Here is a 461373-nt window from a genome sequence, read left to right as displayed (position 1 = left end):
ATTACTCTTATATTTAGAGTCATGGGGAAAAGAGAAATTGGAGAGCTAAGTGTACTCGATCTTGTGGTCAACATCATGATCGCTGAACTTGCTGTGCTGGCAATCGAGGAGCCGAGAGATGCTATTTTTCATACTTTAATACCAATGCTTATTCTCTTGTCAGTACAAATTACAACCGCCTTTCTTTCATTGAAATCTAAGCCATTTAGAGAATTAGTGGATGGTAAACCGACGGTCATTATTCATAACGGTCAAATTGATGAAAAAGCAATGAAGCAGCAAAGATATAATTTTGATGACTTATTATTACAATTACGTGAAAAAGATGTGATGGATATAAGTGAAGTTTCATATGCCATTCTAGAGCCTTCTGGCAGTTTGTCGATTATAAAGAAAGACGATACAAGCAAAAGCCAATTTCAAGAGCCACTTTCACTCCCTCTCATATTAGATGGAAAGATTCAAGTAGACCACTTAGAAGGGATCAATCAAACTGACTTTTGGTTAAGAAAAGAATTAAGAAAAAGGGGATTTACGAATCTTAAAGAAATTTCGTTTTGCAGCTACCAAAATGGAGAATTTTTCATTGATCAGATAGATAAATAAAAATAGGAAAAAGGCGATCCAAAAGGAGATAATTCCTTCATGAATCGTCTTTTATTTTTATGAACTCAAAAATAAACTTACATATTCCTTCACCAGTGATTTTTAAAACCTTGAACGAAAACGAATCGTTTTTCAAGTATTCAAGGCCAATAGTGCCACTTATTAAAGCCACTTATTAATAACAGGAATTCTTTTGAGATCATCTCTTGTCACTAGTCGCAATGCAATGGATAAAACTAGATAACTAACTGTAGTAATGCTTACCCCAGTTAATAGCCGTATAATTAGAGTTTCATCCAAAAGAAAATGATGATAGAGATAATGTCCGCAGAAACCGGTTAAAATTAGTACTACAATAAACTTAAGATAATCACTTATAAAAATCGTCATTGGAATTTTCTTGAGTATAGTCGCAAAGTGTAAGAGCGTTACGAGCATTATTCCAGTAACGATTGCTAATGCTGCGCCGTATATTCCGAGTTTCGGTTGGGAAGCGAGAACAAAGATAAGACCCGTTTTTACTATCGCCCCAATAAGACTGTTAATCATGGCGGCTCTTGCAAGATCTAATGCTTGTAAGACAGCCTGCAATGGTCCTTGGTAATAATAGAAGAGAAAGAACGGAGCCATAAGTGTGATAAAGGGAGCACCACTTGTACTACCGTACATAAGGGTCATTAATGGTTCAGCATATATAAATAGGAGAATAACGGCAACTCCTCCTGTTATCAAGCAAAAGCGAAGTGCTTGTTGTAATCTGTGCTCGATAAGTTTGTAGTTCTTGTGTGAATTGGCTTCACTAATCGCAGGAACAAGGGAAGTCGATAGCGAAACGGTAACAAATGAAGGTAGAAATAGTAGCGGGAGTGCAAATCCGGTCAACATTCCGTACTGTTTTGTGGCAAGAGACCCAGCAACACCTGCTATCAATAAGCTTTGAGAAACGACGATCGGCTCTAGAAACCATGCAACAGAGCCGATCATACGACTACCAGTAGTAGGCAGGGCAACGGTCATTAATTCCTTAAGAGTTGATTTTCCTTTTGAAATAGATTTAAAAAAGTTATGTCGAATTTTAAATTTCTTTTTAAGTTTAAAAGTTGTAAACATATAAAGTAGTGAAGCTAATTCACCTATTACTGAAGCAACCATTGCTCCTGCGGCGGCATATTCAATACCGTATGGAAGAAAGGTTTTTGTCATTACGGCAATAAGGGTTATTCTGACGATTTGTTCAATTACTTGAGAATACGCAGCTGGTTTCATATTCTGTCTTCCTTGAAAATACCCTCTTATTACAGATGAAATGGCTACAATCGGAATGATTGGGGCAATGGCCACTAATGGATAATAGATTCTATGATCTGTGAATAATGTTTCTGAGAGGATAGGGGCAAGTAAGATCAGTGCAGGTGTAAAGATAATGGATAATGATCCCGTAATTGCTAAACTAACAGCGAGAATCTTTTTTATTTTACGAGTATCTCCTTGTGCCTCAGCTTCTGCAACACATTTTGAGATGGCGACAGGTAGTCCAATTTGTGTAATGGTAATGACAAGGATAAGTGTAGGGAAAGCCATCATGTATAGCCCTACTCCTTCTTCTCCGATAAACCTGGCAATGATAATTCGGTTAACAAACCCTAATACTCTTGTAATTAGGGCAGCTGCCATTAGTATCATTGTGCCTTTCAAAAATTTTGACATAAAATTCCCTGCCTTCTCAAAAATGGTATTATCATATACAATAATGTATATGCAACAAGATGGACAAAGCATGACAAGTTGTTACCATTTTGATATGAAGCGGGGGAAAGGGAATGAATGGGAATGAGCATCCATACCTTCACTATTACGATGAGTTATACCCGGCATTAAAGAGTAAAGTTGAGGAGTTTGAAATATTAGGTTACAAGGATGCAACGATAAGTAGCCTATGGACTTACTTATTAAAAAAGAAATGGAAAAAAACAAGCGAACATCCTCGGTTGTTTCAACTTGTAAGTGATATCATAAGCGTAAAACCTGGTGAGTATATGAATTTTGAAACAGTTGAAGCATTCCGTACTCCCAACTGGTTTACTGATTTAGATGAAGAGGAATTAAATGATTTATTTCGCCCTAATAAAGACAGGAAGTAAAAGGAAAACAAATTGACACTGTTTTTTTTCTCATACATAATAAAAATATTGAAATAATTCTATATATATCGAGCTTATTGAATGGTAGGGGGGTACCCCCACATTACGGCAAGGAGGAATATATACATAATGGTAAAACGCGGTAGGATCATTGCTTTCTTTCTAATTGTACTTTTACTAGGAAGTGCAATAGGGGCAACGAGCCAGAATATTTTAGGGAATATTAAATTAGGGCTGGATCTACAAGGAGGCTTTGAGGTCCTTTATGAAGTGAATCCGGCGAAGGAAGGGCAAAAGATTGATCGAGAAGTTGTAGCAAATACAGCCGATGCTCTTGAGGAACGGATAAATGTCCTAGGAGTAAGTGAACCAAATATTCAAATCGAAGATGGAAACCGAATTCGTGTTCAGCTTGCAGGTGTAGAAAATCAAAACCAAGCAAGGAAGATTCTTTCTACCCAAGCAAATTTATCCTTTAGAGACATTAACGACAAAGTTAGGCTAGATGGAACTGATCTAGTTTCTGGAGGAGCAAAGCAAGCTTTTGATCAAAATAATAATCCAATTGTTTCCCTAAAATTAAAGGATCATTCCAAATTTTATGAGCTGACGAAAGAGCTTTCACAGAAACCTTTCCCAAGCAATAAACTTGTCATTTGGCTTGATTTTGAAAAGGGGAAAGATTCGTACGAGAAGGCTTCAAAATCAGAGGATCCTAAATATTTATCTGACCCAATGGTGGATGAACCTATTAATTCGAGTGAAGTTCAAATTACGGGTCAATTTACGGTGAGCGAAGCAAAAGACTTAGCAGCACTATTAAATGCGGGTGCGTTGCCAGTTAAGTTGAAAGAAATCTATTCAACCTCTGTCGGAGCTCAATTTGGCCAACAGGCTTTAGATAAAACAGCGCTTGCTGGAATCGTTGGAATCGCATTAGTTTATTTATTCATGCTGTTCTACTATCGTTTCCCAGGGTTTATTGCAACGGTTACGATTTCAGTTTATATTTACTTAGTATTATTACTATTTAATTTAATGAATGGGGTTCTGACCCTGCCAGGTATTGCTGCGATCGTCTTGGGAGTAGGGATGGCGGTTGATGCGAATATCATAACCTATGAACGAATTAAAGAAGAAATCCGTGTTGGGAAATCGATAAGATCAGCCTTTGCAGCTGGAAATAAATCATCATTTTTAACTATTTTAGATGCCAATTTGACTACATTGCTGGCAGCAGCTGTACTGTTTGCGTTTGGTACAAGCTCTGTAAAAGGGTTTGCAACAATGCTAATCATTAGTATTCTAACAAGTTTCATTACCTCTGTATGGGCTTCACGCTTATTACTTGGCCTTTGGGTGAATAGTCGCTTCTTTAACAAAAAGCCAGGTTGGTTTGGGGTGAAGAAGAAGGATATTAAAGATTTATCCGAAAACTATGACACGCTAGACTTACCGACACGTTTCGATTCTTTTAATTTCGCAAAGCATAGAAAGAAATTTTTCTCGCTTTCTGCAATCCTCATCATTGCTGGAATCATTGTATTATCTATTCTGAGACTGAACCTAGGAATTGACTTTACAAGTGGATCTAGAATGCAGATTATGGCAGAAGAAAGCCTTACAAAAGAGGAAGTTCAAACGGAATTAGGAAATGTGAATCTTTCCACAGACCAAATTGTCATCTCTGGTGATAACCAAAACGTTGCGGTTGTCAGGTACACAGAGGATTTGAGTAAAGAAGAGATTGCTGATTTAAAAACTCATTTTAAAGAGCTATACGGAGCAGAGCCTAGTATATCCACTGTTTCACCAGTAGTTGGAAAAGAGCTTGCTAAAAACGCAATGATGGCAGTTGCGATTGCGGCTGTAGGTATTGTTATCTATGTTACGGTCCGATTTGAATGGAGAATGGCGGTTGCGTCTATTGCTGCCTTATTACATGATGCATTTTTTATCATTGCCTTCTTTAGTTTGACAAGGTTAGAAGTGGATATTACTTTTATTGCAGCCGTATTGACCATTGTTGGTTACTCTATAAATGATACGATTGTAACCTTCGACCGTTTAAGAGAAAATCTTCATAAGAAACGTCGATTAAAAACGGTTGAAGACATAGAGTTGGCAGTAAACCAGAGTTTACGTCAAACAATGGGAAGATCGGTGAATACAGTGTTAACAGTTGTACTAACGGTTATTGGATTGCTGGTTTTTGGAAGTGATTCAATTCGAAACTTCTCGATCGCCTTATTAGTTGGTCTTGTTTCAGGGACGTATTCGTCTGTATTTATTGCCGCACAGCTTTGGTTGGTGATGAAGAAACGGGAGCTTAAGAAGAAAGGCACCATTAAAACCTATAAAGAGAAAAAAGTTACATCAGATGAACCACAAGTATAAATAAGAGGAAGGACTAATATTGGAACATAAAGTTCTAGAGTTAGTCCTTCTTTTCGTGTTGCTGATTTATGCCAAGCATTGACGTTTTTTTCTGAATGCTTCGGATAGAATAAGAAAAAGTGAAAGGAGGAGAATGGATGAGTCATGAGGATCGTTTTAAGAAGGCGGAGTTTGCCGCATTAGTCGGAGTGATCGGTAATATTATTTTAGCTCTAATCAAATGGTGGGCAGGTGTCGTAGGGAATAGTAGGGCACTTATTGCTGATGCTGTTCATTCAGCTTCAGATGTAGTAGGATCATTGGCTGTTTACATTGGATTAAAGGCAGCCAAGCAGCCTCCCGATGAAGATCACCCCTATGGACATGGGAAGGCAGAGTCTATTGCTGCGATTATTGTTGCGGTCTTATTATTTTTAGTCGGGATTGAAATTGGGAAATCTGCCATTGAATCATTCTTTAAACCTATATCTCCTCCATCATCGATTGCCATTTATGCTGTTACGTTCTCCATCATTGTGAAGGAAGCAATGTTTCAATATAAGTATCGTTTGGGTAAGAAGTTAAATAGTGATGCTCTCATTGTGAATGCCCACGAGCATCGTTCAGATGTATTTTCTTCGCTTGCTGCCTTATTTGGTATTGGTTCATCTATGCTTGGAGGTTACTTTGATATTGATTGGCTGGTATATGGGGATCCAGCTGCAGGATTAATTGTAGCGTTGTTTATATTGAAAATCGCTTGGACATTGGGAAAGGAATCCATTCACAATACATTAGACCATGTGCTTCATGATGAAGATACAATAGAGCTTAAAGAAATAATCAAAGCAGTTCCGGGTGTATTAGAGCTAGATGAATTGCATGCAAGAGAACATGGTCATTATGTCATCATTGATTTGAAAATTAGTGTAGATCCTCATATTACTGTAGAAGAAGGGCATAGAGTAGGGAAAAGAGTAAAAGAGAAACTATTAGAAGAAGACAATGTTCAGGATGTTTTTGTTCATATTAACCCTTATAATCGAGATGAAAAAGAATCGGATGTTGATTTGAACGAATAAGGTGTTGTTGAGGAGGAAGAGAATTGAAATTTCAATGGACGTTTTTATTAGGACTTATTTTTGCTTTAATTGTAGCGATTTTTGCCGTCATAAATGTTGATCCCGTTACAGTCAATTATCTATTTGGTACATCTCAGTGGCCGCTTATTCTTGTCATAATCGGGTCTGTCTTAATGGGAGGTACTATTATTGGATCCGTAGGACTTATGCGTCTCTACGTCATTCAAAGAAAAGTGAAAGCTTTAGAAAAAGAGAATGCATTGCTCCGGAGTGAAATGAACCAATTACAAGTGAAGGATAAAACACCTGAGAACAAGGAACCTCTTAAAAAAACTGCTCCAGATGGAATGGGAGAATAAATGAATTAAATAATAGGGTGACTTATATAGGGATTCGATGCCAACGATCATTCTAATAGGTCACCCATTTTTTGTGCTTCCTTTCTAAACGATTCCTAGTGGTGAATATGCTCATTCTTTTGTATAATAGGGGTGGCTAGGAGTGAAGCGTTATGTTAAAGTCAAGAACACGTTGGATTATTCCAACCTATGATGAAGAATTGATAGAACGATATGTAAGAGAATTAAATATTCCCTCGCTTGTTGCAAAGTTATTAATGAATCGAGAGTTGAATGATGTCGAACAAGCCCGGGATTTTTTATTTGACAAAAGCGACCCATTTCATGATCCCTTTTTATTAAAGGATATGAAAATAGCGATTAATCGAATACGGCAAGCAATAGAAAACAAAGAATCTATCCTTGTATTTGGGGATTATGATGCCGATGGTGTGAGCTCGACAACCGTTATGCTACAGGTATTAAAGGATTTAGGGGCAGATGCCCATTTTTATATTCCTAATCGGTTTACAGAAGGATATGGACCAAATGAAGAATCTTTTCGGTTAGCCAAGGATCAAGGTTTTTCTCTTATTATCACAGTGGATACGGGAATTGCCGCTTTAAGTGAAGCTAGACTTGCAAAAACACTTGGGATCGATTTGATCATTACAGACCATCACGAACCCGGACCAGAACTGCCTGAGGCTCTTGCTATCATCCACCCGAAAATGGAAGGAACTACATACCCCTTTCCACACTTAGCAGGTGTTGGAGTAGCGTTTAAAGTGGCTCATGCACTATACGGACATGTACCAGAACATTTATTGGATGTTGTAGCAATTGGTACGATTGCAGATCTTGTCCCACTTATTGGAGAAAATCGTGCAATTGCCAAAAGAGGGTTACGTAAGCTTCGAACCACTAAAAGACTAGGAATTATTGCCCTCTGTAAAATAGCTGGAAGTGCTTTAAAGGACATCACAGAAGAAACGGTAGGGTTTGCTATTGCGCCTAGAATTAATGCAATCGGAAGACTAGGGGACGCAGATCCAGCAGTGGATTTACTTATGACAGAAGACAAGGAAGAAGCAAATGCTCTTGCAGTAGAAATTGATTCAATAAATAAAGAAAGACAATCAATCGTTAGCAAAATGACAGAGGAAGCGGTAGAAATGGTGGAGCGATATTACCCTCCCTCAGATCACTCTGTTTTGATTATTGGAAAAGAAGGTTGGAACTCGGGTGTTGTCGGAATTGTAGCATCAAGATTAGTAGAGAAATTTTATCGGCCGACAATAGTATTAAGCTATGATTCTGAAAAAGGAATCGCTAAAGGCTCAGCTCGTAGCATTTTAGGGTTTGATCTTTTTAAAAATCTTTCTACTTGCAGGGAAATCCTCCCCCACTTTGGTGGACACCCGATGGCCGCGGGAATGACTCTTGGACTGGAAGATGTAGATGAATTAAGAAATAGGTTAAATCAATTGGCCCAAGATCAATTGACAGCAGAAGATTTTATTCCCGTTACGCTTTTAGATGCTAAAGTAGAGCTAAACGAAGTTGATGTTACCTCGATTGAGCAGTTACAATTATTAGCTCCGTTTGGAATGAATAACCCAAAACCGAAACTTACTATTGAAAATGTTACACTTTCTAATTTGAGGAAAATTGGTAGTAATCAAAACCATCTTAAAATTACACTCGATGATGAAGGGAATCAGCTGGATGGTGTAGGCTTTGGAATGGGGGAGATTGCTCATCATATCTCACCACATGCAAATGTGTCCGTTATTGGAGAATTGGCTATAAATGAATGGAATAATATCCGAAAGCCACAGATTTTTCTTCAGGATGTAGAAGTTAATCACTGGCAGCTGTTTGATGTTAGAGGATTAAAAAGTAGAAGCAAATGGCTTGAACAGGTACCTGCTGTGAACAGGAAATTTGTTGTATTTCAGCCAAACACTCTTGCTGTCCTTGGCTTACAGCCTCCAGAAGAAGAAGTTTTGTTGATTCAAAGTATAGATGATTCCAAACAAGCAGACATTAAGGGCTGTCATTTAATCCTTATTGACTTACCAAGTAATAGTGAATATTTGCATGCATTATTAGATCAATCTCAGCCAGATAGAATCTATGCCCATTTTTATCAACAGAATGATCACTTCTTTAGTACGTTTCCTACGAGGGATCATTTTAAGTGGTATTATGGATTTTTAGCAAAACGTGAAACTTTTAACTTAAATAAGTATGGAAACGACTTGGCAAAACATCGAGGCTGGACTAGAGAAACAATTGATTTTATGTCACAGGTGTTTTTTGAATTAGATTTTGTTACAATAAACAATGGACTTATTTCCTTAAATCCAGTTAAGGTAAAGCGAGACTTTGAAGAGTCTTCAACTTATTGTCAAAAGCAAAGGCAATTTACGTTAGAAAATGAATTATTGTATTCTTCTTATCAGGAGTTAAAAGCCTGGTTCGAAAAAAGAACGAATGTTGTCTGCAAAGTATGAGGAGGAAGCAGAATAATGGACTTAAAACAATATATCACTATTGTTGAAAATTGGCCTAAAGAAGGAATTAAATTTAAAGATATCACCACTCTAATGGATAATGGTGATGCTTATAGATATGCAACCGATCAGATTGTTGAATATGCAAAAGAAAAAGAGATAGATCTTATCGTTGGTCCGGAAGCACGTGGGTTTATTATCGGATGTCCTGTCGCATATGCTCTTGGGGTAGGATTTGCACCCGTACGTAAGCCAGGGAAACTTCCTCGTGAAACAGTAAAAGTTGAATATGGATTAGAGTACGGAAAAGATGCTCTTACTATCCATAAAGATGCGATTAAACCTGGTCAACGAGTTCTGATCACAGATGATCTCCTTGCTACCGGCGGTACGATTGAAGCGACCATTAAGCTGGTGGAAGAGCTTGGTGGAGTTGTGGCAGGAATAGCTTTCCTTATTGAACTCACTTATCTAGATGGCCGTGATAAATTAGATGGCTACGATATCCTTACATTAATGCAATACTAATGACAGCATAGACGAGCGCTCAAGTATGAGTGCTCTTTTGTTAATTTTGAAGAAAAGTTCATGTTGGATATTATTGGATTTAAAGGGAGTTGGAGGATGGGGAATACTTCTGCAGCCTATATAAAGCTGGATCAAACGTAATTAAAATTCGACAAAATTCATCATATTTTGTATGAATTCTATTCTAATGCTTTACATATTCACTTTTTTTTTTGATAATAGTAACAATCGTAAAAAATTTTATTGTAAAGATAATTTATTCTATTTTCTTTCGTAAAGGCTATTTTCTAAAAGTTTGTTGTTTTTTTAAGAACAATAAATTTTTTTAAAAAGGTTGGTCTTCGCTGCAGGTGCGAGACTCCTGCGGGGGCAGCGGGACAGGTGAGACTTAGGCAGAAGCCATGCGACGAGGCGGCTCACCGCCCGCCCTGCGGAAAGTGAGCATCCTTTCGCTGCAACCAACTAACTCTTTTTCAAATAACATCAATTTTTACGAAAGCAGTCTTCGTAAAAATAGTATAAGATCAGATAAAGGTAGTTAAATAATATAAAAACATAATTATAGAGTAAAGGTGATTCTGCTTATGGCGAAGGATCAAGTGTTGACTCCTGAACAAGTTGTAAATAGAACAAAAGAATATTTAAATGTTGAACATGTCCTTCTTGTTCAAAAAGCCTATGAGTTTGCAAAAGAAGCTCATAAAGAACAATATAGGAAGTCAGGGGAACCTTACATCATTCATCCTATACAAGTAGCGGGAATCTTAGCCGATTTGGAAATGGATCCTTCTACAGTAGCAGCAGGTTTTTTACATGATGTAGTAGAAGATACAAATTGTACCCTTGAAGATATTAAGGAAGCATTCAATGATGAAGTCGCGATGCTTGTTGATGGGGTGACAAAGCTCGGAAAGATTAAATATAAATCCCAAGAAGAACAACAAGCTGAAAATCATAGAAAAATGTTTGTAGCAATGGCACAGGATATCCGCGTGATCCTAATTAAATTGGCGGACCGCCTTCATAATATGAGAACATTAAAACATTTACCGAATGAAAAGCAAAGGCGGATTTCTAATGAAACACTAGAAATATTTGCTCCATTAGCTCATAGATTAGGGATCTCTAAAATTAAGTGGGAGCTTGAGGATACTTCATTACGCTATTTAAACCCACAGCAGTATTACCGAATTGTAAATTTAATGAAAAAGAAACGGGCTGAGCGTGAGCAATATCTTGAGGAAGTCGTGCAAGAGGTAAATGATCGTTTAGAAGATGTAAAGATTACTGCTGAATTATCAGGTCGTCCAAAACATATTTATAGTATTTATCGAAAAATGGCTCTCCAAAACAAACAATTTAATGAAATCTATGATCTCCTTGCTGTAAGGGTTTTAGTAGATAGTATTAAAGATTGTTATGCTGTATTAGGGATTATTCATACATGTTGGAAACCAATGCCTGGTCGTTTTAAAGATTATATTGCCATGCCTAAACCAAATATGTATCAATCCCTTCATACCACGGTAATAGGTCCTAAGGGTGATCCTTTAGAGGTTCAAATCAGAACAAATGAAATGCATGAAATCGCCGAATATGGTGTTGCCGCCCATTGGGCTTATAAAGAAGGAATTCCAGTAAATGAAAAAGCAACATTCGAAAAGAAACTTTCATGGTTCCGTGAAATACTAGAGTACCAAAATGATTCTGCGAATGCAGAAGAATTCATGGAATCGTTAAAAATTGATTTGTTTTCTGATATGGTTTTTGTATTTACACCTAAGGGTGATGTCATCGAGCTACCATCAGGCTCGGTTCCGATAGATTTCTCGTATCGAATTCACTCTGAGATTGGAAACAAAACGATCGGTGCCAAAGTGAATGGAAAAATGGTCACGCTAGATTATCGTTTAAAAACCGGTGACATTGTTGAAATTATGACATCAAAGCATTCATATGGTCCAAGTAAAGATTGGCTTAAGCTTGCTCAGACCTCTCAAGCAAAGAACAAAATTAAACAATTCTTTAAGAAACAGCAAAAAGAAGAAAATATTGAAAAAGGTCGAGAACAGGTTGAAAAAGAAATTAAAAACCTTGAGTTTGAGCTTAAAGAAGTTTTAACAAACGAAAATGTGAAAAGAGTCGCAGAAAAGTTTAATTTTTCAAATGAAGAGGATATGTATGCTGCAGTAGGATATAACGGGATTACCGCTGCCCAAATTGCTACTCGTCTAACTGAAAAATTAAGAAAGCTGCGAAATCAAGAAGTATCTCTTGAAGAAACTATGTCAGACTTAAAGGCTCAACCACCTAAACGGAAAAGAGATGCAGGAGTACAGGTTAAAGGAATAGATAATTTACTCATTCGTTTATCCCGCTGTTGCAATCCTGTTCCGGGGGATAATATTGTTGGTTTTATCACAAAAGGTAGAGGTGTCTCTGTTCATCGTTCGGATTGTACAAATGTCACATCAGAAGCTGTCGAACAACGATTAATCCCCGTAGAGTGGGAAAGTGATGTAAATGATCGAAAAGAATACAATGTTGACATTGAAATATCTGGTTATGATCGTAGAGGATTATTGAATGAGGTATTACAAGCCGTCAACGAGACAAAAACGAATATTTCGGCTGTTAGTGGAAAATCCGACCGGAATAAAATGGCAACGATTAATATGTCGATTTCGATTCAAAATATTTCTCATCTTCATAGGGTTGTGGAGAGGATTAAACAAATATCAGATATTTATGCCGTTAGAAGGATAATGAACTAAGGAGATTGTTTTCATGAAAGTCGTGCTACAAAGAAGTAAAAAAGCATCAGTTACGATTGAAGGTAGAGTTACAGGAGAAATTGACTTCGGCTTTGTTCTTCTTGTGGGAATTACCCATGAAGATTGTGAAAAAGATGCAGCATATCTAGCTGACAAAATTGTTAATTTAAGAGTGTTTGAAGACGAAGAAGGTAAAATGAACCACTCATTAGTAGATGTTAAAGGCTCGGTATTATCGGTCTCTCAATTTACTCTCTATGGAGATTGTAGAAAAGGAAGAAGACCAAACTTTATGAATGCTGCAAAGCCTTCCCATGCGGAAGTCATTTATAATCATTTTAATAACTTACTTAAAGAAAAAGGTGTTAAAGTCGAAACGGGTGTTTTTGGAAGCATGATGGATGTACAGCTCATTAATGATGGTCCAGTTACATTAATTGTCGAAAGTAAATAAACAAGACTGTTTTCGTAAACATTGTTGTTACTTGAACAGGAGTTAGTTGGTTGCAGCGATAGGATGCTCGCTTTCTGCGGGGCTGGCGGTGAGCCTCCTCGTCGCCTTGTTCCTGCTTTAGTCTTACCTGTGCCGCTTCTCCCGCAGGAGTCTCGCACCTTCCGCTCCAAAAAACCTTTTCACAAAAATTTATGTTCTTATAAAACAACAATCTTATAGAAAGCAGCGATAAATAAAGAAAGGCTGATCTAAATGGTCAGCCTTTCTTGTTATTTATTCTTCAAAATACGAAGTAATGCCATTATACAAACTAATGGCGGCCATATCTTGATATTGGGAGGATGTAACGGTTCTTTCTTCGTTAGGATTGCTAAGATAACCTAATTCAATTAATACGGAGGGTTGTGAGTTTTCCCTAATCACAAAGAAGTCTCCCTTTTTTATTCCGCGATTTCTTAGAGTTAAAGTATCCCCAAGTTTTTGATCCATGGCCACTGCTAGTTCTTTCTGATAGTCATGGTAGTAATAAGTGGTAAACCCGTTGATGGATGAATCATTAATACTATCATAATGTAAACTTATAAAAGCATCTGCACTGTTAGAATGGGAAATTTCCACCCTTGAATTTAGATGTAAATACCGATCGTCATTCCGTGTTAAAATCACATTGGCGCCAGCATGTTTAAGCTTATAATAAAGGTTCTCGGCAGTTTTCAATGTTAACTGTTTCTCCAACGTTCCCCTAAAACCGGTTGTCCCACTGTCAATCCCTCCGTGTCCTGGATCTAATACAATGGTTTTTCCCTCTATTGTTCCGTCTCGATTTGTTGGGGAAGGTGAATCTGATGAAGATTGATTATTATTAAGCGATACGACCCATCCAGCAATGAACCCAGTTTGACCATTTCCTAAATCAATTTCATACCAATCAGATATACTTGAGACAATGGAGAACACATCACCTGAGTTTGCTCGTTTTACAATAGATGCATTCACATTTGCATCGCTTCTAATATTTGTCCCATTATAAAGGATCTTAATGGTGGATTCTTTTGACTGACCATCCTCTTTAACGGTAGAATCTACATTCTTTTCAATCAACCATCCGGCTATCCATCCCATTTGTCCATCTGCTAATTCCACTTGGTACCAATTGTTTTCTTTTTTTAAAAGTTGGAAACGATCCCCTTTGGAAGCTTTTGCAATAACTTTGCCGTTTAAGGATCCTTGAGAACGTATATTGACTGATTCTACGGTTACTTTACCTGTCAACGAAGAGCTCGAGTCAACGTTCTCACCTGTCTCTCCATTTTGATTGATTTGGATATATTGATTATTAATCCATGCTTCGTTATTTCCAAACTGGATTTGATACCAACCAGGTACACTGGCTGACACTGTTACAGTATCTCCCTTTTGTAAAGTACCGATAACGGAACTGTTAAGGCTGGGTTCAGATCTTACATTTAGCGCAGATGTACTGATGGTTCCTACTTTTTCGATAGGAGTTGAATCAACCTTTTTCATTTGCTTTTTCCTTGTTTGGATATAGTCTTTATGAACCCAGCCACTCCCCTTATCGGAAGAAATCTCTAACCATTCACCTTTTCGATCTAGAATGCTTACATGATCTCCTTTTCCAAGGACTGCGATGATGCTATTGGCTGTACCGGGACCACTTCTAATTCTTAAAGAAGAGACTGTAGTCTGACCCTCTTTGTTTTTAGATGAATCCTCTGTTTCAATAGTGGGTTCATCACTTGTAACGAGCCATTCTGCTACCCATCCTTTTGTAAATACGTCCAGTTCAATCTGTATCCAATCATTTTCTACTGCTGTTACCTTAAAGTTCTCGTTTCGGTTGACTTGAGAAATAATGGAATAGCTTAAGCCAGGTCCACTTCTGACATTTAAGGCATCCGTTTTAATCGTAACCGACTGTGCTTCGGCATTTACTTTAGTGACATCACTAATTGGAGTAATGATTGATAAGATCAGAACAATGCTGAAGAAAATCGGCATAAACTTGTCTTTCATATTTCACCACCTAAAATGATTTATGGAAAAATAATAATAAAATTCCATCCTTCTTAATATAACATTCTTGCTTGAACGAAAAATTCCTTTAAAACGAAATAAATTTATTGAATTGGAAATGATAAGTAAGAAAGCTTGAAAGGAATGATGATATGAGAGCAAGTGAAAAAGGAATACAAGCAAACAATGGTGAAAATCAAGTGTTCGGTGTAAACTTTCATCAATTTTTAGAAAAAGAAAAAGATGCGACGACAATTGAGCTAGCGTCTGAATTCGGGCTTACGTTTAAAGATGTTCGTTTACTAAAAAAGAAAATGGAAAGATGTTAAGCAGAAATTTATTAGGAGCTCTTGACATCATCGTAGTCCATCCGTATTATTATAGAGATAAAATATCTTTCATGAATAAGAACCATTGATGGAGCACAGTAACTAAATCTCACATGAAAAGAGAAGAAATGTCCTAGGCTGAAAGCATTTCTACATCGTGACTTAGTGAAGGAACACTCTGGAGGTTTCCCTCTGAAATTTTTCACAAAGAGTAGGTGTGGGACGTACTAGGCGTTAACAGGTAAAGAGGAGACTAACTAAAATAATAGGTTAGCCTCAATTAGGGTGGCACCACGGGAATCTAAGCTCTCGTCCCTTGTTTCGTACAAGGGATTGAGGGCTTTTTTTATTTACATAAAAAATATGACAAGGGAGGAACATAACATGTCTATACAAATTCCACGCGGAACACAAGACATTTTACCAGGAGATTCTGAGAAGTGGCAGTATGTAGAGCGGGTCGCATCAGAAATTTGTAGGAACTTTCAATACAAGGAAATTAGGACACCTATATTTGAATCCAGTGAATTATTCATGCGCGGTGTAGGAGATACAACCGACATCGTCCAGAAGGAAATGTATTTGTTTGAGGATCGTGGTGGAAGAAATCTAGCCTTAAGACCAGAAGGAACGGCTTCTATTGTCCGTTCATACGTCGAAAATAAAATGCACGGTCTAGCGAATCAGCCTGTGAAACTTTACTACACAGGTCCAATGTTTCGATATGAGCGACCACAGGCAGGACGTTATCGTCAGTTTGTACAATTTGGAGCGGAGGCTCTAGGGAGTGAAGATCCAAGCATTGATGCTGAGGTACTTTCATTGGCTATGAGTATTTATCAGAAGCTTGGACTGAAAAAATTGAAGCTCGTGATTAACAGTTTAGGTGATTTAGAAAGTCGTGCGGCACACAGAGAAGCTTTAGTCAATCACTTTAAAACAAGAATTGGAGAATTTTGTTCCGATTGTCAAAATCGTTTAGAAAAAAACCCACTTAGAATTCTTGACTGTAAAAAAGATCGCGACCATGAATTAATGAGCACTGCTCCTTCAATCATTGACTTTTTAAATGAAGAGTCAAAAAACTATTTTGAAAAAGTTCAACAATATCTAACTTCAATGGGAGTAGATTTTATAGTTGATCCTACCCTTGTTAGAGGTCTGGATTATTATAATCATACTGCATTTGAGATTATGAGTAATGCTGAAGGATTTGGTGCCATTACTACATTATGCGGTGGGGGACGTTATAACGGACTAGTCAAAATGATGGGGGGACCTGAGACCCCTGGAATCGGTTTTGCCTTTTCTGTTGAAAGGCTATTAGCAGCACTTGATGCTGAAGGTGTTGAATTACCCATTGATCAGTCAATTGATTGCTACCTAGCCTCACTTGGAGATGAAGCAAAAGACTTTACAGTAAAACTGCTCAATGATCTACGTATAGAAGGAATTTCAGCAGAAATGGACTATTTAGATCGTAAAATAAAGGCACAGTTTAAATCAGCTGACCGCTTAAAAGCAAAGTATGTAGCTGTCCTGGGAGAAGATGAATTAGCTCAAAATGTTATTAACTTAAAGGATATGAGTAGTGGAGAACAGCAGAAAATTTCTCTTGAAAGCTTTGTAGAACATCTAAAACAGAAATGCCAATAAGGAGGAGAGAAAGTTGAAGCACAAGCATTATTGTGGTGAAGTGACAGAAAAGTTAATTGGTGAAGAGCTAACATTAAAAGGATGGGTACAAAAACGAAGAGATCTTGGAGGCTTAATTTTTATTGATCTTCGTGACAAAACAGGTATCGTTCAGATTGTCTTTAATCCTGATGTTTCAAATGAAGCATTAGAACTTGCAGAAAAAGTGAGAAGTGAGTATGTGCTAACTATAAAAGGAAAGGTTGTTGAAAGGTCTCAAGGTACGATTAATGAGAACTTGAAAACAGGACGTATTGAAATCCATGCGGAAGAACTCAAGATTATAAATGAGGCTAAAACGCCACCGTTTATGATAGAAGATTCTACTGAAGTGGCTGAAGATCTCAGATTAAAATATCGATACCTTGATTTACGTAGACCAGTGATGTTTGAAACGTTTAAAATGAGACATGAAGTAACAAGAACGATTCGTCGATTTTTAGATGAGCATAGCTTCCTTGATGTTGAGACGCCTATGTTAACCAAAAGTACTCCAGAAGGTGCAAGAGATTACCTAGTGCCGAGTCGGGTACATGAAGGGGAATTTTATGCATTACCACAGTCCCCACAGATTTTTAAACAGCTGCTAATGGTATCAGGATTTGATCGCTATTATCAAATAGCTCGCTGCTTTAGAGATGAAGATCTTCGTGCCGACAGACAGCCAGAATTCACGCAAATAGATATCGAAATGAGCTTTATGGAACAAGAAGAAATTATCACCTTAATGGAAAGCATGATGCAGACACTCATGAAAGAAGTGAAAGGAATTGATGTAGAATCATCGTTCCCTCGAATGTCTTACGATGAAGCGATTGACCGTTTCGGATCCGATAAGCCTGACACTCGTTTTGGAATGGAGTTAGTTGATGCCTCTGAAATTGTAAAGGATTCTGATTTTAAAGTGTTTGCAAGCACGGTTGCGAATGGAGGACAAGTGAAATGTATCAATGTGAAAGGTGGAGGAAAGCAATATTCCCGAAAAGACATTGATAGCTTAACCGAATTCGTGGCAAGATATGGAGCGAAAGGACTCGCATGGATGAAGGTTGAGGCAGATGGATTAAAGGGACCGATTTCAAAGTTCTTTAACGAGGAAGTAGCTAGTCAATTAAGAAATACTGCAATAGCTGAAGAAGGGGATTTATTACTCTTCGTAGCTGACAAAAAATCAGTTGTAGCGGATGCCCTTGGAGCTCTTAGATTAAAATTAGGAAAAGAATTAGGATTAATTGATGATTCAAAATTCAATTTCCTTTGGGTAACAGACTGGCCACTTCTTGAGTATGATGATGAAGATGAAAGATACTATGCAGCACATCATCCATTCACAATGCCAGTAAGAGAGGATCTTTCCTTACTTGAATCCAACCCAGAGAAGGTTCGAGCGGAAGCATATGATCTTGTGTTAAATGGATATGAATTAGGCGGAGGTTCACTTCGTATCTATGAGCGTGACATTCAAGAGAAAATGTTTAAAGTATTAGGTTTTACAGTAGAAGAAGCGAGGGAACAATTTGGTTTCCTACTAGAAGCATTTGAATACGGCACACCTCCACATGGTGGAATCGCTCTTGGATTAGACCGCCTTGTCATGCTATTGGCAGGACGTACGAACCTTAGAGATACCATTGCATTCCCTAAAACAGCAAGTGCCAGCTGCTTATTAACAAATGCACCTGGGGATGTTTCTATTGCACAATTAGATGAACTTCACTTATCTTTGAAGTCTCAAAAAAGTGAGTAATTACCTATTAGTCTCAATTGAAAAATGAATTCTGCTGTGATATGATATTTAACAATATAAAAAGTCCTGATGTGTACGTTGTTTATACCTATCAGTTTTGACCGAACACTTTTAAAAACGGGAGTCTAAGTTTCTAAAGCGGCGTTCATGCCTCTGGTCCTGAGGACTAACAAAACTTTGAATAAGACACCCACCTGCCTTGAGCGGGTTCAAAACGAAGGAAACACAGCAACGGCACAATTGGGACTTGTTACGTTGATCGACCTTATATGAGTATAGATAATTCCTCTTCTGTGAGTATCACAGAAGGGGTTTTTTAGTATTAAGAAGTCGATTATTTGGCAAATAATAAGTTGAATGGTTAAATAATATTTTTAACAAAAGGAAAAAGAAGACAAAATCGATCGGAATATTGCGTTTAAAGCTTATTTATACTATTCTTATTCAGGGAACATTAACGAATTAAGATAACGGAGTTGATCGTATTGCTTCACCAGTTTTCAAGAAATGAACTAGCTATAGGAAAAGAAGGCCTAAACCTATTAAAGAATAGTACTGTCGCCGTCCTTGGAATTGGGGGCGTTGGCTCATTTGCTGCCGAAGCTTTAGCTCGTTCTGGAGTGGGACGCTTGATCTTAGTTGATAAAGATGATGTTGATATTACGAATGTTAACAGACAGATCATTGCTTTATTATCAACTGTCGGACAACCAAAAGCAGACTTAATGAAAGATAGGATAAAAGACATTAACCCAGAATGTGAAGTAATCTCACTTAAGATGTTTTATACGGAAGAAACGTATGAACAGTTTTTTAGCTATGGGTTAGATTTTGTCGTCGATGCTTCTGATACCATTTCATATAAAATCCATTTAATGAAAGAATGTATAAAGCGTAATATCCCTTTGATTTCTAGTATGGGAGCGGCCAATAAAACGGATCCAACGCGCTTTAAAATTGAAGATATTTCAAAAACTCATACCGATCCTATTGCAAAGGTCATTCGTACTCGTTTGAAAAAAGAAGGGATTAGAAAAGGAGTTAACGTTATTTTTTCAGATGAAAGTCCAATTGTTATTCGTGAAGACATTCGAAAACAGGTTGGAAATGATAAGGCTGAAATTAGAAAAGCGAAAATGCCTCCTTCTTCAAATGCATTTGTTCCCTCTGTCGCAGGTTTGATTGCGGCAAGTCACGTAGTGAATAACTTATTAGCGGATATTGAAATTAAAAGAGTCAAGGATGAAAAATAAATCAGACTTTGTTTGACCAGTGTCAGAAATCAAAAATAGGGCTGTTCCAAGTGTCAGGTTTCACCACTTTAATTGTATTTAGATGAACATGGTGATTTCGGACTTCTTTTGGAAACAGTCTCGTTGATTTCTGGCCTTTTTATTTTGTCATTAATAGCTAAAATTAAAGGATTTCCCTTCCCTTTTAGGTTGTCATTTGGTTCTTATGCTAAGTAAAATAGATGGAAGTTTTTAGTGGAAATTATTCGTAATTTGTTGACAGTATTATTTGTTCTAGTGTACTATCTAACTAGAACACTCATGCTCTTAATTAAAGGAGGGTTATATGAAAACATTTAAGGGTTTGTTATGGAAAGATTATTATATTTCGAGAATGTGGTTTATCGGATGGATTGGAATCATAACCTTTCTTTATGCTGTTGGAGTAGGTGTTGGTAAGTACTTTGAAGAATCAGGGTTTATTTTCCTCTTTGTTGTCATGTTAGGTTTTATGCAACTAGCTTTTTTACCTATTATACTAATTGCAATGCTAAGGCTTGAAGGACGTACACAGCTATGGCTACATACTCCATTAAATTGTTGGAAGCTTTTATTGTCTAAATTCTTCATTGCCTTCATATATAGCTTGGTGTCTTTTTTATGTGTAGATTTACTTGGCGTTTTAAGCCTTTCTTTGAAATGGATCACCCTTCCTTACATACCGTGGAAAGAATCCATTTGGTTTAACCTCTTCATTATCTCTATGGCCGTACATTTGGGGAGCTGGATTCTTTTTTATTGGACTTTCTATCATTCTCTAAGTAAATATCCAAGACTAAAGAATGTTAGGTGGGTTTTAATTGTCATTATTTATATAGTGTATCAATTTGGTACTGCCATTTTGATGAAATACAAGTGGGTTAATGACATATTAAATGTGTGGACGATAAAAATTCCATCTGGAATGTTCTTTGAAATAGGACCAGAGGGAAACCAGTTTAGAGTTAATGAAGAATATTTACATTTCCCACTTTTAACTCTTATCATATATATCGTTCTTACGATATTTCTATTTGCCTTATCGAGTTGGCTGTTGGAACGAAAGGTAGAGGTGTAATTCATGGCTGAAGAATACAAAGCCTCAAAAGCCATCTATATGCAAATTGCTGATACCATCATCCATAGAATTGTAAGAGGAGAATTAACACCAGGAGCTAGGCTTCCTTCTGTAAGGGAGATGGCCATACAATCAAATGTAAATCCCAATACAATTCAACGAACTTACAGTGAGCTGGAAAGGATGGAAGTCGTGGAGTCTAGAAGAGGACAGGGTACTTTTGTAATAGAAGATGAAACACTTGTATCATCCTTAAAAAGGAAAGTCCATAGAGAAATCACAGGTACGTATGTAGATAGTATGAAGGAGCTAGGAATTTCAGCTGAAGATATTGTAGAGGAATTACAAAACTACCTTAAAGAAAGGAGAGAGAAGTAAAATGGTGGCAGAAATGAAAAATGTCTCAAAAAGGTATGGAAGAGACTATGCCCTAAAAAGTGTCTCTCTTCAACTTCATAAAGGAAAAATTTATGGTTTACTGGGTCCAAATGGGAGCGGAAAGTCAACGACCTTGAAGCTGTTGGCTGGTTTGGTTGAACCTCAGGCTGGATCCGTAATTTATAAAGATAAAAAAGTAAACAAGAGAATAGCTCCAAAAGTAGCTTATTTGTCAGAGTTAGATATTTTCTATAATGCTTTTAATGTTGAGAAAATGATTAGCTTTTACGCAACTCAATTCCCGGATTTTTCATTAGAGAGAGCTGATGAATTATTAACATTTATGGGACTTGAAAAACAAAAAAAATTAAAGCATCTTTCAAAAGGGAGTAGGGGAAGGCTGAAACTTGTTCTTGCCCTATCGAGGGAACCGGAATTGATTCTTCTTGATGAACCTTTTTCAGGCCTTGATCCAATGGTTAGAGAGTCCATCGTAAAGGGATTACTTTCCTATTTGGATTTTGAGAATCAAACCGTTTTAATTGCAACACATGAAGTCGATGAAATTGAATCAATACTGGATGAAGCATATGTACTAGCTGACGGTAAAATAATCGGTCATTGTGAAGTGGAAATCCTTCGTGAGGAACAAGGTTTATCCGTTTTAGAATGGTTAAAGAAAACCACTCAATCATAGAGGAGGAAAAAAGATGAGCTCAGTTTTACAACTGAAAAATGTTTCGAAAATAATCAAAGGAAAGAAGATTATTGATTCACTTTCCTTTGACGTTCATAATGGCGAAGTGTTTGGTTTCCTAGGCCCAAATGGTGCAGGGAAAACAACGACCATTCGAATGATTGTCGGCTTAATGGGTATTTCAGAAGGTGATGTCGTTGTAAATGGTACAAGTGTTAAGAAAAACTTTGCAGGAGCAGTAGAAAATATTGGTGCGATTGTTGAGAATCCAGAGCTTTATAAATTTCTATCTGGTTATAAAAACTTAAAGCATTTTGCTCGTATGCATAAAGGGGTTACAGAGGAAAGAATTAAGGAAGTAGTTGAATTGGTAGGACTGACAGATCGAATTCATGACAAAGTAAAAACCTATTCACTTGGGATGAGACAACGATTAGGAATTGCACAATGTCTCCTTCATAATCCCAAAATCCTGATTTTGGATGAACCAACTAATGGTCTTGATCCTGCAGGTATTCGAGAAATTCGTGATTATATCCGAAAATTAGCCAGAGAAACAGGCATGGCCGTTATTGTATCAAGTCATTTACTTTCTGAGATGGAAATGATGTGTGACCGTATTGCTATTATTCAAAAAGGAAAGCTGATTAATATTCAAAATGTGAAAGAGTTCGTTCAAGGGAATGAACAAATCTATCATTTTGAAGTAAGTGATTCACAAAAGTTTGCTGCCATCATTTCTCAAATGTATCCAAATGTAAAACATGAGTCTGACAATGGAAAAGTTCAGGCTGCACTTGCTAAAGAACAGGTACCATTATTAGTGAAATCCTTGGTTGAGCAAGGAATAGATTTATTCTCTGTTATGCCAGTATCGAAAACACTAGAAGACCGATTCTTAGAAATAACGAATGATAAGGGGGTAGAGATGAATGTTTAATCTGATCAAAAATGAATGGATGAAAATTTTCAAACGAGTTGGAACGTATGTTATGATAGGACTCATCCTTATTATTGTCGCAGGGTCAGGTGCTTTTACAAAATACGCTGAGAGTGTTTCGGATAATGAACCTGCAGGGCAGCAAGATTGGAAAAAAGAGCTGCAAACACAAATAGAAATGGATAAACAAACTTTAAAAGAAGTTCCAGAAATAAATAAATCAATGTATGAGCGGAGTATTGCTGTTAATGAATATCGTATAGAGAATAATCTCCCGCCAAATGCAGAAGGAGAAAATGTATGGTCATTTGTAGAGTTTAATTCTAATTTTGTTACTTTTGCTGGTTTGTTCACCATTATAGTCGCTGCGAGTATTGTCGCTAGTGAATTTACTTGGGGGACAATAAAGCTTCTATTAATTAGACCAATATCTAGAACGAAAATTCTACTATCAAAATACTTAACAGTCCTCCTGTTTGGAATTACGTTACTAGTTATTTTATTTGGATTCTCTACGCTTTTAGGTTTCATCCTTTTCGGTGGAGGAGAAAATGTCCCACATTTAGTATATGTTGATGGGCAAGTAGAAGAAAAAAATTTAGTCACCTATCTCATTAATACGTATCTATTAAAATCGATTGATATTATTATGATGGCTACGATGGCGTTTATGATTTCAGCAGTATTTAGAAGCAGTTCACTTGCGATAGGAATCTCACTCTTCCTGCTATTCATGGGTGGAACAGCGACTGGATTTATTGCCATGAAATATGATTGGGCAAAATATAGCCTATTTGCCAATACAGATCTTACACAGTATACAGGTAGTATGGATCCGTTGATAGATGGGATGACAATGGGCTTTTCGATAACCATGCTACTAATCTATTTTATTATCTTTATCCTGCTTGCATTTGTTATTTTCAACAAGAGAGATGTAGCAGCATAATATAAAAGATAAGCTGGACGATGGTATTACCATTTAGTCCAGCTTTTTTATGAAATAATGTTGTTTTTATTTGTGTTAAAAACAACCATTTTTCCAGTTTTCTATCCCACTTATGACTTCATGCCTACAAAGTGTTACAGGAAATCTAGCTCTGTACTAATTGGACAGCTTAAATCCTTAGCTTGTAAGTGGTAATGCACAACTTTTTGATTTTATGCATGAGAACGGTTTGGAAAAGCACGAAAATCAAAGTTTATGCTCAAAAATAACTATGAAATGCACGAGATTACAAATGTATGCACATGTTAATTTTCGGGGATATATTCAAAAAGGGGACTTAAACTTATCATCTGATAATACTCATAAAACAAAGGGCTGTCCTAAAATCAAGGATTAGGACCATAACTGCAATAGATGGATAGCATCTTCTTTACATTGATGAGTGGTTCCTGACCCTAATTGAACAGCCTTTCTATTGTTTATCTATCTTTTCCCTTTATTAATTTTTTCATAAACTCCTGCTAGAGCTTGTTCAAATTTCCCTGTTGATTTAGGGTCATAATATTGAGCGTTTTTAATCGTATTTGGTAAATATTGCTGTGGTACCCACCCTGAATCATAATCATGAGGATATTTGTACTCAATTCCTCTGCCTAATGCTTTAGCTCCTTGGTAATGAGCATCCTTTAAATGCTTGGGAACCTCACCGCTTTTACCAGCTCGGATATCTTCTAATGCAGAATCGATGGCTTTAATGGCTGAATTTGATTTCGGTGACAAACAAAGTTCGATCACAACCGATGCTAGAGGAATTCTCGCTTCAGGAAATCCAATTTTCTCTGCTGTTTCCACTGCTGCTAATGTTCTTGGTCCTGCCTGTGGGCTTGCCAAGCCGATATCCTCGTAAGCGATGACAAGTAATCGCCGTGAAATGCTTGGTAAATCTCCTGCTTCCACCAGTCTTCCTAAATAATGAAGAGCGGCATTAACATCACTTCCACGAATGGATTTTTGAAATGCACTAAGGACATCATAGTGGCCATCCCCATCTTTATCGTGAGTAAAGCTCTTTTTCTGAAGGCATTCCTCTGCGATGGTAACGTCGATATAGATCTTTCCATTTTCATTTTTTTCGGTTGAAAGTACCGCAAGTTCCAATGCGTTTAATGAGCTTCTAACATCCCCATTTGATGATTGAGCAAAATGGTGAAGAGCCTCTTCGCTCACTTCTATTGTTTCGCTCCCAAGCCCACGATCTTCATTTTCTAATGCCCGTTTTAAGGCTATTTTCATTTCTTCTATTGAAAGTGGCTGTAATTCAAAAATTTGACATCTACTTCTGATCGCAGGATTGATAGCGTGGTAAGGGTTACTTGTTGTTGCCCCGATTAACACAATCATTCCATTTTCCAAGTATGGAAGAAGGAAATCTTGTTTTGCCTTATCTAAGCGGTGGACTTCATCTAATAGTAAGATGACTTTTCCAGACATTTTCGCCTCTTCTGCAACAATTTGCATGTCTTTCTTATTATTTGTAACAGCATTTAATGTTCTGAAAGCAAATTTTGTACTACCGGCAATAGCACTTGCAATACTCGTTTTTCCGATCCCTGGTGATCCATATAGAATCATGGAGGAAAGCTGTTTTGCTTGTACCATTCGATTAATTATTTTTCCTTCTCCAACAAGGTGTGATTGTCCGATAATCTCATCAATTGTCCTCGGTCTCATTCGGAAGGCTAACGGTTTATTTGTCATTAACATCTCTCCAAACTGATGTTCTCGTATCTCTCTTAAATCTATCATATTTCTATGAAGATGGAAACGAAGGTGTTTATTAGAGGGGTATTCCTTTTTAATAGAGGAAAGGATTATGCTATAATAGCAAAAGTCAATAATACAAATAGGATTTATGTGAGATATAGTAATCGAGGTGCAAAAAGGATGAAGATTTCAACAAAAGGCCGTTATGGCTTGACGATTATGATTGAATTAGCGAAAAGGCATGGGGAAGGGCCAACGTCATTAAAATCAATTGCTCAAACCCATTCCTTATCAGAACATTACTTAGAACAATTAATTGCTCCTCTTCGAAATGCTGGTTTAGTAAAAAGCATTAGAGGAGCATATGGTGGTTATGTCCTAGGAAATGAACCAACAGAAATTTCAGCAGGGGATATTATCAGGGTATTGGAAGGACCGATTAGTCCTGTTGAAGGGATCGAAAATGAAGAACCTGCTAAGCGGGAATTATGGATTCGGATTCGTGATGCCGTTAAGGATGTATTGGATAATACGACGATTGAAGATCTGGCCGGCTACACGGATGAAGGCGAATCAGACGCATATATGTTTTATATTTAAGATACAGGAAGTGTAAAGAAAGGAGGGACGCAAAATGGAACGAATATATTTGGATCATGCCGCTACTTCTCCGATTCACCCTCGTGTAGTCGACGAAATAGTTACTGTTATGAATGGCCCATTTGGGAATCCATCAAGCATTCATTCTTTTGGAAGAGAGGCAAGACAGCTTCTCGATCAGGCACGGACAGGAATTGCAAAGAGCATTGGCTCCAAATTTAATGAAATTATTTTTACAAGTGGAGGAACAGAAGCAGATAATCTAGCCATTACGGGCGTAGCTAAAGCTATGAAGTCCAAAGGAAAACATATCATTACGAGCATGATTGAGCATCATGCTGTCCTTCATATTTGTGAACAGCTTGAAAAAGAAGGTTATGAGGTGACTTATTTACCCGTTAATGAAGATGGAATCATTTCTGTTGCAGATGTAAAAAAAGCTTTAAGAGAAGATACAATCCTTGTAACGATTATGTATGGCAACAATGAAGTCGGAACCATTCAGCCTATCAAAGAAATAGGAGAGGTATTGAAGGGGCACCAAGCTTATTTTCATACAGATGCTGTCCAAGCATATGGCTTATTAGAAATTGACGTAAGCGAGGAAAATATTGATCTTTTATCGGTTTCAGCACACAAAATAAATGGACCAAAAGGAATTGGGTTTTTATATGCCAGTGATGATGTCAAGTTAGAAGCGACGATATTTGGTGGGGAACAAGAGCGTAAACGTCGGGCTGGAACAGAAAATATCCCTAATATTATCGGATTCCTTGAAGCTGTGAAAATTTCTCAGCAAAGTATGGAAGAGAAGAGAAAGCAATATTTTCTTTTTAAAGAGAAGCTTAAAGACGTTTTAGAAGAAAATGAAGTGACATTTTATCAAAACGGATCTCTTGAACAATCTTTGCCCCACGTGCTAAACTTAAGTTTTCCTGGTACAGATGTTGAATCCATGTTAGTGAATTTAGATCTGTCTGGGATTGCAGTTTCAAGTGGATCTGCCTGTACAGCAGGTTCTATTGAGCCTTCACATGTTCTTGTTGCCATGTTCGGTAAAGATTCAGAACGACTTCGAAATTCGATTCGTTTTAGTTTTGGACTTCATAATACATTGGAACAAATTGAATATACAGGTAAAGAAGTCGCGAAAGTAGTGAACCGTTTACGTTCATAGACTAAATGAACCAAACTTGAGGAGGTGGAGAGTTATGAACAAAGCACCAAAGGATACACGTGTCGTTGTAGGAATGTCAGGTGGGGTAGATTCTTCTGTTGCCGCACTGCTTTTAAAAGAACAGGGGTACGATGTTATTGGGATCTTTATGAAAAACTGGGATGATACCGATGAAAATGGCGTTTGTACCGCGACAGAGGATTATAATGATGTCATTCGTGTTTGTAATCAAATTGGTATTCCTTACTACGCAGTAAATTTTGAAAAACAATATTGGGACAAAGTCTTTACTTATTTCTTAAATGAATATAAAGAAGGTAGAACCCCAAATCCAGATGTGATGTGTAACAAGGAAATTAAATTTAAAGCATTTCTTGATCATGCGATGAAGCTTGGTGCAGACTATCTTGCTACCGGTCACTATGCTCAAGTTGAATATAGAGATGGCGAATACAAAATGCTTCGTGGCTTAGATGATAACAAAGATCAGACGTATTTCCTTAATCAGTTAACCCAAGAACAGCTGGAAAAAGTCATGTTTCCTATTGGATCAATCGATAAGAAAAAAGTACGGGAGATCGCCAAAGAAGCTGGACTGGCTACAGCTACGAAAAAGGATAGTACAGGAATTTGTTTTATTGGTGAACGCAATTTTAAGGAATTCCTAAGTAACTATCTCCCTGCTCAACCTGGAAAAATGGTGACGTTGGATGGGGAAGAAAAAGGCAATCATGATGGCCTAATGTATTACACCATTGGTCAAAGACAAGGCTTGGGAATTGGTGGGGCTGGAGAACCATGGTTTGTTATTGGAAAAGACCTTGAACGAAATCTTTTATATGTAGGGCAAGGGTTTGATCATTCAGCACTCTACTCTGACTCTTTACTTGCTACGGATATAAGCTGGACTACCCCATCAGTGAAAGCAAAAGAGTTTACATGTACAGCTAAATTTAGATACCGTCAGCCCGATCGCAGTGTAACGGTGAAAATAGCAGAAGACGGAAAAGTAGAAGTCGTTTTTGATCAACCGATTCGTGCCATTACTCCTGGGCAAGCAGTTGTTTTCTATAACGGAGAAGAATGTCTTGGCGGAGGAACGATTGATGAGATTTTTAAAAATGGTAAAAAACTCACATACGTAGGATAAAGAAGAGACTGATATAGTAGAGAATCATTCCTACTTGTCAGTCTTTCTTTATGTGAATAAGGTCAGTATCCGTAAAGACGCTTTTGAACAAGAACCTATGATATACTACAAATAACAAAACATAGAGGTGTTACATATGGACAAAAACCAACAAGGTATTCAAGCCTTACAAGAAGGAAAAATGGAGGAAGCGGTAAAGTATTTTTCAGAAGCAATTGAAGAAAATCCTACCGATCCTGTTGCATACATAAATTTTGGTAACGTTCTTACCACAGTCGGTGAATTAGAAAAAGCACAAAAGTTTTTTGAAAGAGCGATATCTTTAGATAGTCAAGCAGGTGCAGCTTATTACTCCCTAGGAAACTTGCTTTATAATCAGGAGGACTTTAATGGAGCTAAAAACCATTATGAACAAGCCATCCAAAAAGGTGTTGAAAATGAAGATGTCTACTTTATGTTAGGCATGTCATTAATTAATTTAGAACAACCGAAATTTGCCCTTCCCTATTTACAAAGAAGTATTGAATTAAACCCTGAAGACAATGAAGCCAGGTTCCAGTTCGGACTATGCCTTGCAAAAGTCGAATCATATGAAGAAGCGATTAAGGAATTAACAACGGTTGTTGAAAAAGACCCTAAACACGCAGATGCTTATTATAATTTAGGGGTAGCCTATGCAGGATATAAAGAAGATGTTAAAAAGGCGAATGAATGCTTTGATCGGGCATTAGCCATACAACCAGACCATATGCTTGCAGGATATGGCAAAAAAATGATGGAAAAGCTAAATAATCCTGAAGAGTCGTAAGTAAGGGGGGACTCTAAATGAGCCAGCAGGACTCATTGGAGCTGTTTGATGATAATGAAATATACATTAAAGGAAGACATATCATCACGATTTTCCATAATGAATCGAATATGTATTCAGTCATTCGCATTCGCGTGGATGAAACGAATGATGAATATGACGACAAGGAAGCTGTGATTACAGGTCATTTCCCTAAAATTCATGAACAGGAAACCTATACTTTTTACGGGGGATTTCAAGATCACCCTAAATTTGGTATGCAATTCCAAGCTAAGCATTTTAAGAAAGAAATTCCACAAACAAAGCAAGGGGTTATCCAATATCTATCGAGCGAGATGTTTAAAGGTATCGGGAAAAAAACAGCTGAAAAAATTGTTAAACAGCTCGGAGAAAATGCGATTAGTAAGATCCTAGCGAATCCATCACTCTTAGATGACATTCCAAAGCTTCCACCTGATAAAGCAAAGGACTTGTATGACTCTCTCATGGAGCACCAAGGGTTAGAAAGAGTCATGATCAGTTTAAATCAGTATGGATTTGGTCCACAATTATCGATGAAAATTTATCAGGAATATAAAGAGCAAACACTTGAAATCATTAATAAAAATCCTTATCGTCTTGTTGAGGATATTGAAGGAATCGGATTTGGACGAGCGGATGAACTTGGGGCAAAGCTCGGCATTACAGGAAGTCACCCTGACAGGATTAAAGCGGCCTGTTTATATACTCTCGAACAAACCTCCCTTCAAGAAGGCCATGTTTATTCGGAAACAGAACAATTATTATTGAAAGTAAAAGCATTATTAGAAAACAGCCAAAAAGAGACCATCGCATTTACGGAGATTTCAAACGAGATCATCAAGCTTGAAGAAGAAGGAAAGATTATTGGAGAAGAAACCAATGTATACCTTCCATCTTTGTTCTTTTCGGAAAAAGGAATCGTCAGTAATATTGAAACGATTCTTAAGCAAGAACAATACGAAGACCAATTTCCTCAATCCGAATTCCTATTAGCATTAGGAAAGCTTGAAGATAGACTTGGAGTACAATATGCTCCATCGCAACGAGAAGCCATTGAGACAGCGCTAATGTCTCCAATGATGATCCTTACAGGAGGACCAGGTACTGGAAAGACAACCGTTATTAATGGAATTGTCGAGCTATACGCAGAATTACACGGATGTTCCCTTGAACCAAAGGAATATAAGGACGAACCATTTCCAGTTCTTTTAACAGCTCCAACTGGTAGGGCAGCAAAAAGGATGACAGAATCGACTGGCTTGCCAGCAATGACTATTCATCGGCTCCTTGGATGGAACGGACAAGAAGGTTTTGACCATGATGAAGATCGTTCAATTGAAGGGAAGCTTCTTATTGTGGATGAAATGTCAATGGTAGATACATGGCTCGCCCATCAATTATTCAAGTCCTTACCAGACGATATACAGGTAATCCTGGTTGGGGATGAGGACCAGCTTCCATCCGTTGGTCCTGGACAGGTGTTGAAAGATTTAATCAGCTCAGGCGTCATTCCAACCGTTCATTTAACAGATATATATCGTCAAGGTGAAGGGTCTTCAATCATAGAAATGGCACATGAAATGAAGGATGGAAAACTCCCAGCTAATATAGTTCAACAACAAAAAGATCGATCCTTTATTCAATGTTCTACTTCTCAAGTCCTTGAGGTTATTAAAAAGGTTGTCGAAAATGCGAAGAAAAAAGGGTACAGTGCAAAGGATATCCAAGTACTAGCCCCAATGTATCGAGGACCTGCAGGGATAGATAAATTAAACGAAATGCTCCAGGAGATTTTTAATAGTAATTCTGAAGGAAAACGGAAAGAGTTATCCTTTGGGGACGTGAAGTATCGAATTGGAGATAAAGTACTCCAATTAGTCAATCAGCCGGAAAGCAATGTCTTTAATGGAGATATGGGTGAGGTCGTTTCTGTATTCTATGCAAAAGAAAATACAGAAAAACAAGACATGCTTATTGTTTCCTATGAAGGTAATGAGGTTACCTACACTAGACAAGACTTGAATCAAATCACCTTAGCCTACTGCTGTTCCATTCACAAATCACAAGGCAGTGAATTTCCTATCGTGATCCTTCCTGTAGTCAAAAGCTATTTTCGAATGCTTAGAAGAAATTTACTTTATACCGCCATTACAAGGAGTAAAAACTTTTTAATCCTATGTGGTGAAGAACAAGCATTAAGGATTGGGGTGGAACGACAAGAAGATACCCAGCGGAAAACAGGATTACTTCAAAAGCTTCAAATATTAAAGAGTGTAACGGAACAATTACAAAACAATTCAGATGATCAAGATACATCAGAAGGTTTTCAAAATAAATTAATGGACACAGACCCAATGATTGGTATGGAAAACGTTACTCCTTATGATTTCATGTAAACAAAGAAAAACTAAGGATGTTCCTAAAATGCGAATCAGCATTTATGGACACTACTAATGGTTAACATGTTCTTCCTCAAAATGAGTATAACCAGCAGTAATTTAGGAAAGAATGGTACAGGAAAAGAATGCTATGAAGAAGGAATCCTTTCCTGACTCTGGCTAAAGTGTGAGGTGTCCTGTACGATGATGCAATGTCCGAATTGCCGATGTAAAGATATAGGCAAGATTGGAATCAACCAATATTACTGTTGGGGTTGTTTTATTGAACTTTCGATAACCAAAGGGATCATTCATACCCATCAAGTTGAGGAAGATGGGTCATTAAGTTCATTAGACGATTTATTTGATGAGGAAGAACGCCACTTGAGCTAAAAGAGGGGTGCTTTTCTTGAATAAAACGTTCGCTTCCATACTCGGATTTGGAGCAGGTATTGCAACAAGTGTATATTCAAATCGTTCGAATATGTTCAGCAAGAGAAACTGGAAGAAACTTAGAAAGCAAATGAGAAAAGCCTTTTAGTCTTTGAATTAAACCATGTCCCATTAAGGAAACGGGGCTATATTATGCACATGAGATTGTCACAAAATCTCATGTGCATTTTTTTGTTATTAAAGGCTGTTTTCGTAAACATTGTTGTTATTTGAAAAAGAGTTAGTTGGTTGAGCGAAAGGATAAGAATAAAATCCACTACTCTTCTAAAACTAAAGAGAAGAAGGGAGGGATAATATTGAGTGATCGACCAACGCATATTAAATGGTTATACAGACTTGCTATTGCACTTTTCGTCTTTATTTTATTATATTTTTTATACTTATTAACGCCTGTATGGAAACCAATTTTGAAAGTGTTAGCTATTGCCTTATTTCCTTTTTTACTTGGAGGATTTATTACATATCTCCTTCATCCCATCGTCGAAAACTTGCATAAAGCAGGAATTCATAGAGCCATTGCAACCTTGCTTATCTATATATTGTTTTTTGGAGGAACGGGGTATGCTATTTATAAAGGCATTCCAATCATTATCCATCAGTTAAGGGATTTATCAGAAAATGCTTCTCTTTTTACAGATCAATATCAAAAGTGGCTTACATTTATTCAGAAACAAACATCTACATGGCCAGATGGTATTCAGCATGAATTGGATGCAAGAATAGAGTCCTTTGAGAAGTGGCTTAACGGATTATTAAAACTTGTACTTTCAGGTGTTATGAAATTTTTAAATAGTTTATTTCTAATCATTATCGTTCCTTTTATTTCTTTTTATTTGTTAAAAGATTTTTATCATGTGAAAAAAGCAGCTTGGTATTTAACTCCGATTAAATGGAGGGAAAGTGGGAAAAAATTTATACATGATTTAGATGAATCATTAGGAGGATATATAAGAGGTCAATTACTTGTGTGTCTTATTATTGGTTCTTTAGCAGCTCTTTCCCTTTGGCTGATGGGAATGAAATATCCATTATTGCTAGGCATTATTATTGGTATAACAAATGTAATCCCTTACTTTGGACCGATTATTGGAGCCATTCCTGCAGCGGTGATTGCTAGTACAGTATCTGGTCATATGGTGATATATGTTGTCATCGTTGTTCTCGGCCTTCAGTTTCTTGAGGGGAATATCCTTTCTCCACTTATAGTCGGGAAAAGTCTTCATATGCATCCGTTGTTTATAATGGGAGCATTAGTGCTTGGAGGGGAAATAGGTGGAGTAATAGGGCTGATTGTTGCGGTTCCATTATTAGCAATGCTGAAAGTAGTCTGTATTCATGCAAGGACACATTTTGTTGCATCAAAATCGTAAACGACATTGACAAATGCAAATGAAATTTCTATAATTCGAGTTATACAATAAATATAAATGAAAACATTGACGGATCGAGTATGTTATAGTCCATCTACGTATTTAACGATACAGAAGAGAGGAATTTCCTTGGCTGAAAGAAATTCTAGATGAAGGATAACAGAACGCTAATCCTGAGTGCAGATAATACCTGCCGTATGCCGCGTTAAGGTTTCCAAGTGATGAGAAAGACTGAATTATACAGTGGAGACTGACACAAAAGTCAGCAATTTTCTCATAACCAGGGTGGTACCGCGAGTAAAGCTCTCGTCCCTGACCAGGGATGGGGGCTTTTTTTGTTCTAGCCCAGTACCTAGCCCCTGGAAACATAAGCTAAACCATGAATGAAGGAAAAATCACTCTTCCTTCATGACTCGTTTGCTTGTTGGTGGCCTCAGTACGTAGGTTAGAAAGGCGTTGCCACAGGACGTGGTGTACTTAGCCTTTCACCCCTTATCAGAGGCGCTTCCGCATTTCTTGTTTTCATTAGATAAAAGGAGGAAAAATAATGAATCATTTAACGGGTGCTGAAATTCGTCAAAGGTTTCTTGATTTTTTTAAAGAAAAAGGACATAGAGTCGAGCCAAGTGCATCATTAGTACCTCATGAAGATCCTTCCCTACTATGGATTAATAGTGGTGTTGCAACACTAAAGAAATATTTTGATGGCCGGGTCATTCCTGAAAATCCTCGTATTGTAAATGCTCAAAAATCGATTAGAACGAATGATATTGAAAATGTTGGAAAGACAGCTCGGCATCATACTTTCTTTGAAATGTTAGGAAACTTCTCTATTGGTGAATATTTTAAAAAGGAAGCGATAATCTGGGCTTGGGAGTTTTTAACAGATAAAAAATGGATTGGTTTTGACCCTGAAAAACTATCAGTTACAATCCATCCAGAAGACAATGAAGCTTATACAATCTGGAGTGATACAGTTGGTATTCCAGCAGAAAGAATTATTCGTATCGAAGGGAATTTCTGGGATATCGGTGAAGGACCAAGTGGACCAAACACAGAAATTTTCTATGATCGTGGATCAGAATATGGGGAGGATCCGAATGATCCAGAGTTATATCCAGGTGGTGAAAATGATCGTTATTTAGAGGTGTGGAATTTAGTTTTCTCCCAGTTTAATCATAATCCTGATCATACATATACTCCTCTTCCTAAGAAAAACATTGATACTGGAATGGGATTAGAGCGTATGGCTTGCGTGGTGCAAGAAGTACCAACTAATTTTGATACTGACCTGTTTATGCCAATCATTCGTGCTACTGAAAAATTATCAGGTGAAAAGTACGGATTAACAACTGAAAAAGACATTGCATTTAAAATCATTGCCGACCATATTAGAACTGTCACCTTTGCCATTAGTGATGGTGCCTTGCCTTCCAACGAAGGTCGTGGGTATGTCCTAAGAAGACTGCTTCGTCGTGCAGTACGCTATGCAAAACAAATTGGAATCAATCAACCATTTATGTATGATTTGGTCCCAATTGTTTCTGAAATCATGGTTGATTTCTACCCAGAAGTTAAAGAGAAAGCGGATTTTATCCAAAAAGTTGTCAAGAATGAAGAAGACCGCTTCCATGAAACCTTAAATGAAGGGCTTTCCATTCTATCTTCTGTTATTAAAAAGGAAAAAGAAAAGGGCAGCTCGATGATTCCGGGTGAAGAAGTATTCAGATTATATGACACTTACGGATTCCCAGTGGAGTTAACGGAAGAATTTGCAGAAGAAGAAGGTATGTCTGTTGATCAAGCTGGTTTTGAAGAACAAATGAAATTACAGCGTCAGCGTGCTCGTGCAGCAAGACAGGATGTCGGTAGTATGCAGATTCAAGGTGGAGTACTTGGTGACGAGAAAGTTTCAAGTCAATTTGTAGGCTATGACCAATTGAAAACAGAATCAAAAGTTGTCACATTGCTTATAAATAAAATGCATGCGGAAGAGGCTCATGAAGGACAAGAAATTCAATTCATACTGGATAAAACACCGTTTTACGCAGAAAGTGGCGGGCAGATTGGTGATAAAGGGATTGTGGAAAATGATTTAGTACGTATAGCTGTTAAAGATGTTAGAAAAGCACCAAATGGACAAAATCTTCATACTGCTACTGTTGAAAGTGGAACCATAAAATTGAATGATGACGTTCTTGCTTCGGTAAATGTGAGCTCACGTGGTAAAATTATCAAAAATCATACAGCTACACATCTTTTACATCAAGCCTTAAAAGATACGCTTGGAAACCACGTTAATCAGGCTGGTTCTCTAGTAGAAACAGACCGCTTACGATTTGACTTCTCTCATTTTGGAAGTGTGACAAAAGAAGAAATTGAAAAAATTGAAAAGATTGTAAATGATAAAGTGTGGAACAGCCTTTCTGTTCAAACTGAGTATAAATCGCTAGCAGAAGCGAAAGAAATGGGAGCAATGGCACTTTTTGGTGAAAAGTATGGAGACGAAGTCAGAGTGGTTTCTGTAGGAGACTATAGTCTTGAGCTTTGTGGAGGCTGTCATGTCGATAATACAGCTGCTATCGGCCTTTTCAAAATTGTAACCGAAACTGGAATCGGAGCAGGGACTAGAAGAATTGAAGCGGTAACAGGAGAAGCGGCTTATAAACTTCTGACTGATCAAGTTTCTCTATTAAATCAGGCTGCTGAAAAGATCAAAGCTAAACCAAATGAAATTTTGACAAGAATAGATGGACTGCTTTCTGAAATGAAAGATCTTCAACGGGAAAATGAATCATTATCAACAAAGTTGTCCAACATTGAAGCAGGTAGTTTAACTGATCAAGTGAAAGATGTAGCAGGTGTAAAAGTATTGTCAGCAAAGGTAGCCGCTACTGATATGAATAATTTAAGAAATATGGTGGATGATTTAAAAAGTAAATTAGGGTCCTCCATCGTCGTTTTAGGTAGTGTGCAAGGTGAGAAAGTGAATATTACAGCAGGTGTCACGAAGGATCTTGTAGAAAATGGATACCATGCTGGGAAACTTGTAAAAGAAGTTGCTACTCGCTGTGGCGGAGGCGGCGGAGGTCGACCTGATATGGCACAAGCAGGAGGAAAAAACCCAGAAAAACTCGATTCAGCTCTACAATTTGTAGAAGAATGGGTTAAATCCGTTTAATTACCACTCAATCTGGTGTACAATGAATGTATCAATTGACAATTGGGCTTTGATAAGAAGAAGCCTGAAGAGAGGTGCGAATATGAGCTCTTTTGATAAAACGATGCGTTTTGATTTTCCTGAAGAACCTTTTGAGCATGATGTGAAAGAAGTTTTACTTCAAGTTCATGATGCACTACAAGAAAAAGGTTACAATCCCATTAATCAAATTGTAGGCTATTTATTGTCAGGAGACCCAGCCTACATTCCTAGACACAAAGACGCAAGGAACATCATTCGTCGATTGGAACGCGATGAAATCATCGAAGAATTGGTGAAATCGTATTTAGTACACCATAGAGAGGGATAAGCATGAGAATAATGGGGTTAGACGTAGGCTCAAAAACAGTCGGCGTCGCCGTAAGTGATGCCCTTGGCTGGACAGCTCAAGGAGTCGAAACAATCTCTATCAGTGAACAAGAAGGAAAGTTTCGACTAGATCGAATTGAAGAGCTTGCCAAGGAACATGAAGTCGATAAAGTAATTGTCGGCTTTCCGAAAAATATGAATAATACCGTTGGCCCCCGTGGAGAAGCCTCGCAAAAATATGCCAAACTTATAGAAGATAAGTTAGGGATTAAAACTATTTTATGGGATGAACGTTTAAGTACGATGGCTGCGGAGAGAATATTGTTAGAAGCGGATGTAAGTAGAAAGAAACGTAAAAAAGTCATCGATAAAATGGCTGCTGTCATGATTCTACAAGGATATCTTGATAGTCAAAAATAATGAGGTGAATAATATGGAACACGGAGAAAAACAAATTACAGTTATTGACGAAGAAGGAAATGAACAATTATGTGAAGTCTTGTTCACTTTCGAATCAGACAAATTCGGAAAGTCTTATGTCCTTTATTATCCATTAGGAGCAGATGAAACAGATGAAGAAGAGATTGAAATTCATGCATCTGCGTTTGCACCAGGAGATGAAGGGGAAGAAGGCGAATTAAAACCGATTGAAACAGAAGAAGAGTGGGACATGATTGAAGAAATGTTAAACACTTTCTTAGATGAGGAAGAAGAATAAAGTAAGGCATTTTTTTGAAATAGGGGTCGGCCTTTACGGCTACCCCTATTTTTATTTGTTGAAAATATGTATAATAGTGTCGATATAGTACAAATTTTGTAGGATACCCCGAATTGCTCGAAGGGGGGAAGAGATATGAACAAGAATCAACAACCTAAAAAAGAGGCTCTTTATCATAAGCTCCTAGAAAGACAAGAGGAGGCCAAGGTTATTCGTAAAATTGTCGGTATTGTTGCTTTAGTACTAGTTTTGTTAATCGGCGGAACAGCGTTAGGAGGGTATTTTTATGTGAAATCCGCCCTGAAACCAGTGGATCCAAAAGATAACAAGCCTGTAAAAGTAGAAATCCCAATTGGCTCAGGTGTTACATCAATAGGGAACATCCTGGAAGAAAGTGGTATAATTAAAAATTCTTTAGTATTTAAATACTTTGTGAAATTTAATAATGAATCAGGCTTTCAAGCTGGAGCATATGATTTAACTCCTTCTATGACATTAAATGAAATAGTCACAAGTCTAAAATCGGGAAAAGTCATGAAAGATGCTGAGTTTACGATTACCGTTCCAGAAGGATATCAATTAAATCAAATAGCTGATGAAATTGCCAAAGAAACTCCATTTAAAAGCAAAGATATCATGGAAAAGTTAAATAATAAAGAATATCTCGAGCAGTTAAGTAAAAAGTATCCTAAACTTATCACGAAAGACTTAATTAATAACAAAAAAATCAAATATCCGTTAGAGGGATATCTTTATCCTGCAACATACCCATTCTACGAAAAAGAACCATCCCTAGAGGAAATTTTAGATGGTATGATTTCACAAACTAATGATGTCCTAGCACAATTTAATGCATCCATGATGGAAAAAGAGATGGATTCACATAAACTGCTAACCTTTGCATCATTAGTTGAAGAAGAAGCGACTAAAAAAGCAGACAGGGGAAGAATTGCTAGCGTCTTCTATAATCGCTTGGAGAAGGAAATGCCGCTTCAAACAGACCCGACTGTATTATATGCATTGGGCAAACATAAAAGCAGAACCGTGTATGATGACCTAGATGTAGAATCCCCTTATAATACGTATAAGGTTAAAGGGCTACCACCAGGTCCAATAGCGAACGCAGGAATTACGTCTATAAAGGCTGTTCTTGAACCTGATCATTCCGAATATCTATATTTCTTAGCCTCTAAAGATGGAACCGTACATTATTCAGAAACGCTTGAAGAACACAATAAAAAGAAGGCCAAATACATTACAAACGAAAAAGAATAAACTAAATAACAAGGAGAGATTCACTCGCAAACCTCTTCTTGTTATGCTAAAATAGTAAAAGTATTTTTTGCGGAAAAGCGTTTTACAATGTCATTGGTTATGGAAAAGATTAAAAGGATGTTAATTTTTCTTTAATGAAAAGAAAGTAAAATGGAGTGTATACAGATAGAAAGGTTTATCAGTGGAAAGCATAAACGCCTAGGCCTTCAAGACATAAGCCAAGCCACATAGAAAGGGAAAAGGCACCCTTTCTATGTGGCTCGTCTTATGCTTGTCAGGCCTGTTCAAGGCACTTCCGCTTTTCTTAAATACCAATGTATCTTTTAAACGCTCTTTTTCATGTTGGATCATGAAATTGAAAGTGAGGTTTTTTCTTGAATCAGAATGTCCAAGATTATATAGAATCATTAATACTAACTCGTTCAGAGCTTGTTACTGAAATGGAGAAATACGCAGCTAATCATAATATCCCAATTATGGAGCTGGCAGGAATTGAAACAATGCTTCAAATGTTAAGAATACAACAACCAAAGCGTATTCTTGAAATAGGTACAGCCATTGGTTATTCTGCCATTCGAATGGTAGAAGCTGTTCCTCAATTAGAAGTCATTACAATTGAAAGAGACTTTGAAAGGCTTGAAAAAGCTAAAAAGAATCTAAGTCGTTTTCACAATAGCTCACGTATAAAAGTTATACATGGTGATGCTCTAGAAGTCGTTGAAAAAATTGAAGCTTACGGTCCATATGATGCATTATTTATTGATGCAGCAAAAGGACAATATCAAAAGTTCTTTGAATTATATACTCCTTTCCTTTCAAAAAAGGGAGTTGTCTATTCTGACAATGTTCTTTTTAAAGGAATGGTTGCTGAAGAAGAGATAGATAATAAGCGAATAAGCAAAATGGTTAATAAACTAAAAGATTATAATCAATGGTTAATGAACCATAAAGATTTTCAAACGGCCATCCTTCCTGTAGGGGATGGTTTAGCTGTGAGTAAAAAAAGAGGTGTTTCCTTTGAATAAGCCTGAATTATTAGTAACCCCAACATCAATAGATGACATTTTACCCTTATCAGATGCAGGGGCAGATGCATTTATCATTGGAGAACAACAATACGGTCTTCGGCTTGCAGGTGAATTTTCACAAGATGATGTACGAAAAGCAATTGAATTAGCTCATTCTAAAGGAAAAAAAGTGTATGTAGCAATGAATGCAATTTTTCATAATGATAAAATCGGAAAGCTTTCAGGCTATATAAAATTTTTACATGATGTAAAGGCAGATGCAATCGTTTTCGGCGATCCTGCCGTTCTCATGATAGCAAAAGAAGTAGCACCAAGCATGAAGCTTCACTGGAATACTGAAACAACGGCAACAAATTGGTATACATGTAACTACTGGGGACGAAAAGGTGCGGGTCGTGCCGTAGTGGCCCGTGAATTAAGCATGGATGCAATTGTTGAAATAAAAGAAAATACAGAGGTTGAGATAGAAGTACAAGTTCATGGTATGACCTGCATGTTCCAATCGAAACGAACTCTTCTTGGGAACTATTTTGAGTATCAAGGTAAAGCGATGGAAATCGAAAATAGACAGAACCAAAGGAATATGTTTCTTCATGACGAAGAACGCCAAAATAAATACCCTATATTTGAGGATGAAAATGGGACTCACATTATGAGTCCGAATGATATTTGCATTATAGATGAGCTTCAGGAAATGGTCGAGGCCGGAATTGATTCATTTAAAATAGATGGTGTACTCAAATCATCACAGTATCTTTTCGAAGTGACCAAACTTTATAGAAAAGCTATTGACCTATGTGTTGAAGATGAGGAGAAGTATGAACAGGTAAAAGACGATCTCCTTGAACAAGCTGAGAATTTACAACCCCATAACCGTTCATTAGATACTGGTTTTTTCTTTAAAGAGACAGTCTACTAACCAATCTTGTTGAAAAGGAGGGATACACTTGACTGAAGTGGTGGAAAAGCAGATTTCAGAGTTGATTGATGGTAAACGAACCAATTTGAAGAAACCAGAGCTTTTAGCTCCTGCAGGTAATTTAGAAAAGCTCAAAATTGCGGTTCATTATGGTGCTGACGCCGTTTATATTGGTGGACAAGAATATGGTCTACGTTCCAATGCAGGTAATTTTACATTTGAGGAAATGAGGGAAGGCGTAGAATTCGCAAAAGAATATGGTGCTAAAATTTACGTAACTACAAATATTTATGCTCATAATGAAAATATCGATGGACTTGAAGATTATTTAAAAGGCATACAAGAGGCTGGAGTTGCTGGAATTATTGTTGCCGACCCCCTTATTATTGAAACCTGCCGCCGTGTGGCTCCAAAAGTAGAGGTCCACTTAAGCACCCAACAGTCCCTTTCAAACTGGAAGGCGGTGGAGTTTTGGAAGAAAGAAGGCTTAGACCGTGTTGTTCTTGCTCGCGAAACCAGTGGGGAAGAAATTCGCGAAATGAAAGAAAAAGTGAATATAGAAATCGAAACATTTATTCATGGTGCAATGTGTATTGCTTACTCAGGCCGTTGTACGTTAAGTAATCACATGACCGCTCGCGATAGTAACCGTGGTGGTTGTTGTCAGTCTTGCCGCTGGGATTATGGGCTATATGAACTGAATGATACACGAGAAAATGCATTATTTTCAACGAATGATGCACCATTTGCGATGAGTCCAAAGGATTTAAAATTAGTGGAATCAATCCCTGAAATGATAGAATTAGGGATTGACAGCTTGAAAATAGAAGGGCGAATGAAATCTATTCATTATATAGCTACTGTTGTAAGTGTCTATCGAAAAGTAATTGATGCTTACTGCGAGAATCCAGACACCTTTAAGATCAAGAAGGAGTGGCTGAAAGAGCTAGACAAATGTGCTAATCGTGAGACAGCTTCTGCTTTCTTCGAGGGGGTGCCTGGGTATGAAGAGCAAATGTTTGGGGAACATTCGAAAAAAAATTCAGACTATGATTTTGTTGGGTTAGTTTTGGATTACGACCAAGAAACTGGTTTTGTGACACTACAGCAACGTAATTATTTCAAATCTGGTGACGAAGTTGAATTTTTCGGACCAGACATAGAAAATTTTACACAAACGATTGATACGATTTGGGATCAAAAAGGAAATGAATTGGACGTAGCACGCCATCCAATGCAAATCGTACGGTTTAAAGTAGACCAGCCGGTATACCCACATAACATGATGCGAAAGGAGAACAGATAACGACCATGGCACAAAAACCTGTTGTGATTGGTGTAGCCGGCGGATCTGGTTCCGGCAAAACAAGTGTAACAAAAGCAATTTATGAGCATTTCAAAGGCCACTCAATCCTAATGCTTGAACAAGATTACTATTACAAGGACCAAAGCCATCTTCCTTTTGAAGAAAGGCTTAAAACGAATTATGATCATCCTCTTGCTTTCGATAATGATTTACTGTTGAAGCACATACAAAAATTATTAAAGCATGAATCCATTGATAAACCTATATATGATTATACGATGCACACACGCTCTAATGAAATAATAGTGGTAGAACCTAAGGAAGTGATTATTCTCGAAGGAATTCTAATCCTAGAGGATGAAAGACTACGTAACATGATGGATATTAAACTATATGTGGATACAGATGCCGATTTGAGAATTATTAGACGTTTATTACGTGATATAAAAGAAAGAGGTCGCTCGATTGATTCTGTCATAGAGCAATACGTTAACGTGGTTAGACCAATGCATAATCAATTCATTGAACCAACGAAGAGATATGCAGATGTCATCATCCCAGAAGGTGGGCATAACCATGTGGCCATCGATTTAATGGTCACAAAAATTCAAACAATTCTTGAACAAAAATCGTTTTTGTAATACGATAGCATAGAATAGTTATGAATATAGAGAAATTTCCCAAATGGATTTGTTACTCACGACGTCGATTAATACTTTGTATAAGTTAGACGAATTGAACATAAGTTAAGAAAATAAATTAACCATTTATGGAAGGGAATGGCGGATGATCTAAAAGATTCTGGAACCACATTATTTTTCAAATATAGAAAAAATCTTGTGATTGGATTCTATATTTCGGTTTGTGGTTCCTGAAATCTTGTAATTAGGTCATCCTCTGTTCCCTAGCTTGCCATTCAAAGGAATGTAACGTTCATATATCGTGATGAATAAAGATTAATCGATACATAGTGAGCTATTGGGAGCTCATAACATTTAAAAGGAGTGAAGGGTTTTGGCTACAGAAAAAGTTTATCCAATGACATTAGAAGGTAAAGAAAAATTAGAGAAGGAACTGGAGAATTTAAAATCCGTTAAACGTAAAGAAGTCGTAGAAAGAATCAAAATCGCTCGTAGTTTCGGTGATCTATCTGAGAACTCCGAATACGATGCTGCTAAAGATGAGCAGGCATTTGTTGAAGGGCGAATTTCTACACTTGAAAATATGATTCGAAATGCAAAAATCATTGAAGAAGATGAAATGAATTCTGATACAGTTACACTAGGTAAATCTGTCACGTTCATTGAGCTTCCTGATGGGGAAGAAGAAACATACACAATTGTTGGAAGTGCAGAAGCGGATCCGTTTGAAGGGAAAATCTCGAATGATTCTCCTATTGCCAAAAGTCTTATTGGTCATAAAGTAGGCGAAAAAGTTATCGTTCAAACTCCAGGTGGAGAAATGAACGTAAAAATCGTTACAGTTAAATAAATCATCTAAAAAGAGCTGACTTTCGAGTTAGCTCTTTTTTTGTTTTGACTAATTTTTAATAATTTCGTCAACAATGATTGACGAGGTGTTGATTATGAGGAGAAAGCGAATTATTTTTTTGTTGGGCTCCATTCTCGTGTTGTTTTTCCTATTAACTGGACGACTGATGCAAATTCAGCTTTTCCAAACGGAATCTTTTTCATCACATAATATTAATTTAATTGAAAATAGTGTAGAGCAACGGACACAACAGCTTGTGATCGATGAAGGTAGAGGGGTAATAGTAGATCGGAATGGGGAAGAATTAACACATTATACAAAAAATGTCCTCATATTATTTCCTTTTTTGAAAAATGTAGAGTGGGATATTGAAAAGGTTGCCGATATTATTGGCGTTCCAACCTACACTCTAGCATCAACATTAGAGAATGCTAAAAAGCCGATTGTATTTGGTGAGAAGAAACCAGTTGAATTAACTGAAGATCAAATGAACAGAATTAATGACCTGAAAATACAGGGAGTTTTTGCTTTATCAAGGAAATATCCCCTTAAAGAAAAGTTAGCACAGCAGTTTATCGGTCTTATCGGCGAAAATGAGAAAGTATTCCAAAAACGATATCCTGATAAAGTGAAAGGGACAAAACAAAAAATTGGCATAACCGGGATTCAAAAAACCTTTGATGAATGGCTAATCGCAGAACAACCATCAAAGTTAATTTATCATGTTGACGCCATCGGGGGGCCGCTTTTTGGTGTTGATGTAAAGTATTTAGCACCTGCTAATCCCTTTTATCCACTGAATGTGAAAACAACGATTGATGGAAAAATTCAAGGGAAAATGGAAGAAATATTAGAAAAGCGGGAAGTCAATAAAGGTGGTGCACTTCTCTTAGATATTAACTCGGGAGAAATAGTGGCTAGTGTGTCTAAGCCTGATGTCAACGTAAGATCACCTTTTTCTGATAATGGTTCCACTAACTATATGTATACTGAATTAATCCCTGGTTCGGTTTTTAAGACAGTAATAACGGCTGCAGCGATTGAAAAAGAATTCGTCAATGAAGAAAGGAAATTCCAATGTGATCAAGATATTTATGGAAACCCATCAGATCGACCGCTAGGGAATATAAATATTAAGGACAGCTTTGCTGCTAGCTGTAACCGAACATTTGCAGATTTAGCGAAGGAAATGGTAGAAAAGGATAAAGACATCATCGAACAATATGCTGCAAAGCTCGGCTTAACAGGGGATTTGAGCTGGTCTGGTGACCTATTCCATTATAGCGATTTTAAACATTTTCAAGCAGATACTGGTCGTATTTTTAAAAATGAAGAAGAAAAAGACGACCAAAATTATGTCTCACAAACAGCCATCGGTCAAAGAGAAGTGAGGGTGACTCCTCTAGCGGTCGCAAATATGATGGCCACAATTGCAAGAGGGGGAGAAAAGCTAAGTATAAAAGCAGTAGACTCTGTGGAATATGCAAATGGTACAGAGATGTTCACTTTTGATAAGCAAACATTAGAAGGTGAAAAAATCTCACCTTATACAGCAATGAAACTGCAACAATATTTGCATGAAGTGGTTCATGGAAAAGTTGGGACAGCTAAAGCCTTACATTCTGCTGCTTTAGAAGTAGCAGGTAAAACGGGGACAGCCGAAACGGGGAAATTCAAAGATGATAACCAAGAAAAACAGTTATTGAACAAGTGGTTTGCCGGCTATTTCCCATTCGACAATCCTAAGTATGCACTTGTAGTGGTAAATATGGATGTACAAGAATATGAGGGTGGTGTTTACCCTATGTTTCTAGACATTGTTAATGCTATAGCCTCACTTGAAGATTAAACAATAGGTGAAGAGACTCTGTTAGAAAATGAAAATCTATGATAAATTTCTTCATGTCATCCTTAATCCATGATAAAATATTGAGCATGACAGGGAGGGGACTTTATGTCTTACAAAAAATCACGCTTAGAAAGAAGATCAAAGAAAAAATCAAACATGATCCTAAATCTTCTAATAGGTGTCGTTATTTTATTAATCGTTGTCGTAGGCGCTTCTATTTTCTTAACAGATGATTCTACAGAAAAAGCTTCAGCTGACAAACCTAAACAAGAAGATAAGAAAGAAAATAATTCTAATAAAGACAAAGATAAAGAAGAGGTTAGTGACCTAGAGACAGAGGAAATAGAGAACCAGGATGAAGACAAATCTTCTGACTCTGACGAAGATGAAAAGAATAATGACGAAAAAGAGAATGGAGAAATTAATACGACTCCAGAAGATGAATCTGGCATTAAAGAACAGGATTCAACAGAACCTAATGTCGAGAAATCAATTATAAATTCAAATTGGAAACCGATTGGGACGAAACAAAGTGGAGAACATACGTCAGTATATGAAGAAGGAACACCGGATTGGAATGAAAAAGTAAAGGCATTATCCTATGCAACTGGAATTCCAGTAGATAATATGACGGTTTGGTACATTGCTGGGAACGGCAGTCCGGATAAATCAATTGGAACAGTCACCGCTAAGGGAGGCTCACAAGCATACCGAGTCTATTTACAGTGGATTGATGGTCAAGGCTGGAAACCGACAAAATTACAAGAACTAAAAGAAAATGATAAAGACTAATAAAAATGGGGATGGCAAAGACCATCCCTATTTTTTTTGTTTAAAATGCACAACCGCACTGAAGAATCGTTGTCCATTTTCTTCTATATGCATTTGATGTGTTACGGAATGGACAGATAATAGAATCGCTTTATTATGCTCAATTTGCTCGTTTATTTTTTTCTCGAGCGTTTTTAAATCTTGAGCCTCAAAAAATTCAACTTTATCTTCAATCAGGTCAAATTGAAAATTCATAATGTATGACTCCCTATCAAATTGATTTCTGTTCTGTTCATATTGTACGAGCTCTTGAGTCTAACTTCAAGATGTATCCATTGATAAACTAAAATGCTTATGTTAAATTAATAACAGTTTTAAAATTAATTCATAGTATACTCATAGGAATTATAATGATTAAAAATTCAGGGGTGCGTGAAATGGGTAGAGAGTTTTTAGATCTTTTTCAAGATTGGGCAGATAGTTATGATGACACTGTAACCGGAAAAGATATTGAATATAAAGAAGTGTTTGCTAAGTATGAGGAGATTTTGGATACAGTAGTGAAAAAATCTGAAGGAACAGTATTAGAATTTGGTCCTGGCACAGGTAATTTAACGAAGAAGCTATTAGAAGCTAATCATAAAGTCATAGCAGTAGAACCATCTAAAGAAATGATGGCAATTGCAAAACAAAAGCTAACAGGAAATGTAGAACTATTGGATGGTGATTTTCTAGAATACTCCATCAATGATACAGAAATAGATACAATTGTTAGCACATATGCATTCCATCATTTAACCGACGATGAAAAAGCGATTGCCTTTCTGCGGTATGGAAACCTCTTGTCTAATGGTGGTAAAATAGTGTTTGCTGATACCATCTTTGAAACTCAAGAAGCCCATGAAAAAAGTATTCAAGAAGCAGTCGCAAAAGGGTATCATAATCTAGCAGAAGATTTACAAAGAGAATATTATACAACCATACCCGTTTTAGATGAACTTTTGCAAAAAAACGGATTTACAGTGTCATTTAAGCGATTAAATGAGTTTGTATGGTTATTGGTAGCCACTAAACAATAATAAAGAGAGGTATTTGAAATGAAAGTAGCCATCATCGGAGCAATGGAAGAAGAAGTCACTTTATTAAGAAATAATATCACCAATCCAAAGGTAGAAACAATTGCGGGTTGTGAATATACAACTGGACAAATGAAGGGTACTGAAGTGATCTTATTGCGATCAGGAATCGGAAAAGTAAATGCAGCCATGTCAACTGCTGTTCTCTTAGAAGTATTCAAACCGGATTATGTCATTAACACAGGCTCTGCAGGTGGTCTAGATCCTAAATTAAATGTAGGTGATGTAGTGATCTCAACAGAGGTTCGTCATCATGATGTTGATGTAACGGCATTTGGATATGAATACGGTCAAGTCCCAGACCTTCCTGCAGCTTTTATTGCGGATAAAACATTGCAAAAAATTGCCGTTGATAGTGTAAAAGAAACAGCAGATGTCCAGGTTGTATCAGGATTGATTGCAACGGGTGATTCCTTTATGAATGATCCGAAAAGGGTAGAATCCATCAGAGGTAAATTTGTAGATTTACAGGCGGTTGAAATGGAAGCGGCAGCAATTGCACAGGTGTCACATCAATTCCAGGTTCCATTTGTTGTGATTCGTTCGTTATCAGATATTGCGGGAAAAGAATCCGATCTATCTTTTGAGCAATATTTGGAAAAAGCAGCATTACACTCAGCTAATTTGGTCATGGAAATGGTGTCTGCAATCAGCCGTAAATAGAAAGGATAGGTTTACAGCATGAGGGAGATGAGTTAGTTGACGATTTATAAAAATATCCATGACTTAATAGGGAACACTCCTATGATGGAACTTCAAAATTTCCCATTACCTAAAGGAGTAAGAGTGTTTGCGAAGCTTGAATTTTATAATCCTGGAGGAAGCATAAAAGACCGCCTGGGCAAGGAGCTTCTTCATGATGCCATCCAAAATGGAAATTTATCACCTGGCGGGACGATTATTGAACCAACAGCCGGCAATACAGGCATTGGTCTTGCCCTTGCAGCAGTGAACAGCGGCTACAAAGTCGTTTTCTGTGTCCCTGAGAAGTTTAGTGAGGAGAAACAGGAGTTAATGAAAGCTTTAGGTGCTGATATTGTACATACACCTACAAGCGAAGGAATGAAAGGGGCCATTAAAAAAGCTCAGGAGCTTGTGGAGACAACTTCAAACTCCTACTCACCACAGCAATTTGCTAATGAAGCAAACCCTATGACGTATTATAAATCTCTTGGTCCTGAAATCTGGAATCAGATGGAAGGAAATATTGATATGTTTGTGGCAGGTGCAGGTACAGGTGGAACCTTTATGGGAACGGCACAATTTTTAAAAGAGCAAAAGGCTAACATCAAAACAGTCATTGTTGAACCGGAGGGATCCATTCTGAATGGTGGAGAATCAGGCCCGCACAAAACGGAAGGCATTGGAATGGAATTTTTACCTGCATATATGGAACCTTCCTACTTTGACAGTATTCATACTATTTCAGATATCAAAGCATTTGAAATGGTAAAGGAACTTGCACGATTAGAAGGGCTATTGGTAGGGAGCTCGTCTGGTGCAGCCATGTGTGCCGTTTTACAAGAAGCTGAAAAAGCTAAACCAGGGACAAAAATTGTCACAATCTTCCCTGATTCTAGTGAGCGTTATCTTAGTAAAAAAATTTATCAAGGAGGAATCTAAATGAGAAAGAAAACACAACTGATTCATGGTGGAATTCCAACTGACCCCCAAACAGGAGCGGTATCGGTACCTATTTATCAAGTAAGCACCTACAAGCAAGAAGGAGTAGGAGGACATAAAGGCTTTGAATACTCCCGAACTGGAAATCCAACAAGGCACGCACTTGAAGAGCTAATCAAGGACCTTGAGGGAGGAAAAGCGGGATTCGCCTTTGGATCAGGGATGGCAGCTGTGACAGCTGTTATGATGATGTTTAATAGTGGAGATCACGTGATCTTAACCGATGATGTATATGGCGGAACGTACCGTGTAATGAACAAAGTGCTTAATCGCATTGGAATTGAATCAACCTTTGTTGACACAAGCAATTTAGCTTCAATTGAAAAAGAAATTAAAGAAAATACAAAAGCAATCTATATAGAAACACCAACCAATCCTTTATTGAAAATTACGGACATTGAAGGGGCTTCAAAAATTGCAAAAGAGCATGGTCTGTTAACAATAGTTGATAATACGTTTAGTACTCCTTATTGGCAAAACCCAATTGAGCTTGGAGCGGATATTGTGCTTCATAGTGCTACAAAATATCTAGGTGGCCACAGTGATGTTGTTGCTGGCTTAGTGGTGGTGAATAGTGATGAATTAGCTGAAGAGCTTCACTTTGTCCAAAATTCAACTGGTGGAGTGTTAGGCCCACAGGATTCTTGGCTGCTGATAAGAGGAATCAAGACACTAGGTATTCGTATGGAAGAACACGAGAAGAACACAAAGAAAATCGTAGAGTTTTTATTGGAACATCCAAAAGTTCAAAAGGTGTATTATCCTGGGCTAGAGGAACATCCAAATTATGAAATTGGTAAAAAGCAAGTAAGAGGTTTTGGTGGAATGGTTTCCTTCGATGTAGGGAGTGAAGAGAACGCAGATCGTCTTCTAAATTCGACAAAATACTTCACACTAGCAGAAAGCCTGGGTGCTGTGGAAAGTCTTATTTCTGTTCCTGCGAGAATGACACACGCGTCTATTCCAGCAGATCGTCGAAAGGAATTAGGTATTACAGACGGTCTCGTCAGAATATCTGTGGGACTAGAAGATGCAGAAGATTTAATTGAGGATATAGATTGTGCATTAAAAGCTTAATCATTGATTAAAGGGTTGTCCCATAAGGGGCTGGTACCACTATGGTTGTTCATATATAGAAGATAGCTTGAGGGTTTCTATATATTGAAGTTGTGGTTTCCTGACCCTTAGTTTGGGGACCCTTTTTTCTTTTGTTCAAGACTCCTTGAACTTTTCTTATATTAATTTGGAGAGATTTAACACCTCAACTACTAACGGATCTATGTTACAGTTATAATAGTTCAATAGTTTCATAGGGAGTGGGGATACTAGTGAAAAAGTCTCTGCAAGAAAAAATCATTGATTACAAGCGCTTCGCTTTTACATTATTAGCACTAAGCGTTTTCTTATATTTAGGTGTTGTGATACCAGCAGAATCAAAAACCATATTTAAAACGTATATCCTGATGGGTGGAACCGCAGTCCTATTAGGTTTTTCAACTCTATTTTTCTATAAAGCTATTAAATATAAAAAACAGTTAAGTGAATCGGACGAGGATTCATTATCATAAAGAACCATTAGGGCTTGATCATTAGGATCAGCCCTATTTTTGTGCTTTATGATATAGTCGGTTTTTGTCGAAAAGAAAATGAAAATTAGTGGTTTACATTTCCACTGATTTTGGATATACTTACCACTGTAGTATAATAAACGAAAGGGAGGTCGAATGACATGATGGCGATTAATGATAATGCAATTTTTTCAATTTCATATGTTTTAATACATTCGACCGCATTAGCTACCGATTTTCGTTAATGATTATTTAATGTTAATCCATGCCGCAGGAGAATGTTTCTTCTTGCGGCTTTTTTATGCCATTCGCAGGAAGGTTCTTTCTGCGTTTTTTTGTGGGGAAAAACGGATGGTTAAAACCACTGCCGTTTGAATCAAGAAAATCGAGCAATCGAAAATTTTATTAAAGGAGGTGATAGTATGACACTTAATATTCTGTTCATGACTATTACAATTAACAAGCGTCAACGCAGTCCAGAAGAAATAAACCATGATGTTCAAGTATCTAAGCATTTTGAAGAAACAAAGATAAAGAATGAATCAATGGTATCAAAAATGTTCTAATATCGTTTGTGAAAAATAAATAAAGAGAGAGGAGTTAATAAGATGATCTATTGTCAGGAGAAACGACTAAATGCGCTGTGGGTGGAGAAAGATTCTGCCTAACGAACCTATTGGCAGGTGAATTGATGTGTTTTTACATGTGATTTATTGGACCGCATTCATAAAAAAAAAGAAAAAAAGCTGCTGAAATTCAGTAGCTTTTTTTTGATACCTAATATTCGAATATAAAATATAGTAAGCTTGATTACATGAAAGCTCTTATTCCGGCTAACCGTTATTTCCCCCATAATTAGGATTGATTGCGTTTTTCTTTTTCTTCCCGATAAAATTCATGAAACATTTTCATTAAAGCTCTTTTTTCTATTCGAGAGACATAACTTCTTGATATTCCAAGTTCTTTTGCTATTTCCCTTTGTGTTTTTTCTTCTTTAAGATCAAGTCCAAAACGACCGATCACTACTTCTTTTTCTCGATCGTCTAGTACGCAAATATATTTTTTCACCTTTTCTAATTCCATATTAAGCTGAATGGTATCAATGACGTCATCTGCGTCCGACTTTAATATATCAATAAGACTTATTTCGTTCCCTTCTTTATCTTGACCGATTGGGTCATGGAGGGAGACGTCTTTCTTCGTTTTCTTTAACGCCCGTAGATGCATGAGGATTTCATTTTCAATACATCGTGCAGCATAGGTTGCAAGTTTTGTCCCTTTCCCTTCTGAATAACTTTCAATCGCTTTTATCAGGCCAATGGTGCCGATGGATATTAAATCTTCCGGGTCCTCTCCGGTATTCTCAAATTTCTTGACGATGTGGGCAACTAATCGTAAATTGTGTTCAATTAATGTGTTCCGAGCGTGTTCATCACCTTCTACCATTTTTCTTAGGTATTTCTTTTCTTCGCTTGAAGATAATGGCTGTGGAAAAGCGTTATTTTTTACATAAGAAACTAAGAAGACCAATTCTTTTAAGAAATATCCAATGGCTGTGACAATACTTGACATATGTTCACCCCCATAAAGGACTTTTGCCTATTATTATCCTATGTTAGAATCTGTCTGTCCTTGCCAGTCCACAAAAAGTAATATCCATCAATGTTTATTATTTGTTTCATCATAATGTAACCCCTCAAACCTATTACATGGGAAATAGTTTATTATAGTTTGGAGATGCTTGGTTATCTATAGTTATTAAACACGCTTTTGCCTAGAAGAACTTGAATTCTGTAGGTTTTATGACAAAATAGCCTATACAAATCAAGACAAACACACATATATTAGAATAACTAAAGCTATAGGGGGGACATGTATGCCGCCGTATGGATATTCTTATTATCCAGTACGTGGATATTATGGAGGTTTTTATTTAGCGCTAGCTGTAGTACTTCTCATACTTCTTTTCCTATTTGGGTGTTGGTGGTACTATAATAATTGTTAGGTTAAAAGAGGTTGGCCCTGTATCAGGTTTGAATCCTGTGGATACAAACCCACAATTAGGGTCAACCTCTTCATTTCCATAACTTTTGGAGCTACAATTTTCGTAAACGAAAATTGCTAATCATTAAAACGGATAGGATAATGATGATAAATAAAAATAATGGCATAGAAATAATGGATACAGCCAGATAGCTAACCGTTAATAAACAGCCTGCAGCAGTGATGGGCAATCCTGTGAAATAACCATTTGTCTCAGAGATATTAAAGCGCGCTAAACGAAACGCTCCACATGCGATATAAAAAACAGTAAAAAACATGCCAGGAAATCCAAATTCATAAAGGACTCCTTGGTAGAGAAGGAGTGCTGGAGCTACTCCAAAAGAAATAACATCACTCATGGAATCAAGCTGTTTTCCTAAATCTGAGTCTATATTCAGTTTACGTGCTACCATCCCATCAAATCGATCGGCAAGAGCAGCAATAAAAATTAATAATAAGCTAAGGTTTAGCTGCCCCTGCAATCCCATTAGGATAGCGAAACCACCTAATGAAATATTTGCTAATGTTATTACATTCGCGGTCTGTGCTTTTAACTTCTTGACGGTTTGGTCGAGTATGTCGGAAAGAAACATCCTCTCACTCCTTAAAAATACCTTAAAATAAGATAAAATATAGTTAATTATATACTTATGAAATAGATGTTGCTAATAGTATTTATTACTTAGTTGGAGGTTAAAAATTGAAAAAAGCCTTGTATCAGTTCCTTATTGAACTAACGAATAAAAGATGGTCTTCAATATTATTAAAAAAATTCGTCCAGTCCCGTTTAAGTCAAAAGTGTATTCCTTCTTATATGAAAGTCTATGAAATTGATTCAAATGAAATCGAACATGAAATCAGTTATTATCCATCATTACATGAATTTTTTACTCGAAGGCTAAGAGAAGGTGTACGGGAGATACAAGGTGGTGAAAAACAATTTGTAAGCCCGGTAGATGGCACCCTGGCAGAAGCAGGTACAGTCACACCGAACTTGATGATGCAAGTGAAGGGAAAGGATTATTCTATCCAAGAAATGCTCGGAAATGAAGAAATAGCAAAAAAATATGTAGGTGGATCATTTTTAGTGTTATACTTAAGCCCTGCTAATTACCATCGTATACATAGTCCGATAAAAGCTGCTGTTGAAAAAAGATGGGAGCTTGGTTTACATTCCTATCCAGTGAATGAATACGGATTAAAATATGGACGTGAAACCTTATCTAAAAATTATCGATCGATTACAGAATTAAAACATAAAGGTGGAGACATGCTTCTAGTAAAAGTAGGAGCCATGTTTGTTAATTCCATTCATTATACAAATGATCATCACCATTGGAATAAAGGGGATGAAATTGGCTACTTTACATTTGGTTCTACCGTCATTCTTTTCTTTGAAAAGGGGACATTTCACTTTAATGATGATTTGTCGGTCCCAACCCCTATTAAAATGGGGAAAATAATTGGTCAGATGAAAAGAGGATGACCCAAACAAGCGTTAGGAACCACAATTTCAACAGATCGAGTAATGTTGAATCAATGGGGTCCGAACTCTATTGGGTCATCCTCTTGCCCTTTTTATCACTATGATGATACTTTTATATTGGTATTTAATGATCTCCGATGAATTTCGTTCTCGATAAGGCGGATAAAGTCTGGGCTTAAATTTAAATGAATGGCTTTATAATAAGATTCAATCAACAATTCATCTGTAAGCTTACGCATGAGACTTTCACCTCCAAAAAAAATAGTCATATCCTTTCAATATCGTAAATAAAATAGTAAGTTTAAGTTGTATTTTTACTCTACCAAATATAAACATTTAGAACAAGCGTTCCGTTATCCACAGATGATAGTGGATAAACTGTGACTAACTTGTTTACAATTAATAGGAATTCTGATTTTAAAACGGGTATAATGTGCATAAGTTTATCCACAAATACTTTGATGATAATTTTGTCGAAAAATATTTGTGTTTTTTTAAAAGATGGTAGATGAAAGTGGATCTTTTTAGGATAGGAGGTTGACAATATTCAACTACAGTGCCCAACCTCTCCAGGGTCCAGCAAAGTCTTAGAGAGGGATATTTCCTTTCCTTAAAACTCTCGTACTAGGTGAAACATAAAGCTGAATGTGGCACTGCTCCTTTTCTTTTTGAAACAGCATAAAAAATTAAGTATAATAAACCGGATACAATGAAACCTTCCATCATTGGATATTATCTCCATTGATAGGAGACTGAATTGATTTGTGATGTTGAAATAATGAGGTGTATTTAATTGTTGAAAATGTTTTTACCAAATGAACATGTACAAAATGTATTTCAGATAAGACCAGCAGATTTGAAAGAGAGAGGAATTAAGGCCATTATTACTGACCTTGACAATACCTTGGTTGAATGGGACCGTCCAAATGCTACTCCTAAGCTCATTGAATGGTTTAAATCCATGCAGGATGAAGGAATTCTTGTAACGATTGTTTCTAATAATAACGAGAAAAGAGTAAAAGCATTCGCTGATCCACTTGAGATTCCCTTCATATTTCAGGCAAGAAAGCCAATGGGAAGAGCATTTCGTAAAGCGATCAAAAATATGAATGTCAAAAAAGAAGAAGCCGTAGTGATTGGTGACCAGTTATTAACGGATGTATTGGGTGGGAATAGGAATCAATTCTATACTATTTTAGTGGTTCCCGTTGCCCAAACAGATGGTTTTATAACAAAGTTTAATCGTAGAGTTGAACGAAGAATTATGAACTTCTTTAAAAGGAAAGGTCTCATCCAGTGGGAGGAAGAAAATTGAGTCAAATTGTATGTGTAGGCTGTGGTGTATCGATTCAGACGGAAAATCGGGATGAGCTTGGGTATGCTCCTTCATCAGCATTAGAAAAGGAGGAAGTCATCTGTCAAAGATGCTTCAAGTTAAAGCACTATAATGAAGTCCAGGATGTAAATTTAACAGATGATGACTTCCTTAAGATTTTAAATGAAATCGGTAGTTCGGATAGTCTAATTGTAAAAGTTGTCGATATCTTCGATTTTAATGGGAGTTGGCTTCCTGGCCTGCATCGTTTTGCGGGAAATAACCCCGTTTTACTGATAGGAAATAAGGTAGATTTATTACCTAAGTCTGTGAAACGTTCGAAATTGATTCATTGGATGAAACATGAAGCAAAGCAATTAGGTCTGAAACCTGTGGATGTTCTCCTTATGAGTGCATCTAAAGGGCAATATATAAAAGAAGCTGTCAATGCGATTGAAGAATACAGAAAAGGGAAAGATGTCTACGTTGTTGGATGTACAAATGTTGGGAAATCCACCTTTATAAATAGTATTATTAAAGAGTTTACGGGAGAAAAGGAGGTTATAACAACTTCGCATTTTCCGGGAACCACTCTTGATATGATCGAGATTCCATTAGATGATGGACAAGCTATTGTTGACACACCAGGTATCATCAATCACCATCAAATGGCTCATTATGTAGATAAAAAAGATTTGAAGGTCATTACTCCTAAAAAAGAAATAAAGCCGATGGTGTTTCAACTAAATGAAGAGCAGACACTATTCTTTGGAGGACTTGCTCGTTTTGACTTCGTGAAAGGAAGCAGAAGAGCTTTTGTTTGTTACCTTTCAAATGAGCTTAAGATTCATCGTACAAAGTTAGAAAAAGCCGATGAACTTTATAAAAATCATGCTGGTGAAATGCTGCAACCGCCAAGAAGAAACCAGATGGATGAATTTCCGGAACTTATTCGACATGAGTTTAAGATTAAAGATGAAAAAACAGATATTGTATTCTCTGGCCTAGGCTGGGTAACCGTTAATGAACCAGGGGTCCATATTGCTGCACATGTTCCAAAAGGGGTATCTGTATTTTTACGAAAATCATTGATTTAATGGGGAATCTGATATGAAGAAACTATACGGGGTAATCGGAGATCCAATTGAACATTCAATGTCTCCTATCATGCACAATGATGCATTTAAACAACTAAATCTTGATGCTTATTATCATCCTTTTCATGTTAATAGAGAAGATATAGGTTCTGCTGTAAAAGGGATGAAAGCTCTTGGAATCAGAGGCTTCAATGTAACCATTCCACATAAATCTTCGATAATACCGTTTTTGGATGGTATAGATCCTTTAGCTCAAGCGATTGGTGCTGTAAATACAGTAGTGCTAGAGGAAGGAGAATACATTGGATATAACACAGATGGACTGGGATTCCTGAAAGGTCTAGAAGAGGAGTGCCCTTTTTCGATTGAAAAGAAGAAGGTTATGATGATTGGTGCTGGAGGGGCGGCCCGTGCCATCTTCTATACGCTTGCTTCAAGCGGGATAGAAAAGATTGATATTGTAAATCGGACCGTTCAAAAGGGAGAACAAATTATTAATGAATGCCCATATCCTACGAACTCTAAGGTGTTGAATCTATCAGAAGGTTCTTTAAAAATGAATGATTATGATATCATCATTCAAACGACTTCTATAGGGATGTATCCATATATAAATGAATCTCCAATCTCGTTAGAGTTCTTATCAAAGCAAGTATTTATTTCTGATATTATTTATAATCCGTTTAACACAAGATTGTTAATAGAAGCATCATCTAAATCATGTTCAGGTCAGAATGGTTTAGCAATGTTCGTAAATCAGGGAGCGTTAGCTTTTAAAAAATGGACAGGTGTATTACCTGATACGGATAGAATGAAAAATATTGTTAAAAGTCAACTAGGAGGATAACATGCTTAAAGGAAAACAAAAACGATTTTTACGTTCAAAAGCCCACCATTTAAATCCAATTTTTCAGGTTGGAAAAGGTGGAGTAAATGAAAATATGATTAAGCAAATTGGAGAGGCACTAGAAGCAAGAGAGTTATTGAAAATAAGTGTACTGCAAAATTGCGAAATGGATAGAGATACTGTTGCAGAACAATTGGTTCAAGGTACAAAAGCAGAATTAGTTCAAGTTATTGGAAATACCATCGTGCTTTACAAAGAGTCTCGAGAAAATAAGCAGATTGACTTACCTTAGCTGTAAAGGAGTATTTTAAATTGAGACGAGTTGGACTATTAGGAGGCACATTTAACCCACCACATTTAGGGCATTTAATCATGGCAGAAGAAGTTCGAACCTTTTTAAATCTCGATGAAGTTCGGTTTATGCCAAACAAAATTCCACCTCATAAGAATATCTCAGTAAATATATCTGCCGATCATCGAATGAGAATGGTATCTTTAGCGATAAAAGAAAATCCATATTTTCAATTGGAAGCCATTGAATTGGATCGAAGTGGCACTTCCTATTCTATCGACACGATCCGAATATTGAAGAATAGAGATCCGGATTCACAGTTTTTCTTTATCATAGGCGGCGATATGGTGGAATATTTACCTAAATGGCATAAGATTGAAGAATTAGTGAAGCTTGTTCAATTTGTCGGTGTAAATCGTTCCAATTATGATCTAAAAACTCCCTATAATGTTCAGATGGTGACGATACCAAATATTGATATATCTTCAACATTAATTAGAGAACGCTTGAATAAACACCAAAATGTTCGATATTTAATTCCACAAAAGGTTGAAGAGTATATTAGGGAGGAAGGGTTATATGGAAAAGCATAAAGCATTGGAAATTGTCAAAAAACAGATTACCGAACATCGATATCAACATACATTAGGTGTTGTTGAAACAGCAATTGATTTAGCAGAACGATATCATGCAAATCGAGAAAAGGCTGAGCTTGCAGCGATTTTTCATGACTATGCCAAATTTCATCCAAAAGAAGAAATGAAACAGATTATTCTTTCAGAAAATATGGATCGAATTTTATTAGAGCACCACTCTGAATTATGGCATGCACCAGTGGGGGCTTATTTAGTTCAAAAGAATGGTTATGTAAGCGATGAAGAGGTTTTAGGGGCGATAAAGTATCATACGTCAGGGAGAGTCAATATGACAACTCTCGAGAAAGTTGTATACCTTGCTGATTATATTGAGCCAGGTAGGCATTTTCCAGGGGTTGATGAAGTAAGATTAATAGCAAAGAGTAGCCTTAATCAAGCTGTTATTCAAGCGATGAAAAATACAATCTTATTTCTATTGAAAAAAAATCAGGCTGTTTTTCCTGAAACATTCCATGCTTACAATGATTTAGTGATGAAAAAAGGAGATGAAGATCATTATGAATGAAAAAAATTTAGTCCAACTCGCTTATAAAGCAGCAGATGATAAACGGGCAGAAGATATCGTGGTTTTAGATATGAAAGGGATCTCTTTAATTGCTGATTATTTTCTTATTTGTCACGGGAACTCTGATAAACAAGTACAGGCCATTGCGAGAGAAATTAAGGAAAAAGCAGATGAGTATGGATTAACAGTTAAAAGAATGGAAGGCTTTGATGAAGCTCGTTGGGTATTAGTGGATCTTGGAGATGTAGTGGCTCATATCTTCCATAAAGAAGAAAGAAGTTACTATAATTTAGAAAGACTCTGGGGAGATGCTTCTTTTGTTGATATGAAAAGTGAGCATAAGGCATGAGCTATGAAAAGTTTGCGTACATCTATGATTATTTAATGAAAGATGTACCTTATGATTCTTGGGTTGATTTTGTAATCCATCAAGCAAGCGAAAATGATGTAAAGGGAAAGCAGCTTCTTGATATTGCATGTGGTACTGGAGAATTGTCTTTAAAGCTTGTTGAGCAAGGATTTCATGTTACAGGTGTCGATCTCTCAGAAGACATGCTGCATATTGCCAACGATAAATCAATTGAAAAAGGTGTAGAGCTCTCGCTATTTCAGCAGGATATGTCAGAGCTTAATGGACTTGGAGAATATGACATTATTACCATTTTTTGTGATTCTTTAAATTATCTTGAAACAGAAGATGATGTAAAGCGAACGTTTGAGTGCGTTCGTCAACATCTGAAAAAAGGCGGACTTTTTATGTTTGATATTCATTCCATCTATAAGATGTCTCAAATTTTTATGAATCAAACATTTACTTATAATGATACTCAAGTTTCTTATATTTGGGATTGTTTCCCTGGAAATGGAGCTAATAGTGTTGAGCATGAATTAACCTTTTTTGTAAGACAATCCTCCGGCAGATTGTATGAAAGAGTAGAAGAACTTCACAAACAACGGACATACCCAATTAATACTGTTCGTCAATGGCTAGAAGATGCGGGATATTCTATTATGTCGATCACTTCTGATTTTGATCTTCTTCCGCCGTCTGACCGAAGTGAAAGAATCTTTTTTACCTTAAAAAGAAACTAGGGCTCTCCCGTCAAATTTGGAGAGACCGTTTCATCCCTAGTAGTAACAAGATTTGCGAACACAACCGAAATAAAAAGGCAGCCCCAAGGGAATTTTTCCATAGGACTGCCTTTAAAAAAATATTATTTTTTTTTAGCAGGATTATTTAAATAAATGTCGAAACTTTTTCTTATCACCCGAACTGTTTTCTGGTGCCCTCTAAATCCTCTTCAAATTTTTCATGTGTCGCTCTAAATAATTTCTGGAAAACATCCCCTAAGTTTTCTTCTAAAGCTGAAATGCCTTCGCCTGTAATTCCTCCCTTTACACATACCTTTTCCTGTAGAGTGGGTAATGTATAAATCTCCTTTTTCAAAAGCTCGCCTAGACCAATAAGCATTTCTGATGCCAAGATTGTCGCTGTTTCTTGGTCAATCTCCGTCTCCTCTACCGCTCCATTAATAAACCTTTGAGTTAAGAAACTAAAAAATGCTGGCCCGCAGCTTACAATATCTGATGATACCCTTGTAATGTTCTCATCAATCATTACAGGTGTTGATATTGAACTGATTTTTTCATAAATCAGTCTTTGCCATCCTTCATCACAGTTCTTACCAAATGAAAGAAGGGACACTCCACTTAAAGCTCGGTTTGTAATACTTGGAATGACCCTCGCGCACGAGCAGTCTAGAACAGATTCTAGCTGGTCAACACTTATAGGACTTGTTATAGAAACAGCACATTTTCCTCTAGTAAAATAAGGTTTATATTGAGATAAGACACTATAAATGTCCAATGGCTTTACACAAATGAATATGAGTGATGACTCCCTAATTAGCTGTGATGTTTGTGTATATACATTTACCTCAGGATATTGATCTTTTAAGCAATAGGCTTTTTCAATTGTGCGATTGGTGATTATGAGGTTTGAAGGAGAAATTGCACTTGATTCCATTAAAGCTTCAATTAGAATTCTCCCCATATTACCAGTCCCAATGATTCCTACCTTCATAATACCCCTCCTTCTTTCACACGCTTTCTCCTAAACTTTATGTATTGACTTTCTTTTTTATGACTCGACGAAAGGAAGATGATGTTAAAATGAAAATTCTGATAGAAAAATACAAACCTATATTGATCGTATCAATTCTAACTCTATTGGCTGGCTTTGCTTATTTTATTAATCGTAGTTCAGAGGATACAAGTGCCAAAGTAGATGCTCCGCCTATTATTGAAGAAGAAGTAAAAAAGGAGATAAATACTGAAAAAGAGGTAAATGAGAATACAGAAATCTATGTTGATGTAAAAGGGGAGGTGAAAAACCCAGGGATATATAAAGCTAGAGCAGGAGAGCGAGTTAATGACATAATTATAAGAGCGGGGGATTTTACGGAAAACGCTCAGCCTCTTCAGGTGAATCTAGCACAAACGATTACAGACGAAATGGTTATTTATGTCCCAAAGATAGGTGAGTCTGATTCAACTGCACCCATTTTCGAGACACAAGGTAATGGTCAATCTACGCAGAAAATTGACATCAATTCTGCTGAAGAAGCGGAACTTGATGCATTACCAGGAATAGGACCTTCAAAAGCAGCAGCCATTATAGAGTATCGTGAAACGAATGGACCATTTAAGTCCGTTGAAGATTTGAAAGAAGTTTCAGGTATTGGTGAGCAAACATTGTTAAAGTTAAAGGAAGAAATTATTGCAAATTAAAAAAGTTTGACGTTTGTCCATTTTAATAATTAAACTTATAAAAAAGAATGAAAAAGGAGTAGGGTTATGGAGCGCATTTCATGGAATCATTATTTTATGGCACAAAGCCATCTATTAGCAATGAGAAGTACATGTACAAGGCTTGCTGTAGGGGCAACGATTGTCAGGGATAAACGAATTATTGCCGGAGGATATAATGGTTCAATTGCAGGTGGAGAGCATTGCATAGACAAAGGTTGTTATGTTATTGATAATCATTGTGTCAGGACAATACATGCTGAAATGAACGCGATTTTACAATGTGCAAAATTTGGGGTAGGTACTGATTCAGCAGAAATTTATGTAACACATTTTCCATGTTTACAGTGCTGTAAAGCCGTTATTCAAGCAGGCATTAGAAAAGTATATTATGCGATAGATTATAAAAATCATCCATATGCTTTAGAGTTATTTGAAAAAGCAGATGTCCATGTAGAGCATGTCCCATTTACCGAAAGTGAAAATCAATTAAATAAACTATATTCATTTACAAATGAATTATTAAATGAGTTTGAGAAGCTAGGAAGTGATGATAAGAAGGTAGAAGAATTTAAAAAAGAATATGAAGCCATTGTTAGTGGTAAAGATTAATTGAAGCAAACCATGATGGTTTCTATTGCATTAACTTCATTATCAGGGGTTCTATTAGCACTTCATTTTACCTGGGGTGCTTTTTTCCTCCTTCTCCTTATCCTTCACCTTCTCCAAAGAAAGCCTACTCTTATTAATATTATTTTTATTTTCTTTCTAACCGTTTTTTTCTGTATACATGCAACATTGAGCGAACAGCGATCAGTTACAAATTTGTCAACTTCACAGCAGAACTTCAAGCTTTCCTTTCATGAAATGATTGAATGGGATGGAAATCTGCTGAAAGGTGAAGCAATAACTAGTAAAGGTGAGAGCGTTGTAGCTAGGTATAGAATCAATTCAAAGGAAGAATTCTCCCATTTAAAAGAAAATTGGAAAATTGGAATGGAATGTAGGGTTTTAGGCACTTTATCCCAGCCTATGAAGAATACAAATGAGAATTCCTTCAATTATCGAGAATATCTTCGTCAAAAAGAAATCTATTGGATTTTAAACATTGAAGAATTCAATATTATGGATTGTGTTCCAGCAGAAAGAAGTTTATTGTTGGAACTTAAAGAATGGCGTTATGAAGGAATGGAAATCATTAAAAATCAATTTCCAGAAAAGGTTGTCGGGTTATCTTTAGCCCTCATTTTTGGAGATCGTAATGAAATTTCGGAGGAATCTTTACAGGCTTATCAGCGTTTAGGGGTTATTCATCTTTTGGCGATTTCCGGACTTCACGTCGGATTTTTATTTTCTCTCATCTATATGATATTGGTTCGTCTTGGAATGACAAAGGAATCGACGCGGACATTTCTCTTGATTTTATTACCCATTTACGTCATTCTTACGGGTGCTTCCCCACCAGTAGTTCGAGCAGCCAGTATCGTCATGATTGTCATTCTATCGAAGAAACTTAAGTGGAAATGGTCATTGTTAGATAGTTTATCGCTATCTTTTATTATTTTTCTGTTAATAAATCCTCAAATAATTTTTAATATAGGCTTTCAGCTATCGTATATCGTAAGTTTTAGCTTAATGCTTTCAACTTCGATACTAAATCTTCCATATCAAATTCTGCAACTGTTGTGTGTCACCCTCATTTCACAAATCGTATCAATCCCCATCATTCTATACCACTTCTTTGAATTCTCGATCATTAGTCTTATCGTCAACCTTTTTTATGTTCCAATGTTTACGTTTATTATATTACCGTTATTACTCCTTTCATTTCTTTTCCAACTTACACTCCCATTCGTAAATTCTCTTATATTTCCTGTTTTGACTGTAATGATTTCGAAAGTTGATGAGCTTTCTATTTTCTTAACTAAAATGCCTTTTATTACTCTTGTACTTGGAAGACCTGCTCCTTGGTTAATGATACTCTATCCAGTCATCATTCTTCTTACTTTATTACAATTTGAAAGGAAGAAATGGATGAAAGGAAGTATCTTAATCACGAGTATACTAACAATCCAATATTTTTCACCCTATTTAGATTCTAATGGGGAAGTTATATTTATTGATGTTGGACAGGGCGATTGTATATTAATTGTACTTCCGAATCGGGAAGCGGTTTATATGATCGATACTGGTGGGACAATCCAATTTGAAGTAGAGGAATGGGAGAAGAGAAAAAATACTTATTCTGTGGGTGAGGACACCATTGTACCTTTGCTTAAGAGTAAAGGGATCCACCGTATTAATAAGCTTTTACTCACACATAGTGATATGGATCATATTGGAGGGGCACGTGAAATCATTAATGAAATCAACGTAAATCAGATTATCATCAGCCCCAATTCATATAAAAAGCCTGAGATGGAATTAATTGTTCAGGCAGCACGTGAAAAGAGTATTGAAATGCGAGAAGGTAGAAAAGGTGATGAATGGAAAACGAAATCGAGTCATTTTTTCATCCTTTATCCAGATGATGATGAATATGAAGGAAATAACGATTCCTTAGTATTATTGGGAAATTTAGGCGGGAAAACATGGCTATTCACAGGGGATTTAGAAAAGGATGGTGAACAGCAGGTTATAAGACAGTACCAATTAAAAATTGATGTTTTAAAAGTAGGCCACCATGGAAGTCATAGTTCAACAACAGGTGAGTTTCTAGAGGAGTTACAGCCTGAAATTGCGATCATTTCTGCAGGAAGAAAAAATCGATATGGTCATCCACATCCTGAAGTAATGACTAATCTGCGTTCCAGAAAAATTAAGGTCTATCAAACAAACCTGGATGGGGCAATTCACTATAAATTTTTAGGCAAAAAAGGAACATTTACAACCTATCCCCCATAGGATGTAGTACTTAAACCACTATAGACCATCCAATTACCCTCTAAACAAAATAAAAAGGGATGACCAAGAGTCATCCCCATACCATTATTAAGATCCTAAGAACTTAATCACAGTAGCAATGATAAACATTGTAGCGAAAAAACCGAAAGATACGACGAAAGCAACACCTGAGTCTACAGCATCGTTTCTTTTTGATTGTACATTATTCTCAAATTCGTTCACGAGTACCCCTCCTATTTCTATTTTAGTATAGATGATTCATTTGAAAAAATCTATACTCAATTGTACATTTTCCTTTACTAGAAAGAGTTGTCACCTATAAGTTCTTTTCGCTTGGTGACAATAATATTACAAGGGAGATCCCGTCAATAAAAAAGGTTCCTAGGTCTTTTCTATTGACGTTATATATAGATCTAGGGGGTGTCCAATTCCGCAGGGCGTCCCCTTTACTACTTGTCAAAATCGAAAACCTTTTTTACGATAGTAGAGTAACTATTGTAAATGGAGTGTAGCTAATTGATTACTGAAATTTGGAAAAGCATTGAAAACAAACAATTCTCCAATCTTTATTTATTATATGGAAATGAATCTTTTTTAATCAATGAAACAAAACAAAAGATTTTACATAACGGTATCTCAGAAGAAGAGTTGGATTTTAATTTCTCTTTATATGACTTGGAAGAAACCCCTGTCGAAACAGCGATTGAAGATGCGGAAACCTTTCCTTTTATGGGAGAGAGAAGGATTGTAGTCCTTCAAAATCCGGTCTTTTTGACTGCGGAAAAAAAGAAGGAAAAAGTTGATCATAATATAAAAAAATTGGAAGAATACATTTCTTCACCAGCACCCTACACGATATTGGTTATAACAGCTCCATACGAAAAGCTAGATGAACGAAAAAAGATTACGAAGGCACTCAAGAAAAATGCAACCGTTGTAGAGGCAAAAAAACTCTCCGAAAAAGAACTAAGGACCTGGGTTAGGGAAAGAGCTGCCATTAATAGAGTTCAAATTGATGAAGAAGCGATTGACCTACTTCTTGCATTAGCAGGGACAAACCTAATGATGTTGACTAAAGAACTCGATAAGCTTTCCTTATTCGTAAGTGAAAGCAATCGTATTGATTCTGAAGTGGTAGAAAGGTTAACAGCGAGGTCACTGGAACAAAATATATTTGCTCTCGTGGACAAGGTCGTTCATAGAAGAATTGAAGAGGCTTTACGAATTTATTATGATTTATTAAAACAAAATGAAGAGCCCATTAAAATTCTCTCCGTATTAGCTGGTCAATTTCGACTTATTTATCAGGTAAAGGAATTATCAAGACGAGGATACGGTCAACAAAAAATAGCTGGGTTTTTAAAGGTACACCCTTTCAGAGTAAAGCTTGCAGCTGGTCAAGCTAAGCACTTCACAGATGAACAACTTGCTTATATCATCGAATTACTTTCACAAGGTGATTTTGATATGAAGACAGGCAAACAGAAAAAGGAATTGATCATAGAAATGTTTTTATTTAAACTACATGGACACTAGAAAAGCGGAAGCGCCTTGAACAGGCCTGACAAGCATAAGCCAAGCCATCTAGAAAGGGCGCATTATTCCCTTTATAGGTGGCTTGGCTTATGTCTCGAAGGCCTAGGCGCTGGAGCTGGACACTAGAAAAGCGGTATCCTTTCACTGCAACCAATTAACCCTTTTTTAAATAACAACAATTTTTACGAAAACAGCCATAAAAAAACGATCTCGCAGAAGGAGATCGTTTTTTTATTATTTTACTTTTTTCATTAAGCGTGATTTTGAACGATCAGCAGCATTTTTGTGGATAATACCTTTTTGAGCTGATTTATCTAAATGCTTAACCGCTACATTAACAAGTTCTTTCGCATTAGCGTCATTGTTATCAGCTGCAGCTTCAGCTTTTTTAACAGCTGTACGCATTGCAGATTTAACTTGAGCGTTTTGTGCATTACGTGCTTCACTTGTTTTTACGCGTTTGATAGCAGATTTAATGTTTGGCATTCCTGTCACCTCCTACAAACCGACCCGAGATTCTATAGTCTCGATTTTTACAATTCCTAAACAATTAGAACAAATGATATTTTACCAAACGGTTGTTTAGAATGCAATACTCTTAAGGCTAATTGTTAGTGAATGAACAGCATTGCACAAGGATATGCTAAAAAATAATGTTATTAACAGGATGGAGGGTTATCATTGGCAGAAAATGAACAGCTAGATCTTAGTAAATATAGTGTTCGTACTGACTTAGCAGTTGAAGCACGAGAAATGGTCATGGCAGAAGAGGCCAAACAGGATAAAAATAAGGCACAAGAAATAACGGAAATTAACGGGGTTATTGTTAAAGAAAGAGAGCTAGATGGGATAAAAATCTCTAATGTCACCATTACGAAAGAAGGCGAACAAAAACTAGGAAAAAGGGCAGGAAATTATTTAACGCTAGAAGCACCTGGGGTAAGACAGCAGGATAGTGTGATTCAGCAAAAGGTAGAGGAAGTATTTGCTAAAGAATTTAATAGATTTCTCACTGAAAAGGGAATTCAACCGAATGATTCCTGTTTGATTGTTGGTCTAGGAAATTGGAATGTCACTCCCGATTCACTCGGCCCAAGGGTGTGTGAAAGCTTAATTGTGACTAGGCATCTCTTTAATCTTCAACCAGAATCTGTTCAAGAGGGTTATCGTTCTGTAAGTGCTCTATCTCCTGGTGTGATGGGGTTAACTGGCATTGAGACAAGTGACATTATCTTTGGAGTTGTTGAAAAATCAAAGCCGGATTTTATTATTGCCATCGACGCCCTTGCATCAAGGTCCATTGAAAGAGTCAACTCTACGATTCAGATTTCTGATACTGGAATTCACCCTGGATCTGGCGTCGGCAATAAACGAAAAGGATTAGATGAAGATACTCTCGGAGTACCTGTGATTGCAGTCGGAATTCCGACGGTCTTAGATGCCGTTACAATCGTTAGTGATTCTGTTGATTTTTTACTCAAGCATTTTGGGAAGGAAATGAGTGAAGGTGACCGACCAGCTCGCTCATTAGCTCCTGCTGGGCTTTCATTTGGAGAAAAACGAACACTGACTGATGAGGACCTTCCAGCAGAACAACATCGGAAAACGTTCCTTGGTATTGTTGGCACATTAGAAGAACAGGAAAAAAGGAAACTCATCCATGAAGTTCTTGCTCCAATTGGTCATAATTTGATGGTTACACCGAAAGAAGTCGATGTTTTTATTGAAGATATGGCGAATGTTTTAGCAAATGGATTTAATGCTGCTTTGCATGAGGCTGTAGATCAAGGGAATACTGGTTTCCAAACAAGATAAAGGTAGTGTTTGTCAAGAAAGTGATTAATATTAATAACGTGTAGATTGCAATAAAGCGCCTTTTTAAGGGTGCTTTTTTTATATCTTAAGTAACTCACTTAACATTTATTACGTTTATGAAGTGCGAAGATGTATCAAAAACATTCGTTCATGAAACCATTTATTATTTGGTTTCAATCGTTGACGATTTCCGACAACTATAGTTAAGAACAGCATCTGAATCTATCCTGCAAACACCTCTTAGATTCTCTTCCTCATCAGAAGTACACAATACTTTCCAGTTCTACTTTTTCTATCACTTTCATAACTTGTACTAGAGATAGATAGAAAGGGTGGAAAAATGCGCTCACACAATTCGTCCAATTATGTCGTAGCAGTAAATCTGTCAACAGTTATTAAAGGGATTTTTATCTTCCTATTTACATTACTGACCATTTTTTCTATATCAGGAATCTTAACATCGCTAAAGCCTGAATACAGAATCACCTCTTCCTCAGTGAATCAAGTAGCACAAAATGTGAAGGGGTCAGCTCTTTATAAATTATTTACTTTGGAAAATCGTGCATTTTCAGCAGCAAGCCCCGAAGAAGCCGATTGGCCAAAAGCATCAGATTTAATGATAGAGTTAGCAACGAATATAAGCTTTGAGGATCCCAGAAGCCTTTTAGGTAGAGAGCTTCCAGGTTTTTCAATATTTGATAGCCATATTTTGGTGGCGGGAGAAGGAACAGATTATACCAATATGCCACATGAATCCATTCCCCCCGAGGAAGCTCTGAATCCAGAAAATGATGCACCTACTCAAAACACGGATAGTCTAGAAAATTCTAATGAAGATGGAGAAAAGCCACCAAGTACCACTGGGGATAAGGAGACCGTTCAACTTTATTTCACACATAACCGCGAATCCTTTCTACCACACTTAAAGGGAGTAACAAATCCTGACTTGGCACACCATTCAGAAGTAAATGTTACCAAAATTGGTGATCGCCTTAAGGAAGAGTTAGAGAGTTTAGGAATTGGAACAAGGGTAGATAAAACAGATGTGATTGGGAATTTAAATAATAAGGGACTGGAATATTACTCTGCATACGATGAATCCCGCCCTATTGCTAAGGAAGCAATGGCTGATAATAAGGATTTACTATATTTAATCGATATTCATAGAGATTCAATAAGAGGTGAAAACACCACGATAACCATTAATGGTAAATCATATGCTAAAGTAGCATTCGTAATTGGTGCGGAACATCCGAATTACGAGAAGAATGAAAAGCTTGCAAGAGAACTTCATAAAATGCTGAATAAACAATATAAAGGTATTTCTCGAGGAGTTTTTGTCAAAAAAGGTAGTGGGACGAATGGAAAGTTTAATCAAGATTTATCTCCGAACTCCATCCTTGTAGAGTTTGGTGGAGTTGATAATAATTTTGAAGAATTAAACCGTTCTACAGCAGCATTTGCAGATATATTTGCACAATATTACTGGCAGGCCGAGAAGGTGAATCATAATCTTTCAGAGCCACCTTCAAGTCAATAAACAAAAGGAAGTAACGATATGAAACGATTTATGATTAAGTCTATCCTATTAATTTCTTTTCTTTTCATTGGGGTTCTTATTGGAATGCAAAAAGCCAATGATGGTATTCTTGAAATGAAAGGGCAAAACGGACATTCATTGCATCAGCCACTTTCAGTTGAACAAAACGAACAAGGAAATATGGAAGCTTCCCTTCTTGGAAATGAAGTTAGCAGTGAAACACTTTCAGAGAAAAAAGAAAAGTTAGAGGAAATGAAAGCATTTAACTTTTTTTCTTCGATCGGGAAAGCAATTTCAGATTTTGTTACCAGTATAACGGAAAAAATCATTCAAATCATTTCATCTTTACTCTAAGTATTTAAGGAGCTGACTTAAAAGTCAGCTCTTTTTTTTCATTACAATTGAAGCCCCTTACAGTTAACATTGAATAATAAATGGTGGACTGCTATAATTCAAAATAGTGTACGCGTATTAACAGGAGTTGAACGAGATGAATCGTGAAGAAAAATTAAACAGACAACAAAGAATTCGTAACTTTTCTATCATTGCTCATATAGATCACGGAAAATCAACATTAGCAGATAGAATTCTAGAAAAAACAAAAGCATTAACTGCTCGCGAGATGAAAGAACAATTACTAGATTCGATGGATCTTGAAAGAGAACGTGGAATAACAATTAAATTAAATTCTGTCCAGCTAAAATATCAAGCGAAAGATGGGCTGGAATATATCTTTCATTTAATTGATACGCCAGGTCATGTCGACTTTACATATGAAGTATCACGGAGTTTGGCAGCGTGTGAAGGGGCTGTCTTAGTTGTAGATGCTGCCCAAGGGATTGAAGCTCAAACCTTAGCAAATGTATATTTGGCTCTTGATAATGATTTAGAGATTCTTCCAGTTATCAATAAAATTGACCTTCCTGCTGCTGATCCGGAAAGGGTACGTCAAGAAGTGGAGGATGTAATTGGACTTGATGCTTCTGAAGCTGTATTAGCATCAGCAAAAGCAGGTATAGGAATTGAAGAGATTTTAGAACAAATTGTAGAGAAAGTCCCTGCACCAACAGGAGATCCAGATGCCCCGTTAAAGGCGTTGATTTTCGATTCCTTATACGATGCTTATCGAGGTGTAGTGGCATACATTCGTGTCATGGAAGGAACTGTAAAAGTCGGTGACAAAGTAAGAATGATGGCTACAGGCAAAGAATTCGAAGTGACCGAGGTGGGAGTATTCACACCAAAGGCTACACCGGTGAATGAGCTTACTGTAGGGGATGTAGGCTTCTTAACGGCTGCCATTAAAAATGTAGGGGACACAAGAGTTGGAGATACGATAACACTTGCAAAAAATCCGGCAACTGAACCACTGCCTGGATATCGTAAACTAAATCCGATGGTATATTGCGGATTGTATCCTATAGACTCGTCTAAATATAATGATTTGCGAGAAGCACTTGAAAAACTAGAATTGAACGACTCTGCACTTCAATATGAGCCTGAAACCTCTCAAGCACTTGGCTTTGGTTTCCGATGTGGATTCCTTGGACTTCTACATATGGAGATTATTCAAGAGAGAATCGAAAGAGAATTCAAAATTGATCTTATCACCACTGCACCAAGCGTAATTTACAACGTTCATTTAACTGACGGAGAAGAGCTAAAAGTAGATAATCCATCGATGATGCCAGATGCTCAAAAAGTAGAAAGCGTTGAAGAGCCTTATGTAAAAGCTACAATGATGGTTCCGAACGATTATGTAGGGGCAGTTATGGAGCTGTGCCAAGCCAAACGCGGAAACTTTATCGATATGCAATATATGGATGAAACTCGAGTGAGTATTGTATATGAGGTTCCATTAGCCGAGATTGTCTATGATTTCTTTGACCAATTAAAATCAAATACAAAAGGCTATGCATCTTTTGATTATGAACTTATCGGCTATAAAGAATCTAGATTAGTGAAGATGGATATTTTGCTAAACGGGGAACAAGTAGATGCTCTTAGCTTCATTGTTCATAGGGATTTTGCCTATGAACGTGGTAAAGTCATTGTAGATAAACTCAAAGAGCTCATTCCTCGTCAACAATTTGAAGTCCCTATTCAGGCAGCTATCGGTCAGAAGATTGTTGCACGTTCGACGATCAAAGCAATTAGAAAAAATGTCCTCGCTAAATGTTACGGTGGAGACATTTCGCGTAAACGTAAGCTTCTTGAGAAACAAAAAGAAGGTAAGAAACGTATGAAACAAGTTGGTTCTGTTGAAGTTCCTCAAGAAGCATTCATGGCTGTGTTGAAAATGGACGACAGTGAAAAAAAATAATATGCATACCAAGGGGAAAGCTGGATTGATACTTAAATTTATGTCAATCTTGTACTTTTCCCCTTTCTTATTCTTGAAAAAATGTTAATGAGCTAAAAGAGAACAATTATTCAATCGATGTAAAAGCAAACAAAAAACGATATGTATCATACAAGGATGTGAAAAAATGGTTCAGTCTGCATACATCCATATTCCCTTTTGTCAACATATATGCCACTACTGTGATTTCAACAAAGTATTTTTGAAAGGACAGCCAGTGGATGAATATATTTCAGCTTTAGTGAAAGAAATGAAATTAAGGTTTCAAACAAAGGTTCCCATGAAAACTATTTTTGTTGGGGGAGGAACTCCAACTTCTTTGAGCGCAAAGCAATTAGATGATCTTTGCAATGGGATTAGGGAGAATATTCCTTTTGAAAATGGAGAGTTCACTTTTGAAGCCAATCCAGGGGAATTAACCTATGAAAAATTAAAGGTTCTCCGTGAGCATGGAGTGAATCGTCTAAGTTTTGGTGTTCAATCATTTAATAATGAACTCTTAAATAGAATTGGAAGGACCCATAAAAGTGAAGATGTTTATTCCTCGATTGATTCTGCCCAAAAAGCAGGCTTTCATAATATAAGCATTGATTTGATCTATAGTTTACCAGGACAAACTCTTAGTGATTTTAGGAATACACTTAGAGAAGCACTTTTATTTAACCTTCCACATTATTCAGCATATTCCCTGATTGTTGAGCCGAAAACGGTTTTTTATAATTTAATGAGAAAAGGAAAGTTAAACCTACCTTCCCAGGAAGCAGAAGCAGATATGTATGATCTTCTGATGAATGAAATGACGAAGACAGGATTGAAACAATATGAAATTAGTAATTTTGCGGAAGATGGGTTTGAAAGTAAACATAATCTTGCTTACTGGAATAACGTTGAATACTATGGTTTCGGGGCTGGCGCTCACGGGTATATAGATGGAATTAGGTATTCGAATTACGGTCCTTTGAAAAAATACATGCAACCAATTGTGGACGGTTCACTGCCTACGATTGAGTCACATAGGCAAACAAAAAGTGAAATGATGGAAGAAGAAATGTTTCTTGGCTTGAGAAAAGTAGAGGGAGTATCCATTCAGGGTTTTCAAGAGAAGTTTTCTGTTGACCCCTTTGAAATTTTTAATAAATCGATCACAGAAATGTGCAATAAAAATTGGCTAGAAGTGCACAATGGAAATATAAGACTTACAAAAGCTGGACGATTTTTAGGGAATGAAGTTTTTCAATCATTTATTGGAGTAATTTAAAACATTGACATCGATAAAATGATTTGATAATTTATTATTAGAATTAGCACTCAGGACAAGAGAGTGCTAACAGAGGTGATAAAAGTTGTTAACAGATCGACAATTACTTATATTGCAAGTCATTATTGATGATTTTATTCGGTCTGCACAACCGGTCGGCTCAAGAAGTTTATCGAAAAAAGAGGAAATATCATTCAGTTCTGCAACGATTCGTAACGAGATGGCTGATTTAGAAGAGCTAGGGTTTATTGAAAAGCCCCACACTTCATCTGGTCGAATTCCTTCAGAGAAAGGATATCGTTACTATGTAGACCATATGTTATCTCCGCAAAAGCTTGATCGCCACGATATATCAAGTATGCGTTCCATATTTGCAGAACGTATATATGAAATGGAGAAGGTCATAGAAAGATCGGCTAAAATTCTGTCGGATCTGACGAATTATACGGCTATTGTTCTTGGTCCAGAAGTAAAGGAAAACAGATTGAAGAAAATTCAAATGATTCCTTTAAATAAGGAGACTGCAATTGCCATTATTGTGACAGATACAGGGCATGTGGAGAATAAAGTATTTACTTTACCTCCATCAGTTGATCCATCAGAACTTGAGAAGATGGTCAACATCATTAATGATCGTCTAGTCGGTGTACCACTGGTCGATCTCCATGATAAAATATTTAGGGAAGTTGCTGTACTAATGAAACAGCATATCCAGCATTATGATTTAATGCTGCACTCGATTTCGAATGCATTAAATTTATCATCCCACGATAAACTATTCTTCGGTGGGAAGACGAATATGTTGAATCAACCTGAATTTCATGATATTGAGAAAGTAAGACTATTACTTAATATGATCGAACAGGAAGATGGAATATATGATCTTATCAAAAAGATCCCGACTGGTGTTCAGGTGAAGATTGGAAAGGAAAACAATAACCTTGCAATGGAAGAATGCAGCTTGATAACAGCTTCCTATTCGATTGGCGAAGAGAAGGTAGGGTCAATTGCAATTCTTGGACCAACACGTATGGAATATTCCAGAGTTATTAGCCTGTTAAACTTCCTAAGTAAAGATATGACAACCGCGTTAACAAAGCTGTATCAAAGCTAAACTCGCTGGCTATATTGAATATGGACCCGAGAGCTAGAAATCAGCCTCTGCTGGTTTCTGGCGTTTTTGCGGAGTATGGTTTTATAGAAAAGACTTTTAAGGAGGTGAAAGCAATGAATGAAGAAAAACAGGTAACCGAAGAGCAAGAAGAAAAAGTAGAAACGCAAGTAGATGAGAACATCGAGGAGATTTTTGACGAAAGCGGAACTGAAGGAAATAACGAGGAAAATGCTGTAAGTGATGCTGAAAAGCTTCAAGCTCAATTAGATGAATCAGAAAATCGTTACTTACGACTTCGCGCTGACTTTGATAATTTCCGCCGTCGGGTAACACTTGACCAGGAATCAAACCGAAAATATAGATCTCAAAGCTTAATTTCTGACTTATTACCAGCACTCGATAATTTCGAGCGTGCATTAAATATTGAAGCAGAAAATGATCAAACAAAATCATTGCTCCAAGGAATGGAAATGGTGTATCGTAGCTTAATGGATGCACTGAAGAAAGAAGGAGTAGAAGAAATTGAATCTGTTGGTCAGCAATTTGATCCCCATCTTCATCAAGCAGTAATGCAAGATTCCGATGATCAATATGAATCTAATGTCGTGATTGAAGAGTTTCAAAAAGGGTACAAATTAAATGACCGCATTATTCGCCCTTCAATGGTGAAAGTAAATCAATAATACATATACGATAGGGAGGTATTTGACATGAGCAAAATTATCGGTATTGACTTAGGAACAACGAACTCATGTGTGGCAGTCCTTGAAGGAGGAGAGCCAAAGGTAATTCCAAATCCAGAAGGTAACCGTACTACACCTTCTGTAGTAGCTTTTAAAAATGGTGAACGTCAAGTAGGAGAGGTAGCAAAACGTCAAGCAATCACTAACCCTAACACAATTATGTCTGTTAAAAGACATATGGGTACTGACCATAAGGAAACAGCGGAGGATAAACAATATACTCCACAAGAAATTTCTGCGATGATCCTTCAGCATTTAAAATCCTATGCAGAAGAGTATCTTGGTGAAAAAGTAGAAAAAGCGGTCATTACTGTTCCTGCTTACTTCAATGATGCTGAGCGTCAAGCTACTAAAGATGCAGGGAAAATTGCTGGTCTTGAAGTAGAACGTATCATTAACGAACCTACAGCTGCAGCCTTGGCTTATGGAATGGATAAAACAGAAGAGGATCAAACTATTCTTGTTTATGACCTAGGTGGTGGTACATTCGACGTTTCCATTCTTGAACTTGGTGATGGTGTATTCGAAGTACGCTCAACTGCTGGTGATAACCGTCTAGGTGGAGATGATTTTGACCAAGTGATCATTGACCATCTAGTAGCTGAATTCAAAAAAGAAAATGGTATTGACTTATCTAAAGATAAAATGGCGCTACAACGTCTTAAAGATGCTGCTGAAAAAGCGAAAAAAGATTTATCTGGTGTATCTTCAACACAAATCTCTTTACCATTTATCACGGCTGGGGAAGCTGGACCACTTCACTTAGAGTTAACATTATCTCGTGCAAAATTTGATGAGTTATCTTCTGATCTTGTAGAACGTACAATGGCTCCTACTCGTCAAGCTCTAAAGGATGCAGGATTAACTCCAAGTGAAATTGATAAAGTGATCCTTGTTGGTGGTTCTACTCGTATTCCAGCAGTACAAGACGCAATTAAGAAAGAAGTTGGAAAAGACCCTCATAAAGGTGTTAACCCTGATGAAGTAGTAGCGATGGGAGCTGCAATCCAAGGTGGGGTTTTAACAGGAGACGTAAAAGATGTTGTATTACTTGATGTAACACCACTTTCTCTAGGAATTGAAACAATGGGTGGAGTTTCAACGAAGTTAATCGAAAGAAATACAACGATCCCAACATCTAAATCTCAAGTTTTCTCTACTGCTGCAGATAATCAAACGGCTGTAGACATTCATGTCCTACAAGGTGAGCGTCCAATGGCAGCTGATAATAAAACGCTTGGCCGTTTCCAATTATCAGATATCCCACCAGCACCACGTGGTGTTCCTCAAATCGAGGTTAAATTTGATATTGATAAAAATGGTATTGTAAATGTAAGTGCTAAGGATTTAGGTACTGGAAAAGAGCAAAACATTACAATTAAATCATCCACAGGACTTTCTGATGAAGAAATTGATCGTATGGTCAAAGAAGCAGAAGAGAATGCAGATGCTGATAAACAGCGTAAAGAAGAAGTAGAACTTCGAAATGAAGCTGATCAACTTGTCTTTACAACAGAAAAAACGTTAAAAGACCTTGAAGGCAAAGTAGACGAAGAAGAAGTGAAAAAAGCGGAAGAGGCTAAAACAGCTCTTAAAGAAGCAATTGAAAGCAATGATTTAGAACAAATCCGCGAAAAGAAAGATGCCTTACAAGAAATCGTTCAAGCACTTACAATGAAATTATATGAACAAGCGCAACAGGCTCAACAAGCACAAGGAAATGAACAAGGTGCTGAAGGTGGAGCTGGAAAGAATGACGATGTTGTCGATGCAGAATACGAAGAAGTAAAAGACGATAAGTAAGGTTGAACAACAAGGAAAGTCAAAGTCAGGTCCTTCTTGGCTTTGACTTTTTCTCTGTATAGGGAATTTTAAAAATTATAATATGTTGATAACTTCGAAATTAGTTTATCCTAATCTAGCTCTAGCGCTAAAGCTCCGAGAGTCTTAGCCAATCCATGAATAAAGGGAGATTTACCCTTCCTTCATGGATCGTCTTATGCTTGTCGGAGGTCCACACTACGTAGGTCAGAAAGGCGTTGCCACAGGACGTGGCGAATTTAGGCTTTCATCCTTAGTCTAGGGCGCTTACGCCTTTAGTTCATGTCTATTCTATAACGATTTATAAGGAATTGTGTGATTCTATTCACTATTTATTGATAAGGGTACAAAAACAATGTTAAAATAACCTTTATGCTAAGGATTCGGGAGTGTTGATTTGATGAGTAAACGCGATTATTATGAAGTTCTCGGCGTAAGCAAGAGTGCTTCAAAAGACGAAATCAAAAAAGCATACCGCAAGCTCTCAAAAAAATATCATCCTGATATTAATAAAGAGGCGGATGCAGCAGATAAATTTAAAGAAATCAAAGAATCATATGAAGTTTTAAGTGATGATCAGAAACGTGCACAGTATGATCGATTTGGTCATGTAGATCCGAATCAAGGTTTCGGCGGCGGTGGCGGCGGAGACTTTAGTGGTTTTGGAGGATTTGAAGATATTTTTAACACCTTCTTTGGTGGAGGTGGCGGTGGTAGACGAAGAGATCCAAATGCACCTAGAGCAGGGGCAGACCTGCAGTACACTATGACGGTTGGGTTTGAAGAAGCTGCTTTTGGTAAAGAGACAGATATTGAAATTCCTAAAGAAGAAGAATGCGATACTTGTCATGGTTCAGGTGCTAAACCAGGAACAAAGCCAGAAACATGTTCTCATTGTAAAGGTGCTGGTCAGTTAAATGTAGAACAAGACACACCATTTGGCCGTATCGTAAACCGTAGAGTATGTCACCACTGTAATGGAACCGGAAAGTTCATTAAAGTCAAATGTGGTACTTGTGGTGGAGTAGGAAAAGTACAAAAACGAAGAAAAATCCATGTGAAGATTCCAGCTGGAATTGATGATGGCCAGCAGCTAAGGGTGTCAGGTCAAGGTGAACCAGGTATTAACGGAGGACCATCAGGTGACCTATATATTGTTTTCCATGTGCGCTCACATGAATTCTTTGAGCGTGATGGTGAGGATATCTATTGTGAAATGCCAATTACCTTTGCACAAGCTGCATTAGGTGATGAAATTGAAGTCCCTACTCTTCATGGTAAAGTGAAATTGAAAGTCCCTGCAGGAACGCAAACGGGAACGAAATTTAGACTCCGTGGAAAAGGCATTCAAAATGTTAGAGGGTATGGTGTTGGAGACCAGCATATTCTTGTAAAAGTAGTCACGCCTTCCAAGCTAACGGAAAAACAAAAAGACTTATTAAGAGAATTTGCCGATATTAGTGGTCAAGTGCCGGATGAGCAACATGAAAGCTTTTTTAATAAGGTAAAACGCGCCTTTAAAGGTGAATAATAGGAATGGAGTTGGTAGAGCGATATGAAATGGTCAGAAATAAGTATTCATACAACAAATGAAGCTGTTGAGCCGATTTCAAATATCCTTCATGAGGCAGGTGCCAGTGGAGTTGTCATTGAAGATCCTTTTGATTTAGTGAAAGAAAGAGAGGATGTTTACGGCGAAATCTACCAACTCAATCCTGAAGACTACCCTGAAGAGGGTGTTATTGTTAAAGCTTACCTTCCTGTAAATAGCTTTTTAGGGGAAACGGTGGAAGAAATCAAGCAGGCAATTAATAATCTTATTCTCTACAATATTGATATTGGAAAAAATACTGTAGAAATTTCCGAAGTCAATGAAGAAGAATGGGCAACAGCGTGGAAGAAATATTATAATCCCGTGAAAATTTCTGAAAAGTTTACAATTGTTCCAACTTGGGAACAGTACGAACCCGTTCATTCTGATGAACTAATTATAGAATTAGATCCAGGGATGGCGTTTGGAACAGGTACACATCCTACAACTGTAATGTGTATACAAGCATTAGAACGTACAGTTAAACCTTTCGATTCGGTTATCGATGTTGGAACAGGCTCAGGTGTTCTCAGTATTGCCTCAGCATTATTAAAAGCAGAACCTGTTCAAGCCCTTGATCTTGACGAAGTAGCCGTAAACTCGGCTCGATTAAACGTTAAACTGAATAAAGTACAAAATGCTGTGACGGTTCGTCAAAATAATTTACTAGACGATATAAATGAGCAAGCCGATATTGTGGTTGCCAATATTTTAGCTGAAATCATTTTACGATTTAATGATAAAGCGATTGAAGTTGTAAAGCCTGGTGGATATTTTATTACATCAGGGATTATCCAACAGAAAAAGCAGCAAGTTAAAGATGCCCTTGTAAATAGTGGTTTCTTGATTGAAGAAATAATGGTCATGGAGGATTGGGTAGCGATTATTGCTAAACGTCCAGAGTTGAGGTGACTAAAATGCAACGGTATTTTCTAGAAAAAGAATATATTGACGGTGAGCTTTTTTATGTCGATGGAGACGATTTTCATCATATGACAAGAGTAATGCGTATGAAAGAAGGCGACAAATTTTTTGTTGTCTTTAAAGGTGGTAAATCTGCCATTTCGCAAATTGAAAGTATTTCCAGTGACGATATTAAAGCATCGATTGTACAATGGGAGACGGCAATAAAAGAGTTACCGATTACAGTAACGATTGCGAGCGGACTGCCCAAAGGGGATAAGCTGGAATGGATTATTCAAAAAGGAACCGAACTTGGGGCACATGAGTTTATTCCTTTTAACGCAGATCGCTCCATCGTAAAATGGGATGAAAAGAAAGCGAAGAAGAAAGTCGAGCGCTGGGAGAAAATTGCAAAAGAAGCCGCAGAACAATCCCATCGTAGACTAGTTCCTAAAGTTTTTTCTCCCCACTCCTTTTCTGAATTGATAGATATGAGTAATCAATATGAATATAAACTCATTGCTTATGAAGAAGAGTCGAGAGCATGCGAAATAGGTAATTTCGCTCATACTATTTCTTCAATGAAAAATGGTAGTAGAATTTTGATTATTTTTGGACCAGAAGGTGGGCTTACTGAACAAGAGGTAATGACTAGCCAACAATTTGGCTTTTTACCCTGTGGATTAGGCCCTAGAATATTACGGGCAGAAACTGCACCACTATATGTGCTATCTGCCATTTCTTATCAATTTGAATTAATGAGGTGATTTCTATGCCTACAGTAGCTTTTCACACCCTTGGTTGTAAAGTAAACCACTATGAAACTGAAGCTATCTGGCAATTATTTAAAGATGAAGGCTATGAAAGAACAGATTACGGGTCTTCAGCAGATGTATATGTCATTAATACATGTACGGTTACAAATACAGGTGATAAAAAAAGTCGTCAAGTAATCAGACGTGCAATCAGAAAAAATCCGGACGCAGTTATTTGTGTAACGGGTTGTTATGCTCAAACATCACCAGCAGAAATTATGGCTATTCCTGGGGTAGATATCGTAGTGGGTACGCAAGATCGTAAAAAAATGCTCACTTATATCGAACAATATAAGGATGAACGTCAGCCAATAAATGGCGTCGGTAATATTATGAAAAATCGCGTATACGAGGAATTAGATGTACCAGCATTTACAGATCGTACACGTGCTTCATTGAAAATTCAAGAAGGTTGTAATAACTTCTGTACATTCTGCATTATCCCTTGGGCACGAGGATTAATGAGATCTCGGGACCCGGAGGAAGTCATTAAGCAAGCACAGCAGCTTGTAGATGCTGGCTATAAGGAAATTGTTCTAACGGGTATTCATACAGGTGGTTACGGTGAAGATATGAAGGATTATAATTTAGCTATGCTTCTTCGTGATCTCGAAGAAAATGTGAAAGGATTAAAACGGATCCGTATTTCTTCAATCGAAGCTAGCCAACTGACAGATGAAGTGATTGATGTCATTGACCGCTCAAGTATGGTTGTAAGACATCTTCATATTCCACTACAATCAGGTTCAAACACTGTACTAAAAAGAATGCGACGTAAATATACGATGGAATTCTTTGCGGAACGTTTAGAAAAACTGAAAAAAGCATTACCAGGACTTGCTGTTACATCTGATGTCATCGTTGGATTCCCAGGGGAAACAGAAGAAGAATTTATGGAAACGTATAATTTTATAAAGCATCATAAATTTTCTGAATTACATGTATTTCCATATTCCAAACGAACAGGTACACCAGCCGCAAGAATGACAGACCAAGTGGATGAGGATATAAAAAATGAACGTGTCCATCGTCTCATTCAATTATCAGATCAACTTGCCAAAGAATACGCATCAACTTTTGAAAATGAAGTACTTGAAGTTATTCCTGAAGAAGAATACAAAGAAGAACCAGAAAGCGGCTTATATGTAGGATACACAGATAATTATTTAAAAGTTATTTTCCCTGCAACTGAGGAAATGGTTGGAAAGCTTGTAAAAGTCAAACTAACAAAAGCTGGATATCCATATAATGAAGGGAAATTTGTAAGAGTAATGGATGATGTTCTCAACGAACAGGAGTCTGCTGCCATATAAACACGAAGCTGAGTCTCAAATGAGGCTCAGTTTTTTTGATTTGAGTGTTTTCGTAAACATAGTTGGTATTTGAAAAATGGAGCGGAAGGATCTCGCTTTCCGCGGGGCGGGTGGTGATCCTCTCGGGGCTCTGCTCCAGCAGGAGTCTCGCACCTGTAGCGAAGACCAACCTTATTACAAAAAATTATGTTCTTAAAAAACAACAATCTTTTAGAAAAATTTATAAATCAGCGGATTTTCCTATGACTAACAAAATATTAATTGGTAGGGACTAAAAGAAAGGAATTCAGCTTAATTTCAAGAAAACGGTTTCTTTTTTTGCTAAAATATTATTTTCTATATTGATTAGTTATTAAAAAGACTGTAAACTAAGTAGTGAATATAGTGCAAACGATTGCGCAAAGCGTAAAACCACGACATAAATAAAATTCTTTAACTATAGAGGTGCTGACATGAAAAAAGTATGGTGGAAGGAAGCGGTTGGCTATCAAATATACCCACGAAGCTTTCAGGATTCAAATGGAGATGGAATTGGAGATCTAAAGGGAATCATTGAACGTTTAGATTATATTAAAGATCTAGGAATCGATGTGATTTGGATTTGTCCAATGTATAAATCACCGAATGATGACAATGGTTATGATATTTCAGATTACCAAGATATTATGGATGAATTTGGGACAATGGAAGACTTTGATCACTTATTAGCAGAAGTTCATAATAGAGGGATGAAATTAATCATAGATTTAGTGCTTAATCATACAAGTGATGAACACGAATGGTTTATTGAATCCCGCTCGTCTAAAGAGTCACCTAAACGTGATTGGTATATTTGGAAGGATGGCAAAGCAGGGATAGAACCAAATAACTGGGAGAGTATCTTTGGTGGTTCGGCATGGCAATATGATGAAGGGACGAAGCAATACTTCTTACATGTTTTTTCTACAAAACAACCTGACTTAAATTGGGAAAAAAAGGAAGTGCGTCAGGCCCTATATGATACCGTAAATTGGTGGCTTGATAAAGGAATTGATGGTTTTCGAATTGATGCCATCAGTCATATTAAGAAGAGAGCTGGATTACCGGATATGCCAAATCCAAAGAAGAAAAAATATGTTTCTTCTTTTGATATGCATATGAACCAAAAAGGAATCCACACTTTCTTGCAGGAATTTAAAGATCAAACATATGCAAACTATGACGTCATGACAGTTGGCGAGGCAAACGGAGTTACTGCTGATGAAGCGGAACTCTGGGTTGGAAAAGAAAATGGGAAAATGGATATGATCTTTCAATTCGAGCATTTAGGGCTTTGGGATGCTGAAACAAATCCAGATTTGGACATTGTTGAGCTGAAAAAGGTACTTACACGTTGGCAAAAGGGTCTTGAAAATAATGGGTGGAATGCATTATTTATTGAAAACCACGATAAAGCTAGAGTGGTATCGACCTGGGGAAATGACGAAGAGTTTTGGAAAGAAAGCTCTACTGCGATGGCAGCAATGTATTTCTTAATGCAAGGGACACCATTTATTTATCAAGGACAAGAGATTGGAATGACAAATGTTCATTTTCCCTCGATTGACGATTATGATGATGTAGCGATAAGGAATCTTTATCGTTTGAAAAAAGAAGAAGGAAAATCGCACGAAGACATTATGGAAATCATTTGGGCATCCTCCCGTGACAATAGTAGAACTCCTATGCAATGGTCTTCTGAAAAAAATGCGGGTTTCACTAAAGGGAATCCATGGATGAAAGTAAATCCTAACTATAGAGAGATAAATGTTGAGCTACAGGAAAAACAAGCAGGTTCTATCCTTTCTTTTTACAAGAAGCTTATACAATTAAAGAAAAATCATGAAGTGTTCACATACGGACAATATGATCTATTACTTCCTAAGGATGAGCAGATATTCGCATATACACGTACAGATGATTTTGAGAAAATGCTTGTTGTTACAAATCTTTCTAAAGACATGGCTACTTTTACATTTGAAGAAAGCACATTAGATAGTAGCAATCTGTTATTAAATAATTATCCTGTTGATAAGGAAGAAGCTACCACTTTAACGTTACAGCCATATGAAGCACGTGTTTATAAAATAAATTAATCCTAAATGGGTTGATCTAAAAAACGAGTGGAATCACATCAAAGAAAAGAATCAAATTAAAGTCTCTTTTCTAGCTGGTGTATTTTCTAGTCTTTTCTTATGATCAACTCTTTTTTTATATAAAGTTTCTATCTTTTGATTCCGGTTGTTCTATTTAAGATATGGCTGTTTTCTAAAAGCTTGTTGTTTTTTAAGAACATAAATTTTTGTAAGACGGTTGGTTGGAGCGGAAAGCGAGCATCCTTTCGCTGCAACCAAGCCCTTTCTAATAACAACAATGTACACGAAAACAGGCTAAGATAAAAATGAATAAACAAAAATGTTTTTATCACAAAAGTTAGGGAATAATTTATCAATAGAACCCCTTGGAGTGTACGACCAACAACCGTTTAAGCTGAAAGGAGTTATAGTAAAAATGAGTAATGATTTGGCAAAAATGATTGACCATACATTGTTAAAAGCTGAAACGACAAAAGAACAAGTTGAAAAGCTTTGTATGGAAGCAAAAGAATATGGCTTCGCATCTGTTTGTATTAATCCTGTATGGGTGAAATTCTCGAGTGGAATTCTGTCGGAAACTGATGTTAAAGTATGTACGGTTATCGGATTCCCATTAGGAGCAAGTACTGCTAAAACAAAAGCATTTGAAACAAAAAATGCAATTGAAAATGGTGCAACTGAAGTGGACATGGTCATTAATATTGGTGCTCTAAAAGATGGAAATGACGAGTTAGTAGAGCAGGATATCCAGGCGGTAGTGGCTGCTGCAAAAGGAAAAGCGCTAACAAAAGTAATTATCGAAACCTGTCTATTAACGGATGAAGAAAAAGTAAGAGCTTGTGAATTGGCTGTTAAAGCGGGTGCAGACTTCGTGAAAACTTCAACTGGCTTCTCTACAGGCGGAGCTACTGTGGAAGATATTGCTCTCATGCGAAAAACAGTTGGACCCGCTCTAGGAGTGAAAGCTTCAGGCGGGGTTCGCAGTGTTGAGGATGCAAAGAATATGATAGAAGCAGGGGCAACAAGGATCGGAGCAAGCTCTGGTGTGCAAATCGTTCAAGGGATAACGAGTGATTCGGATTATTAATTTTGAATTAAGCAACAACTTATTCTTTAAGTTCGTGGTGTCAGTCCCTCCCATAGCAAAGTGGATTTTTTTTAAGGGCATGTATTTGGGAGAGACGGCCCCCTATGCTCCTGGAAAGACAGTGCTGAAATCCATGATTGAGTAAAGGCATTTTTAAAAGTGAGTATTTGATGGTTTTTTTATTATGGGATCGTTCTACGTTTTGAACACTTCTGCAGATGTTAAGTGAGTGCCCTTGCCTAGGGTCGTTTATTTCCCTTTGTGGAGCCATTCAATAAATCGTCCAAAAGGGAGAGCAAAAGGAAGGGCTACTAGTGAACAAATAACATTAAATAATAGACTCGCGTGTGCCAATTGGACATCTGTCTGATTTGTCATGGAGGAAGCTATTTCTGAAAGTGCAGGGATGAATGGGATGAAACAAACTACTCCGATAATATTTAACCAAATATGAGCATAGGCCGTCAGTTTAGCTTCTTTTCCTCCACCTATGCTAGCAATTAATGAGGTAATACAAGTCCCAATATTAGCACCGAGCATTATCGCAATACCTGTTTGTATTTGTATGATATCACTAGCCAAGAAGCTCATGGCAATTCCAGTTACAACAGTACTTGACTGAATAATCGCCGTTAATATTCCTCCAATGATTGTTGAAAAAAGAATACTTGAATTCATATCTATTATTTTTTCCTCAACCCAGTTCGTCTCAGCTAGTGGGGTGGCCACCCATTCAAATGCCTGCATAGATAAAAAAATCATACTGATCCCAATAAAAACTAACGATAATGGTTTTAACTTTTGAAAAGGTAGTAAATAGAGAATGACTCCAATAAGAATTAACGGGATGATAAGGTAGTCAATTTTTAAAGAAATAATTTCTAGAGTAAAGGTTGTTCCAATATTGGCTCCAAGCATGATTCCTATTGTTTGTCTGAAAGTAATTAAGCGGGATGTAGCAAGTCCAACAGTAAGAACCATGACTGCAGAACTGCTTTGAAGAATGGCTGTGATAACAATTCCGACAATCATTCCTTTGATGGGGGTGTTCGTCAAACGGTAAATCCATTCCTCCATTTTTGAACTTGCAATATTAAATAACCCGATTCTTAACCAAGTCATCCCTATAATGAATATTCCAATGAAAAGAATAAAGAATAGAATAGGAAGCATGTCCTCACCTCTATCACAGTGTATGCGAGATGATAGGAGACATGTCTATTTATCTTTAGAATTGTGGATAAAATGTTGACCTATTTAAAGGCTTATATTATAATTTACAAAGTAAATGGATTTTCAGAATCCATTCCAGAAAGATACACACTTTCTGTACCTGCTAAATTAAGTAGGGATGCTACAAATGGTAGCATTTAGGGTACCAATATGGGCTCTAACGGATTGGCATTAGCCAAGCGTTCTTTAAATGAACATGTAAGTGTAGTGTGTTCGGAGGGAGGGAAAGAGAGATGTCAAAAACAGTTGTTCGTAAAAACGAATCGCTTGAAGATGCTCTTCGTCGCTTCAAACGTTCAGTTTCCAAAACAGGAACTTTGCAAGAATTCAGAAAGCGCGAGTTCTATGAAAAGCCAAGCGTAAAGCGTAAGAAGAAATCTGAAGCCGCTAGAAAACGTAAGTTCTAAGAGAGGGTGTAGCAATGAGTCTTCTCGATCGTTTAAATAATGATATGAAACAAGCGATGAAAAATAAAGAAAAAGCCAAGCTCTCTGTTATTCGTATGGTTAAAGCCGCATTGCAAAATGAGGCGATTAAGCTAGGGAAACAAGAGCTTACAGAAGATGAAGAGTTGACAGTCCTTTCTCGCGAAGTTAAGCAACGGAAAGACTCCCTCCAAGAATTTACAGATGCAGGTCGTGAAGACCTTGCTGATAAAATTCGAACTGAATTGACTTACGTCGACATATATATGCCTAAACAGCTTTCTGAGGAAGAGGTTTCTGCTATTGTTCAAGAAACGATAGCTGAAGTTGGTGCTTCTTCAAAAGCTGATATGGGTAAAGTGATGGGGGCAATCATGCCTAAGGTTAAAGGGAAAGCAGATGGAGCTCTCGTCAACAAACTTGTTCAACATCATTTATCTTAAAAAATAAACTGGGAAGTGATCATCACTTCCCAGTTTATTTTTGTTTTAAGAAGAATTAGACTTCATCATTTTTATGATTAAGAGTAGAATAGGAATATAGCCCAATTTCCAACAGAACTAAGCAGGAGCAAGGCGACGAGGAGTCTCACCCCCCGCCCCGCAGAAAGTGAGATCCTTCCGCTCTAACCAACTAATTCTTTTTCAAATAACAACATTGTTTACGAAAACATTCTTAATATATTAAATAAAATGAAACTTTTTTAGGCGAATATCGTAAGTATAGTAAGTCATTTCATGCCTGAAAGGAGGGGGAACATCTGAAGAAACATTTCATAAAGGTTATTGCTATCATTATTTTAGGGCTCATTCTATATCAGCCATTTCCAGAAGGAACAAATGCAAATGACTCACTAGTTTACATAGTCCCAGTAGAAAAAGAAGTCGAAAAGGGGTTAAATGCATTTTTAAACCGCGCCATTTCCGATGCAGAAAGTGATGGAGCAGACCTTATCATTTTTGATATTGATACACCTGGTGGAGCTGTAGATGCTGCAGGAAGTATTGCAAAACTCTTGGATAATACCGAGATTAAAACTGTGGCATTTGTCAATGACAGGGCATTGTCAGCAGGAGCATTTATCTCATTACATGCAGATGAAATTTATATGGTTCCAAATGGTCAGATGGGGGCTGCAGCGATTATTACTGGTGATGGAAATGCAGCTGATAAAAAAGCTCAGAGTTACTGGCTATCTGCAATGAAAAGTGCAGCTGAAACAAGCGATCGTGATCCAAAATATGCGATGGCAATGGCGGATGATTCAATGGTGATAAAAGAGCTTGGGATTGAAAAAGGGGAATTGCTTACTCTAAGCGCCAGTTCTGCAGAAAAGGTTGGATATTCTGAAGGGACTGTAAAGAGCATGGATGAACTATTGTCTACTCTTGGTTATGCTGAAGCCACTACCAAAAAAGTTGATGAGACTTTTGCAGAGACGCTTGCAAGGTTTATTACCAATCCCATTGTCGTTCCAATCCTGTTGTCATTGGCAAGTTTAGGGCTAGTGGTAGAATTATATTCTCCTGGATTTGGGATAGCAGGTTCGATAGGACTTGTATCATTGATCCTCTTTTTCTACGGTCATTATGTAGCAGGTCTGGCCGGATACGAGACTCTAATTCTCTTTTTAATTGGTGTAGGGTTAATTGTAGCAGAATTTTTCCTGCCTGGTGGTATTGCTGGAATTTTAGGACTTGCTGCAATAGTAGGTAGTATACTTATGGCAGGAGGCAATGTTATGACTATGGGAATTTCTTTATTAATCGCTTTCGTTGTTGCTATCATCGCCATGATTTTATTTGTAAAGGTGTTCAGGAAAAAAATGAAACTATTTAACAAAATTATTCTAAAGGACTCAACCAATACGGAAAGTGGCTATGTTTCTAATGTGAATAGGCATGAATTAATAGGTAAGATTGCAATTACGAAAACGCCTTTCCGCCCATCAGGAACTATACTTTTAGAGGATGAAAGAATAGATGCAGTAACAGAAGGTGGGTATATCGGACAGGATAAGAAAGTGAAAATTGTTAAGGTGGAAGGCTCTCGGATTGTAGTTCGAGAAGTTGAATAAATAAGGAGGAATTAAGATGGTATTTGATGCATCAACAATATTAGTTTTAGCGGCCATCGTTGTCGGAATTATCGTTTTAGCGATATTATTTACATTTGTACCAGTCATGCTATGGATTTCAGCATTAGCAGCTGGTGTGAAAATCAGTATCTTTACGTTAATTGGAATGCGATTAAGAAGGGTTATTCCGAATAGAGTTATTAATCCATTAATTAAAGCTCATAAAGCGGGAATTGATTTGTCTATTAATCAACTTGAGAGTCATTACCTTGCAGGAGGTAACGTCGATCGAGTAGTTAATGCATTGATTGCCGCTCACAGAGCAAATATTGAATTAACCTTTGAGCGATGTGCGGCGATTGACTTAGCAGGTCGTGATGTATTAGAAGCGGTTCAAATGAGTGTTAATCCTAAAGTAATTGAAACACCGTTTATTGCCGGTGTTGCAATGGATGGAATTGAGGTTAAAGCAAAAGCACGTATTACGGTTCGTGCAAACATTGATCGTTTAGTTGGTGGAGCTGGGGAAGATACCGTCGTTGCTCGTGTAGGTGAAGGCATTGTATCTACGATTGGCTCTTCTGACAACCATAAGAAGGTCCTTGAGAATCCCGATATGATCTCTCAAACGGTATTAGCAAAAGGTTTAGATGCAGGAACAGCATTTGAAATTCTATCCATTGATATTGCAGATGTTGATATCGGTAAAAATATTGGAGCTGAATTACAAACAGAGCAAGCTGAAGCAGATAAGAATATTGCTCAAGCCAAAGCGGAAGAACGCCGTGCAATGGCCGTTGCAAAAGAACAGGAAATGAAAGCGAAGGTAGAGGAAATGAGAGCGAAGGTAGTAGAAGCTGAAGCAGAAGTTCCTCTAGCTATGGCAGAAGCACTTAAAACAGGGAATATTGGTGTAATGGATTATATGAACCTAAAGAATATTGAATCCGATACAGATATGCGTGGTTCCATTGGAAAGCTTACAGGTGGGAAGAACGAGAATGAATCAAACGAAGAATAGAGATCCTTACACTAGAAAGGAGATCTGTTTATGGAAAGTTTAATCTTTGCGATTTTGATTGGACTTGTCGGAATGATTTTTAACAGGTTTGGCAATAAGCAAACAAAGGACACAAAGGGATCTACTCCGAAACAGATAGGCTATGAACTGGAACAACCTATGAAGCCTACTCCCGATCAAGTAGAGAAGGTTAAAGAGGTTATAACGGAAAAAACGAGTACATTTATAGATAGAAAAAAAGAGGCGGACAAAAGGTTTAATGAACTTGAAAAGCAGGAGACTATTACTAGAAACAGAACAATTAATCGAACAGAAAAAAAAGAAGTAAAACCCGTTGACGTACAACTGCACTCTTTTACAAAAGATGATTTTGTCAAAGGCATTGTCCTTTCTGAGATTTTAGGGCCACCGCGTGCGAAAAAACGCACACATAGAGGATAACGAAAAAAATATGTGATGAAACCTCCTTTTATTTCATAAATATGAGATGAGAGGGGGTTCTTTTTATGGCAAAAAAATGGGTGCAGCAAATGCGCCAGTGGATGACTAAAACAATGGAACTACCGGATGATGTCATGATGGACCTACCTAGAATTACGATGATTGGGCAATTACATATTTATATAGAAAATCATCGGGGATTATTAACCTTTACAGATAAAGAGGTAAGACTCCTTTTAAAACAAGGACAATTGCTTATAAAAGGGAAGTCGTTTGTGATAAAGATGATCCTTCCAGAAGAGATCATGCTTGAAGGAAATATCCACGAAGTATTATATCTTGATCAGTAATGGGATAGGAGGGGTTCGCATTGAAGAATCATTGGTTAACATTTTTTACAGGGAAAATACTCGTTAAGGTAGAAGGGAAAGGATTAGAACGAGTGCTTAATGCACTTATTCGCTTAAATATATCGATTTGGCAAGTGAAAAGAGTTGGAAATGAAACCGTGATATTTTACATTTCTCTTAAAGACATTCACCATTTAAGAAGAGCATTAAGAAAATTTGACTGTCGTGTTTCGTTTATTAAAGGACAAGGTACACCATTTTTGTGGAAGAGAACACTTAAGAATAGTGGTTTTTTATTAGGAGGCTTTGCTTTTTTTGCTTTGATCATTATTTTATCCAATATGATTTGGGGAATTGAGATCAAGGGCGCATCTCCTAAAACTGAGCATCAGATTCGAAAAGAACTTGATGAAATTGGTGTGAAAATTGGAAAATCGCAATTTTTTGTGAAAGATGTAGAAAGCATTCAACGAGAATTATCCAATCGGATGGATAATATCACCTGGGTAGGCGTGGAGTTAAAAGGGACAACCTATCATTTTCAAGTAGTGGAAAAAAATGCTCCTGAAGAAGTAGAAAAAGCAGGTAATCAAAATTTAGTCGCTAAACAGAAAGCGGTTATTGTAAAAATGTTCGTAGAACAAGGACAAACAAAGGTTGCTGTTAATGATTATGTGAAAAAAGGAGATCTCCTAGTATCAGGGGTGATCGGTAAGGAAGAACAATCGAAAGTTGTCCCTGCAAAAGGAGTGATACTTGGACAAACTTGGTATACCACTCAAGTTGAACTCCCACTTAAGACTGACTTTGAAGTATTTACAGGTCAAGAGAAGACAAAGCACTCCTTATCGGTTGGTAGTTTTAAAATCCCTATTTGGGGATGGGGAAACCCAGAGTATAAGGATTATGTGAAGGAAACGTCAGAGAAGAAGATCAAGCTATTTAAATGGGAGCTTCCTATCTCGTATACCCATACCTCTATAAAGGAAAATGAGAGCGTTACAAGAACATATAATAAAAAAGAAGCGATTAAAGTAGCCAAACGATTAGCAAAGGAAGATTTAAAATCACAATTGCCAGAAGATGCTGAAATAATTGGTGAAAAAATTTTACATCAGCAGGTTGATAATGGTAAAGTAAGGTTAAACATGTACTATAAAGTGATAGAAGATATTGCGATTGAACAACCAATCATTCAAGGAGACTAAGGAATGCCAGAAGAATTAAAAACAACTAGTCTACAACTAGAAAACCCAAATGAAGCAATAGCGCTATTCGGTATTTCTGATTCGCATCTTAAATTAATGGAAGAAGACCTTCACATTTCAATTGTGACCAGAGGTGAAGGAGTTGCCATTTCTGGTGAAGAAGAGAAGGTAGTTCTTGCAACAGAAATATTAAACCGCTTATTATCAATTGTTAGAAAAGGAATTAATATAAGTCAAAGAGATGTCATTTATGCTCTTCAAATGGGAAAGCAAGGTACTTTAGAATACTTTGATGAGCTATACAATGAGGAAATTACAAAAAATGCTAAAGGGAAATCAATACGAGTTAAGACCCTTGGACAAAGACAATATATTCAAGCAATCAAAAAGAATGACCTCGTATTTGGTATAGGACCAGCAGGGACGGGTAAAACCTATTTGGCTGTAGTCATGGCTGTTCATGCCTTAAAAAATGGTTATGTGAAAAAAATTATCCTAACGAGACCCGCAGTTGAAGCGGGGGAGAGTCTTGGCTTTTTACCTGGTGACCTGAAGGAAAAAGTGGATCCCTACCTGAGACCTCTTTACGATGCGCTGCACGATGTATTAGGTGCGGATCATACAGAAAGACTAGTCGAAAGAGGAACAATTGAAATTGCCCCATTAGCATACATGAGGGGCAGAACACTTGATGATGCATTTGTTATTCTTGATGAAGCTCAAAATACGACTAAAGCCCAAATGAAGATGTTCTTAACACGATTAGGATTTGATTCAAAAATGATCATTACAGGTGATCGTTCACAAGTGGATTTACCTAGAGGGGTGCAATCTGGACTTGTGAATGCGGAGAAGATTTTGCGGGGTGTGTCAGGAGTTTCGATCATTTATTTGGAGAAATCGGATGTTGTACGCCACCCGCTTGTTGCTAAAATCATTGATGCATATGAAAAAGACGCCTAGAACTCAAATGATGACTGAAACAGTTTATAAATGAACTGTCTCAGTCTTTTTCTTTATTTAACCTTTAACAAATTTTTCAAAAAAAGATGTTTTTGTTGAAATTTATATGAAGAAAACAAATTGAAGATGAAATCTCTACTAAAAACTGTTATCATTTTACATAAATTGATAGAAGTTTAGTACAATATGAGCCTGCCAGTCATAGGGGATAGGAGGTAAACATGATTTTTCATCCTTTTATAAGCAAACTTAGGTCTATTTTAAGCTATAAGGTGTTTACATTCTTGATTTTTATCATTTTAGGATTCCTTTTATATGGAGTCCTGTATGGAAATGTAAAACCAGAAACATACGATATAAACGTTTTTGAAGAGTCTGATCAGACGATTGTCGCACCGAAAAATGAAGAAGACAAGAAAAAGACAAAAGAAAAAAGGGAAAAAGCAGCAGAAGAAGTAGAACCTGTTTATGTACATAATAACGAGCAATTACCGAATCGTATAGCGCTTGTAGATTCAATTTTTACATTAGTTAAAGACGTCAATAAGGACTCTGCTCCAGACGATAGTGAAAATACGGAAGATACAATAAACGAAACTAAGAAAGTACCAACACTTGATGAGAAGCTTGCTACTCTTAAGAAGAATTTAACGGCAAATGTTAAGGAAGACATTACAAAAGAATTATCGGATGAAGATTTAAAATCATTGCTTAGCTTGAGTCAAGAAGAATTAGAACGTGTGAACATATTTATTGTTAGTCAACTTAAGACTGTAATGGATGAAAAGGTGTATGAGGAAGAATTAACTGATGCAAAAGGGAAAATGGAACAGTATTTAAAAATGAGTAATTTCTCAGAGAAAGTGATTCAATCAATGGTGTCCATTGGCCGATTAGCGGTTGCTCCAACGGAAATTTATAATGAAGAATTAACGGAAGAGAAACGAATAGCAGCAATGGAAGCAGTTGAGAAGGAAATCATTTTAGAAGGTACGATAATTGTGAGAGAGGGAGAAATGGTTACTCACGAAATGTATCGTCAGCTTGAGCTTCTCGGACTATTATCTGATGGTGGGTCGCTAAAGATTTACCTTGGACTTGGTATTTTTGTATTTGTCAGTATTGGAGCGATCTATTACCACTTCTATAACTGGAATCTCCCTGAAGAGAGGAAACAAAACCGACTTATTCTTCTTAGCTTAATCTTTGTCATATCCCTAATCTTGATGAAAATTGTCGGCCTCATGAATGAGCTTGAATTGGACAAAGTAGGTTTTCTTTATCCTGCAGCACTTGCAGGTATGCTGATTCGAATTATGCTCAATGAAAGAGTGGCCATGTTATTGGTGATGATTCTAGCGGCTTGTGGTAGTATTGTATTTCATTACGAAATTTCTGGTGCTATCGATATCGAGATGGCGATGTACATATTATTCAGTGGGCTAGCAGGTGTTTTATTCTTATCAAATAGACGCCAAAGATCAAATATTTTACAAGCGGGTTTATCTGTCTCTGCTGTAAATGTCCTGATTATATTCTTCCTCATCTTTTTAAGAGGTGCGCAGTATTCAGAGGTTGAATACATGTATTTTGTTGTTTATGCATTTGTGTCAGGTATAAGCTCTGCTGTATTGACGATAGGTTTTTTACCATTCTTTGAAGCAGGATTTGGAATTTTGTCTGCTATGAGACTTGTTGAATTATCTAACCCCAATCATCCACTGCTGAAAAAGATCTTAACTGAGACACCTGGTACATACCATCACAGTGTTATGGTGGCGAATTTAGCAGAATCTGCTTGTGAAGCAATCGGTGCTAATGGATTGTTAGCAAGGGTAGGGTGTTATTACCACGATGTCGGGAAAACAAGGAGACCCCATTTCTTTATAGAGAATCAGTTGAATATGGAGAATCCTCATGATCGTCTCTTACCTGAAACAAGTCGAAATATCATTATTTCACATGCGACAGACGGTGCTGAAATGCTTCGGAAGCATAAACTTCCTAAAGAATTTATTGATATTGCGGAACAGCATCATGGGACCTCTTTATTAAAATTCTTCTATCATAAGGCTAAAGAACAAGGGAAAGACGTGAATGAAGAGGAATATCGCTATCCCGGACCAAAGCCTCAAACGAAGGAAATAGCGATTATATCTATAGCAGATAGCGTTGAAGCAGCAGTAAGATCAATGAAATCTCCGACAGCAGAAGAAATAAAGAAACTTGTTAATAATATAGTGAAAGATCGGCTGCAGGATGGTCAATTTGATGAATGTGATTTAACATTAAAAGAGCTCCAAGTAGTAAAGAAGACACTATGTGAAACACTAAATGGTATCTTTCATTCTAGAATTGAATATCCAGAAAATGAGGAAAAGGAGAATAAACATGAATCTAGTCATTGACTTCCAAGATGAAACCGGTATTCTTTCACCTGCAGATTTTGAACTAGTAGAAAAGCTTTTAAACTTTGCAGCATTAAAAGAAAATATAGAACAAGAAAGTGAACTATCTGTTAGCTTTGTGTCCAATGAAAGAATTCAAGAAATTAATCGTGATTATCGTGACAAGGATCAGCCTACAGATGTCATTTCATTTGCACTTGAAGAAATGGGTGAAGACGAAATTGAAATTGTTGGGGTAGATATGCCAAGGGTATTGGGGGATATTGTCATATCTGTAGAGAAAACGAAGGAGCAAGCAGAAGAATATGGTCATTCTTTTTTAAGAGAATTAGGATTTTTAGCTCTTCATGGATTTCTCCATTTACTTGGCTACGATCATTTAGAAGAAGAGGATGAAAAGCAAATGTTTCAAAGGCAAAAGGATATTCTAGAGGCTTATGGGTTACAAAGGACATAAACCTGGACTAACGCGATTTCTTAAATCCTTTGTTTTTGCGGCACAGGGAATAAATAATGCTTGGAAACATGAAATGAATATTAGGTTTCATGTTTTGGTAGCAGTTCTTACTATCTTTTTAGGATTTACACTAAAGGTCACTCCCACTGAATGGTTGATTTTGCTTTTGACGATGTTTGTTATGATTTCTCTAGAGTTAGTCAATACAGCCATTGAAAGGACCGTTGATTTGGTAACGGACGATTTTAAGCCATTAGCTAAACAGGCAAAGGATGTTGCGGCGGGAGCAGTGTTGATTTTTTCGATTGGATCCATCATCATTGGAGTGATCATTTTTTTACCAAAAGCTATTCGTTTTTTTAATTAAAATTAGAAGATAACCCAAAAGTCAAAATCCATAAATCAAAATGGTCTTGGCATATTATTGGGTTATCTTTTTTTATTGAAATAAATCGTAATAAAAATTTTTAATGGAAATTTGAAAACCGTAAATTAGTTGTATACAATAAGTTCACTGACATAATAGGGTTGTCTAATTTTTAGAATAATCTAACTATTTTTTAACAATATGATGTCAGCCCATTTTTTTTTCACGAAAATGTAGTAAAATAGAATTGTCAGGATTTAAAGGAGAGTTTAAAGTAATGGATCATACTCAATTAATCGAAGAAGCGAAAAAAGCAAGAGAATTGGCATACGTCCCCTACTCGAAATTTAAAGTGGGTGCAGCGTTACTGACAAATGACGGGAAAGTATATCATGGTTGCAATATTGAAAATGCTGCCTATAGTATGTGTAATTGTGCTGAACGTACAGCCCTTTTTAAAGCGTATTCAGAGGGAGATAAAGATTTTCAAATGATTGCAGTTGTTGCAGATACTAACAGACCTGTCCCTCCTTGTGGAGCATGTAGACAGGTAATATCAGAATTATGCTCCCCAAGCATGAAAGTTATATTAACCAATTTAAATGGGGATGTGCAAGAATTAACCGTTCATGAATTACTACCAGGAGCATTTTCACCGGAGGATTTAAATGAATAACTTAGAAACAAATACAGCATACAGATCTGGTTTTATCTCTATTATTGGACGTCCTAATGTAGGAAAATCTACTTTCTTAAACCGTGTTATTGGTCAAAAGATTGCCATTATGAGTGATAAGCCACAAACGACTAGGAACAAAGTGCAAGGGGTTCTGACAACAGAGGATTCACAAATGATTTTTATTGATACACCAGGAATTCATAAACCAAAGCATAAGCTTGGTGACTTCATGATGAAAATTGCCCAAAACACATTGAAAGAAGTAGACCTGGTATTGTTTATGGTTAATGTTGAAGAAGGATTTGGCCGCGGGGATGAGTTCATTATTGAAAAGCTGAAAGGCGTCAATACACCAGTATTTCTTGTACTGAATAAAATTGATCAGCTGCATCCCGATGAGCTTCTTCCAATTATGGAGAAATACAACGAGCTATATGATTTTAAAGCTACTGTGCCAATCTCAGCTCTTGAAGGCAACAATGTTGAAAACCTATTGAAAGAGATTAAGAACTTTTTGCCGGAAGGCCCACAATTCTATCCGGCTGATCAGGTAACCGATCATCCTGAAAGATTTATCGTATCTGAACTAATCCGGGAAAAAGCTCTTCATCTTACAAGAGAGGAAGTCCCTCATTCCCTCGCAGTAATGATTGATAAAATGCAAACTAGAGGCGACAAAGATATCATCGATGTAATGGCCACGATTGTAGTTGAAAGAGCTTCACAAAAAGGAATTATTATTGGGAAACAAGGAAGTATGTTAAAGGAAATTGGAAAAAGGGCTCGAACCGACATTGAAAATCTGCTTGGTTCAAAAGTGTATTTAGAGCTTTGGGTCAAAGTACAGAAGGATTGGAGAAATAAAATGTCCAATCTAAAAGATTTCGGTTTTAGGGAAGATGACTATTAATTCATCAGTTAGTAAAATTTACGTCACATGAAATCGGATGCTAAGGTCAAATCTAATAACAGAAAGCTTTGGAAGTCTTGCTAGTTAAAAAACATGAAAGGTGGGGTTTTTATGATAGACTTTACCTGGAAGGTATTTTCTCAAACAGGTAGCATTGACACGTATTTGCTTTTAAAGGAATTGGAGAAGGACGGACAGGAAGAACCCTATAATTATGAGGAGAAGTTAGCGGAAGTCGATTTTCCCCTCTCATAGTTTTCTGTCATCACCCGAAACCAACATGATCGGGAGGTGGCCCTATGCTGCAAAAATGTGAAGGAATAGTTATTAGAACCAACCAGTATGGCGAATCCAATAAAGTTGTTACGATATTCTCAAGGGAGTTTGGGAAGATAGGGGTTATGGCTAGAGGTGCAAGAAAGCCCAATAGCCGATTATCCTCTGTCTCTCAGCTCTTTACATATGGACACTTTTTGTTCCAAAAAAGTACTGGGCTTGGTACATTACAGCAGGGTGAAATCATCTCTACCTATCGCCATATTAGAGAAGATTTATTTAAGACGGCATATGCAACTTATATTGTAGATTTATTGGATAAAGGAACAGATGAAAAGAAACCAGATCCTTACTTATATGAATTATTATCCCAGACAATTCACTATATCGATGAGGGTTATGATCCAGATATATTGACCAACATCTTTGAAATGAAGATGCTCCCTGTTCTCGGATTGTATCCAAATTTAAACCAATGTGCTGTTTGCGGGGAAAAGGAAGGTACATTCTCATTCTCTTTTAAAGAAAATGGCCTCATTTGTCATCGTTGTAAAGAGAAGGATCCATATCATATGCCCCTTTTGAGTAATACAGTGAAGCTTTTAAGGCTTTTTTATTATTTTGATCTTTCCCGTTTAGGGAATGTATCTGTAAAAGATGTGACGAAAGAAGAATTGAAAAAGGTGATTCGAACGTATTATGATGAATACTCTGGTTTAGCTTTAAAATCTCGAAGGTTTTTAGATCAGATGGATCATTTAAAAGGATTATTATAAAAAGTGGAGGGAATGGATTTCCCTCCACTTTTTTTAGAATTTAATTTTATCATCTAGGAAGTTTTTAACTTCACTTATTGGCATACGGACTTGATCCATTGTATCCCGATCACGAACGGTTACTTGACCATCTTCAACAGAATCGAAGTCAAATGTGATACAGAAAGGAGTTCCAATCTCATCTTGTCTCCTATAACGTTTTCCGATTGATGCTGTTTCGTCAAAGTCCATTCTGAAATCCTTAGCAAGTTCATCATATACTTTTAGTGCTTCATCAGAAAGCTTTTTCGAAAGCGGGAGAACTGCCGCTTTATATGGTGCAAGTGCTGGATGGAATCGCATTACAGTACGTTTATCGTTTTCCAACTCATCCTCTTCGAAAGCATCACATAAATAAGCAAGTGTCACACGATCTGCTCCTAAAGAAGGTTCAATGCAGTAAGGAACATATTTTTCGTTCGTTTGCGGATCTAAGTAATGAAAGTCTTCACTAGAATGTTCCATATGCCGTTTTAAATCAAAGTCTGTTCGGTCTGCAATGCCCCAAAGTTCTCCCCAACCAAATGGGAATTTATATTCAATGTCCGTCGTTGCATTACTATAATGGGAAAGCTCTTCCTCATCATGATCACGTAAACGCATATTCTCTTCTTTCATTCCTAATGACAATAGCCAATTCTTACAGAAATCTCTCCAGTAGGAGAACCATTCTAAATCTTCACCAGGTTTACAGAAGAATTCCATTTCCATCTGCTCAAACTCGCGTGTACGGAAAGTAAAGTTTCCTGGGGTGATTTCATTTCGGAAGCTTTTCCCGATTTGTCCAATACCGAATGGCATCTTTTTACGCATTGATCGCTGAACATTTTTAAAGTTTACAAAGATACCTTGAGCAGTTTCTGGGCGAAGAAAAATTTCATTTGTCGATGATTCTGTCACACCTTGATGAGTTTTAAACATTAGGTTGAACTGACGAATTTCGGTGAAATCTTTACTGCCGCATTGTGGACAAGCAATTTCATTTTCTTTCATTAGTTCTTCCATCTTTTCAAATGGCATACCATCGACAATGATTTCTTCGCCTTTCTGCTGAAAGGCATCCTCGATTAATTTATCTGCCCGATGGCGAGCTTTACATTGTTTACAATCAAGCATTGGGTCATTGAAGTTTCCGACATGACCGGATGCTACCCATGTTTGCGGGTTCATTAATATTGAAGCATCAAGGCCGACATTATAAGGAGATTCCTGAATGAATTTTTTCCACCAAGCTTTTTTAATATTGTTCTTTAGTTCTACACCAAGAGGACCGTAATCCCAAGTATTCGCTAAACCACCATAAATTTCAGAACCTGGAAATACAAACCCCCTATGTTTGGCTAAGCTTACTAGTTGATCCATTGACATACTACAACACTCCTTTTGTTTATTGTAAGGCTAACAACGGGATTCAGCGAGAGTACCTTATTATGCGGGTTGCAGGAAGCGAGAATTGTCAGCATTCCGCGACTTAGCTTCCTTTTTCTATTCAATGCACTTCGCTAAAAATATAAAAAAGCTCGTCCCTAGGCATTAAGCCTAGGGACGAGCTGTATACCCGCGGTTCCACCCTAGTTGAGGTTGACTAAAAAGTCTTACTCCACTTTAAAGATTGAATAGCTCGAGATCGCCGTTTCCTTGTGCACTAGGCTTTCACCATTCCTAGTTCGCTAATTTACAAGTACTTATAAATCCTTCATTGCTTATGATTATTTTAGAATGCCATCATTTTATCACTTTTAAAACGAATACACAACAATTCGTGAAAAGATGGGCAAAATAATTGCAGTTTACTATTTATAAAGCTAATCTTTGGTAAAGGGGTTATATAACCTCGTTCTTTTTTGGGCAAAACTCTTTCTTTTATTTTTTTGAATAGTATATAATATTTAATATAAAGTATAACACTTAAATGGATTGTTCGTTAGGTGGTGAGAACAATAGAACTGAATAAAAGACAAGAACAAATCCTGGAAATTGTAAAAGAGAACGGTCCTATCACAGGGGAACAAATTGCTGACCAATTGAATTTAACAAGAGCAACACTAAGACCAGACTTAGCAATCCTGACAATGGCAGGTTATTTAGATGCTAGACCAAGAGTCGGGTATTTTTATACAGGAAAAACAGGTACACAACTGTTAACAGAGAATCTAAAAAAAATATATGTAAAGCAGTTTCAATCGATTCCTGTTGTGGTTCCTGAAAACGTTTCTGTGTATGATGCAATCTGTACCATGTTTTTAGAGGATGTCGGAACATTATTTGTTGTCGATAAAAATTCCTATTTAGTTGGAGTGCTATCAAGAAAAGATTTACTTCGAGCAAGTATTGGAAAGCAAGAACTTAGTACTTTACCAGTGAATATTATTATGACAAGAATGCCTAACATCACAACATGTGAAAAAGATGATTTATTAATAGAAGTGGCAAAGGATTTAATCGATAAGCAGATTGATGCAGTTCCAGTCGTTAAAAAAACTTCCAAAGGTGACTTAGAAGTTACTGGACGGATTACAAAAACAAACATTACAAAAGCATTTGTTTCTTTAGCAGATGACCAATAAGAATAGTGATTATAAGGTGGTGATTTGACAGTGAAAGAACCATACATCTATGTAGTATCTGACTCAGTTGGTGAAACAGCTGAATTAGTGACAAAAGCAGCCATAAGCCAGTTTAATGGTTCAAATACCGTAATAAAAAGGTTTCCATATGTAGAAGATTTCTCTAACCTAGATGAAGTGATTTCATTGGCAAAGTTGAATCAAGGGCTTATCGTCTATACTTTAGTAAAGCCTGATATGAGAAAGTACTTAAAAGAACAAGCAGAAAAAGAAGAGCTTTATGCATTTGATATTATGGGTCCTATTATGGATAAATACCAAGAGCATTATAATATACACCCACTTCATGAACCGGGTGTTGTACGAAAACTTGACGATGATTACTTCAAAAAGGTAGAAGCAATTGAATTTGCAGTTAAATATGATGATGGCCGGGATCCAAGAGGGATATTACGAGCGGATATCATTTTAATTGGGGTATCAAGAACGTCGAAAACTCCACTTTCCCAATATCTTGCTCTTAAGAGGCTGAAAGTGGCAAACGTACCTTTAGTGCCGGAAGTTGATCCACCAGAAGAATTATATAAAGTGTCACCTGAGAAATGTATCGGATTAAAGATCAGCCCAGAAAAACTTAACAGTATTCGTAAAGAAAGACTAAAATCACTTGGATTAAATGACCAAGCCAGCTACGCAAACATGAAGCGTATTGAAGATGAGCTAGACTACTTCGAAAACATCATCGGAAAAATCGGGTGTCATGTTATAGATGTCACAAATAAGGCTGTTGAAGAAACAGCAAACAGCGTGATTAACTACATCCAAAAGAATTAAAGGAATGACCAAAAAGGGTCATTCCTTTTCCTGTAATGTAATGAAATCGTTATTATCTAGAGAATGAAAAAAGTTGTGAAAAATAGTGGTCAAACCGTATAGTTTGTACTATAATAAAAAATTGTGATAAAAATATAGTCAAAATAGGTTTAGACTATTCTCTAAAGGAATAAACTAATTATTGAGTTATGTCAAGTCATTGTACAAGAAAAATTTCGACAAATAATCCTTACTAAGGACTTAATTCTCTATTTTCTTACGATACACATGATTATCTTGTGAAACTTGTCGGACTTAGAAGGATAATTCGGAGTGATGTAGAATAGTTAGTAATAGCGAACAGAGTCATGTTTTATTTGTGGACGCAGATGCGTGTCCTGTCAAAGATGAAATTGCTGAAATCGCAAAAAAATTTCATGTGAGAGTCATTTTTGTTGCATCAAATGCACACCGGCAAAATAATCCTAGTAGAGGAGAATGGGTTTATGTTGATGCATCAAAAGAAGCTGCAGACCTATATATCATGAATCATGTTAAATCGGGTGATGTAGTCGTGACCCAAGATATTGGTCTAGCTAGTCTAGTACTACCTAAAAAAGTTTATGCGATTTCCCACTTAGGAAAAGAATACAACAATGAGACAATTGTCACTTCTTTAGATTTTCGCTATTTGTCGGCTAAAGAAAGGCGAAAAGGAAACTATGGGAAAGGTCCAAAACCCTTTAAACAAGAAGATCGGGAGAGGTTCATAAAAAAATTAACCGAAATCTTGTCGAATTTTGCAGGAAAATAATTTTTATTAACGAATCTTTTATTAATGAAGAACAGAAAAACAGGTGATGTTTTTGTGACAGGGAGAATTCCTGAAGAGAAAGTTAATGAGATACGTCAAGCTGTAGATATTGTTGATGTTATCAGTGATTATGTGCAATTAAAGAAACAGGGGAGAAATTATTTCGGTCTTTGTCCATTTCATGGGGAAAATACCCCATCTTTTTCTGTTTCACCAGATAAACAAATTTTTCATTGTTTTGGCTGCGGGGCCGGAGGAAATGCCTATAATTTTTTAATGGAAATTGAAGGAACTACCTTTCAGGAAGCGGTAGTAAAACTTGCTGAAAAAACAAGCATTGAACTGTCAGCCGATCTATTATCTAGCAATGAAGAAAAACGCCCTAAAAAAGATGAAGAGCAAATGATTGAAGCTCACGAGCTATTACGAAAATTTTACCATCATTTACTCATAAACACAAAAGAAGGGCAAGAGGCCTATGAATACCTGTTAGAAAGAGGCTTTACAAAAGAGAGTATTGAAAAATTCGGAGTGGGGTGGTCGCTTCCTAGTTGGGACTTTACCGTGAAGTTCTTATCAAAAAGGAGCTTTGATCCAGCACTTATGGAGAAGGCAGGACTCTTGATTAAGAGAGAAAAAGATGGCTCATACCTAGACCGTTTTCGGGGAAGAATCATGTTTCCAATTCAAGATGCAAAAGGGAAGACCATTGCATTTTCTGGTAGAGCGATTGGCGGGGATGAACCGAAATATTTAAATAGCCCTGAAACTTCAATTTTTAATAAGAGTTCAGTCCTATACAATTACCATGGTGCAAGAGCAGCCATTCGCAAGCAGCAATCCGCTATTCTCTTTGAAGGTTTCGCTGATGTCATTTCAGCAGACAGAGCAAATGTTGATAATGGTATAGCAACAATGGGAACATCCCTTACTGAACAACATATTCAAATGCTCAGAAGAGTGACAGATTCGATTACACTTTGCTTTGATGGTGACAAAGCAGGGATGGAAGCAGCTTACCGAGCTTCAATTATGCTTGATAAAACGCATTTAAATGTCAAAATTGCATTGGTTCCAAATAAATTAGATCCTGATGACTACATTAAAAATTATGGAGCAGAAAAGTTTCAAAATGATGTAATAGGGGCAAGTTTAACGTTAATGGCCTTTAAATTTATTTATCATCGTCAAGGAAAAAACCTTAAAGATGAAGGAGATAGGCTGCAATATATAGAAGTGATACTTAAAGAAATATCTAATCTTGAAAATGCGTTTGAAAGAGATTATTATTTGCGGCAATTAGCGGATGAATTTTCTTTATCCCTCGAAGCGCTTCAACAACAGCAAAGGCAAATCTTTTATTCATTAAAGAAAAAAGGGAAAGGGTCTGATCAAAAGACTAGATCAATGATTACCTTAGCTCCCAGCACACAAAAGAGATTGCATCCGGCTTTTCATACAGCAGAAAAGAGATTAATCGCATATATGCTAAAGGATCCTGAATTGACTTTTAAAATCCAAGAGTTAATGTCAGGAAATGCTTTTAATATAGATGAACACCAAGCAATTATTACGTATTTATTAGGATTTTATGAAGACGGAAATATTCCAAACTCTAGTGCATTTATTGAAACATTATCAGATCCTAAACTGAGAAGAGTGGTTTCTGAAATTGAAATGATGCCATTAAATGATGAATGTACAGAGCAGGAATTAAATGATTATGTAAATCAAGTGTTAAAACATCAAAAGATGTTGACAATAAAAGAAAAAGAAGCAGAAGAAAAAGCAGCTGAAAGGCAAAAGGATTATAAGAAGGCTGCCCTAATAGCAATGGAAATCTTACAGCTCCGTAAGTCTCTATAAAAGTTTTAGGAAGTTGGAAGGAGGGGAACAAATGGCTGAAAAGTCAGCACGTTCCAAAGAGGTTGAGTCAGAGGTAACATTAGAGCAAGTGAAAGAACAATTAATGGAGCTCGGCAAAAAAAGAACGGTCTTAACATATGAAGATATCGCTGAGAAATTGTCGAACTTTGAATTAGAATCCGATCAAATGGATGAATTTTATGAACAGTTGGGTGAACAGGGTGTAGAAATCGTAAATGAAAACGAGGAAGATCCGAATACTCATCAGTTAAATAAGGAAGAAGATGAAGAATTTGACCTTAATGATTTAAGTGTTCCTCCAGGGGTTAAGATTAATGACCCAGTCCGTATGTATCTTAAAGAAATCGGAAGGGTGGATTTGCTTTCTGCAGAAGAGGAAATTAGCTTAGCGACCCGAATTGAAGAGGGAGACGAGGAAGCTAAACGTCGCCTAGCTGAAGCTAACTTGCGTCTAGTTGTAAGTATTGCCAAACGTTATGTAGGAAGAGGGATGCTCTTTTTAGATCTCATTCAAGAAGGAAATATGGGTCTTATTAAAGCAGTAGAAAAGTTTGACTACCGCAAAGGCTTTAAATTCAGTACCTATGCAACATGGTGGATTCGCCAAGCTATCACACGTGCGATTGCCGACCAAGCTAGAACGATCCGTATCCCTGTGCATATGGTAGAAACCATAAATAAATTAATACGTGTACAACGTCAATTACTGCAAGATTTAGGCCGCGAACCTTCACCGGAAGAAATTGCTGAAGAAATGGATCTAACACCAGAAAAGGTTAGAGAAATTCTTAAAATTGCCCAAGAGCCTGTTTCATTAGAGACCCCTATAGGAGAAGAGGATGACTCACATTTAGGAGACTTTATTGAAGATGCAGAAGCTCAATCACCATCAGAGCACGCCGCATACGAGTTATTAAAAGAACAGCTAGAAGACGTATTAGATACACTTACAGACCGTGAAGAAAACGTATTGCGTTTACGATTCGGTCTTGATGACGGCCGAACTAGAACCCTTGAAGAAGTAGGAAAAGTTTTCGGAGTTACTAGAGAGCGTATTCGTCAAATTGAAGCAAAAGCACTTCGTAAATTGCGTCACCCAAGCAGAAGCAAACGTCTTAAAGACTTTTTAGAATAGCATGTTTTAAAGTTTACTTCCATATATTCAAGGGAGTAAACTTTTTTTATGGAATTAATCCAATATCGGTATGGAACGTTGAATACAATGAGAAAAATAGCAATTGAAAAGGGAATATCATTTTGGAAGGAGAAGTAAAACATGAATACGTTATTTTTAGCCTTCTAAAATGAAGAGGAAACAAGAAGTAACTATTCCTTTTTCCTATCACTTTTTGCCTTTTCATTATTTGTCATTTATTTTACTGAATTGTCATTCGTTTTGCAAACAGCGATTTTGACATGTTTTGTCGTTTGGTTAATTTCATTCTATAATTATTATTTTAAAAAAATAATAACATTCTTATAAGCAGTTATATTCAAATCAACCCGTGACAATTTATACAATAAAATGTTAACTGATAAATCTTAAAGTGCATGTCAACGCAAAATCCTCTTTACAAAGAACTATTTTGATATATTTTAAAACCGGTTAAATAAAATTTATAAGTTTTTAAAAGTTGAGAAAATTCCATCATTCCCTTTATAATATTTATGTAAGCGTGTACAAAATTAAACAAAGGGAAGCGTTTTAATTTAACAACTAGGGGGATGGAAGATGAATTTTGATTTAACATCGGAACAACAAATGATTCAAAAAACAATTCGAGACTTCGCTCAAGAGGAAGTAGCACCTGGTGCTCTGGAGCGTGATCGTACAAAAGAGTTTCCTAAAGAAGCGTTTAGAAAATTAGCTGATCTTGGAATGATGGGGTTACCTTTTCCTGAAGAATACGGTGGAGCTGGCGCTGATACTGTTAGTTTTGCCATCGTAACAGAGGAATTGAGTAAAGCATGTGCTTCGACAGGGATTACATATTCTGCACATATTTCATTAGGTGGAGCGCCTATTAATTTGTTTGGAACAGAAGAGCAAAAGCATAAATATCTTGGACCAATTTGCAGGGGAGAATCGTTTGGGGCCTTTGGTTTAACAGAACCTAATGCGGGGTCTGATGCTGGCGGGACACAAACTACTGCAGTAAAAGATGGCAATGATTATATTATAAATGGAAATAAAGTATATATAACCAATGCTAGTTATGCTAAACATCTTGCCTTAACCGCCATTACGGGTAAAAAAGACGGAAAGAAAGAAATCAGCGCGATTATCGTTCCAACAGATGCGGAAGGATTCAAAGTGATTGATAACTATGAAAAAATGGGATTAAATGCTTCGAATACTACAGAGCTAGTATTAGAAAATGTACGGGTTCCAAAAGAGAATCTATTAGGTAAAGAAGGAGAAGGCTTCAAGCAATTTCTCATGACTCTTGATGGCGGTAGAATCGGAATTGGAGCCATGGCTGTTGGTGTTGCTCAGGCTGCCTATGAAAAAGCTCTTCAATATTCAAAGGAAAGAAAACAATTTGGAAAAACCCTTTCTGAATTCCAAGTTACTCAGTTTAAATTAGCTGATATGGCTTTGAAAATTGAATTAGCAAGAAATATGGTTTATAAAGCTGCATGGTTAAAGGATCAAGGGAGACCATTCTCTAAAGAAGCTTCAATGTGTAAATTATACGCGTCGGAAATCAGCATGGAAGTGGCTGATGAGGCGATCCAAATCCACGGAGGATATGGTTATATGAAAGAATACCATGTAGAAAGATATATGAGAGATGCCAAGCTGTTAGAGATTGGCGAGGGTACATCAGAAGTGCAAAAAATGGTTATTTCGCGATTAATTGGTTGTTAGGATAAGATTAACTTAAATCGTAAATAATAATGAAAAGTCAGGCTGACCTAAAATTCCATAATGATTTTAGTGAAAGCCTGCTTCTTTGTGTCTAAAATATGACAAACAGTTAAAAGTTACCGTATACTACTTTTCCTTTATCTCTTTTTGAAGTAAAATAATAGGTGTTTATTCTACAAATTTTTTGGATGATCTACATAAGGGAGGTTAAATCATGAATCGTAATCCAATTATTCCTTTCATACTTATTATGGTTATGGGAATCGGTCTTGTATTCTTTATGTCACTAGAAGGTTTAAACAATTCAAAAGAGATGGCTGAAGAAGAAAAGAAGCAAGAAGAAGGTGGCGGAGAAACGGCTGAGGGCGGAGCCTTTGATCCAGAAGCACATTATCAATCAACTTGTATTTCTTGTCATGGTGAAAACTATGAAGGTGGAGCTGGCCCAGCATTAAAAGGTGTTGGCGAGCGTTTGTCTGATGAAGAAATCAAGTCTACTTTGAAGAATGGTAAAGGTGCAATGCCTCCAGGTCTAGTTCAAGATGAGAATTTAGACGCGATGGCAAAATGGTTGAAATCTTTATAATTTATAACCTGTAAAAAAGTTCTTTGCAATGTTGCAAGGAGCTTTTTTACATTATAGAAGAAACATTGACAAGCTTGCACTTTTCTTACCATCTCCTATAAAATGAAAAGCATATATTAAATAATGGATATTATCTGTGAAAATGATTAGAACAATAATGAGAATACAAAGAAGTTAGGTGAAAACATGAATGTACATAAACTATCACATAGATTAGAAACAGTGGCTTCCTTTATCCCGAAAGGTTCCAAGATCGCTGATATTGGATCAGATCATGCCTATTTGCCCTGCTTTGCCATTGAAAAGGAGATTGCTTCATTTGCTATTGCAGGAGAAGTCGTCGATGGTCCCTATCAATCCGCATTAAACCAGGTGAAAGCTAGTGAATTAGATGAAAAAGTTAGTGTCCGAAAAGGAAATGGGCTGGAGGTCATTTCACAGGGTGAAGTGGATTGTATCACAATAGCTGGGATGGGTGGAACACTTATAGCCACAATTTTGGAAAATGGAAAGCAAAAATTAGAAGGAGTAAACCGTTTAGTATTACAGCCGAATGTCAGCGCGATATCAATTCGAAAATGGTTGCTTGATCATGGCTGGGAGCTTGTGGCTGAAAAGATACTTGAGGAAGATAAAAAAATCTATGAAGTTTTAGTAGCAGAACGAGGTAATACAAGAAAACCATATTCTAATATGGAGAATGAATTATTATTAGGGCCTTTTCTCATAAAAGAGAAATCTGATGTATTTATAAAAAAATGGACACAGGAAGCGGATCAGTGGAAAAAAATCTATGCTCAGATGAAAGATGCTGAACAAAATGATGAGCTTAAAAAGAAGCGATCCGTAATAGAAAGGAAAATCAAGATCGTAGAGGAGGTTCTCCAAAAATGAAAAGTGTAAATGGTCATGAAATGATTCAATTATTTGAAGAGTTTTCCCCCAAGTACTTAGCTGAAGAAGGAGATAAGATTGGGCTGCAAATTGGTCGCTTGAATAAAAGAATCGACAATGTCATGGTTACATTAGATGTATTGGAAGAAGTAGTCGATGAAGCAATTGAGAAAAATGTAAATTTAATTATTGCCCATCATCCTCCCCTTTTTCGATCATTAAAATCGATTCATACTGATAAAGGCCAAGGTCGAATGATTGAGAAGCTTATTAAGCATGATATCGCTGTCTACGCTGCACATACGAATCTTGATGTAGCAGAAGGTGGAGTTAACGATCTACTTGCTGATGCTTTGGAATTACAAAATACAGAGGTTTTAATTCCGACCTATACCGAATCTTTAAAGAAACTCGTTGTATTTGTTCCTCGAACACACGAGAATGAAGTCAGGAAAGCATTAGGAGATGCAGGTGCAGGATTTATCGGGAATTATAGTCATTGTTCCTTTACTACTGAAGGAACAGGAAGATTCTTGCCACAAGAAGGGACTAAACCCTTTATTGGTGAACAAGGTAAAATAGAAGAAGTAGAAGAGGTTAGAATAGAAACGATTTATGAACAGCGAATGGAAAAAAAGGTTCTTAGTAAATTGTTTAAGTCGCATCCTTATGAAGAGGTTGCCTATGATATTTACCCAATAAATAATCCAGGTAAAATAAAAGGCCTAGGGAGAATAGGTAAGCTTTCAAAGGAAATGACTCTGGTGGATTTTGCTAACTATCTAAAAGAAAAGCTCACAGTTGAAACCGTACGTGTGGTAGGAAACATGAATGATACCATTAAGCGAGTAGCGGTATTAGGTGGAGATGGAAATAAATTTATCTCAAAAGCAAAATATAGTGGTGCAGATGTATTTGTAACAGGTGACCTTTATTATCATACGGCCCATGATGCAATGATGATGGATCTTAATGTAATTGATGCCGGTCATCATATTGAAAAAGTGATGAAGGAAGGCGTGGTTCAGCATTTAGCTGAAAAATGTAATGAACGAGGCTATAAAGTTAATATTTTTACATCTGTTGTGAATACAGATCCATTTATTTATATTTAATACCAAAAAAAAGAGGCGTTCTGTAGGGAATGCCTCTTTTTTTGATAGACCTATGCTTTATTTGGTTCACTTATAGGTTTTTTCTTCACTTTTGGAAGGATTTTACTTAATGGAACCTTCTTTTCCCTTGTCCAAGTCGTATCATCATTAGGATCATACTGCTCAATAAATTTTACAACCTCTTTAACAATAGGGGTCGGTGTTGAGGCGCCAGCCGTTATGGCAACTATTTTTGCTTCATTGATCCACTCTAGCTTTAGTTCAGAAATATCAGCTATCCGGTAGGCTTTTGTTCCAGCGATTTCTTCTGAAACTTGAGCAAGTCTATTCGAATTATTACTTTTGGGATCTCCGACAACAATGAGAACATCAGCATCACCGGCTTGTTCTGCAACTGCCTCTTGTCGAACTTGTGTAGCAAGACAAATTTCTTTGTGAAGCTCTACATGGGGATATTTTTCTTTCACTTTCTCCATAATATCGCCAACATCCCACTGGCTCATCGTCGTTTGATTTGTCACAATAATCTTTTCATTATTGATGGATAATTTTTCTACGTCGTCAACACTTGCAACGAGATGAACGATAGTAGGTGCTACTCCAACTGCCCCTTCTGGTTCTGGATGACCTTTTTTTCCAATATAAATCACATCATATCCCTCAGCTTCTTTTTCGCGAATGAGGTCATGAGTCTTAGTCACGTCAGGGCATGTAGCATCAAGTGTAACAAGCCCTTTCTCTTTTGCTAATTGTTTCACCTCAGGACTCACTCCATGGGCGGTGAATATGACGGTTCCTTTATCGACTTTGGCTAATATTTCTTTACGATTACTACCATCAAGGGTAATAATTCCTTCTTCTTCGAAAGCATCGGTAACATGCTTGTTATGAACAATCATTCCAAGGATATAAATTGGTCTTGGAAGAGATTTATCTAGTGCAGCATTACGAGCTATGACCATTGCATCAACGACTCCATAACAATAGCCTCTCGGGGTAATCTTTAAAATATCCATAAAATTAATCCTCTCCTATTACAAATATAAACGGAGTTCCTACATGCTATTATAAAGGAGATGAGGAAACAAAACAAAAATAAAATAACCATATAGTATAAAGCCAAACAAAGTTAATACTGAACCTTAAACTAAACAAGTGTAAAATAATGATGTAAAGAAATAGGAAAAATAATCTTTAGGATAGAATATTTCCCTATATTCGTAAAGCCAAAAAGAGCTTACCACTAAAGTGATAGGCTCTCATTGTTTTCAAGATGATGCGCTAATCTTTAAATATATAGTTTAGGTGTCGATGATCTTTTATTATTTTTTATTTTTTCAACTGTTGAATCATCAGAACTGCTTTTTCGTTTGGTCTTTTTCTTTTTCTTTTTCTTTGACTCGCTCTTCATATTGGATTCTTCTGATGAATTATTTTCTGGGTGGTGTTCATTAGAGTTTTTTGAAGAGTCTTTGGTTTCTGTTTCATTATCGCTATCAACATCTTTTAAACCACGATAAAGTTTCCACATAGCGGGTAAATTTTTCACCATCGGTCCATACTGTTGTATCATGGGGCCATATTGTTGGATCATCGGTCCCACTTGTTGAGCGGTTTTTAATACTTGTTGAGTATTATTTAAAAAACCATTAAGTGAGCCTGGTTTTAATAGGCTTTGTACAGCTGATCCGCCAGCTGCTTGTGGAGCTCTTTCAAATCCTGTTAGTCCACGGGATAAGTTTGAAGAACCGCCTTTATTGAGAAGCTTTGATAAAATTCCGCCCCCTCTTTTACCTGCACTCGGCCCAAATCCAGATCCATTTTGACCGGTTCCAAATGGGGAAGACCGCGAAATTCTTCTATTGTTCATCATTCCAAATGGATTACCACCCATTTGTCCTGGTCCTTGTCGGAAAGGTGAATGTCCTCCTGGTCGCATTCTGACCGCCTCCTTTCTAGATTTCACCCATAATCTCTCATAATACAATATGCATAAGGGATTAAAACGACTAAGAAAAAAGCGGAATTTCAAGCGACTTACCTTTAGAATGCTAGAAGTTTTACTAATTGTTTATTATAATAATAAGATGGGCTTTTTATGTGTGTGTGAAAAGTTCTGATTATGTAAAAGGAGTGTACAAAATGGCTATTCAATTTAACCAATTTCAATTTAAGCCATTCGTCAATAAAGCAATCGAAAATTTAGGATTTTTGGAACCAACTGAAATTCAAAAAAAGATGATTCCTTTAATATTGAAGAATAAAAGTGCAATTGGACAATCACAAACGGGTACAGGAAAAACGCATTCCTACTTGCTTCCTATCCTAGATCGTGTTGATCCTAATTCAAATCAAGTACAAGCTGTCATTACAGCTCCAACAAGAGAGCTTGCTCAGCAAATCTATGGTGAAGTCTTGAAAATTGCAAAAGAATCGGATGATGAAATAACAGCAAGATGTTTTATAGGTGGGACAGATAAACAAAGAACAATTGAAAAATTAAAAGTTCAACCACAAGTAGTCATTGGGACACCTGGAAGAATTAATGACCTTGTGAATGAACAAGCATTATTTGTTCATACAGCGATCACACTGGTTGTAGATGAAGCAGACCTTATGTTGGATATGGGATTTATTCAGGATGTTGATCAAATAGCTGGAAGAATGCCGGAAGAATTACAAATGCTTGTATTTTCAGCGACGATTCCTGAAAAATTAAAACCCTTTCTAAAAAAATACATGGAAAACCCTCAATATGCACATGTTGAGCCTGAGCAAATATCGGCTAAAAATATCCATCATTACATTGTTCCAACTAAGAGTCGTAAGAAAATTGACTTATTACATGATATGCTTGTATCACTAAACCCTTACTTAGGAATTGTTTTCACGAATACAAAGGCTAAAGCAGATGAAGTAGCGGACGCTCTGCTCGAAAAGGGATTGAAGGTTGGTCGCTTGCATGGTGGATTAACTCCTAGGGATCGTAAAAGAGTCATGAAACAGATTAGAGATCTTGAATTTCAGTATATAGTGGCAACGGACTTAGCTGCCCGAGGTATTGATATTGAAGGAGTCAGTCATATCATAAATTATGAGATACCTTCAGATCTTGACTTTTATGTCCATCGTACAGGAAGAACGGCACGGGCAGGATCTTCAGGAGTTGCGATAACTATTTATGAAGCGGCTGATGAGGATTCTTTAAATCAACTTGAGAAAATGGGGATTGTTTTTGAACACAAGGATCTTCAAAAAGGCGATTGGATCGATCTACATGAACGTCATAAACGCAAAAATAGACAAAAGACAGACAATGAGATTGATAAAAAAGCCAAATCGCTTGTGAGAAAACCGAAAAAAGTAAAGCCGGGATATAAACGTAAAATGAAGTGGGAAATGGATAAGATTAAAAAGCGTGAAAGAAGAATTCAAAATAAACGGAAATAAGCAATTTACGTGATTATAACGGTTATTTTGATTTAAAATGGTAAGGCAAGGGAGTGGATGTTATGTTAAAAATAGGATCTCACGTGTCTATGAGTGGTAAGAAGATGTTGCTTGCTTCTAGTGAGGAAGCAGTTTCCTATGGTGCAAATACATTTATGATTTACACCGGTGCCCCTCAAAATACACGTCGAAAAAAAATTGAGGATTTGAATATTGAAGCTGGAGTAGCACATATGAAAGAGCATGGTATTAATGAAATTGTAGTTCATGCCCCATACATTATTAATATCGGAAATACTCAAAATCCAGCCACATTTGAGCTTGGGGTGAACTTTCTTCAATCAGAAATTGAGCGAACTCATGCACTCGGGGCAAGACAAATTGTTCTGCATCCCGGGGCACATGTGGGAGCAGGGGCAGAAGCTGGAATTAATAAAATTATTGAAGGCTTGAATGAAGTTCTAACCTCACAACAAGAAGTGCAGATTGCTCTCGAAACGATGGCGGGGAAAGGGTCGGAATGCGGTAGATCATTTGAAGAACTTGCCCAGATCATTGAAGGTGTAACCCACAATGAAAAGCTATCCATTTGTTTTGATACATGTCATACCCATGATGCAGGCTATGATATTGTTGAGGACTTTGATGGCGTCTTAGATGAATTTGATCGAATTATTGGTTTAGAGCGACTAAAGGTATTACACTTAAATGATAGCAAAAACGAACGCGGTGCTAGAAAAGATAGACATGAAAATATTGGCTTTGGCCATATTGGGTTTAAAGCATTAAATAATATTATTCACCATCCGCAATTACAGGAGATTCCAAAAATATTAGAAACTCCTTATGTTGGAGAAGACAAAAAAAATAAAAAACCACCATATAAGCATGAAATAAATATGCTTCGTAATCAAGAATGGGACGGGGATATCTTAGAAAAAATAAAAGAAGCTTAAGATTTGGGGATGACATGAAGCCTGCTCTTCATGTCATCCCATTCTTATTTTGTGAATTGTATGAAGAGGTTGTTTACCTCTTTTGCTGTTTTTGTACCGGCAATTTTGGCAATTTCTTTTACTAATTGGCTTCGTTCGCGATCATCAAACACATTAATATTTTTACCTCTTAAATGGGCAGCAATTTTTTTGGCATTTTCTGCACTAAGCTGTACCCCATACTGATCTGCGTAATTTAATAATTCATCCGCTGTAATTTTGTTAATTTTATGATTGATCACATTTTGTAATAACTTCATCGTCCATCACTCCTCAAAAGATACATATGCCAGGGACAAGTTTGATGTGACAGTTTTTTCTTGAAAATAAATTTGATCTTCTTTTGAGTATTGGAGAACATAAGGCTAATCGAATTCATAAGAGAAAGTACGCTTATATCCTTTATCGGTTTATTTAGATTACTTTTGGTATTGGCCCCTATTGCATTTTATTACGATCATGAGTACTCAAGTAACAAAAGGGGAGTTTCCAATTGGCCATTTAATAAAGATGCTATCAAATAAGGGAATATTCTACTGAATCAGTTACTTTACATAAAAAAAGTCATATTGTATACTTCCTATAGGTTTAAATCGGAATCATTCTTAAAAGAGGAAGGGGAATATTATGTTAAATAATCCCATTATTGATATACAAAATGTTAGTTTTCGCTATGATCGAGAGCTTGTATTAAAGGATATAGATTTATCCGTTCCAAAAGGAGCTTTTTTAGGGATTGTGGGACCTAATGGTTCGGGGAAATCAACATTATTAAAAATTATTTTGGGTTTATTAAAACCAAAAGAAGGAAAGATTTCTTTATTTGGAGAATCTCAAGTGAAATTTAAGGATTGGGATAGAATTGGATATGTTTCTCAAAAAGCCAATTCTTTTAATACAGGATTTCCTGCTACTGTTTATGAAGTCGTTTCTAGTGGGCTAACAAAAAAAGTCGGTCTATTTAAATCAATAGGTCGTAAAAGAAAAAAGGAAATAGATGATGCTATCCGTTCAGTTGGGATGACTAAGTTCTCTGGAAGAAATATCGGTGAACTATCAGGAGGACAGCAACAAAGAGTCTTTATTGCACGAGCGCTTGTTAGTAAGCCTGATATTCTCATCTTAGATGAACCTACAGTTGGAGTAGATAGTCAAAATGTGCAAGCGTTTTATGATATGCTTGATCATCTAAATAAAGAAATGGGGATTACTTTACTTCTTGTCACACACGACATTGGAACAATATCTAATAAAGTATCACATGTTGCATGTTTAAATAAACACATGCATTTTCACGGGAAAACCGAAGAATTCGAAAAGTTCCAAGGTGATGAACTTTCTAGTTTTTATGGCCATGATGTTCATTTATTAAGCCATGAGCATGATCATGATCATAATGAGGTGAAAAAATGATACAGGCAATTTTACAATATGAGTTTTTACAAAATGCGTTTTTAACAGGACTATTAATAGGAGTTATCGCCCCTTTGATTGGAGCTTTTATTGTTGTTAGGAGACTTTCACTAATCGCTGATGCTCTTAGTCATGTTACATTGTCTGGAATAGCTGTTAGCTTATTCTTAAGTAAAACATTTACAGGACTTGCAGGCTTAAATCCATTATTTATTGGAATGGCATTTTCCGTTGCTGGTTCATTATTCATTGAAAGGTTGAGAGACCTTTATAAGCATTATCAAGAGCTTGCGATTCCAATTATTCTTTCGGGAGGAATTGGAATTGGTGCGATATTCATTTCACTAGCAGATGGTTTCAATACGGACTTATTTAGCTATTTATTTGGAAGCGTATCTGCTGTAAGTCGTGCGGATCTCTATGTTATTATTTTAGTAAGTATTTTAGTCATTAGCCTTATTATTATTTTATATAAGGAATTATTTTTATTATCTTTTGACGAGGAATATGCAAAGGCATCTGGAATATCGGCTAAAATGATTCATTTCATTTTTATGGTCATGGTGGCACTCGTCATAGCAGCTTCTATGAGGGTAGTAGGCATTCTTCTTGTATCATCTCTAATGACACTCCCGGTTGCTGCAAGCATTCGGATTTCAAGAGGGTTTAAGCAAACAATTGGATTTTCAGTCTTATTCGGAGAGCTGTCCGTTATAATTGGACTTATATCTGCTTATTATTTAGACTTAGCACCAGGCGGTACGATTGTTGTCTCTGCCATTATCATACTACTTCTATCCATTGTTTATAAAAAGGTTTCAACGAATTTTGATGTGAAACGAAATGAGGTGAGGATATGAACCTAAATGAAGCGATATTATTAATGAAAGATAAAGGCTATAAGCAAACAGGAAAAAGAGAGCAGATGCTTGAGTTGTTTTCAACCTCGAACAAATATTTGACGGCTAAGGATGTATTAGAGCATATGAAAAGTGATTATCCGGGCTTAAGTTTTGATACCATTTACCGAAATCTTTCCTTGTTTGTAGAGCTTGAAATTCTTGAGGAGACAGAACTTTCAGGGGAAAGACATTTCCGTTTCACATGTTCAAGTCATCAACATCATCACCATTTTATTTGTATGGATTGTGGAAAAACGAAAGAAATTCATACTTGTCCAATGGAAGCATTAAACGAAAATTTAAAAGGGTATGATGTTTCAGGCCATAAATTTGAAATCTACGGAAGATGTCCAGAATGTGTATAGAAGATCTTTAAACTAAAAAAAGAAGAGTCCAGGCCTATTTAATACAGGTAATGGACTCTTTTTCTTATTTTCCCCAATGCTCGACCCAACTTTGTGCTTCAAACCAATCATTAACCCGTATAACTCCTTTTGGAACAGGATCTTGGTTATAGGGTGTATTAAATAAAATAACGGGAATATCTAACTCTTCATGGATCGAGACAGCATTATCATGCTTGTCTTCAAAGAATATATCTACATTATGTTTTTTTGCTGTTGCAACTTTATAATGGGAACCAATTAGTTCTATGTGGTGATAGAGAAGTTCTTTTGTAGTAAACCAGTTTTTGGTAATGTCAAATAAATTAGATGGCCTTGCACTGATAAAGTATAGTTCATATTGCTCTTTCCATTGATCTAGGACTTCTTTTGCACCTACTGCAAGCGGTGATTGACTATAGATCTCAGGTTCAGCTTTATTAAACCAATTAGCAAATACTTCAGGTGTGATGTCTAGTACTTCTGTTAGCTCGTATTTTGTAATATCGTTCAAGGTAAGGTCTAGATTAAATTCCTTATTTATATATGGAACAAGAGATGTAGGGCAAGTTACAGTTCCATCAATGTCAATCCCAAATCGTTTCATCTATATCATTCTCCTTACATAAGTGTACATTTTTCTAAGGCGGATTTTGCAAATTTTGTTGCCTTTTTAGAATAAAAACAGTGTTCCTGTAACGCTTTGAGTGCTTGATGCCAGAATGAAAAGGTCGGACTAAGAAGCAATTGCGATTTGACCATTGCTTTATTTAAAAAACAATAATCTTTCAAAAGCAGCCTATTCTAATAAAAATTTCATGGCATGCAATGTTAAGTTTATCATAACCACTATCGATAAAAAATGATGAATTAGGAACCATCCTCAAGTTTAGAAAACATTAGCAAAGTAAAAGAGGAATGTTTAACAAACAATAATAATGCTCCTTAGCATAGAAAGTGAGGGATTACCGTATGGGTGAAGAAAGACGCGGACAAAATAGCGTTGATCATGATCAAAATCTACAGGATGTTGATGTTTATTATGATAATCCTGAAAATCCAGAATTAGATGTAGTACAAAATAAATACCATGAAGAGTCTTCTGCTGAAATTACGACTCCAATGGGATTAAGCAATCAGTATGAGCGAGATTCTTCGGAGGAAACAAACACATCAGGAAGAGTATTAGGCTATTCAGCATTAGCTCTTTCTATTTTATCTCTGTTTTTCCTTCCAATTCTTTTAGGTGCAGCTGGAATTGTTCTAGGATTTGTTGCACGTCGTAGAGGATCGGAAATGTTAGGTGCATGGGCAATAGGGATAGGTGTAGTTTCCATCATCATTGGAATCTTCGTCTTGCCATTCTTTTAACAAGTTTACTTTTATTTCAAATTTGGGAGCAATTTGAAATAAATAAAGAGGTTGCCTTTATGGCAACCTCTTTTACCTTATACTTTTTCTTTTTCTTCTTCCTGTTTTTTGTAATACTCTTCAGCAATTTTATCGATTTCTTTCTTTAACTCCTCAACCATGGTTTCTTCTGGTACCTTACGTACTGTTTTTCCTTTACGGAAAAGGAGTCCTTCTCCACGAGCACCGGCAATTCCGATATCTGCTTCACGTGCCTCTCCTGGTCCGTTAACCGCACAACCAAGAACCGCGACTTTGATAGGGGCCTTTATGGTTTGGATATACTCCTCAACCTCATTAGCAATACTAATTAAGTCAATTTCAATTCTTCCGCACGTAGGACAAGAAATTAAGGTCGCTGCATTTGATGCCAAGCCAAAAGATTTAAGCAGCTCTCTCGCTACCTTCACTTCTTCAACAGGATCGGCACTTAGAGAGATTCTAAGCGTATTCCCAATTCCGAGGCTTAGAATCGCTCCAAGACCTGCAGCACTTTTAACGGTCCCAGCAAATAGCGTACCAGATTCGGTAATTCCAAGGTGTAGTGGATAATCAAATGCTTTGGCAGCCTTTGTATAGGCTTCAATAGCTAAATTAACGTCTGACGCTTTCATTGAAACGATAATATCGTGAAAGTCTAGATCTTCCAGTATTTTAATGTGGTGAAGAGCACTTTCCACCATACCATCTGCCGTTGGATACCCATATTTCTCCAATATTTTTCTTTCGAGGCTTCCAGCATTTACCCCAATTCGAATTGGAATACCGCGTTCTTTAGCAGCCTTTACAACGGCTTCAACTTTTTCACGACGACCAATATTACCAGGGTTGATTCTAATCTTATCTGCGCCGCCTTCAATGGCTTTTAATGCTAGTTTATAGTCAAAATGAATATCAACGACTAAAGGAATATTAATTTGCTTTTTTATATCTGCAATGGCATTTGCAGCTCTTTCATCTGGACAAGCTACACGTACAACTTGACAGCCTGCCTCTTCTAAACGATGAATTTCTTTAACCGTAGCTTCCACATCATGCGTTTTGGTAGTAGTCATGCTTTGTATGACTAATTCGTTGTTACCACCGATGGTCAAATCACCGACTTTAACAGGACGGGTTTTAGAACGATGTATCATTTCACTCAAGTGTAATTCGCTCCTTTTAAAGGTAAGTTCTATATAAAAAAAGGGTACGAAAGTATTGTAACAGTGTTATGTGAGTATTGACAAGAAATAGGTTGTTACCAATAATCGATTCTATTAAGGATATACCGGGAAATAATACGTTTTTCCAATTTGTATGTCCTCAGGGTTTAGGCCGTCATTTAATTCCTCAAAATCCTTAATTATTTGGTCAATGGCAACTTCACTGGATCCTTGTCGATGCTCTTCAACGAGTGATAACACCGTATCACCCGGCTTTACCTTTATGGTAAGGGATTTATTATCATCGGACTCCATTGATGCATTAGATTCCTGAGCTTGCCCTGTAGTCGCTATAGTACTGCTCTTTGGTAAGGTTCCTGTATTTAAGTCATAATAAACACTATATAAGACGATAAGGACTAAAAGAAAATAAAAGGCTCTCTTCAATATAATTCCTCCTATAAAATCCTATATGCTTGTCTTCAAGAAATATACCTGTTTTTTCTACATTCGGCATTCGGTTCTTTCTTTCCTACTAAAGCTAGAAAGGTTTATAAAATTTATGAGAACAAATAATGATTTTCGTATGAAAAAAGAAACAGATCTATAGTCCTGAATTAACCAAAAAATTACCCAGAATTTACATTTCCTTAACAATCCTCTGTGAAAATATAAAGGAATACATTGGGAAGGGTGCATCAATTTGACAAATTGGACGAGAATAAAGAACCTTTTTCCATTTAAGCAAAGTGGAAAGAAATCAATCTTAAAAGGAAAGCGGATCTTGAATAAACTATCTCTAAAATCTAGGCTGTTAACTTTTATTTTATTGGTGGTATTTGCTATGGGGACTGTGGTAGGAATCATTTCGTATTGGAAATCGAAAGAAGCGATCATTCATTCAATGGAACAAAGGCTAGATCGAGAAGTGACTTCAATCTACGATATTTCGCAGAACTTAATGTTAGCATTTATAGGTAATGAGGAGAGGGTTGATAAAGAAATTAATGGCGTAATAAAAAAGCAAAATGCGGCAATGTCACAAGATGGACTTAAAGGAGAATTTTTCTTATTTAAAGATACAGGTGTTGTCCCATTTGCTATAAGTAAAAATAGTGATATTCAGTTTGATGAAGAAATTATTCAAAAAATAAAAAAGCAAGAAAAAGGGATTATTCATACTAATTTAAATGATAAAAAATATACTCTTGCTTTCCATAGCATCCAAGAATTAAAAGGTGAGTATGTGATCGCAGTGCCTCAGAGTGATTATATGAAAAATGTAAATGAAATGACTAAATTTATTATTATTGCGATAATGATTAGCATTAGTTTTGTTACGTTTATATTGATTATGATTGTGCAAACTCTTACCTCTCCAATTGCACAATTACGTGAATCAATGAAGGAGGTAAGGGAAGGAAACTTAGAAGTCGAGCTTGATGTTAAGAGTACAACACCTGAAATTGTCTCTTTAGTAAAAAGCTTTCAATCCATGATTGATAAAATGAAAGAATTACTATCGAATATCCATCAGACAACCTCCGATCTAGCAACGACTGGTGTTAAGCTTCAACAATCCTCCAAAAGCTTAATTATTGAAAATGAGCATATGGTTGAAACAGTTAGAATCGTGAAACATGGAGCTGAAGAAACAGCTGGAACTTCTGATACTAGTATAAAACATTTCCAAGTAATGAAGGATTCAGTTAATTCAATTTTCTCCCAGATGGATCATGTATTTACTAAAGCGGAAGAAATGGAATTGTCTGCTTCTAAAAGCGAGGTAAGTATTGGGAAGATGGCATCGACTTTAGATACATTTACAAAAGATTTCGGTGAGATGAGAGATACCGTAACGGACGTGAGAAAACATTCGCTCTCGATTGTAAATGTCGTTTCGATTATTAAGCAAGTAGCGGAGCAAACGAAACTGCTTGCCTTAAATGCTACAATAGAAGCAGCAAGAGCAGGAGAAGCTGGGAGAGGTTTTGCTGTAGTAGCTAATGAAGTAAGGAAATTAGCCGAACAATCATCTGATTCTACAACCAAGATTACTAAAACCATTGAAAACATGGACAGAATTTCAGAGAAAGCTTCAAATCAATTTGATCAGATGCTTACAAAATTTAAAAGTAATTTCTCCATTGCGGTTGACAGCAGACAATCCTTAGATGATTTATTATGTAATATTTCCAGTGTGAATAAAACGTTAAACACAATGAGAACGGACTTAAGGTATCTAGAAGGTGCATTGCCAAAAGTCGAGGAATCATCAGAAGCTTTTGCATCTGTTTCTGAAGAAACATTAGCTGGATCTGAAGAAATGCTCACTGCTTTTGAAGATCAGCTAAATAATGTAAAAAGCAGCCACAAAATAGGCGAGAAGCTCCTAACTCTTTCAGACAGCCTTAAAGAAACAACCAGTAAATTTAAAGTAAATTAAAAAGTTAATAATGTTGTTAATCAATAAAGAGCCTTGTATTACTCTATTTTGTCGATGTATAAAGGGTGTTTAGGGATAACGGAAATAAAATTTTCTATAAACACCCTTAATAAAAAAGGGATTGGCCTATAAGTTAAGGTCAATCCCTTTTGTTCATTTAGACATTCTTTTTTGGGGGATTTCTTTTATAGACAAGTAAAGCATTAAGCCTGTAACGATCCAGTCCAATAATACTGCACCTGGAATAAAGGTGTTTAGCGAATTCATAATCGAGAAGAAAATCGTAGCTAATGTGATACTATAAGCAGTCAGTCTAAAACTATGTCGATAAGTAAGTTTTCTTTTTAGGATATTGGCAAATAATAACCCAATGAAAGCAAAAATGCTTACTTTAATAAAGGTCATGGCAGAAGAAAACAAATATAGAATTAGGATGATTACTGGAAGAAATATTCCTTTCAATGAATCCAATTGTTCTAAGTAATCTACCAACTGCTTATTATCAACATTTAATCCTTCAAGCATGGAATATGGAGTCGTTTGAATATTGCCTACACTTACTATAGCAAATTCATTTTGTAAGAGTGCTATGGCATTTGTTTCCTGGGAAAGATCATCTGCTTTTATTTCCCCAGTGCTATCCATAATAAAGGTTATATTGCTTTTACGAATTTTGACAGGTTCATTTGAGTTTGTCGTTAGTTTGCCATTATCGATAGCAAAATCGGGAAGATCCTCTGCGATTGTCTGCTTTCCCTCTTCAATGGCAGTATTCGTAAACATGGATATTGAAATTGCAGTAGGAATTAGTGAGATCAAAACTAAAAAGAAAACATATAAAATGGTCTTTCCAATTCCTTGAAAACGGAATTTTGCAATGTCTTTTGGGGAATATAAACTTTTAACTAGTTGATTAAAAATATTCATGTACTCACTCCTAGAATCATTAGGTTCTTTCTTATTTTATTCTTCCGATAAGCTTATCTTCAAGTTCTGTCTATAAATAAGAATATTCAGTGTTTAGTAATCTTTCTGTAATATTACGTAAAAATATTAACGAAATGTAAATTTTACGAAAAAGTTATTTACATATCACCTAGTTATCATTAATAATTTGTATGGGGTTTTTGTTGTTATATGTCGAATAAATATATTTAGGGGTTGAAATAATGGATCTTAATTGGCAACAAATGCTATTTGAATTTTTGGGTGGCCTTGGTGTATTCCTGTTTGGAATCAAGTACATGGGTGACGGATTACAAAAATCAGCTGGAGATCGCTTAAGGGATATTCTTGACCGGTTTACCACGAATCCTTTTATGGGAGTATTGGCTGGTATTATTGTAACGGTCCTCATTCAGTCAAGTAGTGGAACAACCGTATTAACGGTTGGGCTTGTAAGTGCAGGATTTATGACATTACGCCAAGCGATTGGTGTAATCATGGGGGCTAATATTGGAACAACGGTAACAGCCTTTATCATTGGTTTTGACATTGGAGCGTATGCTTTACCGATCATAGCTCTTGGGACATTTCTTTTATTTTTCTTTAAAAATAAAAATGTTCAGTCCCTTGGCCAAATAGCTTTCGGTTTTGGGGCTTTATTCTATGGTCTTGAATTAATGAGTTCTGGTATGAAACCACTTCGCTCCTTAGAAGCATTTACCGATTTGACTGTAAGCATGAGTAGTAACCCTCTCCTTGGAGTTGTAATCGGAACAGTCTTTACGGTTATTGTCCAAAGTTCTTCTGCTACCATTGGAATACTGCAAGAATTATTTGGACAAGGACTTTTAGATATAAATGCAGCATTACCAGTACTATTTGGAGATAATATCGGTACAACGATAACAGCAGTATTAGCATCAATTGGTGCATCGGTTGCCGCTAGAAGAGCCGCTGCTACACATGTTCTATTTAACCTAATTGGAACGACAATCTTCTTGATTGCCTTACCGTTATTCGAGAAACTTGTATTATTTTTACAAACTCAATTTAACTTAAATCCGGAAATGACGATTGCGTTTGCCCATGGTACTTTCAACCTTACAAATACAATCATTCAATTTCCATTCATTGCGATGTTAGCAGTAATCGTAACAAAGTTAATTCCGGGTGAAGACTCACTTGTTGAATATAAAGCAAAACATTTAGATCCAATATTTATTGAACAATCTCCATCCATTGCTCTTGGTCAAGCAAAAGAAGAAATTTTACGAATGGGATCGTTTGCTGTTAAAGGATTAGAAGAAACGAATGAGTATTTAAAGACAAAGCAAAGTAAACACTCAGACGCTGCCTATCAAATTGAAGATGCAATTAATAATCTAGACAAAAAGATCACAGATTATCTTGTTGATATATCTGCCACTTCATTGTCTGGGCCAGAATCTGAGAAGCATTCAATCTTAATGGATACCGTCCGAGATATTGAACGGATTGGTGACCATTTCGAAAATATAATCGAACTTGTTGAGTACCAACTTTCAAATAAAGTGAAGATTACTTCTGATGCAATGGATGACCTGGAGGGAATGTTTAGTCTTACAATTGAAACCGTTCAGAAGGCCGTCAATGCATTAGATACAAATGATCATAATTTAGCAAGAGAAGTTGCAGAAAAAGAAGACCTAATCGATAAAATGGAGAGAAAGCTTCGTAAGAAACATATTCTTCGTTTAAATGAAGGACAATGTAGTGGACAAGCAGGAATTGTCTTTGTCGATATTATTAGCAATCTTGAACGTATTGGAGATCATGCAGTAAACATAGCTGAAGCAGTATTAGGTGTCGAATAATAAGAGAAAAAAGGAGTTGGTTCTTTTTGAATCTAGCTCCTTTTTCTTTATAATGAAAGGTATACTGACAAAAAAGGAGATTAGCCATTTGGAGATTATATATTGGGTCCTAATTATAGCATTGTTGATAATAGGCTTTGTCGGGTTAATATATCCTATTATCCCTAGTGTTTTATTTATTTTTGGTGCCTTCATACTTTATGGATTTTTGTTTACTTTCGAACCATTTAATGTTTGGTTTTGGATGATTCAGATTTTGTTTGTAGTCCTTTTATTTGGAGCCGATTACCTTACAAATTTAATTGGAGTAAAAAAATATGGTGGAAGTAAGGCGGGAATATGGGGAAGTACGATTGGATTATTGATAGGACCATTCGTGATCCCTGTTTTTGGAATTTTAATTGGTCCTTTTCTGGGAGCTGTCATCGGAGAAATGTTGGTCAATAAGACAAACTGGAATTCAGCTTTAAAAGTTGGGCTCGGTTCATTGATTGGCTTTATTTCAAGCGTCATTACTAAAGGGATTATCCAGGCCATAATGGTCATTTACTTCCTAATCGCCGTTCTTTAAGAGCGGTTAGCAAGTATAATTATTAGTAAGTCGGGGATTTTAATGAGGTCTAGAACCTTTTTGATACTTTGAAAGCATATTATTTGAAGGAATCTAAGGTTTTTGATACTCTTAAATTGAAAACGAGGAATTCGTTTTACTATTCAAAATATTCTACATAGGGAGGAATTTAATCATGGCATTCGAATTACCACAATTACCTTATGCGTATGATGCACTAGAGCCTCACATTGACAAAGAAACAATGAATATTCACCACACAAAGCACCATAATGCTTATGTAACAAAATTAAACGATGCATTAGAAGGAAACGCTGAACTTCTTAGCAAATCTGTAGAAGAAGTTGTTGCCAATCTTGATGCAGTTCCAGAAGGTGTTCGCACAGCTGTTCGTAATAATGGTGGAGGACATGTAAACCATTCATTATTCTGGACGATTCTTTCACCAAATGGTGGTGGAGCTCCAGCTGGTGAACTGGCTGATGCTATCACGGCTAAATTTGGTAGCGTTGAGAAGTTTAAAGAAGAATTTGCTGCAGCAGCTGCAGGTCGATTCGGATCTGGTTGGGCTTGGTTAGTAGTAAATAATGGTGAGCTTGAAGTGACAAGCACTCCAAATCAAGATTCTCCATTAATGGAAGGTAAGACACCAATCCTTGGCCTTGATGTTTGGGAACATGCTTATTACCTTAACTATCAAAACCGCCGTCCTGACTATATCAATGCATTCTGGAATGTAGTCAATTGGGAAGAAGTATCGAACCTTTACACTTCTGCAAAGTAACTGGAAAGTAAAAGAGTCCTCTTTGAGGGCTCTTTTTTGTATAACTTTCTCCCCTTTTTCAAAAAATAGGAGTACGAAAAAGGGGAGTTTATTATGAGTAGCTATAAAAAAATTATTGGTGACATCGACTTAACAAGGGATCTTTCATTATTGCTATTAATTGGAGGTCTTTACTCACTTAGTGTTGCTTTATCAAATACATTTGTAAATATTTATTTATGGAAGCAATCCGGTGAGTACTTAGATTTAGGGATCTATAATTTAACCGTTGTCGTCTTTCAGCCTTTAACATTTATTCTCGCTGGTAGATGGGCTAAAAAAGTAGACCGTGTTATTGTTTTACGGATTGGGGTCATATTCTTAGCCCTTTTTTATTTGTCCGTTTTATTTTTTGGCAAAAATGCTGGTGACTTTTTAATTGTACTAGGTGCGCTTCTCGGAATTGGTTATGGGTTTTATTGGTTGGCCTTTAACGTGTTAACCTTTGAAATTACAGAGCCAGAGACAAGAGATTTCTTTAATGGTTTTATGGGGATATTAACTTCAGTTGGAGGAATGATTGGTCCTATCCTTGCAGGGTTTATCATTTCAAGGTTTGTCTCCTACCAAGGCTACACTATTGTATTTGGGATATCGCTAACCTTATTTTCAGTGGCCGTATTACTAAGTTTCTTTTTAAATCGCCGACCAGCATCGGGAAGATATTGCTTTTTAAGAATACTTGAAGAACGAAAACATAACAAAAATTGGAAACTAATTACAAACGCTCATTTCTTCCAAGGACTTAGGGAAGGAACATTTGCTTTTGTTATTTCTGTTTTCATCTTTATTAGTACTGGAAGTGAATTCGCAATTGGGACTTTCGGTTTAGTAAATTCAGGGATTGCTTTTGTAGGCTATTATCTAGCCTCAAGGTTAATAAAAAAAGAACAGAGGAAAAAAGCAATATTAGCAGGAGGTCTCCTTTTATACGCAGCAATCTTCCTTATTGTATTTGACATTAGCTATACAAAGTTGCTGATGTACGCTGCAACGATTGCGGTTGCCTATCCAATCCTTTTAGTCCCTTATATCTCGATGACATACGATGTCATTGGAACAGGTTGGAAGGCGGCGGAAATGAGGATTGAATACATTGTGGTTAGGGAGATCTTTCTTAATTTAGGAAGAGTCGTTTCTGTTCTTGCTTTTATCGTTGCCATTAGTTTCTTTAATCAAGAAGACAGCATTCCAATATTATTGCTCTTGATTGGGGCAGGGCACACATTGATCTACTACTTTATTCGAAAAGTAACGATTCCGAGTCCATCATAAAGACATACCGGATTATGGCTGTTCTCATTTGCTATTTTCCGGTGTCTGTTTACCTTTATTTTCCCTATAAAAGGAACTATTCAACTATAGAAAAAAACCCCTATCTTCTTTAAAATATAGAATAGAAATAGGATTTTACATATAGGAAGGATTGTACGTTTTGAATAGAAATAGGAAAAAGAAAAGAACGCATGTACCAACTAGAATGAATCTTCTTTTCTTTGCAGTTTTTTTGTTATTTTCTTTACTCGTTCTACGACTCGGTGTAGTTCAAATTGTAAGTGGAGAGGAATATAAAAAAGAAGTAGAGCGTACAGAAGATGTAGTTGTTGATACAAGTGTACCTCGAGGGAAAATTTATGATCGGTACGGAAATGTTGTTGTGGACAACCTTCCATTAAATGCGATCACATATACTAGAACACAATCTACTTCACAGGAAGAAATGTTAAAAGTCGCAGAGCAGCTTTCGACATTAATTGAGAAAGAGACAAAAGAAGTGACAGAAAGAGATAAAAAAGATTTCTGGATAATGAAGCATCCTGAAGAAGCAGAAGGAAAGGTTACGGAAAAAGAAAGACAAAAACTTTTAAATAATGAAGAACTATCTGAGGATCAAGTAAATAGTGAAATATATCAACTTACATTGGATCGTATCTCAGAAAAAGAAATAAATTCATTGACAGCTGAAGATATAGAGGTTCTTGCTATCTATAGAGAATTTACAAGTGGGTATGCATTAGTACCTCAAATTGTTAAGAATAAAGACGTTACAAAAGAAGAGTTTGCAAGAGTTAGTGAGCATCTTCAAGATTTGCCTGGAATAAACACAACAACGGATTGGGAGCGAACCTATGCCTTTGATAAAACGTTACGCTCCATTCTTGGCAATGTTTCTTCTTCAAGAGAAGGACTCCCTAGCAATCTAGTAGACTATTATATTGCACAAGGGTATAAAAGGAATGACCGCGTAGGTAAAAGTTATATTGAATTACAATACGAAGATGTTCTTCAGGGACAGAAAGAAAAAATCAAAAATATTACAAAAGATGGAAGTGTTCTTGATTCAAAGCTCATTCAAGAAGGGCAGAGAGGAAAAGATCTAGTACTAACTATTGATATGGAGTTACAGCAAGAAATCGAAAAAATCGTCGAAGAAGAATTAAAAAAGACGATGAGTCGAGCAGATTCACCTTATACAGATAGAGCGTTTTTTGTTCTCATGGACCCAAATACAGGTGATATTCTTGCAATGGTAGGAAAAAAATATGCAAAAAACCCCGAGAATGGTAAATATGAAATTCAGGATTATGCATTAGGGACTTTTACAAGTTCTTATATTGTAGGGTCTGCAGCAAAAGGGGCTACAGTATTAACAGGATATATGACGGATAATTTAACTCCTGGTGAACACTTAATTGATGAACCTCTTTATATTAAAGGAACTCCAAAGAAGGGCTCGTGGTTTAACAAATACGGACCGGCAAAGTCGATATCAGATGTATTCGCTCTAGAAAAATCATCGAATGCTTATATGTGGAAGTTGGCATTAAGAATTGCTGGAGCACAGTATACACGAAATGAACCCATCAATAACTATGATCCTGGTGCATTTACTATTATGAGAAATCATTTTGCTCAATTCGGATTGGGTGTCCCTACCGGCATTGATCTTCCAGGTGAGTTCGTCGGATATAAAGGAAATACGAAGAATCCCGGTTATTTATTGGATTTTGCGATTGGTCAATATGACACTTATACACCGATGCAGCTGGCACAATATGTTTCTGTCATTGCTAACGGAGGAGCAAGAATTCAGCCTCATGTGATGAAAGAAGTAAGAGAGCCTGTAAGCAATAGTACAGAATTAGGGCCAATTATATATGAAAAAGAAGTTAATGTATTAAATCGAATTAATGCTACCCAAAATGAAATTAAACAAGTTCAAAAAGGATTTTATCAAGTCTTTCATGGTTCAGATGGAACAGCTGCTGATGCTTTTCATGATGCTGAATATGTAGCAGCAGGTAAGTCTGGAACGGCAGAGGCCTTCTACTATGATCCTGAAACAAAGAAAAATAAAGAGACTTACAATACAACATTAATTGGTTATGCGCCATATAATAATCCAGAAGTCGCGTTTTCAACTGTTATTCCTTATTCACATCAGACAATAGACCCAGCAATAAATGAAGCAATCTCAAGAAGAGCTTTAGATAAGTATTTTGAACTGAAAAAGAAACGAGCTAAACAAGGATTAGATCAATCAAAAGTAACGAAGAAAGTCGAAAATTTAGAAAAAGTAGAAGAAATTCAAGAAGCGGCTAGAGAAGAGAATGAATAGAACAAAAGTAGGTTGGCCTTAATCAAAGGTCAACCTTTTTTTATGCATAAAATGTAGTTTTAGGAAGAAAATATTATAAAGGTGATCATTACTGTAGTAAAGCGGTTTTTAATGAAAAAATGGAAGTGATTTTATAAAAAAAATGTCGAATTTACAAAAGCTTTACAAATAGTTAAAACCGAATTAACACTTATCTATTAATCTATAACTCGTAGGACAAAACAACCAAATTTCTTAGGGGGAATTTAGGAATGAAAAGCTTTAAGTATCTAGCAATGTCAGCAATGATTGGATCCGCATTAATGTTAGCGGCATGTGGAACTGATAACGCAGAAGGAAACAACGGTGGAAATGGTTCGAAAACTGAAGAGGCTGGAGATAAGCAGCTTCAAGGTGAAATTAATATTGATGGTTCTTCTACAGTATTCCCAATTGCAGAAGCAGTTGCAGAAGAATACATGTTATCACAACCAGAAGTTAATGTAACAGTTGGACTTTCAGGTTCAGGTGGAGGTTTTGAGAAATTAATCGCTGGTGAAATCAAGATTAGTAATGCTTCTCGTCCTATTAAAGAAGAAGAAAAAGCTGCTTTAGAAGAAAAAGGCTTAGATTATACTGAACTAGAACTAGCGTATGACGGGCTTTCAGTTGTTGTGAATAAAGAAAACGATTGGGTAGATCATCTAACAGTTGAAGAGTTAAAGAAAATGTGGGTTGATACTGGAAAACCTATCAAGTGGTCAGATATTCGTGAGGGATGGCCAGATGAAGAAATCAAGTTCTATTCTCCAGGTACTGACTCTGGAACATATGATTATTTCAATGAAGTAATTCTTGAAGATGCACAAATCAATAAAGGTGCAACATTATCTGAAGATGATAATGTACTTGTACAAGGAGTTTCAGGCGACAAGAATGCTATTGGTTACTTTGGATATGCTTACTACCTTGAAAACAAAGATAACTTAAAAGTTGTTCCTGTTGATGGTGGAGAAGGTCCTGTTGAACCAACGAATGAAACCATTGAAAGTGGAGAGTATGCACCATTATCTCGTCCTTTGTACACTTATGTAATCAATGATGCGATTAAAGAAGATGATGCGATGCATGATTATACTAAATTCCTTCTTGAAAACGCTGGTGTAATGGCAGAAGAAGTAGGATATGTATCACTTCCTGAAGAAAAATATACTAAACAACTTGAAAAACTAGAAGAGCTTCGTAAATAAAGGTGATTTTTTAAAAATAGAACAAGATGAGAAGCCGATTTTTACGCTTCTCATCTTGTTATGTTAGTGAAAGGGGTTATTTCATTGGCTTCAAATACTTCAAGAACATTGTCTGTTCAACAGATGATTGAAGAAAAAAGCAAAAGAGGAACATCTCATACAATTGAGAAAATCGTTCCAGGGGTCTTGTTTTTATTAGCAGCCGTTTCAGTACTTACGACAGCGGGTATTCTATTTACACTGGTGTTTGAAACATTTACATTCTTCCAAAGGGTTTCAATTGTTGAATTTATTACTGGGAAGGTATGGTATCCTTTCTCTGAAACAAATGGAGAATTTGGGGTGTTGCCATTAATTGTGGGAACTTTAAAAATTACGGTTATTGCTACAATTGTAGCTGTACCAATTGGGCTAGGGGCAGCCATTTATTTGAGTGAATATGCTAGTGATCGGGTTCGAAGAATAATCAAACCGATATTAGAGGTTCTAGCAGGTATTCCGACAATTGTTTATGGTTTCTTTGCCTTAACCTTTGTCACTCCCGTATTAAGATCTTTTATGCCATCATTAGAAATCTTTAATGCTCTAAGTCCTGGTATTGTAGTAGGGGTAATGATCATCCCTATGGTTGCATCACTTTCAGAAGATGCGATGGGATCAGTTCCAAATTCCATTCGAGAAGGGGCAATTGCACTTGGTGCAACTAAATTTGAAGTTGCGATCAAAGTGGTTTTACCAGCAGCTATTTCAGGAATCATTGCATCAATCGTATTAGCGGTATCACGTGCAATTGGTGAAACCATGATTGTAACAGTTGCAGCTGGTTCTACACCGACTTTCGATATGGACATTATGGGCTCTTTACAAACAATGACGTCTTATATTGTACAGGTTAGTACAGGAGACGCCGGATACGGAACAACAATCTACTATAGTATCTATGCAGTAGGATTTACATTGTTCCTATTTACGTTATTGATGAATATGTTGGCACAATATATTTCTAAAAGATTTAGGGAGGAATACTAATGAGATTCATTAATCATGATGAAGTTACGAAAAAAATGTCTTCCCGAATTCTATTTAATAACTTTTTTAGAAGTCTATTCTTTGTAGCGACATTATTCGGGTTACTTGTCCTTGCAATCCTTCTATATCGGATATTCACTCAAGGGTATGGTTTTCTAAGCATGGATTTCCTACAGAACTTTCCGTCTCGTATACCTGAACGAGCAGGGATTAAAGCTGCGATAGTCGGATCCGTCTGGATGATGGGGGTTATTGCTCCAGTTACATTTGTACTAGGAGTAGGAACTTCTATTTATTTGGAGGAATACGCAAAGCAAAATAAAATCAATCGTTTTATTCAAATTAATATTTCGAACCTTGCGGGGGTACCATCCGTTGTATTTGGCCTATTAGGTTTAACGATTTTTGTAAGAGCATTACTACTAGGAACGAGTATTCTAGCTGCAGGCTTTACCATGAGTTTGCTCATACTACCTGTTATTATCGTCGCATCACAGGAAGCTATCCGCTCAGTCCCGTCTGAACTAAGGGAAGCGTCATATGGTATGGGTGCTACCAAATGGCAGACGATTCTTAGAGTGGTGCTCCCAGCGGCAATTCCAGGGATTATTACAGGGGCAATTCTTGCATTATCGAGAGCAATTGGTGAAACGGCTCCATTAGTTGTAATCGGAATACCGACATTTATTGCCTTTTTACCAAGTTCAGTAATGGATATGTTTACTGCTTTACCGATGCAAATTTATAACTGGACATCAAGACCGCAAGAGGAATTCCATCAGTTAGCAGCATCAGGAATTATCATTCTGTTATTACTATTACTGATTATGAATACAATTGCAGTCATAATCCGGAATAAGTTCCAGAAACGTTATTAATTTATTGGCTTTTACAGGATGAAGGAGGCTTTTTAAATGCAAATTACACTAGAAAGAAATTCAGCTAAAAATAAATCAGGTAAAGAAACAAATAAAAAGGCTGTATACAAAACAAATCAACTTAATTTATGGTATGGAACAAATCATGCTTTAAAGAACATTGATTTAGATATTCGTGAAAATGAAGTAACCGCCATAATCGGTCCATCGGGCTGTGGTAAGTCTACATTTATCAAAACACTAAATCGCATGATTGAGCTTGTCCCAAGCGTGAAAACTTCAGGGGAAATTCTTTATCGTGAAAAGAATATCTTTGGAAAAGATTATCGTGTGGAATCTCTTCGTACAAAAGTAGGGATGGTTTTTCAAAAGCCAAACCCATTTCCTAAGTCTATTTATGATAATATTGCGTATGGACCAAGAATTCATGGTATTCGTAATAAAAAAACACTTGATCAAATTGTTGAGAAAAGCTTACGCGGTGCAGCTATCTGGGATGAGGTTAAAGATCGATTAAAAGAAAATGCTTACGGTTTGTCTGGTGGTCAGCAGCAAAGAATCTGTATTGCTCGATGCTTAGCTATTGAGCCTGATGTTATCTTAATGGATGAACCAACATCGGCACTTGACCCGATCTCAACCTTAAAGGTAGAGGAACTGGTTCAAGAATTGAAAAAGGATTACAGTATTATTATTGTTACACATAATATGCAACAGGCTGCACGTATTTCTGACCGAACTGCATTCTTCTTAAATGGAGAAGTGATTGAATTTGATGAAACCGATAAGATTTTCTCGAATCCATCAGATAAACGTACAGAAGACTACATTTCGGGTAGATTCGGATAATAAAAAATAGAAATAAGAATAAGAGGATTCCTATGAAGTTGATGAGGAATCCTCCTTTTTCTAAAAAAAGAAAATAATCATTTGGAGGGTTTATAATGTCTGCTGTACGTGTTCAATTTGATGCCAATCTAAAGGAATTACAAGATAAACTAATGGAATTAGGTAAACTTGCAACAGTGGCCTTAGAAAGAAGTATACAAGCTATAGAAGCGCAGGACATTGATCGTTGTTTAGAAATTATTGAAGATGATCAAAAAGCGGATCAATTAGAGGAAGAAATTAATGATCTTGCTATTCTCTTAATTGCAAAACAACAACCAGTAGCAACCGATTTACGAAGAATCATTGTAGCTATAAAAGTTGCAGCGGATTTAGAAAGAATTGCCGATTTTGGAGTGAATGTCGCAAAGTCTGCTATTCGTATTGGAAAAGAGCCCCTTATTAAACCAATTAATAATATTAAAAAAATGTATTCACTAACACATGAAATGATCCAACTTACACTAGAATCATTTGTAGAAGAAGATATAATAAAAGCAAAGCGAATTGCGGACATTGATGACCAAGTTGATGATTTATATGGAGAAACCATTCGAGAATTATTAGAAATGAATAAACAAAAGCCAGAGCATACAGCTCAGATTACTCAGTTATCCTTTGTATGTCGATATTTAGAAAGAGCAGCTGATCATACAACAAATATTGCTGAAGGAGTCTTTTATTTAGTAAAAGGGCGTCGATACGATTTAAATGAATAGTGTTTAAATGACAAAGTTGACCGTTTACATTTGGTCAACTTTATTTTTAATCTTGTTAAATCGTCTAGTTTCAGTGCTTATCTTCTAGAGGTCATAAGCCGAGCCATGAAGGCTTCCTTCATGGCTCAGTATTAGTAATTTCTGCCGAGATAAGCCTTAAACTAATCCTTCTAACCTCTTAATTTGTTTTGGTAATAATTTTGGCAATTTGATCGATGGTCATTTCAGAATTGACTTCATATTCACCAATCTTAATTTGCTCAGCATAATGCTTATCTGCTAAATAGTCACTCATTTCATCTGAACTCTTTATAATCTTGCTAGCTGCTAACTTATCACTAATTTGGACAATGTTCATTCCTGAAGTGATGCTGAGGACGGCTTGATATACTTTCGGTTCCTCTTTTTTGACTGTTTCTTGCTTTTGGTTTGGCTCTTTTTTAGTATCTGTTTTCTCTTCTGTTTTTTCTTCTTGTTTAGGAGCTTGTGCTAACTGTTCCTGTAATTGTGCTATTTGTTTTTCATTTGCTTTTGCTTCTTTTTCTGAAAGAACGGTATATCCTTCTTTTTCTAATAACGCAATGCTCTCTTTTGCATCGATTTCGTAAAAGAATTGCTGATAAACAAATAATATAAGACCAGCTAAAAATAATCCAAAGGCAATACTGCGAGTTGATTGCTTACTCATACTTTCTCCTTTCTTACTACTTAAGGCTATTAATAATTTTTTCTACTTCAAAAGTAGATAGTGCAGATTGTTTAGCGATTTGGTCAACATGTACTCCTTGTTGATGGAGGGAGATGACCTGATTTTTGACAATCTCATGAATTGGCTTTTGCTTTAAATTATGTTTGGTATCCGTATGTACTTTTATAGATTCACCGTTTTCTACAAGAAGTTCTTCTTCTAGGACTTTCAATCTTTTCTTAATTTGATAGTTTTCCTGAAGATAATTAATTGAAACTTCTTCTACTTCCTTCTCAAGTAGTCGATAGCGGTCTTTTTGAATAAAAGATAACGCAAACAGTAATAAGCTGACTCCTAATAGTAAGATCGTAATTGTATTCATTTTCTTCACCCCATACTTAAATCTATTCATATTTATAGCATACATAAAGAAGGAAGACTAGAATGATTCTATTTTTTAAATAAAATTTAATAGTATTAAATTATCAAATTATTTTGAATATAATGTCGAGTCTGGGATTAAAATAGGATGAAAACTTGTCGTAAATGCTCTTTGTTTTGAAATTTCAATGAAATTCATAAAAGAAATAAAAATTTTTTGTTAATCTGTCAAAGGTTAGCGGCAATACAACAATAACCGACAAAATGCGTTTATTGTAGGTTTTTAGTTACGATGATACCATTAAGATATAATCTAAATCGTCATAATTTTTTGATAGAAAACATAGAATCTTTAATTTAGGTGAGGTGAAAGAAGTGCTTGAGAAAATTATTGAACTTCGTAAGGAAGGAATGTCCTTTCGGAAGATCGCAAAGGAACTTAATTCTACTGTAGGAAAGGTTCAGTATCAGTGGGTAAAGCACCAAAAACAAATTTCTATCGAACCAGAAAAACAAAAGGAAGAGATGAAGAGACCGACTCCTAAGAAAAGGTCTGGGGTATTAAAAGCGAAGGTTAAGGGTATTCGTAAAGATATATCCCTCAGAACGGAAATACAACAATTGTTTACGAGTCCAAAAAGATTATTTATTTATTGGAAAGTACCTGAAAAGATCTTAAAAATGGTTTTAGAACAATTTCAAATTAATCGAAACGAGATTAGATATTTCTTGCGCTTGTATGATGTTACTTCCATAGAATTTAATGGCCATAATCATCACAGTACATTTGACATGATCGTTCCTGAACACGCAAACAATTGGTTCATCAACGGCTTAAAATCTAATAGAAGCTATTGTACAGAATACGGGATCATCTTACCGGATGGGAAGTTTTTTAGTCTTTGTCGTTCTAACGTATTACATACTCCAAGAATGGAGGACAAAGTAGAATATCACAGCATGAGGGAACTAATAGAATTTGAAAGTGGGCAGGTTGAAAAACCACAATGGGTAGAACATGTTAGTACGTATTCTTATTATGTTAGGAATTAGGTGTTTTTGTTCTCATCGTATTGGGCCACTTTAGGCTTGGAATAATGTAATAGGAATAACCAAAATGATTGATCAAAAACACTAGGAGGGACGGTTGTGAACAGTTGTCAGAATGTCGTTATATTGCCTACGCATTTAGGTTTTTCTCCATTAGAATGCAAAAAAAATGAATCCGACACATTAGTGGAACGAGTATTAGAGGAATTTCTTGAGGTAGTTGAATTATGTGAGCACAAACAGGAAACGAAGCTCATGGTCGTTTCCCCTCTTATTTTAGAGTGGCTCATAACAGATGATTTTAAAGAGCGGGCCAATACTTATTTTAAAAATAAACTATCAGAAAATCATCAGCTTCAAAAATCCTTTTCTCAATGGTTGAATTGTCAAGAAGATATACCCGCTGCACTCCAAAAGTTACAAGAAAATCAAAAGCTAATCATCGTTCCTACATCTTTAAGCCACTTTCCATTAACACATTTACTCACAGACACTGGAATTGATATTCAAATCAATGGAGCAATTTCGATTTATGAAAAAGTATTTGGAAACAAACCTAAAGGGTTCTGGTTACCTTATTGTGCATACTTACCAGGATTAGATTTGTATCTTACTGAAAACGGAATTGAATACTCATTTATTTCTAGCTACTCCTACCAATTTAGTGAAAAAGAAAAGGATGAGAACATGATTCTTCGTACTCCAAGAGGATTGAAACTTATTCCTCTAGAGAAGAATCAAGAAAATGGAAACTACTTTCTACAGACTAATTCTGGCAGTGAGCCATTCCATTTTAGTGAAGAAATTTGGCTTTCACATCCTACTTCATTATCAAGGGTTGGATTTGGTTATCTGGAGATGGAGTTAGAAAAGACTTTATTTTCCGATGAAGAAATAAAGCAATTAATGGTTATTCATGAAATGGAAAGGAATTTAAAGAATGCTAGTCTAACAGAATCAAGTTCATCACGATTACTTCACCAATTAGTTACAGAGTGGGCCCATTATTTGCTCATGTATCAAAATGATGATGAAGTCTCGGTATCATGTAAACAGGCATTTCAAAACATATACCAATATATTAAAAAGAATGATAGCGATTCCCATTTTGTGTCATATAGAGAGCAGTTCACATCACATCCTTCTGCCTTGACATTCGGTCAGTGGCAGAATGATAAAAAGGTTAAAGAGAAACGAGAGGAAGCAGAAGCGATTCTTTTATTAAGCTGGGAGTATCCTCCATATATTGTTGGGGGATTAGCGAGACATGTACATGATCTGTCTAAAGCGCTAGTAAAAAAAGGTAAACGAGTCATTGTATTAACAACCAAAAATGATGAAGGATTACCTTATGAGGTAGCTGATGGTGTTGAGGTTCATCGAGTACACCCTTTACAGCGATTTGAGGAAAACTTTTTAAATTGGGTGGCACAATTAAACTTGGTGCTCTTTGAAAAAGCTGTAGAATTAATCAATAGTGAAAAAATCGATGTTATTCATGCTCATGATTGGGTAGTAGGAATGGCAGCAATCAACTTAAAAAAGAATTTCTCTATCCCATTAATAACCACTATTCACGCAACAGAACATGGCAGAAATAAAGGGATTTATACAGATCTTCAAATGAAAATTCATCAGCAGGAAGAGAAATTAATTCATGCCTCGAATCAAATTATTGTGTGTAGTGAATTTATGAAACAAGAAGTTCAAGAAGTTTTTCCTTTAGGAGAAATTCCGCTTAATATCATTCCGAATGGAGTGAATATTTGGGAAGTTGAGAGAGGTTCGAATAAGTCTAAGCATGAATCCGGCAAACGTTTTTTTCTATCCATAGGCAGAATGGTTAAAGAAAAAGGTTTTGACACTTTAATTGAAATGGCATCAATGGTCAAAACGCAATGGGATGGACAATTTTTGATTGCAGGTAAAGGACCACTTCTTGAGCATTACCGACAATTGGTGAAGGAAAAGAATCTAGAAGATTATATTGAATTTATCGGGTTTATTGATGATGACAAACGGAATGAGCTTCTTGAAAAATGTGAAGCCGTTATTTTCCCAAGTGTCTATGAACCATTCGGTATTGTTGCTCTAGAGGCAATGGCTGCAAAGAAAGCTGTAATTGCATCGAAGACTGGGGGGCTAAAAGGGATTGTACAACATGGTCATGCTGGTCTTCTATTTGAACCTGAAAATCCAGATTCTCTGAAATTTCAAGTTGAGTCAATCCTTCAGGAAGAAGGCTTGAAAGAAAGGTTAGGGGAAAGTGGATATAAATTGGCTCAAATGTTATTTAGCTGGGAGCGGATATCTGATCAAACGCTTAAAGTATATGAAGAGGTTTCCTTGAACAAGAAAATGGAAGGATCCTATTTATGAAAGGAGTCATATTAGCAGGGGGAGAGGGAAAGAGACTCAGACCCTATACCCTCAAAACGCCTAAACCTATGGTTCCCATTATGAATAAGCCCGTTATGGAATATAGTATTAAGCTATTAAAAGAATTTGGGATAACCGATATTTTTATCACCATCTTTTATAAGGGGGAAAGCATTAAGAATTATTTTCGAAACGGTGAAGAGTGGGGGGTTAATATTACTTATTTAAACGAGTATAAGCCATTAGGATCTGCTGGTGGGATTTTTAAGGCTAAAGATTTACTTGATGAGCCCTTTATCATCATAAGCGGAGATGCTTTCACAAATCTTTCCATAGAAGATGTAGTGAATTTTCATAACCAGAAAAAAGCACTAGTGACCATCGTTTCAAAAAATGTTGAGAATCCATTAGAGTATGGAATTTGTCATAGTGATGAAAATGGAAAGTTAGTTAGCTTTGTTGAAAAACCTAATGATTATAAACTTGATGTTCAACAGGTTAACACAGGCATTTATGTTATGGATCCAAGGGTGATACGTGAATATCCTTTTTTGGGGGAAACTGATTTTAGCAGGGATGTTTTTCCAGCGCTCTTAAGAAATAAAGAAAGAGTATTTGTTTATAATACACCTGATTATTGGAGAGATATTGGGAGTCCTGACTCTTACAGAAAGGCGAGAGAAGATTATTTAAGAGGCTATGTGACAGAGGTACTAGATTACCTGCCTGACTCGGACTGGCTAGAAAATATCGAGTCGCTAAATGGTGAAACAAATCCTCACAATAGTAAATATATTACAAGATTATTAGCTCCTTGCCCATCTTACAAGAAACAAGAAGTTCTAGATTTACTCTTTCAAGATCAACACGATGGCCGATATTCTAATCGTCCTGAAGAAATATTCATTTCTCATTGGAGCGGCGGCTGGACAAGAATAATAGATGAACCTTCAAAGGGGTTTATTATTTATTCAAAAGCTTCTCGAAGAAATTTGGCAAAGGAATTTGCGAATTATTATTTAAAAAAAATTAAACAATGGCAAAAGGTGTAGAGGCGTATGAGTATAAATCTATCTCAACCAATCAATCGTGATAAAATGACCAGGAACCTTTTCTCTTGTGAAGTATTTGCATGGATGAAGCAGAGCCATTGTCATTCATTGAAGCAAGTGAAAGAAAATACAATTTGGCATGGCTTTGAGATTGATATAGCTACTTCTTATTATAAAGATATCCAGCGAAATTCATTTAGGATCTGTAATACATTAAACACGCACCAAAGGTTAAAGCTGTTTTACTTATTAGAATTTAATCGTGAGGAAAGGAACCATATAAGCTTTACCTCTCCTAAAAGTCATGCAATATGGAAATATTCTTCTTCAACAACATTAGTTGATCTATCGTTACAGGAAGGAATTTTAGTAAGGAAATCACTCTATCCATTAACAGATCAAGGCGTTGAAATGTGGAGAGAAACCTTGAAAAGCGGTCATTTAGCCTACCAGCCATTACTAAAGGGACCTTCTATTGCCGTATATAGCCTTGATATCTTATTAAAACCAAACGAGTCTATAGAAGGAACAGTCTTTGCGATACAAAATGTCTGCAGGGATCAAATTAGAAAAATCCATTATGGGATGAAAAACAGACTAGCATTTCCCTTCAAATAATGATATTATATAAAGGTCGTATGAAGAGATGAAGTTTTACGAATGTTTGGAGGGATATAACGATGCGTGTAAACATTACTTTAGCTTGCACTGAAACAGGTGAGCGTAATTATATTACTACAAAAAATAAACGTAACAACCCTGATCGTTTAGAGCTTAAAAAATATTGCCCTAAATTAAAACGTGTAACATTACATCGCGAAACAAAGTAAGCAGCTGGATTATCTCCGCTGCTTTTTTTGTTGTTTTCTCGTAAACATGTTGTCATAAAAAAAGGGGTTGGTTTCCACTCCAACCAACCTTTTTATAAAAACTTATGTTCTTAAAAAAAAATAACCTATAGAAAACAGCCATTTAAAAAGGGATATTTGAACATGAAGACGAAATGATATGAAACGATGTCAGAAAGCAGGTTGAACTTATGAATAAAAAACAATTTAGAGAAGCGCAAATCAAGCTCATGTCTTCCATGTCTAAACAGGAATACGAGCAGAAGTCATATGAAATAACAAGAAGGTTATTCGCGTCCAATCAATGGAAAAAAAGCAATGTGATTAGCCTTACGATTTCAAACTTTCCTGAGGTTCATACATGGGATATAGTGAAAAGAGGCTGGGAAGAAAATAAACAAATAGCTGTTCCCAAATGTATTTCTTCAGATAAAACAATGGATTTTCGTACCATTACTTCATTTACTCAACTTGAAAAGGTTTATTTCGGCTTACTTGAACCAATCCCATCTAAAACTGTAAGTGTAACCTCTGATGAGATGGATTTAGTCATTGTACCAGGTCTCGCCTTTACACGACACGGATATCGTTTAGGCTTTGGGGGCGGGTACTATGATCGTTTTTTAGAAAACTACCGTGGAAGCACAGTCTCACTCGCCTTTAAGGAGCAGGTCGTTGAATCTATTCCGATTGAATCCTTCGATCTTCCTGTTCAGTCAATTTTATCAGAAGCAGAGGATATCTCCTGTGAATGAATTTACACCAGTTCTCTATATATTTATTGTCTTGATTAGCGCTTTAGGCTGGTATTCATCCAATCTTTCTTTATCTGGTGCGTTCTCAGCTTCTGTTGTAGGGATAGTCATTGGTGCTGCTTTCGGCTGGGATGGGTTGATTATTTTAGGGGTGTTTTTTGTTTCTTCTAGCTTTTGGTCAAGATTCAAAAAGGGGCAGAAGCATGCGATCGACCAGAAATTAGCGAAAACCTCTAAGCGTGATTGGCAGCAAGTATTTGCAAACGGTGGTCCCGCTGCCATTTTTTCCATTCTTTATATGGGAACAAATGAATCTAGCTTCTTTTTTGCTTTTCTAGTCTCTATAGCAGCCGCCAACTCTGATACATGGGCTTCTGAAATCGGTCCATTAAGTAAAGGAAAACCATTTTCTCTTAGAACTCTTAAGAGAGTAGAGAAAGGTACCTCAGGGGCCATTTCATTGGTAGGAACGTTATCCAGTCTACTAGGTTCTATTGTTATTATCTTGTTTTCATACATAATGGCTCCATCTATGACGATTGATGAGATCATCATCCTATCATCGTTAGGGTTTCTTGGAAGTATAGTGGACACAATGCTTGGGGCTTCCGTTCAAGTCGAGTATCAATGTTGTCGTTGTGGAATGAGAACGGAAGCAACAAATCATTGTTCTTTTTCAACGGAGAAAGTAAAAGGCATCGTACCTGTAAATAATGAAGTAGTTAATTTTGTAGCTTGTACATTGCCAGGACTGTTCGTCTTAATCATTTATTAGTGAAAAAGAAGAGGCACTGTCCAATAAAAAGATGTCAGGAACCACAACTTAAATATATAGAAGAAATCTTTAGGGACATCTCCTATATGGAAAAGCATAGTGGTTCCAATCTCTTACTAACAACCCTCTTACGAACGAAATGAGCTCTGAAGAAATAGGGAACGGACTCCAGGGATTTTCATCGAAGCCCCCACGACTGCCTTTCGAATATAAAAATTACCAAGTAATACATTTAATAAACGATAGCGATTACGATAACACATATAGAGAAATGTTCCAACTGTAAGCCATTTTAATAATCCATTCATCATATATCAACCTCCTACTTTTATTTTGTGAAGTATTTGCTTTTTTATCCTTATTATAGAAGAAATGATATTCATTAATTTATGACGTTGGTAACATTTCTGATCGTTTGAATATCTTGATTTAGTACCTATTTACTTTCATTTTAGTTAGTGCATCAGTATAGTAATAAATATAATTGACTTAGAAGAAAGTGGAGGATAAAGTGAATTTTCGGTTGAATTATTTATTTTGGAGAATCGCATATGCTCTCGTAGTTGAAAAGAAATATCGAATCATTACACTGTCTAGCAATCATCAGGAGCTTTGGTTGGAGAATTTTTCAGAAAAGAAAGCGCCGCTGATTCGGTTACTTCGATACGATTTGGATTGGGGTAATTGGGTGAAGAGGGATATAGAATTAACCTCACTTAATGCTGAAAAAATCAGAAAGAGCTTTGGGAAAAGGAATCTATCTGTTACAAATGTTTATGTTAGTCAATATCCGCCAGTGGATGATTACGAACATTTTTTTAGGGAGCCATATGTATTTCCTAATACAAAGAGAACGGACGTACACTCGTATCTAATTGATGAATCGAATGGGCAATCAAGAACAGAAGGTTTTCTTTCACTAATTGATGATACAAAGGGTATGTGGAGCCTAAAAGAAGAATATAGTGACACTGAAGTCCAAGTATTAAAGGAAATGGTCCTTACAAATGCGAGCAAACAAGTTGAAAAAGAACGCTCACTATTTAAAAATGGGAAACCCTTTTTTACGAATTTCTTTATTGTTGTTCAGTTAATCATCTTCGGACTCTTAGAGATGAATGGTGGAAGTCAAAATCCAGAAACTTTAATCAAGTATGGTGCAAAGTATAACCCGCTGATCCTTGATGGTGAGTGGTGGAGGTTCATTACGCCAATCTTTCTCCATATTGGATTCTTACATTTACTCATGAATACATTAGCTCTCTATTTTCTTGGTAGTGCAGTGGAAAGAATTTATGGGCGAGGACGGTTTCTATTCATCTACCTTTTCTCTGGAATTACCGGGACACTCGGGAGTTTCGTATTTACCTCTAACCTTTCCGCGGGTGCAAGCGGTGCAATCTTTGGCTGTTTTGGGGCATTATTATATTTTGGGGCTACACACCCAGGTACTTTTTTTCGTACTATGGGAATGAACGTCATTGCAGTCATTATTTTGAATCTAATTCTAGGATTTACGATTCCCGGAATTGACAATGCTGGACATATAGGTGGTCTAATTGGCGGCTTTCTAGCAACAGGTATTGTTCACTTTCCAAAGAAGAAGAAATGGCTTTCACAAATCCTTTATATGTTTTTAAGTGCCGCCATCGTAAGTGCATCTCTTTTTGTAGGCTTTGGAGGGTTTGGCAGATCTCTGAATTCAGAGACTATTAACGGACTTGCCCAGCAAAGAATCGAGGATCAGGATTTTGAAGAAGCTGCCTCGATGCTTTCTGAAGTAGTTAAAGATGGGGAGCCGAATGCGCAAACATATTTTCTGCTTTCTTATGTGGAAATAAAGCAAGGTGATATTAATAATGCCGAAACGCACTTACGGAAAGCAATTGAAATCGAACCTGAATTCCATGAAGCCCATTATAATTTAGCATTAGTCCTGGGTGACAAGGCAGATCTAAAAACGGCATTAACCCATGCAAAAAAAGCTTTAGAATTAAACCCAAAAGAAAAAAGCTATCAACAACTAGTTGATAGACTAGAAGAACAACTTTAAAATGGGCTGTTTTCTCAATTGCTTTATTTATAATACCTTCGACTTGTTTTAAGACAGTTTTCTAAAAGAGTGTTGTTTTAAGAACATAATTTTTGTAAAAAGGTTGGTCTTTGCTGCAGGTGCGAGACACCTGCGGGAGAAGCGGGACAGGTGAGACCTTAGCAGGAGCAAGGTGACGAGGAGGCTCACTGCCCGCCACGCGGAAAACGAACATCCTTTCGCTGCAACCAACCCTTTTTCAAATAACAACAATGTTTGCAAAAACAATCTAATTTAAAAAGGTAAAGCTTGTTTTAACAGCACCGATTCTCCATCTTTTGTGGTAGTTATGACAAGTAATTCCTTTTTGTTTTTATGAAATAGTAAGAGTGGGATAGTACTTCCAACTGATTCGACAACAGTGCCATCCTGCTTTTTTATGCCAAGAAAGTAGTTTTTATATAATCCTTCCCATAAATTGCCCACAACAAATTTCCACTGCTCAGGAGTGAATCCATTTAAGGGTGAGTCATTGTATGATGAAAGTGCCGTTAATGGCATTTGGATATATTGATTTAAATCGATTTGGTTTTCCATAATCACTTTATTCCAAGAATAATCGAGTTGTTGTTTGGTGACTCGATCTAAAGTTGATTTCCATTCTTCTTCATTTTTATTACTAGGTTTTTGGAAAGTTGTCAACGGATGAAAGTTAGAGTCAATAACATATAATTGGTCTTCTGACATCTTTTGAGAACTTGTAATGTCATCCTCTGTTTCATGTATCTCTGAATAATGGAAAGAAATCGCTTCTATGAGACTGCTCTCTTTCCCTTCTACTGTTTTTTCTTCAATGATTTCATCTGTGTTTTGCTCCCATTTACTCATCTTCGCTTTCAGTATACCATTCATAAATAAAAAGCTTATATCTTGGCGTAAGTAAGCAACCTGACTCAAAGTTGAAGATATTTTCCAATCAATTTGATAAGGCTTCTTCTTGATATCTTCTAAGTTAATATTAGTTTTAGCGGATTTATAGAAAGCTTTATCATCTATAGGAAAGAAGATTATACTTTCTTTTGCTAACGGTTTATAAATCATTAGACTGGCAATGATTACGATTGAAAGAAAAGAAATCACCGGGAGTAATACCTTTATTTTTTCCTTCATAATTTTCTCACCCCAGTTTCTTAGATAGATTGTTTGGAACCATTCTATGAAACAAGCTGTCATTTTATGAATTATAAGTATGTTTTTAAGGGTTGATGTCTAGGATGGAAGATAGATGAATGGAGTGAGATTGGCTATGGGAGATCAAAATAAAAAACCAGTTTCTAAAAATATAAATGAAAATATAAATTTCTTAAAAGATGTCCTAGCAGTAGATAAAAGCTTTGATGTCATTCAGTTAGATTTGCATTATGCAGGCAGAAATATGGCGATGTTTTTAATAGATGGATTTGTTAAAGACGATATTATGCACTTTATTATGAAGCTTTTGGCGGATTTAGAAGAAGAGCAGTTAGATGGAAATACGATAGAAAAGCTATTAAAAACGTATATCCCATATATAGAAATTGAGAAGACAGATGAATTACATAGTGTTGTTGATAAGGTATTATCTGGTCCAACTGCACTTGTTGTAGATGGTATAGATGAGGTAATTATTATTGATGCACGTACATATCCGGTACGAGGTCCAGAAGAACCAGACCTTGAGAGGGTTGTTCGGGGGTCTAGAGACGGGTTTGTTGAAACGATTGTTTTTAATACTGCTTTAACGAGAAGAAGAATTCGTGATCGGTCCTTAAGAATGGAATATATGCAAATTGGACGTAGGTCGAAAACGGATATAGTAGTTTGCTATTTAGAGGATATAGCTGATCCAAAATTAGTTAAAAAGATTAAAGATTCATTAGAGAAAATTGACACTGATGCCCTGCCGATGGCGGAAAAAACGTTGGAAGAGTTTATTTCAGGGCGGCACTGGAACCCTTATCCAATGGTTCGCTATACAGAGAGACCAGATACTGCAGCAGCACATTTATATGACGGGCATGTTTGTATTATGGTTGATGGATCGCCAAGTGTGATGATTACACCCACAACCTTTTGGCATCACCTACAACATGCTGAAGAATACCGAAATAAACCATTAGTAGGGGCTTATTTTCGATTTGTTCGTTTTTTAGCAGTATGGGCGTCGATTTTTCTTTTACCATTATATTTTTTATTTGCTATGCAACCAGAGTTATTGCCATCTAATTTTCAATTTATTGGTCCGAACGAGACTGGAGAAATTCCACTGATCTTCCAATTCCTGATTATTGAAGCCGGGATTGATATGTTAAGGATGGCTGCGATTCATACACCCTCTTCTTTAGCTACAGCATTAGGGTTAGTTGCTGCACTGATGATCGGACAAGTTGCCGTTGAGGTAGGGCTTTTCGTCAATGAAGTGGTGTTGTACCTTGCAATCGTAGCTATTGGAACCTTTGCAACACCAAGCTATGAAATGAGTTTAGCGAATCGTATTATTCGCATAGTCTTATTAATTTCGACTGCTCTATTTGGTGTTTATGGGTTCGTCATTGGAGTATTCGTTTGGATGGTTTATCTCTGCAGAATTAAATCCTTCGATGTCCCTTATATGTGGCCATTCATTCCATTTAATTTCAGAGCGTTTCGTGATGTATTTATACGCACTCCAATGCCACTAAAAAACAGGAGAGCTAGATATTTACACCCTAAAGATCCAGATCGGTAATCAATCGTTCCATCCTATTCTTGTTTAGATGCTGTTTTTATTTTATACTTTAAAGGTGAATTGATGCTTGAAAGCCGGTGGTAAAAAATGAAAACGATTTATGATATTCAGCAGCTCTTAAAACAATACGGCACAATGATTTATGTTGGTCATCGACTATCTGATCTTCAATTGATGGAATCAGAGGTAAAGGATCTGTATCAGTCTCAACTACTAGAGCCAAAAGAATTTCAAATGGCTCTTTTTCTGTTGAGACATGAAATACAAAAAGAGCTAGAAAAACAAAAAAAATAGGGTGGATGAGCATGTCAGAAAAATGGTTGGTTGGTGTAGATCTTGGAGGAACCACGACAAAGATTGCTTTTTTAAATTTATATGGAGAACTCCTACACAAATGGGAGATTCCTACGGATAAATCTGATAACGGTAAAAATATTATTATCAATATTGCAAAGGCTATTGACCAGAAGCTAAGTGAGCTGGATCAGCCAAAGTCAAAGCTAATGGGTATTGGGATGGGGGCTCCTGGCCCAGTAGACATGGTCAAAGGGATCATCTATGAAGCAGTAAATCTTGGATGGGACAAGAATATGCCTTTAAAGGATTTATTAGAAGTTGAAACGGGCCTTTCTGCTGTTATTGATAATGATGCGAATTGTGCAGCATTAGGGGAAATGTGGAAAGGTGCTGGTGATGGCGCAAAAGATATTATCTGTGTCACCCTTGGAACGGGTGTTGGAGGCGGAGTTATCGCGAATGGGGATATTATCCATGGAACTAGAGGTGCAGCTGGTGAAATTGGTCATATTACGGTTGTGCCTGATGGTGGCTATCCTTGTAACTGTGGAAAGAGTGGATGCTTAGAGACTGTGGCATCTGCCACTGGTGTCGTTCGATTAGCACTGGAGGCACTCAACGATTCATCTCATAAATCCATCCTTAAAGAGGTAAAAACATCATTAACTGCGAAGGATGTCTTTGATGCTGCACGTACAGGAGACGCTTTAGCTAAACAAGTGGTGAACAAGCTTGCATTTTATTTAGGGATTGCCATCGCTAACCTAGGTAGCGCACTAAATCCAGAGAAGATTGTCTTGGGTGGAGGCGTTTCCCGTGCTGGTGATATTCTCTTAAAGGGAGTAGTGGACAGATTTAAAGAATATGCTTTTTCAACTGTTGCCAATTCAACGAAAATATCCATTGCTACATTAGGAAATGATGCAGGGGTAATCGGAGCTGCTTGGCTTGTTAAAAACAAATTAAAATAATGTAAATAAGGTTGACCTTAAAGATGGTCAACCTTATTTTATTTGATATCCAATTAAAAGTCCCAATTATTATTGATCCGTAGGTTCTTTTCACCTAGTGAAATTCTGTGTAGATCGACTTATTTTAATTTAATGTAAAGAGATTGAAACTTTTTTTCGATTAAATCGTCTAATATATAGGGTAAGTGAATACCATTGAAATTACTATTCTATCTAACTAATATTAATTGACGTTTGACCTTTTGTAAAAAAAGTATTAAGATATACTTTGATTGATTTTCGAAACACCTAATTATGTAAAAAATATGAAAATAATTCCAAATGAGATTTGTTACGAAATTTGTAACAAGGAGGTACTAGTAAATGAAGAAGTTCAAGTGGCCAAAGGTTTCACTTATTTTGTTAGCAAGTGTGCTACTTTGGTTAAAAACTTATATCGTCTATCAAACTAGCTTTGATATTGAAACTGAAAATTTTATGCAGGAATTGATATTATTCATTAACCCATTGAGTTTTATTCTATTCATTTTAGGGTTAAGCTTATTTTTTAAAAGTGAAAAGAGAAGAGCTAGATACATTTTAATTACAAGTTTCATTCTTTCTTTAGTTTTGTACGGAAACGTGGTTTTCTTTCGTTTCTTTGATGACTTTTTAACCTTACCAGTGTTGTTCCAAACAAATAATTTTGGTGATCTGGGATCAAGTGCTAGTGCGATTGTTGAATGGACAGACATGTTCTTTTTTATCGACGTTATCATTCTAGCAGTTGTATTAAAACTGAAGCCTGCTTGGTTCGCTATAAAAACCTTTAGTAGAATGAATCGTAGAGCCTATTTCTTAGTTGCTATCGCTCTTGCATTCTTTAACTTAGGTTTAGCTGAGGCTGAAAGACCGCAACTTTTAACAAGGACGTTCGATCGTGAGATCCTTGTAAAGAATATTGGAACTTACAATTATCATATATACGATGTTTTTCTTCAGTCAAAATCATCTGCGCAGCGTGCGCTTGCAGATGGAAGCGAACTTGCAGAAATCGAAAACCATGTTCGAGCCAATCAAGTGGAACCAAACAAAGACATGTTTGGGATTGCAAAAGATAAAAATTTGATTTTAGTGTCATTAGAATCATTACAAAGCTTTGTTATTAATAATACGATGAATGGGCAAGAGGTTACCCCATTCTTAAACGATTTCATTGGTGATAGCTTCTACTTTGAGAACTTTTACCATCAAACACAGCAAGGGAAAACTTCTGACTCTGAATTCATTATGGATAACTCCTTATATCCATTGAATCGGGGAGCTGTTTTCTTCACCCATTCTGGAAATGAATTTGAATCCATGACAGAACGTCTAAATGAAAATGGTTATTTCACATCTACCATGCATGCGAATAATAAGAGCTTCTGGAACCGTGATATTATGTACGATGCTTTAGAATATCAACGTTTCTATTCAATAACAGACTATGAAGTAACGGAAGACAATTCGGTTAACTGGGGAATGAAGGATATTCCATTCTTTGAACAATCTGTTGAACACATGAAAGAAATGCAACAACCATTCTATACGAAGATGATTACTCTAACGAATCATTATCCATTTACTCTTGATGAAGAGGATAAGTTGATTGGTGAATATGATTCTAATTCAGGTACTTTAAATCGCTATTTCCAAACGGTACGTTATATGGATGAAGCCGTAAAAAACTTGATTCAAGATCTAAAAGATTCTGGACTCTATGAAGACTCTATCATTGTAATGTATGGGGACAACTATGGAATCTCAGAGAATCATAATCAAGCAATGAGTAAATATCTTGATAAGAAAGTTACTCCATTTGTAAGTACGCAATTACAAAGGGTACCACTCATTATTCATATTCCAGGGATGGAAGGAAAAACTATTTCTGATGTTTCTGGTCAGATTGACTTAAGACCTACAATGATGCACCTACTCGGAATTGAAACAAAGAACGATATTCAATTCGGTGAAGATTTATTTTCTAAGGAAAATGAACAATTTACAATTCTTAGAGATGGACGCTTCATTACAGAGGATTATGTCTATGCAGGAAATGAATGTTATAATAAGGAAACGGAAGAACCAACGGATATGAAGTACTGTGAGCCATATAAAGAACGTGCTGCAACAGAGCTAGAGTATTCAGATAAGATTATATACAGTGATCTCCTTCGCTTTTATCAAGGAGAAGAGAAAGAGATAAATAAAGCAAATAGTAAAGAATAAAAAAAGCTATCCCAATAGGAGTCGGGAAACCAGAAATTTAACTACTACTCGTTAATGACTGGTTCCCGACTTCTTGGTTTTGGGATAGCTTTTTTGTCATCTTTTATCCTTCAAAACATACATGTAGTAAGAGAAAATATAGTAGGGGGATGCTCTAGATGAAAGTAACGATAAGAAAAGGGGACACATTATGGTACTACAGTCAGCTCTTTTATCTTCCATTTCAATTGTTATTAGATTCTAATCGGCAGCAAGATGTGAATGCATTAATGCCTGGTATGGAAATCGAAATTCCTGGATTTCAATCAGTGCCCTATATGGTGGAAAAGGGTGATACCTTTTGGACGATCGCTCGACAACGGAATCTATCTCTTGATGCAATATTTTTATTAAATCCAAATGTAGACCCAAACCTGCTAAGTATTGGAAAAACGCTGCTCCTTCCAATAAGAGTAACAAATCCAATAATAATTGCCAAACAAGCCTATAGTTCTGAACAGCTTTCTAACGATTTGAAAAGACTTTCTAATGTATATCCATTTATCACGATAAACGAAATTGGAAAAAGTGTTTTAAATCAACCTATACAAGAAATCCTTATTGGCAATGGTGTAAAGAAGGTTCATTTTAATGGCTCATTTCATGCTAATGAATGGATTACGACACCGATTATTATGAAATTTCTAAATGACTACCTGGTGTCGTTAACAAACCATCGTTCCATTAGAGGAGTCCGAACTTTACCTTTATATAATTCTGTATCACTATCATTGGTTCCGATGGTCAATCCAGATGGTGTGGATTTAGTGCTTCAAGGTCCTCCCCCATCTATAAGGGAACGTTTAATTGAAATCAATCGGGGAAGTGAGGAATTCACAGGCTGGAAAGCTAATATTAATGGCGTAGATTTAAATAATCAGTACCCTGCTAAGTGGGAAATTGAAAAAGAACGCAAAGAAGAGAAGAGTCCCGCACCACGGGATTTCCCAGGCTATAAACCATTGTCTGAACCTGAGGCGATAGCAATGGCAGATTTGGCACGAGAGACTCCATTTGATCGAATGCTTGCACTGCATACACAAGGAAAAGAGTTTTATTGGGGGTATGAAGGTCTTGAACCACCTGAATCAGAGCGACTTGCAGAAGAATTTGCAAGAGTCAGTGGCTATGAGTCTGTGCGCTACGTAGATAGTTATGCTGGATACAAAGATTGGTTTATTAAGGAATTCCAAAAACCAGGTTTTACTATGGAATTAGGAAAAGGAATAAATCCACTACCCCTATCTCAATTTGATGAAATATACCAAGATATTCTAGGGGTTTTTCTTGTTTCGATGTATCAATAAATTTATATTGTATTTTGGAGGATTAAGAAGTAAAATAAATTCAATCAAATCTGCGCCTAAGTAATGGAGACTATGCTTGAAAAGACTTTTATAAGTCTAAGGAGCTAGTCTCCTTAATAAATTTGTCATATTTCTTTAATAATATTTAATATTTTTGAAACATTTTTTTCGTTCAAACGTACTAATTATAAACGAGGATTTTCAAAAGGGAGGGGAAGTATGGAAAAAAATAGAATAGCTAGTTTCATGCTTTTATTTATCACCGCTTGTATACTATTTGGTTGTACCAATTCTAAAGCTTCTCCTTCTCAAAAAAATGATATTGAAAACATTAAAAAGGAACCTGATCAAACAGAAGCTGAAATCTTGCCTCTAGAAATCAGTGAAAACTCATTTCAAAAAATAGTAGGATGGGTGGATGAAGAGAACATTCTCTTTCTACATAAAGTAGCAGAACAAACACATCTTACTAAATATAATGTGTTTACAGGTCAGTCAAAAACGATTTACAAAAGCGATCAACTTGTTATAGATGCTAAAATTTCACCAAGTTCTGAACGTGTGTTGATTCATACTGCTCCACTGACCTATTCGGCAACGGTTACGATTATTGATATGGATGGAAATCCATTGGCTTCTCAAGATGTTCCATCAAAGGAGATCTATTATAATTGGAATGAAAGCGATGATAATTTGCTCTTTATCGTTAGTTTTGCCGAGGATTGGAGCTATCAGACCTATATTTTAAATACAAGTAACAATGAATTAGAATCTATACAAACACCAGAACCATTTATCAAATGGCACACCCTTGATAGCTATTTGTATCAGGACTGGGGTGAAGACACCATCAGTATATCTGCACCGATTTATAGTCAAAATATCGATGATCATCAAGAAAAGAGCAAAATTGTGGATTCCTCGATTCATTTTCAGAAGTTTAGTAACGAATTACTCTCGGTATTTATGAAGAACCAAGAAGATGGAAAAGCTACCTATCAATTTTTCTCGGAAATAGGAGAGGTAACTGCAGAATTTACCGTTCCACTTATTAGCCGTTATTCAGATTGGTTAATCCCTTATTATGATATGATAGAAGAAAGTGAAGTTTTTCTAACTTTAGCAGCTAATAGCAGTGGAACTGTCGATACGTATAATGACAAGTTCACTCTCACTTCTTGGAATGTGAAAACGCAAAAGGAAAGCAAGGTTCTAGAGGGCTTAGATAATGAGCCATTAAGCTGTTCTAAAAATTATTGTTTATTTGGATTTCAATTTGAGAAAATCATTGATTTAAAAGAGAAAGTTTTAATTCCACTAGTGCAATTTAAGAAAGGATGAACATTTTTGGCGATTGTAGATGTAACAGTTATTCCAATAGGGACTGATTCACCAAGCGTTAGTACCTATGTAGCAGAAATACAAAAAATATTAAAAAAACATGAAGAACAAGAAAAGATTCGGTTTCAATTAACGCCTATGAGCACCCTTATTGAAGGCGATATAACAGATTTATTAGAGGTTATTAAGGAAATTCATGAAGCACCTTTCCAGGAAGGGATTCAACGGGTAGCTACAAATATACGCATTGATGACCGTCGAGATAAAAAGAGGAAAATGGAAGATAAACTGACTGCTGTTAATGAAAAGCTAGAAAAATAAGGACATTAAAAAAAGAGCCGTTTTGGCTCTTTTTTAGTGTCCTCCAGGATAACCTGAGTGAAGTACAGTCATAACCGTAAACCAGCCAAATACTGCTAGAGAACCGCCTGCAAACAGAACACCTAATAAATTTTTGTTTTTTAAGGAACTAATAGTTGCAAATAATGCAAGCAATGTTACTAATGCTGTAATAATTACAAATCCCATTGTAAGACTCCTTTCATCCTAAACCCTTTTGAACCTATTATAGGTAAAGATTATATCATATGTAGATAAATGCATTCACATTTATTTTATATTTATTTTTTTAATTTGTCGAGGTAAAAAAGTTTGACACTTGTTTGTCAATTCAATCTTATGTTGTTCCATTAATATTATTTTATTCAGAATCATACCCTAAGCCCTGAATGCTTCTACCATTATAAAATGATACAATGATTATATACATATAGGAGGTGTTTGTAAATGAAGTGGAAACAGCTGCCTTTAGGTCCACTGCAAACTAACTGTTATTTAAGATGGAATGAACATAAGGAATGTATCATTATTGACCCAGGTGGAGAGGGCGAGCGTCTCATTCGCCTATTAGAAGAAAACTCAATTAAACCCAAGGCTATTCTTCTTACACATGCTCATTTTGATCATATTGGTGCAGTAGATGATGTAAGAGATAAATATGAAATTCCACTATATATTCATGAGAAGGAAGCAGATTGGTTATTAGATCCTGCATTAAATGGTTCTCAACGCTTTAATATTGGAGAACACCTTAAAATGAAGCCAGCTGAGAAAATTCTTGTTGATGAAAAGGAATTGGTCATTGGTGATTTCTACTTCCATATTTTTAAAACACCAGGGCATTCACCAGGAAGTCTTTCTTATTATGACCCAAAAGAAGGTATTGTATTTGCAGGTGATACATTATTTAGTGGCAGTATTGGTCGCACCGACCTTCCAGGTGGAAATCATCAACAATTACTTGATAGCATCCATGATACATTACTAACACTACCTGAGGAAACACTAGTGCTGTCAGGTCATGGTGAAGCTACTACGATTGAACGGGAAATGGACGGAAATCCATTTCTAAATGGATTTTGAAGAAAATAAAAAAACCCCTGAAGCAAAATGCTTTTAGGGGTTTTTTTATTAATGACCGGCACCTGGTGTCATCATAAAGGTCGTCCAATAGGTAAAACCTGCAAAGAAGACAGTTAAATATGCACCGAAAATATAAATATACATACGCTCAGATAATTTCAAATAGCTTAACATCACGAAAAATCCTGTTTGTCCTAGGAAAATTAGAGATGTAATTTTCATATCACCAAGATAGAACATTACTGTAAAAATCCCAGTCCAGAATCCTAAAACTCTGTACATACGATCCATTATGTATCCCTCCTTTGCGCCCTCAGTCCATCAAACAATATTATATATGAAAAATCTATCAAAAGTAAATAACTGATTGTGACGATTAGGTGATTGTTGGCGCTTTTTTTAGTATTTTAACCTATTTTCTAAGCAATCATCCATTGATCGGGAAGGATAGGAAACTTTTTTACGTGTACAGCTCGAGTTGCCAAGGAAGGGAAAAGGCACCCTTCCTTGGCGGCTCGTCTTATGCTTGTCGGGCCTGTTCGAGACGCCTCCACATTTCTTACTGGGCTAGCTGGATTCGAACCAACGCATGACGGAGTCAAAGTCCGTTGCCTTACCGCTTGGCTATAGCCCATTGATGAACTAACAGTTTTTAGTTTGACATATTTTTTGAAAAATATACAAATATCTTCAAAAAAATAAAGGGATTTCATTTTTTCTTTCGAATAGTAAGGATTAGAATAAAGAAAGGTGGTGTTTGAGCGTTATTCCTCCCATAGAAAAGCTTGCTGAAGAATTATTAAAGAAAGCCGTTTTATTGGATTCCTCAGATGTACATTTTTTGCCAAGAAAGACAGATTTAATTAAGAAAGCAAGGAACCATTGCTCCTCATACCATTATCTGTGACCAGGAAGGCGAAAGCATTTCTCACTTTGAATTTATGTCCTATTGGATATTGGTGAAAAAAGAAAGCCCCAAAGTGGTTCATTCTCTATCAATAAATGATCAGTCTGTCTCACTTCGAATTTCAACTCTCCATTCTAGACAATTCCAAAGAAAGTCTCGTCATTCGAATTCTTTCACAAAAATTAAATCTTTCTATTCAGAAAATGTCGTTATACCCTTCATCAGCCAATAAACTTTTAGCGCTTTTAATGCATTCACACGGTTTGATGATTTTTACTGGCCCAACAGGAAGTGGTAAAACGTCAACTCTCTATACGCTTGTTCAACATTGTTCCGCACAGTTGAATAGAAATGTGATTACATTAGAAGATCCAGTTGAAAAACAAAACGAAGAATTTCTCCAGGTTCAAGTGAATGAAAAAGCTGGAATCACGTATTCGACAGGGTTAAAAGAGATTTTAAGACATGACCCGGATATTATTATGGTAGGTGAAATTCGAGATCGTGAAACGGCTGAAATTGACATTAGAGCTAGCCTTACCGGTCACCCAGTCATAATAAAAGAACTATGCAGTGATGGTCCTCTAAAAAAATTGAACTTCTTTTATCTCTAAACAATCAGGTTTAATTTGATTTCCCACTCGATCAATGGCAATTTTTTTCGTAAACATCTGTAGAAGCATTTTCTTCTCCAAAGTGTCGAGCTGGTACCAATTTGATTTTATATCCCTTAAGATTTCAGAAAGATCTTCAGTATTTATTTTTTCGCTTGATGGTTGGAGGGAAGAGAGCTGCTTATTAATATCTTCTTCTTTATTATTTTCTTCTTCCATTCGGAGAGAAAAGTCCTCATCATTAATCATGTCATTGACCCATGCATATTGCCATTTCTTTCGACGTTTATCAATATCCTTTAGTTCCTTATTGAGTATGTCCAATCTGTCTTGAGTATCATTGTTCTTCCTGGTTAGTAACATCTTCTGATACATCTGGTTTGATTTGTAATGAGTCAAGATAATTAAGGAATTGTGTCCCAATATATCGCTCAGACATTTTCCTTTGATTGCATCCACCAACTTTTTGCCTTGTACAATAATAAGATTGAGTATGATATTCTTTATTACCTCTCTTAGAGTATCCATATTTTCCTGCCAGTGGAGATCCACACCTTCCACATCTCGCTATTCCTGAAAAGATGAACTTACTGGTAGCGGACTTAGGATGAACGATTCTTCTGTTTTCTCTCATTCGATTTGCGTTTTCGAAAGTATCAGCTGGTATGATTGCGGGATGAGAATCTTCAACCTCAAAATAATTCTCTTTATTGACTCTATAGTTATATCTCATGGTGCCCTTATATAAAGGGTTAGAAAGAATATATTTAACCTTAAAATCATTCCAGATGGTATCAGTCTTGGTAAATATGTTTAATCGATTAAATTCTCTCGCAATGTAATTCATGCTTTTCCCACTTAGGTATAAATCATAAATTCTTTTTACAACCTTTGCCTCTTCTTCATTTATGACAAGGGTTTTATTCTCCTTATCTATCTCATAGCCATATGGTGCTTGATTGATCACCCATTGCCCCTCACGAGCTTTTTGTTCCATCCCCATGGAATCCTTTCACCGGTATTTTCCCGTTCCCGCTGAGCTAATGCAGCTACAATAGTAATGAACATTCTCCCCATAGCAGTGGTCGTATCATAAACTTCTGTTGCTGACTTGAACTTGCAATCATTTTTATCAGACGTTTCTAAGATGTTATAGAGGTCTCTAACCGATCAAGTTAAGCGATCTAGACGATAAACCAATACACAGTCAATTAGGTTCTCTTCTATATGCTTCATCATTCGTTTCAGATTAGGCCTGTTCGTATCTTTTGCACTATACCCATCATCAATGTATATCTCGAAAGTATCCCATCCCTGAGACACACAATAGGCTTTAAGACGGTCAGTTTGAGCACGATAGAATAACCTTCAGTAGCTTGTTCCACAGTACTTACACGTATGTAAATAGCTGCTTTCATTTAATCACTTCCTTTATAAACAACTTCCTTTAATTATGTGAACAAAAAAATATAGCTAAAGGTAAACTTTAGACTTTTGAATATGTAATTGATTTCTCCTTTAGATTTGCTTCAATCGCTCCTCACATAGTTCTGGAGAAACCTTGAACATCTCAGACATTTGCTTAATTACATCAATATCATTAAATGGAATGTATTTAATCATGTAATAAGGGATAGCTGCATACTGAGTAAAATGATTAGCGTCCCATTCATGTAGCTCTCTAAAAGCAGATGGCATAATTGTTTGGATTCCTGAATGTCTAAGGATGTGGCAGAGTTCATGAAAAAAATTTCTCTATGCTTTTCTATTGTTTCACGACTATTAATCACTATGTCCTGGTACCTGCCAATGATATGAAAACTATTTGGTATTGGCTTCTTCTTAATGTAAATCTCAAAATACCTTGATTTTTTTTCTTCTTTTATCAAAATGAGGGTTGTGTAATTCCTAACTTTAGATAGTCACGCGAAAAAAAGTAAGAAGTATTATCATTTTGCGGCTACTGTAAAAAAAGGTGGGGTTTACATTGGTAAAGGATTGAGTAAATCGGCAGCAGTTGCAAGAATAAAATCTAAAAAAGATACATGGTCTACGTCTAGTAATCAAGCAAAAGGTGTCGCCGCGGCAGCAAATCGAAGTGGTAAACCTATAAATGAAGTAGATACTAGATACGGAAAACCAAGAAAAGGTTATTATTATCACTGGCATCCATATAAGAGAACACCAAAAGCTCATGCTTTTTATGGTGGTCCAGTTAAATAAGGGAGGTAAAAGTAGATGCAAGACTATGAGAAACTCTATAAAAGATACTTAAATCAACAAGCTAAGTTATCTTTTACAAAAGAGCAAATCGAAGACTTGATTATTAAAAAATTTAAAGCGGAAGAGTTTTTGAAAACTGAGGTTTTGGACCTGGTTAATGATGATCAATTAGAATACTCAAAGATATATAAATGTTTTGTAGTTAACGATCCAAAAATACTAAATAAAAACTTCTCAATTGAAGAGAAAAAGTATCATAATGAACAAATTTTAGATAACAGAGAAAATCCACTAGACTTTAAAAAAGTTAAAAAGAAAGAACATAATTATAACCATCTCTTAATTGACGAACAAGAAGGTAGAAGAGTAGATATTTTCTTAGAGAGTAAAAATGGAAAATACATTACTAACTTCATTGTGAGAGATAGAAGTGAAGAAATCAGTAGATATTTAAATGCCTTAGTATTAGGTACACTAATCCAAAATGGAATTGCTGATATTCCAGAAGATATAAAAGATGATGAATTTCAATTTTACTTAGAAAACTTATATAGATTTGGCTTTCTTGATTAACTATATGTACTGCCCCTGATGCTTTTCAGAGGCAGCTTTTTTTGTTTGTTTTTTAGGGATATCAAAGTAAGGTTATCTTTTTTTGGAAAATTCTTTCGTTCACGAATTTCCGCCACATTTTTACAGGTGAATATTAGATAAGTAGTTATTTTGTGCTATATTTAAAGTGTCTTTAAAAATGTACTTAAGAAAAAACAAGAAATAAGGTAAAAAGATAGAACTTATCTCATTTTGGAATTAATTCAAAAAAACATTAATAGGGGTATATTCATGTCAACTATTATTAAGAATTTTGTTATAACAGTTCCAAGCTTTGATAGAAATCACGGTGATCATAATGAATTAACTAAAGAATTTATTGAGATATGGAATGAAGTTCCTAAAATATTGTCTGAAATAAAACAAGAAGTAGTTATTGGAGAATTAAGTTTGAAGATTAATTGGGATAGTTTTGTATTAAATACACAACGTTAACTTCGAAATTTTTATACAATTGAAGATTATATTAATGGGAAGATAACTGAAGAAGATATATCTGAAAATATTAAAATTGATCCTAAGTTTGTTGATATATTATGTGAAATTTCTTTAATTAGTAATTACAGTTTTGAAGAACAGTATAAAAATATTGATAATGTATTATTAAATTATATTGAAGATACTTTTTATCAAATCTTTTTAACAATGAATTTATGCACCCCAGGTTCATTCAATTGTTATAGTAGAAATTTACAAGAAACAGAAACTTATGAGATTTATTCATACTCTTCTTCAATAATAGAAAGTGCCTGGATTGAAAGTGTAAATAAAGGCTGGCCAAAAATAAAAAAATGGATCTATTCAATGTTTGGAATTGGATTAAAAAATTAAAACTGTCGGATAGGCAAATTGCAATGAATGGTACGGAAAGTGCATTATTTTCAATATTAAACATCTGTAGAGAAGGGTATGTTTCTCCTACTCAACTAATATGGATATCTTCAGCATTAGAAGCTCTCTATGATACTCTAAAGGGACAAATTAGTAGAACTTTAGTTGATAGAATTGAATTATTTTTGGGTATTCCTGAAAATGGAAAAAAGAAGTTCAAGAAAAAAATTAGAGAGTTTTATAATTTAAGGAGTAGATTTGTACATGGTGAACTTGAGATAGCTCATCCAATGTATAAAAATATTTTAGATGAAAAATTTAGTGATTATGAAACACAATTATTGGAGAATTGTGATTTTGGACTAAGTATAGTTATAGCTACTTTACAGAAAATGATAAAAAATAAATGGACCTGTATAAATTTTAAAGAACAATATTTTGGAAATTGAATGTAAGGCATGAATTTTGAAAATGTTTCATGATGGTTTTTCAATGTTAAAGAATTACTTAATAATTTCCAGCTTCTTTTAATAAAGTAAAACTTCATAATAATTCATTGGGATACAATCAATAATGAAATAAAGGGTTGAGGAGAATGCTAAATAATAATTTATTAACGAAAACCAAAATGTCTGAGCTAGTTGGTTGGTCTGAATCAAACGGAAGAAGGTGGGTTAAAAACTTTAAAAATTACATACCCATTAAAGTTAGAGGAAATAAAGTTTTGTATACTATGGAGTCCTTAAGAATAATGAAGTTTCTTAAAAAAATGAATGAAGCTGGTTTAACTATTCCAGAAATAAAACTGATAATAAGTAACGAAGGAATGCCTAAAAATGAAAAAGAAGAGCAGCGATTAATTGAAAAACACATGATAAATCGGATACATAAAAATTATGATGAAAATATCAAAGGGACAATCCCTTCTACTGGAGAAATGATGATCCCTTATTTAGCAATGATTAAAGATGGAGAAATATACTCCGCAAGTGAAATTACAGAAAAGTTAGTTGATTATTTTAAGCTAAGTGAAAAGCAACGAATAATGAAGTATGAAAAAAATTCGGACATAATATTTCTTTCTAGGGTAAGAAGTGTTAGATATAGCTTAAAAAAAGAAAATTACATTGAAGAAGTTAATAAACTATCCTATCAAATTACTAACGATGGTCTTGAATTGCTGAGTGAATCACATGGTGAAATCATAGAAGAAATTGAAGAATTAGAGAAAGTGGTAGATCCATTAACAGTCGTTAAAGAAAAGCTAGATGAATTAAAAAGCGAATTGGCCGATAATTTATTGAAACAATTAAGAAATGTTCATTGGATGAAATTTGAAGATATAGTAGTTGAATTATTAACTGTAATGGGATATGGAGACGGACAGGTAACACAAAGGTCCAATGATGAAGGATTAGATGGGGTAATTAAAGAAGATAAATTAGGTCTAGATAATATTTATGTTCAAGCTAAAAGATATGCAGCTAATAATGCTGTAGGTCGTGATGTTGTTCAGAGCTTCTCTGGTGCTTTAGATGGAAAAGGAGCAAGGAAAGGTGTTTTTATTACAACCTCTTACTTTACAAATGGGGCTAGGAGCTATGCTGAACGATTAGACTCCAAGAAAATTATTTTAATTGATGGAATAGAACTATCAAAACTTATGATTACTCATAATGTCGGAGTTGATGTAAATCAAACTTTTGTGGTAAAAGCAATTGATTATGACTACTTTAAAGAGGAATAAAATTTTGAAATTATTAATTGTTAAAGAGTTTTAGATAAAAAATACAATTCTGAGTGATGTATTTATTAATTACTTTTGTCGTAAATAATAATAATGAATTTGGTTATTAGGAGCTTTGCTTGACAACAATAAAACCCCTATCAAAATGAAGGAGGTTTTATTCCTCCTTATTTCCTGGATAAGCTTGAAACACTACAACTCAAAATCTTTTAAACTTTTATTCAACAAACGGGCCATATTCTGGAATAAAGCAATGTAGAAGAGATGGAATTTTCAAATAATTAGTATTCAGTTAAAGAGCAGGACTCTTGAATAAGGCAGGAAGGATATTTTGTTGCTCTTACCGAATTTATCCTGATGCCAGTAAATCCAATTTTTAATGGGAAACAAAGCAATGAAAATGAATTCAGAAAAGGTGAGATTTATGAATATTTCAGTTCTAGGATGTGGGCGTTGGGGTACTTTTATAGCCTGGTATGTTAATAAGGTTGGGCATAATGTAACGTTATGGGGAAGAGAACACTCAATAAATTACATTAGGCTAAAGGAAACTAGAAAGAATGATTATCTTTCGTTACCAGAGGATATAGAACTTAGTAATTCATTATATAAAGCAGTTTCATCTGCTAAGATTATTATCATTTCTATTAGTGCCCAAGAATTACGTTCATTTGCATGTCAATTAAACTCAATAAATGAAATACAAGGGAAAACTTTCATACTATGTATGAAGGGATTAGAAGCTACTAGTGGAAAAAGGCTTTCACAAGTATTTGGTGAAGCCGTTGGAAAAAATATCGATGTAGCAGTTTGGGTAGGACCAGGACATGTACAAGATTTCGTTAATAATATCCCAAATTGCATGGTTATAGGATCAGAAAATATTGAAACCACAAAGAAAATTGTTCAGGAACTCAACAGTGATTTAATTAGGTTTTACTATGGACAAGATCTTATTGGAAATGAAATTGGAGCAGCTACAAAAAATGTTATGGGTATAGCTGCAGGAATGTTAGATGGACTAAATTATAGCAGTTTAAAAGGTTCACTTATGGCAAGAGGTACAAGAGAACTTTCCCGCCTATTAAGAGCGATGGGAGGAAATGACCTAACAATATATGGATTAAGTCATTTAGGTGATTATGAGGCAACATTGTTCTCAATGCATAGTCATAACAGAAAATTTGGTCAAGCACTTGTCCAAGGTGAAAGGTTTGAAAAATTAGCAGAAGGTGTTTCAACGGTAAGGGCATTGAGAGAATTATCCAAACAATATGACGTTGAACTTCCAATTACTAACGCTTTATATGAGATTTTATTCGAGAATAAAAATGCAAAAGATACATTAGAAGATCTATTTTTAAGACCTGTAAAATTTGAATTCCAATGAGAAATTGATTTTTGATTACTTCTTCAACATACGGGGCTTTCTTTAGCGTCTGTGGATGCTCCCCTTTACCTTACATAACGGATCTTCAGCAATCGGGCGCTATCCTGGAACAAGGATAAGCGCTCATTTTCCTTTTTAGGGCCAGATTATGAAAAAACGTCTTTGAAAGTAATCGGATTTATAGGTTAAAATTTGTAAATTGAACTAACTAGTTAGAGGGGAGTATCTCTTTGGAACCTAAAGAAGAAGTGAATGTTAAAGATGAAAAAAGGAAATTTTATAAAAAATTATTGAAGATATTCGTAATAATTGGTTTGTTATTTGTTGGATTGGTTGGGTATGGAGTTTATTTGGCGTTTTTTGATATGAATAGGTTACCAACAGGGGAATATCTCACAGAAGAGACATCTCCTGATGGAAAGTACACTTTAAAAGCATACGTCACCAACGGAGGAGCTACAACGTCATACGCTATTCGTGGTGAGTTGCTCTTTAACGAAAGAAATAATAAAACTAAAAATATTTATTGGAATTATCGAGAAGATACCGCAAATATCACTTGGACAGATAATGATACGGTAGTGATTAATGGGTATTCATTGGACGTGCCAAATGATAAATTTGATTTTAGAAATCAATAATTCCTTATTCAATATAAGGGCGCTTTAATGGAATAAGAACAACACTCTATCATAAAATGATGGGGTGTTGTTTTATTCTTCCTTATTTCTTTTCTTGAAACACCACATACTCAAAATGTTTCTTAATTTCTTCAACATATTTACTTAAATAAATATTCTTCAATTATACGTAAAATACTCCAACACACCAACCGATATAATACTAAGTAACAATCAAATATATCCAAGGAGTGTTCGTCTGCCCACTCAACTAGTAATGCATCTACTGAGTATTGCGGGCAGATTGAACCAGCAGAGCATTGTTTTGAGCCAGTTATAACTGCGGAATATAGTTAGGAGAGTCCTAAAATGCAAAAGAAAATGAACTATTTACTCATACTTTTAACGACCATCTTTATGGCTAGTTGTACCAACGTAGAAGATGTATCCACTACAGAGGGAAAAACAGATTCTCAAGAAGTAACCAAAGTAAGTACAAATGAAAATGATGAGAAAGAAGAAATTAATACTACTGTTATTGATGAACCAGTAGAAGAGGAAACATCAACCCAATCAACGAATGAAATTTTCCCAGGACACAAACTCATTGAAGTTGATGGTGGTGATTTGTCTGGATATCGTGAACCTAATGTCGTCGTGGACATTGGTTATGGGGATCGAGAATATTGGGCATTTACTAATGAACACGGGCAACTAGTACGTGTTGTTGCTGACGAAATCTTTATACAAGATGATAGTAACGAACCAGTATTATCTTCTGGCAGATACTACTCTGATGAGGCAAAGGTCCCTGGTGTAGAAAGTGACGTTTTAGATGAAGGACATATCATTGCTGATTCTCTCGGAGGGGTATCGAATGCTTATAATATTCCCCCCCCAAGATAGTACACTCAACCGACATGGTGATCAAGCTTATAGAAGACGTGATCCGTAGCGCAGGTGGAGTCACTAATTTTGAAGCAATTATCACATATCCGAATACGGAAACGCAGATTCCATCAAGTTATGAATATACCTATACTTTAATGGGTGAAGAGGTTGTTGATACATTTGATAACGTGAACCCTGATGAAGTAAATGAATCACTCGGTTTAACAGAGAGTGAGCCTTCCGATTCAACTTCAACTAGTTCAAATCCAAGCGGTGATATTTTAAGTGTTGATACAAACGGTAATGGCCAGGTGAGATTAAAGAAGCAGAAGACGCAGGTTTAGTATGCCAATAATGAGTGATCATGGTTATATCCCTATATGCGAGATAATGATAACGACAGTATGGTAGGGGAGTAAATCCCTAGAACTTCGAGGAAAAAACATTTTCCTCGTTGGAGTAAGTGTAAAGGGGGATATGCTCTCGTCCTTCCAAGGTAATCGTGAAAATATGATCTCCGGCAACAATATTACCCCACCAACAGTCACAAGGTTGCTCTTAAGTTATCTGCAAGGATATTGAATAATGGAGAAACGGATGTAATTTTGACTATCACTAATTAGAAAACCCCCATTGCTTTGGGGGTCTTTGTTTGCAGTACTTGAAAAACTGCTCTCTAGACTTCTTCTTTACTTGTTTGAATTTACCCAGCAGTAAAGAGGGAACCATTAACTGTAATTGGGATTCCAATATTTCTCAATGATGACCCGTATTCACAGATATGAAATACGTCCAAGCTTTCTGATTAAATCCTATCTGCTATCCAATTACCGCACATTTTACAATAGGCAGCCTTTTCTGTTGTTTTCTTTTTGCAATAAGGACATTTAACGAGGCATAGCTCTCCTGTTGCTTTATATGTTCTACTTGCACAAATAGAACAATAAACTGTATCATCTTCATCGTGTAAAAAGTCCGTTCCTTCACACGAAGCACATTTTAACATACTAATCTCCTCCAACATCTAATATCTGAGTGATTTTCCTATACAACCGTAAAACTCTTCAATTCGGGAAGGATCTTCTGGTAAATAGAGCATTCTAATTGCAAACGTCTTGTTAAAATGCTAGTAAACCATCAATTTCTTCACTTCATTATATAGCTTCTGAATTATTCTCATCAAAGGAAATTTACATTTTTGATAAATTATGACGGATTGTTTGGAAAATGAATTTGAAGTGGTTTTATGTGGTGAAATTCAACTGTTAAAGTAATCGATAATGAAGGAGATAGATGAATAGGAACTAACGGGTCCTTTTTCACTCTTTCTTTTTACATATTCATATTCGGAAGTTTGAACAAGCTTTTGTTTCAGGTGAAAGTTTAAAAAGTATCAACAGTCAAAGCATTAAAAGAGCTATCTGAACAATTTCCGTTGAACTTCCAATTTATAAGCTCTTTATGATATTTTGTTTATGAATCAAGATGCAAAAGTTACGCTAGAAAAATCATTTTAAATACCAGTGAAGTTTGAATTACAATAATAATCTTTCATATTCCAGTAAAGAGGGCGTTATTGGAATTCAAAAAAGCTCGGAGAAAATTCTCTGAGCTTTTTTGTGCTAATATATTAGTTCTCTTTATTCCTCTGTTTAGCCTGGAAAACCACATACTCAAAATATTTTTATACTTTTTATCCATCATTTTAGTAGGATTCTCCTACTAAAATGATGGATCACTACTACTAAAGATGTATGGATTTTTAATGCTTTTATAGGATTCATTATTATTTTTAATTGATATATTAATATTCAAGAACAGAAAGTAAGGGGGAAGATTTAGATGATTAAAGGGTTATATGAAGCACACTTGCCAGTAAGTAATCTTTCAAATTCGATAGATTTCTACAAGAAATTAGGATTAGAGATTGCCTACCAAAATGAAAAACTAGCTTTTTTTTGGATTGAAAAAGGAAACAGTTGGTTAGGAATTTGGGAAACAGACAAAGTTAAAACACCATATCATCCCTCGTTAAGGCATATTGCGTTCAAAGTAGATTTGGAAAATATAATACAAGTGAAAGAGTGGCTAGAACAAAAAGGAATTCTAGTGCGAACATCTTTTGGCTTTCCGTCTGAAAGGCAACCACTTGTATTACCTAACAATCCACAAGCACATGCGGCTATTTATTTTGATGATCCTGATGGAAACTCAATAGAGTTTATAACACCTTTACGGTTAGATTTCGAAGAAGAGTTTGAAATGATGACATTAGAAGAATGGATTAATAAAAAGAAATAATATTTTTCTCTTGTTCAGTTAAAGGTTATTTAAAGGAATAAAAAAACCCCCATCATAATTTTGATGAGGGTAAATCTTCTTTATTCCTTTGCTTGGCCTGAAAAACAATATATTCAAAATGCTTTTAAACTTTTTATTCAATAAACGGGCCAGATTGTAGAATAAAAAAGGAATTTTTCGTCACTAAATCGAAGAAATAAGTCTCAGGAATGTATTACTCAACCTGACTTGAAAACGAGGTGCAGGTGAAAATGAAAAAAATTATGGTAACGGGAGCTTCAGCTGGTGCAGGAAAATCTACGTTTGCAAAAGAATTGGGAGAAGCTTTGAATATCGAAGTGTATCATCTGGATACTCTGTTCTGGAAACCTGGATGGATAGAAGCGACGATTGACGAATTTGCAGAAGCTCAAAGGAAAATTATTCATTATAACGATCAATGGATTATTGAAGGGAATTACAGTAATACTTATGAAATTAGGGCTGAATATGCAGATACGATTGTTTATTTAGAACTTCCACTGTATTTATGTCTTTATCGAGTTTTAAAGCGATGGTTGAAACATAGAGGAAAAACCCGTCCCGATCTTGGAGAGGGTTGCCCAGACAAATTAGACTGGGATTTCATTTGGTTTATCTGCTCAACATATTATCCACGAAAAAAGAAAATGATGGATCGTTTTCGATATTTTCAAACACTGGGCTCCAGAAAAAACATTTATGTTCTGAAAGGCAAAAAAGAACTACACTCATTTTTGAAGGATATAGAAAGTTCAAGTACTTCAAAATTACAATCACATGAGTAAAGGACAAACTTCTAAAATTGTTATTGCCAGAAAAGGGAGCTTTTATCTAATAATAGGGAGGGGATCTTTATTTCAGTAAAATCAATTAAACCATTTACTTTGGACAGCTTTGAAGAGTGTATAGATCTTTACATAAAAGTTTTTAACAGTGCACCTTGGGGAGAGAATTGGTCTTATGAAGTCGCTAAGGAAAGGCTAGATGACTTGTATCATACACCAAAATTTGTTGGATATACCTTATACAATAATGACAAATTAGTTGGTTTTATAGCTGGAAATCAGAAAAGAACTCCACAAGGAATTGTGTTTTATATTGCTGAACTATGTATTAATAGTCAGGTACAAGGGCAGGGATATGGTTCATTATTACTTGAATCATTAGAGAAAGAACTAAAAAATAATGATGTTACAAGTATACATCTTTTAACATCTAATGGTGGTCTGGCAGAAAGCTTTTACTTAAAGAAAAATTATTCTATAAATAAGAACAGAGTTGTCATGAACAAGTCATTATAATTGACAGGCTTATTCCGCAATCGGGCGCTATTCTTGAACAAGAATTGGCGCTCATATTTCGTTTTAGGACCAGATTGTTTAATAAGAAGAGTCATTAAGAAATCCTTCCATATTTATAACGTAAAGTGTAAAATTACACTAAAAGCGCAGAATATGAAAAAATGGAAGGGGTTCAGTATGTTGAAATGGTGGATAATTTGGTTTATTAGTTTGCCGATTTTTCTAATTACCTATATTTACTCGTTTTTTATAACAAGTAAAATAGCTTATGCACCACAATCAGAATGTAAGCCACTGTTTATATTCACTCCTCAAAATGTTCAATATTGTAGTGATATTTATCCGATAGACTTGATATTAATTGCTCTTAAAACTAATCCAACTTCCTATCTTTGTATTGCATCTGGACTTTATTTAGTTGGATTTCTTTTGTTTGTAGGAATTCGTTTAATACTTAAATTCCTTAAATTGAAAAAATAATTTACAATTATCGGGACAATTATTGTATATCTGTGCTTCACGGATGTTCAAGAACAGATCTTCCGTTATAGGGCGCTTAAATGTAATAAGAACAACTCATTATTAATTGATGGGGTTTTATCTTCCTTAATGCTTTTTTACTTAAACACTACATACTCAAAATACTTTTAAACTTAATATTCAACAAACAGGTCATATCTTGAATAAGGAAGAAAAAATAATTCACCTTGAAATGTAAAAGTTATGTTATAAAAAGAGAAACTTATTGGAAAAAATAAATAGTGTACTTTTCATCATTTACTCTACAATCAGGGGCTTTAATGTAAAAGAACAACACTCCATCTTAAAATGATGGGGTGTTTAACCTTTCTTATTCTTTTCTTGAAACACTACATACCAAAATATTTTAAACCTATTATTCAACAAACGTACCATTTTATCGAATAAGATTATTCAGATCTCACAGGCTATTATTAGATACTTGTGAGTTTGCTTCATTAGAGATCAAATGGTCGGTCAGTTGAACATCGCTTATGCATCAACATTTCGTCGATTGTGACGTGAGACCTTCATACGATTTCCGCATATTTTCATCGAGCACCATTTACGCCTACCACTTGTATCTATAAACAGTAAAACACAGTCTGGGTTAGCGCAACGGCGTAGTACTTCTAAATCTCCAGTGTTATATAATCGTAATGCATCAAATGCTACTAAGGAAACAATTGCATCCAACGAAGTCCCGACAGGAATCGGTACAAGATTTCCTGATATCAGTTTAAATGATAAAGGAGCTTTTTCGTTTAGGTATTCCAGATGCGATACCCATTGATCGTCAAGATGTTTCCCGTTTACAATTTTCTCAAACCCACCTCGTAATAACTTTCTTAGATCTAAAAAAACATCAAGTCCATCAGAAAGTACACATTCTTTATTAAACTGCTCATCCACTAAGTTTCCTGACTTTTGCATAGTTTGAATCCAATCCACGAAGTTCTCTTTAAGCAAATCATGTCGAATCCCTCTTCTTACAATTTCCGTATTTACAAGATCCAATGATAAATGGTTTGAGATAAGTGGGAAAATTTGATTTGCTGACATCTATTTTTCCTCCTGGTCTCTGTTTCGATAATAATTTAACTAACCATATTATAACCTATTGACAGGTTAATTAAAAGTCTCTATACTAACCATTGAAATCTAAAATAAGTGGTTAATTAAAAGGGGGAGATGTAAATGTCAAAATCCATCAAACCACCTTTCAATCATGAGACAGCTCTTGCAAAGGTGAAAGCAGCAGAAGATGCATGGAACACTAAAGATCCCGAAATTGTAGCTCAAGCTTATACCCTTGATTCACAATGGAGAAATCGAACAGAGTTTTTTTATGGTAGAGAAGCCATCAAGGAATTTCTTAGGAGAAAATGGGCGAAGGAACTTGATTATTACTTGATGAAGGAGCTTTGGTGTCACACAGAAAATCGTATATCTGTTCGTTTCGAATACGAATGGCGTGATGCTGAAACTGATCAATGGATGAGAACACACGGAAATGAACATTGGGAATTCGACGACAATGGCCTAATGAAACGTCGTGATATGAGTGCAAATGACTATCCAATTCAAGAGTCTGAACGTCGGTATCGGTAAAACACAATTAAATAGTTTTATTTCGATCTTCCAGTATTAGGATCTCAACAAAATAAGAAAAACAGTCCATCATTAATTTGATGGACTGTTTAATTCTTCCTTATTTCTTTTCTTGAAACACTACATACTCAAAATACTTTTAAACTTTTTATTCAATTTGTAGGATGTAACAATGAACTAATTGAAGAACAAACTCCTCAATCTAAAGATGAAAATATTAGTGAAGATATAAAATATGGTAAACAGATGCCAATAGAATGGGACATTGGAAGTATGTACTCTTCATACTCTAGATTTTTGTGAACTGTCGCTCAAAGAATTGATTATTGCTGATGAATATATGGACTTTGCTTTCATGAATGTATATGACTCGTTTTAGGGATGGGTTTTATGAAAGAAATAAGTCTTCATAAATTCAGTATAATGTACGCCCATTTATATTAGTCATAGATAATTTATTAACCCCATAAAATGATATATCAAGTTTATATGGGGTGTGTAAGGATGGGTGAATCTCAAGTAACAGAAGGAATGCTTGAAAAGTTTTATAGGCTTAATCAAAAGAAGAAGGAAATTGAATCTGCCATGAAGGAGATGAAAAAGCAATTCCATAATTATTTTGATGAGACGGTGGGCGAAAATGTTAAAGGGCAAGTAACAGTTGGGGATTATATATTACAAAGGCAAGTTAGAACAATTGAGAAATTTAATGAAGCGAAGACGGTAGAGAAATTAGAGGAACTAAAATTAGAAGATTTAGTGGTGAAAAAACCGGATATAGACAAAATGAAAGCAGCGATTAACCTTGGTATTTTAAAGGAAAATGATCTAGAAGACTGTCGGGTTATCAATATTTCTCCAGCTCTCTCAGTAAAAACGAAATGAACAATTGAATGATATTTTATATTTAAGAAATAGGACTATCCTTCAACGGTGGTACTTTGTTGTCTTAACTTAAGAACTTTTATAGTTGAAAAATAAAAACCACTCAAAGTGTTTTTTTAGTCTCGCATTGCTCCTGCCTCTCGGGAAGTCATTGCACCTTGCCCTCGGCTTACATCTTTTTGAATGTCTTGTTTTACTTTTTGTGCATTAGTTCCGGCACTTTCAGGTTTCATCATAGAACCCATACCCTTTTTAGCCTTTTTATCCTGTTGCATGTAAATCCTCCTAAATTTGTTGTTAACAATCTTATTATTTACAAAAAAGTACAAAGTTATTTCCTAAGTATATGAGCGGGTTTTCTTAAAGTAAATAGGATGGACTCTTATTGTATTTGCGGGCGGCTTTTCTGCAAAAAAACCATTGTAGGTCAGTTAAAAAACGATCTTCAACAAACTGGCGCTTTAATGGAATAAGAATAAAACCCCATCGTAAATTGATGGGGTTTTATTCTTCCTGGGATTGTTGATTGTGGCCAGTAGGGATTAAAAAGAGGTAATGAGGTACTGGAATGACTATTTTTCTATCCTAAAACCTTTCCCTAAATCAAAATCCCTATAATTCATCCAATATACGTTAAAAGGAATCTCTTAGCGTGGGAAAGTGATAAAAGTTGGAGGTACCCCAATAAACAACGGGGATTATTAAGAGATATAAATATTTTATTTAACCAGCTTAGGCAGATGCCTATTAGAATGTATTTCTGAACAATATGAGTCAACAACCTATCTTTCATATCAATCCCTCAATTCTATCACACCATTATCTAGATAGCGAATATCTGAATATCCTTTTTTTCGGCGGTACCAGATTGTCAGGCTTGACACAAAAATTAATACGACGGAAATGACTTGTGCCATCCGTAAATATTCCATTAGCATTAAGCTATCCGTTCTCATTCCTTCTATAAAGAAACGCCCGAACGAGTAGTAGATGATGTATGTTAAAAATAATTCACCACGTCTTAAATTTGCACGTCGTAGGGACATCAATACGATAAATCCTCCAAAATTCCATAAAGACTCGTATAAAAATGTAGGATGATAATACGTTCCCTCTATATACATCTGGTTAATAATAAAATTAGGTAAATACAGATTTTCGAGAAATTCACGGGGGACGGGTCCCCCGTGGGCTTCCTGATTGATAAAATTTCCCCAGCGTCCAATTGCCTGAGCTAGAATCAGGCTTGGTGCTAAAATGTCAACAAGTTTCCAGAACGAAATTTTACGTATCTTTGCAAACACTATTATCGTTAATACTGCACCGATTAGTACACCGTGCATGGCTAGTCCGCCTTCCCAGATAGCAATAATTTTATTGGGATGTGCGGAATAATATTCCCATTTAAAAATCACGAAATAAGCGCGTGCAAATAGGATAGAAATTGGAAGCGCAAAAATGACGAGATCCACAAAGGTGTCTTTTGGCAAAAAACGTCGCTCGCTTTCACGCATGGCTAGCCAGAGACCAATTAAGGCCCCGGACATGATAATTGCACCGTACCAGTATATTTGGAACGGGCCGAGAGTGATCGCAACCCTATCGATAGGTTCAATCGTAGTTTCCATATTCTCACTCCTCACACCATAAAAGACTCTAAGCATAAGATTCCCTTCGATATTTATTTGTTAACTCTAAATCACACCTTTTTATGCACTTGGCACTTGGGTTATAACTTGTCCTTCAATACGCTCAAAGATGTCATCTAAATCACGACCTGTAATAGTTAGACCGTGATTCTTAAGTCCAATGACTGCTCTAGATGGATCATCGGCCCTTCGTACTAGATCTGCTACAGTTTCCGCCAATTGAATCGTACCGCAAGGGTAATTAATTTCCGTTGCTGTTATACCATCCATCCATGCATGAATATGAACAATCGCACCCACTTTTGGATGCTCTTTATAAATCATCCAATGCTCAATTGCATCAACAGATGCTCTTTTTGGAGAAATACGTGGAGGAACACTTATTTCCATTGCATTTTTTTTTGGATTATACCCATTGATATATAAAATATCTTGGCCAATTACTCGCATATTAGCTTTGTTGACACCGCTAGCGCTCATCCAAAAGCTTTTATCATCGTGTCGGCTACTTAGATTCCCATAGCTAAGTCCACCTATACCGTATAGTTTTTTTAACTGGCGCATATCACGAGATGACAAATATTTATCAAGTGGAAAGGGTGCAGGTAATAAATTCATTTCATCTAATTTTTTGCCTGATGCGTACATTTTTTGTGTGATATTATTACCATTCCATAAATTTTGATCCAAATTATTTGCAAAATGATTGTCAATGACTAATTGAGCCGATGCGACCGGTTCTAATCTTTCATAAATCTTTTGGAAAAAGTCTTTTTCTTCACTTTGATAACTTAATTTGTAAAATCCTTGTTCAGGAGTAATAAAATAAACATCTGTTTTTTCCTTATTATTCACAATGAAAATTAAATGGTTTGCTAAAGATCTAATTAGATATGGATATGCAGTTTCAAATATATTTTCCGGTTCTTCATTTTTCTCTAGTATAGATACGACAAAAGTCGCTTGTGCCTTTCTACGAAACGGACGTGGTTTTTCTTGTTCGATCACATTAAATACAATCCTAATATCATCAACTGGTTCTTCACAAAACTCGTATCCTTCAGTTGAAAATTTTTCCTTTAATCCTTCCGTATACCATGTGAGAAAAGGAGTTTTTTCTCCACCTGTTATTGTAAAGTTCTTCATTTTTGTCTTCCTCCTACTTTCTATCAAATTGTTACGGTTCAAAAACCACTTTGATTGCTGCACGATTTTTCTTATTTGAAGCAGTACCAAGAGCATTTCGGTAATCTTCTATTGGAAATCTGTGAGTAACCAATGGTGATAGGTCGACTTTTCCAGCAAGCATTAATTCAATTGCTATGTCAAATGTTCGTGTTCTTTTTCCTTGAAACACCTCAGTACTATAAGCAAAGCTTCCTTTGACATCTAACTCATTAAGCCAAACTGTCGTCCAATCAATTCCGTCTATTATACCGGCTAGACCCAACAGAACAACTTTTCCACCGTTTTTAGAGAATCGAAGTGCATCATTGATACTCTGTTTTTTTCCAACACATTCAAAGACAATATCTGCACCTCCTTGTATTACCTCAGGACCAAAAAGTGGTTTTAATACCTTTCCATTAAGAGATTTTGTTAGGTCATCTACATAAGTTTGTTTTCTTAGCTGGATTATATTGTTCGCCCCATAATTGACCGCCAATTCAGCTTGAAATTGATGTTTTACTAATGCAACAATTCTGCAAGGGATTTCCAGTGCTCGAATAGCCGCAATGACACATATCCCTATTACTCCTCCTCCGATGACCAATACAGTGTCATTTTTACTTGGTGGATTTCTTAAAACACTATGTAAAGCACAGCTAAAAGGCTCTATCATCACGCCATTTAAATCATTCACAGCTGTAGGGAGTTTAAATGCTTGGCTTTTGTGAGCGACTATATATGAACTCCATCCGCCACCTGTGTCACGACAAGCTCCTATTAACAAACCTGGTGACAGGTCTCCTTCAGTTTTATATATACACAAACTAAAATTACCCTTAAGGCATGCGGGACATGGATGTTCTATATCTCTCGATTCACACGACAAAATCGGGTCTATAACAACTCGATCTCCCCTATTTAATTCAGTAACTTGTGAACCTACTTCCACAATTTCTCCTACGATTTCATGGCCGATAGTAAATGGAAACGAAACAAATGGTGAAGTAGCAGGACTATCATTTAGAAAAAGAAGATTAAGATCACTACCACAAATACCGCCATACTTCACCTTTACTTTCACCCAATTTTCATTCGGAAGCTCCGGCTCTGATTGTTCCTGAAATCGTAAACAAGATAGCCGAGAATTCCAATAAGCAGAAGGATTAAAACTTCCGAATATTTTACTAAAGATATAGTTGGGAATTTTATAATCGAATTGCAAAGCTTTCAACATGTATCACCTAGTTTCTTCAACGGTTTTAAATAATAACTTCTCCAACGATTTCCTTATTATTCATTTTTTTAAAAAAATATGGAAAAATTTTTCCTGAAATAAGAAACGTGTTTTGAAGTGAAAATGAGAAAGCTAGTATTGTGGTTATAATGTTTAAGATCTTACGGATCGGAGGATTTGACTATGAACACAATAAACAAACAGGCATTAATGGTTTATAACCCGTTTTCTGGAAAAAGGGGATCTCATAAAGCCTTTCCGATGTTATTGAAAAAACTTTCAGAACTCGGTTACCAAGTAACGGTTCATCAAGAAGGGATGTTCAATAACACTGATAACCCTATTAAAAGAGCATGTCAAAACAGATGGGATGCAATCTTTATAGCCGGTGGTGATGGTACAGTAAACCAAGCACTTCAATTTTTAGCTGAGGAAGAATATAGACCAACTGTAGGGGTATTTCCATTTGGAACGAGTAATGAATTTTCAAAACATATAGGTATGTCTTGCGATATAATTCAAAATCTATCAATTATTGAAAGAGGTAATACAAAACCTATTGCCATCGGAAAAATTGGTGATCGATACTTCTCGAATATAGCAGCAGGGGGCTGGTTATCAGATATTACCTATAAAACCTCTCCTTCTCTAAAATCCTTTTTGGGTGAATGGGCCTATGGCCTTTATTTTCTTAAAACACTTTTTTTGACAAAACAATCGGATACTATTTCTGTTGATATCTCCCCAAATGAAGTAATTTCAGATCTCTCATTATTTTTAATCATGAACGGAAACGCAGTTGGTCCTTTTGAGCAACTTTTTAAGGATACTAAACATAATGATGATTATTTTCATCTACTCACCTGTAAAAAAACCAATCGATTACAGCTGTTTTTTTCATTACTTGTAAAAATGCTCAACATTTCTAACAAACCATCAATAATACATCATAAAAAAATAAAATCTGGTCACTTTACGATTCCAGAGGCCTTCGCTCTCAATCTTGATGGCGAAAAGGTTGATGTAAAAAGTCTACATTTTAAGGTATTGCCCCAGCATCTTCATGTTTTTAGTTCAACTTCAAACTAAGAACGCCTTAATATGCTTGTATATTTACAAGTAAAGTAGGCTATAATTTTGTTAAAAATTTATAATTAGGTGAGATGTTTGTATTGTTTTATTGTTAATAAAGTTTCGGGTAATGGCAAAGCTCTTAAAGTTTGGTATCAAATTGAAAAAAAACTTCAAGAAAAAAACGTTTATTACTGTGTTCATTTTACACAGAAACCAAAACACGCCACTTTATTAGTTCAAGAACTTATCAATAAGGAAAAAGTCACTGTGATAGTTGTAGTAGGTGGCGATGGAACTATCCATGAAGTGATTAATGGATTAGTCGGTACGAATACACCTTTAGGAATTATTCCTGCTGGCTCAGGAAATGATTTTTCAAGAGGACTAGGTATACCATTAAAACATGATAAAGCGTTAGAGCGTATATTAAGTGGGAAACCAAAAATTATCGATATCGGTTATGTAAATTCTACCTATTTTGGTACCGTGTCAGGTATAGGATTTGACGGTGAAGTAGCCCAGACGACGAATATATCAATATATAAAAAATTACTTAATTTCGTCCGGATGGGGCAAATCTCATACATCATCAGTGCTATAAATGTATTATTCCGTTATAAGCCCATGGATATCTCCTTAATGATTGATCAGAAACTATACGAGATTCCAAAGGTATGGCTAATTGCAGTTGCCAATTTACCCTTTTACGGTGGAGGACTAGCAATTTGTCCAAAGGCCGAAAGTAATGATGGTTTATTTGATATATGTATTGTTCAAGGAATGTCTAAGTGGGAATTTATACGTGTATTTCCATTAGTTTTTAAAGGAAATCATACCTCCTCCCCTTCAATACAGATAATCAAAGGAAAAGAGTTGGAAATATATTCATCGACCCCAATGCTGGTACATGGGGACGGAGAAATGATTGGTCAAACTCCTGCCCGAATTAGAATTGAACCAAGTGCTTTATATGTTATTTGAGAATTAAAGAATAAAAAAATCCCTTATTTCATTGTTTAGTTGAAATGAGGGATTTTCGTTTGAAAAACTAATTATTTTTTTTCGTTTCTTCTAAAGAATCTTCACAATAAAATTCAAATACCCCTACAATCATTTGCTTTATTTTTTCAGTAAGATTCCTAATAAATTCTACCATGATTTGTTTGAAGAACTCCTTTCTTGATAGAAATAACGATATTTTCCTACATAATGAAACGTATAGATAATTTTAATTTGTTCAACAGAATTTTTTTCTATACTGCAAATTTTCAATTTCTACCTTTTTTTAAGGTTATTGTTTGTCATACTGTATACCTACCTTGTTCTCCATAAATAAAATTCATATAAAGTGAAGAAATCGTTAAGAATAAAGGACGAATAAAAATGATAAAACACGAAGGTGGAATGATGATGGGATTTCGTTCGATTTTTATTGTACTCCTTTCCATCCCATTAATTGGCTGCTCTCTTCATAAAAATATCGAAAGGCAAGATACCCCTATTGCTATTCAAACAAATAATAAAACCTCCCCTAAAATTGTCCTTCTTATCATTGATTCATTGATGGAAGAACCTTTAAAGAAAGCGATTCAAGAGAATAAAGCGTCCGCCCTGGCATTTTTTTTGAATCATGGCCGTTATAATAATAACTTAGTCAGTTCTTATCCAACCATGTCAGTTACAATTGATAGCTCTTTAATAACGGGTTCTTACCCCGATAAACATAAAATCCCTGGACTTGTATGGTATGACGAAGGTGAACAGCGTATTATTAATTATGGAAATGGTTTTTTAAAATGGTAAATATTGGGGTTTCTCAGTTTGCTGAAGATACTTTATACCAATTTAATAATGTGGATCTTAGTCCCAATGTGAAAACCCTTCATGAAGTATTAGACAAAAGAGGGAAACAAACAGCTTCTATTAACTCTATCATTTACCGTGGAAATTATGAACACGCTCTTAAGATTCCAAAGGTCTTAGCGAAAACTACTGCCTTACCGGATCAATATAAAACCTTTGGACCAAAGATGTTGTCAGTTGGTGCTTTTATTCGTCAGGATGAAAAAAATAAACATTTAGTAAATCGGCTAGGGCTCAATGATGCATTTGCAGCTCAAGAATTAAAATATCTTTTAGAGAATAACATCCTTCCTGAATTTACGATCATGTACTTTCCGGTAAATGATCATGTCGTTCATAGAAAGGGACCTATGACGACTGAAGGAATTGAGGAAATTGATAAGAATTTACAGGAAATATTAAATGTTTTTCCAAATTGGAACACGGCCCTTGATAATATGATTTGGATTATCATTGGAGACAGCAAACAATCATCCATTAAAAAAAACAAAGATGAAGCATTAATTGATTTACGAAAAGCTCTTTCGAACTACAATATTTTAAAGCTTGATGAGCCTGTTCGTAATAAAGATGATCTTGTTATTACAGCAAATGAACGAATGGCATATATTTATAAGATTAGTGAGGATTTTTCTCTGCAAGATATTGCAAGTAGGTTAAGCAGATGAGCGTATAGCATGGATTGCATGGAAGAAAAACGAAATGATTCAAGTGATATCAGGAGATCAAGAAGGGACTTTTAAATTCAAACCCGAAGGAGCTTTTAAAGATGTTTATAATCAAACTTGGTCTATAAAAGGAAATAGCTCAATTCTTGATCTGGCTATAGATAATAATAGTCAAATAAAATATGGTGATTATCCAGATGGATTAGCAAGATTGTATGGTGCTATTCATTCACAAAAAGAAGATTTTCTAATATTGGATGCCAAACCTGGCTACGAATTTATTGGAGAAAGTTCTCCTGAACATACTGGTGGAGGTGCACATGGTTCTATGCATAAAAATGACTCTCTTACACCTATTATTGTAACAGGAACCAATAAAAGCATAGACCATTTGCGTATTGTTGATTTGAAAACATGGATATTGGATCTCTTAGAATAGGGTTTAAAAAAGAGGGTTTAATTTCTAGTTTAATATCCAGGTTGCTATTTTTTCATTGTTTGAAAATTATTAATTCAAAAACCTATGTTATTAAATGTTAAAGTGACAATAAAGTTGTTTAAAAGCGTCAGTCGTTATTCTATTAAAGGGCGCTATAATGGAATAAGAACAACTCCCATCGTAATATTGATGGGTTTTTTTTATTTATTTTATTTTTTTGAAACGTTTTTGTAGTATGGATTGTCTAACGGTTAGAAAAAAGAGGTGAGTACATGTCAGTTGAGAAAAAAATCAAAAAGGCAAAACGAGGAAATGAAAAAGCATTTCAGGAGTTGATTCAAGATGAAAAGAACAAACTCTTTCGTATGGCCTATTTATACGTAAAAAATGAAGATGATGTCCTTGATATTGTACAAGATACAATTTACAAAGCATTTATATCAATCAAACAACTAAAAGATCCTCATTATTTTTCTACGTGGATATCAAGAATTTTAATTAATACGGCTTTGGATTTTATTAAGAAAAACAACCGTACGATTCCCTATAGTGATGTTGATGGATTTCGCAGTGATCAGAATCTACGAATGGAAGACAAATTAGACTTAATAGAAGCAATTGATCGATTAGAAGTGCACTATAAAACAGTGATTATTTTTAGATATTACAAAGATCTTTCTATAAAACAAATTGCTGAAATTTTGCAGTGTCCTGAAGGAACTGTCAAAACTCGATTGCACAGAGCCATTAATCAATTGAAATCGGATTTAAAAGAGGAGTGTATCTGATGAACGATAATTTTTCCAACAACGTTAAAAAAGAGGTGGACAAAATAAAAATTCCTGAAGAAAAATTGGATCGAGCGATTGAATATGCCATCAAAAGAGGTAAAAAAAATCAACGAAGTATTGGTAAGAAAGTAATCTACTTTAGCAGTGCAGCAGTTCTTTTATTTGGATTATTCATAAGTTCTGCTTTTGTTTCTCCAACTATGGCGAAAGTGGTGGCAAAAATTCCATATTTAGGACAAATTTTTGAGTCTAAAGATATCATTCCTGTTATCCACGAAAAGCTTAGGAAAAAGGGTTACAATGTAAGTGGAGTGGGCATTTCTTATAATGGCAAAAAGGAAATCGAGATATGGATCGATGGTTCGAATACATATTTTGATACAATTAAAGGTGATGTTGAAAAGATTACAAAAGACATATTACAATCAAAAGATTATGATGCCTATACTGTTAAAGTAAGTAAACATAAAGAGCGTAAGATTGATATGTCTGTAGAAGAGCGAAATAGCTTAAAAAAGGATGCTGAATTATTGGATGACGTTGATAATTTGCGTGGAAAGTACCATTTCGAACAACTAAGTTTAAGTTCTTCTCGAAAGGTTGTTAATATAGACATACCGGACACTGAGAAACGAACGGAAGAGATTAAAAGAGAAGTTAAGAGTATACTATGGTCAAAAACTAAAGAAGAATATACGGTAAAGCTAAAAAAAATAAACATGAAAAAAAGGGAACAAGATAAAAGATGGATGGAAATTCTTAATATTGTTGATGAAGATTTATTAGGGAAAAAGGAATACATGGTGAGAATGGTAGGTTATTCTGTTCATCCGGAACCGGAGATTCAAGCGTTTATCACTTTATCTAGTTCCGACAGAAATGCAAAAAAATTTGCACAACAGCTTGAAAAAGTCATTGATGACTTTCTAAAATCAGAACAAATGAAATCAAGGGTTAAAAACGACCCTTACCACATCACCATTTATAGTAAAGACGACAAGATAATAAATTAAATAACATTAGATAGACGATACTATTATTGAAGTATCGTCTTTGCTTTGTCTTTAGGGTTTCGACAGTGCCATCTAATTTTGAAAAGAATAGGAAAAAAAGCTTTAAAAGGAACAGAAGCATCTTAATTGCAAATTTTTTAGAAATATAAGACTATGGAATCATGTTACATAATAAAAATATTGGGGGCATGATTATGAATCTTGTTAGTCATTTTATATCACATCGTACTGTTACAAATACGTTAGTTGGAAAAATTGAAGAATCCAATTATGATTTTCAACCGACAGAAACGTCTATGAGCGCACAAAAATTGGTCACACATATGTATACTTCTTATTATAAATTTATTAAGACTGTTAAAGAAGGAAACGGAGCTCCATTTTTGGAGAAATTAGATGAAGCCCAGCAGTCTTTGACTCAGTTAGGTGAAGATTATACTGAAAAAACAAAAGAACTTCTTGCTTCACTAACGAAAGAGGATCTGGATCGTGAAATCGACATGTCAAAAATCTTCGGAATGAATGTTACTGGGCATCTAATGGTGCAAATGGCAATTGAGCATGAAATTCACCATAAAGGCAACTTATTTGTGTATGTTCGAGAGATGGGGCATACCGACTTGCCACTTTATATAAATCTAAAATAATCAGTAAAAAACAGACTTGCGGAGACGCTGGTCTGTTTTTTACAGGTTTAAATCACTACAAAAAGCAACGTATTACAGCACTATTCATAGATATTATAAGTGTGGAAAGAAATGGGAGAATTAATAAGGTAAGCGTCTTTATTAATGGAAATTACGAATTAAGTTAGTCTTCTGGCTTTGAAATAATTGGTATTAAGCAATCGGATAGAATACTTGTATAAATCCTTTTTAGTCTTAGGAAACTAAAAAAGGTGATAAGTCTGACAAAACTCGCAGTTTTGCTTATGGTAGGAATGTTTATTAGCAACTTCTAATAGAACCGTAACTGCAAAAACGGAATCAATAAATGAAGCCGATTGTATAAAATTTTTGTGGCAATGGTTTTCACAAGTGGCATATATGCATCAATGATATACTCGAGTGCATCTTCTTTTTGTTTTTTTAATCTACTGATAAAGTTTGTCGATGAACTTTTCATTTACTTTGCTCCTTATCTGATTGAAAAAGCTTCTTCATAAAGTACAACGAACTATCTAAGAATTTATTCTCAAAATATTATATTATTTTCTTACTCATCCATTAGGCTAATTTTTATCCAGGGTTATTTTACTGTCAATATAGAGCTATTCCAGAAAAGGGCGCTATTGTTAAACAAGAATAAAGAGGTTGATATATGTTAGTCATGACTAACATATATCAACCTCTATTTTTTATGACTTTTTACAATTTAGGTCTTGATAATACATTTTCCCTGAAGGCGTCGCTCCCCATCCTCTCCTTCCCCTTACGAACTACGCTTAAGCTGGTTGTGTTCATTGTTGCTTCCGCAGCTTTGTACGAAAGTGGGCAAAGTGCGCTTCTGACGGTATTCCTTCTTATCGTGGCAGCAGTCTTCATCTTGAAGCTTCATAAAGTAGATATGTGAAGTGGATTAGTCGAAAACCGATCTTCAATAATAGGAAGCAAATCTGTAGCAAGGATTTCACTCTTTCTTTTTGTTAAGGAACATATTTCCTATAACTGGGACCATCGATGATATCTTCTTTTAGTGGTATGGGTATATTAGCGACATTTACCTTATTGTATAGCTGGATTTGAAAGAAATTAAGGATCTCTGCATTTAAAGTCCTAAATAAAGTTCTTTTTTTATGATTATTTTATCGGAAATAAGGATTGACGTTAATCTTAAGGAGCAAAGTTTAAGATCGAAGCTGTTCTTTTGGATTTTTTTCCCGTCCCATTTACTGTTGTTTGAATCATATTGGCTCTAGGAGATCGACATTATCGTCGATCTTTTTTTATTTATAATATTTCCGTAAGGAATCAAAAATCTGAAGAACTATATAACTATTATTTAATTTAGGAAATTATCCCCTTAAAATCAAAAAGTATATAAATTAAGATAATAATGAGTTAATTATTGGTAATTATTAAGGAGTTGATTTAGTGACATAATCTCAAGGATGTTGACAATATTTCTTCAGATAGGAACCACTCTACCGTATCTTCGATCTTTAAACCATTTAAGTTTTATAAGTAACCACCATAGAAAATTCATGTAGCTTCCCTCATTCAAGTGATATTTTTATAGGTTAAATAAATAAGTTGTAGAGGAGATTTACTTGTTGAAAAATAAAGTAAACAGTTTTTTATTATGTTCTGTAATTGTTTTCGGCGGAATTGGGCAAACAGTGGTGGCCAAGGGTATTGACGATGCTGATCAAGGACAACAAAAGAATTTCAGCGAGGAAAATGTAAAACAGTGGTTAAGTGAATATGAATTCTACGAGGATACGAGAGATGGATTAATATATGATAAGGTTGCAGTCAATGAATTAAAGAAATTCTTAACAGTCATAAAAGATAAGAATGCTAAGCTAGATTCCAATGCACTGGATAATCTGATTGTGGAATTTGAGAAAACCGGGGACTTTAAGCAAGAAGATATGAATGAACTTGAAATGTTTGAACAATTGATTAACCAATATGAACAAGCAGTTCAAACGGAGTATTTAAAAGACGTGGTTTTAAAAAGTGATCAGCTCTTGAAAATCAAGCATAAGTTAACAATTTATCTATGGGGCTACGCATCAAATAACGACTTTAATCAACAAACTGAAGTATTGCTTTCAGATATCCTCTTTAATTTTTATTTATCCGATAAAATTATCAACAAAAATGCTATCGGCATCTTAAAAGATATTGCTGATCAATCGGATGAAGATGGAAATAAAATAAAAGCTCATTTAAATAACGCTATCAAAATGACTGAAAAAGCTAATGGGTTTCTAGAAAAAGATTTAGGTATCCCTGCATCAAAATCCTATCAAAATGCCTATAAACAAGTGTTATTCGGGCTAGAAAAAGCAGGCTATACATTTAACACAGAATTCTTTGAATCTACCTCTGACACGGACGGTGACACGATTACAGATGGAATAGAATTCCAAGAGGGAATGAATCCTTTTATAATGGATAGTGATGGTGATGGATTAAAGGACAATATTGAATATGAGAATAAATCTTCCATTTCTCCAACAAAATATGATACAGATCTTAATCTTATAAGTGATGCAGATGAAGATATCGATGGAGATGGCCTGAATAATAAGGATGAACAGGATTATCAAACTTCTTTGATAAAGAAAGATTCAGACCAAGATGGTTTAACAGACGGATTTGAAGTGCAACAGTTTGATTCATTGCCTTATGCGGATGATACAGATGGCGATGGATTAAGTGATGGAGATGAATTTGCTTTAAAGACGGATCCGAATGATGCAGACAGTGATAATGACGAGATCACGGATTCACAGGAACTCCATGAACAATCTATCCGTAAATCATTGAATCAGCCTGATCAATCAGCAATTACTAGTGTAGAAGTCAGTTTTAGTGCAACGGATAATATTCATAAAACGACTAGAGTCACAACTAATAAAGGCAATATTAAAAAAGCTAATTTATACGGCCTCATTGGTTCTCCTGTAAGGATTATTACACAATCCGAATTTGATAAAGCAAGCATTACATTTACTTATGATGAAGCACAGCTAGGAGACACGCTAGAAGATGATCTAGCCCTCATATGGTATAATGAAGATGAGGAAATGTTTGAAAGCCTTGATGCTGTGCTAGATACAAGTAAAAATACCTTAAGTATAGAAACTGCTCAGCTTAGTGAATATATGATGGTTGATAAGAAAAAATGGCTTGAGTTTTGGAGTAAGGAAACCAACTACTCAAGGACGCTTGATGGTGGTGAAGAAATAGATTCCGATGGGGATGGGTTATACGATTTCTATGAAATTGGAGGAATGAAAACTCCATACGGTATCATCCACTCAGATCCTGACATGAAAGATACTGATGGAGATGGATTGACCGATGGACAAGAAATGGGTCCAGTCAGATCATTCACGTTTGAGATTTTTGGAATTACGATTCATTTTGAAGGCTTCTTTCCAACCAGTTTTCCTGACCAAAAAGATAGTGATGGGGATGGAATTTTAGATAATGAAGATGCAAGACCGTTGTACTCAGATTTATCCGATTTAATCATTTTTCAATCAGATAGACCAGAAGGCCATGATGAAAATGGAAATGTAGCGAATGATATGAAGACAGATGACTATACAGGTGATGAAATGACGGACATTAGCTGGATGTTCCATTTCCAATTACTTGGATCCACAGATTTTCTCTTTAAAGATTTCGAGTTCATGTCAACAAGCTTATTTTCTAAGGGAGAAATGGAAGATGTTATTTTAGATATGATTGATCATTTTGAGGATGGATCTGGTACAGATTATAGCAATCAGACTTTAACTGACAAAGCGTTTGAGCATGAGACAACCAAAGACTATGTTGAATTTGTCAAAAATGCATTAGTGGATGAACTAAAGAAAAATGGAGGTAATTTAGCAGCACTTCAGTTTGATGAGAGTACAAAAGCAACGAATGAATTTTATCAAAATATACAGGATAATGCTTCTTACCCGACGTTTAGCAGTTGGGATGATCGATTAGGCGGTCTTACAATCACGGTAAATGATACATGGGGGAATACGATATCCGTAAAAGAATTTTCAGTAGAGAACAATCACTTTGAAGGTGTCATGCATGTTCGTCTATATGATCATTTTGGATTAGATCAGCCAGATGTAGAGAAGGTGTATGTCAACTTAGCAGGATTTCGTGCCTGGTTTGTCTTACAGCATCATGAAGATTATGATGGGAAATATAAGCCCTTTGTTACTTTAATGGAAATGGATATACCATTCGAGGGGGAATTGAGCAATTAAAATTCATTTAAACATTCTAGCTTTGCTGATTGGTATATGCTTCATTCCTATATTCTTAATCGGATGTACAAAAAATGAGGAATCAAGCGGGGAACCAGAGATTTTCGAAATTGCCAATACAGAACAGATCGTTCGTAAAAAGGATGAAGAAGTGGTAACGCTTAGAAAGCATTACATGATTCTGAATCCGCCAAAGGATTTAAAAGATTTGAAGGAATTAGTTGAGAAATACATGAAGAATCATCCAGTTAATGGTGAAATGAAAGACGTAGAAGGAAAAAACAGGATTTTTTATATGTCCTTCTATAGGGAAAGTGACGATTTGCCAAGAGAATGGCAGCCTGATGAAAGTTACATGAATACGGATCGGATGGAACATCATAAACATGATCTCATTGCATCGATCATTTGGTCAGATGCTGAACCACAAAAAGAGTACAATGTTTATGATAAAAGTAAGGAAGGTAAGGTCTTGAAGCGTATGGATTTTATGGAGGATCAGCTTGTTGAATGATACTCTATCCATTTGACTAACAAATAAAACAGATATGCACCCGGTTATATTCTATATCGTGATGACCGACAGTTATATGAATTAAATGCGTTATATACGACGTACTAATCTCACGAGTGATCGTAATTAAATTTTATTTCTATCTTCCAGAAAAGGGCGCTTTAATGGAATAAGAACAAAACCCCATCGTAAATTGATGGGGTTTTATTCTTTCTAAATTCTTTTCTTGAAACGCTACATAAAAAATGCTTTTAAACTTATTAATCAAGAAACTGCCCATTTAATGGAAGAATTCATTGCCTGAAATGAAATAATTTGGAATAATTAGAAAGGTGGTTAAATTATATAAATTGTGAAAGAAACGATATAAATCAAGATGTCTATCTTAGTGTTGTAGGGTATCGTTTTACATTTTTACAAAAGGGGATTAACATTATAGCGACTTGGATGGTACATTTTAGAATTGCAGAGAATCTATTGAATATGGGCTTATTAGTATCTGAAAAGGAGTTCGTAGTTGGAAATATCGGGCATGATTGTGGTTTGCCTGATAAAGTGACAGGAGAATTTTATCCTCAGGAACAAGTTCCCCACTTTAATGTGGATAATAAAATGAATCCTAGTTTGTTTCTAGAGCAATACATTAAGAAAGATAAGATAGATTTTACTAACCCACAGATCTCATTTTATTTAGGTTAATATCTTCATCTAGTAACTGATGTTGAATGGAGTCAACTACATCAGAAAAAGAAAAAAGAACATGTTTATCAAGAAATACTTGGAGCACCTGAATACGGAAGGATTGTAAAAAGAGATTGGTATGGCGCTGATTTTGTTTATCTAATGAAAGTGAGGATAATATTTTTAAAAATGTATTTCAACATATAAAGAGTTTTCCAGATTATCTGGATATTTTTCCTGAAAAACAGATTTCAAAACAAATAAATCGAATTACAGAATTTTATTTAGGTGATTCATATGTATTTGCATTGGATCCAACATATAGGTTTGAATATTTAACTCCCGATGAAGTTTTCAGTTTGTTAAAATTACTACCAAGAAATTAGTACATAACCTAAATACAACTTTTGCTGAGGCAATTTTATGTGATAAGCAAAGAATTACTAATAATTAACCTGCTGTGTAGGAAAGGAGACTTTTGGAAGTTTCGGTATTTCAGTCCTATCACAGGTCGGGTTTATGATTTTTCACAAACGGGTGAAATAGCTTATTATTTCATCTGGAGGATAGTTGAATATATTATTTAAGGGTGGGGGAATTATGGGTTCAAGAATAATGCACTCAATTATTGGTAATAAAATTGCAGAGGCTTTATCAATAGAAGATAAAACATCATTTTTGCTTGGAAGCATTGCTCCAGACGCTGTTTTTTCACACGAAGAAAAAAACTAATGGGAATGGCAAGGTATTTACCCCCAAATCTATGTGATGAATATTTTTAGTAAGAAATAAATTCACTCTTCAAGAATCGGACGCTATTATGAAGTAACCAGAGCCTAATTTCTCGCTTACAATAACGAGAAATTAGGCTTTTTTATATTTTCCTTAGCGTTGTAAATTCGTATTTACCTAACACTCCCCCTTTTGGGAAAGCGAAAAATTTTTGGAAGCCCATTGACTAAAAAATACATATGTCATATATTTATAACATTAAGTTATATATTTATAACATTAAGTTATATATTTCTAACATTAGGAGGTATTACATTGAAAATGAAATATATCGTATTAGGGGTTATTTCATTAGGTATTGTGTTAGGTATGCTTCTTCAAATTTTCAATTTACTCGGGGCTAATGATTATTTTTCAGCAGCTCTACTGTTGATTGGTTTAATAAGCTTTGTTAGTTATATTTCAATGATAATGAAAAAATTATTCCCTGAATTCAAGCATGGATTACCTTCTGATGATGAACGATCCAAAAAGGTGAAATACTATTCAGCGGGTAGGGCATATTTCTTTTCCTTATATATATGGATTGCTTTACTCGCTTTCCAAAAATACTTGGATAGTGACGACACTTTAATTTTGGGGATATTAGGGATGGTTTTGTCTTTATTCGTCTCTTGGCTTATTACAAAGAATAAGAGAGGCTCCGAATAAATGAAAACGAAAATCAAGGAATACAGAGCTAAATACAATATGACTCAATTGGAACTTGCAAAAGCAGTTGGAGTAAGAAGAGAAACAATCAGCTTTCTGGAAAAAGGAGAATATAACCCTTCCTTAAAGCTTGCCATTAAAATTGCTCGTGAATTTCATGTAAGTATCGAAGAACTATTTATCTATGAGGATAGTGAATTTGATTAAAGAAAGGAGGTGAAGGAGATGTTTGTTTATTTGTATCATAAAATGAATAAAACACAACAAAAAGCCACGATTGCAACAACGGTTACTTTCTTGGTAGCGGGTGTTGCTTTGTTTTTCGTATAATTCCGGTATTCAGGCAGGGAACCCTTCCCAATTAATGTGCAAGTGTTATTAAGCATCACCAGAAACTACTCAGGTATTCCAGAATAAGGCGCGATTGTGGAACAATAAGGTAGAAAATGATTAAACTTTTTAAAAACCAAATTAAAATCTAATGAAAAGAAGCTTTTTTGATCAATCTTTTTTCAAAATGGCTTCTTATTATTTATCGTAAAATAAAGGTTCGCAAGGTATCTTTGCTTAAACTTCACTTCAAAACTACAAGCGCAGCTTATTTGATCTCAGGCTATGCCCATCTTCAATTAAAGGGCAGGTTAATGAAAAGTTAAGATTATAAACCTTTAGTAAAAATGAATACAGTGATACGAAGGGGAGGTCAGTAAATTGGATATAGAAGTTGGATATTTACCAAAGAGATACTATGACTCAAATCCTGATGCTGGAGGTTTTTTTCCTTTTACATTAGAAGGAACTACACCATATGTTTTCTCAATCGATGGTTTTTATCTTCCAGAATTAGATGAAAACTTTCTGCCATTGTGGATGAGAAATATTAAAGCATTTCCACTTTATTTTTGTGCTGAAGTTCCTACCTATTTGAAATATGAGATTGAACATAAATGCCAGGAATTTAATATCGGTTATAGATACTTAACTAACAAATACGACCGTTCAGTAATAGTTACTGCAATCCAGAATGAAAAGCAGTTTAAGGAGATTTTCCCTTTCTATATTACTCTTGGTAGTGGAAATGATTTAGTTTTATGGTCCACAAATAAAGATGTATTTAGATTAGAACAGAGAGAGTGGAAAGGAAATTGGGAAGGGAAAGTTGTAGAAACAGTAGTGGTCAAAGTAGAAGTTGATACAAGTATTTTTTGGATTGGCTATGATGGAGAAAACATTGCGGTTATCTCAAATCAATTGAATTTCTCAACATATGAAAAAATAATCAGGACTTTTCCTATTTTTGTAGTTCCAAAGCTATGTGAGTACGAGTAATAGGTTATTCTTGTTCCATTATAGGGAGCTTTAATGGAATAAAAACAACACCCCACCTTAAAATGATGGGGTGTTTAATCTTCCTTATTTTTTTCTTGAAACACTATATACTCAAAATCTATTAACTTATTATTTAATGTAGTATAGTGTTATGAGGAAACCAAAGATCCGTTACTAAAAGAAAAAAAATCCCCAGCTTTAGGACAAAAAGTAGGGGATTTGCTTTTTAATAGACTTAGGAAGAGGTGAGGGGAAGTGACCGATTATGGTCACTTTTCTTTTTGATTAAATCGTCGTGCTTTGGCACGATTTCCGCAATCGGCCATTGAACACCAGCGTCGGCTCCGGTTCCGGCTCGTATCGAAGAATAACCATCCACAAGGGTCTCCCTCACATTGTTTGACTCGTTCCAGATCGTTTTTAGAAACGAGTAATTCTACAGCAGATTTCAAAATCGGAGGGAGCATAGTGTCCAAGTTTTTCTCGGTATGCTTGAACTTCAGAGTGTAATGATCGTTTTCATGAATTACATGCAAATTTTGATAGAAGTGGCTTACAGATTCATTGAAACGTACCAGGTCAGGCGGGTGGGGTATTGTTCCCTTTGAAATGGACTTGAAGATTCGATACATGGCTTCCCGAATTTCAATTGCCTGCTTTAGTACATCTCCCGCTTCAGACTGTTTCTCCTCCGCTTTTAAAAGAAGAGCTTTTGCTTGTTGTTCGGTCAAGACTTCAGCATAGATGCTCCATTCGACCAAATTGGCGTAACTCGTAAACCAATCCCGCCTTTTCTCCGCACTTTCCCGCCAACTGACGGTATTGATGAAATCCATACACAAACGTTCTCCGACCATCATGTAAATGTTTGTTCCCGACATGATCAAAACTCCTTTACTATAACCATCATAATATAAATTGACAGTTAGAAACAACTCAGTTAAAATATAACCGTCTAAAGTAGTTTTGGTAGTTAAAAACAAATTTAGGAGGTACTGAGATGAACAATCCGATGTTATTAGCTGTTAGGACATTGTTGAAGGAAACATTTGATGGACCTGAAAAAAACGCAAGCTGGTACACAGAAGCGAAGCCTGGTAATGGTTTATTCGGAACGCTTGAAAAATTATCGGCAGAAGATGCTTCGATATCTGTAAATGGTACGACAATCGCCGCACAAACAGATCATACCCGCTATTACTTATGGGCTGCGAATTCCTATTTAAATGGAGAAGAACCCAGGAAGGACTGGGAAGCATCTTGGAAAATCACAAACGTTGATAAAATCACATGGGCACAATTTAATGACAAACTTCAACAAGAATACACAACACTACTTAAAAAGATTGATTTACTTGACTCCTTAGATGAACAGACATCGAATGGTCTGTTGGGAGCGATCGCTCACTCCGCCTACCATCTCGGTTCGATACGACAGATGATCAAAGCACTCAAAGTCCCTAGCCAAACATAAGCATTAATAAAGCCCCAAGGAATGATTCCTTGGGGCTTTCAGCTTGAAGAGAAAACCTTGCTTTTCTACAAGCTTTTTTGACGGTTTTAGAAGTAGGCTGGGTACTTCGAAAAGATTTGACGGAGGCAGCAGCAAATGGATTGGCTGGGCAAGGACACGAGAATACAGTTTACGAACTTTCCGGTAAGCTAATGACTCAAGAGGAATTAGTATCTGCTCTTGGAGATATATTAGGGAAAGAAGTCCCTGAACAACAATTCGATGATGCTACTTATGTCGACATTATGAAAGGTGCAGGGGTACCAGAAGCCTATCTTCCTATGCTTGTTAACACGTAAAAAGGTATTCGAGAAGGTGAATTAGAGATAGAAAGTAATGATTTAGAAAAATCACTTGGTCGATACTACAGCAATAAACGAAGTTTTGAGCCAAATTGTTAGTCAAAGCTCTTAAACAGGAAATTAAGTTTAATCAAAAAATGACCTCTATTTCATATGAGAAGGTCATTTTTAACATAAAAAGACTAGCTGGATTCGAACCAACTCATGACGGAGTCAAAGTCCGTTGCCTTACCGCTTGGCTATAGCACAATGATGAACGAACAGATTTTTGTTTGACATTTTTTTAAAAAATATACAAAAATCTTCAAAAGAATAGAGGGATTTCTATTTTTCTGTCGAATAGTAAAGAATAGAATAAAGAAAGGTGGTGTTTAAGCATTATTCCTCCCATAGAAAAGCTTGCTGAAGAATTATTACAGAAAGCCGTTTTATTGGATGCCTCAGATGTACATTTTTTGCCAAGAAAGACAGATTATATTATTCAGTTAAGAAAGCAAGGTACAATAGCTCCTCACACCATTATCCCTGACCAGGAAGGCGAAAGAATCATTTCGCACTTTAAATTTATGGCCTCCATGGATATTGGTGAAAAAAGAAAGCCCCAAAGTGGTTCATTCTCCATCCCAATAAATGATCAGCCTGTCTCACTTCGAATTTCAACGCTCCCTTCTACGCATTCCAAAGAAAGTCTCGTTATTCGAATTCTTCCACAAAATTTTAGTCTTCCTATTCAGAAAATGTCGTTATACCCTTCATCAGCCAATAAACTTTTAGCACTTTTAATGCATTCACACGGTTTGATGATTTTTACTGGACCAACTGGTAGCGGTAAAACAACGACACTTTATACGCTTGTTCAACATTGTTCTGCACAATTGAATAGAAACGTAATTACTTTAGAAGACCCTGTTGAAAAAGAAAATGAAGAATTTCTCCAGGTTCAAGTGAATGAAAAAGCTGGAATCACGTATTCAACAGGATTAAAAGCGATTTTAAGACATGATCCGGATATTATTATGGTAGGTGAAATTCGAGATCGTGAAACGGCTGAAATTGCTATAAGGGCGAGTCTTACGGGTCATCTCGTACTCACAACGATGCATACAAGAGATGCTAAAGGTGCAATATATCGATTGCTTGAATTTGGTATTCAATTTCAGGAAATCGAGCAAACCCTTATTGCTGTATCTGCCCAACGCCTTGTGAAGGTAAAATGTCCAATTTGTAAGGATACGGATGTTAAACAATGTCATGCAAAGCATTACCCCAAACGAACATCTGTCTATGAAATTCTCAGTGGAAAGGCGTTGACACAGGTATTAAGAGAAGTGAAAGGAGAGAAAAGCATTAGTCAATATGCTAAGTTAAAGGATTTATTAAATAAAGGGGTAGCATTAGGCTATCTAACTCATTCAGAGTATGAGAGGTGGGCTTTTGAAGAGGAAACTTAAGGAACAAGGAGAGATCTTAATAAGACTAGGAGAACTTTTGAAAAATGGTTATACGTTGTTAGAATCAATCGATTTCTTATTTATTCATTTGCTTAAAGGAAAGGATGATTTAAGGCTCAAGATTATTAAGGAATTGCAAAATGGTGCAGCACTTTCGGAAGTGTTATTAAAATTGGGAATGTCCAATAATGTATGTGCACAAGTTTATTTTGCTGAGAAGCATGGGCTTGTGTTCGAAACTTTGCTTGATTCTGGTGAATACTTGTTGAAAAGACACGAAGATCAAGAAGCCTTAAAGAAAGTGTTACAATATCCACTAATCCTTATCAGTATATTGTTTCTATTACTGATACTATTAAGAAAGATGCTTTTCCCTCGATTTTTCCTTTTGTATGAATCACTGGGATATCAACCTTCTACTCTCATAGCCTGGATGATGAATATGATTCACTATCTTCCACACATAATGTTTAGTATCTTGTTGTGTATCCTACTCGGTATTGGATTATATTATTTCAAATTGAAGAAACTCCCTCCCCTGATAAAGTCCAACCTTTTGCTCTCCATTCCAGTTATTTGTCATTACATCCGACTAATTCAAACTCACTTTTTTTCACGAGAGTTCAGTTATTTACTCAAGAGTGGCATGTCAATTAACGAAGCATTACTGATCTTTGAGAATCAATCCTTTCGACCATTATTTCAAGCTATTGCATCTAGGGTTAGGAAAGATCTGTATAACGGTCTAACATTCCCTGAATCACTTCAATCATTTTCTCTTTTTAGTACGGAGTTTCTGACTGTAATACGCCATGGAGAAACGAATGGAAAACTATCCCATGAATTAATGTTTTATAGTGATTTTTGTATGAAGGAATTAGAAAATCGCCTGAACAAATGGTTGAAAATAATACAACCAAGTGTATTTGTTTTTGTAGGATTATTCATTTTGTCTATCTATTTCTCCATCATGATTCCACTTTTTCAAGTTATGCAAAATTTTTAATGGAGGTAAAAATATGATTACAAATCAAAAAGGTTTTACACTTATTGAAATGATGATTGTTTTACTCGTCATTTCGGTTCTTTTATTTATTACGATTCCGAATGTGACAAAACAAAGTTCATCGATCAATGATAAGGGCTGTACAGCTTTTCGAAAAATGGTTGAAGGTCAGGTACAGGCATTTAAAGTTGATAAGAGCCGTTATCCTACAGATATAGATGAATTAGTTACAGAGAAATATTTAAAGGATGAATTTAAAACTTGCCCTAATGGAACGGAAATAAAGATTGGGACAGACGGATCGGTTAGTTAATGAGTTTTTCATCTGAAAAGGGATATTCTATCATTGAAACCCTGATTGTTTTGACAATGACAACGATTTTGTTAGGTGTTACAATCTTCTCTTTCCAGCCTCTTCAACGTTCACTTCAAAAGAAAATCTTCATCTCCCAGCTTCAGGCTGACCTATATTTTTTACAAAGCTTTGCGATTAATCAAAAACAAACTTCAATTCTAGAGTTTGGAAACAGAAATGGCTATTACCAGGGAGCAAGCATAACGGGAGAGGTACTGTTTTATCGAAAATTACCCGAGTATGTGACGCAAGTTCAAAATGAACGTTTATTTAGAGTTATTATTAATCCTAATGGAAATACAGATCGCTTTGGTGATCTTTATTTCATTGTTCATGGAAAGGAAATTAAACTTAGATTTCATATAGGTCAAGGTAGATTCTATGTTTATGAGTGAAAAAGGGTTTACAGCTGTAGAAAGTTTAGTAGCTTTCGGATGTGTAGTAATAATCGCTGCCACTTTATTTCCCATGCTTATTCAATTCCAGAATGGGATACGTTCTAAGGAACAGGAGGTTGCTTCTTATAAAGCTCTTGTTGAAAAGTTGGAGTATTCTACCTTTCAGGATCAGTGGGGAGAAGGTGAGTATATTGAAAATGAAGAATCCTATACCGTTATGTGGTCGAGAAATTCACTTGGTAGAAAAATATGCGTTATCTATTATTCACACAAAGATAGGGTGGAAAAGAAATGCATTGAAGAAAAGCCAGTTTAGAAATCATCAGGGATTTACGTTGATTGAGACTATATTTGTTTTATCTATCTTTATGATGATTTCTTTTTGTGTACCGCTCTTAATAAAAGGATTAGAAACAATAGATGAACATTTAGTACCTAGAAAAAGCTATGAATGGAACCTCTATACTTTTCAATTTAGAAATGAATTCAGAGGTTCTTATGGGATAGAGTATGGGAAGGACTCGGTTTCGTTTATAAAGGGAAGTAGAGAGGTTACGTATGAAAAATATGGACATAGCTTAAGGCGGCGAATCGACCGTAGAGGACATGAAATTGTGCTGCAGGATGTTAAGGCTGTAACGATATCTTCACTAACAAATGGTGTACAGATAACCGTCACATTTACAGACAATCAGATCCTCTCAAGTTCATTCTTCACTTATTCATCATTGGAAGGAGAGGGTGGTAACGGACAATAAAGGTTTTATGCTTCCCTACACATTTCTATTATTTATTATCTTTTTATTTGTTTCTATCCATTCCACGGAAATTTTTATGATGAAATACAGGTACTTGGATGAGGTGAAATCTCGGTATGAGCGAGAAGCAATTGAATTACTAGCTGTGAAAAGGATCATGACTGAAGATTTTAAATCTAGCGGAACCTTTGTTTTAAACGATACAAAAGTAAAATATGAACAACTGAATCTAAATAAAGAGAAAGTAGCCCTTTCTATCACCTTGAAAAAAGATAAAAAAAATTTCAGCCCTTTGGAGGTTGTGTATAATAGGACTAATCAAGAAATAGTTTCGTGGAAGTAGGGATATGATGTCAAAGATTTTTCTGATTGGATTTATGGGTGTCGGGAAAACTACCGTTGGAAGTGAATTAGCAAAAGAACTTAAATATAAGGTGGTTGATACAGATCATTTAATTGAAGGGAAGATTGGGAAGGATATAAAGTCATATTTTAAAAAATATGGAGAGGAAGCATTCCGTAAAAGAGAAGCAGAAATTCTTGATGAGCTTCCATCTGAAAATGTTGTAGTCACAACGGGTGGAGGAATTGTGACATATGATGATAGTCGAAAAAAAATAAAACGTAACGGAATCGTCTTCTTTTTACAATGTGATTTTGAAGTCATGATGAATAGGCTAAAGGATGACTCAACCCGTCCATTATTAATAAATAAATCATCACAAGAAATCCACAATTTGTATTTATCAAGATTACCGATTTATAGAAATACAGCTCATTATGTTATTAATACGACACATCTATCAATCGATGAGACTGTAGAAGAGATTGTTAAAAGTTTAAAATACGATGAAACCGACCACAATAAATGATAAGTATTAATAGGGCGGTGACATTATGTCGATTAATGAGTATGTTAAGTTCATGACTCAAACAGTCGTTCAACACTTTGAAAGATCCCCTCAAGAGCGAAAAACGATTCGACAAGAAAAAAAAGATCAAAAGCCACCATTGTTATTTAGGTGGTTTGGAATTGTACCGTATGCGCTAATGCTTTTCTTTAAGCGAAAAAAGAGCTGACCTATGAGAAACTAGGTTGGCTCTTTTTTTTGACGAATTTTTTACTTTCTCTGTGTCGAACTCTTATCCATTCTATTAAAAAGATTTAGATAAATAAAAGAGGCCTCCGTTTATAATTTCAATCGTGATATTCGGTTCATACTGTTCTTTCAATGCTTCCTTCTCAATTGCATAGGCCTCTGGCGTTTCTTCACTGTCACTATAGAAATGATCTAGTAGTTTTAAATCTTCATTCCATCTTTTTCTTGCTGATAATGCCCAATCATCACTTTCCTGCTGTAGTTGTGATTCTAAATAAGTCCGCACTCGAGAAATTCCACTTTTGGGCTTAATAATTGGCGTCAAAGTGAAACAGTAATCAGGAATTTTTGGTGTTAAATTCTTGCTTATAAGCACATCATGGAAGGATTCCATCATTTGACCGTTAATGAGATTTAAACCGATAGAACGTAATGTATCTTTCTTTAAATCACATTGATAGGATATTTTGATATTTAATCCTAACCACGGATGGAGCGGAATTTGTTGACCCGAAATTAAACCCTGTTCTTCATAAAGTCTAATATAAGAGGCGAGCTTCTTAGTTGATTGAAAGATTTGATGAAGCCTAGGAGAGCCAAAATGGATGACTTCCCCTTTAAAATCATCTGGAGCCTTATCAGGGTTCGTTACAAGATTTAGCTTCATCGGGTTAGGTACTCCTCCAGTCTTTTCTAAATAATGCCAGTAAAAGGGGCGGTTCATTAGCTCTTTATCAAGATCAATTGAGAGCTGTACCGTCATATATCCAGGTCCCCCGCCAACAACCTCACATTGATTGGCATGGAAATACCGTTCAAGAAATTGATGTATTTCGCTTTGCTGCATTCGCTTTTTCCTCCTTCATATCTTCCGCAAATTGAATCATGGCAGATAGATTCTCCATTTTTATTTTCATTTCTCCTTCAGATCGTGAATTCACAAATACATCCTTTACATGATCTTCAAAACTTCCGAAATCTAATTTTGTTAAAATCTCATCTAGTTCTCCAATTACACGTTCAAATAAATTGATCTTTTCATAAAGGAGTTTTAAGATATGCTCTTCTACTGTGTTTTTCGTAGCGAAATTGTAAATATGAACATCCTCTGTTTGACCAAGTCGATGGACACGCCCGATTCGCTGTTCAAGCCTCATCGGATTCCACGGTAAATCAAAATTGATGATATGCTGGCAAAATTGAAGGTTGATCCCTTCTCCACCGGCTTCCGTGGCAATGAGAACTTGAGCGTGATTTTTAAATAATTCCTTCATCCAATCTTTTTTACCTCTTTTAAAGCCTCCCCGGAAAGGAACAGATGTGATCCCATGCTGCTTCAAAAACCATTGAAGATAAAGCTGTGTTGCTCGATACTCAGTAAAAATAATCACTTTATCATTAATTTTCTGGATCAATTCTAGTGCTTTCTGTGCTTTCGAATTCATTTGAACGGCTTCTACCTTTTTCATTATTGTCCCTGCTGTATTTTGTAAGGGGATACTTGGTTGTTCATGTTTTTCGAGCATATTCTTCAATGTGAAATAGACCGCTTCACGACTGCTGCATGCTTCTCTTTGAAGGGTGAGAAGGGAGAAGGAGCTAGTAGCAAACTGTTCATTTCCTTTGAAAAGTTGAATACTATCATATAGCTCTCGTTCAGCTTCAGAGAATTCAATCAGTACCGTTTTTACGTGTCTCTTTGTCCACTCAATTCCGGTATCACTTCTTCTATTTCGTATCATCACTTTATTCACTAACTCACGTAGATGTTGATCCTCTTGGACTGAGCGATTTCCTTTTTTATACTTTTCAGCGAAACCAGATTCACTCCCAAGGTGTCCAGGTTTTAATAATGAGACAAGATGAAAGATTTCCTCAATACGATTTTGAATCGGTGTTGCGGTTAATAGTAAACAGAATTTCTTTTTTAAATTTTGAACAAACTCATAATTTTTTGTTTTATGGTTTTTAAGTTTATGAGCTTCATCTATGATCACTAGATCGTAGTTTTGTTCATAAACCATTTCTCGATGTGGACTCCTTTTAGCGGTATCGATAGATGACACTACAATATCGCATTGATCCCAAACATAGCTTTTACGTTGTTGAACTGCTGGGATATAGAATTTTGAATTGAGTTCATAGGCCCATTGAGAAACAAGGGAGGCAGGAACGAGAATTAACACTTTTTTCACTAGACCTCTAATCATGTATTCTTTTAGAACCAATCCTGCCTCAATGGTCTTACCTAGTCCCACTTCATCTGCTAGAATCGCTTTCCCATTCATCGACTCAACAACTTGCTTTGCTACTTCTAACTGATGAGGTAAAGGTGTGACATTTGCCAAATGTTTTGGTGCCTGTAGGCCTTCAAAGTTCGGAATAACCGTATGTTCCTCCACTTCAATGGCAAGCTTGTAAAGTTCCCATTCTCCCCATGGACCGTCTTTTTCAATAAGAGTGGAAAACTCTTCTCCCCACTCTTCGTTAAAATGAATATCTACATTCATACAAAAAACAACTCCTTTAAATCCATAAAAATGATTGCCGAATATTAGTGATTAATGATAGGATGTAAGTAGATTTTTAAGTTTGTAAATTTTCGAAAATCCGAACATTCTAGTGGTTAGAGCATTCTATTGAGTAATCCTTGTGTATATTTCTAGTATGACCAATTTTTACAATGAATATTGGCGAATGATAGCAAGGGGAGAGACTGTTTTTTTACAGCGCCGAAGGAGCAAACAATGAATTTGTGAATCTCTCAGGCAAAAAGACTCTTGTTTGACGCAACTCTGGAGAGTGTTTCCATCGTGAAACCACCAAAGAGGAAAGCCCGATTGGGTAAACTTTCAGGTGAAAGGACAGAGAAGTCTCATAAAATTTATGGGATTTCTCTGTCCTTTTTATGTAAAAAGGAGAAATCCTCTAGAATTTCAAACTACCTATAGTTTGAAATTACTTCATACAAGGACCTCATTAGAAATACTCAATAAGATGAAGGGGGAAATTCTGTGACACAATTAAAACGCACTCCACTGTTCACCGTTTATAAAGAATATGGCGGTAAGACAATTGATTTCGGTGGTTGGGATCTACCAGTTCAATTCTCTAGTATTAAAGAAGAGCATGAGGCTGTTCGAACTAGAGCTGGTCTATTCGATGTTTCTCATATGGGAGAGGTTGAAGTAAAGGGGAAAGATGCACTTTCTTACTTACAAAAAATGATGACCAATGATGTTTCTCGTCTAAAAGATGGAGGGGCACAATATACAGCCATGTGCTATGAGAATGGAGGCACGGTGGATGATCTCTTGATTTATAAAGTCGAGGATCAACATTATTTACTTGTGATCAACGCTTCAAATATCGATAAAGATTATGATTGGTTACAGAAACATGTTGAGGGAGAAGTTGAACTCAAGAATCTTTCAGAACATATGGCTCAACTCGCCATACAAGGCCCACTTGCTGAAAAGACATTGCAAAAATTAACTGAGACTCCATTAAGGGATATTGGATTTTTTAAGTTCCAATATGAATTGGAGATAAATGAAAAAAAAGCACTTGTATCCCGTACTGGTTATACAGGAGAGGATGGCTTTGAAATCTATTGTGCAAGTGAAGATGCTGTGACACTTTGGCATGCGATTTTAGAGGCAGGTAAAGAGGATGGAGTTCTTCCTTGTGGATTAGGAGCTCGTGATACACTGCGTTTTGAAGCAAACCTTGCCTTATATGGACAAGAACTTACAGCAGATATCTCTCCAATTGAAGCAGGAATCGGTTTTGCTGTTAAAGTTGATAAAGAAGCTGATTTCATTGGAAAAGAAGTGTTATTGAAGCATAAAAAAGAAGGAGCACCGCGTAAGCTTGTTGGGATCGAAATGCTTGAGCGTGGTATTCCAAGACATGGATATAAAGTATATTCTGGTGAGAATCAAATTGGAGAGGTCACTACAGGAACCCAATCTCCAACACTTAAAAAGAATATCGGTCTAGCCCTTATAGATAAAACATACAGCACATTAGATACTGAACTTTTTGTGGAAATTCGTGGGAAAAAATTATTAGCAAAAGTTGTTGCGACACCATTTTATAAGAGACCAAAAAACTAAGGGGGATATTGGCGATGAAGCATCGTTACTTACCGATGACCGAGAGCGATCAGCAAGAGATGTTAAAAGTCATTGGTGTTCAAGACGTGGCAGAATTATTTGAGGACATTCCTGAGAAAGTTAGATTCAAAGGAGAATATAACATCAAAAAAGCGAAACCTGAAACCTCTTTAATGAAAGAGCTTTGGGCTATGGCTAGTAAGAATGCAGATTTAAAACAAAATATATCCTTCCTAGGAGCGGGAGTATATGATCATTATATTCCGACGATAGTGGACCATGTCATTTCTCGTTCTGAATTCTATACAGCATACACTCCTTATCAGCCTGAAATTTCACAAGGTGAGCTGCAAGCCATTTTTGAATTCCAGACAATGATTTGTGAACTGACCGGAATGGATGTTGCCAACTCTTCCATGTATGATGGTGGAACAGCTTTAGCGGAAGCTGCGATGCTAAGCGCAGGACATACTCGACGTAAAAAAGTATTGGTTTCAAGTACTGTTCACCCTGAATCAAAAGCAGTGTTAAATTCATACGCAAAAGGTCAATACATTGAAGTGGAAGAGATTCCTCATCGTAATGGAGTAACGGATTTAGATGCATTACAATCAATGATTTCTGATGATATTGCTGCTGTAGTGGTTCAATACCCGAACTTCTTCGGGGGAATTGAGAACTTAAAAGAGTTAGAGAGCATCATTCATGAAAAGAAAGCAATGTTCGTTGTATCATCTAATCCTTTAAGCTTAGGAGCTTTAACACCTCCAGGACAATTCGGTGCAGACATCGTAATCGGGGATGCTCAAACACTAGGTATTCCAACAGCTTATGGTGGTCCTCACTGCGGTTACTTTGCTGTTACGAAAAAACTAATGAGAAAAGTCCCTGGCCGCTTAGTTGGTCAAACAACTGATGAAAATGGAAAAAGAGGGTTTGTGCTGACATTGCAAGCCCGTGAACAACATATTCGTCGAGATAAAGCAACTTCTAATATTTGTTCAAACCAAGCATTGAACGCACTTGCATCGTCTGTTGCGATGACAGCTCTTGGAAAAAAAGGAATCAAAGAGATGGCTCTTCAAAACCTGCAAAAAGCGCATTACGCAAAGTCAGTTTTTAAAGATCACGGATTTACGATTGCATTTGAAGGTCCTTCATTCAATGAATTTGTCGTGAAATTATCCTCGCCTGTTAAGGAAGTAAATCTTAAACTTCTGGAAAAAGGCATTATAGGTGGATTTGATTTAGGACTTGTTGACTCAGAACTTGAAAAACATATGCTTGTGGCAGTAACTGAACTACGATCAAAAGAAGAGATCGATACTTTTGTAAAAGAATTGGGGGATCATCATGCTTAAACAAGATCAGCCTCTCATTTTTGAACTAACTAAAGAAGGCCGTGTTGGCTATAGCTTACCAGAGCTGGATGTGCCAGAAGTTGAACTGTCTGATTTAATTCCATCTGATTATATTAGAGATACTGAACCAGAATTACCGGAATTGTCTGAACTAGATATTATGAGACACTATACAGCCCTTTCTAAGAAAAATCATGGGATTGATTCAGGCTTCTATCCACTTGGGTCTTGTACAATGAAATATAATCCGAAAATCAATGAGAATGTTGCACGTTATAACGGATTCGCTCATTTACATCCACTTCAAGAGGAAGAAGGGGCACAAGGAGCACTTGAACTATTGTATGATCTCCAGGAGCACCTGAAAGAAATTACAGGAATGGATGAAGTGACTCTTCAACCAGCAGCAGGTGCTCATGGTGAGTGGACAGGCTTAATGATGATTCGCGCTTATCATGAAGCAAATGGAGATACAAACCGTACGAAGGTTATTGTACCTGACTCTGCGCATGGAACAAACCCTGCATCAGCAACTGTCGCTGGTTTTGAAACGGTCACAGTAAAATCCGATGAAAATGGATTAGTGGATTTGGACGATTTAAAACGTGTTGTAGGGGAAGACACAGCTGCATTAATGTTAACAAATCCGAACACATTGGGACTTTTTGAAGAGAACATCCTTGAAATGGCTGAAATCATTCATAGTGCTGGAGGTAAGCTTTACTATGATGGAGCCAATTTAAATGCGGTTCTTTCAAAAGCACGCCCAGGAGATATGGGATTTGATGTAGTCCACTTAAATCTTCATAAAACATTCACCGGTCCTCATGGCGGCGGTGGTCCCGGAAGTGGTCCTGTAGGAGTTAAAGCTGATTTGATTCAGTATTTACCAAAACCATTACTCGTGAAAAGAGACGACAAATATACATTTGATTATGACCGTCCACAATCAATTGGTCGCGTAAAACCTTATTACGGTAACTTCGGTATTAATGTACGTGCCTATACCTATATTCGCACAATGGGTCCAGATGGATTAAAAGCAGTAACGGAAAACGCGGTAATCAATGCCAATTATATGATGAGAAGACTAGCACCACATTTCGATCTGCCATATGATCGTCACTGTAAACATGAATTTGTTATTAGTGGAAAGCGCCAAAAGAAATTGGGTGTAAGAACGTTAGATATCGCGAAAAGACTGCTTGACTTCGGATATCATCCACCAACAATCTACTTCCCGTTAAATGTGGAAGAGTGTATGATGATCGAGCCAACAGAAACAGAATCTAAAGAAACACTAGATGCTTTTATTGATGCAATGATTCAAATAGCGAAAGAAGCAGAAGAAACGCCTGAAGTTGTTCAAGAAGCACCGCATACGACGATTGTAAGTCGTATGGATGAAACAACTGCAGCAAGAAAGCCAATTTTGAGTTATAAAAAAGAAGTTTAATGTCTAAGACGCAGAGCTGACCCACCTGGGTTGGCTCTTTTAATTGGTGTCTGTTTTTGAAAACTTTGTTGTTATTTGAAAAAACAGTCTAAATTAAAAAGCCCTCAATAATGAGAGCTTTATTTCTTAGCTTTAATTTTACCTGTCCACTTCTTGAAACCACCTTGAAGGTGATAAATATTGCGGTACCCTTTACGGTGTAAAGCTTGTGCTGCACGACCGCTTCTAAGCCCGCTTTGACAGTATAGATAAACCTGTTGGTCTGGGCGAATTTCTTTCATTCTCATTTTCATTTGAGAAAGCGGGATATTGCGTGCTCCTAAAATATGTCCAGCATCAAATTCATTTGGTTCACGGACATCTATAAGCTGTGCTTTTCGATAGCCAGCACGGAAATCATCCTCTGTTAAAGTTTTAACAATTCTTTTTTGGTAGATAAACGTAATGATAGAATAAGCGATAATTCCACCAAGAATAATGAATAAAATATACAATCCTTCCAACTTTCTTTCCCCTTTCTACTAATACCCTAACTACTATTATATTCATGATGTCCACTTTAATCAAAAGAAAAATTCTTGACGATTTGGTAATTCCTTTTTCTTTGTTTTTGAAGGAGTATTTGATAGACTGTATACGATTCTTATTTAAAGAGGGTATGCTGCATGACGAAGGAAAAATGGCGTTTTATTGATTCAGGAAATTGTTCTCCATCCTATAATATGGCATTAGACGAGGCATTACTAGATTGGCATAGTGATGGGAAAATTCCACCTACGATTCGATTCTATGGCTGGAATCCAGCAACATTATCGATCGGGTATTTTCAAAAGGTAGAAAAAGAAATTGATTTAGAGAAGGTCGAGGAGCATGGTTTAGGATTTGTGAGAAGGCCTACTGGAGGAAGAGGAGTTCTCCATGAACACGAACTTACATATAGTGTAATCGTTACAGAAGAACATCCTGAGATGCCAAAGACTGTGACAGAAGCTTATAGAGTGATATCAGAAGGGATCTTAAAAGGTTTTCAGGGATTGGGGTTAGAAGCCTATTTTGCTGTACCGAGGACAGAAGAGGAACGGAATAGCTTGAAGAATCCGCGTTCTGCCGTTTGTTTTGATGCTCCAAGTTGGTATGAATTAGTGGTTGAGGGTCGGAAAGTAGCGGGAAGCGCGCAAACTCGTCAAAAAGGGGTAATATTGCAACATGGATCGATTCTACTCGACCTCGAGGAAGACAAATTATTTAGCTTATTCAAGTATCCTAACGATCGCGTGAAAGAAAGAATGCAGCGGGCATTTAAAAATAAAGCTGTTGCCATTAACGAAATTAGTACGAATAAGATTACGATTGAAATGGCAAAAGAAGCTTTTAAAAAAGGATTTGAGACAGGCTTAAATATTGAATTAGAACCATATGTGTTATCAGAAGAAGAAACACAATATGTAGAAAAGCTAGCAAGGGAACGTTACGAAAATAAGGAATGGAATTTTAAAAGATAAAAAAATTTTTTTATTTAAAAGCGATGGCTTATCGCTTTTTTCCTTTTTTACTAAGGTTTGAGTGAGAGTCTATTTTTATCAAGCTTGAAAAAAAGTGTTCTAAGTAAATTTTCATATAAAATACTTTTAAATTCTTGTCCATTCTACCATTTTTAAATGATTTAACGTTTGACAAATTTATGTTTATCTGACTGAAACACAATATATGGTGTATTGTCGATAAATTTATACACTATATATAGTGTATATATATTGCATTCCAATGTTCACTATGATAACGTTATGAATGATATAAACATCAAAGATAGACAGATCAATGCATGTTAATAGTTTGAAGGAGTTGTATTTATGGCTGTAGCGTCGAAACCAAAATGGAATATTAACCACGAAAGATTAAACAAGGACATTGGACTATTTCCTCAAGTACATCCTATATCCTCAAGTTTTCATATCACTCACAAAGGTGTATCACGCCTCGTAATGATTGATCGTTATTCGTTTAAAGATACAGAAAAGGTGACCTTAACAGAAGGTGACTTTGTTGTTTTGACGATCAAGGAGGATCCAAAATTTCCAGCTAGAGGTTTAGGATTCATTGAAAGCATTGATTGGGAGAATAAGAAAGCAAACGTATGGATTGAAGAAGAGTATCGCAGTGCAATCGATCGACCAGAAGAAATCGAAACAGGAGTCGTTTCTAGACCTCTTGATGTCATTGAAAAACCATTGGAAGTCTATTACGAGCAAATTGCTGCGAGAAATGCAACTGGGCTTGCACAAGTAGAAAAATCAGAAGAAAAACAAAAAGAATGGTTCGAGAAATTTTATCATGAATTGGTGAATTTACATTTTGTACCTGCGGGTCGCGTCCTTTATGGAGCAGGTGCTGGAACAGATGTTACCTATTTTAACTGTTATGTAATGCCCTTCGTTCAAGATTCACGAGAAGGAATATCAGAGCACCGCAAACAAGTTATGGAAATTATGAGTCGTGGAGGCGGTGTTGGTACGAATGGATCAACACTCAGACCACGTAATACATTAGCAAGGGGCGTTAACGGTAAATCATCGGGCTCCGTTTCGTGGTTAGATGACATTGCGAAGCTAACTCATCTAGTGGAGCAAGGGGGAAGCCGTAGAGGTGCCCAAATGATTATGCTCTCAGATTGGCACCCTGATATTATTGAATTTATTATTTCGAAAATGCAAAACCCTCGTATTTTGCGATACTTACTTGAAAATACAGAAGATGAACAGATTAAAAAGGCAGCACAAGACAAGCTGAAATTCACTCCTCTAACCGAGCAAGAAAAAGCGATGTATCAAGGAATTATTAATTACAAGCAAATCCCAGGGCTGGGTGGATTTGATGATAAGATTATCAAAAACGCAGAAGAAAAACTTTTAACTGGTGGAACCTATACCGTCCATAATCCAGAGTTTTTAACAGGTGCCAATATTTCTGTTTGCCTAACAAGTGATTTTATGGAAGCTGTTGAAAATGATACGGATTATGAACTTCGATTCCCACATGTGGAGAGCTACAACGAAGAACAAATGAAGTATTACAATGAAGAATGGCATAATGTTGGTGATGTTCGTGAATGGGAGAAAATGGGCTATAAAGTACGCACATATCGGAAAATGCGTGCGAAAGAACTTTGGAACCTAATCAATATTTGTGCAACGTATTCAGCAGAACCAGGTATTTTCTTTATTGATAATGCGAATGATATGACGAATGCTAAAGCTTACGGCCAAAAGGTAGTAGCGACAAACCCTTGTGGAGAACAACCACTTGCGCCCTATTCTGTTTGTAATTTGGCAGCTGTTAACTTAGCTCAATTTGCAGATAAAGAAACAAAGACGGTTGATTTTGAAAAACTAAAACGTACCGTTGAAGTCGGTGTACGTATGCAGGATAACGTCATTGATGCGACACCGTATTTCTTAGAGGATAACAAAAAGCAAGCTCTAGGTGAGAGACGTGTAGGGCTAGGTGTTATGGGTCTTGCCGATTTACTCATCTATTGTGAGAAAGAATACGGTTCAGAGGAAGGGAATAAACTGGTTGATAAAGTGTTTGAAGTCATTTCAACAACTGCTTATCGCGCTTCTGTAGAACTTTCAAAAGAAAAAGGAAGCTTTCCTTTCCTAACTGGTGAAACAGATGAAGAAACAAATCGTTTACGGAAAGCATTTATTGAGACGGGATACATGAGAAAAATGCCTGCAGATGTAAGAGCTTCGATTTTAGAAAATGGAATTCGTAATTCTCATCTATTAACGGTTGCTCCTACAGGGTCTACCGGGACAATGGTCGGCGTCTCCACTGGACTTGAGCCGTATTTCTCATTTACCTACTACAGAAGTGGGCGACTTGGTAAGTTTATTGAAGTCAAAGCAGATATAGTACAAGAATATTTAGATAAGCACCCAGAAGCTGACCCCGATCAGTTACCGGAATGGTTTATTTCATCAATGAGCCTTGCACCACAGGCACATGCAGACGTTCAATGTGTTATCCAGAATTGGATCGATAGCTCGATATCTAAAACTGTAAATGCTCCGCGTGGTTATACAGTTGAACAGGTTGAGAAGGTGTATGAACGCTTGTATAAAGGCGGGGCAAAAGGTGGTACTGTTTACGTTGATGGAAGTCGTGATTCACAAGTCTTGACATTAAAAGCAGAAGAAAACAGCTTTGATGACGAGGAAGAGAATACGGAAATCCAAGCAGACAAAAAGCCGGTAGTATTATTAGATACGATACAGGATGTCCGTTCAACAGATGTAACCATTGGATCTGAAGTTGGAAATACATGCCCTGTATGCCGAAAAGGTACTGTCAAAGATATGGGTGGCTGCAACACTTGTACGAATTGCGGTGCTCAACTGAAATGTGGATTATAATAAAATGAAAACTGTGGAAGAGACCATGTTCTCTTCCACTTTTTTTATTCTATTTTGCTCTTGTCGAGATTAAAGATGTAGTAGGGGGAATCCACAATAAAGGAGCTCATCCTATGGACATCGATGGAGTTTTTTCAGGTGGGGGTATAAAAGGTCTTGCACTTTTAGGTGCGTACAAGGCATTCGAAGAAAAAGGATTTGTTTTTAAAAGAGTAGCAGGAACAAGTGCAGGCGCAGTAGTAGCCGCGTTTATTGCGTCTGGCTATAAAAGTGAAGAACTGATTAATGCTATGGGTAAAGTTGACCTTACGGATTTATTAGATAAGAATTCATTTATTTTTAGTATCCCTTTCGTAAAATGGTTAAAAGTATATTGGAGTTTAGGGTTATACAAAGGGGCTGTCTTAGAAAAATGGATTGAATCCAAACTGAAAGCAAAAGGAGTATATACATTTGCTGATTTGCCTCCCCATTCCCTTAGGGTCATTGCTTCGGATTTATCGAACGGAAGATTATTAGTCCTGCCAGATGACCTAGAAAAGTACGGGATTGCAAAAGAAACGTTCCCTGTAGCAAGAGCGATTCGAATGAGTGCGAGCATGCCATACTTTTTTGAACCAGTAAAGTTAAGAAGTTTAGAAGGTGTAAGCAAAATAGTCGATGGTGGAGTTCTTAGTAATTTTCCTATGTGGTTATTTGAGAATGATAATATGAAAAAATTACGACCAGTTGTTGGGGTTAAGCTAAGTCCGAATATTGAAGAGAGACCGAAGAGGAAAATTGATAATGCCATTAACCTATTCGAGGCTCTGTTTCATACTATGAAGGATGCTCATGACTCCCGTTATATTTCTAGAAAACTCGAAAAAAATGTGATTTTTATACCGACAGAAGGGGTTTTTTCAACAGAGTTTTCTATAACGGAAGAAAAAAAGGAAGCTCTAATCCAATATGGTCACAGTCTAGCGGATGATTTTATCAAAATGTGGTCCTATTAAAATTCGACATAAAGCGGGTGGTGCCTGGCACCACCCGCTTTATAATTGGAGTGTTTACGGATAAATAGATTTATCAGTGGCAAGCGTAAGCGCCTACTTCGAGTCATAAGCCAAATCAAATAGAAAGGGAAAATATCACCCTTTCTATTTGATTCGTCTTATGCTCGTTTGGCCTGTTCAAGGCGCTTGCGCATTTCTTATAACGAAGCTCTTTTGTTTTTTTTATTCTTTTTGCCTTCAATAACGGTTAATTGTGCAGTTGATTTTTTTCTGATCGGTTTCTTTTTTGGTTTTTGCCCTGAAGCATTTACAGTAGGATTTTTCTTCTTAATCCTTTTTTTAGACATTTTTGCCGCTTTTGCAAACGCACGTTGCTCTTTGTTTTTTGGTTTTGAACTAAACCATTTGCGATAGATGAAATAGATTATTCCAGCTACAGCAGCATAAATAAATATACTCCTTAAAAGAGCGAGTGGATCTTTTATTAAAAATGAGACTAAACCTATTGTGGCTAAAGATATTAGGATTACTGCCAGCAAATAGCGTGCCTTCAAGAAAGCCCCCTCCTTAAGAACCAATTTTTCAGCTTATACCGTATAGGAATAGATATCCCACCTTCTCCGTTCAAGTGGGAAAATTCGCCTTACATATAATTTAGACAATTTCCTCTGTTTTTAATCGCGATTCTGTATCTTTTTCCATTTTTAATAGTTCATTAAAGGAAGCGATGGCTACCTCAACCTGATCATTTCTCGGCTCTTTCGTAGTCAATAGCTGTAACCACAGCCCTGGATAGCCTAGAACTTTTAATACTGGTATATCACGTAATTTATTCGTTAGCTGCAGAACTTCAAATGAAATTCCTAATACTACAGGAATTAACGCTATTCGATTTAATACGCGTACATAAAGTGGTTCTGTCGGGACTAGCATATATACAAAAACCCCTACAATAACGGTAAACAAAATAAAGCTGCTGCCGCAACGATAATGCAATCTCGATTGGGCCTGAACATTTTCAACAGTTAATTCTAAATTATGTTCATACGTATTAATCACTTTATGTTCGGCACCATGATATTGGAATACCCTTTTAATTAACGGGGTAAGGGAAATGAAGTAGATATATACTAATAATAAGATAAGCTTAAAGAGACCCTCAATCATGATTTGGGCAAAATCGCCTGAAAAAACGGGGCGTGTTAATTCAGCCAGAAAGACCGGAACTAATGTGAAAATAAATTTTCCAAATAGGAAGGACAAGACCCCGATAGCAGCGACTCCAAGGATCATCGATAATTTTGAAACTTCCTGGTCTTTTATTTTTTCGTCATCTTCAGGCGCTACTTCATACCTTTCAGATGAAAAGTTTAGATGCTTGGAACCATTTGCACTTGCTTCAACAATTGCGACAATCCCTCTTAAAAAAGGGATCTTCTTTAATTTCTGAAGTATTGGCTTCGATTTTCTTGGCAGATGAAAATATTCAATACTATCATCAGTTCTTCTTATTGCTGTTATTGTATGATGCTTTCCACCAAACATTACACCTTCAACAACAGCCTGTCCTCCATATGCGGGCTTCTGATTTTTTTCCATGTGTACACCAACCTAAAGTGAATTTATGTCTTTACTTTCTATTTTACTAAAAGTTCGCTTTCTATTCTAGAAAAGCCTTCAATATATTGGAGATTTCTGTTCTTTTCAATAAAATATGAAAGACTTATAACCATTTGGACATACTACAAATGGAGGTGTAGGATTATGTCTGATCAACCAGAAAAAGCACAGGACCCTAAATTAGAACAAAATAAGTCTGAAAAACCGATGTCATTTATCACAATGGTCGTTATTACAGGATTTATTGGTGGACTCTTATGGAGTAGTATCGGTTATATTTGTTACATGTTCTCATTCACACAAATTGAACCAAACATCATTCTTGAACCATGGGCGATAGGCAAATGGAAGGATACTTGGCTCGGGATAGTGATTTCGATTTTTGCCTATGGGATTGTATCAATAGGTGTTGCATTAGTTTATTATGGTATTTTGAAGAAATTTAAGTCAGTCTGGGCAGGGGCAGCTTATGGTATAGTCCTCTTTCTCGGAGTTTTCCTCGTTTTACATCCTTTATTTCCAAGTATGAAACCTATTACTGAAATTGATATAAATACGATAATTACGACGATTTGCCTTTACATTTTGTATGGTGTTTTTATCGGATACTCGATCTCCTATGAAGAAAATGAGCTGCGACATCAAGCTGAAAAGGAAGAAGCAAGGTCATCCTAGCTTTATTTTTAGACTATTAAGTAGTTTTTGTTAATTTATTTATGTTAGAATGTTCTTGGTGAACATTCTATTTTTTTAGGGGAGCAACCATGCACAAATTATTACTTTTGAATGGTCCTAATTTAAATCGATTAGGAAAAAGAGAGCCTGAAATATATGGGAATACGACATTAACGGACCTAGAGGATCGCTTAAGGACTCTTTCGAAAGATGAAGGCTTTGAACTTGAGTGTTTTCAATCCAATCATGAAGGAGAGATTATTGATCGAATTCATGATGCAGAGGATAATGGTCTAAAAGGAATCATCTTGAATCCAGGAGCATTCACACATTATAGCTATGCGATTCGAGACGCCATTTCAGCGGTTAGCCTACCTGTTATAGAGATACATATTTCCAATGTTCATCAGCGGGAAGCCTTTAGACATCATTCAGTAACTGCGGGAGTAACGATCGGGCAGATTGTAGGCTTTGGTTTGTTCGGATATGAATTAGCGATACGAGCATTAGTTCATTATTTAAGGGGAGAGGATACGAAATGACAAAGTTAACAAAGCTTAGGGAAACTTTTTCAAAAGAAGGTATTGATGCCATCCTTATTACAAGTACTTTTAATCGCCGTTATATGACAAACTTCACAGGTTCTTCAGGTGTAGTATTAATCACAGTGGATAAAGCGCTTTTTATCACAGATTTTCGTTACATAGAACAGGCGACTGAACAAGCGGCGGACTTTGAGATTGTTCAGCATAAAGGGCCTATTCCTGAAGAAGTAGCATCACAAGTTTCGCAACTTGGAATTAAAAAATTAGGATTTGAAAAAGATTATATGACATATTCTTCGTTTGAATCCTATCGTAAACATGTAAAAGCAGAACTAATTCCGATTTCACAAGTTATTGAAAACTTACGCTTGATTAAGACATCAACTGAGATTAATATATTAAGGGATGCCGCAGATATTGCGGATGCTGCATTTAAGCACATTATAGACTTTATCAAGCCCGGAGTTACCGAACTAGAGGTTTCAAATGAACTGGAAATCTTTATGAGAAAAAGCGGTGCAACATCATCATCCTTCGATATCATTGTTGCATCTGGTTATCGCTCTGCACTACCACATGGTGTTGCAAGTGACAAAAAGATTGAAAAAGGTGATTTTGTTACACTGGATTATGGTGCATACTACAAGGGATATGCTTCTGATATGACACGTACAGTTGCAGTTGGGGAACCAAGTGAAAAGCTTAAGGAAATTTATGATGTTGTTTTGGAAGCGCAGTTACGCTCAATGGCTGGAATTAAGCCAGGCATGACTGGCAAGGATGCGGATGCCATTGCACGTGATTATATCACTGAAAAAGGATATGGTGAGAATTTTGGTCACTCCTTAGGCCATGGAATAGGTTTAGAAGTTCATGAAGGACCAGGATTATCTTTCCGTTCTGAAATTGAATTAAAGCCAGGCATGGTTGTTACAGTCGAACCAGGGGTTTATGTCCAAGGAATCGGGGGAGTTCGTATCGAGGATGATACCATCATCACTGAAAATGGTAATGAAACTCTGACGATCTCACCAAAAGATCTTATTATTCTTTAAGCAGATATAGCGGACTTAGAATAAGATGAAATGATTGTCGCTGTGGACTATAAATCAGCGGCCTTGAACTACAGGAGGAAAAAAACATGATTTCAGTAAATGATTTTCGTACAGGATTAACAATTGAAGTAGACAATGGTATTTGGAGAGTAATTGATTTCCAACATGTTAAACCAGGAAAAGGTGCAGCGTTTGTTCGTTCTAAACTTCGTAACCTTCGCACAGGTGCGATTCAAGAAAAAACGTTCCGTGCCGGAGAAAAAGTAGGGAAAGCACAAATCGATAATCGAAAAATGCAATATTTATATGCTAATGGAGATATGCATGTTTTCATGGATAATGAGTCTTATGAACAAATCGAATTAGCGGCAAGTGCTATTGAATATGAACTAAAATTTCTTAAAGAAAACATGGAAGTTTCAATCATGATGTATCAAGGTGAAACTTTAGGAATTGAATTACCAAATTCGGTAGAATTAAAGGTTACGGAAACAGAGCCAGGTATTAAAGGCGATACTGCCTCTGGAGGCTCTAAACCAGCAACGGTGGAAACAGGATTAACCGTTAACGTTCCTTTCTTCGTAAATGAAGGGGATGTTCTCGTCATTAATACAACAGACGGATCATATGTGTCCCGTGCTTAATTAAATATAAATATCTTCTGAAAGGGCTGTCCCATAAGGGGCAGCTTCTTTTTGTATCTAAACTTTTCGCTTGCAACCCAGAAGAATTTATCATTTCTCCTTATGTTTTTCTTTCTTTTAATAAAGGCTGTTTTCTAAAAGTTTGTTGCTACCTGAGATAAGCCGGAAATAGATTTTCAAAGCATTGAGCAGCCTGAATACACGTAGACTCCTGCGGGAACAGTGGCTAAAGTGAGACCGCGAAACATAAGCATAGCTAGTAGGCTCACGGTCACTCTTAGGTGCGCGAAGTGTATTCAGGCTGTGGGTTAAATAACAATAATCATTACGAAAAGAACCTTTAATAAAAAAAGAACATAAAAAGACAACAAATTTAATGAACCATCCCTATGGATATATATTCTTTTGAACTAATAAAAATTAAAATAACCATTGACTAAACCCAAATATTGCAGTAAATTTTATAATAAATATAATACTAAATGAATATTTATTCAAATTTGGGAGGGCTTATTATCAAACATATATTAACATTGAAAGAATTAAGCGAACATGAAATTGGTGACATTGTAATAGAAGGAATGAAAGTAAAAAAACAACCGGAGGATTATTATTCCGCACTTGAGAAAAAAGGATTGCTTCTTATGTTTCAAAAAACATCCACGAGAACAACACTTTCCTATCAATCTGCTATCAATCAATTGGGCGGATATGCAGTAGAGCTAGATTGGGATAAAAGCAATTTTACAATTTCTCCTATTCAATATGAATCACGCTATGCATCAAGAAACTGTGATATTATGATGGCACGTTTAAAAAAGTTCAGTGATATAGTGGAACTTGCCAAGTATTCTTCAGTGCCAGTAATAAACGGGTGCTGTGATAAATATCATCCCTCACAAGCATTGGCTGATATGATGACAATTTATGAAATCAAAAAACAATTTGATGGAGTAACGCTTACATTTGCAGGAATCCATAATAATGTAACCAACTCATTAATCATTGCGGCATTAAAGCTGGGTGTTAAATTGCAATTAGTAACTCCAATGATTAATGAAGCATCTTGGGATAAAGAGCTTATGGAGGAAGCGAAGAAGAGTGGGAATATTATACACTTATCTGGTTTAGAAGCTGCACTCGCTACTACTGATTTTATTTATACTGATACATGGGTAGACATGGAATATTTTAATGACCCCATGTACGATAAAGAAAAACAGACTAGAATCGAGCAAATGAGCCCATACTCGATTACAATGGAAAATTTAAAAGGATATACTCCATACATCATGCATGATATGCCCGTTCACCCCGGGTTTGAAATTGAGGAAGATTTAATAGAGTCAGAGAATTCTATCATTTATACACAGGCTGAAAATAGAATGCATGCACAAAAAGCATTATTGATGCATCTTCTTATGAAATAACTCTAATGATTAGAAAAAAGGCGTACATCGGTACGTCTTTTTTTCTATGACTTCAATTGTTGTCATATTCTTCTTTACATAGAATACATTTTAGTATCGGGAGGCATGTACAAAGGAGGAGGAAATATGGAAGAAGTCTTATCTGTCATACCACTAAACATTGCAGAAAAAATTCAAGCACTGCCATCTTATTTAAAAGATCATATAGAAGAAATTCGAATTCGAATTAATCGTCCTCTCGAAGTAACAATTAAAGGAAATCCGCAATTTCTTTCATACAATGTCACTAATCAGGATGCAGAACTTTTAATCAACAAACTAGCTCAACATTCTTTTTATACTCTTGAAGAAGAGTTAAAAAGGGGCTACATAACGATTGAAGGTGGGCATCGAGTAGGACTAGCAGGTAAGGTTATTCTTGATGCTGGAAGGGTAAAGGCCATCCGTCATCTATCCTCATTCAATATAAGAATTGCCAGAGAGCAGCCAGGAATATCGGAAAAACTCCTTCCTTACCTTTTTAAGAACCACTGGAAACACACCATGATTATTGGATCTCCGCAAACAGGAAAAACGACTCTTCTTAGAGATATTGCCAGGATGATCTCTACCGGAATTCCAGAAGAAAACATTCTTCCACAAAAGGTAGGGATTGTAGATGAGCGTTCAGAAATAGCGGGCTGTGTTAATGGAGTTCCCCAACTTCATTTTGGTCCAAGGATAGACATATTGGATGCTTGTCCGAAGGCTGAGGGAATGATGATGCTAATCAGATCTATGAGTCCAGATGTCATTGTCGTGGATGAAATTGGACGAGAAGAAGATGGTCAAGCCATTTTGGAGGCAGTGAATGCTGGGATCACCTTAATCATGACAACACATGGATCCTCTTTAGAAGAGATTAAACAAAGACCATTTATTAAAGACATTGTTGAACTCCATACAATTGAGAGATATATAGAATTGAAAAGAGGGCAGGCACCCGGAACGATCACCAATATAAAAGATCAATGGGGGAATTCTCTTGTTCATAAAGTGAGTGTGACCTAAATGATAAAAATAATTGGCGCTGTGTTTATTCTACTATCAACCTCATGGGCAGGTTTTGAAGCAAGTAAATATTTGAGTGAACGAACCAAACAGTTACGAATTTTTAAGGTCGCTTTACAGAGCTTAGAGGCAGAAATCATGTATGGACATACTCCATTACATGAGGCTTCTAGAAAATTAGCAAAGCAGCTTCAAAAGCCTGTAGCTTGGTTTTTTGAAAGCTTTTCAAACAAGCTTACAAGTAAAGAAACAACTGTAAAGGATGCTTGGGAGGAAAGTCTTGAAGAGGTATGGAAGCTTACAGCATTAAAATCTGGGGAGTATGAAGTATTAAAGCAGTTTGGTGAGAATTTAGGTAAACATGATCGAGTTACACAACAAAAGCAAATTCTCCTCGCTTTGACGCATTTAGAACGTGAAGAAGAAGAAGCTCAAGAAAGACAAAAACGATATGAAAAAATGACGAAAAGTTTAGGATTTTTATCAGGCCTGCTTCTCATCATTTTATTGCTTTAATGATCAGGAGGGGAATAAATGGGCATTGAAGTTGATGTAATTTTTAAAATCGCTGGTGTTGGCATTGTCGTGGCGTTTCTTCATACCATATTAGATCAAGTGGGAAAAAAAGAATACGCACAGTGGGTCACTTTATTCGGGTTCATCTACATCCTCTTTATGGTGGCGTCAATCGTAGATGATTTGTTTCAAAAAATCAAATCCGTTTTCTTATTTCAGGGCTAGAGGGGGAATAAGCGATTGAAATCATCCAAATTGCGGGCATTGCACTTATCTCTACTTTCCTTGCACTGATCATTAAGGAACAGAAACCTAATTTTGCGTTTCTATTAATTGTCTTTGTTGGTTGTTCGATTTTCCTGTTTTTAGTAGACCAGATTAATCAAATTATTGTCATGATAGAAAAGCTTGCAGTAAATGCCCATGTAAACATGGTCTACTTAGAAACGATTTTAAAAATTATCGGTATTGCTTACATTGCGGAATTTGCGTCACATATTACGAAGGATGCAGGACAAGGAGCAATCGCCGCAAAGGTTGAGCTTGCAGGAAAAATATTAATTCTAGCAATGGCAGTCCCTATCTTAACTGTCATGATTGAAACCATCATAAATATGATTCCAGGCGGATAGTGATCTTGTCAATCGAGGTGAAAAAGTTGCGGCAAATCATGCAGATCTTATTCACGGTATTATTACTATTTACATTCTTTACAACGGCTGCCCGAGCGGAAGGTGAGTTTGAAACCCAAGAAAATCAAGTGAATCAAGAGTCTATTCAGGAAGAGCTTGTTGATCAACAGATGGAACAGTTGAATATTACCGAGCTTAAAGATTTTTGGGAGAGTATTACGAATCAATATGGGGGCTATCTTCCAGAAAGCCAAAAAGGAAGCTTACTTGATTTTATAAAAGGGGACAAGCAGTTTTCTTTCAAAACGTGGTTTACAGGTATTTTCAAGTTTGCTTTCCATGAATTAATTGCAAATGGTAAATTACTTGGAACCCTGATATTACTTACACTTTTTAGTATGTTTCTGCAGTCTCTTCAAAACGCTTTTGAGAATGGAAATGTTAGTAAGGTTGCTTATGCCATTGTTTTTATGGTCCTCATCATTATTGCTCTAAATAGCTTTCATATCGCAATTGAATACACGAAGGAAGCCATCGACACGATGATCCATTTTATCTTGGCCTTAATTCCATTACTGTTAGCACTAATAGCCGCTTCGGGTGGTGCTTTATCTGCAGCTTTCTTTCATCCGATGATCATCTTTCTTATGAACACAAGCGGCCTACTTATTCAAAATGTCGTTCTTCCTCTATTATTTTTATCGGCCTTGTTAAATATCGTTAGTACATTATCAACTCATTACAAGGTCACTCAGCTCGCTAATCTTCTTCGGACATGGAGCATTGGTTTATTAGGGGCTTTCATGACGATATTCTTAGGGGTTATTTCGGTACAGGGAGCAACCTCTGCTGCGACCGATGGGATTACGATCAGAACAGCAAAATTTGTGACGGGAAATTTCGTCCCTGTTATAGGAAGGATGTTCACGGATGCTGCAGATACGGTCATCAGTGCTTCAGTACTTTTAAAAAATACAGTTGGGATCGCAGGGGTTGTCATATTATTATTGATTGCTGCCTTTCCGGCAATCAAAGTATTGTTAATCGCCTTTATCTATAAATTAGCAGCTGCATTACTTCAACCGCTGGGTGGAGGTCCGGTTATTCAGTGTTTAGATACGATTAGCAAAAGTATCATTTATGTCTTTGCGGCTCTGGCGATCGTGTCTTTCATGTTTTTTCTCAGTATTACAATTATTATTGCAGCAGGAAATATTACGATGATGATACGTTAGGGGGGATATGATGGATTATTTAACAGAATGGATAACGAATATTATTATATTTGTTCTACTAGCAACCGTTATAGATATGCTTCTTCCAAGTTCAAGTATGCAAAAATATACGAAGATTGTCACCGGCTTAATATTGATTACTATTATCCTCACCCCCCTGTTCAAACTTTTATCTACCGATTTTGAAAAGGCGATTGGTGCTATTCATTTTGAAGGGCAAGTAGAATCGGCTTCAGTAGAAAATTCAATAGAAATGAAGAAAAAAGAAATACAAGCATCACAACGTGCATATATTTTAGAACAGATGGCTGTCCAAATGAAACAAGATGTGGAAAAGGAGATGATCGAACGGTTTGATAAAGAAATTGTAGATATAAAACTTAAGGCAAGCGATATTGAGAATTTACCTGAGAGTATTGAACAGGTCAATGTAGTTCTGTCAGAGAGCAATTCCCCATCTGCTGTTGCTGCAATTCAACCAATTGAAGTAAGTTCAGAAAAAGATCCGCAAACAAAACCGGACGTAAAAGACATTTCATCATTGCTATCAAAGCAATGGAATGTTCCAAACGACAAACTAGTGATTGAAGTCGAAGGGGGGAATGAAGAGTAAATGAAAAACGACCAAGGTCCGATTCATTGGCTAAAAAAATGGCTTTCAAAAGATAGTGAAGACTCTCCTCCTAAAGAAAAAAAGGGGACCAAATTTCATTATTTTCTCATCGTATTATTAGCAGGTGTAGCCTTTATGCTGATAAGTGATCTCTGGAAGGTAGACGAAAAAGGCTCAACCGAGGTGTCACTTCAAACAAAGAGCGCGGAAGAGGATGTTCCGACTTTAGGAAAAAACAGCAAAAAGGGAATTCCAAAGATTTCAGATTTTGAAAACCAATATGAAAATCAGTTGAAAGACGCACTTGAACAAATAGCAGGTGTGCGCGATGTCACAGTCGTTGTCAATGTTGAAGCAACTGGGGAGAAAGTATATCAAAAAAATTCATCAACAAAGAACCAACTGACAAAAGAAACAGATCCTCAGGGCGGCGAAAGAACGATTGAAGACAAGTCAAGCGATGAACAAATAGTGATAGTTCAAGAAGGGGAAAAGGAAGTCCCGATTATTTTAGAAACGAAAAAACCAGAAGTCAGCGGTGTCCTAGTCGTTGCTAAGGGTGCTGATAACATACAAGTAAAAAGTTGGATTATTGAGGCAGTAACAAGAGCTCTTGATGTTGAAAGACATAAAGTAGCGGTTATGCCTAAATAATAATTAAGGGGGAAATCATAAATGTTATTGAAAAAACAAACGGTATGGTTGTTGACGATGTTAAGCTTGGTGATTGTGTTGTCTGTATACTACATTACTTCTCCGGCACAGCAAGGTACAGACACAGCGGCAGTGGAGGAAGAAAAGGATAATGGCAAACAGGAAGAGGCAGCTAAGGGTGAAGAAGGAAAAGAAACAATATCAAAGGATGAAATGGATATTGTTACAGGAGCAGCTGGTAACGAGGAATTTGAATCAATGCGCTTAGAAATGAAGGATGAACGAAGTAAAGCCCGTGAAGAATTAGAGGTTAAGCTCAGTTCCACTGATTTATCTCCAGAAGAAAGAAACAAGGCATATGAAGAAATGGAAACATTGCAGGAGTTAGCGACAACAGAAGTGGCATTAGAAACGATGATTAAAACACTAGGCTATGAAGATGCATTAGTAATGGCAGACGCTAATAAAGTCAATGTTACGGTTAAAGCGGAAAAGCATGATGCTGCTTCCGCGAATAAAATCATTCAATTAGTGAAGTCAGAGATTGGTCAACTTAAACATGTAGCTGTAGATTTTCAGGCAGTTGAATAAACGGATGCTGATAGAGAGCGGATGATAATGTCCGTTCTCTTTTTATTATTTTCTGTCCTACTATTTTAAAATTTATGAAAAAAGACTACAATAAAAGAGACTGTGGAATCGTTTTTTCCTTAAAAGTATTCTGTGATTGAATATGACATGGTCTTATCGTATGATATTAGTAGCTAGTCATAATCTTAATATAACTCAGAGAGGTGTCAAGCATGTTAAAGATTCAAGAAATCCGCGAGATTATTAAACTCGTCGATCATTCAAGTGTTGATGAATTCTCTTATGAACATGAAGGTTCTAAGATAAAATTAAAGAAAAAATCAGGGGTAGCTTTCATTGAAGAACAGCCAAAAGCTTCTGTACATACAGTGGCCAAGCCTGAAACACAAGCTGTTCAACAGGCTCCACAACCAGAACCAACAACGCGTTCAGTGGAAGTAACAGAAACTCCGGCAGTTACTAAAACAGAGGATAATGCTGATCTACATAAAATAGTATCTCCGATGGTTGGAACGTTCTATCAATCTCCATCACCAGATGCAGGGGCTTATGTTAAAGTTGGATCAAAGGTAAATACTGAAAGTGTTGTCTGTATTGTAGAAGCGATGAAATTATTCAACGAAATTGAAGCAGAGGTTAACGGTGAGATTGTAGAAATATTAGTAAAAGACGGTCAATTAGTTGAGTATGGACAACCGTTATTTTTAGTTAAGCCTTAAATAAGGAGCGATTTTTGAATGATTAAGAAGCTACTTGTTGCCAATAGAGGAGAAATCGCGGTACGCATTATTCGTGCATGTCGTGATATGGATATTGAGAGCGTTGCTGTTTATTCAGAAGCTGATAAAGAAGCTTTACATGTCCAATTGGCAGATGAAGCTTACTGTATTGGACCTACAGCAAGCAAAGACAGTTATTTAAATTTTACAAATATCATTTCAGTGGCAAAATTGACCGATTGTGATGCCATTCACCCAGGCTACGGATTTTTAGCGGAGAATGCTGATTTTGCTGAGCTATGCCGGGAGTGTAACATTACTTTTGTTGGTCCAAGTCCTGAAGCTATTTCAAAAATGGGAACAAAAGATGTTGCAAGAGAAACAATGCGAGTAGCTGAGGTTCCTATTGTCCCAGGTTCACAGGGGATTGTGGAAGATACAAATGATGCAGTGAATATTGCTGAAGGCATTGGTTATCCTGTCATTATTAAAGCAACAGCTGGTGGTGGCGGGAAAGGGATTCGCGTAGCCAGAACGGAAGAAGAGTTAATTAAAGGGATCAATATCACCCAGCAAGAAGCCGCTACTGCTTTTGGGAATCCAGGCGTATATCTTGAAAAATTTATTGAAGATTTCCGTCACGTTGAAATCCAAGTGATGGCCGATAATTTTGGGAATGTCATTCACCTAGGTGAAAGGGATTGTACAATTCAAAGAAGACTCCAAAAGCTGATAGAAGAAACTCCTTCACCTGCTCTAGATCAAGAAGTTAGAGAAAGGATGGGGGATGCTGCTGTTAAAGCGGCAAAAGCAGTTGATTATACAGGGGCTGGAACGGTAGAATTTATATATGACTACAACAATCGTAAATTCTATTTCATGGAAATGAACACTAGAATTCAAGTAGAACATCCAGTAACAGAACAAGTAACAGGAGTCGATCTAATTAAAGAACAGATTCGTGTTGCTTCTGGTGAGATGCTTTCACTTTCACAAGAGGAAGTTCAGTTTAACGGCTGGTCAATGGAATGTAGAATCAATGCTGAGAATCCAGAAAAGAACTTCATGCCTTCACCTGGTAGAATTGAACTTTATTTACCCCCAGGAGGACTTGGAGTAAGAGTGGATTCTGCAGCCTATCCGGGATATATGATTCCTCCTTTTTATGATTCGATGATTGCTAAAGTCATTACTTATGGTGCAACTCGTGAAGAAGCAATTTCTAGAATGAAGAGAGCTTTAAGTGAATTTGTTGTAGAAGGGATCCATACAACGATCCCGTTCCATTTGAAATTGTTAGAACACGAAACGTTTGTCCAAGGTGATTTTAATACGAAATTCTTGGAAAAGTATGACGTGCTGAATTCATAGACTTACGATGGAGGTGCAAGAAAATGGCAGAAACACAAAATCAAAGTTTATTACAAATGTCTGAAGAAAACGATGGACTAGGTAAGGTTGAAATCGCTCCTGAAGTCATAGAAGTCATTGCTGGGATTGCTGCTTCAGAGGTTGAAGGAGTATCCCAAATGAGAGGAAACTTTGCTAGTGGTGTCGTAGAACGATTAGGGAAGAAGAATCATGGCAAAGGTGTAAAAGTTGAGCTTGCAGAAGAAGGAATTAAGGTTGATGTCTATTGCATTATGCAATTTGGCGTTTCAATTCCTACTGTTGCTCAAAAAATTCAAGATAACATTCGTCAAGCACTCCTTAACATGACAGCATTAGAAGCGGATGAAGTGAATATCCATGTAGTTGGAATCCAATTCGAAAATCAAAAAATAGAAAGCGAATTTGACGAAGAGTAATAAGAAAAGCGGAAGCGCCTTGAATAGGCCTGACTAGGATAAGACGAGTCCCATAGAAAGGGTGCCTTTTCCCTTTCTATGGGGCTTGGCTTATGACTCGAAGGCCTAGGCGCTGTAGCTGGACACAGAAAAGCGGAAGCGCCTTGAACAGCTCATGCCTTGCATAAGGCAAGTCACAAGTCTTTTCCCTTCCTTGGTAGCTTGACTTATGCACTGAGGAGCTAGGGGCAAGTGTTTTTTATCACTTTCGTATTCTTTGAACAGACTGCCTAGAAGGATATCCTACAGCAATTTCTTTTTGAAGAAGTTGTCTCGTTGGGCGCCTTTTGGGCAGTTTTTTGATGATTACGGCATTCCTGTCTAATTTTAATGGAAGTTAAGCATCCTAAGTATAAAAAGCCTGCCCAATGAATGGCGAAATATTATGAAAAATCCTTTTTCTTCATAAGTGTGCGATTTGACCATCATTTATGCTATTATCAAGGATATGATTAAAATTCGATCTAATTAAAGGAGTATTTTGTAATATGAAAAGACGTACTGCGAGAGAAAAAGCATTGCAGACATTGTTTCAAGTGGATATGTCAGGTATTGACCCTAAGGAAGCGCTAGTCAATGTAAGTGAGGGTCAAGAAGTTGACGCTTATTTAGAAGAAATCGTGATGGGGTTCATAAGAGAACAAGAGTCTATTGATGAACTGATCAAAAAGCATCTAGAACGTTGGTCATTTGAACGTTTAGCGAGAGTTGACAGAAATATATTACGTACGGCTGTATATGAATTGCTTTATGTTAATGATACACCAAACAAAGTGGTCATAAATGAAGCAATTGAAGTGGCGAAAACATACGGAGATGATACATCCAGAAAGTTTATCAACGGGATACTCTCAAAAATCAGTCAAGATTTAATTGAGGAATAAAAGGATGGTTTATAGATAACAATATTCCTTCTGTTCGTAATATAGTTTTCTTTAGCAGAAAATCATCATTCATAGTAAAATAATAGTCATCATGTTTAATAAAAGCTGTCTTCCGTTATCAGATGGAAACAGCTTTTCTATATAGGGGAGTCAATACATATGGAAGAAAATTCACGTTATTTGACGGTACAAGCTCTAACGAAATACATAAAGCGAAAATTTGATCGTGATCCTCATCTAACAGGCATTTATCTTAAAGGAGAAATATCAAATTTAAAACGACACTCTAGCGGTCACATGTATTTTACTCTAAAAGATGAACGGGCAAGAATCCTCGCCGTTATGTTTTCGTCTGACAACCAAAAGATGAAATTCACTCCGGAAAATGGGATGAAGGTGATGGTTCGAGGAGATATCAGTGTATATGAGCCGGGAGGTCAATATCAGATCTATGTAAAGGAAATGAGACCTGATGGTATTGGTGAACTTTTTCTTGCATTTGAACAATTAAAAGAAAAGCTTGAAAGGGAAGGCTTATTTAATACTGACCGTAAGCGGGGATTGCCCCAATACCCAAAAAAAATTGCTATAGTAACTTCAGCTACCGGTGCAGCTATTCGAGATATTGTTACGACCATTAAAAGAAGATACGCAATAGCGGAATTAATTCTCTTTCCAGCTTTAGTACAAGGGAAAAGTGCCGCTTCATCGATTGTAAAGTCCATTGAGAAAGCCAATGCTTATGAAGGTATAGATGTGTTGATTGTGGGAAGAGGGGGAGGCTCAATTGAGGAGCTTTGGGCTTTTAATGAAGAGCCTGTCGCAAGAGCCATTTACCGATCAAAGGTTCCAATCATATCTGCAGTAGGACATGAAACAGACTTCACGATTGCTGATTTTGTTTCCGATTTACGGGCTCCTACTCCAACCGCTGCAGGAGAGCTGGCGGTTCCACACATTGATGATTTGATTGAAAGAATTTTAAATAAGAAGCTGAGACTTGTTAGGGCATTAAAAGGACAATTACAGGAACATAAAGCAGCACTACATCGACTAAAGAATTCTTATGTACTTAGAAATCCTCAAACCATTTATCAACAAAAGGTTGAACAAGTTGATCAATTGGTTGACCGTTTTTATCGAAATGAGAAATATCGTTTACAAGGATTGAATTCTACTCTTAAGCATATTGATTCCAGACTTGTTAGAAGTCATCCTTCAAAGACAGTAGAAATGAAAAAGTCACAATTTAGTGCTCTCCATAAAGAATTAGAAAAACAAATGAGACGTTTACTTTCACTTAAGAAGCAACGATTTAGTGGGACACTTACTACTCTTGAGGCACTGAGTCCATTAAAAATTATGGACAGGGGTTATAGTCTTGTATACGATCAAGAAAATAAGCTTGTGAAACATACTCAAAATGTTAGGAAAGAAGAAAAGGTAGTCGTTCATCTACAAGATGGAAAACTCTATTGTAATATTGAACATATTGAGGAAGGTGAAGGGAATTGACAGAAGAGAAAAAGCAAACATTTGAGGAAGCGATGGAAGAATTAGAAACGATCGTGCAACATCTTGAAGAAGGAGAAGTCCCATTAGAAAAAGCATTACAATATTATCAAAAAGGGATTGAACTATCAAAATTTTGTCACGATACTTTAAAAAGTGCAGAGGATAAATTAACAAAGCTAATAACTGACGATGGAGAAGAAGAATTTTCTTTAGTAGAGGAGGACGCCAAGTGAGTTCAACTTCTTCATTAAAGGCTTTCATGAATGAATATAAAATGTTGGTTGAGGAAGAATTGGATCGCTATGTACAAAGGCTTGAGGCTCCTCCAATTATAAAAGAGGCAATGACTTATTCTTTACAGGCAGGAGGAAAGCGAATACGTCCTGTGTTATTGTTTGCCACGATTCAAGCATTTAATAAAGATCCTAAGAAAGGGTTGCCAGTTGCTTGTGCACTAGAAATGATTCATACCTATTCATTAATACATGATGACCTACCTAGTATGGATGATGATGATTTAAGAAGAGGGAAGCCGACTAACCATAAAGTGTTTGGCGAGGCTTATGCGATATTAGCAGGTGATGCTCTCTTGACGAATAGTTTTCAAATCATTACTGAAATAGGGGAGCTTCCCCCTCGAGTTTTATTAAAGCTTCTTAATGAACTATCTAAAGCGGCTGGACCAGAAGGAATGGTTGGAGGTCAGGTTGCAGATATTGAAGGAGAAAATAAGCAATTAACCGTAGAAAATTTAGAATATATACATATTCATAAAACAGGTAAGCTCCTGGCATATAGTGTTATTGCTGGAGCGATAATTGCTGAAGCTTATCAAGAAGATATCGAAAACTTAAAGGAATTTGCTTATCATATTGGCTTAGCTTTTCAAATTCAAGATGATATTTTAGATATCGAAGGGTCGCAGGAGAAAATCGGAAAACCAATTGGTAGTGATGAAGCGAAGTTTAAGAGCACGTATCCTGCTCTATTAACCCTTGAAGGGGCAAAAGAAAAGCTTTACTATCATCTTTCAAAAGGAAATGAGGTTTTAGACAGGCTTGAAATTCAATCAGAGTATCTTCAACAAATCGCGTATTTAATTGCCAATCGAGACCATTAACAGGTATAGATTTGAGGATAATGAAATAAATATGGTATAATAAAGATATATAAATGGATGGTGCAGTATTCTAGTCGATCTTCCCGTTCTGAAGGTGGGCCTAAAAATCCACTAAAGGGCACATCGATGAAGTTCCTGATTTTGGCTTGAGGAGCCCAGCCTTGGGTCGAATTTGGGAGTAAGGCATAAGGGCGATCCACAACGGCATGTGGGCGTTGACCCTTTAGCCGCGGAGGCTCTGTTACTTGATTTTGCTAATCGTATGCAGAAGGAGAGCAGAGTATGAACCTGTGATGTGATAAAAGGGTATCACTAGCAGCGTAGCCTGCCTTGCGTGAAGTTTGAGGGGATTATGGTAACAAAGAACACATCAGTTGGCCATTGATATGTTCTTTTTCGTCCATATGAAATCTACTTTGCAAAAGAGGCTAAGAACAGGGTTAAAGATTGTCGAGGAAAACTCCTAGACTGTTCGTCATTAGAAGACATATAAAGGGGATTATAGTGCGGACTAAGTGGTAATCCAGTCTAGCTGCTGGTGACACAGCTAAATCAAATTTAAAGGGAAACCGCCGGTATGGCGACATCTGGTATTTGATTGGGAAAACCTACTGGACCTAAGCTGCAATTTTTACTCTTTATATGGCCATCCATAATACATACTCTATGTCGGGATGTAAATTGTGATAGAAACGGTGTGTTCGATAATACAATGAATGAACTATTGAAAAAATCAATACAATTTAGCATAAGTATTGCCGTTATCACGTTTGTGTTAGCGGCTATTTTTGCAATTATCTCTAATATAGTATTAAATGAAGTCACATGGGGAATAGGGGTCGTAGTCGTTCTCATTATTGTTCTGATTGGGATCTTTTTTGATATGCTTGGTATTGCCGCAACCGCCGCGGATGAAACTCCCTTTCATGCGATGGCCGCCAAAAAAGTACATGGGGCCAAGTATTCAATCAGAATAGTCCGAAACGCTGACCGCTTTGCTAGCTTTTGTAACGATGTGATAGGGGATATATCTGGTATTATAAGTGGTACTGCGATGGCTGTTGTTCTTATACAGTTAACCGTTGACTTTGGTCTCGAGAAATCGTCTGTCGTTGAATATAGTTTAAGTGTATTTATGACCTCTCTTATTGCGGCGTTAACAGTTGGTGGAAAAGGATTTGGCAAATCGATTGCAATCCGCTATTCAAAAGATATTATATTTCAAGTCGGGAAAGTGTTACAATTTGTTGAGGATAAATTTCGTATCGTTATAATAAAAGATACTAAAGTTAAAAAGAAAAAGAAAAATGTGCGATTAACTGAAAATAATTAGTGATGAAAGTGAGTGGTCCTTATGGATCTTTTCTCGATTCAAGATCCAACGTTTCTTAAAAACCTCTCAAAAGAAGAGTTAGAAACGCTTAGTTCTGATATTAGAAAATTTTTGATTGGAAAATTATCAAGCACAGGAGGCCACATTGGCCCTAACCTCGGTGTTGTGGAATTAACATTAGCGCTCCATAAATGCTTCGATAGCCCTAAGGATAAATTCCTTTGGGATGTTGGGCATCAATCCTATGTTCATAAAATGCTGACAGGTAGGATCGATCAATTCGATACCCTTAGACAATATAAAGGGCTTTGCGGATTTCCTAAACAAAATGAAAGTGAACATGACGTTTGGGAGACAGGTCACAGCTCAACCTCTTTATCTGCAGCAATGGGAATGGCGATTGCAAGGGACGTAAAGAAAGAAGACTCCTATATCGTTCCGATTATTGGTGATGGAGCCTTGACTGGAGGAATGGCACTAGAAGCGTTAAATCATATCGGTGATGAGCAAAAAGATATGATTGTGGTTCTGAATGATAATGAAATGTCAATAGCACCTAACGTAGGAGCTCTTCACAATGTCCTCGGCCGATTACGCACCGCTGGTAAATATCATTGGGTGAAGGATGAACTTGAGTATATCCTTAAGAAAATCCCAGCTGTAGGTGGAAAATTAGCTACAACTGCTGAGCGAGTTAAAGATAGTCTTAAATACCTTTTTGTCTCAGGAATGTTTTTTGAAGAAATGGGGTTTACCTATCTTGGTCCAGTAGATGGGCATGACTTTGATGATCTCTTTGAAAATCTCCAATATGCAAAGAAAACGAAAGGTCCCGTCTTACTTCATGTCATTACGAAAAAAGGAAAAGGATATCAGCCAGCCGAAACCGATAAAGTGGGTACATGGCATGGTACCGGTCCTTATAAAATCGATACAGGTGATTTAATTAAACCAGTTAATCAACCTCCATCTTGGAGTAGTCTTGTTAGTGAAACAGTTAGAAAACTTGCAAGGGAAGATGAAAGAATTGTTGCAATCACTCCTGCAATGCCAGTTGGTTCTAAGCTAGAAGGGTTTGCCAAAGAATTTCCTGATAGAATGTTTGATGTTGGGATTGCTGAGCAGCATGCCACAACGGTTGCAGCTGGTATCGCTACACAAGGAATGAAGCCTTTCCTGGCGATTTACTCAACATTCCTGCAAAGAGCATACGATCAGGTTGTACATGATATCTGTCGTCAAAATTTAAATGTCTTTATTGGGATTGATCGATCTGGATTAGTCGGTGCAGATGGAGAAACGCACCAAGGGGTATTTGATATCGCTTTTTTAAGACATCTTCCTAATATCGTTATTATGATGCCGAAGGATGAAAATGAAGGACAACATTTGGTTAATACAGCGATTCATTATAATGATGGCCCAATCGCTTTAAGATATCCAAGAGGAAATGGACTCGGGGTCCCGATGGATTCAGACTTAAAGCAAATTCCAATCGGGAAATGGGAAGTGCTTAAAGAAGGTCAAGATGCCGCCATCTTAACATTTGGAACAACAATTCCGATGGCTTTAGATGCTGCCAATCAACTTGAGCAGCAGGGTATGTCCATAAAAGTTGTGAATGCTAGATTTATCAAACCATTGGATGAAAAAATGCTAGCAGACATTTTTGATCAAAATCTTCCAGTCCTAACCATTGAAGAAGCAGTGCTTCAAGGTGGCTTTGGAAGTGCTGTGTTAGAATTTGCACAAGAAAAAGGATTTAAAAATCCTGTTATTGATCGAATGGGTATCCCTGACCGCTTCATTGAACATGGGAGTGTTAAAGAGCTCCTTAAAGAAATCGGCTTAACAACAGAAAACGTGATTGATAAAATACAAACCATGACACCAAAAAAACAAAAAAGGGCTTGAAAATGAAAGTAAAAAAACAGCGAATCGATGTACTCCTTGTTGAAAGAGGTTTAGCGGAAACACGAGAAAAAGCAAAGCGCGCTGTTATGGCGGGACTTGTTTATTCAAACGAAATGCGCTTGGACAAACCCGGCGAGAAAGTACCAGAGGATATAGAAATTACCATAAAAGGGAAGGTTCTTCCATATGTGAGTCGGGGTGGATTAAAGCTTGAAAAAGCATTAAAAGCTTTCGATATTAACGTTCAGGATAAAGTAATGCTTGATATTGGCTCATCAACAGGAGGCTTTACCGATTGTGCACTTCAAAATGGGGCGAAAATGTCCTATGCACTTGATGTAGGGTACAATCAGTTGGCATGGAAGTTAAGACAGGATGAACGAGTCATTGTTATGGAGAGAACGAACTTTCGTTATGTAACTCCGGCTGATTTAGTAGGAGATATGCCAAACTTTGCTACTATTGATGTTTCTTTTATCTCGTTATCATTGATCTTACCGGTTCTAAAGACATTGTTAGTCCCGAATAGTGATACGATTGCCCTAATTAAACCCCAATTTGAAGCTGGGAAAGAACAAGTAGGAAAAAAAGGAATCGTACGTGATCCGAAAGTTCATCAAAATATAGTAGAAAAAATCATTGGTTTGGCTATCAAAGAAGGCTACAATGTAGAGGACTTATCTTATTCACCGATTACAGGTGGAGATGGAAATATTGAGTTTCTCATCCACCTTAAATGGTTGGGACAACAAGAGCAAGGGGAACTTGGATTAAAAGGCACAATTGAAAATGTTGTCATGGAAGCGCATGAAAGTTTAAAGGAAAGTAAAAAGGTTGACTCTGAGTTTTAAGGGTCAATTTTTTTATGCAAACAGCTTGCAAGCTAGTATTGTAAAGAATATTTCAGGTTTTTGTATATATTTTTTAAATCAAAATTATACTTTTATCCTTTATTACGAGCTTATTCCTTTTATCTTGTACAAAATGGGTAAATAGGCTAACATATGCGTAGAGGTATAATTATACAGTCATAAGCGTAGAGGTGCTTAAAAATGATGAATAAAGGGCAAAGACATATAAAAATTAGAGAACTTATTGCAAATCATGATATTGAAACACAAGATGAGCTTGTAGACCGATTAAAAAATGCAGGGTTTAATGTAACTCAAGCTACCGTATCTAGGGATATTAAAGAACTGCATTTAGTTAAAGTTCCGTTAATGGATGGGCGTTATAAATATAGTCTTCCTGCGGATCAACGATTTAACCCGTTACAAAAGTTAAAAAGGACATTGACAGATGCATTTGTTGGTATTGATGGAGCAAGCCATATGCTAGTTATGAAGACATTGCCAGGAAATGCGCATGCTATAGGAGCTTTAATTGATAATCTTGATTGGGAAGAAATTTTAGGGACAATCTGTGGAGATGATACATGTTTAATCATTTGCCGTACTACAGAAGACACAGATAAAATAACCAAGCGCTTTTTAGATATGCTCTAAGTTTATATTTTTGAGGTGAATGATTCTTGCTACAGGAACTTTCTATAAAAAATTTCGCGATCATTGATGAATTATCCGTTTCTTTTGAAGAAGGATTAACAGTATTAACTGGAGAAACAGGTGCTGGGAAATCGATTATCATTGATGCGATTCATCTTCTAGTTGGTGGTAGAGGGTCATCGGAATTTGTGCGTCATGGTGAAAAAAAAGCCAGTATTGAAGGGCTATTCATACTTGATGATATTCAACATCCCTGTGTAATGAAAGCAAAGGAATTTGGAATTGAAATTGAAGAAAATATGGTGATATTAAGAAGAGATATTTCTCACCAAGGGAAAAGTATATGCCGTATCAATGGAAAACTTGTCACCATCGCCATCCTAAGGGAAATAGGATCCTCGCTTGTTGATATTCATGGACAGCATGAGCATCAAGAGCTGATGGACGAGACTCTTCATCTCTCACTTCTAGATCAATTTGGATCAGACGAAATCGACCAAGCTTTGAAAAGTTATCAAGATTTATTTTCTCAATACGAATCAACCTTGAAACAAATGAAAAAGCTAAACGACAATGAGCAAGAAATGGCTCATCGACTTGATCTTATCTTGTTTCAGCAAAAAGAAATTTATGATAGTCATCTTCAATTGGGAGAAGACGAATCCTTGCTTGAAGAAAAGAAGAAGTTAATGGATTATGAACGTCTCTTTGAAGCTCTCCAAACTTGCTATAACAGTATACAAGGTGAACGGAAAGCACTAGATTGGTTAGGTCTTGCGATGAGCCATGCTGAGACGGCTGGTGAACTAGATAGCAAATATCAATCACTTGCAGAATCCGTTTCCAACAGTTTTTATTTAATGGAAGATGTAGCAACAACGGTTAGAGCTGAATTAGATGGATTGGAATTTGAGCCTGATCGTTTAAACATCATTGAAGCTCGTTTAAACGAATTAAATGGACTTAAGCGAAAATACGGTTCAACGATTGAGGAAATCCTGGAATATGGTTCTAAGATTGAAGAGGAAATTGAAAGAATCACGAATAGGGATACGCATATACAAGAACTTCAAAGAAAGGTTACATCTTTGGAGAAGGATATGTTTGTAGAGGCGAAACATTTAACAAAGGTTAGGAAAAAGTGGGCAAAAGCCTTAACAAATCAAATTCATGAGCAATTGCAGGAATTATATATGGACAAGACAACATTTGAAGTAAGATTTAAACTTTCCGATAGTGAGTTAACCCCTGAAGCGTATAAATATAGAAGAGACGGTGGAGATGAGGTCGAATTCTATATATCCACAAATCCAGGCGAACCGTTAAAACCATTATCAAAGGTTGCCTCTGGTGGAGAATTATCAAGGATAATGCTTGCTTTAAAAACGATTTTTTCAAAACATCGAGGAATTACATCGATCATTTTTGATGAAGTCGATACAGGTGTAAGTGGACGAGTAGCACAAGCGATTGCTGAAAAGATTCATCAAGTATCGGTTCATTCACAAGTGATGTGTATTTCACATCTCCCGCAAGTTGCAGCAATGGCTGACTTTCATCTTTATATATCTAAGAAAACGAATGATGGACGAACAAGAACAGCTGTTAAAGCACTTGAAAATGAGGAGAAAATACGAGAAATCGGCAGAATGATTTCAGGAGTTGAAATCACTGAATTGACTAAAGAACATGCCAGAGAACTACTTCAATTAGCCACTTCCATTAAAAATGCATGAAAAGCTATCCAATTCGGGTAGCTTTTTTTCTTAATTAACAGTTATAAATGTAGGGTTTCAAGGCAAAATTAAAAGTGTAGCCATCAGAGAGTGTGTGTGATTAGAAACGAGGAGAGTGAATAATTTTGAATTCAGAGACATTAAGAAAATGGATTGGTGGAATTCTCCTTGTTTCACTTTGCTTCATAGGTTTTTATAAACCATTTCAACAATATTTAGATTTACCAAATGAAATTGTCATGATGCAGGGTGAGGAATATACTCTTTCAAAGGCTGCCGCTGTCACGGCCATGTCTACTTCAAATAAGAGTCAACTAGCCATTGCAGACGAAAAAACAACCGTTACTTTAAAAGGTGATGAAATCGGTAAAGAAGAAGTAATGCTTGAATTAGCCGGTGTTCCGATAAAAAAAGTGGATGTAGAAGTAGTAAATAATTTAAAGGTTATTCCTGGAGGACAATCAATTGGCGTAAAGCTCAATTCGGTTGGAGTACTTGTAGTAGGTCATCATTTAATTGAAACAAGGGAAGGGAAAGTATCTCCTGGAGAAAAAGCAGGGATAAAAGTTGGAGATATGATTACAGAAATTAACGGTGAAAAAATTGAAAAATTAGCAGATCTCGGTCCGTATGTACAAAAAGCAGGAGAAGAAAGATCGTCCTTAAATGTTGTTTTAAAAAGGGATAAAGAAGAAATAGAAACAACTTTAACTCCATTACAAGACAATGGTGATGAGAATTATAAATTAGGTCTTTACATCAGAGATACTGCAGCAGGTATTGGAACAATGACATTCTTTGATCCAAAGTCAAAAAGATATGGGGCATTAGGTCATGTCATTTCAGATATGGATACAAAGAAACCAATCGAAGTGGAAGATGGACAAATCCTAAACTCAACTGTTACCTCTATTGAAAAAGGAATGAATGGAAATCCGGGTGAGAAATTGGCGAGATTTTCTTCTGAGAAGGATGTCATTGGTGATATCACAAGAAATAGTCCTTTTGGGATATTTGGTAAATTAAATCGTGATCTCAATAATGGACTCTTAGACCGTCCGATGCCAGTAGCTTTATCTCATCAAGTTAAAGAAGGCCCTGCACAAATCTTAACGGTTGTAGACGGTGAGGAAGTTGAACTTTACGATATTGAAATTGTAAGCACTATTCCGCAAAAGTTTCCCGCCACAAAAGGAATGGTTATAAAAATTACAGATAAAGACTTGCTGGATAAAACAGGGGGAATTGTTCAAGGAATGAGTGGTAGTCCAATCATTCAAAATGATAAAATTATTGGGGCCGTTACTCATGTTTTTGTGAATGACCCTACTTCAGGCTATGGTGTTCATATTGAATGGATGTTAAATGAAGCAGGTATAAACATTTATGAACGTAATCAAGAAAAAGCAAGCTGACAGGCGGATCCTTTCCGTCTGTTTTTTTGCTTTTGTAGGATTATTTGTTAAGATAGATAATGGGATAAAGATTTTTCGACAAATGACTTTCTTTACTATCGAAATCAGTCGAAAGTGAAAGAAAAATAAAGAAAACAAAAGATTTACTATTATTTTTCACATTTTTTAAAAAAATAAGAGGATTTACTGTTGCGTTGTCGAAAAAATAACTTAGAATAAAAAATAGACAGAGAAAAGCAAGGACCATTTCGATTGAGGAGGAAATCTGTAGTGAAATCAATTAAAGTCTGTGTAGTGGATGATAACCGTGAATTAGTTTCTTTGTTGGAAGATTATATTTCATCACAAAATGATATGGAAGTTGCTGGTGTTGCTCATAATGGACAAGAGTGTCTTGAATTATTAGAAGAAGTCGAGCCGGATGTTCTTGTATTAGATATTATTATGCCACATTTAGACGGCTTAGCAGTATTAGAACGATTAAGAGAACGGACAAGTATTCCTAATGTCATTATGCTTACTGCATTTGGGCAAGAGGATGTAACGAAGAAAGCAGTGGATTTAGGGGCATCCTATTTTATTTTAAAACCATTTGACATGGAAAACTTAGTAAGTCATATTCGTCAGGTAAGCGGAAAATCGAATCCGATCATCAAAAAATCCTCCAGACCTACTACAGAACATAAACCAAAAAATTTAGATGCGAGTATTACAAGCATTATCCATGAAATTGGTGTACCTGCTCATATCAAAGGATATTTATATTTACGTGAAGCGATTTCTATGGTTTATAATGATATCGAATTGCTTGGTTCGATTACAAAGGTTTTATATCCTGATATTGCGAAGAAGTACAATACAACAGCAAGTCGTGTAGAACGTGCTATTCGTCATGCAATCGAGGTTGCGTGGAGCCGCGGAAACATTGATTCAATCTCATCACTATTTGGTTATACGGTTAGCATGACAAAAGCTAAACCAACGAACTCGGAATTTATCGCAATGGTAGCGGATAAATTACGACTCGAGCATAAAGCATCCTGAGAGGATAAGGATTAACTTATTCTAATGAGAAGATTATTACTGGATGTTTCTGGTGGAATTTCTAATGTACTATATTGAACACCTTTACATTATTTCTATGTCAGGGTGTTTTTTAATTTTGAAAAAGGCTATTTTCGATAAATAGATTTTGTGAAAGCAAACCATGGATAAAGAAGTTGATTGAAGTGGAAGGAGCGAGACTCATGTAGAAGCGAGCAACCTGAAACGGAAATTAACCACAACTTTATTTGAAAAATAGCAACAAAGTTTACGAAATACAGCCTTTAAAAAAAGGAAGAAGGATAACTCTCAAGATTCAATAGATCAAGATGGTAACATCGTTTATCAAACAACATATTAAAGTAATTAGGGCTGTCCCCAATGCCAAGTTGTCAGGAACCATAACTACCATCAAAAGAAGGAAGCGACAGGGACATCTTCTATTGATGGGCAATCATAGTGGTTCAGACCCTTAATGGGACAGCCCTTGCATAAATTTATATTTATAACCCTAATTCTTCAATTTGGCTTTGCAGCTCTTTAATTTCATTAATGGTGGTGAATATTTCTGAGTTATTGATTTGTTCAATGGCTAATTCTCCATTTTGTTTTGCATTGTTGATTTCACTTAACAATCGTTCATTTTTTTCGACAATGGAATTGTGGACATCCTTAGCAACTGAAGGTGGTTTAAGCTCATTGAATTCTTGTGCACTTTTTTCTAAAGTTGTGATTTGATCTTCTAATTTCTGTAATGAGTCAGGGTTTGTGGCTGCGTCTTGAAAAAGTGAAGGAGCTTCTTCTGCAAAGGTACTTAATTCGTTTATATAATCTGTAGTTTCATTCAAATAATCCAATGAGTTATTTACGTCCTCTAGAACGGAGCATCCACCTAGCATTAAAAATATAACACTTAAAAGAACTAAACGAATTTTTTTCATACATTTCTCCTTTCCTGTATAGAAATATCATATCATGAGACTAATCATTGGTTCATGTAATTCGCTTCAGTATGAAAATCATACCATTTTCCTCTATACTATTTATTAAGGTATTTATTAAAAGCTGGGAGATGAATGGAATGACCTTAATTATTGCTCATCGAGGTTCAGCTGGAACTCATCCAGAAAATACGATGGAAGCCTTTCTAGAAGCAGAAAGAGTTGGAGCTGACGGCATAGAATTAGATGTTCAACTTTCAAAGGATGGTGAAGTAGTCGTCATCCATGATGAAAGTATTGACAGGACGACAAATGATAGAGGTTTTGTTCAAGATTATACATTGAAGGAAATTCAATCCTTTAACGCCAGCTATAAATTTAAAAAACCTTTCAAACAGCCTAAAATCCCATCTCTTAGGGAAGTGTTTCAATGGATGCAAGGGAATCAAATGATTTGTAATGTGGAATTAAAAAATGGTGTGATCCCATATCCACAACTTGAAGAAAAGGTGATTGGTCTTATAGAAGAATTTCATTATGAAGACAGAGTCATCCTTTCATCTTTTAATCATTATTCAATTGTTCATTGTTATAGAATCAACCCTAGTATCGAGATTGCACCGCTATATTCAAATGGCTTATTTATGCCGTGGGTTTATGCTGAGTCGATTCATGCAAAAGCCATACACCCAAATATTAAAGTGATAACGGATCATATGATTGTAGACGCGCAGAAAGCTGGGGTGGCAGTGAGGCCGTATACGATTAATGCCAAACCTTTAATGAAGCGCCTTATAAAGGTGAATTGTGCCGCTATTATTACGGATTACCCTGAAAAAGCAATTGGAGTACTTAATGCTTATAGAAAAGGGATTAACCACAAATAGGTTAATCCCTTTTTTTCTTTGATAAGAATGTATAAAAGTTCGGACTGTTTATAGATGAAAAAGTTTGTTCTTGTCCAGCTACAGCATCTAGGCTATCGAGTCATAAGCCAAACCATCTAGTCTAGGTGACTCGTCTTATGCTTGTCAGGCCTATTCAAGGCGCTTTTCGCTTTCTTTTAATCAAATTATCATTTCTATTTTCGAAAACGTCCCTGAACTTTATTTCTCTTTCGATCGCGGTGCAGGATAAATCCGGCAATGAAGCCTAACCCCGCTAAAAAGAATAGTAATCCTACAATAAACTGAAGCCACAAATAAGGAAATGGTGGCTGGAGAATACCGAATAACATGTCTCTCATCAACTTAATCCCTAATGCTGCAAGAGCTCCAGGTATGACCATAATGATTAAAGCAATTAATCGTATCATTTTTATTACTCCTTCGTACTAGCTACAAAAAGCATATACCATTAAAGAAAATTGTCAAGGAAAAGCCTTTCAGATATAATAAGAAGTGAGTGAATGAAATTGCACGGTATAGATTCTAGAGGTGAAGAAAATTGCAAAAAGTATTAGTAGTAGGTGGCGGTAAAGGCGGTATCGCGATCTTAAAAATTTTGAAAGAAACTACAGTATTAAAAATTGCTGCTGTTTGTGATTTGAATCCGAATTCTCCAGGGCTTCAATTTGCAGTTGAAAATGATATTCCGGTTGGAAGGGATTGGCGTGATTTTTTAACTGAAGAGATCGATATTGTCGTGGAAGTTACTGGGGATGTAAAAGTTTTTGAAGAATTAAGGGATGCGCGTAGTAAAAACACTGTTCTTATTCCCGGGAGTGTTGCCTATTTAATCGCTAAGCTTCTTGAAGAAAAAGAAGATTTAATCGGCCAATTGAAAAATGAATCTTTCACGAGAGATTTAATTTTTAATTCTACTGATGATGCTATGATTGGCATTGATGACAAAGGAAGCGTTATTCTTTTTAACAAAAGTGCCGAAAGAATGATTGGAATTACAGAGGAAGAGGCACTCGGTAAGAATATTTATCAAATTATCCCGAGAAGTGAGTTGCCGCGCATTCTTGAAACAAAAAGAACGGAATCAAACAAGGAACTCGTCCTTGATAATGGCTTGAAGATTATTACGAATCGTATTCCGATGATTACGAACGACGATGAAGTAATTGGGGCATTTGCAGTCTTTAAAGATATAACAGAGGTCGTAAATCTGGCAGAAGAAATTACAAACCTCAAGGAAATTCACACAATGCTTGAAGCTATTATTCAATCGAGTGATGATGCCATTTCGGTAGTGGATGAAGAAGGTAGAGGATTATTAATCAACCCGGCTTATACAAGAATAACAGGATTGACTCAGGAAGAAGTAATTGGTAAACCAGCTACTGCTGACATATCAGAAGGTGAAAGTATGCATTTAAAGGTGCTGCAAACCCGCCGGGCGATTCGAGGGGTCAAAATGAGGGTTGGTCCTAACAAAAAAGAAGTTATTGTGAATGTAGCTCCAATTATTGTACATGGGAAAATAAAGGGGAGTGTAGGGGTCATTCATGATATGTCTGAGATTCAATCGCTTAATAAAGAACTCGACAGAGCAAGAAGAATTATCCGAACTCTTGAAGCGAAATATATGTTTGATGATATTATTGGGGATTCAGAAGAGATGATGCTAGCTGTAGAACAAGCAAAACTTGGAGCGAAAACACCTGCAACTGTCTTATTAAGAGGGGAATCTGGAACTGGAAAAGAGCTCTTTGCTCATGCCATACATAACGCTAGTAACCGAAAGTACAACAAATTTATTCGAGTCAATTGTGCAGCTCTCTCCGAAAGTCTATTAGAAAGTGAGTTATTTGGATATGAAGAGGGAGCATTTTCAGGTGCGAAAAGAGGCGGCAAAAGAGGGTTGTTTGAGGAATCTAATAACGGAAGTATATTTCTCGATGAAATCGGAGAATTAAGTGTTAACACACAAGCTAAACTTCTTCGAGTATTACAAGAAAATGAAATCGTTAGAGTAGGAGGGACAAAGTCGATTCCTATAAATGTACGCGTTATTGCAGCGACAAATGTTAATTTAGAAAAGGGAATGGCAGACGGATCCTTCAGAGAAGATTTGTATTACCGTTTAAATCGCATGCCTATTCAAATTCCACCTCTGAGAAAAAGAATCAATGATATTCCGAAGCTATGCGAAAATTTAATTACGAAAATCAATCAAGATTATGGACGCAATGTTGAAGGAATTTCACCAGAGACTATGGGGAAATTAGTGAATTATCACTGGCCAGGTAACGTAAGGGAGCTTGAGAACATTCTGGGAAGAGCGATTATTTTTATGAACTATAATGAAACCGTAATCGAACAACATCACTTACCACAGTTAATCATTAAAGAAGATATAAAGGAATCTAGGACTATTCCCCAAACTTCCCATGAAGATTTAAATACTTTAATGGAACAATATGAAAAAGACATTATTCAACAGGTTTTAGTACAAAATAAGGGTAATAAAACGGCTACAGCCAAATCATTAAAAATTTCATTAAGAAATCTTTATTATAAAATTGATAAATACAAAATTGAAATAAGTGACGTGCAATAATTTGCGTAGCATGAAAAAAAATGCATGCTTATACGCGTGAAATTAAAGCGTTTTCAACAAATGAAAAGTTGGCACGGTTCTTGCATATAGAATAGTGGGACGCAACGAAAGGAAAAGGGGTTGAAAAAACACAGATGGATTTAGAGACACTTATTAACCAAGCAACCCAATGGGAAGAAGCAACTGTAGCTGTTGCAGCTGCTGAGGATGCAGAAGTATTAGAAGCTGTTTCTATGGCAGTAGAACGTGGAATGGCTAATTTCTTACTTTACGGTCATAAAGAAAAGATTGAAACTATTATCGAAACAAATCATCCTGAGCTTTTAAAGACCGAATCGGTAAAAATACTGCATACTGATTCTAATAAGGAATCAGCAGAAGAAGCCGTTAAAGCGGTTAAAAATAATGACGCCAATGCTCTGATGAAAGGGAATGTGGCGACAGCGATTATTTTAAAAGCTGTATTAAATAAAGAATTTGGCCTTCGTACTGGAAATGTGCTATCTCATGTAGCGGCATTTGAGGTCCCGGGGTATGAACGATTAATTCTTGTTACGGATGCTGCCATGAATATTGCACCTGAGTTAGATCAAAAGGTACAAATCATTAATAATGCAGTAGGAGTCGCCAGGTCAATCGGGATTGATTATCCAAAAGTAGCGCCAATTGCAGCTGTTGAGGTTGTTAATCCAAATATGCAAGCAACATTAGATGCTGCTGTCCTTACTCAAATGAATAAACGTGGTCAGATTCCACATTGTATTGTGGATGGACCATTGGCATTGGATAACGCCGTATCTTTAGAAGCAGCCGAACACAAAAAGATCTCTAGTGAAGTAGCAGGGCAAGCAGATATTTTACTCGTTCCTACAATCGAAGCGGGTAATGCACTATATAAATCACTCATGTATTTTGCAAGAGCAAAGGTTGGAGCAGTCATTGCTGGTGCAAAGGCACCGATTGTTCTTACTTCAAGGGCAGATAGTGCGCAGAGCAAACTATATTCTTTAGCTCTAGCCATTTGTTCAGCAAAAAAATAAGAATCTTTAGGAGGATTTTACAATGAAAATTTTTACTTATATGGAGAAATACGATTATGAGCAACTTTTATTCTGTCAAGATGAACAATCTGGTTTAAAAGCCATCATCGGGATTCATGATACAACATTGGGACCTGCTTTAGGTGGAACACGTATGTGGACATATGAAAGCGAAGAAGCAGCAATTGAAGACGCTCTTCGTCTTGCTAAAGGGATGACGTATAAAAATGCTGCTGCTGGATTAAATCTAGGCGGAGGAAAAACGGTTATTATCGGGGACCCTAGAAAAGATAAGAATGAAGAAATGTTCCGTGCATTCGGTCGCTTTATTCAAGGCTTGAACGGTCGTTATATTACTGCTGAGGATGTTGGAACAACGGTTGCGGATATGGACCTTATCCATGAGGAGACAGACTTTGTAACAGGTATTTCTCCAGCATTCGGATCTTCAGGTAATCCATCTCCTGTTACTGCATATGGAGTTTATCGTGGAATGAAAGCTGCAGCAAAAGAAGCATTTGGAACAGATTCTTTAGAAGGTAAAACAATTGCTGTTCAAGGTGTAGGAAACGTTGCCTTTAATATGTGCCGTCATTTACATGATGAAGGGGCAAATTTAATTGTTACGGACATTAATAAAGAAGCGGTTCAAAAAGCTGTTGACGAATTTGGTGCAAAAGCCGTTGATACAAATGAGATCTACAGTGTAGATTGCGATATTTTTGCCCCATGTGCTCTTGGTGCCATTATTAATGATGAAACGATCCCTCAAATTAAAGCAAAAGTTATTGCTGGTGCTGCGAATAACCAGCTTAAGGAAACAGCACATGGAGATACTATTCATGAAATGGGTATTGTCTATGCTCCTGATTATGTTATCAATGCTGGTGGAGTTATCAACGTTGCGGATGAACTATACGGATATAACCGAGAACGTGCAATGAAAAAAGTTGAGCAAGTTTATAACAATGTTGAACGTGTTATTGAAATTGCAAAACGTGATGGTATTCCAACATATATGGCTGCAGATCGTATGGCAGAAGAAAGAATTGAGAAAATGCGTAAATCTCGCAGTCAATTCCTTCAAAATGGAAAAAATATTCTAAGTTATCGTCGATAAGGGAAGAATGGGAAGAGACGCTTTTTTCACTGATGCAGTTTGCGTTTTGAGAAAAGCGTTCTTTTTAGGAATAGATGGTAAAAGAGGCTTGGATTAATTGACTTTAATCTTTGCTCTTTATTCGTTAATCACGGCATCTGTATTTCTAATGGTCATGAAAACAAAGGGGTATGATTTTTAAGATCGAAAATAGACCATTAAAGAATTGAACCAAAGGTCAATTCTCACATTGGAGGTAAACAACATTGCAAGAAAAAGAACACAGAATTTTAGTTATCAATCCTGGTTCTACATCAACAAAGATTGGCGTTTTTGATAATGAAATGTCCATTCTTGAGAAGACAATCCGCCATGATACTGACAAGATTAATGAATTCCCAAACATTATTGATCAATATGAATTCAGAAAAGATATGATCCTTCAAACTCTTGATGAAGAGGGCATCAATATTTCTAAGCTAAGTGCAGTCTGTGGACGTGGAGGATTATTAAAGCCTATTGAAGGTGGAACCTATAACGTTAATGAAGAAATGTTGAAAGATTTACGAGAAGGTTATTCTGGACAGCATGCTTCAAATTTAGGTGGAATTATTGCTTATGAAATCGCTACAGGATTAAACATTCCTTCGTTTATTGTTGATCCGGTTGTAGTGGATGAATTAGCCCCAATTGCGAGGATTTCAGGATTTTCTCAAATTGAAAGAAAAAGCATATTCCACGCCCTCAATCAAAAAGCTGTCGCACGAAGAGTGGCAAAGGAATTAAACAAGAAATATGAAGACCTAAATCTCATTATTACTCATATGGGTGGCGGGATAACTGTTGGTGTCCATCAAAACGGTAAGGTTATTGATGTTAATAACGGTTTGCATGGTGATGGACCATTCAGTCCAGAACGTGCTGGAACGGTGCCGGCTGGAGATCTTATTGAACTATGCTACTCTGGAAACTACTACCGTGATGAAATCATGAAGAAACTTGTAGGTCAAGGAGGACTTGTCGGATATCTAGGCACAAATGACGCCATAAAAGTGGAAGAAATGATTGAAAATGGCGATGAACAAGCAGCATTAGTTTATGATGCAATGGCCTACCAAATTGCTAAAGAGATTGGTGGAGCTAGTGCAGTGTTACAAGGAAAAGTAGACGCCATTATTTTAACAGGCGGATTAGCATACGGAAAAGGATTTGTAAAAGCAATCAGCGAAAGAATCAACTGGATTGCAGATGTCGTTGTTCAGCCAGGTGAAAATGAACTTCAAGCACTCGCTGAGGGAGCTCTTCGCGTATTGAAAGGTGAAGAAAAAGAAAAGACGTATCCTGGTAATGTAAAGAATAAAGCGACAGTTTAATGTGAATAGCTGAAAAAAGAAAGACTGTGAAGGAGGAATTTCCATGGCTCAAGAATATGATTTAGTCATACTCGGTGGAGGTACTGGTGGTTATGTTGCGGCGATCCGTGCGTCACAGCTTGGATTGAAAACAGCAATTGTGGAAAAAGGGAAATTAGGTGGGACATGCCTACATAGAGGCTGTATCCCGAGTAAAGCTCTATTAAGAAGCGCAGAAGTGTATTCAACAGCTAAAGAGGCAGAATCATTTGGTGTTATGATTAATGACGTCCAACTTGATTTTACTCGTGTTCAAGAACGAAAAGCTAATATCGTTGACGGTCTTCATAAAGGTGTTCAACATCTGATGAAGCAAGGGAAAATCGATGTTTACGAAGGTACTGGTCGAATTTTAGGACCTTCTATCTTTTCACCAATGCCTGGAACGATTTCTGTAGAATATAAAAACGGTGACGAGAATGATATGCTGATTCCAAAAAATGTTATTATCGCAACTGGATCTCGTCCTCGTACACTTCCTGGATTAGACATTGATGGAGAGCATGTTCTTTCTTCAGATGAAGCACTTGAATTAGAGTCTCTTCCAAAATCAATGATTATTGTTGGTGGTGGGGTAATTGGAATTGAATGGGCTTCAATGTTATCTGACTTCGGAGTAGAAGTAACTGTACTTGAATATGCGGATAAAATCGTTCCAACTGAAGATCATGAAATTTCAAAAGAAATGCAGCGCTTAATGAAGAAAAAAGGCGTTAAGATCGTTACGAGTGCTAAAGTCCTTCCAGAGACACTTGAAAAAGGTGATTCAGGAGTATCGATTAAGGCTGAACGTAAGGATAAAGAAGAATCTTATTCTGCCGATAAAATCCTAGTTTCCGTTGGTCGTGAAGCCATCGTGAAAGATATCGGTCTAGAAAATACAGATATAGTGGTGGAAAAAGGATTCATTCAAGTAAATGATTTCCTTCAAACAAAAGAATCACATATATACGCAATTGGTGATGTCATTGGTGGTCTTCAATTGGCTCACGTTGCTTCACACGAAGGAATTGTTGCAGTTGAACATATTGCAAATGAAAAACCTGATCCGATCGACTATACGCTTGTTTCAAAATGTATCTACAGCAACCCTGAAATTGCTAGTGTAGGGATTACAGAACAAGAAGCGAAGGATAACAGTCATAATGTAAAGGTTGGGAAATTTTCATTTAGAGCGATTGGAAAAGCATTAGTTTATGGTGAATCTGATGGTTTTGTGAAAATTGTCGCTGACAAGGATACAAATGATATTTTAGGTGTTCACATGATTGGACCTCATGTAACAGATATGATTTCAGAAGCTGGACTTGCTCGTGTCCTAGATGCGACACCATGGGAAGTAGCACATACGATTCACCCTCACCCGTCATTAAGTGAAGCCATTGGTGAAGCAGCTCTTGCTGTAGACGGAAAGGCACTCCATTCGTAATAAAATATAACTATATAAGGGAACTATATCTATATCCCTTATATAGTTCCAAAATAGGAGGTAAAAATAATGGCAGAAAATCGTCATAAAGAATTAGGACTGTCAGATGAAAAAGTATTAGAAATGTATGAAACGATGCTACTGGCTCGTAAAATCGATGAGCGTATGTGGCTATTGAACCGTTCAGGGAAAATTCCATTTGTTATTTCTTGTCAAGGTCAAGAGGCAGCGCAAATTGGTGCCGCATTTGCTTTAGACAAAGAGAAAGATTATGTTCTTCCATATTATCGTGATATGGGTGTTGTTCTTACCTTCGGAATGACAGCTCAAGAATTGATGCTTTCCGGATTTGCAAAAGCGGAAGATCCGAACTCAGGTGGACGACAAATGCCAGGTCACTTTGGACAAAAGAAGAATAATATTGTAACTGGTTCATCACCGGTAACGACTCAGGTTCCACATGCAGTAGGAATAGCACTTGCAGGGAAAATGGAGAAAAAAGATTTAGTAACATTTGTAACATTTGGTGAAGGGTCTTCAAACCAAGGGGACTTCCATGAAGGAGCAAACTTTGCTGGCGTACATAAGCTTCCAGTCATTTTTATGTGTGAAAATAATAAATACGCCATTTCTGTTCCGATTGAAAAACAATTGGCATGTGAAAAGGTATCTGACCGGGCTATCGGATACGGTATGCCAGGGGTTACTGTTGATGGGAACGATCCATTAGAGGTTTATAAAGCGGTAAAAGAAGCAGCTGATCGTGGTCGACGTGGTGAAGGTCCTACACTTGTGGAGACTGTATCCTATCGCTTAACTCCACACTCTTCAGATGATGACGATCGTAGCTACCGTTCTCCAGACGAAGTAGCGAAAGCAAAAACAAATGATCCTATCATCACATTTGGCGCTTACTTAAAAGAAGTGGGTGTAATGAATGATGATTCTGAAAAAGAGATTAATGACCGTATTATGAAATTAGTGAATGAAGCAACAGATTATGCGGAAAACGCAGCGTACGCAGATCCAGAGTCAGCATTAAAGTACGTATATGCAGAAGAGAAGTAAGGGGGAACTAAAATGCCAGTGATTTCTTATATCGATGCCGTGACAATGGCAATCAGAGAAGAAATGGAACGTGATGAAAAAGTATTCGTTCTTGGAGAAGACGTAGGGAAAAAGGGTGGAGTATTTAAGGCTACTCATGGCTTATATGATCAATTCGGTGAAGACCGTGTAATTGATACACCACTAGCAGAGTCTGCTATTGCAGGAGTTGGAATAGGTGCAGCAATGTATGGCATGCGACCAATTGCTGAAATGCAGTTTGCTGACTTTATTATGCCAGCCGTTAACCAAATTATTTCTGAAGCAGCACGTATTCGCTACCGTTCAAACAATGACTGGAGTTGTCCGATGGTTATTCGTGCTCCATATGGTGGAGGAGTTCATGGTGCCCTCTATCATTCTCAATCGGTTGAAGCGGTTTTTGCCAATCAACCTGGATTGAAAATTGTTATGCCTTCGACTCCATATGATGTGAAAGGACTACTAAAAGCAGCGATTCGTGATGAGGATCCAGTAATGTTCTTCGAGCATAAGCGTGCGTATCGTTTAATTAAAGGTGAAGTTCCTGAAGATGATTATACTTTACCAATTGGGAAAGCAGACGTGAAGCGCGAAGGTGAAGATATTACCGTTATTACTTACGGTTTATGTGTTCATTTTGCTCAGCAGGCAGCAGAGCGTTTGGCACAGGATGGAATCGAAGCCCATATTCTTGATTTACGTACTATCTATCCATTAGATAAAGAAGCGATTATTGAAGCGGCTTCAAAAACGGGGAAAGTACTTCTATTAACGGAAGATAATAAAGAAGGAAGCATTATGGGAGAAGTGGCAGCAATTATTTCGGAAAACTGCTTATTTGATCTTGATGCACCGATTCAGCGCCTTGCTGGACCTGATGTACCAGCTATGCCATATGCACCGACAATGGAAAAATACTTCATGGTTAACCCAGATAAAGTAGAAAAAGCAATGAGAGAATTAGCTGAATTTTAATTCGAAAAACAAAAAAGGAAATTGACATACTATAAGTTGTAAGGAGGGTTCCTCATTGGGTATCGAAAAAATGACAATGCCGCAACTTGGGGAAAGTGTTACAGAAGGTACAATCAGTAAATGGTTAGTATCTCCTGGTGATAGTGTAAATAAATATGACCCAATTGCTGAAGTTCAAACAGATAAAGTAAATGCAGAAGTTCCTTCTTCCTTTACAGGCACAATTAAAGAACTAATTGCTGAAGAGGGAGACACACTTGAAGTGGGTGAAGTCATCTGTTCTGTTGAAGTCGAAGGTGGCGGAAGCAGTGAAGATTCTGCTCCAAAGGAAAAGGAAGCAACTCAACCAGAAGGAAAAACAGCAGAAAGCACTCCACAGAAAAAAGCACCTGCTAAGAAGAATGAATCTGGTGGAAAAGTACGCTATTCTCCAGCCGTCCTAAGACTATCTCAAGAGTATGATATTGATTTGAGTCAAGTTGAAGGAACAGGTAAAGACGGACGAATTACACGTAAAGACCTTCAGATGCTCATCGATTCAGGAAATATTCCAAAAGCGGGAGAAGAAAGTGCAGCACCTGTACAAGAAGCACCTAAACAAGCACCTATTAAAGATGCACCAGCACAGCCTCAAGCTGCTAAACCAGCAGCGCCTGCGCCAAATGTACCTGTTGCACCGGGTGATATTGAAATTCCTGTTTCTGGTGTTCGTAAAGCCATTGCATCGAATATGGTAAGAAGTAAGCATGAAGCACCACATGCTTGGACAATGATGGAAATGGATGTAACGAATCTTGTTGAATACCGAAATTCCATTAAAGGCGAATTTAAGCAGCGAGAAGGCTTCAACTTAACATTCTTTGCTTTCTTTGTAAAAGCAGTCGCTCAAGCACTTAAAGAATATCCACAAATCAACTCAATGTGGGCTGGAGATAAGATTGTACAAAAGAAAGATATTAATCTTTCGATTGCAGTGGCAACAGATGATGCATTATATGTACCAGTCATCAAAAATGCAGACGAAAAAACAATCAAAGGAATTGCAAGAGAAATCACAGAGCTTGCGGGTAAAGTAAGAAATGGTAAATTGACCTCAGACGATATGAAGGGTGGAACATTTACTGTTAACAATACTGGGTCATTCGGTTCTGTTCAGTCTATGGGTATAATCAACTACCCACAAGCTGCCATTCTTCAAGTCGAATCTATTGTCAAACGTCCAGTAGTGATGTCGAATGGCATGATTGCTGTTCGTGACATGGTAAATCTTTGTATGTCACTTGATCACCGCGTGTTGGATGGATTGGTTTGCGGAAGATTCCTGCAACGTGTTAAAGAAATTCTAGAAAACACTTCAAAAGAAAATACATCTGTATATTAAATTTTTTTCCAGGGCTAACTCTAGTGAGTTAGTCCTTTTCTTTTTTGAACCTAGTTCTTTAAACCCTCTAACTTTATCTTATTACAGGTAATTGTTCCTGTTTCACTGCTAATTCTAAAGAAAGAATAGATATTTCTAAATAATTTATGGTAGTTATTTCCTCGACTTGTTTTTCTTTACAATATTAAGTGATAAAACGCTCATTTTATTATTCCTTCAAGCATAATTAGAAAAAGTCCTTCTTTATAACCTCATACAAAATCATATAAAAACCATTTATATTCCTATAATTATGAAAAAATCACAACTTCTGGAGCAGTTGAGGGAGGGGGAGACACGACTTTTTTATTAATTTCCGAAAATTCAGATTTTAACTGACATTTTGTTACAACATTCGAGCCTTGTTATTGGTTATCTTTGGTTCAACACCTATTAATTACCAGGTGAAAAGAAGGGGAAGGGGGTAGGGAGAGTAGTCGGAAACAAACAATCACTAGGAGGGAAATTTGTGAGGGGTAAAAAAAATCGTATGAAATGGATGTCTATCGTACTAACCCTAGTCATGTTCATTCCACTATTGTTTCCAATGAATGTAGGAGCGGTTAATACACCAGCGCAATCTTTAGCAAAAGAAAAACCATCAACTTCTGTAAAAGAATCATCAAAAGTTAGCCCACAATCCAAGATCACATCAAAATTACAAGAACAATTTAAGAAAGAAAAGCACGTCACATACTTAGTGAAGTTCAAAGAGCAAGTGGATACAACAAAGGTAGCTAAAATGGCGGCCGAAAAAGCAGATAAGAAAAATCTTACTGCAAACAGTAAAAAGTTAATGAAAAGAAATATGGTCGTTTCTGAACTACGGGCGAAAGCACTTGAAACACAAGCCGAAGTGAAACAATACTTAAATAAAGAGAAGAAATCGGGAAATGTTAAAGAAGTAAAAGATTTTTATATTGTAAATGGAATGGCGATTACAAGTACAAAAGAAGTAATGGAAAGCATCGCTAACTTCCAGGAAGTTGAAAAGATTTTACCTAACGAAACTCGTCATCTCATAAAACCAGTAAAAGCAGATAGTCCAACAAAGAGTAAGCTTCAAAAGGAAAAGAATCATGCTCAAAATAACCCAGCTTCTATTGAGTGGAACATTGACCGGGTAGGTGCACCTGCAGTTTGGGAAATGGGAATTGATGGGGCTGGAACAGTAGTAGCCTCCATTGATACAGGAGTTCAGTGGGATCATCCAGCTCTTAAAGAGCAATATAGAGGATATGACCCACAAAATCCGGATGCTCCAAATCATGAGTTTAGCTGGTTTGATGCTACTGCAGGTCAAAGTGCCCCTTATGATGATCAAGGTCATGGCACACATGTTACCGGAACAATGGTTGGGGTTGAACCTGACGGAAGTAATCAAATTGGTGTAGCGCCTGGTGCAAAATGGATTGCTGTAAAAGCATTCACAGCGGATGGTGGGACAGATGTTGATCTACTTGAAGCAGGTGAATGGATCCTTGCTCCTAAAGATGCTGAAGGAAATCCGCATCCAGAAATGGCTCCAGATGTTGTCAATAACTCTTGGGGTGGTGGACCAGGTCTCGATGAATGGTATCGAGAAATGGTTGAAGCATGGAGAGCGGCTGAAATTTTCCCTGAATTTTCAGCTGGAAATACAACGATTTTTAACCCTGGTGGACCTGGCTCTGTAGCAACTCCAGCAAACTATCCTGAATCGTTTGCAACAGGTGCTACGGATATTAATAACGTACTAGCTGGATTTTCACTTCAAGGTCCTTCACCTTATGAAGAAGTAAAACCTGAAATTTCAGCCCCAGGTGTAAACATCCGTTCATCTGTTCCTGGCAGTAACTATGAGGGTGGATGGAATGGGACATCCATGGCCGGCCCACATGTCTCGGCAGTTGCCACATTATTAAGGCAAGCTGATGCAAGCTTAACTGTAAATGAAATCGAGGAAATTTTAGTATCAACAGCGGTTCCGTTGACGGACAGTACATTCCCTGATGTCCCTAATAATGGATATGGTCATGGGTTAGTGAATGCCTTTGATGCTGTTTCTTCTGTCATGAGTGGACTTGGTAAGGTCGAGGGGAACGTAACGAAAGAAGGGGATGACTCAGAAGCACCAGCCATCAGTCATAACGGCCCTAGCGAAGCCTTTAAAGAAATGAGCCTTACTCTTCAAGCAGAGGCTAGCGACAATATTAGCGTAACAAATGTATCCCTCCAATATCAAAATGCAGCTGGGGAATGGGTATCTGTCGAAACGAGCAGAACAAGTGGAGACTATAAATCCGGAACCTATGAAGCAACCATCCCTGGAGAGGCCTTAACTGGAGATGAGTTAATCTATAAATGGAGTGTGCTAGATTTTGCTGGTAATGAAACGGTAAGTGATAACTATACAATTTCGTTATTGCCTGGTATTTCTGTGGGATATGAACAAGATTTTGAATCTTCACCAGCTGGATGGATCTCCTACGGTGAGGGGAATAGCTGGGAGTGGGGAGTTCCAGCGAATGGTCCTGGTAATGCCGCTTCAGGTGAAAAGGTTTATGCGACTAGTCTAGATGACAAATATGGCAATAATGCCAATATGTCATTACAATTACCTCCAATCGATTTACCTGAAGGAAACAGCTTTTTACAATTCAAACAGTGGCATGAGCTGGAGAATAACTATGATTACGGTCATGTGTTTGTTTCTACAGATCAAGAAAACTGGACACAGGTTCTTCGTGTAAACGGTACTACAGAAGGCTGGATTGATGGTGAAGTTGATCTAAGTGAATATGCTGGTCAACGAATCTATGTTGCTTTTAATGTGACTACAGATGGAAGTGTTCCAAAGCAAGGCTGGTATTTAGATGATGTTAAAATCAATGCTGAATCAATTGCTCCATCTAAAAAAGCACAGCTAGGGTTGAAATCTAAAGATGAGAAATCGGCTTCTGTTTCTAAAAAGCCTAAAGTAAATCCAGACAAAATCAAAATAGCTAAGCCTGTGAAGAAGGAAGCAGAGGCTCCGTCTGATGGTGCAGCACCGGTTCTTCTTCCATTACAAGCAGAAGTAAGTGTGTTAGAAACAGGTCGTTCTGTGTATACAAACCCTGCAGATGGATCTTTTGAAATGACACATGCAGCTGGAGACTATACATTACAAGCTTCTACTTACGGATTCAGATCTGAGACTCAATCTGTAACAGTTGAAGCAGATGGGACATCAACGGCAAACTTCACATTGGAAGAAATTCCTCGAGGTAACGTAACAGGAACCGTTATGAATGAAAGAACTGGGGAACCAATAGAAGGGGCGACAGTCTTCCTTGTTGAAGATGCAGCCGTAACACCGATCGAGACGGGTGCCAATGGTGGATACGATTTAGAAGCATACGAAGGAGAATACACATTAAAAGTAGTAGCTCCTTATTACCATAGTAATGAAGTAAGTGTCACAATCGAAGGTGGAGAAGTGGCGAGCGCTGATGTCGCTTTAGAACCATTTATCGGATATCCTGGAGAAATTGGATATGATGACGGTACTGCAGAAAACGCTCGTGCATTCTACGATGCAGGTAACGGATGGGCAGTGAAAATGTCTCTTGAAGAAGGAAATGAAGCAGCAATGGTTACAGGTGGTCTATTCCGATTCTGGGATACCGAATGGCCGGTTCCAGGTGGTACGGACTTCCAAGTAGCGGTGTATGATGCCTCAGGTCCAGATGGCGCACCAGGTAAAAAGATTGCAGGTCCATTTGATGCAACTGCCCTAAGAAATGGCGAATGGACACATGTTGATTTAAGTGAACATGGGATCATGGTTGAAGGGGATTTCTACATGGTTTACATGCAATCACATCCAAATCCAAACACACCTGGGCTTGGAACAGATGAAAATGGTGATAATGCAGGAAGAAGCTGGCAATATGTTGGTGGCGCATGGTCTCCATCACCAGCAGAAGAAGGGAACTACATGATTCGAGCAACGGTTAACTATGAAGTAACCGCACCTGTCATTACTTCACCTGAGGCTGGATCATTTACGAAAAATGATACGGTAACTGTCGAAGGTACTTCATCTCCAACGACAACTGTTCATATCTTTAATGGAGAAGAGGAAGTAGCAACAGCCGAAACAACAGAAGATGGAACTTTCGCTACAGAGGTTGGTTTAAACAATGGGGCAAATACACTTACAGCTAAGGCCGCTACAGATCAAGGGATGACAGATCCATCAGAGCCTGTGACGATTACACTTGATCAAGCGAAGCCTGAATTAGAAATTACTTCACCTGAAGATGGAACAAAAACAAATCGTGAAGCCATTACGGTAGAAGGTACGATCGCTGATGAGAATTTTGATTGGGTGAAGGTCAATGGACAAAAAGCTTCTGTAAGTGATGGGAAGTTCAGTAAGAGAATATTATTGGATGAAGGCGAAAATATCATTCAAGTAGTCGCTAGGGACAAAGCTGGTAATAAGAAGAAGCAAAGTGTTACAGTAGATGCTAAGTTCGGTGACATTGCGATTGAAAATCTTCTACCGGCGGAAGATCAAGAACTGAAAAAAGGTGAATCAGTTAAAATTGAATTCGATAGTGAGCCAGGATTAGAGGCAACCTTCGTTATTCAAATGCCGCTCACTAATACAAATGGATTACAAGTAGCTAATGCTAATGAGTTACCTATGATGGAAACATCTGATGGTCATTATGTTGGTTACTATACAGCAACTTCTAATGTAAAAGCACCAGGAGCACAAATTGAAGTGAAGGTTTCCGATGATTATGGAAATGTAACCACTCAAATTGCAGAAGGTAAATTGTATATTAACAGTAATAAGTAATATGTGTGCAAGGAGAGGAGTCCGCTTTACGACTCCTCTTTTTTTTGCTTTTTTTCTTCCACCTTTCAGGAAAGAAAGCAGTTTCATTTAAATGAAAAGAAGGGTCGTTGAAGAAATCCACGTTTTTTTATATACTAAAATAGTATTATTATAAAAATTTTGAATTTTGTCCTATATTAGACATAGAATCTCATCAAATATTTTGTAAACGATTTCATACTAGCGATACGAAAGAGGGGTATTATGAAGCTTAGTGAGATGAAAAATCAATCTTTTGACAATAAAACACTGGAAGAATGGCAGGTAGCAGCAGAAAAGGCACTTAAGGGTAAATCTTTAGATGCACTTCAAACAACCACATATGAGGGGATTATCCTTAAGCCGTTATATACAGGAAAAGACCTTCCGAAAGGAGACAGAATTCAGTCGTATATACCCGGGATTGAAACAAAGATTGAAGCTGAAAATAAATGGTTTCTCGCACAGAGCATTAACGGAGTGACATGGGATGATCTTATGGCGAAGGTGAAGGAAAGCCAGTCAAAGGGCCAAAACTGTATATCTTTTACAATTGGTTCTTTAACTATTAACGATGAATTTGACCGTTTTTTTAATAATGTACTAGATACAGATATTCCGATATTTAAATTAGGAGAAAGATCTTTTTCATCCATGGCAAAAAGGATCACAGAGTTGGCCGATAATGAGACTGTTTTCAAAAAGCTTGAAGGAGTATTAGGGCAAGATCCATTATCTGAAAAAGCTTTCTGTAATGAAAATCTATCTTTAGAGGAATGGCTTAATGAAGTAGAAATGGTTACTAGCTCTTGCCCCCAGCTTAAAACGATGGTTGTGAATACTGCTCCATATCATAATAGGGGAGCTAATGCTGTCCAGGAGCTTTCCTTTGCTATAAGTGAAGGTGTTTTCTATATTGAATTCTTGAAAGAAAAAGGATGGGATATTGAGACCATTACAAGGAAGATGAATTTTCACTTCTCGGTGGGAAGCCATTTCTTTATGGAAGTAGCAAAGCTTAGGGCTTTTAAGAAGCTATGGCAGGACGTATTGAAGGAATATGGATTAACAGAAGAACAAATCGTCGGTTCTATTTCTATAAGTGCAGAAACGTCTCGTTTTAATAAATCAAAATTAGATTCACATGTCAATATCCTACGTTCAGGAGGAGAAGCTTTTTCTGCCATTCTTGCCGGTGTTGATTATCTTCAAGTACAGCCATTTAATGGGGTAGTGGGTGAAACGAATTCACTTTCTGAGAGGGTTGCCCGCAACACCCATCTCATAATTGGAGAAGAGGCTCACCTTAATAAAGTTGTTGACCCGGGTGGCGGTTCTTACTTTCTTGAGTGGTTAACAGAAGAAGTTGGGAAAAGAGCATGGAAAGAGTTCCAGAGAATGGATAGGGAAGGCGGGTTCATTACTTTATTAAGAAAAGGCGCTATTCAACAAAGCGTTGAAAGCATCCGTGAAGAACGTATTCATGATCTATCGACTCGAAAACAATCAATGATTGGAACGAATATCTACGCAAATCCTGAAGACACCTTAACTGAAAATCAAACCGTAGAGGATGTCGAAAGATTATCGTTGCCATTTGAAAACCTTCGAAAAAAGGCTGGAGACCTTAGCGAATCGGGTGTAAAACCAACAGCAGGAATCATTGGCTTAAGCAAACTGAAACACCACAAGTCACGGGCGGATTTTGTCAATGGGTTTTTAGCGGTAGGTGGAATATCGGTAAGCATGAGTAATGATTGTTCTACTAAAGAGGAAATTCTGGAGTTTATTGAAGAAACACGCTACCCTTATTACGTTATTTGTGGTAGAGATCAAGATTACGAGCATTATCTTCCGCTAGTATTAGAGACCGTGAATAGAGTTGATGAAAAAATCGTTATCGATATAGCGGGTAAGATTGAGACTGAGCAAATGAATGAATGGAAACAAGCGGGTCTAAATGGCTCCATTTTCCTGAAGCAAAATATGCTCCAAAAACTAGAGGAACTATTACACATTTGGGAGGGGGCGGAAGAGCATGGTAAAGCCTAATTGGCAGGGGGTTGACCCCTATTCAAATAAAGAAACAAATAAGAAAAAAATGGCCTCGGTAAAAAAATATAAAACAAATGAGCAATTATTTATTAAATCCCTTTATACTGAAGACGATTCAAACGAGTTGCCGCATACAGAAGATTTACCAGGAGTTGCGCCATTTACGAGGGGACCGTATCCCACAATGTATGTGAATAGACCCTGGACAGTGCGACAATACGCTGGATTTTCAACAGCAGAAGAAAGTAATGCATTTTACCGCAGAAATTTAAGTATGGGACAAAAGGGGTTGTCTGTGGCTTTTGATTTAGCAACCCATCGTGGCTATGATTCAGACCATCCTCGTGTAGTTGGTGATGTCGGTAAAGCAGGAGTAGCGATTGATTCGATTCTTGACATGAAAATATTATTTGATGGAATTCCTCTAGATCAAATGTCTGTATCAATGACAATGAATGGGGCAGTCTTACCAATCCTTGCCTTTTACATTGTAACGGCCGAAGAGCAGGGTGTCCCGCAGGAAAAGCTTTCAGGAACGATTCAAAATGATATTTTAAAAGAGTATATGGTGAGAAATACGTATATTTATCCACCTGAAACATCGATGAAAATTATTGCCGATATTTTCGAATATACATCAAAGAACATGCCAAAGTTTAATAGTATTAGTATTTCAGGCTATCATATGCAGGAAGCTGGTGCACCAGCGGATATTGAATTGGCCTATACATTAGCAGATGGTCTTGAGTATGTGAGAACAGGGCTCAAAGCTGGTATTGATATTGATTCCTTTGCTCCTAGATTGTCTTTTTTCTGGGCAATTGGAATGAATTATTTCATGGAAGTGGCAAAAATGCGTGCGGCAAGAAGAATTTGGGCGAGTATGATGAAAGGTTTTAACCCGAAAAATCCAAAATCGATGGCACTGAGAACTCATTCCCAAACATCTGGATGGAGTTTAACAGAGCAAGATCCGTATAACAACGTAATTCGAACATTAATAGAGGCACATGCAGCAGCAATGGGACATACCCAATCTCTTCACACGAATGCCTTGGATGAAGCGATTGCTTTACCAACAGATTTCTCTGCTCGAATTGCTCGTAACACTCAAACCTATCTTCAGGAGGAGACCGGAATTACGAAGGTTATTGATCCATGGGCAGGCTCCCATTATGTAGAATCATTAACAAATCAACTGATGGAAAAAGCCTGGGAGCATATTGATGAGATTGAAAATCTTGGGGGAATGACTAAAGCAATTGAAACCGGCCTACCTAAAATGAAAATTGAAGAAGCAGCTGCGAGAAGACAGGCACTTATTGATTCAGGGAAAGAAACGATTATAGGTGTGAATCAATACAGACTTGATAAAGAAGATCCGATAGACATTTTAGATATTGATAATACAGCGGTTCGCTTAAAACAGCTTGAAAGAATAAAAGCTCTTAAAGAGCAAAGAAACGATCGACTGGTTTCAGAATCATTGGATGCATTAACTAAAGCTGCTGAAACGGGAGAAGGAAATTTATTAGAATTAGCAGTAAATGCAGCAAGAAATCGAGCAACACTTGGAGAGATCTCCGATGCGATTGAAATGATTTCTGGACGACACAAAGCTGTTATTCGTTCTGTGAGCGGTGTGTACAGTTCCAATTTTTCAAATGAAGAGGAGATTCTTGAAGTGAAGGATATGACCAATGAGTTTCTCGAAAATGAAGGTCGACGCCCGCGTATTCTTATTGCAAAAATGGGACAGGACGGCCATGACCGTGGGGCAAAAGTCATTGCAACAGCCTTTGCCGACTTAGGATTTGATGTCGATGTTGGTCCACTATTTCAAACTCCAGAGGAAACCGCCCTGCAAGCAGTTGAAAACGATGTACATGTCATTGGTGTAAGTTCATTAGCTGCGGGGCATAAAACACTTCTTCCTCAATTAATTGCAGAGCTTAAAAAATTAGGTCGCGAAGATATTCTAGTTGTTATTGGCGGTGTTATTCCATTCCAAGATTATGAGTTCTTATTAGAAAATGGTGCATCGGCGGTGTTTGGACCTGGAACAGTGATTCCTGTAGCAGCTCAAAAAGTGATTGAAGAGATTTATCATCGCCTTGGCTATGAGGAAGTGGCAGAGTAATGATGGATGAGAACAAGAGCAGACGGAGGTTTGTGAAGAAAGGTCAGGATGTATTGATTGATTCTATTACTAAAGGTCTGCTTGAAGGGAATAGAAGAGACTTAGCCAAAGGGATTACCTTAATTGAAAGCAGTGCTGCCAAGCATTATCAACTTGGCCAAGAACTATTAAAGCAAATTTCTCCTCACTCTGGGAATTCGATTCGAATCGGGATCACAGGGGTTCCTGGTGCAGGCAAAAGTACATTTATTGAAGCTTTTGGGGAAATTCTCTGCAGCAGTGGGCATAAAGTGGCTGTACTCGCGATTGACCCTACATCAACGATCACGGGTGGTAGTATTCTAGGGGATAAAACGAGGATGGAAACACTTTCAAGAAACCCACAAGCCTTCGTACGTCCTTCTCCTACTGCAGGCACTCTTGGCGGAGTTCACCGTAAAACGAGAGAAACAATAGCTTTGTGTGAAGCCGCAGGATATGATGTCATTCTAATTGAAACGGTTGGTGTTGGACAAAGTGAGGTCATTGTACGAGGAATGGTGGATTTCTTTATGTTACTTGCCATTACAGGTGCAGGCGATGAACTACAAGGAATGAAAAAGGGAATCATCGAGCTTGCCGATGCGATTGTTGTCAATAAAGCAGATGGAAAAAATAAATCGGTTGCTGAAAAAACGAAAAGAGAATTCAATCAAATACTGCATTTTCTTCAACCAGCCACAAAAGGTTGGCAAACAAAAGCCTATACTTGTTCTTCTTTAAAAAACGAAGGATTGGTAGAGTTATGGGAATTAATTTCTGCTTTCCAACAGAAGATGAAGGAATCAGGAGTTTTTCAAGAGAGAAGGCAAACTCAATCAAAAGAATGGCTTCATAGCTTAATCAAAGATCGATTATTGACAAGCTTTTTTAGCCAGGAAAATATTAAAAAACAGCTCCCCTTGTTTGAAAAAGACGTAATGAATGGGGAAATAACAGCCTCACAAGCAATGGAAAAGTTATTCTACCTGTTTTCGGATAACTGAGGATGAAAAAAGAGGCTGTCCCAAAAGGGGGCTAGAACCACTAGTATCGTTTCATATAGAAGATGTTTCAAGGGTTTCTTCCATTTGTAGTTATGGTTCCTGACACTTTGGGTATTGAACAGCCTCAAAAAACTAGGGAGTTTGGGGTATGGATCTAGATGTATTGTTAGGATACCCCCCTATCTTTTGTGATAAACCTATTATTAAGGTTTTGTTTGATATTCCTGCTAGAAAATTGGTATGATGTCAGTAAGAGGTTATCCTCGGATAAGTATTGACGGATCCCAATGTTGAGCTTCCAACACTATTTGGGCTTATTCCGTTTTAAAGGAGAGGTATGAATATGGAAATGGATTTCAATCTATTTATGAATGATGTTGTGCGTCAAGCTCGACAAGAAATAGAAACAGCAGGTTACACTCAATTAACAACCCCTGAAGAGGTAGAAGAAACATTTGCTAAAAAGGGAACTACGCTAGTTATGATTAATTCTGTATGTGGATGTGCCGGCGGCATTGCTCGTCCTGCAGCAGCACATGCTATTCACAATGATAAGCGTCCGGATCAATTAGTGACCGTTTTTGCTGGTCAAGATAAAGAAGCTACAGCGAAAGCAAGAAGCTTCTTCACTGGATATCCACCATCATCTCCATCTTTTGCTTTACTAAAAGACGGAGAACTTTTAACAATGGTCGAACGCCATGAAATCGAAGGACATGATCCAATGTCAGTAGTAAACAAACTACAATCCTATTTTGATGAGTATTGTGAAGAAGTATAAAGGTATTCCTAATTACCAGTGAAAGAAAGGCTGATTCACCATTGTTTTTTACGATGATGAATCAGCCTTTTTTATTGGGAAATTATTAAATTTCCCTTAAACTTTGAGAGGATGCATATCTTTAGCACTTAATAATTCTTTCTTAATGTCTTCTGTATTTATAGTTTTCCTAGAAACCCCCGTTTCCATTGCCGCGTTAGCTACTGCAACTGCTACATGTGCTACCACTCTACGGTCAAATGGATCTGGAATGACATAGTCGGGTTTGAGATCGTCTTCCAATATTAATTCAGCAATGGCATAAACGGCTGCAAACTTCATTTCTTCGTTAATTTCTTTGGCCCTGACATCTAAAGCCCCACGGAAAATACCAGGGAATGCTAATACATTGTTGATTTGGTTTGGGAAATCTGATCGCCCTGTACCGACAACAAGTGCACCGGCTGCTTTTGCTTCATCGGGCATAATTTCCGGTGAGGGATTTGCCATTGCAAAAACGATGGGATTGGGATTCATGGAACGAATCATCTCTTCATTAACAGCACCCGCAACGGATACACCGATAAACACATCAGCATGAATCAGAGCATCTGCTAAAGTACCATGCTTCATTTCTTTATTTGTGATAGCAGCTAATTGCTGCTTCATATTATTCATTCCTTCGGGACGACCTTTATAAATTATTCCTTTTGTATCACAGACAATGACTTCTTTTACACCGATCTGAAGTAAAAGCTTCGTAACGGCCACCCCGGCAGCACCTGCACCATTTATAACAACACGAATATTTTCTTTCTGTTTATTAGCTAGCTTTAAGGCATTGATTAAGCCAGCAGCCGTTACGATCGCTGTACCATGTTGATCATCATGGAAAACGGGAATTTTGCAAGTTTGTCGTAATTTCTCTTCAATTTCAAAGCATTGCGGTGAGGAAATGTCTTCTAAGTTGATTCCACCAAAAGTAGGCTCAAGTATTTTAATCACTTCTACAATTTTATCTGGACTTGAAGTATCTAAACAAAGAGGAAATGCATCGACATTGGCAAAAGATTTGAATAGCAGCGCTTTTCCTTCCATGACAGGCATAGCGGCATAGGGTCCGATATTTCCAAGGCCAAGTACTGCACTTCCGTCCGATATAACAGCAACGAGATTCCCCTTCATTGTATAGTCATATACTTTATTCCTATTTTCTTGTATATCGATACAGGGCTCTGCAACACCTGGTGAATAAGCAAGACTTAAATCTTTCGTATTTCGTACTAAAACCTTGGAATGGACGCTAAGCTTTCCTTGCATCTCCTTATGCATTTGTAAGGCTTCTTCACGTAAAGTTGACATACCCTCTACTCCCTTTAATTTAATTTTATCAAGGCTTTAGTCTTAATTGAGATGTAACGAGCTACTTAGAAGAAATGAAAATTGTTCCCAGAGTAGATGTATCCTATGTCAAAAAGGGGATATCTATTGATCGTGAGGTAGTTCTTATTGGGAACTAATCAATCAATAAAGCTTACAAAGGTACGAGGTGAAACTATTCTCATGTTAAAAAGGAGATACCTTTCATAATGAATTGTATGGTCCTTCATCATCATTTAGTTAGTATCTTTTATGATTAATAGCTTAATAGATAGATTGTGATCCTCTATTCCTATCATTCTTCTTCATATTTTCCCATACAGTGCTCGCACTCGTACAAATAAGATTCATGTTGTTCAATAATTTCACATCCGCATTCACGACATTCTTTCTTAGGCAATGTACGATAAAATTCTAAATTCAACATTTGTAATCCCTCCAATAATGATTTATTGGATTCATTGTATTATAACAGTTAATAATAATCAACAACTGTTATATAATTGTTCCGAAAATGGGCTATAGCCCAATAAGTATCATTTGATTTATCACACTAACGCATTGAGGGACGGTTCTCGAATACGGTAAAGCTTTACCGTATTCGAGAACCGTCCCCTAGTTCGCTAAAGCGGTGAAGGGGGAGGCGAAATGATTGAAGAGGGACTACTCGTGTTCAAGATACTTACGAATATGGTATGATACTGTTCGAAAACATACTTACTGAGGTGTTATATCATATGTTTCGGATTGGATATCGTACCGCTAAAACAGCGGTTGGAACGGCTATTGCCATAATGGTTGCACAATGGATTGGTTTAGAAAATTATGTATCTGCAGGAATCATAACTATATTATGTATACAAAATACTCAGAAGAAATCATTAAAGGCAGCGTGGAGCCGATTTCTTGCATGTCTAATTGCAATGGGGTTTTCAACATTGTTTTTTGAATTGTTTTTATACCACCCCATCATTATTGGTTTACTCCTGCTATTTTTCATCCCAACGACTGTAATGGCAAATGTCAAAGAAGGAATCGTTACAAGTATCGTTATTATTTTACATATTTACTCAGCTGGTAACGTTACGATCGAGCTTCTTCGCGATGAATTAGGAATTATCATTATCGGAATTGGAATTGCCCTAGTTATGAACCTGTACATGCCGAGTGTTGAGAATAAACTCGTCGAATATTTAGAGTCAATAGAAGCGAATTTTAACCGGATTTTTTGTGAAATTATTAATTACTTAAGAACGAATGAGGGAGATTGGGATGGAAGGGAAATAACAGAAACGGAAAGACTGATTCAAGAAGCGAAATCGCTTGCTTTCAAAGATGTTGAAAATCATTTTATTCGACATGAAAACCTTTATTATCACTATTTTAAAATGAGAGAAAAACAGTTTGAAATCATTCAAAGATTATTACCAATTGTTACATCGATATCGTTAAATATTGAACAGGGCAGGATGATTGCAGATTTTATTGAAGATTTAAAGGCGCATATACATCGAGGAAATACCGCATTAATTTATTTGAAAAAATTATATGATATGAAGATTGAATTTGAACAAATGGAATTACCTCAATCACGGGAGGAATTTGAAGCGCGTGCAGCATTACTTCAATTTGTTAATGAAATGGAGCAATACCTCCTCATTAAAAGTTCATTTAAAGGAATTCGAAAAAAGAAGAAGCATGGAAAAAATCAAATAGAAGTAAACTAATGTCAACTATGATTATAAGTAGGTGTTGACATGCGTTTGCTTCTTGCATTATTTCTTGTAGTTTCACCAATTTGGCCACTAGGAAAGAATCCCCTCCCTGGTGATCCATTCCTGATCATCAATAAACAAAAGAATGAGCTTGCCTTTATTCAAGGTGGTACAATAAAAAAAACCTATAAAGTAGCTACAGGAAAAACCAATGATTTAACTCCAGAGGGATTGTTTACCATTACTGTCAAGGCAAAAAATCCTTATTATCGGAAGAAGGACATCCCTGGAGGTGATCCAAGAAATCCACTTGGCACGAGATGGATAGGCTTTGATGCCAAAAATACAGATGGCCGAATATATGGTGTGCACGGTACGAACCAACCGGGAAGTATCGGTAAGTATATTTCAAATGGATGTCTAAGATTGCTCAATTCAAATGTTGAAGAACTATATGACGTCATTCCTATCGGAACGAAAATTTTAGTCGTAAAGAGCAATCAGTCCTTCGTGGAGCTTGGAAAAGAATATGGTGCAATAAAGTAAAAGGAGCTGTCCCAAAAGGGTCCAGGACCACTATGAACGTCAATATAAAGAAGACTTTTCTCTATATTGAAGCTGTAGATCCTGACACCTTGATTTGGGACAGCCCTTTTCTTTCTCTATTATTTACAGGAGTATGCTCCATGTATATTCATCCTATAAAAACATGGTTATTCCCATAAGAATCGTCGAAGCAATCATAGCGAATAGCATTAAGAAAACGACTATTCTTTGTAACTTTTTATTCATAAGAAATCATCTCCTTGCGAGTACAATCCTTATCGTTATTTTAACTTGTTCTGGTTAGGTTGACAAGCTGTACATCTTTGAAAACGTTTACTAATTTCGTCAGCATGCAGGAATTTTCGACATTAATATCGAAGTAGTAAGGTGTTTTGGGTGATCTGTAAAAAGGGGATGTTAGAATTGAAAAAGGTTGATCATATTGGAATTGCGGTTCATTCCATTGAAGAATCGCTATCTTTTTATAATGAAACACTACAGCTTCCGCTAATAAAAATGGAAGAGGTTCAATCTGAAGGAGTCAAGGTTGCTTTTATTGATGGTGGAAACATTAAGCTTGAGCTATTGGAACCTTTACATAATGAAAGTGCCATTGCTAAATTCCTTCAAAAAAAAGGGGAGGGCATTCATCATATTGCCTTTGGGATTGAAAAGATTCAAGACCGAATCAACGAGCTAAAACAAAATGGTGTTCGGATGATCCACGATAAACCAAAACCAGGTGCCGGTGGAGCAGAGGTAGCTTTTATGCACCCAAAATCAGCTTATGGAGTTCTATTTGAACTTTGCGACAAGACAAACATCAAGGGGGAATAAACATGGCAGATATTTATGAAAAAATTAATGAATTGTATGATAAACGAAGAAAAGTCGAGCTTGGAGGTGGGGATGAGCGAATTGACAAGCAACATGAAAAAGGGAAGTTAACGGCAAGAGAGCGTATCGATATATTAGTTGACCCCGGTTCATTTGTTGAATTAAATCCATTTATCGAACATCGCTCTCAGGATTTCGGTTTAGGTGAATTGGAAGGTCCGGGAGATGGTGTTGTAACGGGCTATGGAAAAGTAGATGGAAAGCCTATTTATCTGTTTTCACAGGATTTCACTGTTTTTGGCGGAGCCCTTGGAGAAATGCATGCCAAGAAAATCGCCCATGTTATGGATTTAGCTGTTAAGAATGGAGCACCATTTATCGGGCTTAATGATTCTGGAGGAGCAAGAATCCAAGAAGGAGTCGTTTCTCTTGACGGCTACGGGCATATTTTTTATCGTAACTCGATTTACTCAGGAGTCATTCCACAAATTTCTGTCATTATGGGGCCTTGTGCAGGCGGGGCTGTTTATTCCCCTGCCATTACGGACTTTGTTTTCATGGTAGATAACACAAGTCAAATGTTTATTACAGGCCCTAAAGTGATTGAAACGGTCACAGGTGAAAAAATAAGTTCAGAAGATCTTGGTGGTTCAAAGGTCCATAACAGTATTAGTGGGAATGCTCATTTTAGAGGTGAAACAGAAGAAGAAGTTCTTCAAATGGTTCGTTCACTACTTTCTTATTTACCTCAAAACAATGAAGAAAAACCACCGGTGAAGGAGAATGCTGATAAAGATGATTTTCGTCCTGAGCTGACAGACCTCATCCCGTTTGATGCTATTCGTCCATACGATGTTAGAACAGTGATTGACCAGGTAGTCGATGAAGATTCTTTCATGGAGGTTCAACGTGAATTTGCTAAAAATATTGTGGTTGGCTTAGCTCGAATAAAAGGGGAGGTTGTTGGGCTAGTATGTAATCAGCCCAAGTTTATGGCAGGTGGATTAGATATCGATTCGTCTGATAAAGCATCCAGGTTTATTCGTTTCTGCGACTCTTTTAATATTCCTATTATTACGTTTGAGGATGTTACTGGATTTTTCCCTGGAATCAAGCAAGAGCACGGCGGGATTATCAGACATGGTGCTAAAATTTTATATGCCTACTCTGAAGCAACTGTTCCCAAGATGACGGTTATCCTTCGAAAAGCATATGGGGGAGCGTATGTAGCCTTAAACAGTAAGTCTATCGGTGCAGATTTAGTATTTGCTTGGCCAAATGCAGAAATTGCCGTTATGGGACCGCAGGGAGCTGCCAATGTTATTTTTGCACGAGAAATTGCTAACAGTGAAAACCCAGATGTAACTAGAGACCAGAAAATTGAAGAATATCGTGAAAAGTTTGCCAATCCCTATGTGGCAGCAGCCAATGGAATGGTTGATGATGTCATTGATCCAAGAGAAACAAGAATTAAATTAATTCAAGGTCTCGAGATGATGAGAAATAAGAAAGAAACAAGGCCACATAAAAAACATGGGAATATCCCATTGTAAAATTTCGTATGATTTGTAGCTCACCCCCTTTAACGATATACTAAAAGGGTGACTACATATTTGGAGGAATACGGATGATTAATGAAGAACGTTTATTAAATGAATTTTTAGAATTAGTTCAAATCGATTCAGAAACTCGAGAAGAAGCAGAGATCGCGAAGGTCTTAACTAAGAAGTTTGAAGATCTAGGTGTTGAAGTATTCGAAGATGACACGATGGGACAGACAGGACATGGTGCAGGAAATCTGATTTGTACGTTAAAAGGAACAAAAGAAGGTGTCGATACGATTTATTTCACATCACATATGGACACAGTCGTTCCTGCAAAAGGGGTAAAACCAACAGTTAAAGAGGACGGATATGTTTATTCTGATGGGACAACCATCTTAGGTGCCGATGATAAGGCAGGGCTTGCTACAATGTTTGAAGCACTCAGAGTGTTGAAAGAAGGAAATATTGAGCATGGAACGATTCAATTTATTATTACTGTTGGAGAGGAGTCTGGGTTAGTCGGTGCAAAAGCACTAGACCCTTCCCTTGTAAAAGCAAAATATGGATTTGCGCTAGATAGTGATGGCAAAGTCGGTAATATTATCGTAGCCGCTCCAACTCAAGCAAAAATTAAAGCCGTACTAAACGGAAAAACAGCTCATGCTGGTGTTGCGCCTGAAAAAGGAATTTCAGCTATTACAATGGCTGCAAAAGCGATTTCAAGAATGCCACTTGGAAGAATTGATGAAGAAACAACAGCAAATATTGGACGTTTTGAAGGTGGAAGAGCAACGAATATCGTATGTGATCGTGTAGACATTCTTGCAGAGGCACGTTCACTCATTCCTGAAAAAATGGAAGCACAAGTAGAAAAAATGAAAGCTGCATTTGAAACTACAGCTGCAGAATTCGGTGGTTCCGCTGAGGTCGATATACAAGTAATGTACCCAGGATTCAAATTTGGCGAAGGGGATGAGGTTGTTGAAATTGCCAAAAAAGCAGCCGCTAAAATCGGTCGCCCAAGTGAATTATTAACAAGCGGCGGCGGTAGTGATGCCAATGTTATTGCAGGCTTTGGTGTTCCAACTGTAAACCTTGCTGTAGGATATGAAGAAATTCATACAACGAATGAGAGAATGCCTGTTGAAGAGCTTGTCAAACTTTCAGAAATGGTAGTGGCTATTATTAAAGAGGTAGCTGGAGAATAATGGTTAAAACTCACTAAGGGGTCATCTCCTTTGGTGAGTTTTTTTAGTTCTTTTCATCTATAAAATTAATACAAAACAGGATGGATATGGTACATTTATATTAGTTATAATGAAGAGGGAGGAAATAGGATGAAGGAAAACCGTAAAGCGATCGTCTTTCAAACGGGGAACGGGGAATATGGGATATCTATAAAAAATATTTTATCTATAGAGAAGCTAGATAAAATAACGCCTATTCCACATTTACCGTCCTATGTCAGCGGAATGATTAAAGTGAGAGATGAATTGATTCCCGTTTTAGATTTTAACAAACTCTTGTATCATGTTGAAATGAGTGATCTACATACCTCACGATTAATTGTATTGAAAACAGAGTCCATCACATTTGGAATCATAGTGGATGAAGCAAAAGAAATAGTGGATATCCCTGAACAATCCCTTAAACAAGTTGGCATTCTGGCCTACTCGAACGCAAAATATTTTTCAGGAGTGGTCAATCTCTCAGACCGCCTGATTACCATGATCGATCCAGAAATCTTAGTAGAAAGTCTTGAGAGTATAAAAGATATAAAAGAATATGTGGAAGAAAAGAAAGAAGAAATGCATGCATAAATAGCATGTATTTTTTTGTTATAATATAGAGAAAAGTTCGAACAAAAGGTCGTGTTGAAATGAACTCTTACTATCCAAAAAAAGGTAGAGTCATCTTGCATGTTGATATGAACAGTTTTTATGCTTCCGTTGAAATGGCTTTTGACCCGACATTAAAAGGAAAGCCTTTAGCGATTGCCGGGAATCCAGAAGAGCGGAAGGGAATTATTGTAACATGCAGCTATGAAGCAAGAAAGTTTGGTGTCAGAACCACAATGCCTTTATGGGAAGCAAAGAAATTATGTTCACAGCTCATTATCATGCGCCCTAATTTTGATCGTTATCGTGCTGCTTCAAAAGGAATGTTCGATATTCTAAGACAATATTCAGATTTAGTTGAACCAGTCTCAATTGATGAGGGGTATATGGATATCTCAGAGGGGGCTGAAATGGGTACTCCAATAGAGATCGCCCAATCGATTCAAAACCAAATCGAAAGAGAGCTCGACCTCCCTTGTAGCATTGGAATTGCCCCGAACAAATTTTTAGCCAAAACGGCTTCAGATATGAAAAAACCCATGGGTATCACGGTATTAAGAAAGCGAGATATTCCGCAAATTTTATGGCCTCGAGATGTAGTTGAAATGCATGGAATTGGTCAAAAAACCGCTCAAAAGCTTTACACTATCGGAGTTAAAACGATCAGTGATTTAGCACATAAGGAAGACCTACAACTAAAATCTACGCTTGGAATCAATGGGATACGATTAAAAAAGCGAGCGAATGGTGAAGATACTAGGCCAGTAGATCCGGATTCGATTTATGATTTTAAAAGTGTAGGTAATTCAACAACACTACCTAAGGATTCTACCAATCAAAAGGAATTACTTAACGTCATTCATACTCTTTCGACAAAGGTCGCTAGCAGACTTAAGAATAAGGGAATGATGGCAACCACCATCCAGGTGATGATTCGATTTAAAAATAGAAAAACGATTACTCGTAGCAAAAAGGTTAAAAATCCAGTACAGCTTGATCAATCTATTTTTGAAGAAGCCAAGCAATTGTTTCTTAAACATTGGAATGGCGATTCGATTCGGCTATTGGGTGTGACAGGGCAGGACCTAATCGAAAAGGAAGATGCTGTAGAACAATTAGATTTGTTCAGCTATGAGAAAGCAGCAGAAAAAGAGCCCCTCTATGATACCATTAGCCGTTTACAAAAAAAGTATGGGAAAAAGATGATTAAAAAAGGAATGGCACAGAGTGAACCTAATAAACGAGAAAACCAGTATGATACCAGCTTTAACAAAGACTTTTTAAGAGAAGACTAATGAGAGATATATGAAAAATAAGGATGAGCTAGGTAAGATCATATATACTAAGAAGGGTTGCTAATAATTGAGTGTAATAGTTGCACTTGCTAGCGAATCTTGTTAAATTTAGAAGGATGCAAATCCACATAAACTTATAGAATGAAGGGACGTTGTAACATGTCGAAACAACAAATCGGTGTCATCGGCTTAGCAGTTATGGGGAAGAATCTTGCTTGGAATATAGAAAGCAGAGGGTATTCCGTATCAGTTTATAATCGCTCTCGTGAAAAAACAGACGAGATGCTAAATGAATCAAAAGGAAAAAATGTTGTAGGTACATATACAATTGAAGAATTTGTTCAATCTTTAGAGAAACCACGTAAGATTTTATTGATGGTAAAGGCTGGTAACCCTACGGATGCAACAATTGAACAGCTTAAACCATACCTGGATAAAGGTGATATTCTCATTGATGGTGGAAATACGTTCTTTGAGGATACAAGACGTCGTAATCATGAGTTAAGCGAATTGGGTATTCATTTTATTGGTACAGGTGTATCTGGCGGTGAAGAGGGTGCATTAACAGGACCTTCGATAATGCCAGGCGGCCAAAAAGAAGCCTATGAGCTAGTTGCTCCGATTTTAAAAGATATTGCCGCAAAAGTAGAAGGTGAGCCATGCACAACGTATATTGGTCCTGATGGAGCGGGTCATTATGTGAAAATGGTCCATAATGGAATTGAATATGGAGACATGCAGTTAATTGCAGAATCCTATTTCCTTATGAAAAATGTATTAGGATTAAGTGCAGAAGAGCTTCATGAAGTATTTGCGGATTGGAATAAGGGAGAATTAGATAGTTATCTTATTGAAATTACCGCAGATATTTTCACGAAAAAAGATGATGAAACAGGTAAACCTATGGTTGATGTGATCCTCGATAAAGCAGGTCAAAAGGGTACAGGGAAATGGACGAGCCAAAGTGCACTGGACCTAGGGGTTTCATTACCTATTATCACTGAATCTGTGTTTGCTCGTTTTATTTCAGCTATCAAGGATGAACGTGTGAAAGCAAGCAAAATCCTCAATGGACCAGAAACAAAACCATTTGAAGGTGATAAAGAAGCATTTGTTGAGTCGATCCGAAAAGCACTTTACATGAGTAAAATTTGTTCCTATGCACAAGGTTTTGCTCAAATGCGTTCCGCTTCAGAAGAATACGGTTGGGATTTAAGCTATGGGGAAATTGCGATGATTTTCCGTGGTGGCTGTATCATCCGTGCTCAATTCTTACAAAAAATTAAAGAGGCATATGACCGTGAACCAGAACTTAGAAATTTATTGTTAGATGAATACTTCAAAGAAATCGTTGAGAGCTACCAATATGCACTAAGAGATGTCATTAGTGCCGCTGTGCAAAACGGAATTCCTGTACCAGGATTCTCTGCTGCTCTATCTTACTATGATAGTTATCGTACAGAAACACTTCCAGCGAATTTAATTCAAGCTCAGCGTGATTATTTTGGTGCCCATACTTATCAACGTACAGATAAAGAAGGAACATTCCATACGGAGTGGTTATCATAATTGAATTCAAAAAAGCCATGCGATAAATCGCATGGCTTTTTTGAATTATTGTTTCCAGCTTCAGCGTCTAGCTCCTCGAGTAAAAAGGCGTGATCTGTTCAAGACGCTTCCGCATTTCCTATTAAACTAATTTTTGATCAAACAACAGTACTCTCGCAGGAGAAGCATCCGTGTTTTGAATTTTCAATGGAGCCGCGACCATGAAGTATTCGCCTTCTTTAATATCTTTCAACTGAAGACCTTCCATAATAATAACGCCATTTCCCATTAGGGTACGGTGTGTAGGGTGACCTTCTTGAGCTCTTTCAATTCCAAGGGCATCAATCCCTACCCCTTTGATTCCTTTATCAGCTAAATAGCCTGCAGCATCTTCTGCAACATATATGAATTCAAAATTAAATTCTGTATCCCAAGAATTCTTTGTTTTTAAAAGGAGGAAGTCGTCTTTTTGGATATCAAATCCCTCGATATCAGCCATTGTTATTTTTCCATTAACAGTGGATAGGTCTAAAACCTTCACTGTACGAACAAGTTCCTCAATCGCAATCGTTTCAATCGTTTCTCCATCATTGATCATATGAAGGGGTGCGTCTACATGCGTTCCTGTGTGAACATCAAGAGAAATTCTTGATTCGGTTACATGGCCATTCGTATTTGTGTCAATGGATGGTTGTTTTTCTGGTTTATTTTTGTAAACAGGCATTCCGTTAAAGATCGGAGCGGTAATATCGTACATTTTCATAAAATTCACAGCCTTTCTAGTATTTTAGGTTAACAATTGTCTACATCTAAATTATCAATTGGCCACCAATAAAATCCGTCTTTCTCTAGTAATTCATCTGCCGCTTTCGGTCCTGCTGTACCTGCACAATAGTTAGGGAATTCTGTTTCTTTTGTCGTTTCCCAAACCTCAGATATTTTATCAACATATGCCCATGAAAGCTTAACGTCATCCCAATGGGTAAAGTTGGTAGCATCTCCACGCATACAATCATGCAATAACTTTTCATATGCTTCTGGTGTATTCATGCCATCTACACTATTATTCGAGAAATTCAGCTTCACTGGTGTCGTTTCTACATTCTGTCCTGATTTTTTGGCATTTAAGTGAAGGGTAATACCTTCATCAGGCTGAATATGAATGACTAATAAGTTTGGAGCGAGTGGCTTGTCTCGATTGTAATAAAGATTCATTGGTATATCTTTAAATTGAATCACGATCTTCGTGGATTTCGTCTCCATGCGTTTCCCAGTTCGGATGTAGATCGGAACACCAGCCCAGCGGAAATTATCAATCATCAATTTACCGGCAACATAGGTTTCCGTATTTGAATTTGGATCAACATTTGGTTCTTGACGATAACCTCGCCCACCTGTTTCATTAGGTCCATACTGTCCTCGAACAAAATAATCTTTTACTTCATCATCCTTCAAAGGACGCAGTGCCCGAAGGACCTTTACCTTTTCGCCCCGAATTTCTTCCGTTGTTAATTTGATTGGTGGCTCCATCGCGAGTAAAGCAACCATTTGAAGCATATGGTTTTGTACCATATCTCTTAGGGCACCGCTCTTCTCATAATAACGACCGCGTTCTTCAACACCTAGTTCTTCACTCGATGTCACTTGAATATTTGAGATGTACCGGCTGTTCCATAATGGCTCGAAAAGAGCATTGGCAAAACGGATTACTTCAATATTCTGTACCATTTCCTTGCCAAGATAATGATCGATACGGTAGATCTGATCTTCGGTAAATGATTCACGAATTTGGTTATTTAATTGTTCGGCAGAAGGGAGGTCATGTCCAAACGGTTTTTCAATAACGAGACGGTGAAACCCTTGCGTATCGGTTAATCCATCTGATTTCAAATGGTCCGTAATCGTCCCGAAAAACTCAGGAGCCATGGCTAAATAAAAAATCCGGTTCCCATGAAGATTGTATTTATTATCAAGAGAATCAGCTAAATTCTTTAGGGTTATGTAAGATTCTGAGTCAGAGACATCATGTGATTGATAATAAAAATGTGAAATAAATTCATCGATGTTTTCTTTAGTCCCTATGGATGTGAGTACAGAATCTTCGACGTGTTTTTTAAATTGTTCTTCTGTCCATTCTCTTCTGGCGACACCTATCACGGCGAAGTCTTTTGAAATTTTTCCTTTATTAAATAAATGAAAAAGCGATGGATAGAGCTTTCTTTTCGCTAAATCACCTGTTGCACCAAATATCATTAATAGTGTTGATGGTGTATCCGTCTGTTTCACAAATAGAACCTCACTTTTCAGAATAAACAATTGTTCATTAAGATAGATTATATGACCTGAGCAGTTACTAAAACGATCATTCTTCCTTTACTATAGGCATAAAAAAAGCCCTATACAAGTATTTAATTTTATAGTTTCTAGCCGCAATAATCAAATGTTTTGCAAATAAAAACGCTAATAGTATGTACTATTAATAAATTGTGACTCAAAGTGACAATTGTGTACTTTATGAAATATAATCATAAAATAATTTACCATTCTCCATTAATCCGATAATAGTTATAAATGGTTTCGTTATCATTTTCGGACCTTACTATTTATATGTTCTGTTATCGAAAAGAAAATCTTAAGAAAATTAGCCTTCAGGAAGTATAGAAGAAGCAAGAGCCATAATGTTTGTGCTAATATGTAGGGGAAGATCATGAGGAGTTGAATACATTGCAAGTCTTATTCTTAGGAACAGGTGCAGGAATACCTGCGAAATTAAGAAATGTAACGTCAATCGCAGTAAAGCTGTTAGAAGAAAGAGGAGCTGTTTGGCTTTTTGATTGCGGAGAAGCCACACAGCACCAAATTTTACATACATCATTAAAGCCCAGACGGATTGAAAAAATATTTATTACCCATTTACATGGGGATCATCTTTATGGACTTCCTGGATTACTCGGTAGCCGCTCTTTTCAAGGGGGGAAGGATGAATTAACGGTATATGGTCCAAAAGGAATCCGTGAATTTATTGAAGTCTCGTTAAGGGTAAGTGAAACCCATCTTCTTTACCCATTGAAAATTGTTGAAATCGAATCAGATGGCATGATCTTTGAGGATGATACCTTTATGGTAATGGCTGGTTTATTAGACCATGCCGTATCTTCCTATGGGTATCGGGTTATCGAGAAAGATAAGCAAGGAGAACTATTATCCGATAAGTTAAAAGCGGATGGAATTCCTCCTGGGCCTATTTACAAAGATTTAAAGGCAGGTAAAATGGTTCATTTAAATGATGGGAGAATCGTGGATGGGAAACATTATTTAGGGCCTAAAAAACCTGGAAGAGTAGTTACCATCTTAGGTGATACACGACCATGTCAAAAAGCCATCGATTTATCAAAAAAAGCCCATTTACTCATTCATGAATCAACATTTAATAGGGGACAAGAAGAAATGGCCAATCAGTATTTTCACTCCACAACTAACCAGGCAGCCAATACGGCGCTTTTAGCAGATGCAAAAACGCTTTGTCTTACACATATAAGCTCCCGTTTTTCTAAAGAAGAGTGGGCAGAATTAGAAAAAGAAGCGAAAGAGATTTTTCCTAATAGCACAATCGCTGAAGATTTTCTTGAATTAGAAATAGTTGAATAATGGGAGAGAGACGATGAAGACGATTTATCTGATTAGGCATGCAAAAGCAACCGGCCAAGAATTTTCTGCTGTATTAACGAAGGAGGGACACGAGCAAGCGAGAAAGCTTGTTGACCTCTTTCATGAAGATGAGATTGATGTAATTTATTCAAGTCCCTTTACTCGAGCAATAGACACAATCAACCCTCTTTCTGAACACAAAGGAATTCCGATAATTGAAGATGAACGCCTTGGTGAGAGAGTATTAAGTAGTGAAAGCTATTCTGATTGGAAGGATAAATTAAAGGATAGCTTTGATGATTGGGACTTGGAGTTTCCTGGTGGAGAATCGAATCGGCAAGGGTACAAACGAGCGGCTGAAATGGTGGAAAAGATATTGAGAGATCCCCACGAAAAAATTATTTTAGTTAGTCACGGGAATTTATCTACCTTATTACTACATTACTTTGATAAAAAATCTGGTTTCGAGGAATTATTCGCCCTTTCAAATCCAGATGTCTATCGGATTGAAATTGGTGAAGAAGAAACAACAATTGAAAGAACCTGGAGTTGATTGGGAACAATCTTTATTTATATCATAATTAAAAAGCCGTGTGATCTCCTAGCTGAAATCACACGGCTTTTATAGTAAGGAAAATGGAGAAATTCAATTCCAAGCCCTAGAATACTGCTTAGGGGACTCAAGCTCAGTCTGAAGCTCTTTGGCTGCCGTTCTTGGCCAATATGGATCTCTGAGCAGCTCTCTAGCCAATAATATTAAGTCTGCTCGTTCATTCTGTAAAATTTCTTCCGCTTGAATGCCAGTAGTGATGAGTCCTACAGCTCCTGTCGGAATGTCTGCACCGTGTTTGACTTCTTCCGCTAATTTAACTTGATATCCAGGATAAACAGGGATTTGAGCAGGAACTACGGCACCAGAGCTTACATCAATGAGATCTACACCTTGTGCTTTCATCCATTTGCTCATTTCAATGTAATCGCCAATATCTAAACCATCATCCTGATAGTCTTTTGCTGAAACACGAACAAGTAGTGGACCATCCCAAACGGTATTTATTTCATCAATAATTTCCTTTAAGAAACGATAGCGATTTTGAGCGGAACCGCCATATTCATCACTTCTTTTGTTGGATAAAGGAGATAAAAATTCGTTTATGAGATAGCCGTGAGCTCCATGAATTTCAATCACATCAAAGCCAGCTTTTTTTGCCCTGATGGCACCATCCTTGAATGCTTGAATGGTTTCTTTTATATCGGTCAAAGACATTTCCTTTGGAGTCTTCATTTTATCATTAAAAGGAATGGCAGATGGGGCAAGGATTTCACCTTCAAGTACTGCTTTTCTTCCAGCGTGCGCTAATTGGATTCCGGTTACAGCACCTTGTTCTTTTATAAGGCTGACGAGCTCTGATAGCCCTTCAATATGATCATCACTCCAGATCCCGAGATCCTGAGGAGAAATTCGTCCTTGAGGGGTAACAGATGTTGCTTCTTGAATAATTAATCCTACGCCGCCAACAGCTCTGCTTGTATAGTGCGTTTTATGCCAATTTTCAACTTTCCCATCTTCATTATGACTTGAATACATGCACATTGGAGCCATGACAATTCGATTTTTGAGCGTTATATTTTTTAACTTATATGGTTCAAAAAGCTTTCTAGTCAATGATATCATCTCTCCTTATATTTCGATTCCCTAAATAACAATCATATTATAGCAAGAAGAAAGAAAAGGAGGAAATAATCTGCTTTTACTCTCCATTCTGTCTTCTTAAGTCATGAAGGGAGTATTTCGTTCCTCTCCAGATAACACCGCCTCTAATGAAGGTTAATATTGTGGCTCGAATGATTGAATAAATAAAGAGTACGGCAGTGATTGGAAGGACAAAAAAGAAATAGGGTGAGAAGTTCGTCATTTTTCTTGTGACTGCCACAAAATTAAAGGCAATGAAAAGAACATTCAAGACACTTAGGAAAAAAATAAACTTGTCTACATTAAAAAGAGTCAGAAAGGGGTAAACCTGTGAAAGAAAAACGCCAACTACTGAGACAAACACCATTGTCAACCTATAATGAAGTCCCGCAAATGTATTTTTCTCGAGACCAATTAAAGCAGACCTTAAACTTTGATACCACTCGACAGATAAATATGGGAGACCTGTAATGATTCGTTGTTCTAGACCATGCTTTTTTATTAGAGTGCCAATTTGTAGATCATCATCTGGGCGATTTTTAATGCTTTCATGCGTACCGATCTCTTCGTAAGCATCTCGCGTCATTAGGTTGAAGGCCCCAATCCCGATTCCAATAGAAGAATCTGAATCATTTGCTTTCCAAGGTCGCTTATAATAGGAGAATCCAAATAGGAAAAACCCTACAAACGCTTTTAACCAAAAAGTTTTAGCTACTAGTGTTGGAGTGATTGTAAGATGGGAGACCTTTTCTGTTTTTAGAGCAGTAACGGCTCTAGCAATCACTTCTTTATGAAAGCGGATATCACCATCTGTGAATAAAAGCAATTGACCATTCGCTGCTATCGCTCCTTGATAAAGTGCGTGATTTTTTCCTAACCAGCCAGATGGAAGAGATTCAATATGAAGGACTTTAATTCGTGAGTCTACTTCAAGTAAATTATCCATGATTTTCCCCGTCTGATCTGTGGAGCGATCATTGACAAGAATCCACTCTACATTTTGATAGCTTTGTGAAATTTGAGTTTGGATACTTTCACGGATACTGTGCTCTTCGTTTTTGGCTGGGACAATAATCGAAACGAGTTCACCTTCTGTATTAGGGGAAAATGATTTTAAATCGGGAATTCTTCTTAGCCCTAAAAATATATCAACGGAGATTCCGATCCAAACGATAAGAGTTGCGATTAAAATGATAAAAGTAATGATGGGAATCCCTCCATAAAGCTATTTAGCATTAGCTTGGCTTTGATATAGTTCCCTTAAACATTTTGACTGCTTTGCGGCTTCGTGTAAACATTCATAAAGTGCCCTATTGACATGGTTTTTTTCCAAAGCAAGCAGCCCCGCTTCTGTCGTTCCTCCTGGGCTCGTGACATTTTCTCGTAATGTTTTGGCCTCTTGTCCGGATGTTGCAAGCATTTCACCTGCTCCTAGAAGGGTTTGCACAAGTAAAGGCTTGGCAAGGGATTGATCTAACCCCATTTCCTCTGCCGTTTTTAATAACACTTCGACAATATAGTAAAAATAGGCAGGACCACTACCTGATAGAGCCGTCACAATGTCTAATTTTTCTTCCTCGATTATAGCTGTCATACCTATCGAATTAAAAAGGGACAGAACGAGATTTAGTTTCTTATGGGTGACCCCATCGTTAAAGGCTATTCCTGTCGCGGATTTTCCAATTGTTGCGGATGTGTTAGGCATAGCTCTTACAATGCCCCCTTTAAATTCTAATGTGTCCTCAATGTAGTGGATGCTTATTCCAGCCAAAACAGAAATGATTAAAGTATTTTCAGAAATGAACGCTTTCAACACTTTAAGCGCTGGGGCTACATCTTTAGGCTTCATCGCTAAAATAACGATTTCAGCTCCGTTTAGGAGTGTTTCATCATCATAAGAAATGTTGATATCATATTTTTGCTGTAACTCCACTAATCTCGTTTTGTTCGTACGATTGGTCATATAAATATTTTCCTTAGAAAGGGCACCATTTCTTAGTGCTCCCGCCAATAAGGATTCTGCCATTGATCCCGCACCGATAAATACTGTCTTCATTATTACCCCTCCTATTTTTTTAAAAAAGCTGTTTTCGTAAACATATTGTCATTTGGAAAGGAGTTAGTTGGTCTTCGCTGCAGGTTCTCGCTTTCCGCGTGGCGGGCGGTGAGCCTCTTCGTCGCTTTGCTCTTGCTTAGGTCTCATCTATCCCGCTTCTACCGCAGGAGTCTCGCACCTGCAGCAAAGTCCAACTATTTCACAAAAATTTATGTTCTTAAAAAACAACAATCTTTTAAAACCAAAAAACCCTTTCGTCCAAAATATAAGGACGAAAGGGTATCTTCCGTGGTACCACCTTGATTTGTTCCCCTAAAGGAAACACGCTCAGGTTCCGGTAACGCCGGAAATACGTACAGGTTTTCCTGCCTGCTATAAAGGTAGGTTCAATGATTGAGGGGATGATGAAGTCTTCCAGCCGATGGACTTCAATCTCTTTCATCTTCAAGCATCTACTATTCTTTATCATCGCATTTTAATTATTATATGTGATTATGCTGAATCAATAGCTTGTCTGTCAAGGGGTAATTTCATTATTTTATAAAAACTTTACAAAGAAAACCATCACCCATGACAGTTTTGTTAAAAAAGGGTAAACTAAAATGAAGGATCATTCATTTTTATAAAGAAAAAGTGGTGGATATTAAATGGTACCTCAATGGTTACATCAGAATATTGCAAAAATCACGTTGCCAACCCCTTTTGCCGTTGGCGATGTTAATATTTATCTTATTAAGGGTGACGCTCTGACCCTGATAGACGTTGGGCCGAAGACTGATGAAGCACTAAAAAGTTTAAGTGAACAGCTAACACATTTAGGTTATCAGATAGAAGATATTGAACAGGTTGTGTTAACGCATCATCATCCCGATCACGCTGGTCTTCTCGATTGGCTGCCAGGTCATATTAAGGTTTGGGCTCATCCTAATGCAGAAAAATGGTTGTATCGAACAGAAAGATTTTATGAACAACATGATGCATTTTTTGAGGAGATGTTTCAGCAAGCAGGAGTCCCGAAAGAATTTTTACCATTCCTAAAAAAACTTAGGGCCTCATTGAAGTTTATGTGTCAGCGTCATCTTGATGGCGAATTGAATGACGCAGATCCTTTTGCAGGATGGAAGGTCATCGAAACACTTGGGCATGCACAGAGCCATATTTCTTTATTTAGAGAGAGTGATGGAGTTCTTATTGCAGGTGATCATCTTCTTAAACATATTTCTCCTAACCCTTTACTTGAGCCGCCATTTGAGTTGATAGAAAGGGCGAAGCCACAACTTCAGTTGAATCATTCCTTACATAAATTAAAGGAACTTTCACCTTCATATGCTCTTACAGGTCATGGGGAAGATATTGTAGATGTAAAGGAAGTCATTGATTTACGATTGAAAAAACAACATGAGAGAGCGTTATTTGTTCTGAAATTGATTGGTGACCAACAGGAGACCATCTTCACACTTTGTCAAAAGCTATTTCCGAAGGTGTATAAAACAGAATTAGGACTTACATTGTCTGAGACAGTGGCACAGCTAGATTATCTTGATTCGCTGGGACTTGTAACAGTGTCCAATGAAAACGGTACATTGAAGTATTCTTGTAGATAGAAAGAAGGGGAAAGATGAATAATCGAATTCAAGGAAAGAATATTGTGATTACAGGAGCTTCTGGCGGAATCGGTGAGCGGATGGCCTTGAATTCTGCAGAGGCTGGAGCAAATGTTGTCCTTATTGCACGGAATATGGATAAGCTTCTTGCTTTAAAAGACAGCATTGAAAAAAAGAATACTGGCCGAGCATGGGCTTATCAATTGGACGTGTCCCAATATGATGCGATTCCTCCGTTATTTTCAAAAATAAAGAATGAAGTAGGACCCATCGATATTCTAATCAATAATGCAGGCTACGGAATTTTTGATGAAGCCTACGAAGCAAGCTTTGAAGACATAAAAGGTATGTTTGATGTGAATGTATTGGGGTTAATTCGCTGCACACAGCAGGTGCTTCCAGATATGCAAATGAAAAAAAGTGGACATATCGTCAATATTGCCTCACAGGCTGGTAAACTTGCAACGCCAAAGTCAAGTGCTTATTCAGCTTCAAAGCATGCTGTACTAGGATACACCAATAGTTTAAGAATGGAACTTTCCTGTATAGGGGTCTATGTAACAGCAGTAAATCCGGGACCAATCGCGACTGAGTTTTTTACTGTCGCAGACAGCACTGGCTCTTATGTGAAAAACGTGGAGAAATATATGCTTGATCCAGATTATGTTGCCGAAAAAGTGGTCTCTTCATTGATGTCAAACACCCGGGAAATCAATTTGCCTGGCTGGATGAATGTGGGAAGTGTTGCCTATCAGTTATTTCCTAAGCTTATTGAACGATTGGGAAAGAATGCTTTTTTTAAGAAGTAGTAAGGGAGACTTAAATACTTACTTTTTTAGTATTTACACACGATAAAAAATAGTTGGGGCTGTCTAAAAAACAGGTATCAGGAACCACAACTTCAATATGTAGAAGAAACCCACGGCATCTTCTGCATACGGACAAACATAGTGGTTCCGGACTCCTTTTGGACAGCCCCATAATTCTTTCTTCATAGCTTAGTCAAATAGGATCCATAACGAAATGGTATTTTATTTTGTATTATTGATTCTCATAAATCCTCAAATTGGCATAAATCTTTTCAATAGTCGGAGCAGATATCTCCTTTTCCTTGGCAATCCTCAATAAATATCCATAAAAATGATCGCCTTCTACAGCTACTCCTTTTTCCATATCCCGTTGCAATGAAGACTTCATCTTATGGCCAATGGAATGAAGCTTATTCCAATTGATCTCTACAATATCATCTGCTAGTGGTGCATGGACACTTCTCATGATGGAAGATGCTTCCTTTAATGTGCTTCGGATCGTGGCAGCCCCAAACTCGTCATCGCGAATAGGACCGATTGGCGAACGGAATAAGGAAGTAACCCCTGATAATGTGGAGATAAATAGGTATTTATGCCACATTTCTCTATTGATATTTTCTGAAAGGATATAGTTCCCTTTTGCTCCACTGAAAGCTTGTTGAAGTTTAGTCATTCTTTCCGTATTTTCTGCCGTTCTTTCCCCAAACACCAAATCATGCAGACCGCTGGTTTGGATTATATGACCATCTTCATTCAAGGTTGATTCTACATAGCATAATCCACCTATCACATTGGATTCATTGAAAGCAGTAACCAACTGATCAATATGAGATATCCCATTTAAAAGCGGGATAATCACTGTTTTTGGACCTACATAAGGACGGAGATCATTGATCGCTTTTTCCAAATGATAGGCTTTCATCGACAGTATTACGACATCGTAAGGCTCAACATTTTCACCAGACTCAATCAAGGCGGGCTCTAGTGTTACATCACCGTTAATACTCTTTAAAACAAGCCCAGTTTCCTGTAACTGCCGTTTTCTTCTCTCGCGTACTAGAAAAGTAACATCTTCTCCTTTTTCTAACAATCGCCCCCCGAAGTAACCTCCTACTGCACCAGCACCTACTACTAATATTTTCATATCGCATACCTCCAAAGTCATTCATGGTTAAATCTTAACAGGTTTTAAATGCTGCTGGGTAGATAAAGATATCTCCTTTTTTAAACCACTTCTAATATCGAGATGAGATAAAATGGCAAATGAACCATAATAAAGAGAAGAAAAAATTACTATTTACCTTATTCGAATATAATTTGAAAGGGATCCATCATATCTATTATGGTTGAAATATTCTGATTGTTGTGTATAATTCGAATAATAGAATTTTGTTATTTTCTATCAACCAATCATATTAAAGGAGGAGAGATACATATGAACACCTTAGATAACAGTCTAATCGATAAGTTAAAGGAGTTTCTTACAGATCATCAAGTAACAACGAATAAAACGATACTCGAACAGCATGGCAAAGATGAATCATATCATGGATCGAGCTCTCCAGATTTGGTCGTATTTCCAGAGAGTGCTGATGAAGTCAGTGCGATTGTTAAAGTGGCAGATGAGCACAATACGCCAATTATCCCCTTTGGATTAGGGACGAGTTTGGAAGGTCATATTATCCCTTATGATCATGGCATTACCATTGATTTCTCCCTTATGAATAAAGTCCTTGAAGTGAGAGAAAAGGATTTTCTAGTCAAGGTCCAACCAGGAGTTACCCGTTCCATGTTAAATAAAGAATTAAAAAAATATGGCCTTTTCTTTACAGTAGACCCAGGGGCAGATGCTACCCTAGGTGGAATGGCAGCCACGAATGCCAGTGGTACCACATCAGTAAAGTACGGAGTGATGCGAGATCAAGTCCGCGATTTAGAAGTCGTACTAGCGGATGGAGAGATTATTCATACAGGCAACTTAGCTCAAAAATCGTCGTCAGGCTACAATCTAAACAGCCTAATGGTAGGATCTGAAGGAACCTTAGGTTGTATTACGGAATTAACGCTAAAAGTATATGGAATTCCTGAACATATTGTCGCAGCTAGAGCCTCATTTGAAACGGTAGGTGATGCGGTAGAAGCTGTTGTTTCGATATTACAAGCGGGAATACCAATTGCAAGAGTCGAGCTTGTTGATGAGCTTTCAATGACTCAAGTCAACCTTTTTAATGATACGAATTATCGAGAAAAGCCTACCTTATTTTTAGAGTTCCATGGGAATGAAGCTGGTCTCAAATCTGATGTTGAGTTCACAAAAGAAATCGTCTCGGATCATCGATGCGAAGAGATTTATTTTGAAGAAGATAATGCCGCCCGAAATAAGCTGTGGGAAGCGAGACACAATCTTGCATATGCCTACGTCCATGGTAACCCTGGTAAAAAGCTTATGGTCACAGACGTTTGTGTACCCATTTCTGAATTGGCGGGTGCCATTCAGTATGCAAGAAGTCAGGTAGAGAAACTAGAACTAAACGGTGGGATTCTCGGACACGTTGGGGACGGAAACTATCATGTATTGTTGATGATTGATATGAACGATGCAGAAGAGGTAAAGAAAGCAGACCAATTTAATGAGCAAATTGTTGAATATGCATTACAGCGTAACGGTACATGTACAGGTGAACATGGTGTTGGTGTTGGGAAAATGAAATATCAACACCAAGAGCATGGTCGAGCATTACAAGTAATGGAGAAAATTAAACTGGCGCTTGATCCAAAAGAAATCCTTAATCCTCATAAACTTGTACACATGAAAAGGAGAAATCGATGAAATTAATAGAAGCCATAAGTAGTCTCGCTGGGAAGTATTTCGCATTTTGGGTGATTTGTGTAGCGGTAGTAGCTTATTTTATTCCGAATCCTTTTCTATGGTTGAATGGCTATATTACGATTTTATTAGGGGTCGTGATGTTTGGGATGGGGCTAACTTTAAAGCCGGTCGATTTTAAAATCGTACTTAGTAAACCTATACCCGTCATAATTGGAGTCTTAGCGCAGTTTGTCATCATGCCGTTAGGTGCTTTATTTATAGCATATATATTGAATTTACCAAACGAATTGGCAGCTGGGCTAGTATTACTTGGTTCAGTGCCAGGCGGTACGGCATCAAATGTAATGGTTTATTTAGCCAAAGGGAATCTGGCACTCTCGGTCGCAATGACATCACTTTCTACGTTGCTTGCGCCGGTATTAACACCACTTATATTATTGATGTTGGCGGGTCAATGGTTACCTGTAGATCCAATCTCTTTATTTATTTCGATCGTTCAAGTAATCATTGTACCGATTACACTTGGAGTCGTGATTAGAAGATTATTGCCAACCGCAGTAGAGAAAAGTACGAAGGCAATCCCTTTGATATCGGTATTAGCCATTATTATCATTGTATCAGCAGTGGTATCTGCTAATGTCGAAAGTATCTCTAACTCTGGTTTGCTAATTTTTTCTGCAGTAATGGTTCATAATCTATTCGGACTTTTACTTGGCTATTTAACAGCATTACTAATGAGGCTGGATGAAGGTAATCGTCGTGCCATATCCATCGAGGTCGGGATGCAGAACTCTGGTCTTGGAGTAGCATTGGCCACAGCTCACTTTGGTCCTTTAGCAGCTTTACCTAGTGTCATTGCCGCGGTTTGGCACAATATCTCTGGACCCATTCTCGCTACCATCTGGTCCAAAAAGCCAGTAAGTGGGGAAGTACAAAATGATACAGGAGTTACTCCTGCTGACACCCATTTCTAAACACAGGAAATTAATCATAGCGGTTTGGGAAAACTCCTTCGTAATATATGAAGGGGGTTCTTTTTATTAAAGAATAAACAACTTAGACTTATATCCGGTTCAATTTTATATCCAGCTAACGAAAGTTCACTTATTGTCATAAAGCCTATCGTTAGGTTGATTAGCTGAACAGACATAAATGGTGAGGGGGTGAAAGTGAATGAGCAATACGATTGTCAGTTTTAACCAACCATCTGTTCAGATTGAGCATTTACAATAGGTCAAAATAAACTTTGGAAGAGACCAATATGACCAAAGCAATACTAGAGATTACTACAAAGAATACTTTCAAAGGAAAGGTATTCTATATGCAGAATTTGAATTAGGAAACTTGATCAAAAAAAGTAAAGCTTCGTTTTTTCATGGTGACCGTTTCTTAACGTTTTTCCCTATATAAGCAATGAATGCATAAATTAATTCAATTTCTATTATAAATGGGTTGCTACAATGGCATACTTTAAGTAGTATAGAACAGTAGTAAAAGGTATTGTTTTGAAAAGAGGGTTACAAATGGAAAAAAAGTCCATATACGGATTAACACTAGATCAACTTACATCCTGGCTATTAGAGCATGGACAGAAAAAGTTTCGTGCTGCACAAGTTTGGGATTGGCTATATAAAAAACGAGTAACAGAATTTTCTCAGATGAAAAATCTGAATGCAGACTGTATTAAATTGTTAGAAGAACATTTTTTTATCCAAACATTAAAACAGGAAATTAAACAAGAATCAGAGGATGGAACCATTAAGTTCTTGTTTAAGCTGCAGGATGGAAATCTAATTGAAACGGTTCTAATGAGATTTAATTATGGTTTGTCGGTTTGTGTAACTACACAAGTAGGCTGTAACATTGGTTGTACATTTTGTGCCAGTGGTTTATTGAAAAAGAATCGTGATTTAACGAGTGGAGAAATTGTCGAACAGATTATGAATGTTCAACATCATCTTGATGAATCAGGAAAGGATGAAAGAGTCAGTCATATTGTTGTAATGGGGATCGGAGAACCATTTGATAATTATGATAATATGATGGATTTCTTTCGAGTGGTCAATGATCAGAAAGGACTTTCCATTGGAGCGAGACATATCACGGTATCAACGAGTGGCTTAGCCAATAAAATCTATGATTTTGCCGATGAAAATATCCAAATCAACCTAGCTGTATCGTTGCATGCACCAAATAACGAACTCCGTACTCGGATTATGAAAATCAATAAAGCCTATCCGTTAGAGAAATTAATGCCTGCCATTGATTACTATTTAGAAAAAACAAATCGTAGAATTACGTTTGAATATATACTCTTAAGAGATGTAAACGATCATAAGGAAGAGGCCATTCAACTTGCTAAATTGCTTAAAAACAAAAGGCATTTATCCTATGTGAACCTTATTCCTTATAATCCTGTTGATGAGCATAATCAGTATCAAAGAAGTACGAAAGAATCGATTCTTAAGTTTTATGAAACATTGATGAATCATGGAATCAATTGCGGCGTTCGCGTAGAGCAAGGGACAGATATTGATGCGGCCTGTGGTCAGCTTCGTAGTAAACAGATTAAAAAGGATAAAGTTCGTTCATAGACCGAGGTATAAAGTAGATTTTTCAATTGATATCTTAAAAAACGTATCGGATTAAGTTAAAGGTGGAAAAATGGTTTTTTCAATCGAATTCAAAAGCCAAGTCGCAAAAATTTAGAACAAAAAACAGGTAATTTCTCATAGAGGGGTTCCGTTTTGAGGTGCTTCCTAAATAAATGACACAGAAATGGGGCTGTCTGATAAGGGGTCCGGAACCACAATGATTGTTCATATATAGAAGATGTCTTAAGGGGTTCTTCTATGTTGAAATTGTGGTCCCTGACACTTTAGTATAGGGACAGCCTTCTTTCTTTGTTTATAAAGGTTTTTTTTCAATCGTTTTGGCATAAATGTCCATTGATTCACGCTTAAAAAGCGAATTAAAATACCATTCAAAACACTTCCATTTTGGGTGTTATTATGATCGGAAATGAGAACATTGAAGAGACCCTTACTGCCTTTCATCGAGCTAATGAAGGACCAAGGATTAAACAAATAAAAACCTTGATTGACGTTGATGTCTTTCAAGGTCTTTTTATGATTTACTTTACTTTACTTTGATCAATGAAAATAGTACCAGTTTAACGGTCTCTTTTTAAGTTGCAGAGAGGTTGGCAGATAAATAATCCAGCTTTTTATGTTATTTTTCATGTTAAACTGGATTCAATTCTATGAAGTGGTTTTCTGAAAAAAGGCTTCATGTGCTTTCCTTGGATCAGCAAACCATTCTGCTACTTCATCTGCTACCATTTGATCTTCCGCCCCTTTTAACAATAATTGAACAATATGCTGGGGGAGCGGTTGGGTCATTGCATTTGTCCATTCCGTTACTTCCCTCACAAATGATTTTGTTCGATTCCAATATTCTTCTCCTAGCTTATGATTCCAAGGAGAATGCTTATAATCAACCAATGTATCAGACAGTTGCTCTACACAATAGGAAGAGAGGTTACACCCCTGACCAGTAATCGGATCATTAAGAAATACACTATCACCACAGCCAACTACAAGTTTATGATTAAATGTTACATAAGGCTTTCGAATAACTGGATTAATGGCATTTTGAAGGAAACCACGTTCATCTGATAGAGCGAAGTTTTCTTGATCTATTCGTTTATGGATGTCAGGAAAAAACCTTTGTGTGACATTTTTCATTTGATTCGTAAACTCTTGCGCACTCTTGATCCCTTTAAATACATCTAAGTCACGATCAGGCATGGCCATAATAAATAGGATCGTTACAGGCCCGTATTCTGTGATGGCAGGGATCTCGAACATTTCACCGATTTCAGGTAGAACCGTTACATTTACCCCTACTGGATGATTTGGCTTAACTCCAAGAAAATACCCAACTACACATTTCCGTTGAGGCATTTTGAAAGGAGAAAGTTCCTCTTCAGTCGGAAAAGGAAAGAGTGGACCTGTTTTCCCTGAACAATCAATCATTAAGTCATACTCGTCTATCAATCCCTCTAGTTGTTCATTTTCTATCCTTTCATGACGGAAAGTGACTCCTTTGTCTTTAAGATCCTTCATACAGTTAGAAAAATAAAGGCGCTGATCAACAGATGATGCTGGCTCTTTCAGCATCCCTGCAAATAGCTTTTGATTCCCAATAGTAATATGAATGCTTTTTAGAAGGTTGTCATTTTCCCATTTCGGCATATTAAAGCGATTTTCACGTTTCCTCGTTGAACCAAAATGCACTTGCGTAGACATAATCCGGCCGTTTCGGATCTCATCTGCTGAGAGAGAGTGAATAACCGTGATATCAAATTCATTCCGTAGGGCATAAGCCAGTTGTATGCCAGCCTCACCACTTCCAACGATACCTATATTCTTTTTCAAGATTCTCGCTCCTTTCCCAAATTGATTTCTAGACAGTTAAAATTTATAATGTTCTAACTTTTCTAAGTTTAATGATAGAGTGATCCCTTGTAAATACGACGATTTGTTTAATTTATTTAACGGTAGTACATCGAGTCCGATTATTAATCAGTACTATGGTCTGTTTGAAAAATAGAATATTTTGTTATAAAAGTGAGCTATTTAGATCTAAAGTGGTATAGACAAATAGACATCTAGTTGTTAATCTTGGTGCAAGCGCTTAATTGATATAATATTCTGAATGTTTGAGAGGGAAAGGTGATATTGTTGGTAAATGAATTAAGACAAAAAAGGAGTTTTTATCGATGCAAAAATCTATTGGTGCTCAGCTTAGTTTTCATGTTAATCCTATCTTTGGTGATTGGAAACAGGAATGTAAATGCAAGCTCAGAAGAAGCAAGTTTAAACATTAATCCTCTACCTCAGGAGATTGAAAAAGATGGGAGCGGATTTCCGTTACCCCCTATTGTCGGACTGGTTATTGGCGCAAATACCGATGAAGCAGCAGTTAAAGAAGTTATTGAGACTTTAAAAGCAGCAGATGTAAAGAAAATTATCCGTAAGAGCGCTGGAGAACTAGCACCTAATACCCCTGTTACGATTTGGATAGGCGGTCCATCTGAAAATCTGGATTCCATGAAAGTATTACAAAAACTTGGAGTGGACGGTCCTATGCAGATGAAAGAAGAAGGGTATGTTTTGGCTACGGGTCAAAAAGGTAAAAAACAAATCGTTCTTGCTGGTAAAGACAAATCTGGTACATTTTATGCAGTTCAAACGTTTAAACAGTTGATTCAAGATAAACCCGGGCGTGATTGGGTTCCAACTGTAGAAATTCGTGATTGGCCAGAAATGCCGATTCGAGGGTCGATTGAAGGGTTTTACGGTCCTCCGTGGTCTCATGAAGATCGAATAAGTCAGCTCGAATTTTACGGAGACAATAAAATGAATGCCTATATTTATGCGCCCAAAGATGACCCATTTCATCGTGAAAAGTGGCGTGAACCATATCCAGAAGACAAATTAGACGAATTGAAAGAACTGATCGATCAGGCAAAGGAAAATCATGTTGAATTTACCTTTTCACTATCCCCAGGTAATACGGTTTGTTACGCAAGTGATAAGGACTTTGAATTGCTAATGAATAAGATGCAAGCAGTATGGGACTTAGGCGTACGTTCTTACGCAATTTTTCTGGATGATATTAGCTACGAATTACATTGTGAGGAGGACAAGAAAAAGTTTGGAAATGACGAAAACCCTATAGCTGCCGCCCAAGCTTACTTACTAAATCGTTTTAACGATGAATTTATCCAAAAACATGAAGGTGCAGAACGACTGATTACGGTTCCCACGGATTATGCCGGAAATCACTTAAATCCTTATCGAGAGCGATTTGCCGAATTGGTAAATGAAGATACAGTTGTTATGTGGACAGGTCCAGCGGTTGTCCCTGAAAAAATAACCTCAGACGGGGCGAAAAAGGTTTCCGAAATCTTTAAACATGATCTATTAATCTGGGACAATTACCCTGTGAACGATTTTGATAGAAATCGTTTGTTTCTCGGTCCACTCGTAAAAAGGGATGCCGATTTATCGGAAAATGGGGTGATTGGATTAACTGCAAACCCAATGAATGAAGCGGAGGCATCCAAAATCCCGTTGTTTACGATTGCTGATTATACATGGAATCCTTATAACTATAATCCTGAGGAGTCATGGGAACGCAGCATTGAATCATTTGGGGGTGACGCGGCAGAATCTTTAAAAATCTTTGCAGAAAACTCCTATTCCTCTAGACTCAGTGATAAGGAATCTTTAACGTTAACCCCTTTGATTGACGAATTTTGGGATTCATATGAGTCGAACAATATAGAACAAGCAGCAGAGAAATTGAAAGATGAATTTAGGGAGTTACAAACAGTGCCAGAAAGACTTCGACAAAATATGAGGAATGAAAGCTTTGTTAATGAAATCGATCCATATTTAGAGAAGCTTGCACTATCTGGGGAAGCAGGTGAAATAGCTGTTGATCTTTTAATGGCACAGAAAATGGAAGATATAAATGCTGAAAGTCAGTATAGAGAACAATTAATTTCCTTGATTAGTCAGCTTGATGCAATTCCTCAAGAGGTCGGTAAATTTGTGATTAAACCATTTCTGATACAAGCTATTTATGGTGAATACATTCTTTCTAGACCATTGGATGGTGTGAACAAGGTTCGCGGAGCGGGAGAGCTTATCCAGTATACTCCTGAGCATGGTGAAACCACTAGAACCAATATTTATGGTTATGAAGTGACGGTGGAGGATGGAACGATTGTCAAAAGAGGTGGTAACAATTCACAGATTCCCGATAATGGGTATGTACTAAGTATTCATGGGAGCGATTGGTTAATGGAAAATGGATTAGTAGGTGCTAAAGTTCAAATAAAGGATGGTCAAGTGCTCATTACTATTCCTAAATGATCCATTGATCCCATCATAAGGTAGTTTATTGTTTGTTTCATTTAACAGACTATTCAAAAAAGTAAATAATGCAATATTAGTCACGGCAGAGGTTGTCTCAATATCATGGTGTCAGGAACCACAACCAAATATAAAAGGATCTCTCCAAATACCATGGTTCCGACACTTATTGGGGCAACCTCTATCTATTAAAATCTCTTTTGAACATCCTGCTATTAGGAAGGGTATTTTTTTAGTGTTTTTGGACTTTTAATTGACTATGACAGTATTTAATAGTGAACATTTTGAATACAGTTTACTAGTTTATCATATTCGTTTCTATTACACGTATTTTCTCATATTCCACATTTAAATAATCAATAATTAAATAAAAGGGCGTTTACTTCTTGCTAATCAATTTGGTAATGGAGGAATATTAATGACTCAAAAAAAATATTGGGAAACCCTTTCAGTCTTACATAGGGGGACCGTGCTTACTTTCTATTATTTACTAATGAGAAGAATGCCTTAACTTATGAAAGAGGGAGATCCAAAGGCTTTAATCTTTAAATGGAATGTGGAAATTCAGTTATTAGGAGAAACCCGAATCTGCTCCACACTTTTTTATGCTGATGATTATGATGTTAGTGATTGGGATGATCTGCAGGTTCCCTCCCATTGGCAATTGAATGGTTATGGTAAGCCGCATATACAAATGTTCAATATCCTTTCCCGGTAACTCCACCCTATGTTCCAACGGAAAATCCAACAGGCTTATACAAGAAGCTTATGTCGATAGTAAACTAGCAAATCGTTTCGGAGTTTATTCAAGTAGGGTTGAGGAGCTTTATACTCCTTACGCTTATCCTCAGGAAAATGGAAATCGTCATGATGTGCGCTGGGTTTCATTAACCAATGCTAGAGGAGTAGGCTTTATTATAGTAGGAGTGCCTAGGATCGATTTCAGTGCACATTATTATACAACTGAAAATATAGATAAAGCCCAACATCCTTATGAATTAGTAAAACAAGATTTTATTACTCTCAATTTGGACCATAAACAGCATGGACTTGGTTCTGCAAGTTGTGGACCAGATGTGTTGAGTCCATATCAATTAAAAAATACCCTTTCCAATTCCAAATTCACTTAAAGTCTTTCTCCGTAGACGGGATCTCCGAGGAAGAAATCAGTAGGACAATGGGCTCCCGAGCATAGCGCGCCTAAAATAGAAAAAATACAATTTAAATAGAAGGAGTTAACGATTTTTCAAAAAGCGGCTGTCCCTAACCAAGTTGTGATTCTGATCCACTACGGGACAGCGGCTTTATAAATGAAGAAAAAGTCTTTAAGCAACCAATTGCTTTGAAAATTGGTCTTCGGTTGCTATACAACTATAGGGTGTCTATTACACAGTCTAATTTTACGGGTAGCACCTTCTAGAAGGTCTTCTTGCAATCGGTGTCGAAAGTATCGATGAGGCGGAGTTAATTGATTGAAAGTATCATGGACATTATACAGAAGGGGGTTCAATCATGAGTTGGTTTTGGGAACAGTTTAATAATAAAGGATCGTGGCTATTTAAAATAATGATGTTGAATCTAATTTGGATTGGATTTACTTTGCTTGGAGGGATTATCTTCGGACTATTTCCATCGACGATTTCACTATTTTCAGTTATTCGAAAATGGCTAAGAGGAGAAACAGATATTACTATATTTAAATATTTTACAGCAACATACAAAGATTGCTTTGTCCGGTCGAATATGGTTGGTTTTGTATTATTAGCAGTAGGAGTTTTTTTATCTTTAGATTTATATGTTTCGCAAAAATATATAGGTAACTTTTTTGTACATCTCGTTTTACTGTTTTTCTCCTTTTTATACATATTGACCCTGTTATTCTTTTTTCCTACATTTGTTCATTACGATTTGAAACCTTTCTCTTACTTAAAGCAATCCTTTCTAATTGGATTTATAAGACCAATACATGGATTATTCGTGGTAGCAGCTTTCATGACCATAATCACAATATTGTTTATTGCTCCTGTTCTAATTCTTTTTTTCGCAGGTCCTATGTTAGCATTTCCTGTTATGTGGGTTGGAAATAAGGTGTTTAGGTCTTTTGAGAATACGGAACAAATGATGTGAATAATCAGTATTTAGTGATCGATTGTGAATAGAAATGACTATGATTTTTTTCCAACTTTATAACAAAAGTAATAAACCACATAATTTTACAAAAAAGACATATCAACCTAAATGACCTTAATTAAAGGGTTTTTTATTGAGTTATCTTGAACTAGACAACGATAGCAAATTTAACATATTTACATGAAATTTAATAGAGGAGTAAATTTTAATAAATTCAGATAAATCAGAATTTAATGGAGGACCTTCTTGAAAAAGTAAGGGTTGGATTCGTTGGAGCAAACCATTCTAAAGATACTGGGCTTCCGATACAACTCTCTTCTTTTTCAAACTCAAAATTTTCGATTAGTTAACAAATGAATAGGAACTTTACTTTTTAGGAGGAGGATAATATGAAACTTGGAATAAGTTCATACAGTTTGCTTGGGGCAATGAACGCAAAAAAGTTAACGATCTTAGATGCTATTCAATGGGTAGCAGAGCAAGGTGGTGAACATATTGAAATTGTACCTATGGGGTTTCATTTAGACAATGATTTTCAATTGGCTGATGCTATTCGGCAAAAAGCTGATGTAGTAGGAATAGAGGTCTCAAACTATGCAGTTGGTGCTGACTTTTTAAAACCAAGTATAGAAGAATTTGAAGAGGAAATAGCCCGAGTAAAAAAAGAGGTAGATATAGCCCAGCGACTTGGAGTAAAGCTTATGAGGCATGATGTTGCCTGGAAAGCACCTAACGAAATATCGATTCAAGAGTTTGAAAGAGATTTACCAATATTGTCAGAGGCTTGCCAGAGGATAGCAGAATATGCAGCACAATTTAATATTGTAACAAGTGTTGAGAACCATGGGTATTATGTTCAAGCAAGTGACCGAGTTCAACGATTATTACACTCTGTTGACAAAGAGAACTTCAAGACAACTCTTGATACTGGGAATTTTCTATGTGTTGATGAGGATCCAGTATCTGCTGTGAAGAAAAACATTCAATATGCATCGATGATCCATGTTAAAGACTTTTATATTAGATCTTCTGCAAGAAATATGGGAGAAGGTTGGTTCCAAACGAGTTCTGGCAATTATTTAAGGGGGGCCATCACTGGTCATGGTGATATCAACCTTGTAGAGATTATCAAAGTCATTAAACAATCTGGGTATGATGGCTATATTTCAATCGAGTTCGAAGGTATGGAGGAGTGTTTGGAAGCATCAAAAATAGGTTTGGATATGGTACGTAGAATTTGGAAAGAAGTTTAAATGTAAGGGAGGATGTTAAAGATGGTAAAATAAAAAATCGGCGTAATCGGAGCGGAGTCTATTTCCGATTGCATTTTCAGGCGTATGCAAAAAATAAAGATGTTGAAATCCATGCAGTTTGTGATCTTAACGAGCAAAGAGCACATGAAACAATGAAAAAACATAACGCAGAAGCATACTATACAAACTATCACGATTTACTAAATGACCCTTAAATTGATGCGGTTAGTAATTGTACATGGAATAATTCCCATGCCGAAATTTCTATTGCAGCCTTAAATTCTAGAAAACTTGTATTAGTTGAGAAACCATTATGTAAAACAATTAATGAGGCATTACGAGTGGAAGATGCTGTACGGAAATGCGATAAAGTTTTTCAAGTAGGCTTTGTACGCCGATATGCCTCAAATACAAACGTTTTGAAATCGTTTATCGATTCAGGAGACCTTAGAGAAATTTGTTATGAAAAGGCATCCAATTTGAGACGTCTTGGAAACCCTGGTGGTTGATTTGCTGACGAAGAGAGATCAGGCGGCGGACCTTTTATTGATTTGAGCGTCCATATAATGGACCTTTGTTGGTATCTAATGGGAAAACCTAAAGTGAAATCAGTTATGGAAATGCATATTCTAAGCTAGGAAACCGATCTCATATTAATCATCTATCCTTTTACAAAGCGGCTGATTATGATCCCGATATTAATAAGGTAGAAGTTCTATCAAATGCTCTTATTCGTTTTGACAATGGATCCTCATTAGTTGTAGATGTGAGCTACACCCTTCATATCAAAAATGATGAAACCTCTATTAAGTTATTTGGTGAAAAAGGAGGGGCTGAGATCAAGCCTGAACTTCTTATTGTGACGGAAAAAAAGGATACGATATTATATGCACAACCATAAGTTGATTCCTAAGCATTTGATTTTAATCAAGCATTTCAAAATGAGATCGATCATTTTATTAAATGCTGTAAAGGTGAAGCGCTGATACTAAGTCCAGTTGAAGATGGTGTTGAACTGATGAAAATATTATGTGGAATTTATGAATCTAGTCAAAAAGGAAAGGAAATATCTTTTAAAAAAGTAGAATATAGAACGAATAAGGCATAGGACTTTATGTATATTTTAAAATAAAAACAAGATTAAGGGCTGATCTAGTAGTATAATTACTTTAGATTAACCTTTATTTTTTATTTACTATAAACGCAGTAATATCAAATGAAAATAGACTCCTCAACCCTTGACTTCATTTAAAAGATTGAATATTGTTAATATTAAAAATAATTTTAATATTAATGGTATTTTAATTTTCTAATAAACTCCGTTTTGAAAGCGTTATCTAATCATCTATAAGATATACCATTGACTCATTAATATTGGTATCTTCATTATTTTGAAGGTGGTCATGAATATGTTTGGACTACATAAGATTCATTCTAAGCTATTATATAAATACATGTTATCGTATCTACTCATGTTTTTCATCCCCTTAGTCTTTATGAGTGTTATTATCTATCAAAACTCAGTAGTTAGTTTAAGAGAAGGTATTGAACAATCCAATATTGACAAATTAAATCAAGTGAAAAATTTAACCGATGATCGAATGGAGGAATTAGAAAAGCTTGCTGTACGAATTTCATATGATCATCGGTTATCACCGTATATGGTAAACGATGGTTTTTATGGGAAGGAAGCAATAGAGGAGCTAAATAAATATAAAGCAAACAGCTCGATTATTAAGGAATTATTTCTTTATTACCACGGAGATACTAAAATATATTCCTCAAATGGATCGTACTCATTCAAAACCTTTGAACAAACCTATCGTTTTGATCAATCGGAGAAAAAAAAGATAAGCAAAGCATTAGAAAGCAATCTTCCAATCGTTTTTCCTGCTGAATCTGTTACAGTGAAAAATAATGAAAAAGAGCGTTTGATTACCTATTTGCACCCAACTTCTCGTAATACGGCAACTCCATATGGAGCGGTGATTTACTTAATTGAGGAATCTGCGATAACAGGTTCAATAAAGGATATTCTAGGTGACTTTCAAGGGAACGCTTATATATTTGATGAAAATAAAAATATTCTGACTTCCAATTTAAATAGTATTGGGAAAACAGATATTAAGAAACTGGAAAAAATTGATAAATCAGGTGTATCCAGCGTTAACCACAAAGGTAATGAATACTCCGTCGTTTCAGTAAAGTCCGAAATAAGTGGATGGACCTTTGTTACTGTTATGCCCACAGATCAATTTTTTAGTAAGGTGATTAATTTACAAAAATTTTTAACCCTGCTTTTAATTTCAATTGTTCTTACAGGAAGCGGTGCAGCGATTTTACTAGCTAGGAATCAATATCGACCTATTCATAATCTTTTAGACTTTATTACAAAGAATAATCATCGTGTTTATGATATCAATAATAGTAATGAACTCGAGACTATACAAGTAACGGTGGCTAAGGTATTAAAAGATCATGAGAGTTTAAGTGAAAAGATGGATATCCAAGCTCCTTTTGTAAGAGATCAATATCTTATGAGGATGTTAAATGGTCATTTAACTGATGATAATGAAATCAACAGTCTATTAGACTCATTGGGAATAGTAATGAAAAGTGATCAATATTTTGTTGTACTTGTTTCCTTTAATAAGGAATTTCCACAAAAAAGAGAAGAAATAATTCGTTTTCTTTCATTTTTAACTTTCAACGAAGCAACTTCTTATGGGGTAGAAGTTGGCTATAAAGATGCCATTGCATTGATTATTAGTATAGATCAATCGGTCGAAAATTCAGTAGGCCCACGGAAGATTGTCCCTGAAATAAAGTGTTTATTAGAAAAGAACTTTAAATTTGAGCCTATTATATCCGTAGGGAATTTGTATTATGAAAAAAGTAAAATAAATCGGTCATTTATAGAAGCATTGGCGGCATTAGAGAATAGATTTATGAATGATCGAGATAGTATCACATATTTTGAAGACATCAGCTCCAGGCCTGAACGGACAATTGGTTATCCAAAAGAAGAACAAATTAAATTTGTTCAAAGTTTAAAGCAAGGAGACCAAATTGTCGCAATTGAAACAATAAAATACATGTTTGAAAGTGTAGCAAATAAAGAACTTTCTGTTCAGATGATTAAGTGCCTATGTTTCGATATTATTAATACCGTTTTAAAAGTGGCAGTAGAGATAGGACTAGATGATCAAACTCAGGATATTAATAGGGTTGTTGAATTCAATTCAATTGGAGACCTAGAAAAAAACCTTTATCCAATAATCATTGATATTTGTAATGAAGTAGAAAGAAGAAATGAAAATAATAATAGTAAACTTTGTAATGAAATCATATCTCATATAAATGATAATTTTTCAAATTACGACCTTAGCCTTGAAAATATTGCACAAAAATTCAAACTATCTACATCCTATTTAAGTAGATTTCTCAAAGAACAAACAGGAGTTACCTTTACTCAATATGTATGGCATTTAAGAATCGAAGAAGTCAAAAGACTTTTGGCAGAAACAGATGAGACGATTAAAAATATCGTTTTAAAAGCTGGCTATATAGATGTGGCAAATTTTACGAGGAAGTTTAAAAAAACAGAGGGGGTAACACCAGGTCAATATCGAAACCTTTATGCATCAAGGAACAATCAGACACAACCTAATTTGGAAAATGATAAACATTTTAGAGGATAGCTTATATAAGCCATTCTCTATTTTTTTTATTGTTTTTCTGATTGAGTACCTCGGTAAAAATACACATAAAAACAACAAAATTGACATATTTGCACCGGGAACTACTCCTAAAAGTGTTGCTAGACCTTATTTTTCCATGTGTTTACAACGTATAACAAAAATAACATATTTATTAAAATCATTATTTTCGTATAAATTTAAAATATTCAGAAAATATAAGGGGGGGTTAGAAAGATGAATGAAAGCCAAGTTACTACGAATCAGAATAAGAGCCAGTTAAAGGTTGAAACACGCAAAGATCATTATATGCTAGATCCAAAGATTAAGGTAAAGAAGAAGAAAACGAAGAAAATAATCCGTAATTGGGAGTTGTATTTATTTCTGCTTCCCACACTAGCTTATTTTGTTATCTTCCATTATATTCCGATGTATGGGGTTCAAATTGCCTTTAAAGATTTTCTTCCTTCCACAGGAATATGGGGCAGTGAATGGGTAGGATTTTCTCATTTTACTCGTTTTTTTGAATCCTATTACTTTTGGGACCTTATCAAGAATACACTTGGAATCAGCATTTATGAGCTTATTGTCGGATTTCCACTGCCGATTATATTAGCCCTTTCCATAAATGAAGTGAAAGATGGATTGTTTAAACGAAGTGTTCAAACGGTTACTTATGCTCCCCATTTTATTTCAGTAGTGGTTATGGCGGGTATGATTATAGCATTTTTATCACCTGCAACAGGTGTTATAAATCATTTTATAAGTGCACTAGGGTTTGACCCGATTCCATTTATGAGTGATCCAAGCTGGTTCAAGTCAGTTTATGTGTTTTCAGGTGTCTGGCAAAGTACTGGCTGGGGAACGATTATTTATCTTGCCGCATTAGCAGGAGTCGATCAGCAATTACATGAAGCAGCTATTGTAGATGGGGCAACGCGATTGCAACGCATTTGGCACATTAATATACCTGCCCTTGTTCCCACTATGATTATCCTATTAATCTTAAATGTAGGAAGTATTCTATCAGTTGGTTTTGAAAAAATCTTATTGTTACAAAATCCGCTCAATATCGATTCTTCAAACGTCATTGCAACGTTTGTTTATAAAGCAGGTTTACTTGATGCACAATACAGCTTTGCCGCAGCCGTTGGATTATTTAATGCTGTAATCAGTGCCATTTTATTAGTAATAGTCAATCAAATTGCTAGAAAAAGAAGTGAAACAAGTCTTTGGTAAGGGGGAGAAACTATGAGTTCAGTTGTAAAAGAGACTAAAACAGATAAAATCTTTAAAGCAATGAACTATGTATTTTTATTAATAGCATTATTACTTGTCCTGTACCCTTTAATTTATATTATTAGTGCGTCTGTAAGTAATCCATCTGATGTTAACTCAGGGGAAATGTGGCTATTTCCAAAGGGATTTACTTTAGATGGGTATAAGCTTATTTTTGAAAATGACCAAATTTGGAGGGGATATTTAAACACTATTATTTATACGGTATTAGGGACAGCGGTAAACTTATTATTTACCCTCCCCGCAGCCTATGCACTTTCACGGAAAGACTTAGTAGGTAGAAATATATTTATGGGAATATTCGTATTTACGATGTTTTTCAGTGGAGGGTTAATCCCTTCTTATCTATTAGTTAAAAGTCTTGGAATGCTCGATACGATTTGGGCTATGATCCTACCAAATGCTGTAGCTGTTTGGAATTTAATTGTAGCGCGTGTTTTTTTCCAAGTAACCATACCAAAAGAGCTTGAAGAAGCAGCCGTTATTGATGGTTGTACTAATTTAAAAATGTTTGTGAAGATCGTTTTACCTTTATCGACTCCAATCATTGCAGTAATGGCCTTATTTTATGGGGTTGGACATTGGAACGGTTATTTCAATGCATTAATTTACCTATCAGATAAAGATTTATATCCACTTCAGTTAGTTTTACGGGAAATTCTAGTACTCCAGGCAATGTCATCAGATATGGCAGGTGGCACCATTTCAAGTTCAATGGCAGAAGCTCAGCATTCGAAGGCAGAGCTTGCACAAATCATAAAATATGGTGTGATGATTGTTTCAACATTACCAATTATCATTGTATATCCATTTTTACAACGTTATTTTGTAAAAGGGGTTATGATTGGGTCCGTTAAGGGCTGAAATTCACGTCCTACTTTTCCTTCAGTTAAACTAGCAGTTAATTTACTAGGCTTTGAGGAGGTGATTTGAGAAGTAGATCTTTATCATTTACCAAGATGAAAATATAAATGAATGAAAGGGGCCATGGAAATTGAAAAAAGTTCTTATTATGATACTAACACTTGTTTTAGTCACGTCCATGTTGGCAGCCTGCACTGAAAAATCTAATAATAATGAAAATGCAAAAAACAAAGTAGCGATCAACAAAGAAGGTTTTCCAATTGTTGATGAAAAACTCAAAATGTCTATAATGGGTCCCGATGTCGGGCAAGCGAACTGGAAGGATATGGCCTTTTTTAAAGAAATGGAAAAAATGACAAATGTTCAGTTCGAATTTACGACACCACCACTGAGTGATTTTGAAACAAAATTAAATCTAGCTTTTGCAAGTGGGGAGATCCCGGATGTTCTATTTGGTTCATCTTTAACAGCAGAACAAGAAGTAAAGTATGGTAAACAAGGCGTATTGATACCTTTAGAAGATTTAATTAAAAAATACGCTCCAAATATTCAAAAAATGTTTGAAGAAAATCCTGATGTGAAAAAGTCGATTACCACTGTAGATGGCCATATATATTCATTACCGATGGTAGATAAAAATGCCGTATGGTATATGGGGCCATTATGGTATAACGGTAAATGGCTTGATGCATTAGGAGTTAAGGAATTACCTAAAACAACGGATGAACTTTACACATTATTAAAACGATTCAAAACAGAGGATCCGAACGGGAACGGAAAAGCGGATGAAATTCCTTTCACCTCAGTCGCATTAGATGATGCTCGTCTCTGGCTTCTTGGTGCTTTTGGACATACAGCATGGGGAATTGAAGAAATAAATGGCGAGGTAAGCTATACGCCAATTGAAGATGGTTATAAAGAATATTTAAAATTTATGAATAAGTTATATGATGAAAAATTAATGGATCGAGAGGTATTCTCACAATCAAATGAACAGAAAAAAGCTAAAGGACAATCCAATAGAGTGGGTTTATTCCAGGATTGGTATTCTTACTTTACAACAGGAGATAAGGAGGAAGAAGCTGATAATGACCCGATGTTTCATCCTATCTCTAGTTCTGTTACAGACGAACCGGTAGCACCGTTAAGCCCAGGAATCTACCGTGGACAATTTTCTATTACGAACAAAAATGCAAATCCCGCAGCAGCGATTCGCTGGGTTGATTATCTTTACTCTCAAGAAGGTAGTGAACTTCTGAATATTGGAAAAGCCGGGGATGTATGGGATTGGGTAGATAAAGACAAAGGAACTAGGAAATTACTAGAGTCACCGATAGAGGGTAAAACAATTGAAGACTATCGTGGAACGACTACGCCTGATTTCGGTATTAATGTTCCAGCATTACGATCAACTATTGAAGGCTTCCCTGTACCGGAATTTAAGAAATTCATTGATTTAGAAACCGATAACAAAATAAAACCATTTGCAAAGATACCATATCCATTAGTTTATTTAACGCCAGAAGAACAAGAAGAAGTCAGTAGAATTAATGCAGATTTAGATACTTATGTCGAACAGATGGAAGCAAAATTTATTACCGGTGTAGAACCAATGTCAAGTTGGGATAAATACGTGAAGACAATTGAAGATATGGGGGTTGATAAGTTAATTCAAATTTATCAAGATGCATATGATCGCTGGGATAAAAGTGAATAGTCATAGAGCAATATAGCTTTTTTCCAAAAGAAACAGCACTATAGAATAAAGGCTCGTATTATTCGTGATTAAGATACATTACGGAAATGATACGAGCCTGTTATTTTAGAGAAGTCAAATGGTTATTATCCTTCAAAAAATACGAGAAACATAATCTATTAAAAAAAATGTCTCAAATTACATTATATATGACTCAGGATTATAGCTTTCCAATTGAAATTAATTAAAACTGGGAGGATGAGGTCTTATGGAAAGAAATGAACCTGTAAGGGCTTTTCATTTACGATTTGGATCACATGAGCTAACAGAATCTTTTAAGCAGTTCATAGAAAAAGTCTTGGCACCAAAGGGCATAAATCATTTAATAGTTGAATGCAATACATCCTTTGTATTTGAATCACATCCAGAAATAACGGCTGGAACATTAACAAAGCAGGATGCAAGGGAAATCACTGCAGTCTGTAAACAAAACGGGATTCGTGTGATTCCTCTTTTTCAATGCCTAGGTCATCAAGGATGGGGAGGTGCTCCTAATTCTATTTTGAGAGTATATCCAGAGTTCGATGAAACCCCCCATATCCCATTAGATGCTAAGTGGCCAGATTTTTTCTGTAGAAGCTGGTGTCCGTTACATCCAGAGGTGAATAATCTTGTCTTTGAACTATTGGACGAATTAATCGAAGCTTTTGAAACGGATGCTTTTCATGTTGGAATGGATGAAGTGTACGAAATCGCTGATGATCATTGTCCTCGCTGTAAAGGAAAAGAACGATCTGACTTATTTGCTAAGGCTATAAACGATATGTACGGACATTTAGTGAAAAAACATGGATTACAAATGTATATGTGGGCTGATCGATTAAATGATAGTGAGAAAACGGGCTACAACCAATGGGAAGGAGATACTTTTGGAACTCATAAAGCAATCTCTTCTATTCCCAAAGACATTGTGCTTATGGATTGGCATTACGATAAACTAGATTCTTATCCTTCCATATCTATTTTTCTGGAAAAGGGATTTTCCGTAATACCAGCATGCTGGTATAAAACGGATGCTGCGATTGATTTACTTGAAGAAAGTGTCCGTCAAGCAAATGAAACCGCTGTCAGCGAAAGAATGCAAGGCATGGCGGTAACATCATGGAACCAATGGGATAAAGAAGCGTTTGACAAATTTATGAGTATGAACGCTGACTTTGCTAGTAAGGATGGAGAATTAGAAGAGTTGACTGAACTTTATCGTACTCTAGATATCATCACTGGGAAACTTACATAGTGAATAAACAATCGATAGTGATGTGGAATCGAAAACAAGGAGGACGAGACTAAGTGTGTAAAGTTGTGATTTTTTATGATGAATCGTTCCCTTTTGAAGGGCAAAAGCCACCCAAAGACATAATAAAAAAATTAGAAAAGCAGGCTTTTTTAGTAAAAGCCGAAGATTTAGAGGATACATTACAAAATAAAAGTGAGCTAGATTGTTTTATCAATTTGCACGGGTCATATTTCCCGAAAAATGTCTGGGGTTCGATCATGGCAAATTTTAAAAAAGGGAAAGGGTATATCGGAATAGGTGGTGCACCTTTTAGAAAACCTTGCAACCTACTCAATGGTGAATGGATTCCAGAAAGAGAACAAACCGCCTACCATGCAGAGTTAAATATACACGAGGTATTAACTGTCGATAAAAGTCCGATTGTAAAATTAATTCATAATAGTGAGTTTCCAATTTTTAAAGATTATGAGCACCTTTTTTCCGTTCAAAATACAGCTAATTTTATATTACATCCAACCAAATCGTCTTCTATTAAACATGAAATGGGGTCATGTGGTCCAATTGATGCAAGGATATATCCTTTATTGAAGGGGATTTCTAGTAATGATCGAGAAGTTGCCGCTCCTTCTGTATTAATAGAAAACTATAAAGGTCAGTTCACAGGAGGAAGATGGGTTTTTATTAACCAATTATTATCAAATGAATTTTGGAATGGCAGGGGATGCCAGTTTTTAATGGAACTGGCAGACTTTTCTGCTAAAGGTGTAACAGAGTTTTGGGTAAAAACGAATTATGCTACTTATTATAACCATGAGACCCCTGTCGTAACATTTCAGTCTCAGTCTTTACTAAATGACAAAACCAATTGGAGTTTAGAGCTTGCCATCACTAAAGATAGGATAACAATTGAAAAACATAGCTTAGACGTTTCTATTACAAATGAACTGAATATTCATACTATCTATTTAAGAACAAAAAAATTTGATCCTGGATTGTATGAACTTACATGCAGGTTAGTAAGCAGTTTAGGAGAAGAAAGAATCATCCAACAGGGCTTCTGGTTTATGGATAAAGGTTTGCTGGAATCCGGACAGCCATTAACATGTGGGAGAGATTATTTCATTAAGGATAACCATCCTTTACCTATCGTGGGTATGACTTATATGACCTCAGACGTAGCTAGGTATTTCCTGTTTTTGCCCAATCCAAGTACCTGGAATAAAGACTTTTCTGCGATGAAAGCTGCAGGTATAAATTATGTAAGAACAGGTATATGGACAGCATGGCGGAATATGATGTTCATTGATGGCCATATGGATGAAAGTATATTAAGAGTTATTGATGCATTTATTCTTACTGCAAAACAGCATGGGATGGATTTAACATTTACATTTTTCTCCTTTACACCTGAAGAATGGGAAGGGAACAATCCATACCTAGATCCAAGAAGTGTTGAAGCTCAAAAGCGATTCATCGCCTCGATAGTCCAAAGACATAAAACAACTACGAATGTAAATTGGGATCTTATTAATGAGCCATCATTATTTGACCCTAAGCAAACGTTTTCAGGACCGAGGACATTACAAGATCTCTTTGATTATCGCGACTATAAAGATTGGGTCATGGAAAGGCATAGTACGATTGCTAAGGTTCAAGAAAGATGGAATATGACACCGATTGAGCTACCTTCCTTTGATCATGTAAAACCACCACAATTTAAAGATATTAACTCACATGTTCAGGACATGGCAACTGGGAAAAAAGGATTGAACTGGTTAGATTACACTCTATATACAATGGATAAGCACAATGAATGGATCACAAAGCTTACACAATCTATTAGAAAGCTATCATCTAATCAGTTAGTAACGGTAGGACAAGATGAAGCATTAGTTTCCGGTCGTCCGTCACCATTTTTTTATAGTGAAACCGTAGATTACACCTCCAATCATACTTGGTGGTGCATGGATCAATTACTCTGGGACGGAATCTTTGCTAAGACCTTCAAGAAACCAAATTTGATTCAAGAAACGGGTATTATGTATGTAGAAAAACCGAATAATCAAGCGAAACGTACAGAAGAAGAACTTCGAAATATCTTGGAGAGAAAATACGCATATGCTTTCGCTGCAGGAAATGCTGGTGCTGTACAATGGCTTTGGAATACAAACTACTTTATGAATAATATCAATGAATCGAATATTGGAGCACTCCGGGCAGACGGTACTGAAAAACCAGAAGCAAATATTTCTTATGATTTTGGAAGATTTATGAAAAACATTGGGTATTTATTTGATAACCGAAAGCTAGAAGATATTGTTGTGATTTTTCCGTTCTCGAATGATTTTTCTAATAGAAGGCTCGCTTTTGATGCAACGACCAAATTAACTCGAGTATTAGCATATGAGCTAAACCAGCCATTTCGAGCCTTAAGTGAGTATGATCTAGATAGCTTATATGATGAACATCCTAAGGTAATTATTGTTCCAAGTCCACATAATTTCAGTTCAGATGCACTTGAAGAAATATTTACTTATGTTAAGGCCAATCATGTAACCCTATTATTTACAGGTCCATTAAGTATTGATGAATATTGGACGGATACCTATCGTGTAAAAGAGATAATAGGATCGACTAAACTCGTAAATGTCCTCAGGGAAGAAGTGTTCATGATAAATAATGAGGTTCATTTTGTTTCGTTCGGACAAAGAAGGATTGCCGAATTGGTGAAAGAAATAGATGAAAACGGAACTGGAATACCAAAGGTTAAAAAATGGGACTATGGAAATGGGAAAATCATTTGGTCACCACTACCAATAGAGTTGAATGAAAGAAACGAATCAATAAATGCTTTATATCAATATGTATTAAATCATGCAGAAATACAAGATCATCTAATTTGGCATCAAGGGAATCTTCCTGGAATTTATGGGCGTAAATTAGATTTTGAAAAGGGAAAACTATTTATCTTTATTTCAGAATATGGTGTCAATACTTTTACCAAGATTAGCGATCCTGAGACCGGTCAATCATATGAATTTTTACTAGAGTCAGAAAGAAGTGTTTTATTTGCAACCGATAGAGAAGGAAAAATACTAGACACCTATCGTGGAGAAGAAGTGAATATAGCTATAGACATGATTAATGTTTAAACATAAGACGTATAAAGACTATTACGTAAATAGTGTTGTTTTTTTATGAGTTAAGACCTATAAAAAGGATTATAAATAACTCATTTCTTCGAGTCTAGACTCAAAAATCTGACATCAAGTTCATGAAGGGATTCAGAATTTTTATTTCCTGACACAGTGGCTACAAAATTTACGAAAACAGCCTGAATAAATAAGGAGGTTAAGAAATGAATACAAGAGAAGAGCGTGTCAAGTGGTTCATCGACGATCGATTTGGTTTATTTATCCACTGGGGGCTTTATTCGATTCCAGCAAAAGGTGAATGGATTCGCAGTAATGAACACTTGAGTATCGAAGACTATCAACCTTTTTTTGAGGAGTTCAATCCAATCTACTATAATCCCAGGGAATGGGCCAAGACAGCGAAGGCGGCTGGACAAAAGTATGTGGTTTTAACAGCAAAGCACCATGATGGTTTTTGTTTATTTGATAGTCAATTAACAGACTATAAGGCAACGAATACACCTGCCAATCGTGATTTAATTAAGGAATATGTAGAGGCATTTCGGGAAGAAGGCTTAAAAGTAGGACTTTATTACTCAATCATTGATTGGTATCATACGGACTTCCCTAAATTTGGTGATCGAATACATCCGATGCGGGGGCATAAGGCGTTTAAAGATGAAAAAACGAATTTTTCACAGTATATTTCCTATTTTCATGGACAGGTAAAAGAACTACTAACAAACTATGGGGAAATTGATATTTTGTGGTTTGATTTTTCATACGATGATATGACAGGGGAAAAATGGGAAGCAACTAAACTTGTTGAAATGATAAGGTCGATTCAGCCCAATATTCTTATTGATAATCGCCTTGGTGGAAATATTATGTTATCCGAACCTGAAATCTATGCAGGTGACTTCTATTCACCAGAACAAATTATTCCTGTTTCCGGAATTGTCAATCAAAGTAATAATCCGATTCCGTGGGAAGCCTGTATCACCTTAAACGATCACTGGGGTTATCATTCTAAAGATTTAAATTACAAATCTCCAATGCAAGTAATAAGGACACTTGTAGAGTGTGTTAGTAAGAGCGGAAATCTATTATTAAATGTTGGTCCAAATGCCAAAGGGGAAATTCCTGAACAGTCATTAGATATCTTAAAAGAAGTGGGGAAATGGATGAAACAAAATGGCACGAGCATATATGGATGTAAAGCCTCTCATTTACCAAAACCTGAATGGGGAAGGTATACACAAAGAGGAAAGTATCTATATGCCCATGTGTTTGATCGCGGAATAGGGCCAATTTATTTTCAAGGATTAAAAGGGAAAATAAAGAAAGCACGTCTACTGGCCGATGGTAGTGAATTGAAAGTGGAAGTACCTTGGATGGCTGAGCAGTATTCAGATATCCAAAATGGTGCATTTATTAACATTCAAAGCGCTAGTTTGCCAGATGAGTTGGATACAGTTATAGAATTGGAGTTAGTAGACTGAGTTGTTCGGACTTAGTTATATAAATTGAATAATTTGATTTCTTGGAGTGTGTATTGGAGAAAGCCCTTAGAGAGGAGCAAGCTTATGTATCGCTGCCTATCTAAGGGCTTTTTTATTCTTTCTAATCCTTTATTTAAATAGGATGTAATTCTATAGAAATACAACTGAAAACTTTCATTGTTAAAATGTAAATAGCTATTAATCTTGATACAAACTATACATAAAAGGAGTCTGATTATGGAGGACCATGTAAAAAAGTCTTTAGAAGAATGGAAACAAGAAATTTGTGATTTGTTGGTTGAAATAGATAAAGAATACGAACAAATTAAATTGGAACTACAGGTGTATTCTCATAAATTCAGTATTACAAAACAGGTGATCCAATCTACGGTCAATGAAGAAATGATTCGAAATATCCGTGAACTTTATCACACACCTTTTGAACAAAAATTCATCAAATTAAAAGAGGATATTAAAGACCTAGAGGAAAAGAAAAAAGTGTTTCAGATGTTTGTCGATAAAATTGATAAGGTGAAAGGAAAAGAAGAGGATAGGGTGTATGCACCTGTGCAAACAACTTAAACGGTAAAAAGATAAATTTTACTCAGTCATTTTATGAGAAAGTTTCAAATTATAAAAAAAGAGCTACTTGAATAAAGTGGCTCTTTTTTATGGAACAAAAGCTAAAGGCAAAATAATAATGTGCCGAATCGTTACATAATAACGATTAGATTACTTACATTGGATCCGTTCTAGTATCATTTCAAGAGCTTTGTCTAACATTTTTAATTCATCCTGGTCCATGGATAGGTTTTCCAATAATTGAGAAGGAACACAATTTGCTTTTTCTTTTAGTCTTTCTCCTTCTTCAGTAAGAGAAATGATTACACTTCTTTCATCTTCTAATGAGCGTCGACGATTAATCATATCATTCGCTTCCATCCTTTTTAGCATTGGAGTTAGCGTACCAGAATCTAATAATAACTTCTTGCCTAGTTCCTTAACGGTTATAGAATCCTCCTCCCATAAAACCAATAATACAAGGTATTGTGGATAGGTAACTCCTAGTTCAGCAAGTAATCCCCTATATAATCTGGTGATCTCTCTTTCAGCAGTATATATCTTAAAACAAATTTGATTTTCCAACTTTAAAATATCATTCATATTACCGATCCTTTCAGAGGTTTATAGTCATTATAGTCCATGAAGTCACTAATTGACAAACAATTAAATTGTGTAAAATTTAATTGTTGACATTATAAAATAGGAAAGTTATTATGATTGTGTAATATTATATTGTGCACAATATAAATTTAATCAAGAGGAGTGTTTGAAAATGGATTCATTATATACAGCTAAAGTAACGGCAGAAGGTGGAAGAGCGGGAAGAGTACAAAGTAGTGATGGCACATTAGATCTACCACTATCTATGCCAAAATCGCTTGGTGGCCAAGGACTTGAAGGAGCCACAAATCCTGAACAGCTGTTTGCTGCAGGTTATGCTGCCTGCTTTGATAGTGCCCTGAATTTAGTTGCGAGACAATCCAGAAAGAATATTACATCAAGAGTTACTTCAGAAGTTTCTATTGGGAAAGATACGGATGGGGGATTTAAGCTTGATGTCGTACTATTTATTGGAATCAATGGTGTTACGTTAGAAGTCGCTGAAAAATTAGTTGAGCAAGCACATGGGGTATGCCCTTATTCGAAAGCAACTAAAGGAAACATACATGTGAAACTGAATACAGAATTAATTTAATTGGAGTTGGGAATGAGGGGATAGGTTTTGTTACCTATCCCCTGAAAGAATGAAATAATGATTTCGCTGGAATGGAAATGTAGATCGAGTTATTTTTTTCTAAAAGAAATGACTTTGAAAGATTTTAAGAATAATAGATAAATGAAAAATGATAATGATAAAGAAATGATTAATAGTAGTATTTGACTTTTTATTTCTCCACTAAAATAACTAAGGGCTAATAGACCGACGAAACCCATCATGACTCCTGATAGGATCACTTTTATAAATTCAATTAGAACAAGGTGGATGCCAATTAATTTTGATATAGTGAAGAAATGAAGGGATGCCCCTAATACGATGCCTGCACATATAGCTAAGGAAACCCCATGAATACCAAAGTCTGGATTTGAAGCTAACACAAAGATCAAAACTAGTTTAAAAATAGAAGCCATTAGGTCATTGATCATGACAATATTTGCTTTTCCTAGCCCAATTATGATTGATTGTAAAGGTATGCGAAAGTATTGTAAAAGATAGAAAGGAGCCATCATTTTTAAAAGTATAGCTGCTTCTGGTGCCTTATAGATGATGGTTGTTAACCTATCTGCAAAAACATATAAGATTATCGTGCTTGGGACTCCTACAATTAATGCAATTCTAAAAGCTTGCTGTGTCCTTTTGTGGATAAGAGATAGATCACCTTTTTCATTTGCTTCACTAATGGCAGGGATTAAGGGAACAGACATAGAGTTTGTAATAAAACCTGGAAGCATTAATAATGGTATTACATAGCCCATTATGAGCCCGTACTGTTTCGTTGCCAGTGCTGTTCCGATACCAGCTAAAGCCAAACTTTGCGTAATGATGATAGGTTGAAAAACACCAATTATTGAATGTATCAGTCCATTACCTGTTGTAGGAAGACCTGTTTGTAGTAGATCATAGAAAATTCCTTTGCCTTTGCTCATTTGTTTAATGAAGGAGTGCCGTAATGTAAACTGTTTCCGTTTTGCCCATTTAAAAATGGATAAAAGATAGAGTAGGGAAAAACCTTCTCCAATAACCCCACTTAGTACCGCTCCAGCAGCAGCGTATTCAATCCCATAAGGAAGCAGCCATTGAACTAGAATAAAGATAAATCCAATTCTTACAACTTGCTCAATAACTTGAGAAAGTGCAATAGGGGTCATATTTTGTTTACCGCGGAAGTACCCTTTAATGACTGAAGATATCGCAATAATCGGTACAATGGGTATAACAGCGATCAGAGAATAATATGCTCTTTGATCTGCTAGGAAAAAGGAAGAAAAAAACCTCGCCCCCATTAAGGCACCTATCACTAACACAAAGCCGATAATACTTGTGGTTGCCAAAGAAACAATAAGAATTTTTTTCACCCGTTGATGGTCTTTCTTTACTTCTGCTTCGGCTACAAGCTTTGAAATAGCAACAGGCAAACCTATAGTTGTCAACGTAATAAGCAAGCCTGTTACTGGCAAAGCCATCATAATCAAACCAACACCTTCTGACCCGATGACATTTGCCATCACAATTCCGTTCGTGAACCCTAGTATTTTTGTAATAAAAGCTGTAATTGTTAGTATGATTGTTCCTTGTAGAAGACTTTGTTTAGCCAATTAAATGATCACCCTTTATCTTGTCCATATTTATGTATATGAAGATTAAAGGATGCTAATGTGCTACTTTCTTGGATTTTATATATAACCTTAATCGATTTATAAAAGTAATTGATTGATCATTAAGGCGATCCTTTAATTAATCATTATGTTGATTAAAAATGGGACATACATAATGGTCCTTAAAAGGGAAATTAGTATTTAATTGGTATTAGATGGTAGGTGAGCATACATGAATGGTGATATCATTTTATTATTAATAATCATCATCTTCTTATTAATTTTTCTCCTATTAATCTATCAAGGGTTATTAATTTAAAGTAATCGATAATTTAGTTGGGGATTTACAATAGCTATTGATCCTAATTAAAGGAGGAAATATAACAGGTTGGGGTGGTAGTAAACCATGGGAAGTCTCAGTCTAAAAGAGACCCTTGATCTAGTTCTAGCTGAAAAAAGTGAGCTCATTATGGCAGTAAAAAGTGCTTATTATAATAAGAACGATGAAACCGTCGTTGTTGTTGATGCGATAAAACAATCGATAAAGAATATCTAATCACATATAGGTTGATCCTTATTACTCAGGGGAACTAGCATTTACCAACACGCACCGATAATGATCTACACTTTTTATGATTTCCGTCGGTGAGATAAAGGAAAGAGCTTGTTTGGAACAGGCTTTTTTTATATTTGGAAAACAAATTTTTAAAAAACGTGATTTGATCTAACACTTTTATAGATCATCAACCGTTACACTCTTGTAGATGCTTTTAATGAAGATTAACAAGGATCTTCACTTTTCCAGTACGTGGGGACCAAGAAGAACCAAGACGTATAATTAGGACCTGATGTCTTTTAAAATTGTCGATGAGATCGGAATAAAGGAGTCTAAGCTTGCTCCGAGTCCTTCACTTATGGATAGGCAAGTCTTTTGCATTAGGCCTATACTAATCTATTAACATTGTTAGAGTTCCATCATTACTTTTTGCCCAATGGCTTTTTCCGCTGGTTCCTTCTTCTCCCGATGTATGGTGTTATATGGACTATAGTTGCTCTTTTAATTGTTCATAACTGTAATAAAAAAATTGAATCTATTTAAACGTAATTCATATTCATGACATTTGTATCAATTTGGAAAATTTAACAGAAAAAGATAGAAACTTGCCAACATATCCCTTAAGATAAACTTGTGTTTTGAAAAAAATGTAAGGAAGGAAAGTAAGTTAAAATTATTTAAAAATTAGTATGACCTTCTTAACACTCTCAACCTTTTTAACTCCTTGGTTATCATCAGAAAATGTTCCTGCCTCTAGATGCATTTCTTACATAACTCCAGCCAGAATAATCAGAAAAGTAATTGTCAGACCAATTAAACTATCAATATAGTATGTACCACACGTAGCTCCTTCCGTAATGATCTTTTTATAGCCTATAAGTAACATTTTGTCTATTTTTGGGGGTTAAACAATGAAAAAGGGACTGTCCCCAAAATAGATAGAAGATGTATTGAAGTTTTCTTCTATCTATTGAAGTTGTAGTTCCTGACACCTTGGTTTTGGGACAGCCCCTACTCCAAAATTGAATTTCCGAGAGACTACTTTGAATTTGAGGGGGTGTTTCTCCATAGAAAATAGAACTTAAAAATGGCTCCACGAATCTAGAAACTAAATATGATTTTACTTCTTCATTTAAACTTTGAGATGTGTGTATTTTATATTTAGTGGATTTTGTTAAGGTATAACAAATAATTTGATTTCGTTCGCTCTTGTAAGCAAAAAATTAATTTTTTCGAGGGGGATATATCATTGATTGCTCTATTATTTCCTGGTCAAGGTTCTCAATACATAGGAATGGGGAAAAGTCTTGCCGAAGAATTTCCTATTGCTAGAAGGACTTTTGAAGAAGCAGATGATGTACTGAAGATCAATCTATCTTCATTATGTTTTGAGGGGGAGTCATACAAATTAATAAGAACGGAGTATACACAACCTGCTTTATTGACAGCAAGTGTGGCTGCTTATCGTGTCTATATGGACGAGATTGGGCTCAAACCCAACTTTGCTGTTGGGCATAGTTTGGGAGAATTCTCTGCATTAACCTGTAGTGGTGCGATTTCGTTTGTAGATACTCTACAAATTGTACGTCAGCGCGGTCTATTGATGCAAGAAGCTGTTACAAATGGTCTGGGCGTGATGACAGCGATTGGTCAGGTGGATCGTAAACAAGTTGACGAATTGTGTGTGCAAATTTCAACAAAGGAGAAGCCGGTAGTGATTGGTTGTTACAATGCACCAGAACAACTCGTGCTATCAGGTCATCAAGAGGCTGTTAATAAGGTGGCTAAACTGTTAGTGAAAGAAGGAGTAACAGTCACTCCTTTGAATGTGAGTGCATCTTTCCATAGCCCAATGATTGAGCCTGCTGCGGATCAGTTTAAAAAGATACTTTCTCAGTATAACTTTCGTTTAGGAGACTACCCTGTAATCTCTAATGTGACTGCTCGTCCACATGAATCGGATCATCTAATGGATCTTTTGACTAGACAAATGACAGAACCAGTTCAATGGCAGGAATCGATCGATTATTTACAACTTCAAAACGTGAAGATTGCCATTGAGCTCGGGCCAAAGCAAGTGCTACAAAACTTAATGAAAAAAAATGCACCTTCCATCATAACCGTCTCTTTAGGAGAAATGGGTGATATCCCAAAAGTAAAGGGAGTGTTCAATCGGGAGAACATTGAGCCTTCCTTTATTGGAAAGTGCCTAGCAATCGCAGTAGCAACAAAAAATCGCAATTGGGATAACGAAGCTTATACGAAAGGTGTAATTGAGCCTTACCATAAGGTGAAGCAGATATCCATGCAATTGGATCAAACTAAGCAAGAACCAACTAGAGAGCAGATGGTTGAAGCTCTATTGATGCTACGTTCTGTATTTAAAACAAAAAAAACACCACACAGCGAGCAACAAAAAAGGCTAAAACAATTACTCCGTAAGCCGGTCGATAATGATTTTGTGCTGTCGGAACAGGAGGATTTTACATGGCTAAATTTCTGAATTTTGAAAAAAATAGTAATGAAAGCAAAGTGAAATCATCCACGACAATCATTAATGAAGAATCGACAAAAGAAATTGCGATCATTGGTATGGCAATGCATTATCCCAAAGCGACAAATCGGAATGAGTTTTGGAGTAATTTGATTCATGAAATGGACTGTTCAGGTGACTTTCCAGTAGAACGTAGAGGAGACATGGAATCCTACTTACGCTTTAAAAACTCTTTGAATGATACTCTCAAGTATTTTAGAGGATCTTATTTAGAAAAAATCGATGAATTTGATTATTCATTTTTTGGGATAACACCGAAAGAAGCCGTTCTGATGGATCCAAACCAGCGATTGTTCTTACAAACTGCTTGGAAAGCGATAGAAGACGCTGGTTATGGTGGTAAAAAACTGGTCGGATCAAAAACAGGTGTGATTGTGAGTAGTGAAGGTGCCAAGCCATTAAGTTATCAAACGATAGTCCAGGATGTAGAACCAGAGTCAACTTATCTAGCCTATCCAGGGAATTCGGGGCCAATGACAGCAAGTCGAATTTCTTATTTACTAGATCTGCATGGACCTACGATGTTGATTGATACTTCTTGTTCTTCTTCACTTAGTGCGGTCAATGTAGCGGTACAAATGTTACGTAATGGTCAGATGGATCAGGCGATTGTGGGTGCCATTAAGATTAATTTGCTTCCGATTGATATTGGATCTCGCGTGGGCATGGAATCATCTGATGGTCGGACGCGAACCTTTGCGGATAATTCGGATGGAACCACATTGGGTGAGGGTTCTGCAGCCTTGATCTTTAAGCCGTTAAGTAAAGCGATTCGAGATCATGATCATATTTATGCGGTTATTAAAGGAAGTGCATCCAATAATGATGGACGTGCGATTAGCGTAACTGCTCCTAATCCGATCACACAAGAAGCCGTTATTGTAGAAGCGTGGAAAGATGCAGGTATCAATCCAGAACACATCTCTTATATTGAAGCTCATGGAACAGCAACCCAATTGGGTGATCCAATTGAGATTTCGGGAATTACTAATGCATTTCAACGTTACACAGATAAGAAACAATTTTGTGCAATTGGTTCAGTAAAATCTAACTATGCCCATACTTACTGTTTGGCTGGTATAACAGGGGTCATTAAAGCTGCGTTAAGTTTACAACATAGGAAAATCCCGGCTAGCTTACATTTCCATAAACCTAATCAAAATATTTCTTTTGAGGAATCACCTCTCTATATCAATGATCAATTGACTGATTGGGAAACGGATGGAAAGCCACGTCTTTGTGGAGTAAGTTCTTTTGGGATGAGTGGAACCAACTGTCACATTGTGTTGGAAGAGGCTCCACAAAGGGAAGGGAATGAGGTAGTACAAAGAGATCCTCATGTATTTACACTTTCCACTAAAACAGAAACATCATTACACCTGTTGCTGATTGACTATCTACGTGATCTTACCCAGGAACAGAGTAAACAGGTAAGTCTAAGTGATATCTGTTATACAGCTAGTACAGGAAGAGGGCATTATCCACATCGTATAGCTTTGATTGTGAATGATTTACGGGAACTTCAATGTAAATTAATGAAACTAGCTCAGGATGGTTGGGAAGAAACTGAAAAAAATGTTTATTACCAACATACAACTCATTCATTTGAAACTGAAGAAGCGAGTCAGTATGTCGAACAAGTTCTTGGAACCGACACAGAGAAAGAGAGTTTACTTATAAAAATCGCAGACTTATATGTAAAAGGAGCAGATATTGATTGGGAGAAGCTATATAGTAAACAATCCCCACACAAAGTGTCACTTCCAACCTATCCATTTGATCACGTTAAATGTTGGATTGATATTCCTGAAACGTCCGCAATCAATATGACAGATCCGGAGTTGTTACAAACCTATCAGGAGGTAGCAGGTTACTTAGAAGAACAAGAAAGCTTAGATTCAACAACGAAGATGAAGGTAGAGAAGTGGTTAGGTACATTTAAGAAGTTTCTACCAAATGAATCTGAATCACCTTTACAATCTGTTGAACTGACTGGTAGAGAAGATAACAACTATAGTAAAAATGAGCAGGAGATCGCAGTTGTTTGGCAAAATATATTGGGCCTAAAGGTGGTGAATATCCATGAAGATTTCTTTGATCTAGGCGGAGACTCATTTATTGCGATTCAATTAGTTTCGAAGCTCCATAAAAAATATCAAGTGACTCTTAATGATATATTCACCTATCGATCAATCTATCAACTTGCTAAAAATATCAAAGAACAATTAGATAGCCCTGAAGTGAAGCTAGAGAAATTAAAGAAGAGTTCACAGTCACCATCTATGATTACTACAGAAATGCAACGATTTATTCGGGAAGAAACAAATAAATATGAGGCGCAATATAAGGAATTGGAACGCTTAGATCTTACACAGGTGAAAAATTATTCCAATATTTTCTTGACAGGTGCTACAGGATACTTAGGTATTCACTTGTTAAACGATTTACTAAAAGAGTCAAACAGTCATCTCCATGTCCTTGTCAGAGGAAAGACAAAAGCAGAAGCCGAAGCGCGGTTAGCAAATAAATGGGAGTATTATTTTGGATATAATTCTTTTGATCGAAATCGAGTCACCATTGTAAATGGAGATCTAGTACATGACAGGTTCGGTTTGATAGATGAAGAATATGATTCTCTCGCTGGGACTATAGATTGTATCATCCACTCTGCAGCGACAGTGAAACATTTTGGTGATTACTCAGAATTTGAAGAGTTAAATGTAAATGGTACGAAGCGTATTATCCGATTTGCTCATGAACAAAAACCAAAAGATATCAACTTTATTTCGACTACAGCTGTTTCCAAAGGAAAAATACAAGATCGCAAATGTATTGTGTTTACAGAATACGATCATGATATCGGTCAAGAAGTAGGCCATCCATATGGTGAGAGTAAATTTGAAGCAGAAAAACTGATTGTGGAAGCAAGAAATCAGGGATTAATCTGTAATATTTACAGGGTTGGTAATATTATGTGTCATTCTGAAACGGGTAAATTTCAAGAAAATATAGAAGACAATGGATTGTATACCATTATCCAATCCATGATCAAAATGAATATTTTCCCTGATAGTAGTCATGGTGAGATTGATTTTACCTATATTGACTTTGTCAGCCGTAGTATATGTCTACTATTTAATAGAGAACATTTAAGTAATGAAACTTACCATCTGATGAATTTAGATAAAACCTCTTTCTATGAACTAGGCGAAGCAGCAAAATCATCTGGTTTATCCGTGAAAGTGGCTCCTTATGGAGAATTTATTGACTTTATGAGTGATAACTATACAGATGAGCATTTTGGTCCTTATATTCATAATCTATTACTTCATTTTGGTTTCTTTGAGGAACTAGAAGAAGAAGAGCGTACTCACTTTGTTATGCTTTCAGATAAAACAGAGTGGTTATTGAAGCAATTTGGATTAGTTTGGAGAAAGCCAAATCAAGATCAATTGAAAAAAATACTAGATCATTGTATTGAGGTCCAATTTATCTAACTGGTTGTTACCGAAGGAGAATAAGTAAGAGATGTTAGAATATCTGATGAAAATCATATGTGACCCTAAACGAATAAACACTAGTGTGGCTATCCGTCAGCAGCACAGTCAGGATTTTACTTCTTATCATGAGCAACATTTGCCTGATGTGGTCCTCTACCCAAAGAATAAAGAAGAATTAAGAAAGATTGTGGCTTATGCCAATCGTATAGGTTGTCCCATCGTGCCTTTTGGATTAGGTACAAGTGTAGAAGGACAAGTAGTTCCCATCCAAGGAGGGATAAGCTTAAATTTCACCCACATGAACCGAATCTTAGAGATTAGAGAAGATGATTTTGCTGTACGGGTGGAACCGGGTGTGACGAGAATTCAACTAAATCAAGAGCTGAAGAAATATGGACTCTTTTTTCCGGTTGATCCGGGAGTAGATGCAACATTGGGAGGTATGGTAGCTACCAATGCTAGCGGTTGTAGTGCAGTTCGTTATGGAATGATGAGAGAACAAATTTTAGGAATGGAAGCCATTTTAGCAGATGGCTCATTCATTCACACTGGGAGTTTGGCCAAAAAATCTTCAGCAGGTTATAACTTAACCCATCTACTAGCAGGATCAGAAGGAACTCTCGCAGTATTTACAGAGCTTACTTTACAAGTATACGGGACACCAGAGGAATTTCTTTATGCGAAAGTGGTTTTTCCTGATTTGAAAAAGGCTTGTAATGCTGCAAATCGAATGCTATACCGTTCGATTCAACCCAGTAAGATTGAGTTAGTAGATGAATATACGATTCAGGCGATCAATTCATACAAACTAACGAAATATGTAGCAAAGCCAACCTTATTTTTAGAGTTAAGCGGATGGAAAAGTACTGTATTAGCTGAATGGGAACAAGTCAAAGAAATAATCCAAGAGGAGGGAGCTGGTGAATGGAGCCATACGTTTGATAAGGCATTTGGAGATCAACTCTGGGATGCTAGACGACATGCAGCTCTTGCAATAGCGGCATCGGCACCAGGGAAGAAATTAATGACGACGGATGTATGTGTTCCCTTATCCATTTTACCAGAAGCAGTAATCTTTACTCGGGAAGTGATGCAAGCGGAAGACCTACATGGAGCTATTCTTGGACACATTGGTGATGGGAACTATCATGCGGTTTTTCCGATCGATATGTCTCTTCCAGAGGAAGTAGCGAAAGCAGAAAAAGTAAATGAGTTGATCGTTCGCTTTGCACTTGAGCGTGGGGGATCTTGTACTGGAGAACACGGGGTGGGCCTTGGGAAAAGAAAGTATCTGACCGAAGAGCATGGAGATGCTGTGTTATGGATGAAAAAAATAAAAGAAATATTTGATCCGAAAAGTATTTTAAATCCAGGGAAGATTTTCTGATGTGAAAAGATAAACATAATAGAGGAGGAGAAAAATGAGCAATGCAAAAGTAGAATTAAAAACGGAGCAATTTGTGAGTGATGTGTTTCCTATCGAGGATATTGATTATGTGGAAATTTTAGTAGGTAATGCAAGACAAGCTGTCTTCTACTATAGTAAGTTGTTTGGTTTTCGAATCGTTGCCTATAAAGGGCTAGAAACGGGTTCCCGTGATGTTTGTTCATATTTACTACAGCAAGGAGAGATCAATCTCGTACTTACTTCTGCATATGAACCAGAGCACCCAATAGCGAAGTTTGTTCATACACATGGGGATGGTGTAAAAGATATTGCCTTCCGTGTTAAACAGATCGAGAAACTCTATCAAACTGCGATTGAAAATGGTGGAATTTCGCTCCAACCACCACAAATGATAGAAGATGAATATGGAAAAGTTAAAATTGCACGGATTGGTACTTATGGGGAAATGGTTCATACGTTAGTTGAACGTACCGAATATGCGGGGGTATTTTTCCCGGACTTTAAAGAAGTAAATCAAAGTGTTTCTTCCTATGATACATGCTTAACTCGGTTTGATCATCTTGCCATAAATGTAGAAAATATGGACGAATGGGTTAGTTATTATACAAAAGTATTTGGTTTTCATTTATTAAATTCATTTGAAAAAGACGATATAAGCTCGGATACTTCTTCTTTGATGACAAAAGCGATGCAAAATGATACGGCACGAGTGAAGTTTCCAATTGTTGAGCCTGCAGCAGGTAAAAAGAAATCTCAAGTGAGTGAGTTCATTGACTATAACCGAGGGGAAGGTGTAGGGCATATCGCGCTTGAAACAGGAGATATTATCAAGTCTGTAGAGAACTTAGAAAAAAACGGTCTTAAATTCCTCTATACTCCTGATGCTTATTATGAAATGTTACCGGAACGTGTTGGTGAGATTGATGAATCCATCGATATGTTGAATCATTTTAATATTTTGGTTGATCGGGATGAAGAAGGTTATCTCTTGCAGATTTTTGCTCATCCGATGGAAGATCGTCCAACTCTCTTTTTTGAAGTGATTCAACGAAAAGGTTCAAGTGGATTCGGAAATGGGAATATTCGGGCTTTATTTGAAGCGATAGAGCGTGAGCAATTAAAAAGAGGAAATTTATAGGGACGGGGAGAGATTCATGTGGCTCAACAGTTAGCGACTTGGACGCAACTTACGAAGCGTTCTGCATTACAAGATATGCTTGAGTTAACAAGTGGTTCGGAGTATATCTCTTTTGGCTTGGGATTACCCAATGCAGAGTTTTTTCCGACAGAACAACTGGCACGTTCAGCCAATGAAGTGTTACTTCAGCAATCGAATATTCTACAGTATGCTCCTCCAACGGAACTATTGAAACAACAAATTCAGTTGTTGATGGGTCAACGTGGTGTTCATTGTAGTACTTCACAAATATTTCTAACTGCAGGGGCGCAGCAAGGAATCAATTTATTGGCGCGACTTTTGCTTGATCCTGGTAAGACGGTGTTGTCCGAAGAAGTGACCTATACTGGGTTCCTACAAGTCTTAGAACCTTTTCAACCACGAATTTTGACTGTACCAACCGATCCAGTTATGGGGATTGATGTGGAACAGGTAGAAAAGATATTACAAACAGAAGAGCGTCCAGCTTGTATGTATGTGATTCCTAGTGGTCATAATCCACTCAGTTATACACTGAGTAGAGAAAAGCGACAAAGATTGGCTCAATTGGCAGCAGAATATGAAGTTCCAATTATTGAGGATGATCCATATGGATTCTTAGAATATGAAGATATTGAGATTCCAGCGATCAAATCCTTTCAATCCGATTGGGTATTTTATGTTGGATCATTTTCTAAGATTCTTGCCCCTGGTTTGAGATTGGGATGGATAATTGCAAACGAGGAGGTCATCGAAAAGTTGTCTATTGCAAAAGAAGCAACTGATATTAATACTACAACGCTAACTCAACAAATTGCCGCTAACTTCCTGCAAAAAGACGAATTTACCAAGCATCTTCTTTATTTACGTCAAGAATATAGTTCACGGAGAAATTGTATGTTAGATCATTTATCTGCTCGGCTTGGAGAGGTTGGATCCTGGACAAGTCCTACGAGTGGGATTTTTATCTGGGTTCGTTTCCCTGAATATATTAACACAATGGAACTATTTAGAGAATCGATTACTACAGAGAAAGTAACCTTTTTCCCTGGCAATGTCTTTGCCGTGGGTCAAAACCAAATTTCTACTTCATCGATCCGTTTGAATTTTTCATTTAATAATCATGACAAAATTGATGAAGGAATTGCCCGTTTGTCTCGATTGGTGAAAAGGCATATCTAAATAAAAATGATTAGTAGTTTTGTCTAAAATAGGAAGTGAATGAGCATGGAACGGAAAATAAGACTTTATTGCTTTTCTTTTGCTGGGGGAACAGCACAAATCTATCATAGTTGGACGAAGTATGTGGATGCAGCGATCGAACTCGTTCCGATTGAGTTTTCGGGACGGGGGAGGCGGTTTTCTCAGCCTTTATTTACTAATTTAGTAGATATGGTAGAAGATGTATTTTCTATTATTCAGCCTGATATTGATCAGAAGCCTTATATGATATTTGGTCATAGTATGGGGAGTTTGATTGCCTATGAACTTTCAAAAAAGTTAATCCAAAGTGGAAATCAAGGTCCATTGCATATTTTTTTCTCAGGAAGATCTAGTCCGAATCAGCCGCCGAAAAAAAAGCGATACCAATTGTCTGATGAGGAGCTAAAGAAGGAGATCTTCCAATTTGGAGGAACTCCTATAGAGTTACTAGATGACCCAGGTTTTATCAGTTTATTTCTGCCGATCATCCGGGCTGATATGAAAGCGGTAGAAACCTATCCAACAGAAGATAAGATTACTCCATTACATTGCAAAATCTCAATATTCAATGGAAAACAGGATCATTTGGTTACCAATCTAGAAGAATGGAATCATTATACAACCAAAGAAATCGAGTATCAATTTTTTGAAGGTGGTCACTTTTATCTTCACGACCAAGCAAAAGAAGTTGTGGATGTAGTGAATCAAAAAGCGCATGACTACTTAAGTGCAAAAATAAATTGAAAACTTGTATCATTCAACAGCTTCGAGGGTGAGGGATGACCCTCTGTACCGATGCAATAGTAAGTCACTATGGGCAATTCCCTCAGCCTCTCTGCTCATAATCATAAAAATTTTATATGAAAATCAATCGGAGGAGGGAAAATATGTTAACGAAATGCCAACGTAAGTCATTTCGTTTTTCAGGCGAGCTTGTTGAAAAGCTTATTTCGTTTAGTCATAAAGAACAAATAGAGATTCAAGTTACTTTATTTACAACTTGGGTTAACTTATTTTATCGATATACGGGAATGGAACATATCACTGTTGGAATTGAGATGCAAGGAAGTCATGAAAAGGTGATTCCGTTATCTATTGATTTTTCAAAGACAAATTCTTTTACTGACCAAGTCAAAGAGAACAATAAGTTGTTACAAAAGCAACTTGATGGGTCAATTTCTTTACGATCAAGTGAATCGAGCATGATTAAACCAAACGTTATTCATACTGGATTTTTTGTCCGAGATGAAACTGCTTCTTCGTTTGCTGGTTCTACACCTTCTTCTCTTAACGATCTAAGACAAGAAAAAATAATTACACTAGAAATTGTGCGAAATGGGACAGAATGGACAGGAGCACTACTCTATCATGAAGAACATTTTGAAGAAACTGCGATGACACGGATGTTAGGACATTTACAACAGTTATCCGTGGGCTATTTGGATCAACCAGAAGTCCAAATCGACCAAATTCCAATGCTTACCGAACAAGAATATACACAGATGCTAAATGAATGGAATAGTGCAAGTACGAAGCCGGCGGAAAGTCCATGTATCCCATATTGGTTTGAAGCACAAGTTAGGCGGACTCCAGATGCGGTGGCGATTGTTTATGGTAAAGAAAGGCTAACTTATGTTGAACTGGATCAACGCGCAAACCAATTAGCCAATTATTTATTACAGAAAGAGATTGGTTTTGAAGCCTTGATTGGTGTTCATATGAAACGGTCGATTGACATGGTGGTCGCGATCTTAGGGATTTTGAAGGCTGGAGGGGCTTACGTACCATTGGATCCTGCATATGCGACGGAGCGTCTCTCCTATATCTTAGAAGATACGAAAGCTCAAGTATTATTAACACAAGATTCATTGGCAGAATCTTTTGTTGAGCATGAAATAGAAGTTGTTTACTTGGATCGGGATCGGGATGCAATTATGGAGGCAGGGAGTCATACTCCTCTTAATTCGGCTTCGATTAAAGGAGATCAGTTGGCGTACGTTGTTTATACCTCTGGCTCTACTGGAAAATCGAAAGGCGTCGCCGTAGAACATAGTAGCGTCATCGCTATCATTCAATGGGCTCAAGAAGTATATACAGCGGAGGAGATCGCTGGTGTATTAGGCTCTACTTCAATCAATTTTGATCTATCTGTTTTTGAAATGTTTGTCACCTGGAGTATGGGTGGAAAATTGATTCTGGCTGAGAATGCTTTACAACTCCCTCATCTACCAGCAGCTAGTGAGGTAACATTAATCAATACAGTGCCATCAGCGATCAGAGAATTGGTAAGAATAAAGGGAATTCCTGCAACAGTGCGTACGGTGAATTTATGTGGCGAACCATTAAAGCGTGCACTTGTTGAACAAATTTATGAAGTAGAAACAGTTGAGAAGATATTCAATCTATATGGCCCTTCAGAAGATACAACGTATTCTACATACAGCATTGTAGATCGAGGGTCTGAATTACCCGTTTTTATCGGTCGCCCAATTCACAATACACAAGCTTATGTACTTGATAAACACTTGAATCCTGTTCCGATCGGAGTGTCAGGAGAGTTGTATTTGAGTGGGGCTGGTTTAGCACGTGGGTATTTGAATCGAGTAGAACTTACGAGAGAAAAATTTATTCCTAATGTATTCAGTAACCAACCTAATGAACGAATGTATCGCACAGGTGACTTAGTTCGGTATGTGGAAGATGGCAACTTAGAGTACTTGGGTAGAATGGATCACCAAGTAAAAATACGAGGGTTTCGGATTGAGTTAGGGGAAATTGAATCAACTTTAATGAACCATCCTGATGTGCATGAAACGGTAGTAGTTGCTAAGGAATTTAACTCAGCTGATTTACGATTAGTCGCATATTTTACGACTAAGATTGACATCAAACAAGGCAAAGTAGAACAAAAAAAATCAGGGTATTCACAATTGATAAGAGATTTAAGGAATTATTTACAGCAAAAACTCCCTGAATATATGATTCCTTCAATTTTTATGCCGCTCGAACAAATCCCATTAACGGCCAATGGAAAAATTGATCGCCAATCCCTTCCTCAGCCAAAGATTATTCAACGACATCATGCTGCCCCACGGAATGAAATTGAAGAAAGATTAGTTTCGATTTGGAGTGACGTTTTACAGTTAGAATCTGTGGGGGTTGAGGATCCCTTTTTAGATGTGGGAGGTCAATCCATTTTAGCAACACAAATCCTTGTGAGGATACGTTCGGAGTTTGAAATCGATTTGACTCAGAGAAAAGTATTTGAAGCAACAACTATTGCCAAGCAGGCGCAAGTAATAGCAGAAGTGCAGAAGCGAGGAAAGATAAAACCAACTTCTAATGTCATCGTTCCTCGAAAACGAGTGGCACGTAAACTTCAAGGATAAGGAGTAGCTAAAAATGAGCGATAAAAACCAACAAGTAAAACAGCAAGATATAGCAGATCCTGAACAATATTATGTATTTCCGGCATCTTATGCCCAACAAAGCCAATGGTTTTTCCATGAAATGGCTCCCGAAAGTCCATTATACAATCTACCATATCTGATTCGTATGCAGGGTACTTTAGATAGAAATGCATTGGAAAAAAGTTTGCAAGTCATTGTTGATCGGCATGAGTCGCTTAGAACGTCATTTCGTATGGAGCAGAATCAACTGGTTCAAATGATTGCTCCCGAACGATCAATTACTTTGTCATTCTCCCCAATCGATCTTTCATCCGATATCGATCAAGAAAGTTGGGTTCAAGCTTGGGCAGTGGAGGAAGCCTGTCGAGTATTTGATTTACAAAACGATCCTTTGCTTCGTGGACACCTCCTTCAAGTATCGGAGGATGAGCATTTCCTAGTAATTACCATGCATCATAGTATTACGGACGGCTGGTCATTGGCAATTTTTATAAAAGAGTGGTTGGAATTATATCATCATTTTGTAGACGATCAACCTATCAGCATATCTGAACCATCGATTCAATATGCAGATTTTACAGAGTGGCAAAGAGAAAGAGTAGAATCAGGAGAATTGGCGGGTCAAATCGCTTACTGGAACCAACAATTACAAGGCAGCCCAGCAATCTTGCAATTACCAACGGATAGACCACGTCCAGCAGTTCAATCCTATCGAGGGTCATCCTATTCTTTTTCAATTTGCCAAGAGCTAACAGAGACCATATCAAGTTTTAGCAGAGATGAAGGCGTTACGTTATTCATGACTTTATTCGCGACGTATCAAACGTTGCTGTATCGTTACTCGGGACAGGATGATCTCGTAGTTGGGACTCCAATCGCCAACCGTAATCAAGATGGAATGGAAGATTTGATTGGGTTCGTGGCTAACACGTTAGCATTGCGGTGCCAAATTGGAGAAGGCTGGTCATTTAGAGAATTGGTAGATCAAATTCATCGTGTAACGTTAGAAGCATTCGATCATCAGGATGTCCCATTGGACAAAGTGATTGATGAATTACAGATTGAGCGGAGTGTAGCACATTCACCTCTATTTCAGGTGATGTTTGTTTTGCAAAATATTCCTGATACGACATGGGAATTCTCTGGTCTTATCTGCACTCCGAACCTACTTCATAACAAGACAGCAAAGTTTGATTTGACTTTAACCATAGTAGAAAAGGGGAATCGATTAGAATGCTCCTTTGAATATAATACAGATCTATATAATGAAGAAACGATTCAGCGTATGGCTAGTCATTTCGAACGATTGCTTCAGCATGCCACGGAAGCTCCGGATCAATTACTGACTCGTTTACAGATGATCACAGAGGAGGAGAAAGCACAAGAGGTCGCCAAAATGCATCAAAAAACGCGTGTTTTTGATGAGGGACATTCGATTCACCAATTATTTGAAAAGCGAGTGCGTAGTACACCTCATGCAGTTGCTGTTGTTTGTGAGGAGAAACAATATACTTACCAGGAACTAAATGAAAGGGCAAATCAATTGGCTCATGATCTGTTACAAAGAGGGATAAGTTCGGATTCACTTGTGGGAATTTGTATGGAACGTTCTTTAGATTTGATTGTTGCGATTGTAGCCACTTTAAAAGCAGGAGGGGCCTACGTTCCAATAGACCCAAACATTCCATCTGATCGATTACAATTTATTTTAGAGGATTCACAGGTTAAGATATTGTTGACCCAGAGTGAAGTGAGCAAAAGTTTGCCGCCGCTTACATTGACGCAGATTCATCTTGATACGGATTGGGAGAATATTAGTCTACAAAGCAAGCGTAATCTAGAGTTGCCGGTGTCTGCACGCCATTTAGCCTATGTAATCTATACATCAGGAACAACAGGTAAGCCCAAAGGCGTATTAGTAGACCATGGAAATGTGACACGCTTGTTTGCAGCTACGGAAGATTGGTATGGTTTTACGGAACACGATGTATGGACACTTTATCATTCGTATGCATTTGATTTTTCAGTGTGGGAGATTTGGGGAGCTCTATTGTACGGTGGAAAATTAGTGGTTGTTCCATTCTGGATAAGTCGTTCACCGGAAGATTTTTATCAATTACTTCAACAGGAACAAGTGACAGTATTAAACCAAACACCATCTGCTTTCCGACAATTAATTGAAGTGGCCAAAACAGATCCATCGCGCCGGAAGTTAACATTACGATATGTAATCTTCGGAGGGGAAGCACTAGAGTTGCAATCTTTGCGTACTTGGTTTGGATTGTATGGTGATCAAACACCGCAGCTGGTCAATATGTACGGGATCACTGAAACCACGGTTCATGTTACCTATCGTCCGATAACCTCAGCGGATCTTGAAACAGGAAAAGGAAGTGTAATTGGTATCCCAATTCCTGATTTACAAGTTTACGTATTGGATCAACATTTACAGCATGTACCTAATGGTGTTGTAGGTGAAATGTATGTAGGTGGAGCAGGTGTCACTCGTGGGTACTTACTAAGACCTGAATTAACAGCAGAACGATTTATCACTAATGAAGCAGGTGAACGACTATATAAGACAGGAGATTTAGCCCGTTATTTACCCGAAGGCGAGCTAGAATACCATGGACGAATTGATCATCAAGTGAAAATTCGCGGTTTCCGAATCGAACTGGGAGAAATTGAGTCGATCTTGTTACAATACCCAAGTATTCGTGAGGCAGTTGCAACAGTGAAGGAAGATAAGCAGGTTGGAAAACGGATTGTAACTTACGTAGTATTAGATCAGGACAGTTCATCTGAACTAACGAATGATCTGCGGGGTTATTTACATGAGCGATTACCTGAGTATATGATTCCTGCAGTATTTGTTGAAGTAAGCACCATTCCACTCAACCATAACGGAAAAGTGGATTATCCCGCTTTACCAGCACCTGATTTTACGAATGTTCCAAGAATCTATGTTGCTCCGCGCACTGAAATTGAAAAGAAATTAGCTTTAATCTGGGAGCAGGTGTTACGAGTTCAACCGATTGGAGTAGAAGATAATTTCTTTGAAGTAGGTGGAGACTCCATTTTAAGTATTCAAATTTTGGGTGAAGTCCGCAAACTGGGTTACCCATTGACGGTGCAAGAGCTATTTCGTTTCCAGACAATTAGCGGATTAGCTCAGGTGATTAGAAATTCAAAAGTTATGGAAGATCACCTACCTGTAATTGCACCATTCCAGCTGATTTCGGATGCGGATCGTACTAGATTGCCTTCAGGAGTTATTGATGCATATCCATTGACCAAACTCCAAGAGGGGATGCTATTTCATAGTAGTTATCATCAAGATTCAATGACTTATCTCAATGTTTCTTCTTACCACCTAAAGGCTCCATTTCATATACAAGCATGGGAGCAAACAATTGCTAGTTTACTAAATGATCATCCAGTATTACGTACTTCGTTTGATTTAACCAGTTATACCCAGCCATTACAGTTGGTAAATGAAAATGTGGAAATTCCTTTTGAAGTGATTGATCTACGCCATCTGTCGTCCTCGCAACAAGAAAATTGGTTGGCAGACTGGAAGGAAAAGAAAGAAACTGCTTATTTTAACTGGACAAATGCTCCGTTGTTTAAAATCGTTATTCATCTTCGCACTGAGGAGACATTTCAGTTCACCTGTATTGAGCATCATGCGATTTTAGATGGATGGAGTGTGGCATCCTTATTTGCCGAGGTTTTCCGTCTTTATGTCACTTTCTTGAACCACAATGAGAAAAATTGGCAGCCACCACATGCTGGATTCCGTGATTATGTTTCTTTGGAAAGAGAGGCGTTGCAGTCTAAGGAACATCAACGATTTTGGAAAGAACAATTATCATCATACTCGTTCCATGAGATTCCTCGTTGGCACAATTCTAAAACGGAGCAACAACACCAAATAGGTGAAAAGAGAATTGAGATTCCGTTAGATTTATCTAATTCGCTGAAACAACTTGCTAGTCAGATGAAAGTACCATTGAAGAGTATTTTGCTCGCTGCCCATTTCCGTGTGCTTCAGATGATGACTGGTCAGTCAGAGGTAATTACGGGTGTGCCGTTTAATGGACGAACGGAAGGTCATGGTGGCGAAAGAACTCTAGGGCTTTTCCTCAATGCGTTGCCGTTTGGAGTTACACTGTCCGGTGGAACGTGGACTGATCTCATCCATCAAATTTTTGAACAAGAACAATCCTATTTACAATATCGTCGCTATCCTTTAGCGCAAATTCAGCAAGATTTGGGTGGTAAGCCATTATATGAAGTAATTTTTAACTTCACGCATTTCCATGTTCTTGATTCATTGCAGGATTTGGATGATTTCCAAGTACTAGAGTTTACAGAGAGAACCTATAACAACTTTGCGTTATCAAGTGAGTTTATATTAGATCAATTAGATCATCTGAAATTTTTAATACAATGGGATCAAACACAGTTCTGTGAAGAACAAATTTCTTTGATGACTAGTTATTATCAGAAGGCATTGGAGTCAATTATCCAAGATCCTAAGGCACATTATGAAGAACAGGATTTATTGACAGAAGCGGAAAGTAAACAGATTGTAAATAAATTTAACCAACCAAAGTCAGAAAAAGAGTTGGCTGTATTGCGATCCAAGACCATCCATCAAAGGTTTGAGGAACAAGCAGCAAAAACTCCTGGTCAAATCGCAGTTGTTTATGAAGGAAAACAACTGACTTACCAAGAGTTGAATGAAGAAGCAAATCGAATTGCTCATATGTTACGTGTAAAAGGGGTTGTACGGGAATCCATTGTAGGAATTATGATGGAACGCTCGATTGAGATGGCTGTTGGAACGCTAGCCATTTTAAAGGCAGGGGGGGCTTACTTGCCTATCGATCCAGAGTATCCTGTAGAGCGAATTGAATTTTTACTTGAGGACAGTAATGCATCCTTACTATTAACAAAACAAGAATGGGTCGAGCGCTTCCATTATACAGGTGAATTCATTGATTTATGCCATCCTTCAAAAGGGGTAGAGAATCCGCATAATTTGGCAGATATAAATGATCCATCAGATTTGGCGTATATCATTTATACATCGGGTTCAACAGGAAAACCAAAAGGAGTGATGGTCGAACATAGCAATGTGATTCGGTTAGTCATCAATCAAGATTTTATTGACTTTTTGCCAGGTTATCGCTTGCTGATGACAGGAAACTTTGCTTTTGATATCTCCACATTAGAAATTTGGGGACCGTTATTAAATGGGTTAACCCTACATTTGCTAGATAAAGAGAAACTGCTTGATCCCAAAAAGCTTGAGCGTGAGTTAGTGGATAATCAAATTGATATTGTTCATCTAGTATCGCCATTGTTTAGTCAATTGTCACAAGAGAATCCGGAGATGTTCTCCGATGTACAGACGTTATTGGTGGGGGGAGATGTCGTATCCACGAGTCATGTGAATTTAGTGAGAAAACATTGTCCAAAGCTTAAGGTGATCCATTCGTACGGTCCAACGGAAAATACGACGTTTTCTACAACGTATCATGTCAATCGGGATTTTGATTCATCATCACTTCCTATTGGTAAGCCACTGCGCCACTCAACCGCTTATGTTGTTGATCCAAAAACAGAATTACTACGTCCGGTTGGAGTACCAGGTGAACTATGGGTTGGAGGTGAAGGTGTTGCCAGAGGATACTTCAATCAGCCTGAAATGACGAAAGAGAAGTTTATCGAGAGTCCGTTCCAAACAGGCGAAAAAATATATAAAACAGGTGATCTAGTCCGATGGCTTCCTGATGGTACTCTTGAATTTCTTGCACGGATAGATCAGCAGGTGAAAATCCGCGGTTATCGAGTGGAAGTTAGTGAGATTGAGTACAACTTATTACAATTTGAAAAAGTAAAGGAAGCTGTAGTCATCTCGAGAGAGGATCAAGATGGTAAATATTTGTGTGCCTATGTGATTAGCTCGGAGCCATTATCTATATCTGATCTCCGTAAGCATGTAGCTGAATCATTACCTGATTTTATGATTCCAAGCTATTTTATACAGCTTGAACAAATCCCGCTGACAGCACATGGCAAAGTAGATCGGAAACAACTACCAGCACCACAAGGTGGAGGTTATCTTGAACAGGAGTTGATCGCGCCACGCAATAAGTGGGAGATCAAACTAGCCAAGGTATGGCAAGAAGTATTGGGTCTGGATCGTATCAGTGTTCGGGAATCGTTCTTTGCATTGGGTGGTCATTCATTGAAAGCGACCATTCTTGTCAGTAAATTACGCAAAGAATTACAAGTGGAAATTGAGATCAAAGATATCTTTACGTATCAAACAGTGGAAAGGCTCGCTGAGTTTGTGATGCAAGCGGAAAAACTGCAGCACCAGTCAATTCCAGTAGTTGAACAACAAGAGTACTACCTGGCATCCTCTGCACAGAGACGAATGTTTACCTTGGATAAGATTGTGGATAACAAACTATTGTATAACATTCCTATTGCTGTTCGACTCATAGGGAATTTAGATCAGAGACGATTCCAAGAAAGTTGGCAAACGCTGGTAGAGCGACACGAATCACTACGTACCAGCTTCGAAATAATCAAGGGTGAAGTTGTACAGAGGGTTCATCCACCTGTTCCATTCACAATCGATTTCATTTCAGTTTCACATGAAACCGAAGCAGATTGGTTACAACAGTTAGTAAGTAAATCATTTGACTTGAAACAGGCTCCGCTCTTTCGAGCAACAGTTTTAGAACGTACAAATAGGGATTTCATTCTTGTATTGAATATGCATCATATTATTTCAGATGAGGCCTCGATCGGAGTAATCCTTCGTGAGCTCATGGATTTATATGAGGGACGAGCGTTAACGGAGCAAAAAATACAATACAAAGATTATGCATCCTGGAACAATCAGTTGTTGCAATCAGAAACGATTAAAAATCAAGAAACCTATTGGGTGAACCAATTTACAGGAGAGATTCCAGTTCTCCAATTACCAACAGATTTCCAACGCCCTTCAGTTAAAAAATACGATGGGGATTCAGTATCGTTTGTTGTAGATTCCTCTATGATTACTGGTTTAAAGAAACTAACCGCATATACTGGCACGACGAACTATATGGTACTATTAGCAGCTTTTAAAGTGCTACTGGCAAAATATAGTCGCCAAGATGATGTGATCATTGGTACTCCTATCGCTGGTCGAACACACGTTGATGTAGAGAATGTGGTTGGAATGTTTATCAACACCTTGGCTATTCGTACGAGTCCTCGCAATGATAAGACCTTTTTACAGTATGTAGAAGAGGTGAAATCTAAAGCATTAGAGGCCTATAGTCATCAAGATTATCCGTTCGAGTATTTGGTAGATCAATTAAAAGTAAAACGAGACCTGAGTAGAAATCCGTTATTTGATGTGATGTTTTCGATGGAATACCCTGATATTCCACAAAGCAGTACCGAAGAAATCAGTTTTGTACCTTATGAGACACCCTATCCGTTAGCTAAGTTTGATCTTAGTTTATATGCGCAAGAAATTGATGAACAGCTTCAGTTTACTTTTCAATATTCAACTGGGTTGTTTACAAAAGAAACGATCGAACAGATGGCTATACACTATCAGAGGATTCTTCAATCGATCATAGCTCAGCCAGAGAAGAGTTTGGCGAGTATCGAAATGTTAACCGAAATGGAGAAACAACAGATCCTCTTCGACTTCAATGAAACTGAGGTAGTGACTCCGACTGATAGGACCATTCATCAGTTATTCGAAGAACAAGTGCACAAAACACCAAATAAGATGGCTGTTGTTCATCGTGAAGTTAGCTTAACATACCTTCAAGTAAACGAACGAGCCAACCAGTTGGCTTGGCAACTTCGTCACCAGGGGGTAACTACCAATACTATCGTGGGATTGATGGTAGAGAGATCGGTTGAAGTGGTTGTCGGAATTCTAGGAATCTTAAAAGCAGGTGGAGCTTATGTCCCAATGGATCCGGAGCTCCCATCGGAACGAGTCAGCTATTTATTAGACAATAGCGGAGCACATGTGTTGATTACACAAAGTAGTTTGGTAGATCAAGTCGATTACAAAGGAAAGATTGTAGATATCCATGATCATTCACTATCCAAACTGCCAAAAACGAATCCAGAGAGTGGGAATCAGCCAGACGATTTGATGTATGTAATCTATACATCTGGTAGTACGGGTAATCCAAAAGGAGTGATGCTAGAGCATCGGAATATGGTCAACTATGTCTCTTGGTTTACTGAGATGGCGAAGTTAACTGCTGATGATCGTACAATCCTACTTTCCTCGTACGCATTTGACCTTGGCTATACCAGCTTGTATTCATCTTTATTAAATGGCTGTGTGGTTCATATCGCCGATAAAGATTTGGTACGGATTCCAGAGGCGTTATTAGCATACTTGGGTGATCATCAAATTAGTTTTATTAAAGGGACACCGTCGCTATTTCGCATGATGTTACATGCATCTTCCGATCATTGGCGTAAAACATGTGAAACCTTGCGATTAGTGGTACTAGGTGGTGAACCGATGCATACGGAGGAAATGAGGAGCTTCCTTCAAACGTATTCGAATGTTCGGGTAATCAATCATTATGGACCAACAGAAACCTGTGTCGGTACCATTGCAGGGTTTGTAGATCCAGAGCAATTAGTAGATCGAAGCAGTGTACCAGTTGGGAAACCGATTAACAATAATAAAGTATACGTGTTAGATTCGGAACTCCAGGCTGTACCTGTAGGTGTACCTGGTGAATTATTTATCTCAGGAGCAGGGCTGGCGAGAGGCTATCTCCATCGTCCAGATCTGACTAAAGAGAGATTTTTAACCAATCCGTTTGTGGATGGGGAGCGAATCTATCGAACCGGAGATATCGTACGGTTACTACCAGATCGAAGAATCGAATTCCTTGGTCGTGCTGATCATCAGGTGAAAATTCGAGGTTACCGGGTAGAACTTGAAGAAATCGAAAGCCATTTACTTCTTCACCCGTCGATACGTCAAGCAGCGGTCATCTGTAAGGATAGTCAATCACTTATTGCCTATATCGTCACAGAGGAAGAGCCAACACTTACAGCGCTACGAAATTATTTGGCAAAGAAAGTACCTGACTATATGATTCCGGAACAATTTGCGGTATTGGATCAGATCCCACTTACACAAAATGGGAAAGTGGATCGGCGCGCCTTACCTGAAGTCGAAGGAATAATTGGATTGGAAATGGAGCATACAACACCTTTAGATCAAGTAGAACAAGATCTAGTTCAGATCTGGGAGAAGGTGTTGGGGATTAAGGGTGTTGGAACACAATATAACTTCTTTGATATCGGTGGAAACTCGATGTTATTGATCCAGATGCATAATCTCATTGAACCAATGTATGCTAGTGTGACGTTGACCGATTTATTTGCTTACCCATCGATTTCAAAATTAGCAGAGTATATTCGTCAAACCAGATACCAAGATCATAAACTTAATATACACGCAATTCCGTATACTGAAGAATATTTCGCTATGGACAAAGGATTATCTAATGGTACATTGAATTTCACCATTGAGGGTGAATTGTTTAAATCCATACAAGAGATTGCCGAGAACATGCAGCTTAATCAATTTGGATTAATGCTTTCTCTATTTCTTTATCTGCAAGCGGAACTAACTGAGCAAGATCAAATAACGATCCCAACGCTTACAGGTTGGAACGACAAGATCCATTTAGTAACCATCGATCTAAGTAAGATGGAGCAGATTTCAGACCTGTTCCAAATCGTACAAGCACAGTTAAAAGAAGCGGCTTCCCCGAACTATCCATTAATTGATCTAGAGTTTATGAAAATAGTTAAGGAAGAAAATGCTTTGGTCCCTGGATTCATGCATAGAAGTGCTTCTACTTCTGAAATGAGATTCGCAGAGAAGTGTGACCTACTTCTTGTTCTCCATGAGCATTCAACGCATCTGTATATTGAGTGTATGTACAATGCTCGTTTAAACAAAGCGAAAATGCTAGAAATGATGCATCAATATGTACAAATCCTCCATTCTTTGGTGGAACAACTCGAACTGAGTAAAGGATAAGAGAAAAGTAATTTCGGACCTTAATTAATATATAAATATAAATGCAGACGAAAAGAATAAGACAGTTCTTCATGGATCGCTCGATCGGTAGGATAAGCAGGAAGTGAAGAACTTGTCTAGTCACTTCGTTGTTGTGGCGGAAGGGAAGATGGAAAGATGAATTTTTCATTATTTAGACAGCGTAGTTTTGCATTATTAATTGTTTCGGAAGCGACATCTTTATTTGGTACCTTCTTTTTGAATACAGCACTCGCACTATATGTTTTGAAATTAACCGGATCATCGGAGAAATTTGCTTCTGTCTTAGCACTAGGGATGGTTCCATATCTTATCGTAGGTCCAATTGCTGGAGTGTTAGCGGATCGATTTAACAAAAAAAAATGGATGATTCTACTAGATGTATTACGAGGTATGCTTTGTATTAGTTTATTTGTTTTTAGTTTAAATGAGACGATCACCATGCCTTTTATCTATTTCGCTGTCTTATTTATATCTACCTGTGAAATCTGTTATGGACCTGTATTTATATCTTTGCTACCGAGTGTAGTAAAAGAAGAAGAACTTATTGATGCTAATTCATTTGAAAAAACAATTAATGAAACAATGAAAATCCTGGCCCCTTTTCTTGGAACCCTAGTTTATAGCTTGGTAGGAATAGGACCTGTTTTATTGTTTAACGGATTTACTTTTTTGATCTCTGCTCTAGCAATCTTCTTTATGGTTATCCCAAAGGTAGAAAGTGTAATAGTTAGAAAAATGAATTTATTTAAAGATGTATGGGATGGATTTAAAGTATTTTTTATAGATAGACGATTAACTTCGATTGTTTCCAATGCATTTTTAACTCACTTTTTTATGTATCCGTTTATCTTACTGGGCTTTCCTTTTATCATAGTAACGGTATTAGGTGGGAAGGAAACAGATTATGGTATCGTAGAAAGTATTTCTACAATTGGTGCGATCCTTGCTATCTTCATTGTACCGCCTATGAAGAAATTCGGAGTAGCCAACAATATAGGAATAGGAATCCTAGGTATGTGTGTACCTATTATTCCGTTATTATTTTTAGGTAATCCGGATTTTATACAGATATTAAAAGAAAATGAATATTATCCTGTGTTATTTTTTGGTCTGATTAGTTTCCTGCTTTTCTTAGCATTTAGTTTTTATCTGGTCTTTTTTGCTTCATTTTATCAAACGGTGGTTCCAAGAGAATTATTTGGTCGATATGGAGCGGGAATGATGGTGTTAAATGGGTTAGGAAGATTGATTGGATTTCTGATTTTTGGTTATTTATTTAGCTTGGATACATTATTATATGCTGTTATTTTCTTTGGGATTGGTATGATACTGAAAATTGTTGTACATATCCCGTTTATGAGTATTACAAAAAAGTTAGAACAACAACAAAAACAAGTGGTATAAGGATGTGATGGACAAGCAATCCATATACAGGAAATTTTTTCTCCTTTGATCAGTTATTTTGACTGTGTATTACACAGTATTGATGGGAAATCAGGTGTTTCTGTAACATTCCCCTATCATGGAAAAAAAAGAGAATTTTGATGGGAAGATCAAGTTGTATTATTGATGGAAGGAAGAAGTGATTGGAACTCAATTAGGAGTGGGTGTCAATGAAATGAAAGTAGAGTCAACACTAAATGTATACTGGGTACAAATACCTGAGGAGATAAACCTATCAGAATGGATATTCGATTTAGATATATTAGATAAAGAAGAAAGAACGATCTATAGAAGGTATTTAGTAAATCAAAAGAAGGTTGAATTTTACACTGGAAGATTGCTATTGAAAAAGTTACTAGGGCAGATGTTAGAGATCCAACCGGAGATGGTCGCTTTTGAAAAGAATCAATATGGAAAGTTATATTTACATCCAAAGTATGTCGATGAAATAAGAAAAGAGCCACTATTTTTTAACTTGTCACATTCAAAAAGAATTGTTACCTGTGTGATTTCTTCTTTTAACGAGGTAGGTATTGATGTTGAGAGTATGACCAAAAATCCTCTAGATGTAATGCCTATAGTTTTTGTATCTCAGGAGCAAATGCTTGTCGAAGCAGAGAAATCCTCTGACAAGAAGGTAGAGGCATTTTACAGAGTTTGGACACGTAAAGAAGCTGTAATGAAAGCGGTTGGGAAAGGATTTTCACTTCCACCATTGTCATTTGTAGTACCTGTTCACGGAGAAAGAATAATGGATGAAAATTATCTCTACTATACCTTCCATCCGATTAATGGTGAAATAATTTCAATTGCTGTACGTAGGGAAGGTGAGAAAGTGATAGATTTTCAATGTAAGGAAATTACATTTTCTCATCTGTTTTCTAGTGGTTTCCAAATTTAAGTGGAAAAGATGTAAATTGCCTACTGTATTCATTAGGATTGACTAAGTTTTCGATTGATTCGGGTGAGTGATATTTGGGGGGAGTTCCGTCTACAGTGATAATACAACTAAACTCAAGATAATAACTACTTCCATGAAGAGGGATAGCTGAACTAGTAACTCTACAAATCTAATGGTCTATGCCCATCGTTGAGAGTAGTAAAAGTAAAGAAAATAAGGTAGGTAGAAGCGGGGAGTGCTTCAGTCTATCTTTAAGTATGTATAGGAAAAATTAACTTTTCTCCTATATTTTCTGGAGTACCTGTTTAATAATACATTCCTTAACATTGTCGCTTGATTCATAATACTGTAGAATTTATACAGATAGATAATGAGGTGAGGACTGTTGAATTATAAGCGAATAAAACCGCGGAAAATATATGAAGAAGTAGCTGAGGCTTTAATCGATATGATTAAATCTGGACAATTAAAATCAGGGGACAAGCTTGATTCGGTTCAGCAGCTTGCCGAAAATTTTCATGTTGGCCGTTCAGCGGTTCGTGAGGCGCTAAGTGCGCTTAGGGCAATGGGGTTAGTGGAAATGCACCAGGGAGAAGGAACGTATATTCGTGAATTTGATTCGAAAATGCTTTCATTACCTGTCTACATTGCCGTTTTAATGAAGAAAGATGATGTGAAAAACTTACTAGAAGTTCGTCGTATTTTAGAAGTAGGGGCAGTAGAAGCGGCAGCGTTAAGAAGGTCCGACGAACAATTAATGGAGATCCAAGTGGCCTTAGAGCAAATGGAAAAGGCAAGTGATGAAGAATTAGGTGAAGAAGCCGATTTTCGTTTCCATATGGCGATTGCAAAGGCGTCACAAAATGAGTTGTTAATTGGTCTCATGAATAATGTCTCAGAAATGATGGTTACAACGATGCGTGAAACACGTAGGCTTTGGCTTTATTCTAAACAATCGACGCTCGAGCGTCTGTATCAAGAGCACCTAAGTATTTATGAGGCAATCAAGCAAAAAGATAGTAAGAGAGCACAGCAATTAATGCTCGGACATCTTGAAAGTGTGGAAGATGTCCTAATGAAATATTTTAAAGATATAGAAGTATAGGCAGGCACCTCTAGGATCTCTGGAGGTGCCGATTTTTGTAATCGACCTATCAATGATGTTCTGTAAGATAGACCAGCAAAGTGACTCCAACCAAATTCCTCGGTGCAAACTTTACAACAGACACATCTTCAATTAGGGGTGTTGAATTTTTATTAGAAACTTTTTCAGTTGAAGAATTGGTTCTGTTAAGTGACAAAAAATTGTTTTAAAAAACGCCAGTCCTCTATTCAACAAACGGGCCAAGAATATTTTGTGGGGAAGTCGAAGTTGTTTTATCGAATAGCAACTACGGTATCGAATTTTTGAAACTATTTGAACATGATGGCATTCACGAAAAAAGGTTCGCGAATATTCCAATAGTAGAGGGTTTACGAAGTGTTGTTCGTTAACAAGATGTTATATGACACCCCGAAACTCAATTTCACATTTTCCTATACTGCGACTTTTCTTTGTTATCATGACCTGTGACAAGTTGTTTTTAGTTTGGAAGGAATTTGTAACTTTTTAATAGAATAATTATGAAGATGATCAGATAAAAATTTTTACACATAAGGAGATAAAACTATGGCAAAAAACAAATTACTAAGAATGGACAATGTCGGCATCGTTGTAGAATCCCTTGATGACGCAATTTCTTTTTTCGAGGAGATTGGCTTGAACCTCGAAGGGAGAGCCACTGTCGAAGGTGAATGGGCTGGTCGCGTAACCGGATTGGGCTCACAGTGCGTAGAGATTGCTATGATGGTTACCCCAGATGGCCACAGCCGACTTGAACTTTCACGATTTCTCACCCCACCTACTATATCAGATCACCGCACTGCTCCTGTAAACGCCCTCGGTTATCTACGCGTCATGTTCACCGTAGAAGACATTGACGAAATGGTATCCAGACTCACTAATTATGGTGCTCAGCTTGTTGGCGAAGTGGTTCAGTACGAGAACTCGTATCGGCTCTGCTACATTCGTGGACCCGAAGGACTTCTAATCGGTTTGGCGGAACAACTCGGTAACTCTTGAAGAAAGAGAAGTGCACTTTAGTATAAGATTTAAAAATGAAACAATCGGAGTGTGAAATATGATTCATGCAAAAGAGTTATTGTCTGATCAATTATTAGCCAATGCCAATGATCCTAGCTGGTACCTTCCGTTTTCCGAATCAGTCGAAAACCTTAGAGAAGAAGAAGCTTTTTGGAAGCCTAACGGAAATTGCAATAATATTGCTGAAATTGTGCAACACCTGCTTTATTGGAATGAAACATGGCAGATAAGATACCAAAAATCTCATGCTAATGCCGTCTCTTCGTTAGAAAATAATAATAAGAGTTTTGTAGTACCCGAAAATGTCAGGTTTGATCAATTGAAGGGACGTCTTTTAGAGGTCTTGTTGAATTGGCAAGACTTATTATCTGAAGAAAAAATGGAAGACGATGTGATAGGCTTTTCTGTACCTGCTAAATGGTGGGCCGTCATTGGAAATGTCACCACCCATAACGCTTATCATATTGGCCAGATCATATACATTCGTAAGCTGCAAAAGAGCTTGAAAGTTGAATAAGTGTAGACCAAAACAAGTAGAATTTATGTAAAGATCCTCTAACTTTTTATATATCTCAATGTTCGGGCGCATTTCCGGAATAAGGATCTGCGCCTATTTTGCATGATAAGGGCCATATTATTGAACAAGGTTGTGAAGGTGATGGGATTTGAAATAATTGATATTGAGATAATGGGAAGTTTAGTTAAAAAGATTTCTACCAAAAAACCAAGAGGATTATTGCCTCTTGGTTAAAATGGGAATGCTTCAAACTATCGAACTACCATAGTTTCGCCACCGTTTTGAAGGTAGTTTTTTATCGGATTTTATAAGAAACATGTTTAGGTTCTGGATACACTTTTAGAATTATGGGTGTTATAAAAGTGTTAGAACTCGGGGTAATTAACCAAAAGGATTTCATCTACAGCCTCGTTTTCGTTGCCGAAGGACTAGCGCCTTGTGCTTTTCATAGTTAAAAAGACCTTACTATAAATCTTAATAATAAATCGACTTTTGGCATTTGATAATTTTCATCTCCCTGAATATTCAGCGTCATTAGCCCGGAAAGAATGGATAAATAGCATGATATTAGTTCGCTAGGATTATCTTCTGCAAGTTCCCCTTTCTTCTGTCCTGCAATGAATAGGGGTTCCAATATGTCGATGTAAGTCTGCATTGTATTCTCCTCCATAAGCTTTTTGGCAGCTATGGGTACTTCGTCAGACGTACGAGCGTGATGCATTAACATGAAATAAAGTTGGGAACCCTCATGAAGTATCTCAGCGGTTAATGCCTTTATTTTATCTAATGGGGATCCAGGTAGTTGATAGATGCTCTTGATGCCAGCAATAGATTCTTCTATTGCTTGCTGAACGAGTGTAGTAAAAAGTTCATCTTTGGAATTAAAATAGCGGTAGAGAAGCCCAGCACTTATCCCAGCTTCACTAGCAATCATACTCATTTTCGTGCCTATAATTCCTCTTCGAGCAAAAACCTTAAGGGCTGCTTCTATAATTTGTTCTTTTCGTTCATCACGAATTTGCTTCAACTGTTCTTCGTTTAAAGGTGCAATGATGTTTCACTCCTGATAATTTTCATTATTTTTGTGCATTCAAATGTTCAAAGGCTGCCCGAGGAAAGGATGGGATAATCTGAGACAATTGATCCTCAAGTGTCTGGCCACATGCCTTTGAGAGTTCACAGAGCAATTCTTTGCTTTCGGAAGATTCCTCTTCAGAAGCAAGAATGGAAGAGATCACTTGCGAATTAACTATTTGATTTAATGGTAAAAGTAAAGTATTCACCGCCCAATATAAACCATATAATTCAAAATTGCGTTTGGTAGTAGCATGTTTAATATACAATGCAAAATATTTTTGAGCAAATTCAATACCCTTCAGCTGTTTGCCTTCATATGATACTCCTTGCCATGGTAGATCAGCAGCACAATTCAACCACCAGGCAGGTTCAACAATTTCATTCATTTTTTGGAGTATGTTACGTTCAAAATAAGGCAAGGGATGCTTACGTTGTTCACGTAAGCAGCATTCTAACATTTCTGCTTCTATTGCAGCCATTGTAATTCCTTGGCCAAAAATCGGATCAAAATTGCAGAAAGCATCTCCTAATACCAACAATCCTGATGGCCATCGCTCCATTTCTTCAAAATGATGACGGAATAATTCAGTAATTCTATAACCTCTAGGAGCTGTAATTGGTTCAAGCTCTTGCAATACTTCTGATATTAATGGATCGGCAAGTCTTGCAACCTCTTGTTCATACTCATCGACATTCGTGGTTGGATAATGCCCGCCTGGACAATAAAGGACTGTTTCAGCTATGTTATTCTCAATGGTGGAAAATACCCCGGTTAAAGTCTTATTGGACGGGTCTCCTGCAATTCGAATAACATCCCATTTTACTGAAAAGTGAGAGGGAATCTTGTAATGGCGAGTGCTATAACCAAGCGTGACTTTGAGAATATCGGGATTTGGAACATCAAATCCGAGATCCTTAAGCCATTTTGCCAATTTAGAGGAACGGCCACTAGTATCAATGACTATGTCTGCACCCAGTGTTTTCTGTTGACCTAGTTGTTCTCGTTCTCGTACATGGACACCAGTTACAGTTGCTTGATCTGATGACATAAGCAAGCCAATTACGTCAACCTTTGTAAGAAACTTAATATTGGAAATCCCCATCACGTGTTGACGACATACCCACTCAAGTAGAGCTCTGCTGAATGTTGCATCATTTTCTGTATTGGGCATTACAAGGGAGCCATATTGATTGGTCTGGTGAATCATTTTATTCTGTGTGGATGGGGCGCCGCAAGACAGTATTTTATCATTAAATCCAGGGAAGAGCCGCTCCATTATCATTTTACCTCGAGGTGTAAATCGATGTGGATGAAAAGCTTGAGGAGTGCCTGCACGAATTTCGGGTTTCACAGGTAGATCATCTTTTTCAATGATAAGCACTTCTGCATAATAATCAGAAAGTACTCTTGCAGAGAGTAGTCCAGCCATTCCTCCACCAATCACAATTGCTTTTTCCCAATTACCTTTTTTAAATGCTACCCCTGCTTTGTTCATAAGTATAACCCCCATTAATAAATTCATTACTTAATGAAAAAACAAAACAAATTTAAAAATGAATGAACGGTTCATTTAATATTAAAATAAATGATACTATATAAAATGTCAACAAAGAATATAAACATTAATTTACCTCTGTTGAAAATGAGAAATGATAAAAAAATGTGACAGGACTTGGTATCCAGCGAAAAAAATTTACATTAAGGAAAAGTTTAAACTATATCACTTGTGCAATAGTAGAAGACTATTATTATTGTCTTATATGATTATCTTGAAATTGAGCCTTCTGTTTAAGGACGCTATCCTTGAATTGCGCTCCTTTTGTCTTTAAATAGCTTATTTTTTGTCCACTATATGAAGGTTTTTTTATTCAAAAGGTTTTCGATTTCAATTAATAGAATTAAAACATTAACAAATAAAGCATAGTGGGGGCCTTATGAATAAATGGACTAAAACTTTAATTAGTACATCTCATGGGAATTTTGAAGTATTTATAAAAGGAGAAGGAGAACCACTTTGTGCAACTTACCCACTACTCAGAATTTAATGAAACAGATGATTATTTTGCAGAAGCATTTACAAAAACTCACAGAGTATATTTAGTAAGTTTGAAAGAAATGGGTAATTCAGAAAAAGCTTTCAGACCTTATCAATTAAGTATGCTAGAAACAATATCTTGGAAAGTAGTTATGTTTTTTAATATGAGGAATATTTAGGACTGTTAAGGTTCTTTTTTTGTTTTTTAATTAATAAAATATTTATTTATGATATAGGCAAAAAATAAGCCCTGGGAGGACCCAGAGCCTAGCTTTATAGATTATTGCCAATCTCTTTTATTAATTTGTAATCCTTCTTCGCCAAAGAAGTGCTCGATGTATTTCTGTTCCTCTTCAGCAGTTCTTACTTTCAATACTGGACTTTCGCTTGGCTGTGTGGTACCGGTTTTAATGCTCCTAATTGTCAGATAGTCATTTTCGATATTAGAGAAGTCACCTTTTAACCATTTATCTAAGGTTTTTTGATAAAGTTCGGATGCCTTTATTGCAACTGCCTTGTTTTTCAAATATTGAAGGTTAGCTAGATCTAACTGAAGCCTTTTGACATCAGGCGTTCCTGGAATATGGTAGTTTTTTTCTCCTTGAAACTTAAGCTTCTGGAGAGCTATGGTTATCATCGTGTAGTAGACGTCATCATCATTCTTAATTTCCCCAATGTCTTTTGATGCTTTAGTTAATTCAGCTTGGCTTACTTTAGGAACTTGTTGTGTGGCTTCATGTTTGGTAGTTGTTGCTGCTTCTGTTTTTTCTCCCTTGTATGAAAAGATTGCATACGAACCACCAATCGCTAATGCTAATCCAAGTCCTGCCACAGTTAAAGATTTCTTCATTGTTGCTCCCCCATTTATTTATTCCACTTTCTGTTGAAAGTTATTCTTTAACTAAGTTTATCATATGTTTACCATCCTATGATTATAATTCCGTAAATAGTTATGAACTCCTGTCTTAATGCAAGAATATATATTAAAATGAAATTTCTTTTCTTCTTCAACTAAACAAGTAGGTTAGTTAAAGGGGGTATGCTGTTAGGAGGAGAAATAAAGTATGATTTCACGAATGAAATAAAAGTGATTTTTATAAGTGCAAAGATTTAGTAAATGATAATGGACATTTAGAAGTAAAAGCGGTAATTGAAGGAGTTATTCCAGGTCGAATATTTTGTAGATAATCTTATTTCTCCAAATTTTGGACTCATTTGGATAATGGCTTTTTTGGGGGAGTAAAGAAAATGAAGAATTTAATAACGAAATGAACGTATTTATTGCTAAATTAATAGCACCAGAAGCAAAGAAAGTCCGTTTGAATTCGTTTGAAGGAATTGGTAATCATCAAAGATGGGATACGGTCATTAAAAGAATATTTGAACATCGTAAATTAGTAGTTGTAATCAAAGAGAATCGCTTTTTCATGCATCGAGCCATTTTGTCCAATATAAGAATAAATAAATAAGCTCCTCACATAATAAAGCTGAATTCTATAATCTTGAGGAGAGTATAAAATGGATAATATCGGAAAGAAGCTTGAAGGCAATATCCAGCATATAAAAAACTTATTTCAACAAACATCTGATTTAGTCGTGAGAAAGGTAAAGTTTGGTATTGAAAAGTCAGAACATGCAGCTATTATTTATATTGATGGAATTATTGATTCGGATATTATGCAGGACTTTGTGATTAAACCAATCCTTAATTCTAAAGAAAGTCCTGAAAAAAACGGTATTATAAATTTAATCAGCGAAGTTATTGAATCGGCTAATGTAAAAACGGGAACAACATTTCAGGAAATAACCGATGCATTAGTTAATGGCAAAACAGCTATATTATTTGAAGAAAATGATATTGGAATTATTGTGGATACTGCAAAGTGGAATGAAAGAAGTCTTGAAGAAGCTATAGGCGAACGTGCACCAAAAGGACCCGTTATTGGTTTAACAGAAAAACTTAAAACGAATATTAATATCCTACGTTCATTTATTAAATCCCCTAAGCTATATATAGAAAATAAAGAAGTTGGACTCATTTCAAAAACACAATTATCCGTTATTTATCTGGACGGAATCGTCGATAAAGGAGTGTTAGAAAAAGTTCAATCACGTCTTAACAAACTCTCAGTAAAATACATATTAGGATCCAGAATTATTGAAGAGGTAATTGAAGGACAGAAAAGTATCTTTCCCTTAATCAAAACAACAGAACGACCGGATGTTCTCGCATCATCTTTGTATGAAGGAAAAGTTGGAATTATTGTAGATGGTACACCTTTCGTTATTATAACACCCTCCTTATTTATAGATTCCTTTCAAACACCTGATGATTATTATTTTAAAGCAGGTCGATTTACAAACCGATTTATCCGTTTTTTTGGTTTTTTCTTATCTGTTTATCTGCCAGCAATATATGTAACATTAGAAAAATTCCATCAAGATGAGTATTCCAAAAAAGTAGTAAAGTCATTTTTTACTGATGGTGAATTATTAACTGCCTTTTGGGAAATGGTGATATTGATCTTTTTATTAAGAATTTTTCTCGATACTACTTTCCGTATTCCTAAAAGCTCAATTATTATTTTATCTTTGGTTGCAGCAGTTGTTATTGGTGAAACAGCTGTAACGGCTAAAATCATCCACCCAGCAGGACTTATAACCATAGGAATTACTTTTTTAACAAGCTTTCTCACCATCTATAGGGGATTAGCAGATGTAACGACGACAATGCGTTTCCTCTTTTTGCTAGTAGCTAATTTTTTTGGATTCACTGGTTTAATTGTTGGAACAACACTACTCATTTTATATATGACAAATCTAAAGTCTGTTGGGGTTCCCTATCTTTCACCATTAATTCCTTTTAGATACGAAGAGTTAAAAGATACTCTTTATAGAGGTGATTTAAAATCTTTACTTAATAGTAAGCATTCATACCCTGACGATAATTAGTTATTAGTATTCTATCTTATTTTGTTTAATGATCGTGCGCGATTGTTGAATAAGAAATTCGCTGTTGTGTTAATTAAGTTAGATGACTACAAAAAAGAAAGTTATGAAAAGTGGATGATAAAGTCAAAGGAGTGTTCTAGAGTTTAGAGAGCTGTAAAAGGACTTTGTAAGGAAATAGAACCTAAGGGTTTAATTCGATGTTCAAGAAATCGTTCTCCATAGTCTACAAGGAAATTCAACATGAGAGATGATTTTAGAAACGGTGTATTAGTTTTGTGAAGTGTTCATTTTAACACCCAGAAAACAGAATATTTGTAGTGGAGATTCTTGGCAAATTTATTAACAATAGGTTTTACCTATCCAAGAATTGGATGCAATTCTCTAAACAAAGGAATTGAGTTTAATTTTATAGTTAGTCAAATGTTTCAGATTTGATGTCATTTGTGATGTAAGCAAGATAAAAAAAGAACAATTCCCTCCAAAGAGGGACGTATTCGTTAATAAAGTGGTTGTTGGTCCTGACAAGGTGGAAATCCGTTAATATCCTGAATCATAAAAATATCGTATTGTTTTAGGGCGAACTGTGCTTGATACAAGTATTCAATAACGAGAATCTTTGTACCAGATATACCGCACAATATGCCTGACGTACCTTGCCCATTTGTCAATGAAATCCCTACAGGTTGCCCTATTAAATATCTAATTTTTTGTTGCCAAGGCATTGCCATCCCTCCTTCAATATAATCATATTACATTAGAAATAATGGGTGCCTGTATAGATTACCTTGTTGGAAACACAATTTATATTACATTTCAAAAAAGATTAAAGAAGCTAAATCAGAAATTGACGTGTTTCCATAATAAGGGAACCGTCTTTTTTTGTAACAATACAATAAAAAAAAAGAGAGAATTTTTGATAATCCACGCTTTAAACAATTGACTTTACTAATAATAATGAACCGACTCAAAACTTTTTGTTTAGATCTAGGGGATACTATTTGAGATAAGATAATACCTTAAGGATTGATCTTAAAGCTAATCCAGTTTTAATGTTCTCTTCCTTAGGTGTCCGATTTTAGGGGAATTTTATAGGGCCTTGTTAGTCCTTTTACCCGCTACTTATGTAATGAAAAATATGATGTAGGTTACTGCATTAGAGGATAGTATTATATCAAATATTATTTCTTCTAAGATCTTTATTCCGTTTCAACCAAGTTTTTGCAAAGTCCCCCCTATCTGGTACCTTCGAAATCTACTAATCCTTTTTTACTACATTATGATCTACTGATACTGTATTAAATGCTGTGTATTAGATCTTTTTTACCGTAAAGTCATTGATGTTACAGAAAAAATCCCCCCATTGCCGCTCCATAGAATGTTATATAAAATCTGAATTAGGGTACCCATTTGTTTTTGAAACGTTCTATTTGTTAGTTGATTGTATATCTCTTATATCACGTGTTAAAAGGTGTAAATTTAGCGTTTATCGAATAATAACGATCAGGGGGAACGTTATGAATATAGGTAAAATGAAACATATTTTTACTGGCACTTTAATTGCTAGTTTGTTAGTTTCAGCAGGTGTTCCATCTGGAGCGATTGCTGAGGGTAATTTTCAGAATAAACCGAAAAATATAGAAAAGATGTTAATGAATTTAACGGATCAGCAAAGGAAAGCACTGAAAGAACTAGAAATCACACCTGGGTTCATCATTTCACCGGAGATAAACCAGAAGAGCCCTGAATTAGTCAACGTTATTGTTGAATTTAAGCAGGCTCCTGCAGAGGTGGAGGTCGCAAAGCAAGCCTTGAAAGGGAAAAAAATGTCTCTTTCTACCGCAACCAATCAAGCAAAAAAAGAACACGACACGTTCAAAAAAGAATGGAAAAAAGTAAAAAGTCTGAATAGAACAAAAGTAGAAAAAATGGAGGATGCCAAAATCACGAGACAATACCATGAGGCATTCAACGGTGTTGCGATGACATTACCGGGAACGGCAGTACAAGAGCTTCTCAGTACAGGAGTGGTCGAACGGATTTGGAAGGATCAAGAAGTGAGCATCGAACTCCCAAAAGAGTCGAATGTAGTGAAGTCAGCCACTTCAACAAGGGTTGATGACAGCCTGCCTCAAATCGGTGCGGACAAGCTTCACGAAGAGAATATTACAGGTGAAGGAATTAAAGTAGGGGTTATTGACTCAGGTATTGACTATAACCATCCAGATTTAAAAGGCTCTTATAAAGGCGGATACGATTTTGTCGATAATGATTCAGATCCGATGGAGGCGACTTATCAGGAGTGGAAGGATTCAGGGCAGCCTGAATTCATGGGTTCCAGTTACTATACATACCATGGAACACATGTAGCCGGGTCTATCGCTGGATCAAAAGAAAACAGCTCGGCATCAGCCGTAAAAGGGGTAGCTCCGGGGGTTGATCTTTATGCGTACCGTGTATTGGGTCCATATGGAAGAGGATCGACCACTGCCGTCATGGCAGGTATTGACAAGGCGGTGAAAGATGGAATGGATGTTATCAACTTGTCGTTGGGATCCAGTGTCAATGATCCCCTCAATCCGACATCGATTGCCATTAATAATGCGATGCTCTCAGGAGTTGTTGCGGTCGTTGCAGCAGGAAACGAAGGACCTGGTGAAAAAACACTCGGATCTCCAGGCGCAGCTGCACTGGGGATTTCAGTCGGCGCGAGCGATGTGTCATTAAACATTCCGACGTTTACTGCAAGTGCAGGGGACCAAACGATAACTGACATGCAGCTGTTAGCACGAAATTACACAGATCACTTAGAAGATCTAAAGAATTTGACCCTTCCGATTGTTGAAGTTGGAATAGGGACAAAAGCCGATTTTAATCAAAAAGATGTAGCTGGTAAAGTAGCACTCATTCAACGTGGCAGCATTACGTTTGATGAAAAAGTGCAAAATGCAAAATCAGCCGGTGCTAAAGCCGCGATTGTGTATAACAATGTGGATGGTGAAATAGAAGCTTTTCTTGGGGAAGGGACGAATTATATTCCATCTTTCCGACTATCAAAAGCTGACGGTGAACGTTTGAAATCACAAAATGAAATGACCTTCGAATCGTTAGGCAGCGTCAAGACAGAAGGAGATCACCTAGCGGAATTTAGTTCGAGAGGTCCTGCTAACGGGAATGAGGACATTAAACCAGATGTCGTAGCACCAGGTGTGGCGATCTTCTCGACGATTCCCGAATATTTAAATGATCCGCAAGACGGGGAAAATTACGATATAGCTTATGGCCGCCTTAATGGAACTTCAATGGCTTCGCCTCATGCAGCAGGAACAGCATCGCTCATTTTACAAGCACATCCCGAATATACACCTTTCGAAGTGAAAGAAGCATTAATGAACACAGCTGATAAAATGAATGGGCACTATTCTGTCAATGAAATTGGTGCAGGAAGAATTGATGCGTATGAGGCAGTCCATGCAGATACATTAGTGAAGGTTATGGACAAAACGATAAATGAACAAAATGGCGTCCTTGTCGAAATTGATGAAGAAACGGGTTCCATTGCTTTTGGCAGTCATTTTAAAGAGGAAGAAGGACAAATTGAAGACAGCAGAAAAGTTGTTATTGAAAACCGCAATGAAAAAGATGGGCAGGAATTTATCACAAATGTTGAATTTTTACCGGCTAATGGACAAATTCAAGATGCCGGCAAAAATGGGGTAGAAGTAACGATACCCGAAACGGTTTCAGTAGAAGCAGGTAAATCCGCAGAAATTGAGCCGACGATTCGTGTTTCAGAACATGCCGAATTTGGACGGTATGAAGGATACATTCACCTTGTCAATTCGAAAAATGAAGAAGAGAATTATCAAATCCCGTTTTCCATCCGTGTGATAGACAAAGGATTTGAGAAGATGGTATTGACAAGACCGATGATTGCGAATGATTCGAAGATACATCCGTATTATACGCCATATACCAATGCAATCGTCAAATTATCTAGCCCACTAAAAACAATTGATATGTTGGTGAGAGATGGAAAATCCGGAGAAGCAATTGGATTTATGGGAACCATGGATGCAAGCCATTTAATGACAGGTATTGATTATTGGGGCGATCAAATTTTTAAAGGGGAGGTATTCCCATTCACCAATGATCCTTCGCAGCCCATTTCGGATAAAAAGGTGAAACTGCCGGAAGGTGATTATACGTTCGAAATGATTGGGTATGATGAGCAAGGTAAACCTCACAGTAAGGACGCGATTGTTATGATTGACAATACGCCACCGAAAGTCGAGCTAGATATGGAACCGGGACTTTATGAAGTGAATGAATCGATGTATACGAAAGAAGCGGGTTATGATGGTCCTGCTGTATGGGTACATGGGAATGTATATGATTCGACAGTCGATGCGCTCAAAGAGAAAGGAGTAGATATCGATCAATCTAGAAACGGTTTGCTTTGGTGGGAGTACTCGTTTTATAATCATGGTTTCCTTAATGCAGATGCGGAAGGAAACTTTAGATTCCCTGCAATGAAGGAAAGAATAGACGAGAGGTCATATTTGGATTCCAACTTATTTGTTTTCGATAATGCTACAGCATCCGTAGGATATCCAGAGGGCATAAAGAACTACAAGTTCATAAAAGAAGGAACGGAATATGCGGTATCTAGTTACGATAAGGAAAAGGTTCGTCTGGGTGACGATATAACCATGACATTGACTTTGAACAATATTCAGCAGCTCGTCTCCGGGGAATTCAGCGTCCCTTTTATTAAAAGTTTCTTTGAATTTGAACATGTCAAAGTCAATGAGGCATTCAAGCAATATGCAGAGCAAAAAGGTGTAAAAGTAAAACTGGATGAGCCGACAGTCACAGCAGGGAATGTTAAGGTAGGGGCTTCGATTGACCAAAATGAGTTGAAAATCGATAAAGATCTTCCATTTTTAGATATCACGTTTAAAGTCATTGGTGACGAATACTACGCCCCAGAGGACTTGACATTTGAAACGAGTTCTTTTAAGTATAAGAAAACATCAGATTCTAGTCCTTCCATTATTCGTGTATTTAAAGACAAGTCATTTACGATTCTAGCTGGACACTCTGTTGTGAATGGATTTATTAAACCTGAAGCTTTCTATAAAGAGAATGGACAATTGGATTATTCGATTGACTATTCTAAGCTTGGAGTGAAAGTATATGCAAAAGCGGCAGATGGTGAAACCTACGAAGCATCCGAAATTTCGGATAATGGATACTTTACAATCGATAACCTTCCGTTATCAGAAAAAGAGTATGAAATCTATGTGAAGATACCAGGCCATCTCTCAAGCAAAGTAACGACGAAAGTAGTGAAAAACATCGATGGAGATTTAGCCGGTGTACGAATGTCAGTAAATATGGACAAAAGCGATGCAGGTGATGTCAATGGCGACAAGATGGTTGATATCCAAGATGCAATCATCTCCGTTTTCTCATACGGAAAAGAAAATGTAGGAGTTAACAAGGGAGACATTAACCAAGACGGAAAAGTAGATGAAATAGATCTTCGATTCATCGAGAAAAATTTCTTGGAAAAAGGACCTGATGCCAAAGAGAATAAAAAGCCAAAAGAAAAACTAGGCAAGGTTACATTGGAAAAATTATTCAGCTCCATTGGGCTTGAAACAAGAAATTAGCAAAAACACCAAAAATGCCAGGATGATATTCCTGGCGTTTTTTGGGAAAGGACGTTTAAATGAATCTCCATGATTCAATAGAACAAATAGGAGGGTTTTTCCATGAAAAAGAATTGTACCTTGTTATGTACAATTTTGCGTGAGCCATAAGAAGGAGTTAGACGGAATGTCAAATGGAAACGAAGGCTTTAACATGATTTGAAGAACGACTAACCAAGATCTTTTCTGCTTAATATGACTCTGAAGATATTCAAATCATTGAAACTTTATAAAGATAATAAAGGTGCTCCATACGATACGAACAAAATCAAGAATTGGAGCTGAAACAATTCAAACAGAATAGTCCAATTTTCCTTTTAGTTTATACGTAACCCTTATCCATTTAATCCATTATTACTCTTGTTGCCAGTTCAAGAGCTTTATCGGTTTCGTCGGTTTTTAAATAATAATGGAAGAGTTCTTTTTCATATCGCTGTACTAACGTTACATAACCACACTTTTTAAAGTACGGTAAAGCGTTAGTGCATAGGTAGCTATAATATTGAGTCTGATGATTGTTGATCAAATAGAGAAGAAGCTTGAAACAGATGGTATATAAATATTCATTACTCTCCCTTGCAATCAATAATCCCTCGTGGATATGTTTTACTAATTCATTTTTCGATAATAAATTTCCTTCAAGGCAGCTGCGGATGAACCCTTCCAGGGAGATTAAGTATACGGCTGATTTTTTTTCTTTCAGAACCATTGCTTGTTCGTATTGTCGTTTGGCCGCTTCATATTCGTTTCTACTATAGTATTCATATGCTAAGTTATGAAGCAGCCGTGCCTTCTTATCAAGTGCATGGCACAGTTCGGAAGTTTGAATTAAAGCTTGATAGTGCTCGACTTTTTTTTGAAAATCACGGTGTCCGTCACTTTCCTGTGTCATTAACATAATCATTTCTGCATCAATTGCTTTAAGGAAATTATTGCTTTTAATAAAAAATTGCAACGATTTTTCTGCATAGTAATAAGCCGTTACCTTTGAATTGACTGCAAGGGAGGCAGTAGCTAAAGTTAGATAATACTCTGCATTGTCGTAATCCTCACCGTTAATCGTTTTTAAAATAGTAAATGCTTTTACCACATCCTTTCTAGACAAGTAATAAATACCTAAAAGATGTTTTAGTAAGTTTCTCTCGTAGGGAGGCAAATGTTTATGTTTCTTTTGTATATCTTTTATGATTTTGTCAGTCTGTTTTAGATCATGATGTAGAAGATAATATCTCGCCCTCAGCAGTTCATAAAGAATTTGAGAGTCACTGATCTGTATTAATGGTTCTTTCTCTAGCTTGTCTTTAATCGTTTCAATATCTTCATTTCGTTGCTTAATCATCGCATCATGCCAACAATGAAGTAGCCTCTTTATATTTTTATATCGCTCTACCTCCTCTTCAATATTTATTCCAAGCCGTTTAGAAAGCAGCAAGGTGAGCTCTGGAGAATAATCTGTCATCCTACGTTCAATTTTACTGACATGTGTATTAGAGCAAATCCCATATCCAAGCTGCTGTTGTGTTAATTTAGCTTTCTGGCGATAAAATTTAATAATTTTTCCTTTATACATGTACATTCACTCCATACTTTAAAGAATTAACCAAAGTAAAAACCTCAAAGTTACAAAAAACGGTTTTAAGTCCTCTCTTTTTTCTTTGATTATAATTAAATTTGACGGGGGGGTATTTTTGAAAAATTCTATCAAATCTACAAAAGGAAAAGCTCTTTTTATAACCCTTGTCACTTTACACAATGTAAAATGATTTCTTTTTTTATCTCATTGTTTGTCTAATGAATTGTAATTGCTTACAATGTAAAGTGATATTTAAAAATTCATAATTGTTTTACTAATTAAAATGATAGATTAGGAGCATTTTCTCTCTATCACAACATTCTGGATAAATCCAACTGCATGTGCTTAGGCGAGGAGTCATTTTTTAAGCGAGGTCTTAAAAGCTTCAAATATTGAAGTTTTAACTTAATAATTAAGGAGATGGGAGATTTGGAGAAAGATCTAAGGGGAAAGCGTGATTATCGGTTTAAAATTGCAAACCGGGAAGCGCTGATTGGGGTAGCTTTAGCTTTATTTAACTTTCTTTGGTGGTTTGCCTTTGCATATGGGCTTGGTGATGAATCACCTGAAAATTATTCATATGTATTCGGGCTGCCGGCTTGGTTCTTTTACAGCTGTGTAGTGGGCTTTGTTATTATGGTTCTGCTTGTTATTATTGTCGTAAAGTTTTGGTTCGTCGATGTGCCTTTTGATGAAGATCGAGGTGAGCAATCATGAATTGGTCTGTCATTTTACCGTTAATAGCCTTTCTGATTGTTATTTTCTTCATTGGTTTTTGGGCAAGTAAGTCATTAAAAACAACTACAGAGAACTCATTTTTACAAGAATATTTCCTAGGTGGACGCCAGCTTGGTGGTTTCATACTAGCGATGACAATGATTGCTACTTATGGCAGTGCAAGTAGTTTTATTGGCGGTCCTGGTGTCGCCTATACCGAAGGGTTAGCATGGGTACTGCTGTCAATGTCCCAGGTTGCAACAGGGTATTTTGTCTTGATGATTCTAGGTAAAAAGTTTGCAATCATGGCCCGGAAATATAATGCTGTTACATTAATTGACTTCTTAAAAGAACGTTATCAGAGCAAGTGGGTTGTGCTAACGGCTGCTTTAAGTATTATCATTTTCTTATTTTCAGCGATGGCTGCTCAGTGGGTTGGCGGTGCTAGATTAATTGAATCGTTAACAGGGTTAAACTACACAACGGCTCTATTCATATTTGCTGTTTCAGTTCTTGTTTATGTTATTATCGGTGGTTTTAGAGCGGTCGCTTTGACGGATGCGGTACAAGGGGTTGTCATGCTTGGAGGTACCCTGATTCTGCTGATTGCAACGATCATTGCCGGCGGAGGTATTTCAACTATTATGGGAGATCTGATTGCGGAGAACCCAAACTTGGTGACACCATATGGCTCAGCTGGTGATTTAAGTCCAACCTATGTTTCTTCTTTCTGGATTTTGGTAGGGGTGGCTGTTGTCGGTTTACCGCAAGTAACTGTTCGTGCAATGTCTTATAAAAATTCACGTTCCATGCACCGGGCTCTTATTATTGGAACGATTGTTGTTGGATTTATCATGTTAAATATGCACTTGATCGGTGTATTTGCCCGCCCGATTTTACCAGGTATTGAAGTAGGGGACAAAGTGATGCCGATGATTGCCCAAGAGGTGTTACCAGCCTGGCTTGTTGGAGTCGTATTAGCAGCCCCTATGGCCGCAATCATGTCTACGGTCGACTCCTTGCTTTTACTTGTCAGCTCTGCCGTCGTAAAGGACGTTTATTTGAATTACATCAAACCGGATGCATCCATTGATACCGTTAAAAAGCTAAGCTTTAGTGTAACTGCCATTCTCGGAGTGTTAGTATTCTTAATGGCCTTGAATCCGCCTGATCTATTAATCTGGTTAAATCTATTTGCATTTGGCGGACTTGAAGCAACATTCATTTGGCCGGTTGTGCTGGGACTCTATTGGAAACGAGGCAACAAGTATGGGGCTCTATCATCCATGTTAATCGGTATAGCTTCTTACATTATTGTTGATCAGTATTTCCCTAATCTATTTGGTATGCACAATGTTGTTGTTCCGATCATACTTTCATTTGTTGCCTTTATAACTGTGAGTTTGATGACAAAGTCTTATACAGTAAATGATTATATCGCTCAAGAAAACCTGGAGAGGAGTGTTTGAAGAAATGAATGAAACTCACACGCAGACTAGATTTACTCGAGATCGTGAAAAGGTTATTTCGTTAACGCAGGATTTAGTGAGGATTCCAAGTGTTTACCGCCCGGGTGTCGGAGGTGGCAATGAAGAAAAGGTTGCACATTTTGTGGCGGATCAATTAAAACATCTCGGGATTGAAGTTCATATAGAGGAAGTAGAGCCGGGGCGTCCGAATGTGATCGGCATTGTCGACTCTGGAAAGCCTGGAAAAACGCTTTTGTTTGAAGGGCATACAGATGTAGTAACAGAGGGGGATCATACATCTTGGACGCATGATCCATTCGGTGCTGAAATCATCGATGGACGTATGTACGGAAGGGGAACAAATGATACAAAAGGTAATTTAGCCTGCATGATTACCGCGGTCCATTCCCTATTGCAGGATCAGGAAGAATGGTCCGGTAAAATCATTTTATGTATTCCATGCGACGAAGAAGGCATGATGATCGGAATTAAGCATTTCATAAAGCAGGGCTGGGCAGATGGTGTCGATGGAGCTATCATTTGTGAACCTGAAGAAAACCAAGTGTGCATTAACCAACGGGGGGCAATGCGTGTCGTTCTAAAAACGTACGGAAAAATGGCCCATGGTGCCATTTCCTGGAGTGGAATCAACCCAAACTGGCGCATGGCCAAGGTGATATGCGAGTTAGAAAAACTGGAACAGCGTGAGCAAGAGCGTTTAGGGAAACATCCGACGCTCGGCTGGCCGAGTATTACACCGACAATATTGCAAGCACCTGTAAAAGGGGATGCGCAAATCAATGTTATTCCAGAGCAATGTATGACAACGCTTGATATTCGAACGGTACCTGGCCAAGGTCATGAAGTCTTACAACAGGAAATCTACAGCATTTTCGAACGGTTAGCAAAAGATGATCCAGACTTTAAAGCGGATTTTGAAGTAATTGAGGATCGTCCTTGGACTGATACGGATAAAGAAGACCCTGTTGTCAAAGCGGTCGCACAAGCTGTTCAAACTGTACAGAAAAAGGAACCGGTTTATAACGGTGTTCCGGGTGCAACCGATGGGACGTTCCTTCATGTTGCAGGTGTCCCGATCGTGACGATTGGAGCAGGTGACCGTGAAGTGCCCCACCAAATTGATGAGTATGTCGATGTTGATGAATTGGCAGAAACAACTGAAATATACCGCCAGGCTGCTCTGAATTTTTTAAATGAAGAGGGTGCTTCATGATGAGTAAACATAGAATTGCTGTCCTGCCGGGAGACGGCATCGGTCCAGAAGTAATGCAGGAAGCGGAACAGGTACTGAGCTTGCTGGGAGAAGTGGATCCGACATTCCAGTGTGATGTCACTGCGTTTCACTGGAACTCGGATTATTATCTTGAGCACAATCGGATGATGCCTGAAGACGGGTTAGAAAGGCTTAAGGCATTTGATGCAATATTGTTCGGTGCAATCGGAGATTCCCGCGTTCCAGATCACGTAACGGTTTGGGAGTTGATTATGCCGATCCGGAAAAAATTTGACCAATACATTAATTATCGGCCTGTCAAACAGCTGAAGGGCATCCGTACTCCTTTTAAGGATATGAATCAGATGATTGATTTTTCTATTATCCGGGAGAATGCAGAAGGTGAATATTCAAATTCCGGCGGAAGGCTTTATGAAGGAACAGATAGGGAACTCGCCATTCAAAATACGGTTATGACTAGAGAAGGAATTAAAAAAGTAAGTCAATTCACGTTTGAATACGCCCGTTCGAAGGGGCTGAAGAAAGTAACGAGTGCAACAAAGTCTAATGCAGTCATTCACTCCATGAATTTCTGGGATGAAGTCGTCAATGAAGTTTCGAGTGACTATCCTGATATCGAAATGGAACGGATTTATATTGATGCTCTTGCTGCTTTTTTTGTTCAAAAACCGCAAGCTTTTGAGGTTGTGGTCGCCTCGAATTTATTCGGCGATATTTTATCTGATCTGGGTTCGGCGGTTGTCGGAGGGCTGGGAGTGTCACCTTCAGCCAACATTAATCCATCGAGGGATTATCCGTCAATGTTCGAACCAGTTCATGGGTCGGCTCCTGATATTAAAGGGAAAGGAATCGCAAATCCAGTTGCGCAAATTTGGTCAGCGGCGCTAATGGTGGAGCATTTGGGAAGGTCCGACTTACATACCTCCATTTTACAAGCGATCGAAGATTCCATTGCAGCTGGAGTCACCACCCCAGATTTAGGAGGGAAATCATCAACAAAGGAAGTTGGTTCAGCGATTAGAAATCATTTGAAGATACGAATCAGGGAGGGGCATACAAATGCGGCTACACCATAAATCAATTGTCGTTACAGGGGCTGGCGGCGGCATGGGTCTTGCGGTTGTTAAGCTGTTGTTAGATAAAGGCGCCAATGTCATTGCCACCGACTTGAATACACAAATGCTTAATGATTTCGAAAGTGAACAGCTGGCAGTCTTTGAAGGCGACATGCTAGATGAGACTTTTGTTGAGAAAGTTTTTGCAGAGGGGAATGCCAAATTTGGTTCAATTAGTGGCTTGGTAAACGCTGCAGGCATTGCCCAAAAAGCAAAACCAATTGAGGATGTCTCTTTGGCTGAGTGGACTCGCATTTTAAATGTGAATACAACACTTCTTTTTTTAACGTGTAAAGAAGCGGCTAAATATATGAAAAAACAAGGCTATGGTTCTATCATAAATGTAGCGTCGATTTCCGCAGTACGTCCTCGCCCGGGTCTTCAAGCCTATATTACTTCAAAAGGCGGCGCGGAAAGCTTGACAAGAGCATTAGCGATCGAATTGGCGGATCATCACATACGTGTTAATACAATCCACCCTGGACCATGTGATACAAACATGCTCGAACAATTTGCTGCAGATGGGGCGAATATCGATGAAGTGAAGAATACGATTTTTAAACAGAGTGTTCCGTTAGGCAATTTATTAAAACCGGCGGATATTGCGTATTCAATCGCTTTTCTTCTGTCTGATGAAGCACATATGATCACCGGAGCAACCTTGAATGTCGACGGTGGAAGAGGAATCTAACTTAAGGGTGATAACATGAAAGAACTGAAGATGTATATTAATGGTAACTGGGTCAAAAGCAAAAACGGACAAACCATTTCATTTTATAATCCTGCTGATCAATCTGTAATTGGAACCATTCCGAGAGGATTGAAAGAAGATGTAGATGAAGCGGTCCAAGCTGCCCTTCTTACCTTTGAGAGTGAAGAATGGCGGGTATTTAAACCGCATGAGCGAGGCTATATTTTACAGGAGATAGCAAATAAAATTCGCCAGCATCGGGATGAATTGGCGGAACTAGAAACAGCTGATGTTGGAAAACCACTGTCACAAGCATACGCTGACGTCGAAGCGGCTGCCCGTTATTTTGAGTTTTATGCGGGTGCAGCTGATAAGATGATGGGGGAGACAATTCCAATTGAAGATGGTGTTCTTGATTTTACAGTAAGAGAGCCTATTGGCGTAACAGCCCATATCATTCCATGGAATTATCCGATTCAAATTACATCACGAAGTACAGCTGCAGCAATTGCAACAGGCAATACAGTTGTTTTAAAAACAGCTGAGGATACCCCCTTAACAGCATTGAAGATTGCCGAGTTTTTTGAGGAAACCATTCTTCCAAAAGGTGTGTTTAATGTGGTGACAGGTTATGGCCATGAAGCGGGACAGGCTTTGTCATCCCATCCCAAAGTGAATCATATTACATTCACTGGATCGGTGGAGACCGGGAAAATAATTATGAAGTCAGCTGCAGAAAATGTTGTCCCTGTCACACTTGAGCTTGGAGGTAAATCTCCAAATATTGTGTTCAGCGATTGTGATGAAACGAAGACAGTCGAATGGGTTACAAAATCAATCATTCAAAATGCCGGGCAAACATGCTCAGCCGGATCAAGATTATTGGTTGAGGCCACATATAAAGAGCATTTTGTCTCATTGCTTAAGGAGTGCTTTGAAAAACTGGAGGTAGGGCCAGGAAAAACAGATACTGATTTAGGACCTATTTTATCTAAAAACCAGTTTGAGCGTGTGATCGCATTTGTGGAGCAAGCTGAAAAGGAAGGAAAGATCGTTACAGGCGGCAAGCGTGTGGAAATAGCAGGCTTTGAAAATGGCTATTATGTAAGACCGACAATTATTGATAGGGTATCACCTGATAGTAGCATTGCCCAAGAGGAAATATTTGGACCAGTTTTATCTGTATTCTCTTTTGAGTCCGAAGAAGAGGCCATTCGACTCGCCAATGGTACAGATTATGGACTTGTTACAGGAATTTGGACACAAGATATAGGGAAGGCTCACAGGCTGGCTGATCGAATACGATCAGGGCAGGTATTTATTAATAATTATGGCGCAGGTGGAGGCATTCAAATGCCATTCGGAGGCTATAAAAAGAGCGGTTTTGGCCGGGAGAAAGGACTAGTGGCCTTAAAGAATTATACACAGCTGAAGAATGTTGCGATTAAATATCGATAGTAAGGAACATAGGGACATGGATAGTCCCTATGCCCTTTTTTATTTTAAGGAGTGAAAGGGAATGGATTTATTTTCCCCTAAAAACTAACCTACCTACAAAAAATCCAATTATTTCCGAGCGAGGATTGCGCCCTTTTTTGGTTTTACCTTATAAAAATTGGATAAACTGTGATGTGTTCTTGAAAGTAATGATGTACAATTAATTTATGCGAAAAAATTTCGGAATTATTAAATTTTTATGAGGAGGAAATATGAGACTATGTGCTTTCTCTATAAGTTTAAGTGTAAAAGATATTCATCAATCAAAAGCCTTTTACGAAATCTAGGATTTCAATCCTTAGGAGGGGATATTTCCTAAAAATGGCTTATTAAATGGGTAATGGAAAATAACTTTAACCCAATCGTAGGACATAATTGTCAATTCTAAAATGATCAGTGGAATTTAATTGTAGATTGTGAAGTATTAGTAGTAGATGAGCCTTATAAGTTATCTTATACTTGGGTAGGCGGCCCGATAAACACTATAGTCACATGGACATTGAAACAAGAGGATGGAATAACCTACTTACACCTTGAACATACGGGATTCGAAAAAGAAGATCAAGCATTTCAATGGTGCGGAATATGGTTGGGCGAATATGTGAAGATCTAAAAAAAAGTTAGAGGAAAAGTAAGAACCTATAAACCTGTTTTTAGTTTAGCTAACGAAGAGGGAAGAAGCAAACGGCTTAGTATAGGACTGAGCCGTTTGCTTTTTGAAAAAAGGGAAATGTATAGGTGGAGTCCCTATTCATCTATTCACTTGTAGCATCCCCAATAGCATATTGACAGGGAGAAAGCCACTGCTCTTTCGAAGAATTCGACAATAGCAAATGTATACTGTTTCAGAAAAATATGGTTAGTTAATTTAAAAAAGGGAGATCGGAAAATGGGTTTTATTCAAGATATATTACCAATACTCAAAAAGAGAGAATTATTATTCTTAGAAAACTATAAGGAATCTGAAGGTGTATATACCTTTCTATTTGAAAAAGAGAAAGATTTAACCTGGAAAGCAGGGCAACATGGTTTATTTAGTATTACTCATAAGTCTATAAAAAAGCCAATTCGACCATTCAGTGTAGCATCTGCTCCCTCAGAGAATGTTGTTAAAATAACAATGGGTATTAGTGATGACCCAAGTGAATTTAAGAAAGCAATGTTAGAATTAAAACAGGGAATGAGAGTTAGGATGAGTGGGCCTGTTGGGTCTTTTTATCTAAAAGATAACAGTCCATCACTCCTGATTGCAGGTGGAATTGGAATTACACCATTTCGGTCGATACTAAAACAAATAGAGGCAGAAGGGAATGGAGTCGCGAAACAAATAAATCTACTCTACATTGATAGCAAAAAGTCATATGTATATAAAGATGAACTTGATGGAATTGCTAACAATACTTCAATAAATGTAACTTACCTTGATTCAAGGAATGACTTGCATCAGGAGATAGATAAGTTTACCACCTTATTTAAGAACAATGGGAAATACTTTATTGCAGGATCGAAGTCAATGGTGGATTCTATTTCTATTTATTTACAAGATCATAATATTTCAAAACGGAATATCAAAAAGGATGCCTTTATTGGGTATTAGTTGAGAATGAATACTAATGGATATTGAAGAAAAATGATTTACCTCGATTAAGTAAGATTGCAAGTGAGGCATGGAAAATGATTCAAGGTTGATGTATATTCAAAAAGTGACAGAAAGAATTGGAGCAATTGAGAATGATCATTTTTGACTGTCAGCTGATCGAAAAATTGGAGAGAGGGTGTTCTGATGACAAATAGTAGAAAGAATCGTAAGGTTGATGGATTTCTAAAAAAAGCCAAAAAATGGAAGAGTGAATTTGAGACGTTGAGAAATATCGTTCTTGACTGTGACCTGAGCGAAGATATTAAGTGGATGCATCCTTGTTACATGTTTGAGAACAAAAACATCGTTTTAATACATGGATTTAAAGAATATTGTGCGCTTCTGTTTCACAAAGGTGCCTTATTAAAGGATCCCCATGGGATTCTAGTCCAACAAACAGAGAATGTTCAGGCAGCGCGTCAGATTCGGTTTACCAATGTTCAAGAAATAGTTGAAATGGAAACCATCTTAAAAGCTTATATTTATGAAGCCATTGAAGTTGAAAAAGCCGGTTTGGAAGTGAAAAAGAATACAGAGTTCACCATTCCTGAAGAACTTCAAAATAAATTCGATGAAATCCCTGCCTTAAAAACTGCTTTTGAAGCTTTGACACCAGGACGACAAAGAGCATACATTCTTTATTTTTCTAATGCCAAACAATCCAAAACTCGAGAGTCAAGGGTTGAAAAATATATGCAGCAAATTCTCGATGGAAAGGGATTAAATGATTAGGATATTCGATAAGCTAATAAATTAAGATATTCCCTCATTTTGCGTTCATTCGAACTCTTTTTAGAAAGCAGATAACACTTAATCAAATAATTTAAAATGGAAAAAACAAAAAAGTGCTTCGTAAAGTATAAGCAAACTACTGTGTAACTTACTTACTCATTATCAGCTAAGAAAAGAGCAACTGAGCATTCTATTGCGATGGCTAGGACACTTGTCCAACATTCATCGTAATTTTTTTATATAGAAATGGATCGTTTTCAAAGTAAGTAGGGGACAGGTAACTCTCCCTTTTTCATAATTATTGAACCTCTTGCTTTTCCTGGGGCAAGGTGCCTGTCCCTTCGTCTCAAATTGAAAACAGACAGAATTATAATTTTCTGTCTGTTACTTCTCTTAAAATGAGTATGATTCACCGTCAGTTGGGTAATAAAACGTTAGGAGAAATCCCTTTTTTTTGGCGAAGCTTTGCAATTTCCCTCTGGACAAATACCAGTGATTCACGGCTTCCATGTGGACAGCAATATTTTTGCTTTAGGACACCCGTTTACACTTCATAGACATCATTTTTCCCCATGATAAGAGAGCTACCTTCAAAGAATTGATTATCTTCAGCATTTACTACAATAATTTCAGGTTTATGTGTGTCGATTACTTCATGAACTGTATCATACCACACCGTATCTCCAGCAACATAAACTGTTTTCTCTGTTGGGTGTTTAATCTTCCGTATTTCTTTGCTTGAACCACTACATTCTCAAAATCTTTTAAACTTTTATTCAACAAACGTGCAGATAAATTCAGGAATATTTTTTTTATTAACTAGAGTAGGTATTTAATGATCTACCCAAAACTAGCATAAGGTGGATTCAAAATGGATAAAAGAGTGTTACTAATGGCGGTGGAATACAAGGGCAGGAATTTCGTCTCGATATTGATGGAGATGACATTAGCGACGAAGAGTTAGCAAAGTATATCGTAGAGGATATTTTGTTCATAGCGGATGCGTTTCTTCAAGAAGGAACAATCTGTTTTCTAAAACGAATTCAACTTGAAATGTTCTTCAGCAATAGGGTGTTAATGGGATGGAGTGTTATTCAACCTTATTTACTTATAACCTTTTAAACTAATTATTCAACAAATAGGCCAGATTCTTGAATACATTTAGAAGGGGATGTGCAGTAAATATAAGTCGATCAAAAGGAAAATTTTATTGGTTTATAGAATTAGTTAACGAATACATTTACGTGGGGGTGTTATGATGGAATGCAAAAAAGTAAAAAAGGATTTTAAAGTTGTTGGGATGAAAAACAAGGGGGCTTTTGCGAACTACGGAAGTGAGGTACCTAAGTTTGCTCAACAATTTCTGAGTAGAGCCAGTGAAATTCAAAATCATTCTAATACTGAAATTGCACTCTATGAACCAAAAAGGGATGAAAACCACATAGAGGGTTACTATTATGTTGGAATGATTGTTCATGATGCATTAAATGAAGTTCCCTCTGGTATGGAATATATTGAAATATCGCAGGAGTATGCAACTACTAGGGGAAGAATAACTGATGTTGGTGACCTTCATCTGCAATTAATTAAATGGTCCGATGAACATGGATATCAGAAAAACTTAGGATCCTATATTATTGAGACCTTTCATCCAATTGAAAATGATTTGGAAGAGATAGAGATTTACATACCAATCCATTCATAAATAATAAATAGGGTAAGGGGTATTTAAATGTTAGTGTTTATTTTCTAAATTTGATATTCACGATCCGGTACGATTATGTTACAAGATTTAGATTAGCTTCTTTATTGTTATATTTTAGAGTACAGGGAAGTGTATTCATCAAAAATTAAACACCATATTTCAAGGGCTGTCTGGTAAGTCAATCTACTATCAGACGGCTTATTTTGTTTTTTGAAATATTGAAAAATAACGTTTTTATGTAAATTTTCTGGATTTGCTCTTTTTCAGCAGCTCCCTTTTCCTAGTCTTAAATTTGGTAATGCGCAACTTTTCGATTTTTGTACATGTTAATTTGTAGAGTACGAATAAAAAGGATTCAGGAATCATCAATTTAATAGGTAGTATCTTATATTATTGACGAACATATGGTTTCTGCCTTTGGGACAGTCCCTTAAGCTTGTTTAATGTCTTAAAATGAAATAGCTTAATTGTTACTTTACAACCCTCAATACATAGTTGTAGCTTTCAGCCGATATGTGATTCTCCACTCTTCTTTTATAAAAATTTCGAAAATTCCATTGTTTTATGAAAACGTTTTATTTATACTTTTACTTAACAAGATAGTCATCTGATGACCTGTTAATATGATTAATTAAAGATAAAAATGGACTTTTTGAGGGGGAATAAAAGAATGAGTATTGGAGTATTAGCATTATTAGCCGTTATGCCTATTGTTTCCGTTTTCTTTTTTCTAGTTGTTTTAAGATGGCCGGCGAAAAAAGCGATGCCTTTATCATTGGTCGTAACGGTTCTTATGGCGATGTTTATTTGGAAGGTACCAGGCAATCAGGTAGCTGCAGCTAGTGTGAAGGGTGTTGTGACGGCATTAGAGGTGGCTGTCATCGTTTTTGGGGCGATTCTTTTATTAAATACGTTAAAGGAAAGCGGTGCTATTTTTACCATTCGTAAAGGCTTCACTAGCATCTCTTCAGACCGACGCATTCAGACAATTATTGTTTGTTGGTTATTTGGCTCATTTCTTGAAGGGGCAGCAGGGTGGGGGGCACCTGCCACGATTGTTGGACCACTTTTAGTTGCGATTGGTTTTCCAGCTATGGGAGCTGTTATGGTCGCTCTTATCTTACAGTCCACTCCGGTTTCATATGGAGCAGTCGGAACCCCGATCTTAATTGGAGTGAATTCAGGATTAAAGGATTCTCCTTTAGTGCAAAAATATGTGGCTGAGCAAGGAACCACATTTGAAGCATATATAAATGGGATTGGTGGACAAGTTGGGATTATTCATGGAATTATTGGTATTTTCATTCCGTTATTTATGGTAACGATGCTGACATTCTTTTTTGGAAAAAATAAATCGATTAAAGAAGGGTTAGCGGTTTGGAAGTTTGCTGTTTTTGCAGGGCTAGCCTTTACGATTCCTTATGCACTTGTCGCCAATCTTCTCGGGCCTGAATTTCCATCTTTAATCGGTGGATTGGTTGGTTTAGCCATTGTTGTTCCTGCGGCGAAAAAAGGATGGTTTGTACCGAAACGTACATGGGATTTTGATCATTCCTCTAATTGGAATCCTTCATGGACAGGAACCCTTACCATCGACAATTCGGAAAAACCGAAGAAAACGATTTCTTTCTTAAAAGCATGGACACCCTATTTATTAGTAGCTGTTCTATTAGTAGTGACACGTATTGATTATTTACCGTTCTCATCTTGGATTCAATCATGGGTGATTTCATTTGAAAGCGTTTTCGGTACGGCTATTACCGTCGAAAGTAAACCTTTAAATATACCAGGGACGATTTTTATTCTTGTTTCGATTATTGCCATTTTCTTATACAAAATGAATTTAAGAGATTATGGGCGTGCTGTTAAAGATTCCTTTAAGACTATTGTTAGTGCAATGGCAGCCCTAATTTTTGCTGTCCCTATGGTTCAAGTATTCATTAATTCTGGGGTCAACGCAGCAGAATATGCAAGTATGCCACTTGTATTGGCAGAAGGGATCTCTAATATGTTTGGGAGCTATTGGCCGCTGATCGCACCTACCATTGGAGCAATCGGAGCATTTGCTGCAGGTAGTAATACGATTAGTAATATGATGTTTTCGCTATTTCAATTTGGAGTAGCCGATAATATTCTTGCTGCTCCAGCAACCATTGTAGCCCTCCAAGCAGTGGGAGGTGCCGCTGGTAATATGATTTGCGTCCACAATGTTGTGGCGGCTTCTGCGTCAGCAGGGCTAATGGGGAAAGAGGGGAACTTAATTAGAAAAACTCTAATCCCGATGACATTTTATGTTGTTTTTGCTGGAGGAATTGGTTATGTAGCCATCAATGGTTTGGGTTTTAATATCGGAACGATCATCCTCGCTGCAGTAGCCTTATTTATTTTCATTTCTATTGTAAAGGGACAAAAACAAAATCAAATAGATAGGGAGAAAATGAAAGAAACAGCCTAACAGATTAGATATTAATAGGGAGCTGTCACATAAGAGGGCAGGAGCCACTTCACATATAGATGTAATTTAGAATTTCCTCTATATAGTGAGGTTGTGATCCTGACACCTTGGTTATGGGACAGCTCCTTGATTGAATTTTTGCAGATGAAGAGCCTAGAAACAGTCTATTTAATTTTGAATAGGAATACTATTAGCAAACGAAGAAAGTCATCTGATGACCTGTTGACTTGTCGTGGATATAGTCATACACTTAAATCATAGTTATTTATATAGGAATTTCTCCAGAAAAGGTGAGGGGTCTATGAAAGTATCATTATTTGTTACATGTTTAATAGACATTTTTCAAACAGATGTTGGAAAGGATACGGTTGAATTGCTTGAGAAGCTTGGCTGTGAGGTCGATTTTCCAGAGAAGCAAACCTGCTGCGGACAGCCGGCGTATAACAGTGGATATGTAGAGAAAGCGAAAGAATCAATGAAACATATGATTTCAGTGTTTGAGAAATCAGACTATGTCATCACACCGTCTGGTTCTTGTGGAACGATGTTTAAAGAATATCCTCATATTTTTAAGGATGATCCAAAATGGGAAAGTCGTGCTAATGAATTGGCGGATAAAACATATGAACTTACCCAGTTTATTGTTGAGGTGTTAGGAGTAGAAGATGTGGGCGCGAAATTAAAGGGAAAAGCAACGTTTCATACTTCTTGTCATATGACTAGACTCCTAGGTGTCAAGGAAGCTCCAATGAAGCTTTTAAAGCATGTTAAAGGGCTAGAAATGAATCCACTTCCACATAACCATGATTGCTGTGGGTTTGGGGGAACCTTCTCTGTTAAGATGACACCTATCTCTGAACAAATGGTCGATGAAAAGGTTCGGCATGTAGAAGAGACAGAGGCTGAGATTTTAATTGGTGCCGATTGCGGCTGCTTAATGAATATTGGAGGGAGAATAGAACGGAAAGATAAACTGATTAGAGTGATGCATATCGCTTCTGTATTAAATAGTAGATAAGAAAGACTCTTAGTGAGAGGGGGAAATCGATATGGCTATGAAAATAGGGAATGAACCCTTTAAAGAACGTGTATCGTCAGGGCTTGGCGATTCGTTCATGCGGGGAGCCGTATCTTCTGCACAGGAACGTTTACGAAATGGTCGGTTAAAGGCGGCGGAAGATCTAGGAGATTGGGAAGAATGGAGAAAGCTTGGGGAAGAAATTCGTTCACATACAATTGAAAACCTAGATTACTATTTAGAACTATTAAGTGAAAATGTAGCCAATCGTGGTGGACATGTCTTTTTTGCAGAAACGCCAGAAGAGGCGAATGACTATATTACAAATGTAATTAAAAACAAAAAAGGAAAAAAAGTCGTAAAATCTAAATCAATGGTAACAGAAGAAATCAACATGAATGAAGCACTTGAAAAGGCTGGATGCGAGGTGGTTGAAAGTGATCTAGGGGAGTGGATTTTGCAAGTAGATGATCATGATCCGCCATCACATATTGTCGCACCAGCATTACACAAAAATAAAGAACAGATTCGTGATGTTTTCAAAAATAAACTAGGTTATGACAAGAGTGAAAAGCCTGAGGAGCTCGCTCTGTTTGCAAGAGAAAAACTTAGAGAGGAATTCTTGCAAGCTGATATCGGAATTACGGGCTGTAATTTTGCGATTGCCGAATCTGGGACGATTTCACTTGTAACAAATGAAGGAAATGCACGAATGGTTACAACTGTGCCAAAAACGCAAATTACGGTTATGGGAATGGAGCGGATTGTTCCTACTTGGGAGGAAATGGAGGTACTGGTTAGTTTATTGACTCGTGCAGCAGTGGGTCAGAAATTGACAAGCTATATTACAGCATTAACTGGTCCCAAACAAGAAGGAGAAGTGGATGGACCTGAGGAATTCCATCTTGTTATCGTTGACAATGGCCGCTCCAAAATTTTAGGAACCGCTTTTCAATCCATTCTCCATTGTATTCGATGTGCAGCATGTATCAATGTTTGTCCAGTTTATCGACATGTTGGCGGTCATTCTTATGGATCGATCTACCCTGGACCAGTCGGAGCAGTCCTTTCTCCTCTTCTTGGCGGATATGAGGAGTATAAAGAACTTCCCTACGCATCCACATTGTGTGCAGCATGTACAGAAGCATGTCCAGTGAAGATTCCTTTACATGAACATTTACTTCGTCACCGCCAAGAAATCGTTGAAAAAGAGGGGAAAGCACCAGTCTTTGAAAATTTATCAATGAAAGCATTTAGTATGGGATCCGCATCGCCTGTCATGTATAATATTGGTTCAAAATTAGCGCCAACAACATTAGCTCCTTTTACAAAGGATGACAAAATATCGAATGGACCTGGACCATTGAAAAATTGGACGGAAATTCGTGATTTCCCAGCACCGAAAAAGGACCGATTTAGGGATTGGTATAAAAATCGAAAGAAAGAGGGAAATGAAGATGACTACAGGTGAAATTCATCATCGCGCTCATTTTTTAAATAATCTTGCTAATCATCTTGGCAGAGAGCGTCGGTCCAGTGTTGAGAAGCCTAAATGGAATCAAAATCCACAATGGGAAGTGTTTAAAGATTATTCTAAAGACCAGCTTGTAGAGGTGTTAAAGCAACAATGCAAACTCATTCACACAGATGTACATGAAACGACCACTTCCGAACTTGCAACGTTCATAACCCATTTAATTAAGGAATATGGGGCTAAATCGGTTGTTACATGGGATGACCCTAGATTTAATGAGTATGGGTTAGCCCCTCTCAGTAATGAATTAAATATAGATGATATTAGCGTTCATAAATGGGATCGTGATAGGGGTGAAGAGAATCTAAGCTTATCCTCGACTGCTGATGTGGGCATTACGTTTAGCGATGCAACACTTGCAGAATCTGGAACAGTCGTTTTGTATAGTGATCAAGGAAAGGGACGCTCTGTTAGCTTGCTCCCAGCAATATATATAGCGATTATTCCAAAAAGTACGATTGTGCCAAGAATGACTCAAGTGGCAAAAGACATACACGATAAAATCGAAAAAGGGGAGCTTGTAGCTTCTTGTGTGAATTTTATATCAGGACCAAGTAATAGTGCCGATATAGAAATGAATTTAATTGTAGGTGTTCATGGACCTGTGAAAGCAACGTATATTATTGTTGATGATAAATAAGGTATGGAAACCTTAAAGAACTGTACTCATTTTATAAGAAATGAGTACAGTCTTTTTTAGTAATCACATAAACTTAGTCTCGTCTTTTACCTCTTCAAGCTTCATCTGCTCAAGTTCAAGCTTCATTTTTTGTGTTTCTATCACAAAGTTGTCGTGTTTCAGTTTTTCAAGTTCAATTTCGTCTTTAATCATTTTATGTTTGATTTTAGCTTGTGTCTTATAGTGGTCTGTGATAATGGCGATAATGGGAATTGAGAAAATCATAATGACGGCAACGAGTCCGGTCATAGTACTCCTCCTAATCATTTTTTTAGTTTATATAAAATTGAATGATTTGTATTTTTTTACTTTCTAGTAAATAATAACAAATTTTATCATGAAAGAAAATTGAAAGTGTGAAAATGTGTTGGCTCCTATTTTTCTTGTGATCTGTAACTAGAAAATTAATCTAAGAGGTATTAAGTTTTATTAATAGAAAAATAAATAAATACCTATTTCCCATAGGAAAAGAGGTGTGAACAACCAGGTTTCGAACTACCAGTAAATGGATGAACTAAGTTATTGAAGATTAATATCACAGCATTATAGGACTTTTCTCGAGGAAACACAATTTAAGAAGAGTCTTTTTACTTAAAAAAATGAATTTTTAATTATTTCTCCTTGAAAATTATTTTGTCTAAAGTATAATGTTGAACAATTAAAGTAAAGAGGGGTAATGATGAAGGAATTTATTCAACAACAAATTGACGCATTTAAAGAAAACAATAAAAATAAAGGGCGATTATTAATAAGCTGTCCTGATCAGCCTGGAATTGTTTCTACTGTTTCAGAGTTTTTGTTTAAACATGGGGCAAATATTATGGAGTCTAACCAATATTCTACAAATCCAGAGAGTGGAATGTTTTTTATCCGAATTGAGTTCAGTTGTCCTAATATGAGATCAATAGAACCTTCTCTGAAAAGCCATTTCCATACGATTGCCGAAGAATTCTCAATGGACTTTCGATTTGCCTTTGGATATGAAGTGAAAAAGACAGCGATATTTGTTTCTAAAGAGCTTTATTGTTTAAGAGAATTATTATGGGAATGGCAGAATGGTGACTTAATGACCAATATCGCTTTGGTTGTCAGTAATCATGAAGATGCCAGGGATCTAGTAGAGTCATTAGGAATTCCCTTCTATTTCATTCCTGCGAGCAAGGAAAATCGTGCAGACGTAGAAGAAAAACAATTAAAATTGTTGAAGGAATATGAGATAGATGTCATTGTATTGGCTCGATATATGCAAATATTGACACCAACTTTTGTGGAAGCCCATCCTTTCAAAATTATTAACATCCATCATTCATTCTTACCTGCTTTTGTCGGTGCCAGACCATATGAACGTGCATATGCTCGCGGTGTGAAATTGATTGGTGCAACCTCTCATTATGTAACAAATGATCTAGATGAAGGACCAATCATCGAACAAGACATCATGCGAGTTGACCACCGTGATCATGTATTGGCGTTGAAAAAAATCGGACGTTTAGTTGAACGAAGTGTCCTAGCACGTTCTGTCAAATGGCATTTAGAAGATCGGATTATTGTACACGAAAATAAAACTATTGTTTTTTAAGTTTCCTTTATGTAATTATGGCCAAAGCAAGCTTTTTTGCCATGAATTTTGTTGTAAGCGATATAACAGCCGAGTGTGATTTCTTTCGGGGTGACCTTGCCAAAATTCTACTTGCATGGCTTCAAGCCGATACAATGTCCAATAAGGAGAGACTGGATCCGAATCAAGATTAAGTCTTTTTCGTTGTTCTTTATATGCTAAGTCAAATTCATCCGAATCTTTTAATGGTTTGCTTTGATTCCCAACTAGAGATGCGGCTCGAGCGCCTTCAGAACGAAGTAAGAAGTCTTGTTTGCTTTCGGCCTCACCCATTCTTATAACATTTCCTTTAATACGGATTTGTCTTCCAACATCAGACCAATAGAAAGTTAATGCTGCTTTAGAATTGTGTTCTAATTGACTTCCCTTTTGGCTGTTCGAGCTTGATGCAAAATACCATCCATAATCGTCTACGTTTTTTAAAATTAACACTCTTGCATCTGGTTGTCCTTCAACATCAACGGTTGATAATGTCATCGAGTGAGGCTCTTTGATTTCATTTTTAATGGCGAATGTTAACCAATCAATAAAAAGGTCTACAGGGTTATTGGGTGTTTCTTTAGTGTTGAATTCTGGTAATGGTCCTTCTAGTGAAGGTAAGTTTCGTAATGTTTTTCGGATTTTTTTCATGGGTCCACCTTTTTCTCTGAGAATGAGTCTTTTTGAAAAAGTAATCTTCTGCTAAATTATATCAAAATTTCGTTTTCCTTTTCGATATTTCATGGTAAATTTAGGGAAAGGTAATAAGATGAAACGAAAGCAAAAGGAAAAGCTATATTCTCAGTTATTTGTTTCGTACGGACCTTCATAGGAAACGGAATAGATTAATTGAAAGGAAGAGATATCATGTGGTTTGAAAATAAAGTAACCAAAGATTTGAAAATCAACTATCCAATTATTCAAGCAGGTATGGCTGGAGGGGTTACAACATCTGAATTAGTGGCCGCCGTTTCTAACGCTGGCGGTCTAGGGACTTTAGGAGCAGGTTATATGAGCCCAAGTGCCATGAGCGAAAGCATTCAGAAGATCAAGCAACTAACCTCGAAACCATTTGGTGTGAACATTTTTATTCCTGAATTTCCAGAGGTTTCAGAGGAAGAATTAAATAAGTCTAATAGATTATTAGAGTCATTTCGAAAAGAGCTGAATCTTCCATCTAAGACATATTCTAAACCATCACCGACTTTATTTGATGCACAAATTGAGGTAGTTCTTGAGCATAAGGTTCCAGTTTGCAGCTTTACTTTTGGTCTTCCTCCAAAAGAGATCGTCCAACGATTAAAGAAGAAAAATATTATCGTGATTGGAACGGCAACGACGGTTAAAGAAGCGATCCTTAATGAGGAAAACGGGATGGACATGGTGGTAGTTCAGGGAAGTGAAGCTGGAGGACATCGTGGTACATTTTCAGGATCTTTTGAAAACGCGATGATTGGGACAATGGCGCTTGTTCCTCAGGTAGTTAATCAGGTTTCAATACCTGTGATTGCTGCTGGTGGGATCATGGATGGCAGAGGTGTATTGGCTTCTCTTGTTTTAGGAGCAAAAGCGGTTCAGATGGGAACGGCTTTTGTGACAAGCATGGAAAGTGGGGCAAATGAACACCATAAAGAAGCTATTCTGAATACAACCGAAGAGGATTTAGTGGTAACGGCATCGTTTAGTGGAAAGCCTGCACGAGGGATTCAGAATCAATTTATTACGGATTTGAAAGAACATGAAGATTCCCTTCCTGGGTACCCAGTTCAAAACACATTAACAACAGATATTAGAAGGGAAGCGGCCAGACAGAATCGACCAGAATGGATGTCCATGTGGTCTGGGCAGAATCCACGTTTGAGTCAGAAGCGGTTTGTAAAAGAAATCATGGACGCTATTATTAAGAATGTTAATGATCAGATTGAGGGGATTTCAAAATATTATTAAAAATGCCTTTTATCTATAAGGAGAGGTCTTATGTCTTGGTCAGCAATGATCATTTGCGCTCTTTTAATAGTAAGTTCATTTTTTGTTGAGCAAGTGTTTAATCTTCCAAAAAAACGTTGTTATAAGGGGAGCTTTAATTAAAAATAGCATTTGGTGGAGTTCTTTATTATTTTCATAGGATCGATCGGAGAGCTTATGGGGATGATCACGGTCGATGGATCTTCTTTGCTTCCTTTTCTTATTTTTTTGGGTTGCTTGTTATTTATTTGTTTTTTATTGTTATCGTGGATATATGATTACGATGGGACTCAAAAGAATACTATATTGAGTTTGCATGGGCACTTTGGGCTCCCGTTATGATGATTGGTATAAGCTTAACATTTTCTTTATTTTCTTATTAATTAACGGAAATTTGAAAGTAATTTTAAAAAGTAGAATAAGGAAGTAGTAACCAAAAATGAGAAAAACGCTTGATCTAAGAATCCAGCGTTTTCTCATTTTTAACATCTTAAACTCTTTAAAAAATACTACCGAAAAAATCGCCAATTGCTTTTGCACTTCGAACAAACCAGTTTTCTTTTTCAACTGAAGCGGCAGCATATACATCGATCTTTTGTTCTGTATCTGTTGGTTTTATAATGTAGTCGTACTTTTTAGGGTCCTCAACCGTTAGTTCCCCGATTTTTTCACCCTCTTCAATGGGTGCTTGAAGCTCGCCGTCTTCATTAAGTTTGCTTTCATCAATGGTTAACTCTAGCTTTGCGTTGCTTTTGTTTTCTGTTTTTATCCTCAAACTTAGATGTTCTTTTGTTTTAATTTCGACTTTTTCTTCTTTTCCATCTGCAACGGGAATCGTATGTTTGGCTTTTTTCTCGACATCATCGAAAGTAAATTCTACATTTGAAAAGTTATGGAAGCCATAATCAAATAATTCTGCTGTTTGAATAAATCTTTCAGCACTACTAGGGTTGTCCAAAGCGTCTTTGGAATCCATGATGACTGAAATATATCTAACACCGTTACGCTTTGCTGTTCCCGTAAACGTCGATCCGGCGAATGGAGTTGTCCCCGTTTTCAATCCATCAGCGCCTTTGTATTCAAATGTACGTCCTGGCAGCATTGCGTTGGTGTTTTTCATTATGAGCTCTTCGTTTGTTCCTTTTCTAAAATCCTTTGTTGAAAGGCTTGCCGTTTCTAAAACCTCTGGGAAATCATTAATTAAGTGATAGGCTAATGCTGCCGTGTCTTTTGCAGACATCAGGTTTTCAGCATTAACGTCTGTCCCTTCAGGATGCATCCCCAGCATATCATAATTGCTTAGTCCAGTAGAATTTACAAATTGATAGTGTTCAAGCTCGAGCTCTTTGGCTTTTTGATTCATCATTTTGACAAACTCACCTTCTGACCCTGCGACAACTTCTGCTAGTGCAATCGAAGCACCATTGGCCGACTTAATCACCATTGCCTCATATAATTCTTTTACTGTATATTGTTCGTCAGCATGTAATGGGACGTTACTTAAACCAGGCGCATTCGCCAGTGCATATACTTTATCACTTACCGTATAGGTTTGATCCCACTTGACTTTGCCTGTTTCTACTGCTTCTAAGACCAAGTATTCCGTCATCATTTTCGTCATACTTGCTATTCCAAGCGCTTTATTTGCGTTATGTTTAAATAAAATTTTACCAGAATCTACTTCCACGAGGATGGCTGCATCTGCATTTATAGTAAGCTTTTCTTCCGCTTGGATCTGTTGTGGAAGATGAACCATAGTGATGAAGCATATCAGAAAAACGGCTATGTACTTTTTATAAATATTTGTGTTCAAAACGTTACCTCCGACTTGAATATTGACAACTAAATTATTCTAACATATTACATACGTGTACGTGCATGAACAATGAATAATTTTGTGACGATAACTTGTTTAGGGGGCTTTGTAGTGCGTTATTATAAATAATAGGAAAAAGGTAAACAACGAAATTCCTTAAAATCGTTTAGAGAAAGGTCGTTCATAGAAGAGATGAACGCCCAAAAATCGAAATCAGGAAAGAAAAAGGTCGTTCATAGGGGAGATGAACGCCCAAAAATCGAAATCAGGAAAGAAAAAGGTCGTTCATAGGGGAGATGAATGCCCAAAAATCGAAATCAGGAAAGAAAAAGGTCGTTCATAGGGGAGATGAATGCCCAAAAATCGAAATCAGGAAAGAAAAGGTCGTTCATAGAAGAGATGAAAGACCAAAATTCGAAATCAGGAAAGAAAAAGGTCGCTCATAGGGGAGGTGAATGCCCAAAAATCGAAATCAGGAAAGAAAAAGGTCGTTCATAAAGGAGATGAACAATTTTGAAATATTGTAAAATGACTAAACCTGCTATATAGTCTTTATATAAAAGAAGTCATTCTTCTATAATGGAAACGATTCCTTTAGGGAGTATTATTAAAATGTTCTTTTTCTTTGTAGAAGGACCATTGGTGGACTCCTACTATTTTAAAATTTTCTTTTAGAATTTTTCTTATTACCTTTTGGGATTTTACCTCGTTACACCATTCATAAATTCCATTTGTGGTAATTTTTCGATCAGGAAATAGTAGCTTAAATTCTATTACATTTTGGATTATGGCTGTTGTAACCATTTCTTCGTATCCACATACTTTACAAACACATTTCTTTCCCTCAACAGAAATTGTAAACGAGGTGCACTTCCCACATGTGATTCCTTTTCGCAACCGGTCATAGTCATAAGTTGGTATTAGCTTAAAAGGAGAATCTTTTATATGTAGTGAAATTAACTTATCAGCTAACACCTTGTGTTTTCCAATTAACTTTGAAGGGATCGCTTTTAGGGTTTTTAAATATCCATTAACCTGTGTCGGGAAAATAAATGGTTTGTTGAGGGGGGATTGGTATAAGGTGAATTCAGGGTTGATAAAAACGACGGAAGCATAAATAGGTATTGTAAATCCAAGATATTGGATTAACTGGCGTAACAAAGATTCGTTTCTATTCAATTGGTTTAGTGGATTATTAATTTCCAATTTAGGTTTCTTATATAATCGATCTGATTCGTAATAATAATCCCCATCAAAATTTTTTACTTCGAACAAATAAATGCCTTCTGAATGAATAATGAGTGAGTCGATTTGGAAGATGGTGTTATTTAGTTTGAGTAGTAAATCATTTAATATTAAGCATTCATCCTGAAGCTTTTCTGTCAATGAATCAAATAGTATCTCCCCCTCATAGCCCTTTTTAAGATTGAAATAGTGTTGTTTGTCTTTGTTAGCTAGATTCATTCGAGTGTTTAAGGTTTTAAGGATTAGTAATTCAGCTGGTTCACTACGAGATTTATAAGGCATATTCCACATCCTTTCTTTTTTTTGAAATTCCAGATACTATATTAAATATACCGTGCGAATCGAGAAAGAAGAAGATCCAAAATATAAAAAGAAGTATGCTGCTGTATGGAAAAACGCGTAAAGGGGAAATGAAATGGGATATAAAAAAGCATTAGAACAATATATTGCCGCTACCAATACCCATGATTTCAATAATGTTAAGAATGTACTTCATAAAAGAGCTCTTTACTGGTTTACAGATAAAACTTGTACCACAATGAATGAAATACAGAGTTATTTTGAAAATGCATGGGAAATGATCAAAGAAGAGAATTATACGGCCCACGATGTTCAGTGGCTTACGACGGATGAAAATTCTGCTACATGTACTTATACTTATCATTATGAAGGATACTATAATGGAGAATTTGTTTCAGGCAGAGGAAGAGCTACTAATATCTTCATCAAGAATGATGTAAATGAATGGAAGTTAATTCACGAACATTTAAGCAGTGGGTAATCGGGAGTAAGGTTTAAATTCATAAAATAGGTTCCAAGGATTGACGTGTTAAACGCTCTTACCGGATTCAACTTTAGATAAATGCTTCTAGTCCAGAATCACGTTCTTCAAGGTTGGTTTCGATTTGTTTTAGCATAGCCGTAATGTCATCTGGATAATCAGTCTCCATCCTTGATAGTGTATCCTGAATGTGATCTAACTTCTCATTCGTTTCACTTTTAAAGTGGTAAATTCTTCTAGTCTGTTTAAGATTAAGTCAATTTTATTCTCCAACTTTTTAATAAAATGGATTGCTTTAACTATTATAACACGAATGACTTCCTGGATTTGTCAATCTTATTATCATTTCATCAAGTTTTTATCTATGAGGATGGATAGCCCTATTATCCTCAAAATTTAGGACAATGAGAAAGTAAATGTTTAGAACTTCAAATGAATCTAATAAGCTATATAATAAATTACTTTAATAGGTATAATTCATTTTAATGGGTAAATTTAGGCAAAATGCATATTGACCTCAATCGCATCCTATACTAAGATTTAAGTAATATTCTGAATAATGACTGCGATGAAGAAGAAGAGTAGGCTTTAGGAACGCTATAGAGAGCTGATGGTTGGTGAAAATCAGTGCGGGATAAAGCTGAATGGGCTTCTGAGCTTCTTGACTGAAATGATCAGTAGGTTAAGCGGATCGTCTTACCGTTAATTTGAGACAGCATATCGAAACATCGTTGTCGTTTCCGTATGATTAAGAGCGTTTACATCTGTAAACGAATGAAGGTGGCACCACGGGTTACTCGTCCTTTTTTAGGATGGGTAACCCTTTTTTTATTATAATAGGAGGGCTTACAATGAAAAGTACGATTTTAACCGGAATCAAACCAACTGGGCAAGTTCATTTAGGAAATTATATTGGAGCCATCAAGCCTGCATTAGAATTAGCTAAAATGCAGACTCATCAACATGCTTATTTTGTAGCGGATTACCATAGCTTAACGAAAATTCATCATGCTGAAGAACTTCGGCATTTATCCTATGGAATCGCAGCCACATGGTTAGCCTTAGGACTTGACCCGGAGAAGGTTATTTTTTATAGACAATCGGATGTTCCAGAGGTATTTGAACTAAACTGGATTTTAGCTTGCTTTGCATCGAAAGGGTTAATGAACCGTGCCCATGCGTATAAAGCAATAGTCGATCAAAATAGACAGTTAGATAAAGATATCGATTCTGGTGTAAACATGGGGATTTTCACTTATCCAATTCTTATGGCAGCGGATATCCTCATGTTTCAAACAGATATTGTCCCTGTTGGCAAAGACCAAGTACAGCATGTCGAAATTGCAAGGGATATTGCTGATAGCTTCAATCGGACCTACGGGGACACCTTCAAGCTTCCCGAATATAAAATTCAAGAGGAAACAGCAGTCCTACCTGGGTTAGATGGAAGAAAAATGAGCAAAAGCTACAATAATACGATTCCTCTTTTTGTAGAACCAAAGAAATTACAAAAGCTTATCAATAAAATCAAAACGGATTCAACCCCACCGGAAGAACCAAAGGATCCAAATCAATCGGTCCTTTTCTCTATTTATAAAGAATTTGCTACACCACTTGAGATAGAAAAAATGAGAGAGCAATATGTGAGTGGAATCAGCTGGGGAGAGGCAAAAAAACAATTATTTCAAGTGATGAATCGTTTTCTAGAAGAGCCTCGTGAAAAATACAATGAACTAATGGCATCTCCTGAAAAACTCGATGAAATATTAAAAAGGGGAGTGGAAAAAGCAAGAGCAGTCAGTAAGCCATTTTTAAAAGAAATTAAATGTAAATTGGGGATGAATGTGTAGTTAGTTGCCATATCGTTTTTTTATTTCAAAAATTAATATTAATTTCTGGAGTGTTTAAATTGAAAAAATGGTTTGGTTCAGCGGGAATCTGTCTTAATGAAAAGGATGAATTACTTATGGTTTTACAGGGGAGATCAGATGAGTTGAAAAAATGGTCTGTTCCTACTGGGGGACTTGAAGAGAATGAAACTTTTAGTGAATGCTGTATCAGGGAAATGGAAGAGGAAACTGGATATATTGTCGAATTGATCGAAGAAATCCATGTGAAAAAAGGTATTTATGAAGAACGTAATCTATCATTTGAGGTTCATTATTTTCTCGTTAACGTTATAGGAGGGCAGCCTCAAATTCAAGATCCTGATCATCTTATTTATGATATTGATTGGAAATCAAAAAATGAAATTAATGACTTGGAATTGACTTATCCAGAGGATCGAAAGCTTTTAATGGATTATATTCAAGGTCTATAAGAGCTAATAACTTTTCCCAGATTGTTTTTACCGGGGCGCTTTCTATAAAAGATTGCGCTTTTTCTAGTTTTGGAGTCGCTGCTCAAAAAAGTATTTTAGTATATTCTCTAAGGGTTTTTTGAAAAAATTTCTGTTATTTTTATTTTATGTTGAAAACTTCTAAAAGGGGTGTCTCGTCTAATTAGTAGGAGGGGAAGATGTGGAAGAGATTATTAATGAATCGTTTGAAGTAGAGGATAATGAAATATTGATCGATGAGATGATGAGAAATTATGGTCAGGAAGTCTTACAGCTTGTTTATTCCTATGTCAAAAATCAAGGGATTGCTGAAGATTTGACTCAAGATATTTTTGTTAAATGTTACAAGAGTCTACATACTTTTAAAAAGAATTCGAAATTAAAAACATGGTTATGGAGAATCGCCATCAATCATTGTAAGGACTATCTAAAGAGCTGGTATAACAATAAAGTCATTGTTTCTGAATCAGATTTAACCTACACATTGAATAAGGATAAAAGTATTGAGGATACCGTTATTCAAAAGGAAGAGGATGAGCAGCTAACCTCTGCTGTCATGAATCTGCCAGTGGATTATAGAGAAGTCATCTACCTTTTTTACTTTGAGGAGATGTCCATCAAAGAGATCGCTAATGTTACAGAAGAGAATTCAAATACAGTAAAAACTCGACTAAGACGTGCCAAAACGATTTTACAAGAACAATTAGGAGTTGAGACTAATGGAAGACCGTCTTAAGAACCTTCAAAGGTCTATGAAAAATACAACATTCAGGCAGTTGGATTTTACAAAGCGACATATGGATGATATTCATAAAAAGATCCAGAAACAAAAGGAGAAGGAAGAAGATATTCTACTTGCGGTAATGCAGCTGCTAGTGCAAGAAAAAACGGGATATGAATTAGCAAAACAATTGAGAAGTAGAGGAATACAAAAATTTGAAGACAATGAAGGGTTTTTATATACCTTGTTGCACCGATTAGAGCACAAAGGCTATTTGCTGTCATCCTGGGATGATTTAGAAATGAAACAGTATCAGTTAACAAAGAAGGGCAACAAGCTTCTAAAAAAGGTGGAAGGAAGCAGTTTAAAGAAGCATGTGGTGTTAGGAACATTATTAGAGGTGAGACTATAGTGGATCAAAACCGTTTTTTAGATGAGGTTAAGAGCCAAATCAAATCAGTAGAAGCAAAAAAATTGATCACTCGGGAGCTTGATTACCATATAAGAACTGAAAAGAAGAGGTGGGTGGAGAAAGGAATTCCTGAAGCGGAGGCGGAGGAAAAGGCTGTTAAACAAATGGGGAGTCCTCTCAAGCTTGGTCAACATTTTAACAAAATACATCGACCTCAAATCGATTGGTGGTTAACGATATTATTAGTAATCACCCTTGGTTTCGGTTTTTTGCCCATGTTCTCAAGTAACCTAGATACAGGTCACTTTGCCTTATATAAAGTCATAATTACCTTGATTGGTATTAGTATAACTCTGTGGCTGATGCTTTTTGATTACACGAAGTTAAAGAAATACAAATGGTTGCTTTATAATTTTGGGTTGTTCATTTTGTTTATGCTCTTATTTGGGCCAACCGATTTTACTAATGGCTTGCCTACTATTCGTGTTGGACCTTTAACTATCGAAGGCACGATGGCTTTGCCCTTCTTCTATATAAGCTGGGCAGCTTTTTTTAGAAGTGAAAAGGCAAGTTTTTGGAAGTTGGGGATATTGTTTGTCGTTCCATTGTATCTATTTCTATTAATTCCTTCGCTATCTACTACTTTTATCTACATCATGATGGTTTTTATCATGATTTGGTGGAGTACGTTACATCGAATGAAAACAATTATAATTGTTCTGCTTACTACTCTCCCTATAAGCATTTATCTCTTTTTAGGCTGGATATACGCTAGAGAATACCAAAAAGAAAGGCTATTGGCCTTTTTAAATCCAGAAGAATATGCGTATACAGGAGGATACCTTTATTTGCGAATCGAAGAACTTTTATCAGGAGCTGGATGGTTCGGTCACTTTACTAACAAGGAGTTTATTCCGTCAGCACACACTGATTTCGTTTTTGTAAGCTTTACTTATCAGTATGGGTGGCTGTTTGCAATTGTACTTGTGGCCATTTTATCCATGCTTATGTTTCGAATGCTTTTGGTTATACGTAAAGTAAAGGATCCCTTCGGAAAGATGCTGGTGTTAGGAGGCATTACTTTATTTACTGTTCAATTTGTATATAATATTGGAATGATTTTAGGATTTTTACCACTGACTGATATTTCTTTACCATTTATTAGTTATGGACTGATGCCGACACTATTAAACTCGATTATTATAGGTACTGTACTTAGTGTGTACAGACGTAAAGATTTAATCATAACTACTAAATTGCAGTGCTAGCTATATAAACAATAAATTATACTTTTTTTTACTTTTCAATTTGGGAAACTTATATAGCTTACAGAGAGAAAGAGAACGGAGATTAAAATTGGAAACAAATAACAGCATCTAAAGTGGAAATGCCGGCATTTAAAGGTCGAATGAAGCCGTGAAAATCCAAAAAAGGGAAAATGACGTCCTCAAAGAAGCCGAATGAGGACATGAAAATCCAAAAATGACATCCTCAATGAGAGGGTTTATAGTGGATAAAAACGTATATAGAATGTAAAGGAAGGAGCTGTTCAAATGGATTTACGTTATCCTATTGGAAAGTTTGAGTATGAAGGGGAGCCTACTCCAGAAGTTTTAAAGAGGTGGATAAAAGAGATTGAAGATACTCCGTTTCAATTAAGAGAAGCTGTGAAGGGATTGAGTGATAAGCAGCTGGATACAGCTTATCGCCCTGAAGGATGGACGGTCCGTCAAGTGGTTCATCATATTGCTGACAGCCATTTGAATAGCTACACACGTTTTAAGTTAGCTTTAACTGAAACCAATCCCACCATTAAATTGTATGAGGAAGGGAAATGGGCTGACCTTCCTGATTCGCAGTTACCAGTAGACATTTCGTTAAAGCTAATAGAGGCTTTACATGGTAGATGGGTTTGTCTGTTACGTTCCTTAAAACCAGATGAACTAGGGAAGACTTTCCAACATCCAGAATCAGGTAAGATTAAGCTTAGTAGCAATATCGGGATTTATGCGTGGCACGGAAGACATCATATAGCCCATATTACTTCTCTTCGTGAGCGGTTAGGTTGGTAAATAATTTAGAACTATCTTAACGTATCTCCTAAGCAACCTATTTATATAAGTAGTAGAATACTGAGGACGTCATTCTGATAAGAAGGCGTCTTTTTGTATTAGGTACTCGTTGATTTGCCTTCTTTCTGAATTCTAGTTTCGCTCCTTACAGCAATTCGTAACATTTTTTGTTGGAATTTGGAAAAAATTGAAACCTAATTGACTTCTCAATCGTCTAACTCCTAGAGTTTGAAAAATAGATTTTAGGATTTGCGGGTTTCTCGTTAGAAAGAGAGGATATATGGAAATACACAAATACAAAAAGTTAGATCTCGATATCATTGTTTTGCTGATGTTCTTTATGATTATAAGCTGCCTTTCCATTTATAGTGCTGAAAAATTTCTTCCCTATGAAAAAAATTTCGCCATGAATCAAGCCGTTTTCTTTATTATTGGCTTTATTGTGACCGCCATTGTCTATTTATTTGACTTTGAACAAATAAAAAAACTATCCATGTATTTGTACTTTCTTGGGGTTATGACTTTGTTTATCCTGCGTATCTCTCCAGAAAGCATTGCTCCTACTATTAAAGGAATTAAGGCATGGTTCTCGATTCCTGGTATTGGAACACTTCAACCATCAGAATTTATGAAAGTGTTTCTGATTCTTTTTCTAGCAAAGATCATCCACGATCATAATGAGAAAATATTGAATCGAACCTTTAAAACCGATTTTATGTTGATTGCTAAGATGATGGGAGTAACGCTTGTCCCGTTATTCCTCATCTTAAAGCAACCTGATGCCGGAACTGGAATGGTCATTGTTTGTATTTTACTGGGAATGATATTCGTTTCGGGTGTTAACTGGAAAATAATTACCGCCATATTATCAGTAGGGCTTTGCATGCTATTAACGCTTGTTTATATTTTTGTAAATAAGTCCCAAATTTTATTGCTGTTCTTAGATCAATATCAATTGGACCGAATCTATTCCTGGCTTGACCCATTCGGTTATAGTCAAGGAATCGGCTATCAGCTACGGATGTCGATCCTTGCTTCTGGATCGGGGATGATATATGGAAAGGGGTATGGGGAAGCGAAAGTCGCTGTTCCAGAGGCCCATTCTGATTTTATTTTTTCCGTCATTACTGAGGAGTTCGGCTTTGTAGGGGCCTGTTTTGTCCTTTGTCTTTATTTCCTCTTAATCTATAAAATTATTGTAGTAGCATTAAAGAATAAGGGAGAATACGAAAACTTGATGGCGGCTGGTATTGTCTCCATGCTGCTTTTCCATGTATTTGAAAATGTTGGAATGGTCATTGGTGCTGTTCCCATCACAGGAATCCCGCTTCCTCTTATTAGTTACGGAGGAAGTTCTGTATTAGGAAATTTGTTGGCTCTGAGTTTAGTCAATAACATCTCAGCGACTACCAATCAGTATATGTTTGCGAATAATGATTAGAAATGATCGTATTAGTTTATTGAATGGGATTTACATTTAATAATAAATCTTCTTTAAACCCGCGGCTTTAAATGAGAATTAATTGGAAAAATATGATAGTATTGCGGTGAGAGGAGAGAATTCTATGAATATATCTGAAAAGTGGAATGATGTAGATCTTTATTTTACCAATAAACTTCAAGGGTCCGATTCTATAATGGATTCCGTTTTGAATGCAAATGTTGAAGCCGGTTTACCGGCTATTGATGTCTCCCCAAACCAGGGGAAGTTTCTACATTTACTTGCCAAACTTCACGGAGCAAAAAATATTTTAGAAATTGGAACTTTAGGCGGTTATAGTAGTATTTGGCTTGCACGTGCATTGCCAGAAGACGGACATTTGATCACACTTGAATATAGTGAAAAACATGCAAGAGTCGCTAATGAAAATATTAGAAGGGCAGGGGTAGAGAGCAAAATTGACATCATGATCGGACCCGCACTTGAAACACTTCCGACACTAAAAGGCAAAGGCTTTTCTCAATTTGATTTCATTTTCATTGATGCGGATAAACCTAACAATCCTCATTATTTAAAATGGGCATTAGAGCTTTCTAGACCAGGAACCGTTATCATTGGTGACAATGTCGTACGTAATGGACATGTTGTAGATGGGGATAGTAAAGACTTAAATGTTCAGGGAGTTCGCCAATTTATAGATTTATTGTCAGAAGAATCACGTATCGATTCGACTGCTATTCAAACTGTCGGTGCAAAAGGATATGATGGGTTTGTTCTTGGGGTTGTGAAAGAGTAGAAGGATGTCTTCTAAATTAGGGCATCAAAGTATAATCATTTATGGTGAATTTGATATAGAAATCTTAAATAGAGGGATCATATTGAATTATTACTTAATGAAATTTAGTATGGGAATCGATAATTGAAATCAAAATACAGATTTTACTTACTCCCGTATGTGGGTTTTTTGTTTGTTATTATTAGATTGGAGGATACATTTTCCTTTATTCATTTTATTTTGCTTGCCGCTTGTTTTACCGTTTTTGTCTGGATGTTTGAAGTATTAATCCCGTCTAAAGATGAAAAAGAAGCGAAACAGGAAAAGGAATAAAAACCATACGGGGATCATCTTTTTACGTAGGTCGTTTTTTAATTCTAGAGCCCGAAATGTTTAAATATATTAATAGATCATTCATAAGCCCTTATTAAAGGATGTTAATTTAAATGAATTAAAATTAATAAATTCGATTTTATTATGAACGATCATGTAAAATGGTAATAATTTATTGTAAGTCGATAAATGCTATTATGATTGAGAAAAGGATAAAAAATGAGGTGCTTTATGAAACGAGGAACAATCCCCTTTTTAAAGGTGGCTATTTTTATTAGATTATAACGTTTAGCTTGTGTGTTTTCTGGCTCCCTTGGATTGCAAGATACAGCAGAGATGTATCCAGAATATGCTTATTTAAGATTTCCAGTTCTTATAGGTACAGCGATCCCATTTTTCCTTGCACTATATCAGGCATTAAAGCTTCTAAGTTATATTGAAAGGAATCATGCTTTTTCAGAGCTAGCTGTAAATTCTTTAAAGCATATAAAGTATTGTGCAATGACCATCATTGCCTTGTATATTTTCGGAATGTTGTTACTTGTCTCTCAAAACGCTTTGCATCCTAGTATAGGAATGATCGGATTAACGATTATTTTTACAGCATTTGTTATGTTACTCTTTGCAACTGTTCTTCAAGAACCGTTAAGAAATGAACTTGAAATAAAATCAGAAAATGATTTAACCGTCTGAGATGGTCACATGGTCATTATAATAAATATTGATGTGATGCTTGCCAAAAGAAAAATGAGCGTAACAGAACTTTCAGAAAGAGTTGGCATAACGATGGCGAATCTTTCAATATTAAAAAATGGAAAGAGAAAAGCTGTCAGATTATCAACTTTAGAGGCGATATGTAAGGCTTAGGGCTTTCAACCTGTGGATCTTTTAGAATATCGAAGTGACTTGGACAACCAAGATTAAAACGAATTTAGTCTTTGTTTGATTAGTCAGCAATGTTTAAATAGGGAGAGAAACCAATGTCATTATCACTAATCTTTGATATGGATGGAACACTTTTTCAAACAGATAAAATTTTAGAATTATCACTAGAGGCTACTTTTGATCGTTTGAGGTCACTAAATCAATGGGATACAGAAACCCCTATTGGTAAATACCGTGAGATTATGGGGGTACCTTTATCTAAAGTATGGGAAACATTATTACCTAGTCATTCAATCGAGGTTCGAGAACAAGTAAATGATTTTTTTCACGAGAGATTAATTGAAAATATTTTAAAAGGTCAGGGGGCATTGTACCCAAATGTTGAGGCAGTATTTAGCTATTTAAAAGTTCGTAATTATACCATATACATAGCAAGTAATGGTTTGACCGAATACTTAAAGGCTATTGTAAAGTATTATCACTTGGATCAATGGGTTACCGAATCCTTTAGCATTCAACAAATCCAATCGCTGGATAAAGCAGAGCTAGTTAAGATGATTATAGAAAAATATACGATTGAAAAAGCAGCCGTAATCGGAGACCGCCTATCTGATATTAGGGCAGCAAAAGAAAATGGTTTAGTTGCAATAGGATGTAATTTTGATTTTGCTCAAGAAGATGAACTTTCTCAGGCTGATATAGTTGTTGATGATTTACTTGAATTAAAAACCATTTTACCTAAATTGAAACAAGAAAATAACGCTCTAGTTTAATTATCTTAAACGTTGTAATATCCAATAGGTAGTTTAATTAGACTAAATATTGGAAATGTTTGATCAATGTGCAGCCTAATTAAACAAAATGCTGGTTATGAAGAGTACTGAAGCCTCATAACCAGCAACGTTTCGGACACTAATAAAATAAACAGGAAGATGATATGAGGCTCCAATGCAAATGTTAAAATCCCCGCAACAAAAAGGGTGTATAGAATATTCGCTCCTAAGCTTTTTTTGCCAATATAGAAAAAACTTCCTGCTTTAAAACAGGAAGTTAACCCACTAAAAATTCATAAACGACATCTTCTACAAGCTCATAGATTTCAGCACTTTCATTTCGTTGGTATCGTTCCATAATTTCGCTATATAATTTTTCGTAATCTCTGTCATTCAAAGGAACGGATTCTACACTATGCTCATATTGGAGAAAGCATTTTTGAATCATTCTCTTCATCATTTGTTGTTCCATTTTGCCACCTCAAGATGATTATACATCATGAATTTCAGTGGCAATACCTACTCATTAAAATAATCCTCGAATTGATCCTTGTTTTTATTATGATAATAAGGATTTTCTTCTGTCGCATCCTTTGGGTCCAGGTTGGTCTTAATGACAAGGGACGGATCTTGGGGCATTTCCGCGATGATGCGATCATTTAGTTCATCAAAGTCTGGTGTCTTTTTTTCGCGATCCATTCATACACCTCCTTTATATCTAGGCTACCCAGTTTTATTGGAAATAATTTTTATTGAAAAAGAACGTATATTCGTATACAATTTGAATAATAATATAGGAACAAATGTTCGTTTTTTATTTTTAGGAGTGTGAAAAAGGTATGATGGTCGATTACAGTACGCTTCCACAACAAAAGATTTTGTGCATCGATATGAAGAGTTTTTATGCTAGCTGTTCGGCTGTGATGAATGGTTTAGATCCATTGAACTGTTACCTAGCAGTTGTCGGGGATAAGGAGCGGCGAGGAAGTATTGTTCTTGCAGCATCCCCAAAATTGAAAAAGGAATTTGGAATTAAGACGGGTTCAAGAATGTTTGAGATTCCGAATGATCCACGAATTGAATTAGCTGAACCAAAGATGGGGACATACATTCGAATCTCGACAGAAATAACGAGACTCTTTCATCGCTATGTTCCAAAGGAAGCCATTCATACGTATAGCGTGGATGAAAGCTTTTTGAAAATTGATGGAGCGACACATCTATGGGGGGATGCCCATACCATCGCTAGGAAAATTAAAGATGATATTGAACGTGAAATCCAGCTCCCTTGTGCCATTGGGATCGGTCCCAATCTACTAATGGCGAAGCTGTGTTTAGATTTAGAAGCAAAGAAGAAGGGAATTGCAGAATGGACCTATGAAGATGTGCCGAAAAAGCTGTGGAATCTTTCTCCATTGAGTGAAATGTGGGGGATCGGAAGGCAGCTGGAAAAAACATTAAATCGCATGGGGATTTTTAAGGTAGGTCAGCTGGCCAAATATGACTTAAAAAAATTAGAATCAAAATTTGGAGTTATGGGAAATCAGCTTTATTACCATGCGTGGGGAGTTGATTTATCAGAGATTGGAGCGCCTATTATGGAAGGGCAAATTAGCTTTGGGAAAAGTCAGATTCTTCTTCGTGATTATAAAGAAGAAAAGGAAATTAAAAGCGTGATAGTGGAAATGTGTGAAGAAGTGGCTCGGCGCACAAGGGCTCATCGCAAAGCAGGAAGAACGATTAGCTTAGGAATCGGCTACAGTCAAGAAGAGTTCGGCGGAGGATTTCACCGTTCGCGAACGATGGAAGAACCGACAAATATCACAATGGATTTGTACCGAGTATGCTTGGAGCTTTTTCATGAAAACTATAACGGAAAAACTGTACGTAAGATTTCCATTGCTCTTTCCAATATTCTAGAGGATGAAAGCATGCAGATCAGCTTATTTGAGCCGGATCGTTGGCAAAAAAGAGAGCTTGGTTATGTAGTAGACCGAATCCGCCATAAATATGGCTCAGGCTCATTGCTTCGAGCGGTCTCTTATACGGAGGCCGGTACCGCTAAGCATCGTGCCCGTTTAGTTGGAGGTCATAAAGCGTAGCGTAGGAGGGTTTACAAATGATTCGTGATCGAGGAAGAATAAAGTGGACATCTATGATGTTGCCTGAACATGTCAAAGTGCTAAGAGATTGGGCAAAAGAAGACACATACGAAAAACGAATAGAATTAGATGAGCAACAATTAGACGAATTCAATGAAATCCTAGCAGAGGCAATGGAGTACAGCAAAACGCTCACGATTACTCACTATGCCGACCACCGCCACCAGCTGCTTATCGGAAATATCCACTATTTTGATGAGCTTCAACAAAAGCTGCACATTGTGGACCGATTTGACCAGCCTCATCAACTTTACCTGAAAGATATAGTGGATGTTCGGTTTAGCTAAGAATCGTTAAGAAAGGCTAAGGTCGCCGCAGCTAGTGGTAACCTTAGCCCATTCTTCATCAAAGAAGCATTATTCTTCGTCGAGTACCTTTTCTGCTCTTACGCAAGACTCAAATTTCCCCTTATGAGAAGCGTCACAGAAAGGCATTTTTTTAGATAATCCACAGCGGCAAAGAGAGAAAACCTGCTTTGTAGGAAACACATTTCCATCGGCATCGATAAGCTCTACATCTCCCGTTACACGTAGTGAACCGTTGTCATTTACTTTAATTTGAACCTTAGACATGAAAAACCACCCTTTCAAACATTTGGATAAATTGAAAAAGATTCCCCAATTTGATAGTAAGGGCAAGAAGGAGAAAATGCAATACTCTCTTATTTGAGATGAAATATGATACAATAGGGCTTTAGAAAGGGTGAAGCAGCAATGAACATTGTCATTACGGAGAATGCCTCAAAGGTACTAACTGAAAAAATAAATGATCATAAAGGCCATCTAAAATTGAAATATGATACGGAAGGATGCGGTTGTGTCGTCAGTGGGGTTCCAATCCTTTGGTATGTCGAGAATCCAGATGAAGTAGATGATATTGAAATTGAAACCAATTTCCGTCCTATTTTAGTTGAAAAATCAAAAATGGTGTTTTTGGATGAAGAATTGAAAATAGATTACTCTTTAGACTCCAATACATTTAGACTGGTAAGTCCTGCACAGATTATAAATGGTCGCATGGGATTTAAGTTGTATCCAGAGGAATAGGAATAGACTTCTTAATTATAATTAAGGCTACACCTGATAATGAATGGTGAAGCCTTATCGGCTAATCAATCAGTCGATCAAAATTCCTCGGACACGCGAAAGAATTCTTCCAACAATCTAGATTATTTTCAAGACACCAAAGACTAGACAGGATGGAATGACAGTATCCCCACATCAGAATTCTTTCATAGTTCAGTTGAAGCTTCTCGGCAAAGCTCTTTGTACGGAATTCCAATTGTTTAACAGGATCTTTTGACGTTATTTTATTAAGGAGGAAGGGAATTAAGTCATACTCCCGTTCACCAACAACATCTTTAGGGTCGATACCCACCCATCCATCCATTTTCTTCAGAGTATAAAATATTTCCATGATGAAGATCACCATGGAGGACATAATCAGTCGAAACCGAAGCAAGCAACTCCGAAAACCATGTTCGAGCTTTATCGATTGCTCTAGTGGGCAGGTACATGGCTTTATCAGCCAATTCTTCTCTTAAATTATGTAAATAATCCGCTCGTTCTTTTACTGTTAAAAATCCATGGTTGACAGGTGCTGCTGTCCATAGAGAGGATAAAACTTCTCCTGTAACTCGAACGGTTTCTAAATCGTCCTCGATTGACTTTAAGGATGCTCCTGGTTGAAGGTGCTGAAGCAATAACCATCCTTCTTTTAGTGTTTTCTTCTAAAACTTTCACGAACCGTTCTCCTTGAAAGTAGCGAAGGGCATTTAATTCACTGGTAAGGTCACTAGTTGAATAGCCCATCTTCAAAACGGCAGATTTTCCATTATGATAATATACTGGTACAACAAAATTATAGCTAAGCATATAGGGAGAACCGAAGTAACATTCATGTTTTTGACTAAAATTATCTAAAAAACGAGGCAGTGATCGAAGCCAATTCTCTCCATTATTCCATACATCTGTCGCATCTGTTTTTCAAACGGCTCTGGAATCATTGAATCGACTCCTTTCGGAAAACAAAACGATCTAAAAAGCCATCAATCACTTCCTCATATTCTTCAGGGTTTTCATTATAAGATTGTGCATGCGCACCATTAATAGCCATAAACAATTCTTTTTCTCCCTGTTTTTGATCAAAAAGCTCCTTTGTCATGGAAGGGAGAATAAAGTCATCCTTTTCACTGTGAATAAAGAGAACAGGTTTTTTGATGTTTTTAATCACGGAAATCGGAGAAATATCCTTCAAGGTGAACCCTTGGCGAATTTTTAAAGAAGCATTGGCTAGAGGAAGAAGCCATTTAGCCGGCATCTTTATTTCGGCTTTCATACGATAGGCGAGCTGCTCTCCAAAGTCTGAGAACGGACAGTCAGCAACGTAGAAGTCGGCTCGATCTTCCAGTGAACCAGCATATAAAAGGAGTGTGGCTGCTCCCATTGATTCACCATGAATACCAAAGAATACATCCTCACCTTCCCTGCTGATTAATGTATCAACAACCGCTTTTAAATCATGCTTTTCAAAATGGCCATAGCTTGTAGTTTTTCCCCCTGATTCCCCGTGCCTACGATGATCATAGAGGACAGCATTGAAGCCTTTTTTTATAAATAAATTCATATACTTAATGGAATTGTTTTTATTCTCTGTAACACCGTGGCTGAAAATTACAAATTTATTATGTTGGTACGGTTTAATAAATACAGCTTTTATGTTGTATCCGAAGGGAGAAGGTACCCAAACTTCTTCTTTAGGAAGTACTGAATAATCATCGATGTTGAAGCGGTTCGCTTCTGTTTCACGCTTCAAAATCATCTCTTCATCTTTTTTGGGCATGTAAATCACTCGATTTGAAATGTAGACTCCTAGACCTGCTAAAAGAGCAGCGGCACCAGAGGCAATAGCGATTCTTTTCTTCATTCTTATCACTCCAAAAAAACAATCTCTTCTTATTTTAGCACTATTGGAAAAAATCGGTGAAATGTTGCATGAAATTTATAAAGAGAAATGCAGAATTTTATCGAGATAATAGGAAGGGGTAGATGAAAAAAACCCACAGAAAAAAACCAACCTACTAAGGAAAGAATCACATTTGGTTAATGCTATTCCTTCAATAGTAAGCTGGACTGTTTACAGGTAAAATCATTGCTCAGAATTTTGACGTTTCGTCGGATGTATTGCTTTTTCCAACTCTTCTGAAGCTATTGTATTTTTCACAGTATCAGCAACAGGCTTCCCTTTTTGACTGTTTCCTCTTTCTCTTTTTTGACTCATAACCATTCTCCTTCCATCCTGGATTATATCAATAGGATGGTTCATCAAGGAAAAGGTTATGCGTCTATTTTTGGTGTAAACGGTAATAGCCTGTTTCAATGGAACGGGATATGTGAGGGGTGACTTTGTCAATCGCTTCGATAAGGGTGTCTAAATCAATTCCCGTTTCTATACCCATTTCTTCTAGCATATAGACAACATCCTCTGTTGCAACATTACCAGAAGCCCCTGGTGCAAAAGGACATCCTCCTAATCCACCTGCAGATGTATCGAAGCGATCGACTCCTGCTTGTAATGAAGCATAAACATTAGCTAATGCCATTTTCCTTGTGTCATGAAAATGAGCGGTTAACATTACGTGGGGCAAATGATCTTTTAATAAAGAAAATAGTTGATAGGATTCTTTAGGAGTGGCCATGCCGATTGTATCTGCAACACTAAGCTCATTAACCCCCATATCAACGAAATTTTTGCATAGAGCTAATGTATCTTCAGGAGAAACTTTTCCTTCATATGGACAATAAAAAGAAGTTGAGATACACGCTCTAATAAATATATCCTTTTCCTTTAGCTCAGAAATAATCGGTTGTAATTCGGCCAAACTCTCGTCCGTTGTTTTATTAATATTTTTTTTATTAAAAGAATGGCTAACCCCGACAAAAACAGCGATAGAGTTACAGCCAGCTTCAAGCGCACGGTCAACCCCTTTACGATTTGGAGCTAATACGATGTCTAGTTCCCCGCCAAGACAACTTTCCACGATTTCTGATGCATCCTTCATTTGCGGAACCCACTTCGGTGATACAAATGAAGTTAACTCCATTTTTTTCATTCCAGCTCTTCTTAAAGTGTGAATAAATTCTTTTTTAGCTTCTGTTGGAACAAAGTTCTTCTCATTTTGAAGACCATCCCTTGGACCTACTTCAATAATCGTAGCTTTCTTAGGTAAATTCATTCATTTCCCTCCCCTTATTACTATTGTAGAAAAATTGCGAATCGAAAATCAACTCAAAGTTTTTTTGACAAAATTAGAGGAATTTAACCGCTTTCATAGAAACAGTAATATGGACGATTGTTTTTGAGGAGGAATAGGAATGACCAGAGAAGTAGTGATTGTAAGTGCCGTTCGAACGGCCATTGGAACGTTTAACGGAAGTTTAAAAGATATTTCAGCTCCAGAGCTTGGAGCAATTGTCATTAAAAATGCCCTCGAAAAAGCAGGGATTGGGACAGATCAGGTCGATGAAGTCATTATGGGAAATGTACTTCAAGCGGGGCTCGGGCAAAATCCCGCACGACAAGCCTCGATTAAAGCAGGATTGCCTGAGAACGTCCCTTCCATGACGATTAATAAAGTATGTGGATCAGGTCTAAAAACAGTTCATTTAGCTACACAAGCGATATTAGCTGGAGATGCAGATATTGTAGTGGCAGGCGGGATGGAAAACATGAGTCAGGCTCCATACCTGCTTAAAGGTGCACGTAATGGGTTTAAAATGGGGGATCAGAAAGTGGAAGATAGTATGATTTCCGATGGTCTATGGTGTGCCTTTAATGATTATCATATGGGGGTCACAGCAGAGAATCTTTGTGATCGCTACTCTATTTCTCGAGAAGAGCAAGATCAGTTTGCTGCATGGAGTCAACAAAAAGCGGTTGCAGCTATTGAAGCTGGGCGCTTCGAGGATGAAATTGTGTCTGTGGACATTCCACAGCGTAAGGGAGAGCCTGTTGTATTTAATGTAGATGAATTCCCGAGAAAAGGGTCAACAGCTGATAAGCTAGCAGGATTAAGACCAGCATTTAAAAAGGATGGCAGCGTAACTGCTGGAAATGCTTCAGGAATTAATGATGGGGCAGCAGCGGTGGTTGTGATGTCGAAAGAAAAAGCAGAAGAGCTTGGCATTACTCCTCTTGTAACGATTAAAGCGAATGCAAATGCAGGGGTGGATCCGAGTGTGATGGGAATAGGACCGGTTTCAGCTGTGAAGAAAGCTTTAGAAAAATCAAACATGTCACTTGGGGACATTCAACTTGTTGAAGCAAATGAAGCATTTGCGGCTCAATCGTTAGCTGTGGACCGTGAATTACAATTTAATAAAGATTTATTGAATGTAAATGGCGGCGCTATCGCACTAGGGCACCCTATTGGAGCAAGTGGTACACGAATTTTAGTATCTCTCATCCATGAAATGAAGCGTAGAGATGTTCAGCATGGATTAGCGACATTATGCATTGGCGGCGGTCAGGGAGTCGCAACGGTTGTAGAGCGGGTAAAATAATTCATTCGGGAGGCGAAACGATATGAAACAACAATATACTTCCTTTCAAGAGGCAGTAAAAGATATCCATGATGGAGCGACACTAATGGTTGGTGGGTTTGGCCTATGTGGTATTCCAGAAGGATTAATTTTAGCCTTAGTTGATAAAGGAGTTAAAGATTTAACGGTTATTTCAAACAACTGTGGCGTAGATGATTGGGGGCTGGGTCTGCTTTTAAAGAATAAACAAATCAAGAAAATGGTCGGTTCCTATGTCGGCGAAAACAAAGAATTTGAACGTCAAGTACTATCAGGGGAAATTGAAGTAGAATTAGTTCCTCAAGGGACACTGGCAGAAAAAATCAGAGCAGGCGGCGCTGGAATTCCAGCATTCTATACACCAGCAGGCGTTGGAACCCCAATCGCAGAAGGAAAAGAAACTCGAGAATTCAACGGTAAAGAGTATTTATTAGAGGAAGCGTATACAGCTGATTTTAGTTTAGTGAGAGCTTGGAAAGGCGACAAAATGGGGAATCTGGTTTATAACAAAACAGCAAGAAATTTCAGTCCGATGATTGCGGCTGCAGGGAAAGTGACGATTGCAGAAGTAGAAGAATTGGTTGAAATCGGTGATATCGACCCGAATGATGTCCACACACCGAGCATTTATGTACAAGGGATTATTCAAGGGCAACAAGAAAAACGAATTGAACGCAGAACCGTTAAAAAAGCATAATTAGGGGAAGGAGAGTTTAAATGGATCGTGCAGCCTTAAGAGAAAAAATTGCTAGAAGAGCAGAAAAGGAAATATTAGATGGATTTTATGTGAATTTAGGGATTGGTATGCCAACACTCGTTGCAAACTATATTTCCGACAATAAAGAAGTAGTTTTGCAATCTGAGAATGGTTTATTAGGAATTGGACCATATCCTACAGAAGAAGAAGTAGATCCAGACCTGATTAATGCTGGGAAAGAAACGGTTACAGCCATTCCAGGCTCATCTTATTTTGATAGCTCTGAATCGTTTGCCATGATTAGAGGAGGTCATGTCAATGTTGCGATTCTTGGTGGAATGGAAGTGTCTGAGACAGGAGATCTTGCTAACTGGATGATTCCTGGAAAAATGATTAAAGGAATGGGTGGAGCCATGGATCTCGTACATGGTGCTCAACGAATTGTCGTTATCATGGAACATGTAAATAAAAGTGGTGAATCAAAAATACTTAAAGAGTGTACTCTTCCGTTAACAGGAAAAGGTGTCGTTGACCGCATCATTACAGACCGAGCAGTAATCGATGTGACGGCTGAAGGACTTGTCTTAAAAGAAGTTGCAAAAGGCTTTACGGTAGAGGATATTGTATCAAGTACTAATCCAGAGCTGAAAATTGCGGATGATTTAGTTGAAGAAGCATTTTAAGTAGAATAATTTATTAAAGGGGTTGCCATTAATAAGGCAGCCCTTTTATTCTGTCATGAGAAGTGTTAATTGAAAGTTTTTTTGCGGATTTTGTCGAGAAATCGATAAACACATAAAAGTTGAAAATAAGAAAGGGAAAGTTGAAAATTAATTCTTTAAAGTTGAGAATAAAACGGCAAAAGTCGAGAATAAACACGTTACGTACTCTTTCTTACAGATATTAATAAATAGTACATAAAGTGTTCATTGAGTAAATCATCGTTATTATAAAAGATTGTACAATCACATGCCGAGTATAACAATATGTAAAAACATGAAAACAATCCAAAAAGAGATTATAATAAAGGAACAAGGAGGGAGCAGCATGAAGAAGAAAAGAAAACAGAATCAAAACCAACGAAGCAATAAAAAACAAGATGAGCTAACTCTAAAGGATTCGTTAAATAGTGAGATCTTCAAACAGCTGAATGATAAAAAGAAAGAACTAGAAAAAGCAGAAGTAGAGCGGATCGAAAAAGAGAAACAAAAAAAGCTTGAAGAAAAGAGAATCCGTGAAAAAAATAAATCGTTTGAAGAGCTTTTAAATGAGAGCAATATGAATTGGGAGAAATACAAGTAGATGAGAAAGGTTGAAGTTCTGTCTTATCAAACGGAATGGAAGGTTCGCTATCAAAATGAGAAGAAAAAGATTCGTAATCTTTTAAAGAATGTACCAATTACTACCCACCATATTGGATCAACCTCTGTCGAAGGACTAGCAGCGAAACCCATTATTGATATTCTAGTAGAGCTACCGACTTTGGAGAGCCTAAATCCCTTTATTGATGAATTTGTAGAGGAGGGTTATGTTTTCAAAGGCGAAAATGGAATTCCAAAAAGAAGATATTTTCAATTCGAGAAGGATGGAACTCGTTTAGTCCATCTTCATATGTATCAAAAAGGAAATGACGAAATCCATAGACATATAGCTTTCCGAGATTATTTACGAGAATTTCCTAATGAAGCAAAACAATACGGTGAGATCAAGCAACAATTAGCGAAACAGTTTCCATCAGATATTGCCGCTTACATAAATGGGAAACATGAGTTTGTCAAAGCGATGGAGAGAAAAGCGCTAGAATGGTACAAAAAAAATGAAAAAGGATGACCCGTACTGCCATGTCGGCAATAGGTCATCCTTTTTTGTTATCATCATCTTCGCTTTTACGATCAGAATTTAGCCTTTGACAAAAAAGATTTAAAGGTTATCGATGCTGCTCATATTTTGAAGCTTTTGTAAGTTCCTTCAAAAGCGTATATTCCTCCTGTGAGAGTGAAGGCTGGTTCACGGCGCGGACATTCTCTCTTAATTGCTCAATAGAGCTTGCTCCCGGAATAACGGCTCCTACTGCATCATCCATTAAGTTAAATTGCAGGGAGATTTCATTCATGGAACGTTTATCGCCAAGCTTAGCATGGATTTCAGTAATCGCTTCCTCTAGCTCTTTAAAAGAATAATCCAAATACCCATTGATTTTCATTTTTTCAGAAGCCTTTTCAAGCATTTTCACACTAAGTAGTCCTTTGGCAAGTGGCCCTCTTGCTACAATACTTGCACCATGATCTTTAATAAACTCTGAAAACTCTTCAGGACGACGGTCCAGTAAGCTATACTGCATCATGATACTGACAATGGATGAAGATTCTAAATATCTTTTTATGACATTCGGGCGAATAGAGGAGATTCCGTATTCTTTAATGTATCCCTCTTTTTTCAATTCTTGAAACGCTTCAATTGTTTCATCAATAGGATCATCAATTGTGCCGCCATGAAGCTGATAAAGGTCAATATAGTCTGTTTGAAGACGCTTTAGGCTATCCTTCACCGCATCCTTTATGTAGGCTTTTGATGGATCCCATCTCCAACCATCGCTTAGGTCATTAAAGCGGTTCCCCACTTTGGTGGCAATGACTACCTCTTCTCTTACATGTTTTAATGATTCTCCAACGATGCTCTCATTTACTCCAAAATCATAAAGATCGGCAGTATCAAAGTAATTAATTCCTTCTTCAAGAGCTGCTTCGATAATCTTTTGAGCTTGGTGTTTTTCAGTCCCGAGAGACATACATCCGAGCCCGATTTTACTAATTAATAAATCTGATTGCCCTAAACGACGCTTCTCCATTATTCCATCTTCCTCTCTCGTTTAGCTTTCTATCCTTTATTTTAACGAAAGAGGAGTCTGTAGACCAAGTTAACTGCTTTTGGTGGCGTGAATCCATTCAGCAACATGTTCATACTGCTGCCCATACTGTTTAAGCTTTTCTCGAATTTCCCAAGCCTTCCCTACGAGAATAATTCGTTTCTCATGTAGGATAATCTTCATGCTGGCTCCTCCTCATTTCGATGATTGTAAATCGATGAAAAGAGTATGCTAAAATGTATGTGAGTAATGGGTGATAATAGAACGGAGAGTGTAACATTGAAAAAATTCGAGGAAAAAACGATTAAATCAGAGACCTTATATGAAGGGAAAATTATTCATCTCCAACTAGATGATGTGGAGCTTCCAAATGGGAAAACCTCTAAACGAGAATTGATTAAGCATCCAGGAGCGGTGGCTGTCATTGCACTGAAAGACGATGGGAAAATCATTATGGTGGAGCAGTATCGAAAAGCACTAGAACGTTCCATCGTTGAAATTCCCGCTGGAAAGCTTGAGCCAGGGGAAGAGCCAGAGAAGACAGCATTGAGAGAGTTGGAAGAAGAAACCGGATATGGTGCAAAATCAATAAAGCCATTAATTTCTTTTTATACGTCACCAGGATTTGCCGATGAGCTTGTTCATGTTTTTTTAGTAGAGGACCTTTACGTGCTAGAGGATGCAAGTGAACAAGATGAAGATGAATTTGTAGAGCTAGTAGAAGTTACATTAGAAGAAGCACAACAGCTCCTAGATAACCAAAGGGTCTATGATGCAAAAACAGCTTATGCTATTCAGTACCTGCAATTAAAGAAGGCCATGAAAAAATAAATGGAGACTTTTTTTGCAGATCTGCATATTCATATTGGCAGCACGAAAAGCGGTAAGCCGGTGAAGATAACAGGTTCAAGAAATCTGACCCTACCTGCGATTTTGTCTTATGCAACACAGCAAAAAGGGCTGGACATTATTGGTATCATTGATTGTCATTCCCCAGAGGTCCTCGAAGAAATAATCGAGTTACTGGACACAGGATACTTAAGAGAGCTTCCAGGTGGCGGTTTTCGATATAAGAATAAGCTGACACTTATTCCAGGAAGTGAGCTTGAAATATATGATTCTTCCTGTAAGGGACCCATCCATGTTCTAGTGTACCTGCCTTCATTAGATAAGATGAACACATTTTCTGAATGGTTGAAGGGGTATGTGAAAAATATCCAATTGAGTTCTCAAAGAGTTTATATTGATGGAAAAAGCTTGCAAAGAAAAGTGAAGGAGCTCAATGGATTATTTATACCAGCACATGTTTTTACCCCCTTTAAAAGTCTATTTGGAAAGGGGGTTGAAAAAACCTTACAAGAAGTGTTCGACCCTCATTTGATTGATGGGATCGAACTAGGGTTAAGTGCGAATACCCTGATGGCTGATTCAATAGAAGAACTTCATCAATACCCGTATTTAACTAATTCCGATGCTCATTCCCTTCAAAAAATGGCGAGAGAATATCAGCAGCTGCTCCTTCAGGAAGCAAGTTTCGAAGAGTTTAGAAAAGCATTAAAAAAAGCGGGCGGACGAAAGATTATCGAGAATTATGGTTTAAATCCTTATTTGGGGAAGTATTATGAAACCACTTGTTCTTCGTGTTTTAAAGTCGTTGATGATAAAACAAGATATTGCTCAGCCTGTGATCATACGAAATCTACACGCGGGGTAAAGCATCGTATTAATGAGCTGGCAGGTAGTAAGGAACCTCCAACTAGACCTCCGTATATTCCTCAGGTACCATTAGATTATTTACCTGGGCTTGGACCTAAAACAATGGAGAAATTAGTGGCTCAACTTGGAACAGAAATGAATATCCTGCATGATGTTTCTCAAGATGAATTAGAAAAAGTCGTCCCTAAACCTCTAGCAGAGCTTATTGTAAAGGCAAGAACTGGAGGGCTTATATTACAGGCAGGCGGTGGAGGGAAATACGGCAAGGTAGTAAAGGAATAAAGAGAGAAGGCACCGCAATGTTCCAAGTTGCGGTGCCTTCCCCTCTGATATTATTCATTTAAAGAAGATATCCAATCAGTAGGCAATACAGAGTATACGCAAGTATTTCGCAGTTCTTTTCGTCCTTCACCACGATCATCATTACGCAAAATGCCTTCTAATCTAAACCCAAGCTTTTCTGGAATTTTACGGGAGGCAAGATTTAATTCATCACAGCGGATTTCTACTCTATTCACCTTTAACTCTTCAATAGCAAAGGCTGTCAACCCCTTAACAGCTTCAGTCATATAGCCATTCCCACTGTGATCCGTATGAATCCAGTATCCAATTTCAACTTTAGGAACATCCCAAACAATCCGGTGAAGCCCTGTAGAACCAATGAATTCATGATCCTCTTTCCGATAGATGTGCAGGCGGAAATCTTCTTTTTTAATAAATTGTGCATAGGACTCACGAATCCCCGCTTCCACTTCTTCGACGGTTTGCTCATTTTCGGCAAAAGGCAACCATCTTCTCATATCCTCTTGCGATTTTATAATAGCACGATGAACTACCTCCCCGTCTCCAGGTAGACATGGCCGGAGGTATACGCGTTCTGTTTCAATTTTATCTGGGAAACTCATTAATATTGGCTTGCCCATTTTTTATCCTCCTTATTATATTTTTATAGATTATATCGGTAAGGGGGAGGAAGTTCAATGAAAAATCAGAAAAAAATGGTATTTTTATAGAATGAAAAGAACGGTCAATTGCGAGCATAAACTCTATCGAAACTGCATATAGTCTAGTAATTGAAGCTTAGGAGGACTCATATATGCGGAAGAGAATCTCTACAAACCTTACTTTTATTCAACATGTACATGCCCACTCCTCAATCTATTTATTCATTCTAACGCTTTTTTTTATGGGAGTTATTTTTGGGGCGGTTGTTGTAAATAGTTTATCTTTTACACAAAAAGAAGATTTATATTTTTATTTAGGACAATTTTTTGGTGAAATATCCGATGGGAAAGTAGCTGCATCGGAGGATTTATTTCGTCAAAGTTTTCTTCATAATGTTAAATATTTAGGATTAATGTGGATTTTAGGAATATCGATTATCGGTTTACCCATCATATTTGTATTGCTATTTATGAAGGGGGTTGTCGTTGGGTTCTCTGTCGGTTTCCTAGTAAATCAAATGGGATGGGAAGGATTTCTATTATCTTTTGTATCGGTGTTGCCTCAAAACATTGTGATCATTCCCGCATTTATTTTTGTTGGGGTCATTAGTGCTAGCTTCTCACTAACCCTTATACGGAAAATCTTTATGAAAAACTCACCAACCTATCAAATTCAAATGGTACCGCTATTTTCTAAATACGCGATTGGATTTATCATTGCGATTGGTGTGATAACAATTGCAGCAAGTATTGAAGCTTATATTTCTCCCACTTTAATGAAAACGGTTATATCAAGTATTAATAAATAATAATTATTAGTTAATATAAATTGCGATCTCTTCATTATAATAATTTTATTTTGCTTATTCCTCCCTTTTTGTTATAATAATAAAGAAAATTGACGAGGGAGGGAGACGGATATGGAAAGCCGTATTGAACGAATAAAGAAGCAGCTTCATTCTGCAAGCTATAAATTAACACCCCAACGTGAAGCAACCGTACGGGTGTTATTAGAGAATGAAGAAGATCATCTTAGCGCCGAAGATGTATACCTCCTCGTTAAGGAAAAATCTCCTGAAATAGGTTTAGCTACCGTATATAGAACATTAGAGCTTTTAACTGAACTGAAAGTTGTCGACAAGATTAATTTTGGTGATGGAGTGTCGCGATATGATTTGCGACAAGAGGGAGCAGCCCATTTTCATCATCACCTCGTTTGCATTGAATGTGGAGCCGTTGATGAAATTCAAGAAGATTTATTAGAAGACGTGGAGACGATTGTTGAAAGAGAGTGGAAATTTAAGATTAAAGATCATCGATTGACATTTCATGGAATCTGCTATAGATGTCAAGAAAAAACAGATGAGAAAGACTCATAATAAACACAAAACCTTTTCATGTGAAAAGGTTTTTCTTGTTTTATAGGTATAAATTCTAATGAAAACGTCATAGCTTGTAATAATTACTCTTTTTGGGGGACAGGCATGATGAAACAAGGTTTAACGGTTTTCTGGCAAACAATTAAAGTATTTATTCTCTTCACAGGGTCCACGATTCTTTTTTATTATGGTATTATGTGCATAAGTGAAGAATATGAAAATTATCATCGTTATGATGAACCTGAGGGAGCAGCGGTGAAAGTTTCCCAGCAGTCAGGTGAGGGACAGAATTGGACAGACCGCTTACTACTTTTTTATATGATTGGGGAGTAATGTAAGGTGAAAGACCAGCTAAAGGATTTTACTCATTACTTATTGGTAGAAAAAGGGCTAGCAAAAAACACGCTAGTGTCCTATCAACGCGATTTAAAGCACTACATTCAATTTTTAGAGAATGTTGAAGAGCTTAAAAGCTTAAATGACGTGAAACGAATAAACATCGTTCAATTTTTAGGATATTTAAAAGATCAAAATAAATCTTCAAAAACAATTGCTAGACATGTTGCTTCTATCAGATCCTTTCATCAATTTTTATTAAGGGATAAGGTTACAGATCAAGATCCATCTGTTCATTTAGATTCACCACAAATGGAACGAACCTTACCAAAGGTGTTAAGTCTGGAGGAAGTAGAAGCTTTACTTGAAGCACCAAATGACTCGACACCACTAGGATTGAGAGATAAAGCGATGCTTGAAATTCTCTATGCTACTGGAATTCGAGTAAGCGAATTGATTGGTCTGCAAATCGACGATGTCCACTTAACGATGGGATTTGTTCGTTGTATTGGAAAAGGAAATAAGGAGCGGATTATACCGATTGGAAAAACAGCCATAAACGTTCTTGAGAATTATTTAGAGAATGGAAGGCAAAAGCTTCGCTCGAAAAAGCATCATGATGATTCATTATTCCTGAATCATCATGGAAAAGGGCTTTCAAGACAAGGCTTTTGGAAAATTCTTAAGGGTTTGTCAATAGAAGCACGGATCGAAAAGAAGCTGACTCCACATACGTTAAGACATTCGTTTGCTACTCATTTACTCGAAAACGGGGCCGATTTAAGAGCGGTACAGGAAATGCTTGGACATGCGGATATCTCAACAACACAAATTTATACACATGTGACGAAAACGAGACTGAAAGACGTCTACTCACAATTTCATCCTAGAGCGTAATAAGTTATGGAACCAAAGAATATAGTAGATTAATAGAACAGGCACAGGCAAAGTTTTTGCTTGTGTTTTTTATTGTTCAACCTTACAATTAGGTTGTCAGACTTCTGACGAGTTGGATATAAGGTTAGCCTGAGAGATAAAGGGTAAAATAGGATAGCATTGCTAAGCTTGAAAACGCTTTAATGAATCAAGGAGGAATGATCGTGAGTAACTATACATATAAAAGAGTTCATTTAATTGTGTTGGATTCTGTCGGAATCGGAGAAGCACCAGATGCAGAATTGTTCAATGATAAAGGCTCTGATACATTAGGACATATCGCCGAACATATGGGTGGACTAAAGATGCCGAATATGGCAAAGCTTGGCTTATCAAATATTAGAGAAATAAAAGGAATTGAAAAGCAGCAAAAACCATTAGCTCATTATACGAAAATGCAAGAATCATCTGTGGGTAAAGATACGATGACAGGTCATTGGGAGCTAATGGGACTTCATATTGATACACCTTTTAAAGTATATCCAGACGGATTCCCAGAAGACTTATTAGCAAAGCTTGAAGCAGAGACAGGGAGACCAATCATTGGAAATAAACCTGCAAGCGGTACAGAAATCATTGAGGAACTAGGGAAAGAACATATGGATACGGGTGCTATAATTGTCTATACATCTGCTGATCCTGTTCTTCAAATCGCTGCACACGAAGAAGTTATTCCGATTGAAGAGCAATACAAAATTTGTGAAATTGCTAGGGAGTTAACAAAGGATGATAAATATTTAGTAGGAAGAGTGATTGCCCGTCCATTTGTTGGTGAGCCAGGGAATTTTAAGCGTACAGCAAACCGACATGACTATGCTTTAAAACCTTTTAATCGTACAGTAATGAATGAGTTAAAGGACTCTGGATACGATGTTGTTGCAATTGGGAAAATCTCTGATATCTATAACGGTGAAGGGGTAACAGAAGCCCTTCGTACGAAATCAAACAAAGATGGCATGGATCAATTTATCCAAGCGTTCGATAAAACGTTTACTGGATTAAGCTTCTTAAATTTAGTCGACTTTGATGCGTTATATGGCCATCGCCGTGACCCTGAAGGCTATGGAAAGGCATTGGAGGAATTTGATACCAGACTTCCAGAAGTCTTTGAAAAAATGACAGAGGATGATTTACTCATCATTACCGCTGATCATGGAAATGACCCTATCCATCATGGGACAGATCATACAAGAGAGTATGTTCCGTTGCTTGTATACTCAAAGGATAATAAAGAAGGAAAAGAGCTGCCAATAAGAAAAACATTTGCAGATGTAGGGGCAACTGTGGCAGACAACTTTAATGTGAAGATGCCTAAGCATGGAGAAAGCTTTTTAAAGGATATTAAGTAAGGAGAATGAAGAATATGGATTACAATAAAATTGAAAATGCAGCCGAGCTTTTAAAAAATAAATACACAGGAACACCTAGCATCGGACTTATTTTAGGATCGGGGCTAGGTGTACTAGCAGATGAAATTGAAAATCCTGTAAGAGTTCCTTATAAAGAAATTCCAAACTTCCCTGTTTCTACTGTTGCTGGTCATGCGGGTCAGCTTGTGTTTGGACAATTAAGCGGTGTAGAAGTTGTAGCAATGCAAGGACGCTTCCATTACTATGAAGGTTATGATTTTAATCAAGTAACCTTCCCGGTACGTGTAATGAAGGAACTAGGTGTAGAAACATTAATCGTTACGAATGCTGCGGGTGGCGTGAATGAAAACTTCAACCCTGGAGACTTGATGATCATTTCTGATCATATTAATAATATGGGAGGAAATCCACTAATCGGGCCAAACGATTCTCGATTAGGCGTTCGTTTCCCTGATATGTCTGCTGCATACAATAAAGAATTACGAAAGCTTGCCAAAGAGATAGCAGAAAGTATTTCCCTATCTGTACAGGAGGGAGTCTATGTCGGAAATACAGGGCCTACCTACGAAACTCCAGCAGAGGTTCGATTAGCTCGAACATTAGGTGGAGACGCAGTAGGAATGTCAACGGTACCAGAAGTTATTGTAGCGAGACATGCTGGATTAGAAGTTCTAGGAATTTCTTGTATCTCAAATATGGCCGCTGGAATATTAGATCAGCCTCTTACACATGATGAGGTTATAGAAACAACTGAAAAGGTTAGAGCAGACTTTTTAACATATGTAAAGGAAATCGTAAAATCATTAAATAACTAAAGTGGTGAATGTAATGAGAATGGTAGACCTAATTGAAAAAAAGAGAGATGGCAAGGAACTGAACACAGAAGAAATACAATATATTATTAATGGTTACACAGATGGATCAATCCCCGATTACCAAGTTAGTGCATTAACAATGGCTATCTTCTTCCAAGGAATGACCGAAAAAGAAAGAGCCGATTTAACGATGGCAATGGTGGAGTCAGGTGATCAAATTGACCTCACAGCCATTGAGGGGATAAAGGTGGATAAACACTCTACAGGTGGAGTCGGTGATACAACTACACTCGTCCTAGGTCCACTAGTAGCTGCAGTGGGTGTTCCAGTGGCGAAAATGAGCGGACGTGGATTAGGTCATACAGGTGGAACAATCGATAAATTAGAAGCAGTTCCTGGCTTCCATGTTGAGATTGAGAATGAAGAATTCATTCGCCTAGTAAATGAAAATAAACTTGCTGTAATTGGTCAAAGCGGTAATCTAACACCAGCAGATAAGAAATTATATTCTCTTCGTGATGTTACAGCGACTGTAAACAGCATTCCGCTGATTGCAAGTTCAATCATGAGCAAAAAAATCGCAGCAGGTGCGGATGCCATTGTTCTTGATGTGAAAACTGGTGCCGGGGCTTTCATGAAGAGCTTGGACGATTCAAAGGCACTAGCTCAAGCGATGGTCAACATCGGGAATAATGTTGGACGTAAAACGATGGCAGTCATCTCAGATATGAGTCAACCTTTAGGATTTGCAATCGGAAATGCACTTGAAGTGAAGGAGGCCATTGACACACTTCGAGGAGAAGGTCCAAAAGACTTAACAGATCTTTGTTTAGCCCTTGGAAGTCATATGGTTTATCTAGCTAACAAAGCATCAACTTTAGAAGAAGCAAGACAAAAGTTAGAAGAAGCAATTAAAAATGGCTCTGCACTCAAATCGTTTAAAACGTTCTTACAATCACAAGGTGGAGATGCATCTGTCGTTGACGATCCAGACACACTACCAAAAGCTAAATATGTAGTAGAACTACCTGCAAAAGAAGAAGGATACGTATCTGAAATCGTTGCTGATGCTGTAGGAACAGCCGCAATGTGGCTAGGGGCAGGACGTGCAACAAAAGAATCTCAAATCGATCTAGCAGTTGGGCTTGAGCTCCGAAAAAAAATGGGTGATTTCGTAAAACAAGGTGAATCATTAGTTACCATCCACAGTAATCAAGAAGATATTGAAAAGGTAAAAGAAAAGCTTTATGAGAGCATTAGTCTTTCAAAAGAAAACGTAGTAGCTCCAACACTCATTCATGGAGAAATAACAGAATAGATTTAATAAGGCTGACCCCATTGATGATGAAGGGGTCAGCTTTTTTACGGTATAACAATTTCGTTTTTGGCTCTTTTCTAAAAGTTCTTTTCGTAATGAATGTTGTTATTTAACCCGAGCCTGAATACACGGCATCTATTTCAAATTTCCTCAATCAACGATATCAAGTTTGTATAACCCCATCCTTCCTCAAACAACGTATTCAATTTTGAAAACAGTAAAACTATATCCAGAAGTTATTTCCCATTCCAATAAATAAAGGAAATCAAAGGGAATAACTGTATAAAAACGATGAAAATGGAAAAAATGGTGCTATGTAGATTGATTTTATTTAGATTGAATGGAGGTCTATCAATGAAAAGAGTGTTATCAATCCTATTATTTATGGCTTTAATATCATCTCTATTAACACCATTGGCTTCTGCAGAGGGAAATAAATCAGAGCTTGCAAACGGAGCAAAATCCGCAATCTTGATTGAACGGGACACAGGGGCAGTCTTATATGATAAAAATAGTCATGAAAAACTTGCTCCCGCTTCTATGACCAAAATTATGACAATGATTTTAATCATGGAGGCTCTCGATAAGGGACAAATTAACTGGGACGACAAAGTGAGAACAAGTGAATATGCTGCTTCGATGGGAGGATCCCAAATTTTTCTTGAAACAGGAGAAGAAATGACGGTCAAGGAGATGCTTAAGGGCATATCCATTGGTTCTGCCAATGATGCTTCTGTTGCAATGGCAGAACATATTTCAGGAAGTGAACAAGCTTTTGTGGATAAAATGAATCAAAAAGTTAAAGAATTAGGTTTGAAAGATACGAAATTTCAAAACCCAACAGGACTTCCAGCTAAAGACCACTATAGCTCAGCCTATGATATGGGTATGATGGCAAAAGAGCTATTAAAGTATGAAAAAATCACAAAATATACTGGCATGTATGAATCTTATTTAAGAGAAGACTCAGATAAAAAGTTTTGGCTAGTCAATACAAATAAATTAGTTCGCTTTTATCCTGGGGTGGATGGGTTAAAAACAGGCTTCACAAGCGAAGCAAAATACTGTTTAACCGCTACAGCTAAAAAGAATGATATGAGGGTTGTTGCAGTAGTATTCGGTCTAAAGTCATCAAAAGATCGAAATGCAGAAGTAAGTAAAATGCTAGATTATGCATTTAGTCAATATCAAACAAAGCCATTGTATGATAAAGGACAAACTTTAGGGAAAACACAGGTGTCAAAAGGGAAGATGGAAAAAGTGGAAGCCATTACAGATGAACCGATTTCCCTCCTTACAAAAAAAGGGGAAAAACTTGATGACATCGAGAAAAAAATTACACTGGATGACGATTTAAGAGCTCCAATTAAAAAAGGAGACGAAATAGGCGAAGTGGTTATTGAAAAAAGTGGAAAAGTTTTATCGGAAACCCCACTAGTAGCAAAAAAATCTGTACCAGAAGCAGGTTGGTGGGAATTGTATAAAAGATCATTCGGTATGTTTACAAAAGTGGATTCTCCTTAAATATTTTTGCTAATTATGCCGAATTTCTTCTAGTTTTGTCACCATGAAGGAATCTTTCCTAAACATATAGAATGACTCACTATACGATAAAAAAAGGAGGCTTATCTGTAGTGAGTCTTTCAATTAATTTAGAAGTGAAGAAAGATGTTTTATGTGTTCGCTTAAGTGGAGAGTTGGATCATCATACGGCAGAACAATTACGGGAAAAAGTGTCAAATGTCATTGAAGAGAATGGAATTAAACACATCGTATTAAATCTTGAAGAGTTAGGGTTTATGGACAGCTCTGGATTAGGTGTCATCTTAGGCCGGTACAAACAAATTAAACAAAAGCACGGTGAAATGGTTGTATGTGCAATATCCCCAGCAGTAAAGCGATTGTTTGAAATGTCAGGATTGTTTAAAATCCTTCGATTAGAGACGTCAGAAGAATACGCATTACAAAGTTTGGGGGTAGCATAAATGAGAAATGAAATGAATATCCAATTCAGTGCTCTCAGCCAAAATGAATCATTTGCACGTGTAACGGTAGCTGCGTTTATTGCCCAATTAGACCCTACCATGGATGAATTAACAGAAATTAAAACAGTTGTATCTGAGGCTGTAACGAATGCGATTATCCATGGGTACGATAATAACCCTTCAGGAATTGTTTATATCTCCGTCCTTATGGAAGAAGGATTAATCGATTTAACCATTAAAGATGATGGAATAGGAATTAACGACGTAGAAGAAGCGCGCCAGCCTTTATTTACGACAAAACCGGAGCTAGAACGATCAGGTATGGGCTTTACCATTATGGAGAATTTTATGGATGACGTTGAGATTCAATCACAACCAGGTACAGGCACCATTGTACGTCTAAAGAAGCATTTGGCCAAAAGTAAAGCGCTATGCAATTAAGGAGTCGTGCCGATGGATGTGGAACTGAAAAATAATAAAGAGCAGCAAAGCTTCTTAAAAGACCATGAAGTAAAGGAGCTTATTCAAAAGAGCCAGAATGGAGATCAAGATGCACGGGATTTAATTGTGCAAAAAAACATGAGACTTGTCTGGTCTGTTGTTCAACGTTTTTTAAATCGAGGCTATGAACCAGATGATCTCTTTCAAATTGGCAGCATAGGACTACTTAAATCTGTAGATAAATTTGATCTATCCTACGATGTGAAATTTTCTACTTATGCAGTCCCGATGATTATTGGAGAGATACAAAGGTTTATTCGCGATGATGGAACCGTAAAGGTTAGTCGTTCTTTAAAGGAAATGGGCAATCGAATTCGTAAAACGAAAGATGAATTGTCGAAAAAGTTGGGAAGGGTCCCAACAATCAATGAACTTGCTGAACATCTTGAACTGACACCTGAAGAAATTATTATGGCTCAGGAAGCAAGCAGGGCACCCTCATCCATTCATGAAACAGTATACGAAAATGATGGTGATCCCATTACACTCCTAGATCAAATCGCAGATCAAACGGATAACAAATGGTTTGATAAAATTGCTCTGAAGGAAGCGATCCGTGAATTGGATGACCGAGAAAGACTCATTGTCTATTTAAGGTATTATAAAGATAAAACCCAATCAGAAGTAGCGGATCGACTCGGTATATCCCAGGTACAAGTATCACGGCTAGAAAAGAAAATATTAAAGAACATGAAAGAAAGAATGGACCTTACATAGGGCTCCATTCTTTTTTATTTTAACGAATGAATCAGCCTCAGGATGTGTGCAAAACATTTGATTATATGGATTTTTTTTTAGGTAAGAATGGCCACTTTAGATACCGCCATAGTCTAACACGGTAAAAAGAAATCATTGAACACCATCCATTCTTCTTTCTAGGCTTCTCTGTCTTCATAAACTCTTTTGAAACCGATTTTTAAGAGAAATTATATCATGCATAAAAAAGCTGAAATGTACTTACACAAAGCATCAACATATACCTGGCATCAAAAAGCCATCAAAGCTGTTATTAACATTAATTGCCTTTATGAAAATTTTGTCTTAAATCCATACTACATATACGAGGAGGAAAATCCATAATGTTCAGGAAGTGAATGAATGTGACGGAAAGTTCAATGTATATCAGGTTAAGACACCGTGTACAAGCAAGGTTAGATAGTGTCATTGTACTTGAAGACATTGCCCAAATAATTGCTCCAGAACAGTACTTACAGAAAATGAATCGTCTCCCACTTTATAATGTTACCAAACAGGATAAAAACATCATTGTAATTGATGTTATGAAAGTAATTGAAAAAATTACTGAAGTCACTAAGGGGATAGATGTTCAAACAATCGGACCACCTCAGACAATTGTAGAAGTCATCTATGAAAGTAAAAAAGTCTCTCTCCCGCTTTTTATCGGGGTTTGGGTTTTATTATTTGTTGGTGCTTCTCTTGCCATCATGAATTTTCATGAGGATGTGAGTATGAGGGAGGTTCATCAAAGGCTTTACACAGTTGTGACCGGAAATGTTGATGAACATCCATTGTTATTTCAAATCCCTTATTCATTTGGTTTGGGTCTAGGGATGATTTTATTTTTTAATCATGTATTTAAGAAGAGAATTAATGAAGAACCGAGTCCATTAGAGGTTGAAATGTTTAATTACCAGCAGGATCTTGATCATTATGTCGTTATGCATGAGAACAAGGAAAGTATGAAGCAACTAGATGATCATTAGTGTCATCCTGACCATGTTAGTAGGTCTTGCTGGAGGACTGGCTGTTGGATCTGGGTTTGTCGCGTTTCTTACAGTGCTTGGAATTATACCGAGGCTGACTCAATTAACGAAAACAATGAAGATGATTTATCAATATGAATGGGCTGTTGTAATTGGAGCTTTATCGGGGAGTTTAATGAGTTTAAATAATTTCACATTTCACTGGAGTCCCTATATCCTTATTCCAATTGGCTTATTGACAGGTGTGTTTTTTGGAATGCTTGCAGCAGCATTAACAGAGGTCCTAAATGTCTTACCGATCTTAACAAAAAGGATTGGAGTAAATGAACAGATTATCACGCTATTAATGGCAATCGTATTAGGGAAAATAGTTGGATCACTTTTCCATTGGTTATACTTCGTAAACCTACACTGAAAACAGAAAGGGATTCTTATATGGATAAGAAACGGGACGTTATTTTAATAACGGATGGAGATGAATACGCTAGAAAGGCTGTAGAAAGTGTGGCTAAGGAATACGGTGGCCGCTGTATTTCTAACTCACATGGGAACCCTTCTGTTTTAACAGGTTTGCAAATTGTAAAACTTATTAAAAAAGCTAAAAGTGATCCCGTTTTTGTGATGTTTGATGATAGTGGATATTTAGGAGAAGGTGCTGGCGAGACAGCTTTAAAATTTGTTGCAAGACATGAAGATATCAATGTATTAGGAATCATTGCAGTAGCAGCGAGAACAAGGCAAGCCGAATGGACAAGAGTAGATGTTTGTATCGACAAGTTTGGAGAATTAACACCGTATGGGGTTGATAAATTTGGAGTACCTGAAATGGAAATCGGCAGAATGAATGGAGATACCGTCTATTGCTTAGATCAATTAGAGGTACCGATCATTGTCGGAATTGGAGACATTGGAAAGATGGCCAAAAGAGATGACTTTTCCAAAGGGGCACCTATTACTAAACAGGCAGTAGAGTTGATCTTAGAAAGGAGTGGTTATTTTGACGACAAAGGATGATAAAGATACCCGGATTCCCAAAGACCTGAAGAAGCTTGAAGAGATTATGGTCACAAGGATTGGATTAGATGAAAGTTTTGATCTAGGAGTTAGGAAATTAAAGATTTTAAAGAAAGATGTTCATTTTTACTATGTTAATGGATTATGTGATACTCAATTTATATTAGATATTGTCGAAGAATTAGTTGAAATCAACGATAATGAACGGCTTTCGACACACCTCTATGATATCATTCGCAATCGTATTGTTCATCAGTCTGTTGAGCCTGTTGAAACGGTTGAAGACGTAATCGATGAAGTATTATCAGGGCTCATCGCTTTTGTTGTAGAAGGCGAAGATAAAGCCCTTATTGTCGATGTCAGGAGCTACCCTGGAAGACAGCCTTCAGAACCTGATACCGAAAAAGTCGTTCGTGGATCTCGTGATGGTTATGTAGAGAATATTATCGTCAATACGGCATTAACCCGTAGAAGGATAAGAGATGGAAGACTTCGTTTTGAAATTTTTCGTATTGGGGAACGTTCAAAAACAGACATTTCGATTGCTTATATGAAAGATGTCGCAAACCCTGCCCTAATAGAGACGATCAAAAAAGAACTGAAGACGATAAAAATTGATGGTTTGACAATGGCGGATAAATCGGTAGAAGAATTTCTTGTTAGGCAAGGGTATAATCCGTATCCATTGGTTCGATATACAGAGAGGGCAGATGTCGCTGCAACCCATTTATTAGAAGGGCACGTCCTAATTTTTGTAGATACTTCGCCGAGTGTTATTATCACTCCTACGACTTATTTTCATCATTTGCAACATGCAGAAGAATATCGCCAATCTCCTACAGTTGGAACCTTTGTCAGATGGGCAAGATTTATTGGGGTGATAGCATCTCTATTCTTATTACCACTATGGTATTTATTTGTATTAGATCCCTCTTTATTACCTGAAAAGATTGCCTTCGTGGGTCCGAATGAAGAAACGAATGTCCCCGTTATCATTCAAATTTTCCTAGCTGATATGGGGATAGAGTTCTTACGAATAGCCGCCATACACACACCTACTCCTTTATCTACAGCAATGGGTTTAATTGCAGCTGTATTAATCGGGCAAATTGCGATTGATGTAGGTCTTTTTGTTCCAGAGGTTATTTTATATGTCGCAGTTGCCGCTATCGGAACCTTTTCTACTCCAAGTTATGAGTTAAGTGTAGCGAATAAAATTGTTCGATTGATTCTTCTTGGAGTGGTTGCCCTATTCCATATTCCTGGATTAGTCATTGCTTCGACTTTATATGTGCTGGCTTTGGTATGTGTTCGCTCTCTTAATACACCTTATTTATGGCCATTCATTCCATTTAACCCGAGAGCATTCATAGAGATCCTGGTAAGGAGATCTGTTCCGTCATCACATATCCGTCCAAGTATTGTTAAACCAAGAAATCGGCATAAACAACCAGCCAAATCACGATAATATTGCATACCCCTTCATTCTATGATAAATTTACTTTTAATTGATAAAGGAGTAAAGTTTTTTCAGGAATGAGGGGAATTTTAATGCACTTTTACGGAACGGCCAAAATCAACGAAAAGGACCATTTAGAAATTGGTGGAGTCGATGTAGTAGAGTTAGCAAAAGAATATGGGACGCCACTTTATGTCTATGATGTCGCATTAATTAAAGAACGAGCTAGAGGATTTAAACAAACCTTTGAGAAGCTTGGAGTTCAAGCACAGGTTGCGTATGCAAGTAAAGCGTTCTCTTCAGTGGCGATCTTTGAGCTAATGAAAATGGAAGGATTATCTCTTGATGTCGTATCTGGTGGAGAACTATATACAGCCATTAAAGCTGGATACCCAAGGGAACGTATCCATTTCCATGGGAATAACAAAAGTGAATCTGAACTACGGATGGCACTAGAACATGAAATTGGTTGTATTGTTGTAGACAATTTTCTTGAACTACATACATTAATGAAGCTTACAGAAGAATACAAACAAAATATTGATATACTAATCCGCGTCACGCCAGGAATTGAAGCTCACACTCACGATTATATTTTAACAGGTCAAGAGGATTCAAAATTTGGATTTGACCTAGCGGGTGGTCAGGCGGAAGAAGCATTATTAATGGCAAAAGACTCGAGATATTTGAATGTATTAGGATTACACTGTCATATTGGATCACAAATATTTGAGACAACAGGCTTTGTATTAGCGGCAAAAAAAATAATGGAAAAGCTTTCATCCTGGAAAGAGCAATATGGCTACAGTCCATCCGTTTTGAACCTTGGCGGTGGCTTTGGAATTCGTTATACAGAGGACGATGATCCTATCGAACCTGCACAGTATGTAGAAGAAATCATTCGAGAAGTAAAAAAACAAGTAGAACACTTAAATCTTACGATGCCAGAAATTTGGATTGAACCTGGAAGATCACTAGTTGGTGATGCGGGTACTACCTTATATACGGTCGGGTCGAGTAAAGAAGTTCCAAATATAAGGAAGTACTTAGCCATAGATGGTGGAATGAGTGATAATATTCGTCCTGCCCTTTATGATGCTAAATATGAAGCAGTTATAGCGAATCGCATCAATCAGCCTATCAATGAAACGGTTTCAATAGCAGGAAAGTGCTGTGAGTCAGGCGACATGCTCATTTGGGATTTACCAATTGCAGAAGCTTCCGAAGGAGATATTTTGGCTGTTTTCTGTACTGGTGCATATGGATACTCGATGGCGAATAACTATAATCGTTTACCGAGACCCGCAGTGATTTTTGTGGAAAATGGAGAAGCAAAATTGGTCATTAGAAAAGAAACATATGAGGATCTTGTGAAATTAGATCTTCCGTATAATAACTAGAATGAATTTTAGTGAGTTTGGCCTAGATCGAAAGACTAGGTTGAACTCTTTATTTGATTTAAAGGTTTCAACTTCCAAGAATATCACTTAAAATGTAAAAGGGATTTGATTTATTCACGAGGAGATTTGAGAATGGAGAAAAATAATAAGCTTTTGTTCGTTATTTTAGGTGTTATCGCAATAGGGTGGGGGTTGATTTACTGGTTCTTTATCGCCTAAGTCCATTTGTTGATTGTTTCTGAGAGATTTAGTATGATAATAATCGGTTATAACAGAATGTTTATATTTTACTAATTTTGCCTACAATGTTGAATAATACGTGCATGATGCGCGAATACTAACGAGGGGTTTCTTATGCTTATACGTTATAAAAAAGCCTTTGAAAAAATTGCAATGGGCTTATTGTCTTTTATGCCAAATGAAAAGGATTTAAAAAAGCTTCAACAGACGATTAAACAATACGAGACTGAGGATAATTGGCAATTATTCTTGTGGAAAGAAGAAGATATAATCGGTCTGGTTGGAGTAGTGATTGACAATGAAGACATTGAAATTCAACATATTTCTGTAAATCCTTCACATCGACATGAAGGAATAGGAAAGTCAATGATTCGTTCTTTAAAAGAGATTCACTCTGACAAATCATTAAAACCTAATGAATATACTGCATCATTTTTTGAGAAATGTGAGAATGAGTTAGAATAAGATCAATACCTGTGTGTCAGTCACCACAAGCAATAAAGGGGAAATTCCAAAATCAAATTGTCAGAAACCACAACTCATTTAGGGAAGAAACGATTCAAAATCATCTTCTTATTAGGACAAACGTTGTGGTTTCAGATCTTCTTTTGGACAGAACCTTTTAGTTGGACTTGTGGTTTCTGGCACTTTGTTTTATTTTTTTAAGTTCTAATGCTTTTTTTCTAGCTGTTATGACGTCTGTTCGATCTCTTAGTGAATGACGGTTGATTAAGTCTGTGTTTAATAGATCACTCTTATTACACCACGTATACCCATTCTCCGTACATTTATTTTGACAGAGGTTAATCAAATCTTGATCGACGATGGCAAGGTTAATGCTTACATAGGGAAGTTCTTTTTCTATAGAGAGCCTAAGTTCTTTAACTTGGTTTATGACCATCTTTTCGTCTAAGCCTATTTGATTGAGGGTTTTAGGTTTAGATGAAAGAATCGCTAAACTTTTAGTTAGCGTTCGATAGGCACCTTTTATATTTCCCCGTCTGTAATGATAGAGAGCAACTGCTAATTGAATGAGTCCAACCCATATCGACTCCCTGTTTCCTCTATCTACTCTTTTCCAATATTCCTCTAAAACTTCATGACACTCAAAATAATCTCGATCACCATGAAAATGAATTAAAAATTGGATATATTCATCAGGATAATTCATTGCAGAACTCTCCTCCTTTTGTTCAGTTTATCACAATCGGTTGAAACGAATCAAAATAAAGAGTTCTTCATTTCGGCTTTCTAACAGAAGAGTTAATAGATTACTATTGGAGAATACTCCTGAATCCACTATACTAGTAGGTAGTCAATATAGGACTGATTTTAAGAATTGGTGATAAAAATGGAATATAATGTGAAAATTGATGCCTTTGAAGGCCCTTTAGATTTACTTCTTCACTTAATAAATTCATTGGAGATTGATATTTACGATATCCCGGTATCTGAAATTACAGAGCAATACCTATTGTATATCCACACAATGAAAGTGTTGGAGCTTGATATAGCTAGTGAATATTTAGTAATGGCTGCTACATTACTTGCTATCAAAAGTAAAATGCTCCTTCCAAAACATGAAGAAGAGTTTGATAACCAAGAAATTGAATTTGAAGAAGAAGACCCTCGTGATGAGTTGGTAGAGCGCCTTATAGAATACCGTAAATATAAAGAAGCCGCTCAAGAATTAAAACAGCGTGAAGAAGACCGCGGGAAAATGTATACGAAGCCACCTAGTGATTTGTCCCAGTATACTGATGAGCAAGTAAATGAACGACTCGACCCAAATGTTACGGTATATGATATGTTAGGGGCTTTCCATAAGTTACTAAGAAGAAAAAAAATCCAGAAACCAATGTCAACAAAAATATCACGTCAAGAAATACCGATTGAACAGAGAATGGATGAAATTGTAGATTTGTTAAAAAAGTCAAAGCAAAGAAAACCTTTTTCTTCACTTTTTCCATATGAGGATCGTGAACATATTGTTGTAAGCTTTTTGGCTGTATTAGAGCTCATGAAGAGAAGTAAAATCATCGTAGATCAAGAACAAAATTTTGAAGAAATTTATGTTCAGACAGCAGAGGAGGTTGGACTTATTGGAAGCTACTAAATGGAATGGTATACTTGAAAGTCTATTATTTGCAGCTGGAGATGAAGGCCTCTCCATGAAACAGGTCTGTGCTGTACTTGAGCTTGATGAACATAAGGCCCTTGACGTAATAATGGAATTAAGAAATGAGTTTGAGCAAAATCAGAGTAGAGGAATTACGATCATCGAACTTGCAGGAACCTATCAGCTTGTTACCAAAAAAGAGCATGCTCCATTTTTAAAAAAGTTAGTCGAATCACCTAACGTTAATTCATTATCTCAAGCAGCTCTCGAAACGTTGGCCATTGTTGCCTACAAACAGCCGATAACTCGTGTGGAAATGGAAGAGATCAGAGGGGTGAAAACAGAAAGACCTCTTCAAACATTGGTATCAAAAGGCTTAATTAAAGAAATAGGCCGGGCAGAAGGTACAGGAAGAGCGATATTATATGGAACTACGAAAGAGTTTCTTGATTATTTTGGTTTAAAAAATGTAAATGAATTACCACCCTTACCAGAAAACATTGATGAAGAATCAATGGAGGAAGATGCTGATTTGTTTTTTGAGAAGTTTCAACAAACGTTAGATACGAATACATGATAATATGGTAAAATTATCATAGGAATGAATTTTGCTAAAATAGAAGGAATAGGAATAATTTATTATTACAAGACGTATGGTAGTGATGAGAATGTTCCTCCTATTGCTAATAAAAGCAATCTTCTTTTCTAGGTTTTATTTTCTGAATTTTCAATAATATGAAGGGTTTTACAAGGTAACAAGAGGGTAAATAAACTAGAAGCCTACATACAAAAAGATGGTAATGGAGGGGTTACATGAGTAACTTAATCGTTAAATCTCAGGTGGAAGAAGTTCTTGCTTTTTTAGAAAGTTCAGTCCATAGAATTGAATCTTATTTGAATCAAACCACTATTGACAAGCTTTTAAAAGAGAAAAAGGGAGATCAGGCGTATTACGAAGGTTTACTCTCAAATATTAGAAGACTATTAGTTTATTGTGAAGAAGGATTGGATGCCTGCTTGGTTGTTGTTCAAAACGAACCATTTATAAAAGGGGCAGCAGAAAAAACCTTATATAAAGTATATCATCAATGTATAGATGAATTTTTTTCACCAAGATATGATCTCTGGTATGAAGATAGCCGATCTGCATACACAGGTGAAAATGCCATAAAGTTTAGACAGGAGCCTCCTGCAAGTATTATGAAGCTTATGCAAGAAGTCGAGGGAGATTTTCACACGATTCGTGAAGAATTAGAATACTATGAGACCGATTTTCGTACGAAGATGATCCAATCTAAGAACTAATCAGAATGAGGTTGAAGAGGAGGGATTTCCTGCCGATTCAACCTCTTTTTTCTATAGTAATAAAGAAAAAAGAGGGGTACCGGAATCTACAACAATAATGGCAGTTCATTTGAGCTTCCGCTTTTCTAAATTTCATTCATATCTACCCTTGTCCAGCATAAACTTGTACAAACACTTGCTTTACTAAAGGAGTAGATCGTTTTGAAAACAAGGGGGAGGAAAATCTACATATATATCGTTCTAGTAACTGTCTTTTTCTCACTTTTTACTGAGAGTGTAAAGGCAAGCCCGTCTGTAAGTGCCCAAAGAGCCATTCTTATGGATGGGGATACTGGAAGAGTTTTATATGAAAAAGATGCTCACACTAAAAGCAGAATTGCAAGTATTACAAAAATTATGACGGCTGTATTGGCGGTTGAATCAGGAAAGCTTAATGAAATGGTGAAAATAAGTGATTTAGCATCTGGGACAGAAGGATCTTCACTCTATTTAAAACCGGGAGAAAAAGTAAAGTTAGAGGATTTAGTATATGGTTTAATGCTTCGGTCAGGAAATGATTCAGCCGTTGCGATTGCAGAACATGTTGGTGGTAGTCTGGATGGCTTTGTGTACCTCATGAATAAAAAAGCAGAGGAAATAGGGATGGTGAATTCGCATTTTGAAAATCCACATGGTTTGGATGATCATGAAAACCACTATTCTTCAGCATACGACATGGCTTTGTTAACAAAGTATGCTATGGAGCTTGATAAATACAGAGAAATCGCAGGTACAAAAGTGCACACAGCTCCTGACCCAGAAAGTGAATGGGATCGAAAATGGAAGAACAAAAATCGTCTATTAACCGAATTATATAAGTATAGTACTGGCGGAAAAACAGGGTATACAAAAAGAGCAAAGCGAACGCTAGTCTCAACGGCTTCCAAAGGGGGAGATGATTTAATCTCTGTCACTCTGAATGGCCCGGATGATTGGAATGATCATATCCAGATGTTTGAATATGGATTTAAACATTTCGATTCTACTATAGTTCTGCCAAAGGGGAAGTTGGATTCTATCGAAAACGAGGTGTATAAAGGCCGCCTTACGGTTAAAAGAGATGTACTTTTGTCATTGAAAGACGACGAAGAGAAGGACGTACGCATTGAATACAAATTAATGAAGCCGAAGAAAGAATGGTTAGAGGAAAATAATGCACCAAATATTGTTGGAAATGCCATTATATATTTAGAGGAACGGGAAGTGGACAGGGTTCCCTTATATTTTATGAAGAATCAAGAACGAAAAGAGAGAAGTTGGTGGACTAGCTGGAAACGCTTATTCGCTTCCACTTTAGGCGTGAAAGATCATGGTTAATATTATTTGGGTAGGAATGACTATAATCGGATTGATCTTCGCTGTAGTAAACGGAAAAATGAAAGAAGTGAATGAAGCGATTTTCCAGTCAGCTAATGATGCCGTAACCCTTTGTATCGGATTGATTAGTATATTAGTTTTTTGGCTAGGGATGATGAAGATTGCTCAGGATTCAGGACTTTTAGATAGACTCTCATCTCTATTTCGTCCATTGGTAAAGAAACTGTTTCCTGATATCCCCGATCATCATCCAGCAATGGGATACATCCTTTCAAATATGATGGCCAATATGTTTGGTTTAGGGAATGCGGCAACCCCACTGGGAATAAAAGCGATGGAACAGTTAAAAGAGTTAAATGGCGGTAAAACGGAAGCTAGTCGTTCGATGATTACATTTCTTGCTATTAATACCTCCAGTATTACGATTATTCCAACGACAGTAATTGCCATAAGAATGAATTATGACTCTGCCTCTCCTACTGAAATAGTGGGTCCAGCCATTCTTGCAACCCTTATATCTACGATTGCAGCCATATTCATTGATCGCTATTTTCACTACAGACGAACACGTAATGGAGTGAGATAAGATGCAATTTATTTCAATGATCTCATTATGGATTATCCCTGTGATGATTGGAGTCATCCTATTATACGGAACATATAAAAAAGTACCTACCTATGAAAGCTTTGTAGAAGGTGGGAAAGAAGGGATCAAAATTGCTGTTTCCATTATCCCGTTTTTAATCGGAATGCTTGTGGCTATTACGATATTTAGAGCATCAGGGGCATTAGATTTTTTTGTTGAATTATTAAGACCTGCTCTAACTGCTATAGGTGTTCCTGTAGAGGTAGTTCCATTGGCGGTTATTCGACCAATCTCAGGAACAGCTGCTTTAGGAATGGTAAGCGACCTTATTGCAGTCCATGGTCCAGATTCCTTTATTGGGAGGTTGGCCTCTGTTATTCAAGGTAGTACAGATACCACTCTTTATGTATTAACTGTTTACTTTGGCGCAGTTGGAATCAAGAGAATGGGCGATGCACTTAAAGTGGGATTATTGGCTGATTTAGTTGGAATTATCGCGGCGATTGTTGTGGTTACCGTAATGTTTTCATAGACGGTAAAGGGAATCAATTTATAGACTCGTATTTAAAAGCCTGAGCATTTTGTTCGGCTTTTTTTGTTTGGTATGATAAATAGGAGTAAGATTATGTGTTTAAGAGTCAATAATGAATAGAAGTATTCAGTCTATGCATTTGCAATAATCTGTGTAATAATTCAGTTTGGTTAAAAAAGAAAACCGAAGAGGTGGAATAGATGGAACGATTACAAAAAGTCATAGCTCATGCGGGTGTGGCTTCAAGACGAAAAGCGGAAGAATTAATACTTGAAGGGAAAGTTAAAGTGAATGGTCAAACGACGAAAGAATTAGGGACAAAAGTTGGGGGTTCTGATCGAATTGAAGTAAACGGTGTCCAAATTGAGAGAGAAAATAAGGTTTATTATTTATTATATAAGCCAAGAGGCGTCATTTCGGCTGCTTCAGATGATAAAAACCGCAAGGTAGTCACTGATTTTTTTCATGAGATCAATGAGCGAATCTATCCAGTAGGTAGACTTGATTATGAAACTTCAGGAATTTTATTACTAACAAACGATGGTGATTTTGCCAATATGCTCATGCATCCACGTTATGAAATTGATAAGACTTATGTGGCAAGATTAAAGGGAATTCCACCAAAAGCTAAGCTTAGGGAGCTTGAAAGGGGAATACAGTTAGAAGATGGTAAAACAGCCCCGGCCAAGATAAAGGCATTAAGTATTGATAAAAAGCAAAACAAATCGATCATTGAAATTACGATTCATGAAGGGCGAAACCGCCAAGTTAGAAGGATGTTTGAAGCAATTGGTTTTCCTGTACAAAAACTTAAACGAGAACGATTTGCCTTTCTAACTCTTCAAGGTTTAAATGCAGGTGAGGCAAGGGAGTTAACTCCACATGAGGTAAAGCAGTTAAGAGCACTTGCCGAAACAGGAAAATCTAACTAAGCTGCCTTTATAGAAGGCTCTTACTAGTTGATTATTATGAATGCTGAACTTTAAAATTTGGAAATCGGCAATATGCCTGTATTTCCAATGGCTATCCATAACTAAACTCGAATAGATCAGCCCTCTAAACTGTCACATATCCTTCAATAATCATTACTGTGAATAAAGTGATAGATGTTATAATAAAGTTGGTTTAATAGCCAAGGTGTAAAGGGACAAGCGTGTTGTCCCTTCTTCATTTCTACATATAGGTTTTGTTTACGATTTCTTGTAAGGAGGCAGAAGAGATAATGAATAAAAAGAAACGCCGTCTGCTGATAAGAACAATTATTTTAATCGTTTTAGCTTCAGCCGTAATTTATACGTTATATGCGAACTTTACTAAAGGTGAAAGAGGAACCTTAGAAAAAGGGGATCAGGCACCCGATTTTGTATTAACAGATATGAATGGTGATACTCATCGCCTATCTGATTATAAAGGTGAAGGTGTATTCCTTAATTTCTGGGGAACATGGTGCAAGCCTTGTGAAAAAGAAATGCCATACATGGAAAATCAGTCTCAGAAATTTAAGGACCAAGGTGTAAATGTTATTGCTGTAAATGTTGGCGAATCTGATTTTCAAATTAATAAGTTTATAGAGGAGCATCAGTTAACCTTCCCTGTTGTGGTTGATAAGGAAAAGGATGTTCAAAATGCTTATGGTATCAAGCCATTGCCAACTACCTTTCTAATTAATCCAGAAGGGGAAATCACAAAGATTATCACAGGTTCTATGTCAGAAAAAGACATTGAGCAATTTATGGAGAGTATTAAACCTTAATTAAGGAGTTTTATTATGAAAGAGATTAAATGTGAATGTGGGCATATAAACCCAATTGGAACAATCCTTTGTGAATCTTGTGGTAGAGCCTTGACGGAGGAAGCTAACAGCAAAAAGCTCCACGATATGAGATATGAAGGCAGTGCCCGTCGATCACAAACTTATAATAAATCTGTCATAGATAAGGTTTGGAATTTTTTCTCTTCTGTAAAGGTAGGGGTATGGCTTATTGTTGTTACACTTATTGCTTCGGCAGTAGGTACAATTTTGCCCCAGGAGATGTATATTCCAAACACAGTACAGCCAGAACAATATTATGCCGATGCATATGGTTGGTTTGGTGAGATTTATTATCGACTAGGATTCCATGATCTCTATGGTTCTTGGTGGTACTTACTATTAATTGCCTCCATCGGAATTTCATTGGTGATCTGTAGTCTTGATAGGGTTATTCCACTTTATCGTGCCCTTAAAAAGCAAAAGGTTTCTAGACACGATGGATTTTTAAGACGACAAAGATATTTTAGTGAAACGACTGTAGAAAATAGTGAAGAAACCATTGAATTACTTAAGAAAAAAATGAAAGACAAAAGGTATCGTGTTCGTGAAGAGGACGGGAATCTTTTAGCTGAAAAGGCTCGGTTTTCTCGTTGGGGTCCTTACGTAAATCATATTGGACTTATTATTTTCTTATTTGGTGGGATGCTTCGCTTTGTTCCGGGGATGTATGTGGATGAGGTCCTTTGGATTCGTGAAGGAGAAACGAAGGCCATTCCAGGAACAAAACAAGAGTATTATTTAGAAAATAAAAACTTTACATTAGAGACGTATGATAAATCTAATGAAGTGTTCAATAAGGCTATTGAAGAAAATGGTACAGTAGCAAAAAATTATCAATCAGATGTTGTTCTATATAGAAGTGAAGATAAAAAAGTAGCTGGTCAAGATAACGAGTTTAAGAAAATGAAAGAAGAAGATATACAGGTCAATCATCCTCTTAAATTTGATGATTATGCAGTTTATCAAACAAGCTATAAATTAGATGAATTTAAATCGATGTCATTTAACTTGACAAATAAGGAATCTGGCAAAGATTTTGGTAAAATAACTGTAGATTTATTTAACCCAAAAGAAACCTATAAACTAGATAACCAATACAAAATAGAGTTAATGGGCTATTACCCGGATTTTTCTGGTTTTGATGATAAAGGTGAGCCCCAAACTAAATCACCCGTTCCAAATAATCCAGCATTTCTATTTAAGATGTTCTCACCTGAGAAACCTGAAGGTGAAATTAGTTTTGTCGGGATTCGCAAGAATCTAGAGCCTTTAGGAGAGAATGAATATAAAATGTCGTTTGCAGGTATTGAAACGAGAGATGTTTCAGCATTAACAGTTCGTAAAGATTTAACTCTTTGGATACTTGGAATAGGTGGAGCCATCTTTATGATTGGTGTTATTCAAGGATCTTATTGGAATCATCGACGTATATGGATTCGTCGCGTCAATGAACAAGTACTTGTTGCTGGTCATACAAATAAAAATTGGCATGGTTTAAAAAAAGAAATTGAGTATGTATTAGATGGAACGAACTTAATAATACCAAGTGATCAACAACAAAAAGAAGGATAAGGAGGAATCCATATGACGGACATGGCTCAATGGAGTAGTAACTTTTTATATATTGCATTTGTGCTTTATCTAATTGCCACCCTATTCTTTGGGGGTTCTATTAAGGCGAATAAGAAAGCAAACGCTCCGACTAATAGATGGGAAAAAATCGCAATGACTCTTACCATCGTTGGATTTGTTGCACAATTAGGATATTTTATTACGAGGTGGATTGCTGCGGGACATGCACCAGTTAGTAATCTATTCGAATTTACAACCTTTTTCGGAATGATGCTTGTAGGAGCATTTATTATTATTTACTTCCTATATCGTTCCACAGTATTAGGAGTTTTCGCTCTACCAGTGGCTATTATTATTATTGCCTATGCAAGTATGTTTCCGACAGAAATCAGTCCGCTTATTCCCGCACTTCAAAGTGACTGGCTTAAAATTCATGTAACAACAGCAGCTGCTGGACAGGCTATATTATCGATTTCCTTTGTTGCTGGAATTATCTATCTTTTAAAAAGTGTGAATCACGAAAAATCTTCAAAACAATCCTTTTGGTTAGAAGCAATTATGTATGGAATGGTGGTTGTTATTGGTTTTGTCTTTATAACTACATCTTTTTCACTTGCAGATTATGAAACAAAGTTCCAATATATTAATAAAGATGACCAGGAAGCGGTCTCTGAATATGCATTGCCAGCCATTGTCGGTCCAAATGAAGGTGTGATTCAGACAGAAGGAGCATTTGAGCCTCTAGCAGAAATGCCTGCGATTATTAATGCTAAAAAACTCAATACTGTGATTTGGTCATTTGCAGTCGGTTCTATTTTATATATCCTAATCAGACTCATTGTAAGAAAACGAATTTCACAAATACTGCAACCACTTGTGAAAAATGTAAACCTCGACCTCATAGATGAAGTCGGCTATCGCTCTGTATTAATTGGTTTCCCGGTATTTACCCTTGGAGCATTAATCTTTGCAATGATTTGGGCACAAATAGCATGGACTCGTTTCTGGGGCTGGGATCCTAAAGAAGTTTGGGCATTGATTACATTTCTATTCTATGCTGCCTTCCTGCACCTAAGGCTTTCAAAGGGATGGCATGGAGAAAAATCTGCATGGTTAGCAGTTATTGGATTCATTATTATCATGTTCAATTTAATATTTGTTAACCTTGTTATTGCAGGACTTCATTCTTATGCTTAATAAGTAAGAACAAAGATATTTGAGGGCGACTGAACTTTTGTTCCGCCCCTTTTTTCTAATAGAATGATATGTGTAAATGAAGAATGAGAAAGGTGGACAATCCTATGGATCAAGAAGTGAAAATTCTTATAGTGGATGATGAAGAAAGAATCCGACGATTATTAAAAATGTATTTGGAAAGAGAAAACTATAGTATTGATGAAGCTGAAGATGGTGAACAAGCGCTTGAACTAGCCCTTAACAACGATTACGAATGTATCCTACTAGATTTAATGATGCCAGGAAAAGATGGAATCGAAGTTTGTAAAGAGCTCCGGGAAAAGAAAGCGACTCCTGTGATCATGTTAACGGCTAAAGGTGAAGAAGCAAATCGGGTTCAAGGGTTTGAAGTTGGAACAGACGACTATATTGTGAAACCGTTTTCGCCTCGCGAAGTAGTTCTAAGAGTTAAAGCTTTACTTCGTCGCTCATCCACAACAAGCTTTCTTAACACAGACTCGAAGGCGAAAGATTTAATCGTATTTCCACATTTGACAATCGATAATGATGCCCATCGGGTGACGGCAGATGGGAAAGAAGTAAATTTAACACCAAAGGAATATGAATTACTGTACTTTCTCGCAAAGGCACCAGATAAAGTATTTGACCGTGAGCACCTGTTAAAGGAAGTATGGCATTATGAATTCTTTGGAGACCTACGAACAGTAGATACTCATGTGAAAAGACTGCGTGAGAAGCTAAACAAGGTATCTGAGAATGCTGCCAAAATGATTGTGACGGTTTGGGGAGTCGGATACAAATTCGAGGTCGCTTCTAAATGAGGCTGTGGAGAAGTGTTGTTGGGAAGCTATGGATGACAATACTTCTTCTTGTTTCTTTTGTATTGTTCATTCTAACCATTTTACTGTTGGAATTTTTCCAGAATTACCATGTGGATGAAGTGAAAGATGAATTAGAGAAGACAGCTACTAAAATTGCAACGGTTATGGAAGGACATGAAGATATAAATCTAGGCCTGGAAATCGCCCGAGAAATTGCTGATGCACCAGTTGGACTAACGATAGTGGCGAACAATGGGGAATATTATTCTGAAGATTCTTCTGCTGATATGCTTAAAGAGGAGATCGAAAGCGATGAAGAATTAAAGAATGTTAGAGAGAAACAAGATTCTGTTTCAAAGGAACTGACCTTAAAAGAGAATACTACGACCTCCAATCGATATGAAAATATTATGGTGATTGGTAAACCAATCACATTTTCAGATGGTGAAAAAGGCGCAGTTTATATTTATCAATCATTAGAAGCCATCAAAAATACGACACACTCAACAACGAACTTAATTTTACTCGCAGCAGGAATCGCTATTATTCTAACGACTATATTTGCATTCTTTCTTTCGACTCGGATTACAGCCCCATTAAGAAAAATGAGAGAAGCAGCCTTTGAGGTAGCTAGAGGGAAATTTGATACGAAAGTACCGATCCTAACAAATGATGAAATTGGAGAGCTTGCAACGGCATTCAATCAAATGGGCAAGCAGCTTATGTTTAATATTAATGCATTAAGTCAAGAAAAAGAGCAGTTATCCAGTATTCTTAGCAGTATGGCTGATGGGGTAATGACATTTAATCGCGATGGAACGATTTTAATTACGAACCCTCCCGCTGAAAGGTTCCTACAGCATTGGTATTACGAGCAAGGTGCAATTAGTAAAGAGCCTGTCCCAACTGCAGTAAAGGAACTATTAGAAGGTGTTATTAATAGTGAATACGAACAAACAGGTGAGATCACTCTCCAAGGAAGATCTTATGTGCTAATTGTAAGTCCCTTATATAACGATAAAAATGTTCGCGGGGCTGTCGTTGTAGTTCGGGATATGACTGAGGAAAGACGGCTGGATAAACTCAGGAAAGACTTTATCGCCAATGTATCACATGAACTCAGGACACCTATTAGTATGCTTCAAGGATATAGTGAAGCGATTGTCGATGACATCGCAGGAACGGAAGAAGAGAAAAAAGAAATTGCAAAAATTATTTATGATGAGTCATTAAGAATGGGACGTCTAGTTAATGACCTATTGGATTTAGCGAGAATGGAAGCAGGACATATTTCATTAAACAAGGAGAATGTCGTCCTTCAAAGCTTTGTTGAAAGAGTTACGAATAAATTTCACGGCATTGCTAAGGACAAAAATATTCAATTAAGTTTTCATCATGAAAGTAATATTGCAGACAAGGTAATAAGGATAGATCCAGATCGTATGGAGCAGGTATTGACAAACTTAATTGATAATGCGTTAAGACATACACCGGAAAAGGGCTTTGTACATGTAAACATTATCCCATTTTCACATTCTTATAGGATTAATATAAGTGATTCAGGATCTGGAATTCCTGAGGAAGATCTTCCATTTGTATTTGAACGTTTTTACAAAGCAGACAAAGCTAGAACAAGAGGGAAATCGGGAACAGGACTTGGCTTAGCTATAGCGAAAAATATTATAGAAGCGCATAAGGGGACGATTTCTGTCCAAAGCAAAATAGATCATGGGACGACATTTTCTATTAAACTCCCTAATGAAACGACATAACGGTATGTTAGAATGTCATGACTATTGAAGATACATGACGATTAATCTTGTTCCATGAGAAACAGAATTCTGACATGGGGCTGTCTGATAAGTCAATTTTTACAATTAGACGGGACATTTTTGATTTTAAACATATTGATTTCTTCTATTGTTAAACTTTCATAGATTTTTTCCCTTTTCGGACTGCCCCATTTTCTACTATGCCACACAATATGTCGTACTACAGACTAACTTTTGATGAAATGTATCACTTATTCTTGTTTTTCCTTAAGCATTCATATGATTATTTTTTCTAGCTCCTTCATGCTTAAGGAGAATCATTATTTTCCTTCTCTTGAATGTCGTCATGCACAACTTTTTCATTTTATGCACAAGAGTTTAGAGGAAATCCACAAGAATCTAATTTTGTGCTCGAAAATGACTAGGAAACGCACGAGATTTCAAATTTATGCACATGCTAATACGCAGGGGAACGATTCAAAAATTACCCCCTTATTAAATTACAAATAAAAACAAAGGGCTGTCTTTAATCAAGGAACAAGCGATCATAACTTCAACAGATAGAAGAAAGTCTCCGGATCATCTTCTATCTACGGGAGAATAGTGCGGTTCTTATTCCCTTTTTAGATAGCCCCGAAAATATTGGTTACACGTTATGACCTGTGAACGATAAAACCTTATGTCTAAGATAAATTCTTAGGAATAAGGTTTTTTGTATTAAAGGGCTAGTCATTAGTCAGAACCAAAAAGTATGATATTTTCTCCTAGATTATGAAATCCTATCTTCCTTTCATTCGATATAAATACTATAGTAGATAGTGTAACTTTTATACAAATAAACCGACAAATATAATGAACGGGGAGGGGAAAAGTTTGGACTCCGTTTTTGAGGAATTATACAATAAGTATCATCATGATGTGTTTCAGTTTCTACTTTATATGGTTAGAAACCGGGAGCAGGCTGAGGATCTTGTCCAGGAAGTCTATATTCGAGTAATGAAATCCTATCAAAATTTTCAAGGGAAAAGTTCTGAGAAAACATGGTTATTTTCGATTGCAAAAAATGTAGCCATTGATTATTTTCGTAAGCAAAAAGGTTGGAAGAATAAAATTCTAGAAAAGTTTGATTGGAATCGTCAGCAAATAAAAGATGAAGCAATTCTTCCTGAAGAAATAGCAGAACAAAATGAGGAAGTACAAGTGCTATATGAATGTCTGGAACATTGTACAACCGATCAAAGATTAGTTATTGTGATGAGATATATTCAAGAACTCTCGATTTCAGAGACCGCAAGTATACTTGGTTGGACGGAAAGCAAAGTGAAAACGACTCAACATCGTGCTGTCAAAGCGTTAAGAGATAAGATGAATAAAAAAATTAGAAAGGAGGAGAGTGAACATGAGTCAATTAAAATGGGAAGATCATGAGATTGAAGAACTATTAAAGAAATTACCCGAAATAAAAGATGGTCGTTCACCTAATGAAGTTTATTACAATGTGCAGAGGAAAATGAACAAACGTCTTTCAGTGAAACCTTGGCTTCCTGTTATTGCCACTATTTCAGCAATCTTGATTCTTGCTTTCATCACTCCTACTTTCATAAACCAATATTCCTCTTCTGAAGATTCGGAAATGGAGAATTCCAATGAAGCCCAAGAATTATATAGTTTTGACAAATCTGTAGAAGAGAAAGTGGAACGTAATGGAAATGTATCTACACAAAATGAATCATCAAATGATGCAGCCATTTCAAAAGAAGGACCAAATCAAAAAATGGAAATGGTACCAGCCACAACAAACAAATTATCAGTGTATGGTGAAGATCTGTCTCATTACGATTCCTTTTATTATCGATTCATCACTACCGATGCTACTACTGTTCCAGTGAGTGTACTTGTGAAAAAGGAGAAAAATGATCAAGGTTGGCTGACACGTTTCAACACCATTTCTAAGGAGATCCCCGAAAAAGAGTGGGGGTTTGAAGACACCTATCCATTAGATGGTGAACTTTCAATCAATCATGAAACATTAGAATACACCATTCCGGAAAAACATCAAATTGATCAAAGTAGTACAACCGAAAATAATTTTATTAAGATTTTCCAATATTCTTTAATTGGTTCAGGTTTTCAAGAAATTGTCCTTAAAACACATGATGGTAAAGTGCCGAAATTTTCACATAGTGGTTCAATTCCTAAAATTGAAGTTGAGGAAACAATGACCAAGAAAGCCTATTATCGATATGAATTATCCAACAACGATTCCTATTTTGTTAAAGGGAATAAAAGCTATGACACGGTTGAAGCAGCATTAAATGCCATGAAGGCAGCCCCTAATAGTATGTATAAATCTATTCTACCAAGTAAAATATCCTTCGATGTGAGCAGAAATGGAACTACTGTAAATATAGCCTTCAAGCATCAGATGAATTTGAACGATTTTAATTCGAAAGAAAGTATGGCGTTAGTAGAGGGGATTCTTTTAACAGCTAGCGAGTTTGGTTATAAAAAAGTTACTTTCGAAAACATTGAACCACCAAAATGGGAAAGTTTTAACTTTACTGAGCCTGTGGAAGTACCAGTTAGTCCAAATAAAAAAATATTACCTTAATTAAAGCTTTCCCACATGGGTTTTGCAACAACTTTGTTTGTTTCCTAACACCATGGCTAAGGGAAAGCCTTTTTTGTATGCGAAATTTTATAATAGCTGTCATTTTAGTCTCATTCACAAAAAAATTGGCTGATGTGTTTATATTTTAGGATAAAAACATAACCTAGCATACATATTATTCTTAAATATACAGAGACTACTGAAAGGAAAAAATGCGAAATACACCCTTTCTATTTTTTATAAAGTTCTATGAAAGGACAAGCTTACATAATTTGTAGCGTCATACCTATTTAAAATTTGTATAGGCAAATACTGTACTGATTCAAAAGTAAACTTCTGTATCCGACATTAGTGTTTGGGTAAGCTCTGTATAGGATAAAATTGCTAGTTTGTCCATTTCTCAGTTTATTGAGGTAATGAAAAAGTCTTTCATCAGGTAGTTTATTTGACGGGTTTAACTAAATAATTCATTGAAGAAAATGTTCGTCAATGAAGTTTTTCTTAATGGGAGGAACAAAATGACAGATTTTTTAAAAAGAATATTAATTGCAGGGGCTTTAGGATTTTGTATAAGTTTAATTATTTTCGGTGGAGTAGCTAGAGCAGAAGAACCTCTACAAATAAGTGATACACTTCATTGGGTGTTTCCAGCCGAAGGAACGATAACAGATTCATTTGGTACAAGAGGAGGACATCATAAAGGAATAGATATTGCTGGTGAAGCTGGTTCACCAATATTTAGTGTTGATAATGGGACTGTTAGTAAATCATATTATTCTTCCACTTATGGACATGTAGTATTTGTCAAACATGAAAGCGGATTTGAGACCGTTTATGCCCATCTAGATAAGCGTTTAGTAAGGGAAGGGGAAAGTGTTGAAAAGGCACAGGTCGTGGGTGAAATGGGGAATACGGGCCGTTCTACGGGTACCCATCTTCATTTTGAAATTCATCAAGGGAAATGGAATCTAAAAAAGGAATTGGCCATTGACCCTTATATAGTTTTTGGGAATGGAGAGGTGGGACAAAGTGTATTTGCAAAAGTACATGATCCATATCAAGTTGTAGAAGTATCGAAGGAAATGGTCGGCAAACGAGGATTCATACAACATGCAATAAAAAGTGGTGAAACACTTTGGTCGATTTCTCACACGTATAAAGTTACAGTAGGTGAAATCAAGCGTTTAAATGGGTTACATACTACAACAATCGTAACAGGAGATTCCTTAAAGATTCCGACAAATGAGAGTCATTAATATAATTTTTTTCTTGCAAAGGAATTTCATCTTGAATTCGAAATATTTTTCTTCACATAAGTTTCTTTTTTTTGTATAATAATCATGTAAAAAAATAAAGATTTGTCTTCGGGGCAGGGTGCAATTCCCGACCGGCGGTAATGAATGATCATGTTCTAAGCCCGCGAGCCTGTTTCTTGGGCAGGATTTGGTGAGATTCCAAAGCCGACAGTACAGTCTGGATGGGAGAAGATGAAGGTTGAGCCAGCGTTCAAGAAATATGCATTTGAACGTTTATTCGGGTATGCCTTTAAGTTCTCCTAAGGTTATTCTTAGGAGATTTTTTAGGATGAAAAAGAAAGTCTAAATATGGGGTTGTTATGGATAAAATCGTTTATCTATGTTAAGCTCCAGCGCCAAGCAAAGCCATGGTGCTATATAAGGGCTTCCACTTTTCTTTATTCGATGGCAAGACCTTTCTTCTTACGTGAGATAAATCACAAAAAGGAGAGAGGAACATGAAGAAATTGAATACTCGCGTGTTTGTCACAATTGGGATGCTAAGTGCATTATCGTATGTACTATTGCTATTAAATTTCCCTCTACCACCGTTTCCAAGCTTTTTAATGGTGGACTTCAGTGATATTCCTGCATTGATAGCAGCGATAGCATTTGGACCTATTGCAGGAATTTTGGTGGAGTTGTTTAAAAATGTATTGGATTATTTTATGACCGGTAGCGATACTGGAGTTCCTATTGGCCATACAGCCAATTTTCTAGCAGGTATATTATTTGTCCTGCCGACCTATTATATCTATAGACATTTTGAGTCTAAAAAAGGTCTATTAATAGGCTTGGTTGTGGGAACTTTCATTATGTCTATCATAATGAGTGTGTTAAATTATTTTGTTTTCCTACCTGCTTATAAATATTTCATGAATTTTAACCTACCTAGTGAGATTATCGTTACGGGAATTCTGCCATTTAATATTCTGAAAGGTATCATGATCACCATTCTATTTACTTTATTATTCACGAAAATGAAATCATGGTTTACAAAACAATTAACATATAAGAGAGCAGCTTAATTAAAAAAGCGGTTGGATTAAAATCCAACCGCTTTTTTATCTTGGTAATAGTTCCTTTGTCATTGATACATTTCGTTTTTATATTATATGGCTATTCAAATTTTAGTGCATCGCCATCGAATGGCTCATCGGCCACTTTAATAGAATCAGTTGGACAGCCTTCAAATGCATCCACCATATCATCTTCAAGAACATCAGGAACTTCTACTGTTCCTGAATTATCATCTAGGGTTACAAATGCAATTCCTTCGTCATCATAGTCGTAAATATCTGGAGCCGCTGCACCACAAGCTCCACATGCGATACATGTGTCTTTATCTACAATCGTATACTTTGGCAATGAAAAAACCTCCCGGAGAATTATCTATATAATTTAACATTATACATTTTTTAAAAGAAATGCTACAAAAAGAATTCATAGTTTTTATTCTAATAGGGAACCCTAAACTTTTCAACATAAGAAAACGTTTTCATGTAATTTTTACAAAATTATCTATTATCAATGGTATTGAAAAGCCAGATCCCTCAAAAAAAGAAAGCTCTATAAATCCTGAAGTTATGGTGAAAGTTTTTCTGTATCTTATTACTTGGACTTCCTCTACCTATATGGTGTCCAGCTCAGCACCTAGTCCCTCGAGTCATAAGCCAAGCCGCATAGAAAGGGAAAAGGCACCCTTTCTATGTCCCTCATTTTATGCTTGTCGGCCAGACAAAGGCGCTTACGCTTTCCTAGTGTCCAGCTCCTCTTTTTAACTATACCCTTTCAATTATGAAAGAAACCGCCTCAATCTTTGATTTTCATGGTACAATATTTGACAATAGAAGTTTATTGTCGATTAAAAGGAGAATGTATCGAATGTCCTACCTTCAGGCGATTATTTTATTCTGCTTGAAACAAATGAAAGGGGAAAGAACGGAGTATGCTGTGTACCATCTTTTAAAAGGAAAAAAATCTTCACAAACCATTCAAGATGGACATTTGTATCAAGTTTCCGAGTTCTTTAATAGTTACCCTAAGCTGGATAGAAAACAATTTGATCATCACATTCAAGCGCTAAAAGATAAGGGCTTCCTTGGACATCAAAATAATCATTATTACATTAGCCATGAAGGCAAGGATGAACTTGAGAATTTTTTTACAGACCATCCATTCCCAAGTTCACTTAACGGATGGAAAGTGGGGGATTCAAGTTTAATTTGGTGGAAGAGATTGTCTCTACTAGTCCAAGTTCTCTCGCATTATTCTCGCAAGGAGCTAAAGTATTATCCAGTTCAAAGAGAACAAGAAATTCAAGAATGGATAAAGATGTTTTTGCGAAAAAACAAAGAAAATATTAATGATTTAAATCGTATCCTCTTTGACGAACTTATTAAACTGCTTTCAAATGAAGACTTTCCTGATCATCCCGTTCTCTTTACTAATATGTTAACTGGTGGAGAGCAGATTGGCCTTACCACATTGCAAGCAGCAGAGAAATTAAAAATAGACCCTGATGAATTTCGATATAGGTATTTGAACGTATTGCATTATATAGTCATTGAAGTATTAGAAAACAATGGGTACTTTCCCCTGCTTTATTCATTACTAAAACAAGAAAACCAAGCGCAAATTTTAACCCATTCGACCAAAGAAACCTACAGGCTTTTAACTAGGGGGATGGAAATGGACGTCATCGCTAAGGTTAGAAAACTTAAAAAAAGCACCATTGAAGATCATCTTGTTGAAATTGCATTGGCAGATCCAACGTTTTCTATTGACAACTATGTTCATCCAGAAGCCCAAAAATGTGTCATTGAGGTTACACAAATAATAAACCAGAAGAAATTAAAGCTCATTAAAGAAAAAATTCCGCTATTGTCTTATTTTCAAATTCGATTAGTTCTTGCGAAATTTGGTGATCAAGTATGAATTTATTAAAGGATTTAAAAGAACGCTTTGGGTATACCCATTTTAGAATAGGTCAGCGAGATGTGATTGAGTCTGTATTAAACGGGAATGATACCATAGCTATGCTGCCAACTGGCACAGGTAAATCATTGTGTTATCAATTAGCGGGTTACCGAATGGATGGACATGTATTAATCGTGTCTCCCTTGCTTTCTTTAATGCAAGATCAGGTTGAACAAATGAAGGTGATGGGGGAGAAGAGAGTCATTGCTCTTAATTCCTTCCTGTCATTTTCTGAACGAAAAAAGATATTAAGGAAATTAACCCAATTTAAATTTATTTTCATCTCACCTGAAATGGTCATGAACCCTACTATTCTGGAAAAATTAACAGTATTGGATATCTCTCTTTATGTCATTGATGAAGCTCATTGTATTTCACAATGGGGCCCCGATTTTAGACCAGACTATATGAAGCTTGGGACCATAAGAAAAAAATTCAATCAACCAATCGTTTTAGCCTTAACCGCTACAGCAACAGAATATGTGAGAAGTGATATTAAAAAGACATTAAATATTCACGCCGCTAAAGAATATGTTTATTCAATCGATCGCCCAAATATTGGATTAATGGTCAAGGAAGTTCAAAACCACGAAGATAAAATGCTAAATTTATTGGAGATAGTTAAAAAGCTAAAGAAGCCAGGAATTATTTACTTTTCCAGCAAACGACTAGCAGAGGAAACATCAGAGTGGCTAAAAGACCAGGGACTTACAAAAACAGCCTATTATCATGGAGGAATGGATCAAGAACAAAGAATATTGATTCAACAACAATTTTTATACAATAAATTAAATGTAATTTGTGCAACAAGTGCTTTTGGAATGGGGATTAATAAGGAAAATGTACGATTTGTGATACACTTTCATATGCCAACAAGTATTGAGTCCTATCTACAGGAGATTGGAAGAGCTGGAAGGGATGGTATGATGAGTTTAGCACTCCTTTTATACTGTAAAAGGGATGAGCAGCTACCACTTCAAATTGTAGAAAATGAACTGCCATCAAACATTCAGATTGAGGAATATTTAAAGCTTATAATGGGAGATAAGAGAAAAACAAAAGATTCATTAGAATTAACAGATATTCAAGAAAGATTTATTAACTACTATCATGATTATTTCATTAACAGGGGAACGAATGATATACTATCAATTTCACAAAAGATCATCAATATTCGAGACGGAAGAACTAATTACAAAAAAGAAAAAATAGTTGAATTTTTATTATGGATAACGGGACAAGGGTGTAAACGAAGTAGGCTTGTTTCCCTTTTTGATGAAAGCAAGTCAGAAACGATACCAAATTGTTGTGATTGGTGTGGGCTGACCTTTGAACAATATGAATCAAAGGAAGATACTAATTTATACGAGGAAGATACATCTTGGCAAGAACAACTAAAAAAGATTTTATTACCAGTGTGAAAACAAATGAAAAATAATCAGGCCGAAATAATAAAAAAGATATCGGATCGAGAATTAAGCTTTCATTTGTATGCTACTCAAGTTGTACTACTAACGATTTCATTCCTTTTGGGTATATTTCTATTTGAAGACATGGACACATTTACTAACCAATTCAATTTAAATTTCCGTACTGCTTTAATTGGTCTTGGCTTTGGCCTAATTGTCGTGATTCTTGATATCATTTTAATGAAAAAGCTACCTGAAAATCTTTATGATGATGGTGGCATTAATCAAAGAATCTTTTCAAGAAGAAATCCGGGAGAAATAGCATTACTTTCACTTCTAATCGCATTAAGTGAAGAGATCTTATTTCGAGGGATTATCCAATTCCACTTTGGATTCTTAATTGCAAGCGTAATCTTTGCAATCGTCCATATTCGATATTGGAGGAATGGATTCCTAATAATAAATATTGTTGTATTAAGTTTATTGATCGGGTTTGTATATGAGTGGACAAGCAGTCTATCTGCGACGATAATCATGCATTTTACCATTGATTTTCTATTAGGGTGCCATATTCGAATTCAATCTGTTAAAAAAAGTAGGGATGGTTCATGAAAAGAGATCCATATCGTGATCAAGCGGAAAAATTAAGACAAAGAATTGAAAGAGTTCCAAGAGATGAACAACAGGTGGAAAAACAGTCATTACCGCCTCGTGGAGAACTTCATAGAGAAAAAAAACAGAAAACGAAATATAAAGTCAAATATCCATTAATACGACTATTATTAGTATTTTTTATCTTACTGCCTCTTACGTTCTTTGCTATATACACTTATATTAATAAATCGGGATTGCCACTTATAGAGAAAAAGAATAACAATGAAGAAGTTATTCTTCAGGAGAGGGAAGATTCATCAGGTACTGGTAATGAGGCAATCCGTGTTGGTGAAGAAGAAGCAGAAGAGAAAAGCCTTAAGATAACCACTGAAGAAAAACAAGATGATAGTGGTGAGGTTAGTAAGGTCAGCCCTTCAAAAGAAACAAAGAGCAAGGCGGTTCAAATGGTTTCAAAGAAAGAATCTAAACCTAAGCGGGACCCAGAGAAAGACCCGGAATCTAAACCAGAAACAGAAAGTAGTGCTTCTCAAGAAGGTTCAGAGGATACGATTGTCTATCATACTGTTAAAACTAATGAGACTCTATTTAGTATCGCCATGAGATACTACCATTCACAAAATGGAATCAACATCATTAAACAATCTAACGGAATTAGTGGAAATGAAATTCATTTAGGCCAGGTATTAAAAATTCCGTTATAAAACTAAGTTTTAATACGAAGGTGACCCAAAAAGGTCGGAATGCCTCACTCTTTTGAGATATAGAATAAATCCATTTGGTTTTATTACTTATCTTGAAATGGCGAATTTCTGACACTTTGTTCTGGGTCGCCTTTCTTCATTTTTATGTAATATTTTTTTATGAAATATTTACATTGTCTTACAAATACACTTACATTAGTTCCATAAAATAGAAGTATATAGGAAATTCGAAAGGAGTATAATTATGGAACGAATGAGGAATCAGTTCGCAAAGTATGACCAAACTCTTTTTTATAAGTTTAACGGCTTACAAGAACTAATGATTACTTTTTTCCGAGGGATTACTCACCTTGGAGGAGCAAGATTTACGATTTCAGCATTACTATTCATTTTCTTTATTGGTCAATCTTCTTCAACCTTAAGAGTAACCGCAATCCTTTCCATTTCTTCCTTAACCGTTAGTCATCTTCTTGTCCAAGGAGTAAAACGGTTTGTACGTAGGATCAGGCCCTATCTAGTATTACCTGATGTAATCGTTTATGGCCATCCATTTAAAGATCATTCATTCCCATCTGGCCATTCAACTGCTGCATTTGCAATAACGACACCCTTTATGATTCAGTATCCATTTTTAATCATGATTTTATTGCCGCTATCATCATTAATTGCCATTTCTAGAGTGGTTCTGGGAGTACATTATCCTTCTGATGTCATAGTGGGATCATTATTAGGAATCGTTACCTCGGTTATTTTCTATCTTTTTGCATATTAATTAATAAGCAATCCATTTCATAAAGATGGCAATTAATAAAAGGGGGCAAGTCTTTATGCGAATAGCAATCTTTAGTGATACGTATTTTCCACAAGTCAATGGTGTTGCACGTACATTGAAAAAACTTAGTGACCATCTGAATAAGAGAGGTATTGAGCATGAACTCTTCGTTCCGGAAATAGAAAACAGTCCCAATTACCCGAATGTTCATCAATTCAGTAGCTTTCCTTTTATTTTTTATCCTGAATGTAGAACAGCCATTGCCAATCCTAAAACGGTCGAAAAAAGACTAAGGGGTTTTGCCCCAGATCTTATTCATATTGCAACCCCCCTTACAATGGGGTTGTATGGACTCCACGTTTCCAAGAAATTAGGAGTACCAGCTGTTGCGTCCTATCACACTCATTTTGACCGCTATTTAGATTATTATAAAATGTCATTCATCTCACCTGTACTATGGCGGTATATGAAATGGTTCCATGCTCCAGTTCATAAAATCTTTGTTCCATCTTTAGAGACAAAAGATCATTTAATTGCACATGGGTTTGAAAATGTAACAGTTTGGAGCCGAGGTGTAGATTGTCAATTTTTTCATCCTCTTAAAAGAACAAGTTCACTCAAAGAAAAGTATCATATCAAGGAAAAATATGTATTTCTTTACGCTGGAAGAATAGCACCAGAAAAAGATTTGCAAACACTGGTAAATACGATTAACCAACTTTCTCCTGAAACCAAAAAGCAAATCCATTGGCTTATTGTCGGAAGTGGACCAGGGTTATCCGAATTAAAGCAAAAGCTTCAAAATGAAAACGTTACATTTACTGGGTATTTAAAAGGGAATGATTTAGCAGAAGCTTATGCATCTTCAGACGTGTTCTTCTTCCCATCTCCAACTGAAACGTTCGGGAATGTTGTATTAGAAGCTTTCGCATCGGGAATTCCTGCCATTGTCTCTAACAAAGGCGGGGTCACAAGTATAGTGGAAAACAATAGATCAGGTGTAATTTGTGAATCTCAAAATACCGAACAATTTGTAGCAGCAGTTGAAAGGGTCATTGGGGATCATAGCTTTTATTTACACCTCAAGAGCAATGCGAGAAAATATGCGGAAAAACAATCATGGGAAGAAATAATGGATCATCTACTTTCCGATTATATGGAGGTTATTGTTTCCAATGCAGAATTTCCAAAAGCATTATAGTGGGGATAATAAAGGCTGACAATAGGAGTCAGTCTTTTTTATCAAGTACTGACGTAACCTCACCCTTTAATAGAGGCTATTTTCTAAATGACTGCTGTTTTTCATTCTATTATGTAGGACAGGCTCATACAATGATAAGGGGAGGGAGCCAAATGAACTCAAAAATTATTATGTTAGAGAGCTGGACAGATCAAGCGACTAAGCAAATGCTACATAATTTAATTGGGAGAAAACAAAAATTTGACAGTTTCAAAAAGAAACATTTGATATTATTGTGGACTTCAGTGTTTATTTCCTTTTTATTTATGTACTACCTATCAAAGGTATTGTTCAACCCTTACTCATTTTCCTTTGAAGCACTGGTCTCTGCTTTTGTATCCTCTTCATTATTTATTAATCTCTCTCTTCTATGTATTGGACTTTTTGGAGCTACAAAGGTTCTTTACACTAAAAAAGAAAAAGCAGAAAAAGAATATCATGAACTAAGATGTGAAATTATCGATCGAAGTAAGGACCTTTGGAAAGACGAGGCATGGAAAAAAAGACATAAAGTCTATGAGCTTATGAAAAGTGAATGGGATATTAATCTCTATCATGAGAGCAAATAAAAAAAAGGGGGATGAAAAATCATCAATCATCCGATCCCCTTATTTTGACGTTTATAAAAAGTAATTTGAAAGACGACCCTGCTTACTAAAAGATTTTTTGCTTATCTCTTTCCTCTTTTAATATCTCTACAGCTTCTCGAAAACGTTGTGAATGAATGATTTCCCTTTCACGTAAATATCGAAGGCCATCATTTAAGTCTGGATCATCACTCATATTGATAATCCATTGATACGTTGCTCTTGCTTTTTCTTCTGCTGCTATGTCCTCATATAAGTCAGCTATGGGATCTCCTTTTGCCTGAATATAGGTTGCGGTCCAAGGGGAACCTGCCGCGTTTTCATAATACAAGGCATTATCGTGGTTTGCATAATGAGCGCCGAGACCAGCCGCTTTCATTTCCTCAGGGGTGGCGTCTTTTGTAAGCTTGTAAATCATCGTCGCAATCATCTCTAAATGAGCAAATTCTTCCGTTCCTATATCTGTCAATAAACCGATCACCTTATCTGGAATCGTATATCTTTGATTTAAATATCGGAGAGCTGCTGCTAATTCGCCATCAGCACCCCCATACTGCTCAATCAAAAACTTTGCTAATGTTGGATTACACGTGCTTACTCTTACTGGATATTGAAGCTTTTTTTCATATACCCACATGTAATATGACCTCCTTCTTTGCTAAACTTGCCACGGCCATGGTGCATCTTTCCAATCCCACGGATAATTTGAGTAACTATAACCGAAATGTGTTAGTGGACCAAACTGCTTTTCAAACTGTTTTTTTACAGACTTCCTCTTTTTAACAAATTGGTTATATTGTTCAATGGCCTCATAATCATCTGGATGGGTATCCAAATAAAGAGTTAAATCACAAATAACAAAATCAACTACTTGAAGTTCTTCAAGAAGTTCATAGTACTCCTTTGGCATTTGGGTCATTCGTCATCTCCTCCCTTATTTGATTCATAAGGGCTGTAGTAAGGGTCATAGAACACCTTCCAAAGTGTCCCTGCTCTCAAAGCCTCTTTTGGACTAAATTGTGGAAGTCCAGGTGGCTGAAATCCTAAATATAAGTTTGGCGGAGTAGAGTATGTTTTAACTCTAATTGGTTTACATGGATCAAAAGGACTGACGTAGGGTTGATAGCTTTTGTAATGGCTACTCATTCAGTACCCTCCTAAAAGATGTATTCTTACTAATCATATGGGCCATGATGTAATATAATTCACATAATAGGCTATTAAAAAGAGGATTTAATGATTTTTTATTGAAATATTTAAATATAATGATAATTTTAAAAATTCAGCGAGGTGATGAAGATGTTCGTTAAAAGTGCAATGATTCCTAAGCATAAATGCTTTGTTGTGCAAGAAGGCGATAGTGTGGAGAAAGCGTTGAAAGTTCTAGAAGAACATAGTATCGATGGTGTCCCTGTATTATCCGATGACAAATACTTAGGGGTCGTTACGAGACATCATATTTATAAAAAATATTTTCACTCTAATCTGGACAAAGATTCATTTGTGAAGGAAACAAAGGTTGAGGATATTGCTCTATATAATGAAAAGCTCTTAGTTGGCGATGAGATTTTTGAGAAAACATTATTAGAATTAAAAGACTTTCCTATTCTTTCAGTCGTTAATGAAGATAATCTTTTTATGGGTATCGTCACTAGGTACGATATTGTTGCACAATTTCAAAGTGCTTTTGGAATGAATCAGGAAGGTGTTCGGATATCGTTTACTTCTGTAGAGACAGAAGGACGTATTGCTCGTTTGGGAGATATTATTCAACAATATCACGAATCGGTGATTTCTCTTGTTACATTCGATGAATCAGATAAGCTTCTTCGTAGAATAGTGATGAAAATAGAGAAAAAAGACAATATAGATAAATTTATTAAAAAACTAGAAAAATCAGGTTTCAGAGTTCTCCATATTCAAGAAGATTAAAAGTTCAGTATGAATTCGAATCCTTCTCATAAAATTTATGGGAGGGATTTTTTTGATTAAGGATCTAATGAAAGTCACGATGATGTTTCTTGCAGGATATTTATTTATCGCATGGACCCCAAGTGTGTTAACAAATCCATCTGACATGATTGCCCAATTAGTGATCGAACCATTTCAATTTTTTGCTGCATCTATTGCATTTATTAGCGGACTTTTGCTAAATGCAAGTTTGACTCAGAAAAGTATTTTATTGGTGTTAAAAATTTTTAGAAGGAAAATAAATATCGAATTCATTATTGTTCCATTACATATTTTAAGCTTCTATATTCTCAGTTTATTTGGATTTTGGAAAACGATTATCTATTTCGGACTTGGAATTATTTATGGTATGATTTCAGGAGATTTTAGGACGCGAAAGAGGAGGGCAACATGACTGGATTATTCGTTTCATTCGGTATATTTTGTGTTCTACTCTTTTTATACATGTTGAGTCAAGCATTTCAAAATGTGTTAAGTGAGAAAACGATAAAATTTAATGATTTTCCAAAAGAAGTTACCCAATTAAAAATCTTTTTTATAACAGATATCCATAGACGGAAGGTCTCAACTGAAATTGTTAATAAAGTAATAAATAGAGTCGACCTGGTCATTATTGGCGGGGATCTGACGGAAAAGGGAGTTCCTTTCGAAAGAGTAGAAAAAAATATTCAGAAGTTAATAAGAATTGCTCCAATCTATTTTGTATGGGGTAATAATGATCATGAAGTAGATCATCAAAAGTTTGTAACGTTACTAGAAAAATATGATGTGAGGATACTGGAGAATGATTCAGTCAAGCTTACAAAAGGAATTACATTGGCAGGAATCGATGATGTAAGTTTAGAAAGAGACTCATTAGAAGATGCATTATCGAGTGAAGCAGAAGACCAATTCACTATCCTCTTAAGCCACAACCCTAGTATTGTCCAACAAATGAATAACACTCATAATGTCCCATTAGTCTTAAGTGGCCATACTCATGGAGGGCAAATTAGAATTCTTGGGTGGGGCTTATATAAAAAAGGTGGCATTGAAGAATTTCCCTACACTACGTTAGTTGTAAGTAATGGATATGGTACAACAGCATTACCACTTAGGTTAGGTGCAAGGGCAGAAACGCATTTATTAACCTTAACAAGAAAGTAATAGAAATGGGGATCCATGGTTCAAGGAAATTAGAATAATCTTTGAGCCGGAAAGATGAACCAACATAATCCTCTCACATAGTATGATCATAACTAGTCATACTCGAGGGGGCTTAGTTCATGAAGGTTGAGCGACTTTCTGCGAATAAAGTAAAGTTTTCTATTACGATAGATGAGCTTGAGGATAAAGGTTTATTAGATAATGATCAATGGAGAGAATCACTCATTTGGCATGATTTATTCGAAGAAATGCTTGATGAGATTCAAGACCTATATGGATTGGATTCGACATCGGCTGTAACGGTGGAAATTCACTCGTTAAATTCGAATGAGATGACATTAATCGTTACATTGGATATAGAGGATCTTTATGAAGATGATTATGTAACAGTAATTGAAAAGAAAACACCGATTCATCAGTATATATTTGAATTTGATTCGATAGAAGATGTTATCTCTCTTTCTCATCGTATGAAACACATAGAAGACCAAGGGGTAACGTCTCTTTATTATAAAGAAGGACACTATTACTTAATATTCCATAATTGGGACTCTAAGCTCCATCCAGTTGTAGGAGCTCTTGGATGTGAATACGGTCGCATCTCTTGTGAAACCGTGTATGTTTTGGAGGAATATGGTAAGGTCATTCTTAAGAATTATGCCCTAAAAAAAATCACTTCGTTTTTCTCAATCGAATAAAAAATACTAAGTGTTTCACTCAAAAGAATTATACAAATGAGGGTCTGACTGATTACTTGGTCATTCTCATTTTTTTTTGGTTTTTTCAGAATTTACTATCAGTGAAAGAGCGCAAATACGTTGATGGTAACGTTTTCAATAACAGCTGAATTATTTTATATTTTAATCTTTGCAAGCATGTTCCAAAGGTGTATACTATGTCTGAAAGGCGGACAAACTTTCCGTCCATTAGCAAAAATACTGGGAGGTTTACTTAAAATGGTAGCCGAGAAAGGTACAGTTAGTACAACAAATGAAGATAAACATGATGTTTTGCAATCCACACAAACCGTTATACATCATGCACTTGAAAAACTAGGATATCCCGATGAAGTATTCGAGTTATTAAAAGAACCTGTTAGATTACTAACAGTAAAAATACCAGTTCGTATGGATGATGGAACAGTTAAAGTCTTCACTGGCTACCGAGCCCAACATAATGATGCAGTAGGTCCAACTAAGGGAGGAATTCGCTTCCATCCAAATGTTACAGAAAAAGAAGTGAAAGCCCTTTCAATTTGGATGAGTTTAAAATGTGGAATTGTTGATTTACCTTATGGTGGAGGAAAAGGCGGTATAATATGTGACCCTAGAGATATGTCCTTTAGAGAACTTGAACGATTAAGTCGGGGTTATGTACGTGCGATTAGTCAAATCGTTGGTCCTACCAAGGATATTCCAGCACCAGATGTATTCACTAATTCTCAAATCATGGCTTGGATGATGGATGAATATAGTCGTATTGATGAGTTTAATTCACCTGGATTTATTACTGGAAAACCTATTGTTTTAGGGGGGTCTCATGGAAGAGAAACCGCTACGGCAAAAGGGGTAACCATTTGTATTAGAGAAGCAGCAAAGAAAAAAGGAATCAACATTGAAGGAGCACGTGTCGTCGTTCAAGGGTTTGGGAATGCAGGGAGCTTTTTAGCTAAATTTATGCACGATGCCGGTGCAAAAGTGATTGGTATTTCAGATGCATATGGTGGATTACATGATCCTGCTGGATTAGATATTGATTATTTATTGGATCGTCGTGACAGCTTTGGAACCGTGACGAAATTATTTAAAAATACAATTTCAAATAAAGAATTATTAGAGCTTGATTGTGATATATTAGTGCCTGCAGCGATTGAAAATCAAATTACTGAAGAAAATGCACATAATATTCGCGCGAGTATTGTAGTGGAAGCGGCAAATGGTCCGACTACTCTTGAAGCAACAAAAATATTAACTGAAAGAGATATCTTATTAGTTCCAGATGTTCTTGCCTCTTCTGGTGGTGTGACTGTATCCTATTTCGAGTGGGTACAAAATAACCAAGGTTATTATTGGTCAGAAGAAGAAGTGGAAGAAAAATTAGAGAAAATCCTAGTGAACTCTTTTGAAAATATCTATACAACGGCTCAATCAAGACGAGTAGATATGAGGTTAGCAGCTTATATGGTTGGGGTAAGAAAGATGGCTGAAGCATGTCGCTTCAGAGGCTGGATTTAATACCCTTTGTATAAAGTGCTAAATTTTAATACAAATTTTTTGCATGCAAATAAGAAATCTCCTATCATTAATAGATGGGAGTTTTTTTATTAGGATAAAAACAGTAAATCTTTCAATCATATAAATATAATGGATGTTCTTGAATTTTATTTTTTTAAAGTGCTTATAAAAGAATATGAATCAATATCATCGAGCCAAGCTCCTTTTACTGAGTTTAGAAACAAATGGGAGTCAAAAGTTAACGTAGATTCAACAAAGTTAATCGAAACAGAATAGTAAAAGATTTAATGGGTTGATATAGAGGAGTGACACACATGCGAAAGGAACAATGTATCATTGTGGGCGGAGGTCCTTGTGGTTTATCGGCTGCTATCGCTTTAAAAGAAATAGGGATAGAACCGCTAATCATTGAAAAGGGGAATATTGTGAATGCGATTTACAACTATCCCACACACCAAACGTTTTTCAGTTCAAGTGAGAAATTAGCAATTGGAAATGTTCCGTTTATTATTGAAGGACATAAACCGAAACGAAATCAGGCTTTGACCTATTATCGAGAGGTAGCAAAGCTAAAAGATATAAGAATGAATCGCTTTGAAAAAGTGTTAAAAGTATCTAAAAGTGAAAATGGATCCTTTCATGTGGTCACTTCAAAAATGGAATACAATGCTAAATATACGATCATTGCCACTGGTTATTATGATAACCCCAATTACATGGGTATACCTGGAGAGAAGCTAGATAAAGTATTTCACTATTTCAAAGAGGCACATCCCTTCTTTGATACTGATGTCGTAGTCATTGGTGGAAAAAATTCTTCAGTAGACGCTGCGATAGAATTAAATAAAGCAGGAGCAAGAGTTACGGTTCTTTATAGAAAAAATGAGTACTCTAAAAGTGTAAAGCCATGGATATTACCAGAATTTGATGCTTTAGTCCGTAGCGGAAGTATACAAATGGAGTTCAATGCAATTGTAAAAGAATTTACAAAAGAACTTGTAACGTATGAGGTTAATGGAGAAACTAAAGAAATAAAAAATGATTTTGTGTTTGCCATGACAGGTTACCATCCAGATCACCATTTTCTTGAAAAAATGGGTATCGAAATCGATGGTGAGACAGGCAGACCACAATTTGACGAAGATACGATGGAAACAAATGTAAGTGGGATTTTTATTGCCGGCGTGATTGCAGCTGGAAATAATGCAAATGAAATTTTTATTGAAAACGGAAGATTTCACGGCGGGAAAATTGCTAAAGCGATAATCAATAGAAAAAGCTGAAGGGTAGAATCCTTCAGCTTTTTCAATTAGGTAAATACTTGAGAAATACTGTGAATATATCGAGAAGAAACTAGTAGGTCATTAAATGAAAAAAACTCATTTCCCATTGGAAAAACCCCTCAATCAATTCTTGAAAATTTCAGCCAGCTCTTTCATATCACATGTTTCTGATAAGGCAACTAACAATTTTATTCTTGCTTTTTGTCCGTTTAATCCATTTGAAAAAATGACGCCAATGTCCTTTAAGTGTTTTCCTCCACCACTATATCCATATACATCTTGTGCTATTCCATTAAAGCATCTTGATACAAGTACTACGGGTATATTTGCACTTATTAAAGCTTCAATTCCTTCTACTGCTTGGGGAGGGAGATTCCCTTGGCCGAGTGCCTCGATTACAATTCCATCATATTGAAGGTTTTTAATCGCAAAAAGTAATCCAGAATCCATTCCTGCATATGCTTTAATTAATGTCACCTTTTTTGTTAAATCTTTTACAGCATAATTTTCTTGGCTAATAGGGTGATGATGAAAGGAGATTCCTCTTTTTGTCACAATTCCGATTGGGCCATATTGTGGACTTTGAAAAGTTGAGACATTACTGGTATGGGTTTTTGTCACATTTTTAGCTGAATGAATTTCATCATTTAGTACTACGAGCACTCCTTTGTTTTTAGAAACCTCATCGCTCGCTACTCTCACTGACGAGATTAAATTATAGAGTCCATCTGCTCCAATTTCATTGCTTGAGCGCATGGCTCCCGTGACAACGATGGATATTGGTAAAGTTACCGTTAAGTCTAAAAAGTAAGCTGTTTCTTCTAAAGTGTCAGTACCATGTGTAATCACTACACCATCAAATGCTGATTTATTATAAGCTTCTTCGATGGTGTTCTTTAATTGAAGCATATGACTAGGTGTTATATGTGGTGATGGTAGATGAAATACCTCTTGAACAGATATATCAGCTAGATCACTTAAAGCGGCTGTTTCCTTTGACAATGGATTTAATTGTCCGGGACTTACAGATCCGGTGGCTTTATCTTCCGTCATAGAAATCGTTCCACCAGTATGTATTATTAAAATTTTTGCCTTCATGTTTATTCCCCCATTCATTTAATGCAATAAAGAAAACTTATATTTCCATTATCTCATATACATGATACGATTAAGAAAACAGAAAGAAAAGAGGATTTTATATGCTGGTGATTTTATCAGCTGGAATAGCTCCTGGTTTAGCGCTATTAAGCTATTTTTATTTACGGGACCAATATGATGCTGAACCAGTTGCATTAGTATTTAAAACGTTTATATATGGTGCACTATTAACATTTCCAATCATGTTTATTCAATATGTCCTATCGACAGAAGGGCTTTCAAATAGCAGCTGGATGGATGCTTATTTTTCTTCGGGACTTTTAGAAGAGTTCTTCAAATGGTTTATTCTGTATTTTGCTATCTTTCAACATATTGATTTCAATGAACCATATGATGGTATTATATATGGAGCTAGTGTTTCTCTTGGATTTGCCACAGTTGAAAATATTCTATATCTCATTGGAAATGGTGTTGAAATTGCCTTCGTTCGAGCATTATTACCCGTTTCAAGTCATGCGTTATTCGGAGTGATCATGGGTTATTATTTGGGTAAAGGAAAATTTTCATTGCATCATCATCATCTTCGTTGGCTATCTCTGTCGTTAATAACACCGATTTTCCTACATGGAACATACAATTATATTTTGCTTTCAGAGAAAAACTGGATCTATTATATGGTCCCATTTATGCTATTTCTCTGGTGGTTGGGATTAAGAAAAGTGAAGCATGCTCATAGACTAACGGAAAAGCATTATAAAAATCAAACAATTAAAAAGGAATTTATTTAAGAACCTGTTTTCATGGGTTCTTTTTTATTTGGATTATCATTCTTAAATCTAATTGAATGCATAAAATGGATTCTTCTACAAAAACTAGCCTTAATGTTAATACAAGATTTGGAGGTAAAGGCATTATGAAAAATCGCATCAAGTTGATCACAACCTTAGTAATCATGGTGCTGATATTGTCGCTAGTATCCCTTTCCGGAAGTCAACATCCTGCAGATGCATTTTCAAATCAGGTTATTCAAAAAGGGGCTACAGGGGATGATGTCATAGAGTTGCAATCACGCCTGCAATACATCGGTTATTATAATGGAAAAATCGATGGAGTCTTTGGCTGGGGTACTTATTGGGCTGTCCGAAATTTTCAATATGAATTTGGTCTCAAAATTGACGGTCTTGTTGGTGACAAAACTAAACAAAAGCTCACAAATGCATCAAAATATAACAAGCAATTTGTTCAAGAACAGATTAGAAAAGGAAAAAAATTTACCCATTATGGTGGTATGGATCTTCAAAAACAAACTAAAGGTGGAGGTAAAGGTGGTACTACCGGTGGAGGCGGAGGTGGTACAGCTAAGCCAGCGCCACAGCCTGAGAAATCAACAGCTGTCAATACACCTGAGGGATATTCGCAAAATGATATTCAACTAATGGCTAATGCGGTTTATGGAGAGGCTCGAGGTGAGCCATATGAAGGCCAAGTTGCGGTTGCAGCGGTTATTATAAACCGGATCGATAGTCCGTCATTCCCGAACACAGCAGCAGGAGTTATTTTTGAACCGGGGGCATTTACAGCAGTTGCAGATGGGCAAATTTGGTTAACCCCAAATGAACAAGCAAAAAAAGCTGTATTAGATGCAATAAATGGCTGGGATCCGACAGGGAATGCGCAATACTATTTCAATCCGGTTACTGCTACAAGTGATTGGATATGGTCAAGGCCTCAAATAAAACAAATAGGCAAGCACATATTCTGTAAATAAAGAGGTGATTTAAATGATACGTGGAATACTTATAACCATTTTAGTCGTTGGGATTGCCGGAACAGCATTTTGGGGTTATCAAGAACATCAAGAGAAAAATGCCATTTTAATTAGTGCTGAAAATAACTATCAACGTGCATTCCATGAACTAACTTATCAAATTGATTTATTACATGATAAAATTGGGACCACTTTAGCAATGAACTCAAGGAAATCTTTATCTCCAGCTTTGGCAGATGTGTGGAGACTAACCTCTCAAGCACATAGTGATGTTGGACAGTTACCTTTAACCTTACTTCCGTTTAATAAAACAGAAGAGTTCCTCTCTCAAATAGGTGATTTCAGTTATCGTGTAGCTGTCAGGGATTTAGATAAAAAACCATTAACAGAAGAGGAGTATCAGTCTTTAGAGAAGTTATATAAAGAGAGCGCTGATATTCAAGGGGAACTTCGAAAAGTTCAACATCTTGTTATGGAGAACAACTTAAGATGGATGGATGTTGAGATGGCATTGGCAACTGGTAAAGAAAATGCAGATAATACCATTATTGATGGATTTAAAACGGTCGAAAAAACGATAGAAGGATATGATGAAGCAAATTTCGGGGGACCAACGTTTGTAGATTCTCAGAAAAAAGATGAGAACTACCAAAACATTCAGGGTAAAAAGATTTCCAAAAAAGACGCTGTAAACATCCTTAAAAAATTCACTGGAATGAAAGAAGTCAAAGACGTCGAAGTGGCTGAGAATGGGAAAGGTTCAAATTATGGTTTCTACAGTGTTTCTATAAAGAACCGAAATATTGAAGCAAGTATGGATGTCACGAAAAAAGGTGGATATCCAATATGGTATATCCAAAATCGTGAAGTCAAAGAGAAAAATATTAGTTTAAATGAAGCAGCAAATAAAGCGACGGAGTTTTTGAAAGATAATCAATTTCAGGATTTAGAAATGTTTGAAAGTACACAATATGATAATATAGGTGTATTTACGTATGTAACATTAGTTGATGGAGTAAGGGTTTACCCTGATGCAATTAAAATTAAAGTAGCTCTCGATAATGGACAAATTATCGGATTTGCAGCAGAAGAATATCTCCTTCATCATCAAAAGCGTGACATTCCTAAACCTGCTATTAGTAAAAAAGAAGCGAAAGAAGCCATTAATCCAAATTTAAAGGTAATGGAAGATAGATTGGCAGTCATCGTTAACGATTTAAATGAAGAGGTATTAGTATTTGAATTCATGGGGATGCTCGGTGATGATACGTATAGGATCTTTATTAATGCCAAAACCGGTGAAGAAGAAAAAGTTGAGAAACTGCAAAATGCGGAACCTATATATGATGAAGTAGTTTAAAGAAGGGGGCTTTGGCCCTCTTTTTTCTATTTATTATAAATTTTCCTTTAGCAACTAATGGATTGAAAGTTGTTCAGTAAAATAAATACTTTAAAAGTATGACACAGCAGAACTAGCAGACATCAAAAAATATGGAAAATATATCCGAAAGTATGGTCTGAATGGCATATTCATGACATAATAGGAGATAGTGTTTTATTACTAATTAATGAGGGATAATTAAATGAAAGTGGTAGATATGATAAAAATAGGCACAGTACTAACTCTTGAACCAATAGATCAATCAAATAAAGATAAATATAAATGCAAGCTTGTGGAATTTGAAGGATCAAGTTTTTTTATTGATTACCCAATACATACGAGTACGGATAAAACCGTTTTTTTGTTAAATAAAACTCGATTAAAAGTAAGCTTTGTTTACAATGAAAAAACGGTTTATTTTTTTGAAACAGAAGTGACAGGAAGAGTTAAGAAAAAAATTCCAATGATAGAACTATACTTTCCTGGTGAACAAGAATTAGTGAAAATTCAAAGAAGACAATTTGTTCGTGTTGAAACAGCTATCGACGCTTGCGTAATCACTGAAAGTGGAAACTTTCCTACTATAACAGATGATATCAGTGCAGGTGGATGTGCGCTCCTTCTTCGTGAAAATGAATCTTTTACTAACGGTGAAGAAGTAAGTGTTTTATTAGTAGTACCACTTTACACAGGTGAATATCATTATTTAGATGTAACTGGAAGGGTCGTTCGGATTTGGGAGAAAGGTTCAAAAAGGTTAGCATCCATCGAATTTTTTGAATTATCAGAAGTGTACCGTCGAATCATTTTACGACTCTGTTTTGATAGGCAAAGAATGTTAAAGAAAAAAGGGTTAGCTGAATAAGATTGTTTAAAATGGCTCATACTTTTTCTAAATAATAAAAAATGGCAAAACTAGAGTAGATGGATAAAAGAGGTTTAGTCTGGAAATTCATCCATCGCCTCTGCCTTCGAGACACATGTCGAGTCACCAATGGAGGGAAAAGGCACCTTTCCTTGGTGACTCGCCTAATGCTTTTCGGAGGCCCACAGAATGTGGGTCAGAAAGGCGTTGCCACAGGACGTGGCGCACTTAGCCTTTCATCCTTATTCCGAGGCGCTTCCGCTTTTAATGTGTCCAGCCCCAGCGCCTAGGCCTTAGAGACATAAGCCAAGCCACCTAGAAAGGGAAAAGGCACCCTTTCTAGGTGACTCGTCTTATGCTTGTCATGCCTGTTCAAGGCGCTTCCACTTTTCTAACTAGAAAGGATTGAGAAGGATTGAGGAAAATTGAACGGTGGATCATTAAATTAATCATTATTCAAACCCTGTTACTAATGTTTGCGCAAACTTTTTTTCATCAATTTGATTATTTACCTCAATGGCAAAAAGTTGTATTTTATGAAGGTGTTAATGAAATGACGCATAGTGAGATTGTTGAAACCTTAAATGGTAGGTAGTTTAAGGCCCATCGAATGATTAGAAAGAATCCTAGTCCAAATCAAAGCTATTTTGGATTGGTACATTCTAATCTTTGAAGGGCCTTTTTTAGTTTACATTCATTCGAGAATACTAAAACCTGATAATAAAAATTCGTTTGTAGGTAAACTTAGTAACAAATAAACTATTACATAATCAATTAAGAATAATAAACCGTATTATTCCTGTTTTTGTGTTAAAATAAACGAGAATCTTAAGCAACTAAAGTATATAAGTAGGTGGAAGAATTAATGAAAAACCAAATTAGAATTGCTATTGATGGGCCTGCAGCAGCTGGAAAAAGTACGGTAGCAAAAATTGTAGCTGAAAAATTGTCATACGTTTATATTGATACTGGAGCAATGTATCGCTCGATCACATATAAAGCTATACAGCATAATGTTCCATTGCATAATGAAAGAGAGATGGCAAATTTATTATTACAAACAGATATCCAGTTAACACCAGGTGAAGAAGGTCAGCTGGTTTTTATAGACGGAAATAATGTAACGAAAGAAATTCGCTTAAATGATGTAACAAATTCAGTTTCGATTGTAGCCAAGCATGGACTTTTACGTGAAGAAATGGTAAAAAGACAGAAGCAATTAGCTAGTCTTGGAGGCGTAGTCATGGATGGGAGAGACATTGGAACTCATGTTATCCCTGACGCTGAAGTAAAAGTTTTTCTATTAGCGAGCGTAGAAGAAAGAGCTCATCGTAGATATGATGAAAACATTGCAAAAGGAATCCCGTCCACAATAGATCAATTAAAGAAAGAAATCGCTCAGCGAGACAAGCTGGACTCTGAAAGAGAAGTAGCCCCATTAAAAAAAGCAGACGATGCAGTAGAGATTGATACCACATCCATTTCCATTTATGGTGTAGTCGATCAAATCATGAAGTTGGCATTGGAAAGGATTGGCTAATCATGACGTTTTATACATTTGCTAGAGGTGTAGTTAATATTGTATTAAGTCCTTTATATCGAATTGATGTATCAGGACTAGAACATTTTCCAAAAGATGGGGGAGTTCTGTTGTGTACAAATCACATTGACAACCTTGACCCGCCAGTTGTTGGAATTACAGCACCGAGACCAGTTTCCTTTATGGCTAAAGCAGAATTGTTTAATGTTCCTATTTTAGGGAATATAGTTAAAAATGTAAGAGCTTTTCCAGTTAAAAGAGGATTGAGCGACCGTGAAGCATTACGAAATGGATTAAAGCTTTTAAAGGAAGGGAATGTTCTAGGTCTGTTTCCAGAAGGGACCAGAAGTAAGACAGGTGAACTTAATAAGGGCCTTTCGGGTGCAGGATTCTTTGCGCTTAGATCAAATGCCTACGTCGTACCTTGTGCGATTATAGGCCCGTATAAACCTTTTAAAAAACTAAAGGTAGTTTATGGTAAACCCATTCCGATGGATGAATTACGATTAAATAAGGTGAGTGCAGAAGAAGCAACTGCGGTGATTATGTCCCATATTCAAAGTCTAATTGATAAACATAAATAAGTGTTTACTGCTTGACAAATAGCCGTATTTATTAGAAGTTAGTAGAAAGAATATTTTTAGAAAAGTGTGATTATATTCACATGGTGTTTGAATATTCAAGAGCAGTCATGGATTAAGGAGGAGTACATATGGTAGAAGACATGAATCAAGTAGAAGTGAAAAACCTTGAAGTAGGCGAAAAGGTTAAAGGAACTGTTACAAAAGTAGAAGAAAAGCAAGTCCTAGTAAATGTGGAAGGCAGTAAAGTAGATGGAATTATCCCAATTAGCGAATTATCAAGCCTCCACATTGAGAAAGCTTCTGATGTAGTCAAAGAAAACGATGTACTTGAATTAATCGTAACTAAAGTAGAGGATGAACTTCTTGTACTTTCAAAGCGTAAAGTAGATGCGGAAAAAGCTTGGGATGAAATGAAGAATCGTTTCGAATCAGGCGAAATTTTTGAAGCTGAAGTTAAAGATGTAGTAAAAGGCGGGCTTGTAGTTGATTTAGGAGTTCGCGGATTTGTTCCTGCATCTCTCGTTGAAGAACATTATGTTGAAGACTTTAGCGATTATAAAGGGAAAACAATTACTTTTAAAATTGTAGAATTAGATCAAGAGAAAAATCGTCTTATCTTATCTCATCGTGCTGTTGTTGAAGCTGAGAAAGAAGAGAAAAAGAAACAAGTGCTGGATCAGGTTGAGACAGGTGCAGTATTAGATGGTACTGTTCAACGTATTACAGACTTCGGTGCGTTTGTGGATATTGGAGGTGTCGATGGATTAGTTCATATCTCACAATTATCCCACGAACATGTTGAAAAACCTACAGATGTAGTTTCAGAAGGTCAGGAAGTAAAGGTTAAAGTATTATCCGTTGATCGTGATAATGAAAGAATCTCCCTTTCAATTAAAGAAACATTACCTGGACCATGGACAAACATTTCTGAAAAAGCACCAAAAGGAAAGACCCTTGAAGGGGTAGTAAAACGATTAGTATCCTATGGGGCATTTGTAGAAGTATTTCCAGGAGTTGAAGGATTAGTTCATATTTCACAAATTTCACACAAGCATATTGGAACTCCTCATGAAGTTTTACAAGAAGGGCAAACGATCAATGTGAAAGTATTAGATGTGAATGAAAAAGATCAACGCCTTTCTTTAAGTATTAAAGACCTGGAAGAAAAACATTCTCAATCAGTTGAGGACTATGACATGCCTGAGGAGAGTACAGGATTCCAGTTGGGTGACATGATTGGTGATAAATTAAAAAACTTTAAAAAATAATGGTGATCAACGTGACAAGAGCACAGCGAAAAAAAGAACACATCAAATTAGCACTTTCAACAGGTCAAAATCGTGCAACTGGATTTGATGATATTGCTTTTGTACACCAAAGTCTACCTAATATTGCATTAGAAGAAATCAATCTTCAAACAAAAATTGGCGAACTTTCATTAAGTTCGCCAATTTTTATCAATGCAATGACGGGAGGCGGCGGGACAGCTACCGAATCCATTAATCGAGATTTAGCTATTATAGCGAATGAAACAGGCTTAGCAATCGCGGTAGGTTCACAAATGTCTGCTATTAAAGACCCTGCTGAGAAGGAATCCTATCGCATTGTTCGCAGAGAAAACCCCAATGGAGTGGTCTTTGGCAATATTGGAAGTGAAGCAACGATAGCACAGGCAGAAGAAGCCATTTCCATGATTGATGCGAATGCACTCCAAATTCATTTAAATGTCATACAAGAATTGACAATGCCTGAGGGTGATCGAGATTTTAGGGATGCTTTTGAAAGAATTCAAATGATAACAGAGAGTGTCAGTGTTCCAGTTATTGTGAAAGAAACTGGTTTTGGAATGAGTGCAGAAGCGGTTAAATTGCTTTCACAAGTAAATCTAGGAGCCATCGATATCGGCGGATTCGGAGGTACAAACTTCGCAAAAATTGAGAATAAACGTAGGAGTAGGATGCTTAGCTACTTTGATAATTGGGGAATTCCAACAGCAGCTTCGATTGTTGAAGCTAAATCTGTTGCGCCGCATACTCCGATAGTAGCTTCAGGTGGGATTCAAAATAGTTTAGATATCATAAAATCCTTTGCGCTAGGGGCTGCTGGAGCAGGGATGGCTGGTTATGTATTGAAATGTTTACAAAAAGACGGATTAGAAAAGACGATCCATGAAGTAAAAGAAATACACGAAGATTTAAAATACCTATTATGTGCATTAGGAAAAAAATCGCTGCAAGAAATGGGAAACGTACCAATGGTGTTATCCGGTGAACTATATCATTGGTTACATGTAAGGGGACTAAACCCTGAACGATTTAGCGAAATAAATCATTCGTAGTAAAAAAGAGGCTGCCACTTAAGAGTGGCAGTCTCTTTTTGCCAATGGTAAAGATATGGAAATTATATGATGTAATGCAGAGAATTTTAAATTTCCCCTTTATCTACCTATTTTCTTGCATGAATTTGTAATTCTCATTATTCTAATATCCTATCCCTGTTCAAATTAAGGGCGTTGTTGTGCTCTTGCTTCTTCTGGTCCTTGAAGCTTTGTTGCCCCACCATGATGAAGCGCTTGATCTCTATCAGATTCGACTCTCTCACTTTTACGCAATTTTTTCTCCTGACGGTCTTTTCCCATTAAAACCACCTCCTTATTATACTTTTTCACCATTATTTCACCTTATACATGAATGGAATGCATCAACTTTTTCCATAATGTAGAATAAGGGAGGTGTAGGAATGGCGGGAATGATTTATTTGTGGTTTTTATGGGGAGTGTGGATTTATTCAACGTTTCTCTTAAATAGGAATCATCTAAACCGAACAAAAATAGCGTTGTTTGCATTACTTCTTATTATAGTATTTCCATTTGGAGTACGTGTTGATGTATATTCTGTTCATTTGTCCTTATTCCTTCATATCATAATTTGCTTTTATATGATTCATCAATTTGATTTAAGAGAAAAACTTTATTTAATTGTGTGCTCATTTATAGTAGGGACTTCTTACGCTGGCTTTCATATGTTTGCTTTTTACGATCCAGTTTGGGTAGTGATTGAAAAGAGTTGGTTATGTGTGGTTTGTATGTTATTACTCAGCTTTTTACTCTATACCAACTCCATTTCATCTTCAAAAAGAATGATATTGGTTGTAATGGGAACTACTATGGGTGAGGTATTTTTAGCCATTATCTATCATAAAAACGGATTGCCATTTACGACCGGGTCAAGGAATTATTTAGATTTCCTTTCCTTATCAATGCTTGCATTCTTATCTATTGGGCTAATACAATTCGCTTCGTCCATTGCTTCACAAAAATTACCGAACAAAAAAGGAGCAGTCAATCACCTATGAATGAATATGTATACCCAGTGATTTTTGGAGTTATTTTGGGGACGATTACAAGGCTTTATATGTTGAGGACTGATTATCGACAATACCCAACGTATTTACATGGAAAAATCATTCATATTGCTTTAGGTTTTATAGCAGCTGGACTTGGAACCATTGCAGTCCCGGCGTTGTTGGAGCAAAACTTTACAGCGATTACTTTTTTAACGGTTGCAGCCTCTCAATTCAGGGATGTTAGAAATATGGAGAGAGAAACCCTTACACAAGTAGACGGGTATGAGCTTGTACCACGTGGAGCAACGTATATTGAGGGAATAGCTGTTGCATTTGAGAGTCGAAACTACCTAGTCATTTTTACTTCGTTATTAACCACTCTTAGCTATATTGTTTTAAATTTTTATGCCGCTTTGATTATCGGAGGTATTGCCATGGTCATTTCGCATATTTTAATGGCAGGTGGCAAGTTAAAAGATATTGTCCATATCGAGTATGTCGAGCCACATTTTGAAGGTCCTGGGTTGTATGTGGGGAATATCTATATCATGAATATTGGTTTAAAGGTCAGGCAGGAGGAAATTTTAAAATATGGAATGGGGTTTATTTTAGAACCAAAGTCGTTTGATTCACGATCAACAATCTCAAATCTTGGTCAGAGACAAGCAATCTTACATGATGTCTCTACTTCATTAGGGATTTATAAAGATTCAGGTACTCCTGCACTAACCCCATTAGCGAAAAGAGATTTGGATGATGGCAGAATTGGCATTTTTGTTTTACCTCAAGAAAAAGATATTAAAAAAGCCATTGCTGCCATCGGGCAAGTGCCAACATTAGAAAATGCGATTAGAATGCCAACAGAAGCTACTGCGAATAAGAAGGGAAGAATGTTGAAATGAGTGTGAAATTAGAGAAGTATATTTTAGCAGCCCTCACCACTCATCCTGAAAAGGTCCCTAGCGGGACAACAGTTTTTTATTGTAAAACTCAAGCAGAGCTAGAAAAAATCGCAGCAAATTTAGAGGCAATTTTAGATGGGATTGCCCATGAACTTGATGAAGGGTTATTTGTAATCGTAAAACACTGATTGCTAGAATGTTTGTTAACTGATAAAATAACAAAGTTAGGGGGACTGACCCATTAGGTGATATACCTTAAAGGGTCAGTCCTTATTATTGAATTTTTAACTTTATTGGTATAATTTCTTTAAGGATGTAAGAAAAGTCAAATATAAAATTGATGAAAAGCAAGATATTGTTAGGGATCATTGAAAGGGTGTAAATAATGACAAAACCAGTTGTTGCAATTGTCGGGAGGCCGAATGTAGGGAAATCGACCATCTTTAATCGAATTGTTGGAGAAAGAATTTCAATCGTTGAAGATGTTCCAGGAGTAACGAGAGACCGAATATACAGCTCTGCTGAATGGTTAACACATGACTTTAATATTATTGATACCGGAGGAATTGAGATTGGTGATGAACCATTTCTAGAGCAGATTCGTCAACAGGCAGAAATTGCGATTGACGAGGCAGATGTTATTATATTTTTGACAAATGGTCGAGAAGGTGTAACGACCGCAGATGAAATCGTAGCCAAAATATTATATCGATCCAAAAAACCTGTCGTCCTCGCTGTAAATAAAATCGATAACCCCGAAATGAGAGAACAGGTTTATGAATTTTATTCCTTAGGCTTTGGGGACCCCTACCCTATCTCAGGTTCACATGGTTTAGGATTGGGGGATATGTTGGATGCCGTCGCAAAGAGCTTTAAAAAGGAGACGGAAGAACAATACGCTGAAGATGTTATCAAATTCTCTCTTATCGGACGGCCAAATGTCGGTAAATCCTCACTTGTAAACGCATTATTAGGAGAAGATCGTGTTATCGTTAGTGATGTCGCAGGAACAACTAGAGATGCCATTGATTCATCTTATACTTATCAAGATCAAGAATATGTGATTATCGATACAGCAGGAATGAGAAAAAAAGGTAAAGTTTATGAAACGACAGAAAAGTATAGTGTTTTAAGAGCGCTGAGGGCGATTGAAAGATCAGACGTAGTTCTAGTAGTTTTAAATGCTGAAGAAGGTATAAGAGAACAAGATAAAAAAATCGCTGGATATGCACATGAGGCAGGAAGAGCGGTTGTCATCGTTATTAATAAATGGGATGCCGTTGAGAAAGATGAGAAAACGATGAAGAACTTCGAAGAAAAGGTAAGGGATCATTTTCAATTCTTGGATTATGCACCGATTGTCTTTCTTTCGGCAAAAACAAAGAAAAGAGTTCATACATTAATTCCTGTCATAAATACTGCTAGTGAAAATCATGCATTACGCGTTCAATCAAGTATATTAAATGAAGTGATAATGGATGCAGTAGCGATGAATCCGACTCCAACCGATAACGGTAAACGATTAAGAATCTATTATGCAACTCAAGTTGCGGTAAAACCACCGACATTTGTTGTTTTCGTAAATGAACCTGAACTAATGCATTTTTCATACGAAAGATTTCTTGAAAATCGAATCAGAGAAGCATTTGGGTTTGTGGGAACACCAATTCGAATTTTAGCACGTGCAAGAAAGTAAAATTCATAAAGTAGGTGAATAATTTGGACAAACAAATGAATGAAGTAGCCGTTATTGGTGCAGGAAGCTGGGGAACTGCCCTTGCAATGGTTTTAGCAGACAATGATAAAAGAGTTAGATTATGGGGACATAAAAACGAGCAAATCAAAGAAATAAATGAAAACCATACAAATGAAAAATACTTAAAAAATGTGATTCTTCCTCAAAATATCATTGGGTATACCCACTTGAAAAGTGCTTTAGCAGGGATAGATGTGATGATTTTAGCCGTCCCTACTAAAGCAATAAGAGAAGTTCTAAAGCAAATCATTCAAATTGAATGTATCCCTTCTACAATAGTTCATGTAAGTAAGGGGATTGAGCCGGATACGCATTTAAGAATTACTGAAATGATTGAAGAAGAGCTTGGAAATGAAAGAAAAAAAGACGTTGTTGTCCTTTCTGGACCGAGTCATGCAGAAGAAGTTAGCCTAAGGCATCCTACTACCGTTACGGTAAGCTCAAAAAATATGAAAGCAGCCGAATTAGTCCAAGATCTGTTTATGAATCAACATTTTCGGGTGTATACAAACCCAGATACGATTGGAGTAGAAATCGGTGGAGCTCTTAAAAACATTATTGCCTTAGCAGCAGGTATCACGGATGGTCTTGGATATGGTGATAATGCAAAAGCAGCCTTGATTACAAGAGGATTAGCTGAAATTGCACGTTTAGGAACTAAAATGGGAGCAAACCCGTTAACTTTTTCAGGATTAACAGGAATAGGCGATTTGATTGTTACTTGTACCAGCGTTCATTCACGTAACTGGCGTGCAGGAAACATGCTAGGAAAGGGCCATAAGCTTGAGGAAGTATTAGAAAGCATGGGTATGGTTGTAGAAGGTGTTAGAACGACGAAAGCAGCCTATCAGCTTGCTAAAAAATACGAAGTGAAAATGCCGATTACAGAAGCCTTATACGCTGTACTATTTAGTAATGTTGAGGCTAAAGAAGCGGTTGATTTATTAATGGCTCGTGTGAAAACCCAAGAGATGGAGGATTTATTCAATATTTTAGAAAAAAAGGTATAATATTATGAATGTAATAGATCATTCGGTTTAACTAGTAGGGTTTTGCGCAAGATCTAATCAAATGGATTCCACTTTTCCGAAAGATTTAAGATTAATGACCTTTTTTAGGCATTTCGAGGATACAGAGGGATGAACACTCGCATAAAATGTGTTGAGATAAACAGCTTAAAACTTGGGTTGGGTAGGTCACTGTACTGTATTAAGAAGCTGACTTAAGAGGGTTAGTATTGTTCAAAGAAACGATTCTGTTTCTTATGAAGAAGGAAATTGAACCTCTTTATTATGTCGGCTTCTTTTTATGGTCTTACTTGATTGCTGGGATGAACAATTTGTGGACAATCTATTAGAATTTCTCTAAACTTGAAAACGTTATGATATAATACATTCGACCAATATTGAGGAGGAAAAGATAAATGACATCTATGATGAAAATGTGGATATCATTTGCTTCCATGGGCTTTATGTTTCTAGCCATTATAACCATATATTTAAGCAGATATAAATTGAAAAAAGGAGTTCTCCGCTTCATTACGGCGTTAATTGCTTATATTATGATGATCGCAGGGGGATTAACAATGGTCTACATTGTATTAAGTGG

At 36.7% G+C, this 461373-nt stretch carries 441 protein-coding genes, 1 tRNA gene, 1 other RNA gene, 8 pseudogenes, 2 riboswitches and 3 other annotated features (2 of these 456 only partly in view); of the genes and pseudogenes, 366 read left to right on the top strand and 85 right to left on the bottom strand.

Annotated elements, in window-relative coordinates; genetic code table 11:
* Window positions 1-606, top strand: the 3' portion of a protein-coding gene (locus tag JOC86_RS06520) for a DUF421 domain-containing protein (RefSeq protein ID WP_338021716.1). 51 nt of this gene lie to the left of the window's left edge; only the last 606 of its 657 coding nucleotides appear in the window; its start codon lies off the left edge, out of view; its stop codon occupies window positions 604-606.
* A 162-nt stretch (window positions 607-768) separates the two neighbouring features.
* Here the strand turns inward: JOC86_RS06520 and spoVB (JOC86_RS06515) are convergent, their stop codons facing one another.
* A complete protein-coding gene (gene spoVB, locus JOC86_RS06515) occupies window positions 769-2313 on the bottom strand; it encodes a stage V sporulation protein B (RefSeq protein ID WP_205169238.1) in 1545 nt (514 codons plus the stop codon).
* Window positions 2314-2426: 113 nt separating this feature from the next.
* Here spoVB (JOC86_RS06515) and JOC86_RS06510 point away from each other — a divergent pair, with 113 nt between their 5' ends.
* The 8 genes from JOC86_RS06510 to dtd all read left to right on the top strand — a co-directional run bounded on the left by JOC86_RS06510 (window position 2427) and on the right by dtd (window position 12818).
* Window positions 2427-2747, top strand: a complete 321-nt coding sequence (locus tag JOC86_RS06510) for a post-transcriptional regulator (RefSeq protein ID WP_205169236.1) — start codon at window positions 2427-2429, stop codon at window positions 2745-2747.
* A 129-nt stretch (window positions 2748-2876) separates the two neighbouring features.
* Window positions 2877-5144, top strand: a complete 2268-nt coding sequence (gene secDF, locus JOC86_RS06505) for a protein translocase subunit SecDF (RefSeq protein WP_205169234.1) — start codon at window positions 2877-2879, stop codon at window positions 5142-5144.
* Between the two features lie 137 nt (window positions 5145-5281).
* The gene (locus JOC86_RS06500; protein WP_205169226.1) at window positions 5282-6205 is read left to right on the top strand and encodes a cation diffusion facilitator family transporter; all 924 of its coding nucleotides are present in this window, start codon (window positions 5282-5284) and stop codon (window positions 6203-6205) included.
* Between the two features lie 23 nt (window positions 6206-6228).
* A complete protein-coding gene (locus JOC86_RS06495; protein ID WP_205169218.1) occupies window positions 6229-6564 on the top strand; it encodes a LapA family protein in 336 nt (111 codons plus the stop codon).
* Window positions 6565-6716: 152 nt separating this feature from the next.
* Window positions 6717-9062 carry a single-stranded-DNA-specific exonuclease RecJ gene (gene recJ / locus JOC86_RS06490; RefSeq protein ID WP_205169216.1) on the top strand — a complete coding sequence of 782 codons (2346 nt, stop codon included), beginning with the start codon at window positions 6717-6719 and terminating at the stop codon, window positions 9060-9062.
* A 15-nt stretch (window positions 9063-9077) separates the two neighbouring features.
* On the top strand, window positions 9078-9590 hold the full coding sequence (locus JOC86_RS06485; RefSeq protein WP_205169214.1) for an adenine phosphoribosyltransferase: 513 nt from the start codon (window positions 9078-9080) through the stop codon (window positions 9588-9590).
* A gap of 584 nt (window positions 9591-10174) precedes the next feature.
* A complete protein-coding gene (locus JOC86_RS06480; protein WP_205169212.1) occupies window positions 10175-12364 on the top strand; it encodes a RelA/SpoT family protein in 2190 nt (729 codons plus the stop codon).
* 13 nt (window positions 12365-12377) lie between these two features.
* The gene (dtd, locus tag JOC86_RS06475; protein WP_205169210.1) at window positions 12378-12818 is read left to right on the top strand and encodes a D-aminoacyl-tRNA deacylase; all 441 of its coding nucleotides are present in this window, start codon (window positions 12378-12380) and stop codon (window positions 12816-12818) included.
* A 273-nt stretch (window positions 12819-13091) separates the two neighbouring features.
* Here the strand turns inward: dtd and JOC86_RS06470 are convergent, their stop codons facing one another.
* Window positions 13092-14855, bottom strand: coding sequence for an N-acetylmuramoyl-L-alanine amidase family protein (locus tag JOC86_RS06470; protein WP_205169208.1), 1764 nt, complete (start codon window positions 14853-14855; stop codon window positions 13092-13094).
* Between the two features lie 152 nt (window positions 14856-15007).
* Between JOC86_RS06470 and JOC86_RS06465 the strand changes: the two genes are divergently transcribed.
* The 10 genes from JOC86_RS06465 (at window position 15008) to JOC86_RS06420 (ending at window position 23939) form a co-directional block, all read left to right on the top strand.
* Window positions 15008-15184, top strand: a complete 177-nt coding sequence (locus JOC86_RS06465) for an RNA polymerase subunit sigma-70 (protein ID WP_205169206.1) — start codon at window positions 15008-15010, stop codon at window positions 15182-15184.
* A gap of 76 nt (window positions 15185-15260) precedes the next feature.
* Window positions 15261-15504 (top strand) — a binding site (T-box leader).
* Between the two features lie 64 nt (window positions 15505-15568).
* Entirely contained in the window at window positions 15569-16840 is a 1272-nt protein-coding gene (gene hisS, locus JOC86_RS06460) for a histidine--tRNA ligase (RefSeq protein ID WP_205169204.1), read from the top strand.
* Window positions 16841-16853: 13 nt separating this feature from the next.
* Complete coding sequence (gene aspS, locus JOC86_RS06455; RefSeq protein ID WP_205169202.1) at window positions 16854-18626, top strand: aspartate--tRNA ligase; 1773 nt, start codon at window positions 16854-16856, stop codon at window positions 18624-18626.
* 60 nt (window positions 18627-18686) lie between these two features.
* Window positions 18687-18877: non-coding RNA, 6S RNA (gene ssrS / locus JOC86_RS06450), on the top strand.
* 234 nt (window positions 18878-19111) lie between these two features.
* Window positions 19112-19879: a tRNA threonylcarbamoyladenosine dehydratase gene (locus tag JOC86_RS06445; protein WP_205170174.1), complete on the top strand. Its 768-nt coding sequence runs from the start codon at window positions 19112-19114 to the stop codon at window positions 19877-19879.
* 325 nt (window positions 19880-20204) lie between these two features.
* The gene (locus JOC86_RS06440) at window positions 20205-20975 is read left to right on the top strand and encodes a hypothetical protein (RefSeq protein WP_205169200.1); all 771 of its coding nucleotides are present in this window, start codon (window positions 20205-20207) and stop codon (window positions 20973-20975) included.
* Between the two features lie 3 nt (window positions 20976-20978).
* Entirely contained in the window at window positions 20979-21353 is a 375-nt protein-coding gene (locus JOC86_RS06435; RefSeq protein ID WP_205169198.1) for a GntR family transcriptional regulator, read from the top strand.
* Window position 21354: 1 nt separating this feature from the next.
* The gene (locus JOC86_RS06430; protein ID WP_205169196.1) at window positions 21355-22050 is read left to right on the top strand and encodes an ABC transporter ATP-binding protein; all 696 of its coding nucleotides are present in this window, start codon (window positions 21355-21357) and stop codon (window positions 22048-22050) included.
* 13 nt (window positions 22051-22063) lie between these two features.
* Window positions 22064-22990 (top strand): ABC transporter ATP-binding protein, encoded by a 927-nt coding sequence (locus tag JOC86_RS06425; RefSeq protein WP_205169193.1) that lies wholly within the window; start codon window positions 22064-22066, stop codon window positions 22988-22990.
* A complete protein-coding gene (locus JOC86_RS06420; RefSeq protein WP_205169192.1) occupies window positions 22983-23939 on the top strand; it encodes an ABC transporter permease in 957 nt (318 codons plus the stop codon). The genes JOC86_RS06425 and JOC86_RS06420 overlap by 8 nt, the downstream gene beginning before the upstream one ends.
* 483 nt (window positions 23940-24422) lie before the next feature.
* On the opposite strand, the gene JOC86_RS06415 is transcribed toward JOC86_RS06420, so the two are convergent.
* Window positions 24423-25697 (bottom strand): replication-associated recombination protein A, encoded by a 1275-nt coding sequence (locus tag JOC86_RS06415; protein WP_205169190.1) that lies wholly within the window; start codon window positions 25695-25697, stop codon window positions 24423-24425.
* Between the two features lie 186 nt (window positions 25698-25883).
* Here JOC86_RS06415 and cymR point away from each other — a divergent pair, with 186 nt between their 5' ends.
* The 20 genes from cymR (at window position 25884) to JOC86_RS06315 (ending at window position 46567) form a co-directional block, all read left to right on the top strand.
* Window positions 25884-26303 (top strand): cysteine metabolism transcriptional regulator CymR, encoded by a 420-nt coding sequence (gene cymR / locus JOC86_RS06410; protein ID WP_205169188.1) that lies wholly within the window; start codon window positions 25884-25886, stop codon window positions 26301-26303.
* A gap of 34 nt (window positions 26304-26337) precedes the next feature.
* The gene (locus JOC86_RS06405; RefSeq protein WP_205169186.1) at window positions 26338-27480 is read left to right on the top strand and encodes a cysteine desulfurase family protein; all 1143 of its coding nucleotides are present in this window, start codon (window positions 26338-26340) and stop codon (window positions 27478-27480) included.
* 34 nt (window positions 27481-27514) lie between these two features.
* Window positions 27515-28630 carry a tRNA 2-thiouridine(34) synthase MnmA gene (mnmA, locus tag JOC86_RS06400; protein WP_205169184.1) on the top strand — a complete coding sequence of 372 codons (1116 nt, stop codon included), beginning with the start codon at window positions 27515-27517 and terminating at the stop codon, window positions 28628-28630.
* Window positions 28631-28766: 136 nt separating this feature from the next.
* Entirely contained in the window at window positions 28767-29438 is a 672-nt protein-coding gene (locus JOC86_RS06395) for a tetratricopeptide repeat protein (RefSeq protein WP_205169182.1), read from the top strand.
* Window positions 29439-29455: 17 nt separating this feature from the next.
* Window positions 29456-31855, top strand: a complete 2400-nt coding sequence (gene recD2, locus JOC86_RS06390) for an SF1B family DNA helicase RecD2 (RefSeq protein ID WP_205169180.1) — start codon at window positions 29456-29458, stop codon at window positions 31853-31855.
* Between the two features lie 186 nt (window positions 31856-32041).
* Complete coding sequence (locus JOC86_RS06385) at window positions 32042-32230, top strand: hypothetical protein (protein WP_205169178.1); 189 nt, start codon at window positions 32042-32044, stop codon at window positions 32228-32230.
* 16 nt (window positions 32231-32246) lie between these two features.
* The gene (locus tag JOC86_RS06380) at window positions 32247-32378 is read left to right on the top strand and encodes a YrzQ family protein (protein ID WP_239587405.1); all 132 of its coding nucleotides are present in this window, start codon (window positions 32247-32249) and stop codon (window positions 32376-32378) included.
* Between the two features lie 208 nt (window positions 32379-32586).
* Window positions 32587-33660 (top strand): AI-2E family transporter, encoded by a 1074-nt coding sequence (locus JOC86_RS06375; protein ID WP_239587404.1) that lies wholly within the window; start codon window positions 32587-32589, stop codon window positions 33658-33660.
* A 547-nt stretch (window positions 33661-34207) separates the two neighbouring features.
* Window positions 34208-36841, top strand: coding sequence for an alanine--tRNA ligase (alaS, locus tag JOC86_RS06370; RefSeq protein WP_205169175.1), 2634 nt, complete (start codon window positions 34208-34210; stop codon window positions 36839-36841).
* An 82-nt stretch (window positions 36842-36923) separates the two neighbouring features.
* Window positions 36924-37190, top strand: a complete 267-nt coding sequence (locus JOC86_RS06365) for an IreB family regulatory phosphoprotein (protein WP_205169173.1) — start codon at window positions 36924-36926, stop codon at window positions 37188-37190.
* Window positions 37191-37192: 2 nt separating this feature from the next.
* Window positions 37193-37609 (top strand): Holliday junction resolvase RuvX, encoded by a 417-nt coding sequence (gene ruvX / locus JOC86_RS06360; RefSeq protein WP_205169164.1) that lies wholly within the window; start codon window positions 37193-37195, stop codon window positions 37607-37609.
* Window positions 37610-37622: 13 nt separating this feature from the next.
* Complete coding sequence (locus tag JOC86_RS06355) at window positions 37623-37907, top strand: DUF1292 domain-containing protein (protein WP_205169162.1); 285 nt, start codon at window positions 37623-37625, stop codon at window positions 37905-37907.
* Between the two features lie 135 nt (window positions 37908-38042).
* Complete coding sequence (mltG, locus tag JOC86_RS06350) at window positions 38043-39182, top strand: endolytic transglycosylase MltG (RefSeq protein ID WP_205169160.1); 1140 nt, start codon at window positions 38043-38045, stop codon at window positions 39180-39182.
* Between the two features lie 374 nt (window positions 39183-39556).
* A complete protein-coding gene (locus JOC86_RS06345) occupies window positions 39557-40207 on the top strand; it encodes an O-methyltransferase (protein WP_239587403.1) in 651 nt (216 codons plus the stop codon).
* Window positions 40200-41129 (top strand): peptidase U32 family protein, encoded by a 930-nt coding sequence (locus JOC86_RS06340; RefSeq protein ID WP_205169158.1) that lies wholly within the window; start codon window positions 40200-40202, stop codon window positions 41127-41129. Before JOC86_RS06345 ends, JOC86_RS06340 begins: the two co-directional genes overlap by 8 nt.
* Before the next feature lie 37 nt (window positions 41130-41166).
* On the top strand, window positions 41167-42435 hold the full coding sequence (locus tag JOC86_RS06335; protein ID WP_419096032.1) for a peptidase U32 family protein: 1269 nt from the start codon (window positions 41167-41169) through the stop codon (window positions 42433-42435).
* A gap of 5 nt (window positions 42436-42440) precedes the next feature.
* Complete coding sequence (gene udk / locus JOC86_RS06330; RefSeq protein WP_205169154.1) at window positions 42441-43076, top strand: uridine kinase; 636 nt, start codon at window positions 42441-42443, stop codon at window positions 43074-43076.
* Between the two features lie 373 nt (window positions 43077-43449).
* Window positions 43450-43926 (top strand): transcription elongation factor GreA, encoded by a 477-nt coding sequence (gene greA / locus JOC86_RS06325; protein WP_205169152.1) that lies wholly within the window; start codon window positions 43450-43452, stop codon window positions 43924-43926.
* A 94-nt stretch (window positions 43927-44020) separates the two neighbouring features.
* A complete protein-coding gene (locus tag JOC86_RS06320) occupies window positions 44021-45775 on the top strand; it encodes a peptidoglycan D,D-transpeptidase FtsI family protein (RefSeq protein ID WP_205169150.1) in 1755 nt (584 codons plus the stop codon).
* Window positions 45776-45880: 105 nt separating this feature from the next.
* Entirely contained in the window at window positions 45881-46567 is a 687-nt protein-coding gene (locus tag JOC86_RS06315) for a YrrS family protein (protein ID WP_205169148.1), read from the top strand.
* Between the two features lie 27 nt (window positions 46568-46594).
* On the opposite strand, the gene JOC86_RS06310 is transcribed toward JOC86_RS06315, so the two are convergent.
* On the bottom strand, window positions 46595-46801 hold the full coding sequence (locus JOC86_RS06310; protein WP_205169146.1) for a YrzA family protein: 207 nt from the start codon (window positions 46799-46801) through the stop codon (window positions 46595-46597).
* Between the two features lie 182 nt (window positions 46802-46983).
* On the opposite strand from JOC86_RS06310, the gene JOC86_RS06305 reads away from it, so the two are divergent.
* The 6 genes from JOC86_RS06305 to JOC86_RS06280 all read left to right on the top strand — a co-directional run bounded on the left by JOC86_RS06305 (window position 46984) and on the right by JOC86_RS06280 (window position 51499).
* Window positions 46984-47625, top strand: a complete 642-nt coding sequence (locus JOC86_RS06305; RefSeq protein ID WP_205169144.1) for a class I SAM-dependent methyltransferase — start codon at window positions 46984-46986, stop codon at window positions 47623-47625.
* 18 nt (window positions 47626-47643) lie between these two features.
* Complete coding sequence (gene mtnN, locus JOC86_RS06300) at window positions 47644-48345, top strand: 5'-methylthioadenosine/S-adenosylhomocysteine nucleosidase (protein ID WP_205169142.1); 702 nt, start codon at window positions 47644-47646, stop codon at window positions 48343-48345.
* Window positions 48346-48381: 36 nt separating this feature from the next.
* Window positions 48382-49305 carry a PLP-dependent cysteine synthase family protein gene (locus JOC86_RS06295; RefSeq protein WP_205169135.1) on the top strand — a complete coding sequence of 308 codons (924 nt, stop codon included), beginning with the start codon at window positions 48382-48384 and terminating at the stop codon, window positions 49303-49305.
* Window positions 49306-50442: a bifunctional cystathionine gamma-lyase/homocysteine desulfhydrase gene (locus JOC86_RS06290; RefSeq protein ID WP_205169133.1), complete on the top strand. Its 1137-nt coding sequence runs from the start codon at window positions 49306-49308 to the stop codon at window positions 50440-50442.
* 251 nt (window positions 50443-50693) lie between these two features.
* Window positions 50694-50933, top strand: a complete 240-nt coding sequence (locus tag JOC86_RS06285; protein ID WP_205169131.1) for a YrhC family protein — start codon at window positions 50694-50696, stop codon at window positions 50931-50933.
* A gap of 422 nt (window positions 50934-51355) precedes the next feature.
* A complete protein-coding gene (locus tag JOC86_RS06280) occupies window positions 51356-51499 on the top strand; it encodes a YrzI family small protein (protein ID WP_205169129.1) in 144 nt (47 codons plus the stop codon).
* A 289-nt stretch (window positions 51500-51788) separates the two neighbouring features.
* Here JOC86_RS06280 and sigK read toward each other — a convergent pair whose 3' ends face one another.
* Window positions 51789-52505, bottom strand: a complete 717-nt coding sequence (gene sigK, locus JOC86_RS06275) for an RNA polymerase sporulation sigma factor SigK (RefSeq protein ID WP_205169127.1) — start codon at window positions 52503-52505, stop codon at window positions 51789-51791.
* A gap of 524 nt (window positions 52506-53029) precedes the next feature.
* Complete coding sequence (gene pssA, locus JOC86_RS06270) at window positions 53030-53569, bottom strand: CDP-diacylglycerol--serine O-phosphatidyltransferase (protein ID WP_205169125.1); 540 nt, start codon at window positions 53567-53569, stop codon at window positions 53030-53032.
* A 107-nt stretch (window positions 53570-53676) separates the two neighbouring features.
* Between pssA and JOC86_RS06265 the strand changes: the two genes are divergently transcribed.
* Entirely contained in the window at window positions 53677-54462 is a 786-nt protein-coding gene (locus tag JOC86_RS06265; RefSeq protein ID WP_205169118.1) for a phosphatidylserine decarboxylase, read from the top strand.
* Window positions 54463-54560: 98 nt separating this feature from the next.
* On the opposite strand, the gene JOC86_RS06260 is transcribed toward JOC86_RS06265, so the two are convergent.
* Window positions 54561-54701 carry a sporulation histidine kinase inhibitor Sda gene (locus tag JOC86_RS06260; RefSeq protein WP_205169116.1) on the bottom strand — a complete coding sequence of 47 codons (141 nt, stop codon included), beginning with the start codon at window positions 54699-54701 and terminating at the stop codon, window positions 54561-54563.
* Between the two features lie 554 nt (window positions 54702-55255).
* Between JOC86_RS06260 and JOC86_RS06255 the strand changes: the two genes are divergently transcribed.
* Genes JOC86_RS06255 through JOC86_RS06220 form a run of 8 tightly spaced genes read left to right on the top strand, consistent with a single transcriptional unit; the run spans window position 55256 to window position 60266 of the window.
* Entirely contained in the window at window positions 55256-55777 is a 522-nt protein-coding gene (locus JOC86_RS06255) for a YqeG family HAD IIIA-type phosphatase (RefSeq protein ID WP_205169114.1), read from the top strand.
* The gene (gene yqeH / locus JOC86_RS06250; protein WP_239587402.1) at window positions 55774-56874 is read left to right on the top strand and encodes a ribosome biogenesis GTPase YqeH; all 1101 of its coding nucleotides are present in this window, start codon (window positions 55774-55776) and stop codon (window positions 56872-56874) included. Before JOC86_RS06255 ends, yqeH begins: the two co-directional genes overlap by 4 nt.
* A gap of 13 nt (window positions 56875-56887) precedes the next feature.
* A complete protein-coding gene (gene aroE / locus JOC86_RS06245) occupies window positions 56888-57721 on the top strand; it encodes a shikimate dehydrogenase (protein ID WP_205169110.1) in 834 nt (277 codons plus the stop codon).
* Between the two features lies 1 nt (window position 57722).
* Complete coding sequence (yhbY, locus tag JOC86_RS06240) at window positions 57723-58013, top strand: ribosome assembly RNA-binding protein YhbY (RefSeq protein ID WP_205169108.1); 291 nt, start codon at window positions 57723-57725, stop codon at window positions 58011-58013.
* A gap of 20 nt (window positions 58014-58033) precedes the next feature.
* Window positions 58034-58606 (top strand): nicotinate-nucleotide adenylyltransferase, encoded by a 573-nt coding sequence (locus JOC86_RS06235; protein WP_205169101.1) that lies wholly within the window; start codon window positions 58034-58036, stop codon window positions 58604-58606.
* On the top strand, window positions 58593-59174 hold the full coding sequence (gene yqeK / locus JOC86_RS06230) for a bis(5'-nucleosyl)-tetraphosphatase (symmetrical) YqeK (RefSeq protein WP_205169099.1): 582 nt from the start codon (window positions 58593-58595) through the stop codon (window positions 59172-59174). Before JOC86_RS06235 ends, yqeK begins: the two co-directional genes overlap by 14 nt.
* The gene (gene rsfS, locus JOC86_RS06225) at window positions 59167-59523 is read left to right on the top strand and encodes a ribosome silencing factor (protein WP_205169091.1); all 357 of its coding nucleotides are present in this window, start codon (window positions 59167-59169) and stop codon (window positions 59521-59523) included. The genes yqeK and rsfS overlap by 8 nt, the downstream gene beginning before the upstream one ends.
* A complete protein-coding gene (locus JOC86_RS06220) occupies window positions 59520-60266 on the top strand; it encodes a class I SAM-dependent DNA methyltransferase (protein ID WP_205169083.1) in 747 nt (248 codons plus the stop codon). The genes rsfS and JOC86_RS06220 overlap by 4 nt, the downstream gene beginning before the upstream one ends.
* A gap of 172 nt (window positions 60267-60438) precedes the next feature.
* Here the strand turns inward: JOC86_RS06220 and comER are convergent, their stop codons facing one another.
* Window positions 60439-61257, bottom strand: a complete 819-nt coding sequence (gene comER / locus JOC86_RS06215; RefSeq protein WP_205169081.1) for a late competence protein ComER — start codon at window positions 61255-61257, stop codon at window positions 60439-60441.
* 89 nt (window positions 61258-61346) lie between these two features.
* Here comER and JOC86_RS06210 point away from each other — a divergent pair, with 89 nt between their 5' ends.
* From JOC86_RS06210 to JOC86_RS06200, 3 genes are all read left to right on the top strand, one after another.
* Window positions 61347-61964 (top strand): helix-hairpin-helix domain-containing protein, encoded by a 618-nt coding sequence (locus JOC86_RS06210; protein ID WP_205169079.1) that lies wholly within the window; start codon window positions 61347-61349, stop codon window positions 61962-61964.
* Window positions 61965-62030: 66 nt separating this feature from the next.
* A complete protein-coding gene (locus tag JOC86_RS06205; protein WP_205169077.1) occupies window positions 62031-62594 on the top strand; it encodes a ComE operon protein 2 in 564 nt (187 codons plus the stop codon).
* Window positions 62595-64886, top strand: coding sequence for a DNA internalization-related competence protein ComEC/Rec2 (locus tag JOC86_RS06200; protein ID WP_205169075.1), 2292 nt, complete (start codon window positions 62595-62597; stop codon window positions 64884-64886). It begins immediately after the preceding gene.
* An 87-nt stretch (window positions 64887-64973) separates the two neighbouring features.
* Here the strand turns inward: JOC86_RS06200 and JOC86_RS06195 are convergent, their stop codons facing one another.
* Entirely contained in the window at window positions 64974-65108 is a 135-nt protein-coding gene (locus JOC86_RS06195; RefSeq protein ID WP_205169073.1) for a YqzM family protein, read from the bottom strand.
* A 294-nt stretch (window positions 65109-65402) separates the two neighbouring features.
* Here JOC86_RS06195 and holA point away from each other — a divergent pair, with 294 nt between their 5' ends.
* Window positions 65403-66422 (top strand): DNA polymerase III subunit delta, encoded by a 1020-nt coding sequence (holA, locus tag JOC86_RS06190; protein WP_205169071.1) that lies wholly within the window; start codon window positions 65403-65405, stop codon window positions 66420-66422.
* A 234-nt stretch (window positions 66423-66656) separates the two neighbouring features.
* Here the strand turns inward: holA and rpsT are convergent, their stop codons facing one another.
* On the bottom strand, window positions 66657-66908 hold the full coding sequence (rpsT, locus tag JOC86_RS06185; RefSeq protein WP_205169069.1) for a 30S ribosomal protein S20: 252 nt from the start codon (window positions 66906-66908) through the stop codon (window positions 66657-66659).
* Window positions 66909-67103: 195 nt separating this feature from the next.
* Here rpsT and gpr point away from each other — a divergent pair, with 195 nt between their 5' ends.
* From gpr to deoC, 14 genes are all read left to right on the top strand, one after another.
* On the top strand, window positions 67104-68237 hold the full coding sequence (gpr, locus tag JOC86_RS06180; RefSeq protein WP_205169067.1) for a GPR endopeptidase: 1134 nt from the start codon (window positions 67104-67106) through the stop codon (window positions 68235-68237).
* A gap of 340 nt (window positions 68238-68577) precedes the next feature.
* Complete coding sequence (spoIIP, locus tag JOC86_RS06175) at window positions 68578-69777, top strand: stage II sporulation protein P (RefSeq protein ID WP_205169065.1); 1200 nt, start codon at window positions 68578-68580, stop codon at window positions 69775-69777.
* A gap of 18 nt (window positions 69778-69795) precedes the next feature.
* Window positions 69796-70131: a DUF3679 domain-containing protein gene (locus JOC86_RS06170; RefSeq protein ID WP_205169063.1), complete on the top strand. Its 336-nt coding sequence runs from the start codon at window positions 69796-69798 to the stop codon at window positions 70129-70131.
* A gap of 136 nt (window positions 70132-70267) precedes the next feature.
* On the top strand, window positions 70268-72100 hold the full coding sequence (lepA, locus tag JOC86_RS06165) for a translation elongation factor 4 (RefSeq protein WP_205169055.1): 1833 nt from the start codon (window positions 70268-70270) through the stop codon (window positions 72098-72100).
* 166 nt (window positions 72101-72266) lie between these two features.
* Window positions 72267-73397, top strand: coding sequence for a radical SAM family heme chaperone HemW (hemW, locus tag JOC86_RS06160; RefSeq protein ID WP_205169053.1), 1131 nt, complete (start codon window positions 72267-72269; stop codon window positions 73395-73397).
* Window positions 73398-73482: 85 nt separating this feature from the next.
* The gene (hrcA, locus tag JOC86_RS06155) at window positions 73483-74511 is read left to right on the top strand and encodes a heat-inducible transcriptional repressor HrcA (RefSeq protein ID WP_205169051.1); all 1029 of its coding nucleotides are present in this window, start codon (window positions 73483-73485) and stop codon (window positions 74509-74511) included.
* A gap of 113 nt (window positions 74512-74624) precedes the next feature.
* A complete protein-coding gene (gene grpE, locus JOC86_RS06150) occupies window positions 74625-75194 on the top strand; it encodes a nucleotide exchange factor GrpE (RefSeq protein ID WP_205169049.1) in 570 nt (189 codons plus the stop codon).
* A gap of 27 nt (window positions 75195-75221) precedes the next feature.
* Window positions 75222-77057, top strand: coding sequence for a molecular chaperone DnaK (gene dnaK, locus JOC86_RS06145; protein ID WP_205169046.1), 1836 nt, complete (start codon window positions 75222-75224; stop codon window positions 77055-77057).
* Between the two features lie 418 nt (window positions 77058-77475).
* Entirely contained in the window at window positions 77476-78606 is a 1131-nt protein-coding gene (gene dnaJ, locus JOC86_RS06140; RefSeq protein WP_205169036.1) for a molecular chaperone DnaJ, read from the top strand.
* Window positions 78607-78630: 24 nt separating this feature from the next.
* On the top strand, window positions 78631-79578 hold the full coding sequence (prmA, locus tag JOC86_RS06135) for a 50S ribosomal protein L11 methyltransferase (RefSeq protein ID WP_205169034.1): 948 nt from the start codon (window positions 78631-78633) through the stop codon (window positions 79576-79578).
* A 5-nt stretch (window positions 79579-79583) separates the two neighbouring features.
* On the top strand, window positions 79584-80336 hold the full coding sequence (locus JOC86_RS06130; protein ID WP_205169032.1) for a 16S rRNA (uracil(1498)-N(3))-methyltransferase: 753 nt from the start codon (window positions 79584-79586) through the stop codon (window positions 80334-80336).
* A 5-nt stretch (window positions 80337-80341) separates the two neighbouring features.
* A complete protein-coding gene (mtaB, locus tag JOC86_RS06125) occupies window positions 80342-81697 on the top strand; it encodes a tRNA (N(6)-L-threonylcarbamoyladenosine(37)-C(2))-methylthiotransferase MtaB (RefSeq protein WP_205169030.1) in 1356 nt (451 codons plus the stop codon).
* 452 nt (window positions 81698-82149) lie between these two features.
* The gene (locus tag JOC86_RS06120) at window positions 82150-83811 is read left to right on the top strand and encodes a glycoside hydrolase family 13 protein (RefSeq protein ID WP_205169021.1); all 1662 of its coding nucleotides are present in this window, start codon (window positions 82150-82152) and stop codon (window positions 83809-83811) included.
* 415 nt (window positions 83812-84226) lie between these two features.
* Complete coding sequence (gene deoC, locus JOC86_RS06115) at window positions 84227-84898, top strand: deoxyribose-phosphate aldolase (RefSeq protein ID WP_205169019.1); 672 nt, start codon at window positions 84227-84229, stop codon at window positions 84896-84898.
* 249 nt (window positions 84899-85147) lie between these two features.
* Here deoC and JOC86_RS06110 read toward each other — a convergent pair whose 3' ends face one another.
* A complete protein-coding gene (locus JOC86_RS06110) occupies window positions 85148-86071 on the bottom strand; it encodes a Na/Pi symporter (protein WP_205169017.1) in 924 nt (307 codons plus the stop codon).
* Window positions 86072-86364: 293 nt separating this feature from the next.
* Here JOC86_RS06110 and rpsU point away from each other — a divergent pair, with 293 nt between their 5' ends.
* The 15 genes from rpsU to recO all read left to right on the top strand — a co-directional run bounded on the left by rpsU (window position 86365) and on the right by recO (window position 98489).
* Entirely contained in the window at window positions 86365-86538 is a 174-nt protein-coding gene (gene rpsU, locus JOC86_RS06105; RefSeq protein ID WP_032087602.1) for a 30S ribosomal protein S21, read from the top strand.
* Window positions 86539-86552: 14 nt separating this feature from the next.
* On the top strand, window positions 86553-86999 hold the full coding sequence (locus JOC86_RS06100; RefSeq protein WP_205169015.1) for a GatB/YqeY domain-containing protein: 447 nt from the start codon (window positions 86553-86555) through the stop codon (window positions 86997-86999).
* Window positions 87000-87316: 317 nt separating this feature from the next.
* Entirely contained in the window at window positions 87317-88633 is a 1317-nt protein-coding gene (locus JOC86_RS06095; RefSeq protein WP_239587474.1) for an NfeD family protein, read from the top strand.
* Window positions 88634-88649: 16 nt separating this feature from the next.
* On the top strand, window positions 88650-89654 hold the full coding sequence (floA, locus tag JOC86_RS06090; RefSeq protein ID WP_205169013.1) for a flotillin-like protein FloA: 1005 nt from the start codon (window positions 88650-88652) through the stop codon (window positions 89652-89654).
* A gap of 30 nt (window positions 89655-89684) precedes the next feature.
* On the top strand, window positions 89685-90095 hold the full coding sequence (locus JOC86_RS06085) for a hypothetical protein (RefSeq protein WP_205169006.1): 411 nt from the start codon (window positions 89685-89687) through the stop codon (window positions 90093-90095).
* Window positions 90096-90160: 65 nt separating this feature from the next.
* Window positions 90161-90445 carry a sporulation protein YqfC gene (gene yqfC / locus JOC86_RS06080; protein WP_205169004.1) on the top strand — a complete coding sequence of 95 codons (285 nt, stop codon included), beginning with the start codon at window positions 90161-90163 and terminating at the stop codon, window positions 90443-90445.
* A 20-nt stretch (window positions 90446-90465) separates the two neighbouring features.
* The gene (gene yqfD / locus JOC86_RS06075) at window positions 90466-91653 is read left to right on the top strand and encodes a sporulation protein YqfD (protein ID WP_205169002.1); all 1188 of its coding nucleotides are present in this window, start codon (window positions 90466-90468) and stop codon (window positions 91651-91653) included.
* A gap of 3 nt (window positions 91654-91656) precedes the next feature.
* Complete coding sequence (locus tag JOC86_RS06070) at window positions 91657-92616, top strand: PhoH family protein (RefSeq protein ID WP_205169000.1); 960 nt, start codon at window positions 91657-91659, stop codon at window positions 92614-92616.
* A 221-nt stretch (window positions 92617-92837) separates the two neighbouring features.
* Entirely contained in the window at window positions 92838-95024 is a 2187-nt protein-coding gene (locus tag JOC86_RS06065) for an HD family phosphohydrolase (RefSeq protein WP_205168998.1), read from the top strand.
* Window positions 95008-95481: an rRNA maturation RNase YbeY gene (ybeY, locus tag JOC86_RS06060; RefSeq protein WP_205168995.1), complete on the top strand. Its 474-nt coding sequence runs from the start codon at window positions 95008-95010 to the stop codon at window positions 95479-95481. The genes JOC86_RS06065 and ybeY overlap by 17 nt, the downstream gene beginning before the upstream one ends.
* On the top strand, window positions 95462-95848 hold the full coding sequence (locus JOC86_RS06055; RefSeq protein WP_205168993.1) for a diacylglycerol kinase family protein: 387 nt from the start codon (window positions 95462-95464) through the stop codon (window positions 95846-95848). Before ybeY ends, JOC86_RS06055 begins: the two co-directional genes overlap by 20 nt.
* A gap of 277 nt (window positions 95849-96125) precedes the next feature.
* Window positions 96126-96524, top strand: coding sequence for a cytidine deaminase (locus JOC86_RS06050; protein WP_205168991.1), 399 nt, complete (start codon window positions 96126-96128; stop codon window positions 96522-96524).
* Window positions 96517-97437 (top strand): GTPase Era, encoded by a 921-nt coding sequence (gene era / locus JOC86_RS06045; RefSeq protein ID WP_205168989.1) that lies wholly within the window; start codon window positions 96517-96519, stop codon window positions 97435-97437. Before JOC86_RS06050 ends, era begins: the two co-directional genes overlap by 8 nt.
* Window positions 97438-97548: 111 nt before the next feature.
* The gene (locus JOC86_RS06040; RefSeq protein WP_205168981.1) at window positions 97549-97692 is read left to right on the top strand and encodes a YqzL family protein; all 144 of its coding nucleotides are present in this window, start codon (window positions 97549-97551) and stop codon (window positions 97690-97692) included.
* Between the two features lie 44 nt (window positions 97693-97736).
* Complete coding sequence (gene recO / locus JOC86_RS06035) at window positions 97737-98489, top strand: DNA repair protein RecO (protein WP_205168979.1); 753 nt, start codon at window positions 97737-97739, stop codon at window positions 98487-98489.
* Between the two features lie 33 nt (window positions 98490-98522).
* On the opposite strand, the gene JOC86_RS06030 is transcribed toward recO, so the two are convergent.
* Window positions 98523-99896 carry a glycine--tRNA ligase gene (locus JOC86_RS06030; RefSeq protein WP_205168977.1) on the bottom strand — a complete coding sequence of 458 codons (1374 nt, stop codon included), beginning with the start codon at window positions 99894-99896 and terminating at the stop codon, window positions 98523-98525.
* A gap of 560 nt (window positions 99897-100456) precedes the next feature.
* Here JOC86_RS06030 and JOC86_RS06025 point away from each other — a divergent pair.
* The 9 genes from JOC86_RS06025 to JOC86_RS05985 all read left to right on the top strand — a co-directional run bounded on the left by JOC86_RS06025 (window position 100457) and on the right by JOC86_RS05985 (window position 110076).
* Complete coding sequence (locus JOC86_RS06025; protein WP_472925685.1) at window positions 100457-101095, top strand: transcriptional regulator CcpN; 639 nt, start codon at window positions 100457-100459, stop codon at window positions 101093-101095.
* Window positions 101096-101125: 30 nt separating this feature from the next.
* Window positions 101126-101929, top strand: a complete 804-nt coding sequence (locus tag JOC86_RS06020) for a pyruvate, phosphate dikinase/phosphoenolpyruvate synthase regulator (RefSeq protein ID WP_205168975.1) — start codon at window positions 101126-101128, stop codon at window positions 101927-101929.
* A gap of 358 nt (window positions 101930-102287) precedes the next feature.
* Entirely contained in the window at window positions 102288-102722 is a 435-nt protein-coding gene (locus JOC86_RS06015; protein WP_205168973.1) for a YaiI/YqxD family protein, read from the top strand.
* A gap of 54 nt (window positions 102723-102776) precedes the next feature.
* Complete coding sequence (gene dnaG, locus JOC86_RS06010) at window positions 102777-104588, top strand: DNA primase (protein WP_205170165.1); 1812 nt, start codon at window positions 102777-102779, stop codon at window positions 104586-104588.
* Between the two features lie 31 nt (window positions 104589-104619).
* Window positions 104620-105744: an RNA polymerase sigma factor RpoD gene (gene rpoD, locus JOC86_RS06005; protein ID WP_205168971.1), complete on the top strand. Its 1125-nt coding sequence runs from the start codon at window positions 104620-104622 to the stop codon at window positions 105742-105744.
* A gap of 597 nt (window positions 105745-106341) precedes the next feature.
* Window positions 106342-107481, top strand: coding sequence for an acyl-CoA dehydrogenase (locus JOC86_RS06000; RefSeq protein ID WP_205168969.1), 1140 nt, complete (start codon window positions 106342-106344; stop codon window positions 107479-107481).
* Between the two features lie 214 nt (window positions 107482-107695).
* Complete coding sequence (gene cccA / locus JOC86_RS05995; RefSeq protein WP_205168967.1) at window positions 107696-108067, top strand: cytochrome c550; 372 nt, start codon at window positions 107696-107698, stop codon at window positions 108065-108067.
* Window positions 108068-108253: 186 nt separating this feature from the next.
* Window positions 108254-108961: a tRNA (adenine(22)-N(1))-methyltransferase gene (locus JOC86_RS05990; RefSeq protein WP_205168965.1), complete on the top strand. Its 708-nt coding sequence runs from the start codon at window positions 108254-108256 to the stop codon at window positions 108959-108961.
* Window positions 108958-110076 carry a Nif3-like dinuclear metal center hexameric protein gene (locus tag JOC86_RS05985; RefSeq protein ID WP_205168963.1) on the top strand — a complete coding sequence of 373 codons (1119 nt, stop codon included), beginning with the start codon at window positions 108958-108960 and terminating at the stop codon, window positions 110074-110076. The genes JOC86_RS05990 and JOC86_RS05985 overlap by 4 nt, the downstream gene beginning before the upstream one ends.
* Window positions 110077-110126: 50 nt before the next feature.
* Here JOC86_RS05985 and JOC86_RS05980 read toward each other — a convergent pair whose 3' ends face one another.
* Together JOC86_RS05980 and JOC86_RS05975 are read right to left on the bottom strand one after the other, a co-directional pair.
* A complete protein-coding gene (locus JOC86_RS05980; RefSeq protein WP_205168955.1) occupies window positions 110127-111092 on the bottom strand; it encodes a 4-hydroxy-3-methylbut-2-enyl diphosphate reductase in 966 nt (321 codons plus the stop codon).
* Window positions 111093-111364: 272 nt separating this feature from the next.
* On the bottom strand, window positions 111365-112015 hold the full coding sequence (locus tag JOC86_RS05975; RefSeq protein WP_239587399.1) for a YqfQ family protein: 651 nt from the start codon (window positions 112013-112015) through the stop codon (window positions 111365-111367).
* A 203-nt stretch (window positions 112016-112218) separates the two neighbouring features.
* On the opposite strand from JOC86_RS05975, the gene JOC86_RS05970 reads away from it, so the two are divergent.
* Window positions 112219-113526 carry a DEAD/DEAH box helicase gene (locus JOC86_RS05970; RefSeq protein WP_205168953.1) on the top strand — a complete coding sequence of 436 codons (1308 nt, stop codon included), beginning with the start codon at window positions 112219-112221 and terminating at the stop codon, window positions 113524-113526.
* A gap of 62 nt (window positions 113527-113588) precedes the next feature.
* Window positions 113589-114482, top strand: a complete 894-nt coding sequence (locus JOC86_RS05965) for a deoxyribonuclease IV (RefSeq protein ID WP_205168951.1) — start codon at window positions 113589-113591, stop codon at window positions 114480-114482.
* Window positions 114483-114526: 44 nt separating this feature from the next.
* Here JOC86_RS05965 and JOC86_RS05960 read toward each other — a convergent pair whose 3' ends face one another.
* The gene (locus tag JOC86_RS05960) at window positions 114527-114781 is read right to left on the bottom strand and encodes a DUF2624 domain-containing protein (RefSeq protein ID WP_205168949.1); all 255 of its coding nucleotides are present in this window, start codon (window positions 114779-114781) and stop codon (window positions 114527-114529) included.
* Between the two features lie 367 nt (window positions 114782-115148).
* On the opposite strand from JOC86_RS05960, the gene JOC86_RS05955 reads away from it, so the two are divergent.
* From JOC86_RS05955 to JOC86_RS05945, 3 genes are read left to right on the top strand one after another with little or no spacing between them, the layout of a single operon-like run.
* Window positions 115149-115934, top strand: coding sequence for a metal ABC transporter ATP-binding protein (locus JOC86_RS05955; protein ID WP_205168947.1), 786 nt, complete (start codon window positions 115149-115151; stop codon window positions 115932-115934).
* Window positions 115931-116794 (top strand): metal ABC transporter permease, encoded by an 864-nt coding sequence (locus JOC86_RS05950; RefSeq protein WP_205168945.1) that lies wholly within the window; start codon window positions 115931-115933, stop codon window positions 116792-116794. The genes JOC86_RS05955 and JOC86_RS05950 overlap by 4 nt, the downstream gene beginning before the upstream one ends.
* Window positions 116791-117201 (top strand): Fur family transcriptional regulator, encoded by a 411-nt coding sequence (locus JOC86_RS05945; RefSeq protein WP_205168943.1) that lies wholly within the window; start codon window positions 116791-116793, stop codon window positions 117199-117201. The genes JOC86_RS05950 and JOC86_RS05945 overlap by 4 nt, the downstream gene beginning before the upstream one ends.
* A 64-nt stretch (window positions 117202-117265) precedes the next feature.
* On the opposite strand, the gene JOC86_RS05940 is transcribed toward JOC86_RS05945, so the two are convergent.
* Window positions 117266-117826, bottom strand: coding sequence for a 5' nucleotidase, NT5C type (locus tag JOC86_RS05940; RefSeq protein ID WP_205168941.1), 561 nt, complete (start codon window positions 117824-117826; stop codon window positions 117266-117268).
* Window positions 117827-118191: 365 nt separating this feature from the next.
* Here JOC86_RS05940 and JOC86_RS05935 point away from each other — a divergent pair, with 365 nt between their 5' ends.
* Window positions 118192-118590, top strand: a complete 399-nt coding sequence (locus JOC86_RS05935; RefSeq protein WP_205168939.1) for a DUF4190 domain-containing protein — start codon at window positions 118192-118194, stop codon at window positions 118588-118590.
* A gap of 77 nt (window positions 118591-118667) precedes the next feature.
* Here the strand turns inward: JOC86_RS05935 and ispG are convergent, their stop codons facing one another.
* Together ispG and JOC86_RS05925 are read right to left on the bottom strand one after the other, a co-directional pair.
* Entirely contained in the window at window positions 118668-119774 is a 1107-nt protein-coding gene (gene ispG, locus JOC86_RS05930) for a flavodoxin-dependent (E)-4-hydroxy-3-methylbut-2-enyl-diphosphate synthase (protein WP_275583371.1), read from the bottom strand.
* 114 nt (window positions 119775-119888) lie between these two features.
* Window positions 119889-120221 (bottom strand): LysM peptidoglycan-binding domain-containing protein, encoded by a 333-nt coding sequence (locus JOC86_RS05925; RefSeq protein ID WP_205168937.1) that lies wholly within the window; start codon window positions 120219-120221, stop codon window positions 119889-119891.
* Window positions 120222-120618: 397 nt separating this feature from the next.
* Here JOC86_RS05925 and JOC86_RS05920 point away from each other — a divergent pair, with 397 nt between their 5' ends.
* Window positions 120619-122220 carry a methyl-accepting chemotaxis protein gene (locus JOC86_RS05920; protein WP_205168935.1) on the top strand — a complete coding sequence of 534 codons (1602 nt, stop codon included), beginning with the start codon at window positions 120619-120621 and terminating at the stop codon, window positions 122218-122220.
* Window positions 122221-122373: 153 nt separating this feature from the next.
* Here the strand turns inward: JOC86_RS05920 and JOC86_RS05915 are convergent, their stop codons facing one another.
* Complete coding sequence (locus JOC86_RS05915; RefSeq protein ID WP_205168933.1) at window positions 122374-123147, bottom strand: DUF1189 domain-containing protein; 774 nt, start codon at window positions 123145-123147, stop codon at window positions 122374-122376.
* Window positions 123148-123389: 242 nt separating this feature from the next.
* Between JOC86_RS05915 and JOC86_RS05910 the strand changes: the two genes are divergently transcribed.
* The 10 genes from JOC86_RS05910 (at window position 123390) to phoU (ending at window position 134774) form a co-directional block, all read left to right on the top strand.
* A complete protein-coding gene (locus JOC86_RS05910) occupies window positions 123390-125018 on the top strand; it encodes a Na/Pi cotransporter family protein (protein ID WP_205168931.1) in 1629 nt (542 codons plus the stop codon).
* 88 nt (window positions 125019-125106) lie between these two features.
* Complete coding sequence (locus tag JOC86_RS05905) at window positions 125107-125589, top strand: DUF456 domain-containing protein (RefSeq protein ID WP_205168929.1); 483 nt, start codon at window positions 125107-125109, stop codon at window positions 125587-125589.
* A gap of 175 nt (window positions 125590-125764) precedes the next feature.
* A complete protein-coding gene (gene sodA, locus JOC86_RS05900) occupies window positions 125765-126373 on the top strand; it encodes a superoxide dismutase SodA (protein WP_205168927.1) in 609 nt (202 codons plus the stop codon).
* Between the two features lie 93 nt (window positions 126374-126466).
* Window positions 126467-127687: an MFS transporter gene (locus JOC86_RS05895; RefSeq protein WP_205168925.1), complete on the top strand. Its 1221-nt coding sequence runs from the start codon at window positions 126467-126469 to the stop codon at window positions 127685-127687.
* A 205-nt stretch (window positions 127688-127892) separates the two neighbouring features.
* A complete protein-coding gene (locus JOC86_RS05890) occupies window positions 127893-130031 on the top strand; it encodes a peptidoglycan D,D-transpeptidase FtsI family protein (RefSeq protein ID WP_205170158.1) in 2139 nt (712 codons plus the stop codon).
* 251 nt (window positions 130032-130282) lie between these two features.
* On the top strand, window positions 130283-131260 hold the full coding sequence (locus tag JOC86_RS05885; protein ID WP_205168923.1) for a PstS family phosphate ABC transporter substrate-binding protein: 978 nt from the start codon (window positions 130283-130285) through the stop codon (window positions 131258-131260).
* Window positions 131261-131320: 60 nt separating this feature from the next.
* Window positions 131321-132289 (top strand): phosphate ABC transporter permease subunit PstC, encoded by a 969-nt coding sequence (gene pstC / locus JOC86_RS05880; protein ID WP_205168921.1) that lies wholly within the window; start codon window positions 131321-131323, stop codon window positions 132287-132289.
* The gene (gene pstA, locus JOC86_RS05875) at window positions 132289-133167 is read left to right on the top strand and encodes a phosphate ABC transporter permease PstA (protein WP_205168919.1); all 879 of its coding nucleotides are present in this window, start codon (window positions 132289-132291) and stop codon (window positions 133165-133167) included. Before pstC ends, pstA begins: the two co-directional genes overlap by 1 nt.
* A gap of 36 nt (window positions 133168-133203) precedes the next feature.
* Window positions 133204-134016: a phosphate ABC transporter ATP-binding protein PstB gene (pstB, locus tag JOC86_RS05870; RefSeq protein WP_205168917.1), complete on the top strand. Its 813-nt coding sequence runs from the start codon at window positions 133204-133206 to the stop codon at window positions 134014-134016.
* Window positions 134017-134111: 95 nt separating this feature from the next.
* A complete protein-coding gene (gene phoU, locus JOC86_RS05865) occupies window positions 134112-134774 on the top strand; it encodes a phosphate signaling complex protein PhoU (RefSeq protein WP_205168915.1) in 663 nt (220 codons plus the stop codon).
* Between the two features lie 178 nt (window positions 134775-134952).
* Here the strand turns inward: phoU and JOC86_RS05860 are convergent, their stop codons facing one another.
* A complete protein-coding gene (locus JOC86_RS05860; protein ID WP_205168913.1) occupies window positions 134953-135462 on the bottom strand; it encodes an endolytic transglycosylase MltG in 510 nt (169 codons plus the stop codon).
* A gap of 16 nt (window positions 135463-135478) precedes the next feature.
* Entirely contained in the window at window positions 135479-135844 is a 366-nt protein-coding gene (locus JOC86_RS05855; protein ID WP_205168911.1) for a hypothetical protein, read from the bottom strand.
* Between the two features lie 374 nt (window positions 135845-136218).
* On the opposite strand from JOC86_RS05855, the gene JOC86_RS05850 reads away from it, so the two are divergent.
* The 7 genes from JOC86_RS05850 to JOC86_RS05820 all read left to right on the top strand — a co-directional run bounded on the left by JOC86_RS05850 (window position 136219) and on the right by JOC86_RS05820 (window position 142702).
* Window positions 136219-136896, top strand: a complete 678-nt coding sequence (locus tag JOC86_RS05850; protein WP_205168909.1) for a DUF4912 domain-containing protein — start codon at window positions 136219-136221, stop codon at window positions 136894-136896.
* Between the two features lie 96 nt (window positions 136897-136992).
* A complete protein-coding gene (locus JOC86_RS05845; RefSeq protein ID WP_205168907.1) occupies window positions 136993-139272 on the top strand; it encodes a glycosyltransferase in 2280 nt (759 codons plus the stop codon).
* Window positions 139269-140324, top strand: coding sequence for a nucleotidyltransferase family protein (locus tag JOC86_RS05840; RefSeq protein WP_205168905.1), 1056 nt, complete (start codon window positions 139269-139271; stop codon window positions 140322-140324). The genes JOC86_RS05845 and JOC86_RS05840 overlap by 4 nt, the downstream gene beginning before the upstream one ends.
* A 6-nt stretch (window positions 140325-140330) precedes the next feature.
* The gene (locus JOC86_RS05835; RefSeq protein ID WP_205168903.1) at window positions 140331-140942 is read left to right on the top strand and encodes a hypothetical protein; all 612 of its coding nucleotides are present in this window, start codon (window positions 140331-140333) and stop codon (window positions 140940-140942) included.
* A gap of 62 nt (window positions 140943-141004) precedes the next feature.
* Window positions 141005-141154 carry a 50S ribosomal protein L33 gene (rpmG, locus tag JOC86_RS05830; RefSeq protein ID WP_064091498.1) on the top strand — a complete coding sequence of 50 codons (150 nt, stop codon included), beginning with the start codon at window positions 141005-141007 and terminating at the stop codon, window positions 141152-141154.
* Between the two features lie 209 nt (window positions 141155-141363).
* Window positions 141364-141927: a 5-formyltetrahydrofolate cyclo-ligase gene (locus JOC86_RS05825; RefSeq protein WP_205168901.1), complete on the top strand. Its 564-nt coding sequence runs from the start codon at window positions 141364-141366 to the stop codon at window positions 141925-141927.
* Window positions 141920-142702 carry a DUF92 domain-containing protein gene (locus JOC86_RS05820; protein ID WP_205168898.1) on the top strand — a complete coding sequence of 261 codons (783 nt, stop codon included), beginning with the start codon at window positions 141920-141922 and terminating at the stop codon, window positions 142700-142702. Before JOC86_RS05825 ends, JOC86_RS05820 begins: the two co-directional genes overlap by 8 nt.
* 128 nt (window positions 142703-142830) lie before the next feature.
* On the opposite strand, the gene JOC86_RS05815 is transcribed toward JOC86_RS05820, so the two are convergent.
* The gene (locus JOC86_RS05815) at window positions 142831-143010 is read right to left on the bottom strand and encodes a hypothetical protein (protein WP_205168896.1); all 180 of its coding nucleotides are present in this window, start codon (window positions 143008-143010) and stop codon (window positions 142831-142833) included.
* 203 nt (window positions 143011-143213) lie between these two features.
* On the opposite strand from JOC86_RS05815, the gene JOC86_RS05810 reads away from it, so the two are divergent.
* Window positions 143214-144755 carry a rhomboid family intramembrane serine protease gene (locus JOC86_RS05810; RefSeq protein ID WP_205168894.1) on the top strand — a complete coding sequence of 514 codons (1542 nt, stop codon included), beginning with the start codon at window positions 143214-143216 and terminating at the stop codon, window positions 144753-144755.
* A gap of 273 nt (window positions 144756-145028) precedes the next feature.
* Here JOC86_RS05810 and JOC86_RS05805 read toward each other — a convergent pair whose 3' ends face one another.
* Window positions 145029-145904 carry a hypothetical protein gene (locus tag JOC86_RS05805; RefSeq protein ID WP_205168885.1) on the bottom strand — a complete coding sequence of 292 codons (876 nt, stop codon included), beginning with the start codon at window positions 145902-145904 and terminating at the stop codon, window positions 145029-145031.
* A gap of 136 nt (window positions 145905-146040) precedes the next feature.
* On the opposite strand from JOC86_RS05805, the gene JOC86_RS05800 reads away from it, so the two are divergent.
* The 7 genes from JOC86_RS05800 to JOC86_RS05770 all read left to right on the top strand — a co-directional run bounded on the left by JOC86_RS05800 (window position 146041) and on the right by JOC86_RS05770 (window position 154027).
* Complete coding sequence (locus JOC86_RS05800; protein ID WP_205170155.1) at window positions 146041-147501, top strand: spore germination protein; 1461 nt, start codon at window positions 146041-146043, stop codon at window positions 147499-147501.
* Between the two features lie 87 nt (window positions 147502-147588).
* A complete protein-coding gene (locus tag JOC86_RS05795; protein ID WP_205168883.1) occupies window positions 147589-147795 on the top strand; it encodes a YqgQ family protein in 207 nt (68 codons plus the stop codon).
* A gap of 11 nt (window positions 147796-147806) precedes the next feature.
* The gene (locus JOC86_RS05790; RefSeq protein WP_205168881.1) at window positions 147807-148769 is read left to right on the top strand and encodes an ROK family glucokinase; all 963 of its coding nucleotides are present in this window, start codon (window positions 147807-147809) and stop codon (window positions 148767-148769) included.
* 363 nt (window positions 148770-149132) lie between these two features.
* Window positions 149133-151019 carry an LTA synthase family protein gene (locus JOC86_RS05785; RefSeq protein WP_205168872.1) on the top strand — a complete coding sequence of 629 codons (1887 nt, stop codon included), beginning with the start codon at window positions 149133-149135 and terminating at the stop codon, window positions 151017-151019.
* 158 nt (window positions 151020-151177) lie between these two features.
* Window positions 151178-152365, top strand: coding sequence for a M14 family metallopeptidase (locus JOC86_RS05780; protein ID WP_205168870.1), 1188 nt, complete (start codon window positions 151178-151180; stop codon window positions 152363-152365).
* 219 nt (window positions 152366-152584) lie between these two features.
* Complete coding sequence (locus JOC86_RS05775; RefSeq protein WP_205168860.1) at window positions 152585-153706, top strand: YqgU-like beta propeller domain-containing protein; 1122 nt, start codon at window positions 152585-152587, stop codon at window positions 153704-153706.
* Window positions 153707-153712: 6 nt separating this feature from the next.
* On the top strand, window positions 153713-154027 hold the full coding sequence (locus tag JOC86_RS05770; RefSeq protein WP_205168858.1) for an MTH1187 family thiamine-binding protein: 315 nt from the start codon (window positions 153713-153715) through the stop codon (window positions 154025-154027).
* A 33-nt stretch (window positions 154028-154060) separates the two neighbouring features.
* Here JOC86_RS05770 and JOC86_RS05765 read toward each other — a convergent pair whose 3' ends face one another.
* Window positions 154061-154234: a DUF2759 domain-containing protein gene (locus JOC86_RS05765; protein WP_205168856.1), complete on the bottom strand. Its 174-nt coding sequence runs from the start codon at window positions 154232-154234 to the stop codon at window positions 154061-154063.
* Window positions 154235-154492: 258 nt separating this feature from the next.
* On the opposite strand from JOC86_RS05765, the gene JOC86_RS05760 reads away from it, so the two are divergent.
* The gene (locus JOC86_RS05760; RefSeq protein ID WP_205168854.1) at window positions 154493-155128 is read left to right on the top strand and encodes an MBL fold metallo-hydrolase; all 636 of its coding nucleotides are present in this window, start codon (window positions 154493-154495) and stop codon (window positions 155126-155128) included.
* 48 nt (window positions 155129-155176) lie between these two features.
* Here the strand turns inward: JOC86_RS05760 and JOC86_RS05755 are convergent, their stop codons facing one another.
* Window positions 155177-155419 carry a DUF2626 domain-containing protein gene (locus JOC86_RS05755; protein ID WP_205168852.1) on the bottom strand — a complete coding sequence of 81 codons (243 nt, stop codon included), beginning with the start codon at window positions 155417-155419 and terminating at the stop codon, window positions 155177-155179.
* Between the two features lie 271 nt (window positions 155420-155690).
* Window positions 155691-155762 (bottom strand) — tRNA-Gln (locus JOC86_RS05750).
* Window positions 155763-156130: 368 nt separating this feature from the next.
* Between JOC86_RS05750 and JOC86_RS05745 the strand changes: the two genes are divergently transcribed.
* The gene (locus JOC86_RS05745; protein WP_239587397.1) at window positions 156131-156649 is read left to right on the top strand and encodes an ATPase, T2SS/T4P/T4SS family; all 519 of its coding nucleotides are present in this window, start codon (window positions 156131-156133) and stop codon (window positions 156647-156649) included.
* Here the strand turns inward: JOC86_RS05745 and JOC86_RS05740 are convergent.
* The 4 genes and pseudogenes from JOC86_RS05740 to JOC86_RS24630 form a co-directional block, all read right to left on the bottom strand.
* Complete coding sequence (locus tag JOC86_RS05740; RefSeq protein WP_205168850.1) at window positions 156620-156973, bottom strand: hypothetical protein; 354 nt, start codon at window positions 156971-156973, stop codon at window positions 156620-156622. The two genes, JOC86_RS05745 and JOC86_RS05740, sit on opposite strands and share 30 nt — an antisense overlap.
* 13 nt (window positions 156974-156986) lie before the next feature.
* Window positions 156987-157646 carry a recombinase family protein gene (locus tag JOC86_RS05735; protein WP_205168848.1) on the bottom strand — a complete coding sequence of 220 codons (660 nt, stop codon included), beginning with the start codon at window positions 157644-157646 and terminating at the stop codon, window positions 156987-156989.
* Window positions 157613-157972, bottom strand: a pseudogene (locus JOC86_RS25280) (recombinase family protein). The gene JOC86_RS05735 and the pseudogene JOC86_RS25280 overlap by 34 nt, the downstream one beginning before the upstream one ends.
* Window positions 157973-158167: 195 nt before the next feature.
* Window positions 158168-158347 (bottom strand): M78 family metallopeptidase domain-containing protein, encoded by a 180-nt coding sequence (locus JOC86_RS24630; protein ID WP_239587396.1) that lies wholly within the window; start codon window positions 158345-158347, stop codon window positions 158168-158170.
* Between the two features lie 300 nt (window positions 158348-158647).
* Here JOC86_RS24630 and JOC86_RS05715 point away from each other — a divergent pair, with 300 nt between their 5' ends.
* The 8 genes and pseudogenes from JOC86_RS05715 to JOC86_RS05680 all read left to right on the top strand — a co-directional run bounded on the left by JOC86_RS05715 (window position 158648) and on the right by JOC86_RS05680 (window position 165382).
* Window positions 158648-158872 (top strand): hypothetical protein, encoded by a 225-nt coding sequence (locus tag JOC86_RS05715; RefSeq protein WP_205168844.1) that lies wholly within the window; start codon window positions 158648-158650, stop codon window positions 158870-158872.
* 15 nt (window positions 158873-158887) lie between these two features.
* Window positions 158888-159445 carry a hypothetical protein gene (locus JOC86_RS05710; protein ID WP_205168842.1) on the top strand — a complete coding sequence of 186 codons (558 nt, stop codon included), beginning with the start codon at window positions 158888-158890 and terminating at the stop codon, window positions 159443-159445.
* A 270-nt stretch (window positions 159446-159715) separates the two neighbouring features.
* Window positions 159716-159919 (top strand): hypothetical protein, encoded by a 204-nt coding sequence (locus JOC86_RS05705; protein WP_205168840.1) that lies wholly within the window; start codon window positions 159716-159718, stop codon window positions 159917-159919.
* Between the two features lie 356 nt (window positions 159920-160275).
* Window positions 160276-160764 (top strand): HEPN domain-containing protein, encoded by a 489-nt coding sequence (locus JOC86_RS05700; RefSeq protein ID WP_205168838.1) that lies wholly within the window; start codon window positions 160276-160278, stop codon window positions 160762-160764.
* Window positions 160765-160943: 179 nt separating this feature from the next.
* Entirely contained in the window at window positions 160944-162062 is a 1119-nt protein-coding gene (locus JOC86_RS05695; protein ID WP_239587395.1) for a restriction endonuclease, read from the top strand.
* 394 nt (window positions 162063-162456) lie between these two features.
* The gene (locus tag JOC86_RS05690) at window positions 162457-163452 is read left to right on the top strand and encodes an NAD(P)H-dependent glycerol-3-phosphate dehydrogenase (protein ID WP_239587394.1); all 996 of its coding nucleotides are present in this window, start codon (window positions 162457-162459) and stop codon (window positions 163450-163452) included.
* Window positions 163453-163742: 290 nt separating this feature from the next.
* Window positions 163743-164093 carry a DUF5412 domain-containing protein gene (locus JOC86_RS05685; RefSeq protein ID WP_419096031.1) on the top strand — a complete coding sequence of 117 codons (351 nt, stop codon included), beginning with the start codon at window positions 163743-163745 and terminating at the stop codon, window positions 164091-164093.
* A 348-nt stretch (window positions 164094-164441) separates the two neighbouring features.
* Window positions 164442-165382 (top strand): annotated as a pseudogene (locus JOC86_RS05680) (DNA/RNA non-specific endonuclease).
* A 400-nt stretch (window positions 165383-165782) separates the two neighbouring features.
* Here JOC86_RS05680 and JOC86_RS05675 read toward each other — a convergent pair.
* Complete coding sequence (locus tag JOC86_RS05675; RefSeq protein WP_205168828.1) at window positions 165783-165950, bottom strand: hypothetical protein; 168 nt, start codon at window positions 165948-165950, stop codon at window positions 165783-165785.
* 855 nt (window positions 165951-166805) lie between these two features.
* Here JOC86_RS05675 and JOC86_RS05670 point away from each other — a divergent pair.
* The 3 genes from JOC86_RS05670 to JOC86_RS05660 all read left to right on the top strand — a co-directional run bounded on the left by JOC86_RS05670 (window position 166806) and on the right by JOC86_RS05660 (window position 168586).
* Window positions 166806-167264 carry a VOC family protein gene (locus JOC86_RS05670; protein WP_205168826.1) on the top strand — a complete coding sequence of 153 codons (459 nt, stop codon included), beginning with the start codon at window positions 166806-166808 and terminating at the stop codon, window positions 167262-167264.
* A gap of 251 nt (window positions 167265-167515) precedes the next feature.
* Window positions 167516-168070: a P-loop NTPase family protein gene (locus JOC86_RS05665; protein WP_205168824.1), complete on the top strand. Its 555-nt coding sequence runs from the start codon at window positions 167516-167518 to the stop codon at window positions 168068-168070.
* Between the two features lie 99 nt (window positions 168071-168169).
* On the top strand, window positions 168170-168586 hold the full coding sequence (locus tag JOC86_RS05660) for a GNAT family N-acetyltransferase (protein ID WP_239587392.1): 417 nt from the start codon (window positions 168170-168172) through the stop codon (window positions 168584-168586).
* Window positions 168587-169597: 1011 nt separating this feature from the next.
* Here the strand turns inward: JOC86_RS05660 and JOC86_RS05655 are convergent.
* Complete coding sequence (locus JOC86_RS05655) at window positions 169598-170167, bottom strand: CGNR zinc finger domain-containing protein (RefSeq protein WP_205168822.1); 570 nt, start codon at window positions 170165-170167, stop codon at window positions 169598-169600.
* Window positions 170168-170302: 135 nt separating this feature from the next.
* Between JOC86_RS05655 and JOC86_RS05650 the strand changes: the two genes are divergently transcribed.
* The 3 genes from JOC86_RS05650 (at window position 170303) to JOC86_RS05640 (ending at window position 171601) form a co-directional block, all read left to right on the top strand.
* Window positions 170303-170716, top strand: coding sequence for a nuclear transport factor 2 family protein (locus tag JOC86_RS05650; RefSeq protein ID WP_205168820.1), 414 nt, complete (start codon window positions 170303-170305; stop codon window positions 170714-170716).
* Between the two features lie 265 nt (window positions 170717-170981).
* The gene (locus JOC86_RS25275; protein ID WP_205168818.1) at window positions 170982-171095 is read left to right on the top strand and encodes a DUF2711 family protein; all 114 of its coding nucleotides are present in this window, start codon (window positions 170982-170984) and stop codon (window positions 171093-171095) included.
* Window positions 171096-171220: 125 nt separating this feature from the next.
* On the top strand, window positions 171221-171601 hold the full coding sequence (locus JOC86_RS05640; protein ID WP_205168816.1) for a hypothetical protein: 381 nt from the start codon (window positions 171221-171223) through the stop codon (window positions 171599-171601).
* A gap of 116 nt (window positions 171602-171717) precedes the next feature.
* Here JOC86_RS05640 and JOC86_RS05635 read toward each other — a convergent pair whose 3' ends face one another.
* From JOC86_RS05635 to JOC86_RS05620, 4 genes are all read right to left on the bottom strand, one after another.
* Window positions 171718-171876 carry a hypothetical protein gene (locus tag JOC86_RS05635; protein ID WP_205168814.1) on the bottom strand — a complete coding sequence of 53 codons (159 nt, stop codon included), beginning with the start codon at window positions 171874-171876 and terminating at the stop codon, window positions 171718-171720.
* A 519-nt stretch (window positions 171877-172395) separates the two neighbouring features.
* Window positions 172396-173229, bottom strand: coding sequence for a prolipoprotein diacylglyceryl transferase (lgt, locus tag JOC86_RS05630; RefSeq protein WP_205170141.1), 834 nt, complete (start codon window positions 173227-173229; stop codon window positions 172396-172398).
* 81 nt (window positions 173230-173310) lie between these two features.
* Complete coding sequence (locus JOC86_RS05625) at window positions 173311-174396, bottom strand: class II aldolase/adducin family protein (RefSeq protein WP_205168812.1); 1086 nt, start codon at window positions 174394-174396, stop codon at window positions 173311-173313.
* Window positions 174397-174427: 31 nt separating this feature from the next.
* Window positions 174428-175651, bottom strand: coding sequence for a zinc-dependent alcohol dehydrogenase (locus JOC86_RS05620; protein WP_205168810.1), 1224 nt, complete (start codon window positions 175649-175651; stop codon window positions 174428-174430).
* A gap of 186 nt (window positions 175652-175837) precedes the next feature.
* On the opposite strand from JOC86_RS05620, the gene JOC86_RS05615 reads away from it, so the two are divergent.
* The 8 genes from JOC86_RS05615 (at window position 175838) to JOC86_RS05590 (ending at window position 182149) form a co-directional block, all read left to right on the top strand.
* On the top strand, window positions 175838-176743 hold the full coding sequence (locus JOC86_RS05615; RefSeq protein WP_205168808.1) for a YegS/Rv2252/BmrU family lipid kinase: 906 nt from the start codon (window positions 175838-175840) through the stop codon (window positions 176741-176743).
* Window positions 176744-176821: 78 nt separating this feature from the next.
* Complete coding sequence (locus JOC86_RS05610) at window positions 176822-177709, top strand: diacylglycerol/lipid kinase family protein (protein ID WP_205168799.1); 888 nt, start codon at window positions 176822-176824, stop codon at window positions 177707-177709.
* 402 nt (window positions 177710-178111) lie between these two features.
* Window positions 178112-178531 (top strand): alkaline phosphatase family protein, encoded by a 420-nt coding sequence (locus JOC86_RS24625; protein WP_239587391.1) that lies wholly within the window; start codon window positions 178112-178114, stop codon window positions 178529-178531.
* The gene (locus JOC86_RS24620; protein WP_239587390.1) at window positions 178525-179259 is read left to right on the top strand and encodes an alkaline phosphatase family protein; all 735 of its coding nucleotides are present in this window, start codon (window positions 178525-178527) and stop codon (window positions 179257-179259) included. Before JOC86_RS24625 ends, JOC86_RS24620 begins: the two co-directional genes overlap by 7 nt.
* Window positions 179260-179293: 34 nt before the next feature.
* Complete coding sequence (locus JOC86_RS24615; protein ID WP_239587389.1) at window positions 179294-179698, top strand: hypothetical protein; 405 nt, start codon at window positions 179294-179296, stop codon at window positions 179696-179698.
* Between the two features lie 272 nt (window positions 179699-179970).
* A complete protein-coding gene (locus JOC86_RS05600) occupies window positions 179971-180486 on the top strand; it encodes a sigma-70 family RNA polymerase sigma factor (protein ID WP_205168797.1) in 516 nt (171 codons plus the stop codon).
* A complete protein-coding gene (locus tag JOC86_RS05595) occupies window positions 180486-181502 on the top strand; it encodes a DUF4030 domain-containing protein (RefSeq protein ID WP_205168795.1) in 1017 nt (338 codons plus the stop codon). The genes JOC86_RS05600 and JOC86_RS05595 overlap by 1 nt, the downstream gene beginning before the upstream one ends.
* 194 nt (window positions 181503-181696) lie before the next feature.
* Entirely contained in the window at window positions 181697-182149 is a 453-nt protein-coding gene (locus tag JOC86_RS05590) for a DinB family protein (protein WP_419096018.1), read from the top strand.
* 310 nt (window positions 182150-182459) lie between these two features.
* Here JOC86_RS05590 and JOC86_RS05585 read toward each other — a convergent pair whose 3' ends face one another.
* The gene (locus tag JOC86_RS05585; protein WP_205168793.1) at window positions 182460-182627 is read right to left on the bottom strand and encodes a hypothetical protein; all 168 of its coding nucleotides are present in this window, start codon (window positions 182625-182627) and stop codon (window positions 182460-182462) included.
* Between the two features lie 1147 nt (window positions 182628-183774).
* Between JOC86_RS05585 and JOC86_RS05580 the strand changes: the two genes are divergently transcribed.
* The 7 genes and pseudogenes from JOC86_RS05580 (at window position 183775) to JOC86_RS05550 (ending at window position 190420) form a co-directional block, all read left to right on the top strand.
* On the top strand, window positions 183775-186453 hold the full coding sequence (locus tag JOC86_RS05580) for a DUF3289 family protein (RefSeq protein WP_205168791.1): 2679 nt from the start codon (window positions 183775-183777) through the stop codon (window positions 186451-186453).
* Window positions 186454-186475: 22 nt separating this feature from the next.
* Entirely contained in the window at window positions 186476-186967 is a 492-nt protein-coding gene (locus JOC86_RS05575; protein ID WP_205168789.1) for a hypothetical protein, read from the top strand.
* Between the two features lie 447 nt (window positions 186968-187414).
* Complete coding sequence (locus JOC86_RS05570; protein WP_205168787.1) at window positions 187415-187666, top strand: hypothetical protein; 252 nt, start codon at window positions 187415-187417, stop codon at window positions 187664-187666.
* A 582-nt stretch (window positions 187667-188248) separates the two neighbouring features.
* Window positions 188249-188374, top strand: a pseudogene (locus JOC86_RS05565) (hydrolase); the annotation flags it as partial.
* 321 nt (window positions 188375-188695) lie between these two features.
* Entirely contained in the window at window positions 188696-189091 is a 396-nt protein-coding gene (locus JOC86_RS05560; RefSeq protein WP_205168785.1) for a hypothetical protein, read from the top strand.
* A complete protein-coding gene (locus JOC86_RS05555; protein ID WP_205168783.1) occupies window positions 189092-189298 on the top strand; it encodes a helix-turn-helix transcriptional regulator in 207 nt (68 codons plus the stop codon).
* Between the two features lie 504 nt (window positions 189299-189802).
* Window positions 189803-190420, top strand: a complete 618-nt coding sequence (locus tag JOC86_RS05550) for a hypothetical protein (RefSeq protein ID WP_205168781.1) — start codon at window positions 189803-189805, stop codon at window positions 190418-190420.
* Window positions 190421-190689: 269 nt separating this feature from the next.
* On the opposite strand, the gene JOC86_RS05545 is transcribed toward JOC86_RS05550, so the two are convergent.
* Entirely contained in the window at window positions 190690-191301 is a 612-nt protein-coding gene (locus JOC86_RS05545; protein ID WP_205168779.1) for a CGNR zinc finger domain-containing protein, read from the bottom strand.
* A gap of 119 nt (window positions 191302-191420) precedes the next feature.
* On the opposite strand from JOC86_RS05545, the gene JOC86_RS05540 reads away from it, so the two are divergent.
* From JOC86_RS05540 to JOC86_RS05490, 11 genes and pseudogenes are all read left to right on the top strand, one after another.
* Complete coding sequence (locus JOC86_RS05540) at window positions 191421-191894, top strand: hypothetical protein (RefSeq protein ID WP_205168777.1); 474 nt, start codon at window positions 191421-191423, stop codon at window positions 191892-191894.
* Between the two features lie 89 nt (window positions 191895-191983).
* Window positions 191984-192347, top strand: a pseudogene (locus tag JOC86_RS05535) (Rossmann-fold NAD(P)-binding domain-containing protein); the annotation flags it as partial.
* Between the two features lie 268 nt (window positions 192348-192615).
* The gene (gene comGA, locus JOC86_RS05530) at window positions 192616-193686 is read left to right on the top strand and encodes a competence type IV pilus ATPase ComGA (RefSeq protein WP_205170135.1); all 1071 of its coding nucleotides are present in this window, start codon (window positions 192616-192618) and stop codon (window positions 193684-193686) included.
* Window positions 193670-194692: a competence type IV pilus assembly protein ComGB gene (gene comGB, locus JOC86_RS05525; RefSeq protein WP_205168773.1), complete on the top strand. Its 1023-nt coding sequence runs from the start codon at window positions 193670-193672 to the stop codon at window positions 194690-194692. Before comGA ends, comGB begins: the two co-directional genes overlap by 17 nt.
* Before the next feature lie 13 nt (window positions 194693-194705).
* Complete coding sequence (comGC, locus tag JOC86_RS05520) at window positions 194706-195005, top strand: competence type IV pilus major pilin ComGC (protein WP_205168771.1); 300 nt, start codon at window positions 194706-194708, stop codon at window positions 195003-195005.
* Window positions 195005-195442 (top strand): competence type IV pilus minor pilin ComGD, encoded by a 438-nt coding sequence (gene comGD, locus JOC86_RS05515; protein ID WP_205168769.1) that lies wholly within the window; start codon window positions 195005-195007, stop codon window positions 195440-195442. Before comGC ends, comGD begins: the two co-directional genes overlap by 1 nt.
* A complete protein-coding gene (locus JOC86_RS05510) occupies window positions 195435-195761 on the top strand; it encodes a type II secretion system protein (RefSeq protein ID WP_205168767.1) in 327 nt (108 codons plus the stop codon). The genes comGD and JOC86_RS05510 overlap by 8 nt, the downstream gene beginning before the upstream one ends.
* Window positions 195643-196203, top strand: coding sequence for a competence type IV pilus minor pilin ComGF (gene comGF, locus JOC86_RS05505; RefSeq protein ID WP_275583370.1), 561 nt, complete (start codon window positions 195643-195645; stop codon window positions 196201-196203). Before JOC86_RS05510 ends, comGF begins: the two co-directional genes overlap by 119 nt.
* A gap of 79 nt (window positions 196204-196282) precedes the next feature.
* On the top strand, window positions 196283-196546 hold the full coding sequence (locus JOC86_RS05500) for a competence type IV pilus minor pilin ComGG (protein ID WP_205168763.1): 264 nt from the start codon (window positions 196283-196285) through the stop codon (window positions 196544-196546).
* Window positions 196547-196553: 7 nt separating this feature from the next.
* Window positions 196554-197075 (top strand): shikimate kinase, encoded by a 522-nt coding sequence (locus JOC86_RS05495; RefSeq protein WP_205168760.1) that lies wholly within the window; start codon window positions 196554-196556, stop codon window positions 197073-197075.
* 25 nt (window positions 197076-197100) lie between these two features.
* Window positions 197101-197283, top strand: a complete 183-nt coding sequence (locus JOC86_RS05490; protein WP_205168758.1) for a YqzE family protein — start codon at window positions 197101-197103, stop codon at window positions 197281-197283.
* 75 nt (window positions 197284-197358) lie between these two features.
* Here the strand turns inward: JOC86_RS05490 and JOC86_RS05485 are convergent, their stop codons facing one another.
* On the bottom strand, window positions 197359-198150 hold the full coding sequence (locus tag JOC86_RS05485; RefSeq protein ID WP_205168756.1) for a YqhG family protein: 792 nt from the start codon (window positions 198148-198150) through the stop codon (window positions 197359-197361).
* Window positions 198119-199813 (bottom strand): DEAD/DEAH box helicase, encoded by a 1695-nt coding sequence (locus JOC86_RS05480; protein WP_205168754.1) that lies wholly within the window; start codon window positions 199811-199813, stop codon window positions 198119-198121. The genes JOC86_RS05485 and JOC86_RS05480 overlap by 32 nt, the downstream gene beginning before the upstream one ends.
* A 187-nt stretch (window positions 199814-200000) precedes the next feature.
* A riboswitch (glycine riboswitch) is annotated at window positions 200001-200093 on the top strand.
* 224 nt (window positions 200094-200317) lie between these two features.
* On the opposite strand from JOC86_RS05480, the gene gcvT reads away from it, so the two are divergent.
* From gcvT to gcvPB, 3 genes are read left to right on the top strand one after another with little or no spacing between them, the layout of a single operon-like run.
* Window positions 200318-201421, top strand: coding sequence for a glycine cleavage system aminomethyltransferase GcvT (gene gcvT / locus JOC86_RS05475; RefSeq protein WP_205168752.1), 1104 nt, complete (start codon window positions 200318-200320; stop codon window positions 201419-201421).
* 14 nt (window positions 201422-201435) lie between these two features.
* A complete protein-coding gene (gene gcvPA, locus JOC86_RS05470) occupies window positions 201436-202782 on the top strand; it encodes an aminomethyl-transferring glycine dehydrogenase subunit GcvPA (protein ID WP_205168750.1) in 1347 nt (448 codons plus the stop codon).
* Complete coding sequence (gene gcvPB / locus JOC86_RS05465; RefSeq protein ID WP_205168748.1) at window positions 202775-204238, top strand: aminomethyl-transferring glycine dehydrogenase subunit GcvPB; 1464 nt, start codon at window positions 202775-202777, stop codon at window positions 204236-204238. Before gcvPA ends, gcvPB begins: the two co-directional genes overlap by 8 nt.
* Window positions 204239-204357: 119 nt before the next feature.
* On the opposite strand, the gene JOC86_RS05460 is transcribed toward gcvPB, so the two are convergent.
* Window positions 204358-204732 carry a rhodanese-like domain-containing protein gene (locus JOC86_RS05460; protein ID WP_205170132.1) on the bottom strand — a complete coding sequence of 125 codons (375 nt, stop codon included), beginning with the start codon at window positions 204730-204732 and terminating at the stop codon, window positions 204358-204360.
* Between the two features lie 171 nt (window positions 204733-204903).
* On the opposite strand from JOC86_RS05460, the gene JOC86_RS05455 reads away from it, so the two are divergent.
* The 3 genes from JOC86_RS05455 (at window position 204904) to JOC86_RS05445 (ending at window position 209651) form a co-directional block, all read left to right on the top strand.
* The gene (locus JOC86_RS05455) at window positions 204904-205740 is read left to right on the top strand and encodes a lipoate--protein ligase family protein (protein WP_205168746.1); all 837 of its coding nucleotides are present in this window, start codon (window positions 204904-204906) and stop codon (window positions 205738-205740) included.
* Window positions 205741-206088: 348 nt separating this feature from the next.
* Window positions 206089-208653: a vitamin B12-dependent ribonucleotide reductase gene (locus tag JOC86_RS05450; RefSeq protein WP_205168744.1), complete on the top strand. Its 2565-nt coding sequence runs from the start codon at window positions 206089-206091 to the stop codon at window positions 208651-208653.
* 113 nt (window positions 208654-208766) lie between these two features.
* Complete coding sequence (locus tag JOC86_RS05445; RefSeq protein WP_205168742.1) at window positions 208767-209651, top strand: patatin-like phospholipase family protein; 885 nt, start codon at window positions 208767-208769, stop codon at window positions 209649-209651.
* Window positions 209652-209848: 197 nt separating this feature from the next.
* Here the strand turns inward: JOC86_RS05445 and JOC86_RS05440 are convergent, their stop codons facing one another.
* Window positions 209849-210205 (bottom strand): SA1362 family protein, encoded by a 357-nt coding sequence (locus tag JOC86_RS05440; protein ID WP_205168740.1) that lies wholly within the window; start codon window positions 210203-210205, stop codon window positions 209849-209851.
* A gap of 100 nt (window positions 210206-210305) precedes the next feature.
* A complete protein-coding gene (locus JOC86_RS05435) occupies window positions 210306-211250 on the bottom strand; it encodes a DUF1385 domain-containing protein (RefSeq protein ID WP_205168738.1) in 945 nt (314 codons plus the stop codon).
* A gap of 165 nt (window positions 211251-211415) precedes the next feature.
* On the opposite strand from JOC86_RS05435, the gene JOC86_RS05430 reads away from it, so the two are divergent.
* From JOC86_RS05430 to spo0A, 27 genes are all read left to right on the top strand, one after another.
* Window positions 211416-211946 carry a YqhR family membrane protein gene (locus tag JOC86_RS05430; RefSeq protein ID WP_205168731.1) on the top strand — a complete coding sequence of 177 codons (531 nt, stop codon included), beginning with the start codon at window positions 211416-211418 and terminating at the stop codon, window positions 211944-211946.
* 89 nt (window positions 211947-212035) lie between these two features.
* Window positions 212036-212488 carry a type II 3-dehydroquinate dehydratase gene (gene aroQ / locus JOC86_RS05425; protein WP_205168729.1) on the top strand — a complete coding sequence of 151 codons (453 nt, stop codon included), beginning with the start codon at window positions 212036-212038 and terminating at the stop codon, window positions 212486-212488.
* Entirely contained in the window at window positions 212485-213546 is a 1062-nt protein-coding gene (locus JOC86_RS05420) for a M24 family metallopeptidase (protein ID WP_205168727.1), read from the top strand. Before aroQ ends, JOC86_RS05420 begins: the two co-directional genes overlap by 4 nt.
* A gap of 86 nt (window positions 213547-213632) precedes the next feature.
* The gene (gene efp / locus JOC86_RS05415; protein ID WP_205168725.1) at window positions 213633-214190 is read left to right on the top strand and encodes an elongation factor P; all 558 of its coding nucleotides are present in this window, start codon (window positions 213633-213635) and stop codon (window positions 214188-214190) included.
* 482 nt (window positions 214191-214672) lie between these two features.
* On the top strand, window positions 214673-215620 hold the full coding sequence (locus JOC86_RS05410) for a Rossmann-fold NAD(P)-binding domain-containing protein (RefSeq protein WP_275583369.1): 948 nt from the start codon (window positions 214673-214675) through the stop codon (window positions 215618-215620).
* Window positions 215621-215746: 126 nt separating this feature from the next.
* Complete coding sequence (gene spoIIIAA, locus JOC86_RS05405) at window positions 215747-216670, top strand: stage III sporulation protein AA (protein WP_205168723.1); 924 nt, start codon at window positions 215747-215749, stop codon at window positions 216668-216670.
* Complete coding sequence (gene spoIIIAB / locus JOC86_RS05400) at window positions 216671-217186, top strand: stage III sporulation protein SpoIIIAB (RefSeq protein WP_205168721.1); 516 nt, start codon at window positions 216671-216673, stop codon at window positions 217184-217186. It abuts the gene before it with no gap.
* An 18-nt stretch (window positions 217187-217204) separates the two neighbouring features.
* A complete protein-coding gene (spoIIIAC, locus tag JOC86_RS05395) occupies window positions 217205-217411 on the top strand; it encodes a stage III sporulation protein AC (RefSeq protein WP_205168719.1) in 207 nt (68 codons plus the stop codon).
* Window positions 217412-217425: 14 nt separating this feature from the next.
* On the top strand, window positions 217426-217818 hold the full coding sequence (spoIIIAD, locus tag JOC86_RS05390; RefSeq protein WP_205170126.1) for a stage III sporulation protein AD: 393 nt from the start codon (window positions 217426-217428) through the stop codon (window positions 217816-217818).
* Between the two features lie 5 nt (window positions 217819-217823).
* Window positions 217824-219053, top strand: a complete 1230-nt coding sequence (gene spoIIIAE, locus JOC86_RS05385) for a stage III sporulation protein AE (RefSeq protein ID WP_419096016.1) — start codon at window positions 217824-217826, stop codon at window positions 219051-219053.
* Window positions 219054-219063: 10 nt separating this feature from the next.
* A complete protein-coding gene (gene spoIIIAF / locus JOC86_RS05380) occupies window positions 219064-219666 on the top strand; it encodes a stage III sporulation protein AF (RefSeq protein ID WP_205168717.1) in 603 nt (200 codons plus the stop codon).
* The gene (gene spoIIIAG / locus JOC86_RS05375) at window positions 219667-220320 is read left to right on the top strand and encodes a stage III sporulation protein AG (protein ID WP_205168716.1); all 654 of its coding nucleotides are present in this window, start codon (window positions 219667-219669) and stop codon (window positions 220318-220320) included.
* 21 nt (window positions 220321-220341) lie between these two features.
* The gene (locus tag JOC86_RS05370; RefSeq protein WP_205168715.1) at window positions 220342-220911 is read left to right on the top strand and encodes a SpoIIIAH-like family protein; all 570 of its coding nucleotides are present in this window, start codon (window positions 220342-220344) and stop codon (window positions 220909-220911) included.
* Window positions 220912-221123: 212 nt separating this feature from the next.
* Window positions 221124-221630 carry an acetyl-CoA carboxylase biotin carboxyl carrier protein gene (accB, locus tag JOC86_RS05365; protein WP_205168714.1) on the top strand — a complete coding sequence of 169 codons (507 nt, stop codon included), beginning with the start codon at window positions 221124-221126 and terminating at the stop codon, window positions 221628-221630.
* An 18-nt stretch (window positions 221631-221648) separates the two neighbouring features.
* Window positions 221649-223001, top strand: a complete 1353-nt coding sequence (gene accC, locus JOC86_RS05360) for an acetyl-CoA carboxylase biotin carboxylase subunit (RefSeq protein ID WP_205168713.1) — start codon at window positions 221649-221651, stop codon at window positions 222999-223001.
* Between the two features lie 23 nt (window positions 223002-223024).
* Window positions 223025-223438: an Asp23/Gls24 family envelope stress response protein gene (locus tag JOC86_RS05355; RefSeq protein ID WP_205168712.1), complete on the top strand. Its 414-nt coding sequence runs from the start codon at window positions 223025-223027 to the stop codon at window positions 223436-223438.
* A 527-nt stretch (window positions 223439-223965) separates the two neighbouring features.
* The gene (nusB, locus tag JOC86_RS05350) at window positions 223966-224361 is read left to right on the top strand and encodes a transcription antitermination factor NusB (RefSeq protein WP_205168711.1); all 396 of its coding nucleotides are present in this window, start codon (window positions 223966-223968) and stop codon (window positions 224359-224361) included.
* 159 nt (window positions 224362-224520) lie between these two features.
* Window positions 224521-225876, top strand: coding sequence for an exodeoxyribonuclease VII large subunit (gene xseA / locus JOC86_RS05345; RefSeq protein ID WP_205168710.1), 1356 nt, complete (start codon window positions 224521-224523; stop codon window positions 225874-225876).
* Window positions 225873-226109, top strand: a complete 237-nt coding sequence (locus tag JOC86_RS05340) for an exodeoxyribonuclease VII small subunit (protein ID WP_205168709.1) — start codon at window positions 225873-225875, stop codon at window positions 226107-226109. Before xseA ends, JOC86_RS05340 begins: the two co-directional genes overlap by 4 nt.
* A gap of 26 nt (window positions 226110-226135) precedes the next feature.
* Entirely contained in the window at window positions 226136-226996 is an 861-nt protein-coding gene (locus JOC86_RS05335) for a polyprenyl synthetase family protein (protein ID WP_205170109.1), read from the top strand.
* Between the two features lie 712 nt (window positions 226997-227708).
* Window positions 227709-228329 carry a hypothetical protein gene (locus tag JOC86_RS05330; protein ID WP_205168708.1) on the top strand — a complete coding sequence of 207 codons (621 nt, stop codon included), beginning with the start codon at window positions 227709-227711 and terminating at the stop codon, window positions 228327-228329.
* A 21-nt stretch (window positions 228330-228350) separates the two neighbouring features.
* Complete coding sequence (dxs, locus tag JOC86_RS05325) at window positions 228351-230243, top strand: 1-deoxy-D-xylulose-5-phosphate synthase (RefSeq protein ID WP_205168707.1); 1893 nt, start codon at window positions 228351-228353, stop codon at window positions 230241-230243.
* Window positions 230244-230245: 2 nt separating this feature from the next.
* Entirely contained in the window at window positions 230246-231094 is an 849-nt protein-coding gene (locus tag JOC86_RS05320; RefSeq protein WP_205168706.1) for a TlyA family RNA methyltransferase, read from the top strand.
* Between the two features lie 204 nt (window positions 231095-231298).
* A complete protein-coding gene (gene ahrC / locus JOC86_RS05315) occupies window positions 231299-231748 on the top strand; it encodes a transcriptional regulator AhrC/ArgR (RefSeq protein ID WP_205168705.1) in 450 nt (149 codons plus the stop codon).
* A 26-nt stretch (window positions 231749-231774) separates the two neighbouring features.
* Entirely contained in the window at window positions 231775-233484 is a 1710-nt protein-coding gene (gene recN, locus JOC86_RS05310; protein ID WP_205168704.1) for a DNA repair protein RecN, read from the top strand.
* 125 nt (window positions 233485-233609) lie between these two features.
* Complete coding sequence (spoIVB, locus tag JOC86_RS05305) at window positions 233610-234899, top strand: SpoIVB peptidase (RefSeq protein WP_205168703.1); 1290 nt, start codon at window positions 233610-233612, stop codon at window positions 234897-234899.
* 270 nt (window positions 234900-235169) lie between these two features.
* On the top strand, window positions 235170-235943 hold the full coding sequence (spo0A, locus tag JOC86_RS05300) for a sporulation transcription factor Spo0A (RefSeq protein ID WP_205168702.1): 774 nt from the start codon (window positions 235170-235172) through the stop codon (window positions 235941-235943).
* 503 nt (window positions 235944-236446) lie between these two features.
* Here the strand turns inward: spo0A and JOC86_RS05295 are convergent.
* Window positions 236447-236884: a DUF6376 family protein gene (locus JOC86_RS05295; protein WP_205168701.1), complete on the bottom strand. Its 438-nt coding sequence runs from the start codon at window positions 236882-236884 to the stop codon at window positions 236447-236449.
* A 140-nt stretch (window positions 236885-237024) separates the two neighbouring features.
* On the opposite strand from JOC86_RS05295, the gene JOC86_RS05290 reads away from it, so the two are divergent.
* Window positions 237025-237771: a glycerophosphodiester phosphodiesterase gene (locus tag JOC86_RS05290; RefSeq protein ID WP_205168700.1), complete on the top strand. Its 747-nt coding sequence runs from the start codon at window positions 237025-237027 to the stop codon at window positions 237769-237771.
* Window positions 237772-237965: 194 nt separating this feature from the next.
* On the opposite strand, the gene JOC86_RS05285 is transcribed toward JOC86_RS05290, so the two are convergent.
* A complete protein-coding gene (locus JOC86_RS05285) occupies window positions 237966-238199 on the bottom strand; it encodes a DUF2627 domain-containing protein (RefSeq protein ID WP_205168699.1) in 234 nt (77 codons plus the stop codon).
* A 131-nt stretch (window positions 238200-238330) separates the two neighbouring features.
* Here JOC86_RS05285 and JOC86_RS05280 point away from each other — a divergent pair, with 131 nt between their 5' ends.
* The 13 genes from JOC86_RS05280 (at window position 238331) to JOC86_RS05220 (ending at window position 259711) form a co-directional block, all read left to right on the top strand.
* A complete protein-coding gene (locus JOC86_RS05280) occupies window positions 238331-240394 on the top strand; it encodes a sigma-54 interaction domain-containing protein (RefSeq protein ID WP_205168698.1) in 2064 nt (687 codons plus the stop codon).
* A 134-nt stretch (window positions 240395-240528) separates the two neighbouring features.
* Window positions 240529-241434 carry a phosphate butyryltransferase gene (gene yqiS / locus JOC86_RS05275; RefSeq protein WP_205168697.1) on the top strand — a complete coding sequence of 302 codons (906 nt, stop codon included), beginning with the start codon at window positions 240529-240531 and terminating at the stop codon, window positions 241432-241434.
* A gap of 22 nt (window positions 241435-241456) precedes the next feature.
* Window positions 241457-242554: a branched-chain amino acid dehydrogenase gene (gene bcd, locus JOC86_RS05270; protein ID WP_205168696.1), complete on the top strand. Its 1098-nt coding sequence runs from the start codon at window positions 241457-241459 to the stop codon at window positions 242552-242554.
* Window positions 242555-242799: 245 nt separating this feature from the next.
* Window positions 242800-243906: a butyrate kinase gene (buk, locus tag JOC86_RS05265; RefSeq protein ID WP_205168695.1), complete on the top strand. Its 1107-nt coding sequence runs from the start codon at window positions 242800-242802 to the stop codon at window positions 243904-243906.
* A 43-nt stretch (window positions 243907-243949) separates the two neighbouring features.
* On the top strand, window positions 243950-245374 hold the full coding sequence (gene lpdA / locus JOC86_RS05260; protein WP_205168694.1) for a dihydrolipoyl dehydrogenase: 1425 nt from the start codon (window positions 243950-243952) through the stop codon (window positions 245372-245374).
* A 69-nt stretch (window positions 245375-245443) separates the two neighbouring features.
* Window positions 245444-246442 carry a thiamine pyrophosphate-dependent dehydrogenase E1 component subunit alpha gene (locus JOC86_RS05255; protein ID WP_205168693.1) on the top strand — a complete coding sequence of 333 codons (999 nt, stop codon included), beginning with the start codon at window positions 245444-245446 and terminating at the stop codon, window positions 246440-246442.
* Between the two features lie 12 nt (window positions 246443-246454).
* Window positions 246455-247438 carry an alpha-ketoacid dehydrogenase subunit beta gene (locus tag JOC86_RS05250; RefSeq protein WP_205168692.1) on the top strand — a complete coding sequence of 328 codons (984 nt, stop codon included), beginning with the start codon at window positions 246455-246457 and terminating at the stop codon, window positions 247436-247438.
* 55 nt (window positions 247439-247493) lie between these two features.
* A complete protein-coding gene (locus JOC86_RS05245; protein WP_205168691.1) occupies window positions 247494-248819 on the top strand; it encodes a dihydrolipoamide acetyltransferase family protein in 1326 nt (441 codons plus the stop codon).
* Between the two features lie 529 nt (window positions 248820-249348).
* Window positions 249349-253692, top strand: a complete 4344-nt coding sequence (locus tag JOC86_RS05240) for a S8 family serine peptidase (RefSeq protein WP_205170106.1) — start codon at window positions 249349-249351, stop codon at window positions 253690-253692.
* Between the two features lie 243 nt (window positions 253693-253935).
* Window positions 253936-255762: a methylmalonyl-CoA mutase family protein gene (locus JOC86_RS05235; RefSeq protein WP_205168690.1), complete on the top strand. Its 1827-nt coding sequence runs from the start codon at window positions 253936-253938 to the stop codon at window positions 255760-255762.
* The gene (gene scpA / locus JOC86_RS05230) at window positions 255749-257905 is read left to right on the top strand and encodes a methylmalonyl-CoA mutase (RefSeq protein WP_205168689.1); all 2157 of its coding nucleotides are present in this window, start codon (window positions 255749-255751) and stop codon (window positions 257903-257905) included. The genes JOC86_RS05235 and scpA overlap by 14 nt, the downstream gene beginning before the upstream one ends.
* Window positions 257905-258930: a methylmalonyl Co-A mutase-associated GTPase MeaB gene (meaB, locus tag JOC86_RS05225; RefSeq protein WP_205168688.1), complete on the top strand. Its 1026-nt coding sequence runs from the start codon at window positions 257905-257907 to the stop codon at window positions 258928-258930. Before scpA ends, meaB begins: the two co-directional genes overlap by 1 nt.
* 343 nt (window positions 258931-259273) lie before the next feature.
* The gene (locus JOC86_RS05220; protein ID WP_205168687.1) at window positions 259274-259711 is read left to right on the top strand and encodes a BrxA/BrxB family bacilliredoxin; all 438 of its coding nucleotides are present in this window, start codon (window positions 259274-259276) and stop codon (window positions 259709-259711) included.
* A 96-nt stretch (window positions 259712-259807) separates the two neighbouring features.
* Here the strand turns inward: JOC86_RS05220 and JOC86_RS05215 are convergent, their stop codons facing one another.
* On the bottom strand, window positions 259808-261052 hold the full coding sequence (locus JOC86_RS05215; protein WP_205168686.1) for an NAD(P)-dependent malic enzyme: 1245 nt from the start codon (window positions 261050-261052) through the stop codon (window positions 259808-259810).
* Window positions 261053-261365: 313 nt separating this feature from the next.
* Window positions 261366-261497 (bottom strand): protein YhfH, encoded by a 132-nt coding sequence (yhfH, locus tag JOC86_RS05210; RefSeq protein WP_205168685.1) that lies wholly within the window; start codon window positions 261495-261497, stop codon window positions 261366-261368.
* Window positions 261498-261807: 310 nt separating this feature from the next.
* Between yhfH and JOC86_RS05205 the strand changes: the two genes are divergently transcribed.
* Together JOC86_RS05205 and JOC86_RS05200 are read left to right on the top strand one after the other, a co-directional pair.
* Window positions 261808-262797 (top strand): aromatic acid exporter family protein, encoded by a 990-nt coding sequence (locus JOC86_RS05205; protein ID WP_205168684.1) that lies wholly within the window; start codon window positions 261808-261810, stop codon window positions 262795-262797.
* Window positions 262798-262827: 30 nt separating this feature from the next.
* Window positions 262828-263331, top strand: coding sequence for a L,D-transpeptidase (locus JOC86_RS05200; protein WP_205168683.1), 504 nt, complete (start codon window positions 262828-262830; stop codon window positions 263329-263331).
* 153 nt (window positions 263332-263484) lie between these two features.
* On the opposite strand, the gene prli42 is transcribed toward JOC86_RS05200, so the two are convergent.
* Window positions 263485-263577, bottom strand: a complete 93-nt coding sequence (prli42, locus tag JOC86_RS05195) for a stressosome-associated protein Prli42 (protein WP_205168682.1) — start codon at window positions 263575-263577, stop codon at window positions 263485-263487.
* A gap of 177 nt (window positions 263578-263754) precedes the next feature.
* Between prli42 and mce the strand changes: the two genes are divergently transcribed.
* The 6 genes from mce to gndA all read left to right on the top strand — a co-directional run bounded on the left by mce (window position 263755) and on the right by gndA (window position 270414).
* Window positions 263755-264168: a methylmalonyl-CoA epimerase gene (gene mce / locus JOC86_RS05190; RefSeq protein ID WP_205168681.1), complete on the top strand. Its 414-nt coding sequence runs from the start codon at window positions 263755-263757 to the stop codon at window positions 264166-264168.
* A gap of 2 nt (window positions 264169-264170) precedes the next feature.
* On the top strand, window positions 264171-265721 hold the full coding sequence (locus JOC86_RS05185) for an acyl-CoA carboxylase subunit beta (RefSeq protein ID WP_205168680.1): 1551 nt from the start codon (window positions 264171-264173) through the stop codon (window positions 265719-265721).
* 74 nt (window positions 265722-265795) lie between these two features.
* Window positions 265796-266920 carry a tripeptidase T gene (locus JOC86_RS05180; RefSeq protein WP_205168679.1) on the top strand — a complete coding sequence of 375 codons (1125 nt, stop codon included), beginning with the start codon at window positions 265796-265798 and terminating at the stop codon, window positions 266918-266920.
* A 129-nt stretch (window positions 266921-267049) separates the two neighbouring features.
* Window positions 267050-267532, top strand: a complete 483-nt coding sequence (locus JOC86_RS05175) for a chemotaxis protein CheW (protein ID WP_205168678.1) — start codon at window positions 267050-267052, stop codon at window positions 267530-267532.
* A gap of 59 nt (window positions 267533-267591) precedes the next feature.
* Window positions 267592-268845 carry a DNA polymerase IV gene (locus tag JOC86_RS05170; RefSeq protein WP_205168677.1) on the top strand — a complete coding sequence of 418 codons (1254 nt, stop codon included), beginning with the start codon at window positions 267592-267594 and terminating at the stop codon, window positions 268843-268845.
* Between the two features lie 159 nt (window positions 268846-269004).
* Window positions 269005-270414 (top strand): NADP-dependent phosphogluconate dehydrogenase, encoded by a 1410-nt coding sequence (gene gndA, locus JOC86_RS05165; RefSeq protein WP_205168676.1) that lies wholly within the window; start codon window positions 269005-269007, stop codon window positions 270412-270414.
* A gap of 121 nt (window positions 270415-270535) precedes the next feature.
* Here the strand turns inward: gndA and JOC86_RS05160 are convergent, their stop codons facing one another.
* Window positions 270536-271156: a cyclase family protein gene (locus JOC86_RS05160; RefSeq protein WP_205168675.1), complete on the bottom strand. Its 621-nt coding sequence runs from the start codon at window positions 271154-271156 to the stop codon at window positions 270536-270538.
* Between the two features lie 29 nt (window positions 271157-271185).
* Window positions 271186-272679, bottom strand: coding sequence for a glucose-6-phosphate dehydrogenase (gene zwf, locus JOC86_RS05155; protein ID WP_205168674.1), 1494 nt, complete (start codon window positions 272677-272679; stop codon window positions 271186-271188).
* A gap of 438 nt (window positions 272680-273117) precedes the next feature.
* Here zwf and rnz point away from each other — a divergent pair, with 438 nt between their 5' ends.
* Together rnz and JOC86_RS05145 are read left to right on the top strand one after the other, a co-directional pair.
* Complete coding sequence (gene rnz / locus JOC86_RS05150; RefSeq protein ID WP_205168673.1) at window positions 273118-274041, top strand: ribonuclease Z; 924 nt, start codon at window positions 273118-273120, stop codon at window positions 274039-274041.
* A 13-nt stretch (window positions 274042-274054) separates the two neighbouring features.
* Entirely contained in the window at window positions 274055-274594 is a 540-nt protein-coding gene (locus JOC86_RS05145) for a histidine phosphatase family protein (RefSeq protein WP_205168672.1), read from the top strand.
* A 93-nt stretch (window positions 274595-274687) separates the two neighbouring features.
* On the opposite strand, the gene namA is transcribed toward JOC86_RS05145, so the two are convergent.
* Together namA and JOC86_RS05135 are read right to left on the bottom strand one after the other, a co-directional pair.
* Window positions 274688-275716, bottom strand: coding sequence for an NADPH dehydrogenase NamA (namA, locus tag JOC86_RS05140; RefSeq protein WP_419096014.1), 1029 nt, complete (start codon window positions 275714-275716; stop codon window positions 274688-274690).
* Between the two features lie 76 nt (window positions 275717-275792).
* Window positions 275793-276764, bottom strand: a complete 972-nt coding sequence (locus tag JOC86_RS05135) for a glycosyltransferase family 2 protein (RefSeq protein WP_338021734.1) — start codon at window positions 276762-276764, stop codon at window positions 275793-275795.
* 28 nt (window positions 276765-276792) lie between these two features.
* Between JOC86_RS05135 and JOC86_RS24610 the strand changes: the two genes are divergently transcribed.
* A complete protein-coding gene (locus JOC86_RS24610) occupies window positions 276793-276957 on the top strand; it encodes a hypothetical protein (RefSeq protein WP_239587385.1) in 165 nt (54 codons plus the stop codon).
* Window positions 276958-276959: 2 nt separating this feature from the next.
* Here the strand turns inward: JOC86_RS24610 and proC are convergent, their stop codons facing one another.
* Entirely contained in the window at window positions 276960-277790 is an 831-nt protein-coding gene (proC, locus tag JOC86_RS05130) for a pyrroline-5-carboxylate reductase (protein ID WP_205168670.1), read from the bottom strand.
* A gap of 264 nt (window positions 277791-278054) precedes the next feature.
* Window positions 278055-278268 (bottom strand) — a binding site (T-box leader).
* Window positions 278269-278437: 169 nt separating this feature from the next.
* Here proC and JOC86_RS05125 point away from each other — a divergent pair.
* Both JOC86_RS05125 and JOC86_RS05120 read left to right on the top strand, forming a co-directional pair.
* Window positions 278438-279394, top strand: coding sequence for an MBL fold metallo-hydrolase (locus JOC86_RS05125; RefSeq protein WP_205168669.1), 957 nt, complete (start codon window positions 278438-278440; stop codon window positions 279392-279394).
* Window positions 279395-279408: 14 nt separating this feature from the next.
* Window positions 279409-280203 carry an SDR family NAD(P)-dependent oxidoreductase gene (locus JOC86_RS05120; protein ID WP_205168668.1) on the top strand — a complete coding sequence of 265 codons (795 nt, stop codon included), beginning with the start codon at window positions 279409-279411 and terminating at the stop codon, window positions 280201-280203.
* A 232-nt stretch (window positions 280204-280435) separates the two neighbouring features.
* On the opposite strand, the gene JOC86_RS05115 is transcribed toward JOC86_RS05120, so the two are convergent.
* Window positions 280436-281347, bottom strand: a complete 912-nt coding sequence (locus JOC86_RS05115) for a ketopantoate reductase family protein (protein ID WP_205168667.1) — start codon at window positions 281345-281347, stop codon at window positions 280436-280438.
* A gap of 291 nt (window positions 281348-281638) precedes the next feature.
* Between JOC86_RS05115 and JOC86_RS05110 the strand changes: the two genes are divergently transcribed.
* The 3 genes from JOC86_RS05110 to rlmN all read left to right on the top strand — a co-directional run bounded on the left by JOC86_RS05110 (window position 281639) and on the right by rlmN (window position 285627).
* Window positions 281639-283033 (top strand): FAD-binding oxidoreductase, encoded by a 1395-nt coding sequence (locus JOC86_RS05110; RefSeq protein WP_205168666.1) that lies wholly within the window; start codon window positions 281639-281641, stop codon window positions 283031-283033.
* Window positions 283030-284007 (top strand): bile acid:sodium symporter family protein, encoded by a 978-nt coding sequence (locus tag JOC86_RS05105; protein ID WP_205168665.1) that lies wholly within the window; start codon window positions 283030-283032, stop codon window positions 284005-284007. The genes JOC86_RS05110 and JOC86_RS05105 overlap by 4 nt, the downstream gene beginning before the upstream one ends.
* 549 nt (window positions 284008-284556) lie before the next feature.
* Window positions 284557-285627: a dual-specificity RNA methyltransferase RlmN gene (gene rlmN, locus JOC86_RS05100; protein ID WP_205168664.1), complete on the top strand. Its 1071-nt coding sequence runs from the start codon at window positions 284557-284559 to the stop codon at window positions 285625-285627.
* A gap of 666 nt (window positions 285628-286293) precedes the next feature.
* Here rlmN and JOC86_RS05095 read toward each other — a convergent pair.
* Window positions 286294-287472, bottom strand: coding sequence for a styrene monooxygenase/indole monooxygenase family protein (locus tag JOC86_RS05095; protein WP_205168663.1), 1179 nt, complete (start codon window positions 287470-287472; stop codon window positions 286294-286296).
* A gap of 360 nt (window positions 287473-287832) precedes the next feature.
* Here JOC86_RS05095 and JOC86_RS05090 point away from each other — a divergent pair, with 360 nt between their 5' ends.
* From JOC86_RS05090 to JOC86_RS05030, 13 genes and pseudogenes are all read left to right on the top strand, one after another.
* Window positions 287833-289980: a glycoside hydrolase family 84 protein gene (locus tag JOC86_RS05090; RefSeq protein ID WP_338021712.1), complete on the top strand. Its 2148-nt coding sequence runs from the start codon at window positions 287833-287835 to the stop codon at window positions 289978-289980.
* A gap of 674 nt (window positions 289981-290654) precedes the next feature.
* Window positions 290655-291110, top strand: a complete 456-nt coding sequence (locus JOC86_RS05085; protein ID WP_239587384.1) for a beta-galactosidase small subunit — start codon at window positions 290655-290657, stop codon at window positions 291108-291110.
* 382 nt (window positions 291111-291492) lie between these two features.
* Window positions 291493-292107, top strand: a complete 615-nt coding sequence (locus JOC86_RS05080; protein WP_205168662.1) for a YesL family protein — start codon at window positions 291493-291495, stop codon at window positions 292105-292107.
* Window positions 292108-292499: 392 nt separating this feature from the next.
* Complete coding sequence (locus JOC86_RS05075) at window positions 292500-293363, top strand: sugar phosphate isomerase/epimerase family protein (RefSeq protein ID WP_205168661.1); 864 nt, start codon at window positions 292500-292502, stop codon at window positions 293361-293363.
* Window positions 293364-293399: 36 nt separating this feature from the next.
* Window positions 293400-294471 (top strand): annotated as a pseudogene (locus JOC86_RS05070) (Gfo/Idh/MocA family protein).
* Window positions 294472-294772: 301 nt separating this feature from the next.
* Window positions 294773-297064, top strand: a complete 2292-nt coding sequence (locus JOC86_RS05065) for an AraC family transcriptional regulator (protein ID WP_205168660.1) — start codon at window positions 294773-294775, stop codon at window positions 297062-297064.
* Between the two features lie 306 nt (window positions 297065-297370).
* Window positions 297371-298300: an ABC transporter permease gene (locus JOC86_RS05060; protein ID WP_205170099.1), complete on the top strand. Its 930-nt coding sequence runs from the start codon at window positions 297371-297373 to the stop codon at window positions 298298-298300.
* A gap of 12 nt (window positions 298301-298312) precedes the next feature.
* Window positions 298313-299224: a carbohydrate ABC transporter permease gene (locus JOC86_RS05055; protein WP_205168659.1), complete on the top strand. Its 912-nt coding sequence runs from the start codon at window positions 298313-298315 to the stop codon at window positions 299222-299224.
* Between the two features lie 130 nt (window positions 299225-299354).
* The gene (locus JOC86_RS05050) at window positions 299355-300941 is read left to right on the top strand and encodes an extracellular solute-binding protein (RefSeq protein WP_239587383.1); all 1587 of its coding nucleotides are present in this window, start codon (window positions 299355-299357) and stop codon (window positions 300939-300941) included.
* A 247-nt stretch (window positions 300942-301188) separates the two neighbouring features.
* Complete coding sequence (locus JOC86_RS05045; protein ID WP_205168658.1) at window positions 301189-302217, top strand: family 20 glycosylhydrolase; 1029 nt, start codon at window positions 301189-301191, stop codon at window positions 302215-302217.
* 53 nt (window positions 302218-302270) lie between these two features.
* Window positions 302271-305369 (top strand): cellulase family glycosylhydrolase, encoded by a 3099-nt coding sequence (locus tag JOC86_RS25140; RefSeq protein ID WP_205168657.1) that lies wholly within the window; start codon window positions 302271-302273, stop codon window positions 305367-305369.
* Between the two features lie 206 nt (window positions 305370-305575).
* Window positions 305576-306853 (top strand): alpha-L-fucosidase, encoded by a 1278-nt coding sequence (locus JOC86_RS05035; RefSeq protein ID WP_205168656.1) that lies wholly within the window; start codon window positions 305576-305578, stop codon window positions 306851-306853.
* 237 nt (window positions 306854-307090) lie between these two features.
* Entirely contained in the window at window positions 307091-307435 is a 345-nt protein-coding gene (locus JOC86_RS05030; RefSeq protein ID WP_205168655.1) for a hypothetical protein, read from the top strand.
* A gap of 150 nt (window positions 307436-307585) precedes the next feature.
* Here JOC86_RS05030 and JOC86_RS05025 read toward each other — a convergent pair whose 3' ends face one another.
* Window positions 307586-308017, bottom strand: a complete 432-nt coding sequence (locus JOC86_RS05025) for a MarR family winged helix-turn-helix transcriptional regulator (protein WP_239587382.1) — start codon at window positions 308015-308017, stop codon at window positions 307586-307588.
* Between the two features lie 172 nt (window positions 308018-308189).
* Between JOC86_RS05025 and JOC86_RS05020 the strand changes: the two genes are divergently transcribed.
* Window positions 308190-308612, top strand: a complete 423-nt coding sequence (locus tag JOC86_RS05020) for an organic hydroperoxide resistance protein (RefSeq protein WP_205168654.1) — start codon at window positions 308190-308192, stop codon at window positions 308610-308612.
* 89 nt (window positions 308613-308701) lie between these two features.
* On the opposite strand, the gene spoVB (JOC86_RS05015) is transcribed toward JOC86_RS05020, so the two are convergent.
* Complete coding sequence (spoVB, locus tag JOC86_RS05015; RefSeq protein ID WP_205168653.1) at window positions 308702-310231, bottom strand: stage V sporulation protein B; 1530 nt, start codon at window positions 310229-310231, stop codon at window positions 308702-308704.
* A 406-nt stretch (window positions 310232-310637) separates the two neighbouring features.
* Between spoVB (JOC86_RS05015) and JOC86_RS05010 the strand changes: the two genes are divergently transcribed.
* The 14 genes from JOC86_RS05010 (at window position 310638) to JOC86_RS04945 (ending at window position 339157) form a co-directional block, all read left to right on the top strand.
* Complete coding sequence (locus JOC86_RS05010) at window positions 310638-310787, top strand: hypothetical protein (protein WP_205168652.1); 150 nt, start codon at window positions 310638-310640, stop codon at window positions 310785-310787.
* Window positions 310788-312036: 1249 nt separating this feature from the next.
* Complete coding sequence (gene fabD / locus JOC86_RS05005; RefSeq protein ID WP_205168651.1) at window positions 312037-313290, top strand: ACP S-malonyltransferase; 1254 nt, start codon at window positions 312037-312039, stop codon at window positions 313288-313290.
* Window positions 313275-316838 carry a thioester reductase domain-containing protein gene (locus JOC86_RS05000; protein ID WP_205168650.1) on the top strand — a complete coding sequence of 1188 codons (3564 nt, stop codon included), beginning with the start codon at window positions 313275-313277 and terminating at the stop codon, window positions 316836-316838. The genes fabD and JOC86_RS05000 overlap by 16 nt, the downstream gene beginning before the upstream one ends.
* A 46-nt stretch (window positions 316839-316884) precedes the next feature.
* A complete protein-coding gene (locus JOC86_RS04995; RefSeq protein ID WP_239587381.1) occupies window positions 316885-318228 on the top strand; it encodes an FAD-binding oxidoreductase in 1344 nt (447 codons plus the stop codon).
* 34 nt (window positions 318229-318262) lie between these two features.
* Window positions 318263-319387 carry a 4-hydroxyphenylpyruvate dioxygenase gene (hppD, locus tag JOC86_RS04990; protein ID WP_205168648.1) on the top strand — a complete coding sequence of 375 codons (1125 nt, stop codon included), beginning with the start codon at window positions 318263-318265 and terminating at the stop codon, window positions 319385-319387.
* 18 nt (window positions 319388-319405) lie between these two features.
* Window positions 319406-320587 carry an aminotransferase class I/II-fold pyridoxal phosphate-dependent enzyme gene (locus JOC86_RS04985; RefSeq protein WP_205168647.1) on the top strand — a complete coding sequence of 394 codons (1182 nt, stop codon included), beginning with the start codon at window positions 319406-319408 and terminating at the stop codon, window positions 320585-320587.
* Window positions 320588-320632: 45 nt separating this feature from the next.
* Complete coding sequence (locus JOC86_RS04980) at window positions 320633-321352, top strand: thioesterase II family protein (protein ID WP_205168646.1); 720 nt, start codon at window positions 320633-320635, stop codon at window positions 321350-321352.
* Window positions 321353-321495: 143 nt separating this feature from the next.
* Window positions 321496-323997: a non-ribosomal peptide synthetase gene (locus JOC86_RS04975; protein ID WP_205168645.1), complete on the top strand. Its 2502-nt coding sequence runs from the start codon at window positions 321496-321498 to the stop codon at window positions 323995-323997.
* Between the two features lie 13 nt (window positions 323998-324010).
* Entirely contained in the window at window positions 324011-334132 is a 10122-nt protein-coding gene (locus JOC86_RS04970) for a non-ribosomal peptide synthetase (protein WP_205168644.1), read from the top strand.
* 156 nt (window positions 334133-334288) lie between these two features.
* Entirely contained in the window at window positions 334289-335557 is a 1269-nt protein-coding gene (locus tag JOC86_RS04965; RefSeq protein WP_205168643.1) for an MFS transporter, read from the top strand.
* 178 nt (window positions 335558-335735) lie between these two features.
* On the top strand, window positions 335736-336497 hold the full coding sequence (locus JOC86_RS24950; RefSeq protein ID WP_205168642.1) for a 4'-phosphopantetheinyl transferase superfamily protein: 762 nt from the start codon (window positions 335736-335738) through the stop codon (window positions 336495-336497).
* A 385-nt stretch (window positions 336498-336882) separates the two neighbouring features.
* Window positions 336883-337602, top strand: a complete 720-nt coding sequence (locus JOC86_RS04955; protein ID WP_205168641.1) for a FadR/GntR family transcriptional regulator — start codon at window positions 336883-336885, stop codon at window positions 337600-337602.
* Between the two features lie 564 nt (window positions 337603-338166).
* On the top strand, window positions 338167-338619 hold the full coding sequence (locus JOC86_RS04950; protein ID WP_205168640.1) for a VOC family protein: 453 nt from the start codon (window positions 338167-338169) through the stop codon (window positions 338617-338619).
* A gap of 58 nt (window positions 338620-338677) precedes the next feature.
* The gene (locus JOC86_RS04945; RefSeq protein ID WP_205168639.1) at window positions 338678-339157 is read left to right on the top strand and encodes a DinB family protein; all 480 of its coding nucleotides are present in this window, start codon (window positions 338678-338680) and stop codon (window positions 339155-339157) included.
* Window positions 339158-339608: 451 nt separating this feature from the next.
* On the opposite strand, the gene JOC86_RS04940 is transcribed toward JOC86_RS04945, so the two are convergent.
* Window positions 339609-340208, bottom strand: coding sequence for a TetR family transcriptional regulator (locus JOC86_RS04940; RefSeq protein ID WP_205170093.1), 600 nt, complete (start codon window positions 340206-340208; stop codon window positions 339609-339611).
* 25 nt (window positions 340209-340233) lie between these two features.
* Window positions 340234-341730: an FAD-dependent oxidoreductase gene (locus JOC86_RS04935; protein WP_205168638.1), complete on the bottom strand. Its 1497-nt coding sequence runs from the start codon at window positions 341728-341730 to the stop codon at window positions 340234-340236.
* Window positions 341731-342169: 439 nt separating this feature from the next.
* Between JOC86_RS04935 and JOC86_RS04930 the strand changes: the two are divergent.
* Window positions 342170-342407: pseudogene (locus JOC86_RS04930) on the top strand (alpha/beta fold hydrolase); the annotation flags it as partial.
* A 143-nt stretch (window positions 342408-342550) separates the two neighbouring features.
* On the opposite strand, the gene JOC86_RS04925 reads toward JOC86_RS04930, so the two are convergent.
* The gene (locus JOC86_RS04925; RefSeq protein WP_205168637.1) at window positions 342551-343120 is read right to left on the bottom strand and encodes a DUF6241 domain-containing protein; all 570 of its coding nucleotides are present in this window, start codon (window positions 343118-343120) and stop codon (window positions 342551-342553) included.
* Window positions 343121-343538: 418 nt separating this feature from the next.
* Between JOC86_RS04925 and JOC86_RS25270 the strand changes: the two genes are divergently transcribed.
* Both JOC86_RS25270 and JOC86_RS04915 read left to right on the top strand, forming a co-directional pair.
* A complete protein-coding gene (locus JOC86_RS25270; RefSeq protein ID WP_205168636.1) occupies window positions 343539-343739 on the top strand; it encodes a hypothetical protein in 201 nt (66 codons plus the stop codon).
* Window positions 343740-343788: 49 nt separating this feature from the next.
* Window positions 343789-345222: a spore germination protein gene (locus JOC86_RS04915; RefSeq protein WP_205168635.1), complete on the top strand. Its 1434-nt coding sequence runs from the start codon at window positions 343789-343791 to the stop codon at window positions 345220-345222.
* Between the two features lie 497 nt (window positions 345223-345719).
* On the opposite strand, the gene JOC86_RS04910 is transcribed toward JOC86_RS04915, so the two are convergent.
* A complete protein-coding gene (locus JOC86_RS04910) occupies window positions 345720-345944 on the bottom strand; it encodes a hypothetical protein (protein ID WP_205168634.1) in 225 nt (74 codons plus the stop codon).
* Window positions 345945-346736: 792 nt separating this feature from the next.
* Here JOC86_RS04910 and JOC86_RS04905 point away from each other — a divergent pair.
* The gene (locus JOC86_RS04905; RefSeq protein WP_205168633.1) at window positions 346737-350897 is read left to right on the top strand and encodes a S8 family serine peptidase; all 4161 of its coding nucleotides are present in this window, start codon (window positions 346737-346739) and stop codon (window positions 350895-350897) included.
* Window positions 350898-351279: 382 nt separating this feature from the next.
* On the opposite strand, the gene JOC86_RS04900 is transcribed toward JOC86_RS04905, so the two are convergent.
* Window positions 351280-352506, bottom strand: a complete 1227-nt coding sequence (locus tag JOC86_RS04900; protein ID WP_205168632.1) for a helix-turn-helix domain-containing protein — start codon at window positions 352504-352506, stop codon at window positions 351280-351282.
* A gap of 432 nt (window positions 352507-352938) precedes the next feature.
* Here JOC86_RS04900 and JOC86_RS04895 point away from each other — a divergent pair, with 432 nt between their 5' ends.
* The 9 genes from JOC86_RS04895 (at window position 352939) to JOC86_RS04855 (ending at window position 361624) form a co-directional block, all read left to right on the top strand.
* Complete coding sequence (locus JOC86_RS04895) at window positions 352939-353226, top strand: YhdT family protein (RefSeq protein ID WP_239587379.1); 288 nt, start codon at window positions 352939-352941, stop codon at window positions 353224-353226.
* Window positions 353223-354695: a sodium/pantothenate symporter gene (gene panF / locus JOC86_RS04890; protein WP_205168630.1), complete on the top strand. Its 1473-nt coding sequence runs from the start codon at window positions 353223-353225 to the stop codon at window positions 354693-354695. The genes JOC86_RS04895 and panF overlap by 4 nt, the downstream gene beginning before the upstream one ends.
* A 4-nt stretch (window positions 354696-354699) precedes the next feature.
* Entirely contained in the window at window positions 354700-355929 is a 1230-nt protein-coding gene (locus tag JOC86_RS04885; protein WP_205168629.1) for a M20 family metallopeptidase, read from the top strand.
* Complete coding sequence (locus JOC86_RS04880; RefSeq protein WP_275583368.1) at window positions 355929-357026, top strand: tartrate dehydrogenase; 1098 nt, start codon at window positions 355929-355931, stop codon at window positions 357024-357026. The genes JOC86_RS04885 and JOC86_RS04880 overlap by 1 nt, the downstream gene beginning before the upstream one ends.
* Window positions 357010-357756, top strand: a complete 747-nt coding sequence (locus JOC86_RS04875; protein ID WP_205168627.1) for an SDR family NAD(P)-dependent oxidoreductase — start codon at window positions 357010-357012, stop codon at window positions 357754-357756. Before JOC86_RS04880 ends, JOC86_RS04875 begins: the two co-directional genes overlap by 17 nt.
* A gap of 15 nt (window positions 357757-357771) precedes the next feature.
* On the top strand, window positions 357772-359214 hold the full coding sequence (locus JOC86_RS04870) for an aldehyde dehydrogenase family protein (RefSeq protein ID WP_205168626.1): 1443 nt from the start codon (window positions 357772-357774) through the stop codon (window positions 359212-359214).
* Between the two features lie 445 nt (window positions 359215-359659).
* Window positions 359660-359866, top strand: coding sequence for an SRPBCC family protein (locus JOC86_RS24585; RefSeq protein WP_338021733.1), 207 nt, complete (start codon window positions 359660-359662; stop codon window positions 359864-359866).
* 276 nt (window positions 359867-360142) lie between these two features.
* Window positions 360143-360850: an FAD-dependent oxidoreductase gene (locus tag JOC86_RS04860; RefSeq protein ID WP_205168625.1), complete on the top strand. Its 708-nt coding sequence runs from the start codon at window positions 360143-360145 to the stop codon at window positions 360848-360850.
* A 186-nt stretch (window positions 360851-361036) separates the two neighbouring features.
* On the top strand, window positions 361037-361624 hold the full coding sequence (locus JOC86_RS04855) for a YdeI/OmpD-associated family protein (protein WP_205168624.1): 588 nt from the start codon (window positions 361037-361039) through the stop codon (window positions 361622-361624).
* Window positions 361625-362017: 393 nt separating this feature from the next.
* Here JOC86_RS04855 and JOC86_RS24580 read toward each other — a convergent pair.
* Window positions 362018-362342 (bottom strand): annotated as a pseudogene (locus JOC86_RS24580) (MBL fold metallo-hydrolase); the annotation flags it as partial.
* Window positions 362343-362527: 185 nt separating this feature from the next.
* Between JOC86_RS24580 and JOC86_RS25265 the strand changes: the two are divergent.
* The 6 genes and pseudogenes from JOC86_RS25265 to JOC86_RS04830 all read left to right on the top strand — a co-directional run.
* Window positions 362528-362611: pseudogene (locus tag JOC86_RS25265) on the top strand (cyclase); the annotation flags it as partial.
* A gap of 271 nt (window positions 362612-362882) precedes the next feature.
* Window positions 362883-363329 carry a GyrI-like domain-containing protein gene (locus tag JOC86_RS04850; protein WP_205168623.1) on the top strand — a complete coding sequence of 149 codons (447 nt, stop codon included), beginning with the start codon at window positions 362883-362885 and terminating at the stop codon, window positions 363327-363329.
* 670 nt (window positions 363330-363999) lie between these two features.
* A complete protein-coding gene (locus JOC86_RS04845) occupies window positions 364000-365784 on the top strand; it encodes an L-lactate permease (protein WP_205168622.1) in 1785 nt (594 codons plus the stop codon).
* 301 nt (window positions 365785-366085) lie between these two features.
* Window positions 366086-366802, top strand: a complete 717-nt coding sequence (locus tag JOC86_RS04840; RefSeq protein WP_205168621.1) for a (Fe-S)-binding protein — start codon at window positions 366086-366088, stop codon at window positions 366800-366802.
* A gap of 31 nt (window positions 366803-366833) precedes the next feature.
* The gene (locus JOC86_RS04835) at window positions 366834-368273 is read left to right on the top strand and encodes a LutB/LldF family L-lactate oxidation iron-sulfur protein (RefSeq protein WP_205168620.1); all 1440 of its coding nucleotides are present in this window, start codon (window positions 366834-366836) and stop codon (window positions 368271-368273) included.
* Window positions 368260-368976, top strand: a complete 717-nt coding sequence (locus JOC86_RS04830; protein ID WP_205170090.1) for a LutC/YkgG family protein — start codon at window positions 368260-368262, stop codon at window positions 368974-368976. Before JOC86_RS04835 ends, JOC86_RS04830 begins: the two co-directional genes overlap by 14 nt.
* 63 nt (window positions 368977-369039) lie before the next feature.
* Here JOC86_RS04830 and JOC86_RS04825 read toward each other — a convergent pair whose 3' ends face one another.
* Window positions 369040-369264 (bottom strand): hypothetical protein, encoded by a 225-nt coding sequence (locus tag JOC86_RS04825; RefSeq protein WP_205168619.1) that lies wholly within the window; start codon window positions 369262-369264, stop codon window positions 369040-369042.
* 430 nt (window positions 369265-369694) lie between these two features.
* Between JOC86_RS04825 and purU the strand changes: the two genes are divergently transcribed.
* Window positions 369695-370594: a formyltetrahydrofolate deformylase gene (purU, locus tag JOC86_RS04820; protein ID WP_205168618.1), complete on the top strand. Its 900-nt coding sequence runs from the start codon at window positions 369695-369697 to the stop codon at window positions 370592-370594.
* Window positions 370595-370609: 15 nt separating this feature from the next.
* Here the strand turns inward: purU and JOC86_RS04815 are convergent, their stop codons facing one another.
* Window positions 370610-371263, bottom strand: coding sequence for a pyridoxine/pyridoxamine 5'-phosphate oxidase (locus JOC86_RS04815; protein WP_205168617.1), 654 nt, complete (start codon window positions 371261-371263; stop codon window positions 370610-370612).
* A gap of 216 nt (window positions 371264-371479) precedes the next feature.
* On the opposite strand from JOC86_RS04815, the gene JOC86_RS04810 reads away from it, so the two are divergent.
* Complete coding sequence (locus JOC86_RS04810) at window positions 371480-372559, top strand: NAD(P)H-dependent flavin oxidoreductase (RefSeq protein ID WP_205168616.1); 1080 nt, start codon at window positions 371480-371482, stop codon at window positions 372557-372559.
* A 517-nt stretch (window positions 372560-373076) separates the two neighbouring features.
* Here JOC86_RS04810 and JOC86_RS04805 read toward each other — a convergent pair.
* Both JOC86_RS04805 and JOC86_RS04800 read right to left on the bottom strand, forming a co-directional pair.
* Window positions 373077-374333 carry a serine hydrolase gene (locus tag JOC86_RS04805; protein WP_205170089.1) on the bottom strand — a complete coding sequence of 419 codons (1257 nt, stop codon included), beginning with the start codon at window positions 374331-374333 and terminating at the stop codon, window positions 373077-373079.
* 654 nt (window positions 374334-374987) lie between these two features.
* Window positions 374988-375920: a nuclease-related domain-containing protein gene (locus tag JOC86_RS04800; RefSeq protein WP_205168615.1), complete on the bottom strand. Its 933-nt coding sequence runs from the start codon at window positions 375918-375920 to the stop codon at window positions 374988-374990.
* Between the two features lie 133 nt (window positions 375921-376053).
* On the opposite strand from JOC86_RS04800, the gene JOC86_RS04795 reads away from it, so the two are divergent.
* The 13 genes from JOC86_RS04795 (at window position 376054) to JOC86_RS04740 (ending at window position 386169) form a co-directional block, all read left to right on the top strand.
* Window positions 376054-376419 (top strand): YybH family protein, encoded by a 366-nt coding sequence (locus tag JOC86_RS04795; RefSeq protein WP_205168614.1) that lies wholly within the window; start codon window positions 376054-376056, stop codon window positions 376417-376419.
* Window positions 376420-376978: 559 nt separating this feature from the next.
* Window positions 376979-377227, top strand: a binding site (T-box leader).
* 43 nt (window positions 377228-377270) lie between these two features.
* The gene (locus JOC86_RS04790; RefSeq protein ID WP_205168613.1) at window positions 377271-378269 is read left to right on the top strand and encodes a tryptophan--tRNA ligase; all 999 of its coding nucleotides are present in this window, start codon (window positions 377271-377273) and stop codon (window positions 378267-378269) included.
* A gap of 59 nt (window positions 378270-378328) precedes the next feature.
* Window positions 378329-378739 (top strand): NUDIX hydrolase, encoded by a 411-nt coding sequence (locus JOC86_RS04785; protein WP_205168612.1) that lies wholly within the window; start codon window positions 378329-378331, stop codon window positions 378737-378739.
* Between the two features lie 199 nt (window positions 378740-378938).
* Entirely contained in the window at window positions 378939-379493 is a 555-nt protein-coding gene (locus JOC86_RS04780; RefSeq protein ID WP_205168611.1) for a sigma-70 family RNA polymerase sigma factor, read from the top strand.
* Window positions 379477-379890: a PadR family transcriptional regulator gene (locus tag JOC86_RS04775; RefSeq protein WP_205168610.1), complete on the top strand. Its 414-nt coding sequence runs from the start codon at window positions 379477-379479 to the stop codon at window positions 379888-379890. The genes JOC86_RS04780 and JOC86_RS04775 overlap by 17 nt, the downstream gene beginning before the upstream one ends.
* Window positions 379890-381158: an FtsW/RodA/SpoVE family cell cycle protein gene (locus JOC86_RS04770; protein WP_205168609.1), complete on the top strand. Its 1269-nt coding sequence runs from the start codon at window positions 379890-379892 to the stop codon at window positions 381156-381158. The genes JOC86_RS04775 and JOC86_RS04770 overlap by 1 nt, the downstream gene beginning before the upstream one ends.
* A gap of 285 nt (window positions 381159-381443) precedes the next feature.
* A complete protein-coding gene (locus tag JOC86_RS04765) occupies window positions 381444-381962 on the top strand; it encodes a YfiT family bacillithiol transferase (RefSeq protein ID WP_205168608.1) in 519 nt (172 codons plus the stop codon).
* 280 nt (window positions 381963-382242) lie between these two features.
* Window positions 382243-383403, top strand: a complete 1161-nt coding sequence (locus JOC86_RS04760) for an FtsW/RodA/SpoVE family cell cycle protein (protein ID WP_205168607.1) — start codon at window positions 382243-382245, stop codon at window positions 383401-383403.
* Between the two features lie 124 nt (window positions 383404-383527).
* The gene (locus JOC86_RS04755) at window positions 383528-384199 is read left to right on the top strand and encodes an O-methyltransferase (protein WP_205168606.1); all 672 of its coding nucleotides are present in this window, start codon (window positions 383528-383530) and stop codon (window positions 384197-384199) included.
* A gap of 186 nt (window positions 384200-384385) precedes the next feature.
* Window positions 384386-384511, top strand: coding sequence for a hypothetical protein (locus JOC86_RS24940; protein WP_275583367.1), 126 nt, complete (start codon window positions 384386-384388; stop codon window positions 384509-384511).
* A 297-nt stretch (window positions 384512-384808) separates the two neighbouring features.
* Window positions 384809-385204: a DUF2975 domain-containing protein gene (locus JOC86_RS04750; protein ID WP_338021710.1), complete on the top strand. Its 396-nt coding sequence runs from the start codon at window positions 384809-384811 to the stop codon at window positions 385202-385204.
* A 9-nt stretch (window positions 385205-385213) separates the two neighbouring features.
* Window positions 385214-385378: a helix-turn-helix domain-containing protein gene (locus JOC86_RS04745; RefSeq protein WP_205168605.1), complete on the top strand. Its 165-nt coding sequence runs from the start codon at window positions 385214-385216 to the stop codon at window positions 385376-385378.
* Between the two features lie 113 nt (window positions 385379-385491).
* Window positions 385492-386169 (top strand): HAD family hydrolase, encoded by a 678-nt coding sequence (locus tag JOC86_RS04740; RefSeq protein WP_205168604.1) that lies wholly within the window; start codon window positions 385492-385494, stop codon window positions 386167-386169.
* Window positions 386170-386446: 277 nt separating this feature from the next.
* Here the strand turns inward: JOC86_RS04740 and JOC86_RS04735 are convergent, their stop codons facing one another.
* Window positions 386447-386641, bottom strand: coding sequence for a YqzH family protein (locus JOC86_RS04735; RefSeq protein ID WP_205168603.1), 195 nt, complete (start codon window positions 386639-386641; stop codon window positions 386447-386449).
* Between the two features lie 47 nt (window positions 386642-386688).
* Window positions 386689-386868, bottom strand: a complete 180-nt coding sequence (locus JOC86_RS04730) for a hypothetical protein (protein WP_205168602.1) — start codon at window positions 386866-386868, stop codon at window positions 386689-386691.
* 143 nt (window positions 386869-387011) lie between these two features.
* On the opposite strand from JOC86_RS04730, the gene JOC86_RS04725 reads away from it, so the two are divergent.
* Together JOC86_RS04725 and JOC86_RS04720 are read left to right on the top strand one after the other, a co-directional pair.
* Window positions 387012-388271, top strand: a complete 1260-nt coding sequence (locus JOC86_RS04725) for a Y-family DNA polymerase (protein ID WP_205170086.1) — start codon at window positions 387012-387014, stop codon at window positions 388269-388271.
* Window positions 388272-388288: 17 nt separating this feature from the next.
* On the top strand, window positions 388289-388618 hold the full coding sequence (locus JOC86_RS04720) for a YolD-like family protein (RefSeq protein ID WP_205168601.1): 330 nt from the start codon (window positions 388289-388291) through the stop codon (window positions 388616-388618).
* 69 nt (window positions 388619-388687) lie between these two features.
* Here the strand turns inward: JOC86_RS04720 and JOC86_RS04715 are convergent, their stop codons facing one another.
* On the bottom strand, window positions 388688-388903 hold the full coding sequence (locus JOC86_RS04715) for a CDGSH iron-sulfur domain-containing protein (protein ID WP_205168600.1): 216 nt from the start codon (window positions 388901-388903) through the stop codon (window positions 388688-388690).
* A gap of 141 nt (window positions 388904-389044) precedes the next feature.
* On the opposite strand from JOC86_RS04715, the gene JOC86_RS04710 reads away from it, so the two are divergent.
* Complete coding sequence (locus tag JOC86_RS04710) at window positions 389045-389377, top strand: iron-sulfur cluster biosynthesis family protein (RefSeq protein WP_205168599.1); 333 nt, start codon at window positions 389045-389047, stop codon at window positions 389375-389377.
* A gap of 61 nt (window positions 389378-389438) precedes the next feature.
* Here JOC86_RS04710 and JOC86_RS24935 read toward each other — a convergent pair whose 3' ends face one another.
* The 5 genes from JOC86_RS24935 to JOC86_RS04690 all read right to left on the bottom strand — a co-directional run bounded on the left by JOC86_RS24935 (window position 389439) and on the right by JOC86_RS04690 (window position 392565).
* Entirely contained in the window at window positions 389439-389720 is a 282-nt protein-coding gene (locus JOC86_RS24935; RefSeq protein ID WP_205168598.1) for an aminoglycoside phosphotransferase family protein, read from the bottom strand.
* Window positions 389692-390033: an aminoglycoside phosphotransferase family protein gene (locus JOC86_RS24930; RefSeq protein ID WP_205168597.1), complete on the bottom strand. Its 342-nt coding sequence runs from the start codon at window positions 390031-390033 to the stop codon at window positions 389692-389694. Before JOC86_RS24930 ends, JOC86_RS24935 begins: the two co-directional genes overlap by 29 nt.
* Before the next feature lie 299 nt (window positions 390034-390332).
* Window positions 390333-391256, bottom strand: a complete 924-nt coding sequence (locus tag JOC86_RS04695) for an alpha/beta hydrolase (RefSeq protein WP_205168596.1) — start codon at window positions 391254-391256, stop codon at window positions 390333-390335.
* Window positions 391257-391478: 222 nt separating this feature from the next.
* Window positions 391479-391610, bottom strand: coding sequence for a hypothetical protein (locus JOC86_RS24925; protein WP_275583366.1), 132 nt, complete (start codon window positions 391608-391610; stop codon window positions 391479-391481).
* A 64-nt stretch (window positions 391611-391674) separates the two neighbouring features.
* Window positions 391675-392565 carry a hydroxymethylglutaryl-CoA lyase gene (locus JOC86_RS04690; RefSeq protein ID WP_205168595.1) on the bottom strand — a complete coding sequence of 297 codons (891 nt, stop codon included), beginning with the start codon at window positions 392563-392565 and terminating at the stop codon, window positions 391675-391677.
* A gap of 139 nt (window positions 392566-392704) precedes the next feature.
* Between JOC86_RS04690 and JOC86_RS04685 the strand changes: the two genes are divergently transcribed.
* The 5 genes from JOC86_RS04685 to JOC86_RS04665 all read left to right on the top strand — a co-directional run bounded on the left by JOC86_RS04685 (window position 392705) and on the right by JOC86_RS04665 (window position 396437).
* A complete protein-coding gene (locus JOC86_RS04685; protein ID WP_205168594.1) occupies window positions 392705-393892 on the top strand; it encodes an acetyl-CoA C-acetyltransferase in 1188 nt (395 codons plus the stop codon).
* Between the two features lie 22 nt (window positions 393893-393914).
* On the top strand, window positions 393915-394607 hold the full coding sequence (locus tag JOC86_RS04680) for a CoA transferase subunit A (protein WP_205168593.1): 693 nt from the start codon (window positions 393915-393917) through the stop codon (window positions 394605-394607).
* A gap of 20 nt (window positions 394608-394627) precedes the next feature.
* Window positions 394628-395290 carry a CoA transferase subunit B gene (locus tag JOC86_RS04675; protein ID WP_205168592.1) on the top strand — a complete coding sequence of 221 codons (663 nt, stop codon included), beginning with the start codon at window positions 394628-394630 and terminating at the stop codon, window positions 395288-395290.
* A gap of 364 nt (window positions 395291-395654) precedes the next feature.
* Window positions 395655-395909, top strand: a complete 255-nt coding sequence (locus JOC86_RS04670) for a YqkE family protein (RefSeq protein ID WP_205168591.1) — start codon at window positions 395655-395657, stop codon at window positions 395907-395909.
* Entirely contained in the window at window positions 395910-396437 is a 528-nt protein-coding gene (locus JOC86_RS04665) for a GrpB family protein (protein WP_205168590.1), read from the top strand.
* Between the two features lie 97 nt (window positions 396438-396534).
* On the opposite strand, the gene JOC86_RS04660 is transcribed toward JOC86_RS04665, so the two are convergent.
* Complete coding sequence (locus tag JOC86_RS04660) at window positions 396535-397455, bottom strand: aldo/keto reductase (protein ID WP_205168589.1); 921 nt, start codon at window positions 397453-397455, stop codon at window positions 396535-396537.
* A gap of 69 nt (window positions 397456-397524) precedes the next feature.
* Window positions 397525-397656 carry a Z-ring formation inhibitor MciZ gene (gene mciZ / locus JOC86_RS04655; RefSeq protein WP_205168588.1) on the bottom strand — a complete coding sequence of 44 codons (132 nt, stop codon included), beginning with the start codon at window positions 397654-397656 and terminating at the stop codon, window positions 397525-397527.
* A 96-nt stretch (window positions 397657-397752) separates the two neighbouring features.
* On the opposite strand from mciZ, the gene JOC86_RS04650 reads away from it, so the two are divergent.
* Window positions 397753-398304, top strand: a complete 552-nt coding sequence (locus tag JOC86_RS04650; protein ID WP_205168587.1) for an NUDIX hydrolase — start codon at window positions 397753-397755, stop codon at window positions 398302-398304.
* Window positions 398305-399471 carry an endonuclease Q family protein gene (locus JOC86_RS04645; RefSeq protein ID WP_205168586.1) on the top strand — a complete coding sequence of 389 codons (1167 nt, stop codon included), beginning with the start codon at window positions 398305-398307 and terminating at the stop codon, window positions 399469-399471. It begins immediately after the preceding gene.
* 50 nt (window positions 399472-399521) lie between these two features.
* Here the strand turns inward: JOC86_RS04645 and JOC86_RS04640 are convergent, their stop codons facing one another.
* On the bottom strand, window positions 399522-400112 hold the full coding sequence (locus tag JOC86_RS04640; protein ID WP_205168585.1) for a GNAT family N-acetyltransferase: 591 nt from the start codon (window positions 400110-400112) through the stop codon (window positions 399522-399524).
* A 173-nt stretch (window positions 400113-400285) separates the two neighbouring features.
* Between JOC86_RS04640 and spoIIM the strand changes: the two genes are divergently transcribed.
* From spoIIM to JOC86_RS04555, 17 genes are all read left to right on the top strand, one after another.
* Window positions 400286-400942 (top strand): stage II sporulation protein M, encoded by a 657-nt coding sequence (gene spoIIM / locus JOC86_RS04635; RefSeq protein ID WP_205168584.1) that lies wholly within the window; start codon window positions 400286-400288, stop codon window positions 400940-400942.
* Window positions 400943-401053: 111 nt separating this feature from the next.
* Complete coding sequence (gene fur / locus JOC86_RS04630) at window positions 401054-401512, top strand: ferric iron uptake transcriptional regulator (RefSeq protein WP_205168583.1); 459 nt, start codon at window positions 401054-401056, stop codon at window positions 401510-401512.
* 108 nt (window positions 401513-401620) lie between these two features.
* Complete coding sequence (locus JOC86_RS04625; RefSeq protein WP_205168582.1) at window positions 401621-401845, top strand: YqzK family protein; 225 nt, start codon at window positions 401621-401623, stop codon at window positions 401843-401845.
* Window positions 401846-401851: 6 nt separating this feature from the next.
* A complete protein-coding gene (gene xerD / locus JOC86_RS04620; RefSeq protein WP_205168581.1) occupies window positions 401852-402745 on the top strand; it encodes a site-specific tyrosine recombinase XerD in 894 nt (297 codons plus the stop codon).
* Window positions 402746-402948: 203 nt separating this feature from the next.
* Window positions 402949-404133, top strand: a complete 1185-nt coding sequence (gene deoB / locus JOC86_RS04615) for a phosphopentomutase (RefSeq protein ID WP_338021709.1) — start codon at window positions 402949-402951, stop codon at window positions 404131-404133.
* A gap of 14 nt (window positions 404134-404147) precedes the next feature.
* The gene (locus tag JOC86_RS04610) at window positions 404148-404969 is read left to right on the top strand and encodes a purine-nucleoside phosphorylase (RefSeq protein ID WP_205168580.1); all 822 of its coding nucleotides are present in this window, start codon (window positions 404148-404150) and stop codon (window positions 404967-404969) included.
* A gap of 13 nt (window positions 404970-404982) precedes the next feature.
* Window positions 404983-406287, top strand: a complete 1305-nt coding sequence (locus tag JOC86_RS04605) for a pyrimidine-nucleoside phosphorylase (RefSeq protein ID WP_205168579.1) — start codon at window positions 404983-404985, stop codon at window positions 406285-406287.
* 354 nt (window positions 406288-406641) lie between these two features.
* Entirely contained in the window at window positions 406642-407811 is a 1170-nt protein-coding gene (locus JOC86_RS04600) for a D-alanyl-D-alanine carboxypeptidase family protein (RefSeq protein ID WP_205168578.1), read from the top strand.
* A 110-nt stretch (window positions 407812-407921) separates the two neighbouring features.
* Complete coding sequence (spoIIAA, locus tag JOC86_RS04595) at window positions 407922-408272, top strand: anti-sigma F factor antagonist (RefSeq protein WP_205168577.1); 351 nt, start codon at window positions 407922-407924, stop codon at window positions 408270-408272.
* Window positions 408273-408713, top strand: coding sequence for an anti-sigma F factor (gene spoIIAB / locus JOC86_RS04590; RefSeq protein ID WP_205168576.1), 441 nt, complete (start codon window positions 408273-408275; stop codon window positions 408711-408713).
* Window positions 408714-408725: 12 nt separating this feature from the next.
* Window positions 408726-409490: an RNA polymerase sporulation sigma factor SigF gene (gene sigF, locus JOC86_RS04585; RefSeq protein WP_205168575.1), complete on the top strand. Its 765-nt coding sequence runs from the start codon at window positions 408726-408728 to the stop codon at window positions 409488-409490.
* A 377-nt stretch (window positions 409491-409867) separates the two neighbouring features.
* A complete protein-coding gene (locus tag JOC86_RS04580) occupies window positions 409868-410497 on the top strand; it encodes a stage V sporulation protein AA (RefSeq protein WP_205168574.1) in 630 nt (209 codons plus the stop codon).
* Window positions 410487-410912, top strand: coding sequence for a stage V sporulation protein AB (locus JOC86_RS04575; protein ID WP_205168573.1), 426 nt, complete (start codon window positions 410487-410489; stop codon window positions 410910-410912). Before JOC86_RS04580 ends, JOC86_RS04575 begins: the two co-directional genes overlap by 11 nt.
* 20 nt (window positions 410913-410932) lie before the next feature.
* On the top strand, window positions 410933-411511 hold the full coding sequence (spoVAEA, locus tag JOC86_RS04570; protein ID WP_205168572.1) for a stage V sporulation protein SpoVABEA: 579 nt from the start codon (window positions 410933-410935) through the stop codon (window positions 411509-411511).
* A gap of 46 nt (window positions 411512-411557) precedes the next feature.
* Window positions 411558-412979 (top strand): spore germination protein, encoded by a 1422-nt coding sequence (locus JOC86_RS04565; RefSeq protein WP_205170080.1) that lies wholly within the window; start codon window positions 411558-411560, stop codon window positions 412977-412979.
* 83 nt (window positions 412980-413062) lie between these two features.
* Window positions 413063-414370 carry a diaminopimelate decarboxylase gene (gene lysA / locus JOC86_RS04560; protein ID WP_205168571.1) on the top strand — a complete coding sequence of 436 codons (1308 nt, stop codon included), beginning with the start codon at window positions 413063-413065 and terminating at the stop codon, window positions 414368-414370.
* 354 nt (window positions 414371-414724) lie between these two features.
* Window positions 414725-415075 carry a GNAT family N-acetyltransferase gene (locus tag JOC86_RS04555; RefSeq protein ID WP_205168570.1) on the top strand — a complete coding sequence of 117 codons (351 nt, stop codon included), beginning with the start codon at window positions 414725-414727 and terminating at the stop codon, window positions 415073-415075.
* Window positions 415076-415232: 157 nt separating this feature from the next.
* Here the strand turns inward: JOC86_RS04555 and JOC86_RS04550 are convergent, their stop codons facing one another.
* Window positions 415233-415781, bottom strand: coding sequence for a DUF309 domain-containing protein (locus JOC86_RS04550; RefSeq protein ID WP_205168569.1), 549 nt, complete (start codon window positions 415779-415781; stop codon window positions 415233-415235).
* Between the two features lie 180 nt (window positions 415782-415961).
* Between JOC86_RS04550 and JOC86_RS04545 the strand changes: the two genes are divergently transcribed.
* The 16 genes from JOC86_RS04545 to JOC86_RS04470 all read left to right on the top strand — a co-directional run bounded on the left by JOC86_RS04545 (window position 415962) and on the right by JOC86_RS04470 (window position 432617).
* On the top strand, window positions 415962-416726 hold the full coding sequence (locus tag JOC86_RS04545; protein WP_205168568.1) for a segregation/condensation protein A: 765 nt from the start codon (window positions 415962-415964) through the stop codon (window positions 416724-416726).
* Entirely contained in the window at window positions 416713-417306 is a 594-nt protein-coding gene (gene scpB, locus JOC86_RS04540) for an SMC-Scp complex subunit ScpB (protein ID WP_205168567.1), read from the top strand. The genes JOC86_RS04545 and scpB overlap by 14 nt, the downstream gene beginning before the upstream one ends.
* Window positions 417307-417542: 236 nt before the next feature.
* The gene (locus JOC86_RS04535) at window positions 417543-418034 is read left to right on the top strand and encodes a YpuI family protein (protein ID WP_205168566.1); all 492 of its coding nucleotides are present in this window, start codon (window positions 417543-417545) and stop codon (window positions 418032-418034) included.
* Between the two features lie 201 nt (window positions 418035-418235).
* Entirely contained in the window at window positions 418236-419390 is a 1155-nt protein-coding gene (locus tag JOC86_RS04530) for a D-alanyl-D-alanine carboxypeptidase family protein (RefSeq protein ID WP_205168565.1), read from the top strand.
* Window positions 419383-419976 (top strand): nucleoside recognition domain-containing protein, encoded by a 594-nt coding sequence (locus JOC86_RS04525; RefSeq protein WP_205168564.1) that lies wholly within the window; start codon window positions 419383-419385, stop codon window positions 419974-419976. Before JOC86_RS04530 ends, JOC86_RS04525 begins: the two co-directional genes overlap by 8 nt.
* Before the next feature lies 1 nt (window position 419977).
* Window positions 419978-420508: a spore maturation protein gene (locus JOC86_RS04520; protein ID WP_205168563.1), complete on the top strand. Its 531-nt coding sequence runs from the start codon at window positions 419978-419980 to the stop codon at window positions 420506-420508.
* A gap of 200 nt (window positions 420509-420708) precedes the next feature.
* On the top strand, window positions 420709-421440 hold the full coding sequence (gene rluB / locus JOC86_RS04515) for a 23S rRNA pseudouridine(2605) synthase RluB (protein ID WP_205168562.1): 732 nt from the start codon (window positions 420709-420711) through the stop codon (window positions 421438-421440).
* 290 nt (window positions 421441-421730) lie between these two features.
* A complete protein-coding gene (gene resA, locus JOC86_RS04510) occupies window positions 421731-422261 on the top strand; it encodes a thiol-disulfide oxidoreductase ResA (RefSeq protein ID WP_205168561.1) in 531 nt (176 codons plus the stop codon).
* Window positions 422262-422276: 15 nt separating this feature from the next.
* Complete coding sequence (gene resB, locus JOC86_RS04505; protein ID WP_205168560.1) at window positions 422277-423893, top strand: cytochrome c biogenesis protein ResB; 1617 nt, start codon at window positions 422277-422279, stop codon at window positions 423891-423893.
* A 21-nt stretch (window positions 423894-423914) separates the two neighbouring features.
* Entirely contained in the window at window positions 423915-425090 is a 1176-nt protein-coding gene (ccsB, locus tag JOC86_RS04500; protein WP_205170078.1) for a c-type cytochrome biogenesis protein CcsB, read from the top strand.
* Between the two features lie 104 nt (window positions 425091-425194).
* Window positions 425195-425911 carry a response regulator transcription factor gene (locus tag JOC86_RS04495; RefSeq protein WP_205168559.1) on the top strand — a complete coding sequence of 239 codons (717 nt, stop codon included), beginning with the start codon at window positions 425195-425197 and terminating at the stop codon, window positions 425909-425911.
* Entirely contained in the window at window positions 425908-427683 is a 1776-nt protein-coding gene (locus JOC86_RS04490; RefSeq protein WP_205168558.1) for an ATP-binding protein, read from the top strand. Before JOC86_RS04495 ends, JOC86_RS04490 begins: the two co-directional genes overlap by 4 nt.
* 873 nt (window positions 427684-428556) lie before the next feature.
* Window positions 428557-429111 carry an RNA polymerase sigma factor SigX gene (gene sigX, locus JOC86_RS04485; protein ID WP_239587377.1) on the top strand — a complete coding sequence of 185 codons (555 nt, stop codon included), beginning with the start codon at window positions 428557-428559 and terminating at the stop codon, window positions 429109-429111.
* Window positions 429083-430294 (top strand): hypothetical protein, encoded by a 1212-nt coding sequence (locus JOC86_RS04480; protein ID WP_205168556.1) that lies wholly within the window; start codon window positions 429083-429085, stop codon window positions 430292-430294. Before sigX ends, JOC86_RS04480 begins: the two co-directional genes overlap by 29 nt.
* Window positions 430295-430812: 518 nt before the next feature.
* The gene (locus JOC86_RS04475; protein ID WP_205168555.1) at window positions 430813-431550 is read left to right on the top strand and encodes a peptidoglycan DD-metalloendopeptidase family protein; all 738 of its coding nucleotides are present in this window, start codon (window positions 430813-430815) and stop codon (window positions 431548-431550) included.
* A 100-nt stretch (window positions 431551-431650) separates the two neighbouring features.
* Window positions 431651-431787, top strand: a riboswitch (FMN riboswitch).
* A 260-nt stretch (window positions 431788-432047) separates the two neighbouring features.
* Window positions 432048-432617 (top strand): ECF transporter S component, encoded by a 570-nt coding sequence (locus tag JOC86_RS04470; protein WP_205168554.1) that lies wholly within the window; start codon window positions 432048-432050, stop codon window positions 432615-432617.
* Window positions 432618-432708: 91 nt separating this feature from the next.
* Here JOC86_RS04470 and JOC86_RS04465 read toward each other — a convergent pair whose 3' ends face one another.
* The gene (locus JOC86_RS04465) at window positions 432709-432957 is read right to left on the bottom strand and encodes a ferredoxin (RefSeq protein ID WP_205168553.1); all 249 of its coding nucleotides are present in this window, start codon (window positions 432955-432957) and stop codon (window positions 432709-432711) included.
* A gap of 516 nt (window positions 432958-433473) precedes the next feature.
* On the opposite strand from JOC86_RS04465, the gene JOC86_RS04460 reads away from it, so the two are divergent.
* The 7 genes from JOC86_RS04460 to JOC86_RS04430 all read left to right on the top strand — a co-directional run bounded on the left by JOC86_RS04460 (window position 433474) and on the right by JOC86_RS04430 (window position 439874).
* On the top strand, window positions 433474-434526 hold the full coding sequence (locus tag JOC86_RS04460; RefSeq protein ID WP_205168552.1) for a YpbB family protein: 1053 nt from the start codon (window positions 433474-433476) through the stop codon (window positions 434524-434526).
* Window positions 434523-435989 carry a RecQ family ATP-dependent DNA helicase gene (locus tag JOC86_RS04455; protein WP_205168551.1) on the top strand — a complete coding sequence of 489 codons (1467 nt, stop codon included), beginning with the start codon at window positions 434523-434525 and terminating at the stop codon, window positions 435987-435989. Before JOC86_RS04460 ends, JOC86_RS04455 begins: the two co-directional genes overlap by 4 nt.
* A gap of 6 nt (window positions 435990-435995) precedes the next feature.
* The gene (locus JOC86_RS04450) at window positions 435996-436589 is read left to right on the top strand and encodes a CPBP family intramembrane glutamic endopeptidase (protein WP_205168550.1); all 594 of its coding nucleotides are present in this window, start codon (window positions 435996-435998) and stop codon (window positions 436587-436589) included.
* On the top strand, window positions 436586-437293 hold the full coding sequence (locus JOC86_RS04445; protein WP_205168549.1) for a LysM peptidoglycan-binding domain-containing protein: 708 nt from the start codon (window positions 436586-436588) through the stop codon (window positions 437291-437293). Before JOC86_RS04450 ends, JOC86_RS04445 begins: the two co-directional genes overlap by 4 nt.
* Before the next feature lie 244 nt (window positions 437294-437537).
* Complete coding sequence (locus JOC86_RS04440; protein WP_205168548.1) at window positions 437538-438065, top strand: phosphatase PAP2 family protein; 528 nt, start codon at window positions 437538-437540, stop codon at window positions 438063-438065.
* 55 nt (window positions 438066-438120) lie between these two features.
* Window positions 438121-439266, top strand: a complete 1146-nt coding sequence (locus JOC86_RS04435) for a glycosyltransferase family 4 protein (protein ID WP_205168547.1) — start codon at window positions 438121-438123, stop codon at window positions 439264-439266.
* Window positions 439267-439418: 152 nt separating this feature from the next.
* Complete coding sequence (locus JOC86_RS04430; RefSeq protein WP_205168546.1) at window positions 439419-439874, top strand: DUF2663 family protein; 456 nt, start codon at window positions 439419-439421, stop codon at window positions 439872-439874.
* An 85-nt stretch (window positions 439875-439959) separates the two neighbouring features.
* On the opposite strand, the gene JOC86_RS04425 is transcribed toward JOC86_RS04430, so the two are convergent.
* The 3 genes from JOC86_RS04425 to JOC86_RS04415 are packed head-to-tail and all read right to left on the bottom strand — an operon-like array spanning window position 439960 to window position 441038.
* The gene (locus JOC86_RS04425; RefSeq protein WP_205168545.1) at window positions 439960-440529 is read right to left on the bottom strand and encodes a manganese catalase family protein; all 570 of its coding nucleotides are present in this window, start codon (window positions 440527-440529) and stop codon (window positions 439960-439962) included.
* Window positions 440530-440550: 21 nt separating this feature from the next.
* Window positions 440551-440811, bottom strand: coding sequence for a spore coat protein CotJB (locus JOC86_RS04420; protein ID WP_205168544.1), 261 nt, complete (start codon window positions 440809-440811; stop codon window positions 440551-440553).
* Window positions 440808-441038 (bottom strand): spore coat associated protein CotJA, encoded by a 231-nt coding sequence (locus JOC86_RS04415; protein WP_205168543.1) that lies wholly within the window; start codon window positions 441036-441038, stop codon window positions 440808-440810. Before JOC86_RS04415 ends, JOC86_RS04420 begins: the two co-directional genes overlap by 4 nt.
* 153 nt (window positions 441039-441191) lie before the next feature.
* Here JOC86_RS04415 and JOC86_RS04410 point away from each other — a divergent pair, with 153 nt between their 5' ends.
* From JOC86_RS04410 to JOC86_RS04385, 6 genes are all read left to right on the top strand, one after another.
* Window positions 441192-441824: a CBS domain-containing protein gene (locus JOC86_RS04410; protein WP_205168542.1), complete on the top strand. Its 633-nt coding sequence runs from the start codon at window positions 441192-441194 to the stop codon at window positions 441822-441824.
* 52 nt (window positions 441825-441876) lie between these two features.
* Entirely contained in the window at window positions 441877-442257 is a 381-nt protein-coding gene (locus JOC86_RS04405; RefSeq protein WP_205168541.1) for a hypothetical protein, read from the top strand.
* A complete protein-coding gene (locus JOC86_RS04400) occupies window positions 442254-443009 on the top strand; it encodes a metallophosphoesterase (RefSeq protein ID WP_205168540.1) in 756 nt (251 codons plus the stop codon). Before JOC86_RS04405 ends, JOC86_RS04400 begins: the two co-directional genes overlap by 4 nt.
* Before the next feature lie 119 nt (window positions 443010-443128).
* Window positions 443129-443707, top strand: a complete 579-nt coding sequence (locus tag JOC86_RS04395; RefSeq protein ID WP_205168539.1) for an adaptor protein MecA — start codon at window positions 443129-443131, stop codon at window positions 443705-443707.
* 258 nt (window positions 443708-443965) lie between these two features.
* Window positions 443966-445243, top strand: coding sequence for a Glu/Leu/Phe/Val family dehydrogenase (locus JOC86_RS04390; protein ID WP_205168538.1), 1278 nt, complete (start codon window positions 443966-443968; stop codon window positions 445241-445243).
* Between the two features lie 314 nt (window positions 445244-445557).
* A complete protein-coding gene (locus JOC86_RS04385; RefSeq protein ID WP_205168537.1) occupies window positions 445558-446526 on the top strand; it encodes a YpdA family putative bacillithiol disulfide reductase in 969 nt (322 codons plus the stop codon).
* A 123-nt stretch (window positions 446527-446649) separates the two neighbouring features.
* On the opposite strand, the gene JOC86_RS04380 is transcribed toward JOC86_RS04385, so the two are convergent.
* Window positions 446650-447624, bottom strand: coding sequence for an asparaginase (locus JOC86_RS04380; RefSeq protein WP_205168536.1), 975 nt, complete (start codon window positions 447622-447624; stop codon window positions 446650-446652).
* A 101-nt stretch (window positions 447625-447725) separates the two neighbouring features.
* Here JOC86_RS04380 and prsW point away from each other — a divergent pair, with 101 nt between their 5' ends.
* The 9 genes from prsW (at window position 447726) to fni (ending at window position 456100) form a co-directional block, all read left to right on the top strand.
* Entirely contained in the window at window positions 447726-448412 is a 687-nt protein-coding gene (gene prsW, locus JOC86_RS04375; RefSeq protein WP_205168535.1) for a glutamic-type intramembrane protease PrsW, read from the top strand.
* 164 nt (window positions 448413-448576) lie between these two features.
* Entirely contained in the window at window positions 448577-449392 is an 816-nt protein-coding gene (gene sleB / locus JOC86_RS04370; protein ID WP_419096030.1) for a spore cortex-lytic enzyme, read from the top strand.
* 13 nt (window positions 449393-449405) lie between these two features.
* Window positions 449406-450752, top strand: coding sequence for a germination protein YpeB (gene ypeB / locus JOC86_RS04365; protein WP_205168533.1), 1347 nt, complete (start codon window positions 449406-449408; stop codon window positions 450750-450752).
* 223 nt (window positions 450753-450975) lie between these two features.
* Window positions 450976-451638, top strand: coding sequence for a flagellar brake protein (locus JOC86_RS04360; RefSeq protein WP_239587376.1), 663 nt, complete (start codon window positions 450976-450978; stop codon window positions 451636-451638).
* A 415-nt stretch (window positions 451639-452053) separates the two neighbouring features.
* Window positions 452054-452233 (top strand): YpfB family protein, encoded by a 180-nt coding sequence (locus JOC86_RS25260; RefSeq protein WP_205168532.1) that lies wholly within the window; start codon window positions 452054-452056, stop codon window positions 452231-452233.
* Between the two features lie 270 nt (window positions 452234-452503).
* Window positions 452504-453178 carry a (d)CMP kinase gene (gene cmk, locus JOC86_RS04350; protein WP_205168531.1) on the top strand — a complete coding sequence of 225 codons (675 nt, stop codon included), beginning with the start codon at window positions 452504-452506 and terminating at the stop codon, window positions 453176-453178.
* Window positions 453179-453180: 2 nt separating this feature from the next.
* Window positions 453181-453762 carry a lysophospholipid acyltransferase family protein gene (locus JOC86_RS04345; RefSeq protein ID WP_205168530.1) on the top strand — a complete coding sequence of 194 codons (582 nt, stop codon included), beginning with the start codon at window positions 453181-453183 and terminating at the stop codon, window positions 453760-453762.
* Window positions 453763-453890: 128 nt separating this feature from the next.
* The gene (gene rpsA / locus JOC86_RS04340) at window positions 453891-455030 is read left to right on the top strand and encodes a 30S ribosomal protein S1 (RefSeq protein ID WP_205168529.1); all 1140 of its coding nucleotides are present in this window, start codon (window positions 453891-453893) and stop codon (window positions 455028-455030) included.
* Between the two features lie 11 nt (window positions 455031-455041).
* Window positions 455042-456100: a type 2 isopentenyl-diphosphate Delta-isomerase gene (gene fni, locus JOC86_RS04335; RefSeq protein WP_205170065.1), complete on the top strand. Its 1059-nt coding sequence runs from the start codon at window positions 455042-455044 to the stop codon at window positions 456098-456100.
* 165 nt (window positions 456101-456265) lie between these two features.
* Here fni and JOC86_RS04330 read toward each other — a convergent pair whose 3' ends face one another.
* Window positions 456266-456400, bottom strand: coding sequence for a YpzI family protein (locus JOC86_RS04330; RefSeq protein ID WP_205168528.1), 135 nt, complete (start codon window positions 456398-456400; stop codon window positions 456266-456268).
* A gap of 101 nt (window positions 456401-456501) precedes the next feature.
* Between JOC86_RS04330 and JOC86_RS04325 the strand changes: the two genes are divergently transcribed.
* The 6 genes from JOC86_RS04325 to JOC86_RS04300 form a co-directional block, all read left to right on the top strand.
* Window positions 456502-457116 (top strand): YphA family membrane protein, encoded by a 615-nt coding sequence (locus JOC86_RS04325; RefSeq protein WP_205168527.1) that lies wholly within the window; start codon window positions 456502-456504, stop codon window positions 457114-457116.
* Complete coding sequence (locus JOC86_RS04320) at window positions 457113-458009, top strand: YIEGIA family protein (protein ID WP_205168526.1); 897 nt, start codon at window positions 457113-457115, stop codon at window positions 458007-458009. Before JOC86_RS04325 ends, JOC86_RS04320 begins: the two co-directional genes overlap by 4 nt.
* A 2-nt stretch (window positions 458010-458011) precedes the next feature.
* A complete protein-coding gene (locus tag JOC86_RS04315; RefSeq protein ID WP_205170062.1) occupies window positions 458012-458197 on the top strand; it encodes a capping complex subunit for YIEGIA in 186 nt (61 codons plus the stop codon).
* Window positions 458198-458394: 197 nt separating this feature from the next.
* Window positions 458395-459705 (top strand): ribosome biogenesis GTPase Der, encoded by a 1311-nt coding sequence (der, locus tag JOC86_RS04310; protein ID WP_205168525.1) that lies wholly within the window; start codon window positions 458395-458397, stop codon window positions 459703-459705.
* Window positions 459706-459740: 35 nt separating this feature from the next.
* Window positions 459741-460775 carry an NAD(P)H-dependent glycerol-3-phosphate dehydrogenase gene (locus JOC86_RS04305; RefSeq protein ID WP_205170059.1) on the top strand — a complete coding sequence of 345 codons (1035 nt, stop codon included), beginning with the start codon at window positions 459741-459743 and terminating at the stop codon, window positions 460773-460775.
* Between the two features lie 413 nt (window positions 460776-461188).
* Window positions 461189-461373, top strand: partial view of a DUF2768 domain-containing protein gene (locus JOC86_RS04300; RefSeq protein ID WP_205168524.1) — the 5' portion only. 13 nt of this gene lie beyond the right edge of the window; the window shows 185 of its 198 coding nt (coding positions 1-185); its start codon is at window positions 461189-461191; its stop codon lies beyond the right edge, outside the window.

The sequence above is a fragment of the Rossellomorea pakistanensis genome (assembly GCF_016908495.1).
GTDB classification, from domain to species: Bacteria; Bacillota; Bacilli; order Bacillales; family Bacillaceae_B; genus Rossellomorea; species Rossellomorea pakistanensis.
The sequence above is the reverse complement of the archived record's forward strand: the minus strand, read 5'-3'. Positions and strand labels throughout refer to the sequence as shown.

Coding starts and splice junctions, on each gene's coding strand:
- spoVB (WP_205169238.1), bottom strand. CDS start 2,313: ATGTCAAAATTTTTGAAAGGCACAATGATACTAATGGCAGCTGCCCTA.
- JOC86_RS06510 (WP_205169236.1), top strand. CDS start 2,427: ATGAATGGGAATGAGCATCCATACCTTCACTATTACGATGAGTTATAC.
- secDF (WP_205169234.1), top strand. CDS start 2,877: ATGGTAAAACGCGGTAGGATCATTGCTTTCTTTCTAATTGTACTTTTA.
- JOC86_RS06500 (WP_205169226.1), top strand. CDS start 5,282: ATGAGTCATGAGGATCGTTTTAAGAAGGCGGAGTTTGCCGCATTAGTC.
- recJ (WP_205169216.1), top strand. CDS start 6,717: ATGTTAAAGTCAAGAACACGTTGGATTATTCCAACCTATGATGAAGAA.
- JOC86_RS06485 (WP_205169214.1), top strand. CDS start 9,078: ATGGACTTAAAACAATATATCACTATTGTTGAAAATTGGCCTAAAGAA.
- JOC86_RS06480 (WP_205169212.1), top strand. CDS start 10,175: ATGGCGAAGGATCAAGTGTTGACTCCTGAACAAGTTGTAAATAGAACA.
- dtd (WP_205169210.1), top strand. CDS start 12,378: ATGAAAGTCGTGCTACAAAGAAGTAAAAAAGCATCAGTTACGATTGAA.
- JOC86_RS06470 (WP_205169208.1), bottom strand. CDS start 14,855: ATGAAAGACAAGTTTATGCCGATTTTCTTCAGCATTGTTCTGATCTTA.
- JOC86_RS06465 (WP_205169206.1), top strand. CDS start 15,008: ATGAGAGCAAGTGAAAAAGGAATACAAGCAAACAATGGTGAAAATCAA.
- hisS (WP_205169204.1), top strand. CDS start 15,569: ATGTCTATACAAATTCCACGCGGAACACAAGACATTTTACCAGGAGAT.
- JOC86_RS06440 (WP_205169200.1), top strand. CDS start 20,205: ATGAAAACATTTAAGGGTTTGTTATGGAAAGATTATTATATTTCGAGA.
- JOC86_RS06435 (WP_205169198.1), top strand. CDS start 20,979: ATGGCTGAAGAATACAAAGCCTCAAAAGCCATCTATATGCAAATTGCT.
- JOC86_RS06430 (WP_205169196.1), top strand. CDS start 21,355: ATGGTGGCAGAAATGAAAAATGTCTCAAAAAGGTATGGAAGAGACTAT.
- JOC86_RS06425 (WP_205169193.1), top strand. CDS start 22,064: ATGAGCTCAGTTTTACAACTGAAAAATGTTTCGAAAATAATCAAAGGA.
- JOC86_RS06420 (WP_205169192.1), top strand. CDS start 22,983: ATGTTTAATCTGATCAAAAATGAATGGATGAAAATTTTCAAACGAGTT.
- JOC86_RS06415 (WP_205169190.1), bottom strand. CDS start 25,697: ATGACAAATAAACCGTTAGCCTTCCGAATGAGACCGAGGACAATTGAT.
- cymR (WP_205169188.1), top strand. CDS start 25,884: ATGAAGATTTCAACAAAAGGCCGTTATGGCTTGACGATTATGATTGAA.
- JOC86_RS06405 (WP_205169186.1), top strand. CDS start 26,338: ATGGAACGAATATATTTGGATCATGCCGCTACTTCTCCGATTCACCCT.
- mnmA (WP_205169184.1), top strand. CDS start 27,515: ATGAACAAAGCACCAAAGGATACACGTGTCGTTGTAGGAATGTCAGGT.
- JOC86_RS06395 (WP_205169182.1), top strand. CDS start 28,767: ATGGACAAAAACCAACAAGGTATTCAAGCCTTACAAGAAGGAAAAATG.
- recD2 (WP_205169180.1), top strand. CDS start 29,456: ATGAGCCAGCAGGACTCATTGGAGCTGTTTGATGATAATGAAATATAC.
- JOC86_RS06385 (WP_205169178.1), top strand. CDS start 32,042: ATGATGCAATGTCCGAATTGCCGATGTAAAGATATAGGCAAGATTGGA.
- alaS (WP_205169175.1), top strand. CDS start 34,208: ATGAATCATTTAACGGGTGCTGAAATTCGTCAAAGGTTTCTTGATTTT.
- JOC86_RS06365 (WP_205169173.1), top strand. CDS start 36,924: ATGAGCTCTTTTGATAAAACGATGCGTTTTGATTTTCCTGAAGAACCT.
- ruvX (WP_205169164.1), top strand. CDS start 37,193: ATGAGAATAATGGGGTTAGACGTAGGCTCAAAAACAGTCGGCGTCGCC.
- JOC86_RS06355 (WP_205169162.1), top strand. CDS start 37,623: ATGGAACACGGAGAAAAACAAATTACAGTTATTGACGAAGAAGGAAAT.
- mltG (WP_205169160.1), top strand. CDS start 38,043: ATGAACAAGAATCAACAACCTAAAAAAGAGGCTCTTTATCATAAGCTC.
- udk (WP_205169154.1), top strand. CDS start 42,441: ATGGCACAAAAACCTGTTGTGATTGGTGTAGCCGGCGGATCTGGTTCC.
- JOC86_RS06320 (WP_205169150.1), top strand. CDS start 44,021: ATGAGGAGAAAGCGAATTATTTTTTTGTTGGGCTCCATTCTCGTGTTG.
- JOC86_RS06315 (WP_205169148.1), top strand. CDS start 45,881: ATGTCTTACAAAAAATCACGCTTAGAAAGAAGATCAAAGAAAAAATCA.
- JOC86_RS06310 (WP_205169146.1), bottom strand. CDS start 46,801: ATGAATTTTCAATTTGACCTGATTGAAGATAAAGTTGAATTTTTTGAG.
- JOC86_RS06305 (WP_205169144.1), top strand. CDS start 46,984: ATGGGTAGAGAGTTTTTAGATCTTTTTCAAGATTGGGCAGATAGTTAT.
- mtnN (WP_205169142.1), top strand. CDS start 47,644: ATGAAAGTAGCCATCATCGGAGCAATGGAAGAAGAAGTCACTTTATTA.
- JOC86_RS06290 (WP_205169133.1), top strand. CDS start 49,306: ATGAGAAAGAAAACACAACTGATTCATGGTGGAATTCCAACTGACCCC.
- JOC86_RS06280 (WP_205169129.1), top strand. CDS start 51,356: ATGACACTTAATATTCTGTTCATGACTATTACAATTAACAAGCGTCAA.
- sigK (WP_205169127.1), bottom strand. CDS start 52,505: ATGTCAAGTATTGTCACAGCCATTGGATATTTCTTAAAAGAATTGGTC.
- pssA (WP_205169125.1), bottom strand. CDS start 53,569: ATGTTTCTTTCCGACATACTCGACCAAACCGTCAAGAAGTTAAAAGCA.
- JOC86_RS06260 (WP_205169116.1), bottom strand. CDS start 54,701: ATGCGTAAGCTTACAGATGAATTGTTGATTGAATCTTATTATAAAGCC.
- aroE (WP_205169110.1), top strand. CDS start 56,888: ATGAAGAAACTATACGGGGTAATCGGAGATCCAATTGAACATTCAATG.
- yhbY (WP_205169108.1), top strand. CDS start 57,723: ATGCTTAAAGGAAAACAAAAACGATTTTTACGTTCAAAAGCCCACCAT.
- yqeK (WP_205169099.1), top strand. CDS start 58,593: ATGGAAAAGCATAAAGCATTGGAAATTGTCAAAAAACAGATTACCGAA.
- rsfS (WP_205169091.1), top strand. CDS start 59,167: ATGAATGAAAAAAATTTAGTCCAACTCGCTTATAAAGCAGCAGATGAT.
- JOC86_RS06220 (WP_205169083.1), top strand. CDS start 59,520: ATGAGCTATGAAAAGTTTGCGTACATCTATGATTATTTAATGAAAGAT.
- comER (WP_205169081.1), bottom strand. CDS start 61,257: ATGAAGGTAGGAATCATTGGGACTGGTAATATGGGGAGAATTCTAATT.
- JOC86_RS06210 (WP_205169079.1), top strand. CDS start 61,347: ATGAAAATTCTGATAGAAAAATACAAACCTATATTGATCGTATCAATT.
- JOC86_RS06205 (WP_205169077.1), top strand. CDS start 62,031: ATGGAGCGCATTTCATGGAATCATTATTTTATGGCACAAAGCCATCTA.
- rpsT (WP_205169069.1), bottom strand. CDS start 66,908: ATGCCAAACATTAAATCTGCTATCAAACGCGTAAAAACAAGTGAAGCA.
- spoIIP (WP_205169065.1), top strand. CDS start 68,578: ATGCGCTCACACAATTCGTCCAATTATGTCGTAGCAGTAAATCTGTCA.
- JOC86_RS06170 (WP_205169063.1), top strand. CDS start 69,796: ATGAAACGATTTATGATTAAGTCTATCCTATTAATTTCTTTTCTTTTC.
- lepA (WP_205169055.1), top strand. CDS start 70,268: ATGAATCGTGAAGAAAAATTAAACAGACAACAAAGAATTCGTAACTTT.
- hemW (WP_205169053.1), top strand. CDS start 72,267: ATGGTTCAGTCTGCATACATCCATATTCCCTTTTGTCAACATATATGC.
- grpE (WP_205169049.1), top strand. CDS start 74,625: ATGAATGAAGAAAAACAGGTAACCGAAGAGCAAGAAGAAAAAGTAGAA.
- dnaK (WP_205169046.1), top strand. CDS start 75,222: ATGAGCAAAATTATCGGTATTGACTTAGGAACAACGAACTCATGTGTG.
- dnaJ (WP_205169036.1), top strand. CDS start 77,476: ATGAGTAAACGCGATTATTATGAAGTTCTCGGCGTAAGCAAGAGTGCT.
- prmA (WP_205169034.1), top strand. CDS start 78,631: ATGAAATGGTCAGAAATAAGTATTCATACAACAAATGAAGCTGTTGAG.
- JOC86_RS06130 (WP_205169032.1), top strand. CDS start 79,584: ATGCAACGGTATTTTCTAGAAAAAGAATATATTGACGGTGAGCTTTTT.
- mtaB (WP_205169030.1), top strand. CDS start 80,342: ATGCCTACAGTAGCTTTTCACACCCTTGGTTGTAAAGTAAACCACTAT.
- JOC86_RS06120 (WP_205169021.1), top strand. CDS start 82,150: ATGAAAAAAGTATGGTGGAAGGAAGCGGTTGGCTATCAAATATACCCA.
- deoC (WP_205169019.1), top strand. CDS start 84,227: ATGAGTAATGATTTGGCAAAAATGATTGACCATACATTGTTAAAAGCT.
- JOC86_RS06110 (WP_205169017.1), bottom strand. CDS start 86,071: ATGCTTCCTATTCTATTCTTTATTCTTTTCATTGGAATATTCATTATA.
- rpsU (WP_032087602.1), top strand. CDS start 86,365: ATGTCAAAAACAGTTGTTCGTAAAAACGAATCGCTTGAAGATGCTCTT.
- JOC86_RS06100 (WP_205169015.1), top strand. CDS start 86,553: ATGAGTCTTCTCGATCGTTTAAATAATGATATGAAACAAGCGATGAAA.
- floA (WP_205169013.1), top strand. CDS start 88,650: ATGGTATTTGATGCATCAACAATATTAGTTTTAGCGGCCATCGTTGTC.
- JOC86_RS06085 (WP_205169006.1), top strand. CDS start 89,685: ATGGAAAGTTTAATCTTTGCGATTTTGATTGGACTTGTCGGAATGATT.
- yqfC (WP_205169004.1), top strand. CDS start 90,161: ATGGCAAAAAAATGGGTGCAGCAAATGCGCCAGTGGATGACTAAAACA.
- JOC86_RS06070 (WP_205169000.1), top strand. CDS start 91,657: ATGCCAGAAGAATTAAAAACAACTAGTCTACAACTAGAAAACCCAAAT.
- JOC86_RS06065 (WP_205168998.1), top strand. CDS start 92,838: ATGATTTTTCATCCTTTTATAAGCAAACTTAGGTCTATTTTAAGCTAT.
- ybeY (WP_205168995.1), top strand. CDS start 95,008: ATGAATCTAGTCATTGACTTCCAAGATGAAACCGGTATTCTTTCACCT.
- JOC86_RS06055 (WP_205168993.1), top strand. CDS start 95,462: ATGGGTTACAAAGGACATAAACCTGGACTAACGCGATTTCTTAAATCC.
- JOC86_RS06050 (WP_205168991.1), top strand. CDS start 96,126: ATGGATCATACTCAATTAATCGAAGAAGCGAAAAAAGCAAGAGAATTG.
- era (WP_205168989.1), top strand. CDS start 96,517: ATGAATAACTTAGAAACAAATACAGCATACAGATCTGGTTTTATCTCT.
- JOC86_RS06040 (WP_205168981.1), top strand. CDS start 97,549: ATGATAGACTTTACCTGGAAGGTATTTTCTCAAACAGGTAGCATTGAC.
- recO (WP_205168979.1), top strand. CDS start 97,737: ATGCTGCAAAAATGTGAAGGAATAGTTATTAGAACCAACCAGTATGGC.
- JOC86_RS06030 (WP_205168977.1), bottom strand. CDS start 99,896: ATGTCAATGGATCAACTAGTAAGCTTAGCCAAACATAGGGGGTTTGTA.
- rpoD (WP_205168971.1), top strand. CDS start 104,620: ATGGCTGAAAAGTCAGCACGTTCCAAAGAGGTTGAGTCAGAGGTAACA.
- JOC86_RS06000 (WP_205168969.1), top strand. CDS start 106,342: ATGAATTTTGATTTAACATCGGAACAACAAATGATTCAAAAAACAATT.
- cccA (WP_205168967.1), top strand. CDS start 107,696: ATGAATCGTAATCCAATTATTCCTTTCATACTTATTATGGTTATGGGA.
- JOC86_RS05990 (WP_205168965.1), top strand. CDS start 108,254: ATGAATGTACATAAACTATCACATAGATTAGAAACAGTGGCTTCCTTT.
- JOC86_RS05985 (WP_205168963.1), top strand. CDS start 108,958: ATGAAAAGTGTAAATGGTCATGAAATGATTCAATTATTTGAAGAGTTT.
- JOC86_RS05980 (WP_205168955.1), bottom strand. CDS start 111,092: ATGGATATTTTAAAGATTACCCCGAGAGGCTATTGTTATGGAGTCGTT.
- JOC86_RS05975 (WP_239587399.1), bottom strand. CDS start 112,015: ATGCGACCAGGAGGACATTCACCTTTCCGACAAGGACCAGGACAAATG.
- JOC86_RS05970 (WP_205168953.1), top strand. CDS start 112,219: ATGGCTATTCAATTTAACCAATTTCAATTTAAGCCATTCGTCAATAAA.
- JOC86_RS05965 (WP_205168951.1), top strand. CDS start 113,589: ATGTTAAAAATAGGATCTCACGTGTCTATGAGTGGTAAGAAGATGTTG.
- JOC86_RS05960 (WP_205168949.1), bottom strand. CDS start 114,781: ATGAAGTTATTACAAAATGTGATCAATCATAAAATTAACAAAATTACA.
- JOC86_RS05955 (WP_205168947.1), top strand. CDS start 115,149: ATGTTAAATAATCCCATTATTGATATACAAAATGTTAGTTTTCGCTAT.
- JOC86_RS05950 (WP_205168945.1), top strand. CDS start 115,931: ATGATACAGGCAATTTTACAATATGAGTTTTTACAAAATGCGTTTTTA.
- JOC86_RS05945 (WP_205168943.1), top strand. CDS start 116,791: ATGAACCTAAATGAAGCGATATTATTAATGAAAGATAAAGGCTATAAG.
- JOC86_RS05940 (WP_205168941.1), bottom strand. CDS start 117,826: ATGAAACGATTTGGGATTGACATTGATGGAACTGTAACTTGCCCTACA.
- JOC86_RS05935 (WP_205168939.1), top strand. CDS start 118,192: ATGGGTGAAGAAAGACGCGGACAAAATAGCGTTGATCATGATCAAAAT.
- JOC86_RS05920 (WP_205168935.1), top strand. CDS start 120,619: ATGGGGACTGTGGTAGGAATCATTTCGTATTGGAAATCGAAAGAAGCG.
- JOC86_RS05915 (WP_205168933.1), bottom strand. CDS start 123,147: ATGAATATTTTTAATCAACTAGTTAAAAGTTTATATTCCCCAAAAGAC.
- JOC86_RS05910 (WP_205168931.1), top strand. CDS start 123,390: ATGGATCTTAATTGGCAACAAATGCTATTTGAATTTTTGGGTGGCCTT.
- sodA (WP_205168927.1), top strand. CDS start 125,765: ATGGCATTCGAATTACCACAATTACCTTATGCGTATGATGCACTAGAG.
- JOC86_RS05895 (WP_205168925.1), top strand. CDS start 126,467: ATGAGTAGCTATAAAAAAATTATTGGTGACATCGACTTAACAAGGGAT.
- JOC86_RS05890 (WP_205170158.1), top strand. CDS start 127,893: ATGAATCTTCTTTTCTTTGCAGTTTTTTTGTTATTTTCTTTACTCGTT.
- JOC86_RS05885 (WP_205168923.1), top strand. CDS start 130,283: ATGAAAAGCTTTAAGTATCTAGCAATGTCAGCAATGATTGGATCCGCA.
- pstC (WP_205168921.1), top strand. CDS start 131,321: ATGTTAGTGAAAGGGGTTATTTCATTGGCTTCAAATACTTCAAGAACA.
- pstA (WP_205168919.1), top strand. CDS start 132,289: ATGAGATTCATTAATCATGATGAAGTTACGAAAAAAATGTCTTCCCGA.
- pstB (WP_205168917.1), top strand. CDS start 133,204: ATGCAAATTACACTAGAAAGAAATTCAGCTAAAAATAAATCAGGTAAA.
- phoU (WP_205168915.1), top strand. CDS start 134,112: ATGTCTGCTGTACGTGTTCAATTTGATGCCAATCTAAAGGAATTACAA.
- JOC86_RS05860 (WP_205168913.1), bottom strand. CDS start 135,462: ATGAGTAAGCAATCAACTCGCAGTATTGCCTTTGGATTATTTTTAGCT.
- JOC86_RS05855 (WP_205168911.1), bottom strand. CDS start 135,844: ATGAATACAATTACGATCTTACTATTAGGAGTCAGCTTATTACTGTTT.
- JOC86_RS05840 (WP_205168905.1), top strand. CDS start 139,269: ATGAAAGGAGTCATATTAGCAGGGGGAGAGGGAAAGAGACTCAGACCC.
- JOC86_RS05835 (WP_205168903.1), top strand. CDS start 140,331: ATGAGTATAAATCTATCTCAACCAATCAATCGTGATAAAATGACCAGG.
- rpmG (WP_064091498.1), top strand. CDS start 141,005: ATGCGTGTAAACATTACTTTAGCTTGCACTGAAACAGGTGAGCGTAAT.
- JOC86_RS05825 (WP_205168901.1), top strand. CDS start 141,364: ATGAATAAAAAACAATTTAGAGAAGCGCAAATCAAGCTCATGTCTTCC.
- JOC86_RS05815 (WP_205168896.1), bottom strand. CDS start 143,010: ATGAATGGATTATTAAAATGGCTTACAGTTGGAACATTTCTCTATATG.
- JOC86_RS05805 (WP_205168885.1), bottom strand. CDS start 145,904: ATGAAGGAAAAAATAAAGGTATTACTCCCGGTGATTTCTTTTCTTTCA.
- JOC86_RS05800 (WP_205170155.1), top strand. CDS start 146,041: ATGGGAGATCAAAATAAAAAACCAGTTTCTAAAAATATAAATGAAAAT.
- JOC86_RS05795 (WP_205168883.1), top strand. CDS start 147,589: ATGAAAACGATTTATGATATTCAGCAGCTCTTAAAACAATACGGCACA.
- JOC86_RS05790 (WP_205168881.1), top strand. CDS start 147,807: ATGTCAGAAAAATGGTTGGTTGGTGTAGATCTTGGAGGAACCACGACA.
- JOC86_RS05785 (WP_205168872.1), top strand. CDS start 149,133: ATGAAGAAGTTCAAGTGGCCAAAGGTTTCACTTATTTTGTTAGCAAGT.
- JOC86_RS05780 (WP_205168870.1), top strand. CDS start 151,178: ATGAAAGTAACGATAAGAAAAGGGGACACATTATGGTACTACAGTCAG.
- JOC86_RS05775 (WP_205168860.1), top strand. CDS start 152,585: ATGGAAAAAAATAGAATAGCTAGTTTCATGCTTTTATTTATCACCGCT.
- JOC86_RS05765 (WP_205168856.1), bottom strand. CDS start 154,234: ATGGGATTTGTAATTATTACAGCATTAGTAACATTGCTTGCATTATTT.
- JOC86_RS05760 (WP_205168854.1), top strand. CDS start 154,493: ATGAAGTGGAAACAGCTGCCTTTAGGTCCACTGCAAACTAACTGTTAT.
- JOC86_RS05755 (WP_205168852.1), bottom strand. CDS start 155,419: ATGGATCGTATGTACAGAGTTTTAGGATTCTGGACTGGGATTTTTACA.
- JOC86_RS05745 (WP_239587397.1), top strand. CDS start 156,131: ATGATCAGTCTGTCTCACTTCGAATTTCAACTCTCCATTCTAGACAAT.
- JOC86_RS05735 (WP_205168848.1), bottom strand. CDS start 157,646: ATGGAACAAAAAGCTCGTGAGGGGCAATGGGTGATCAATCAAGCACCA.
- JOC86_RS24630 (WP_239587396.1), bottom strand. CDS start 158,347: ATGCCATCTGCTTTTAGAGAGCTACATGAATGGGACGCTAATCATTTT.
- JOC86_RS05710 (WP_205168842.1), top strand. CDS start 158,888: ATGCAAGACTATGAGAAACTCTATAAAAGATACTTAAATCAACAAGCT.
- JOC86_RS05705 (WP_205168840.1), top strand. CDS start 159,716: ATGTCAACTATTATTAAGAATTTTGTTATAACAGTTCCAAGCTTTGAT.
- JOC86_RS05700 (WP_205168838.1), top strand. CDS start 160,276: ATGGATCTATTCAATGTTTGGAATTGGATTAAAAAATTAAAACTGTCG.
- JOC86_RS05695 (WP_239587395.1), top strand. CDS start 160,944: ATGTCTGAGCTAGTTGGTTGGTCTGAATCAAACGGAAGAAGGTGGGTT.
- JOC86_RS05690 (WP_239587394.1), top strand. CDS start 162,457: ATGAAAATGAATTCAGAAAAGGTGAGATTTATGAATATTTCAGTTCTA.
- JOC86_RS05670 (WP_205168826.1), top strand. CDS start 166,806: ATGATTAAAGGGTTATATGAAGCACACTTGCCAGTAAGTAATCTTTCA.
- JOC86_RS05665 (WP_205168824.1), top strand. CDS start 167,516: ATGAAAAAAATTATGGTAACGGGAGCTTCAGCTGGTGCAGGAAAATCT.
- JOC86_RS05655 (WP_205168822.1), bottom strand. CDS start 170,167: ATGTCAGCAAATCAAATTTTCCCACTTATCTCAAACCATTTATCATTG.
- JOC86_RS05650 (WP_205168820.1), top strand. CDS start 170,303: ATGTCAAAATCCATCAAACCACCTTTCAATCATGAGACAGCTCTTGCA.
- JOC86_RS05640 (WP_205168816.1), top strand. CDS start 171,221: ATGGGTGAATCTCAAGTAACAGAAGGAATGCTTGAAAAGTTTTATAGG.
- JOC86_RS05635 (WP_205168814.1), bottom strand. CDS start 171,876: ATGCAACAGGATAAAAAGGCTAAAAAGGGTATGGGTTCTATGATGAAA.
- lgt (WP_205170141.1), bottom strand. CDS start 173,229: ATGGAAACTACGATTGAACCTATCGATAGGGTTGCGATCACTCTCGGC.
- JOC86_RS05625 (WP_205168812.1), bottom strand. CDS start 174,396: ATGAAGAACTTTACAATAACAGGTGGAGAAAAAACTCCTTTTCTCACA.
- JOC86_RS05615 (WP_205168808.1), top strand. CDS start 175,838: ATGAACACAATAAACAAACAGGCATTAATGGTTTATAACCCGTTTTCT.
- JOC86_RS24625 (WP_239587391.1), top strand. CDS start 178,112: ATGATAAAACACGAAGGTGGAATGATGATGGGATTTCGTTCGATTTTT.
- JOC86_RS24620 (WP_239587390.1), top strand. CDS start 178,525: ATGGTAAATATTGGGGTTTCTCAGTTTGCTGAAGATACTTTATACCAA.
- JOC86_RS24615 (WP_239587389.1), top strand. CDS start 179,294: ATGATTCAAGTGATATCAGGAGATCAAGAAGGGACTTTTAAATTCAAA.
- JOC86_RS05600 (WP_205168797.1), top strand. CDS start 179,971: ATGTCAGTTGAGAAAAAAATCAAAAAGGCAAAACGAGGAAATGAAAAA.
- JOC86_RS05595 (WP_205168795.1), top strand. CDS start 180,486: ATGAACGATAATTTTTCCAACAACGTTAAAAAAGAGGTGGACAAAATA.
- JOC86_RS05590 (WP_419096018.1), top strand. CDS start 181,697: ATGAATCTTGTTAGTCATTTTATATCACATCGTACTGTTACAAATACG.
- JOC86_RS05585 (WP_205168793.1), bottom strand. CDS start 182,627: ATGAAAAGTTCATCGACAAACTTTATCAGTAGATTAAAAAAACAAAAA.
- JOC86_RS05570 (WP_205168787.1), top strand. CDS start 187,415: ATGGTACATTTTAGAATTGCAGAGAATCTATTGAATATGGGCTTATTA.
- JOC86_RS05555 (WP_205168783.1), top strand. CDS start 189,092: ATGAAAACGAAAATCAAGGAATACAGAGCTAAATACAATATGACTCAA.
- JOC86_RS05545 (WP_205168779.1), bottom strand. CDS start 191,301: ATGTCGGGAACAAACATTTACATGATGGTCGGAGAACGTTTGTGTATG.
- JOC86_RS05540 (WP_205168777.1), top strand. CDS start 191,421: ATGAACAATCCGATGTTATTAGCTGTTAGGACATTGTTGAAGGAAACA.
- comGC (WP_205168771.1), top strand. CDS start 194,706: ATGATTACAAATCAAAAAGGTTTTACACTTATTGAAATGATGATTGTT.
- comGD (WP_205168769.1), top strand. CDS start 195,005: ATGAGTTTTTCATCTGAAAAGGGATATTCTATCATTGAAACCCTGATT.
- JOC86_RS05510 (WP_205168767.1), top strand. CDS start 195,435: ATGAGTGAAAAAGGGTTTACAGCTGTAGAAAGTTTAGTAGCTTTCGGA.
- comGF (WP_275583370.1), top strand. CDS start 195,643: ATGAAGAATCCTATACCGTTATGTGGTCGAGAAATTCACTTGGTAGAA.
- JOC86_RS05500 (WP_205168763.1), top strand. CDS start 196,283: ATGAAATACAGGTACTTGGATGAGGTGAAATCTCGGTATGAGCGAGAA.
- JOC86_RS05495 (WP_205168760.1), top strand. CDS start 196,554: ATGTCAAAGATTTTTCTGATTGGATTTATGGGTGTCGGGAAAACTACC.
- JOC86_RS05490 (WP_205168758.1), top strand. CDS start 197,101: ATGTCGATTAATGAGTATGTTAAGTTCATGACTCAAACAGTCGTTCAA.
- JOC86_RS05485 (WP_205168756.1), bottom strand. CDS start 198,150: ATGCAGCAAAGCGAAATACATCAATTTCTTGAACGGTATTTCCATGCC.
- JOC86_RS05480 (WP_205168754.1), bottom strand. CDS start 199,813: ATGAATGTAGATATTCATTTTAACGAAGAGTGGGGAGAAGAGTTTTCC.
- gcvPA (WP_205168750.1), top strand. CDS start 201,436: ATGAAGCATCGTTACTTACCGATGACCGAGAGCGATCAGCAAGAGATG.
- gcvPB (WP_205168748.1), top strand. CDS start 202,775: ATGCTTAAACAAGATCAGCCTCTCATTTTTGAACTAACTAAAGAAGGC.
- JOC86_RS05455 (WP_205168746.1), top strand. CDS start 204,904: ATGACGAAGGAAAAATGGCGTTTTATTGATTCAGGAAATTGTTCTCCA.
- JOC86_RS05450 (WP_205168744.1), top strand. CDS start 206,089: ATGGCTGTAGCGTCGAAACCAAAATGGAATATTAACCACGAAAGATTA.
- JOC86_RS05445 (WP_205168742.1), top strand. CDS start 208,767: ATGGACATCGATGGAGTTTTTTCAGGTGGGGGTATAAAAGGTCTTGCA.
- JOC86_RS05435 (WP_205168738.1), bottom strand. CDS start 211,250: ATGGAAAAAAATCAGAAGCCCGCATATGGAGGACAGGCTGTTGTTGAA.
- JOC86_RS05430 (WP_205168731.1), top strand. CDS start 211,416: ATGTCTGATCAACCAGAAAAAGCACAGGACCCTAAATTAGAACAAAAT.
- aroQ (WP_205168729.1), top strand. CDS start 212,036: ATGCACAAATTATTACTTTTGAATGGTCCTAATTTAAATCGATTAGGA.
- JOC86_RS05420 (WP_205168727.1), top strand. CDS start 212,485: ATGACAAAGTTAACAAAGCTTAGGGAAACTTTTTCAAAAGAAGGTATT.
- efp (WP_205168725.1), top strand. CDS start 213,633: ATGATTTCAGTAAATGATTTTCGTACAGGATTAACAATTGAAGTAGAC.
- JOC86_RS05410 (WP_275583369.1), top strand. CDS start 214,673: ATGAATATTTATTCAAATTTGGGAGGGCTTATTATCAAACATATATTA.
- spoIIIAA (WP_205168723.1), top strand. CDS start 215,747: ATGGAAGAAGTCTTATCTGTCATACCACTAAACATTGCAGAAAAAATT.
- spoIIIAB (WP_205168721.1), top strand. CDS start 216,671: ATGATAAAAATAATTGGCGCTGTGTTTATTCTACTATCAACCTCATGG.
- spoIIIAC (WP_205168719.1), top strand. CDS start 217,205: ATGGGCATTGAAGTTGATGTAATTTTTAAAATCGCTGGTGTTGGCATT.
- spoIIIAF (WP_205168717.1), top strand. CDS start 219,064: ATGGATTATTTAACAGAATGGATAACGAATATTATTATATTTGTTCTA.
- spoIIIAG (WP_205168716.1), top strand. CDS start 219,667: ATGAAAAACGACCAAGGTCCGATTCATTGGCTAAAAAAATGGCTTTCA.
- JOC86_RS05370 (WP_205168715.1), top strand. CDS start 220,342: ATGTTATTGAAAAAACAAACGGTATGGTTGTTGACGATGTTAAGCTTG.
- accB (WP_205168714.1), top strand. CDS start 221,124: ATGTTAAAGATTCAAGAAATCCGCGAGATTATTAAACTCGTCGATCAT.
- accC (WP_205168713.1), top strand. CDS start 221,649: ATGATTAAGAAGCTACTTGTTGCCAATAGAGGAGAAATCGCGGTACGC.
- JOC86_RS05355 (WP_205168712.1), top strand. CDS start 223,025: ATGGCAGAAACACAAAATCAAAGTTTATTACAAATGTCTGAAGAAAAC.
- nusB (WP_205168711.1), top strand. CDS start 223,966: ATGAAAAGACGTACTGCGAGAGAAAAAGCATTGCAGACATTGTTTCAA.
- xseA (WP_205168710.1), top strand. CDS start 224,521: ATGGAAGAAAATTCACGTTATTTGACGGTACAAGCTCTAACGAAATAC.
- JOC86_RS05335 (WP_205170109.1), top strand. CDS start 226,136: ATGAATGAATATAAAATGTTGGTTGAGGAAGAATTGGATCGCTATGTA.
- JOC86_RS05330 (WP_205168708.1), top strand. CDS start 227,709: ATGAATGAACTATTGAAAAAATCAATACAATTTAGCATAAGTATTGCC.
- dxs (WP_205168707.1), top strand. CDS start 228,351: ATGGATCTTTTCTCGATTCAAGATCCAACGTTTCTTAAAAACCTCTCA.
- JOC86_RS05320 (WP_205168706.1), top strand. CDS start 230,246: ATGAAAGTAAAAAAACAGCGAATCGATGTACTCCTTGTTGAAAGAGGT.
- ahrC (WP_205168705.1), top strand. CDS start 231,299: ATGAATAAAGGGCAAAGACATATAAAAATTAGAGAACTTATTGCAAAT.
- JOC86_RS05295 (WP_205168701.1), bottom strand. CDS start 236,884: ATGAAAAAAATTCGTTTAGTTCTTTTAAGTGTTATATTTTTAATGCTA.
- JOC86_RS05290 (WP_205168700.1), top strand. CDS start 237,025: ATGACCTTAATTATTGCTCATCGAGGTTCAGCTGGAACTCATCCAGAA.
- JOC86_RS05285 (WP_205168699.1), bottom strand. CDS start 238,199: ATGATACGATTAATTGCTTTAATCATTATGGTCATACCTGGAGCTCTT.
- yqiS (WP_205168697.1), top strand. CDS start 240,529: ATGGATTTAGAGACACTTATTAACCAAGCAACCCAATGGGAAGAAGCA.
- bcd (WP_205168696.1), top strand. CDS start 241,457: ATGAAAATTTTTACTTATATGGAGAAATACGATTATGAGCAACTTTTA.
- lpdA (WP_205168694.1), top strand. CDS start 243,950: ATGGCTCAAGAATATGATTTAGTCATACTCGGTGGAGGTACTGGTGGT.
- JOC86_RS05255 (WP_205168693.1), top strand. CDS start 245,444: ATGGCAGAAAATCGTCATAAAGAATTAGGACTGTCAGATGAAAAAGTA.
- JOC86_RS05250 (WP_205168692.1), top strand. CDS start 246,455: ATGCCAGTGATTTCTTATATCGATGCCGTGACAATGGCAATCAGAGAA.
- JOC86_RS05240 (WP_205170106.1), top strand. CDS start 249,349: ATGAAATGGATGTCTATCGTACTAACCCTAGTCATGTTCATTCCACTA.
- JOC86_RS05235 (WP_205168690.1), top strand. CDS start 253,936: ATGAAGCTTAGTGAGATGAAAAATCAATCTTTTGACAATAAAACACTG.
- scpA (WP_205168689.1), top strand. CDS start 255,749: ATGGTAAAGCCTAATTGGCAGGGGGTTGACCCCTATTCAAATAAAGAA.
- meaB (WP_205168688.1), top strand. CDS start 257,905: ATGATGGATGAGAACAAGAGCAGACGGAGGTTTGTGAAGAAAGGTCAG.
- JOC86_RS05220 (WP_205168687.1), top strand. CDS start 259,274: ATGGAAATGGATTTCAATCTATTTATGAATGATGTTGTGCGTCAAGCT.
- JOC86_RS05215 (WP_205168686.1), bottom strand. CDS start 261,052: ATGTCAACTTTACGTGAAGAAGCCTTACAAATGCATAAGGAGATGCAA.
- yhfH (WP_205168685.1), bottom strand. CDS start 261,497: ATGTTGAATTTAGAATTTTATCGTACATTGCCTAAGAAAGAATGTCGT.
- JOC86_RS05205 (WP_205168684.1), top strand. CDS start 261,808: ATGTTTCGGATTGGATATCGTACCGCTAAAACAGCGGTTGGAACGGCT.
- JOC86_RS05200 (WP_205168683.1), top strand. CDS start 262,828: ATGCGTTTGCTTCTTGCATTATTTCTTGTAGTTTCACCAATTTGGCCA.
- prli42 (WP_205168682.1), bottom strand. CDS start 263,577: ATGAATAAAAAGTTACAAAGAATAGTCGTTTTCTTAATGCTATTCGCT.
- JOC86_RS05185 (WP_205168680.1), top strand. CDS start 264,171: ATGGCAGATATTTATGAAAAAATTAATGAATTGTATGATAAACGAAGA.
- JOC86_RS05180 (WP_205168679.1), top strand. CDS start 265,796: ATGATTAATGAAGAACGTTTATTAAATGAATTTTTAGAATTAGTTCAA.
- JOC86_RS05175 (WP_205168678.1), top strand. CDS start 267,050: ATGAAGGAAAACCGTAAAGCGATCGTCTTTCAAACGGGGAACGGGGAA.
- JOC86_RS05170 (WP_205168677.1), top strand. CDS start 267,592: ATGAACTCTTACTATCCAAAAAAAGGTAGAGTCATCTTGCATGTTGAT.
- gndA (WP_205168676.1), top strand. CDS start 269,005: ATGTCGAAACAACAAATCGGTGTCATCGGCTTAGCAGTTATGGGGAAG.
- JOC86_RS05160 (WP_205168675.1), bottom strand. CDS start 271,156: ATGAAAATGTACGATATTACCGCTCCGATCTTTAACGGAATGCCTGTT.
- JOC86_RS05145 (WP_205168672.1), top strand. CDS start 274,055: ATGAAGACGATTTATCTGATTAGGCATGCAAAAGCAACCGGCCAAGAA.
- namA (WP_419096014.1), bottom strand. CDS start 275,716: ATGATATCATTGACTAGAAAGCTTTTTGAACCATATAAGTTAAAAAAT.
- proC (WP_205168670.1), bottom strand. CDS start 277,790: ATGAAGACAGTATTTATCGGTGCGGGATCAATGGCAGAATCCTTATTG.
- JOC86_RS05125 (WP_205168669.1), top strand. CDS start 278,438: ATGGTACCTCAATGGTTACATCAGAATATTGCAAAAATCACGTTGCCA.
- JOC86_RS05120 (WP_205168668.1), top strand. CDS start 279,409: ATGAATAATCGAATTCAAGGAAAGAATATTGTGATTACAGGAGCTTCT.
- JOC86_RS05115 (WP_205168667.1), bottom strand. CDS start 281,347: ATGAAAATATTAGTAGTAGGTGCTGGTGCAGTAGGAGGTTACTTCGGG.
- JOC86_RS05110 (WP_205168666.1), top strand. CDS start 281,639: ATGAACACCTTAGATAACAGTCTAATCGATAAGTTAAAGGAGTTTCTT.
- JOC86_RS05105 (WP_205168665.1), top strand. CDS start 283,030: ATGAAATTAATAGAAGCCATAAGTAGTCTCGCTGGGAAGTATTTCGCA.
- rlmN (WP_205168664.1), top strand. CDS start 284,557: ATGGAAAAAAAGTCCATATACGGATTAACACTAGATCAACTTACATCC.
- JOC86_RS05085 (WP_239587384.1), top strand. CDS start 290,655: ATGGTAAGCCGCATATACAAATGTTCAATATCCTTTCCCGGTAACTCC.
- JOC86_RS05080 (WP_205168662.1), top strand. CDS start 291,493: ATGAGTTGGTTTTGGGAACAGTTTAATAATAAAGGATCGTGGCTATTT.
- JOC86_RS05075 (WP_205168661.1), top strand. CDS start 292,500: ATGAAACTTGGAATAAGTTCATACAGTTTGCTTGGGGCAATGAACGCA.
- JOC86_RS05065 (WP_205168660.1), top strand. CDS start 294,773: ATGTTTGGACTACATAAGATTCATTCTAAGCTATTATATAAATACATG.
- JOC86_RS05060 (WP_205170099.1), top strand. CDS start 297,371: ATGCTAGATCCAAAGATTAAGGTAAAGAAGAAGAAAACGAAGAAAATA.
- JOC86_RS05055 (WP_205168659.1), top strand. CDS start 298,313: ATGAGTTCAGTTGTAAAAGAGACTAAAACAGATAAAATCTTTAAAGCA.
- JOC86_RS05045 (WP_205168658.1), top strand. CDS start 301,189: ATGGAAAGAAATGAACCTGTAAGGGCTTTTCATTTACGATTTGGATCA.
- JOC86_RS05035 (WP_205168656.1), top strand. CDS start 305,576: ATGAATACAAGAGAAGAGCGTGTCAAGTGGTTCATCGACGATCGATTT.
- JOC86_RS05030 (WP_205168655.1), top strand. CDS start 307,091: ATGGAGGACCATGTAAAAAAGTCTTTAGAAGAATGGAAACAAGAAATT.
- JOC86_RS05025 (WP_239587382.1), bottom strand. CDS start 308,017: ATGAATGATATTTTAAAGTTGGAAAATCAAATTTGTTTTAAGATATAT.
- JOC86_RS05020 (WP_205168654.1), top strand. CDS start 308,190: ATGGATTCATTATATACAGCTAAAGTAACGGCAGAAGGTGGAAGAGCG.
- JOC86_RS05010 (WP_205168652.1), top strand. CDS start 310,638: ATGGGAAGTCTCAGTCTAAAAGAGACCCTTGATCTAGTTCTAGCTGAA.
- JOC86_RS05000 (WP_205168650.1), top strand. CDS start 313,275: ATGGCTAAATTTCTGAATTTTGAAAAAAATAGTAATGAAAGCAAAGTG.
- JOC86_RS04995 (WP_239587381.1), top strand. CDS start 316,885: ATGAAAATCATATGTGACCCTAAACGAATAAACACTAGTGTGGCTATC.
- hppD (WP_205168648.1), top strand. CDS start 318,263: ATGAGCAATGCAAAAGTAGAATTAAAAACGGAGCAATTTGTGAGTGAT.
- JOC86_RS04980 (WP_205168646.1), top strand. CDS start 320,633: ATGGAACGGAAAATAAGACTTTATTGCTTTTCTTTTGCTGGGGGAACA.
- JOC86_RS04975 (WP_205168645.1), top strand. CDS start 321,496: ATGTTAACGAAATGCCAACGTAAGTCATTTCGTTTTTCAGGCGAGCTT.
- JOC86_RS04970 (WP_205168644.1), top strand. CDS start 324,011: ATGAGCGATAAAAACCAACAAGTAAAACAGCAAGATATAGCAGATCCT.
- JOC86_RS04965 (WP_205168643.1), top strand. CDS start 334,289: ATGAATTTTTCATTATTTAGACAGCGTAGTTTTGCATTATTAATTGTT.
- JOC86_RS04950 (WP_205168640.1), top strand. CDS start 338,167: ATGGCAAAAAACAAATTACTAAGAATGGACAATGTCGGCATCGTTGTA.
- JOC86_RS04945 (WP_205168639.1), top strand. CDS start 338,678: ATGATTCATGCAAAAGAGTTATTGTCTGATCAATTATTAGCCAATGCC.
- JOC86_RS04935 (WP_205168638.1), bottom strand. CDS start 341,730: ATGAACAAAGCAGGGGTAGCATTTAAAAAAGGTAATTGGGAAAAAGCA.
- JOC86_RS04925 (WP_205168637.1), bottom strand. CDS start 343,120: ATGAAGAAATCTTTAACTGTGGCAGGACTTGGATTAGCATTAGCGATT.
- JOC86_RS25270 (WP_205168636.1), top strand. CDS start 343,539: ATGAACGTATTTATTGCTAAATTAATAGCACCAGAAGCAAAGAAAGTC.
- JOC86_RS04915 (WP_205168635.1), top strand. CDS start 343,789: ATGGATAATATCGGAAAGAAGCTTGAAGGCAATATCCAGCATATAAAA.
- JOC86_RS04910 (WP_205168634.1), bottom strand. CDS start 345,944: ATGCCTTGGCAACAAAAAATTAGATATTTAATAGGGCAACCTGTAGGG.
- JOC86_RS04905 (WP_205168633.1), top strand. CDS start 346,737: ATGAATATAGGTAAAATGAAACATATTTTTACTGGCACTTTAATTGCT.
- JOC86_RS04900 (WP_205168632.1), bottom strand. CDS start 352,506: ATGTATAAAGGAAAAATTATTAAATTTTATCGCCAGAAAGCTAAATTA.
- panF (WP_205168630.1), top strand. CDS start 353,223: ATGAATTGGTCTGTCATTTTACCGTTAATAGCCTTTCTGATTGTTATT.
- JOC86_RS04885 (WP_205168629.1), top strand. CDS start 354,700: ATGAATGAAACTCACACGCAGACTAGATTTACTCGAGATCGTGAAAAG.
- JOC86_RS04880 (WP_275583368.1), top strand. CDS start 355,929: ATGAGTAAACATAGAATTGCTGTCCTGCCGGGAGACGGCATCGGTCCA.
- JOC86_RS04875 (WP_205168627.1), top strand. CDS start 357,010: ATGCGGCTACACCATAAATCAATTGTCGTTACAGGGGCTGGCGGCGGC.
- JOC86_RS04870 (WP_205168626.1), top strand. CDS start 357,772: ATGAAAGAACTGAAGATGTATATTAATGGTAACTGGGTCAAAAGCAAA.
- JOC86_RS04860 (WP_205168625.1), top strand. CDS start 360,143: ATGGGTTTTATTCAAGATATATTACCAATACTCAAAAAGAGAGAATTA.
- JOC86_RS04855 (WP_205168624.1), top strand. CDS start 361,037: ATGACAAATAGTAGAAAGAATCGTAAGGTTGATGGATTTCTAAAAAAA.
- JOC86_RS04850 (WP_205168623.1), top strand. CDS start 362,883: ATGGAATGCAAAAAAGTAAAAAAGGATTTTAAAGTTGTTGGGATGAAA.
- JOC86_RS04845 (WP_205168622.1), top strand. CDS start 364,000: ATGAGTATTGGAGTATTAGCATTATTAGCCGTTATGCCTATTGTTTCC.
- JOC86_RS04840 (WP_205168621.1), top strand. CDS start 366,086: ATGAAAGTATCATTATTTGTTACATGTTTAATAGACATTTTTCAAACA.
- JOC86_RS04835 (WP_205168620.1), top strand. CDS start 366,834: ATGGCTATGAAAATAGGGAATGAACCCTTTAAAGAACGTGTATCGTCA.
- JOC86_RS04830 (WP_205170090.1), top strand. CDS start 368,260: ATGACTACAGGTGAAATTCATCATCGCGCTCATTTTTTAAATAATCTT.
- JOC86_RS04825 (WP_205168619.1), bottom strand. CDS start 369,264: ATGACCGGACTCGTTGCCGTCATTATGATTTTCTCAATTCCCATTATC.
- purU (WP_205168618.1), top strand. CDS start 369,695: ATGAAGGAATTTATTCAACAACAAATTGACGCATTTAAAGAAAACAAT.
- JOC86_RS04815 (WP_205168617.1), bottom strand. CDS start 371,263: ATGAAAAAAATCCGAAAAACATTACGAAACTTACCTTCACTAGAAGGA.
- JOC86_RS04810 (WP_205168616.1), top strand. CDS start 371,480: ATGTGGTTTGAAAATAAAGTAACCAAAGATTTGAAAATCAACTATCCA.
- JOC86_RS04805 (WP_205170089.1), bottom strand. CDS start 374,333: ATGGTTCATCTTCCACAACAGATCCAAGCGGAAGAAAAGCTTACTATA.
- JOC86_RS04800 (WP_205168615.1), bottom strand. CDS start 375,920: ATGCCTTATAAATCTCGTAGTGAACCAGCTGAATTACTAATCCTTAAA.
- JOC86_RS04795 (WP_205168614.1), top strand. CDS start 376,054: ATGGGATATAAAAAAGCATTAGAACAATATATTGCCGCTACCAATACC.
- JOC86_RS04790 (WP_205168613.1), top strand. CDS start 377,271: ATGAAAAGTACGATTTTAACCGGAATCAAACCAACTGGGCAAGTTCAT.
- JOC86_RS04775 (WP_205168610.1), top strand. CDS start 379,477: ATGGAAGACCGTCTTAAGAACCTTCAAAGGTCTATGAAAAATACAACA.
- JOC86_RS04765 (WP_205168608.1), top strand. CDS start 381,444: ATGGATTTACGTTATCCTATTGGAAAGTTTGAGTATGAAGGGGAGCCT.
- JOC86_RS04760 (WP_205168607.1), top strand. CDS start 382,243: ATGGAAATACACAAATACAAAAAGTTAGATCTCGATATCATTGTTTTG.
- JOC86_RS04755 (WP_205168606.1), top strand. CDS start 383,528: ATGAATATATCTGAAAAGTGGAATGATGTAGATCTTTATTTTACCAAT.
- JOC86_RS04745 (WP_205168605.1), top strand. CDS start 385,214: ATGGTCATTATAATAAATATTGATGTGATGCTTGCCAAAAGAAAAATG.
- JOC86_RS04740 (WP_205168604.1), top strand. CDS start 385,492: ATGTCATTATCACTAATCTTTGATATGGATGGAACACTTTTTCAAACA.
- JOC86_RS04735 (WP_205168603.1), bottom strand. CDS start 386,641: ATGGAACAACAAATGATGAAGAGAATGATTCAAAAATGCTTTCTCCAA.
- JOC86_RS04730 (WP_205168602.1), bottom strand. CDS start 386,868: ATGGATCGCGAAAAAAAGACACCAGACTTTGATGAACTAAATGATCGC.
- JOC86_RS04725 (WP_205170086.1), top strand. CDS start 387,012: ATGGTCGATTACAGTACGCTTCCACAACAAAAGATTTTGTGCATCGAT.
- JOC86_RS04720 (WP_205168601.1), top strand. CDS start 388,289: ATGATTCGTGATCGAGGAAGAATAAAGTGGACATCTATGATGTTGCCT.
- JOC86_RS04715 (WP_205168600.1), bottom strand. CDS start 388,903: ATGTCTAAGGTTCAAATTAAAGTAAATGACAACGGTTCACTACGTGTA.
- JOC86_RS04710 (WP_205168599.1), top strand. CDS start 389,045: ATGAACATTGTCATTACGGAGAATGCCTCAAAGGTACTAACTGAAAAA.
- JOC86_RS24935 (WP_205168598.1), bottom strand. CDS start 389,720: ATGGATGGATGGGTGGGTATCGACCCTAAAGATGTTGTTGGTGAACGG.
- JOC86_RS04695 (WP_205168596.1), bottom strand. CDS start 391,256: ATGAAGAAAAGAATCGCTATTGCCTCTGGTGCCGCTGCTCTTTTAGCA.
- JOC86_RS24925 (WP_275583366.1), bottom strand. CDS start 391,610: ATGAGTCAAAAAAGAGAAAGAGGAAACAGTCAAAAAGGGAAGCCTGTT.
- JOC86_RS04690 (WP_205168595.1), bottom strand. CDS start 392,565: ATGAATTTACCTAAGAAAGCTACGATTATTGAAGTAGGTCCAAGGGAT.
- JOC86_RS04685 (WP_205168594.1), top strand. CDS start 392,705: ATGACCAGAGAAGTAGTGATTGTAAGTGCCGTTCGAACGGCCATTGGA.
- JOC86_RS04680 (WP_205168593.1), top strand. CDS start 393,915: ATGAAACAACAATATACTTCCTTTCAAGAGGCAGTAAAAGATATCCAT.
- JOC86_RS04675 (WP_205168592.1), top strand. CDS start 394,628: ATGGATCGTGCAGCCTTAAGAGAAAAAATTGCTAGAAGAGCAGAAAAG.
- JOC86_RS04670 (WP_205168591.1), top strand. CDS start 395,655: ATGAAGAAGAAAAGAAAACAGAATCAAAACCAACGAAGCAATAAAAAA.
- JOC86_RS04665 (WP_205168590.1), top strand. CDS start 395,910: ATGAGAAAGGTTGAAGTTCTGTCTTATCAAACGGAATGGAAGGTTCGC.
- JOC86_RS04660 (WP_205168589.1), bottom strand. CDS start 397,455: ATGGAGAAGCGTCGTTTAGGGCAATCAGATTTATTAATTAGTAAAATC.
- mciZ (WP_205168588.1), bottom strand. CDS start 397,656: ATGAAGATTATCCTACATGAGAAACGAATTATTCTCGTAGGGAAGGCT.
- JOC86_RS04645 (WP_205168586.1), top strand. CDS start 398,305: ATGGAGACTTTTTTTGCAGATCTGCATATTCATATTGGCAGCACGAAA.
- JOC86_RS04640 (WP_205168585.1), bottom strand. CDS start 400,112: ATGGGCAAGCCAATATTAATGAGTTTCCCAGATAAAATTGAAACAGAA.
- spoIIM (WP_205168584.1), top strand. CDS start 400,286: ATGCGGAAGAGAATCTCTACAAACCTTACTTTTATTCAACATGTACAT.
- fur (WP_205168583.1), top strand. CDS start 401,054: ATGGAAAGCCGTATTGAACGAATAAAGAAGCAGCTTCATTCTGCAAGC.
- JOC86_RS04625 (WP_205168582.1), top strand. CDS start 401,621: ATGAAACAAGGTTTAACGGTTTTCTGGCAAACAATTAAAGTATTTATT.
- JOC86_RS04610 (WP_205168580.1), top strand. CDS start 404,148: ATGGATTACAATAAAATTGAAAATGCAGCCGAGCTTTTAAAAAATAAA.
- JOC86_RS04605 (WP_205168579.1), top strand. CDS start 404,983: ATGAGAATGGTAGACCTAATTGAAAAAAAGAGAGATGGCAAGGAACTG.
- JOC86_RS04600 (WP_205168578.1), top strand. CDS start 406,642: ATGAAAAGAGTGTTATCAATCCTATTATTTATGGCTTTAATATCATCT.
- spoIIAB (WP_205168576.1), top strand. CDS start 408,273: ATGAGAAATGAAATGAATATCCAATTCAGTGCTCTCAGCCAAAATGAA.
- sigF (WP_205168575.1), top strand. CDS start 408,726: ATGGATGTGGAACTGAAAAATAATAAAGAGCAGCAAAGCTTCTTAAAA.
- JOC86_RS04580 (WP_205168574.1), top strand. CDS start 409,868: ATGAATGTGACGGAAAGTTCAATGTATATCAGGTTAAGACACCGTGTA.
- JOC86_RS04575 (WP_205168573.1), top strand. CDS start 410,487: ATGATCATTAGTGTCATCCTGACCATGTTAGTAGGTCTTGCTGGAGGA.
- spoVAEA (WP_205168572.1), top strand. CDS start 410,933: ATGGATAAGAAACGGGACGTTATTTTAATAACGGATGGAGATGAATAC.
- JOC86_RS04565 (WP_205170080.1), top strand. CDS start 411,558: ATGGTCACAAGGATTGGATTAGATGAAAGTTTTGATCTAGGAGTTAGG.
- lysA (WP_205168571.1), top strand. CDS start 413,063: ATGCACTTTTACGGAACGGCCAAAATCAACGAAAAGGACCATTTAGAA.
- JOC86_RS04555 (WP_205168570.1), top strand. CDS start 414,725: ATGCTTATACGTTATAAAAAAGCCTTTGAAAAAATTGCAATGGGCTTA.
- JOC86_RS04550 (WP_205168569.1), bottom strand. CDS start 415,781: ATGAATTATCCTGATGAATATATCCAATTTTTAATTCATTTTCATGGT.
- JOC86_RS04545 (WP_205168568.1), top strand. CDS start 415,962: ATGGAATATAATGTGAAAATTGATGCCTTTGAAGGCCCTTTAGATTTA.
- JOC86_RS04535 (WP_205168566.1), top strand. CDS start 417,543: ATGAGTAACTTAATCGTTAAATCTCAGGTGGAAGAAGTTCTTGCTTTT.
- JOC86_RS04525 (WP_205168564.1), top strand. CDS start 419,383: ATGGTTAATATTATTTGGGTAGGAATGACTATAATCGGATTGATCTTC.
- JOC86_RS04520 (WP_205168563.1), top strand. CDS start 419,978: ATGCAATTTATTTCAATGATCTCATTATGGATTATCCCTGTGATGATT.
- rluB (WP_205168562.1), top strand. CDS start 420,709: ATGGAACGATTACAAAAAGTCATAGCTCATGCGGGTGTGGCTTCAAGA.
- resA (WP_205168561.1), top strand. CDS start 421,731: ATGAATAAAAAGAAACGCCGTCTGCTGATAAGAACAATTATTTTAATC.
- resB (WP_205168560.1), top strand. CDS start 422,277: ATGAAAGAGATTAAATGTGAATGTGGGCATATAAACCCAATTGGAACA.
- ccsB (WP_205170078.1), top strand. CDS start 423,915: ATGGCTCAATGGAGTAGTAACTTTTTATATATTGCATTTGTGCTTTAT.
- JOC86_RS04495 (WP_205168559.1), top strand. CDS start 425,195: ATGGATCAAGAAGTGAAAATTCTTATAGTGGATGATGAAGAAAGAATC.
- JOC86_RS04490 (WP_205168558.1), top strand. CDS start 425,908: ATGAGGCTGTGGAGAAGTGTTGTTGGGAAGCTATGGATGACAATACTT.
- JOC86_RS04480 (WP_205168556.1), top strand. CDS start 429,083: ATGAGTCAATTAAAATGGGAAGATCATGAGATTGAAGAACTATTAAAG.
- JOC86_RS04475 (WP_205168555.1), top strand. CDS start 430,813: ATGACAGATTTTTTAAAAAGAATATTAATTGCAGGGGCTTTAGGATTT.
- JOC86_RS04470 (WP_205168554.1), top strand. CDS start 432,048: ATGAAGAAATTGAATACTCGCGTGTTTGTCACAATTGGGATGCTAAGT.
- JOC86_RS04460 (WP_205168552.1), top strand. CDS start 433,474: ATGTCCTACCTTCAGGCGATTATTTTATTCTGCTTGAAACAAATGAAA.
- JOC86_RS04455 (WP_205168551.1), top strand. CDS start 434,523: ATGAATTTATTAAAGGATTTAAAAGAACGCTTTGGGTATACCCATTTT.
- JOC86_RS04450 (WP_205168550.1), top strand. CDS start 435,996: ATGAAAAATAATCAGGCCGAAATAATAAAAAAGATATCGGATCGAGAA.
- JOC86_RS04445 (WP_205168549.1), top strand. CDS start 436,586: ATGAAAAGAGATCCATATCGTGATCAAGCGGAAAAATTAAGACAAAGA.
- JOC86_RS04440 (WP_205168548.1), top strand. CDS start 437,538: ATGGAACGAATGAGGAATCAGTTCGCAAAGTATGACCAAACTCTTTTT.
- JOC86_RS04435 (WP_205168547.1), top strand. CDS start 438,121: ATGCGAATAGCAATCTTTAGTGATACGTATTTTCCACAAGTCAATGGT.
- JOC86_RS04430 (WP_205168546.1), top strand. CDS start 439,419: ATGAACTCAAAAATTATTATGTTAGAGAGCTGGACAGATCAAGCGACT.
- JOC86_RS04425 (WP_205168545.1), bottom strand. CDS start 440,529: ATGTGGGTATATGAAAAAAAGCTTCAATATCCAGTAAGAGTAAGCACG.
- JOC86_RS04420 (WP_205168544.1), bottom strand. CDS start 440,811: ATGACCCAAATGCCAAAGGAGTACTATGAACTTCTTGAAGAACTTCAA.
- JOC86_RS04415 (WP_205168543.1), bottom strand. CDS start 441,038: ATGAGTAGCCATTACAAAAGCTATCAACCCTACGTCAGTCCTTTTGAT.
- JOC86_RS04410 (WP_205168542.1), top strand. CDS start 441,192: ATGTTCGTTAAAAGTGCAATGATTCCTAAGCATAAATGCTTTGTTGTG.
- JOC86_RS04400 (WP_205168540.1), top strand. CDS start 442,254: ATGACTGGATTATTCGTTTCATTCGGTATATTTTGTGTTCTACTCTTT.
- JOC86_RS04395 (WP_205168539.1), top strand. CDS start 443,129: ATGAAGGTTGAGCGACTTTCTGCGAATAAAGTAAAGTTTTCTATTACG.
- JOC86_RS04390 (WP_205168538.1), top strand. CDS start 443,966: ATGGTAGCCGAGAAAGGTACAGTTAGTACAACAAATGAAGATAAACAT.
- JOC86_RS04385 (WP_205168537.1), top strand. CDS start 445,558: ATGCGAAAGGAACAATGTATCATTGTGGGCGGAGGTCCTTGTGGTTTA.
- JOC86_RS04380 (WP_205168536.1), bottom strand. CDS start 447,624: ATGAAGGCAAAAATTTTAATAATACATACTGGTGGAACGATTTCTATG.
- prsW (WP_205168535.1), top strand. CDS start 447,726: ATGCTGGTGATTTTATCAGCTGGAATAGCTCCTGGTTTAGCGCTATTA.
- sleB (WP_419096030.1), top strand. CDS start 448,577: ATGGTGCTGATATTGTCGCTAGTATCCCTTTCCGGAAGTCAACATCCT.
- ypeB (WP_205168533.1), top strand. CDS start 449,406: ATGATACGTGGAATACTTATAACCATTTTAGTCGTTGGGATTGCCGGA.
- JOC86_RS04360 (WP_239587376.1), top strand. CDS start 450,976: ATGAAAGTGGTAGATATGATAAAAATAGGCACAGTACTAACTCTTGAA.
- cmk (WP_205168531.1), top strand. CDS start 452,504: ATGAAAAACCAAATTAGAATTGCTATTGATGGGCCTGCAGCAGCTGGA.
- JOC86_RS04345 (WP_205168530.1), top strand. CDS start 453,181: ATGACGTTTTATACATTTGCTAGAGGTGTAGTTAATATTGTATTAAGT.
- rpsA (WP_205168529.1), top strand. CDS start 453,891: ATGGTAGAAGACATGAATCAAGTAGAAGTGAAAAACCTTGAAGTAGGC.
- JOC86_RS04330 (WP_205168528.1), bottom strand. CDS start 456,400: ATGGGAAAAGACCGTCAGGAGAAAAAATTGCGTAAAAGTGAGAGAGTC.
- JOC86_RS04325 (WP_205168527.1), top strand. CDS start 456,502: ATGGCGGGAATGATTTATTTGTGGTTTTTATGGGGAGTGTGGATTTAT.
- JOC86_RS04320 (WP_205168526.1), top strand. CDS start 457,113: ATGAATGAATATGTATACCCAGTGATTTTTGGAGTTATTTTGGGGACG.
- der (WP_205168525.1), top strand. CDS start 458,395: ATGACAAAACCAGTTGTTGCAATTGTCGGGAGGCCGAATGTAGGGAAA.
- JOC86_RS04305 (WP_205170059.1), top strand. CDS start 459,741: ATGAATGAAGTAGCCGTTATTGGTGCAGGAAGCTGGGGAACTGCCCTT.